The following is a 457,378-nucleotide window of genomic DNA, read 5'->3' on the forward strand; positions in this document are numbered from 1 at the left end:
GCCGTACTCGGCGTTGTCGCCGTCCCGGCTGTCGGAGCCCACCACCAGGATGTTCTTCGAACCGGGGCTGAGGTTGACCGGGCGGTCCCCACCGAGCTTGTTGTCGAGGTCGGCGGAGTTGATGTTGTCGTTGAGGTCGTTGAAGACCCACGCGCCGACCCCGGCGACACCGAGGACGAGCACGGAGCACACCCCGGCGACCCACAGCAGGATCCTGCCCCGCCTGGTCAGCCTGGGCGCCCTGTTCGACGGCACGCGCCGCCTGCCCCTGCCACTCACTGAGGATCGTTCCTCCGCTCGGCCGTGCCGCCCCGTTCCGTGTCCCCGGGGCATCCGACGTCTCTTCCGTCGAACGTGCGAACTCTACAGTCATGTAGAAGGTGGCGGGATGTCACTCCTCCCCATCTCCGCGGGGATGGGCCAGCAGCCCGCGCAGAAGCCGTTCGTCGGCCGGGCCGAGGGCGGTGAGGAAGCTGGTCAGCACGGCCTCCCGGTCGTTCTCGGCGTCCAGGACCTTGCGCATCTTCCGTGCCGCCAGGCCCGCCTGGTCCGCGACGGGCCGCCACACGAAGGAGCGGCCGGCCCGCTCGCGGGTGACCATGCCCTTGTCCAGCAGGCGGGTCAGGATCGTGATCACGGTCGTGTAGGCGAGGTCCTCGCCCAGGTGCTCCTGGACCCGCCCGGCCGTCGCCGGCCCGCCCGTCTCACGCAACGACCGCATCACCAGCGCCTCCAGCTCGCCCTGGCCCCGCCGCCGGGTGCGCCGGTCATCCGCCACGTCCTGTCTCCCTTCCGCGCAGCGCCCGTCTCCCGGGCGGACATCGTATAGACGCCCGGATCCGTCCACGGCCACGGCGAGCGCTCCCGGCCCGCACCACAACCTCTACACAACTGTAGAAGCTAAGCTGCGCGCAGAGACCGCCTCACGGGCAGAACAGTGGAAGGGAGCGCTGGGGAGATGGGTGTCGTCGCCTGGTTGGTTCTGGGACTACTCGCGGGAGCGATCGCCAAGTTGATCCTGCCCGGACGGGACCCCGGCGGTTGCGTGGGTACGACGGTGATCGGCATCGCCGGCGCCTTCCTGGGCGGCTGGCTGTCGGCACGGTTCCTCGACCGGCCGGTGCAGCGGGAGTTCTTCGACGCCGCGACCTGGGGGTCCGCCATCGTGGGCGCCCTCGTGCTGCTGATCGGCTACCGCCTGCTGTTCGGCAACTCCCGCGACTGACGCGCTCGGGACCGGTCCGCCCCGCCGGCGGCGGAGGGGTCACCTTCCGGTTTCCGGCCCGAAGGGCCCGGCGGGCACGGAGGGCTGGTCCGGCCAGGCGAACGCGTACCGGGGGTCGCCCCCGCGGCCGATCCGTACGAAGCGCAGGAGTTCGCGCACGATGCCCGCGTTGCCCATCGCCCAGCCGGTGCGCGGTTCGAGGTCGCCGGGAGTGGCCCGGTGCTCGAAGTTGGACCAGCGGACGCCGTCGCCGTCCCGGGTCGCGCGGGCGACGAGGTCCGCGACGAGGACGCGGGCGAAGTCGTCCGTGTCCCGCTGTTCGGCGATGCCGTCGCAGGCCAGGGCGAGAACGCCCGCGGTGCCGCAGCAGCGGCCGTTGTTGTCCCAGAAGCCGGGGCGCAGCCGCCTGGGCAGACCGGAGCGGGTGACCGTGTGCCGGCAGCGGTCGGCGAGGGCGGACCAGACGGGGTCGGCCGTGACATCCCGCAGCAGCCGGAAGACCTGGGCGTCACCGGCCGGCCCGTGACACCAGCCGTAGCTGACGGGCTCGATCACGTCGGGGCGGTACTGCGGGGTGGAGTGCGGTACCAGGAAGCCCTCCGGTCCCGCCTCGTCGCGCGCCACCACGTCCGCGGCGCCGGCCATCGCCGACTCGACCAGGTCGGCGCGACCGGTGGCCGCGCCGACCCAGGCGAGCGCCAGGACGATGCCGAGGGTGCCGTGCGAGATGTGGTGCAGACGGGCCTCGGTGCCCGGACGGTGGGCCCAGTGCACGCCCTTCGGTGTCCGCTCCGCCGTCCGCAGGTACGGCTCCAGGGCGAGGACGGCCAGTTCGGGGTCGCCGGCCACGAGCGCGCCGAGGCCGATCCCCGCGTTGCCGCCCATCAGCTCGAACAACTCGCCCCAGCGGGTTCCGTCGAAGCGTGAGCGCACCAGTTCCAGCGCGCGGTCGGCGGCGGCACCGGCCGCCGTGTCGCCGAGTTCGTCGTGAACGGCGCGCAGGACGAGCGCCACGCCGGTGCGGCCGAAGTAGAGGGAGTCGTCGCCGATGCCGTCGACGCCGTCCGCGAGGCCGCGGGCGGCGCGCAGGGCGGCGTCGGCGTAGGAGTCGTCGCCGAAGTGCCGCCAGGCCTCCAGGAGTACGGGGACGATCCCGGCCGTACCGCTGTACAGGGTCGGGTCGGTCTCGTCGTCCGAGGGCGGGGACGTCCACGAGAGGCCTCCCCCGGGGGTCTCGCGTGCCGCGCCGGTCAGCCAGCGCAGCCCGTCCACCGCAAGTTCCTCGACCTCGTCGACCGTCACGGTCATGGGTTCCGGTGCCGTCATCGGCACACTCTCGCATCCCCCTCGCGGATCGGCCCAGAGGTCGGTCGCCGCGGACGGCGGCAGGGCATGGCGGACCTGTCCCGGCACCCGCGCGCCGGGACAGGTCGCACGTCCCGGCGCAGACCCGCCATTTCGGATCTTCGGCGCGCCAGGCAAACTCTGCGTTGTAGTCCCGCTGACGAAGGATGGCTCACGCATGATCACGCTCACCAAGGAAGACGGCCCGGCGGACCTGGACGGAGTGACCCACCTGTCCATCGGCGTCTCCTGGGACCCCACCGCAGGCAGCGCCGGCGGCGTCCTGGGCAAGCTGCGCCGCAAGAGCGGCACCGACCTCGACCTGATCGCCGTCGCCCTCCAGGGCGGGGACCCGGTGCGCATCGCCGGCCTCGACTCGCTCGACCCCATGGGCAACGGCTCGCTGCTGCACAGCGGCGACAACCAGACCGGACACGGCGACGGGGACGACGAGACGGTGACCGTCGAGTTCGCCAGACTCCCGTCCGCGATCACGTCGATCGTGTTCGTCGCCGCCGCGTACAAGAAGGGCAGCTCCTTCCAGAAGGCCCGCAACATCAGCTTCAAGGTCTACGACGCGACCGGGGGCAGCACCCAGCAGGTCGCCGACATCTGGCCCAGCCTGCTCAGCCAGGACAACGGCTGCGCCGTGGCCAAGGCCGTGCGGGTGGGCGGTGTGTGGAAGCTGGAGGTGATCAACGAGACGGGCAAGATCAAGCAGGGCGACGAGCACGCCCTGATGCGCTTCGCCGTCAGCAAGTAGCCGGCGCCCGCCCCGGAGCGGATGCGGTCCCGGGGCCGACAGGCGTGGCGTGCGCCGGCCGGTCGCGGCGGGCTCGGCACCGCCGCCGGGAGCGGCCACCACATCCACGTCGACCGGGCCGCCCGAAGGGGCGGCTCACCCCTCAGCCGCTCAGGCCGAGTTCCCCCGCGCGCACCCCCGCCTGGAACCGCGACCCGGCGTCGAGGGCCCCGAGCAGTTCCGCGACGCGGCGCCGGTAGGTGCGCAGCGACATGCCCAGCTCGCGCGCGGCGGCCTCGTCGGTGGCGCCCGAGCCCAGTGCGCGCAGGACTCTCCGGCTTCCGGCGTCGAGGTGGGGCTGCTCGCCGCGGAGGAAGGACGCGGGGTCGGTGGCGGTCTCCCAGGCGGCCTCGAACAGCCCGTACACGCCGCCGACCAGGGTGGGCGCGTTGGTCACCGTGTACTCGCGTCCACCGGGCGAGTCCGCTCCGGCGATGATCGCCCAGTGGTGGTCGATGACGATCGTCTCGTGCGGGAGGGCGCCCGCGGCGATCCGTACCCGGGCACCGTGCCCGGCCAGTTCGCGCAGGTTCTCGCGCCCGGCCTCGTCGGACAGCGCGGCCGGGCTGAACAGTTTGCGGACCCGCTGCGCGCCGGTTGCCCGGACCCGGTCCCGGGCCACCCGCCGGGCGGCCGGGCGGGGCCAGGTGTTCCGGTCACGGGCGGCGCAGACGAACTCCTCGCGGACCGAGGAGAAGAGGTGCCCGGCGCGGGCCAGGAACTCCAGGTCTCCGTGGATCGTCACGGTCTCTGCCATGACATCCATTGTGCCGCGTGCCGCCGCGGTGGCCCCCGGCACTTCGGCGGCCGGTTGGCAGCAAGCTGCCAGGGGTTCGCGGCCCGCCGCCCGGCCGCGCAGGCTGGGGTCATGAGCAACGACTTCCGCCTCGGCGGCGACCTTCCGATCGGCAGGCTCGGCTTCGGAGCCATGCGCCTTGCCACCAACAGCTTCTTCGGCCCGGCCCGCGACCCGGAGGCCGGCCGCGCGGTGCTGCGCCGCGCCGTGGAACTCGGCGTCGACCACATCGACACCGCCGCCTTCTACACCAGCGGCGACGGCACCGTCCGCGCCAACGACCTCATCCGCGAGGCCCTGCACCCCTATCCGGCCGGTCTGGTCGTCGCGACCAAGGTCGGCCCCGTGCGCACCCCGGACGGCGGCGCGGAGGCGTCCACCGATCCGGCCGCGCTGCGGCCACTGGTCGAGGAGAACCTCGCCTCCCTCGGCGTCGACCGCCTCGACCTGGTCTATCTGCGCATCGGGGGCATGGGCGGCCCGCCGCACGGCGAGTCCGTCGGCGCCCGCTTCGAGGCGCTGGCCGCGATGCGCGAGGAGGGCCTGATCCGCCATCTGGGCCTCAGCCACGCCGGCGCCGGCCACCTCGCCGAGGCCCGTTCGATCGCGCCGGTCGCGGCCGTCCAGAACCAGTTCCACACCGGCCGGCGCGAAGACGCGGAGGTGCTGGCCGCGTGCGAGGAGGCCGGCCTCGCCTATGTGCCGTACTTCCCGCTGGGCGGCGGTATGAGCGACCTCAGCGAGGACCGTATCGCCAAGGTCGCGGACCGGCACGGGGCGACCGTCCCGCAGATCGCCCTGGCCTGGCTGCTCGCCACGTCCCCCGTCACCCTGGCCATCCCCGGCACCGGCTCGCTGCGCCATCTGGAGGAGAACACCGCCGCCGGATCGATCGTCCTGACCGAGGAGGACCTCGCCGACCTCGCCTGACCCGGAGGGCGGCGGACGTGTCCTTTGTCTCCCACCCGGGCCGCCGCGCCCCCGAGAGGGCGATATCTGCGGCGACGGCGGCAGAAATCAGTCGCCGTCCAGGGAATATTCCCCGGTGGGAGGGGTCGGAGCAAGATTATTGGAAGCACCTGGGCGATCACGGCGTGCTACTGTCGAGGGAAGTTGCAGTTGTGGTTGCCTGAAGGTTTTTTCCGACGGGGTGATCATCACGGCGACCGGAGTGCACACAGGGTGAACTCCGAGCACCGTACCGAAGGAGAAAATTATGGCTTCCGGCACCGTGAAGTGGTTCAACGCCGAAAAGGGCTTCGGCTTCATCGAGCAGGACGGCGGCGGCCCCGACGTCTTCGCCCACTACTCGAACATCAACGCCCAGGGCTTCCGTGAGCTGCTCGAGGGCCAGAAGGTGACGTTCGACATCGCCCAGGGCCAGAAGGGCCCGACGGCCGAGAACATCGTTCCCGCCTGACGCTCACGCGTACTTCGCAGCTGGGGCCCGCACCTTGGGGTGCGGGACCCAGCTCGCCGCGTTTCCGGGCGCACAGCGCCCTGCGGGGTTCCGGATTTCCCCCCGCGCATTCAGTTTTCCCGGCTTCGTCAATTCTCCCGGTCCACTCGGCGCACCGCGCCGGAACCGACCGGGGTCGGCTCGTTCTTGCGATTCCCTGCGCCGTTCTTCCGCTGCGGGTCTCCCTTGATACGTGCCGTATCAAGGAGGGTTCCCCATGAACCGCGTACGCACCAACGACCGTCGCCGCTCCGGCGGCGGCCCCCGCCGCTCCCAGACCACCGGCCGCCCGCAGTCGGCCGGCCGCTCCCAGACCTCCGGCCGCCGCCCGGCCGCCCCCCAGGGCGAGTTCGCGCTGCCGAAGACGGTCACCCCGGCGCTGCCCGCCGTCGAGTCGTTCGCCGAACTCGACATGCCGGCCCGGCTGCTGGCCGCGCTCGGCAACGAGGGCGTGACCGTGCCGTTCCCGATCCAGGCGGCGACCCTGCCGAACTCCCTGGCCGGCCGTGACGTACTCGGCCGCGGCCGCACCGGCTCGGGCAAGACGCTCGCCTTCGGCCTCGCCCTGCTGGCCCGTACGGCCGGGCAGCGCGCCGAGCCGCGACGCCCGCTCGCCCTGGTCCTCGTACCCACCCGCGAGCTGGCCCAGCAGGTCACCGACGCGCTCACCCCGTACGCCCGCTCCGTGGGCCTGCGGTCGGCCACCGTGGTCGGCGGCATGTCGATCGGCCGACAGGCCGGCGCGCTGCGCACCGGTGCCGAACTCGTCGTCGCCACGCCCGGACGGCTCAAGGACCTCATCGACCGGGGCGACTGCCACCTCGGCAACGTCGCCATCACCGTGCTCGACGAGGCCGACCAGATGACCGACATGGGCTTCATGCCGCAGGTCACCGCGCTGCTCGACCAGGTGCGTCCGGACGGGCAGCGGATGCTGTTCTCGGCCACCCTGGACCGCAACGTCGACCGGCTGGTCCGCCGCTACCTGACGGACCCGGTGGTCCACTCCGTCGACCCGTCGGCCGGCGCCGTCACCACGATGGAGCACCACGTGCTGCACGTGCTCGACACGGACAAGCACCGCACGACCACCGAGATCGCGGCCCGCGACGGCCGCGTGATCATGTTCCTGGACACCAAGCACGCCGTGGACCGGCTGGTGAAGCACCTGCTGAACAGCGGCGTCCGCGCCGCCGGGCTGCACGGCGGCAAGTCCCAGCCGCAGCGCACGCGGACCCTCGCCCAGTTCAAGGACGGGCATGTGACGGCGCTGGTGGCGACCAACGTCGCCGCCCGCGGCATCCACGTCGACAACCTCGACCTGGTCGTCAACGTGGACCCGCCCAGCGACCACAAGGACTACCTGCACCGGGGCGGCCGTACGGCCCGCGCCGGCGAGTCCGGCAGCGTCGTCACCCTGGTGACGCCGGGCCAGCGGCGCGACATGACCCGGCTGATGGCCTCGGCCGGTATCACCCCGCAGGTCACCCCGGTCCGCTCGGGCGAGGCGGAACTGTCCCGCATCACCGGTGCGCAGGCCCCCTCCGGCGTCCCCGTCGTCATCACCGCACCGGTCGTGGAGCGCCCGCGGCGCGCCTCGTCCGGCGGGGGTTCCTCGTCCCGCGGACGCCGGAGCCGCGGCTCGCAGGGGCGGGCCGGCCAGGGTGCCGCCGCCCAGGGCCGCACCGCACAGACCCGCACCGGCCAGGGTCGCGGCACCCAGGGCCGGCCCGCCGGAGAAGCCCCGCGCCGCAGGCCGCGCCGCCAGTCCGCCGGTGGCTCGGCGGCCTAGCCCCGCCAAGCCGGCGAACGGCCAACCCACCCGCCCCATCTCCCCCTTGTGGAGGCATCATGCGCTGTGTCATCGCCCGGTACCCGTTCGACCTCACCAAGGGCGGGGTGCTGGACTCGATGAAGGGCGTCACGCCCGAGCCCGTCACGGGTGAGTCGGTGACCATCGGCCGCCGCCGCTACCCCGTCAAGCAGGTGGGCGAGGTCGTCACCCGGCAGGACCGCCGCGACTTCTCCAGCGGCGAGGTGACCCGGGCCATGGCACGCCTCGGTTTCACCTGTCACCCCGACCCCGCGGCCGCGCCCGAGCCGGCGCCCGCCGCCACCCCCGTCGAGACCGCGTCCGCGCTGCTCGGCGGCACCACGGCCCAGAGCATGTGAGGAAGGGCGGGGACCACGGCGCACGCCGGGTCCCCGCCCTCTCCGCTCTCCCGCCCCGGTCAGGACAGTCCCGCCGCCCGGCCCTCTCCGTCCCAGCGGACCTCCAGCACGCGCTGGACGGCCTCCCGGTCGAGGGGGCCGAACACGTGCGGGAACAGGGTTCCCTCGGCGACCCCGGGCGGCGGAGCGGGCACGGCCGCCTCCCACGCGCACCTCGCGGTGAGCCGCTCCTCGTCGATGACCAGCGCCACCAGCGGCCGGGGCGCGGTGCGGCAGAACGCGTCGACGACGGCGAGCGTGGTCGCCTCGTCGGGCGAGCAGTGCACGAAGCCCTCCTCGGCGAGGGACGCGGGGGCGTACGGCCGGCCGGGGTCGGTGCTCCACTCGGCGAGCGGCACCACGTGATAGATCATCGTCCCGTTGTGGCAGCCACGCCGTCGTACTCCGTCGGCGTGGGCACCGCGCCGGGCGCGCTCGACGGCGCCTGGTCCGCGGTGGGCGCGGAACTCGGCCCCCTCGCCGGTGCGGAGGCGGTCGGCCTGGGCGGTTTCGTCGTCGGGCTGGGCGCCTGTGAGGGGTCGCCGCTCGGGGCCGGATCCGGTGTCGTCGCCGGTGTGGGGTCGGCGGGGGCCGGGGCCAGCGGAGCCGTCGGACGCGCGGGCGGCGCGGGAGCCGCCCAGTGCAGCGGCAGCGCGATCAGCGCCGCCGCCGCGGCCGTCGCGGCGGCGCCGGCCGCGGCACGCAGCAGACGCCGGCGGGACGCCGCCCGGCGGACCGCCTCGTAGCGGCCGGGGGGCGGGCCGAGGAAGTCGGTGCCCGGACGCAGTACGACCAGCAGCGGATCGTCGTCGTCCCGTTCGAACCCCGGCTCGTCCTCAAGGCGTGTGGTCAAGGCTTCTCCTCAGATGGACGCGGAGCAGTTCGCGGGCCGCGTGGAGGTCGGCCTTGACGGTTCCTTCCTTGCGCCCGGTCAGCACGGACACCTCCCGGATCGGCATGTCAGCGTAGTAGTGGAGAAGGATCGGCACGCGCAGTCGCTCCGGCAGGGACTGCACGAGCAGCCGCACCGAGGGGTCGGCCTGCTCGGGATGCGGGCGTACGGCGGCCTCGGCGGTGACCCGGCGCACCGCCCGGCGTTCGCGCTCCAGCTTGCGCCAGTGGTCCCGGACGAGGTTGGCGGCGGTGACGTAGAGGAAGCCCCGGGGCTCCTCCACGGACGTCCAGCGGGCCCAGAGCCGGGTGAAGGCCTCCGAGGCGATCTCGTGGGCGGTCTCGTCGTCGTCGACGAGCCGGCGGCACCAGCCGGCGAGGCGCGGATACAGGGCGGCGAACAGCTCGGACGCCGCCCTGTCACGGGACCGTTTCAACGCTCTCCATGGTCGTGGGGACATACGGCACGCACGGTCGGTCAGGAGGTCGCGGGACGCGTCGAGTCCAGCTCGGCGAAGACGATCACGTTGTCCCGGTACTCCTCGCCGACCCGCGGGCCGCCGCAGGTGATGAGCCGCAGCTCCGGACCGGCCACGTTCCCGTAGACGTTGTCCGTGGGGAAGTCGGCCTTCGCGACCGTCCGTACGGAGGTGACGGCGAACCCGGCCACGCTGCCGTTCGCCAGGCGCGCCTCGATCCGGTCGGCCCGGTGCAGCCGCGCGAGATGCCGGAAGACCCCGTCCCCGTGGCTGCCGACCGTGACATGGCCGAGGATCACCGACGGACCCACCTGGCCCGGGGCCGGCGAGTGCCGGTACCAGCCGGCCCGGTCGTCGTCCGTGACGGGCGGGACCTCCACCGTGCCGTCCGGGGCCAGCCCCAGCCGCATCACGGGGGTGTCGACCCCGATGGCCGGGATGCCGAGGGCGACCGGGACCGAACGCTCCAGCGGCCGCACCGGCTTCCCCGCGGCGTGCGAAGACGGTGCCGCCGAGCCTGCGGGGCGCGCGGGCGCGGCCTCGTCGTCCCCCGCTCCGCCGCAGCCGGCCAGCAGTGCGGCCAACGCGGCGACGGCGAGGGCGCGCCTGGAGAACGGACTCGTCATGCCCCGGTCGCCGACCGCCGGCGGCGTACGACGAAGAGGGCCGCGCCGCCCGCGAGGAGCACGGCACCGGCGCCCGCGCCGATGAGCCCCTCGTCGGTCCCGGAGGACTCGGGTGCGGCCACTCCGGTGTCGGGCGCGCCCTCGGGCACGGCGGAGACCTGACCGTCGGCCGGGGCCGGAGTCCGGCCGGCCGGGGCCGGAGTCTGGGACGGTTCCTCCGCCGGGGCCGGTTCGGCGGCGGGGGCCGAGGGCACGGCGCTCGGTCCGGTGGCGGGGGCCTGGGCGGTCGCGGGGGCGGAGGGGACCGGGGTGGGGTCGTCGGCGAACGCCGTCGCGGTGCCCGCCAGTACGGCGGTGCACGCCAGGGCCACGGCGCTGAGGATGGTTCGGCGCATCGGGTCGCTCTCTCTCGTCGGTCGACGCGTGTGTCGCGTGCGGTGGGGGATCGGACGGAGAGACGAGGCGGCGGCGGGGCGGGTTGTAAAGAGCGGGCAAAGTCAGGACGGGGCGGGCCGGGGGCGGGGCCTCGGAGCCTCGGGCACGGCGTCCGGGCACACGCATGAGGGCCCGCACCTCGCGGTGCGGGCCCTCATGCGTGGTTCGCGCGCGTTACGCGGGAACGATGTTCTCCGCCTGCGGGCCCTTCTGGCCCTGCGTGACGTCGAAGTTCACCCGCTGGCCTTCCTGGAGCTCGCGGAAGCCCTGGGTGGCGATGTTCGAGTAGTGGGCGAAGACGTTGGCGCCGCCGCCGTCCTGCGCGATGAAACCGAAGCCCTTTTCGGCGTTGAACCACTTCACGGTACCGGAAGCCATGTCTTTTACTCCTAGGCAGTGCTGGAGGCCCGCACTGTGCGGGCCTTCACATCGCTGCGATGATCACCTGCCCGGAAACCCGGTAACACAAATGGCAACCACAACTGCAACTGATGTCCAGCCTAGCACGAAATGAATCCGCGACACGGGAAAGGAATCGCCCGGAAAACACCGTGGATTTACCGCAGGATAGTTTTTCCGGCGTTCGGCGAATATCTGTTTCACCGAGGTCAGATTTTCACTCGCCGTGCCGCGCTCCGTTCACGCCGGTGGGCCGCGCGGTCTCGCCGCGCAGCGCCTCGTTCATGCGCAGCGCCGCCTCCAGGTCGTCCTCCAGGCGGACGATGCGGCAGGCGGCCTCGATGGGCGTTCCCTGGTCCACCAGCTCGCGGGCGCGGGCGGCGAGGCGCAACTGCTGGCGCGAGTAGCGGCGGTGTCCGCCTTCCGAACGCGTCGGTCTGATCAGCTCCGCCTCGCCGAGCGCACGGAGGAAACCGGGCGTGGCGCCGATCAGCTCGGCCGCCCTGCCCATCGTGTACGCCGGGTACTGGTCGTCGTCGAGCCGGTCGGCGGCCTGCGGCCGACCTTCGGCGTTCGGCCTGCTCTCCGGGGGCATGCATACCTTCCCGCGGACCGCCGGGGGACACGGCCCGCCGCGGGGAATCCGGTTCCCCCGCAACCCGAACTCTAGTCGCGCCCGTCGGATACCTGTCGCGGCGAACACATATCCGCGGGGTTCCGGTGGCCGTGCGGGGGCAGCCGTCGTGTGTCGGCGGTCCCGGTCGGGGCCGGGGTCCGGGACGATCTGACCACTGAAGCCTTGAAGGGGAGCGGTGACGTGGCGAACGGTGTGGTGCCCGGTACGGAGGGCGCGGGGTCGCGGTGGGCCGGAGAACGGGACTTCTGGCGGCGTGTCGCCGAGCAGCTGGGCACCGCCCTGGCCGTGATCGACACGACCGGCCGGATCGTCGCGGTGAACCGGGCCGCCGAGCGGCTGCTCGACCGCACGGCGGCGGCGATGCGCGGTGCGGACATGCACGACCTGCTCCACCGGACCGCGGACGGCGACAGGATCCCGCGGGACGGGTGTCCGCTGCTCCAGACGCTGGGCCGGGGGATCGCGGCGCGCGGCGACGGCGACTGCTATCTGCGGGGCGACGGCGGTCTGACCCCGGTGGCGTGGTCCTCCTCCCCGCTGGCGGACGACGGGGTCCCCCGGGGCGCCGCCGTGCTGTTCACCGACACCGTCGCGGGCCACGGGACCCGGCGGGAGCGGACCGCCTACACGAGCGCCCTGGAGAGCCTGAACGAGCGGCTGACGCTCGTCGCGGAGATCACGGACGTGCTGGGGCAGACCCTGGAGACCGACGAGGCGCTGGCCCGGCTCGGCCGTCTGCTGGTCCCCCGGCTGGCGGACTGGGCGGCGGTGGATCTCCTGGCCGGCCCCGGGCGGGTCAACCGGGTGGCGGTGACCGGACCCGCGGGCCGGGACCCGGTACGGGAGGGCTGGCGCGGCCCCCTGCCGACCAACGGGGACTCGGTGCTTTCGCCGCCCGCGCGGGTGCTGAGCGGGGGCGAGCCCGTGCTCCAGGGGCAGGAGGAGACGGTCGAGGCGCCCGACTCCTCGCTGGCCGCCGTGCACAACAGCTTTCTGCGGACCGTGGGCGCGACCTCCGCCCTCACGGTGCCGCTGGGCCCGCGACGGCAGGTCACCGGTGCCCTGACCCTGGTGCGCACCGACCCCGCGCATCCCTTCGACGCCAGGGACCTGGAGGTGGTGGGCAACGTCGGCCGCCGGGTCGGGCTGCTCATCGACAACGCCCGCCGGTTCGGCCGCCAGCGTGCCGTCGCCGAGGCCATGCAGCGCAACCTGCTCGCGCCGCTGCCCCAGCCGGGCAGCATGCGGCTGGCCGCCCGCTACCAGCCCGCCCCGGCCGGCTCGCAGGTCGGCGGTGACTGGTACGACGCCTTCGAGCTGAAGGACGGCGCGCTCGCGCTGGTCATCGGCGACGTGGTCGGCCACGACCTGACCGCCGCCGCGGGCATGGCCCAGCTGCACGGTGTCCTGCGCTCACTGGCCTGGGACCGCACGGAGCCGCCGGGCGCCGTCGTCGACCGGCTCGACGACGCCATGCCGGCCATCACGACCGTCTCGATGGCCACGCTCGTCCTCGCCAGGGTCGAGGGCCCGCCGACCGGCCCGTGGACCCTGCGCTGGACCAGCGCCGGACACCCGCCGCCGCTGCTGCTGACCGCGGACGGCGAGGCGCGGTACCTGGAGGAGGGGCAGGGCCTTCTGCTCGGCGCCCGCCTGGGTGCCGACGGCCACCGGCCGAACGCCACGGTGCCGTTGCCGCCGGGAGCCACGCTCCTGCTCTACACGGACGGCCTGGTCGAGGTCCCCGGCGGCGACCTGGACACCGGCCTCGGCCGCCTGCGCCGCAACGCCCTCGCGCTCACCCGCGAACCACTGGACACGCTCTGCGACGAGGTACTGACCCGGATGCCCCCGGGCAGCACCGACGACATCGCGCTGCTCGCGTTGCGGATGCCGGGGGGCGACGCGGGGTGAGAGGGGGGCGCGGACGGTGTACGCCGGGGGGGCTCGGGGGCCGTGACGCCGGGCCGGGGGACGCCGATGCGGTGCCACGCACGGAAAAAACCGGGGCGGGAACGCCGGTGCCAGGGGCTTCCGTGCGGCGTCGTTCAGGGGATGAGGGTGAGTACGGCGCAGGGGCCGAGCAGGGACGACTGGAGGGTGTCGCCCTCGGCGTAGTGCCAGCCCCAGGTGCGCAGGGCCTGGACGGTGGCGTCGTCGGACCGGTCGACCAGGGTGACGCCGAGGGTGGCGTCGCGCTCGGCGAGCAGGCGTTTCTGCAGGCGCCGGGCGAGGTTCCAGGCGCGGTCCCGGTGCTGTTTGCGCACATGGGCCGGGACGATGATCCCGGAGACCAGGAAGAGCCGTCCGGACGCGGCGACGGGCAGCACGCTCGCCGGCAGGTACGCCTCCAGCCCCCGCCCGCCCCGCGCGGCGCCGCCGGGTACGGGGTAGCCGTAGGCGCAGCCGGTCAGGGCGGTGCCCTCCGCTATCAGCAGCGAGAACCCGGGCCGCCGTACGTCGGCCGCCAGCGTCCGCAGGAAGGTCTCGCGGGCCACGTTCCACGCCCAGGGGCCGCCGCCGGAGGTCTGCGCGTACAGGTCGCCCAGGTCGGCGAACCGGTCCTCGATCTGGCGCCGGGTGAGCGGCCGGACGCGTTCTCCGGCCAGTGGGGAGGCGCCCCGCTCCGGACCCGGCGGTCCGGGCTGCCGCCTGTGACGTTCTGTGGTGGTGGGCCGCACCGGCACGTTCACGCTCATGAGGCGAGTCCTGCCCCGGGCTCGGGCGATGCGGGCCCGGTGTCGTCGATCGCCGGGAGCGGCACCGGTGTCGGGTGCCGGTGCACGGCGGGCTCCCGGTCCCTCCAAGGTACTCCGGCCCTCGAAGCGACCCCCTGCCTCCCGGACTCACCCCCTGCACGGAAGCTGCACCTCCAAGGTGGTCGGACCGCCCGGCGGGCTGGTCAGCCGGAGGGTGCCGTCGAGGGCGGCGACACGGCGGCGGATGCCGGTCAGGCCCGAACCGCCGGACTCGTCGGCGCCGCCCCGGCCGTCGTCCTCGATCACCAGGCGCAGCCGGCCCCCGCGGCCCCGTACGGTGACCGAGGCCCGCTCGGCGGCACTGTGCTTCGCGACGTTCGTCAACGCCTCGGCCACCACGAAGTACGCCGTCGCCTCGACCGATGCCGCACACCGCTCCGGCACGTCCGCCTCGATCCGGCACGGCACCCCGCAGTCCGCCGCCAGGCCCGACAGCGCCCCCGCGAGCCCGCGGTCGGCCAGCACCGGCGGCAGAATCCCCCGCGCCACCGAACGCAGCTCCGCCAGCGCCTGCTCCGCGGCCGACTGCGCCCGCTCCAGCAACTCGTCCGCGCCGACCGGATCACGCGCCGCCATCCGCCGGGCCGCGCCCAGCAGCACCGTCACCGACACCAGCCGGTTCTGCGCGCCGTCGTGCAACGACCGCTCGATGCGGCGCAGCTCGGTCGCGTGCGCGTCCAGCGCCGCCGCCCGCGTCGCGGTCAGCTCCGCCACCCGCAGCGACAGGTCCGTGTCCGGGCCCGCGGCCAGCCACCTGCGCGCCGCCGCGGCCTGGAGCCGCGCCATGCCCGGCCCCAGGCCCAGGACGATCGCGACCCAGCCCACGCCCAGCAGGGCCGCCGCGACCGCGTCCAGCCAGGTCCGCGCGGTGCCGATCCCCACGGACGTGGTCGTCAGCGCCTCGGGCCCGAGCCGCCACCACAGGGGGAAGGTGAGGTCCCGGACGGCGAAGAGCGGAAGCAGGAGACCGAGCAGGCCCAGCAGGAACCCCAGGGTCGCGTGCCGGAGCAGCCAGCGCAGCTCGCGCCGGGTGGCGGGGTCGGCGAGGGCGGGACGCAGCCGGGCGGGCGGCGGGTCCGGGGGGACGATCCCGACGCCCCGGTGGGAGAGGCGGTCGCGTTCCCGGCGGGCCAGGGCGTGCAGGAGCCGCAGCACGACGGGCGCGAGCAGGAGCCCCACGCCCACCGGCGCGGTCACCGCGGCCACGGCCAGCGGCACCAGCAGCAGCAGCGCCAGGACGGCCGTACCGAGCCCGCCGACGAGCTGCCCGGTCGCCGCGCCGGCCGCTCGCAGGGTCCGTACGGCGGTCTCCCGCACGGGCGTGCCCGGGGCCGTCATCGGCTGCCTCCCTCCGCGTCCACCGCCGCACTCCGGCGTGCCCGACCCTATGCCGCGGGCCGGTGCGGCGACGGGTGCGGAGCCGGAGAGTACAGCCTGCTGTACCCCGGACCGGGCGGCTGACGGGATCGGCCGCGGGGGTGCCGCTCCGTAGCGTCGTTGACGGCCCGAGAGCGCAGCCCACGGAGGACACCGCCATGACGCACCAGGACCCCTACCGCCTGACCACCACCCGGCTCCCCGCCCCCGGCGACGGCCCGGACACCGTCTCCCGCGGGGAGGTCGTCCGCACGCTGCTGTGGACCGTCGTCGTGATCAGCGCCGTCGCCAACATGGTCGCCTCCTACGCCGCCGCCGGCACCTGGACGCATCTGGCCTGCGGCGTGGTCACCCTGCTCGCCGCGACCGTCCTCCTCGTGCGCGGTCTGCGGGGCCGTCGATGAGCTGGACGAGCACCGCGGTCGCGGCGGCCACCGCCCGCAGGGCGCCCGCCATCGCGCTGGCCGGCGTCACCAGGACGTACCCGGGGAACGTGCGCGCCCTCGACGACGTGTCGCTCACCGTGGACAAGGGCACGTTCCTCGCCGTGATGGGGCCCTCGGGGTCGGGCAAGAGCACGCTGATGCACTGCGCGGCCGGTCTCGACTCCCCCACGTCGGGCAGTGTCCGCATCGACGGGCTGGAGATCTCCGGGCTGAACGAGACCCGCCGCACCGAACTGCGCCGCGAGCGCGTCGGGTTCGTGTTCCAGGCGTACAACCTGATCCCCTCGCTCAGCGTCGAGGACAACATCACGCTGCCGCTGCGCCTGGCCGGCCGGCGCCCGGACCGGGAGTGGCTGCGCACCCTGACCGAACGCGTCGGGCTGACCGACCGGCTTACGCACCGCCCGGCCGAACTGTCCGGCGGCCAGCAGCAGCGGGCGGCCGTCGTACGGGCGCTGGCGGCCGGGCCCGCCGTGGTGTTCGCCGACGAGCCGACCGGCGCGCTGGACCTGCGCAGCGCGCACCAGGTCCTGGACCTGTTGCGCGGGCTCGTCGACGACCTGGGCCAGACGGTGGTGATGGTCACCCACGACCCGGCCGCCGCGGCCCGCGCGCACCGGGTGCTGGTGATGGCCGACGGCCGGGTGGTCGAGACCCTCGACCGGCCCACCGCGCCGCGGCTCGCGGAGCGTCTCGTGGCGTTGGGGGAGCGGTAGAGCATGCTGCACCTCGCCCTGCGGATGGCCGCGCACCGGATCACCGCACTGCTCGCCGTGGCATGCGCGGTGCTGGGCGGCGCGGCGCTGATCACCACCACCGGCGTACTGGCCGAGTCCGGGCTGCGCTCCCGGTTGCCGCCCGGACGGCTCGGCGGCGCGGATGTCGTCGTCGCGGCCGACCAGGAGTTCCGCGCGCCCGCGGACCTGGCGATCGCGCTGCCCGAGCGCGCCGCGGTCCCGGGCGCGCTGGCCGACCGGCTGGCCGGCCTGCCCGGTGTCACCGGTGCGGTCGGGGACATCGGCTTCCCGGCCGCGCTGGTCGACGCGCGCGGACGGGTCCTACCGGCCGCCGAGGACCCGCGGACAGCTGGCCACGGCTGGTCCTCGGCAAAGCTGCTGGCGGATCCGCGCGTCGAGGGCCGGGCGCCCTCGGGCGGGGGCGAGGTCGCCGTGGCGGCGGCGGCTGGTGTCGGGGTGGGCGAGCGGGTCGAGGCCGTCGTGAACGGCCGCCCCGCCGCGTCCTACCGGGTCTCCGCGGTGGTCGACGCGCCGGGCGCGGGCCTCTACTTCGCCGACCGGACGGCGGCGGGACTGGCCGGGCGGGACGCCGGCGGGGACGGACCGCGGGCCGGGACCGTCGACCTGATCGGGCTGCGGGTGGCCGCCGGCGCCGAGGAGCGGGTCGCCGCGGCGGTCCGCGACCGGGTGGCGGGCACGGGACTGAAGGTCACCACCGGCGCGGACCGGGGCGGGGCCGTGGCACCCGGCGTGGGTTCGGCGCGCTCGCTGCTGGTCGTGCTCTCCGGTTCGCTCGCCGGGATCGTGCTGCTGATCACCGGGTTCGTCGTGGCCGGCGCGCTGGGCGTGACGATCGCCGGGCAGCGGCGCGACCTTGCGCTGATGCGGGCGGTCGGGGCGACCCCGAGGCAGATCCGCCGGCTGGCCGCCGCGCAGTCGACGGTCGTGGCGGCGGTGGCCCTGGTGCCGGGTGTCGCGGCCGGCTTCCTGCTGGCGGACCGGTTCCGCGGGGTGCTGGTGGAACACGGGGTGCTGCCGGACGAACTCCCCCTGACCTTCAGCCCGTTGCCCGCGCTCGCCACGCTGGTCCTGATGACGGGGGCCGTGCAGCTCGCGGCCCGCTGCGCGGCCTGGCGCACCTCCCGCGGGCCGGCCACCGAGGCGGTCGCCGAGTCGCGCGCCGAGCCGCGCAGGCCGTCGCGGGGGCGGACGGCCGCCGGTGCGCTGCTGATCCTCGGCGCGGGTGTGCTGTCGGCGGCGCCGCTGTTCTCCCGGACCGTCGTCGGGGCCTCGGTCACCTCCGTCGCGGGCATCGTCGCCGCGATCGGCCTGGCCATGGCGGGACCGGCGCTGGTGCGACGCGCGGGGGAGACGGCCGTACGGCGGCTGCGGCCCGGGGCCGCGGCGCCGACCTGGCTGGCGCTGGCCAACGTGCGCGCCCACGCGCTGCGTCTGTCGGGGGTGGTCGGCCCGCTGGCCATGGGGATCGTGTTCGTCCTGACGTACACGCTCACCCAGACCACGGTGCTCGCCGCCGCCTCGGACGACACCCGCGCCGGCACGCTCGCCCAGTACGAGGTGAGCGCGCCGGGTCTGGGCGGGCTGCCTACGGACATCCCGGCCGCCGTGCGGGACGTGCCCGGCGTGCGGGCGGCGGCGCCGGTGGGGACGACCACGGTGGTGTGGGAGTACGAGGAGTTCGGCGATCCCACGGCCGAGTCGGCGCCGGCGATGATCCTCGGCCCGGACGCCCGCGGCGTCGTCGACCTCGGGGTGACGGAGGGCGGCCTGGACCGGCTGACGGGTGCGACGGTCGCCGTCAGCGAGGAGGCCGCCCGCACCCGCGGGGCGGGGCTCGGGCAGCGGGTGCGGCTGGTGCTCGGCGACGGGGCGCGGGTGGCGGCCCGGGTCGTCGCCGTGTACGGCCGGGGGCTGGGCTTCGGTCCGGTCGTCCTCTCCCGCGAACTGGCCGCCGGACACACCACGACGGACCTCGACCAGAGCGTCCTGGTCCGCACCGACGGCACGGCCGGGGCCGGCCGGGGCCTCGCCGCGCTGGCCGCCGGCCGTGCGGGGCTGGCCCTGTCGGACACGTCCCCGGACGCCACCGGGAAGGACGCGCCGCCCGAGGTGTGGATCAACCTGGCGGTCGTCGTGGTCCTGCTCGGCCATCTGCTGCTGAGCATCGCCAACCGGCTGGTCGCCGCCACCGCCCAGCGCCGGGCCGAGATCGCCGCCCTGCGCCTGGTCGGTACGACGCCGCGGCAGATCCGCGCGATGATGCGCCGCGAGTCGGCCGTCGTCACCGCTGCGGCGCTGCTCTGCGGCCTCCTCCTGTCCGCGGTCCCCCTCGCCCTCCTCGCCCAGGGCTTCCTCGGCCGCCCCTGGCCTGCGGGCCCGGCCTGGCTGCTGCCCGCGGTGGTCGCCACGGTCGCCCTCACGTCCTTCCTCACCGTCGAACTCCCCACCCGCCACGCCCTGCGCACACCTCCGGCGGACGCGCTGCGGGAGGTGTGACGCGGGGAGAGCGGGTTTCCGGCGCGGCCCCGACGTGCCTCGCCCCGTCCGGAGTCAGGCCACCGGTGTCGGGCCCACCAGTTCCGTCAGGACGTCCTCCATGGTGACGAAGCCCAGGACCGTGCCCGTCTCGCCGGTGACCGCGGCGAGGTGGCTGTCCTCGGTGCGCAGGGCGGTGAGGGTGTCGTCGAGGGGGGTGTCGATGCGGACGCGGGTGACGCGGTGGAGGGCCGCGCGGGGGAAGGGGCGGTCGCGGTCGGTGAGGCCCAGTGTGTCCTTGATGTGCAGATAGCCGAGCACGGTGCCGCCGAGGCCGGTGACCGGGAAGCGGGAGTAGCCCGCCTCGGCGGCCAGGCGTTCCAGTTCGGCCGGGGTGACCGTGTGCGGGACCGTGCGCATCTTCGGGACCGGGACCAGGATCTCGCCGACCGGGCGGGTGCCCAGCTCCAGCGCGTCGCGCAGGCGCTCGCCGTCGGCCGGGGTGAGCAGTCCTGCCTCGCTGGCGTCGACGACCATGCGGGCCAGCTGGTCGTCGGTGAAGACGGCCCCGACCTCGTCCTTCGGCTCCACCCGCAACAGCTTGAGCAGGGCGTTGGCGAAGGCGTTGATGCCGAAGACGACCGGCTTCAGGGCGCGGGTCAGGGCGACCAGCGGCGGTCCGAGGAGCAGCGCGGTGGTCGCCGGGGCGGCCAGCGCGATGTTCTTCGGGATCATCTCGCCGATCAGCATGTGCAGATACGTGGCGAGGGTCAGGGCGATCGCGAAGGCGACCGGGTGGACCAGCGCGTGCGGCATGCGGACCGCCTCGAACACCGGCTCCATCAGATGCGCGATGGCCGGTTCCGCGACCGCGCCGAGCACCAGCGAGGAGACGGTGATGCCCAGCTGGGCCGTGGCCATCATCGCCGAGAGGTGCTCCAGGCCCCACAGGGTCATCCGGGCCCGTTTGTCGCCCGCCTTCGCACGCGGCTCGATCTGGCTGCGGCGTACGGAGATCAGGGCGAACTCGCCGCCCACGAAGAACGCGTTGGTCAGCAGCGTCAGGGCGCCGACGAGCAGCTGCACGGCGGTCACCGGGCCACCTCCGGCTCCCGGTCGGAGCGGCCGGCTCCGTCCGCGAGGCGCTGCGGCTCGGGTGCCGTGACACGCAGGCGGTCGGCCCGGTGGTGGTCGACGTCGAGCACGACGAGGCGCCAGCCGTCCAGGTCGATGACGTCGCCCTTGGCCGGGATCCGCGCGAGGTGGGTGGCGACCAGTCCGGCCAGGGTCTCGTACGGCCCGTCCGGCGCGGTCAGGCCGATGCGCTCCAGGTGGTCCGGGCGCAGCGAGCCGTCGGCCTCCCAGGCCGCGCGGCCGTCGGCACCGGCGGGGGCGGGCAGCAGGTCGGGCGTCTCGACCGGGTCGTGCTCGTCGCGGACCTCGCCGACGACCTCCTCCACGATGTCCTCGACGGTCGCCACGCCCGCCGTACCGCCGTACTCGTCGATGACGACGGCCATGGTGCGGGCCCGGCGCATGCGCTCCAGGAGGCGGTCGGCGGGCAGGCTGTCCGGCACCAGGAGCGGCGCGGTGGCCAGCTCGGTGACGGGGGTGGCCACCCGGCGCTCCGGCTCAAGGGCCAGTACGTCGCGGATGTGCACGGTGCCGACGACCTCGTCCAGGCTGTCCCGGTAGACCGGGAAGCGGGACAGGCCGGTGGCGTGCGAGAGGTTCGCGGCGTCGGCGGCGGTGGCGTGGGCCTCCAGGGCCTTGACGTCCACGCGCGGGGTCATGACGTTCTGCGCGGTCAGCTCGGTCAGGTGCAGGGTGCGGACGAACAGCTCGGCCGAGTCGGCCTCCAGCGCGCCCTCGGCGGCCGAGTGCCGGGCCAGGGCGACCAGTTCCTCGGGGCTGCGGGCGGACGCCAGCTCCTCGGCGGGTTCCAGGCCGAAGCGGCGCACGAAGCGGTTCGCCGTGCCGTTCAGATGCCGGATGAAGGGGCCGAACGCGCTGGTGAAGCCGCGCTGCGGGCCCGCGACCACCTTCGCGACGGCCAGCGGGCGGGAGATCGCCCAGTTCTTGGGGACCAGCTCGCCGACGACCATCAGGACGACGGTGGAGATCACCACGCCGAGCACGGTCGCCGCCGTGGAGGCGACACCGCCCAGGCCGGTCGCCGTCAGCGGGCCGCGCAGCAGCGCGGCGATCGACGGCTCGGCGAGCATGCCGATGACCAGCGAGGTCACGGTGATGCCGAGCTGGGCGCCGGAGAGCTGGAGGGTCAGGCCGCGCACGGCCCGCAGAGCGCCGTCGGCGCCGCGCTCGCCGGACTCGGCGGCACGCTCCAGGTCACCGCGCTCGACGGTGGTGAGGGAGAACTCGGCCGCGACGAAGAGCGCGCAGGCCAAGGTGAGAAGGAGGGCCAGCAGGAGCAGCAGGACCTCGGTCACCGTGCCACCCCGCTTCCCTCACGCACGTACAAGGGGACTGGCGGGCCGTCCGAGGCACGGCCGGTACTGGGAGGCTCCATTACGGAACGGGACTCCTTAACGGGGTCGATGGGGGCCGGTACCGACCGGCCGCCCGAGGCTTCCCTCATATGGTAAAGGACGAGCAAAGACAGGGAGAGTCCTGAGACTCTATGCTTCTACTCGCCCGTAGAGAACGGCCGGACGTTTCCGGTTGTTCCCGCCCGAACGTGAACGTGAAGGAGACAACGCCTCGATGGTGTTCAAGCGGCTGCTCGGTTCCCTCGGCGTGGGCGGGCCCACGGTGGACACGGTCCTGGACCCGGGCGCCGTCCGCCCGGGGGGCGTGCTGTCGGGCCAGGTCCGGCTGGCCGGCGGCACCGCCGACCACGACATCGAGCGCGTCGCACTGGAGCTGGTGGCCCGCGTCGAGACCGAGCACGCCGGGCACGGGGACGGCGAGGGCGTCGTCGCCTTCGACCGGCACACCGTCGGCGGGGCCTTCCGGCTGGCGGCGGGCGAGCGGCACAGCGTGCCCTTCACGGTGCCGCTGCCCTGGGAGACGCCGGCCACCGAGCTGTACGGGCAGCCGCTCGGCATCGTGCTCGGCGTGCGCACCGAGCTGGCCGTCGCCGGCGCCCGGGACAAGGGCGACCTGGACCCGCTGACCGTGGCGCCGCTGCCCGCCCAGGAGGCCGTTCTGGAGGCCCTCGGACAGCTCGGCTTCGGCTTCCGCTCGGCCGACCTGGAGTACGGCCGCATCGGCGGCACCGGGCAGCAGCTCCCCTTCTACCAGGAGATCGAGCTGGCCCCGCCCGCGCGCTACGCCCACCAGCTCAACGAGATCGAGCTGACCTTCCTGGCCGTGCCCGGCGCCCTCGAAGTGGTGCTGGAGGCGGACAAGCGCGGCGGCCCCTTCAGCGACGGGCACGACGCCCTCAGCCGCTTCACCGTCCCGCACGAGGCGGCGGCCGGGCCGCAGGACTGGAACGCCCTCGTCGACGGCTGGATCCAGGAGCTGGTCGAGCACCGGGCGTCGTACGGCTCCCACGCCGTGTACGGCCACGACTCCGGGTACGCCGCCGAGTCCGGGCACCAGTCGGGACCCGGCCTCGGCACCGCCGTGGCGGCGGGCGCGGCCGGCCTCGCGGTGGGGGTCGTCGGGGGGCTGGTGGCGGCCGAAGTCGTCGACGAGGTGGGGGACTTCTTCGAGGACGATGGCGAGGACGACGCCGAGGCCTGATAAATTTCTACAGGACTGTAGAAATCTAACGTTCCGACCCGTATGGAGTTTTTATGGCCCTGTGGGACCGTTTCAAGGAGTCCGCGTCGCAGATGCAGACGCAGCTCGTGGCGAAGAAGAACGACCTCAAGAGCGGTGCCTTCCGCGACGCGAGCATGGCGATGTGCGCCCTGGTCGCCGCCGCCGACGGCACCGTCGACCCCTCCGAGCGGCAGCGGGTCGCGCAGTTGATCGCGACCAACGAGGTGCTGCAGAACTTCCCCGCCGACGACCTGCGCCGGCGCTTCGAGGACTACCTCAACAAGCTCACCGCCGACTTCGCCTTCGGCAAGGTCAGCATCCTCCAGGAGATCGCCAAGGCGAAGAAGAAGCCCGCCGAGGCCCGTGCCGTGATCCAGATCGGCATCGTGATCGGCGGCGCCGACGGGGACTTCGACAAGGACGAGCGGGGCGTCGTCCGCGAGGCGTGCTTCGCCCTGGACCTGCCGCCGCACGAGTTCGACCTCTGACGCTCGCGGACTTTGCCGTAGATTCCGTGCGGGCCCGTGCCGCGGGCCCGCACCGCACATTCACCAGGGGAGCGCCGTGTTCGGACTGAGCGAACTCGCGATCATTCTCATCGTCGTCGTAGCCGTCCTCGCCGCCAAGAAGCTTCCCGAGCTGACCCGCTCGGCCGGCAGATCGGCCCGCATCCTCAAGTCCGAGGCCCGCGCGACCGAGGACCCCGAGCCCGAGGAGCGGAGGCCGGCCGGCGAGCCGCGCGTCATCAAGGGCGAGACCGTCAAGCGCGAGGACACCGGCACCGAGGGCACTTCGCAGATCTGAGGCAGACGCGCAAGCTCCGTCCCGGGCGTGCGGAGGTGGACGATTCTCACGGCTGGGAGAATCTGTTCCCCGCCACCCGTTCGTCTTCCGGCCACATTCCGCGGGGATGTCCCAATGCCGGCGCGCTCACCTCGTCCGGCCATTCGAGCTGACGCGCCGGGATGTCCAGATCGCGGGCCGGCCAGGCTCTCGTCAGGCGATTGTGCTCGTGCACCGCCTCCAGGCTGTCGACGCCGCAGACGGGTGGTCATGAGGTCGTTGCGCCGCGGTCGGCGGCCAGGGTGGGGAAGTGGCGGTGGAGCGTCGCGTTGCCGACCCCCGCGCCCGGCGGGCGATCACGTCCAGCGGCGCGCGGACGGTCGGCGCCTCGGAGCAGCACGTCGTTCCGTCGCCCGAGGCCGGTCGGCGGGAGCTGGTGCTGAGCGATCCGGTGGCGGGCGCGGACCAGGCGGTCGAGGACCCCCGGTGGATCTGCGTGGGCATCCGGCGCGGTGGTCCGGCGGTTCGCGGCAGCGTGGGAGCGGACGCCGCGGGTACTGGAGCACGTTCCGCCGAGTCCGCGCCGGCGCGTCAGCCGGCGTTGTCCCGCCAGCGTCCGCCGCTCGGCGCCGAGTCGAAACGGGTCGCCGCCGCGGCGTTGCCGCTGAAGTCGTTGCCGCACACCCGGCCGCCGGTCCAGGTGGCCTGCGGCGCGATCCACACGGCGTGGGTCTGGGTGCGCGGGTGCCCGTCGTCCCGGACCCGGTTGCCCTGCACATACGGGTGGGTCACCGCGGCGGCGGCGGTGAGGCCGGCGCGCGGGGCCGGGGGGTGGGGGAGGCGGTAGGCGGTGCCGGGCTGCGGGGTGCCGTCGGGCCAGGCCGTGTCGGCGCCGGGGCGCACCGGCGCGAGGGTGAGCACGGTGGCGCTGTTGTCGGCGACCACCGCGGTGGCCTCGGCGCCCGGGTCGCCGACCGTCAGGTGCTTGCCGCGGTGGCCGCCCGGCAGCCAGTCGGCGTGCTCGTCGGTCAGCGACAGCGGACCGCAGCGGACGCCCGTACCGCCCCCTTCCGCGCCCGGCGCGGCACGGCGGCCGTTGCCCCGGATCCGGTTGCCGACGATCGCGGGCTCGTGCAGCGGGGCGTCGACGCGGATGCCGTCCAGGGCGTTGCCGTACAGGTCGTTGCAGTCCAGGACGATGTCCGTGGCGGGCTCCTGGTCGCCGCCGGCCAGGTTGTGCTGCCAGTAGCCGTACCGGCCGTTGCCGCTGACGCGGTTGCCGCGGAAGGCGTACGGACCCGGGGTGTTGCCGAGCGCGATCCCGTCCCCCGCGTTGCCGTCGAGGACGCACCCGGTGACGATGCCGCCGCGCCCGCCGACGCTCGTGGTGCCCTGCGCCGACACGTCGAACCCGGCGACGTGGTTGCCGAGCATCGTGCAGCCGGTGACGAGCAGGCCGTCGGCGCCCCAGTCGGAGATGCCGTAGCGGTTGTCCTCGGTGTGGCAGGCGGTGACCCGGATGCCGCGCGGCGGGGCCCAGTGCTCCTGCTGGAGTTCGAAGAAGATGCCGTTGGTGCCGTTGCCGCGCGCGGTGCAGTCGGTCACCGCCAGCCGCTCGACCGGCCCCCATCCGCCGACCCCGATCCCGAGGCCCGCGCCGCCCATCTTCCGGCCGGGGTCCTGCCGTCCGCACCGCTCGGCGAGCACGCCCTCGACGACGGTGTCCTGGAGGAAGTCGCAGCCGAAGCCGGTGGCGGCGGTGTCGTGGATGTACAGGTCGCTGAAGCGCCCGCGCAGCACGTACTGCATGCCGAGCCCCTTGGCCAGCACGTCGTACGCCTCGGTCCGCACCTGGGAGCCGTCGATCTCGAAGTGCGCGAAGGTGATGTCGGCGATGTGGTGGTCCCGTCCGGCGCCGTGCTGGGCGGTGGTGAACCAGGCCAGCGGGACCGGCCGGGCGGGGGCGCCCGGGTTGGCGAGCGCGAAGCAGGTGGCGCCGCGTCCGGCGCCGATCAGCGAGACGCCGCTGCGCCAGAGCACGGGCCGGTCCCGGATCAGGTAACGCCCGGCGGGTACGCGCACGGTGCGCGGCCGGCCGTCCTCGGCGGTGGCGTCGCCCAGCGCGTCCACCAGCGCCTGCAACGCCGGTCCGTCGTCGGTGGTGCCGTCCCCGGCCAGGCCGTGTTCGCGGGCATCGGCCGTCAGCGGTGCGGTCATGGGGGCGCTCCTTCCGCCTGCGACGCGCGAGGGGCGGCGGGTCCGACGCCGGCACCGCCCTTGCTCGTACCGGCCGGGTACCAGCCCTGGGCGAGATCAGTCGGGCATATCGGGCGCTTTATCCCATTTGGGGGTACATAATGTGAACATGAGTACGGCATCGTATGAACTCCTGGCCGCGTCCCCCGGCGCCCTCGACGTGGTCGTGCCCTTCGTCCTCGGGCTGGTGATCGTCGGCGCGCTGATCTGGGCCGTGCGGATGGGCATGCGGGTCATGGACCGGGAGCCCAGGCGCCCCCGCGCCGACGAGCAGCCCCACCTCCCCGCCACCGGCGCCGTCCACGAGGAACGCGAGATGCGGGAACCCGACGAGATCCCGCTCAACACGGACGGCGCCCCCCGGCTCATGCCCTACGAGCTGCACCACTCTGGCAGCCGCCGCGGCGAGAACCAGAAACGCCGCCGCTGGCTCCCGGGATCGAGCGGAGCCTTCGGCAGCGGCGGCCCGGGACACGTCTGAGCCACGCCGCGGCCCTGCGGGCGGCCGTCTACAGGCTCAGCCACGCCGTCGTGTCCGGGCCGAGGCGGCCGTCGTTCAGTGGGGTGCTGGTCAGCAGGACCTCGCCGGGCGGCAGGTCGACCGTTGTGGTGGAGAGGTTGGTGACGCAGCGCCAGCCGGTCGGGCGGTCGAACCGCAGGACGCCGTCCGGGACATCGTCCGACCAGGTCAGCGACTCCCCGTCGAGCAGCTTGCGGCGCAGGCGCAGGGCCGTGCGGTACAGCTCAAGGGTCGAGCCCGCCACCCCGTCCTGCGCCTGGACGGCGTAGGACGCGAAGTCCGGCGGCTGCGGCAGCCACGCCGGGCCCGCGCCGAAGCCGTACGACGGTCCCTGCGTCGTCCACGGCAGCGGCACCCGGCATCCGTCGCGGCCCTTGCGGACGTGCCCGGTCTGCTCCCAGATCGGGTCCTGGAGGACCTCGGTGGGCAGGTCGGCCACCTCGGGCAGCCCCAGCTCCTCGCCCTGGTAGACGTAGGCCGAGCCGGGCAGCGCCAGCATCAGCAGCGTCGCCGCGCGGGCCCGGCGCAGACCGGCCGCCCTGTCGACCGCGGGCGCGTGGCCGCCGGACAGCAGCCAGGCGTCGGGGTCGGTGTCCGGCGGGAGGACCAGGCGGGAGGCGTGCCGGACCACGTCGTGGTTGGACAGCACCCAGGTCGCCGAGGCGCCGGCGGCACGGGCGTCGGCCAGCGAGCCGGTGATGATCTCGCGGAGCCGGGCCGCGTCCCAGCCGGCCTGGAGGTACTCGAAGTTGAAGGCCTGGCCCAGCTCGTCCGGGCGGGCGTACAGCGCGCGCCGGGCGCCGGGGACCCAGGCCTCGGCCACCGCCATGCGGGGCGGGGTGCAGGCGTCGAGGATCTTGCGCCAGTCGCGGTAGACCTCGTGGACCTCGTCCCGGTCGAAGAACGGGTGGGTGCCCGGCGCGAACCTCCCGAGCGCCGCCTCGCTGCTCAGTTCGGGGGAGCCGAGGTCGCGCAGCGGCTCGCTGAGGTCCTTGACCAGCGCGTGCGCCACGTCGACCCGGAAGCCGTCCACGCCCCGGCCGCACCAGAACCTCAGCGTGGTGCGGAAGTCGGCCCGGACCTGCTCGTTCTCCCAGTTCAGGTCGGGCTGCTGGGGCGCGAACAGATGGAGGTACCACTGGCCGTCGGGCACCCGCCGCCACGCGCTGCCGCCGAAGACGGACTGCCAGTCGGTGGGCGGGAGTTCGCCGTGCTCGCCGCGGCCGTCCCGGAAGACGTACCGGTCGCGGGCGGCCGAGCCGGGACCGGCCTCCAGGGCCTCCCGGAACCAGACGTGCCGGTGCGAGGTGTGGTTGGGGACCAGGTCCACGATCACCTTGAGGCCGAGCCGGTGGGCCTCGGCGGCCATGGCGTCGAAGTCGTCCAGGGTGCCGAGGCGCGGGTCGACATCGCGGTAGTCGTCCACGTCGTAGCCGCCGTCGGCGAGTTCGGAGGGATAGAACGGGCTGAGCCACAGGGCGTCGACGCCCAGGGCGGCCAGATGGGTCAGGCGGCGGGTGATGCCGCGCAGGTCGCCGAGCCCGTCGCCGTCGGCGTCGGCGAAGCTGCGGGGGTAGACCTGGTAGATGACGGCCTGCCGCCACCAGTTCGGGTCCTTGGACGACAGATCGGGCGTGCTGGTGACGGTGCGTACGGTCACGCGGGCTCCTTCGCGATGCGTGCGGGCGACACGAATGGATCCGTCGGGCTCTTCCGGGTGGTTCCGGTGGGCTCCGTTCCGTGGATCCGGTGGGCTCTGCCTCGTGGTTGTGGTGGGTCTGTCTCGTGGCTCCGGTGGCTCTGTCTCGTCGTTCCGGGGCCCCTCGGGCAAGTCCGGCAGGGGCTTTCAGGGCTGTCTGTCCAGATCGCCCGAGAAGCGAACCCGTGCGCCCGTGACGCGCCGGGGGCTATGCCCCAGTGCGCTCGACCGCCTCCAGGTAGAGCCCCGCGTACCGGTCCACGTCCACGTCCAACGCCACGTCCACCAGCGACTGTTCGCGCACGCCCTCGTGCAGCTCGGACTCGCCGGCGCGCGGGCGGCGGTCGACGAGGGTCTGGCCGCGGGCCGGGCCGGGGGCCAGGGAGACCTCGACCGGCAGCCGGCGCGTGGTCAGGCCCCCGGGGTCGATCACCGCGCAGACCGCGCCCGCGTCGCCGAGGCCGCCGCCGGGGTCCGACGCGTCGGTGGCCGGGCCGCGGTGGGCGAGCAGCTCGCCGGCGAGCCGGGTACCGGGCTCGGCGCTCGCCCGCAGCCGCCGTACGTCAGGACCGGGCACGATCACCCGCTCGAACACGTCCAGCCCGTACATCGTGATCGGCACCCCGGCCGTGAGCAGGATCGCGGCGGCCTCCGGGTCGTGCCACACGTTGAACTCGGCGACCGGCGTCGCGTTCCCGGTGGCCACCGCGCCGCCCATGAACACGATCCGCTCGATGTTGCCGGTGACCTCCGGATGGGTGCGCAGCAGCAGCGCGATGTTGGTCAGCGGGGCGGTGGGGATCAGGGTGACCGGGCGCGGGGCGGCGAGGATCTCCCGGCGCAGCAGGGTCACCGCGTCCACGTCGACGGGGGCCCGGGTGGGCGCGGGCAGGCCCAGGTCGCCCATGCCGTCGTGGCCGTGCACGTGCCGGGCGGTGCGCACGTCCTCGATCAGCGGGCGGCCGGCGCCCCGGGCGACGGGGAGGTCCGGGGCGCCGGCCCGTTCGAGCACGGTCAGGGTGTTGCGCACGACCCCCGCCACGTCGGTGTTGCCGGCCACGCAGGTGACGGCCCGCAGGTCGAGTCCCGGGTGGCGGACCGCCAGCAGCAGGGCCAGGGCGTCGTCGACGCCGGTGTCGCAGTCGATGATCACCGGGATGGGCGGCTGCCGGTCGGGTGCGGTCGTCACGGCGGGAGGGCTCCTCGGGCTCGGCGGGGCGCGGGTCGCCGCGACCCTACGCGGGCTCAGGCGGATTCCCACAGCTCCGGGCCGCGCGCCCGGACCCGGTCGGCGATCCGCCGCAGCAGCTCCGCGCCGGACACCTGCCCCGGCCGGCGGCCGTCCCGCAGCCGTACGTCGACCAGATCGCCGCCCCCGGCCTCGCGCGCGCCGATCACCGCCCGGTACGGCACCTTCCGCGCCGCCCCGACCCGGGCGCCGAGGCTCCCCCGCTCCGGGCCCGCGACCTCGGCGCGCAGCCCCCGGTCGGCGGCCTGCCGTACGAGGTCGTACGCGCGCTCCCGCTGCGCCTCGGCCACCGGCAGCACCACCAGCTGCACCGGGGCCAGCCAGGCCGGGAAGGCGCCGCCGTGCGCCTCGATCAGGTGGGCCACCGCGCGTTCCACGCTGCCGATGACGCTGCGGTGCACCATGGCCGGGCGGTGCCCGGCGCCGTCGGGGCCGATGTAGCGCAGGCCGAAGCGTTCCGGCTGGTGGAAGTCGATCTGGACGGTCGACAGGGTGGACTCGCGTCCGGCGGCGTCCGCGATCTGCACGTCGATCTTGGGGCCGTAGAAGGCGGCCTCGCCCTCCACCGCCTCGTACGGCAGTCCGTCCAGGGCCTCCTCCAGCAGCGCGGTGGCCCGCTGCCACAGCGCCGGGTCGGCGACGTACTTGCCGCCGGGACCCGGCAGGGACAGGCGGTACCGGGCGGCCCGGATGCCGAGGTCGGCGTGGGCGCGGCGGATGAGTCCGAGGGCGGCGCGGGCCTCGCCCGCGGCCTGGTCGGGGGTGCAGAAGATGTGGGCGTCGTTGAGGTGGATGGCGCGTACGCGGGTCAGGCCGCCGAGGACGCCGGAGGGCTCGGAGCGGTACATGGCGCCCAGCTCGGCGATGCGCAGGGGCAGTTCGCGGTAGCTGCGGGAGCGGGAACGGTAGACGAGGGCGTGGTGGGGGCACAGGCTCGGGCGGAGCACGACCTCCTCGGCGCCCAGCTTCATCGGCGGGAACATGTCGTCGCGGTAGTGCTCCCAGTGGCCCGAGATCTCGTACAGCTCGCGTTTGCCGAGGACGGGCGAGTACACGTGCCGGTAGCCGGCCCGGCGCTCCGCCTCGCGGACGTACTCCTCCAGGGTGTGCCGGACGATCGCGCCGTCGGGCAGCCAGTACGGCAGGCCCGCGCCGATCAGGGGGTCGGTGCCGAACAGACCGAGTTCGCGGCCGAGCCGCCGGTGGTCGTGGACGGGGTGCTGGTCCTGGTCGTGCACGGTGGGTGCGCTCCTCGGGTCGGAGGGCGAGCGCCACGCGAAGAAGCCCCGGGCGCTCGCCCCGGGGCTTCGGACTTCTGGTCAGCAGTCAGCGCGCCGGGACACTCTCCGGCGTCGTCGTGAGGCAGGGGCGGGCGCGCTTCATGGACGGGACGGTACCGGCGGGCGGGCGCCGCCGCGAGGCATTTGTTCACCGGCCCCTCGCCCGGACGGCCCCGCACGCTGGTGACCGGGCGGGAGCGGTGGTGCCGTGGAGGGTGTGACCGCGTGACCGCTCCTGGCACGGCGCCGGTCGCACCGGCCCTTCAGGAGGCACCGATGCAGCACGCCCCCGCCACCCGCCCCCTGCTCGCCGCCGCGCTGTCGGCGGCGCTGGCCCTGTCGGTGGCCGCCTGCTCGCCGGGCGGGCGCGAGACGGCCCGGCCGACCGGCACCGCGCGGTCCCCGGCCGAGCTTCCGTCACCCGCCGCACCGGCTCTCACCCACGGGCAGGCGCGGGCGGCCCTGATCACGCAGGACGACCTGGGGGCGGCGTGGGGGCCGACGCGGGGTGCCGCGACCTGGCGGGACGAGCTGCTCAAGGCCGGCGCCGAGCCACCGGACTGCGGCCGGCTCCTCGACGCCCTCTACACCGAGGACCTCGTCGGCGCCGCCCCGGCGCCCCGGGCCGCGGTCGCGCTGGACGACGCGGACGGCGGGGCCCAGCTGCACTACCGGGTCACCTCGTACCGCGCCGCCGACCTCGACCGGGCGCTGGCCTGGCTCGGCACGCTGCCGGACACGTGCGGGCGGTTCACGGCGCGGGCCGCCGGCGGCGCCACCCGGGACGTCCGGGTCGGCGGCATCCCGCTGCCCGCGCCGGGGGACGCCCGGCAGGGCCTGCGGGTGACGGTGAGCGGTGCGGCGGCGGGCGCCGGGGAGGCCGTCCTCACCCTGGACCTCGTCGTCGTACGCGTCGGCGACGACGCCATCAGCCTCACCTGCGGCAGCCTCGGCGAACCGGCCGACGACGCCACCCGGAGGGCCGTCGAGACGGGCACCCAACGCCTGACGGAGGCCCGGCGTCAGGGGCGGGCACAGGTCTAGGGGGGTGCGGGTGGGTGTCGGGGGTGTGCGGCCGGGGTGTGCGGCCAGGCGCATGCCCGGATGCGTGCAGGACGTGCACCTCGACAGGCGCCGGGACAGCAGGGGCCCGTGCGTGCCCGGACGCCTGCCCCGGTGCATGCCCGGAAGCGCGCCCCCGCGTGTGCCGGTGCGCGCCCGCGTGTACATCCACATACGCGTCCACTCGGTGTCCGGATGCGGCGCCCCGAAGCGTCGTTCGGCCGACCGGTCAGCCGGTCGGCGGCCCGGGTGCGAGGTCCCGGCCCGGCACCCGCGGGGGCGGGCCGGGACCTAACGGTCGCCGTCGAAGCGTCTGCGGTGGGTGATCACGTCGCGGGCCACGTCGTAGGCCGTGCGGCCGCGGACGAACGCGTCGGCGCGCAGGCGGGCCAGGGCCTCGTCGGCGCCGATGCCGAGCTGGGCCATGATCATGCCGACCGCCCGCTGGACCTCGTCGTGGTCACCGGCCACCTCGTCCAGCCAGGCGCCCTCCCCGCGCGGCATGGCCATCAGCGCCACCGTGATGGCACCGGCCACGAGCCGTGCCGTGCGCAGTTGCGGCCCGGTCAGCGCGCCGGGGGTGTCCCGGTAGAAGTCGAGGGTGCCCAGGCACACGGCGGCGCTGCCCAGCGGCAGCGCGTAGACCGCCCGGACGCCGACGGCCGTCGCCTGCTGGGCGAAGACGGGCCACCGGTCGGCGTCGGCGCCGGCCGTCAGATCGCAGGCGAGCACCGCGGCGCCCGACTCCGCGGCGCTCACACAGGGCCCGGCGCCGAGGGTGGCCTGGATCTCCGCCAGGTACGAGGCCCGCTCGCCGCTGGCGCACAGCCGTACCGGAACGCCCTCGATCCGCAGCGACGCGCTCGCGCCGGTCACCGGCAGCAGCCGCAGCGCCGTCTCGCACAGCCGCCCCGGCACCTCACCGGGCGGGGCGCCGCGCACCTGCCCGGCGATCACCTCGGCGGCGCGTGACCCGTCCGAGGACCGGGGTTCGTCGTGGGGCCGCACACGCACCGCCTCCTCACTCGCGCGGAGCGCAGGCTCGACTACCCCTGCCCGACCGGGGGAAACCCGGACGAGCCGCAGGCCGGGGCCCTACAGCGGCGGCTGCGCGGGCGCCGGGCCCAGGGTGGTCGTGCCGGGTGCCGTGCGGTGTCCGAGGCCGGTGCGGTACGCGTCGAGGGCCGCCTCCACCCGGCCGGTGCGGCGCAGCAGGTCGCCGAGGAGCCGGCACAGGTCGGCCAGGTCGCCGGCCGCGCCCGCGCGCTCCAGCAGGCTCATGGCGCGGACGTAGTGCTCCTCGGCGGTCTCGGTGTCCCGGGCGTCCTCGGCGATGATGCCGAGCAGCCGGTGCGCGCCCGCGGAGTGCACGGCGCCGCGTTCGGAGGAGAGGTCGTCCAGCACGCCGTGGAGCAGGGCCGCGGCCTCCTCGGACTTGCCGCGCCGGTGCAGTACGTCGGCCAGCTCGACGGCGACCTGGCTGCTGTAGAGGGCGGCGCGGGTCTCCGAGAGCATGCCGAGGGCCTCCCGCATCTCCTCCTCGGCGCGCGGGAGTTCGCCGTTCTGGGCGTAGACGTAGCCGCGCATCCAGTGGCAGTTGGCCAGCTCGGTACGGAGTTGCAGCGTGCGGTACAGCTCGGCGGCTCTGGCCAGCGAGGCGTCGGCCTCGGCGAGGCGCCCCTCGGCGAGCAGGGTGCGGGCGACCGAGCGGTGCATGCGGGCCACCAGGGCGGGGTCGCCGGCGCTGGGGGCGAGGGAGAGGGCGAGTTCGGCGGCCTGGGCGGCGCGCGCGTGGGCGCCCATGTCCATGTAGGGGCCGATGGCGCTGGCGTAGAGCAGCAGCAGCGCGTCGGGGTCGTGCAGGCCGCCGCGGTTCAGTTCGTCGAGCGTGGTCTCCAGGAGGTAGACGGCGTACCGGAGTTCGCCGGCGAGATAGTGGGCGAGGGCGCGCCCGCGCAGGGCCGGGACCCGGGCGGGCAACGGGGCGCCGGCCTCGGTGAGGCACTGCTCGGCCCGCTCGAAGTACCGGCGGCCGGTGACCAGTTCGCCGGTCTCCACGGCGCACTCCCCGAGTCCGAGCAGCGCGGCGGCCCGCTCCTCGGCCAGCTCGTACTCCTCGGCCTCGGCGAGCAGTTCGGCGTACTGCGCGGCCGCCGGTCCGGCGCCCTCGGTGGCGAGCGTGCGCTGTGCCCCGGTGAGCCTGAGCCGCAGGTCGGTGGCGAGCCGCGCCGGACGGCCGGTGGCCAACTCCTCGTAGCCGACGCCGAGTCGCTCGGCGAGGTGGCGCAGCGCGTCGTCGGAGGGGCGGACCCGGCCGGCCTCCAGGGTGGAGATGTACGCGGGTGTGTACGCGGGCTCCGCGAGCTGGCGCTGGGTCATCCCGCGCTCGGCCCGCAGTCGTTGCACCCGGCGCCCGATGGCCTCCTGGTCGTCACGGTCCCCCACTGCCAACTCCCCTTGGGCCTCTTGCCGTTCGAGTCCGACGGCTCTAGGTTAAACCGCGTATTAAGCGTGCTTAAGCGCTTGACACGATCCCCGGATCCCACAGAGGACGCCGTGCCCGAACGCAGCCGCACCGCCGAACGTTACGCCAGAGCCGTCGCCGCCGCGCTCGTCGCCGTGGCCTGTCTGCTGCTGGCCGCGAACACGGGACCGACCGGCACCGCACGCGCCCCGGTCCCGGCCCCCGTCCCGGCCGGGGACACCACCTCGGACATGGACTCCCTGGCCACCGTGAGCCGCTGAGGCGACCGCCGGGTACGAAGCGGCACAGGTGACGCGGACCGGGGCGCCCTCAGCCCTGGGTCTGCAAACGGTTCAGCTCCCGCCGCACATGGTCGAGCGCGCCCTCGCGCCGGCCCGGCACCCGGCCGCGCAGCGCGGCGAGCGCCGCGCCCAGTTCCCGGGCCCGGCCGGCGTCGCGGATCTGCCCCCACTGATGGTGGGCCCGGTCCACGGCCGCCTCCACGGCGGGCGCCTGCGGCGGCTGCCCGGCGCCCAGCCGGGCCTCGGCCACGGTCAGCCAGGCGCGGCAACTGCGCGCCGGGTCCCCCGCGAACATCGCCAGGTCGGCCCGCACCTCCGTCCAGTGCAGCGCCTCCTCGGAGGCGGGCCCGTGCGCGTGGGCGGCGGCCATCTCGTGCCGGGCGGCGAGCGCGTCGGCGTCCGCGTGCCGCCCGGTGCGTACGGCGTCGGCGATGACGGCGTGCGGGTCGCCCACCACCGGCCCGGGTGGCGTCAGCACCAGGTCGGCACCGGAGGGCGCGCCGCCGCCCGCGCCCTCGGCCGCGCCGCGGGCCAGCGCCTGCTGGTGCAGTTGGTCCAGCGGGGGCCGGTGCCCGCTGCGCAGGATGGTCGCGACGGTCCGCATGTACGACGGGACGGCCACCGTCCGCCGTGCGGGCGGCGGCGCGACGCGGCCGTAGACGGCGTTGTTGCGCCCGCAGTCCAGCGGGTTCGCCCGCAGCCAGTGCCAGGTCTCCTGGTCGGCGTGCAGGTCGAGCAGCAGCGTCGTGGCGCCGCTCGGCCGCAGCCGCAGTTCCTCGCGGACCCAGTGCCAGGGAAGTGCGGTGTAGCGGACGGTCGCCGGGGTGGTACGGGCCAGCGCCAGATGGGGCAGGCGCTGGCGCCGGTCCAGCTGGAGCTGCCCGGCGATGTAGACGGTCAGCGGTCCGGGTGCCGCCGCGGCGGCGCGCAGCCGGGTGAGGACGGCCTGCGGCTCCAGCGGGTCGGCGAGTTCGACGACGTTCGCCGTGTCGGTGCCGGACAGCACGGCGGGCGGCACGGCGGCGAGCACGGGGAGCACGGAGGCGGCGTCCACCAGGCACCCCCTGCCCACGGGCGACGCCGCGAGCAGCAGCACGGTTCCGGGCATGTCCCCTCCCCCTGTCGATCACGTACGGCAGAACGGTAACGGCTGCGGCTGCGAAGCGGGGCACTCAGCGGTCGGCGGACGGCTGCCGGCGCCGTACCGCGAAGACCGTGGTGTCGTCGGTGACGCGCCCCCGGCAGTGGCGCAGCGTGCCGTCCCGTACGAGGGCCACCAGCCTCCCGGGCGCGGCGTTCGGCGGGTCGGCGGCGACGGCGCGGGCGATGTCGTCGGCGGGCCGGTAGAAGACCCCGCCGGGGTCACGGGCCTCGGTCACCCCGTCGGTGACCAGCAGCAGCGTCTCGTCCGCGGCGAGGGCCAGCCGTTGCACCGGCGGTGGGGTGCCCGGCGCCGGGGCCAGTTCGGCCATGCCGAGCGGCAGTCCGCCCACGACCGGCAGGGCCCGTACGCCGCGGGGGCCGACGGCCAGCGGGGGTTCGTGGCCGAAGACGACGGCGTCCACGGCGTCGGGCAGGTCCGGGGAGAAGCCGATCAGCGCGGCGGTGGCGAAGCGGTCGCCGTCCGACCGGCCGAGGGCCGCGGTGTGCGCGCGGTGGCGGACCATGCGGGTCTCCAGGCGCTCGGCGACGGTGGCGAGGTCCGGTTCGTGGTAGGCGGCCTCGCGGAAGGTGCCGAGCAGCGCGGCGGCCGTGTCCACCGCGCCCAGCCCCTTGCCCTGCACGTCGCCGACGAGGACGCGGGTGCCGTGCGGGCCCGGCTGGATGTCGTAGAAGTCGCCGCCGACGCGGGCCTCGGTGTCCGCGGAGAGGTAGACGGCGGCGTGGTCGAGGCCGCCGAAGCCCACCGGGAGCGGGCGCAGCACGGTGCGGCGGGTGGTGTCGGCGATGTCCCGCATGTGCAGCATGCGCCGATCGCCGCCGACCCGGACCCCGGCGGCCAGCACGGCGATGGCCCCGCCGAGGGTGACGAGGACCAGGCCGGGCAGTCCGCTCTCGTCGCGGTGCTGCCGGACGGTGTCGGCGAGGAGGTACCCGCCGATCGCGAGCACGGCGAACACGGCGGTGCCCCGCACCCCGCAGATGGCGGCGGCGATCCCGGGTACGAGGACGGTCCAGGAGATGATCTCGAACGCGCCGGTGGTGATGTCGGCGGTGGCGATGCCGACGAGCAGGAGCATCGGGAACGCCCAGGCGACGCTGTGGCCGCGGATGCTGAGCAACTCGTGCCGGGACACGGCGTCGCCCTGGCCGGCGGCGTGGACGAGCCGGCCGAGCAGCCGCCACCGGCCGCGTACCGGCCTGCGGACGCGACCCCTCACGGGGCCAGCGAAGCACGCCCGCCCACGGCCCGCATCCCGACTTGCCTCCCGTCCCGCGCCGGTGTGCCCTGGTAGTCGGGGCGAGGCGAGAGGAGTGCTCTCATGGCTCACGCGGTACCGACACGCGGCACCTCCACCGGTACGGGAACGCGGACGCGCGGCCGTACGACGCCGCCCGACGTCTTCGGCGAACGGACCCACAGGACGGCGAAGTGGGCGGTGCCCGTCGCGCTCGGCCTGGTCGTCGGCTACTGGGCCGCGGCGGTCCGCCGCGACGGCGGCCCCATCACCGGCCGCAATCTGCTGTTCGGCTTCCTGACCGCGCTCGCGTTCGCCGTGCTCCACGTCGTGGTCCGGGAGGTGGCCCGGCGGCTGCCCCGGGAGGGGCACGCGGTGCTGTGGGGCGCGTTCGCGGGCAGCACGCTGGGGTTCATGTACGCCCAGAGCGGCGTGGCCATGTTCACCTGCGTCGTCGTGTCCCTGCTGGTCGCGGCGGCGGTGTCCACCGCGCTGTACTACCACTCCGGCACCCACGAGGACGCGACGGCCCCTCGCGTCACCTGACCCCCTGCGGCCCGTACGGCTCGCCGCAGGGGGCCGAATGCAGTCACGCCGGTCGCCGGGTGCGGGTGCGGGGGCTTGCCTGGGAGGGTGGTCCCACGTCTTCGCAGCGCCCTGTCGGCCGTCCTGATCGTCCTCGCCTGCCTGCTCGTGCCGTGCGGCACGCTGGCGGGCTGGGCGGCGTACGGACTGGCCGACACCGGACGGTACGTCGCGGCCATGGCACCGCTCGCCGGCGATCCCGACGTACGGGACGTGGTCGCCGACACGCTGGGCGCCGGGATCGTGGACGAGGTCGCGGCCGGCCCCGTGAACGGCACCGTGCGGCTCTTCGCCCAGGACGCGGCACGGTCGTTCACCCGGACCGACGCCTTCCGGGAGGGCTGGGACGCGGCCAACCGCACCGTCCACGACGCCGTACTGCGCTCCCTGCGGGACGAACGGGCCGGCGGACGCGCGGTCACCGTCGACCTGGCCCCCGTCACCGCGCGCGTACGAGAACGCCTCACCGAGGACAACGTGCCGTTCGCGCGGCGCATCCCGGTGCGGCACACCGCCGTCACCGTGCTCCCGGCCCACGAGGTGGACCGGCTCAGGAAGGGCTACCACGTGCTCAACGTCGCCGCCTTCTGGCTGCCGCTGGCGGCCGTCGTCTTCGCTCTCACCGGCATCGCCGTCGCGGCCTGCCGCCGCCGTGCCGTCACGGCCGCCGGGATCGGCACCGCCCTCGGCGGGGCCCTGCTCGCCCTCGCGGTCGTGGTCGGCCGCAGGCTCACCCTCACCCGGCTCCCCGGCGCGGTGGACGCACCGGCCGCGGGCGCCGTCTACGACGCCCTCACCGAGACCCTGCGCACGGCGTCCTGGCTGCTGGTCGGCCTCGGTCTGACGGTCGCCCTGGCCTCCTGGCTCACGGGCCGGTACGGATTCCTGCCGCGCCGGCGCCGGGTGTCCGGGCAGGTTCCGGCCGACCGGGCGGTGCCCCGGCCGACGTCCCGCGCCCGCCTCTGAGGGCCCGGCAGTTCCACGGGCGGGGCACGACCGCGCAACTTTCCGTCCACGGGGTCCGTCTTCAGGAAGGATTCGGGCAACGCGCGGACATGCGCCGCACCCGCGAAACGGAAGGCCGGGACTTGGACACCGACACGGCGAGCGACCAGTGGACCCACTCCCACGGGGAGCCGGCGGCCCGGCGCACCGGACGGCGCCTCACGGTCTGGTGCGTGGGGCTGCTGTTCACCGGCGTGAGCGTGGTCGTCGGCTGCCGGGTCGCCGACAGCGACGGCGTCACTCCTGTACCGCAGCTCCTCGCCTTCCTGCCCTGGCTGCTCGCGCCGGTCGGCGCCGGGCTGCTGCTCTGCCTGCTCGCCCGGTGGTGGACCGGCGCGGTGTGGGGGATCGCGCTGCTCGGGCTGCTGGCCTGGTTCATCGAGCCGTACGGCAAGACCGGCGACCCGATCGGACTGCCCGTCGCCGAGCTGCGGGTGATGACGTTGAACGTCGAGTTCGGACAGGGCACCGGCGAGCTGGTCGCCGCCGTACGGCGCGTACGGCCCGACCTCGTGTTCGTACAGGAGTGCGAATACACGTGCGAGGCGGCACTGCGGCGCGACCTCGCCGCCGACTATCCGCACCGGCGGGCCGTGTCGGGCGGCGGCTCCGAGGGCTCCGTCATCCTCAGCGCCTTCCCGCTCAAGGCCGCGCCCGGCGTCCCCGGCACCATGGGCATGCCCGGCGCGATCGCCGACGTGCGCGGCCACGCCGTACGGCTCCAGCTCGCCCACCCGATGCCGCCGCTGCCCGACCAGGTGGGCCTGTGGCGCAAGGAGCTGGGGGCGCTGCGCGACGCCGCAGCCGACGCCGAGGACAGCGGGACCCCCACCGTCCTCGCCGGCGACTTCAACGCCTCCCAGGACCACGCCGCCTTCCGCCGCATCCTCGACGCGGGGCTGCGCGACGCGGCCCGGCTGGCCGGGTCCGACCGTACGGTCACCTGGCCGGCCGGGACCGCCCCGGCGTTCGGCGTGCAGATCGACCACGTCCTTGTGTCGGAGGACTTCACCGCGCACCGCGCCCGGTTCCTGGACCTGGCCGACACCGACCACCGCGCGCTGGTCGTGGACCTCACCCTGCACGAGGCCGGCTGAGACCGGCCCCGGACGACGCGCCGCGGGCTCAGACGCCGATGCCGCCGCCGTCCGCGCGCCACACGGCGACGACCGCCGGGCGCACGATCCTGCCGGGCCCGTCGGGCCAGGTGCTGGCCGGCTTCTCCACGCAGGCGCCGTCGACCTCGCCCGGGTGCTGCACGGCGACCAGCACGCGCCGGTCCTGGACGAGCGGACCGCAGGTCTCCGCGCCGGTCGGCACGGTCAGGAACTGCTTCAGCTCCCCGCGCCTGTCCCCCTTCGTCGCCACCCCGAAGAGGCCGTCGTGGGTGCCGAGCGCGTTGCCGTCGGTGGAGATCCACAGATTGCCGTGGTCGTCGAAGGCGACGTTGTCGGGGCAGGAGATGGGGCTGACCCGGTCCTTGGGGAAGCCCGCGAAGTAGGTCGCCGGGTCCTCCGGGTCGCCGGCCACCAGGAACAGCGACCAGGCGAACGTCGTGCTCTCGGCCCGGTTGCCGCGCTCGGTCAGCTCCAGGATGTGGCCGTGCTTGTTGGCGTTGCGCGGGTTGGCCTCGTCCGCCCCGGCGTCCGAACCGACCCCGCGGCTGGTGTTGTTGGTGAGGGCGACATACACCTTGCCGGTCCGCGGGGACGGCTCGATGTCCTCGGGGCGGTCCATCTTCGTGGCGCCCGCCCGGTCGCCGGCGAGCCGGGTGAAGACGCAGACCTCCTCGGCTGTCATGCCCTCGATGTGCGAGACGGCGCCGTGCGCGGTGGCGGTGACCAGCGGGATCCAGCGTCCGCTGCCGTCGAACTCGCCGTCGCTCGGCAGCGTGCCCGAGCCGTCGATCTCGGTCGCCGGGGAGTCGCCGCTGAGTCCGGCGACGTAGAGGGTGCCCTCGTCGAGCAGCGACAGGTTGTGCTCGCGCACGCCCCGGCCGCTGCCGTGCCGCATCCGCTTGCTGCCGACGAACTTGTAGAAGTAGTCGAACCGCTCGTCGTCGCCGGTGTAGACGACCGGGCGTCCGTCGCGGGTCAGCCGCACGGTCGCGGCCTCGTGCTTGAAGCGGCCGAGCAGGGTGTGCTTGCGGGGCGTGGAGTCGGGGTCGTACGGGTCGAGTTCGACGACGTACCCGAAGCGGTGCACCTCGTTGGGCTCCCGGGCGGCGTCGAACCGCCTGTCGAACCGCTCCCACTTGCGCTCGCTGGCGCCGGCACCGATGCCGTAGCGCCGGTCCGTCTCCCGGGTGCCGCCTGCGAAGTACTGGTTGAAGTTCTCCTCGCCGTGCAGCGTCGTGCCCCACGGGGTGGTGCCGCCGGAGCAGTTGTTGAGGGTGCCGAGGACCTTGCGGCCGGTGCGGTCGGCGGAGGTCTTCACCAGGTCGGATCCGGCGGCGGGCCCGGTCAGCCGGAACTCGGTCGTCGCGGTGACGCGCCGGTTGAGGCGGTGCCGGGACACGGGCGTCAGCCGCCCGCCGCGGCGCTCCTCCTGGACGGCGACGACCGAGAGCCCGTGCGCGGCCCAGGCGATCTCGACCTGCTCGCGCGTGGGGTTCTCGGGGTCGTAGCCGCGGAACATGAGCACCTCGTCGGTGTACTCGTGGTTGGCGACGAGGAGCTGCCGGTCGCGCTCGCCGGGCACCGGCAGCAGCGCGAGGTAGTCGTTGTTGTACCCGAACTGTCCGGCCTGGGCCGCGGCCGTCTGGTGCTCCGCGTCGAAGGCGGGCGCACCGCGCAGCACGGGCTCGCCCCAGCGGATCACCACGTCCTGCCGGTATCCCGCCGGGACGGTGACGGTGTCGTCGGTGTTGGGCGCGACGGGCGTGAACCGCAGCCCGCGCGCGCCCCGGGGTTCGGGGTCCTTCCCGTGCCCCTTGCCGGTCGCCGGCGCGGCCTGCGCCGACGGCGCCCCCGCCACGACCGCGGTCCCGGCGCCCGCCGCGGCCACGGTGACGACGGCGGCGGCCCGCATCATGGAGCGGCGGCTGAGCGCACCGGCGATCACGTCGCCGGCGTACTCGTTGGAGCTGGTGTTGGGCGCCTGGTGGAAACAGGCGTCACCGCACCGGAAACGGCAGGTCATGGCGGATCGACCGCCGGAATGCGGACCGGAGGGCGTTGCGATCGACGGCAGCAGCTTGCGCACAGTGTTCTCCTCCGAGAAACCCTTGCGTGTCGTTGGTGTCAGCGCGACCGTAGGTGCACATCCGTGCCGGGGCCGGGCGCCGCGGTGAACGGCGGGTGAATCCGCGGCGGCCGGAGGGGAATCGGCAGGGCGTCTCGTTGTCCCCTTGACGCACCCGGGCTTTCATGGCAGACCCTGCACAAGATCACAAGCCGGGGCCGCTAACCTTACGTGTCCGTCCTGGCCAGGGATTCACGGGCACCAACTCACGCGAAGGGTTGCGCACATGGGCATTCTCACTCTCCTGCGGAACGCGTTCGGCCGGTCACGCAAAGAACAGGCCGCCCCGGCGGAGGGTGCGGCGCAGGAGACGGCACCGCCGGCCACCGCGCCGGAGCCGAAGCTCCCGTCCCAGCCCACCGCACCCCCGGAGCCCACCGAGGCCCCGGACCGGCCGGAGGCCACGGACCCCCAGGTCCCCGAGCCCCGCACCACCGACGAACACGACCTCGTCAAGGCCGCCTTCACCAACGTCACACCCCCCAAGCCCACCACGGAACCGGCCCCGAGTCCGGCAACGGACCCGGACCCGACCCCCGCGGCGGAGTCCGAGCCGACCCGGGAAGCGGACCCGACCCCCGCGACGGAGCCCGAGGCAGAGCCCCGGCCGACTCCCGAACCGGACTCGGCCCCGACCCCGACCCCCGAAGCGGACCCGGCCCCGACCCTCGAAGCGGCTCCGACCCCGGACCCCGACCCGACCCCCGAGGCGGAGCCGGACCCCACCCCGGAAGCGGAGCCCCAGCCGACCGCCGAAGCGGACCCGGCTCCGGACCCGGCCCCGACCCCCGAGGCGGAGCCCGAGCCGACCTCGGAACCGGAGCCGACCCCCGCCCCGGAGCCCCAGGCGGCAGCCGAACCCGCGGCCGCCGACGGCGAGGAAGCCCCACAGGGGCCACCCGCACCCGACAACGAATCCCGCACGGGTGGTGCGGGTGGGAACACACCCGCCGAAGGCGAAGCCGAGGCGTCCCCGCAACCGGCGACGGACCCGCACCCCGCCACCCCCGCCGCCCGCCTCCACTCCGACGCCCCCGGCCTCACCACCGCCTACAAGGCCGCCGCCACCGCCCTCAAGACCCACAACCTCACCGGCACCCGCGCCAAGGTCCACCTCGTCCTCGACCGCTCCGCCTCCATGCGCCCGTACTACAAGGACGGCTCCGCCCAGGCCCTCGCCGAGCAGACCCTCGCCCTCGCCGCCCACCTGGACCCCGAGGCCACGGTCCACGTCACGTTCTTCTCCACGGAAGTGGACGGCACCGGCGACCTCACCCTCACCCACCACGAGAACAAGATCGACGAGCTGCACGCAGCGCTCGGCCGCATGGGCCGCACCAGCTACCACGCCGCCGTGGAAGCGGTCCTCGCCCACCACGCGAAGGAAGCCCCCGGCACCCCCGCCCTGGTGATCTTCCAGACGGACGGCGCCCCCGACGCCAAGACCCCCGCCACCCAGTCCCTCACGGACGCGGCGGCGAACCACCCGAACGTCCACTTCTCCTTCGTCGCCTTCGGTGACCCGGAGAACAAGGCCTTCGACTACCTCCGCAAGCTCAAGACGGGCAACGCGTCCCACTTCCTGGCCGGCGAGACCCCCAAGGAGCTGACCGACACGGAGCTGTACGAGGGCGTACTCGCCTCCTGGCGGCCGTAGGCACCACCGCCGCCCGTCGGGGGGTGCGCCGGGGAACCACCCCCGGTCCACCCCCCGAAACGCGTGTGAGCCGACCTCCGCCGGACCAGTAGGATTTCGACCATGGCGGCCACTGGAACCGAGAAGCAGGGGGCGAAGGCGTACTACGTCTCGACCCCCATCTACTACGTCAACGACGCTCCTCACCTGGGCCACGCCTATACGACCGTCGCAGGCGACGTGCTCACCCGCTGGCACCGCCAGCGCGGCGAGAAGGTGTGGTACCTCACCGGCACGGACGAGCACGGTCAGAAGATCATGCGCACGGCCGAGGCCAACGGGGTCACCCCGCAGGCCTGGGCCGACAAGCTCGTCACCGAGGCCTGGAAGCCCCTGTGGGAGCACCTGGAGATCGCGAACGACGACTTCATCCGCACCACGCAGAAGCGGCACACCGACCGCGTCCAGGAGTTCGTGCAGGACCTGTACGACAAGGGCGAGATCTACAAGGGCGGCTACGAGGGCCCGTACTGCGTGGGCTGCGAGGAGTACAAGCTCCCCGGCGAGCTGCTCGACGGCGAGGGCGAGTACGCGGGCCAGAAGCTGTGCCCGATCCACAAGAAGCCGGTCGAGATCCTCAGCGAGGAGAACTACTTCTTCAAGCTGAGCGAGTACAGCGAGAAGCTGCTCGCCCACTACGAGGCCAACCCGGGCTTCATCCAGCCCGAGTCCGCGCGCAACGAGGTCGTGAACTTCGTCCGCCAGGGCCTCCAGGACCTCTCCATCTCCCGCTCGACCTTCGACTGGGGCGTGCCGGTCCCCTGGGACGACAAGCACGTCATCTACGTATGGGTCGACGCCCTGCTGAACTACGCCACGGCGGTCGGGTACAACGAGAACCCGGAGAAGTTCGAGTCGACGTTCCCCGCCGACGTGCACCTGGTCGGCAAGGACATCCTCCGCTTCCACGCGATCATCTGGCCGGCCATGCTGATGGCGCAGGGCCTCCCCCTGCCCGGGAAGATCGCCGCGAACGGCTGGCTGATGGTCGGCGGCGAGAAGATGAGCAAGTCCAACCTGACCGGCATCAAGCCGCAGGACCTGACCTCGCACTTCGGCGTGGACGCGTACCGCTGGTACTTCCTGCGCGCGATCGCGTTCGGCCAGGACGGCTCGTTCTCCTGGGAGGACTTCTCCGCCCGCTACACCAGCGAGCTGGCCAACGACTACGGCAACCTCGCCTCCCGCGTGGCCGCCATGGTCAACAAGTACTTCGGCGGCGAGCTGCCGGCCTCGACGGCCGACGGGGACGCGGAGAAGGCGATCCACGCCGGTCTGACCAGGGCCGTCACGGAGTCCGACCGCAAGATCGGTGAGGAGCTGGACTTCCAGGGCGGCATCCTCGCCGTCTTCGACTTCGTCAAGCAGGTCAACGGCTACATCACCGAGCAGGAACCCTGGAAGGTCGCCAAGGACGACTCCCCGGAGGGCAGGGCCCGCCTGGCGACGATCCTCTACACGGCCGCCGAGTCGCTCCGCGCCGTCGCGGTCCTGCTGAACCCGATCATGCCGGACACCTCCCAGAAGCTCTGGACCTCCCTCGGCGCCGAGACCTCCCTCGGCGCCCTCGCGGACCAGAGGATCCAGGACTCGGCCCACTGGGGCCGACTCCCGACCGGCTCGACGATCACCAAGGGCGCGGTCCTCTTCCCCCGTCTCGAAGAGAAGCCGACCGCGTAACACGCTCGCCACAGCACGGGGCCCGGGGAGGGCAGGCCTTCTCCCGGGCCCCCCGCTTTGCGAGGATCGGACCCGCAGCCAGCTCACGTGGGGGGATCTTCCATGGCACTGTTCGGCAACGCGCACAGCATCGACCCGGCCCAGGCCCAGCAGGAGTACGCGCGTCTGCTCGGCCACGGCGAGCAGGTGCACGCCGCGTATCTGCTGATCCGCGACACCATACTGTTCACCGACCGGCGGCTGATCCTGATCGACAAGCAGGGCATCACCGGCAAGAAGACGGAGTACCACTCCATCCCGTACCGGAGCATCACGCACTTCGCGGTCGAGACGGCCGGCCACTTCGATCTCGACGCGGAGCTGAAGATCTGGATCTCCGGCACCCCGACCCCGGTCGAGAAGACCTTCACCAAGGGCGTCGACATCTACGAGGTCCAGGCGATCCTGACCCAGTTCGTGGCGCGTTAGACCGCGCACACAGGGGCCCGGCACCGTGATCGGTGCCGGGCCCCTGTGCCGCGTCGGCTACTTCGGCTGCGGCTTGCGCACCGTCAGGTGCAGCTCCCTGAGCCGGGACTCGTCCAGCTCGGTCGGGGCGCCCATCATCAGGTCCTGGGCGTTGCCGTTGAGCGGGAAGGCGATGGTCTCGCGGATGTTGGGCTCGTCGGCCAGCAGCATGACGATGCGGTCGACGCCGGGGGCGATGCCGCCGTGCGGCGGGGCGCCGAAGCGGAAGGCGCGCAGCATACCGGCGAACTCGCGCTCGACGGTCTCCGCGTCGTAGCCCGCGATCTCGAAGGCCTTCAGCATGATGTCCGGCTCATGGTTCCGGATGGCGCCGGAGGACAGCTCGACGCCGTTGCAGACGATGTCGTACTGCCAGGCCAGGATGTCCAGCGGGTCCTGGTTCTCCAGGGCCTCCATGCCGCCCTGCGGCATCGAGAAGGGGTTGTGGGAGAAGTCGATCTTCCCCGTCTCCTCGTCCTTCTCGTACATCGGGAAGTCGACGATCCAGCAGAAGCGGAAGACGTTCTCCTCGAAGTGTCCGGCGCGCTGGGCGGCCTCGACCCGCACCGCGCCCATGATCTTCGAGACCTCGTCGAACTCGCCGGCGCCGAAGAACACGGCGTGGCCGGGGGCCAGGGCGAGGCGCTTGGTCAGCTCCGCGACGTTCTCCTCGGTGAGGAACTTCGCGATCGGGCCGGTCAGCGCCCCGTCCTCGCCGACGCGGACCCAGGCCAGGCCCTTGGCGCCCTGCGAGACGGCGTAGTCGCCAAGCTGGTCGAAGAACCTGCGGGGCTGGGAGGCGACGTCCGGCACGGGCAGCGCGCGCACGTGCTTGCCGGCGAAGGCCTTGAACGCCGAGCCCTCGAAGACATCGGTGATGTCGACAAGCTCCAGCTTGGCGCGCAGGTCCGGCTTGTCGGAGCCGTACTTCAGCATCGCCTCGCGGAACGGGATCCGCGGGAAGGGGGACGTGACCTCACGGCCGTTGCCGAACTCCGTGAACAGCTCCGTCATCAGCCGCTCGACCGGCTGGAAGACATCCTCCTGCTCGACGAAGCTCATCTCGACGTCGAGCTGGTAGAACTCGCCCGGCGAGCGGTCGGCGCGGGCGTCCTCGTCGCGGAAACAGGGCGCGATCTGGAAGTACCGGTCGAAGCCGGAGATCATCAGCAGTTGCTTGAACTGCTGCGGTGCCTGGGGGAGCGCGTAGAAGCGGCCCGCGTGCAGACGGGAGGGGACCACGAAGTCGCGGGCGCCCTCGGGGGAGGTGGCGGTGAGGATCGGCGTCGCCATCTCGTTGAAGCCGAGGGCCACCATCTTGCTGCGGATGGCGGAGATGACCGACGTACGCAGCATGATGTTGCGGTGCATGCGCTCGCGGCGCAGGTCCAGGAAGCGGTACTCCAGACGCCGCTCCTCGTTGACCCCGTCCTCGGTGTTGATGGTGAAGGGCAGCGGCTGGGCGGCGCCGAGCAGCTCGACCTCGCCCACCTCGACCTCGATCTCGCCGGTGGGCAGGTCGGGGTTGATGTTCTCGGCACCCCGGGAGACGACCTTGCCGTCGACACGAACGGTCGATTCCTTGGTCAGCTTGTCCAGGGCCTCGTACGCCTCGGTGCCGGGGCGGGCGACGAGCTGCGTGATGCCGTAGTGATCGCGCAGATCGATGAAGAGGATGCCGCCCAGGTCGCGCCGATTGTGCAGCCAGCCACTCAGTCGGACGTCGGTGCCAACGTCAGTCGAGCGTAGCTCGCCGCAGGTGTGGGACCTGTACCGATGCATCGTCGTTCATCCAGCCTTCGCGGATCGGGGGGTGTTTCACGTGAAACACCCCCAGCGTACCGGGCAGGCACCGCTGCCTTCGTCCCCATTGACCCGCCGCGGACGCGGCACGGACCCGCCGCAGACGTGCCGCAAACGTGCCGCGGACGTGCCGTCGCCGCCGGAGCGACCGGTGGCAGCCTGCGATCACCTCTTCTTACAGTGGGGCAATGCGCACTGGTGAGCCCCTTGGCGACGTGGGGGACGTCCTTGTCGCTCTCGCGACCGGCCTGTGGCACTGGGACACCGCCGCGGGAGAGGTCACCGTCGACGCGGAGGCCGCCCGTCTGCTGGGGCTGCCCGCGGAACGGGCTTGTCTCACCGAGTCGCAGGTGCGGGCCCGGCTGCACCCGGTGGACTGGAACGAGATCACCGGGGTGATCCAGCTCGCCGTCGCCGAGGGCACCCTCGCCGAGGTCCGGATCCGGATCATGGACGAGCGGGGCCACATCGTCCGCGTCGTGCGCAGCCGCTCCAAGCCGTCCTTCGACCCCGCGCGCAAGGCGTACGAGCTGACCGGCACCCTCCAGGAGGTCACCGAGCCGAGGCCCGGCACGCCCGCCGGGCGCAGCGCGGTCACCGGCGACTGGCGCCGCTCGCGGGAGGCCTTCCTGCTGGACGCGGGCCGGGCACTGGCCGAGGCGCGCTCCACCGAGGAGGTGCTGCGGGTCGCGGCGGGGCTGTCGATGCCGGGGTTCTCCCCGGACGGCCTCGCGGTGTTCGGGGTCTCGGGCGACCGGCTGACGGTCGTCGGCCACCACGGGCAGGAGGAGAGCGACGCCAACGCGTTCGTGGACATGCCCCTGGACACCGACTACCCGGCCGCCGAGGTGGTCCGCACCGGCCGCGCCGTCTACCTCTCCTCGCCCCGGCAGTACCGGTCCCGCTACCCCACCACCTGGCCGCTCGCCGAACGCTTCGGCCGCCGTTCCTGGGCCTATCTGCCGCTGACCGTGGCGGGCCGCACCATGGGCGCGTGGCTGGCCGCCTTCGCCTACCCGGTCGCCTTCACGCCGGACGAGCGGTCGGTGCTGACCACCGTGGCGCGGATGCTGGCGCAGGCCCTCTCCCGGGCGGGCGCCGCCGAGACCCAGCGGGAGCTGACCGACGGGCTGCAGCGCACCATGCTGCCCGTGCTCGGCCCGGAGATCCCCGGCATGGACATCGCCGCCCGCTATGTCCCCACCGGCGGCGGCCTCCAGGTCGGCGGCGACTGGTACGACATGATCCCGCTGCCCGGGGGACGCTTCGCCCTGGTCATCGGCGACGTACAGGGACACGACGTACGGGCGGCCGGACTGATGGGCCAACTGCGCATTGCCCTGCGCGCGTACGCCTCGGAGGGCCATCGCCCCGACGCGGTGCTCTCCCGTGCCTCCCACTTCTTCCACGGGCTGACCCAGTCCGAGGAGGATCCCGGGGACATGCGCTTCGCGACCTGCTACTACGCCGAGGTCGACCCCGCGACCGGCACCTTGGAGAGCGCCCGCGCCGGGCACCTGGACCCGGTCGTGCGCATGGCGGACGGGACGGCGCTGATCCTCGCCACGGTGGGCGGGCTGCCCCTCGGCATCGACCCGGACTCCGACTACCCGACGACACAGCTCGCCCTGGAACCCGGCGACACGCTGATGATGTGCACGGACGGCCTGGTCGAGACCGGCGGCCACGATCTGCAGACCGGCTGGCACCGCCTGCGCGTGGTCCTGGAGGAGCACGAAGGCGGCCTGGAGGAGCTGGCCGACGCCCTGGTCCAGGCCGTGCTCGGGCCCTCCTCGCACCACACCACCGGTCCACTGGCCGACCGGCGCGAGGACGACATCGCCCTGGTGCTGCTGCGCCGGCAGAGCGAGGAGTGCGACCAGGGCGACGGCACCGCGCCCCCGGTCCCGGTGCGCCGCACGATGCTGACGGTCGCCCAGGCCGAGCCCGCGCGGGTCGCCATCGCCCGGCAGCATCTGAGCGATCTGCTGCACGACTGGCCCAACGAGGAGCAGCGGGACGCGGCGGTGCTCCTGCTCTCCGAGATGCTGACGAACGTCCTGGTGCACACCGACGCCGAGGCCCTGCTGGTCGCCGAGATCGCCGGGGAGCCGGGCGAACGGCGGATCCGGGTGGAGGTCACCGACAACGGCGACGACCTGCCGCACAGGCGCCGCCCCGGCGAGATGGCGTCCTCCGGACGCGGCCTGATGCTGATCGGGCTGCTCGCGGACGCCTGGGGCGTCGCACCGCGCGGCAAGGGCAAGAGCATCTGGTACGAGGTCTACGAGTCCCCCCGCCCGGCGGACGACCCCCAGGACGACCCGCAGGACGACGCCTAGGAAGGCGGGGACGGCGGCGGCTCCGCGGACGCCCCCGAGCCCGCGTAACGCCCCTGGAGTTCGTGCACGACCCCGAACGCCGCGGCGGTCAGGGGAACGGCGAGGAGCATCCCCAGGATGCCCGCCACCGACGCCCCCGCGGTGAGCGCCAACAGCACGATGGCCGGGTGCATCTGCACGGTACGGCTCTGGATCACCGGCTGGAGCACATGTCCCTCCAGCACCTGCACGGCAAGGACCACGCCGAGGGCCCACAGCGCGATGACGAGCCCCCGGTCGGCCAGCGCGACCAGCACGGCGACGGTCCCGGAGATGAACGCGCCGAGATACGGGATGTAGGCGCCGACGAAGACCAGCGCGCCGAGCCCGACCGCGCCGGGGACGCACAGGACGAGCAGCCCGACGGTGATGCAGACGGCGTCGATGAGGGCGATGAGCGTGGTGCCCCGCATGAACCCCTCGACGGCCCCGAACGCCCGCCGGGCCACGGCCTCGACCACGTCGGCGCTCCGCTGCGGGACGAGCGCCCGCACCGTGTCGACGGCCCGGTCGGAATCGCGCAGGAAGAAGAAGACGAGCAGCAGGGCGAGCACGGCCATGGCCAGCATCTCGCCGACGACGCTGACCCCGGTGACCACCCCGGAGGCGGCCGTGCCGCCGAACTTGCCCAGCAGCCCGCGCGCGTCGGACGCCATGTCGTCCAGCGAGGTGCCGGCCGCCCCGAAGTGGTCGGCGACCCCCCTCGCCGCGCTCCGGACCGAGGCGATGATCTGGTCACCGGTCTCGACGAGCGCGGAGACGACGACGTACACGGCGCCGCCGACCACGGCCAGGACGGCGACGCACGTGAGCCCCGCGGCCAGCGACCGCTGCACATGGGCCTTCACCAGCCGCCCGTGCAGCGGCCTCAGCAGAGCGGTCCCGAGCAGCGCGAGCAGCGCCGGCGTCACCGCGGTGCGGAACTCGACACACAGCCGGATCGCGACGTAGCCGACACCGCTGGCAAGCAGGACGACGCCGCACCAGGCGGCAAACCGCCGGACCGCTCCGGGAAGCAACTCCACGACCCCAGCCGACCACACCCCGGACGAGCTGTCCTGCACGAACGGCCCGCCCGGGTGAGGCGGCTTCGGGAGGGCGCGCCGTCGGCCCGGCGCGGTATCAGCCCTGCGGACCCTTCGTGGTCATCCCGTGCACGGCGGGGACGGTGCCGAGCCGCCCCTTCTGGAAGTCCTCGAAGGCCTGCTGCAGTTGCTCGCGGGTGTTCATGACGAAGGGGCCGTAGTGGGCCATCGGCTCGCGGATGGGGCGGCCGCCGAGCAGGACGACCTCCAGGTCCGGGGTGTGCGCGTCCTGCTTGTCGTCCGCGCGGACGGTCAGCGAGCCGCCGGCGCCGAAGACGGCGGTCTGGCCCAGGTGGACCGGGCGGCGCTCGGCACCGACCGTGCCCCTGCCCGCGAGGACGTACGCCAGGCCGTTGAAGTCCTGCCGCCAGGGGAGGGTGACCTCGGCGCCCGGCGCGAGCGTCGCGTGGACCATCGTGATCGGCGTGTGCGTGATGCCGGGGCCCTCGTGGCCGTCCAGCTCACCGGCGATGACGCGCAGCAGCGCGCCGCCGTCGGGGGAGGTGAGAAGTTGCACGGAGCCGCTGCGGATGTCCTGGTAGCGCGGGGCCATCATCTTGTCCCTGGCCGGCAGGTTCACCCAGAGCTGGAGCCCGTGGAAGAGGCCGCCGGACATCACCAGCTGCTCCGGCGGCGCCTCGATGTGCAGCAGGCCCGAGCCGGCCGTCATCCACTGGGTGTCGCCGTTGGTGATGGTGCCGCCGCCACCGTTGGAGTCCTTGTGGTCGAAGATCCCGTCGATGATGTAGGTGACGGTCTCGAAGCCGCGGTGCGGGTGCCAGGGCGTGCCCTTCGGCTCCCCGGGCTGGTACTCCACCTCGCCCATCTGGTCCATCAGGATGAACGGGTCGAGATGGCGGTGGTTGATTCCCATGAACGCCCGGCGCACCGGGAACCCCTCGCCCTCGAAGCCGCTGGGCGCGGTCGTGACGGCGAGCACGGGGCGTGCGACGGCGTCGGCGGGTGCGGATACGCGGGGCAGCGTCAACGGGTTCTCGACGGTCACTGCGGGCATGTGGGTACCTCCTCGGGTACGCCCATTTTAGTTGAGCGTTGAACTTCTTACCATCCCAAACCGAGAAAGCCCGGAGGGCATTCCCTCCGGGCTCACGAAGCGGGGACCCCTAGCCATACATGCGGCGCATCGCGAAATCGACCATTTGTTCGACGGCCTTCGCGTCGAACACCATCCGATGCTCGCCCTCCATGTCCAGGACGAAGCCGTACCCGGTGGGCAGCAGGTCGATCACCTCCGCGCCGGTGATCACGAAGTACTTGGACTCCTTGCCCGCGTACCGGCGCAGCTCCTTGAGGCCCGTGAACATCGGGATCACCGGCTGCTGGGTGTTGTGCAGCGCGAGGAAGCCGGGGTTGTCGCCGCGCGGGCAGTACACCTTCGAGGTCGCGAAGACCTGCTGGAAGTCCTCGGCGGACATCTGCCCGGTGGTGAAGGCGCGCACCGCGTCCGCGAGCGAGGGCGGGGACGGCTCGGGGTACAGCGGCGGCTGCTGCCCGTATCCGCCGGACATCGGCTGCTGCGGCGGAGCGTACTGCTGCTGCTGAGGACCCGCGGTCTGGTCGTAGCCGTACATGCCGCACAGCGTAACGAGTAACGGGTCACAGATGTCCGGCTCGGGGTTGCCACTTATTACCGACGGGTAGCATCATCGGAGCTACTACCTGGTACGTGTAGTCGGTATGTGTACGGATGCGAGGAGTCAGTGCCTCGCCGATCTCTCAACGGAGCCATCGCCATGGGGCACTACAAGCCGAATCTCCGCGACATCGAGTTCAACCTCTTCGAGGTACTCGGCCGTGACAAGGTGTACGGCACGGGCCCGTTCGCGGAGATGGACACGGACACCGCCAGAAGCGTCCTGGAGGAGCTGACCCGCCTCTCGGAGAACGAGCTGGCCGAGTCCTTCGCCGACGCCGACCGCAACCCGCCGGTCTTCGACCCGCAGACCAGCACCGCGCCGGTCCCGGCATCCTTCAAGAAGAGCTACCAGGCCTTCATGGACTCCGAGTACTGGCGCCTCGGCCTGCCCGAGGAGATCGGCGGCACCACCTCGCCGCGCTCCCTGATCTGGGCCTACGCGGAGCTGATCCTCGGCGCCAACCCGGCCGTGTGGATGTACTCCTCCGGCCCCGCCTTCGCGGGCATCCTCTTCGAGGAGGGCAACGAGGTCCAGAAGCACATCGCCTCGGTCGCCGTCGAGAAACAGTGGGGCTCCACCATGGTGCTCACCGAGCCGGACGCCGGCTCGGACGTTGGCGCCGGCCGCACCAGGGCCGTCCGGCAGGAGGACGGCTCCTGGCACATCGAGGGCGTCAAGCGCTTCATCACGTCCGGCGAGCACGACATGTCGGAGAACATCCTCCACTACGTCCTCGCCCGCCCCGAGGGCGCGGGACCCGGCACCAAGGGCCTGTCCCTCTTCCTCGTCCCGAAGTACGAGTTCGACTTCGAGACCGGCGAGCTGGGCGAGCGCAACGGCGTCTACGCCACCAACGTCGAGCACAAGATGGGCCTGAAGGCCTCCAACACCTGCGAGATGACCTTCGGCGACCGCCACCCCGCCAAGGGCTGGCTGATCGGCGACAAGCACGACGGCATCCGCCAGATGTTCCGCATCATCGAGTTCGCCCGCATGATGGTCGGCACGAAGGCGATCTCCACCCTCTCCACGGGCTACCTCAACGCCCTGGAGTACGCCAAGGAGCGCGTCCAGGGCCCCGACCTGGCCAACTTCATGGACAAGGCCGCGCCCAAGGTCACCATCACCCACCACCCCGACGTGCGCCGCTCGCTGATGACGCAGAAGGCGTACGCCGAGGGCATGCGCGCGCTGGTGATGTACACCGCCTCCGTCCAGGACGAGATCCAGGTCAAGGAGGCGGGCGGCGAGGACGCGGCCACCGAGCACGCCCTCAACGACCTGCTCCTGCCGATCGTCAAGGGCTACGGCTCGGAGAAGGCCTACGAGCAGCTCGCCCAGTCGCTCCAGACCTTCGGCGGCTCCGGCTTCCTCCAGGAGTACCCGATCGAGCAGTACATCCGCGACGCCAAGATCGACACCCTGTACGAGGGCACCACGGCGATCCAGGGCCAGGACTACTTCTTCCGGAAGATCGTCCGCAATCAGGGCGCCGCGCTGAACTCGCTCGCCGAGGACATCAAGAAGTTCCTCGCCCTCGCCACCGGCGGCGAGGAGCTGTCCGGCGCCCGCGAGCACCTGGCCAAGGCCGCCGTCGAGCTGGAGGCCATCGTCGGCCTCATGCTCACCGACCTCGCCGCCACCGAGCAGGACGTCAAGAACATCTACAAGGTCGGGCTGAACACCACCCGCCTGCTGCTCGCCTCCGGTGACGTGATCGTCGGCTATCTGCTCCTCAAGGGCGCCGCCGTCGCCGCCGAGAAGCTGCCGACCGCCTCCGCCAAGGACAAGGCCTTCTACACCGGCAAGATCGCCGCGGCGAAGTTCTTCGCGGCCAACGTCCTGCCCGGCGTCACCCTGGCCCGCAAGGTCGCCCAGGGCGTCGAGCTGGACCTGATGGAGCTGGACGAGGCGGCCTTCTAGCCACCTCCCACGGCTCCCGGCGTCCCCTGCACGCCCGCGCGAGGGCCCGCTCCCGGCAGACGGGAGGCGGGCCCTCGTACGTCGTTAAGGTGAACACCATGAGCGCACCCTCCCGCCCGTCCACCGCCGCCGCCCCCGCACGGAGCGCTGCGCGCGCCCCCCTCACCTTCGACCGCGGCCACACCGACGACCTGATGTCCTTCCTGGCGGCGAGCCCGACGCCGTACCACGCGGTGGCGAGCGCCGCCGAGCGGCTGGAGAAGGCCGGCTTCCGCCGGGTCGCGGAGACGGACGCCTGGGAAGGGACGACCGGCGGCTCGTACGTGCTGCGCGGCGGCGCGATCGTGGCCTGGTACGTCCCCGAGGGCGCCGAGCCGCACACCCCCTTCCGGATCGTCGGCGCGCACACCGACTCCCCCAACCTGCGTGTGAAGCCGCGCCCCGACACCGGGGCCCACGGCTGGCGCCAGATCGCCGTGGAGATCTACGGCGGCCCGCTGCTGAACTCCTGGCTCGACCGCGACCTGGGCCTGGCCGGCCGGCTCTCGCTGCGCGACGGCTCCACCCGCCTGGTCAACGTCGACCGCCCGCTGCTGCGCGTGCCGCAACTCGCCATCCACATGGACCGCAATGTGTCCGCCGAGGGCCTCAAGCTCGACAAGCAGCGCCATCTCCAGCCCGTCTGGGGCCTGAGCGACACCGTGCGCGACGGCGACCTGATCGCCTTCATCGAGGAGGAGACGGGCCTGGCCCGCGGCGAGGTCACCGGCTGGGATCTGATGACCCACTCCGTGGAGCCACCGGCGTACCTGGGCCGCGACCAGGAACTCGTGGCCGGACCGCGCATGGACAACCTGCTGTCGGTGCACGCCGGGGTGGCCGCCCTGACCGCCGCCGCGGCCCCCGGCACGGACCTGACCCACATCCCCGTCCTCGCCGCCTTCGACCACGAGGAGACCGGCTCCCAGTCGGACACCGGCGCCGACGGCCCGCTCCTCGGCGGCGTGCTGGAGCGCTCGGTGTTCGCGCGCGGCGGCTCGTACGAGGACCGGGCCAGGGCCTTCGCCGGCACCGTGTGCCTGTCCTCCGACACGGGCCACGCCGTCCACCCCAACTACCCCGAGCGGCACGACCCGACGCACCAGCCGCGCGCCAACGGCGGCCCCATCCTCAAGGTCAACGTCAACAACCGCTACGCCACGGACGGTTCGGGGCGCGCGGTGTTCGCCGCCGCGTGCGAGAAGGCCGGCGTCCCCTTCCAGACCTTCGTCTCCAACAACTCCATGCCCTGCGGCACCACCATCGGCCCCATCACCGCGGCCCGGCACGGCATCAGCACCGTCGACATCGGCGCGGCCATCCTCTCCATGCACAGCGCCCGGGAGTTGTGCGGCGCCGACGACCCGTACCTGCTCGCGAACGCGCTGGTGGCGTTCCTCCAGGGCTGAGGTCCCGAGCGCGCTGCGGCCGGAACACCCCCGCACCGCATGGGTGTTCCGGCCGGGGGTACCCGAACGGAGCCGGATCGACCGGAGACCCGGAACCGACCGGATCTACAGGGAGGCAACACTCATGGGCCTCGGCGGGTGCATCATCCTGATCGCCGTGGGAGCCATCCTCACGTTCGCGACCGACTGGGACATGCAGGGCGTCAACCTCGATCTGGTCGGTGTCATCTTCATGATCGTCGGCCTGATCGGTGTCGCGACCTTCAGCAGCATCGCCCGGCGCCGGCGCGTCGTCATGCCGCCGACGACCCCGGTCGTCGAGGAACGGCCCCACCACCACACGCGGGACGGCTACCACGACGGCTACGGCGCCTGACGCCCGCGCGCGTCAGGCGTCGAGCCCGGCAAGGACGAGCGGCAGACGGTCCATGGCACCCTCGGCGAGACGAACCGGAACTCCCCAGTCCTGCTGGTGGACATGGCAGGCGGGATACTCGTTGGCGGGGTCGTCGTCGCACGAGGCGGCCATCGCGGAGACGTGCAGGACACCCTCCGGCACGGACGGGTCGAGTTCGAGGACGCGGGAGAGGTCGGTGCCCGCGCCCCCGCCGCCGGCCAGCAGTTCGGGCGGGGTGGCCGAGACCAGGAGCCGGGTCGAGGGGCCGTAGCGCGTGTCGAGCTTCTGACCGGCGGGCGCCCGGAAGACCACGTCAAGGCGCAGCGTGCCCGGCGCCACCTCCGTCGCCGCGCGCCGTGTGCGGTGGGCGACGGCTTCGACGCGTACGGCCTCCTCCGGGAGCCTGAGCCGGGTCAGCCGGTGCCGGGCCGACTCGACGACCACGATGTCGTCGCCTGCCAGTACCGCGTCGCTGGGCTCGCGCAGGTCCGTGGCCAGGGTGGTGACCTCGCCGGACGCCGGGTCGTAGCGGCGCAGGGCGTGGTTGTAGGTGTCGCTGACGGCGATCGAGCCGTCGGGCAGCGCGGTGACGCCCAGCGGGTGCTGGAGCAGCGCCTGGCCTGCGGCGCCGTCGCGGTGGCCGAAGTCGAACAGACCGGTGCCGACGGCCGTGTGGACGGTGCCGTCGAGGTCCACCCAGCGCAGCGCGGAGGTCTCGGCGTCGGCGACCCAGAGCCGCTCGCCGGCGGCCGCGAGCCCGGAGGGCTGGGCGAACCAGGCCTCACCGCCCGGCCCGTCGACGAGCCCCTCGTTGGTCGTCCCGGCGGTGACGGCGACGCCGCCGCCGTCCGGGTCGTACGCCCACAGCTGGTGGACGCCGGCCATGGCGATCCACACCCTGCCGTTCCACCACGCGACGTCCCAGGGTGAGGAGAGGCTGACGTCGCGGGCGGGCCCGGAGGTGGGTTCGCCCTGCATCCACTGGCGGCCGGTGCCGGCCAGGGTGGTGACCTCGCCGGTGGCGGGGTCGAGGCGGCGCAGGGCGTGGTTGACGGTGTCGGCGACGACCACCGAGCCGTCGTCCAGCAGGGCGAGCCCCTGCGGCTCGCTGAAGGAGGCGTCCTCGGCGGGACCGTCCGCGAACCCGCGCACCCCGCTCCCGACGCGGCGTACGACGCTCTCGCCGTCCGCCGCCAGCTCCACCAGCTGATGCCGGGTGGTGTCGCTGACCAGGAAGGTCCCGGAGGGCAGCGCGAGGGCCTTGCCGGGGAAGCGCAGGGTGGTCGGCTCCGGCTCCGGCGCCACGTACGGACCGTCGCCGCGGCGCAGGGTGCCCTTGGCCGCGTGCTCGGCCTCCAGCTCCGTCACCAGCCGCTCGATGGCGTGCGCGTGGCCCTCGCCGGCGTGCTGGGCGACGACGTACCCCTCGGGGTCGATCACGACGAGCGTCGGCCAGGCGCGTACCGCGTACTGCTTCCAGGTCGCCAGCTCCGGGTCGTCCAGGACCGGGTGCTCGACGCCGTACCGCTCGACGGCGTCCAGCACCGCCTGGTGCTCGGCCTCGTGCACGAACTTCGGCGAGTGCACACCGACGATGACGAGCGTGTCCCGGTGCTTCTCCTCCAGCTCGCGCAGTTCGTCGAGGACGTGGAGGCAGTTGATGCAGCAGAAGGTCCAGAAGTCCAGCACCAATGTGCGACCTCGGAAGTCCGCCAGGGACAAGTCTTTGCCGCCAGTGTTGATCCAGGACCGCCCTTGCAGCTCGGGGGCGCGGACGCGAGGTCGCTTGCTCATGCGTCCAAGGGTGCCACTACCGGTGCTCGCCCATCCCTCTCCCCGGCTGTCCGGCGCGGGTCACCCGCCCATGATCGGTCACCACACGTCGGCCCCTCAGCAGCCGTACAGAACGCTTCACAGGTGACTCCGCCTTCCGGGGCATGCCGGATCGTGTGGGACACGAACCGGTACACCGCTCGCGTACTCACTGATGTCCCTCCGGGTGGCGTCGCAGGTGGACGTTGCAGTCGGACACCGTGGTCATGTCCCCTCCGGCACGCGCACGGTCGCGCACGTTGGCCAACTCCGCGCAACCGGCGCATCCGCCCACGGGTGTCGGCTCCAAGGCCCGGGACCGCAGCGGTAGTTCAACCGGCGCACTGGGATACGTCCTGGGCTCGCTCATGAGGCGATCCTCCAGCCGTCGCCGGGACGGGGGAACCTCGTACGTTTCCCACTTCGGGACGTCCCGCAGCAGGTAGAACGTCCCTAGCAGCGTCCGCTGACAGGGGGAGACCGGCTATGCCCAACGAACGCCTACGGGCCGTCATGGCGTCCGGAGGATGGACGCACGGGAGCCTGGCCGAGTCGGTGGGAGTGGACCCCAAGTCCGTGGAACGGTGGGTCAACCTTGGCCGCACCCCACGGCGCGCGACAGCCCTGCGAGCCGCCGAGACGCTGGGGGGAAGACGTGCACGCGCTCTGGCCTGCGCTCAGGCAGGCACGCGCCGCACGGGCAGTCAGCCCGGAACTTGTGGCGCTGTACGGCCAGCGGGCGGACGTGCCCGTTTCCACGTACGTGGAGCTGTTCGCCCAAGCACGGGAGCACATTGACGTACTGGTCTACGCGGCGGTGTTCCTGCATGAGGCGTACCCACGCCTGAATGACCTTCTTCGGGAGCGGGCCGCCGAGGGATGCGTGATCCGGATCGCTCTCGGGGACGCGGACGCGGAGAACGTGCAACAGCGGGGCCGAGAAGAGAAGTTCGGTCACGGGATCGAGAGCCGGTGCCGACTGGCACTGATGCACTACCGGCCGCTCATCGGGGTACCGGGCATTGAACTGCGGATGCACGGAACGACGCTCTACAACAGCCTGTACCGCGCGGACGATCAGGTGCTGGTCAATGCCCACGTGTGGGGCGTGAACGCGTACGGTGCGCCCGTGTGGCGCCTGCGGCGCAGTGGCGACGGAGGCGTGTTCGACGCCTACGCGAACAGCTTCAACGCCGTGTGGGAGACAGCTCGGACCGTGGAAGGGTGAGCCGATGGCACGCACCGAGTATTACGACGATCCGAACGCCCCCCGGCCCAACAGCCTGGTCGTGGCGGCTTCCGCCGTCGTCACCGACGAGCGGGGCCGCATCCTGCTTCAACGGCGCCGGGACAACGATCTGTGGGCGCTGCCGGGCGGCGGCATGGACATGGACGACTCCCTGCCCGGTACGGCCGTCCGGGAGGTCAAGGAGGAGACGGGTCTCGACGTGGAGATCACGGGGCTTGTCGGCACGTACACGGACCCGCGCCACATCATCGCGTACACGGACGGCGAGGTGCGGCGGCAGTTCAACGTGTGCTTTCGCGGGCGCGTCATCGGCGGGGCGCTGACGATCTCGGACGAGAGCACAGAACTCCGATTCGTGGACCCGGGCGAGATGAGTGAACTGCCCATGCACCACACCCAGCGGCTACGCATCCAGCACTTCCTGGAGAACCGGCCGACGCCCTACCTCGGATAGCTACGCGTCGTCACTCAGCACCCTCCCTCAGCCTCTCGGCCTACCGGCCGCGTTCCCCGGGGCCTCGCGGGGAAGCCGTCAGGTATGAGATTCCTCGTGTACGACCGGCTCCTCGGTATCGGTGACGACTACTGGATCGAGGACGACAACGGCAACAAGGTGTTCCTCGTCGACGGCAAGGCCATGCGGCTGCGCGACACCTGGGAGTTGAAGGACACCCGGGGCCGCGTGCTCATCGACATCCGCCAGAAGATGTTCGCCCTGCGCGACACGATGGTGATCGAGCGGGACGGCGAGCCCCTGGCGCGGATCCGGCGCAAACGGCTGTCCCTGCTGCGCAACCACTACCGGGTCACCCTGGCCGACGGCACCGAGCTGGACATCAGCGGCAAGATCCTCGACCGGGAGTTCGCCGTCGAGTACGACGGTGAGCTGCTGGCCGTCATCTCCCGCCGGTGGCTGACCCTCCGGGACACCTACGGCGTCGACGTCGTACGGGACGACGCCGACCCGGCGCTGCTGATCGCGCTGACGGTGTGCGTGATCCATCTGGCGGAGAAGGAGCGGGAGGACGGCTGAGCCGCCTGGGAGGGCCGAGCGGCGCGGCCGTCAGCGCCGCGGCGCGGCCAGCCCCAGCACCCGGTCCTTCAGGGCCGGGAACTGCTCCCTGGTCCGCGCCACCTGCGCCGGGTCGAACTCCACCGTGAGGACCTCCTCGTCCGCGCCGGCCCGCGCCAGCACCTCGCCCCAGGGATCGACCACGATCGAGTGACCGGCCTGCGGAACTCCGGCGTGCGTCCCGGCCGTTCCACACGCGAGGACGAACGCCTGGTTCTCCACCGCCCGCGCCTGTGCCAGGAGCGTCCAGTGGGCCCTGCGGCGCTCCGGCCAGCCCGCCGGGACGACGAGCGTCTCGGCACCGGCGTCGACGAGGGCACGGAAGAGTTCGGGGAAGCGGAGGTCGTAACAGGTCGCCACACCGAGGGTCGTGTCCGGCAGAGGGACCGTCACCCACTCCCGCCCCGCGCCCATCAGCACGGCCTCGCCCTTGTCGAAGCCGAACCGGTGGATCTTGCGATAGGAGGCGGCCAGATCGCCGGCGGGGGAGAAGACGAGAGAGGTGTTGTAGAGCTGTCCGTCCGCGGCGCGCTCGGGGACCGACCCCGCGTGCAGCCACACGCCCGCGTCGCTCGCCGCCTTCGCCATCGTCTCGCAGGTCGGCCCCCGGAGCGGCTCGGCCTCCGGGGCGAACCTCTCGAAGGCGAAGGCGCCCGTGGTCCACAGCTCCGGCAGCACGACGAGATCGGCGCCCGCCTGGGCCCGTACCAGGGCCGCCGCCCGCAGGCGACGCGCTTCGACCGATTCGTCATCGTTCACGGCGATTTGGATCAAAGAGGCGTGCACACTACCACCGTCCTGGCATTCGAGCCGTCCACACGGGCCTACGATCGTCACACGAAAGCACTGCCGGGGTGCCGCACAGCAGCGTAACTTAGCGTCCCAAGACGCCCGCCGACCGCAACCGCCGCCCACTGGCACCGCCGCCAGAACCTGCCCGTGTACCGACCGCCGAGGGGTCCCGTTCCGTGAGTCTGCATCCCACCCTCCAGCCCTACGCCGACGCCTGGACTCACTCCATCGAGGCGATATCCGAGCTGGTCCAGCCGCTTGTGGAGGCAGAGTGGAACCGCCGCACGCCCTGCCCGGCCTGGTCGGTGCGCGACATCGTCTCGCACATTCTGGGCCTGGACTCCGAGATGCTCGGCGACCCGCGGCCCATCCACACGCTCCCGCGCGACCTCTTCCACGTCACCAACGACCACCAGCGCTACACGGAGATGCAGGTCGACGTCCGCCGCCACCACACGGCGCCGGAGATGACCTCCGAGCTGGAGTACATGATCATCCGGCGCAACCGCCAGCTGCGCAACGAGTCCCGGGACCCCGGCACGAAGGTGCGCGGCCCGCTCGGCACCGAGCTGACCCTGGAGGAGGCCATGCGCCGGCACGCCTTCGACGTATGGGCGCACGAGCAGGACCTGCGCACGGCCCTCGGCCGCCCCGGCGACCTCGACTCCCCCGGCGCGCTCGTCGCCCGTGACGTGCTGCTCGGCGAGCTGCCCGCCGTCGTCGCCGAGCGGGCGGACGCGCCGCGCAGTTCGGCCGTCGTCTTCGACGTGCACGGCCCGGTCGAGTTCCTGCGCACGATCCGCGTCGACATCCAGGGCCGCGGCACCCTGGAGACGGCGCCCGCCCTCGGCCCCGCCGCCACCCTCACCCTCGACTGGGAGACGTACTTCCGCCTGGCCTGCGGCCGGGTGACCCCGGAGGCGGCGGCGGACCGCATCAAGACGGAGGGCGACCAGGATCTGGCGGGCGCGATCCTGCGCAACTTCACGGTGACCCAGTGACCCCGGTGAGTGGATCCGGCCCGTCCCGCGTCTGAGGACGAGGCCGTCCGGATCGAAGCGGGGGCCGGGGGCGGCGGCCCCCGGTCGGTCCGCACCGCGCCGGGTGCCTAGACGGGCACGTGCACCGTCTCCACCCGGCTGGCCACCAGCCGCTCCCGCTCCCGTCGTACCGCCCGACTGCGCAGCCGGAGGATCTGCGTGACCCCGAGCGCCTGGAGCACGAACACCGACGAGAACGCGACGACGTAGTCGTCCCCGGTCGCGTCCAGCAGGAGCCCGATCGCGAACAGGGTGGTCATCGACGCCACGAAGCCCCCCATGTTCGTGATCCCGGACGCCGTGCCCTGCCGCTCCGGCGGATTCGCCGGGCGCGCGAAGTCGAAGCCGATCATCGACGCCGGCCCGCACGCGCCGAGCACCGTGCACAGCACGATCAGCAGCCACATCGGCGCGTGGTCGGCCGGATAGGCGAGCGTCGCCGCCCACAGGAGCGCCGTCGCGCCCACCGTGCCCAGCGCCAGCGGCAGCCGCGCCCCGTGCTGACGGGCGATGACCTGGCCGTAGACCAGGCCGACCGTCATGTTGGACAGCACGACCAGGGTGAGCAGTTCGCCGGCCGTGGCCCGCGACAGCCCCTGCGCCTCGACGAGGAAGGGCATCCCCCACAGCAGCAGGAACACCATCGCCGGGAACTGGGTGGTGAAGTGCACCCACAGCCCGAGCCGCGTGCCCGGCTCCCGCCAGGACATGGCGATCTGCCGCCGCACATACGCGGCCCCCTGGTGCGGCAGGGGTTCCGGCTCGTGTCCCTCGGGGTGGTCCTTCAGGAAGAGCAGCAGCAGGACGAGTACGACCACGCCGGCCAGCGCGCTGCCCGCGAACGCCGCCGTCCAGCCGATGCCGTGCAGCAGCCGGGCCAGGACGAGGGTGGAGACCAGGTTGCCCGCCATGCCGACCAGCCCGGCGAGCTGGGCGACCATCGGCCCGCGCCGGGCCGGGAACCAGCGGGTGCCCAGCCGCAGCACGCTGATGAACGTCATCGCGTCACCGCAGCCCAGCAGCGCACGCGAGGCGAGCGCCATGCCGTACGAGGGGGAGAAGGCGAAGCCGAGCTGCCCGGCCGTGAACAGCACCACGCCGATGCCCAGCACCTTCTTCGTGCCGAGCCGGTCGACCAGCAGGCCGACGGGTATCTGCATGCCGGCGTAGACCAGCAGTTGGAGGATGGAGAAGGTGGACAGGGCGGAGGCGTTGACGTGGAAGCGGTCGGCGGCGTCGAGGCCGGCCACGCCCAGCGAGGTGCGGAAGATGACGGCGACGAAGTAGACGGCGACGCCGATGCTCCAGACGGCGACCGCGCGCCGGCCGCCCGGCGGATCACCGGGCAGGGTGGTCCCCGCCCCCGAGGACGAACCCGCCGGACTCATCGGACCTCCCCGCGGGCCAGGTGCGAGAACCATCCCACGTGCCGGCCGACCACGCCGACGGCCGCGTCCGCGTCCCCGGAGCGCAGCGCGTCGAGAAGCTCCTCGTGCTCGGCCAGGGTCTTGGCGATCCGGTCGGGGTGGGAGTGCATGACGGCGACGCCCATGCGCAACTGGCGGTCGCGGAGCTGGTCGTAGAGGCGGGAGAGGATCTCGTTGCCGCCGCTGCGGACGATCTCGGCGTGGAAACAGCGGTCGGTGACGGAGGCGGCGGCGAAGTCGCCCGCGGCGGCCTGCTCCTTCTGCCGGGCGAGCAGTTCGGTCAGCCGCTCCACGAGCGCGGGCGGGGCGGGTACGGCCTTCCTGGCCGCGTGCTCCTCGACCAGCAGCCGGGTCTCCACCACGTCCGCGATCTCCTGCGCGGAGACGGGCAGGACCAGCGCGCCCTTCTTCGGGTAGAGCCGGATCAGGCCCTCGACCTCCAGCCGGAGCAATGCCTCGCGCACCGGTGTGCGGGAGACGCCCACGGCCTCGGCCAGCTCGCCCTCGGTGAGCAGGGTCCCACCCTCGTAATGGCGCTCCAGGACGCCCTTCTTGACGTGGGTGTAGACGCGGTCCGCCGCGGGGGGCTGCTTCACTGCCGTACTCATGCCGACAGGATAGATACAACAGGGACACAAGAAGGACCACGTCCACGATGCGGACGTGGGGCCACTTATCAGGATGACCCGGCCGACGGCGGTACAACCTTCCACGCCCTTCACGTGTCGGACAGGCGCGGCCCATGCTGTAGCCGGCCGCAACTCGGCCGGTTCTCAGGGGAATTCATTACAATCGGGGTATTTGTGTTGATAAACACCATTCAGGGCATCCGTCTCCGCGGTGCCGTCGCCGTCGCCCTGACCAGTGGCGCCGTACTCGCGACCGGAGTCCTCTCCGCCGCACCCGCGCAGGCCGCCGCACCCGGGCGAGCCGTCGCCGCTCCGGTGCAGGCCGTCGCCGTGCCCTCGATCGTCGCCAAGGGCGGCTTCGTGATGAACAACGCGAACGGCAAGTCGCTCTACGGCAAGGCCGCGGACACCAGGCGCTCCACCGGCTCCACCACCAAGGTCATGACGGCCAAGGTCGTGCTCGCGCAGCCCAAGCTGAACCTGGACACCAAGGTCACGATCCAGAAGGCGTACAGCGACTACATCGTGTCGAAGAACGCCTCCTCCGCCCGCCTGATCGTCGGCGACCAGGTGACGGTCCGGCAACTGCTGTACGGGCTGATGCTGCCCTCCGGCTGCGACGCGGCCTACGCGCTGGCCGACAAGTTCGGCGCCGGTACGACGCGGGCGGCCCGGGTGAAGTCGTTCATCGCCAAGATGAACTCCACCGCGAAGAGCCTCGGCATGACGAACACGCACTTCGACTCGTTCGACGGCATCGGCAACGGCAAGAACTACTCGACGCCGCGCGATCTGACGAAGCTGGCGAGCAGCACGATGAAGAACGCCACCTTCCGCACGGTCGTGAAGACCAAGAAGTACACGGCCAAGACGAGGACCAGGACCGGTGGCACCCGGACGATGGCGCCCTGGACCAACACCAACACGCTGCTCGGCAGTTACAGCGGCGCGATCGGTCTGAAGACCGGGTCGGGTCCGCAGGCCAAGTACTGCCTGGTCTTCGCCGCGACGCGGAAGGGGAAGACCGTCATCGGGACGGTGCTGGCCTCCTCGTCGTCGACGCAGCGCACCACGGACGCCACGAAGCTCATGAACTACGGCTTCGCCAAGCTGGGCTGACGCCCGGCCGCACACCGGCCGCACACCGGCCGCACCGAGAACGGGCCCGTCGCCGTCGCGACGGGCCCGTTCCTCTGTTCGGATGACATGAATGGTGCTATCTTCATTAGCACCATGCTGCTGAGTCTGGACAAGACCGACATCCGTCCCCTGCACGAACAGGTCGCCGGCGCCGTCCGGCGCGCCATCGCCGAGGGGGAGTGCGGCCCGGGAGACCGCCTGCCCTCGGCCCGCGATCTCTCCCAGGCCCTCAACGTCAATGTCAACACCGTGCTGCGCGCCCTGCGCGGCCTGCGGGACGAGGGCCTGCTCGAGTTCCGCCGGGGCCGGGGGGTGACCGTGGCCGAGGGCGCCCGACCGCACTCCGGGTTGCAGATCCGGGTACGGGAGCTGATCGCCGAGGCGGCTCGGCTGGGCTACAGCAGGACCGATCTCATCGAGATGATCAGGGGAATGCCGTGAAAGACACGACGGTGAAGGCGCGTACCACGGTGCTGGTCTGGACGGTCGGCGTCACGGCCGTACTCGTCGGGCTGCCGCTCGTGGCGCGAGAGCGACTGCCCGACCGGCTGGCGACCCACTGGGGCCTGGCGGGCTCGGCCCCCGACGGATCGATGCCCCTGTGGGCGGCGTCCGTCTTCCCTGCGCTGATCTGGCTGGTGACGGCGGTGGCGGTCACCGTCCCGCTGATGCGGGCCGGCCCGGCGTCGCGCACCTGGACCACCACGATGCTGCTCCCCGCGGGCATCGTCCTGACCGGCGCGCAGGCCTCGATCGTGCGGGCCAACCTGGACCGCGCGGACTGGCACGAGGCCCGGCAGCCGACGGTGTGGGTGGTGGCGATCATCGTACTGGCCGTGCTCACGGGAGTGGGCGCGTGGCTGCTCGGCACCCAGCGGCCGGCCGCCTCGGACGACGCCGACGCGACGCGCGGCGATGGTGCTCCCGCGCTGGACCTTCCCAAGGACCGGCGGCTGGCCTGGTTCTCCCGGACCACCAGTCCCTGGATGCAACTGCTGGCGGCCCTGACCGGCCTGGCCGCGGCGGCCACGCTCGTCGCCCTGGTCGGCCTGGCCGCGCCGGGCGGCCTGTGGGGGGTGTTCGCCGGCTGCGCCACCGTGTCCGTGGTCGCCGGCCTGTTCTCGTCGGTGCAGGCGCGCGTCTCGGAACGGGGCCTGGAGGTGTCCTTCGGCCCCCTCGGCTGGCCCGCGCGACGCTGGGGACCCGACGACATCGACTCCGCGCGCATGGAGGTACGCCGCCCCGCCCAGGTCGGCGGCTGGGGCTACCGCCTCAGCGGCCTCGGCACCACGGTGATGCTGCGCGCCGGAGAGTGCCTGGTCATACGACCCCACGGCCGGGGCGCCGACTTCGCGGTGAGCGTCGACGACGCGCAACGGGGCGCGGCCCTGCTCAACGCACTGACCGAGAACCGGTCTCACCGCTGAGCATCCGCGCGGGGGGAGCGCCACGGGGGCGGTGAAGCGGGCCATGGCCACGCTTCCCGCCCGGCGCCGAACGTCGTGCTTTCCCTCCGGCTCCCGTGCCCGGGGGGGGCGAGGAACAGCTCACGGCGGACCGACTCCGACACCGGGTGCCCGCCGTACTCTCCGTCCGGCACCGGCACCCCGGAGGAGGCGAGGAACAGCCGCGCGGACCGACCTCGACGCTGAGCACCCGCCGGGGGCGGTGGAGCGGGCAGACCACGACCGCACCTCCCCGCCCGCCGCCGACGCCCAGCAGGCGAGGAACAGCTCACGGCGGCCCGGTCCGGCGCCGAGTGCCCGCCGGACGCGCCGCGGAGCGGGAGTTGGCCGCCGCCGTGCTTCCCTCCGGCACCGGCACCCGGGGCGAAGAACGGCCGCGCGGACCGGTCCCGGCGCCGGGCGGCCGGCGGGGAGGGTCCCATCCGGCCGGGCCTCCCGTCCGGTGTCGGTGCCCGGGAAGCGGGGAACGGGTCGGGCCTGATGCCGCCGGGCCCTTCCGAGGTGTCACGGGGCTGGAGCCGGCCGACGCCGTGCTTTCCGTCCGGCCCCGGCGCCCCGCAGGGGAGGGCGCCGGAGCCGGGCGGCTTTGTTGCCTCTGGTCAGGTCCAGGTGAGCAGGCGCTTGGGCTGTTCCAGGATCGCCGCCACGTCGGCGAGGACCTTGGAGCCCAGCTCGCCGTCGACGAGGCGGTGGTCGAAGCTCAGTGCCAGGGTGGTCACCTGACGCGGCTTCACCTTGCCCTTGTGCACCCACGGCTGGAGCTTGATCGCACCGACCGCCAGGATCGCGGACTCGCCCGGGTTGAGGATCGGCGTACCGGTGTCGACGCCGAAGACGCCGACATTGGTGATGGTCACGGTGCCGCCCTGCATGGCGGCCGGGGAGGTCCTGCCCTCCCGGGCCGTCGACACCAGCTCGCCCAGGGACCCCGCCAGTTGCGGCAGCGTCTTGGCGTGGGCGTCCTTGATGTTGGGGACGATCAGGCCCCTCGGGGTCGCGGCGGCGATGCCCAGGTTGACGTAGTGCTTGACCACGATCTCCTGCGCCGCCTCGTCCCAGGACGCGTTGACGTCCGGATTGCGCCTGATGGCGACCAGCAGGGCCTTGGCGATCAGCAGGAGCGGGTTCACCCGCAGGCCCGTGAACTCCTTGTCCTGCTTCAGCTCCTCGACCAGCTTCATCGTGCGCGTCACGTCGACCGTCACGAACTCGGTGACATGCGGCGCGGTGAACGCCGAGCCGACCATCGCCGCCGCCGTCGCCCTGCGCACGCCCTTGACCGGAATCCGGGTCTCGCGCGCCGTGTCGTACGACACCGCAGGGGCGGGGGCCGCAGGGGCGACGGAGGGTGCCGGCTCCGGTGCCGCCTGCGCCGGGGCCGCCGCCGTGTGCACGTCCTCGCGCGTGACGATGCCGTCCGGGCCGGTCGGTGTCACCGTGGCCAGGTCGACGCCGAGGTCCTTGGCGAGCTTGCGCACCGGGGGCTTGGCCAGCGGACGCTCGCGGGTGACCGGGGCGGCAGGGCCACGGCCGTTCATCTCGGACTGGATCGCGGCCGAGGCATCCTGGACCGGCGCCTCCTGGACCGGGGTCTCCCCGGTCTTGCGCGGGCGGCGGCGGGTCGCCGAGGTGGACACCCCGTAGCCGACCAGGACGGGCTGGCGGCCCGAGCCCTCGGGCTTCTGCTCCGTCTGTGCCGTGCCCGCCGCGTCCGCCGCGTTTTCGACCCGCGCCGGTTCCGCCGGGGCGGCCCCGTCGCCGACGGCCACCGCGATGATCGACGTGCCCACGTCGACCGTGGTGCCCTCCGGGAAGCGCAGCTCGCGGACCACGCCGTCGTAGGGGATGGGCAGTTCGACGGCGGCCTTGGCCGTCTCGACCTCGCACACCACCTGGCCGTCGGTGACCGTGTCACCCGGCTGGACATACCACTTGAGGATCTCGGCCTCGGTGAGCCCCTCGCCCACGTCGGGCATCCTGAACTCGCGTACGGACCCTTCGGTCATCGTCGTCACGGCCCTCTCCTCAGTACGCCAGCGAGCGGTCGACGGCATCCAGCACCCGGTCCAGGTCGGGCAGATACTCCTCCTCGATCCGCGCCGGCGGGTACGGGGCGTGATAGCCGCCGACCCGGAGCACCGGGGCCTCCAGGTGGTAGAAGCAGCGCTCGGTGATCCTCGCCGCGATCTCCGCGCCCGAGCCCAGGAACACCGGCGCCTCGTGGACCACGACCAGGCGGCGGGTCTTCTCCACCGACGCCTGGACCGTGTCGAAGTCGAGGGGGGAGATGGACCGCAGGTCCACCACCTCCAGGGAGCGCCCCTCCTCGGCCGCCGCGTCGGCGACCTCCTGGCAGAGCTTCACCATCGGACCGTAGGCGACCAGCGTGAGGTCGGTGCCCTCCCGGACCACCCGGGCGCTGTGCAGCCGGCCCGGGATGGCCTCGGTGTCGACCTCGGCCTTGTCCCAGTACCGGCGCTTGGGCTCGAAGTAGATCACCGGGTCGTCGCTCTGGATGGCCTGCTGCATCATCCAGTAGGCGTCCGCCGCGTTCGAAGGGGAGACCACCTTCAGGCCCGCCACGTGCGCGAACAGGGCCTCGGGGGACTCGGAGTGGTGCTCGACCGCGCCGATTCCGCCGCCGTAGGGGATGCGGACGACGACCGGCATCTTGACCTTGCCGAGCGAGCGGGCGTGCATCTTGGCCAGCTGCGTGACGATCTGGTCGTAGGCCGGGAAGACGAAGCCGTCGAACTGGATCTCCACCACCGGGCGGTAGCCCCGCAGGGCCAGGCCGATGGCGGTGCCGACGATGCCGGACTCGGCCAGCGGGGTGTCGATGACCCGCTCCTCGCCGAAGTCCTTCTGCAGACCGTCGGTGACCCGGAAGACGCCGCCGAGCTTGCCCACGTCCTCGCCCATGATCAGGACCTTGGGGTCGGACTCCAGCGCGCGGCGCAGCGACTCGTTGATCGCCTTGGCCAGCGCCAACTTCTCCGTTGCCATCTCAGACCCCCTCGCCCGTGGCGAAGCCGTTGTCGGACTCGGTCGCGAACGACGCCTGGTAGGCGGCGAACTGGGCCCGCTCCTCGTCGACGAGCGCGTGCCCGTCCGCGTACACGTTCTCGAAGATGGCGAACCGGTCCGGGTCGGGCATGGCACGGACCACTTCGCGCACTCGTTTGCCCAACGCCTCGCTCTCCGACTCCAGTTCCCCGAAGAATCCCTCGTCCGCGTGGTTTGAGGACTCCAGGAAGCGGCGAAGGCGCAGGATCGGGTCCTTCGCCTCCCAGGCGGCCCGCTCGTCGTCGTGCCGGTAGCGGGAGGGGTCGTCCGAGGTGGTGTGGGCCCCCATGCGGTACGTGTACGCCTCGACGAGCGCCGGGCCCTCACCGCGCCGCGCCCGCTCCAGGGCCCACCGGGTGACCGCGAGGCAGGCCAGCGCGTCGTTGCCGTCGACGCGGACGCCGGGGAAGCCGAAGCCCTGGGCGCGCTGGTAGAGCGGCACCCGGGTCTGCTTCTCGTTGGACTCGGAGATCGCCCACTGGTTGTTCTGGCAGAAGAAGACCACCGGGGCGTTGTAGACGGCGGCGAAGTTGAACGCCTCGCTGACATCGCCCTGGCTGGAGGCGCCGTCGCCGAAGTAGGCGATCACGGCGGAGTCCGCGCCGTCCTTGGCCACGCCCATCGCGTAGCCCGTGGCGTGCAGCGCCTGCGAGCCGATGACGATGGTGTACAGGTGGAAGTTGTTGCTGTTGGGGTCCCAGCCGCCGTGGTTCACGCCGCGGAACATGCCCAGGAGGTTGGTCGGGTCCACCCCGCGGCACCAGGCGACGCCGTGCTCACGGTAGGTCGGGAAGACGTAGTCGTCCTCGCGGGTGGCCCGGCCGGAGCCGATCTGGGCGGCCTCCTGGCCGAGGAGCGAGGCCCACAGGCCCAGCTCGCCCTGGCGCTGCAACGCGGTGGCCTCGGCGTCGAACCGCCGGGTGAGCACCATGTCGCGGTACAGGCCGCGCAGCTCTTCGGGGGTGATGTCGGCGACGTGTTCGGCGTACTCGGCGTAGGCCGGGTTCTCGACGCGTTCGCCCTCGGGTGTCAGCAGCTGCACCAGCTCCGTCTCGGAGCCCTTCCCGGCAGCCTTGCGGGTGGTGCTGGTGGTGCGCTTGGCGCCACCGGCGCCGGCCTTGGTGCCGGTGGTACCGGTCGCCTTGCTTCCGGCGCTGCGTCGCGGCTTGCGCGCGGCAGTGCTCTCGGTCACGTGTGCTCCTCCGTCGGTCCGGCCCCCGGGTTCGCCGGAAGCCAGTGCGGCTCACCTGCGGCCCGGCCGGTCGCACAGGGGTGGGTGCGGCCCGGTCGGGAACAGGCGTGACAGGTGCCCCGGCGAGCGCCCTGCGAACAGCACGTTACCCAGTGCTCCACATTTCTGTGAAACCCCTCCTGACCTGCGTTTTTACTCGGATTTCCAAGTAAATCGGCGAAGGCCGGAAGTTTTACTGGTCACAGCCTCGCAGGGGGCCGGAACAACGGCACGTTATCCCGGCCACCCCGGGCACGGGAAGGGTTGGTGTGTGACACTGAGCGCGTGCGCGAAGACGGAAAAATCCGGGTATTCCTCCTCGACGACCACGAGGTGGTCCGCCGGGGGGTGCACGATCTGCTCTCGGCCGAGCCGGACATCGTGGTGGTGGGCGAGGCCGGCACCGCGGCCGACGCGCAGGCCAGGGTCGCGGCCACCCGTCCGGAACGTCGCGGTGCTGGACGTCCGGCTGCCGGACGGCAGCGGCGTCGAGGTGTGCCGCGAGATCCGCTCCCGGGACGAGTCCGTCCAGTGCCTGATGCTGACCTCCTTCGCCGACGACGAGGCCCTGTTCGACGCGATCATGGCGGGTGCCGCGGGGTATGTCCTGAAGGACATCCGGGGCGCCGAGCTGCTGAGCGCCGTACGGGAGGTGGCGGACGGGAAGTCCCTGCTCGACCCGTCGGCCACCGCGCGGGTGCTGGCGCGGCTGCGCGACGGCGGCGTGAAGGCCGACGACCGGCTCGCCCGCCTCACCGAGCAGGAGCGCCGCATCCTGGACCTGATCGGCGAGGGGCTGACCAACCGCGCGATCGGCGAAAGGCTGCATCTCGCGGAGAAAACGATCAAGAATTACGTGTCGAGTCTGCTGGCGAAACTGGGAATGCAACGGCGTTCGCAGGCGGCCGCTTTCGTGGCCCGGCTAGAGGCCGAGAACCGCTGAGAACCGGAGAACGGGCCCGGAGGGCCGGGTTTATTCGGGACTTACGTCCCGCGCCGCACGGGGCGGGCGACTCTGTTCCGCTGCGCCCGCGCTCCCGCACAGTGAGTTCCATGCCCTCCGACGAACAGCTCGCGGTCGGCCTGCTCGGCCGTACCGACTACGGCCGGGCGGCCACCAGCATGCGTGCCCTGCCCTTCCTCGCCTTCGCACGGCACATCGTGGCCGACGGCCGGGTCCTGCTGCGCATGCCGAGGAGCTGGGGCTACCACCAGGTGTGCACGGGGAGCGTCGTGGCGTACGGCGCCGACAACCTGGGCTCGGCCCGGCCCGGTGAGAGCCTGTGGACCGTGCAGGTCGTGGGCCTGTGCGAGGCCCACGAACCGAGCGCGGCGGAGATCGAGCGGTTCGGTCCCATGCCGCACCGGGCGGGCGGTGTGCCGTTCGAGCCGGTGTATCTGCGCATCGAGCCGCGGTTCGGCACCGTGCACTTCACGGACGGTGCGGCCGGCCTCGTGTGAACGCGACGCGCGCGTGGAGCCCGTTTCCGGGTCGCACGCGCGCGTGAGGGCGGTTTCGGTCACTCGCCCGCCGGGTCACCACCGGTGTCGCCGCTGCCGCCCTCGGTGCCGCCCGTGGGATCGCCGGTCGGGTCGCCCGACGGCACCGTCGGGTCCGAGGGCGGGTCGTCCGTCGGCACCGTCGGGTCCCCCGTCGGGTCGCCCGTCGGGTCGCGGGTCGGCTCCGACGTCACGCTGTGCGTCGGCTCGTAGGAGGGCGTGTAGGGCGGCGTCCAGCCCCCGCCGCCCGTGCCCGCGCCGCCCGAGCCCTGCTCCGTGCCCGGGTCGGTGGTCTCCTCGGTGGCCTCGTCGCTGGGCGACTGGCTGGGCGACTTGTCGTCGGTGCTCGGCGAGGTGGTGGGCGACTGGGTGGTGCCGCTGCCGCCGCCCTTGCCCTCGCCGCTGTTGTTCACGGCCAGCGCGACGCCCGCGACGACGGCGACCACCGCGAGGACGGCCAGGATCCACAGCTTGCCGCGTCCGCCGCTCTTGCCGCCGCCGCCCTCGAAACCGCCGTCGTCGCTCCCGTAGCGGTTCGGCAGGATCGGCTGGGGGATCTGCTGGGTGCCGGACGCACCGTGGTCCGGGTTCGGCAGCACCGACGTGCCCGCGAGACCGGCCGCGGGCGCGTGCCGGCCGTCGTGCCCGGCGACCGGGCCGGTGTTCCAGGTGCCGGTGTGGCCGCCCTGCTCGTAGAGCATCTGCAGCCCGTACTGGACCAGGCCGCGCATCTCCTCGGCGGTCTGGAAACGGTCGTCGGGCTCCTTGGCCAGCGAGCGCATCACCAGCCCGTCCAGCTCCGGCGGGGTGGCGTCGGAGACCTCGGACGGCGGCGTCGGGATGTCCTGCACATGCTGGTAGACCACCGAGAGCGGGGTCTCGCCGGTGAACGGCGGGCGCAGCGCCAGGAGTTCGTAGAGCAGACAGCCCGTCGCATACAGGTCGGAGCGGTGGTCGACGGCCTTGCCGAGCGCCTGCTCCGGGGAGAGGTACTGCGGGGTGCCCATGACCATGCCGGTCTGCGTCATCGTCGTGGACGCGCCGTGCAGGGCGCGCGCGATGCCGAAGTCCATCACCTTCACCGCGCCGTTGTCCGTGATGATGACGTTGGCCGGCTTGATGTCGCGGTGCACGATGCCGTGCTGGTGGGAGTAGGCGAGCGCCTCCAGGACACCGGAGACGATGATCAACGCCTGCTCGGGTCCCGGCGCCTCCGCGGTGAGCAGGAGGTCGCGGATGGTGCGGCCCTCGACGATCTCCATCACGATGTACGGCACGGACTGGCCGCCGACGACATCCTCGCCGGAGTCGTACACGGCCACGATGGCATGGTGGTTGAGCCCCGCCACCGACTGTGCCTCGCGGGTGAACCGCGCCTTGGAGACCGGGTCCTCGGCGAGATCGGCGCGCAGCAGCTTGACCGCCACGGTCCGGCCCAGGCGGACGTCCTCGGCGGCGAACACCTCGGCCATGCCGCCCCGCCCGAGTCTGCGGGTCAGCCGGTACCGGCCGTCGCCGACCAAGCCGCCGTTGCCCCAGGTCTCCGGCGCGTCAGACATACCGCCGCCAGTCGCCTCGGGTTCGGACGGGCCCTGGGCGCGCTGCTGCTGTGCCATCAGTCCTCGCCGTCGTTTCTGCCCGCGGTGCGCGCGGTGTTGTCACGGTCTCCGTCGGCCACGCTACAGCCTTCGCGGGGGCCTCCGGTCCGGGATGGGAGCCGGGACCGGACATGAGACGGACCGGTCATGAAACCCTGGTTCCGTACCGTCGTGCAAATTCCGTGTACCGGCCGTACGCCGGCTGTAACGCTTCCGCGACGCTTCTTTCGCGTACGGTCACGGAACGGGCACCACGCTTGACGTGTCAGTGCCCTGGGGCAGACTTGGCCGGGAATAGCACTTTCGATCAATGAGCGCTCGCGCCCCGCCGCCGGCGCTATGGGGGACGCAGACACATGAGCCAGGACGCCGGACAGGGCCGGTACGCGGGACGCGCGCTCGCCGGCGGCCGCTACCAGCTGCGCGACTTGCTCGGCGAGGGCGGCATGGCCTCCGTGCACCTGGCGTACGACTCGGTGCTTGACCGGCAGGTCGCGATCAAGACACTCCACACCGAGCTGGGCCGGGAGCAGGCCTTCCGCGAGCGCTTCCGCCGCGAGGCCCAGGCCGTGGCCAAGCTCACCCACACCAACATCGTCTCGGTCTTCGACACGGGCGAGGACGATCTGGGCGGCCTGACGACGCCGTACATCGTCATGGAGTACGTCGAGGGCCGGCCGCTCGGCTCGGTGCTCGACGAGGATGTCCGCCGGCAGGGCGCGATGCCCGCCGACAAGGCGCTGAAGATCACCGCGGATGTGCTGGCGGCCCTGGAGATCAGCCACGAGATGGGCCTGGTCCACCGGGACATCAAGCCGGGCAACGTGATGATGACCAAGCGCGGCGTGGTCAAGGTGATGGACTTCGGCATCGCCCGCGCCATGCAGTCCGGCGTGACCTCGATGACGCAGACCGGCATGGTCGTCGGCACCCCGCAGTACCTCTCGCCGGAACAGGCGCTCGGCCGCGGTGTGGACGCCCGCTCCGACCTGTACTCGGTCGGCATCATGCTCTTCCAACTGGTCACCGGGCGCCTCCCGTTCGACGCGGACTCGCCGCTGGCCATCGCGTACGCGCATGTGCAGGAGGAGCCGGTCGCCCCGTCCTCGGTCAACCGCGCCCTGCCGCCCGCGGTGGACGCGCTGGTGGCCCGCGCGCTGAAGAAGAACCCCAACGAGCGCTTCCCCAGCGCCGAGGCCATGCGGGACGAGTGCCTGCGGGTGGCGGCCTCCTTCCAGCCGGCCCCGCCGAGCATCGTGCCCGGCACGAGCACGCCGAGCGGCGCAGGCGTCGGCTCCGCGGTGTTCCCGCCGGTCGACCAGGGCACCCCGGCGCCCACCGGCCCCGTCCAGACGCCGTACCAGCCGGCCCCGGGTCCCAACCCGTACGGCACCCCGGCCCCCGCCGCGCCCTCGTACGGCTATCCGCAGCAGGGCGGTTACCCGACGCCCGCCGCCTCGCCGTACCCGCCGCAGCACCAGGGGGCGTCCACGCCGCCGCCGTACAACCTGACGCCGTCCGCCCCCGCGGGCGGTTCGCCGGGCGGCGGCAGGAGCAACAAGCTGGTGGTCATCGGCTCGATCGTGGTCGCCGTCCTGGTCGTCGGCGGTCTGATCGGCGCGCTGACGATGAACAAGGACGGCGACGACGCCAAGGGCGGGGACAGCACGGCCAGCGCCTCGCCGTCGAAGGCGGCGGGCTATCGCGGGCCGGACAGGACGAAGACGATCGATCAGGACAAGTGCACGGAGCCCGATGAGTCGTACAACGACCCCGACAAGATCAAGGTCCCGGACTTCACCTTCCGGTACATCGGCTCGGTCAAGGAGTGCTTCAACGCCGCCGGCTGGCGGATGAAGGTCGTCGAGGTCGACGAGAACACCTATGGCGAGGGCTCGGTCAGGGACCAGTTCCCCACGGCCGGCACGGACGTCGACCCCGAGAACATGCCGGTGATCCAGCTCAAGGTCTCGACGGGCAACCCGCCCTCCGACTGATCGCGGGACCGGCGCGGACGTGCGACGAAGGGCCCGGCAGCCGTCGCTGCCGGGCCCTTCACGATGTCGGTGGATCGTCGCTGTGCCTGCGCGTCCCTACAGGTAGGGGCCGCCGGACCGGCCGCCGCCGGGGCCCGGGTGCGGCTCCTCGCCCTCCGGGACGGCGCCCGGCGGCAGGGCGCGGCGCATCTGCTCCAACTGGGCCCGCGCGGCCATCTGCTGGGCGAACAGCGTGGTCTGGATGCCGTGGAACAGGCCCTCCAGCCAGCCGACCAGTTGCGCCTGCGCGATCCGCAGTTCGGCGTCGGTCGGGGTGGCGTCGTCCGTGAAGGGCAGGGAGAGCCGCTCCAGCTCCTCGACCAGCTCCGGGGCCAGGCCGTCCTCCAGCTCCTTCACCGAGCTGGAGTGGATCGCCTTGAGCCGGACCCGGCTCGCCTCGTCCAGGGGCGCGACGCGCACCTCCTCCAACAGCTGCTTGATCATGCTGCCGATCCGCATGACCTTGGCAGGCTGCTCCACCTGCTCGGTCACCGGGATCTCGCGGGAGTCGTCGTCCCCGCCGCCGCCACTGAGCGCCATTCCGTCCTGGCCGACGACCAGGATCTGGGGGTTCTCCGGCGACCTGTCGTTCCTCGGCATCTCCATGCCGCCATTGTCTCGCACCCGTGTACCCGGGCCGGGTGGTGCCCCCGTGGAAACGTCGTCCACCGCGTTCGGGGGAGCCCGAAATGCCAGCATTGTCCGCTGATGTGAGGATTATACCGTTGATTTTCGCGACTGGACATCACCGGGAGGGGGTCACGGGTGTGACTCCATGGCTGCGCGCACTGAGGGCGACGGGGCTGGTGGGGGCGCTGGGGGTCGGCGCGCTGGTGTCGCCGTGCGGGGCGGAGGCGGCGCACGGCGCCGGGATCGCGGCGGTGTCCCCGTCCCCTTCGAGGCCGGGTCCCGCCCCGGCGGTGGAGGCCGCCGATCCGGACGGCACCGGCGGCACCGGCGGCTCCGGCGGCACCGACGAGCACGACCGGCCCGAGCGCCCCGACGATCACGATGGCCCGGGGCGCCCTGAACACCCGGAGCACCCGTCGCCGGAGCGCCCGGAGCGTCCCGGTGCCGGGCCCGCCTCCCCGTCCGCCGCGGAATCCGGCCCGGACGACCGGCCAACGTCCGCTCCTGCGGGCGGCGCGGGGCGCGGTTCCGCGACGCCCTCCCCTTCTTCCTCGCCCGAGCCCTCCCGGGCGGGGAGTCTGCCGGGCGAGGGACGGCCCCGGCCCGGCCGGACCGAGGAGCGGGCGCAGAACGGCACGGACAAGAACACCGCTCACCGGACGGAGGGCGACGCCCGCGCCGAAGCCCGCTCCACCGCGCCGCCCGACGAGGCCGCCCTGGTGCCGAAGCCCTCCCCGTCCCGGACCGAAACCCGGCCACAGGCACGGACCGAGCCCGTACTGCGAGTCCTCCCCCTGGGCACCGGCCTGGTCCTCATCGGCCTCGGCCTCGCCCTGGCCTTCGTGGGCCTACGCCTGCGCCGGGGCTGACCCGATCGACGGACCGGACGAAGCTCACGCCGTCCGGGTGGGGTGGCGCGAGGCTGGGTCCGCGGGCCGACCCGGCGGCGCGAGCCGGGCTGGGGCAAGCCCCGCCTTCACCTCGACGGGCCGTGGTGGCGCGAGCCGACGTAGGGCGAGCCGGAGTGGCGCGGGCCACGCGGGCCACGCGGGGCGGGCCGAGGTGGGGCGGGCCGGAGTGGGGCGGGCCGAGGTGGAGCGGGCCGAGGTGGAGCGGGCCGAGGTGGAGCGGGCCGAGGTGGAGCGGGCCCTGCCTCCGCGGGCCCGGGGTGGCGCGAGGCGGCGTGGCGCGGGCCCCCACCCCCGCGAGCCAGCGTCGGGCAGGTCCCGCCCCCGTGGGTCAGGCCGGCGTGGGGCGCCGTGCTACGACGTGAGCAGCAGGACCTTGCCGATGTGGCCGCTCTCCTCCACCACCCGATGTGCGGCGGCGGCCTCGCTCATCGGAAGTTCGCGGTCGACGACCGGGCGGACATGGCCCCCGGAGAACAGCGGCCAGACGTGCTCGCGCACGGCGGCCACGATGGCGGCCTTCTCCCCCAGCGGCCGGGCGCGCAGCGAGGTCGCGCTCACGGCAGCGCGCTTGGCGAGGAGCGCGCCGATGTTCAGCTCGCCCTTCACGCCGCCCTGGAGTCCGATGATCGCGAGCCGACCGTTCACGGCGAGGGACTGGACGTTGCGGTCAAGGTACTTCGCGCCCATGTTGTCGAGGATGACGTTGGCGCCCGCACCGCCCGTCGCCTCCTTCATCTCGGCGACGAAGTCCTGCTCCCGGTAGTTGATCAGGATGTCGGCGCCCAGCTCGGCGCAGCGCTCCAGCTTCTCCTTGGTGCCCGCCGTCACGGCGACCTTGGCGCCGACGGCCTTGGCGAGCTGGATCGCCATGGTGCCGACACCGCTGGAGCCGCCGTGCACGAGCAGCGTCTCACCGGGGCCGAGGTGGGCGACCATGAAGACGTTCGACCAGACGGTGCAGACCACCTCGGGCAGGGCCGCCGCCCGCCCGACGTCGATGCCCTCCGGAACCGGCAGCAGCTGACCGACCGGGACGGCGACCTTCTCGGCGTAGCCGCCACCGCTGAGCAGCGCGCACACCTCGTCCCCGACGGACCAGCCGGACACGCCCGCCCCGAGGGCCGCGACGCGCCCGGCGCACTCCAGGCCGGGGTAGGGGGAGGCGCCGGGCGGCGGATCGTAGAAGCCCTGGCGCTGCATGATGTCGGCGCGGTTGACGGCACTGGCCGCCACCTCGACCAGGACCTCGCCCTCGCCGGGTGCCGGATCGGGGACCTCGGCCCAGACCAGCGCCTCGGGGCCTCCGGGTTCGGAAATCGTGATCGCGTGCATGGGGGCGACGCTACTCCTCCGCCCCTGTTCGGGACCGTCCGCCGGGTATCCGTGTGCGCGACCGATGAGTTTGCGCGACGGTGAAGGTCTTCCCCTGCGTATCCCAAGGACGCGGAAGGACCACCAGCATGAGCACGGACACGTCCCCACTCGCGATCGAGACCGAGGGACTGGTGAAGACGTTCGGTGAGACCCGGGCCGTGGACGGGGTGGACCTCGCGGTGCCCGCCGGCACGGTCTACGGCGTCCTCGGCCCGAACGGCGCGGGCAAGACCACCACCGTGAGGATGCTCGCCACCCTCCTGCGGCCGGACGGCGGCCACGCCCGCGTCTTCGGACGCGATGTCGTGCGCGAGGCCGACGAGGTACGCGGCCGGGTGAGCCTCACCGGGCAGTACGCGTCCGTGGACGAGGACCTCACCGGCACCGAGAACCTGCTCCTGCTGGGCCGGCTCCTCGGACACGGCAAGACCGCCGCGCGCAAGCGCGGGGACCAGTTGCTGGCGGCCTTCGGGCTGGCGGACGCGGCGGCGAAGCAGGTCAAGCACTACTCCGGCGGCATGCGGCGGCGCATCGACATCGCCGCGTCCATCCTCAACACCCCCGACCTGCTCTTCCTCGACGAGCCGACCACCGGCCTCGACCCGCGCAGCCGCAACCAGGTGTGGGACATCGTGCGCGCGGTCGTGGCCCAGGGCACCACCGTGCTGCTGACCACGCAGTACCTGGACGAGGCCGACCAGCTGGCATCCCGGATCGCCGTCATCGACAGCGGCAGGGTGATCGCCGAGGGCACCAAGGGCGAGCTGAAGGCGTCCGTCGGCGCCGGCTCCGTCCATCTGCGGCTGCGGGACCCGCAGGAGCGGCCGGAGGCCGAGCGGGTACTGCGGAGCCTGCTGGCCGCCGAGGTGCAGAAGGAACCCGACCCGGTGGCCCTCACCGCGCGCCTGGGGGCGGCGGCGAGCGACACCGCCGCCGACCAGGCCGCCAAGGCGCTCGCCGAGCTGGCCCGAGCCGGCATCACCGTCGACAGCTTCTCCCTGGGACAGCCCAGCCTCGACGAGGTCTTCCTCGCCCTGACCGGACACGACACCGGCCGGAGCACCGGCACCACCCCCGGCACCACCCCCGGCACGGACACCGGCGAGAACACCGGCACCGGCACCGGCACGAAGGACGGAGCGGCGGCATGAGTACGGTCACGAGCACCGAGGGCAGGGAACTCACCCCGGTCGGCACCGAGTCGCTGGCCGCCCTGCTGGTCACCAAGGAGCGCCCGGCACGGCCCAGCGCCCTGTCCACGTCCCTGACGTTCGGCTGGCGCGCGATCCTCAAGATCAAGCATGTGCCGGAGCAGCTCTTCAACGTCACCGCCTTCCCGATCATGAACCTGTTGATGTTCACGTATCTCTTCGGCGGTGCGCTGGCGGGCTCGCCCGGTGACTACATCCAGTTCGTGCTGCCGGGCATCCTCGTGATGTCGGTCGTGATGATCACGATGTACACCGGGGTCTCGGTGAACGTCGACATCGAGAAGGGCGTCTTCGACCGCTTCCGCTCGCTGCCGATCTGGCGGCCCTCGGCGATGGTCGGCTATCTGCTCGGCGACGCGCTGCGCTACACCATCGCGTCCGTCGTCATGCTCACCGTCGGGCTGCTGCTCGGCTACCGGCCGGACGGCGGATTGGCCGGCGTGGTCGCCGGGATCGCGCTGCTGCTGCTGTTCTCGTTCGCCTTCTCGTGGATCTGGACGATGTTCGGGCTGATGCTGCGCACCGAGAAGTCGGTGATGAGCGTCAGCATGATGGTGATCTTCCCGCTCACCTTCCTGTCCAACGTCTTCGTCGACCCGAAGACCATGCCGGGCTGGCTTCAGGTCTTCGTCAACAACAGCCCGATCACACATCTGGCGTCCGCGGTGCGCGGGCTGATGGCGGGTGGCCGGCCCGGCGCCGAGATCGCCTGGACCCTGGGCTGGGCGGGCCTGTTCCTGCTGGTCTTCGGCCCGGTCACGATGCGGCTGTACAACCGCAAGTAGCCGGTGGCGGTACGCGGTCGGCGCCCCGTGCGGGAGAGGCGCGGGGCGCCGTGCGCGGTTCGGGGCCGTCAGTCGCGGGGCAGCGGGCGGGCGTCGGGTGCCACATGGGTGGCCGGTGTCGCCCGCACGATCGTGATCAGACGGTCCGTCAACTCCAGGGTGCCGACCGCCGGATCGTCGTATCCGAGCACCCGGTGCCCGCGCAGCACGCTGACCACCAGGTCGTCCAGCTCGCGCGGGTTCTTGCCCACCTCGGCCTTTATGGCCGGCCGTTCGACGAGATCGAGCCCGCTGCCCTGGCTGATGAGGTCCTCCATGACCATGCCGGCGGCGGGGCTGAGCACGGAGAGCCCGAGCAGCCGGCCCGCGGCACTGGCACTGGTGATCACGGCGTCGGCGCCGGACTGCTTCAGCAGCGGCGCGTTCTCCTCCTCGCGGACCGCCACCACGATCTTCGCGCCGCGGTTGAGCTGCCGGGCCGTCAGCGTCACCAGGACCGCCGTGTCGTCGCGCTGGGTGGCGATGATGATCTGCTTCGCCCGGAACGTCTCGGCACGGTTCAGCACGTCGCTGCGCGTCGCGTCACCCATCACGCCCGCGTAGCCGTGGGCCGTCGCGGCCTCGATGGCCTTCTCGCTGGGGTCGACCACGACGACCTGCTCCTTGCGCAGCCCGGTCGCGCAGACGGTCTGGATCGCCGACCGCCCCTTGGTACCGAAGCCGACGACAACGGTGTGATCGCGCAAGGCGGACCTCCAGCGGTTCAGGCGCCACTCCTCCCGAGTGCGCTCGGTGAGGGCTTCCAGCGTGGTGCCGACCAGGATGATCAGGAACAGCACGCGCAGGGGCGTGACGACCAGGATGTTGGTCAGCCGGGCGGCGTCACTGACGGGGGTGATGTCGCCGTATCCGGTGGTGGAGAGGGTGACGGTGGCGTAGTAGAAGGCGTCGAGGAGGTCGACGGAGCCGTCGGAGCTGTCCGTGTAGCCCTCGCGGTCGGCGTAGACGACGAACGCGGTCGCCACCAGCACCACCAGGGCCAGGGACAGCCGTTTGCCGACCTGGCGGATCGGGTGCTCCACCAGTGTCCTGGGGAGTTTCACCCGATGGGTCACGAGGTGCTCGTCCGCCTGGCGGGCGATCGTGTCCTGGCCCGGAAGTTTCACGTGAAACACACCCCGATCCCGGCGCTGGCCCAGGGCAGGTCGAGCAGCTCAGCCTCCTGGCCCGCTCGCGCACCGCCCAGGGGTACGACGGCCAGGGCGTCGGCCGCCGCGATGCCGCGCAGCATGGCGGGACCGTTGTAGTGGAGCGGCACGGCCGCGTCGCCGCGCAGTACGACGGGGACGAGCCGGGTGTCGTAGGGGTGCCCGTGCACCGCGTCCCGCAGCGGCAGCGTGTACGGCTCGGGCGCCGGGCGGGCGGCGAGGGTGCGCAGCAGCGGCTCGGCGAGGGTGAGCAGTCCGGAGACGGCGGCGAGGGGGTTGCCGGGCAGCCCGACGAGGTGCTGGTCGTCCTTGAGGCGGGCCAGCAGCATGGGGTGGCCGGGGCGTACCTTGACGCCGTCCACGAGGAGTTCGGCGCCGACCCGGCTCAGGATCGGGTGGACGTGGTCGACGGGTCCCGCGGCGGTGCCGCCGGTCGTGACGATCAGGTCGGCGTCGGAGGTCGTGACGGCGCGGTGCAGGACCCTGGCGTTGTCGCCGATCCGGCGGACCGCGCGGACCTCGGCGCCCAGGGCCCGCAGCCAGGGCGGCAGCATCGGGCCGAGCGCGTCCCGGATGAGGCCGTCGTGCGGGAGTCCCCCGGTGAGCAGTTCGTCGCCGAGGACGAGCACGTCGACGCGGGGGCGGGCGACCGCGGTGAGGGTGTCGTAACCGGCGGCCGCCGCGAGGCCCAGTACGGCCGGGGTCGCGAGGGTGCCGACGGGCAGCAACTGGTCGCCGCTGCGGCACTCCTGACCGCGCGGACGGATGTCCTGGCCGTGGACGACCGCGCGGGTGGGGTGCAGACGGCCCGAGTCGTCGGTGCGGCCGTGCTCGGTGCGCAGTACGGCGGTGGTGTCCGGGGGGATACGGGCGCCGGTGGCGATCCGGGCGGCCTCGCCGTCGCCGAGGGGGGCGGGCTCCGCGTGTCCGGCCAGGACGCCCTCGTCGCGCACGGCCCAGGGACCCGGACCGGCGACGGCCCAGCCGTCCATCGCGGAGGTGTCGAAGGAGGGCAGGTCGACCAGGGCGGTGAGGGGCGCGGCCAGGGTGCGGCCGAGGGCGGCGTCGAGGGGTACGGAGACCGGGGCGCGGCGGGCGGCGCGGACAGCGGCGCGGGCGGCCCGCTCGGCGGTCGCGCGTGCCTCGGACCAGGGGGTCGCGCGGTGGTGGGACCGCGCAGCGGCGTGCGGGGCGCCGTGGTGCCCGTGGTGCGCGGCTCGGGCGGCCGCGGTCGCGTGGCGGTCGCCCTCGGGAGGGCCGGGGATCTCCTTCACGAGGGCGAGTGCCTCCTCGACGCCGAGGTCTTCCGCTTCCTCGTCGGCGCGCGTACGGGGGGAGGTCATCACACGTCCGGGCGGGGGTCGGGGGCCGCGCCGGGACCGGCTTCGGCGGCCTCCTGTGCCCAGCGCTGGGCGAGGGCCGCGGCCTTGCGGGCGGCCTCGGCGACGGCCTCGGGGCCTCCGCCGGCCCGCCCGGCCGCGTAGCCGACGAGGAAGGTGGTCAGCGGGGCCGCGGGCCTCGCCACCCCGTGGGCGGCGTCACGCGCGAGGTCGAGCAGGACGCCGGTGTCGACGTCCAGGTCGAGGCCCAGCTCGTCCTTGGCTGCGGAAATCCATTCATCCAACACGTGACCATGCTCCCTGATGCGTGCCCTTGCGGTGGCGATGTCGTCCCAGGTGTCGCAGTCGAAGGAGGCGACGGCGCCGGGGACGCGGGTGAGACGGAGGGCGCCGGTCAGGCGGCGCAGCGGCAGCCCGGTGAGGTCCGCCCGGCCCGCCGGGTCCCGGGTGAGCGCGGCCAGTTCGCGGCGTACGGCGGGCGCGCGGTAGACGGCGACGAGGGGCTGGTCGCGGCCGTCGGCGTCGGTGAGCAGCGCGCCGTCGGCGTCGCTCGCGGCGAGGGCCGACAGCAGTCGTCCAAGGGCGGGTCCGGCGAGGAACGGCAGGTCGGCGGAGAGCACCACGACATGCTCCGCCGTGGTGTGCCGCAGTCCCGCGGCGAGGGCGGCGAGCGGTCCGCCGCCGGGCGGGTCCTCGCGCGCCCAGGTCACCGGGCGCGCGGTGGGCCGGGGGTCGGCGACGACGACGGTGGTGCGGGCTCCGGCGCAGGCGGCGAGCACCCGGTCCAGCAGCGCCCGCCCGCCCACGCGCAGGCCGGGCTTGTCCGCGCCGCCGAGCCGCCGGGCGGCCCCGCCGGCGAGTACGACGGCGTCGTACCCGGCGGGGTCGGGGCCCGGTGCGGATCCGGCGGTGGCGCCGGGGCTGCCTGGGGGCTCGTGGGCGGTCATCCCCCGAGTATGCGTCCCCGGGCGATCACAGGGAACGCGGGGAGGCCGCGCGGGCCGGGTGCGCGCGGACGCGCCGTCGTTCTGGGCGCGGCCGGTCCGTGCGCGCCGTCAGCGTGTCACAGGGTGCGCAGCAGCACCGCCGGCTGTTCCACGCAGTCCGCCACGTACCGCAGGAAACCGCCCGCCGTGCCGCCGTCGCACACCCGGTGGTCGAAGGTGAGCGACAGCTGCACCACCTGGCGGACCGCCAACTCGCCCTCGTGCACCCAGGGTTTGGGGGCGATGCGGCCGACGCCGAGCATGGCCGCCTCGGGGTGGTTGATGATCGGCGTGGAGCCGTCGACGCCGAATACGCCGTAGTTGTTCAACGTGAAGGTGCCGCCGGTCAGTTCACCGGGCGTCAGCCGGCCGGCGCGGGCCGCCCCGGTCAGCCGGGCGAACTCCGCGGTGAGCGCCTCGGCGTCGCGCGTGTGCGCGTCCCGGACCACCGGCACGACCAGGCCCCGGTCCGTCTGGGCGGCGAAGCCGAGGTGGACGTGGTCGAACCGCACGATCTCCCGGGCCTGCGTGTCGACGGTGGAGTTCAGCTCCGGGAAGCGGGCCAGCGCGGCGGTGCAGATCCGGGCCAGCAGGGCGACCAGGGAGACCTTCGGCCCGCCGGCTGCGTTCATGGCGGTGCGCGCCCGCGTCAGCCCGGTCGCGTCGGCGTCCACCCAGCAGGTCGCGTCCGGTATCTCGCGCCGGCTGCGGGAGAGCTTGTCGGCGACGGCGCCGCGGACGCCCTTGAGGGGGGTGCGGAGGCCGCCGGACCGCGCCGCGGAGGCCGCCGGAGCCTGCGCCGCCGCGCCGCCCGTGCCCGCCGGGTCCGGTTCGCTCTCCCGGACCGCCGTGCGCCCGCCCCGCGTGGCGGCGGCGCGCAGCGCGTACTCCACGTCCGCCCGCAGGATCAGCCCGTCCGGGCCGGAGCCGGTCAGCTCGCGCAGGTCCAGGTCGTTCTGCCGGGCCAGCCTGCGCACCAGGGGGGAGATGACGGGGACCGGGCCGTCCACCGGCTCCGCGGTACGGACCCGGCCGTTGACCCGCCCGGACACGGCGGACGCCTGCCGGTCCTGGCGTACCCGGCGGCGCCGCGCGGGCGCCTCGGAGGTGCCGTATCCGACCAGGACGTTGCCCGAGCCCTCGGCCTTCGCGCGCTCGGCCCGGGGGTCGGCGCCCTGCGGCTGTCCGGCCGCCGCGCCGTGCGGCTCCCGGGCCGCCTCGTCCGCGGTGCCCGGCTCCCGCGCCGGACCGTCGGCGGCTGCCTCGCCCACCGCCACCGTCAGCAGCGGCGCGCCGACGGGCAGCTCCGTGCCCTCCTCGCCGAAGCGCGCGGTGACCACGCCGCCGTAGGGGCAGGGCACCTCGACCATCGCCTTGGCCGTCTCGACCTCGACGACCGGCTGGTCGACGGCGACGACCTCGCCGACCTCGACCAGCCAGCGCACGATCTCCGCCTCGGTGAGCCCCTCACCGAGGTCGGGCAGCCTGAACTCCAGGCCGCGCCCATCAGAAGCGTGTGCCATCAGCTTTCGGCCTCCCACTGCAGGCGCCCCACGGCGTCCAGGATCCGGTCCACACCGGGCAGGTGGTGACGCTCCAGCATGGGCGGCGGATACGGGATGTCGAACCCTGCCACACGCAGCACCGGCGCTTCCAGATGGTGGAAGCAGCGCTCCGTGATCCGGGCCGCGATCTCCCCGCCCGGACCCCCGAAGGAGCCCGACTCGTGGACGACGACCGCCCGTCCCGTCCGCCGCACCGAGGCGCACACCGTCTCGTCGTCGAACGGCACCAGGGAGCGCAGATCGACGACTTCGAGGTCCCAGCCCTCGGCTCGGGCCGCCTCGGCCGCCTCCACGCAGACGGCCAGCGACGGCCCGTACGTGATGAGCGTGGCGCTCCGGCCGGAGCGCCGCACCACCGCGCGGCCCACCGGTTCAACGGCTGCCGGCTCCTCGGGGTTCCAGGTGTCCTTCGACCAGTACAGCCGCTTGGGTTCGAGGAAGACCACCGGGTCGTCGGAGGCGATGGAGGCGCGCAGCAGCCCGTAGGCGTCGGCGACGGTCGCGGGCGTGACGACATGGAGCCCCGGAGTCGCCATGTAGTACGCCTCGGACGAGTCGCTGTGGTGCTCGACGCCGCCGATGCCGCCGCCGTAGGGGACGCGGATGGTCAGCGGCAGGGGCATCCTGCCGCGGGTGCGGTTGCGCATCTTGGTGACATGGCTGACGACCTGCTCGAACGCCGGATAGGCGAAGGCGTCGAACTGCATCTCGACGACCGGGCGCAGCCCGTACATCGCCATGCCGACGGCCGTGCCGAGGATGCCGGCCTCGGCGAGCGGGGTGTCCGTGCAGCGGTCCTCGCCGAACTCGGCGGCGAGTCCGTCGGTGATCCGGAAGACGCCACCGAGGGTGCCCACGTCCTCTCCCAGGACGTGCACGCCCGGGTCGGCGGCCATGGCGTCGCGCAGCGCGCGCGTGAGGGCCTGCGCCATGGTGGCCGGCTTGACGGCGACGGTGGTCATCGGTGCGTTCCTTCCGGCCCGGCCCCGCCCTCGGCCTCCGCCTCCAGCTCCGCGCGCAGCAGGTCCCGCTGCTCGCGCAGCTGCGGCGTGGGCTCGGCGTAGACGTGGGCGAACAGGTCCATGGGGTCGAGTTCCGGGTCCTGGTTCATCCGGGCGCGCAGGTCGGCGGCCATGGTCTCGGCGTCCTCGCGGGCGGCCCGGACGCCGGCCTCGTCGAGCAGGCCGCGCCCGGTCAGCTCCCGCTCCAGCAGCTCGACCGGGTCGTGCCGGCGCCAGGTCTCCACCTCGGTGTCGACCCGGTAGCGCGTGGCGTCGTCGGCGTTGGTGTGCGCGTCGACGCGGTACGTCACCGCCTCCACCAGCGTGGGACCGCCGCCCGCGCGCGCGTGGCGTACGGCGTCGGACAGGACCTCGTGCACCGCCGCGGCGTCGTTGCCGTCGACCAGGCGGCCGGGCATCCCGTAGCCGACGGCCTTGTGGGCCAGCGACGGGGCGGCGGTCTGCTTGTCGAGCGGTACCGAGATCGCGAAGCCGTTGTTCTGCACGAGGAAGACGACCGGTGCCCGCCAGACGGCCGCGAAGTTCAGCGCCTCGTGGAAGTCGCCCTCGCTGGTGCCGCCGTCGCCCACCATGGCCAGCGCCACCACGTCGTCGCCCTTGAGGCGGGCGGCGTGCGCGAGGCCCACGGCGTGCGGGAGCTGGGTGGCGAGCGGCGTGGACAGCGGGGCGACCCGGTGCTCGTAGGGGTCGTAACCGGTGTGCCAGTCGCCGCGCAGCAGGGTGAGGGCCTCGACGGGGTCGACGCCGCGGGCGACGACGGCGAGCGTGTCCCGGTAGCTGGGGAAGAGCCAGTCCCGCTCCTCCAGGGCCAGCGCGGCGGCGATCTCGCACGCCTCCTGCCCGGTGCTCGATGGGTAGACGGCCAGCCGGCCCTGCTTGGTGAGCGCCGTGGCCTGCGCGTTGTAGCGCCGGCCGCGCACCAGGCGGGCGTAGAGCGTGCGCAGCAGTTCGGCGTCGGCGCGGTCCGCGGCCTTCGTGCCGAGGACGCGGTACGGCTCCGCGTCGGGCAGCAGCGGCGCGGGGTCGGTACGGGGCTGCCAGGCGGGCGGCGGTGTGGGCCGGTACGCGCCCCGCTGCTCCATGACCGTCATGACGGCACCTCCTCGTGGGAGCGGCTGTGGGCTCGCCACGGGTGTGACGGGCCTCACCTACCGATTGTTCGGTCGTCGGCACAATTTGGCTACACGCGACCCCAGGCTGTGGACAAACGGTTCTCCACAGCCTGAGATGGACGCAGTACGTCCATGGCGGGAAGGCGGGGGGACATGGCAGCTGAACAAATGGCCGAACACGCGGAGGAACCCGGTGCTCCGGACGAGGCCGTCCTCCCGCGCCCGCGCCCGCTGGACGCCATAGACCAGGACATCCTGCGCATGCTCCAGGCGGACGGCCGCGCCTCGATACGGTCGGTCGCCGAGCGGGTGCACGTCTCGCGCGCGAACGCCTACGCGCGCATCAACCGGCTCGTCGAGGACGGCGTCATCCGCGGTTTCGGCGCCCGTGTCGACCACGAACGCGCGGGGCACGGCACCTCGGCGTACATCACCCTGAACATCGTCCAGAACTCGTGGCGCACGGTCCGCGCGCAGCTCCGCCGGCTTCCGGGGGCCTCCCACATCGCCCTGGTGGGCGGCGACTTCGACGTGCTGCTCCTGGTGCACGCGCCCGACAACCGGGCCCTGCGCGAGCTGGTCCTCACCCGCCTCCAGGCCATCCCGGAGGTGCTCAGCACGCGGACCCTGCTGGTGTTCGAGACGGAGGACCTCGAACCGCAGAGCTGACCGCCCGCTCAGGAGGTCCCGCGCAGCCCTCCGAACACCAGCCGCACCACCGCGTCGGCCACCTCGCGCTCGGCCGCGCCGCCCCGGCCGTCCGGGCGGTACCACTCGACGATCGAGTTGATCATGCCGAAGACCAGGCGGGTCGCGAGCCGCACCGCCACGTCTCCGCGCACGTCCCCCTCGTCCGCGGCGTCCTTGAGCAGTCCGGCGACCCGGTGGTCGAACTCGCGCCGCCGCTCCAGCGCCCACCGCTCGGTGTCCGTGTTGCCGCGCACCCGCAGCAGCAGCGTCACGTACGGCAGTTCGGCCATGAGCACCTCGACCATGCGCCGCACGACGTACTCCAGGCGCTCGGCGGCGGATCCCGCGCGCGCGTGCTCCTCGTCGAGGATCGCGAAGAGTTCGTCCAGGGCCCGGCTCACGGCCCGGCGCAGGAGTTCCCCCTTGCCGGAGACATGGTGGTAGATCGACGACTTGGAGATGCCGGCCGCCCTGGAGAGGTGCTCCATGGAGGTGCCGTCGTAGCCGCGCTCGATGAAGACCTGGACGGCCACCGACAGCAGCGTCTCGGGCGTGTACGTGTCCCGCTTGGCGGTGCTCATGAGGTGCCCTCCCGGCCGTCGCAGGCGTAGGCGTGGCGCTGGAGCGCGAGGGACGGCACGCAGCGCCCCGACGGGTCCCACCGGTGCACGCCGGCCAGCAGGGAGCAGGCCCAGGCGTCCCCGAGCCGACGGCTCCATTCGAAGGGCCCGAGGGGGTAGTTCACACCCAGACGCATCGCCGTGTCAACGTCCTCCCGCGTGGCAGCGCCCCTGGCGACGGCGTCGAAGGCCAGATCGATGATCCGCGCGACGGTCCGGGCCACGATCATGCCGGGGACCGCGCCGATCACACTGACCTTCTTGCCGAGCGCCTGGAACAGGCCGGTGGCCTCGGCGAGGACCTGCGCGCAGACGCCCTCGCACGCGGACAGGGCGACCCGGGTGGCCGCGCGGTAGTCGAGGGCGAGATCGAAGTGGACAACGTCCCGGGACACGGGCAACCGCCCGTCGGTGAGGCGCAGCGTCCCGCCGCCGGGCAGGACGAGGCCCGCCTCGCCGCCGCCGTCCCCCGTACGGACCTCGACGCCCGCCTCGCGCATCAGCGGTATCAGTTCGGCGGCCGGGCCCAGGTCGCCCTCGACGAGGACGTGGGCGGGCCGGTCGGCCGCTCGCGCGGTGTGCGGCTCGGGACGCCCGGCGCCGTCGCGGTAGTCGTACCAGCCCCGCCCGCTCTTGCGGCCGAGCCGGCCGGACTCGACCAGGCGGCGCTGGGCCAGGGACGGTGTGAAGCGCGCGTCCTGGAAGAACGCCTGCCACACGGAGTGCGTGACGGACTCGTTGACGTCCTGCCCGATGAGGTCGGTCAGCTCGAACGCGCCCATTCTGAAGCCGCCCGACTCGCGCAGCACGGCGTCGACGGTGGCCGGGTCGGCGGCCCGCTCCTCGTACACCGCGAAGGCCTCGGCGTAGAAGGGCCGGGCGACGCGGTTGACGACGAAACCGGGGGTGTCGGCGCAGGCGACCGGGGTCTTGCCCCAGGCGCGGGCCGTCTCGTACGCGCGCGTGGCCGACGCGGCGTCGGTGGCGGACCCGGAGACCACCTCCACCAGCGGGAGCAGCGGCGCGGGGTTGAAGAAGTGCAGGCCGACGAAGCGGCCGGGGGCGCGGAGCGCGCCGCCGACGGCGGTGACGGACAGGGAGGAGGTGTTGGTGGCGAGCAGGCAGTCGTCGCCGACGATGTCCTCCAGGGCACGGAACAGCTCCTGTTTGACGTCCAGCCGCTCCAGGACCGCCTCGACGACCAGCGCGCAGTCAGCGAGTTCGGCGAGGGACCCGGCGGGCTCCAGCCGGGCGCGGGCCGCGTCCCGTCCGGCGCCGGTGAGCCGTTCCTTCTCGACGAGCCGGTCGAGCCGGGCGCCGATCGCGTCGGCCGCTTCCCGGGCCCGCCCGGGGGCGGCGTCGTACAGCCGGACGGTGTGGCCCGCGACCAGCGCCACCTGGGCGATGCCCTGGCCCATGGTGCCGGTGCCGACGACGGCCACGGGGCTGCTGAGGTCGAGTGCTGTCATGTGCGCGATCCTCCCGCACGGGGTTTTCCACAGATGCGGCGGACCCCCTTGTCCCGACCGATCGTTCGGTTACTCTAGCCGTGTCCGCCTGATTCTGCCCAGGTCACCCCAGGTCACGACTCGACGGAGAGTTCGTGAGACGAGGAGTTGGTCCCGCATGGCCGCCGAACTCACCGCACACCAGCTGATCGCCCAGCACCGGCCGACCCTGGACCTGGCGCTGGAAACGATCCGCACGCGCGCGTACTGGTCCCCCCACCCCGAGCACCCGAAGGCCTACGGGGACAACGGCAGCCTGGACATGGCGGCGGGCAAGGCCGCCTTCGACGCCCTGCTCGGCACCCGCCTGGACCTGGGCCAGCCCGGCACCGACGACTGGGTGGGCGGCGAGGTCTCCCCGTACGGCGTCGAGCTGGGCGTGACGTATCCGCACGCGGACCCGGACGTGCTGCTGCCCGCCATGAAGGCCGGACAGAAGGCGTGGCGGGACGCGGGCGCGGAGCTGCGCGCGATGGTCTGCCTGGAGATCCTCAAACGGATCGCCGACCGGACCATGGAGTTCGCGCAGGCGGTCATGCACACCTCCGGCCAGGCCTTCATGATGGCCTTCCAGGCGGGCGGCCCGCACGCGCAGGACCGCGGCATGGAGGCCGTGGCCTACGCCTACGTGGAGCAGGTCCGCACGCCCGACACGGCGGAGTGGACCAAGCCGCAGGGCAAGCGCGACCCGCTGGCGCTCACCAAGCAGTTCACGCCGGTCCCGAGGGGCATCGGCCTGGTCATCGGCTGCAACACCTTCCCGACCTGGAACGGCTATCCGGGCCTGTTCGCCTCCCTCGCCACCGGCAACGCGGTCCTGGTCAAGCCCCACCCGCGCGCGGTGCTGCCGCTCGCGCTCACCGTGCGGGTGGCCCGCGAGGTCCTCACCGAGGCCGGCTTCGACCCCAACCTGGCCGCGCTGGCCGCCGAGCGCCCCGGCGAGGGCATCGCCAAGACCCTGGCGACCCGCCCCGAGATCCGCATCGTCGACTACACCGGCTCCACCGCCTTCGGCGACTGGCTGGAGGCCAACGCCCGCCAGGCGCAGGTCTTCACGGAGAAGGCCGGCGTCAACACGGTGATCGTGGAGTCGACCGACGACTACCGGGGAATGCTCGCCAACCTGGCCTTCTCCCTGTCCCTCTACAGCGGCCAGATGTGCACCACCCCGCAGAACCTGCTGATCCCCCGCGACGGCATCCGCACCGACCAGGGCGACAAGTCCTACGACGAGGTGACCGCCGACCTGGCACGGGCCGTCGACGGACTCCTCGGCGACGACGCGCGCGCGAACTCCCTGCTCGGCGCGATCGTCAACCCGGACGTCAAGGCCCGCCTGGAGGCCGCCGCCGGTCTCGGCGAGGTCGCCCTCGCCTCCCGCGAGGTGACCAACCCGGACTTCCCCGACGCCGTCGTGCGCACACCCGTGATCGTCAAGCTGGACGCCGCCAAGCCCGACGACGCGGCCGTCTGCGCCGACGAGTGCTTCGGCCCCGTCTCCTTCGCCGTCGCCGTCGACTCCGCCGGCCACGCCGTGGAGCTGCTGCGCCGCGGCATCCGGGAGAAGGGCGCGATGACGGTCGGCGCGTACACGACGGACGAGGAGGTCGAGCGGGCCGTGCAGGAGGTCTGCCTGGAGGAGCCGGCCCAGCTCTCCCTCAACCTCACCGGCGGGGTGTACGTCAATCAGACGGCCGCCTTCTCCGACTTCCACGGCTCCGGCGGCAACCCCGCGGCCAACGCCGCCCTGTGCGACGGCGCGTTCGTGGCCAACCGCTTCCGCGTGGTGGAGGTGCGCCGCCAGGCCTAAGTCGCGCTCCAGTGGTACAGCGCCATGGCCACACTGGTCGCGAGGTTGTAGCTGGAGACCTGCGGGCGCATCGGCAGCGCCAGCAGGCGGTCGGCACGCGCGCGCAGTTCCCGCGACAGCCCGCTGCGCTCGGAGCCGAACGCGAGCAGCGCGTCGTCGGGCAGCTTCGTCCCGCGGATGTCCTCGCCCTCCGGGTCCAGCGCGAAGACCGGCCCCGGTGGCAGCTCCGGCACGTCCAGCCGCTCCACGGCGGTCGCGAAGTGCAGCCCCGCACCGCCGCGCACCACCGTGGGATGCCAGGGATCCAGCGGGCCCGTGGTGATCACTCCGGTGGCCCCGAAACCGGCGGCCAGCCGGATCACCGCGCCCGCGTTGCCGAGGTTGCGCGGCTGGTCGAGGACGACCACGGGGGCGGACCGGGGCAGGTGCGCCAGCGCCTCCAGCGCGGCCGCCCGGGAGGGCCGTACGGCCAGGGCGGCCACCGCGGTGGGGTGCGGCCGCGCGACGAGCGACGCGTACGCCTCGCGCGGCACCTCGGTCAGCAGTCCGTTCAGGGTGTCGCACAGGTCGGGCGCCAGTTCCCCGGCGAGGGCGAGGGCGCCCGCGCGGTCGCCGGTCACCGCCACCGGGACCTCGGCGCCGAAGCGCAGCGCGTGCTTGAGGGCGTGGAAGCCGTCGAGCAGCACACACCGCCCGGCGTGCCGGCGCCAGGCGGCCGGCGCGCCGAGGCCGTCGATGCCCTCGGGGGCGGGGTGGCTCATGCCGTGAAGCCTACGTGCGTGTGCTCGGGGCCCCGCTCGTCCCCCGCGTCCGCCGCCGCGTCCTTCTCGCCGGTACCGGCGGCAGGGGCGGCCCTGGGCCCGGGGAGCGCCACCGTACGGCCGTCCCGGCGCCGCAGCAGCCGGTCACGCGCGCGTGCCGCCCGGCCGCCCAGCCGGCGCAGGAACGAGGTCGGCAGGAAGACCGCGTCCGCGGCGATCATCGCCAGCGAGAAGAACGGCAGCCCGAGCGTCACGGCGATCACCGCGTGCTCGGTCATCATGACGGCCAGCAGCACGTTCTTGACCCGCCGGTTGAACAGCGTGAAGGGGAACGCGACCTGCACCACGACCGTGCCGTAGGTGATGAGCATGACCATCGTGCCGCTGGCCGCCAACGCGTCGGAGAGCGCGGGCCAGGGCGAGAAGTAGTCCAGGTGCAGCGGGTAGTAGACCGCCGTGCCGTCCTGCCAGCGCGAACCCTGGATCTTGTACCAGCCGGCCGTCGCGTAGATCAGACAGGCCTCGGCCATGATCACGGCCAGCGCGCCGTTGTGCACGATGTTGGCGACCACGTCGAGCAGGATCCGCGGCTCACCGCCCACCCAGCGCCCCACGGCCCACCACAGGCCCTGCGCGACCCACACCGCCCACAGCAGGACCGGAACGAACCAGTCGCCGTCCAGCCCGCCCGCCAGGGTCGCGGCGAGCAGCGTGAACCCGAACACGCACCACAGCACCGGCCCGGCCCGGTCCACGACACACTCCCCGCGCGCGCGTGCCTCCTCCGCGCGCCGCGCCCGGCGCGCGTCCAGCGACCACACCTGGCCGCAGCGGGTGAGGACGAGGTAGATGCTCATCAGGTGCAGGACGTTGTCGCCGCCGTCCCCCATGAAGACACTGCGGTTCTGCAGCGAGAGCACACCGACCATGAACAGCACGGACACGGTCCGGGTGCGCAGGCCCAGCAGGAGCAGCACGCTGCTCAGCACGGCCAGCGCGTAGCCGGCCTCGAACCAGACCCGCCCGTCCGACCACATCAGCACCGTGAAGGCGCCGTTGTCCGCGAGCAGTTGCTCGGCGAGGTCGTGGCTCCAGGGCCCGTCGGGACCGTACAGCTCGTGGCGGTGGGGCAGTTCGCGCAGCAGGAAGAGCAGCCAGGTGGCGCTGAAGCCGATCCGGATCACGGCCGTCTGGTACCGGCCGAGCGCGGCGCCGGTGACGCGGGCGATCCCGCGGGAGACCGATCGGGCGAGGCCGTTCACGCGGCGTCCCCCTCCTTCGCGCGGGCGGACACCGGCCACCAGGGCAGTTCGCGGTAGGTCGGCCGTCCGGAGACCTTCTCACCGCTCCACGGGGGCGGCTCCACGTTGGTGGTCCGGGAACGGTACTGGACGCGTTCGACGACCCCGCCCGCTCCCGCGGCCCCGTTGCGGTCCAGGCGCAGGGCCGCGATGCGGCGCAGATAGCTCTCGGACAGGGTGCCCCGCAGCCCCACCGGGCGGTTGTCGGAGTCGTGGGTGGAGACGAAGAAGTCCCAGGCCCGGCGCAGTTCGTTCTGCTGGGTGTGGCTCGGCAGCGGATTGCCGTCGATGCCCCGGCCGTCCTCGGCGGACAGGTCGTACCAGCCGGTCGTCCGTATCCCGCCGTCCGCCGTGCTCACCTCGGCACGGACCTGGACGGAGATGTTCTGCTGGAGCGGGTTGGGCGCGAAGAGCTTCCAGTTCTGTTCGAACTCCGGGAAGACCCACTCGTCCACCGCGGTGCCGTGCTGCTTGGTGAGGATGTTCGACGGCGCCACGTGCAGGAACACCAGGCCCATGTGGGCGCAGACGGCCACCGCGACGGCCGCGAGGGCGAGCACGGCACCGACCTGATAGCGCGGGGAGAGCGCGGCGAGGCCGCCACGGGGCTCGGCGGGCGTACGGGGCTCAGTGGCCGTACCGTCCGCCTCACCCGCCTCGTCCGCCTCGGCCGCCTCGGCCGCCTCGGACGAACCCGCGGCGCCGGCGGACCCGGCCGACCCACCGGTTTCCTCCGGACCACCGCTCGACCCGTCCCGCCCCTGCCGGGCGTTCGAGCCCGTGCCGTACGCGTCCATTCCGCCCCGATCCGTCGTTCCGCCGCCCCGCCCCGGGGAGCCCGCACGGCACGCGTGCGGGCGCTCGGCGACGTTCGAACGGGAACGGTACTCAGGACCGTCCGCCCGCACAGCCCCCGGCCGGCCCAGGGGGTGTCGTTTGGATCATGCCGCGGACGCGGGGCCCGGCGCCGGGAGAGCACCGCCGATTCTCCCGCGACCTGATCCGGACGACACCCCCTAGAGCACGTACCCCGGCTCGCCCTTGTCGTCCACCACGGGACGCCCGGCCGCGGCCCACTCCTGCATGCCGCCGTCGACGTTCACGGCGTCGACGCCCTGCTGGACCAGGTACATGGTGGCCTGGGCCGAGCGCCCGCCGACACGGCACAGCACATGGACCCGGCCGTCCTGCGGCGCCGCCTCGGCCAGCTCGCCGTACCGGGCCACGAACTCGCTGAGGGGAATGTGCAGCGCCCCGGCGGCATGGCCCGCCTGCCACTCGTCGTCCTCACGGAACATCCAGCAGGAAGTCGCCGTCCTTGAGGTCCGTGACCTCGACCGTGGGCACACCAGATCCGAAACTCATGCCCCCGACGCTACCCGACGCGGCAGGCCGGTCGGCCGGCTTCACGGTGCCGCCGCGGCTACTGCGCCAGCAGCCCCGCAAGCTCGGTCTCCCGCTCGCTCACCTGGGCCGTCAATTGCTCGGCGATCTCCTCGAGGAGGCGGTCGGGGTCGTCCGGGGCCAGCCGGAGCATCGCGCCGATCGCGCTCTCCTCCAGCTCCTTGGCGAGCAGCGTGAGCATCTCCTTGCGCCGGTCGAGCCATTCCAGCCGGACGTACAGCTCCTCACCTCGGCTCGGGCGCCGCTCCGGTGCCGGCCCGGCCGCCCACTCCTCGGCCAGCGTCCGCAGCTCCGCCTCGTCGCCGCGGGCGTAGGCGGCGTTGACGCGGGTGATGAACTCCTCGCGCCGGACCCGCTCGTCCTCCTCCTGCGCCAGGTCGGGGTGGGCCTTGCGGGCCAGCTCGCGATAGAGCCTGCGGGCCTCCTCGCCGGGCCGCACCCGCTGCGGAGGACGTACCGCCTGGTCCGTGAGCATCGCCGTGGCCTCCGGGAACAGCCCGTCCCCGTCCATCCAGCCGTTCAGCAGCTCCTCGACCCCGGGGATCGGCATCAGCCGGGCCCGCGCCTCGTCGGCCCGGCGCCGGTCGTCGGCGTCCCCGCTGCGGGCCGCCCTGGCGTCGAGGATCTGCGCCTCCAGCTCCTCCAGCCGCGCGTACACCGGACCGAGCCGCTGTTCGTGCAGCCGCGAGAAGTTCTCGACCTCCACCCGGAAGGTCTCCAACGCGATCTCGTACTCGATGAGTGCCTGCTCGGCGGCCCGTACGGCCTGTTCCAGCCGTTCCTCGGGGCGCGGCGCGGCGTCCTCGGGCGGCGCCGCCCGCTCCGCGCCTGCGCCGTCCTCACCCTGCTCAGCTTCCGGGGTCGTCACCCGACCAGCCTAGGCCACGAACCGCCCGGCCCCACCGCGATGGTCACACCCCCGGCTCGGCGGGGACCCGGCCCGCCCGCACGGCCGCGAGCAGCCCTGCGTGGTCCGCCTCCGTGCGGTCGGCGTAGGCCACGGCGAAGGCGGCCACCGCCTCGTCCAGTTCGGCGTTCTTGCCGCAGTAGCCGGCGATGACCCGCGGGTCGGCGCTGTGCGCGTGGGCGCGGGCCAGCAGGGCGCCGGTCATGCGGCCGTAGTCGTCCACCTGGTCGGCGGCCAGCGCGGCGGGGTCGACGCTGCCCTTGCGGTTGCGGAACTGCCGCACCTGGAAGGGCCGCCCGTCGACCGAGGTCCAGCCCAGCAGGATGTCGCTGACCACCTGCATCCGCTTCTGCCCCATGACCACCCGGCGTCCCTCGTGCGCGGCCTCGGGGGCGTCGAACCCGGCGGTCGCCAGATGCGGCAGCAGCGCGGAGGGCCTGGCCTCCTTGACCTGGAGCACGAGCGGTTCGCCCCGGTGGTCCAGGAGCAGCACGACGTACGAGCGCGTGCCCACGCTGCCGGTGCCCACGACCCGGAAGGCGACGTCGTGCACCGCGTACCGGGCCAGCAGCGGCAGCCGGTCCTCGGACAGGGTGGCCAGATACGGCCCGAGGGAGGCCGCGACCGCCGCCGCCTCGGCGTCCGTCACCCGGCGCAGCACCGGCGGGGCGTCCACGAAGCGCCGCCCGCCGTCCCCGGTGGACTCGGTCGACTTGGCGGCGAAGCGCCCGCTGGTGTTGGCCCGCGCCTTGCCGGCCACCCGCTCCAGCGTGCCCAGCAGGTCGTGGGCGTCGGTGTGGGAGACCAGCTCCTCGTCCGCGATGGCGTTCCAGGCGTCCAGCGCCGGGAGCCGGGCCAGCAGCCGCATCGTGCGCCGGTAGGCGCCCGCCGCGTCCCGGGCGGCCGCACGGCAGGTGTCCTCGTCGGCGCCGGCCTCCCGGCCCGCGAGCACGAGCGAGGTGGCGAGCCGCTTGAGGTCCCACTCCCAGGGGCCGTGGACCGTCTCGTCGAAGTCGTTCAGGTCGATGACCAGACCGCCGCGCGCGTCGCCGTAGAGACCGAAGTTGGCCGCGTGCGCGTCCCCGCAGATCTGGGCGCCGACCCCGGTCACCGGCGTGCGCGCCAGGTCGTACGCCATCAGGCCGGCCGAGCCGCGCAGGAAGGCGAACGGCGTGGCCGCCATCCGCCCGGCCCGGATCGGGGTGAGCCCGGGTATCCGGCCGCGGTTGGACTCCTCGACCGCGCTCACCGCGTCCGGCCGGGAGGCGTCCGGGTCGTCGAGCGCGGCGTGCGCGGACCGCGGAACGCGCGTACGCAGCGCCTTGCCCGCCGCCTTCGCCGAGCCGCCCACGGGATAGCGCGCGAACCCCGGCACGGCCGGCACCCGCGGGCCCCCGCCCGCACCCGCCCGCACGCCCGTCTCCACCACGGTCACCGCCCCCGCGGTCGTCCCCCGCGCGGTGGCCTCCGCCGTCGCCTCGGTCATCCCGGCCGCCCTCCCCGTACTCGTACGCACCTGTGCCGTGCCCCTGCCCCTGACCGCGCCGCGCCCGCCCGGCGGCGGCGGCGCGCCACGACCGTACCCCGGGCGAACCGCCGGTACACGGGCCGTGGTCCGGGCCCCGCGCGGCACCCGGGACCTGAGACCTTCCTCACAACGCACCGCGCCGCACACGGAGTTCCGCGCCCTCGTCAGGGCATGCGAAAGCCCCCCAGGTCCGAGACCTGGGGGGCTTTCGACTGGTGCGCGAGGGGGGAGTTGAACCCCCACGCCCTTTCGGGCACTGGAACCTGAATCCAGCGCGTCTGCCTATTCCGCCACCCGCGCATTGGGTGTGTCCTCGGGCTCCGTCCTGTATGGTCCGGCGCCCTCCGACACGAGAACATTAGCACGCTGGACGGGACGGATTCACATCCCTTCCGGGCCCGGGACCAGGGCGCCCAACCTCCTTCGGGCACTCGTCCCGGCCCGTGGCCGTTCACGTATCAACCTCGTACCGGTCCGGCCCGTCTCCCCAGGAGCCGGTAGGGGTCCGCGGTCAGGTGCGGGACACTGGTCGGCGGCCGCCTCTACGATCCTGGGCAGGAATACCCGCGGGAGCGCATCCCGAAGGACCCCGGGAGTTCGAAGGGGAGCTTCGGCGGGAACTCCGAGAGGCGTCGACACCCGTCGACGGGGCCGACAGGGGGAACCAGCCGATCGACCGGCGCGTGGATACGATCAGTAAGCAGTACCAGGTGGGCAGTGAACAGGACGACGGCGACGGAGGAGGTGCCCCATGGGAGTCCTGAAGAAGTTCGAGCAGCGTCTCGAAGGTCTGGTCAACGGCACCTTCGCGAAGGTGTTCAAGTCCGAGGTGCAGCCCGTGGAGATCGCGGGAGCGCTCCAGCGCGAATGCGACAACAACGCGACCATCTGGAACCGCGACCGCACCGTCGTGCCCAATGACTTCATCGTGGAGCTGAGCACGCCCGACTTCGAGCGGCTCAGCCCCTACTCGGGCCAGCTCGGCGACGAGCTGGCCGGCATGGTCCGCGACTACGCCAAGCAGCAGCGCTACACCTTCATGGGACCGATCAAGGTCCACCTGGAGAAGGCGGACGACCTCGACACCGGCCTGTACCGGGTGCGCAGCCGTACGCTCGCCTCCTCCAGCAGCCACCAGGGCGGCCCGGCCCCCGCGGGCCCCGCCGCTCCGGCCGCCCCCGCCGGGCGGCCCGGCGGCGCGGGCGGTGGCTACGGCTACCCGCCCGCCGCCCCGGCGGGCGCCCCGCCCATGCCGCCCGCGCCGCCGCCCGGCCGCCCCGGCGGCTACGGCTACCCGCAGCCCGCGGGCGCCCAGCAGCCCCCGGCCGCACCCGCGCCGGGCGGCCGCACCCGCCACTGGATCGAGATCAACGGCACCCGCCATCAGATCTCCCGCGCGACCCTCGTGCTCGGCCGCAGCACCGAGGCCGACGTGCGGATCGACGACCCCGGCGTCTCCCGCCGGCACTGTGAGATCCGGACCGGAACGCCCTCGACGATCCAGGATCTCGGGTCCACCAACGGCATCGTGGTGGACGGGCAGCACACAACCCGCGCTACGCTCCGCGACGGCTCACGGATCGTCGTGGGCAGCACCACCGTTATCTACAGGCAAGCCGAAGGGTGAACCGGGGGCAATGTCAGAGCTGACCCTCACGGTCATGCGGCTGGGTTTTCTCGCCGTACTGTGGCTGTTCGTGATCGTGGCCGTGCAGGTCATCCGCAGCGACCTGTTCGGTACGCGGGTCACCCAGCGCGGTGCGCGGCGCGACGCCGCACGACCGCAGCAGGCCGCCGCGCGCCAGGGCCAGGCGCCTCCACCGCAGCGCCAGCAGTCGAGCGGCGGCCGGGGCCGCCGCGGCGCTCCCACCAAACTGGTCGTCACGGAGGGCACGCTCACCGGCACCACCGTTGCCCTCCAGGGCCAGACCATCACGCTCGGCCGGGCACATGACTCGACGATCGTGCTGGACGACGACTACGCCTCCAGCCGTCATGCCAGGATCTACCCGGACCAGAACGGCCAGTGGATCGTCGAGGACCTGGGCTCCACCAACGGCACGTACCTGGACCGGTCCCGGCTGACGACCCCCACGCCGATCGGGCCGGGTTCGCCGATCCGCATCGGCAAGACCGTCATCGAGCTGCGGAAGTAGTGCTACACCAATGAAAGAGCGCGAGCGGAGCGAGCACGCAGCGGCGGCCGGCACCCCGGGCCCCGGCGCGCTCCCGACCGGAGGGTGGGCAGTGTGGCTCGACACGACCGGCTGTACCCGGAGCCGACGGGCGAGGTGCGCATGAGTCTGTCACTGCGCTTCGCCGCCGGATCGCACAAGGGCATGATCCGGGAGGGCAACGAGGACTCCGGTTACGCCGGTCCCCGCCTGCTCGCCATCGCCGACGGCATGGGCGGCCAGGCCGCCGGTGAGGTCGCCTCCTCCGAGGTGATCTCCACCATCGTCGCCCTCGACGACGACGTGCCCGGCTCCGACGTGCTCACCTCCCTCGGCGTCGCCGTGCGGCGCGCCAACGACCAACTGCGGCAGATGGTCGAGGAGGACCCCGCCCTGGAGGGCATGGGCACCACGCTGACCGCCCTGCTGTGGACCGGCCAGCGCCTCGGCATGGTCCACGTCGGCGACTCCCGGGCCTACCTCCTGCGCGACGGCGTCCTCACGCAGATCACCCAGGACCACACCTGGGTGCAGCGCCTCGTCGACGAGGGCCGCATCACCGAGGAGGAGGCGGGCACCCACCCGCAGCGCTCCCTGCTGATGCGCGCCCTCGGCAGCGGCGACCACGTCGAACCCGACCTGTCCATCCGCGAGGTGCGGGCCGGCGACCGCTACCTCATCTGCTCCGACGGACTCTCCGGCGTCGTCTCCCACCAGACGATGGAGGACACCCTCGCCAGCTACCAGGGCCCCCAGGAGACCGTCCAGGAACTGATCCAGCTCGCCCTGCGCGGCGGCGGCCCCGACAACATCACCGTCATCGTCGCCAACGTCCTCGACCTCGACACCGGCGACACCCTCGCCGGACAGCTCTCCGACACCCCCGTGGTCGTCGGCGCCGTCGCCGAGAACCAGGCCCAGATGGGCGACAACGGCATCATGCAGACCCCGGCCGGCCGCGCCGCCGGCCTCGGCCGCCAGGGCGGACCGCGCGGCGGGGGCGGCGAGTTCGGCCCGCCCGGCAGCGGCGACACCACCGGCTACGACCCGGCCGGCGGCTTCGACGACTACGGCCCCGACGACTTCGTCAAACCCCGCAAGAGCCGCAGGTGGCTCAAGAGATCCCTGTACACCGTGCTCGCCCTCGCCGTCATCGGCGGCGGCACGTACGGCGGCTGGCGCTGGACCCAGACCCAGTACTACGTCGGTACCAAGGACGACCACGTGGCGCTGTACCGGGGCATCAGCCAGGACCTCGCCTGGGTCTCCCTCTCGAAGGTCCAGAAGGACCACCCCGAGATCGAACTCAAGTACCTGCCGGACTACCAGCAGAAGCTGGTCAAGGACACCATCGCCGAGGGCGACCTGAACGACGCCCGCGCCAAGATCGAGGAACTGGCCGTGCAGGCCTCCGCCTGCAAGAAGCAGACCGAACGGCGCACCGCCGGCACCGAGAACAACGCGAAGACGGACAAGGGCGAGGCCGAAGGCGCCACGGGAACCAGCACCGCCTCCCTCACGTCCAAGGCCTCACCGAGCCCGAACCCGTCGGGAGCGCCCGAATCGTCCGAGTCACCGTCCACGACCGCACCCACTCCAGGCCCCGGCCCGACCCTCTCGGAGGAAGAGCAGAAGGTCGTCTCGCTGTGCGGTAAGCAGTAGGCAAGCCGTGAGAGGCCCTGTCACACGATGAGCAGTACTACCAACTCGCCGACGCACCACACGTCCACGATCGGCGCCATCGGCGCCCCGAGCCGGCGCAACACCGAGCTGGCTCTGCTCGTGTTCGCCGTCCTCATCCCGGTCTTCGCCTACGCCAACGTGGGGCTGGCCATCAATGAGGAAGTGCCCGCGGGCCTGCTGAGCTACGGTCTCGGCCTCGGCCTGCTGGCCGGCGTCGGCCATCTCGTCGTGCGCAAGTTCGCGCCGTACGCGGACCCGCTGCTGCTGCCGCTCGCCACCCTGCTCAACGGGCTCGGGCTCGTCGCGATCTGGCGCCTCGACCAGTCCGAACTGCTCCAGAGCATCGACCAGGCCGGTACCGCCGCGCCCCGCCAGCTGATCTACACCGCGATGGGCATCGCGCTGTTCGTCGCCGTGCTGGTCTTCCTCAAGGACCACCGCGTCCTGCAGCGCTACACCTACATCTCCATGGTCGGCGCCCTGTTCCTGCTGCTGCTCCCGCTGGTCCCGGGCCTCGGCAAGAACATCTACGGCGCCAAGATCTGGATCCAGGTCGGCTCCTTCTCCATCCAGCCAGGAGAGTTCGCCAAGATCGTCCTCGCGATCTTCTTCGCCGGCTACCTGATGGTGAAGCGCGACGCGCTCGCCCTCGCCAGCCGCCGCTTCATCGGCCTCTACCTGCCGCGCGGCCGCGACCTCGGCCCCATCCTGGTCGTCTGGATCGTCTCGATCCTCATCCTCGTCTTCGAGACCGACCTCGGCACCTCGCTGCTCTTCTTCGGCATGTTCGTGATCATGCTGTACGTCGCCACCGAGCGGACCAGCTGGATCGTCTTCGGTATGCTGATGTCCGCGGTCGGCGCCGTCGGCGTGGCCAGCTTCGAACCCCACATCCAGCAGCGGGTGGATGCCTGGCTCGACCCGATGAAGGAGTACACGCTCTCCCGCGCGGGCGTCAGCGGCCACTCCGAGCAGGCCATGCAGGCCCTGTGGGCCTTCGGCTCCGGCGGCACGCTGGGCACCGGCTGGGGCCAGGGCCACTCCGAGCTGATCCGCTTCGCCGCCAACTCCGACTTCATCCTCGCCACCTTCGGCGAGGAACTCGGCCTGGCCGGCCTCATGGCGCTGCTCCTGCTCTACGCGTTGATCGTCGAGCGCGGTGTCCGCACCGCCCTCGCCGCCCGCGACCCCTTCGGCAAGCTCCTCGCCATCGGCCTCTCCGGCGCCTTCGCGCTCCAGGTCTTCGTGGTCGCCGGCGGCGTCATGGGCCTCATCCCGCTCACCGGTATGACGATGCCCTTCCTGGCGTACGGCGGTTCCTCCGTCATCGCCAACTGGGCCCTGATCGGGATCCTGCTGCGCATCAGCGACACGGCGCGCAGACCCGCGCCCGCCGCACCCGCCAACCCCGACGCCGAGATGACCCAGGTGGTCCGACCGTGAACAAGCCACTGCGCCGAATCGCGATCTTCTGCGGCCTCCTCGTCCTCACCCTGCTCATCCGCGACAACTGGCTCCAGTACGTCCAGGCCGGCGAACTCAAGGACGACGAGCACAACCGCCGCGTCGCCATCGAGCGGTACGCCAGTCCCCGCGGCGACATCATCGTCGACGGCAAGGCCATCACCGGCCACGCCACCACCGAGGGCGACTTCAAGTACAAGCGCACCTACAAGGACGGCGCCATGTGGGCGCCCGTCACCGGCTACGTCTCGCAGGCCTACGGCGCCACGCAGATCGAGTCGATCGACGACGGCATCCTCAGCGGCAACGACGACCGGCTCTTCTTCCGCAACACCCTCGACATGATCACCGGCAAGAAGCGCGAGGGCGGCAATGTCGTCACCACCCTCAACAGCGCCGCCCAGAAGGCCGCCTACGACGGTCTGAAGAAGCAGGGCGCCAAGGGCGCCGTCGTCGCGCTCGAACCGTCCACCGGCAAGATCCTCTCGATGGCGTCCTACCCCTCGTACGACCCCACCGGCATCGCCGGGAGCGACGACGCGGCCGGCGAGGCCTGGAACAAGCTCCAGAAGAAGAACAACCCCGACGACCCGATGCTCAACCGCGCGCTGCGCGAGGTCTACCCGCCCGGCTCCACCTTCAAGGTGCTCACCGCGGCCGCCGCCCTGGAGCACGGCCTGTACCACTCGGCGGACGACAAGACCGACTCCCCGCTGCCGTGGACCATGCCGGGCACCACCACCGAACTGGCGAACGAGGGCGACCTGCCCTGCAAGGACGCCACCCTCCGCGAGGCGCTGCGCGTCTCCTGCAACACCGTCTTCGGCAAGGTCGGCGCCGACCTCGGCAACGAGAAGATGCTGGAGACGGCCAAGAAGTTCGGCTTCACCGAGGAGCAGTTCGTCCCGGTCCGCGCCAACGCCTCGGTCTTCTCCGACGACATGAACGACTCGCAGGTCGCGCTCTCCTCCATCGGCCAGTTCAACACCGCCGCCACCCCGCTGCAGATGGCCATGGTCACCTCGGCCATCGCCAACAACGGCACCCTGATGAAGCCGTACATGGTCGACGAACTCCAGGCCCCCAACCTCGACACCATCGAGAAGACGGACCCCGAGGAGATGAGCAAGCCGCTCTCCGCGGACAACGCCCAGATCCTCCAGTCGATGATGGAGACCGTGGTCAAGGACGGCACGGGAACCAACGCCCAGATCGGGGGCGTCACCGTAGGCGGCAAGACCGGTACCGCGCAGCACGGTGTCGACAACAGCGAGAACCCCTACGCCTGGTTCATCTCGTACGCCAAGGGCGACGACGGCAGCTCGCCGGTCGCCGTGGCCGTGGTGATCGAGGACGAGAACGCGGTCCGCGACGACATCTCCGGCGGCGGCCTCGCGGCACCGATCGCGAAGAACGTCATGGAGGCCGTCATCAACAGCAAGAAGTGATCACCCGATGAACGGGACGTGACTCCGGTCACGTCCCCCGCACATCGACGCACGTTGCGATACCGGTCCTGTATCGGCTGCCGGGCTTGGCCAAGGCACACAAAGCGAGCCGGGTACGGTAGGCCGGACGGCAGCCTCCGACCGTACAAGCATGCCGGTCGGGACCGACGGAGAGGGCTGGTAGGTAACCATGGAAGAGCCGCGTCGCCTCGGCGGCCGGTACGAGCTGGGCCCAGTGCTCGGCCGTGGTGGCATGGCGGAGGTTTACCACGCTCATGACACCCGGCTCGGACGCCAGGTGGCGGTGAAGACGCTCCGCGCGGACCTCGCGCGCGACCCGTCCTTCCAGGCCCGCTTCCGCCGGGAGGCCCAGTCGGCCGCCTCGCTCAACCACCCCGCGATCGTGGCGGTCTACGACACGGGCGAGGACTACATCGACGGGGTCTCCATCCCGTACATCGTCATGGAGTACGTCGACGGCTCCACGCTCCGTGAGCTGCTTCACTCCGGCCGCAAGCTGCTGCCGGAGCGGACCCTGGAGATGACCATCGGCATCCTCCAGGCCCTGGAGTACTCCCACCGGGCCGGCATCGTCCACCGCGACATCAAGCCGGCCAACGTCATGCTCACGCGCAACGGCCAGGTCAAGGTCATGGACTTCGGCATCGCCCGCGCCATGGGCGACTCCGGCATGACGATGACCCAGACCTCCGCCGTCATCGGCACCGCCCAGTACCTCTCCCCCGAGCAGGCCAAGGGCGAGCAGGTGGACGCCCGCTCCGACCTGTACTCCACCGGCTGCCTGCTCTACGAGCTGCTCACGGTCCGACCGCCCTTCGTCGGGGACTCCCCGGTCGCCGTCGCCTACCAGCACGTGCGCGAGGAACCGCAGGCGCCGAGCGTCTTCGACCCCGAGATCACGCCCGAGATGGACGCGATCGTGCTGAAGGCCCTGGTCAAGGACCCCGACTACCGCTACCAGTCGGCCGACGAGATGCGCGCCGACATCGAGGCCTGCCTCGACGGCCAGCCCGTCGCCGCCACCGCCGCGATGGGCGCCATGGCCGCCGGCGGCTACGGCGCCTACCCCGACGACCAGCCGACCACCGCCCTGCGCTCCGACGGCGGCGCGGGCGCCACGACGATGCTGCCGCCCATGAACCCGGACGACGGCGGCTACAACTACGACGACCGCCCCGACCGGCGCCGCCAGCAGCCGCGCAAGTCGAACACCTCCACGATCTTCCTGGTGCTGGCCGGCGTCCTCGTCCTGGTCGGCGCGATCCTGATCGGCAAGTACGCGTTCACCGGTGGAGGAGCGGGCGACGGCAAGGTCGCGGTGCCCGGCCTCATCGGTCTGAGCAAGAGCGACGCGCAGCAGCAGGCGGACAACGTCGACCTGAAACTGACCTTCAAAGAGCAGCCCTGCGAGGATCAGCCCAAGGGCAACATCTGCGAGCAGAGCCCCAAGCAGGGCACCGACGTCGACAAGCAGTCCACCGTGGACCTGGTGGTCTCGACGGGGGCGCCGAAGGTCGAGATCCCGGACGTTCGAGGGGCTCTCCTTCAGCGAGGCGGAAAAGGCCCTGCGGGACAAGGGCTTCGACGTCGAGAAGCAGAGCGAGGAGTCCACCGAGAGCCCGGACACCGTGCTCTCCCAGGACCCCAAGAGCGGTTCGTCGCAGGAGAAGGGCTCGACCGTCACCCTCACCGTCGCCAAGGAGACCTCCAAGGTGACCGTGCCCAGCCTGCTGGGCAAGTCCCCCGACGACGCGAAGAAGCTGCTGGACGAGAAGGGCCTCGTGCTCGGCAGCCAGTCGGAGGGGGAGTCCACCGACCAGGCCGAGGGCACGGTCTTCGAGCAGAGCTTCGCCCCGGGCACGGACGTCGACCGCGGCAGCACGGTCGACATCAAGATCGCCAAGGCGCCGGCGGAGGAGGAGAAGCTCGCGATGCCGAAGGTCACGCAGATGACCGTCGGCCAGGCCAAGGAGGTTCTCGGCCAGAACGGCCTGGAACTCGAGAAGGTCGAGGGCGGGGGCGACGACAACTCCGTGGTGTTCGCGAGCAACCCGCCCGAGGGCCAGGAGGTCAAGAAGGGCGACAAGGTCACCCTCTTCGCCGCCGGCCAGGGCGGCGGTGACAACAACGGCGGCGGCAACAACGGCGCCGGCTTCATCGGTGGCCTGCGCGGCGGCGGGTGACCCACCGCACGCTCATGACGGAGCCCCGGTCCCCGCGCGGGGACCGGGGCTCCGTCATGACGGGGGGATCAGCGCAGCTCCGCCGGCGGGGTCCGCTCGCCGTCCACCTTCTCCGTGCGGACCAGCTCGCCCCACACCACGTACCGGTACCGGCTCGTGTAGACCGGCGTGCAGGTCGTCAGCGTGATGTAGTGGCCCGCCTTCTTCTTGCCGGACTCCCCGGGAACCTTCTCGAGGACCTTGACGTTGAACTTCGAGGTCTCGGCGAGGACGGCGTAGGTCCGGTAGACGTACCACGTGTCCTTCGTCTCGAAGACGATCGGGTCGCCCTCGCGGATCTTGTCTATGTTGTGGAACTTCGCGCCGTGCCCGTCCCGGTGGGCCGCCAGCGAGAAGTTGCCCTTCTTGCCGGAGGTCGGCAGCGTCGCCTTGACCGGGTCGGTGTAGTAGCCGGCCACGCCGTCGTTGAGGATCTTCATCGACGTGCCCTTCTCCACCAGGATGTCGCCCCTGCCCATCGCCGGAACGTGCAGGAAGCCGATGCCCGCCTTGGTGTCCAGGGCCCCGGGGCCGTCCGGACCGACCCTGTCCTGCGCCCAGTTGTCACGGACCTTGCCGGCCTGCTTGTCCGCCGCGCGGTCGGCGACCACGTTCGTCCACCACAGCGAGTAGACGACGAACAGGCCCAGCACCAGGCCCGCGGTGATGAGGAGTTCGCCGAGGACACCGACGGCCTGTGCGACGACCCCCCTGGGACCGCGTCCGCGGCGGTGTGCCGCGGGTCCCGGCGCGCCGTCCTCGCCGGCGTGCTCCTCGTGCTCCGTGTCGGTGGTCGCTGCCACTGGTCATCCGCCCTTAACTGACGAGCGCATCCGGCTTGCCCTTGCTGCGCGGCCGTTCCTCGACCATCTTGCCCCAGACGATCATCCGGTACTTGCTCGTGAACTCCGGTGTGCAGGTGGTGAGCGTGATGTAGCGGCCGGGGCCCGTGAAACCCGACTGCTTCGGCACCGGTTCGAGCACGGTGACGTTGCTCGGCGACGTCACGGGCAGGATCGACGCCATCTTGTAGACGAAGTACTTGTCCTGCGTCTCCACCACGATCGGGTCGCCCGGCTCCAGCTTGTTGATGTACCGGAAGGGTTCGCCGTGCGTGTTGCGGTGACCGGCCAGCCCGAAGTTGCCCGTCTTCGCGTCCGGCATCGCCGTCTTCAGCGCGCCCTCCGCGTAGTGCCCGACCATGCCGCGGTCCAGCACCTTCTTGCTGCTGATGCCCTCCGCGATCGGCACCACGACGTCCAGCTTCGGAATGTGCAGCAGCGCGAAACCCTGCCCCGGCTCGAAGCTCCCCGGGCTGCGCCTGCCGTTCGCCCAGTCGTCCTGGAGGCTGCTCGCGGCCTGGTCGGCCTGCGCGTGCGCCCGTACGTTCGTCCACCACAGCTGGTACGTCACGAACAGCAGCATCAGCACACCGGTCGTGATGAACAGCTCACCGATCGCGCGGCTGGCGATCACCGCGGCACCCGGTTTGCGCGCACGGGCCCGGCGCCGGGCCTCCACGCGCGACAGGGGCGCCTTCGGCTCCTCGGCCGACTCGGCCACCGCAGAGGCCCCCCGGGAGGCCCCACGGCGCCCGTGACGCCGTTTCGCGGCCTTCCTGCGGGCCGCGCGGCCACCGTCCGCGGGGGCGTCCGCCGAGGAGGCGGTATCCGACTGCCGTGGCGGCGGGACCGGGATGCGCAGCGCCACCGTCTCGTCGTCCCCGAGCACACCGGAACCCCCGTACGGCTGCCCGTACGAGCCCCCCTGGTCACCGGCCGCGCCGGATTCGCGCTCGGGGCGCAGCGCGGTCACGCCGTGGCCCTGCCCACCACCGGGGCGAGCCCCGCCGACCTCGCCACCGCGTCCTGGTCGCCGCACTCCACCAGCCAGTTGGCCAGCATCCGGTGCCCGTGCTCGGTCAGCACCGACTCCGGATGGAACTGCACGCCCTCGACGGGAAGCGCGCGGTGGCGCAGCCCCATCACGATCCCGTCGCGCGTGCGGGCCGTCACCTCCAGCTCCGCGGGCACCGTGCCCGGCTCCGCGGCCAGCGAGTGGTACCGCGTCGCGGTGAACGGGGAGGGCAGGCCGGCGAAGACGCCTCTGCCCCCGTGCTCGACGGGCGAGGTCTTGCCGTGCAGCAGCTCGGGCGCCCGGTCCACCACACCGCCGTACGCCACCTGCATCGACTGCATTCCGAGGCAGACCCCGAAGACCGGCACCCCGGTCGCCGCGCAGTGCCGCACCATCTCGACGCACACGCCCGCCTGCTCCGGCGTCCCAGGGCCCGGGGACAGCAGCACGCCGTCGAAACCGTCCTGGGCGTGGGCCGGCGCCACCTCGTCGTTGCGCAGCACCTCGCACTCGGCGCCCAGTTGGTACAGGTACTGCACCAGGTTGAAGACGAAGCTGTCGTAGTTGTCCACGACGAGGATGCGCGCGCTCACTGGTTGTCCACCGTCACATCGTTGAAGGGAAGCAGCGGTTCGGCCCACGGGAAGACGTACTGGAAGAGGACGTAGACCACGGCCACGACCAGCACGAGGGAGAGCAGCGCCCTCACCCACGCGTTCCCCGGCAGATGCCGCCAGATCCAGCCGTACATGCCGTCCCTTCCGTCGCACCACGGCGCCAGACTCACGCCGTATTGCACCAGACTAACGGCGCCGGGCCCTGCGGAACGGCCTCAATCCACAGGCTGGGCGTAGTGCAGGTCCGCCGTGCCCGAGTAGCCGGGCAGCGTGGCCTTCCCGTCGTCCTCGACCTTCCAGCCGAGCCCGTAGACGTTGACGTACACCATGTAGTTCTGGATGGCCGGGGACGCCGCCAGCGTCTTCTTCAGCCGCGCCGGGTCCCCGACCGCCTGGATCCGGTACGGCGGCGAGTAGACGCGGCCCTGAAGGATCAGGGTGTTGCCCACGCAGCGCACCGCGCTGGTGGAGATCAGCCGCTGGTCCATGACCTTGATGCCCTCGGCGCCGCCCTGCCACAGCGCGTTCACCACGGCTTGCAGGTCCTGCTGGTGGATCACCAGGTAGTCGGGCTGCGGCTCGGGATAGCCGGGGAGCTTGGCGGTGGCGTCCGGCGGGGCGTCGTCGAGCGTGACCGAGATCGCCTCGCCCTTCAGCGGCTGCGTGCCCGCCTCGTGCTCCAGCTCCGCGAGCCTGTCGTCCTCCGACTTCGTACGTCCGTCGTCGCGCGCGGCGAGCGATTCGACGTGCTCGCGCAGGGTCGCGTTGGACTCCTCCAGCTCGCCGTTCTCCCGGCTGCGCTCATGGACGAGGTCGGACAGCTTGAGCAAGGAGGCGTCCGTGCGGATATTGGTGCCCTTCGCGGTGTTGAAGCTGGTGAAGAACAGGAGTCCCGCGAGAGCGAAGACCGCCGCCGTGAGCACCCGCACGGGCCGGAAACGGCGGCTGCGGGCGGGACTGGATCCCGTCCCGGGGGAGTCGGCAGAATTGCTCAACGTACCCTTATCTCCTTCGGCGCCACGGAAGGACTACGCTAACGGACGCCCGGGGGAGCGCTCGAAGTCCCCGTCGCCCCAGTACACCGCCCCCGAGACCGACCCCCCGTTCCCTGCGCGGCCACGCAGCGCATCGACAGGAGAGACCCTCGTGCCGAAGTCACGTATCCGCAAGAAGGCCGACTACACGCCGCCGCCCTCGAAGCAGGCGGCCAGTATCAAGCTGACCAACCGCAGCTGGGTCGCGCCCGTCATGCTGGCCCTGTTCGTCATCGGTCTCGCCTGGATCGTCGTCTTCTACGTCACCGACGGTTCACTGCCCATCGACGATCTGGGCAACTGGAACATCGTGGTGGGCTTCGGTTTCATCGCCGCCGGGTTCGGCGTCTCGACCCAGTGGAAGTAGCCCGGTGACGGCCCCGCGGTAGCTCTGCCCAGAGCTGTCCACCGAGTTATCCACAGCGGTTATCCACATGGGGAAAAGAAAGACGATCTGTGGATAACCCACGGGACATTGACGCCGGTGTGACGGAAGTACCGGCAACCGAAAACACGTTCACCCCCTGCCTGACCTGCGGAAACACAAGTCAGCGACAGGGGGCACACCTGTTCCCGCACGCTGTGCACAAGATCCGGCACCCGCTGTGGAAAACGGCTGCTCAGGTGAGCTGCGCGGTCCTCAACAGGGACAGGCCCACGACCACCACCAGGACCAGCGCGCAGGTGCCGTACTGCACGAGCGTCCGCCTCTCGCGCGGCGCGTGGAGCATGGCGTAGCCGATCGCGACGCCGGCGACGAGGCCGCCGATGTGCGCCTGCCAGGCGATGTTGGCCCAGGTGAAGGTGAAGACGAGGTTGATCACCAGCAGGATGACGATCGGCCGCATGTCGGCGTTGAGCCGGCGCACGAGCGCGGCCGTGGCGCCGAAGAGGCCGAAGATCGCGCCGGAGGCGCCGAGGGTGGCCGTGCTGGGCGAGGCCAGCAGATAGGTGAGGGCGCTGCCGGCCAGGCCGGAGACGAGGTAGAGCGCGAGGTAGCGGGCTCTGCCGAGGGCCGCTTCCAGCGGGCCGCCGAGGAACCACAGGCTCAGCATGTTGAAGCCGATGTGCCAGATTTCCTCATGGGTGAACATCGAGGTCACCAGGCGGTACCACTCGCCCTCCGCCACTCCCTCGGTCGGGACGAAGGGGGCGGGCGGCCAGCGCCCGATCAGCACCATGTCGCTCAGGAACGACGACGGCAACGCGTGGACGGCGATGAACACCGCCGCGTTGATCCCGATCAGGATCTTGGTGATGAGATGCGGGTCGGCGGCGACCGTCCCCCCGGCAAGGGTGCGGGGCCGGGACGCCGCGGGCGCGGGCCCGCCGCCGGTGCGGCCCCTCGCGCAGTCGGGGCAGTGGAACCCGACGGAGGCGTTGACCATGCAGTCCGGGCAGATGGGGCGTTCGCAGCGGGTGCAGCGGATGCCGGTCTCACGGTCGGGGTGGCGGTAGCAGCCGGGCAGGCTCTGAGCTTCCGGCGGGCCGGCTGCCGCGTGATCCATGACTTCCCCTCGATCGTCCTGTGGGCGGAGATACGCACATCACCGCCCCGCCCATCTTTACGGATGAGCGGGGCGATTGGTTCCTGCCCGGTGTGCGGAGGATCAGCCCTCGCGGGGCTCGACGGCGACCGACTCGATGACGACGTCGTCGAGGGGGCGGTCGGTGCGCGGGTTGGTGGGCGTGGCGGCGATGGTGTCGATCACCTTCTGGCTCGCCGCGTCCGTCACCTCGCCGAAGATCGTGTGCTTGCGGTTCAGCCACGTCGTCGGGGAGACGGTGAAGAAGAACTGCGAGCCGTTGGTGCCGGGGCCGGCGTTGGCCATCGCCAGCAGATAGGGCCTGTCGAAGGAGAGGTCCGGGTGGAACTCGTCCTCGAACTGATAACCCGGGCCGCCCGTGCCGTTGCCCAGCGGGTCGCCGCCCTGGATCATGAAGCCGCTGATCACCCGGTGGAAAACCGTGCCGTCGTAGAGCCGGTCCGTGGACTTGTCGCCGGTGGCGGGGTGGGTCCACTCCCGCTCGCCGCGGGCGAGTTCGACGAAGTTCCTGACCGTCTTGGGGGCGTGGTTCGGCAGCAGCCGGACCTCGATGTCGCCTTGGTTGGTCTTCAGGGTGGCGTAGAGCTGCTCGGCCACGTTGTGCCTTCCGTCGTCCTGTGGTGCGCACCGATCCTCGCACGGTCGAGGGCGCGTACCCGGTTCATACCCCGGGTCACGAGCGCTGGACGCCGATCCGTGGCATTGTCGACGGCAGGCTCCCGTTGCCCGGTATTCATCCGTTATTGAGGTTGATCGACTCTTGTTCGCGACTTCATCACCACTTGCCCCGGAGGGCTCGTAGGCAGCGTCCGTGACCCGGATGCCCGCCCTCACATGCCTGGGGGTGCGTCCGCAGGCATGATCCGTAAAAGGGTGGAAAGTCGAATTACCGTACGCCACCGAGGAGGAGGAACCCGTGACCCGCATCGACAGCGTGCGCGCCGCGACCGGTTCGGCGAAGGACAGCGTGCTGCACGCCGCGGAAGTGGTGGCGCCCTACGCCGACACGGCCAAGGACAGGGCCGCTCACTATGCACAGGAGGCGCGCGTACGGCTGGCGCCCAAGGTGTCTCAGGCCGCAGACCAGGCTCGTCTCCAGTACGGCGCGTATGTCGCGCCCAGGCTGGAACAGGCCCGTACGCATGTTCCGCCGAAGGTCGACGCGGCCGCTCAGGAGGCTGCCCACCGTACCCGGCTGGCCGCTCGGCAGGCGGCCGAATACTCACGTCCGAGGCTTGAGCAGGCGGCGGCCGCGGCCGGCCCCGTGCGGGACGAGGCCACCGCGCGGGGCGTCGCCGCGCTGGCCGCGCTTCGAGGTCAGGTCACCGCCAAGGAGATCCACAGGCTGACGCGCAAGCACCGGCGCCGGGCGAAGGCCGGGCGTATCGCCAAGGTCCTGGTGGTGGCGGGTGTCGTGGCCGGCGGCGCCTTCGCCGCCTGGAAGTGGTGGGACAAGCAGGCCAACCCGGACTGGCTGGTCGAGCCGCCGGAGGCGACGGAGGTCCCCGAGTCGGCGCGTCTGACCTCGGTGGACGGCACCGGCGAGGCGCTTCTCGACCCCGAGGTGGAGGCCAAGCAGGCGCAGGAGGCGGAGGACGAAGAGCCCCGCTGACCCTCACCGGACGGTTCTGCCGCCGCCCTCCCGCATCGCCGCGGGGCGGAAGACTTCCAGGTCTTCCGCCCCGCGGCGATGTTTCACGTGAAACATCGCTCAGCGGCCGTAGCGGCGCTCGCGCAGGGAGTAGGAGCGCAGGGCCCGCAGGAAGTCGATCTCGCGGAAGTCCGGCCAGTAGGTCTCACAGAAGTGGACCTCGGCGTAGGCGGACTGCCAGAGCAGGAATCCGGAGAGGCGCTGTTCACCGGAGGTGCGGATGATGAGATCGGACTCGGACCGCGTCTTGGAGTACAGGTGCTTGGAGATGTGCTCCATGGTGAAGGTCTCGATGAACTCGTCGATGTCCCCGCCCTGGGAACTGTGCTCGGTCAGGGCGGACCGTACGGCGTCGACGATCTCGCGCCTGCCGCCGTAGCCCACGGCGACATCGACCTTGGTACCGCCCTTGCGGTCCTGGGTGGCGGCGGTGGCGGTCTTGAGGCGGCTCGCGGACTCGGCGGGCAGCAGATCCAGGGCGCCGACCGCTTCCACGCGCCAGGGGTTGCCCGGTGCGGCGAGCTGCTCGACGACTTCGGCGATGATGTCGATGAGCGGGTTCAGCTGGTCTTCGGGCCGGTGGAGGTTGTCGTCGGAGAGCATGAACAGAGTGACGTGCTCGATCTGTGCGGAATCGCACCAGCGCAGGAAGTCCAGCACCTTCGCCCCGCCGGCCCGGTAGCCCTCGCGCGGGTCGTCGATGCCCGACATCTTGGCCCAGCGACGGTTGCCGTCGAGCATGATGCCGATGTGCTGGGGGCGCGGACGTTCCCTCCAACTCCCTGACCAGCCGCTTCATATAGAGCGCATCGAGAATGGCCCGTACCTTCGCCCGCATGGTCTACCCCTTCCACCTCGTCGGCAGCGACCGGACAACTCCGACGGCGATGAGCCCCGTGGCACCGCCCCGCAGGGGTGTGGCGCTGGTGCCCTGTGGGGTGACGATATCAAGAGCGGCCAGCGCCACTCCGGTGCCGAGGAGCCCTCGCCCGCAAGCCCGTTCCCGCTCTGACGCAGGGGCCGGTCGGCTGTTTGACATGGTCAACCGGCCCTTTCCGTCCGGGTATTGATGATCAGCCGGACACGGTCGGTGACGCCGTTGACGGGAAGAGCCCGTCCGATCTTGCGTTACCGCAGGTCGAACGGGCTCTCGACGGTGGAGCCTAGGGGAGTCGAACCCCTGACATCTGCCATGCAAAGACAGCGCTCTACCAACTGAGCTAAGGCCCCGGAGAAGGTGGCGTCCGGTCGGTACCGCGTACCGTCGGGCGCCCCGGACAAGAGTACCGGGTCACCGCCCGGATCTCACAAATGATTGGGGGTCCCGGGGAACAACCACGCTCCGTAAGATGCTCGGCGTGGTTCGCTTGAGCGAACTGCGGTTTTTGGGGAAGCGATGGGGAGACGCAATGGACGCCGCACAGCAGGAAGCCACCGCAAGAGCGCGGGAACTGCAGCGGAGCTGGTACGGAGAGCCGCTGGGGGCGCTCTTCCGTAGGCTTATCGACGATCTCGGTCTGAACCAGGCTCGTCTCGCGGGGGTGCTGGGGCTGTCCGCGCCGATGCTGTCGCAGCTGATGAGCGGCCAGCGGGCGAAGATCGGCAATCCCGCGGTGGTCCAGCGGGTGCAGCTGCTCCAGGACCTGGCGGGGCAGGTCGCGGACGGCAGCGTGAGCGCGGCCGAGGCGACGGAGCGCATGGACGAGATCAAGAAGTCGCAGGGGGGCTCGGTGCTCAGCAACACCGCCACGACGACGAGCAGTTCGGGAGCGCCCACGGTCAAGCGGGTGGTGCGCGAGATCCAGTCGCTGCTGCGCTCGGTGGCGGCCGCCGGGGACATCATCGACGCGGCGGACTCCCTGTCCTCCTCGCATCCGGAGCTGGCGGAGTTCCTGCGGGTGTACGGCGCGGGCCGTACTTCGGACGCGGTCGCGCACTACCAGTCCCACCAGAACTGATCCCGGGATCCGGTCGCCGGGAGGGGCCTGCGACCGGGTCCGGGAGTGGCGCGAGGGGAGGAGCGACACACAGCCATGGGTGAGGTCTTCGCCGGACGGTACGAGCTGGTCGACCCGATCGGCCGCGGTGGGGTCGGTGCCGTCTGGCGTGCCTGGGACCACCGCCGTCGACGGTATGTGGCCGCAAAGGTGCTTCAGCAGAGGGACGCGCACGCGCTGCTGCGGTTCGTCCGTGAGCAGGCGCTGCGGATCGATCATCCTCATGTGCTCGCGCCCGCCAGCTGGGCCGCCGACGACGACCAGGTCCTGTTCACCATGGACCTGGTCACGGGCGGTTCGCTCGTCCACCTGGTCGGGGACTACGGGCCTCTGCCGCCCGCCTTCGTGTGCACGCTGCTCGACCAGCTCCTGGCGGGACTGGCGGCGGTGCACGCGGAGGACGTGGTGCACCGTGACATCAAGCCCGCCAACCTGCTGCTGGAGGCGACCGGGACGGGACAGCCGCGGCTCAGGCTGTCCGACTTCGGCATCGCGATGCGGCTGGGGGAGCCCCGGCTGACGGAGACCAACCTCGTGGTGGGGACGCCGGGTTATCTCGCGCCCGAGCAGATGCTGGGCGCCGAGCCGGACTTTCCCGCGGATCTGTTCGCGGTGGGGCTCGTCGCCCTGTATCTGCTGGAGGGGGCCAAGCCGGACGCCAAGGCGCTGGTGCAGCACTTCGCCGAGCACGGTACGCCGCCCGCGCCGCAGGGGATTCCCGAACCGCTGTGGCAGGTCGTGGCGACACTGGTGCAGCCGGATCCGCCGGCGAGGTTCCGTACCGCCACGGGGGCGCGCAAGGCGCTGGCCGCGGCGGCGGAGCTGCTGCCGGAGCCCGGACCCGACGACGAGCTGATCGAGATCTTCGACCAGGTCGGCCCGCTGCCCCCGGGGTTCGGACCCGACGGTCCGCTCAAGCGGGCGTCGGGCGTGGACGACGTACCGACCGACCCGCGGCGCCCGTCCGACCCCGGCCGCCCCACGCCCTCCGCACCACCGGCACCGGGCCACACCCCGACTCCCCCGGCCGGCCCCCCACCCACACCGGCCGAAACACCGCAGCCCCTCGGCGGGCCCCCACCCAACGCCGCCTGGACGCCCTCCGCCTCCAACGGGACACCGTCCGACCCCGGTTGGACGCCTTCCGCCCCCAACGGGACACCGTCCGACGGCTGGACGCCCTCCGCCCCCAACGGCACCCCGGCCGGCCCCGGTTGGGCACCCTCCGTCCCGGTGGACACCCCGTCGTCGGTACCGCCCGGGGGTGTCCGGCCGACTGCCGTGTCGGAGCCGGGCGGTTTCCCACTACCGCCCCCGCAGGCTGCCGTCACCTCCCCGGCGGCGGCCGGTTCGCAGCCGCCCGCGCACACCCCCCACTCACCGGGCGGCCCCCGCCACCAGCCGCCGTACGCGCCACCGCGGCCCGCGCAGTCATCGGCGCCGTCCCCGCAGCAGCGCGCCAACGTCCCCACCGCCTCGTACACCACCCGGACCCCGCAGGCCGCACCCGCGCAGCACCGTGCGACACGGCGGCGCCGCCGTCCCGGGCCCCCGGCGAGGGTGACGGTCCCGCTCCTGCTCCTCGCGCTGGCCTGCTACGCCGTGGGTTTCTGGGCGCTGACCCGGATCTGATCCGGGCCCCGCACGGGCCGTCAGGACCTGCGCCGGACCACCGCTGTCCACACGGCCAGCCCCATGAGCAGCAGGCTGCCGGTGCCGATGCCGCCCACGGCGACCGCCTTCATGGCGAGGTTCCCGTCCGCGCCCCCGCCCTGCGGCCCGGCCGCCCGGTCCTGGGCCGAGGCCTCGAAGACGCCCTCCGGCCGGGGCTCCCCCGCGTAGTCGGGACCGGTCCGTGCCGCTCCGTCCAGCCGTACGCGCAGCGTCAGTGCGAAGGGGCCCGCGCCGAAGTCGCCGGTCACCTGCGCCGCGAGATGCACCACGACGTAGTAGTCGCCGGCGAACCGCAGCGCGCCGACCTGTCCGTCGGTGGCGTACCGGTTGGCGTACGCCACGGGCGGCAGGGGAGCGAGGGCGACGGTGGTCCGACGGCCGGTGTAACCCCTGGCGGCGTGGTCGACCTCGCCGCGCACGGGGTTGTGCAGGGCCAGGCGCAGGGCGCTGGTGGCGTAGCCGGACGCGCCGCCGGAGCCGGCGAGGTCGGCGGTGAGGTGGAGCCGGCGGCCCCAGTCGACCGGCACCTTGTAATAGAGGGTCTGCCCGGGGCGGACGTCATCGCGCCAGACCCCCTGTCCGAGAGGGGTGGCGTGGGAGAAGCCGCCGCCGCCGGACCGGCGTTCCGGCCGACCGGCGAGGGGTTCGGGTGAGGCGGAGTCCCAGGTCTCGGGTGCCGTGGTCGCGCCGGTCCGCTTCGGGGGCGGTTCGGTGGCGGCGGTCAGCTCAAGGCCCCAGGCTTCCCGCGGGGAGTCCTGGGGCCGGGTGCGCTCGACGGTCACGTAGTAGGTGCCGGCGTCCTGGCACCGGTTCTGGCGGGAGTCGATCTCGCGCCTGCCCCAGGCCGTGACCGGACGGGGGCTGTGCGCGGCGCCGAAGGTCGAGCTGTCGGAGGAGCACGATCCGCCGTCGGCGTCTTGCAGGGAGACCCGGATGCCGTCGACGGCGGTGACCTCGCCGTCGGACCCGGGCACGGCGGTGACGGAGACGTACGCGTTGGAGACGGCGTCCAGTTCGAGGCGGTAGTAGAGGGTGCCGTTCCTCGGCAGCGAGCCGCGGTACGCGGGGCCGGTCTCCAGCGGCGCGGCGTCCGCGGTGCCGCTCGCGCCCTCGATCGTCCGGGCGTCGTCGGCGAAGGCGTAACCGGCGGACGTACCGGCCGCGAGGGCCGCGCCGCCGGGCAGGGCGGCGGCCGTTGCCAGTACGGCGGTCACGACCGCCAGCCGCGCGGGCACCGCGCGTAAGGACGCGTACCGCGAGGTCCGCACGGGCGACCCCGACCCGGCCCGCTCCCAAGCCGTACACCACCGTCCCACGACCCGCCACCCCTCGCGCTCACCGGCACTTCCGCCGCCCGCCCCGGACGGACGTGCCCCATCCTGCCGCGCGCCCCCGTGCCCCCGCACGGGGATCCGGGCAACACAAAACCCCGACCGTTTGACGGCCGGGGTCTGCTCAGGACCGGATGTCGGTCGTACTCACGAACCCGTGGGCACGGAGTCAGTCGCCTCCGTCCACAGATCCTGCTCGGCGCGATCCGCCTGGATCTGGCGGTACACGAGGAGCCCGCCGATGGCGGCCAGTGCGACCAGGAGAAGCTTCTTCACCGCGCGACCTCGTCTTTCCTTGACGTAGGGGACCTCTGGCGCCCGACTATACACACCGGCCGATACCGATCGGTGACCTGCGTCGGCGGCCAACTGCCCGTCATCGAGGCCCCTTAGAAGCGGACGAGCCCGTTCCGATCGAAGGGTGATCACACCCTCACAGGCGGTGACTTTTGCCCGCCTCTCTCCCGCCTGCGCACCTTTTCAGATGCCTTGCACCCATCCGAGTGGTGTTCATCAGAACATCGACGCGCCACGGGCGTCGGTCCATCACTTCGCGAGCCACATACACATCATGAGGAAAGTACGCAAATCGCCCAACCCGAAAGTGAGGGGTCATGGCCCGGAACAAGGTCCTGACACTGTGGACCACCATCGTCACCGCCTTCCTCGCGCTGTGCACGGCGCTCGGACTCATCACCACGACCGCCTCCGCGGCCGTACCGCAGACCGGAACGCACAGCAACACCGAGAGCGCCTCCCCCGAGGCGGCCCCCGCGGCGGCGGCCCCCTGGTCCTGGTCACGCACCGGCTCCCTGCCCCCCACCATGAAGCAGCGCATCCGCGCCGAGGCACACGGCTCGGCACCCAGTTGCCGCCACCGCCCGCCCGCCGACGCAGCCTCGGCCACCGACCTGCTGTGCGACGACCCGGCCGAGTCACCGGCCCGGCACACCGCCACCCAGCACACCGCACCCCTCCAGCAGCACACCGCGCCCCTCCAGCGCTGAGCGAACCGGCGCGCGTACGGCCTTGCCGCGCCGCGCCCACCCCCCGGACCCGACGTCACGGCGATCTGCGTACAGCACCGCACGCGAGAAACGGCCCGGCCGCTCGACAGAGCAGCCGGGCCGCCGCCGCGCCCGGAAGGGAACCCCCGGCGCGCCCCCGAAGCTCAGTCCCCTCCCACGGTCCCCACGAGAGTGATCGCGGCAGCGGGACACCCCTCCACCGCCTCGCGCACCCGCGGCGCGTCGACGTCGTACTCCCGCCCGGGTATCACGGCCCCCAGCCCGCCCTCCTGGGTGAAGACGGACGGGGCCCGGTGAACGCAGTCTCCGGAGCCGTAGCACTGCTCGGGGTCGACGGAGATCCTCATACGCACTCCCGCGGCGGTCGGCATCGGAACCATCACGACCTGCCTGCCCGCGGATCGGAGCGCTGAACCCGCCCCACCCGCCCGCCTGTTCCCGGACGCCCGCACGGACGCGCGGCGACCTGATGTGGCACCGGTCCCTCCCCTCGTGGGGACCGGTACCAGACCACGCCGTCGGCGTACCGCACGCGGTGCCGGAACGGGTCGGGAAGGCTGGGCCGGCGAAGGCCGACCGATAACAGATGGCCTTGTGGGGTGGTTCTCCGAGGGCTGAGCCTCTGACCTGTACGGGTGCCGCACGGCCGACTCGCCACGGTGACGCGATCCTGCCATTCACGGCCCGCGCCGAGGAGGTTCCGGACCCACGGGCCCGATGTAGCCGCAGGTCAGGCATATAGAGTGAGTTTTCCGGTCCGGACGTCCAGGTGCGGGGGAAGTGAGGAGTGGAGACCTTGAGTTTCGACTCAGGGGCACGCACGGCCTTCGCGGAACGCCTCGCACTGCTGTACAAGGAGGCCGGCAACCCTCCCCTCAAGCGCGTGTCCGAGGCGGTCGTCCGCCTCCAGCGGGTGGACGAACGGGGGCGGCCGGTACGGGTCTCCGCCCAGCGGATCAGCGACTGGCGGCGGGCCAGGAACGTGCCCGCCCAGTTCCCCGCCCTCGCGGCGGTCCTGCACGTCCTCATCCCCCAGGCCCGCCGCGCGCGCCCCGTACCGGTCTCCGCCGGCCTGTACGACCTGGCCCAGTGGCAGCGCCTGTGGGAGCGGGCGCTGGCCGACCCGAGCGGTGACCGCCCCGCGCCGTCCGCCGCGGCCGAGGAGCACCCCGCGGCCGAGACCCCGGGCGGCGTCTGCCCCTACCGCGGGCTGGCCGCCTACCGCAGACAGGACGCCGACTGGTTCTTCGGGCGGGAGCGGAGCACGGACGCCCTCGTCGCCCAGCTCCGCGCGGCACAGGACACCGGCGGCCTGGTCATGCTCGTCGGCGCCTCGGGAGCGGGGAAGTCCTCGCTGCTGAACGCCGGTCTCGTGCCCGCCCTGCGCGACGGCGCGCTCGACGGCGGTTCCGGCCCGCCGAGGGAGGTGCTCCAGCTCGTACCGGGGGCCGATCCGCTCGGGGAACTGACCCGCCGGATTCCGAAGCTCGCGTCCGTCGTGAACACCGCGAAGGACGAGGCGGACGAGACAGGCATAAGCGGCGCGAAGGGCGCCCAAGAGGGGACGGAACCGGAGTCAGGTGCTCCGGTGGCCCAGGAGGCGGCCGAGGACGCCTTCGCGGCATGGGCGGCCCGCGAGGCCTCGCCGACCGGCCCTCCGGTGATCATCGTCGACCAGTTCGAGGAGGTCTTCACCCTCTGCGCCGACGAGTCGGACCGGCGCACGTTCATCCGGCTCCTCCAGGCCGCCTGCGCCCCCGGCCGCACCGGTGAGGCGGCACCCGCGCTCGTGGCGCTCGGCGTGCGCGCCGACTTCTACGAGCAGTGCCTGCGCCACCCCGAACTGGCCGACGCCCTCCAGCACCGGCACATGGTCCTCGGGCCGCTGACCACCGCGGAACTGCGCGAGGCGGTGACCGCCCCCGCCAAGGCCGTCGGCATGGAACTCGAACCGGGACTCGCCGAACTGATCATCCGCGAGGTGAGCACCGACAGCCCGCGCGGAGCGCACGACGCGGGCGTGCTCCCCCTTCTCTCGCACGCCCTGCTCGCCACCTGGCAGCGGCGCAAGGCGGGCCGGCTGACACTGGCCGGATACCGCGCCGCCGGCGGTATCCAGGGGGCGGTGGCCGCGACCGCCGAGCAGGCCTGGTCGGGCCTCGACCCGGCGGCACGCACGGCCGCGAGGCTGCTCCTGCTCAGGCTGGTCCGGCTCAGCGAGGACACCCAGGCCACCCGCCGACGCAGCACGCGGCGCCGGCTGGCGCAGGAGTCGGGGGACCCGGGCAAGACGGAGGAGTCCCTCGAAGCCCTGGTACGTGCCCGCCTGGTGACCCTCGACGCGGACACCGTGGAGATCACCCACGAGGCGCTGCTCCACGCCTGGCCCCGGCTGCGCGACTGGATCGACGAGGACCGGGCCGGCAACCTGCTGCGCCAGCGGCTGGAGGAGGACGGCCGGGCCTGGGAGGAGTCGGACCGCGACAGCTCGCTGCTCTACCGGGGCTCCCGGCTCGAACAGGCCCGCGGCTGGGCGAAATCGGCCGGCGGCACCGCCTTGACCACGAGCGCGGTGGACTTCCTGGCCGCCGCGGTCAGGCTGCGCAAACGCACCGTGCTGATCAGCCGTGCCGCGGTGTCGGCACTGGTCGTCCTGGCCCTGGTGGCGGTCGGCTCGGCGGTGATCGCCTGGCAGCAGCGCAACGACGCGGTGTTCGAGCAGGTGGTCGCCGAGGCGGACCGCGTCCAGGACACCGACCCCTCGATGTCCGCCCAGCTCGACCTGGCCGCGCACCGCCTGCGTCCCGGCGACGAGGACGTCAGGAACCGGCTGATCTCGATAGTGAACGCGCCCCTGGCCACACCGCTCCTCGGCCACACGGGCGCCGTCTACCTCACCTCCTTCAGCCCCGACGGCAAGATCCTGGCGACGGCCGGCTACGACCGGACCGTCCGGCTGTGGGACGTGTCGGACCCCGCCCGCCCCGAACCGCTGGGCAAGCCCCTCACCGGCCACACGAGCTGGGCGAGCGCAGCGGTGTTCAGCCCCGACGGCCGCACCCTCGCCAGCGCCTCGGACGACGGCACGATCCGGCTCTGGGACATCCGGGACCCCGGCCACCCGCGTCCGCTCGGCGCCCCCCTGGACGGTCACGGCGGCACCGTCTACCTGCTCGCCTTCAGCCCGGACGGACGCACCCTGGCCTCCGCCCACGACGACCACACGGCGCGCCTGTGGGACGTGGCCGACCCGGGCAGGCCGAAGGCGCTGGACACCCTGACGGGCGCGACCGCCGCGGTGCGCTCGGTGGCGTTCAGCCCCGACGGACGGACCCTGGCGGCCGGCGGCGACGACAGCACGGTCCGGCTCTGGGACGTGGCCGACCCGCGCCGCCCCGAGCCGGTGGGCACGCCGCTGACCGGTCATGGCGCGCTGGTGCACTCGGTGGCCTTCAGCCCCGACGGACACACGCTCGCCAGCGGCAGCGCGGACGACACCGTACGGCTGTGGAACGTGACCGACCCGCGCCGCGCGAGGCCCATCGGCGCACCGCTCACCGGGCACACCGGCCCCATTTGGTCCGTGGCCTTCAGCCCGGTCGGCGGCATGCTCGCCATGAGCAGCGCGGACAGCACCGCCAGCCTGTGGAACGTCAGCGACCCGGCCTTCCCGTCCCAGGTGGGCGTGCCCCTCGCCGGAGGCAGCGGGGAGATGTACGCCCTCGGCTTCAGCCCCGACGGCGACACCCTCGCCACCGGCAGCGGCGACAGCAAGGTCCGCCTGTGGTCGCTGCCGTCGTCGGACATGATCGGCCGCATCGGCGCCTTCCACCCGGACGGACACCTGCTGGCCACGGCGGCCCGTGACGGAAGGGTCCGGCTGTGGGACGTGTCGGACCCCGGCCGGCCCGTGCCCCTGAGCGCGCCCTTCAGACCGGGGGAGGGCGACATCCGGTCGCTGGTGTTCTCCCCGGACGGCAACACGCTCGCGGTACTCACCGGAAGCCGCGCCGTCCAGCTGTGGAACGTCACGGACCCGGCCCGGCCCACCGCGCACGCCCCGCCCGTGGCGCTACGCACCCGCTACGCGGGCCCCGACGCGCTGGCGTTCAGCCCCGACGGCCGCACACTGGCCACGGCGGCCCAGGACGACCGCACCGTCCAGCTGTGGAACGCCGCCGACCCGGCCCGCCTCCGCCCGCTGGGCGAGCCGCTCACCGGCCACAAGGGATACGTCAACACGCTCGCCTTCAGCCCGGACGGCCGCACCCTCGCCAGCGGCAGCGCGGACGACACCGTACGGCTCTGGAACGTCACCGACCCCCGGCACGCCACCCGGCTCGGCGCGCCCCTCACCGGGCACCTCGGGCCCGTCAACGTGCTCGCCTACGCCCCGGACGGCCACACGCTGGCCAGCGGCAGCGACGACGGCACGGTCCGCCTCTGGGACGTCACCGACCCGGGCCGCCCGGCCCGGGTGGAGTCCACGCTCGCCGGCCACACCGACTCGGTGGTGTCGCTGACCTTCGGCCGGGACGGCGACACCCTGGCCAGCGGGGCCAACGACAACACGGTCCGGCTCTGGGACGTCGCCGACCCCGCCGCGGCCGCCCCCATCGGCCGGTCGATGAGCCCCAACGCCAAGGCGGGGAACTTTCTGTCCTTCAATCCCGTCAGTCACCTGCTCGGGGTGTCCAGCGGCACGGACACCGTCCGGCTGTGGAGCCTGGACGTGGACGACGCCATCGACCGCATCTGCTCCACCACGCGGAACGTACTGACCGAGGACAGGTGGCACGAGTACCTGCCGCGCCTGGACTACGAGCCCACGTGCGACCGCTGAACGCCGCCCGCCTCCCCCGTCGCGAGTGATCCCGGGCACATACCCGGGCCCCGACCGACCAGTCGGCCCCCGCAACGCACCCGGCCTTGTTAGCCTTGGCCATAGCTCGACCGCTGGCGCATCCCCCGTCGCCAGCGGTCGGGCGTTTTTTCACCCACCGTCAGAAACAGCGCACACCAAAAACCCCCAGCCGAATCCGACTGGGGGTCTTGACACCGGTGGGGCTAACAGGATTTGAACCTGTGGCCTCATCCTTATCAGGGATGCGCTCTAACCAACTGAGCTATAGCCCCGCCGCGCTCTGCGGTGTATGTCCCGCGCGCTGACTCCTGAAGATTAGCGCACCAGGCGGGCAGTCCCAAAATCCGTTGTCGCGGGACCGGGGAGCGAGGATCACTCGTCCTCGGCGAGCGTCAGCTCCACCCCGCCGACGAAGCCGGCGGACAGGTTGTAGATGAAGGCGCCGAGCGTGGCGAGGGCCGTCGCGAGGACGACGTCGATGACCGCGATGACCGTCGCGAACAGCAGCACGTTGGGCAGCGACAGGAAGGCTTGCAGGTCGAAGCCGTTGGACTCGTTCGAACCGGTGGCCTCGGCGATCGTGCCGCCGACCGTCGAGAAGACCCCCATGGCGTCCATGACCATCCACAGCACGGCCGACGCGACGATGGTGCAGATGCCGAGCGCGATGGAGAGCAGGAAGCTGACCTTCATCACCGACCACGGGTCCGCCTTCGACACCCGCAGGCGCGCCTTGCGGACGCGGGGCGTGGTGCGTGCGCCGGTGCGCGGGCGGCGCACGGCACCGGACACGTTGCCGCCCTGCGTCGGGTAGGCCTGCGGCGGGTGGTACGGCCCGCCGGGCTGCTGGGGCTGCCGTTCTCCCGGCAGCGGCGAGGCCGCCTGCTGAGTCTGCTGGCCTCGGGTGTCCGTCACAGTTCCCCCCTGGGATCCATGAGTCTGGGGTTTGTGCGCGCCGGTCGTGCCGTCTTCGATCTTGCGCAGCTGAGTCGTGTGCGAATCCGCCGCACGCGCGGCGGAGCCACGGCCGCCGCCGCCCGTTTCCGTACCTGTGGAGGTACCGGCCGATCCGGCGCCCGTGGCTCCGCTCACGATGACTCTCTCCTCGTGTTACTCGGACGAGGGCGCCTCACCCTCGTCCGTGCCGGTGGTCGCGGCACCCTCGGCGGTCTCGTCGACGACCACATCGCCGTCGACCTCCTCCGCCTCGCGTCCCGCCTCGGCGTTGCGTGCGATGCCGACGACGGCATCGCGCTTGCCCAGATTGATCAGTTGGACGCCCATGGTGTCACGGCCCGTCTCCCTGACTCCGCTGACTCGCGTACGAATCACACCGCCCGAGAGGGTGATGGCGAGGATCTCGTCGTGCTCCTCGACCACCAGCGCGCCCACGAGCGTCCCGCGGTCCTCGACGATCTTGGCAGCCTTGATGCCGAGGCCACCGCGACCCTGGACGCGGTACTCGTCGACTGAGGTGCGCTTCGCGTACCCGCCGTCAGTGGCAGTGAACACGAACGTACCGGCTCGAACAACATTCATCGAGAGCAGCTGGTCCCCTTCGCGGAAACTCATGCCCTTGACACCGGAGGTGGCACGGCCCATGGGGCGCAGCGTCTCGTCCGAGGCGGTGAACCTGATCGACTGCGCCTTCTTGCTGATCAGCAGCAGATCGTCCTCGGCGGAGACCAGTTCGGCTCCGATCAGCTCGTCGTCGGAACCGTCCTCCTGCTCCCGCAGGTTGATGGCGATCACGCCTCCGGAGCGCGGCGAGTCGTAATCCTTCAGAACGTCTTCTTGACCAGACCCGCCTTGGTGGCCAGAACCAGGTAGGGCGCCGCCTCGTAGTCGCGGATGGCGAGGATCTCGGCGATGGACTCGTCCGGCTGGAAGGCCAGCAGGTTCGCCACGTGCTGGCCGCGCGCGTCCCGGCCGGCGTCGGGCAGCTCGTACGCCTTCGCCCGGTAGACGCGGCCCTTGTTGGTGAAGAACAGCAGCCAGTGGTGCGTGGTGGACACGAAGAAGTGGTTGACGATGTCGTCTTCCTTGAGCTTCGTGCCGCGTACGCCCTTGCCGCCGCGCTTCTGGGCCCGGTAGTCGTCGGTCTTGGTGCGCTTGATGTAGCCGCCCCGGGTGACCGTGACGACGATGTCCTCCTCGGCGATCAGGTCCTCGATGGACATGTCGCCCTCGTACGGGATCAGCTTGGTCTTGCGGTCGTCGCCGAACTTCTCGACGATCGCGGCCAGTTCCTCGCTGACGATCCCGCGCTGACGGACCGGGGAGGAGAGGATCGCGTTGTACTCGCGGATCTTCGCCTGGAGTTCGTCGTGCTCCTGGACGATCTTCTGACGCTCCAGGGCGGCCAGCCGACGCAGCTGCATCTCCAGGATCGCGTTGGCCTGGATCTCGTCGATCTCCAGAAGCCCCATCAGGCCGCCGCGCGCGATCTCGACGGTGTCGCTGCGCCGGATCAGCGCGATGACCTCGTCGATCGCGTCCAGGGCCTTGAGCAGGCCGCGCAGGATGTGCGCCCGCTCCTCGGCCTTGCGCAGACGGAACTTCGTCCGCCGGACGATGACCTCGATCTGGTGGTTCACCCAGTGGCGGATGAACGCGTCCAGCGAGAGGGTGCGCGGCACGCCGTCGACCAGCGCCAGCATGTTGGCGCCGAAGTTCGTCTGCAGGTCGGTGTGCTTGTACAGGTTGTTCAGGACGACCTTGGCGACCGCGTCCCGCTTGAGGACGATGACCAGGCGCTGCCCCGTGCGGGACGAGGTCTCGTCGCGCACGTCGGCGATGCCGCCGACCTTGCCGTCCTTCACCAGGTCGGCGATCTTCTGCGCGAGGTTGTCCGGGTTGACCTGGTACGGCAGCTCCGTGACCACCAGGCACTGGCGGTTCTGGATCTCCTCGACCTCGACCACCGCGCGCATGGTGATCGAGCCGCGGCCGGTGCGGTAGGCCTCCTCGATGCCCCTGCGGCCCACCACCAGGGCGCCGGTCGGGAAGTCGGGGCCCTTGATGCGCTCGATGAGCGCGTCGAGCAGCTCCTCGTTCGATGCCTCGTAGTTCTCCAGGTACCACTGGGCGCCGGCGGCGACCTCGCGCAGGTTGTGCGGCGGGATGTTGGTCGCCATGCCGACCGCGATCCCGGCCGAGCCGTTGATCAGCAGGTTCGGGAAGCGGGCGGGCAGGACGGTCGGCTCCTGGGAGCGCCCGTCGTAGTTGTCCGTGAAGTCGACGGTCTCCTCGTCGATGTCGCGGACCATCTCCATCGACAGCGGCGCCATCTTGCACTCGGTGTACCGCATGGCCGCCGCCGGGTCGTTGCCCGGCGAGCCGAAGTTGCCGTTGGAGTCGACCAGCGGCATCCGCATCGACCAGGACTGGGCGAGGCGCACCAGGGCGTCGTAGATGGAGCTGTCGCCGTGCGGGTGGTAATTGCCCATGACGTCGCCGACGACGCGGGCGCACTTGTAGAAGCCGCGCTCGGGGCGGTAGCCGCCGTCGTACATGGCGTACAGCACGCGGCGGTGCACGGGCTTGAGGCCGTCGCGGACATCGGGCAGCGCGCGCGAGACGATGACGGACATCGCGTAGTCGAGGTAGGAGCGCTGCATCTCCGTCTCGAGCCCGACGGGCTCGACACGCATGGCCGGGGCGTCACCCTCGGGCGTCGTCACAGGAGTGTTCTCGTCGGTCATTGCTGGTGAAGATCCTTCCTGATGCGGTCAGCTGAGACCGACTCAGATGTCGAGGAAGCGGACGTCCTTGGCGTTGCGCTGGATGAACGCGCGCCGGGCCTCGACGTCCTCGCCCATCAGCACCGAGAACAGGTCGTCGGCCTGCGCGGCGTCGTCGAGCGTGACCTGGCCCAGCACACGGTGCTCCTGGTCCATGGTCGTGATGCGCAGCTCCTCGGCGTTCATCTCGCCGAGACCCTTGAAGCGCTGCACGGAGTCCTCGCGGATGCGCTTGCCCGCGTTGCGCCCCATCTCGATCAGCGCGTCGCGCTCGCGGTCGGAGTACGCGTACTCGAAGTCGTCCCGGCCCCACTTGATCTTGTACAGCGGGGGGCGGGAGAGGTACACGTGCCCGGACTCGACCAGCGGCCGCATGAAACGGAACAGGAAGGTCAGCAGCAGGGTGTTGATGTGCTGGCCGTCGACGTCGGCGTCCGCCATCAGGATGATCTTGTGATAGCGGAGCTTCTCGATGTCGAAGTCCTCGTGCACACCAGTGCCGAACGCGGAGATCATCGCCTGGATCTCCTGGTTCTGCAGGATCCGGTCGATGCGCGCCTTCTCGACGTTGAGGATCTTGCCCCGGATCGGGAGGATCGCCTGGTACTGCGGGTTCCGGCCGGACTTGGCCGAGCCGCCGGCGGAGTCGCCCTCGACGATGAAGATCTCGCACTTGGTCGGGTCGTTCGACTGGCAGTCGGACAGCTTGCCCGGCAGCGACGCCGACTCCAGCAGGCCCTTGCGGCGCGTCAGGTCGCGGGCCTTGCGGGCCGCCACGCGCGCGTGGGCCGCCTGGATGGCCTTGCGGATGATGTCCGCCGCCTCGTTCGGATTGCGGTCCAGCCAGTCGGTCAGGTGCTCGTAGACGACCTTCTGGACGAAGGTCTTGACCTCGGTGTTGCCCAGCTTCGTCTTCGTCTGGCCCTCGAACTGGGGCTCGCTCAGCTTCACCGAGATGATCGCGGTCAGACCCTCGCGGATGTCGTCGCCCGTGAGGTTGTCGTCCTTCTCGCGCAGCAGCTTCTTGTCGCGCGCGTACTTGTTGATCAGCGAGGTGAGCGCCGCGCGGAAGCCCTCCTCATGCGTACCGCCCTCGTGCGTGTGGATGATGTTGGCGAACGAGTACACGCCCTCGGTGTAGCCGCCGTTCCACTGCATCGCGACCTCCAGGGACAGGCTCTTCTCCCTGTCCTCCGCCTCGAGGTCGATCACGGTGGGGTGCACCAGGTCTCCCTTGCGGGAGTTGAGGTACTTCACGAAGTCGACGATGCCGCCCTCGTAGTGGTACGAGACGCTCTTGACCTCGTGCTTCTCGTCCTCGCCCGCCTCGTCCGCGCCGGCGGTGGCCTTCGCCGAGTCGCGCTCGTCGGTGAGGTTGATCTTCAGGCCCTTGTTGAGGAAGGCCATCTCCTGGAAGCGCCGGGAGAGCGTCTCGAAGGAGTAGTCGGTGGTCTCGAAGATGTCGCCGTCGGCCCAGAAGGTGACCGACGTGCCGGTCTCCTCGGTGGCCTCGTGCCGCGCGAGCGGTGCCGTGGGGACACCCAGCTTGTAGTCCTGCGTCCAGCGGTAGCCGTCGGTCCTGACCTCCACGGCGACCTTCGTGGAGAGGGCGTTGACGACGGAGACACCCACGCCGTGCAGACCGCCGGAGACCGCGTAACCGCCGCCGCCGAACTTGCCGCCCGCGTGCAGCACGGTCAGCACGACCTCGACGGCGGGTTTGCCCTCGGAGGAGACGATGCCCACCGGGATGCCGCGGCCGTTGTCGACGACCCGGACACCGCCGTCGGCGAGGATGGTGACGTCGATCGTGTCCGCGTGGCCGGCCAGCGCCTCGTCGACGGAGTTGTCCACAACCTCCTGCACCAGGTGGTGCAGGCCCCGTTCACCGGTTGAGCCGATGTACATACCGGGTCGCTTGCGGACCGCGTCCAGACCCTCGAGGACGGTGATGGCACTGGCGTCGTACGAGGCGGAAGCCTCGACGTGCGAGGTGCTCACCGCGTCGTTCACGCCGGTGTCGGTGGACGGGTTGTTCTCGTTGGGGTTGCCGGAATCGGCCACGAAGCGCCCTTTCTGGCACAGCACGAGCCGGGCTCGTCGGCAGGTTGCCGGAGCGGCTGCGGCATGTTGCGTTGGTAAGCCTTGATCAGCGTTGCTCAGCTAGTCCCGGACGGTCCCCACGTTCGGGGCGGGATTGTCTTCCATTCTACCGGTAGCACTGACACTGATGGGGGTTTGCCGGTACCTGAGTCCGCATGTGCCGCCCTGAACCCGGCTCGTCCGACTCCCGATATGCGGAAGGGGGCCCCAGGAGGCTCACAACGGCACTCAGCGCTTCGAGGCGTCAACCCTTGGCTACTTGGGAGTCAGATCGTGACGCGCAGCCGCGTACGCTCGCGCGGCGAAGCGGGCGCCGACGGTTCGCACCGACCGCCGATGCCCAGTTTTGTGAGGTCCGTCACCCACCCCTGACGGGGCGCCGGATCACCCGTAGGTGTCGCCGGGACCCCGGCTTCCGGGGGCTCGCAGCGGCCCGTAGCCACGGCCGGGACCAGCGGGCCCGAGCACCTTGATCAACCGCACCGACCCGTGCCCCAGGTCCTCGTTGAGGCGGGCCACCAGCGTCGGGGCGAGCAGCCGCAGATTCGTCGCCCAGGCCGTCGAGTCGCAGCGCACGACCAGCACCCGCTCGTCCTCGTCGTACCGCTCGGGCACGCAGTGCTTCGCCACGTCCTCGCCGACGATCTGCGGCCAGCGGCCCATCACCCCGCCCACCGCGGCCGGCGTCTCCCAGCCCCGCTCGGTGATCAGCCGGTTGATCGCCGAACCCAGCGCCATGGGGTCGCGGCCGTCGGCACGCGCGCCGGAGCGCAGACCGCCGCGCCGCGCCTGCTTTTTCTGCTGCGCCGCGTCCCCACGCGCGCGTGCCGCCTCCCGGGCCGCCCTGAGCGCCACCCGCGCGAGATCGACACCCGAGGGCTCCGGGCTCACGGGGCTCGGGCCGCCGTCGCACGAAGGCTCCCCGGGGGCCCCGGGGGCCGGTCCGTCGGCGCTCATACGCGCTCCACCGAGCCCTCCGCCACCGTGAACCGCGCCCCCGCGAGCACGGGCGGTACGTCGTCGTCGACCGCGGCCGTCACCAGCACCTGCTCACCGGGCGCCACCAGCTCGGCCAGCCGCTCCCGGCGCCGCGCGTCCAGCTCGGCGAAGACGTCGTCGAGGACCAGCACCGGCTCGTTGCCCTCCGCCCGCAGCAGGTCGAACGACGCCAGCCGCAGTGCCAGCGCGTACGACCAGGACTCGCCGTGCGAGGCGTATCCCCTGGCCGGCAGTTGGCCGAGTTTGAGCAGCAGGTCGTCGCGGTGCGGGCCCACCAGGGTGACGCCCCGTTCGATCTCCTGCTTGCGGGCCTCGGCGAGCGCGGCCATCAGCTGCTCGAAGAGGTCCTCGCGCGTGTGCGCCTCACCGGGCGCCGACGGCTTGTACTCCAGGGCGACGGGCCCACCGCCCGGTGCCAGTTGCTCGTACGCCTTGTCGGCCAGCGGCTGCACGGCGGCGATCAGGTCGAGGCGCTGGGCGAGCAGTTCGGCGCCCGCGCGCGCGAGGTGCTGGTCCCAGACGTTGAGCGTGGACAGGTCCATCGTGCGCCCGCCGTGCCGGCGGGCGAGCGCGGCCGACTTCAGCAGGGTGTTGCGCTGCCGCAGCACCCGGTCGTAGTCGGAGCGCACCCCGGCCATCCGCGGCGACCGCGCGGTGATCAGCTCGTCCAGGAAGCGGCGTCGCTCACCCGGGTCGCCCTTGACCAGCGCCAGATCCTCGGGAGCGAACAGCACGGTGCGCACGATGCCCAGCACGTCACGTGGTTTGACCTGCGTGGATCTATTGATGCGGGCGCGGTTGGCCCGGCCCGGGTTCAGCTCCAGCTCGATCAGCTGCTGCCGCTCGCCCTGCCGGACCTGGGCGCGGATTACCGCCCGCTCGGCGCCCATGCGCACCAGGGGCGCGTCGGAGGAGACCCGGTGACTGCCGAGCGTGGCGAGATAGCCGACGGCCTCGACGAGGTTCGTCTTGCCCTGCCCGTTCGGACCGACGAAGGCGGTGACGCCCGGGTCCAGGGGCACCTCGACCCGGCTGTACGAACGGAAGTCGGCCAGCGACAGATGCGTGACGTGCATGGTCGTGCGCCGACCTCCCCCGCCTTCGGGTGTTGTTGCCTACTTCTTCTCGACCGAGTGCCCGCCGAACTGGTTGCGCAGCGCGGCGATCATCTTCATCTGCGGCGAGTCGTCCTGCCGGGACGCGAATCGCGCGAACAGCGACGCGGTGATCGCCGGCAGCGGCACCGCGTTGTCGATCGCGGCCTCGACGGTCCAGCGTCCCTCGCCGGAGTCCTGTGCGTAACCCCGCAGCCCGTTGAGGTGTTCGTCCTCGTCGAGCGCGTTGACGGCCAGGTCCAGCAGCCAGGAGCGGATCACCGTGCCCTCCTGCCAGGAGCGGAAGACCTCGCGGACGTTCTCCACGGAGTCGACCTTCTCCAGCAGCTCCCAGCCCTCGGCGTAGGCCTGCATCATCGCGTACTCGATGCCGTTGTGGACCATCTTCGCGAAGTGGCCCGCACCCACCTTTCCGGCGTGCACGGCACCGAGGTCGCCCTCCGGCCTGAGCGCGTCGAAGACCGGCCGCACCCGGGCGACGTGCTCGGCGTCGCCGCCGTACATCAGCGCGTAGCCGTTCTCCAGGCCCCAGACGCCGCCGGAGACGCCGCAGTCGACGAAGCCTATGCCCTTGGCGGCCAGCTCCTCGGCGTGCCTCTCGTCGTCGGTCCAGCGGGAGTTGCCGCCGTCCACGACGACGTTGCCGGGTTCGAGCAGCTCGCCGAGCCGGTCGACGGTGGCCTGGGTGGCCTCGCCGGCCGGGACCATGACCCAGACCACGCGCGGGGCGCTGAGCTTGCCCACAAGCTCTTCCAGGCTGTGGACGTCGGCGAGGTCCGCATTGCGGTCGTATCCGACGACGGTGTGGCCCGCGCGGCGGATTCGCTCGCGCATGTTGCCGCCCATCTTGCCGAGGCCGACGAGACCTAGCTCCATCAGTTGCGTTCCTTAAGGTGTGCGAGGTGGCGGGCGGCACGTCCTTGTCCGCCGGATGCGTGCCGCGGCACTTGCGTACCGGCGTCCGAGCCTAAACCCGGACGCCCGCGCACAGGTGTGGGCATACGCGCTCAGACGTACACCCTCACCTGCGGGTTCGTCCTCACCCTGTGGACAGCCACCGACGACGCAAGCGCTCAGCCGCTCAGCCGCACCGGCATGATCAGGTACTTGTAGGCCTCGTCCGCCTCGGCGTCCACCGCGGGCTTGCCGCTGAGCAGCGCCGGCTTCGTGGACGTCGTGAAGGACAGCTGGGCCACCGGTGAGTCGATGGCGCTGAGGCCGTCCAGCAGGAACGTCGGGTTGAAGGCGATCGAGATGTCGTCGCCCTCCAGCTGGGCGTCCACCCTTTCCACAGCCTGTGCGTCGTCGCTGGAGCCGGCCTCCAGGATGAGCACGCCCTGCTCGAAGCTGAGCCGCACCGGGGTGTTGCGCTCGGCGACCAGGGCCACGCGCTTGACGGCCTCCACGAAGGGGGCGGTCTCGATCACGGCGACGCTGTTGAACTCCGTCGGGAAGAGCGTCTTGTACTTCGGGAGGTCGCCCTCCAGCAGACGCGTCGTCGTACGCCGCCCGGCGCCCTCGAAGCCGATCAGGCCCTCGCCCGCACCCGAGCCGGACAGCGCGAGGATCACCTGGTCGCCGCTGGTCAGGGCCTTGGCGGTGTCCTGGAGCGTCTTGGCGGGCACCAGGGCGACCGCGGAGACCTCCGGATTCTCCGGCTTCCACAGGAACTCGCGGACCGCGAAGCGGTAGCGGTCGGTGGAGGCCAGCGTCACCGAGTCGCCCTCGATCTCGATGCGCACACCGGTGAGGACGGGCAGCGTGTCGTCACGGCCCGCGGCGATGGCGACCTGCTGCACGGCCGAGGCGAAGACCTCGCCGGGGACCGTGCCCGTCGCCTCCGGCATCTGCGGCAGCGCCGGATACTCCTCCACCGGCAGGGTGTGGAGGGTGAACCGCGAGGATCCGCAGACCACCGTCGCCCGTACACCGTCTGTGGAAATCTCCACCGGCCTGTTGGGGAGAGCACGGGAGATGTCGGCGAGCAGACGGCCGGAGACGAGGACCGCGCCCTCCTCCTCGACCTCCGCCTCCACCGACACCCGCGCGGAGACCTCGTAGTCGAAGCTGGACAGGCTCAGCTGCCCCTCCTCGGCCTTCAGCAGCAGGCCCGCGAGGACCGGCGCCGGCGGACGGGCCGGGAGGCTGCGCGCCGCCCAGGCCACTGCCTCCGCGAGTACGTCGCGTTCCACCCGGATCTTCACCGTAAGCCGCCTCCTGCTGTTGCCGGCGCTTCTCGCCCTGCTTCGCCTTCGTCGTCTGACCCGGTGTCATCCGCCGCCGTGAGGGGCAGGACACCGGGGACCAGTCTGACGCACCCCACTGACAGTAGGTGCCGTTCGGGGTCAAGTCGTACCGAGGGGCGGTCGGGCCCGAGAGGGCGAGTTGTGCACAGGACCCGCTTCGAAACGGATTCCGCTCTCTCTCTAGTCGGGAGTAGTAGTAGGGCCTGTGGATACGGTGGATAACCTCGTTTGCCCAGGTCAGACCGGAAATTTTATCCACCGGGCCTGTGGGCGGAGCCGGTGGACAACCGGGCGTATCTGTGGAGAACAGAAAGTTCTGCACACTCCGTGCACAGGCAGGGCCGACTTCTCCCCAGAGTCGTCCCCAGGTTTACCCACGTTTCCCACAGGCCAACCCGGCACCTTGATGTGACGCCTTTCACTCGACGCGGTGACGAGGCGCGTCATGTTGCCGAACAGTGGACAGGCATGTGGAGAAGCGGCCGATCCCTGGGGACAACCCGCTCCAGCCTGTGGGTTGCCCGTGGACAACTCGATGCACAGCCTGTGGACCGTTTCGGTGTCCACAGGCTGTGGATATCTTTTGTCCACGAATCCACAGGAGGTTGACCTGCCCTGATGATCCCTCAACACCCTGGCCTGTGGACAAGATCGGGACAACTTCCCGGTCCCCAAGGTGTGGACGGAAAAAAGTCGCCCAATCTGTGGACGACGGCCGTAACCCGGCTGGTAATCGAACACCGCGCGGGCGGGGCGGGACGGGCACGGAACCGGCGAGGACCGGCCCCCGGGACGCGCCGGGGCACGGAAAAGCGCCCCCAGGTCCTCTTGAGTTCTAGTGGTCGTTGCAACACCCCAGCTCAGGGGATGCAATGGACTTCGAGATCCGGGAGAACCGGAGGCCCGGAGGCGGGCGAAGGATGACCCGCGAGCGGGCCGCATACTTCCAGCTCATGGAGCAGGGGTACAGCACGCGGGAAGCCGCCCGGATAGTTGGTATCAACCTGCGCACCGGCAAGCGGTGGCGCAACGGCTGGCACTCACCGCCAGGCGGCCGGAAGGCAGTTCCTCCGATCTACCCGGTCCCGGGGCAGGTCCAGGCAGCGGGCTCGGAGGAACTGCCTCCCGCGCCGTCGCGGTATCTCCAGGAGCGCGACCGCATCCACATCGCCGACCGGCTGCGCGAGAAGGCGTCCGTCCGGCAGATCGCCGCCGAGCTGGGCCGCAGCCCCTCCACCATCAGCCGCGAGATACGCCGCAACCGGCGGCCCATGCCCAAGGGCGGCTTCACCTACCAGCCCTTCCACGCCCACCGCCGGGCCGAATGTCGCCGCCCCCGGCCCAAGGTGGGCAAGATCGGCCAGAACCCCGAACTGCGCGACTTCATCCAGGAACATCTGGCGATGCGCTGGAGCCCCGAGCAGATCTGCCACGCTCTGCGGGCACGCTTCCCCGACCGGCCGGAGACGCACGTGACCCACGAGACGATCTACCAGGCGCTCTACGTCCAAGGCCGCGGAGAGCTCCGCCGGGAACTGACCCGCTCGCTACGGACCGGCCGCGCCATGCGCCGCCCGCACCGCCACGCCTACAAGCGCCAGCCGGGCCCCATCAAGAACATGGTCATGATCAGCCAGCGGCCCGCCGAGGCGGCCGACCGAGCCGTCCCGGGCCACTGGGAGGGCGACCTGATCATCGGCAAGAACGGCAAGTCGGCGATCGGCACCCTGGTCGAACGCTCCACCCGCTACCTGATGCTCGTCCACCTGCCCACCGGTCACAGCTCCATGGCCACCCGCAACGCGCTCGCAGCGAGCATCGAGTCCCTCCCGCGCCACCTCTGGCGGTCCCTGACCTGGGATCAGGGCTCCGAGATGACCGCGCACCGGTCCTTCAGCGTCGCCACGGGCATCCCGGTCTTCTTCTGCGATCCGGCCAGTCCCTGGCAGCGCGGCTCCAACGAGAACACGAACGGGCTGCTGCGGCAGTACTTCCCCAAGGGCACCGATCTGGCCGCACACACCGCCCAGGACCTCGCGGCCGTCGCCGCCGAACTGAACAGCCGGCCACGCAAAACGCTCGGCTGGGAAACCCCAGCCGAGCGTCTCGCTAGGCTCCTGGCCACAGCCAGTTGATCACTGTGTTGCAACGACCCCTGGAATTCGCCCCTCCCGGGGGCGCCTCGTGCGACGGACGGCTGCGGCCGTCAGCCGTTCTTGATGCGGTTGGTCAGCTCCGTCACCTGGTTGTAGATGGAGCGCCGCTCGGCCATCAGATTGCGGATCTTGCGGTCCGCGTGCATCACCGTGGTGTGGTCCCGGCCGCCGAACAGCGCGCCGATCTTCGGCAGCGAGAGGTCCGTCAGCTCGCGGCACAGGTACATGGCGATCTGCCGCGCGGTCACCAGTGCCCGCCCCCGCGAGGTGCCGCACAGGTCCTCGACGGTGAGGCCGAAGTAGTCGGCGGTCGCGCCCATGATGGCCGCGGACGTGATCTCGGGGGCCGAGTCCTCGCCGCCGGGGATCAGGTCCTTGAGGACGATCTCCGTCAGGCCCAGGTCCACCGGCTGGCGGTTGAGCGAGGCGAAGGCCGTCACCCGGATCAGCGCGCCCTCCAGCTCGCGGATGTTGCGCGAGATGCGGGAGGCGATGAACTCCAGCACCTCCGGCGGGGCATTGAGCTGCTCCTGCACCGCCTTCTTGCGCAGGATCGCGATGCGCGTCTCCAACTCGGGCGGCTGGACGTCGGTGATGAGTCCCCACTCGAAGCGGTTGCGCAGCCGGTCCTCCAGTGTGACCAGTTGCTTGGGCGGCCGGTCGGAGGAGAGCACGATCTGCTTGTTGGCGTTGTGGAGCGTGTTGAAGGTGTGGAAGAACTCCTCCTGCGTCGACTCCTTGTCCGCGAGGAACTGGATGTCGTCGACGAGCAGGATGTCCATCTCCCGGTACCGCTTGCGGAAGCTGTCGCCCTTGCCGTCGCGGATCGAGTTGATGAACTCGTTGGTGAACTCCTCCGAGCTCACGTAGCGCACGCGCGTGCCGGGGTAGAGGCTGCGCGCGTAGTGCCCGATCGCGTGCAGGAGGTGGGTCTTGCCGAGCCCCGACTCCCCGTAGATGAAGAGGGGGTTGTAGGCCTTCGCGGGTGCCTCGGCGACGGCGACGGCCGCCGCGTGGGCGAAGCGGTTGGAGGCCCCGATGACGAAGGTGTCGAAGAGGTACTTCGGGTTCAGCCGCGCGGTCGGCTCGCCCGGTCCGGTGGCCGGCGCGGGCTGCGCGGCCAGCGGACCGGGAGCACCGGTGGCGGGGCCGGGGCCGACGGGGCCGCCGCGGTGGACGTGTCCGGAGCCGGGCCCCGGCTCCGGCAGGTCCCGGCGGGGGCCGCGCTGCTCGTAGTCGCCGCGGGACTGCTCGTAGTCCTTGCGCGCCTGGTCGTAGTCGCCGCGCTGGGAGTCGTACGACGGCCGCTCCGGAGACTGCGGACGGTAGTCCTGCTGGTACGGCTCGTGGGAGTACGGCGGCTCCTGGCCGTACGAGTCCTGCGACGGTGAAGCGTAGGGGTCCCGTTCCGGGAAGCCGAGGCGCTGCTGCTGCCAGCCGTAGTCGTCCTGCTGCGCGGCCGGGCGCGGCCAGGAGCCGGGCTCGGGGCGCTGGTACTCCTGCGGATAGGCGGGGCGGGCGGTGGGGATCTGGTCGGCGCGGTGGCGGCCGTACCCCTCGTATTCGTCGCGGCCCTGGCCGGGTGCGGGCAGTTCCGGTTCCTCGTAGCGGGGCTGGGGGCGGCCGGGCGGTGCCTGCGGGGCGGGCCCGGCGGGGTCGCCGGCGGTGTCGTCGACGGTGATCGCGATGCGGATCGGCCGGCCGCACTCGCGGCTCAGGGTCTCGCTGACGATCGGGGCGAGGCGGCCCTCCAGCACGCCCTTCGCGAATTCGTTCGGCACGGCGAGCAGGGCGGTGTCGGCGACCAGCGCCAGGGGCTGGCAGCGCCGGATCCAGTGCTCGTCCTTCGACTCGACACCCTGCCCGCGGCCCTCCCCGAGAAGTTGCTCCAGTACGCGTGGCCACACTGCGGCAAGATCGGCAGGTACGTCAGCCACAGGGCACGCTCTCTCACGGGTCCCTCGAAGGTGTGATTCGGGGACGGGTCGGGATGAAACTCGGGTGGGGCAGGGATAAGGGAACGAATCGGAGTTCAGTCAAGGTAGTCAGCGCGGCGGGTAGGGTTCAAGTTGTTGTCCCCAGCCTGTGGACAAGTGTCCTCCGGTCACCGTTGGTTTGACCGAATGGCGCAGTCGCACGTACCGTAACCAGGTCGAGTTGTCGATGGCTGCTGCCGCCTGCCTCCGATGGGCACAGGTCACGTCCAAGGTGATCGAAAAGCGGTGCACTCGGGCGTAACGCGAGCTACTCGTGGGCGCACGGTGACAGCCAGGACGGCACCCCGCCAACCCCGAATCTTTCTGGAGCCCCCGAGTGAGCAAGCGCACCTTCCAGCCGAACAACCGTCGCCGCGCGAAGACCCACGGTTTCCGGCTGCGTATGCGTACCCGTGCCGGCCGCGCGATTCTCGCGACCCGCCGTAGCAAGGGTCGCGCCCGTCTGTCCGCCTGATCCCGGTCAGGTCATGACATCGTGCTGCCCACCGAGAACCGGCTGAGGCGGCGCGAGGACTTCGCGACCGCGGTACGACGGGGTCGCCGGGCCGGCCGCCCGACCCTCGTCGTCCACCTTCGAAGCGGTGCCACGGACCCGCACGCGCCTGGGGAGAGCGCTCCCCGGACACGTGCGGGTTTCGTCGTGAGCAAGGCTGTGGGTGGCGCGGTGGTGCGCAACACGGTGAAGCGCAGGCTTCGCCATCTGATGCGCGACCGGATCGACCTGTTTCCCCCCGGTAGCCTGGTAGTCGTACGAGCGCTACCCGGTGCGGGTGACGCCGACCATGCACAGCTGGCCCGAGACCTGGACGCCGCCCTGGAGCGGCTACTGGGAGGGGGCGCGCGATGAAGTACCCGCTGCTGGCTCTGATCAAGCTCTATCAGTGGACGATCAGTCCGCTGCTGGGGCCGGTATGCAGGTACTACCCGTCGTGCTCCCACTACGGCTACACGGCCATCGACCGGCACGGAGCCATCAAGGGCACAGCGCTCACCGCCTGGCGCATCCTGCGGTGCAATCCGTGGTCGCCGGGCGGCGTGGACCATGTTCCGCCGCGCAAGCGCCCGCGGTGGCACGAAATGCTGCGTGGCGCCTGGCGTGCACGCAAGGGCGGGCCCTCCGCCGCCGAACCGGCCATCGAAGGACAGACTGCTCCCGCGAGTCCGTCCGGTCCTTCGAGCCCGGCCGCAGAGACCCAGTCCCATGCCCAAGGAGCATGATTAGTGGACACGATTGCCAGCCTCTTCAGCTTCATCACGACACCTGTCTCCTGGGTCATCGTCCAGTTCCACAGCGTGTACGGCGCCATTTTCGGCCCTGACACCGGATGGGCCTGGGGCCTGTCCATCGTGTCCCTGGTGATTCTCATCCGTATTTGCCTGATCCCGCTCTTCGTGAAGCAGATCAAGGCGACGCGCGGGATGCAGACGCTCCAGCCGGAGATGAAGAAGATCCAGGAGCGCTACAAGAACGACAAGCAGCGCCAGTCCGAAGAGATGATGAAGCTGTACAAGGAGACGGGCACCAACCCGCTCTCCTCGTGCCTTCCCATCCTGGCGCAGTCTCCGTTCTTCTTCGCCCTGTACCACGTGCTCAACGCCATCGCGTCGAACGACACCATCGGTGTGATCAACAAGAGCCTGCTGGAGAGCGCGCAGAAGGCTCACATCGTCGGCGCCCCGCTGGCCGCGAAGTTCACCGACGGCTCCTCGAAGGTGGAGGCCCTCGGGTCCTCGCTGACCAACGTCCGGGTCGTCACCGCGATCATGATCGTGATGATGTCGGCGTCGCAGTTCTTCACCCAGCGCCAGCTGATGACCAAGAACGTCGACACGACGGTGAAGACGCCGTTCATGCAGCAGCAGAAGATGCTGATGTACGTCTTCCCGGTCATGTTCGCCGTCTTCGGCATCAACTTCCCCGTCGGTGTCCTCGTCTACTGGCTGACCACGAACGTGTGGACCATGGGCCAGCAGATGTACGTCATCCGCAACAACCCGACGCCGGGTTCCAAGGCGCAGGCCGCCTACCTGGAGCGACTGCACAAGAGCGTCACCCAGCACGGCAAGACGCGCAGCCGCGGTGAGAGGGCCATCGTGAAGGCCATCGTCGCCAAGGGGCGAGACCGCAACGAGTTCGAGCGGAAGTTCATCAACGGTCTGAACAAGGCGGGCATGGCGGCCCAGACCGACGGCACCGTCGTGAAGAACGACGACGCCGTCGCCGCCCAGAGCGCGGACGGCGCCACGGCGGCAACCGCGGGCACGCCCAAGCGCCAGCAGCCCAAGCGGCAGAGCAAGTCCCAGCGCCAGGCCAGGCCGGCCGGCGAGCCCGAGCCGAAGACCTCGCTGACCAAGTCGGACGAGCCGGACGAGCCGGAGGACGGCAAGCAGAAGGAGACCAAGCCCGCCTCCGCTGCCAAGAAGCCGGCCCAGAAGTCCGGCGGTGGCCGCAGCAAGGCCCAGTCCGGACAGCGCAAGGGCCCGCAGCGGCCCAAGTCCCCGTCGAAGAAGTAAGAAGGAGTCCATCCCGTGACGGAAGGCACCACCTCCGCCGCTGCCGAGGGTGCAGACACCCTCACCCACCTCGAGCAGGAGGGGGAGATCGCCGCGGACTACCTGGAGGGTCTGCTCGACATCGCCGACCTCGACGGCGACATCGACATGGACGTCGAGGCCGACCGTGCCTCCGTCTCGATCATCAGCGACACCAAGAGCCGGGATCTGCAGAAGCTGGTCGGCCGGGACGGCGAGGTGCTGGAGGCTCTCCAGGAACTCACGCGCCTGGCCGTGCACCGGGAGACCGGCGACCGCAGCCGGCTGATGCTCGACATCGCGGAGTACCGGGCCACCAAGCGTGCCGAGCTGTCCGAGCTGGGCGCCAAGGCCGCGGCCGAGGTCAAGAGCAGCGGCGAGTCCCTGCGGCTGAAGCCGATGACGCCGTTCGAGCGCAAGGTCGTACACGACGCCGTCAAGGCAGCGGGACTGCGCAGCGAGTCCGAGGGCGAGGAGCCGGAGCGCTTCGTCGTCGTGCTTCCCGCCTGATCGGTTCTCCCTTCTCCGGCCCCGTCTGTTGCGCAGGCGGGGCCGAGTTTTTGTCAGCCTGATAGTTCTGGTGGTTATGGCACCGGCGACTGGTTGCCGGTGACGTACGGAAGGACGGTCCCCGTGTCGGAGGCAGCGGAGCTTCCCCCTGTACCCGAGCAGGCACGCGATGTGTTCGGCGAGCGCTACGCGGACGCTGTCCGCTACGCGGAACTGCTTGCCGAGGCGGGGGTGAAGCGCGGTCTGATCGGGCCGCGTGAGGTTCCCCGCCTGTGGGAGCGGCACCTGCTGAACTGCGCGGTGCTCTCGGAGGTCGTGCCCGAGGGGGTGACCGTGTGCGATGTCGGCTCGGGCGCCGGCCTGCCCGGGATCCCGCTGGCATTGGTACGGGAGGACTTGAAGATCACCCTTCTGGAACCGCTGCTGCGGCGCACGAACTTCCTTACGGAGGTCGTGGAGCTGCTGGGCCTGGACCATGTCACCGTCGTGCGTGGCCGGGCCGAAGAGGTCATGGGCAAGATGCCGCCGGTGCATGTGGTGACGGCTCGTGCCGTTGCCCCGCTGGATCGCCTGGCCGCCTGGGGGATTCCGCTGCTGCGCCCGTACGGCGAGATGCTCGCCCTCAAGGGCGACACGGCCGAGGAGGAGCTGAAGGCGGCGACCGCGGCGCTGAGCAAGCTGGGCGCGGAGGAGACGTCCATCCTGCATGTGGGTGAGGGCGTCGTGGATCCCCTGTCCACCGTGGTGCGGGTCGAGGTCGGGGAGAGCCCCGGCGGGGTGCGTTTTGCCGCCAAGCGAGCCAAGGCGGCTCGGACGGGGCGGACGCGTCGGCGTCGCGGATAGCCTCGCTACTGGTTGTGGCCGACGGGAGCGCGGCGGTGCCGGTTCGTTCCGGTGGCCGCCGTACTCCACACAAGCTGCCCTACCTGCGTATGCCGGAGTGTCGCGGCAGTTCGGCATCGGCGGCTGTGCATCGTGTTTCACGTGAAACGTCGCTCACTGCTGCACGGCATCATCAGTCGCGGCCGCGCCGCGGCCGATCCCCGCGATCGAAAGCCTCTCGGGTCGCTCGGAGAGGGTACGGAGTTGTCCACAGAGGTGGATTTCTCCACAGAACGCCGGGCCTCACTGGTTCATGACCCCGAAGGCATGGGAGGCTCTGTTCATAGCGAGCCTGAAGTCGAGGAGAGTGAATCCTTGCGGTCCGACGCCAATATCGCGGGACCGATGACCGATCCGGTCCCCGGTCCCCGTACCGAGTCGATGGGGGCGGATGTTTCACGTGAAACACCGCCTCCCATGGACGACACTCCGATCGGTCGTGCTGCCCAACTGGCGGTGGACGCAATGGGCCGCGCCGGCGAGGGGCTGCCGCGTCCCGAACAGACCCGGGTCATGGTGGTCGCCAACCAGAAGGGCGGTGTGGGCAAGACGACGACGACCGTCAACCTTGCCGCGTCACTCGCCCTGCACGGCGCCAGGGTCCTGGTCGTTGACCTCGACCCGCAGGGCAATGCCTCCACCGCGCTGGGTATCGACCATCACGCGGACGTCCCTTCCATCTACGACGTACTGGTCGAGAGCCGTCCGCTCTCGGAGGTGGTCCAGCCCGTCACCGATGTCGAGGGTCTGTTCTGTGCGCCCGCCACGATCGATCTCGCCGGTGCGGAGATCGAGCTGGTCTCTCTGGTCGCACGTGAGAGTCGGCTCCAGCGAGCGATCACGGCGTACGAGCAGCCGTTGGACTACATCCTCATCGACTGTCCGCCCTCTCTGGGGCTGCTGACGGTCAACGCGCTCGTCGCGGGCCAGGAGGTGCTGATCCCGATCCAGTGCGAGTACTACGCGCTGGAAGGGCTGGGGCAGCTGCTGCGCAACGTCGATCTGGTCCGGGGACATCTCAACCCCACGCTGCATGTGTCGACGATCCTGCTCACCATGTACGACGGCAGGACGCGGCTCGCGTCCCAGGTCGCGGACGAGGTGCGCAGTCACTTCGGCGATGAGGTGCTGCGGACCAGCATTCCCCGCTCGGTCCGCATCTCCGAGGCCCCGAGTTACGGGCAGACGGTTCTGACCTACGATCCAGGATCGAGCGGAGCCCTCTCCTATCTGGAGGCGGCACGTGAGATCGCGCTGAAGGGTGTGGGCGTCACCTACGAGGCGACGACGCACGCACAACTCGGCGCACAGAATGATCCGAACATGGTGGAGGGGATCCAGTGAGTGAGCGACGGAGGGGGTTGGGTCGTGGTCTGGGCGCACTGATCCCCAATGCTCCGACGGAGAAGTCGGTGGCTTCGGCGGCGCTGGGGAATGCGGCTCCCGCGTCCCCGAGGGCGATGCCCCTGCTGCCGAACGAGCGCGGGGTGGCCGCGGCGAAGGTGGCCACACTGCCTCCTGTTTCACGTGAAACAGAGGAGTCGGCGGCCCTCAGCGGCGTGGAGTCGCTCAGGGCACCCATCGGGGCGCACTTCGCCGAGGTGCCTCTCGACGCCATCACGCCGAACCCGAAGCAGCCACGCAAGGACTTCGACGACGACGCTCTGGCCGAGCTTGTCACGTCCATCCGCGAGGTCGGCCTTCTCCAGCCGGTCGTGGTCCGGCCGACAGGGCCGGGACGCTATGAACTCATCATGGGTGAGCGCCGGTTCCGGGCCTGCCGAGAGCTGGGACTGGACGCCATTCCGGCGATCGTGCGGGCGACCGAGGACGAGAAGCTCCTCCTGGACGCCCTGCTGGAGAACCTTCACCGCGCCCAGCTGAACCCGCTGGAGGAGGCCTTCGCCTACGACCAGTTGCTGAAGGACTTCAACTGCACGCACGACCAGTTGGCGGACCGCATCGGTCGCTCCCGCCCGCAGGTCTCCAACACGCTGCGTCTGCTGAAGCTCTCACCGAAGGTTCAGACCCGGGTGGCCGCAGGAGTCCTCTCCGCGGGGCACGCGCGAGCGCTGATCTCCGTGGAGGACCCGGAGGAGCAGGACCGGCTGGCCCATCGCATCGTGGCCGAAGGCCTCTCGGTGCGGTCGGTCGAGGAGATCGTGACCCTGATGGGTTCCCGGCCTCAGAAGCCGCAGCGAGCCAAGGGACCGCGGGCCGGCTCCCTGGTCTCCCCGGCGCTTTCGGATCTGGCAACGCGTCTCTCGGACCGCTTCGAGACACGGGTGAAGGTCGACCTGGGGCAGAAGAAGGGAAAGATCACCGTGGAGTTCGCCTCCATGGAGGACCTTGAGCGGATCCTTGGAAGCCTCGCTCCCGGCGAAGGACCCGTGCTACAGAAGGGCCTCCTGGACGAGGAGAGCGACGAGGGCGACGACCTCGACTCCTGAACCCCGGGGCAGGAGAAGCACTCGGCGGGGGCTTCCCTCGCCGACAGGGCGGGCGGTGTCCGGTGCATACCGGAACACGGTCCGCCCTTTGCTCTGCCTCGGTGTCGAGGTCATCGCATCGTGGATACGATGCGATCAGGATGGCTTTATCACCTGGCAGCACCTCTGAGAGGAAGGCAGGGGCCATGCGATTGATGAGCCGCATCGGACTGGTGAGCGCGGGCTTGGGGCTGGGCGCGGTCGGCGGATTCATCGGCAGCCTGCTCAGGGAACGGAGCGCTCTCACAGCGGCCCGCGACGCGGCGGGCGAAGGAAGCGAGGAACAGCCTTCATGGGGCGCCGGCTCGTACCGCTCACGCTGGACAACCTTCAGGACCTTCCCCAGCGCTGCCGTTCGTGCGTCTTCTGGGAACTGGATCCCGTCAGCGGCGAAGCCGCGGTAGAGGCGGGCACCGCGGCCCTGGAGAAGGAGTCCTGGATCTCCGCCGTCCTGCTGGACTGGGGATCCTGCGGCCGGGTGGTCTACGTCGACGAGGTGCCGGTGGGCTTCGTCCTCTACGCACCTCCCGCGTATGTACCGCGCTCGACGGCGTTCCCCACGAGTCCTCTCTCACCTGACGCGGTGCAACTGATGACCGCGTTTGTGATGCCGGGCTACCAGGGCCAAGGGCTGGGCCGGGTGATGGTCCAGACGGTCGCCAAGGATCTGCTGCGCCGGGGCTTCAAGGCGATCGAGGCGTTCGGAGACGCGCGCTGGAAGGAGCCCGCCTGCGTCCTGCCGGCGGATCATCTGCTGGCGGTGGGCTTCAAGACGGTCCGGCCGCACCCCCGCCATCCCCGGCTGCGACTGGATCTTCGGTCCACGCTGTCCTGGAAGGAAGACGTGGAGATGGCACTGGACCGTCTGCTCGGAGCGGTACAGAAGGAACCCGTGTTGCGGCCGCTGTAAGCACGGCTGCTGCGAACACGAATGGGCCGACCCGGACGGGTCGGCCCATTCGTGTTTCACGTGAAACGTCAGTCGGCGATGAAGTCCTCAAGGTCGCGAACGATCGCGGCCTTCGGCTTGGCGCCGACGATGGTCTTCGCGACCTCGCCGCCCTGGTAGACGTTCAGGGTCGGGATGGACATGACCCCGTACTTGGCGGCCGTACCCGGGTTCTCGTCGATGTTCAGCTTGACGATCTCGATCTTGTCGCCGTACTCGGCGGCGATCGCTTCGAGGGACGGCGCGATCTGGCGGCACGGTCCGCACCAGGCGGCCCAGAAGTCCACCAGCACGGGCTTGTCGCTCTTGAGCACGTCCTGCTCGAAGGAATCGTCGGTCACTTGCTTCAGGGTGCCGGCCACGGCGGGCTCCTTAACTGGTTGGTGCGTGGGGCGAATGGGGTCAGACGGTGGTCTTCTCGGGCTCGGCCTTGTCCTCGTCACTGAGCGCGGCGAGGAAACGCTCGGCGTCGAGAGCCGCGGAGCAGCCGGTGCCGGCGGCGGTGATCGCCTGGCGGTAGGTGTGGTCGACCACGTCACCGGCGCCGAAGACACCGGTCAGGTTGGTGTGGGTCGACGGGGCGTCGACCTTCAGGTAGCCCTCCGGGTCGAGGTCGAGCTGGCCCTTGAAGAGTTCGGTGCGCGGGTCGTGGCCGATCGCGATGAACAGGCCCGTCACCGCCAGATCCGAAAGCTCACCGGTCTTGATGTTGCGCAGCTTCAGACCCGACAGCTTCTGGTCGCCCTGGACCTCGGCGATCTCGCTGTCCCAGACGAACGAGATCTTGGGATCGGCGAAGGCGCGTTCCTGCATTGCCTTGGAGGCACGCAGGGTGTCGCGGCGGTGGACGATCGTCACGGACTTGGCGAAGCGGGAGAGGAACGTGGCCTCCTCCATCGCGGTGTCACCGCCACCGATGACTGCGATGTCCTGGTTCTTGAAGAAGAAGCCGTCACAGGTCGCGCACCAGGAGACGCCGCGGCCGGACAGGGCGTCCTCGTTCGGCAGGCCGAGCTTGCGGTGCTGGGAACCGGTGGTGACGATGACGGCCTTGGCCCGGTGGACCGTGCCCGCGGTGTCGGTGACCGTCTTGATCTCACCGGTCAGGTCGACGGCGACGACATCGTCCGGGATCAGCTCGGCACCGAAGCGCTCCGCCTGGGCCCGCATGTTGTCCATCAGCTCGGGGCCCATGATGCCGTCCTGGAAGCCCGGGAAGTTCTCCACCTCGGTGGTGTTCATCAGGGCGCCGCCCGCGGTGACGGCTCCCTCGAACACGAGTGGCTTCAGCGACGCGCGTGCGGTGTAGAGCGCCGCCGTGTAGCCGGCGGGCCCGGAGCCGATGATGATCACGTTTCGGAACGTCGCTCACGGGTTCATTCCTCGTCTCTGGACTGCAATCTTCAGGGCCGGGTGGAGCTGCACTCAGAACTCTCACCCCACCTAACGGATCCTACGGGGCGCGCATTCCCGCCGTGTCCGGGCGCACAGAGACTGGGACCGGGCGCAGGACGACAAGGAAGCCTGTCCCTTATGAACGCGCGTAGGAGTGTGTCAGAAGGATCTTGGCCTTGCTGACGGCCGGCTCGGTCACGCACGCCGACTCGACGATGTAGGCGGTGACCCGACTGTCGTTGGAGGCGTCGGGCAGCACCACGAGCAGTGCGTCCTTGCCCTTGTAGACGCCCTCCTCCGTGGCGATCGCCGGGTCGTCGCGGCCGATGCCCCTCTGAATGCACTCGGGGACCGTCGGCTGCGTGAAGACATGGTTCTCGGCACCGGTCTCGGTACCGTTCTCCGACTCCACGCCGAGGCTGCGCGGCGTACGCGAGCCGTTCTGCGTGCCCTCCTGGTCGGCGATGAGTCCGGAGACCTTGTCCTTGAGCTGTCCTTCGGAAAAGGTGTCCGTGAGGGCGGACTGCTGTCCGTGCGCGGTGTCGTCGGAGGGACTCCCCCCGCTCAGGGAGGACACGATGACGGAGCCGAGCCCGAGGGCGGCAGCGGCGGCCATGGCGCCGAGTACGGCGACCCTGCGCCGACCGCCTCGGCGGCGGTCCTTGCGGCCCGGACCGGTGGAGGAGGGGCGGGCGTGCCCCGTGGGCCGGTCCGCCGGGGGCGTTGTTTCACGTGAAACACGCGTGCCGTCGTCGCTGTCGGAGGTGTCGGACGCATCAGGTGCCCCCGCGTCGACCATGGTCTCCGAAGTCTCCGGGGCGGCGGCGCTCCGCAGTGCCTCGGCGGCCAGAGCGGCGTCGATCCGACCGGCCACGTCATCCGGTATCCGCGTCGGTGCCGGCAGGGTGCCGAGCAGTCCTTGGATCTCTGCCAGCGACGCGTGGACGTCGGAGCAGAGTGCGCAGACCTCCAGATGCCGTCGTACGTCGGTGGCCCGCGAGGCCGGGAGCAGGCCCTCGGTGAGGTCGGCGATCTCGGCGACGTCCGGGTGCCCGGTGATGTCTGTCGTCGACGACGTCACGCTCGTCCACCTCCGCCCTTCACTGCGGTTGAATCACTCGGCCCCGAGTCCGGCGCACCCGCACGATGCGGTCCCGCTGCGGGTGGGACGGATGTCCCCTGCGTCCGGTTCCGCTCCGCGCCGGGCTTCCTGTCCTCACCGCCGCCGTCCGGCCGCAGATGGGTGAGCAGGGGCAGGAGTCTGGCTCTGCCTCGGGCGCAGCGGCTCTTGATCGTGCCGGTCGGCACGTCGAGGATGCGGGCGGCCTCGGCGACGGGGTAGCCCTGCATGTCCACGAGCACCAGGGCCGCCCGCTGGTCGGCCGGCAGGGTGCCCAGGGCGTCCAGCAGTTGGCGGTGCAGGTCGTCGCGCTCGACGGGCGCCGAGGCCGACTCGTGCGGCTCCAGGAGCTGCTCCAGGCGCTCGGTGTCGTCGACGGGGGCGGTCTTCCTGGAGGCGGCCTTGCGGACACGGTCCAGGCAGGCGTTCACCGTGATGCGGTGCAGCCATGTCGTGACGGCCGCCTGACCGCGGAAGGTGTGGGCGGCCCGGTACGCGGAGACGAGGGCGTCCTGGACGGCGTCAGCGGCTTCCTCGCGGTCCCCCAGCGTCCGCAGGGCCACCGCCCAGAGCCGGTCGCGATGCCGGCGTACCAGCTCACCGAAGGCGTCGGGGTCGCCCTGGACGTGGCTGGACAAGAGGTCCTGATCGCTCATGTCGCCGAGTGAACGCACTTCTCGCACGACTCCCCTCCCTCCGCGGACGACTCGCGAACGGGTCAGCTGGTCACCTTGATGTCCACTACCCTCCCGCGGTAGGTGCCGTCGTCCGTCGACGGCAGCTTGGTCAGCCAGACCAGCAGGTATCGCGTCTTGAGGGGCTCTCCCGGCTTGAGTGTCACCGTGGTGCCGGAACCCTCCGCCGTCTTCGTGTAGCCGTCGAGGCTCTGCGGCTCCGTGTCCGTGTCCGCGCCGGCGCTGCGCAGTTCGACGGACGTGGTTCCCAGGAAGGACACGGTCACCTGCCCGACCTGCTGGATCTTGCCGAGGTCGAGGATGACGCCGAGGCCCGACTTCAGGCGGCCGAAGTCGGCGCTCTTGTAGTAGTCGGTCTGCCAGTAGGTTCCAGGAGCGTCGTCGAAGACCTTGTCTATGTCGGCCGGCTTCTCGGAGCCGTCTCCCAGGGGGTCGAAGTCGCGCGCGCCGCTGATGGCGACGGGCTTCCCGTCGGCCACCGGCTTCTTCGAGCCCTTGTCGTTGTCGTCCGTCGTCTGAGTCTGGTTCTGGTCGTCGGCCTTGCCGCCCTGCTCCATGAGGGCGTCGGCCAACTGCCAGCTGCCCAGCCCCAGCGCGGCGATCAGCAGGGCGGAGACGCCCCACTTCAGTGCCTTGCCGGTACGGCTCTGCAACGGGGGCGGCGGCGTCGGCACCGGCTGAGGGACACCGGGCCGCGGTGCGGGACGTCCGTAGGCGCCCTGCTGGTAGGCCGTGCGCTGGTACTCGGGCGGGGCGGTGTACGCCGGCTCCGGCGGGCGGATGCGGGGCATCTCGCCGATCGCCTTCACCAGTTCCTCCGGCGTGGTGCACGGGGACTCGTGGCGGGAGGCGGTGGCGCCGTCGTTGGCGAGCGCCCGCATGGCGAGTTCGGACAGGCCACGGTGGACGCCCGCGCGTACCTGGTCCGGCGGGATCAGCCCGATGTCCTTGGGCAGACCGGCCAGGCCGTGGGCGTCGCTCTCGTACGGCCAGCGCTGGGTGAGCATGGCGTACAGCAGGGCGCCGATGGCCTCGGTGTCGGTGCGCTGCGGAGTGTCGGAACTGATGCCGCGCAGGGCGGCGTTGACGGCGAGTCCGCGGATCCGCCACTGTCCCGTCGACGTACGCAGCACCGCGTTGGGGTTCAGGCGCAGATGGGAGAGGCCCTCACGGTGGGCCGCCGCCATGGCGGACGCGACCTGACTGACCATCTGGTACGCGTCGTACACGTCCAGTGGCCCGGAGGCGAGAAGCGCGGTCAGCTCGGTGGCGTCGGGGAGCCACTCGTGCACGACGTAGACGAGGTCGTTGTCCTCGACGGCGTCCAGCACCTGGACGAAGCGGGGGTCGCCCAGGAGGGCGGCGGAGCGTGCCGCGGCCAGCACGGAACGGGCGCGCGCGTGGTCCGCCGGAAGGAGGTGGACCCCGACGGCGCGGCGCAGCTTCTCGTCGACGGCCCGCCAACTGCTGAAGCCGTCCAGACGGGTGACGCACTCCTCGAGACGGTAGCGTCTGGCGAGCTTGTGCCCGCTGTGGAGTTCGGGAGGCGAGGCCTTGCCGGAGTCCTCGCTCGTGGGGTTCCCCTGTGCCTCGTCGCTGTCCGTGTCCCGCTCCCGGTTGTTGGCCACCCCGTCGGCCGTGGACTGGTCCGCCTGTGCGGTCAGCGGCTCATCGCCGCTGTTGTCTGCCACGTCGACGGCAGCTGTGCTCCGTTCCGCCACCGTCGTTCCTGCCTCCCCATTCGATGCGCGCCGGCCGACCCGTATGCGCGCGTCCGACGCCGAACCCAATTGTGCCCACAGTCCGCCGCTATGCACGACACACGGCGGCGGACGATGGTTGTGCGTCTACCCCCGGTCTCAGCGTCCCAGGCGCCCTCGCACCATGCCGACCAGTGAGTTGACCTCCTCGATGCGCATGCGCCGTGCCGCGACGAAGAAGACGACGAGCAGGAGCAGCCCGCCGGCCAGCAGCGCGGCGACCGATCCGGACACGCCCTGCCCGAGCGTACGGCTGATGGCGTAGCAGGCCGCACCGCTGAGCAGGGCGGCCGGGACGGAGGCGATGCACAGGCGCGCGTACGTGCGCAGCACCCGGGCCCCGTCCAGGTCCCCGCCGAGCCGCTTGCGCAGCCTGCGCCAGGCGATCCCGACGCCGATCACGTAGGCCACTCCGTAGGAGGCGGCCATGCCGATGACGGCCCAGCGGGCCGGCAGGAGCAGGTAACAGAGCCCCGAGGCCATGGCGTTGACCACGGCCACGATCACGGTGTTGTAGAAGGGCGTCCTGGTGTCCTCGTAGGCGTAGAACGCGCGCAGGACGACGTACTGGACGGAGTACGGGATGAGGCCGAGGCCGAAGGCCATCAGCATGTAGCCCATGTTGGTGGCCTCGCTGGTGCCCGAGGAGCCGAACATGAGGGTGCACATCGGAATGCCGAGCGCGACGAAACCGAAGGAGACCGGAACGATGGCGACGGCCGTGGTGCGCAGTCCCTGGGAGATGTCGTCCCGGACGGCTCCGCCGTCCTCCTCGGACGCCGAGCGGGAGATGCGGGGCAGCAGGGCCGCCATCAGGGAGACGGTGATGATGGCCTGGGGCAGGCCCCAGATGAGCTGCGCGTTGGCGTAGGCGGCGAAGCCGGTGCCGTCGACGGGCGAGGCCTTGCCCGCGGCGGTGGACAGCTGGATGACGATCATGGCGCCCGCCTGGTTGGCGAGGACGAACAGGACCGTCCACTTGGCGAGGGTGATGGCCTTGCCCAGGCCGTGGCCCCTCCAGTCGAAGCGGGGCCGGATCCGGAAGCCCGTCTCCCGCAGGTAAGGGATCATGGCCAGGGCCTGCACGATGAGACCCAGCAGCACCCCGACGCCGAGCAGCCGCTCGCCTTCCGGCGGGATGCTCGTGACCTTCATCCCGGAACTCTCGGCGGTGCCGTAGACCCAGATGAACATGCCCAGCGTCACGATGATGACGATGTTGTTCAGGACCGGGGTCCACATCATCGCGCCGAACCTGCCGCGTGCGTTGAGGATCTGCCCCATCACCACGTGGAGGCCCATGAAGAAGATCGAGGGCAGGAAGTAGCGGACGAAGGTGATGCCGACCTCGTTCGCGGCCGGATCGGTGGCTACCGGGTTGGACAGGAGCCGGATCAGGAGGGGGGCGCCGAGGACCGTGATCACGGTGAGCGCGCCGAGCGCCACCATGACGAGGGTCAGCAGGCGGTTGGCGAATGCTTCGCCACCGTCGTCGTCCTCCTTCATGGAGCGTACGAGCTGCGGTACGAAGACCGAGTTGAGGCCACCGCCGACGGTCAGGATGTAGATCATCGTCGGCAGCTGGTAGGCGACCTGGAAGGTGTCACCGAGCAGGCCGACGCCCAGCGCCGAGACGATCAGGGCCGAGCGGATGAACCCGGTGAGCCGGGAGACCATCGTGCCCGCCGCCATCACGGCGCTCGATTTCAGCAGGCCGCCCGCCCGCCCGCCCTTCTTGGCAGCGGCGGCCGGTGCGGGCTCCGGCTCCTGGAGGGAGGGCTCGGCCGCTTCCGGGGTGGGTGCCACCGCGTACTGACCGGGCGCCGGTGCCGCGGGCTGTGGGGGCGTCGGCGCGGGTCCGCCGTACGGGCCGGGTGCCGGAGCGTTTCCGTACGGGCCGGGTCCCTGCGGGCCGCCGTACTGGGCCGTACCCGGTGTCCCGCCGTACGGTCCCGGGGCCGGGGCGGGTACGGAGGTGTGGTCGTCGTACGAGGAGTGACCGCCGCCGTGCTGCTGGTCCCGGAACAGATGCGCGAAGGCGTCGGGCTCGGGGCGCCGGTCGCCGGCCTGGGTGACCAGGTCGTCCACACCGACGAACTGGGTGGTCCGAGGGTCGTCGCCGTACGGCAGGTGCTGGGTCGGTCCCTCCGGCTCGGGGGCCGGGGTCTGGGCCCAGACGCGCGGGTCGGGAGCGTAGGGCGACGGGGAGGGCCGGGAGTACAGCGGCTGCTGCGGCGCGTGCGTGCCCGGCGGTGGCGGAGGGTGCGCGGCGCGGTCGTAGAGCGCCTCGGAGACCGGGTCCTGGGCGGAGAGGTCCTGCGCCCGGTAGGGGTCCTGGTCGTAGGCGTCCTGGAGGTACGCGTCAGGGGGCTGCGGCGATGTCTCGCCGGGATCGGGCGGTGGCCCCTCGGAGCGACCCGGGCCGTCCACGGTCTGACCGCGGTCACCGTCGTACGGCGCGTTCATGGTTACCCCACCTCATCGTCCCGGGCCGACCGGCCACGACATCCTCAACGGTCCACTCTCTCACCCGTGCCGGACGGGTCGGCGCTTTCCGCTGCGGTGTCCGGTGTCGGGTCACTCGGCTGCTCCGGGTCGCCTGCCCGGGGGCCGGCGTCGGACTCCTGCGACGACTCCGACCCGTCGGACGTGCTCTTCTCCGCGTCACGGGCCGCGGCCCGCTTGCGCTGCGTGTACATCCGGAATCCGGCGAGGACGAGCAGCAGGACACCGCCGCCGATGACGAGCATCACCGTGGCCGTGATCTCGGTGACCTTCACGTCGAAGGTGACGGGCTCACCGTATTTCCGCCCGTCCGTCGTGTACAACTGGGCGATCACCGTCGCCCGGCCGTTGGCGTTGGCCGACGTGGTGAACTTCACCGACTGGCTGTGGCCGCCGGCGACCGAGATCGGCTGCTCTTCGTAGTCGGCGCCGCCGATCTCGAGGCGCGTCGGGTTGGTCGAGGTGAGCCGCAGAAGCAGCGGGCCGACATCCTGCACCAGGTTGTTCTGCACCGTCACCGGGATCGTGGCGCTGCGGCCGGAGAGCTTCGTCTCCGACTTGTCGATCAGTCTGACCCGGCCGGTCAGTCCGTCGAGATACGACTTAACGTCGGCCCTAAACGACGCGGCCTCGGCGGCCCGGCCTCGCCACGAGGCGGACATCTCCCGGTTCAGAGCGCGCCCGAAGGGGGTCACCACCCGGGCCGGGTCGGACAGCACGACCTTGAAGTTGTCGAGGGTGTCCTGCGTCCGCGCGATCTCCACGAACGCCGACCGCGGCAACTCCTTCCTGCGGAGCGCCGACGGGTACGACGAGGTCCCCGGCACCTTCGTGGTGGCGTCCGGGTCCGGTTTGGCGGCGGCGGTCGCCGACAGCTTCTGGGCCTCGGACCAGGTGCCGCCCTCCAGGGCCCGCAGGGCCTCGGCCATCGCGCGTGCCTGGCTTCCGGAGGGCGTGCGCTGCGGGGCGAAGACGACGCTGCGCTGCTTGTCGGTCTGCTCGCCCAGGGCCAGGCTCTGGGCGAGGAAGCGCTGCACCGCGAGCGTGGACGCGGAGGCCTTCGTCAGGTCGTCCTCGAACGCCGTGGACAGCCGGGCGTCCGCGACGACGGCCGTGGTGCCGCCGCCGATGGGGCGTGCCGCGGAGGGTGTGTACGGCAGATTGTTGGTCTCCTGGAGGCTGTCGCTGCGGGCGATCACCTTGTCGGCGCCTGCGGAGGTGGCGACCTTGACGATCGAGCGGTCGACGGCACCGTCCACGGGCCAGGCGAACTCCGTGCTCGGCTTCACGTGGAGGATCGGCTCGACCGTGTTGGCCACGACGTCCGTCGCCTCTTTGAGCTGGCTGAGCGAGCCGGTGACGTCCGTGCCGTTGTGGGCCAGGGAGGCGAGGTCCGGGTCGGCGAAGGGAAGCGCGACGACCTCCTTGTCGGCCACCGCGCCCTGCAGTTCGGCGAGCCACTGCTTGGCGGTCGCCTGGTGGGTGCCGGCGGTGGTCGAGTCCCCGTCCCTAACGCGGTAGCTGCCGGTCATCGCGTCGACGGAGGCCAGCAGGTCGGGGTCGACCACCCAGGTGACGTTGAGGTCCTTTCCCAGCGTGACCATCTGGTCCAGACGGCCTCCGGGGGAGATCTCCTTGGCCAGGTCGTCGTTGAGGAAGACAGGTGTCTGCTCCTCGTTCGGTCCCGTCTCGGCGGCCATGTGCGTGGTCGAGACAAGCGGCCACAGGGCCGTCGTCTTCGTCCTGGGTTCGGCCCCGCCCGGCTGCCAGGGCAGGAAGGTCCGCTGGATACCGAGGATCTGCTCCCACGGCTGCGCGGAGGTCTGTCCGGAGAGCGAGACGGCGAATTCGTAGACGCCGTTCTCCCCGAGGCCCAGGTCGTCGACCGGCACGGAGATGTTGAAGTGTTCGGCGACGCCGGGGGTGAGCTTGGAGAACTTCTCGGTGTACTTGTCGTCGATCTCCGGGGCGATGGATCCCTGGAGATCGTCGTCCTCCTTGACGATCGCGTCGACGGACGAGCGGGTGTCGACCTCGGGGCCCACGCGCAGGCCCACGTGGGCGTCGGTGACGGCCCGCTTGCCGTTGTTGGTCACGGTGCCCGACACGGTCACCGTGTCCCCGTCCGTGGGGGTGGAGGGGGTGAGGGAGTCGACGGCGACGGACACCGAGCCCGTGTCGGCGTCCGCGCCGGCCGCGTTCTGTCCCTGTGCGTGTGCCGGGCCGGTGGCGGGCAGCTGGGCCAGGCCGGCCAGCAGCGGCGCCCCGACGACCAGGGCCGTGGTGCGCCGGAGCCACCGGCGGGCAGGTGAGGGACTGGTCCCCTGGAAGTCTGCCGCCTCGGCCACGCGCTCGCCCGTCCCTTGTCGTCATCAGTGGTCGTCGGAATGTGCGTCCACGCATGGTAACGATGCGGGCTGAGGGGAAGTGCCGCGGAGTACACCACAAGATCCGCTGCCCGGCAGGGGCAGCCCTGGAATGTGCGTCTATAGAGGGAGTGATGTCCAAGTGGGGGATTCGGTGTGTGATCAATGGGGGCGCCTGTATCCGTCCGGGCCACGTACCCTGTTCTGTTGTGCCGAACGCCAACGAAGTCAGTCCCAGTGCCCTGAGTCGGGAACAGCACCGCGCGGTGAGTGAACCGCTGCGCGTCGCCCCGGTCGCCGAGGATCTCGCCCACCGATTCCAGGAGGCCGGGTTCTCTCTCGCCCTGGTCGGCGGCTCGGTCCGGGACGCGTTGCTGGGTCGGCTCGGCAACGATCTGGACTTCACGACCGATGCCCGCCCCCAGGACGTACTGAAGATCATGCGGCCCTGGGCGGACGCGGTCTGGGAGGTCGGGATCGCGTTCGGAACCGTCGGGGCGCACAAGAGCGCCCGCGTCGGAGACACCGACCGAAGCTGGCAGATCGAGGTGACGACCTATCGGTCGGAGGCGTACGACCGCGCCTCGCGCAAGCCCGAGGTGTCCTACGGCGACTCCATCGAGGAGGATCTCGTCCGGCGGGACTTCACCGTGAACGCCATGGCCCTCGCGCTTCCGGAGAAGACCTTCATCGATCCGCACGGCGGCCTCGACGATCTCGCGGCGCGGGTGCTGCGTACTCCGGGCACTCCGGAGGAGTCCTTCTCGGACGACCCGCTGCGCATGATGCGGGCCGCGCGCTTCGCCGCACAGCTCGATTTCGAGGTGGCTCCCGAGGTGGTGGCCGCCATGAAGGACATGGCCGAGCGTATCGACATCGTGTCGGCCGAGCGGATCCGGGACGAGCTGAACAAGCTCATCCTCTCCCCCCACCCGCGCAAGGGACTGACCCTGCTCGTGGACACCGGCCTCGCCGACCGGGTTCTGCCCGAACTGCCGGCGCTGCGACTGGAGCGGGACGAGCATCACCGGCACAAGGACGTCTACGACCACACGCTCATCGTCCTGGAGCAGGCGATGGCCCTGGAGAGCGAGGGGCCCGATCTGACCCTTCGGCTGGCTGCTCTGCTGCACGACATCGGCAAACCGCGCACACGCCGTTTCGAGAAGGACGGCCGGGTCTCGTTCCACCACCACGAAGTGGTCGGGGCCAAGATGACCAAGAAGCGCATGACGGCGCTCAAGTACTCGAACGACCTGGTGAGGGATGTCTCGCGCCTGGTCGAACTGCATCTGCGTTTCCACGGCTACGGCACGGGTGAGTGGACGGACTCCGCGGTCCGCCGCTATGTCAGGGACGCCGGGCCGCTGCTCGACCGACTCCACAAGCTGACCCGGTCGGACTGCACGACGCGCAACAAGCGCAAGGCGTTGGCCCTCTCGCGCGCGTACGACGGGTTGGAAGAGCGGATCGCGCAGCTTCAGGAGCAGGAGGAGCTGGACGCGATCCGTCCCGATCTGGACGGCAACCAGATCATGGAGATCCTCGACATCCGCCCGGGACCGGCAGTCGGCCAGGCCTACAAGCACCTGCTGGAACTCCGCCTGGAGAACGGGCCGATGGAGCACGACGAAGCGGTGGCGGCGGTCAGGGAGTGGTGGGCCGAGCAGAAAGCGTGACTCGTGGGCCGGGGTCATGTTTCACGTGAAACATGACCCCGGGTCGCATGCGGAGTGGGCGGTGTTTCACGTGAAACACCGCCCACTCCGCATGCGACCAGCAGGAGCTACTTCACTTCCTTGAGGCAGAGCACCACGTTGTGGTTGTTGCCCGTCTGGTAGTAAGCGATCGTCGCTTCATTGACGGCCTCGCACTTGCCGTCGTCGCTGGTGTTGTCGAACTTCTCGACGACCTTGTACTCCGCGTCACTTGAGGAGCAGTCGACCGACTTGAGGTCCGGGCTGCTCTGCGTGCCCTTGTTGTGCATGCAGCTTCCCACCGACGTGGTCTCGGCGTCCGAGCGCCCCCAGTACCACTTGCCCACGGCGATCAGGATGGCCACGAGGAGGAAGGCCCCGATGCGCAGCAGCTTCTTGCTGACGCGGTTGGGGCGGCGAGCCGGCGGCGGGAGCGGGGCGCCCGGCGGGGGGAACCCGGGCTGACCGGCCTGCTGGGGAAAGCCCGGCTGGCCCTGAGCGAAGGGGTTCTGCCCCTGCGGCTGTTGCGGAGCCTGCGGCTGGTCCTGCGCGAACGGATTGCCCTGGGGCGGCGGCTGACTGGTCACTGGGGGTCCCCCTGAAACATAGGTGCGTATCGCGGACATGGCGCGAATAAGACGCACGTAAGTTATCGGGTCCCACTGACATCTCCGTAGTCCGCTGCGGCTCTGTGGCACTGATGTGACACTTACTGGCTCCCAAACCTGGCTATTACCGCCGTAACCGCTCCGTACACCAGGGTGACTGTCACGACCAGCGGCACGGACCGGCCGTCCGGCGGCAGCATCAGCGCGGCCACCCCGGCGGCCCCGACGAAGGCGATGTTGAACAGCACGTCGTAGACGGAGAAGATCCGGCCACGGAAGCCGTCCTCCACCGAGAACTGCACGACCGTGTCGGTCGCGATCTTCGCCCCCTGCGTCGTCAGGCCCAGGAAGAACGCCGCGGCGAGCATCGGCGCCGTGGCGAACGGCAGACCGAGCGCCGGTACCAGCACCGTGGCCGCGCCCGCGCACACGGCCATCCAGCGGCCCGGTCCCAGCCGTCCGGCTGCCCAGGGGGTGACCACGGCCGCCATGAAGAAGCCCGCCCCGGAGACGCCCAGCGCAAGCCCCAGCAGGGCGAGCCCCTCGTCCGTGTCCTCGGTCAGGGCATACCGGCAGAGCATCAGCAGCATGACCAGCAGGGCGCCGTAGCAGAACCGCATCAGCGTCATGCCCGCGAGCGCCCAGGCCGCCTGCCGGCGTGCGGGTGCGGCGAGGTGACGCACCCCCGCCACCAGGTCGCGGGCGGTACCGGCGAGTGCCGAGGCCAGCCGTGGCGGCACGAGCGCCGGGTCGGGGCCCAGCAGTTCCACGGCGATGCGCAGCGACGCCAGCGCCCCGCACAGGTACAGGCCGGCCCCGAGCAGCACCACGGCGGCGTCGGAGTCCGCGACCACGAGGCGTACGACGAAGGCGAGGCCGCCGCCCGCCGTCGCGGCCAGGGTGCCGGCCGTCGGTGAGAGCGAGTTGGCCATCACCAGGCGCTCGGCGTCGACCACACGCGGCAGCGCGGCGGACAGTCCCGCGAGGACGAAACGGTTGACGGCGGTGACGCAGAGGGCCGAGACGTAGAAGAGCCAGTCCGGGACGGGGGCGAACATCAGCGCCGCCGTCAACGAGGCCAGCACGGCCCGCAGCAGGTTGCCGTACAGAAAGACCTGGCGGCGCCGCCAGCGGTCCAGCAGCACCCCGGCGAAGGGGCCCACCAGCGAGTACGGGAGCAGCAGGACCGCCATCGCGGCGGCGATCGCGCCGGGCGAGGTCTGCTTCTCCGGGGAGAAGACGACATAGGTGGCGAGCGCGACCTGGTAGACGCCGTCGGCGCCCTGGGACAGCAGCCGTACGGCGAGCAGGCGCCGAAACCCCTCCAGGCGCAACAGGATGCGCAGGTCACGGACGACGGCCATGGGGCACAGCCTCACATACGGGAAAGGTCCCCGGGTCACGCGACCCGGGGACCCTCGGCGGACCGGAGTCCGAGGTTCTCAGCGCTCGACCTCGCCGGCGATGAACTTCTCGACGTTGGCACGGGCCTCGTCGTCGAAGTACTGGACCGGCGGGGACTTCATGAAGTAGCTCGACGCCGACAGGATCGGGCCGCCGATGCCGCGGTCCTTGGCGATCTTCGCGGCGCGCAGGGCGTCGATGATGACACCGGCCGAGTTCGGGGAGTCCCAGACCTCGAGCTTGTACTCCAGGCTCAGCGGGACGTCACCGAACGCACGGCCCTCGAGCCGGACGTAGGCCCACTTGCGGTCGTCCAGCCACTGCACGTAGTCGGACGGGCCGATGTGGACGTTCTTCGCACCCAGGTCGCGGTCGGGGATCTGGGAGGTGACGGCCTGCGTCTTGGAGATCTTCTTGGACTCCAGGCGCTCGCGCTCGAGCATGTTCTTGAAGTCCATGTTGCCGCCGACGTTCAGCTGCATCGTGCGGTCCAGGACGACGCCCCGGTCCTCGAACAGCTTCGCCATGACGCGGTGTGTGATGGTGGCGCCGACCTGCGACTTGATGTCGTCGCCGACGATCGGCACGCCCGCCTCGGTGAACTTGTCCGCCCACTCCTTGGTACCGGCGATGAAGACCGGGAGCGCGTTGACGAAGGCGACCTTGGCGTCGATGGCGCACTGGGCGTAGTACTTCGCCGCGTTCTCGGAGCCGACGGGCAGGTAGCAGACGAGGACGTTGACCTGCTTGTCCTTGAGGACCTGGACGATGTCGGCCGGCTCCTCGGCGGACTCCTCGATGGTCTCGCGGTAGTACTTGCCGAGACCGTCGAGCGTGTGGCCGCGCTGGACCTGGACGCCGCTGTTCGGCACGTCGCAGATCTTGATGGTGTTGTTCTCGGAGGCGCCGATGGCGTCCGCGAGGTCCAGACCGACCTTCTTGGCGTCCACGTCGAAGGCGGCGACGAACTCGATGTCACGGACGTGGTAGTCGCCGAACTGGACGTGCATCAGGCCGGGCACCTTGGCCGCCGGGTCGGCGTCCTTGTAGTACTCGACGCCCTGCACCAGCGATGCGGCGCAGTTGCCCACACCGACGATGGCTACGCGAACCGAACCCATTCCGGTTGCTCCCTGTGTGTACGAGTGAGGCCCTGACTGGGCGCTCACGTGGTGGTGTCGCCGGGCGTATCCGGCCGGGGGTCGTCCCCGGACCGGGGCAGGCCGCCCGTCGCTCCAGATGTCCTGTCCTGTTGAGCGGTCCCCTCGGTGGCGGAACCCCGCAGGTCCCGTCCCGCCCGCTCACTCTCGATGAGCTCGTTCAGCCAGCGCACTTCGCGCTCCACGGACTCCATTCCGTGGCGCTGGAGCTCAAGCGTGTAGTCGTCGAGTCGCTCCCGGGTGCGGGCCAGGGAGGCGCGCATCTTCTCCAGGCGCTCTTCCAGCCGGCTGCGCCGGCCTTCGAGCACGCGCATGCGTACGTCACGCGACGTTTGCCCGAAGAACGCGAAGCGTGCGGCGAAGGTCTCGTCGTCGTACGCGTCCGGGCCCGTCTGTGAGAGGAGCTGCTCGAAGTGTTCCTTACCGTCTGCCGTCAGCCGGTAGACGATCTTGGCGCGGCGTCCCGTGAGCGAAGCGGCCGCCTCGTCGACGTTCCCCGGTTCCTCGATCAACCAGCCGTTGGCGACCAGCGTCTTGAGGCAGGGGTAGAGCGTTCCGTAGCTGAACGCCCGGAACACACCCAGCGAGGTGTTGAGCCGTTTGCGCAGCTCATAGCCGTGCATCGGGGACTCGCGGAGCAGGCCGAGTACGGCGAACTCGAGGATGCCGGAACGCCGGCTCATCGTCGTCTCCTCTCGCCCTTATGCCGCGCTGATGTATCGAGTCGATACATCAGCACGATAGAACGAGCTTCCTTCTGCGACAAGAGGGGGGCTGGTGAACGGGATCACATCAGGGTTTCAACGAGAGCAAGTTGCCTGATTTGAGGTGAACTTCGGAGCTCGGGGGTTTTGGCGGTGCGTAGTCTGTGCGCCATGCAGACCACCGGGAACCGAGTGACGCCTGGGGGCGTCCCTGTCCTCGGTGCAGTACGGGTGAATGCGGAAGGGGCCGCATCCGTACTTCGGGGGGACCGGAAATCAGCCGCCTTTACCAGGCGCGCAGGGGTGCGCCTGCCCGAGGAGTAGTCGTTCGATGAGCGAGCACCGTCGCAAACCGCCGCAGCCGCAGGGAGGCGGACGTGCCGCGGCCCGACGCGGCCAGTCCGGCTCGTCCTCCGGCCGCCGCGCGGCACCGCGAGGCGCCACAGGGTCTCCGTCCGGCTCGTACGGTCCGGAGGACGAGGAGCGTCAGTACGGGAGCCGTGCCGAAGCTCGGCGCGCAGCGCAGCGGAACGGAGGAGGCCGTCGCAGAGCGGCCGACCCGGGCCGCGGTCGGCGGGCTTCGGAAGGGCCCGGTCGGGGTCGCGCCGCCGTACCCGGCAGAAAGCGGATGATCGACTACCCGCGCCATGACAAGGACGGGTGGCACCGCTGGGTGCCCTCCTGGCGGCTCGTCTCCGGGCTGTGCATCGGGTTCTTCGGCTGTCTGGTGGCTGCCGCGGGCCTCGCCTACGCCATGGTGGACGTTCCCGTTCCCGACAAGACGGCCACGGCGCAGAACAACGTCTACTACTGGGCCGACGGCAGCCAGATGGTTGCCACCGGTGGTGAGCGCAACCGTCAGAACGTCAACCTCGCGCAGATTCCCAAGGACATGCGCAACGCCGTCATCTCCCAGGAGAACAAGACCTTCTACTCGGACAGCGGCATCGACCCCAAGGGCATCGCGCGCGCCGTGGTCAACATGGCCAAGGGCGGTGACACGCAGGGCGGCTCCACCATCACTCAGCAGTACGTGAAGAACGCGATGCTGAACGACCAGTCGCAGACGGTCTCCCGCAAGGCCAAGGAGATCTTCGTCTCGATCAAGGTGGGCGCCAACGAGCCGAAGGACAAGATCCTCGCGGGCTACCTGAACTCCGCGTACTACGGCCGCGGCGCCTACGGGATCCAGGCCGCCGCGCGGGCGTACTTCAATGTGGACGCCGTCGATCTCAACGCCGGCCAGTGCGCCTTCCTGTCGGCGATGCTCAAGGGCGCCACGTACTACGACCCGGCGGGTGCCACCTCGATCGACACGACGGCCACGCCGGAGGCCAACTCGAGGCGTGCCAAGAACCAGATGCAGGACACGCTCGACAAGATGGTGGAGTACGGGCATCTCGATCCGGAGGAGCGGGCCAAGTTCACCGATCTCCCCAAGTGGGAGAACCCGCGGTCGAACACCCAGCTGAGCGGCCAGATCGGTTACCTCGTCGACCTTGCCAAGGCCTCCGTGATCAAGACCGGCAAGGTCACGCAGAAGCAACTGGAGCAGGGCGGCTACTCGATCTTCACGACGTTCGACAAGAAGAAGGTCGACGAACTCGAAGCCGCGGTCACCAAGGTCTACAAGAAGAACATCAACGTCGAGGAGCGTCCCGAGACCGATACCCACGTCCAGTTCGGCGGGGCGTCCGTGGATCCCGATACGGGCGCCATCAAGGCCATATACGGCGGACAGGACGCCACCAAGCACTTCACCAACAACGCCGACGTGACCGGTGCCCAGGTCGGCTCGACGTTCAAGCCGTTCGTGCTCGCGGCGGCGATGAAGTGGGGCGTGCGCGATCCCAAGGGCGGTGCGGTCCAGCCGCAGGACGAACGCACCGTCGTCTCCCCGAAGAGCCTCTACAGCGGCCAGAACAACCTCAAGATCAAGGACTACGACGGGACGATCTGGGAGAACGAGAAGGGCGAGCAGTGGCGTCAGGAGAACGACGGCAAGGACTCGGTCGGCAATCCGCCGGACTACAAGATCGACCTTCGTGAGGCCATGCGGGAGTCGGTGAACTCCGCCTTCGTCCAGCTCGGCATGGACGTCGGCCTGGACCAGGTCAAGGAGGCCGCCGTCGATGCGGGGCTTCTGGAGGACAGCCTGGCGGGCTCCGGCTACCCGTCGTTCTCCATCGGCGTCTCGGATCCGAGCGCCATCCGCATGGCGGGCTCGTACGCCACGTTCGCGGACAGCGGCAAGCAGCGCACGCCGTTCTCCGTCACCAAGGTGACGAACAAGGACGGCACGGTCTACACGCACAAGGTGGAGACCGTGCAGGCGTTCACCGCGAAGGTCGCGGACAACGTCACGGACGTTCTGAAGACCGTCGTCGACGACGGAACGGGTTCCAACGCGCAGCTGCCGGGTCGTGAGGTGGCCGGTAAGACCGGTACCACGGACGGCAACAAGTCCGCCTGGTTCGTCGGCTACACCCCCCAGCTGTCGACCGCGATCAGCATGTTCCGCTACCCGGACGACGAATCCGTCAAGAACCGCACCTTCCTGGAGATGTACGGGACGGGCGGCGAGAAGAAGATCCACGGTGCCTCCTTCCCGTCCTTGATCTGGAAGGACTACATGGAACAGGCGCTGAAGGGCACGAAGCCGGTGAAGTTCCCGACCCCGGAGCCCATCGGCGAGGTCATCAACGACACCCCGTCGCCCAGCCCGTCTCCCTCTCCTTCCGAGACGGAGGAGGAAGAGACCTCGCCGTCGCCTTCGCCGACGCCCACGCGGAGCGAGCCCAGTCCCTCCGCTCCGGCTCCCACCGAAACCTGTGGCGTCTTCGAGTGGAACTGTGGCGACGGGGGCGACGGAGGCAACGACTCGGCCGGCAACGACTCCGGGGGCTCGGACAGCAGCCCGTCACCTTCGACCTCGCCCAGTGAGACCGGGGACGACGGCGACAGAGGAGGCCAGGATGGCGGCGGTGGCTTCTTCAGAGGTACGACCGGGTAGCCGCCGGAACGTCCGACATGGGTGTTTCACGTGAAACACCCGCAAGTTTCACGTGAAACAGGGGCCGCCGCATCCATGAGGGTGCGGCGGCCCCGCCGTATCCCCAGGCGCGTACGGCAGGATGTGCCTCATGCCCAGTGCTGAATCGACGCCAGCGAGCGTGCACGAGCCGGACCCGGCGCGACCGACCAGGGAGGACGCGGTCGCCGCGGCCGGCAGCGAGCTGATCGGCGGTCCCCTCGGCCGACGTGCCCTGCTCGGGACGTCCTGGTGGACTCCCGTGCGGGTGATCGCGCTCGTGGCCATCGGCATGTTCGCCCTCGGCCTGGTCCAGAAAGCACCCTGTTACAACGGCGCCTGGTTCTTCGGCGCCAGCTCCCAGTACACGCACGCGTGCTACTCGGACATCCCGCACCTCTACCAGGGACGCGGGTTCAGCGACGGGCTCGTGCCGTACTTCGACAGGCTCCCCGGCGACATGGAGTACCTCGAATACCCCGTGCTGACCGGTGTCTTCATGGAGGTCGCGGCCTGGCTTACCCCGGGCGGCGGCTCCATCCAGGACCAGGAGCAGTGGTACTGGATGGTCAACGCCGGGCTGCTCATGGTGTGCGCCGTCGTCATCGCCGTTTGCGTGACCCGGACGCACGCACGACGCCCCTGGGACGGTCTGCTGGTCGCCCTCGCACCCGCCTTCGTGCTGACCGCGACCGTCAACTGGGACCTGCTGGCGGTCGCCCTGACATCCGCCGCGATCCTGATGTGGTCACGGGGGCGCTCAGTGGCCTTCGGCATCCTGCTGGGGCTGGCCACGGCCGCCAAGCTCTACCCCTTCCTGCTCCTCGGCCCGCTGCTGGTCCTGTGCTGGCGGGCGGGCAAATGGCGGCAGTTCGGAGCGGCCCTGGCAGGCGCGGTCGTCGCCTGGCTCGTGGTGAACCTGCCGGTGATGCTCTTCGCCTTCGACGGCTGGTCGAAGTTCTACACGTTCAGCCAGGAACGGGGCGTGGACTTCGGGTCCTTCTGGCTGATCCTGGTCCAGAGTTCCAGCAATCCGCCCAGCACCGAGACCGTCAACACCCTTGCCACGCTTTTGATGCTGCTGTGCTGCGGAGCCGTCGCGGTCCTCGCCCTGACCGCCCCCCGGCGCCCGCGCTTCGCCCAGCTCGCCTTCCTGATCGTCGCCGCGTTCATCCTCACCAACAAGGTCTACTCACCGCAGTACGTGCTGTGGCTGGTACCGCTTGCCGTGCTGGCCCGCCCGAAGTGGCGGGACTTCCTGATCTGGCAGGTGTGCGAGGTGGCGTACTTCCTGGGCATCTGGATGTATCTCGCGTACACGACCAGCGGCGACGCCCACAAGGGCCTGCCGACGGACGGCTATCACTGGGCCATCGGCATGCATCTGCTGGGAACGCTGTTCCTGTGCGTCATGGTCGTGCGCGACATCCTGATGCCGGAACGGGACCCGGTCCGGCGGACGGGGGACGACGACCCCTCGGGCGGCGTGCTCGACGGCGCGGAGGACGTCTTCGTCCTGGGCCCCGCGGCGCACCCGCCGCGGCACGCGGAAAGTTCGCTCTGAGCGAACACATGAAGGGCCGTACACGACGACACCGTGTACGGCCTTCTCGCTAGCGGTCGAGGATGCGGTCGAACTGCGTGGTGGTGTGCCGCAGATGGGCCACCAGTTCGTCGCCCACCGAGGGCTCCGACGCCTCCGAGGGCACGAAGAGAATCGAGACCTGCATGTGCGGCGGCTCCGCGAACCAGCGCTGCTTGCCGTCCCAGACGAACGGGGAGAGATTCCGGTTGACCGTGGCGAGGCCGGCCCTGGCCACGCCCTTGGCGCGCGGCATGACGCCGTGCAGCGCCTTCGGGGCCTCCAGACCCACACCGTGCGACGTACCGCCCGCCACGACCACCAGGAAGCCGTCGGAGGCCGCCTTCTGCTGCCGGTAGCCGAAGCGCTCGCCCTTGGCGACGCGCGTGACGTCCAGGACCGCGCCCCGGTACTCGGTGGCGTCGTGGTCCCCCAGCCAGAGCCGGGTGCCGATCCGGGCGCGGAAGCGGGTCTGCGGGAACTGCTGCTGGAGCCGGGCCAGCTCATCGGCCTTGAGGTGGCTGACGAACATGGTGTGCAGCGGCAGCCGGGCCGCGCGCAGCCGGTCCATCCAGCCGATGACCTCCTCGACCGCGTCCGAGCCGTCGGTACGGTCCAGCGGCAGGTGGATGGCGAAGCCCTCCAGCCGGACGTTCTCTATGGCGGCGTGCAGCTGCGGAAGATCCTGCTCGCTGACGCCGTGCCGCTTCATCGAGGACATCACCTCGATGACCACGCGGGCGCCCACCAGGCCGTACACGCCGTCGATGGACGACACCGAGCGCACGACCCGGTCGGGCAGCGGCACGGGCTCCTCGCCACGCCGGTACGGCGTCAGGACCAGCAGGTCACCGCCGAAGAAGTCCTTGATCCGGGCGGCCTCGTACGTCGTGCCGACGGCGAGCACGTCCGAGCCCAGCCGCGTGGCCTCCTCCGCCAGCCGCTCGTGCCCGAAGCCGTAGCCGTTGCCCTTACAGACCGGGACCAGCCCGGGGAACTGCTCCTGGACGTGCTTGTGATGCGCCCGCCAGCGCGCGGTGTCGACGTAGAGCGTGAGCGCCATGGCCGGACCTGGAACCTTTCTCGTGGCTGTCAGAGGTGCGGATTCGGGGATGAGCGGTGGGTCAGCGGCGTGACATGTAGATGTCGAGGGCCTTGTGGAGCAGCTTGTTCAGCGGGAAGTCCCACTCGCCGAGGTACTCGGCCGCCTGGCCACCCGTACCGACCTTGAACTGGATCAGACCGAAGAGGTGGTCGGTCTCGTCCAGGGAGTCGGAGATGCCGCGCAGGTCGTAGACGGTGGCACCCAGGGCGTAGGCGTCGCGCAGCATGGCCCACTGCATGGCGTTCGAGGGCCGGACCTCGCGGCCGATGTTGTCGGAGGCACCGTAGGAGTACCAGACGTGCCCGCCGACCACCAGCATGGTCGCCGCGGAGAGGTTCACCCCGTTGTGCCGGGCGAAGTACAGCCGCATGCGGTTGGGGTCCTCGCTGTTGAGGGCCGTCCACATCCGCTGGAAGTACGACAGCGGGCGCGGCCGGAAGTGGTCGCGCACGGCCGTGATCTCGTACAGGCGCTGCCACTCCTCGAGGTCCTGGTAGCCGCCCTGGACGACCTCGACGCCGGCCTTCTCGGCCTTCTTGATGTTGCGGCGCCACAGCTGGTTGAAGTTCTTGTGGACCTCTTCCAGGGAGCGGTTGGCCAGCGGCACCTGGAAGACGTAGCGGGGCTGCACGTCACCGAACCCGGCGCCGCCGTCCTCGCCCTGCTGCCAGCCCATGCGGCGCAGCTTGTCGGCCACTTCGAAGGCGCGCGGCTCGATGTGGTCGGCCTCTATGTCACGCAGGCGCTTGACGTTGGGGTCCTGGATGCCCTTCTTGATGGACGTGGCGTCCCAGCGCCGGATGATCACCGGCGGGCCCATCTTCACGGAGAAGGCGCCCTGCTGCTTGAGGTGCGCGAGCATGGGCTCCAGCCACTCCTGGAGGTTCGGCGCGAACCAGTTGATGACCGGGCCCTCGGGGAGATAGGCGAGGTAGCGCTTGATCTTGGGCAGCTGCCGGTAGAGGACGAGGCCCGCGCCGACCAGCTCACCGGTCCGGCCGTCGAACCAGCCGAGGTTCTCCGAGCGCCATTCCGCCTTTACGTCCGCCCATGCCGGGACCTGCATGTGACTCGCCGCCGGCAGGCTCTGGATGTACGCCAGATGCTGCTCGCGACTGATGGTCCTCAGGGTCAGGCTCATTCGGGGCGCTCCTCGGGCTGGTGTGTCCCCATGGGTACAGGGGCTCCGGCTCTCGCGCGAAGCCTACTGCGCCCTGTGAGCGCCCCGTCCGGCGTACGGCGGGAAGGGGAGGGCCGACGGGCGGGCGGCGGCGGGGCTCAGCCGAAGAGCCCGCCGTGGTAGATGCCGAAGTACAGACCGAGTGCGGAGGCCCCGAGGCCCAGCACCAGGCCGAAGCGCTCGCGGGTCGTCTCGGAGACGTACTGGCCGTATCCGCCGGTCAGGACACCGAGCAGTCCGGCCCACGAGGTGAGGATGTGGAGCCCTCGAAAGCTCGCGGTGGCCAGGGCGAGCACTCCGAGCACCAGGGTCACCGCCAGCAGTGCGTCCTGGAGGGGGTGCGACCTGTTGTCGGTGGCCAGCAAGCCGGTCCGTGGTTTGGCGGGTCGCGTGATCTGTGCCATGGGGAACCTCCTGCCGAAGGCAGTGCGCATCCGCTGACTGTCGATTGCCCGCACAGCCGGATTTCAACCGCGGGCCGGTGGGCGGGTAGGCTGTCCCTTCTGCACTGGTGTCTACTTCCGGCCGCGACCGGGCGACCTCCTCGGAGGAGACTCCGATCGTCGGACCCGATTGTCAGTGGGTCCTGGTTTACTCGTTGATACCGGTGCCAACGCATCGCAACCCTCCTGCCACGGAACGACCGTGGCCGCTGAGTCCGAAGGAGGTGGGTTCCACATGCGTCACTACGAGGTGATGGTCATCCTCGACCCCGATCTCGAGGAGCGTTCTGTCTCCCCGCTGATCGAGAACTTCCTCTCTGTCGTCCGTGACGGCGGCGGAAAGGTCGAGAAGGTCGACACCTGGGGCCGTCGTCGTCTCTCGTACGAGATCAAGAAGAAGCCCGAGGGCATCTACTCGGTCATCGATCTGCAGGCCGAGCCTGCGATCGTCAAGGAGCTCGACCGCCAGATGAACCTGAACGAGTCGGTCCTCCGGACCAAGGTCCTCCGTCCCGAGAACCACTGAGCCCTCCCGCTCAGCCGATCCCGGGATTCGAGTAGCAGCACAAGCAGCCAGCAGCAAACCCGCCGAGAGGTTCCCCCATGGCAGGCGAGACCGTCATCACGGTCATCGGCAATCTTGTCGACGACCCCGAGCTGCGCTTCACCCCGTCCGGTGCGGCCGTCGCGAAGTTCCGCGTTGCGTCGACTCCCCGCACCTTCGACCGCCAGACGAATGAGTGGAAGGACGGCGAAAGCCTCTTCCTCACCTGCTCGGTCTGGCGTCAGGCGGCGGAGAACGTCGCCGAGTCGCTTCAGCGAGGCATGCGCGTCATCGTGCAGGGCCGGCTGAAGCAGCGGTCCTACGAGGACCGTGAGGGCGTCAAGCGCACGGTCTACGAGCTGGACGTCGACGAGGTCGGCGCCAGTCTTCGCAGCGCCACGGCCAAGGTCACCAAGACCTCGGGCCGCGGTGGCCAGGGTGGTTACGGCGGCGGTGGCGGCCAGGGTGGCGGCGGCTGGGGCGGCGGCCCCGGCGGTGGCCAGCAGGGCGGCGGCGCTCCGGCCGACGACCCCTGGGCGACCGGCGCTCCCGCCGGTGGCCAGCAGGGTGGCGGCGGCCAGGGTGGCGGCGGCTGGGGCGGTGGCTCCAGCGGCGGTGGCGGCGGTGGCGGCTACTCGGACGAGCCCCCCTTCTAGGGCGGGCTCTACCCACACTTCTTGATCACACAGGAGAAACATCATGGCTAAGCCGCCTGTGCGCAAGCCGAAGAAGAAGGTCTGCGCATTCTGCAAGGACAAGGTCACGTACGTGGACTACAAGGACACGAACATGCTGCGGAAGTTCATTTCCGACCGCGGCAAGATCCGTGCCCGCCGCGTGACCGGCAACTGCACCCAGCACCAGCGTGACGTCGCCACGGCCGTGAAGAACAGCCGTGAGATGGCGCTGCTGCCCTACACCTCCACCGCGCGATAAGGGAAGGGTGACCGACTCATGAAGATCATCCTCACCCACGAGGTCTCCGGCCTCGGTGCCGCGGGCGACGTCGTCGAACGTCAAGGACGGTTACGCTCGCAACTACCTGATCCCGCGGAAGTTCGCCATCCGCTGGACCAAGGGCGGCGAGAAGGATGTCGAGCAGATTCGTCGTGCTCGCAAGATCCACGAGATCCAGACCATCGAGCAGGCCAACCAGGTGAAGGCCCAGCTCGAGGGCGTGAAGGTCCGTCTGGCCGTTCGCTCCGGCGACGCCGGTCGTCTCTTCGGCTCCGTCACCCCGGCCGATGTCGCTTCGGCGATCAAGGCCGCCGGTGGCCCCGAGGTCGACAAGCGCCGCATCGAACTGGGCTCGCCGATCAAGACCCTGGGCGCTCACGAGAACGTTCCGTGCGTCTGCACCCCGAGGTTGACGCCAAGGTCAGCATCGAGGTCATCGCTGCCTGAGTCAGAGCCTTGCTCTCGCTCAAGCGATGAGAGGGGGCCGCATCTCCCGACTGGGAGATGCGGCCCCCTCTTCACGCGAAGCACGATGTTTCACGTGAAACGGTCAGCGTGTGGCACCCGTGACGACCCAACGACCCGACCGGGTACGCAGCCACAGCGTCACCAGGCGCATTGCCATCATCAGCGTCATCGCAGCCCACAGGGCGGTGAGCCCACCGCCGAGGGCCGGGACGAGAAGTGCCGCCGGAGTGAAGACCGCCAGAGTCACCAGCATCGCCCAGGCCAGGTATGGGCCGTCGCCCGCGCCCATGAGGACGCCGTCCAGCACGTAGACCACTCCGCAGATCGGCTGCGAGACGGCCACGATCACGAGGGCGGGCAACGCGGTGTCCTTGACCACGGAGTCGCCGGTGAACAGGGGCAGGAAGGCCGGGCGGGACAGCACCACGAGCAGGCCGAGTACGAACCCGACCGCGACACCCCACTCGACCATCCTGCGGCAGGCATCGCGGGCCCCCTGGCCGTCACCGGCTCCGAGATGGCGTCCGATGATGGCCTGACCTGCGATGGCGATGGCATCGAGTGCGAAGGCGAGCAGACTCCACAGGGACAGGATGATCTGATGGGCCGCGATGTCGGCGTCGCCGAGACGGGCCGCCACGGCAGTGGCGATCATGAGGATGGCCCGCAGCGACAGGGTGCGCACGAGCAGCGGCACCCCGGCCTGAGCGGAGGCCCTGATGCCGGCGATGTCCGGGAGCAGGGAGGCCCCGTGTCGTCGTGCCCCGCGGATCACCACCCACAGGTACACGGCGGCCATGCCGCACTGGGCGATGACGGTGCCCCAGGCGGAGCCCGCGATACCGAGCCCGGCGCCGTAGACGAGTACGACATTGAGGACGGCGTTGGCGATGAAGCCGGCGACGGCGACGTAGAGGGGGGTCCGGGTGTTCTGCAGTCCTCTCAGGACACCGGTCGAGGCCAGCACGACGAGCATCGCCGGGATGCCGAGGCTGGAGATCCGCAGATAGGTGATGGCATAGGGGGCCGCGGTGTCGGACGCGCCGAAGAGGCCGATGAGGGAGGGGGCCGTGGGCAGGACGACGGCGATCACGGCGGCGCCGAGCAGCAGTGCCAGCCAGATGCCGTCCATGCCCTGGCGTATCGCGGCTTGCAGGTCGCCCGCCCCGACACGTCGTGACACTGCCGCCGTGGTGGCGTAGGCGAGGAAGACGAAGACGCTGACGGCTGTGGTGAGCAGGGCCGAGGCGATGCCGAGTCCGGCGAGCTGTGCGGTGCCGAGATGGCCGACAATCGCGCTGTCGGCCATGACGAAGAGGGGCTCGGCGACGAGTGCGCCGAAGGCCGGGACGGCCAGCGCGATGATCTCTCGGTCGTGCCGACGCCGGACGGTCCGGGGGCGCTCGGGGGCCTGTGTCATGAGCACTAATCTAATCGTCCACAGGTAAGAGATGCAAAGCTTTTGCGACCCTTACCTACCGTCTCGCACCGTGTACTTCCGGGCACGGCTCGAAGCGATCTTGATCCGAGTGGGAAAGTTTTTCTTCTGCACAGGCCGTGGATGGCAAATGTGCAGTTCAGAGCGGTATCACTGATCGGCGCGGATGCTTGTTCACAGGGCTGTCCACCGGGTCGTGCACAGGTTTGGAGGAGTTCTCCACAGCATCTGGCCCGTCGTCCACATGACCTGTGGATAACCAGATTGGCTGACGGTGCCCACAGGCCTACGGTGGTCCGGCGCCCGCTCCGTCCGTCGGCCTGTGAACCGTCACAAAACCGACGCGCCAGAACCGGAGTTGGGCGTCTTATTTGTCAGTGCCGTGCCGTAGAAATGAGGGGCACGGCGAGGTCCGCTCGGCGGACGGGAGGAGGTGGCTCGGTGAGCATTTCCGAGCCCTTGGACGACCCGTGGGCCGACAGCGGTCCCAGTGATCGTCTACCTGCTTCCCGCCGCCGCGGTGACGGGGGCCGCGGCCGCGACGAGCAGCACGAGCGTGGCTCGGACGGCGCTGCGTGGGACGGCGGCGGCCCGTCGTTCGAGCGGGTGCCACCGCAGGACCTGGACGCCGAGCAGTCAGTCCTCGGCGGCATGCTCCTGTCCAAGGACGCCATCGCCAACGTCGTCGAGATTCTCAAGGGCCACGACTTCTACAAGCCGGCCCACGAGATGGTCTACCAGGCCATCCTCGACATCTATGCCAAGGGCGAGCCGGCCGACCCCATCACGATCGCCGCCGAACTCACCAAGCGCGGTGAGATCAACAAGGTCGGCGGGGCCTCCTATCTGCACACCCTCGTCCAGACCGTGCCGACGGCCGCGAACGCCGCGTATTACGCGGAGATCGTGCACGAGCGGGCGGTCCTGCGCCGCCTGGTGGAGGCCGGCACCCGGATCACCCAGATGGGGTACGCGGCCGACGACGACGTCGACGAGATCGTCAACCGCGCCCAGGCCGAGATCTACGCCGTCACCGAGCAGCGCACCAGCGAGGACTATCTGCCGCTCGGCGACATCATGGAGGGCGCCCTCGACGAGATCGAGGCGATCGGATCGCGCAGCGGCGAGATGACCGGTGTGCCGACGGGGTTCACGGACTTCGACTCGCTGACCAACGGTCTGCATCCCGGTCAGATGATCGTCATCGCCGCACGTCCCGCCATGGGCAAGTCGACGCTCGCACTGGACTTCGCGCGAGCAGCCTCGATCAAGAACAATCTGCCGAGCGTCATCTTCTCGCTGGAAATGGGGCGCAACGAGATCGCGATGCGCCTGCTGTCCGCCGAGGCCCGCGTGGCGCTGCACCACATGCGGTCGGGCACCATGACGGACGACGACTGGACCCGCCTGGCCCGCCGGATGCCCGACGTGTCGGCCGCCCCGCTCTACATCGACGACTCTCCGAACCTGTCGATGATGGAGATCCGCGCCAAGTGCCGTCGGCTCAAGCAGCGCAACGACCTCAAGCTGGTCGTCATCGACTACCTCCAGCTCATGCAGTCGGGCGGCTCCAAGCGCTCCGAGAGCCGTCAGCAGGAGGTCTCGGACATGTCCCGCAACCTCAAGCTCCTGGCCAAGGAGTTGGAGATTCCGGTCATCGCGCTCTCCCAGCTGAACCGTGGCCCCGAGCAGCGCACCGACAAGAAGCCGATGGTCTCCGACCTGCGTGAGTCGGGTTCGATCGAGCAGGATGCCGACATGGTCATCCTGCTGCACCGCGAGGACGCCTACGAGAAGGAGTCCCCGCGCGCGGGCGAGGCCGACCTCATCGTGGCCAAGCACCGCAACGGCCCAACCGCGACGATCACCGTTGCCTTCCAGGGCCACTACTCGCGTTTCGTGGACATGGCACAGACCTGATCGCCCGGTTCGGAACGCGCGGGTCTGGCCGAGTGTCCGACGTGGTGACAAGGCCCTGGTGGAGGACAGGGGGTGGCCGTCGGTTCCGAACCGGGAGGTTTTGGCTACGCGTTGTGCTCAGCGCATCAGAAGGGCAGGCCCCGCAGGTCCACGCTGATGGTTGGATGAGGCCGGCCGGCCAGGTCGTAGATCATGGTGTTCAGTGGCGAGGTCCGCGGGCCATCGGGCTGCTGGAAGGTGACGGGCAAGGAGAGTCGGCTCCATCCCAGCCCTGTGTAGAACGGGACCAGTTGCGGGCGGCACAGCAGGACCACTGCCTCGGCGCCGGCCGCTCTCGCGTGTTCTACCGCCACGCTGATGACCGTCCGGGCGATGCCCTGCCCTCGATGGGCGGGGTGCACCAGCACATCGCCCAGACCCGCGGCGCGGCGCGGCAGTCCGTCGAAGGCCATGTCCCGCAGCAGCCATCCCGCGGAAGCCACCGGTCGGCCTTCGGAGACAGCGGTGAGGGTGTGCTGCTTGTCGGCCCACACCAGACCGAGCCCGTTCACCCCGAAAGGGTCGGACAGACCATCGCGGACTGCGGGTTCCTCATCCGGATATCCGGGGCCCGGAGCATGGATCAACCGGAGGTTCACACGACCGTCGTCCACCACAGGCTCCGCAGCGACCGCGGACGTGGGGCCGAACCGGAAGCGCAGACAATGAAGGCCGCTGGACTGGACAGCTCCGTCCGCCTGGGCGCCCAGGCGGCGCAGTACCGCGATCGAAGCCGTATTGCCGGGCAGGACGAACGCGAAAACAGCGGGGAGCGAGAGGCGGCGAAACGCCAGGTCCAGGCAGGCACGGCCCGCCTCGCCGGCGATTCCACGGCCCTGGGCCCGTGGGTGCACGGCGAAACCGAGGTCAACTCCGTGCTGGGCCCGATTGCGCAGTCCCACCCGGCCGAGAAAGGCGTGCGTCGCGGCGTCCCTGACTGCGAAGTCGCCGTAGCCGTGTCTGGTCCAGTGGGCGACGTGGCCGTCGCACATGGCCTCGGCCGCGGATCGACTGTCCGCCCGGCCGGTCGCCAGCCACCGCATGACGCTGTCCTGACTGACCACGGCCTCGAAAAGATCACCGCTGTCCCCGCGGCGGATCGGCTCCATCACAAGCCTCTGGGTGCGCAGAACGGGTCCACCTGGCCGGGTCACCCAAGGAGCGTACCCGGCGATCTTTTGGTCCGGATGCGGAACGGATCCTCGGCCGGGCCCCGAGTGCCTTCACCGGGGGCGCGCCCGGGGCATCGCCGTTTTTCGCTGAGGTGTCATCGTCCGTCGGGCCGTGGCGTGGGGTAATCGGCTCGACGTGGGGTGGCGGGGCCGGTGGACTGGGGACATGACGACAACGCAGGAAGAGCTGCTTCCCACCACCCGCCGGGCGTTGCTGCACCGGATCGCCGTGGCTCAGGCCGAAGGGCGCACGCCGTCGCTCGTCGCGGCGGTCGTCCGGGGCGGGCGGACCGTGTGGCACGGGGCGCGCACCTCGGTCGACGGCCATGGCCCGGACGAGGACGTGCAGTACCGGATCGGTTCGATCACCAAGACCTTCACCGCCGTTCTTGTCCTGCGCCTGCGCGACGAGGGCGTGCTCGACCTCGGGGATCGTCTGGAGAAGCATCTGCCCGGCACCGGGGCCGGCGAGGCGACGATCGCGGAACTGCTGGCGCACTCGGGAGGACTGGCCGCCGAGTCGCCCGCGCCGTGGTGGGAGCGGACACCGGGCTCGCTGCGGCCCGAACTCGCCGATGTGCTGGGCGAGCAGCCGCTCGTGCACCCGGTGGGCCGTCGGCACCACTACTCCAACCCCGGCTACACCCTGCTCGGCGCGCTGGTCGAGAAGGTGCGCGGTGCTTCGTGGGAGGACGTTCTGCGGCGGGAGGTGCTGGAACCGCTCGGGCTGGAGCGTACGACCACCCGACCGAGGGCTCCTCATGCCGATGGCTGGGCGGTGCATCCGTGGGCCGACGTGATGCTGCCCGAGCCCACCGAAGACCTCGGGCTGATGGCCGCGGCCGGACAGCTCTGGTCCACCACCGGGGACCTGGCACGGTTCGCCGTCTTCCTGACGGAGGGCGACGACAAGGTGCTCGGCGCGGAGACCATGCGGGAGATGCGGGCACCCGCCGCGCCGGCCGAGGCCACGGATGTGGTGGACGGTGCGGCATACGGTCTGGGGCTGCAGATCCATTACCGGGACGGGAGGTTGCTCGTGGGGCACTCCGGCTCCCTGCCGGGCTTCCTCGCCAACCTCACCATCGGAGTGGAGGACGACGTGGCCGCGGTGGTGCTGACCAACTGCACCTCCGGTCCCTTGCTTGCCGGAGTCGGTGCCGACCTCGTGCGGATCGTCGCCGAGGCGGAGCCCCGTATCCCCGAGCCCTGGCGCCCTCTGCCGGAAGTCGACGCCTCCGTGCTGGAGTTGGCCGGGGAGTGGTACTGGGGGACGCATGCCTTTGCCCTGCGGTTGACGCCCGGTGGGGGAGTCTCGCTGGAGCCGCTGTCCGGCCACGGCCGCCGCTCGCGGTTCCGGGCGAACGGCGACGGCGGCTGGACGGGGCTGGAGGGCTACTACGCCGGTGAGCTGCTGCGAGCCGTGCGGCGACCGGACGGGACCGTGAGCCATCTGGATCTCGGGTCGTTCGTCTTCACCCGTCGGCCGTACGACGAGGGATCCGCCGTGCCGGGTGGAGTGGACCCGCAGGGGTGGCGAGGCATCGGCTAGCGGTCGTCCGGTGCCATGTAGTCCGTTTCACGTGAAACAGGCCATATGGCACCGGGGTGCTCACGACGGGTGCCTTCACTCAGAGCTGGAGCTTGAAGCCCGTGTGCGAGGCCGAGAAGCCGAGGCGCTCGTAGAAGCGGTGGGCGTCGGTGCGGGTGTTGTCGGAGGTGAGCTGCACGAGGTGGCACCCCTGCCGCCGGGACTCGTCGACCGCCCACTCGATGAGCTGTGTGCCCAGACCACCACCACGCTCGTCGGCGTGGATGCGTACCCCTTCGATGATCGACCGGATCGCCCCGCGCCGGGACAGGCCGGGGACGATCGTCAGCTGGAGCGTGCCGACGACACGGCCGTCGCGGACGGCGACGACCAGGTGCTGGTTCGGATCGGCGCTGAGCCGCTCGAACGCGGCCAGGTACGGGAGCAGGTCGTCCGGCGACTCGCGCTGAGCGCCCAAGGGGTCGTCGGCGAGCATCGCGACGACCGCCGGGATGTCCTCGGCCGCGGTGGGTCGTATCTCAAGATCTCCCATGACCGCACTCTAAGCAGAGGCGGTGGTCCCAGGCCATGCACGTCGATGCCGACCGGACTGACCGTCGCCAACGTCGTCGGCGTCCCGCTGGGGACGCTCGTCGGGCAGTCCGCCGGCCGGCGGGTCACCTTCGCCCTGGTCGCCGGGCTCGCCCTCTTCACGCTCGCCGCACACAACAAGATCGCGGCGGCCGTGACCATCTTCCTGATCGGCGCCCCGGGATTTGCCACCGTCCCGCCGCTCCAGAAGCGAGTCCTGGACCGCGCGCACGGCGCCCCGACACTGGCCTCGGCCGTGAACATCGGTGCCTTCAACCTCGGCAACGCGCTCTCCGCCCGGCTCGGTGGACTGGTCATCGCCGCGGGCTCCGTGCCCGCCGACCAGCGGGCCACCGTCCGCCACTGAACGGCCCCGGCCGTGGGGAGTCAGCCCGCCGCCACCGTCAGCGGTGCGAAACGCCGCTTCCAGTCCCCGGGCAGATCGGTGATCCCGTATGTCATGACCGCGTTGGGTGCGACGGCGGTGAGGCCGCGCTCCTTCACCCAGGCCAGCAGCTTCTCCGTGCCGTACGTCGATGTCCGTGCGCAGCGGACGGTCGGTGCGGGCGGCGAGGGAGCCGATCAGTGCCTTCGCCGTCTCGGTGTCCCGGGCGATCAGCGGGCCCACGACATGGGTGTCCATGTTCGGCCAGGCCGCGGCGTATCCGATGAGGCGGCCGCCCTCCTCGGCGACGCGCAACTGGTCGGCGAAGGCGGGCAGTCGCGTGATGATGTGGGTGCGGTCGGCGCCGAACACCTCCTCGTCGAACCGGAGGATCGTGGTGAGGTCCTCGGCCGTGGCCGCGCGGGTGACGGCCCTGGGCGCCTGCCCGCCCGGAGTGAAACGCCCCCGCACCATCTCCGCCCCGCCGGTGGTCTTGAAGCCGAGTTCCTCGTAGAGCGGTCGGCCGTACGAGGTCGCGTGCAGGGCCAGGGGCGTGGTGCCCACAGCCGTGACGACGTGCCGCATCAGCCGGCGTCCGAGGCCCTGGCGGGCATGCCGCTCGGCGACCAGGACCATGCCGACGGTGGCGAGGGACGGGTGTTCGGGCGGCCCGTACTCGGTGACGGTGCAGGCGCCGACGAGACCGCCGTCGGGGTCGTCGATGCCGTACCCCTTCCCGGCCGTGAGGAGGAAGCCCCACTTGTGCTCCTCGCGCGGCCACCCCCGGTCCTCGGAGAGGTCGGCGCAGGCGCTGAGGTCGCGGAGCGTCAGACGGCGGATCGGCAGAGAAGCGAGGGAAGGTGTCGACACGCAGGTCAGGCTGTCCGACGCCGGCCGTCCGCGTCCACCTCTTTGCCGCGGAACACGCGAGCTTTTGGCCATGTCGTGTCCGTGTCCACCGCGGCCGGGTGGCAGCCTGCCGCGACAGCGGTCGGCGGGGGGCCCGGTTACCCTCGGCGTCAGCCGAGGTCGGGGGCGTGCAGGGCACGCACGCCCTCGATGTTGCCGTCCAGATAGTGCCGCAGCGACAGCGGCACGAGGTGCACGGTGGCGATCCCGACCCGCGTGAAGGGCACCCGGACGATCTCGTACTCACCGGCGGGCTCGTCGACCTCGGGGCCGTGCCGCAGGGCCGGGTCCATGGATTCCAGGTGGCACACGAAGAAGTGCTGCACCTTCACGCCGGTCGCGCCGCCGTCCTCACCGATGTGCTCCACTGTGTCCACGAAGCAGGGGACCACGTCGGTGATCTTGGCGCCGAGTTCCTCGTACACCTCGCGGTGCAGGGCGTCCACGACGGTGGTGTCGTCCGGCTCGACCCCGCCTCCGGGAGTGACCCAGTAGGGATCGACGCCGGGCTTGGTGCGCTTGATCAGAATCAAGTGGCCGCCGTCCAGCAGGACGGCGCGTGCGGTGCGCTTGACCACGGGTCGGACGGTCATGGGAGGAATGTGGCCCGGCTGGTTCCACGTGAAACATCGCGCTGCGCCCCCTGCCCGTGGAGTCCGCCGGCTCAGTTCCAGCCGGCGGCCGCGCGCAGCAGCCAGTCGTGGGCGCGGGCGATGTGCGGCACAGCCAGGGTGCCGGTGCGCACCACCAGGAAATACGTCCGCAGCGGCGGCACCGCCGGGTCGTGCAGGGCGACGATGTCACCGCGCTCCAGCGCCTCCGCGCACAGATAGCGGGGCAGCACGGCGAGCCCGGCGCCCGCGACCGCGCAGGCGAGGACCGCGCGCAGATCGGGGGCGACGACCGTACCCGGGGCGGCCGGGCGGGCGTCGAAGACGGAGGCCCAGTAGCGGGCGACAAAGGGCAGCGACTCGTGCACCTCGACCACGGGGACGTGTTCCAGAGCGGGTGCGTCGGTGCCGCCCGGCCCTTCGGCACCGCTCTGGTCCGCCCAGCGCGGCGCGGCGACCAGGACGTGCTCCTCGTCGCAGAGCGCAGTCGCCGTGAGCAGCGCGCCACGGGGGCGGGCCGTCCCGATGGCCAGATCGTGATGCCCGGCCGCCAGCCCCTCCAAGGCCTCCTCGGCGTTCCCGAACGAGGCACGCAGGGCGAAGCCCTGCCCGTCCTCGCCGTTGAATTCCGTGAGTGCGGGCAGCGCCCTCTCGGCGGTGAACTCGGGCGGTCCGGCGAGATGCAGGGTGCGCAGGGAGGAGTCGTCCTCCAGACCGGTCTCCGTGATCTCCACCAGGGCGTCGAGATGAGGTGCGGCCTTGTGCGCGAGTTCGTCGCCGATGGTCGTCGGGGTCACACCGCGGGCCTGCCGCAGAAACAGCGGACGGCCGAGCTGGCGCTCCAGCGTACGGATCTGCGAGGTGACGGCGGGCTGTGAGAGGCCGAGCAGAGCTGCCGCGCGTGTGAAGGAACCGGCCCGGTGCACGGTCACGAAGGTGCGCAGCAGGGCCAGATCCACGGAAAACCACCTTCCCCCTGCTCAGCTCTCCTCCGGCCTTCGGCCGCGCCCAACTATAAATATGTCGATAGGTTGCTGTCGCTACTGTGATTGGACACTCACATTCAGTCAACTAGCCTTGTTCGCGCGGTTCTTCGCGCGCGGAACCGGAGGACGGTCCGAGCCACGAGGGGGGAGGCTCGGACCGTCCGTCTACCCGGTCGCAGGGTTGGACCGTGCGGCGTCGGTCAGTCGGCCGATTCCTCCAGAGCGCGCAGCAGGTCCGCCACCAGGTCCTCGGGATCCTCCGCGCCGACCGAGAGCCGGATGAAGCCCTCCGGCACCGCGTCCCCGCCCCAGCGACCGCGCCGCTCGGCCGTGGACCGCACACCGCCGAAGCTCGTCGCGTCGTCCACGAGCCGCAGTGCGTCGAGAAAACGATCGGCACGCGCGCGCGTGGACAGCGTGAAGGACACGACGCATCCGTAGCGCAGCATCTGCTGCGAGGCGATCTTGTGCGAGGGGTCACCGGGCAGCCCCGGATACCGCAGCCCGGTGACCTCGGGCCGGGCCCGGAGAGTCTCGGCGACCTTGAGCGCGGTGGCGTTCTGCCGGTCCACACGCAGCTGAAGGGTGGCGATCGAACGGTGCGCGAGCCAGGCCTCCATCGGGCCGGGGATCGCGCCGACGATCTTGCGCCAGCGTCGTACGGCGGCCATCGCCTCGGCCTCGCGGCCGGCCACATAGCCGAGGAGGAGGTCGCCGTGGCCGGTGAGCTGCTTGGTGCCGCTGGCCACCGAGAAGTCGGCGCCGAGCGCCAGCGGGCGCTGCCCGAGCGGCGTGGCGAGGGTGTTGTCGACGGCGACCAGGGCACCCCGCGCGTGTGCCGCCTCGACGAGCCGCCGTACGTCGCACACGTCGAGCCCGGGGTTCGACGGCGTCTCGATCCACAGCAGCTTCGCCCCGTCCAGGGCGTCGAGCTGGGCGTCCCCGCCGGTCGGCGCGGTGCGCACCTCGATGCCGTAGGCCTCCAGCTGGGCGCGGACCAGCGGCAACGCCTGGTAGCCGTCGTCGGGCAGGACGGCCGTGTCACCGGCCCGCAGCTGCGAGAAGAGCACCGAGGAGATTGCGGCCATGCCCGAGGCGAAGACGAGCGTCTCGACATCGTCGTGTCCGGGAGCCTCCAGCTCGCCGATGGCGCGCTCGAGGTGGGTCCAGGTCGGATTCTCGTCCCGGCCGTAGGTGTACGGGCCGGTCGGGTCGCCCGGCAGATGGAAGTGGGCGGCGAACACGGGTCCTGGCAGGGTCGGCTCGTGCTTGACCGGCTCGGGCAGTCCCGCCCGTACCGCGCGCGTGCCGTCACCGGCGCCGGGAGGGGCCGCCTCGCCCCGCGTACCGGTGCCGTCGTTCGTCAGGGGATCGCTCATGCGGCCCGTCCCTCCACTTGCTCGCGTACCGAGGAGAGCAGACCGGTGCTCGCCGCCTCCACCATCCCGAGGCATTCCTCGAAGCCGTCCACGCCCCCGTAGTAGGGGTCCGGCACGTCCAGGTCACCGCCGTCGGCGGCGGGGTCGTAGGACCGCAGCAGCCGCACCTTGGCCGCGTCCTGCTCCGTGGGCGCGAGACGCCGCAGGGCCCGCAGGTGCCCGGCGTCGAGGGCGACGACGAGGTCGAGGCGGGAGAACCAGGACTGCTGGAACCGGCGGGCCGTGTGGTCGAGGCCGTAGCCGTTCTCCGCCAGGACGGCCACCGTGCGCGGGTCGGCGCCCTCGCCCTCGTGCCAGCCGTCGGTGCCGGCGCTGTCGGCCTCGACCAGGCCGTCGAGCCCGGCGTCCGCCACGCGCGCGTGGAAGACGGCCTCGGCCATCGGGGAGCGGCAGATGTTTCCCGTGCACACGAAGCAGACGCGGTAGGTCATCGCTCTCAGTCCCCGTCGGGCAGGAACGCGTTGAGGGCCCAGGAGACGATCGAGACGATCAGTCCGCCCAGGACGGCGGTCCAGAAGCCTTCGACGTGGAAACTCAGGTCGAGCTTGTCGGCCAGCCACGAGGTGAGCAACAGCATGAGCGCGTTGACCACCAGGGTGAACAGGCCGAGGGTCAGGATGAACAGGGGGAAGGTCAGCACCTGCACGATCGGCTTCACCAGCATGTTGACCAGGCCGAACACCAGGGCGACCACGATCAGGGTGATGACCTTCTCACCGGTGCTGCCACCGCTCAGGGTGATCTTGTTGAGCAGCCAGACGGCTACTGCCAGGGCACCCGCGTTGGCGATCGTCTTGACTAGAAAATTCTTCATGTGTCTGATCGTGGCAGACGCGATCGGAAACGAACGGTGAGGTAGGGGCGGACGAGGCGATGAAGGCATTCCGGCTGGACGAACTGGAGGCGGAGCGCGCCGCCAACGACGGTGCCTATCTGCAGTTCCTGCGGGAGCGGAACATGTCGGTCGGTCTGTACGCCCTCGACGCGGGGACGGCCGACCCGCAGCAGCCGCACGCGCAGGACGAGGTGTACTTCGTGGTGAGCGGGCGGGCCGCGATCACCGTGGACATGGAGACCACCCAGGTCGCCCGTGGCAGCGTGGTGTACGTTCCGGCGGGGGTCGCCCACAAGTTCCACCACATCAGCGAGGATCTGCGGGTCCTGGTGGTGTTCTCTCCGCCCGAGAGCTGACCGCGGCCCCCCGGATTCCCTAGGGGACCGGTCAGGGGGAGACAAGGGATGCCAGGGCCCTGCCGGGGCTCTCGCGGCTCTAGCATCGAGTGCAGGACATCAGAGGATTCCCAGCGGGAGACCGGGCCGTCGAAGGTCCGGCACTCGAACGGGTGGAAAGGTAAGGACGAGGGCGATGCGAGAGATCTTCATGGGAATGCCGTGGTGGGTGAAGTGGATCGCGGTGCCGGTCATCGCCCTGGTCGTGTTCGGCGGGCTGATCGCAAGCGTGGTCGGATTCGTGGTCGGACTGCTGTTCAAGCTGCTGGTCTTCGTGGCGCTGGTCGGCGGACTGATCTACGTCGTACGCAAGTTCATGTCGAGTTCGTCGTCGCGCGGCGACTGGTGAGGGCCGTGGGGCGCCGGTGGCGGTAACAGGAATCGCCTGTTCCCTCGGGCGGGGGAAGTTTCCCGGACGGGGCGTCGGTGAGCGGTGACCGGCGGTTAGAGTCCGAAACTCCACGCGGGACCACCCCGCGGACGGCGTTTCCCCACCCGTGTTCCCCGCACGGGCTGCCTCCTCGTGTTCCGGAAGTGACCCTTGGCCACGGCTGACACCGCACTCGCACCGCTGCACTCCCTGCCCGTGCAGCCCTGCTCGACGCCTCGGACACCCCCCGTACGGCCCACCGCCGACCCGCCCGCAGCGACCCTGATCGGTTCCGTGCAGCGGGCGATGCGCCTCCTCGAGTGCGTCGCCGGGCACGAGTACGGAGCGCCCGCCAAGCAACTGGCCCGTGAGACACGCCTCGCCCTGCCCACCGCGTACCACCTGCTGCGCACTCTGGTGCACGAGGGCTATCTGCGCCGTGAGAAGGGGTTGTTCTTCCTCGGCGAGGCCGCCGAGCGGTTGAGCAGCAGCGGAGCCGAGCAGAAACGTCGCGGCACGGTGGTCGACGCGCTGGCACGCTGGCGGGACGCGATCGGCGCCCCGGTGTACTACGCCATGTACCGCGACGGCGAGATCGAGATCATGTGCATCTCCGACACCCCGGGCAATCCGGCGGTCGAGGAGTGGGCGGACTTTCGCGAGACCGGGCACGCGCACGCCGTCGGGCAGTGCCTGCTGTCCCAGCTGGACGAGGACGCCCGCCGCGACCATCTGGACCGCTATCCGGTCCAGCCCGTCACGCCGTACACGGTGCGTGACGGCCGCAGCATACTGAGACGACTTGAGTGCACGCGGCGGATGACGCCGGTGACCGAGCGCCAGGAGTACGCCCTGGGGGCGGTCTGCGCGGCGATCCCGATGACCGTCGGCACCACGGTCGCGACGATGGCCCTCTCCCTGCCTCTCCACCAGGCGGACCGGCTGCTGCCCGCGGCGCGGCAACTGCAGATCGAGGCGGGGCGGCTTCTGGGGTCACTCGCGATCTCTATCAGTATTTGAAAACTTACTCCTTGTGATCTGGTGTGTACGTTAAGCAAGATGCCACCAGTGTAAGAGGTTTGTTTCCCGGCCAGTCGACGGCGAATGACGGGGTAGGCGATGGGCGAGTCCGTACAGGCAGAGGTCATGATGAGCTTTCTCGTGTCCGAGGAGCTGTCTTTCCGAATTCCGGTGGAGCTGCGCTACGAGACCTGTGATCCTTACGCCGTGCGCCTGACCTTCCACCTGCCCGGTGACGCGCCGGTGACCTGGGCCTTCGGCCGGGAGCTGCTGGTCGACGGGGTGGGGCGGCCCTGCGGCGACGGCGATGTGCGCATCGCACCGGTCGATCCGGAGCCGCTCGCCGAGGTGCTGATCCGCCTTCAGGTCGGCTTCGACCAGGCGCTGTTCCGCTCCTCGGCGGCACCTCTTGTGGCGTTCCTCGACCGGACCGACAAGCTGGTGCCGCTGGGCCAGGAGGGCGCGCTCGCCGACTTCGACACCCACCTCGACGAGGCCCTGGACCGCATCCTGGCGGAGGAGCAGAGCGCGGGCTGAACCGTTACGGCAGGCCCGCGGCGCCGGTATGACGCTTCACCCGGCCCGTCAGCGCTTGCGACGGCGCCCCCGCCCGCGTACGGGCGCCGCACCCGATCCCGACGTCGCCTCGGCCTGTACCGCCGGCCGGTCGGCCGATACGACGAGGGAGGCCAGGGCCGTGGTGACCGGCACGGACGCCACCAGACCGATCGAGCCCACCAGCGTGCGCACGATCTCCTCGGCGACCAACTCGCTGTTGGCGACCGTCCCCACGCCGCTCTGCGCGATGGAGAACAGCAGCAGCAGGGGCAGCGCGGCGCCCGCGTAGGCGAGGACGAGCGTGTTGACGACCGAGGCGATGTGGTCGCGGCCGATGCGGATCCCGGCTCGGTACAGGCCCCGCCAGCCCATCGTCGGGTTGGCCTCGTGCAGCTCCCAGACCGCCGATGTCTGGGTGACCGTCACATCGTCGAGGACACCGAGCGAACCGATGATGACCCCGGCGAGCAGCAGACCGCTCATGTCGATCGACGGGTAGAGGCCGTGGATGAGGCCGGTGTTGTCGTCCGTGTTGCCGGTGAGCGCGGCCCAGCCGATGAACAGCGATCCGAGAACACCGATCAGCAGCAACGAGATCAGCGTGCCGAGCACCGCCACGGAGGTACGGGCCGACAGGCCGTGGCACAGATAGAGCGCGATCAGCATGATGGCGCTGGATCCGATCACCGCCACGAGCAGCGGGTTCGAGCCTTGCAGGATCGCGGGCAGGATGAAGAAGTTCAGCAGCAGGAAGCTGATGGCCAGTGAGACCAGGGCCATGACGCCCCGCAGCCGTCCGACGACCACGACGACCAGGGCGAAGATTCCGGCGAGCAGGGACAGCGGGAGTTTGCGGTTGATGTCGGTCACCGAGTACTGCAGGTCCCTCGGCGCGGAGGGTTCGTAGGCGACCACGACCTTCTGGCCCTCGTGCAGTTGCCGCGACTGGTCCGGCTGGACGATCTCGGTGAACGTCCGGCCCTTGTCATTGCCGGTGTCGACACGGATCGTCGCCCGCTTGCAGTCGCCGTTGGCCTGCTGCACCGCGGAGGAGCCCTCGGCGGTGGAGGTGTCGCCGGTCGGGGTGTCACCCGAGGCGTTGACGGACTGACAGCTCAGTTCGACCACCTTGGTGACGGTGGCCTGCTGCGTCTGCCGGTCGAAGCCGACCCCGGTCCGCTCGTGCGGCGGCGCACCGCCCGGCCACAGCACCGCGAGCCCGACCACCACCGCCGCGGCGAACGGGATCAGGACCGCGGCGATGACCTTGCGCAGATGCCGCGAGACGGGCGCCGCGGGACCGTGGCTGTGGGCGTGCGAGTGCCCGTGAGCGCCGACGGGGGCGTGGCCGGCGCCCTCTTCGGCGCCCGATCCTCGGCGGGGCTCGTGCGGCGGAAAGGAGGGATGCTGCGGTGTGGTCACCGACCGATCATCGCAAGAACGAGGAGGGCCCTCTGTTCACCGCGCCCGAACTGGCGCTAGCGTGGAGGCACCTTTAGTACACGCGGGAGCTCGGAGCACCGGGCTGAGAGGGCGCTGACCTCCGTCCCAGCGATGTTTCACGGGAAACATCACCGAAGTCGAGTGATGTATCCCACGAAGCGTCAGCAGACGGAAACTGCTGCGTCGACCGCCGAACCTGTTACCGGGTAATGCCGGCGTAGGGAGTAGGTCTCATGACCATCGAGGACGCACGCACGCCTGCCTCCGGGCGGAAATCCGCCCAGGCGGAGCCCGGGGAGCCCGCGGAGACCGGGAAGTCCATCGGCTGGCACAAGGCGTACGTCGAGGGCTCGCGCCCCGATCTGCGGGTGCCGGTCCGTCAGGTCCACCTCACCAACGGGCAGTCGGTCACGCTGTACGACACGTCGGGCGCGTACACCGACCCGCTCGTCGACACGGATGTCCGCAGGGGACTGTCACCACTGCGGGAGCACTGGATCGTCGCCCGCGGCGACACCGAGGAGTACGTGGGCCGTCCCGTCCGTCCCGAGGACGACGGAATCAAGCACACCTCGCCGCGCGGCGGCCTGCGCAACCTCGACGCCGTCTTCCCCGGACGACCGCGCCGGCCGCGCCGGAGCCGGGACGGCAACGCGGTGACGCAACTCGCCCACGCGCGCCGGGGCGAGGTCACACCGGAGATGGAGTACGTGGCCATCCGGGAGAACGTCTCGCCCGAAGTGGTCCGCGAGGAGATCGCGGCAGGCCGTGCCGTGCTGCCCGCCAACGTCAACCACCCCGAGACCGAGCCGATGATCATCGGCAAACGGTTCCTGGTGAAGGTCAACGCCAACATCGGCAACTCGGCGGTGACGTTCCTCCATCGAGGAGGAGGTCGAGAAGATGACCTGGGCCACCCGCTGGGGCGCCGACACGGTGATGGACCTGTCCACCGGCCGCAACATCCACACCACCCGCGAGTGGGTGCTGCGCAACTCCCCCGTCCCCATCGGAACCGTGCCGCTCTACCAGGCCCTGGAGAAGGTCGACGGCCGGGCCGAGGAGCTGACCTGGGAGGTCTACAAGGACACCGTCGTCGAGCAGGCCGAGCAGGGCGTGGACTACATGACGGTCCACGCCGGAGTGCGCCTCCCTCATGTCCCGCTCACCGCGAACCGCAAGACCGGCATCGTCTCGCGCGGCGGATCGATCATGGCGGCGTGGTGCCTGGCGCACCACAAGGAGTCGTTCCTGTACGAGAACTTCGAGGAACTCTGCGAGATCCTCGCCGCCTACAACGTCACGTACTCCCTCGGCGACGGCCTGCGGCCGGGCTCGATCGCGGACGCCAACGACGAGGCGCAGTTCGCCGAGTTGCGCACCCTCGGGGAACTCAACCGGGTCGCCAGGCGTTTGAACGTACAGACCATGATCGAGGGCCCGGGACATGTCCCGATGCACAAGATCAAGGACAACATCGACCTTCAGCAGGAGATCTGCGATGAAGCTCCGTTCTATACGCTCGGCCCGCTGACGACGGACGTCGCGCCGGCGTACGACCACATCACCTCCGGCATCGGTGCCGCGATGATCGCCTGGTGGGGCACGGCCATGCTCTGCTACGTCACGCCCAAGGAGCATCTGGGCCTGCCCAACCGTGACAACGTCAAGACCGGCGTCATCACCTACAAGATCGCCGCCCATGCCGCCGACCTCGCCAAGGGGCATCCAGGTGCGCAGGAGTGGGACGACGCCCTGTCCGACGCCCGTTTCGAGTTCCGGTGGGAGGACCAGTTCAATCTGGCCCTCGACCCGGACACGGCCCGGGAGTTCCACGACGAGACACTGCCGGCCGAACCCGCCAAGACGGCCCACTTCTGCTCCATGTGCGGGCCCAAATTCTGCTCGATGAAGATCTCACAGGACATTCGCCGTGAGCACGGAGGCGGCAGGGCCGAGATCGAGGAGGGCATGGTCCAGAAGTCGAGGGAGTTCGCGGAGGCGGGCAACCGGGTGTACCTGCCCGTCGCGGACTGAGCGGACTGCGGGAGGGAGGGTCGGGCCGCGTCCTGGCCTGCCCCTCCCCACCGGGGCTCCGTCTCGGCAGACTGGGCGCATGACAGCCACCTCACTGAGCAAGGGCGCCAACCTCGCCGTCGACTCCCCCGCGGTGCGTGTCGAACTCGTCCGGGCCGCCGGGCCGGGCGTACCCGAGGTCGACGCCTCCGCGCTGCTGCTCGCCTCGGACGGACGGGTGCGGGACGACGGCGACTTCGTCTTCTACAACCAGCCCCGCCACGCGTCCGGCGCGGTGGAGCACCTGGGCGGGCAGGCCGGTACCGGTGCGGCCGAGGGCGTCGCGACCGACGCCGTCGAGGTGGACCTGCGCTCGGTGGAACCGGCCGTCGACCGCATCGTCCTGTGCGCCTCGGCGGACGGCGGGACGTTCGGTCAGGTCCGGGGGCTGTCCCTGCGGTTGCTCGACGCCGGGACCGGAAGCGAGCTGGCCCGGTTCGACATGACGGCCGGCACGGAGACCGCGCTGGTCGGCGGCGAGCTGTACCGGCGTCAGGGCAAGTGGAAGTTCCGTGCGGTCGGCCAGGGGTACGCCTCCGGACTCGCGGGGCTGGCCACCGACTTCGGGATCACGGTGGACGAGGCTCCCCCGGCGACGGCCGCGACCCCGGCCGCCACGCCGACGGCCACGGCTCCCCTGCCCCCGACGCCACCGACCCCGCCCGTGCCGTCGCAGGCACCCGTACCACCCGTACCGGCCGCATCACCCGCATCACCCGCACCACCGTCGGCACCCCCGCCTCCCGTCCCCCCGGCGGCACCGGCGCCGCAGGCGTCCTCCGTGGGCCCCCGTCTCACCAAGGGGGAGGACCACCTCCCCGTGGACATGCGCAAGCGGCTGTCCCTGCGCAAGGAGCAGGTCGCGGTCAGCCTGAGCAAGCACGGGGCGAGCGGCGTGACCGCCCGCGTCGTGCTCGTCCTCGACGCCTCCGGCTCCATGACCTCCCTCTACACCAAGGGCGTGGTCGCGGATGTCGTGGAGCGGATGGCGGCCGTCGCCGCCCAGTTGGACGACGACGGCGAGATGCAGGCATGGGCCTTCGCCTCGAAACCGGCGCGCCTGCCCGACCTGCGCCTGGGCGAACTGCCCGAGTGGCTGCGGCTGCATGTGCGCGTGGGGGAGATCAGCCTGTTCCGACGGGGCAGGAAGAAGGGCCTGCACCCCGAGCAGGTGGACATGCGGGCGGTCGGCATCGGGAACGAGGAGCAGAAGGTGATCGCCGAGGTCCGCGCCTTCGTCCGGGACAATCCGGCACCGGTGCCGACGCTCGTGCTGTTCTTCTCCGACGGCGGTGTCTACCGCGACGCCGAGATCGAGCGAGAGCTGCGAAAGGCCGTGGAGGAACCCGTCTTCTGGCAGTTCGTGGGCCTCGGGCGGTCCAACTACGGGGTGCTGGAACGTTTTGACACCCTGCCGGGCCGCCGGGTCGACAACGTCGGCTTCTTCGCCGTGGACGACATCGGCACCGTCCCGGACCCGCAGCTGTACGACCGCCTGCTGTCCGAGTTCCCGTCCTGGATCACCGCCGCCGGCCGGGCGGGCATCCTCTGATCCGTTGCCCGCCCGGCCGGCCGGTGCCGCCTAGTCGGGCCGGTGTTCCGGGCCGCCGAAGTCCGGGCTGCTGTAGTCCGGGCTCGAGTAGCGCGGGCGCGGTCCCGCCGCCGGGCCGTCGCCGGGGCTGGTGAATCCCGGACGCTCGTAGCCGAGGCTCGGCATACGGTTCGTCGGGGCGGCCGGTCCCGTCGGGTGCAGTGCCGTCGTGCCCGGTTCGGCGAGCGCGTCCCGCAGAAAGGGCAGGATGCCGCGTTCGAGCAGGGCGTCGTGCCAGGCGTCCCTGGCCCGGACCACTTCCTCGTCGAGTTCCGCGTAGCGGCCGGACTCGGCGGAGGGGTGGTTGCGCAGCGCGGTGAGCAGCAGTCCCACCGCGGCGACGAGGATCGCCACCGCGGTCAGGGCGCCGAACACCCATCCCGTGGTGACCATGGTCCGCGCGAAGGGCTGCCCCGGATCGAGCACGTTCAGGATGTAGCCGACGAGAAGGAAGATCACCGCGGCGGTGCCGGCCAGCACGGGTGCCAGGACGGCGACGACGGCGACCGCACCCGCGCCGGTCGCCTCGGCCACCTCGCCCATGGTGGCGGCGAGTCCCATCGCGCCCGTGCCCTGCTCCTCGGAGCCGGATTCGCGTGCGGTGGACTCCGGGTCCGGGACGGACGGCGCCGGGTGGCGCAGTTCCTCGCGGACCTTCACGTAGTGCTGGTACTCGGCGGTGGCCGCCGCCGTGATGAGGGCGGTCGCGTTGAGCGCCATGGTGCGCAGTTGTTCGGAGTTGAGCCGCTGTCCCGCGGCGGCCAGCTCCGGGCGGTGTGGTGCGGAGCGCAGCGCCTCGTCGAGGACCCGCTCGTACTCCAGGCGGTCCTCGTTCGACAGGTGCTGCGGAACGCTGTTCATGTGCATCCCCCGATGCTCCGTAGGGCTTGGGGCTCGCATGCCAACGAGCCGTCGGGCAGAAACGGAGGGGAGCCTGCTACGGATAGACCGATGGTAGAGCGGTGACGGCGCGCGGTGACAGGGGGTTTCCGGAAATTGGGTGCCGGCCCGTGCGGACGCCGTCCCGGAAAAACCCGTCCGGTGAACCGTCAGGTGTCGAGCGGCAGTTGCTGGACCAGCAGTTTTCCGGCCATGGTCACACCACCGTCCATCGCGATGGCCAAACCGTCGGCGTAGACGTGGGGTCCCTCGACCGCGGTGCGGGTGTCGTCCTCGCTCTCCTCGGAGCCGACTTCGCCCAGAAGGTAGGGGATGGGGCTGTGGCCGTGAACGATCCGGGTGCCGCCGTACGTATCCAGCAGGGAGCGCACGGCGTCGGCGCCGCCCTCGTCGCGGAAGGAGAAGCGCTTGGTGAACTTGCGGAACAGGTCCCACACCTCCTCCGCGTCGTTGCGCGTGAGCGTCTCGTGGACGGTGTCGTTGACCTCCTCGATGGAGCGGCCGTAGTCGAGGTAGGTGGTGGCGTCCGAGTGGACCAGGAGGTGGTCGTCGACCTCTTCCATGGCGTCGAGGCGGGCCATCCACTGCAGGTGGTGGTCCTGGAGGCGGTCCATGTCGGTCTTCTGGCCGCCGTTCAGCAGCCAGGCCGCCTGGAAGGTGGCGGTTCCCGCACCGGAGTTGACGGGCGTGTCGCCGAACCGCTTGGCGCCCAGCAGCAGCAGCTCGTGGTTGCCCATCAGCGCCTTGCAGTAGCCGCCGGCCGCGGCGGCCTCGGCGGACAGCCGCATCACCAGGTCGATGACGCCGATGCCGTCCGGGCCGCGGTCGGTGAAGTCGCCGAGGAACCACAGGCGGGAGGTGCCCGCGCACCACTGGCCCGCGGCGTCCACGAGGCCCTTCTCCTCCAGGGCGGCCAGCAGCTCGTCGAGGTAGCCGTGCACGTCGCCGACGACGAACAGCGGCCCCTGGCCCGTGGTGGGCGACTGCGCCGAGACCTGCTCGGGGCCGACGGTCACCTGAACCGTGTCACCCCGACGGATGATGGGCAGATCCCGCTGAGTGGGTGTGTACCCCTCGGGAAAGGTCTCCTCGGAGGGCGGCTCGGTGTCCCCCGCTTGCGTGCCGGGGGTGGCGTACGGAGCGGTCTCGTGGACGTATGCGGGCACTCGGAAGTCGCGCACCGTCGCCGTGCGCTCCACCTCGGGTCCCTGACCGGCCCCCTGAGTCATCGACCCCTCCACCATCGCGCCGCATCTGCACCGCTTCGGACTGCCTGGTCGCAGCGGCCCGCGGTGTGTGGGCCCATCATAGGAATGCGGATCGCGCTGTGTGATGACCCAGGGGTGGTGAATCAGAACAGGACTCCGGTCCACCGTGGCATTCGCCCCGATTGGGCCGGTCTTCGCCCGTCCGTGACCGTGGTCCGGACGTGTTCCTGACGACTTCCGGACCCGCCGGGTGTCGTCGCGGCCCCCGTCCTTCCGGTCCTTTCCGGCCCGCGTGCCGACCCCGCCGGGTCCGTACACCGCCCCCGCCTCCGGGCCGCACACCGCTGCCCCGCCCCCCGGCCGCACACCGCTGCCGCCGCCCCCGAGGGCGCGGCGGCCGGGCTCGGTGTCCCGCGTGCCCAGGCGTCGCGTTCCGCGTTCCGCGCGCCCGGGGCGACCGCCTACGCGCCCTCGGGTGACCGCGGCGGACTGACCGTCGTACGGGGCGGGCGGCGCTGCGAGGACGTACGCACGATCAGCTCGGTCGGTATTACCTGCTCGACCGGCTGGTCCGGGGCGAGCCCCTCGATGGCGTCGATGAGTACCTGGATCACCGCTGTGCCGATGCGCCGGGGTTTCAGCGACAGGGTGGTGATGGGCGGCTCGGTGCTGGCGTACACGGTGGACTCGCTGCAGCAGACCAGCAGCAGGTCCTCGGGCACCCGCAGCCCGTAGCGCCGGGCGGCGGCGAGCAGGTCGGTGCCGTTCGGGTCGAACAGGCCGTAGACCGCGTCGGGCCGGTCGGGCCGCGCGAGCAGCCGGTCGGCGGCGACCGCGCCGGCGCACGGGTCGTGCGCCGGGTAGGCCTCGTAGACCGGGTCCTGGCCGACGCGCTCGCACCAGCGCAGGTAGGCGGTGGTCGACAGATGGGTGTACGTGTCCGTCGTGGTGCCGGTGAGCAGGCCGATCCTGCGGGCGCCGGCGTCCGCGAGGTGGTCGAGGATGCCGAGTACGGCGGCCTCGTGGTCGTTGTCGACCCAGGCGGTCACCGGGAGCGTGCCGGCCGGACGGCCGTCGGAGACGACCGGTAAACCCTGGCGGACCAGTTCGCTCACGACCGGATCGTGGTCCGAGGGGTCGATGACGACCGTGCCGTCGAGCGCGACGTTGGACCACACGTCGTGACGGGAGGTCGCCGGGAGGATGACTAGGGCGTAGCCGCGGGCGAGCGCGGCGGACGTGGCGGCGCGTGCCATCTCGGCGAAGTACGCGAACTCGGTGAAGGTGAAAGGTTCATCCCCGTACGTCGTCACGGTCAGGCCGATGAGTCCGGACTTGCCGGTGCGCAGCGTGCGAGCGGCGGCCGAGGGCCGGTAGCCCAGTCGGTCGGCGACCTCGCGCACATGGCGCCGGGTGGCGTCCGGGAGTCGGCCCTTGCCGTTGAGGGCGTCGGAGACGGTCGTGATGGACACTCCGGCGGCGGCGGCCACGTCCCTGATGCCCGCCCGGCCCGGCCGACTGCCTCGACGTGAGGTTTCCGCGCGGCTCACCTGGTGCTTCCCTGCTGCTGTCATGGCGAGCCGATAGTAGGGCTCATGGGGTGGGGTAGGGCGGCCGCATATGCATGCGTTGACAGTCACGTTTCTGCATGATCGTTAAGTGGTAACGGCCTAGGAAAGCAAGCCAGTTGGGTAGGTACACCCCGTTACCTGGCGCGCCGACCAGTGAGGGCCTGCCAAGTGGCGGATGTTGCGAAGAGGTCTCAACTCACCTGCACGAGGGATGCGCGCTACGGCGTGAGCCACCGGCGCGTAGATATATGTGCGGCGCGCCCCCCGAATCGTGCGCCTTCGTGCACTGATGCCCGTGATGCCAGTGTGACGGATGAGGCCTGGCCTCACCTATACGCAGCAGCCGCCAATCCTCATAGGGTGAGAAGTATTCGAAGCCGGTGGTGGTCCGGTGGTGGTCACGAGGAGGACTGCGGTGAGCGAGACGAGCCCCAAGCTGCGCGCGGAGCTGGAGGGGATTCCCACCTACCGGCCGGGCAAGCCCGCCGCGGCCGGCGGTCCGGTGGCCTACAAGCTGTCCTCCAACGAGAACCCCTATCCGCCCCTGCCGGGCGTGATGGAGACGGTGACGGCCGCCGTCGCCACCTTCAACCGGTACCCGGACATGGCCTGTACGTCCCTGATGAGCGAGCTGTCGGACCGCTTCGGTGTGCCCCTCTCCCACCTGGCCACCGGTACCGGATCGGTCGGCGTGGCCCAGCAGCTGATCCAGGCGACCTCGGGTCCGGGCGACGAGGTGATCTACGCCTGGCGCTCCTTCGAGGCGTACCCGATCATCACGCAGATCAGCGGCGCGACCTCCGTGAAGGTGCCGCTGACGCCGGGTGACGTGCACGACCTGGACGCGATGGCGGACGCGATCACCGAACGGACGCGGCTGATCTTCGTCTGCAACCCCAACAACCCGACCGGCACGGTGGTGCGGCGGGCCGAGCTGGAACGATTCCTCGACCGGGTGCCCGGCGACGTGCTGGTGGTCCTCGACGAGGCCTACCGCGAGTTCATCCGCGACCCCGAGGTGCCGGACGGTGTGGAGCTGTACCGCGAGCGGCCCAACGTCTGCGTCCTGCGCACCTTTTCCAAGGCCTACGGCCTCGCCGGCCTGCGGGTCGGGTTCGCGATCGCCCACGAGCCGGTGGCGGCGGCGCTGCGCAAGACGGCGGTGCCCTTCGGGGTCAGCCAGATCGCGCAGGAGGCGGCGATCGCCTCGCTGCGTGCCGAGGACGAGTTGATCGGCAGGGTCGGTTCGCTGGTGCAGGAGCGCACGCGCGTCGTCGAGGCGCTGCGCGCACAGGGCTGGACGGTGCCGGAGAGCCAGGCCAACTTCGTCTGGCTGCGGCTGGGGGAGCGCACGGTCGCCTTCGCGGGCGCCTGCGAGCAGGCCGGTGTGGTTGTCCGGCCCTTCGCGGGCGAGGGAGTGCGGGTGACGATCGGGGAGAACGAGGCGAACGACATCTTCCTGAAGGTGTCGGAGGAGTTCCGCAAGGAGCTGTAGGCCGCCGTCGCCGGACAGGTCCGGCGCACGACTCGCGGGGCGGCGCTCGCCGTCCCGCGAGATCGTCGGCCTCGTGTCAAAGGGGCTGACGTCACAGGGGACCCCCCTTCCGATGGCGAAAAGCAGTACGTCATAATTGCTTGTGAATGTGAACGCGTTCACAAGCATGTCCCGGTTGATCCCGTGATGGGCGTGACATACACGCTCAAACCGCCGCTGAACACGGCGATGTGGCGATGTAAGGAGAGTGACGAAGTGGACATGGCCCTGGCGCCGGAGACGCTGGCGCGATGGCAGTTCGGCATCACGACCGTCTACCACTTCCTGTTCGTCCCGCTGACGATCTCGCTTGCCGCCCTCACGGCCGGGCTGCAGACCGCCTGGGTTCGCACGGAGAAGGAGAAGTACCTCAGAGCGACCAAGTTCTGGGGGAAGCTCTTCCTGATCAATATCGCCATGGGTGTCGTCACCGGCATCGTGCAGGAGTTCCAGTTCGGTATGAACTGGTCCGACTACTCCCGCTTCGTCGGTGACATCTTCGGTGCCCCGCTCGCCTTCGAGGCGCTGCTCGCCTTCTTCTTCGAGTCCACCTTCATCGGCCTGTGGATCTTCGGCTGGGACAAGCTCCCCAAGAAGATCCACCTGGCCTGCATCTGGATGGTCTCGATCGGCACCCTGCTCTCGGCGTACTTCATCCTGGCGGCCAACTCCTGGATGCAGCACCCCGTCGGCTACCGGATCAACGGCGAGAAGGGCCGCGCCGAACTCACCGACTTCTGGCAGGTCCTCACCCAGAACACCACCCTCAACCAGGTCTTCCACAGCTTCTCGGCGGCCTTTCTCACGGGCGGCGCCTTCATGGTCGGCATCGCCGCGTTCCATCTGATGCGCAAGAAGCACATCCCGGTGATGCGGACCTCGCTCCGGCTCGGCCTGGTCACCCTGGCGGTCGGCGGCATCCTCACCGCGGTCAGCGGCGACACCCTCGGCAAGGTCATGTACGAGCAGCAGCCGATGAAGATGGCCGCCGCGGAGGCCCTGTGGGACGGCGAGGAGCCCGCGCCGTTCTCGGTCTTCGCCTACGGAGACGTTGACAAAGGGCACAACAAGGTCGCCCTGGAGATCCCCGGACTGCTGTCCTTCCTCGCGCACAGCGACTTCGAGTCCTATGTGCCGGGCATCAACGACACCAACCACGCCCTGCGGCAGGAGTTCGGCCCCGGCGACTACAAGCCCATCGTCCCCGTCGCCTACTGGAGCTTCCGCTGGATGATCGGTTTCGGCATGGCGTCCTTCTCCCTCGGGCTGCTGGGCCTGTGGCTGACCCGGAAGAGGTTCCTGCTGCCGGCCGCCCTGCGCACCGGCGAGGAAGAGGTGCCGCACCTGGTGCTGCTGAAGAAGCCGCTCGGGGCGAGGCTCTCCCGGATGTACTGGCTTCTGGCGGTGTGGACGCTGGCGTTCCCGCTGCTCGCCAACTCCTGGGGCTGGATCTTCACCGAGATGGGCCGGCAGCCCTGGGTCGTCTACGGGGTGATGCAGACCCGGAACGCGGTCTCCCCCGGTGTCTCCACGGCCGAGGTCGTCATCTCGATGTCCCTCTTCACCCTGCTCTACGCCGTCCTGGCCGTCATCGAGGTCAGGCTGCTCGCCAAGTACGTCAAGGCGGGCCCGCCCGAGCTGACCGAGGACGACCTCAATCCGCCCACGAAGATCGGCGGCGACCTCCGTGACGCCGACAAGCCGATGGCCTTCTCGTACTAGGCCGAGGGAGCTGCACAGTCATGGAACTGCACGACGTTTGGTTCGTTCTGATCGCCGTCCTGTGGATCGGCTACTTCTTCCTGGAGGGCTTCGACTTCGGGGTCGGTGTGCTCACCAAGCTGCTCGCCCGCGACCGGGCCGAGAAGCGGGTGCTGATCAACACCATCGGCCCCGTGTGGGACGGCAACGAGGTGTGGCTGCTCACGGCCGGCGGCGCGACCTTCGCGGCCTTTCCCGAGTGGTACGCCACGCTCTTCTCCGGGTTCTACCTTCCCTTGCTGGCCATCCTGCTCTGCCTGATCGTCCGGGGTGTCGCCTTCGAGTACCGGGCGAAGCGGCCCGAGGAGAAGTGGCAGCGCAACTGGGAGAACGCGATCTTCTGGACCTCGCTGATCCCGGCGTTTCTGTGGGGTGTGGCCTTCGGCAACATCGTCCACGGCGTCGCGATCGACCGGGACCTGGAGTACGTCGGCTCCGTCTGGGACCTGCTCAACCCGTACGCGCTCCTGGGCGGCCTGGTCACACTGACGCTGTTCACCTTCCACGGGACGGTGTTCACGGCGCTCAAGACCGTCGGTGAGATCCGCGAGCGGGCGCGGACCATGGCGCTGCGGGTCGGTCTTGTCACGGCAGTGCTGGCCCTGGTCTTTCTTGTCTGGACACAGGCCGACAGCGGGAACGGCAAGAGCCTGGTCGCCCTCGTGGTGGCCGTCGCCGCCCTGGTCGCCGCGCTGGTGGCGAACCAGGCCGGACACGAGGGGCGGTCGTTCGCCCTGTCCGGTGTCACGATCGTGGCCGCCGTGGCGATGCTCTTCCTGACGCTCTTTCCGAACGTCATGCCGTCCACGCTCAACGCGGACTGGAGCCTCACCGTCACCAACGCCTCGTCCAGCCCCTACACCCTGAAGATCATGACCTGGCTGGCAGTGATCGCCACACCGGTCGTCCTGCTCTACCAGGGCTGGACGTACTGGGTGTTCCGCAAGCGCATCGGCACCCAGCACCTCGCCGACGCCGCGCACTGAGTCCGGGGTGTGTTTCACGTGAAACACACCTCAAGGGGCAGGAAGGCCTGTTTCACGTGAAACCCATCGATCCCCGTCTTCTGCGGTACGCCCGCGCCACCCGGATCTTTCTGACGGCCGTCGTCGTCCTGGGCGCCCTGGGGGCCGGACTGCTCGTCGCGCAGGCGATGCTCATCGCCGAGGTGGTGGTGGGCGCCTTCCAGCACGGCATGACGGCCTCCGGACTCCGCACTCCCCTGCTGCTGTTGGTGGCCGTCGCCTGCGGTCGCGCGCTGGTGGGCTGGCTCACCGAGCTGGCCGCACACCGGGCGAGCGCCTCGGTGAAGTCGGAGCTGCGCAGCCGGCTGCTGGAGCGGGCCACCGCGCTCGGCCCCGGCTGGCTGGGCGGACAGCGCACCGGATCACTGGTCGCCCTGGCCACCAGGGGAGTCGACGCCCTCGACGACTACTTCTCGCGCTATCTGCCGCAGCTGGGTCTCGCGGTGGTCGTACCCGTGGCGGTGCTGGCCCGCATCGTCACCGAGGACTGGGTCTCGGCGGCCCTCATCGTCGCCACCCTGCCGCTCATCCCGGTCTTCATGATGCTGATCGGCTGGGCGACGCAGTCCCGGATGGACCGGCAGTGGCGGCTGCTGTCCCGGCTGTCCGGGCACTTCCTGGACGTGGTCGCGGGACTGCCGACGCTGAAGGTGTTCGGGCGGGCCAAGGCACAGGCCGAGTCGATCAAACGCATCACCGGCGAATACCGCCAGGCGACCATGCGGACTCTGCGGATCGCCTTCCTGTCGTCCTTCGCGCTGGAACTGCTCGCCACGCTCTCCGTCGCGCTCGTCGCCGTCACCATCGGCATGCGGCTCGTCCACGGCGAGATGGCCCTGTACGACGGACTCGTGGTGCTCGTACTCGCTCCCGAGGCCTATCTGCCACTGAGGCAGGTCGGGGCGCAGTACCACGCGGCGGCCGAGGGGCTCTCCGCCGCCGAGGAGATCTTCTCGGTGCTGGAGCGGCCGGTACCGGCCTCGGGGAGCGGCCCGGTCCCGGCGGACGGCACCCTGTCCTTCGAGGGCGTGACGGTCCGCTACCCCGGACGCGCCGCCGACGCCGTGACGGATGTGAGCTTCGCCGTCGCACCCGGGGAGACGGTCGCGCTCGTCGGCCCGAGCGGGGCGGGCAAGTCGACCTTCCTCAGCGCGCTCCTCGGCTTCGTGGCCCCGGCCGGAGGGCGGGTCCGGATCGGGGGAGCGGACCTCGCCTCCCTCGACCTGGCGCAGTGGCACGCACACGTCGCCTGGGTGCCGCAGCATCCGCATCTGTACGCCGGCACGATCGCGGAGAACGTACGGCTGGCCCGTCCCCGTGCCGACGACATCGCCGTACGGCGGGCACTGCGGGACGCGGGCGCGCTCGGATTCGTCGACGCGCTGCCCGAGGGCATGCAGACCGTGCTGGGGGAGGACGGCACCGGGCTGTCCGCCGGTCAGCGACAGCGGCTAGCGCTGGCCCGGGTCTTCCTCGCGGACCGGCCGGTGCTGCTGCTCGACGAGCCGACCGCGGCGCTGGACGCGGCCACCGAGGCCGAGGTGGTGGCCGCGGTGCGCAGACTGGCGAAGGGGCGCACGGTGCTGCTGGTCGTGCACCGTCCGGCGCTGCTGGAGGTGGCCGACCGGGTGGTGCGGCTGGAAGAGCCGGCCGGCGCCCCCACGTCCGACGCCACCCTCCGGGCATCGACTGCGCACGTCGTCGCGGAAAGCCCCGGAGCCCCTGTTCCGGCGCCCGACGACCGGCCGGGACCCGGGACGGAGGTCCGCGGCGGCGTCCTTTCCGGGATCCGCGCCATGTCCGCCGCCCGGCGCGGACGGCTCGGCCTCGCCCTGCTGCTCAGCAGCCTCGCGCTCGGCAGCGCCGTGGGCCTGATGGCCACCTCCGGGTATCTCATCTCCCGGGCCTCGCAGCAACCGCCGGTGCTGTACCTGATGGTGGCCGTGACGGCGACGCGCGCCTTCGGTATCGGACGGGCCGTGTTCCGCTACGCCGAGCGGCTCGTGTCGCACGACGCCGTGTTGCGGATGCTGGCCGACACCCGGGTCGCCGTGTACCGGCGGCTGGAGCGGCTGGCCCCCGCGGGACTGCGCCGCAGCCGCCGGGGCGACCTGCTGTCCCGCCTGGTCGCGGACGTCGACGCACTGCAGGACTACTGGCTGCGCTGGCTGCTGCCCGCCGGTGCCGCGGTGGTCGTCTCCGCCGCGGCCGTCGGATTCACGGCCTGGCTGCTGCCGGCGGCCGGTGCGGTGCTCGCGGCAGGTCTGCTGGCGGCCGGCGTCGGGGTTCCGCTCGTCACCGGTGCCGTGGCCCGGCGGTCCGAGCGCAGGCTCGCCCCCGCCCGGGGCGTGCTCGCCACCCGGGTGACCGACCTGCTCACCGGAACCGCCGAACTGACCGTCGCCGGTGCCCTGCCCGAGCGCGCCGCCGAGGCGAGGCGGGCCGACGGCGTGCTCACTCGGATCGCCTCGCGCGCCGCCACCGCCACCGCGCTGGGCGACGGGCTCACCGCCCTCGTCAGCGGCCTGACCGTCGCGGGCACCGCCCTCGTCGGAATCCGGGCGGTCGCCGACGGCCGGCTCGCCGGGGTGGCCATGGCCGTCGTCGTCCTCACCCCCCTGGCCGCCTTCGAGGCCGTACTCGGACTGCCGCTCGCCGTGCAGTACCGGCAGCGCGTGCGCAGGAGCGCGGAGCGTGTGTACGAGGTGCTCGACGCCCCCGAGCCGGTACGGGAGCCGGAAACGCCCCGGCAGGCGCCCGTGTCGCCCTTCCCGGTCGTCCTCGGTGGACTGACCGCACGCCATGCGGGGCAGGACCGGGACGCCCTGGCCGGGCTGGATCTGACGTTGGCCGAAGGGCGCCGGATCGCCGTGGTCGGCCCGTCCGGGTCCGGCAAGACGACGCTGGCCCAGGTGCTGCTGCGGTTCCTCGACGCGGACGCGGGCTCCTACACGCTGGCCGGTGTGGACGCCTACGCCCTGGCCGGCGACGACGTAAGGCGGCTCGTGGGACTGTGCGCCCAGGACGCGCACCTCTTCGACAGCTCGGTGCGCGAGAACCTGCTTCTGGCCAGGAAGAACGCCACCGAGGGCGAGCTGCGCGACGCGCTGGCGCGGGCCCGGCTGCTGGAGTGGGCCGACAGTCTGCCCGACGGCCTGGACACGCTGGTCGGTGAGCACGGGGCCCGGCTGTCCGGCGGGCAGCGCCAGCGGCTGGCCCTGGCCCGCGCGCTGCTCGCGGACTTCCCCGTCCTCGTGCTCGACGAGCCTGCCGAGCACCTCGATCTGCCGACCGCCGACGCGCTCACCGCCGATCTGCTGGCCGCCACCGAGGGCCGGACGACTTTGCTGATCACGCACCGGCTGGCCGGCCTCCGGGCCGTGGACGAGGTGATCGTGCTGGACAGGGGCCGGGTCGCGCAGCGCGGGACGTTCGCGGAGCTGGTGGCCGTGCCGGGGCCGCTGCGGGAGATGGCCGGGCGGGAGGCGGCGGCGGAACTGCTGGTGGGAGCGCGGTGACCGACCGGTCCGGACCATGGCTCCAGGAAATACCTGAGAAATCCGACTTTCCTGAACAATGAGGTCTTATTAGGCTCGGGTCATGCCCCCAGCACCGCCCCCCTGCCTCCCGCCGCCCCGCGAGGGAACCTCGGCCGAACTCCTGGCCCGGGTGCCGAAGCTGCTGGACGCGATGCGGTCCGTCGGCAGCGGACTGGAGCTGCACTCCACGCTGAGGCGGATCTGCCGGACGGCGGCCGACCTGGCGAACGCCCGGTACGCGGCCATCGGCGTCGTGGGCGAGGACGGTGACGACCTCGCCGACTTCGTCCACCACGGCGTCGACGAGTCGACCGCCCGACGCGTCGGCCATCTGCCCGACGGCCGCAAGGGCCTGCTCGGCGCCCTCATCCGCGGTCCGGAGCCGGTACGGCTCGCGGAGCTGTCCGAGGACCCGCGCTCGCACGGCTTCCCCGAGCACCACCCGCCGATGCGCAGCTTCCTCGGAGTCCCCATCCGTGTGCAGGGCGAGGTCTTCGGCAACCTCTACGTCTCCGACAAGCACACCGGCGAGCCGTTCAACGACTACGACCTCGCCATGGTCCGGGTCCTGGCCACGGAGGCCGGCATCGCGATCGGCAACGCCCGGTTGTACGAGGCCGCCCAGCAGCGGGAGCGCTGGATCGACGGGTCGGTCGCGGTCACCACCGCGCTGCTGTCCGGCGGCGACAGCGACGACGCCCTCCAGGTCGTCGCCGAGCAGGCCCGCCGGCTCTCGGGGGCGGCGGCCGGGATCGTGCTGCTGCCGGCCGACGGGGGCGGACTGGAGATCGTGGCCGTCGCCGCGCCCCACCGCACCAAGGCCCTCGGCCGGGTCATTCCCCCGGAGAACGGCATCGTCGCCGAACTCCTGGCCGGCCGGCCCGTGTTCGTGGACGACGCCGCCAGCGACCCGCGCCTGGACAGCCAACCGGTGCGCGACTACGGGCCGATCATGCTGCTCCCGCTGTGCAGGGACGGACGGGTCCTCGGGAGCCTCGCCATGCCCCGCTCCCGGGGCGGGCGTCCGTTCACGAGGACGGAGCGCGCGCTCGGCGACCGGTTCGCCTCGCAGGCCGCGCTGGCGCTGATGATGGCCGACGCCCAGCGCGACCGGGAGCGGCTCGCCGTGTACGAGGACCGGGACCGTATCGCCAGGGACCTGCACGACCTCGTCATCCAGCGGCTGTTCGCGACGGGGATGCTGCTGGAGAGCGCCCAGCGCAGGGCGGCCGTGCCCGAAGTACGCGACGGGGTCGGCGGCGCCGTCGAGGAACTCGACGTCACCATCCAGGAGATCCGGTCGGCCATCTTCGCGCTGCGGCAGCCCGCCGAGTCGCCCGCGGGACTGCGCACCCGGGTGCTGCGCGAGATCACCATGGCCGCCGTGCCGCTGGGTTTCACCCCCGCGCACCGGTTCGTCGGCCCGGTCGACACCGTCGTCGGCGACCTGACCGGCAAGAACCTCATCGCCACGCTGCGCGAGACCCTGTCCAATGCCTTCCGGCACGCCCACGCCACCCGGATCGAGGTGGTCGTGGACGCGTCGGCCACTTTGCCGGACGGCCGGCGAGGTGTGCGGCTGACCGTCGCGGACGACGGGGTCGGCATCCCCGAGGGCGGCCGTCGCAGCGGCCTGCACAACCTGGAGCGCCGTGCCGAGACCGTCGGCGGTGCCAGCCGGCTCGGACCGGGCATCGGGGCGGACGGCGCCGGCACGACGGTGCTGTGGGAGGCGCCGTACTGAACGCGGTCCCCGCCGTGTTGCCCCATGCGCAGCAGTCGCGTTGACCCATGTGCAGCAACGGGTCCCCCACTCGTACGACATGAACAGGGCCGCGCGCCCTCGGCAGGTCCACCATCGCTGACATGCGCTCACCTCGCCGACATCCGCTGCTCGTTCCGGTGTTGCTGTGCGCGCTCGCCGTGCTCGCCGCCCGGCCCGCCGACGGCGGGGACGGGGACGGCGGATCCGGTGCCGCCCCCGGCTCGCAGCTGGCGCGGCTGTACGAGGACGCGGCCAAGGCCACCCAGCAGTACGAGGACGGGCGGCGCGCGGCCGAGGCGCAACGGTCGAAGGCCCTGGAGTACGAGAAACAGCTCAAGCGGCAACGGAAGAAGATCGACGCCATGCACGAGGACCTGGGCCGGATCGCCCGCGCCCAGTACCGCGGCGGCGGCGGGCTTCCCCTCACCGCGCGGATGATCCTCGCCGACGACCCCGAGGAGCTGATGAGCGGTCAGCAAGCTGCCTCACGCGCGGATCTGGCCGTCGACAAGGCCATCGGCAGGAGCCGGCGGGCCGAGGCCCGGCTCGCCGCCGACGAGGCCAGGGCACGGGCGGCCTGGAAGGCGCTGGAGAAGCGCAACGCCGGCCTGGTGGAGCTGAGAAAGGGGATCGAGGACAAGCTGGAGGCGGCGCGTGCGCGGCTGGCCGGACAGGCGGACGCCTCCGTGGCCGCCGGCTCCTGTCCCGGCGCGGTCCGTCTCGACCAGCCGCACGCACGCGCCGGCCGGTCCTGGGTGGCACCGGTCGAGTCGTACGAGCTGTCGGCGTCCTTCGGCAGCGGCGGCGCCCGGTGGGCGAACCGGCACACCGGCCAGGACTTCGCGGTCCCGGTCGGGACACCGGTGCGGTCGGTCGGCGCGGGCCGGGTGGTGAAGGTCTCCTGCGGCGGCGCCTTCGGCATCCAGGTCGTGGTCCAGCACGCGGGCGGCTACTACACGCAGTACGCCCATCTCGCCGCCGTCTCCGTCGACCAGGGCGACCGGGTCGGTGCCGGGCAGTGGATCGCGCAGTCGGGCAGCACCGGCAACTCCACCGGCCCGCACCTGCACTTCGAGGTACGGGTCACACCGGAGACGGGCTCGGCGCTGAACCCGGTGCCGTGGCTGTCGCAGCGCGGGGTGCGGCTCTGAGCGGACCCGCTAGGGCAGGTCCGTCAGCATTCGCTCGATCACGACCGCCACTCCGTCGTCGTTGTTGGCGACGGTTTGCCCCGACGCGGCGGCGATCACGTCCGGGTGCGCGTTGCCCATCGCGTACGACCGTCCCGCCCAGGTGAGCATCTCGACGTCGTTGGGCATGTCACCGAAGGCGACGACCTCGTCGTGCGATATGCCGCGCTCGGCACAGCACAGGGCGAGCGTGCTGGCCTTGGAGACCTCCGGTCCGCTGATCTCCAGCAGGGCGCTGGGGCTGGACCGGGTGACGTTCGCGCGGTCGCCGATGGCGAGGCGGGCGAGCGTCAGGAAGCCGTCGGGGTCCAGCTCGGGGTGGAAGGCGAGGATCTTGAGCACCGGCTCGCCGGAGCCGCTGCCGTCCGGCGCCAGGATCTCCTCGGCGGGCGCGCGGTTGTCGGGGATCTCCATGTGGATGTTCGGGTACGCCGGCTCCTGGTGGAACCCGTACGTCTGCTCGATCGCGTACACCGTGCCGGGCGCCGCCTCGCGCAGCAGCCGCACGGCGTCCAGCGCGTTCTCCATGACCAGCTCCCGCACCTTCACGAACCGGTGTGCGCCGGGGCCGCCGTGCAGGTCGACCACGGCGGCGCCGTTGCCGCAGATGGCCAGGCCGTGACCGTGGACGTGGGCGCTGACGACGTCCATCCAGCGGGCGGGACGGCCGGTGACGAAGAAGACCTCGATGCCCGCCTTCTCCGCGGCGGCCAGCGCGGCGACCGTGCGCGGGGAGACCGACTGGTCGTCGCGCAGCAGTGTGCCGTCGAGGTCGGTGGCGATGAGGCGCGGCCGGGTGGCGGCGGCCGGGGGCTCGGGCTGTCGGGTCGCTGAGGTCACCCGGTCATTGTCACGCATATGCCCGCACGCCCGTGCGAGGGTCCGCACACATGTGAGCTACGGCTCTCATGCCTTCAGCTGTGCCGGTGCCTCCATGGCGATCCGTTCGAAGACCTTCTCGTCGGCCGTGAAGTCCGAGTCGGGGATCGGCCAGTGGACGACCAGCTCGGTGAAGCCCAGGTCCCGGTGCCGGCCGGCGAAGTCCACGAAGGCGTCCACGGACGCCAGCGGCCGGCTGCGGTCCGGCGTGAAGCCGGTGAGCAGGACCCGGTCCAGTTCGCTCACCTCGCGGCCGATCTCGGCGCAGGCGTCGGCCAGTCTGTCGCGCTGCTCGCGCAGTGCCCGGTCCGACTGCTCAAGGGTGCCGTTCTCGTACAGCCTCGGGTCGCCGGTGGTCACCCATGCCTGCCCGTGCCGCGCGGCGAGCCGCAGCCCGCGCGGACCGGTCGCGGCCACCGCGAACGGCAGCCGGGGCCGCTGCAGACAGCCCGGGATGTTGCGGGCCTCGTGTGCCGAGTAGAAGTCCCCCTCGTACGACACGGAGTCCTCGGTCAGCAGCCGGTCGAGCAGCGGCAGGAACTCGGCGAGCCGGTCGGCCCGCTCACGCGGCGTCCACGGCTCCTGGCCGAGCGCGGTGGCGTCGAAGCCGGTGCCGCCCGCTCCTATGCCGAGCGTGATCCGGCCGCCGGAGATGTCGTCGAGGGAGATCAGTTCCTTGGCGAGCGTCACCGGGTGCCGGAAGTTCGGCGAGGTCACCAGCGTGCCCAGGCGCAGCCGCTCGGTGACGACCGCGGCGGCGGTGAGGGTCGGTACGGCGCCGAACCAGGGACCGTCCCGGAAACTCCGCCAGGACAGATGGTCGTAGGTGTACGCGGCGTGGAAACCGAGCTGCTCGGCACGCGTCCAGGCCGAACGGCCGCCTTCGTTCCAGCGGCGGTACGGAAGGATCACGGTGCTCAGGCGCAGACTCATGGGTCCGAGCCTAAGCGGCCGACCCGGTTTCACGTGAAACATCCACGGGCGTCACCATGCGTCATCGCTCGGTCACGGGGTCATGTGGTCGGGTTCCTCGCGCGCGACGGAAGTCGTGCCGAGAGAGACGCACATCACGCGAGCGATTTCGGCGGCCAGGTTTGATCCACAGTCAAGTGCAGTTATCCACAGGGGTATTGGGGGATCCTGTGGAAACTACAGAGGTGGGTTCACGCGCGCGAGACGCCTCAGCGCCCGGGGGAAGAAGCGGGACATGAGGTGGGCGCCACGCGCTTCCGGAGTCACCGGGACCACCGCCCTGTTGTGCACGACCGCCTCCAGGACGGCGTCGGCCACCTTCTCCGGCGGGTAGTTGCGCATCCCGTACCACCGCGCGGCACGCTGCTGGCGGCGCCTCTCCTCGTCGGCGTCGACGCCCGCGAAGCGCGCCGTCGAGGTGATGTTGGTGTTGACGAGGCCGGGGCAGATCGCCGTGACCCCGATCCCCCGCTCGGCCAGCTCGGCGCGCAGGCACTCGCTCAGCATCAGCACGGCCGCCTTGGAGGTGGCGTAGGCGGGCAGCGCCCGCGAGGGCTGGAAGGCCGCCGCCGACGCGGTGTTGACGATGTGCCCGCCCTGCCCGCGCTCGGCCATCTGCCTGCCGAACAGCCGGCAGCCGTGGATCACACCCCACAGATTGACGTTGAGGACCTTCCTCCAGTCCTCCGGCGTGGTGTCGAGGAAGGAGCCCGACAGGCCGATCCCGGCGTTGTTCACGAGCACGTCCACCACGCCGTACTCGGCGGCGACCCTGGCAGCGAGCTTCTCCATGGCCTGTTCGTCGGAGACGTTGGCGGTCTCCGCCCAGGCCGCCGCCGCTCCGGTCAGCCGGGACAGCTCCGCGGTGCCGGCGGCCGCCTCGGCGTCCCGGTCGACGGCCACCACGCGCGCGCCGGCCTCGGCGAAGGCGAGCGCCGTCGCCCGCCCGATGCCGTTGCCCGCGCCGGTGACCAGCACCAGCTGTCCGCCGAAGCGGTCGGCGTGCTTCCCGTTCGCCGCGGTCGCGCTCCCGCCGCCGTCGACCGAGGAGACGAACTCCGTGATCCAGTCCGCCAGCCGGTCCGGCCTGGTGCGCGGCACCCAGTGCTTGGCCGGCAGTGTGCGGCGGGTCAGCCGCGGCGCCCACCGCTCGAGTCCGTCGTACAGCCGCTCGGACAGGAACGCGTCGTCCAGGGGCGTGACGAGCTGCACCGGCGCGTGTGCGTAGGCGTCGTCGCGCGGGCGGCGCAGACGGGGCCGGACGTTGTCCCGGTAGAGCCACGCCCCGTGTGCCGCGTCCCGCGGCAGGGACGGGGTCGGGTAACCGGCGCCGGGCACCTTCTCGACGCGCCGGAGGATGCCGGGCCAGCGCCTGCCGAGGGGGCCGCGCCAGGCCAGTTCGGGCAGGACGGGCGTGTGCAGCAGGTAGACGTACCAGGACTTGGCGCCCTGGCCGAGGAGCTGTCCGACCCGGCGCGGAGTGGGGCGCTTGAGGCGGCTGTTGATCCAGTGGCCGAGGTGGTCGAGGGACGGGCCGGACATCGAGGTGAACGACGCGATGCGGCCCTCGGTGCGGCTGACCGTGACGAACTCCCAGGACTGCACCGAGCCCCAGTCGTGGCCCACCAGGTGCACGGGCCGGCCGGGACTGACCGCGTCCGCCACGGCCAGGAAGTCGTCCGTCAGCTTCTCCAGCGTGAACCCGCCGCGCAGCGGGCTCGGCGCGGTGGACCGGCCGTGGCCCCGCACGTCGTAGAGGACCACATGGAAGCGGCCGGCGAGGCGGGCGGCGACCTCGGACCAGACCTCCTTGCTGTCCGGATAGCCGTGCACGAGGACGATCGTGGGATGCCGTGGGTCGCCCAGCTCGGCCACGCACAGCTCCACCCCGCCCGTGCGCACCCGGCGTTCCCGCGCACCGTCCAGCACCGTCATCTCTCCTCCGTCCAGCGCCGCTCTGCCCCACGCCCGGCGCGACGAGCACGGGGACGTGATGGGCGCCCGGTCCGTGCCTACCGTGCTACTCGCGCGTAACGTGGCGCCGCCGAATCTCCCAGTCGTTAGACCAGACGTCAATAGGGCGCTGCGCACGGCCTGAGAGACCCGTCCCGTGGCTCTCAGGTACGGCATCCCCTACGGGCCCGTACGACTGGAGGCTGACGCCAAGACGGCTCTCCGGGCTGACGACCGCGGTGACGGGCGTCACTACGGTCATGGATGTGACAGTGATCGCGACCGAAAGCCTGAGCAAGCGGTTCCCCCGGGTGACCGCGCTCGACCGGCTCTCCGTGGACGTCGGAACCGGTGTGACCGGACTCGTCGGAGCCAACGGGGCCGGCAAGTCCACTCTGATCAAGATCCTTCTGGGTCTGTCTCCCGCCACCGAGGGCCGTGCCGAAGTGCTCGGACTCGATGTGGCCACCAAGGGCGCCGACATCCGCGAGCGGGTCGGCTACATGCCGGAACACGACTGCCTGCCACCCAACGTCTCGGCCACCGAGTTCGTCGTCCACATGGCACGCATGTCCGGCCTGCCGCCCGCCGCCGCCCGCGAACGCACCGCCGACACCCTGCGCCACGTCGGCCTGTACGAGGAGCGCTACCGGCCCATCGGCGGCTACTCCACCGGCATGAAGCAGCGCGTCAAGCTCGCGCAGGCCCTCGTGCACGACCCCCGGCTGGTCTTCCTCGACGAGCCGACCAACGGCCTCGACCCGGTCGGCCGCGACGAGATGCTCGGCCTCATCCGCCGCATCCACACCGACTTCGGCATCTCTGTCCTGGTCACCTCGCACCTGCTGGGCGAGCTGGAACGCACCTGCGACCACGTCGTCGTCGTGGACGGCGGCAAGCTGCTGCGCTCCAGCTCCACCACGGACTTCACCCAGACCACGACGACCCTCGCGGTCGAGGTCACCGACACCGACGAGCACCCCGACGGCACCCGCGCGGTGCGCGAGGCGCTGGACGCGCGCGGCGTGACCGTCGAGGACGGCAGCGGCCTGCCCGGCGCCGGCCACGTCCTGCTGCTCACCGCGGCGGGCGAGGAGACCTACGACCTGGTCCGCGACGTCATCGCCGGCCTCGGTCTCGGCCTGGTGCGCATGGAACAGCGCAGGCACCACATCTCGGAGGTCTTCAAGGACAGCGGCGCAGAACGCAAGGAGGCGGTCGGCCATGGCAACTGAACAGCCCACAGCCACGGTCCCGGACGACCAGACCCGCATCCACAACATCGGCTATCGCAGCTACGACGGCCCCCGCCTCGGCCGCGCCTACGCCCGCCGCTCGCTGTACTCGCAGTCCCTGCGCGGCGCCTACGGCCTCGGCCGCTCGGCCAAGTCCAAGGTGCTGCCGATGCTGCTGTTCGTGGTGATGTGCCTGCCCGCGGCGATCATGGTCGCCGTCGCCGTCGCCACCAAGGTCGACGACCTGCCCTTGGAATACACCCGCTACGCGATCGTCATGCAGGCCGTCATCAGCCTCTACGTCGCCTCGCAGGCCCCCCAGGCCGTCTCGCGCGACCTGCGCTTCAAGACCGTGCCGCTGTACTTCTCACGGCCGATCGGGGCCGCCGACTACGTCCGCGCCAAGTACGCGTCGCTGGCCTCGGCCCTGTTCATCCTCACCGCCGTGCCTCTGCTGGTGCTCTATGTGGGCGCGCTGCTCGCCAAACTCGACTTCGCGGACCAGACCAAGGGGTTCGCACAGGGACTTGTCTCCGTGGCACTGCTCTCGCTGCTCTTCGCCGGCCTCGGCCTGGTCATCGCGTCGGTCACCCCGCGCCGCGGCTTCGGCATCGCGGCCGTCATCGCCGTACTGACCATCTCCTTCGGCGCGGTCTCCACGCTCCAGGCCATCGCGGACGTCCAGGGCAGCTCCGGAGCCGTCGCCTGGATCGGCCTGTTCTCGCCGATCACCCTCGTCGACGGCGTGCATTCCGCCTTCCTGGGCGCCACCTCGGCCTTCCCCGGCGGGGTCGGCCCGAGCAACGGCGAGGGCGCGGTCTACGTCCTCGTCATCCTGGGTCTGATCGCCGGCGCCTACGGCCTGCTGGTGCGCCGCTACAAGAAGGTGGGACTGTGACCACGCTGAACATCGACCACGTCTCCCGCTGGTTCGGCAACGTGGTCGCCGTCAACGACATCACCATGACGATCGGCCCCGGCGTCACCGGCCTCCTCGGCCCCAACGGCGCGGGAAAGTCCACCCTCATCAACATGATGGGCGGCTTCCTCGCCCCCTCCACCGGCAGCGTCACCCTCGACGGCCGGCCGGTCTGGCGCAACGAGGCCATCTACCGGCACATCGGCGTCGTCCCCGAGCGCGAGGCGATGTACGACTTCCTCACCGGCCGCGAGTTCGTCCTCGCCAACGCCGAACTGCACGGCCTGGGCGCCAGGGCGGCCCAGGAGGCGCTCGCCACCGTGCAGATGGAGTACGCGCAGGACCGGAAGATCGCCACGTACTCCAAGGGCATGCGGCAGCGCGTGAAGATGGCCTCCGCCCTCGTCCACCAGCCCTCCCTGCTCCTGCTCGACGAGCCGTTCAACGGCATGGACCCGCGCCAGCGGATGCAGCTGATGGACCTGCTGCGGCGCATGGGCGACGAGGGCCGCACCGTGCTGTTCTCCTCGCACATCCTCGAAGAGGTCGAACAGCTCGCCTGGCACATCGAGGTGATCGTCGCCGGACGCCACGCGGCCAGCGGCGACTTCCGCAAGATCCGCCGCCTGATGACCGACCGGCCGCACCGCTATCTGGTGCGTTCCAGTGACGACCGGGCCCTCGCGGCAGCGTTGATCGCCGACCCGTCGACGTCCGGCATCGAGGTCGACCTCGCCGAGGGCGCCCTGCGCATCCAGGCCGTCGACTTCGGCCGGTTCACGGCCCTGCTGCCGAGGGTCGCCCGCGACCACGGCATCCGGCTGCTCACGGTCTCGCCGTCCGACGAGTCCCTCGAGTCCGTCTTCTCGTATCTCGTCGCGGCGTAGGAGGCCGAACAATGTACGACCCCACAGTCGCCAGGCTCACCTACCGAGCCCTGCTCGGCCGCCGCCGGGCCCTCATCCTGGGCGCGCTGCCCCTGCTGCTGCTCGTCATCGCCTTGGCGGTGCGCTCCCTGGCCGGAGCCGACGACCAGACCGCGGCGGACGTGCTGGGCGGATTCGCCCTGGCCACCATGGTCCCCCTCATCGGCGTCGTCGCCGGCACCGGAGCCATCGGCCCCGAGATCGACGACGGCTCGGTGGTGTACCTGCTGTCCAAGCCGATCAAGCGGCCGACGATCATCTTCACCAAACTGATCGTCGCCATCGCCGTGACGATGGTCTTCTCCGCCGTGCCCACCCTGCTCGCCGGCCTGATCCTCAACGGAAACGGCCAGCAGGTCGCCGTCGCCTACACGATCGCCGCGCTGGTCGCCTCCATCGCCTACGCCGCCCTGTTCCTGCTGCTCGGCACGGTGTCCCGGCACGCGGTGGTCTTCGGACTCGTCTACGCCCTCGTCTGGGAGGCCCTGTTCGGCTCCCTGGTGCCGGGCGCCCGCACGCTGAGCGTCCAGCAGTGGTCGCTGGCCGTGGCCCACAAGGTCGCCGACGGGAACCTGGTGACCTCCGACGTCGGCCTGCCGACCGCGACGGTGCTGCTGGCCGGGGTCACCGTGCTCGCGACCTGGTACGCGGGCCAGAAGCTGCGCTCGCTGACGCTCGCCGGGGAGGAGTGAGGGGCCGGTCCTGACAGAGCCTTCACCCCGGTCCGGGCACACTGGGTCGAGGAAGGGCAGGGGAGACGGACATGCGCGGGACACGCGCGGACGCGAGGCCGGGAGGAACCGGAATGGCGGACGACACACCTCGGCGGTACGGCCACGGAGAGCCGGAGGACCGCACGGAGAACGGCGCCGCCGGCGACGGCGCCCGGGACGGCAGCGGTCACAGCACCGGTGACGACACCTGGGACGGCCTCGTCCTGGACGAGGAGTTCATACGCGGGGCCGGGACCTCCGAGCCGTCCGCCCGCGCCCGGATGCTCGCCGCCCGCTGGAGCCGTGAGAAGCCCGAGCCGCAGCCGTGGCGCTCCGACGAGCCGCCCGCCGGCTGGTTCTTCAGCAAGGGCCGGCGCCGCAGGTGGCGCCGGGGCTGACGCGCCGTACGTCCGCTTTTAATCGGTGGCGCCCGGCTTGCGGGCACGGCACTGTGGGGGGTGCACGAGGCCGGACGGCGTCGGCGGATCGATCGGCCGCTTCGAGCACGCGGGACGCCTCGCGTGGGCCGACCGACGGGGACGCCGACGCCGTCCGGACCGTGCCACCGACAGCGCCGGGTCACCGGCGGTACGCGAGCCCGGGGGCGGTCAGGCCGACAACCGCTCCAGCACCACCGCGATGCCGTCCTCGTCGTTCGAGGAGGTCACCTCGTCGGCCACGGCCTTCAACTCCGTGTGGGCGTTGGCCATCGCCACGCCGCGGGCGGCCCAGCCGAACATCGGGACATCGTTGGGCATGTCGCCGAACGCGATCGTGTCCGCGGCCTTCAGCCCGAGCCGGCGCGCCGCCAGCGACAGGCCGGTCGCCTTGGACAGGCCGAGGGGAAGCAGCTCGACGACGCCCGCGCCGGCCATGGTCACCGTGACGAAGCCGCCCGCGGTGCGCCGGGCCGCCTCGGCCAGCTCGTCGTCCGACAGGGTCGGATGCTGGATGTAGATCTTGTTCAGCGGGGCCGACCACAGGTCCGAGGCGTCGGTGAAGGGCACCGCGGGAAGGCCGCCCCCGACCTCGTACCCCGGGCCGACCAGCACGTCGCCGTCCAGACCGTCGCGGCTCGCCGCCAGGTACAGCGGCCCGGTCTCCGCCTCGATCTTCGCGAGCGCCACCCCGGCCAGCTGACGGTCCAGCGTGACCGAGGTCAGCAGCCGGTGCTCGCCCGCGTGGTAGACCTGCGCGCCCTGACCGCAGACGGCCAGCCCGTCGTACCCGAGGTCGTCCAGGATGTGCCGGGTCCACGGAACCGCGCGCCCGGTGACCACGATGTGGGCCGCGCCCGCCGCGGTGGCCGCGGCGAGCGCCGTACGGGTGCGCGGGGAGATCGAGTCGTCACTGCGCAGCAGCGTGCCGTCGAGGTCGGTCGCGACGAGCCGGTACGGGAAATTCCCGGTGGAGCCGGCGCCGGGCCCCGTGGCGGAACCGGAGTCACTCACTTGGTCACCGGTTCCAGGACCTCCCGGCCGCCCAGGTACGGGCGCAGCACCTCGGGCACGCGCACCGAACCGTCGGCCTGCTGATGGTTCTCCAGGATCGCCACGATCGTGCGCGGTACGGCGCACAGCGTGCCGTTGAGCGTGGCCAGCGGACGCACCTTCTTGTCCTCGCGGACCCGGATCGACAGCCGGCGGGACTGGAACTCGGTGCAGTCCGAGGTCGAGGTCAGCTCGCGGTACTTGCCCTGGGTCGGGATCCACGCCTCGCAGTCGTACTTGCGCGAGGCCGAGGCGCCCAGATCGGCCGAGGCGACGTCGATGACCCGGAACGGCAGCTCCAGCGACGTCAGCCACTGCTTCTCCCATTCGAGGAGGCGCTGGTGCTCGGCCTGCGAGTCCTCGGGCAGGACGTAGGAGAACATCTCGACCTTGTCGAACTGGTGCACGCGGAAGATGCCCCGGGTGTCCTTGCCGTGCGAGCCCGCCTCGCGGCGGAAGCAGGGCGAGAAGCCGGCGTAGCGCAGCGGCAGGCGGTCGGCGTCGAGGATCTCGTCCATGTGATAGGCCGCCAGCGGCACCTCGGACGTGCCGACCAGGTACAGGTCGTCGTTGTCGAGGTGGTAGACGTCCTGGGCGGCCTGGCCGAGGAAGCCGGTGCCGGCCATCGACTGCGGGCGTACCAGCGCCGGGGTCAGCATCGGGGTGAAGCCGGCCGCCGTGGCCTGCGCGATCGCCGCGTTGACCAGGGCGAGTTCCAGGAGGGCGCCGACGCCGGTCAGGAAGTAGAAGCGCGAGCCGGAGACCTTGGCGCCGCGCTCGACGTCGATGGCGCCGAGCAGCTGGCCCAGCTCCAGGTGGTCCCTGGGCTCGAAGCCCTCGGCCGCGAAGTCGCGGTGCGTGCCGTGCGTCTCCAGCGTGACGAAGTCCTCCTCGCCGCCGACGGGCACGTCGGGGTGGACGAGGTTGCCGAGCCGCTGGAGCAGCTCCTGGGTCTCGGCGTCGGCCGCGTCGCGCTCGGTGTCGGCGGCCTTGACCTCGGCGGCGAGCCCGCCCGCCCGCTTCAGCAGCTCGGCCTTCTCGTCTCCGGAGGCCTTGCCGATGAGCTTGCCGAGGCTCTTCTGCTCGGCGCGCAGCTCGTCGAAGCGGACGCCGGACGACCTGCGGCGCTCGTCGGCGGACAGGAGGGAGTCGACGAGCGCGACATCCTCTCCACGGGCGCGCTGCGACGCGCGCACACGGTCGGGGTCCTCACGGAGCAGGCGAAGGTCAATCACGTGGTCAAGGCTACCGGTGTGCGGTGACGGGTCTCGACCCACTATTGCCGATCACGGGGCCGGCGTTCCGTTATGCGTGAATTGCCCCTTGTGTTACGGGTGTTTCCGTCCGTCAAGGAAAGTGACCCGATCCCTGGAAGGAGGCAGTGCGGGGACGGTGGATTGACCGGATTTCCTTGTGGAGAGCGGGATTTGGGGGCGGGCTGTCCACAGGAATCCACAGTCCGGAAAAGTTATCCACAGGCTGTGCGAAAGTTCTGTGGACTCACGGAAGTGATCATTCCTAATTCCGGCAAGCAGGTCGGTCAAACCCTCCAGGGCCCCACTTTCGAGTGGAAACGGGGTGCTTCGCGTCACCTCGGGGGGTGGGGGAGGAAGGACAGGTGAACGAAGGGTGACCTGCTTCCCTGTGGACGAAGTGGGGGCCGTAGAGGGATTTGTCGACTGAATGGCCTTTCGTTGTCGACTTGTCCCCAGGTCGAGAAGCAGACCTGTGGATAACTTCTGTGGACAACGAAAATCAGCAGGTACGACTCATCGGGTCAGAACCGGCCGTCCTGGCAGCGCGCCACCCAGTCCGCCGCGGCCGTGAACGCCTCGTCCGAGGTGCCAGGCCGCAGCGTGTCCACGTCCGCCGGCCCGACCTCCGCCCGCGGGTACGAGCCGAGGTAGCGCACCTGGAGGCAGCTCCGCTTCAGACCCATCAGCGCGTCGGCCACCCGCCGGTCGGAGATGTGCCCCTCGGCGTCGACGCAGAAGCAGTAGTGGCCGATGCCGGCACCGGTGGGCCGGGACTGGAGCAGCATCAGGTTGATGCCCCGGGTGGCGAACTCGCCCAGCAGATCACGCAGGCCGCCGGGATGGTCGTCGCGCTGCCACAGCACGACGGAGGTCTTGTCCGCGCCGGTCGGTGCCGCGGGCCGGGCGGGACGCCCCACCAGCACGAAGCGCGTCTGGGCGTTCTCCGCGTCGTGGATTTCGGCCTCCAGGACCTCCAGGCCGTAGCGGGCCGCGGCGAACTCGCCGGCGAACGCCGCGTCGTACCGGCCCTCCTGGACCAGGCGGGCGCCGTCCGCGTTCGAGGCGGCCGACTCCCAGGCCGCGTCCGGGAGATGCGCCTTGAGCCAGTTGCGGACCTGGGGCTGGGCGGCCGGGTGGGCGGTGACCGTCTTGATGTCCGACAGCTTGGTGCCGGGGCGGACCATCAGCGCGAAGGTGATGGACAGCAGCACCTCGCGGTAGATCATCAGCGGCTGGCCGGCGACCAGCTCGTCGAGGGTGGTGGTGATGCCGCCCTCGACGGAGTTCTCGATCGGCACGAACGCGGCCTCGGTCTCGCCGGTGCGTACCGCGTCGAGCGCGGACTGGACGGACACGTACGGGACCAGCTCCCGGGTCGCCGTCTCCGGAAGTGTGCGCAGGGCGACTTCGGTGAAGGTGCCCTCGGGGCCGAGATACGCGTAACTGGCTGGCATGTCCTCACCCTAATGGGCCCGGCGAGAACCGGCCCAGGTGTCTCGCGCACGCCCCTCCACGGAGGGACGCCGGCCGGTTTCACCCCTCCAGCAGCCGCTGCCCCACGTACTCTCCCTCGGCGGCCCCGCCCGGCACCGCGAACAGACCGCTGGCCTCGTGCCGGATGAACGGGGACAGCGCGTCGCCCCGGTCCAGCTTGCGCTGCACGGGCACGAAGCCGCGCAGCGGATCGGCCTGCCAGCAGATGAAGAGCAGGCCGGCGTCCGGCACGCCGTCGGCGTCGAAGCCGTCGTGGTAAGAGAAGGGCCGGCGGACCATGGCCGCGCCGCCGTTCTGGTCGGGGCGGGTGATACGGGCGTGGGCGTTGATCGGCACGACGAGTTCGCCGGCCTTGTCCGTCTTCTCCAGGTCCATCTCGGTCGTCTCGGTCCCCCCGGACAGCGGCGCCCCGTCGGACTTGCGGCGGCCGATGACATCCTCCTGGGCCTTGACCGAGAGCTTCTCCCAGTCGTCGAGGAGCATGCGGATACGGCGTACGACGACGTAGGAGCCGCCCGCCATCCAGGCCTGCTCGCTCGCCCCGGGATTCCCGGGAACGAAGATCCGCTGGTCGAAGTCGGCCTCGGACGGCTTCGGATTGCGGGTGCCGTCGACCTGGCCCATGAGGTTGCGGGCCGTCATCGGGTGCGCGGTGGAGCCCGGCGAGCGGTTGAAGCCGTTCATCTGCCAGCGGACGCGGGCGGCCGATCCGGCGTCCTGCTGGATCGCGCGCAGGGCGTGGAAGGCCACCAGCGCGTCGTCGGCGCCGATCTGCACCCACAGGTCGCCGTGGCTGCGGCTCTTGTCGAGGTGGTCGGAGGAGAAGTCGGGCAGCGGGTCGAGGGCTGCCGGGCGCCGCTTGTCCAGTCCCGTCCGGCCGAAGAAGCTGTGCCCGAATCCAAAGGTGATCGTCAGAGAGGAGGGCCCTGAGTCCCGGGCCACGTCCGTGTCACCCGTGCCCGCCGGCTCGCCCGCCATCAGCCGCCGGGCGGTGTCCGACCAGCGGCGCAGCAGCGCGGTGGCCTCCTTGCGCCCGGCGCCCGCCGTGAGGTCGAAGGCGGCGAGATGTCCGCAGGCCTGCAAGGGGGTGGTGATGCCGGGCTGATGTTTCCCGTGAAACATCGCCTGCCCGCTGCCGAGCGAGCTGAGAGGGGTGGCCGCGGAGGAGGGCGCGGCGGCATAGCCCGCGGCGCCGCCCGCCGCGCCGAGCACGAGCCCGGTGGCACCGGCGGTGCCGAGCAGCCGCCGTCGTGAGATGCCCTCGCGGGCGGTGGTGTCCCCGGAGCCGAGCGGCTCGGGAGCACCGGGTGTCCCGCGGGTCGCCTCGGGGATCCGGGCCTCCGGGATGGACTGGTCAGCCATGGTGCGGTTCAGCCGATCTGCGCGTTCTTGGAGACGGTCACCTGGTCGATGCCGGAGGTCCGTACGGTCACGGCGACCTCCCAGTCACCGGCCACCGGGATCTGCACTCCGCTTGCCGACCAGTGTCCGGTGGCGATGCGGTCCGGGGCGACGGGCAGCGGCCCGATGTCCTTGGCCTCCTGGGTGAAGGCGACCTTCACCTCGGGCACGTCGAAGGCGGTTCCGTCCGGACGCTCGACATAGAGGTGCATGTCGTTGGCGCCGACCCGGGCGGGGTCCAGATCGACCCGTACGACGCCCTTTCCGTTCTGGCCGCCGGTGTCGAAGGACATGTCCAGGGTCACCGCGCCGCTGGAGGGCGCGGACGCGGAGTCGGCGGCCGGGGCGGCGGCCTTGGCCTCTTCGGTCGTCCGGCCCGGCTCGGTCTGGGTCAGGACGGTGGTGACGGCGAGCAGGACGACGGCGACGCCCGCCTCGGCGAGCACGGAGCGGCGCAGCCCGAAGCGGTGCGGATCGGCGTCCCGCTGCCGCTTCTGCCGGGCGGCGTCCACGGCCGCGCGCTGCCGGGCCAACTGGGCGGCACGCTGGGAGCCGCCGGAGGCCTTCTTCTTCGACCCCTTGGCGCTTCCGGAAGCCTTCTCGGAGCCGCTTCCGGAGGTCTTCGCCGCGGTCTTCGTCTTCCCGTTCCGGCGGCCGGCGGACGCGCCGACGCGCTCCTTGTCCCGCTGCCGGGCGACGGCGGGTCCCGCCTCCGCGAGCTGTGCGGTCCACCGTCGCGAGAAGTAGGCGAGGCCGACCAGCACCGCCACCAGCCCGATCTTGGCGAGGAGCAGCTGTCCGTACCGGGTGTCGGTGAAGGCCGACCAGGAGCCGAGCTGGCGCCAGGACTGGTAGACGCCGGTCACCACCAGCGCGACCACGCCGGCGAAGGCGACGCGCGAGAACCGGCGTACGGCGGAGGCGGGCACCGGCGTGTCCGCGGGAGCGCGGAACAGGGCGACGAGCAGGACGGTGAGCCCGCCGAGCCAGAGGGCGACGGCGAGCAGGTGGACAACGTCGACCGGCATGGCGAGGCCGGCCTGGAGGCCGACGGAGGCGTGCTCGGACATCGCCCAGGTCGCCGCGAGGCCCGCCGCCACGACGGACCCGCCGGTCGCGAGCCCGAAGGTGAGGTCCCGCTTCTCCTCGTCCTCCCGCTTGTCGTAGGCGCCGAAGAGCACGGCGATGAACAGCGCGGCGGCGGCGAGCAGCAGCAGCCGGGAGACCAGCGCGGCGCCGGTCTTGGTCTGGAGAACCTCGCCGAGGAGATTCAGGTCGAAGATGTCGCCGACCTTCCCGGAGCCCGTGTAGGAACCGCGCAGCAGGAGGAGCAGAAGGCTGGCGGCGGTCAGCGCGAGCCACCCGGAGACGACGACCCGCTGTACGACCCGTACCCCGGAGCCGCGCGGCCAGCAGGCGAGCACGAAGGCGGCGCCGCCCACCAGTACGGCGAACCCGGCGTACGACACGTACCGGCCGAAGCCGTACAGCCCTCCGACGATCCCGCCGCCCGCCCCCTGGCCGGAGACGGAGACCGAGGTCTCGGACGGGGCGCCGACGGAGAAGGTGTAGGCGCCGGCGACGGGGTGGCTGTCGGCGGACACGATCTGGTACGTCACCGTGTACGTACCGTCGGGCAGCCCGGCGTGCAGTTTCACGGAGTACGTCGTGCCGCCCGTGCCGGACGGTCTGCCGTCGTCGACGCGCTTGCCCTTGGGATCGAGGACGCGCAGCGAGTCGTCGCCCATGGAGACGGACTCGGAGAAGGTGAGCGACACCTGGGCCGGAGCCGTGTCGACCACCGCCCCCTGCTGGGGGTCGCTGCCGGTCAGCGCGGCATGCGCGGAGGCCGGTGCGGCGCCGGCGAGCAGTGCGCAGGCCGCGGCCAGGAGCAGCAGCACCAGGGTCCGGACGCGCGGGGCGATGGTCTGCGTCAAGGTGGTCCCTCCCTCAGTGTCCGGATTGCTGGGAATGTTCGTTGGTGGGCTGGTAGGTGGCCGCCTTCACGGGCAGCTCGACCGTGACGGGGTCGGAGTGGGCGAAGTGCAGCTCGACGGCGACCGACTGTCCCTGTTTCGGCTGTCGCCTCAGTTTCTCGAACATCAGATGGTTGCCGCCGCTCTTGAACACGAGTTGACCGTGCGCCGGGATCTCGAGGCGGTCGACCTCCTTCATCGTCCCGCCGACGGTCTCGTGCACGGTGACGTCACCGGCTTCGCTCGTGACGGAGGTCAGCTCGTCCCGCGCGTCGCCCTCGTTGGTGATGGTGAGGAACCCGGCCGCCATCGAGTCGGAGACCGGCTGCGGTATGTACCCGGCGTCCACCGAGAGTTCGGCACCGGAGGCCGGGGAGCCGGAGTCCGGGCCGCCGCAGCCCGCGAGGGCCAGGGCGCCGATCAGCGTCGCGGTGGCGAGGGCGGGGCGCCCTCTCACGGGTTCTGCCCCTTGATGAGCTTGGGGAGGTCCTTGGTGTAGTCGTCGACGGTGGCGTCCTCGCCGTAGAGGACGTAGCCCGCGTCGGACTTCGGGGAGAAGGCGATGACCTGGGTGCCGTGCGTCGAGACGATCTTGCCGTTCTTGTCCTTGGCCGGTGGGTCGATGGAGATGCCGAGGGTGCGGGCGCCGGCCTGGATGGTGTCGAAGTCGCCGGTCAGGCCCACGATCTGCGAGTCGATGCCCTTGAGCCACTTGCCGAGTGCGGCCGGGGTGTCGCGTTCCGGGTCGGTGCTGACGAACACGATCCGCAGCTTGTCCTGCTCGGCCCGGGAGAGCTGCTTCTTGGCCACGGCGAGGTTGTTCATCGTCAGCGGGCAGACGTTGGGGCAGTGGGTGTAGCCGAAGTAGATCAGGGTGGGCCTGCCGGCGGTCCGCTCCCGGAAGTCGTAGTCCTTGCCCCGGGTGTCGGTGAGGACCAGGTCGGGCTTCTCGAAGGGCTTGTCGAGGACTGTGGCGGCCTGCTGACCGGTGTCCTCGGAGACCACGGTGACGGGGCTGTCGCTGTCGGCGCCGCTGCCGCAGGCGGTAAGGGTCAGGGCGGCCGCGGCGAGCAGGGCGGCCGCGGCGAACGTCTTCTTGTGCATAGAGGAATGTCCCAGATGTGAGGTGCTCCGGTGCGCGCCGGGGTCCGTCGGACCGACGGAGGGTGTCCGGCGCGCACCGGACTGCGGGATGCGTCGGCGCTCTCGCGCCGACGCACCGGCGCGGGCGTGGTTACGCCGACGCACCGGTGTCGCGCCGGCGGCCCGCCAGCACGCCGTACGCGACGCCCGCCGCGCCGACGACGATGCCGACGATGCCGAGGACCCGTGCGGTGGTGTCGCTGCCGCCGGAGCCGGAGGAGGCGTTGGCGGCGGTGTTCTGCGCGGTCGCCTCGGTGTCGTCGGCCGCCTTGGAACCGGACGCGCCGTGGGAGTGGCCCTCGGCGGCGGACAGTTCGAGCACGGGCGCCGGCGTCTCGGGCTCGTCCTCGCCCTCCTGCGGCACCTCGATCCAGCGCACGACCTCCTTGTTGGAGTACGTCTGGATCGCCTTGAACACGAGCTGGTCGGTGTCCTCGGGCAGCGCGCCGACGGAGACCGGGAACTTCTGGAAGTAGCCGGGTTCGATGCCCTTGCCGTCGGCGGTCCAGGTCACCTTGGTCACGGCCTCGGTGAGCTGCTTGCCGTGCGCCTCCAGGGGCTTGTCCAGCTTGGACGTGGTGACCTCGGTCTTCCAGCCGGGCACCGGCTGCGGCATCACGGACGCCAGCGGGTGGTCGGTGGGGAAGCTGACCTCCAGCTTGGTGGTGGAGGCGTTGTCGCGCTCGTTGGGGACCTTGAAGTCGACGACCGCGTAGCCGCCCTTGGCGGCCGTGCCCTCCGGCTGCACGCTGACGTGCGCGAACGCGGGGGCGGACAGGGCGAGGACGGCGATGCCGGAGACGGCGCCGGCGGCGGCGATACGGGAAGCCTTCATGGACGGAGTACTCCGCTTCGAGTGGGCACCGGTGCTGAGCCGGTGACGAGTGACGGGAGGGATGCGCGCACGCGCGCGTGCCGCACGACGGCGGCCCCTCCGGACTCGGGCCGATGGGCGCGGGCGGAGTGGTGGTCGCGTCGTGTCAGGCGGCGAGGGCGAACGCGTCGCTCGGCGGGCCGCGCCTGACCACCGTGTGCTCAAGTGCGCCGGTACGGGGGTGCGGTGTGGCCGGCACAGCAGTGTGCGGCGGACGCGGGCCCGTTCCGGGGGCGCCGGCGAGACCGGCGTGCAGGGCGCGGACCAGCGAGAGCGCCGCGCGCAGGGCGCGGACGAACGCCGCCTCGGCCACCGAGTGGGCCGAGTGCGCCGACAGTTCGACGAGCCGGGCCAGGGCCAGGTCCCCGCGCCGCAGCAGCCAGCCGGCGGCCAGGGCCGCGAGGACATGGCCGAGCAGCATCGGCAGGGACGGCAGCAGCGAGGCCGGGGCACCGGCGGTGGACAGGGTCTCGGCCGGGTGGTGTGCCGCGCCGGTGTGCGCGTCCGGGGCGATCCGCGCGTCGGTGAGGATCCGCTGGGCCCGGGTCGGGCTGATCGCCGCCGCGGTGGTCCCGCAGACCAGCCGTGCGGCCTGCGCGACCAGGGAGGCGTCGGACAGCGGGCTGGTCCCGCCGGTGGACGCGGCGGCCGTACCGGACGCCGAGGCCGCGGTGGTGCCGTGCTGGCCCAGCCCGAACAGGGTGTGCAGCGCGGTCTGTCCGACGGCGAGCAGCACCACGATGCCCGGCAGCGAGCGCTCGCGCCCGGCGAGGGGCGCGGCGACCACGACCGCCCCGAGGAATCCCGCGCTCAGCGACCACAGCGGAACGGCGGTGCAGGAGGCGAGGGCGTGCCCCGCCGCGGCCAGCACGACGCAGACCGCGGCGAACACCGCGGCCCGCAGGACGCGGAGGTCGGTTCCGCAGCGCGCCGTGGGCGAGTGGGGGGCAGTCATGGCGGGCTCATCATCGCACTGGCGCCCCGCGCTCCGTACGGCAGGTCCACAAGATGCCGTACGACCGGAAGGATGCGGAAGATCACCTTCTGGTGTCGGCCGTCCCACATACACCGATCGGCGGCAGGGACGCGTCTGCCATATGGGCGGCGTCACGGGGTGACGGGGCTTACGCCCGTGTACGGGGGGCAATACGTAACGGTATGTCGAGCCGCGGCCGGGAGGCTGGAGCATGAGCATCTGGTGGTCACTCCATTTGCGGCGCGAGGCTGCGAGCGTGCCCCTGGCCCGCCGCCTGCTGATCGGCACCATGGAGACGGCGGGCGTCGACCCCGACATCTCCTTCGACCTCTCCGTCGCGCTGAGCGAGGCCTGTGCCAACGCCGTTGAGCACGGCGGGGACGAGGGATCCGGCGGGCCCTCGGAGGCGTACCGCGTCACGGCCTATCTCGACGGCGAACGGTGCCGCATCGAGGTGGCCGACACCGGCCCCGGCTTCCCCGTCGCCGCTCCCGGCCGGCCCGGGAGCGTGGCCCGGCCGGTGTCCACCGACTCCGAGAACGGCCGAGGCCTGTGTCTCATCCGGGAACTGGCCGACCATGTCCACATCGGCACCGCGCCGGGGCGGGCCGGCGCCGTGGTGAGCTTCGACAAGGTCCTCAAGTGGCGCGAGGACGCGCCACTGGTGGCGGTCTGACGGCACGTGACGGCCGGGGGAAGCCCCTCCCCGCAACGCCGCCCTGTGCATGCCGACGGCCGGGCACCCGTGCGGTACCCGGCCGTCGGACCGCGGGTCAGCTCTTCAGCGCGGCCATCCACTCCTCGACCTCGGCCGACCGGCGCGGCAGCCCGGCGGAGAGGTTCCGGTTGCCGTCCGCGGTGACGAGGATGTCGTCCTCGATGCGGACGCCGATGCCCCGGTACTCCTCGGGCACGGTCAGGTCGTCGGCCTGGAAGTACAGGCCCGGCTCGACGGTGAGCACCATGCCGGGCTCCAGCGTGCCGTCGACGTAGGACTCCACGCGCGCGGCGGCGCAGTCGTGGACGTCCATGCCGAGCATGTGGCCCGTGCCGTGCAGCGTCCAGCGGCGTTGCAGGCCCAGCTCCAGCACCCGCTCCACGGGGCCCTCGACCAGGCCCCACTCGACGAGCCGCGCGGCCAGCACGCGCTGCGCGGCATCGTGGAAGTCGCGGTACTTGGCACCCGGCTTCACCGCCGCGATGCCCGCCTCCTGGGCGTCGTAGACGGCGTCGTAGATCTTCTTCTGCAGCTCGCTGTAGCGGCCGTCGACCGGCAGCGTGCGCGTGACGTCCGCGGTGTAGTACGTGTGCGTCTCCACGCCCGCGTCGAGCAGCAGCAGGTCGCCGGAGCGGACCGGGCCGTCGTTGCGCACCCAGTGCAGAGTGCAGGCGTGGGCTCCCGCGGCGCAGATGGAGCCGTAGCCGACGTCGTTGCCCTCGACGCGCGCGCGGAGGAAGAAGGTGCCCTCGATGTAGCGCTCGCTGGTCGCCTCGGCCCTGTCGAGGACCTTCACCACGTCCTCGAAGCCGCGCACGGTGGAGTCGACGGCCTTCTGCAGCTCGCCGATCTCGAACTCGTCCTTGACCAGGCGGGCCTCGGACAGGAAGACGCGCAGTTCCTCGTCGCGCTCGGCGGTGACCTTGTCGGTCAGGGCCGCCTCCACGCCCGCGTCGTGGCCGCGCACGACGCGCACCGGGCCGGTGGCCTCGCGCAGGGCGCCGGTCAGCTCGCGGACATCGGCGGCGGGGATGCCGTACCGCTTCTCCGCCTCGGTGAGGGAGTGGCGGCGGCCGACCCACAGCTCGCCCTGGCCGTCGAGCCAGAACTCGCCGTTCTCGCGGTCGGACCGGGGCAGGAGGTAGATCGTCGCCCTGTGGCCGCGGCCCTCGGGCTCCAGGACCAGGACGCCGTCCTCGGTCTGGTTGCCGGTGAGGTAGGCGTACTCGACCGAGGCGCGGAAGGGGTAGTCCGTGTCGTTCGAGCGGGTCTTGAGGTTGCCCGCGGGGATCACCAGGCGCTCGCCGGGGAAGCGGGCGGACAGGGCGGCGCGCCGGGCGGCGGTCTCGGCGGTCTGGGCGATCGGCTCCAGGTCGTACAGCTCGGTGTCGGCCCAGCCGGACTTCATGTTTTCGGCCAGTTCGTCGGAGACACCCGGGTACAGGCCGTTCTTGCGCTGCTTGACCGGCTCCTCGTCCGCCGCGTCGGCGGCGTCATCGAGCACGGCTTCCGGAATCTCCGGGGTCTCCGGCTTCTCCGGTGTGAACTCCTCCGCCACGGTCATCCTCCTTGATACGGCACTGGACCACCCCCATCGTACGGTCGTACGGAAGGGGGCTCAGGGGCGAAGGGCCTGTTACACGGTGGCGCTACCGTCCGCTGTCCGGGGCATGCGAGGCGTCAGTGTCCGTTATTCGAACCGGACCGCCAGCAGTGCGACGTCCTCCTCGGAGTCCGCGCCGGCCTTCCCGTCCGGCAGCACGGTGCGCAGGACGTGCTCGGCCACGGCGTCCGGGTCGCGGCGCTCGGCCCGGGGTACGCCGGCCGCCGCGGCGTGCAGCCGGGCGAAGGCGCGGTCGACCGGGTCGCCGGTGCGGTGCAGCAGCCCGTCGGTGTACAGCAGAACCGTCTCTCCCGGCTCGGCCCGGACTTCCACGCTGGGCGCCTCCCAGCAGGCGAGCATGCCGAGCGGCGCGGAGACGGACGTTCTCGACGTACTCCGTGCGCCGCTCCCCGATCAGCAGCGGCGGGCTGTGCCCGGCGCCGGCCAGGGTGATCCGGCGCAGCGCGGGTTCGCAGTAGCCGAACAGGGCGGTGGCCGAGCGGGCCGGCTCGGTGAGCCGCAGCAGCAGCTCCAGGTCGGACAGGACCGCGACCGGATCCTCGCCCTCCATCACGGCGTACGCGCGCAGGGAGGCGCGCAGCCGGCCCATCGCGGCGACCGCGCTGGGCCCCGAGCCGGTGACCGACCCGACGGAGAGGCCGAGCGCGGCGTCCGGCAGCGGCAGCGCGTCGTACCAGTCGCCGCCGCCGCGCGGACCGGTGCGGTGCCGGGCGGCGAGCTGGACGCCGGGCACCCGGGGCAGGCGGGAGGGCAGCAGTTCCCCGGTCATCGTCGCCATGCACGCGCGCGTGCGCTCGACTTCCAGCAGGCGCGCCAGGTGCTCGGCGGCGTACCGGGCGTAAAGGCCGGCGAGATGCCTGCGGTGCGCGTCCGGTTCGGCGGGCTCGTCGTAGAGCCATACGGCGGCGCCGAGGCGCCCGGTGCCTTCGGCGGACAGCGGGAGCGCGTAGCTGGCGGCGTAGCCGAGGCGGGCGGCGACCTCGCGGTGGCGGGGGTCGAGACCCTGGTCGGCGAGCAGGTCGGACTCGGCGATCCCATCCCCGTCCACGGGCAGTCCGTCCAGAATCCGGCCGTGGGACAGGGCACTTCGGGGCACGGTCTCGAGGTGGCCGAGGTCGGCGCGGGTGAGCCCGAGGCCGACGGTGGTGTCCGGGCCCAGTCCGTCGGCCGGTTCCACGACGACGAGGCCGCGCGGGGCGCCCACCAGGGCGGCTCCGGCGCGCAGGAGTTCCTGGATGCCTTCGGAGAGGGTGTCCGTACGGACCAGACGCTCGGTCAGTTCGTGCAGGGTCGTGAGGTCCGAGACCCAGCCGGCGAGCCGGTCCTGGAGCAGGGTGCCGGGGGCGCAGGGCGTGCCCGGGGCGTCCGTGGTGTCCGCGGCGTTTGGCGGCGGCGCCGGGGAGGTACCCGGGGTGACGGACGGGACAGTTTGTGCGGGGGCCGGGACCGTTGAATCGATTCCGGCCACTTTCGCAGGGTGCGGGGCGTTCATGGCGTCCGGCCTTTCGACCGGCGCTTACTGCTCAAAAGCATCGCAAACCCCCATGTCATTCTGCGCCGCTAGCAGCGTCTCCACATGTACACGCACTCGTAAGGAGATGTCCAGCATTGTCCTGCCGGGATATCTGGTGTCCGTGGGGTGCGAGTGGTCCTTCCCCGACCCCTTGCGGAAAAGTGGAATTGGCTTGAAACTGCCCCAGAGGACGCCCTGTTGCGGTCGACTGGGGGTGCTTCACGGAGCGTCACAGCGGTCGTGATGGGTACGTACTCGGAGAAAGCCAGGGGTGGTTGGGGGTCACCCGGAACCTGGCGACGGACCCGGGCGTCCTATCCACCGACGACCGTGCCCCATCCTCCCGTGGCGGAGGCGGAGAGAAATACGCGGGACGGCAAAACGCCAGACTTCGCCACCCCCGCGCCACGTCCATGCTTTTGATAGACGCAGTGTGGACGGAACCGCCACGGACGCAGTCAGTGCTCGACCCACAGGGGTTCCCCTTGCCCTTGGCAGGGGTGTGATGCGCCACCAGCTACGCACAGCGAAGTGATCGACACATGGTGTGATGTGACCACGGTGTTGCCAGGCGTGCAACGGAAAGGAACGAGCGCTCATGCGCGAGATCCTCGGAAAGCGACGCAGGCTCCTGTCCCGGCACGACGACGGGCGGCCTGAGCTGATCGGCGCGGCCCTGACCTACGCGACGCAATGGCAGTGGCCCGTACTCCCGGGCGCGGCGCCGGATCCGCAGGCGCGGTCCCGCTGCGGCTGCCCCGACCCCGAGTGCACGGTGCCGGGCGCGCATCCCTTCGACCCCGGTCTCCTCGCGGCCACCACCGACGCCCGCATGATCCGCTGGTGGTGGACCAACCGGCCCACCGCGCCGATCGTCCTGGCCACCGGGGGCGGTGCCCCGTGTGCCGTCTCCCTGCCCGCCCTGCCGGCCGCCCACGCCCTGGCCGCGCTCGACCGCGCCGGCCTGCGGCTCGGCCCGGTCGTCGCCTCGCCCACCCGCTGGGCGCTGCTGGTCAGGCCGTACTCCATGGAGCAACTGGGCGAGCTGCTCTACGCCAAGGACTTCGTCCCCGGCTCCCTGCGTTTCCACGGCGAGGGCGGCTATCTCGCGCTGCCCCCGACCGAGACCGGCGAGGGCGCCGTCCGCTGGGAGCGGGCCCCGCTGCCCGGCTCCGCCTCGCCCTGGGTGCCCGACGTGGAGGCCGTGGTGGACGCGGTGGTCGACGCCCTCACTCGTACGGGTGTGAGCGCGCCCGAGTTGTAGGGGTGTCCGGCGCGCGCGTGGGCCGGCGCCCGCCCCGGTCGTTATCGTCCGCCCCATGCCGCTTCACGCGCGAGAGTTCCGCGCCGCCAGGTCGCACCGCGCAGGGCCGCGCCGAGCGGGGCCGCGCCGTGGCGGGCCGGACCGTCGGCGGGCCCGTCCGTACGGGCTCGCCGGGGTCGTGGTGGGGGCGGTCGTGCTGCCGTTCGCCGTGGCGTCCGCGGGGCCCTCGGGCGGCGTCGAGGACACTCCCGCGGCCGTCCGCGTCCTCGCGCGCGGCGACGACGACAAGGCACCCGGGGGAGCCGGCCGTGTCCCGGCCGAGGCCGCCGCGCCCACCCGCTCCCCGCTGCCCCTCGGCCAGGCCACGGCCGTGCGCTGCGGTCCCGAACTCACCTCGCCCGAGGGTGTCGAGGCGCAGACCTGTGTCCTGATCCGGGGCGCGGAGACCTGGGCGCGGACCTATTACCGCAACGCCACCGGCGATCCGCTCGAATCCGTGCTGAGCCTCATGGGCCCCGACGGGCGCAGTGTGCGGATGCGCTGCGCGGTGAGTGCCGAGGACGCGCCGGGCACCTGCGAGACGCCTCGGGAACGCGTCCGGGGCGAGCCGCTGGGGTACACCGCGGTCGCCGAGTTCGCGAGCCGGGCCGGGCACGGGCCGCTGCTGCTGCGAACCGGGAGCAGCAGAAACGACGGGAGCGACGGGGGCGACGAGAGCGACGGGGGCGACGGGGTCGACGGGCGCGCCGGGAGCGGTCAGGAGTAACAGGCGTAACAGGAGCAACGGGTCCGCCGGGGACAGTGCCGACGGCGGGGGCAACTCACCTGCTGAAACGGGGAGTTGACGGGCGGTCGCGGTGCGTGCGTGACCGGGCGCACGCAAAGACCCGGTTGCTGGCGACGGGGGATGCACCAGCAACCGGGCTATTGGAACGGTAACAAGAGATCGGCGGTTAGCAAATTCGATCTCCTGTTTTCCGGTCACCGACTGGCTTTTCTCCGCCAGGAGTTGTGAGCGGAGCCAACCGCCCCGGACCGCGGCTCCGCCAACCGGCCGACCGGTCCTCGCGGCGGTGCGTCAGCTGAGGGTGACCTGCCGGTTGGTCAGGCCGCCGCGTGCCCGGCGCTCGTCGTGCGTGAGCGGGACGTCCGTGGCCAGGGCCTCGGCGAGACGCTCGGCGAACTCGGCCGCGGGCTTCTCGATGTCCTGCGCGGAGATCTCGCCCGGCAGGTCCCACACCGGGACGGTGAGCCCGTGAGCGCGGAAGGAGCCGACGAGACGCGTGTCCTCGCCGAGGGACGACCGGCCCGCGGCGTGCAGCCGCGCGAGAGCGTCCAGAAGACGCTCCTCCTCGTGCGGCATGACCCAGCGCAGATGGTTCTTCTCCGGCGTCTCGCACCAGTACGCGGCGTCCACGCTCCGCAGCCGCACGGTCGGGATCGCCGCCGCGTTGGCCCGCTCCAGAGAGGCGGCCACCTCCGGCGTGGCGTTCTCCGGGTCCGGCACCCAGAACTCGAAGCCCTCGTGCACCACCGGTTCGAGGGCCTCCTCGGGAGCGAGCAGGTCCTGCAGTCGCGGACCGTCGGCCGGGGCGCGGCGGCCCTGCACCGGGGTGCCCGGCTCGGCGGTCAGCGCCCGCCGGAGGGTGTCGGCGAGGTCGCGGCTGATGTCGCCGGACGCCGTGTCGTTCTGCAGGCCGAGCAGGACCGAGCCGTCTTCGCGGCGCAGGGCGGGCCAGGCCATCGGCAGCACCGTGGCCAGCACGACCGAGGGGACGCCCTCGGGCAGGCCGTCCTTGAGGGTCAGCTCGGCCGTGGCCGCGGGCACCAGCTCGCGCAGCGCCACCCAGTCGCACTCGCCGGCCAGCCCCTCGAACGGGCGCTGCACCAGCGCGGTCGTGGCCTGTGCGGCGGCCCGGCCGTGGCAGGCCTTGTACCGGCGGCCGCTGCCGCACGGGCAGGGTTCGCGGGCCCCGACGACCGGGACCTCGGCATCGTCGAGCTGGGGCCGCTTGGCCTTCGTCTGGGGTCGCTTCTTGGCCATCGTGGGTGTCTCCCGGTTACGGCTCTACTCGTACGGCCGCGAGCCTAGCCGCTCCCGCCCCGGCCGACGGGACCCTGTGGACAACGGGCCGGCTGTGGACAACTCGCCCCGGCCGCCCCGGGCGAGGCGCCGCGTCGGCCCACGTCCCGGCCGCCCCGCGCGGGCCGCCGCGTCAGCCCACGTCGTCGAGGGCGTCCGCGAACTCCAGGCCGGGGATCTCCGAGACCGCCGGTGCCGCGATCCGGGTGGCGAAGTCGTCGCGCCGGTGCCCGGCGTCCGGGTCGTACACGTCGTCGTGGACGACGACCCAGACCGTGACCTCGCCGCGGACGTTGTCCCGTACGCCCCAGTCGTTGGCGAGCGCGGAGATGATGTTCAGCCCCCGGCCGCCGTGCGCGGTGACGGAGGGGGTCGCCGGTGCCGGGCGGGTCGGGCCGCCGCCGTCCGTGACCTCCACGACGAGCCGGCCGGCCGCGTCCACCCGCCACGCGGCGCGGACGGCACCGTCCCCGGCCAGGGCGTCGCCCAGGGGGCGGCCGTGCTTGCACGCGTTGCTCAAGAGTTCCGAAAGGACCAGTACAGCGTCGTCGACGACCGATTCCGCCACGCCGCCACTGCGCAACTGATCACGCATGCGGCGTCTTGCTTCCCCCACGCCCGCAGGGCCATGGGGCACGGCCATGCTCGACGACGTGGGCACCTCCTGTGCCACCACCAACGCCACCCCCGAGACCTCCTTCGCCCCACGCCACGGTGTGGATGCCCCATCGGCCTGAGCCGGAAACCGGCCCGCTCTCGCACGGTGACGCATTCGACACGGTCGAACACGCACCGAATGCGCCGGAGCACTCCCTGTAATCAGTGGCCGGATTTCGCCGGTGTGGCCGGGATCGGAGAATGCGGCAGCCGGGCCGCCGGGTCAAGGCTTCGGGACGAATCAGCGGCCCAGATGGTCCAGAACGGCCCGCGGACGGTTGGTGATGATGGCGTCGACGCCCAGGTCGGCGCAGAGATCCACGTCGGCGGCCTCGTTCACCGTCCATACGTGCACCTGGTGGCCGGCCTGCTTCAGGCGCTCGACGTAGCCGGGGTGATTGCGCACGATCCGGATCGAGGGGCCCGCGATCCGGACATCTCCCGGCAGTCTTCCGTCGCGCAGCCGGGGCGAGACGAACTGCATCAGATAGACCGTCGGCAGCGTCGGTGAGGCGGCGCGCACCCGGTGCAGCGAGCGGGCCGAGAAACTCATCACACGCACCGGGGACTCCGCGGCCGAGGCCGGGGCGTCGAGTCCGAACCGCTTCAGGAGCAGCAGCAGCCGCTCCTCCACCTGCCCCGCCCAGCGTGTGGGGTGCTTGGTCTCGATGGCCAGCTCCACCCGGCGCCCCGCGTCGGAGACGAGCTGGAGCAGCCGCTCCAGGGTCAGGACGGAGGTCTCCTCCCGGTCCTCGGGCCGGTGCTCCCAGTCGGGCTGTTCGTCGCGCGTGCGCCAGAACTCCCGGGTCCGGCGGGCGCCGAAGTCCAGGGCGGCCAGATCGGCGAGTTCCAGTGCCGAGACCGCGCCGCGGCCGTTCGACGTACGGTTGACGCGCCAGTCGTGCACACAGACGAGGTGGCCGTCGGCGGTCAGGCGCACATCGCACTCGAGGGCGTTCGCCCCGTCCTCGATCGCCTTGCGGTACGCGGCCAGCGTGTGCTCGGGGGCCTCCTCGGACGCTCCGCGGTGGGCGACGACCTGAATCCGGTGCTGTGGTGCGTGGGTCACCGCGTCATGGTGCCATCGTGGGTGGGTAGACGTACCACCGGCGGTATCGGTAAGGCGTCCCTTTAGTCTTTGATGTCCCATATAAAGGACGGTCGGAGACGCACAGCAACCGCTTATGGTGCTCTGACGGCCTGTGGGAAAAGCTGATGGCATACGAATACACCTGTACATCCGCATCGCGCCGGACCGTGGAGCAGCGCGTGAGCGCGGCTGAGCGCGATCAGGGTGACCGACAGTCAGCCGTGGAACGAGGAGAGAAGCTGTGAGCACCGAGAACGAGGGCACCGCGGTACCCCCGGCCCCGTCCGCACCTCCAGTACCGGTGGATGCTCCCGCAGTACCGGTGGACGCTCCCGCCGTCCCCGCCCCGCACCAGGGCGCTGTCCAGGACCCGACGGCGGGTCAGGACCCGGCCGCGGCCCAGGGACACCCGGCCCCCGACGCCTCCTGGCCCCCGCCCCCGCCGCCCGGCACTCCGTCGTACGGCACTCCGTCGTACGGCGGTCAGGGCGGCGGCCAGGGAGGCGGTGACGGCTCGGGCGGCGGCTGGGGGGCGTCGTACCAGCCGCCCGCGCCGAAGGCGGGCCGCGGGCGTGGCGGCCTGGTCGCCGGGGTGCTGATCGCCGCGCTGGTCGCGGGCGGTCTGGGCGGCGGCCTCGGCTACACCCTGGCCAAGAACAACGACGAGACCGGCTCCACCACGCTCTCCGCCTCGGACACCGGCGGCTCCGTCAAGCGCGACGCGGGCACGGTCGCCGGCGTGGCCGCCAGGGCGCTGCCCAGCACGGTCACCATCCAGGCCGAGGGAAGCAACGGCGAGGGCGGCACCGGCACCGGGTTCGTCTTCGACAAGCAGGGCCACATCGTCACCAACAACCACGTGGTGGCCGAGGCGGTCGACGGCGGCAAGCTCAGCGCGACCTTCCCCGACGGCAAGAAGTACGCCGCCCAAGTGGTCGGCCACGCCCAGGGCTACGACGTGGCGGTCATCAAGCTGGAGAACGCCCCGTCGGACCTCGACCCGCTGACCCTCGGCGACTCGGACAAGGTGGCCGTCGGCGACTCGACGATCGCCATCGGCGCCCCCTTCGGCCTGTCCAACACGGTGACCACGGGCATCATCAGCGCCAAGAACCGCCCCGTGGCCTCCAGTGACGGCAGCGCCGACAGCAAGGCGTCCTACATGAGCGCCCTGCAGACCGACGCGTCGATCAACCCGGGCAACTCCGGCGGCCCGCTGCTGGACGCGCAGGGCAACGTCATCGGAATCAACTCCGCGATCCAGTCCACGAGCAACGGCGGCTTCGGCACCGGCCAGTCCGGCTCCATCGGCCTGGGCTTCGCCATCCCCGTCAACCAGGCCAAGTTCGTCGCCCAGCAGCTGATCAAGAACGGCAAGCCGGTGTACGCGAAGATCGGCGCCTCCGTCTCCCTGGAGGAGACGACCAACGGCGCCAAGCTCACCGAGCAGGGCGTCGGCGGCTCCGACCCGGTCGAAAAGGGCGGCCCGGCCGCCGACGCGGGCCTCAAGCCCGGCGATGTCATCACCAAGCTCGACGACCGCGTGATCGACAGCGGCCCGACCCTGATCGGCGAGATCTGGACCCACAAGCCCGGCGACAAGGTCACGGTCACCTACGAACGCGGCGGCAAGCAGCACACGGCCGAACTGACCCTCGGCTCCAAGGTCGGCGACGACTGATCCGTCTCCACCTCACCACCGGGAGCCGACCCGGTGGTGAGGTGCGTTGTACGGGCGGAGTGCGGAGTGCCGGCGCGTCGTTGTCCCGGCTGAGGGTGGTCCGGTCCTGTGTGCTACTCCGTCGTGACTCCTCTGTGCTCGGTCCACGCCTGGCACGCGTCGACCATGGCTTTCAGCCAGTCCACGTCGGGCTTCCGGCCGACAGCGGCCCGGTACATCCGCAGGTTGGCGGCGGCGAAGGCATCGACCGCATGAGGGGCCGCCTCATGCCATGAGGGCAACCGCTCCGCCCACTTCTCGGCATTGCCCGGGGTGTGCTCGGCCGCAATGAGCTGGACGACCAGGAGGGCAGGGTCGATGAACCCCGCGCCTCGGGTCGGCCACGCCCAATCGACAGCCCACACGCGCCGCTTCTGCACAAGGAAGTTGCTCGGATTGATGTCCGTGTAGAGAAGCGAGTCGCCCCGGAACAGCTCGGCCTCCGAGCTGTCCGAAGTGAAACGGTCCCATCGCGTCTCGGCCCAGTCCTGGGCGATCTGCGGCAGGGACAGACGACCGATCTCGCCGATCGCGTCGACCACCAGGGCAAGGTCAGGCGAGTCCGGCGCGAAGTCGGCCGACCGGCCGTCGACCACATCGAAACCCAGGACCAACCAGTCTTCGGTCTCCACATCCCACAGCAGCGGCGGGGAGATGCGCCCGAGGTACCCGTTGATCAGCCTTTCCCTGATGAGGGACTCCCGTCGGCCGCCCGGCCGGTTGCGCATCGCCTTGACGAAGAACGGTCCTCTGGCGCAGTCGACCACGGCCGTCAGGTCCGAGCCGAAGCCGCGCTCGGTCCGGCGGATCGCGGCCACGGAGCCCGTGTGCTCCTGGATCAAGGGGAGGATCGCGGATTCGGGGAGATCGGTGTCCATGTTCCGTTCAGTTCCTCGGGGTGCACTCACTTCCGGGTGTCCCCGGAGAGCACTCGTCGTCGGTGTCGGGGGTACAGGATCGGGAGTCGTCGTTGTCCGGCCCGCAGGGGCTGTCCGGGCCGCAGCCGCGGGAGCCGTCGACGTTGCGCGCCGCTCGAATGGTCGCGTTGGCCTGGGCGATCTCGGGGCCGCCGAGAATAGCGCTCAGGGGCGAATCCTGGACGTTCCCGACGCTCAGCCACGTGGAGAATACGCACGGGGAGACCGAGCCGTTCGGGCCGATGGACGCGCGCCCGTCCCCGCATCGTCCGCAGAGTCCGTCCGTGCACGGCTCTTGCCCGTTCGCCCCGCGCCCGAAGGGCCGAACGTGATCGATGCGAACGTTTCGTACGCCCAGGGCCGCCAGCGCCTGTTTCGTCTCCTCTCCGGTGTCGGAGGGATCAGAGACGATCACAGACACCCGGATCGGGATGTTCCCCGTCACCGCCTTCACGATGTTCGCGCGGGTGCGGGCGTGGCTGTTCCGCCCGGTGACCGCGTTGTGCGCGTCCTCCGGGCCGTAGTACGACGTAGCCAGGCTGACGTTCTCCCGCCGGAGCAGGCTCCACCAGCTCTCGTCCAGGTGGACCATGTTGCTGTACACCTCGACCGCCAGGCCGAGCTTCAACGCGTACTCGATCAGGGCCGGCGCGTCGGGGTGCATGGTGACCTCGCCCCCAGTGAACTGCACCCGAGGGACGCCGGCCGCGACAGCTTCGTCGAGCACGCGCGTCCAATCCGCGGTGGTCATCGAACCGTGTGTTCCGTCCGGGCCGGACTCGTTGTAGCAGTGGCTACAGGCGAGCTGACACTTCCGGGTGAGGTCCAGCCACACCAGACCGAGCGCGCCGGCACACTTGGTGATCGGCGCCTCTCCAACGACAGTCATTCGCTTTCCTCTCGTTTCGGTATTCACGATTCGAGGTGCTGCGTAGTGCGTTCCACTTCAGACGGATCATGCTGGTTCGGTCCGCCAGGAGCGGAATTCAAAGGACGTTGCCGTCCCATAAGTTTTGGAAGATCTTCGAGAGGCCCAGCTCATTGGTGAGCTGATCGGCCTGTGCCTGCGCGGCCACCAATTCCGGATCGATGTACTCCCATTCGCACCGCCCGGGATGGTTCCTGAAGAGCGTGCATCCCGTGCTCAACTCGGTGCGGCGTTTCATGCAGCACTCAAGATCTGCCAGGGCCTGAGCTGGAGACTTGTCTGTCCAGCACAAGAAGACGTCCGAGTCCGGATCGATACGCGAGCCCGTACGGAGGAAGGCCGCGTGAAAGTCGTGAGGGACATCCTCAACCAGGCACTGAAGTTCGGTGTATGGCGTCCATTCGATGGAGGAGTGAGGCGAATGAATCAGTTCCGCTTTTGCTCGAACGGCATTGTCCAGTAGGACCCACGTCGTGCATCGGAAGGTCATCGCATGACCTTCGAGGGGACCTTGGGAAGCTTCCATGCACAGAGCACGGTCACCCGAAACCGGCCTTGAGCCCTCAGATCTTCAGTGAGGGTGGCCACCGGGTTGCTCAAAGGGGTCTTGGTCTGAGCCCGGTTCGACACCTTCAGCTCCTCTGGTGGAGTATGGATCTTGGGCTGGAAGAAAGATTTCGGGATTGCATTCTTCGCATCCACTGCATGACCCGCCTTGCGGTAATTGACAAGCCACTGGCGCTCTTTCATCGGTTGTCTCCCCTCACCAGGTCGGCTTCTCGGAAGCGGTTCCTGGTGAGGGGAGAGACTGGACCTCGTCCATCCGCCACGGGGGAACGACGGACGGACGAGGAGATCTTGGGGCGTTGACGAAGGCCGGCGGCCTTCCGGTGCAGACACTGAGCAGTTGTCCCGACCTCTGCGCCGGGAGACCACGAGCGCCGCGGGGGCGGGGGTCATTGAAGTACGCGCCACCTGTGGGGCCGCCTGTGCCGACCCGTTCTTGCCGAGCGGTGGGGCGGGCATCCGGAGGGGACGGAGGGAGGCGCGGGTGCCGCTCTGCGGGCAGGCAACGGATACACGCGCAGGCAATACCGGGCGTCGTAGTCCGTCACCGTGAACGTGACCGGCCGACCTGCGGCGAGGGCGCGTAACGCTTGCTCGTACGCTCGGTCACTGCTGGCCAGGGCACGCAACTTGACATCGGGTCGGGCTACTTCTGGCTCTGTCGGGACGAGTGGTGCGCTCTGGAAATACGTGGCTTCCGGGGCTGGGTCCAGCAGCGAGGCGAGACGGAGTGCGGATGCTCGCACCCAGCGGGCGGCCAGGCGCGGGGAGCGCCCGCGATAGGTGGCGAGCAAGATCTCACGGGAGCCGTCGAGGCCGTAGGCGGTCACCTCGCAGCGGAACGCGACGGGGGATCGCCGGAGAGCACGTGCGGAAGCCGGTGGGGCGATCATCAGCACGTCCACGCTCACTGCCTGCGTTCCTGCGCGGCTTGCCTCGCGCCCAGCAGCCGTTCGAACTGGATGTGATAGAGCTCGACCTGCGCGGGGGTGAGGATGAGCATTGCCTCGCAGGAGCCGCCGTCCTCGTAGTGGACAGTCACCGCGAGAGCGGCTTGCTGCGCTCGGTGGTCATACACGGCATCGCGCCGCATGGGCGTGACGTGCGTGGCCGGGACGGGTACCGACCGCAGGGTTGCTCCGTCGGATCTGGCACGCCAGTCCGCGCCCCCGCCGGGTGGGCGTAGCTGGTAGGACGCCGAGTCGTCGCCCGGCAAGGCGACTACGACTCCGATCTGTCCCCCCTTGGCGAGATCAAGGGCGAGGTCGCCAAGGCGGGGATGGAATAGGGTCCCCGCAACCAAATCCGTTCCCTGCACGGGGAGTTGCTTCGAGGTCTGTTCGGCCATGCCCCGAAGCTAGGCGGGTGCGCGGAGCCCAATATGAATCGCAGGAATACGACCCCTACCCGTCGAGGTGGAAGCGGTCCGACATGCGACGAAGCTTCTCACGAGTACTCGCCCGCTCGGCGTACACGATGCTGCGCAGGGTTGACCGGGCGATGGGATGGTTCCGGACGAGTTGGGGGGCGATGACCTCAGCTTTCTCCAGCTCCTTCAATGCCTTGTCGCGGTTCCCGTCCCACAGCCACGCACGTGCCAAATCCATGTGGTGGTGTCCCTGACGGGAGTTGGGAAGGGACTCGATCAGTTCCTTGCCCGTGCGCCGGTTTATCGACAGGGCTTCGCGCTGCTCATGCATCTCCAGGGCGACGCTGATCGCGTGGATCTGCACGTTGCCCGGCGAGAAAGTCAGGCTGTGTCGATCGTAAATCGGGGGGCCGGCGGTCTCCGTCATCCGCTTGGCCGCGTTCCGCGCGTGCTTGATCCGATCCTTGGCTTCGGCCTTACGACCGCCCCGTGCGGCCGAGACGGCTGCGCGCAGTTGCAGTGACCCCCACGCCCGAACAGCCAGCGGTTCACCCCGGTCGTAGTCCTGCTGCACGCTGCGGATCGCCTTGTCCGACAGGGCGATGGAGTCGTCCCAGTCTGCTGTGGCCCACATGTCCCAAACGCGCATCCAGTCAGCGACAGCCGGCATCACCGGGTCGCCCGAGAGCCGTGCGGACCACGCGGCCCGCTCGCAGGACATGGCGATCAGTTCCGGATGCCCGAGGGCGTGGGCGGCGGTGTGAGCGAACTTGCAGCACACCGCGTAGATCGCGAACGCCTCTTCCCGCTCGTGCCCCGTGGCGACTTCTGCCAGGGCACGCGCTTCACGGAACAGGTCGGGCAGCACCTGAATGATCGCCACGTTTGCGGCAGCGTCTCGGAGACGGTGTAGACGCGTGGTCTCCTGCCACAGTTGACCGGCCGGCCGGGGAGTCCCGTCGAAGACGGGAGCGAGGTCGTACCGGCGCAGCTCACGCATGATCGCTGCGGCTGAGACCTGCCACTGATTCTCGGCCGGAGAGCTGCTGTACGGCCGCCCGATCAGGTCGTTCGGGTGTACGTGCAGCTCCGAGGCGATCAGGTTGAGCAGGCCGACACGGTCCAGTTCGATGTGTCCGCGTTCCATCTTGGACACCCAGCCCTGTGTCTTGCCCAGGGCGGCGGCGAGGTCGGCCTGAGTCATGCCGAGGCGGAGCCGTGCGCGGCGTACGCGACGGCCGATCTCTTCGGCTTCTCCCAGCATCAGCGCGCCCCCCTAGGGGTAGGGCGCCGGCGGTCCAGCGGGCGGCGAGGCATCGTGCTCCATCCATCGGGGCTTTTACCCTTGACGGTACCTAGGCCGGGCACCGCGCGTGCAGTACTACTGGTCATGGAGTATCTGATCGTCCCGTGCTGCTCCGGCAAGCGGCATTCGAGCCTGCCCGTGCGTCATTCGTGCTGAATCAGGAATCTTTCGTAGGTGTCCATGATGAAATCTGAAGGATCTTCGCCGCGATCCTTCATATCCAACATCTCCATTAGATCGCGCTTTGTTACGAACAGAATCACCTTCTTGTCGTCGCTGTAGATTGAGTTTCTGCGTCTGTGTGCAGAAGCGTTCGGTTCAACATTGGTGCATAGGATGGCAAGCTGACCCCAATTGTGGCGGAGGTAGTTTGCTGTTTGATCCACTTCCTCCCTTCCGATTCCTGTCCTGCAATAGTTCTTGAACTCGACCGCGATCATTCGTGCCCCGAGGTCATGGCGCAAGATACCCCAATTGCTCGTCAAGTCAGGATATCGATTGGGGAAAACGGCGTCGCGGCGTTCGACTCCAGAATATGTGTGGGCCTGTGGTACTGGTGAAACCAGTGGTGGCACAAAAAGGTAAGCCAGAGTGTTGAGTGCGACTTGCTCGAATGTGCGCCAGCCGGAATCGCCGGCTGGACAAGCATCGAGCTGATTGCGTAGTTGGCCACTCCTTTGGGGGATGCTGCTAGCCACCAATGTCACTGGCCCTCGTCGGTATGCCGGCTGTACTTGAGTGCTAGCTTGGGATGTTTCAGCACCAGGTATTTGAGCTGAACTCCATCAATCACTTGCAACTCAGGGCCCCCAGGGCGAGCGGCTAGATCACGAAGGGTATCAGCGGCAATGGACGTGAGTTGCGCGTTTGTCACAATTATTGAACCGCGCTCGGTGTCTTGCTTCATGACTGCCGCGGCTATGCTATGCAAGCCTGCCACCGACACCCTTCTCCCATCTCGGTATGCTTTGACCTGGACTGCATACTCCTTTTGCGTCGCTGCATCGACTCCTGGCGATCTGGCGAGCAGGTCATATCCCGAATCGCTTGCGGAGGAGGCGTGAGTAACGTCGAACCCTTCACTGTTAAGAAGGTCTCCGACGAGTTTTTCGAAATCCAGGGCTGGCATGCTAATCAGGTTTAGGGAGTGTCCAACTTTGATCCTTCGATCCAGGTCATCGATCGTTACTCCTCTTCCAGTCATGTCGATCACTGGACGGCTTGCCAGCGGTTCAGGAATTGGTCCTGGTCTGAGGAGTACCGGGATAACATCGACCCCTCGTCGATCCAGCGCGTAGCTGACTTCTCGGTCTTGCCAGGCGGAGGGGGATGAGATCAGTACCACGACGGTGTCCGCTGTTTCGATGGAGTCGTTAAGTGTTGCCATCCACTCTGAGCCAGGAACAGTTTCTGCTGGTGTTCGGACTTTGAATCCTCGTTTGGTCAAGTCACTTGCAATTCGGCTGGCTTGATACGAGTCGTTGTGTGCGTAGCTGATGAAAACGGTGTGCGGTAGATCTGTCACCAGTCACCTCTAAATCTGAAGCTGACTCACACAGGCCACTGTAGAACGTCGAGCCATGTCTGGGACTGATCAACTACCACGTGCAAGCAGACTGGACGTGTAACGTGCTAGCGCGGAACCCGCGACCGGATACTGATTGCCGGCGGCGCCCGTGACGGCCGGAACGACGGCCAGTGGACCCCGTGTGGACCAGACTGCCCGCCTCGGCCTTGCGGCCGGTACGCTGTATCCGCTCCGCCCCAGGCGGGACGGGGCAGAGGTGGGTTGCCCGAGCGGCCTAAGGGAACGGTCTTGAAAACCGTCGTGGCGCGAGTCACCGTGGGTTCAAATCCCACACCCACCGCAGGCAGGTCAGCTTGAGTGCTGGTCAGAAGGGGTGTTCCGGTCAGCGGGGCACCCCTTCCGTGCGCATTCCGTCTGTGACCAGTGCGTATGGGGCATCCGTGGGTCAGGATCAGGCGCGGCTTCGCTCGTCGAGCGCGCGAGAAATCAGGTCGGTGGAGCCCTTCTCCCCCTTGGGGAACTTCGCGTAGAAGCGGTACAACACAGCGGTGCCATGGCCGACGCGAGCGGCGACCTCCGCCGGGTCTGCTCCTGACTTGATTCGGTAGGCGGGGCTCGTCGTCGCTGGTAGCCCGGAGCAGATGCACGAGGACGGGTGGGACAGGCCCCGGTCGCATCGCGTCGCGCTTTCGTCGCTGAGTCCGCGGATCTCGTACGACGTTCTGGACAGCCTCTCCGCCCGTACCGGCGTGGGCATCCGCCGCTGGGCGAAGCGGAACAAGGCCGAGGCGCGCTTCGGCCCCGTTGCGGCAGTTCCATCGTTCTCGCAGCTCAGTGCGGAGAACGAGCCCGCACTCGCAAACTGACACCGCCTGGCGGGCAGTGGCTCAGAAGTCTCGGAAGACGCCGTCGTCGTCGACGGCGGCGGCGAATTCCTCGAAGTCCATGTTCGCCTCGAAGAGGTTGTTCTCGATGCCCCACAGTTCGGCTGCCACAACGCGGACACACCGCCCACGCTCACTCCGCAAGTGCACTACGAGGAGCGGCAGTTCAGTCGAGGCGAGAGTCACGGAGTCCGCCAGGACAAGAAGTGGATGACGGTATTCCGCAGGGATCAGGTCCAGGGTCTGGTCGAGCGTCAAGCCCTCGTACCTTTGGTCGTCGACGAGTGCGACATTGGCCAGGAAGCCGTCCCTGCTGGGCGAGTACAGCGCCGCCCGCAGAGTCTCCCAGGCGCCGTCCGATGAGAAGTCGGTGCGCACAACGAGGGCTTCCAAAGCGCAGGGGAACTGGTTCATGCGCGGACGGTACCGGCAAGCCGGTGAACCAATCCGGCCACGGCATTGGGAAGGCGTGCCTGCGCGCGCCGAACACCTGGTCCGACGTTGATCCCCGGTGGCTACAGCTCGTAGTCGCGGGCCAGCGTCGGCCAGTCGAGGTTTTGCAGGGGCGAGTCCGTGGGGTGGGTGTCCGGTAGGCGGGGGGTGGGCTGGAACCAGAGGACGGTCAGGCCCGAGCGGTACGTGACCGGGTCGTTGGCCGGGTTCAGGGCCGTGGAGGAGAAACGGCCGACGCAGGCCACGCGGGGCAGGATCTCGACGGGGCCGTGGGCGCCCGCGTACTGGTCCGGGTACTCGCGGGGCGGCGGGAGCAGATGCACCGGTGTGCTGGGGAACATCCGCTCGGCGGTGCGCAGGAGTGCCTCGATGCGAAGGTCGTTGACGGGGCGGCACGGGTAGTCCGCCGGTATGCCGCCGTATGTCGAGGTGAGGCGCAGTTCGGCCAGGTCGACGCTGCGGCCGGAGGACAGGACGACCCGGGTCAGTGACATGGCCGGCACTTTGGGGGGCGGTTCGGGGCGGTCGTGCATCTGGGGCTTTCGGGGTCGTGCCGAGTGGGGCGGGGAGGGGAGGAGGAATTCAGCGTGTGGCGGTCAGGGGTGGTGGCCCGTCATGCGGGCCGCGGACGCGATCGTCGCCCTGGCCTCGCGTTCGGTCAGGCCCGTGTCCCGTGCCGCCTCCAGCAGGGGGCCCATGAGAGCCGGGCCGATGCCGTCCTCGTAGGCGCGGCAGGCCGCCCAGAACAGGCGGGTGTTGCGCTGGCCCTCGTGGGCGCCGAGGACGAACTGGACGAGTCCACGGCCGTGTCCGTCGGTCGTGGCGGGAGCGGGCCGGTGTGTGCGGGGCGGGGGGATCAGGAGCCGCAGGAGTGCGGGCGGGCAGGCCGCGGGCGCCAGACGGGACGTACCGGGGGCGGTGGTGTAGACGCCGTGGCGGGTGCGTGAGCCGGGGCCGACCAGGTAGCCGCCGGCGCCCCGGATGTCGATGCCGGGGGCCAGGCGGCCGGCCGAGTTGGGGACGACCGTGTCGGGCGGGCCGCTGAGCCAGAGGTGGCGGCCTCCGCTGGGGGTCAGGACGACGACCGTGGGCGGGATCGTGAACAGGTGGCGCAGGGCCAGTTCGCGCAGGGCGGTCGAGGAGTCCGGGTCCGAATTCGTGTCCAGGTCGACGCCGATGAGGTGGTGCGGCGGCAGACCGCAGGCGATGCCGTAGCCGGTGGACCAGGGCGCGGCGGCGAAGAGTTCGCGGATGCGGGTCGGGTCGGTGGAGGCGTCGTGGACACCGTGGCCCAAGCGGCCGCACTCGCCGTGGCAGGTGAACGGTTCCGGCTTCGGGTCGTCGTGGTGGGGCGAGCGCAGGGCCGGGAGCTTCGTCCGGGACAGCGGGATGACCGCCAGTCCGCGTTCCGCGGCTGACAGGGCGTGTGCGAGGGCCGGCGTCGTGGCCTGCCGATCGGTGGTGGCCATGACTCCATGTTCGTACGTACGTTCGAAAAAGGGAAGGGGTGACGCCTGCGACGCGCCGGAGGGGCGGGGCGGGCCGGAAGAAGTGCCGGAACGCTTCACCTCTTGTGGCGCTTGGGGTGGAGCTGTCCGTACTCGCTCCGAACTGAGGCAGAAGTGAAGCAAGGGGGTTTATCGACTTGTCCTCACGCTTGAGGGCGAATCAGGGCTTCCGGGGTGGTTCGCCGGGGTTCGGTGGGCAACTCTGATCACGCGACGTCGTGCACAGCGTCGAGGCGGTCGGCCAACCGCCTTGGCAAAAGCTCCATTTCGGACAGCTTCACGCAGATTCAGGCAGATTCAGGCAGCTTCACGTACTTCTCGCGTTGTCGGCTGGAAGCCGGTGCGCACTTGTTCTGGAGGAACAACATGGCAAGCATCCGTACCGCCCGCGTCGTCGCCGCCGTCGCCGCCCTTCCGCTCGCCGTCGCCCTCTTCGGCGGCACGGCGACGGCGGACAGCGGCGCCCTCGCGAACCGCGGATCGAACGCGACCGCGTCCGAGGCCTTCGCCGGCATCCTCGGCAGCGGCGTCGGCGGGAACAACCACGGCAACGCGGCGACCACGCAGCAGCAGGCGGTCGGCTCGGGGGCCTCGAACCAGAGCAACACCGCGCAGGTCGACGACTCCGCGTTCACGGCGATCAACCAGGGCAACGGCAATGTGGCCGTGAGCTTCTCCCCGCTGTGGTGGTGAGCTGAGAGGACGGCGCGGGCGCGCTCCCGCGCCGTCCTCCGTGGTCTCTTGTGCGGGTGTGCTTCTTGGGGTCGCAAGGCGTCCGGGCGGCGGTACTTCGGTATCGCCGCCCAGGCGTTTCCGCGCACGCCCGCGCCCGCGCCCTCACCCGTGCCCGCCCCCTCGCCCTCGCCGCCCACGCGAGGATTCCGCCGTGCCCCACGGCCCCGCCTCGCGAGGACCCCCAGGGGTCAACCCGCAGTACCTCTCCTCCCCTCGTCCACCTACAGGAGGTGGGGACAGCACCACCCCTACAACCTGAGGCGGACCCGGCTTCGGGACCTGCGGCCGATCCGCCGCACGTCGCCTCGCTCATAGCGTTGGGACATGACCACACCCGTCTGCACCAGCGCTTCGAACGCCGCCACAGCCACGGTCACCACCAGGGGCACAGCAAGGGCCGCAACAAGGGCCACGGCAAGGGCGCAGACCTTCCCGTACCCGTCGTTCTCGTCGTACGTGAAGGCCCGCCAGCCGGTGCTGCTGCGTACCGCCCGGTCGCTCACCGCGAATCCGATGGACGCGGAGGACCTGCTGCAGACCGCGCTGACCAAGACGTACGTGGCCTGGGAGCGCATCGAGGACCACCGCGCGCTCGACGGCTATGTGCGCCGAGCGCTGCTGAACACGCGGACGTCGCAGTGGCGCAAACGCAAGGTCGACGAGTTCGCCTGCGACGAGCTGCCCGAGCCGGAGCCCGCGTACGGCGGCGACGACCCGGCGGAGCGGCAGGCCCTGCGCGACGCGATGTGGCGGGCGATCATGAAGCTCCCCGCCCGGCAGCGGGCGATGGTCGTTCTCAGGTACTACGAGGACCTCAGCGAGGCCCGGACGGCCGAAGTGCTCGGCGTTTCCGTGGGCACGGTGAAGTCGGCGGTGTCCCGGGCGCTCGGCAAGCTCCGCGAAGACCCTGAGCTGGGGATTGTTCAGTAATGTCCGCCTATGGTCGGCCCTGGTGGGTGACCTTGTAGGGCATCGCGCACTGATCGATCACCCGGGACTAGTGACATACCGCGCGGTATGTGCGCAGAATCAGCGCACCCCTTACCGCCGCGTAGGCAATGTCGCCCCGGGAGGACACCGTGCTGAGCACGATGCAGGACGTACCGCTGCTGATTTCGAGGATCCTGACCCACGGGTCGACGATCCACGGCAGCTCGCAGGTGACCACCTGGACCGGTGAGGCCGAGCCGCACCGCCGTTCCTACGCCGAGATCGGCGCCCGCGCCGCCCAGCTGGCGCACGCCCTGCGCGAGGACCTCGCCGTCGCCGACGACGAACGCGTGGCGACCCTCATGTGGAACAACGCCGAGCACGTCGAGGCCTACTTCGCGATCCCCTCCATGGGCGCGGTCCTCCACACCCTCAATCTCCGCCTCCCGCCCGAGCAGCTGACCTGGATCGTGAACCACGCGGCCGACCGGGTCGTGATCGTCAACGGTTCGCTGATCCCCCTGCTCGCCCCGCTGCTGCCGCGCCTCAAGACGGTCGAGCACGTCGTCGTCACCGGCCCGGGTGACCGCTCCGCGCTGGCCGGGGCCGACGTCCAGGTGCACGAGTACGAGGACCTGATCGCCGGGAAGCCGACCGCGTACGACTGGCCCGAGCTGGACGAACGCGCCGCGGCCGCCATGTGCTACACCTCCGGCACCACCGGCGACCCCAAGGGCGTGGTCTACAGCCACCGCTCCATCTACCTGCACTCCATGCAGGTCAACATGGCCCAGTCGATGGGTCTGACCGACGAGGACACCTCACTGGTCGTGGTCCCGCAGTTCCACGTCAACGCCTGGGGCCTGCCGCACGCCACCTTCATGACCGGCGTGAACCTGCTGATGCCGGACCGCTTCCTCCAGCCGGCCCCGCTCGCCGAGATGATCGAGAGCGAGCGGCCCACGCACGCGGCCGCCGTGCCCACCATCTGGCAGGGGCTGCTCGCCGAGCTGACCGCCAGGCCCCGGGACGTTCTCGTTCCTCACTCAGGTCACCATCGGCGGCTCCGCCTGTCCCCCGTCGCTGATGGAGGCGTTCGACGCGCTCGGCATGCGGGTCTGCCACGCCTGGGGCATGACGGAGACGTCCCCGCTCGGCACGGTCGCCCGGCCGCCGGCCCACTCGGTCGGCACACCGGAGGAGTTCGCGTACCGCCTCACCCAGGGCCGTTTCCCGGCCGGGGTCGAGGCCCGCCTCACCGGTCCCGGCGGCGAGCGGCTCCCCTGGGACGGCGAGTCCGCCGGTGAGCTGGAGGTCCGCGGCAACTGGATCGCCGGCGCCTACTACAACGGACCCGCGGCCGAGCCGCTGCGGCCCGCCGACAAGTTCAGCGAGGACGGCTGGCTGAAGACGGGCGACGTCGGCACGATCTCGCCCGACGGCTTCCTCACCCTCACCGACCGTGCCAAGGACGTCATCAAGTCCGGCGGCGAGTGGATCTCCTCCGTCGAGCTGGAGAACGCGCTGATGTCCCATCCGGACGTCGCCGAGGCCGCCGTGGTCGCGGTGCCCGACGACAAGTGGGGCGAGCGTCCGCTGGCCACCGTCGTTCTCAGGGAGGGCGCCTCCACCGACTTCGCCGCCCTGCGCACCTTCCTCGCCGAGGACGGCAAGATCGCCAAGTGGCAGCTCCCGGAGCGCTGGACGGTCATCGAGACGGTGCCGAAGACGAGCGTCGGCAAGTTCGACAAGAAGGTGCTGCGCAGGCAGTACGCCGACGGCGGGCTGGACGTCACCCGGCTCTGACCGGCGTCTGACCGTCCGACCAACGTTCTGACCGGCGCGTTCGTGCCGGCCGTTGCCCGTCGACGGCCGGCACGGTGGCGCCCGTCGGTCAGTTGGTGCCGATCCGCGAGAGCAGCTCGACGATCCGGGTCTGCACCTCTTCGCTGGTCGAACGCTCCGCCAGGAAGAGCACGGTCTCGCCCGAGGCCAGCCGCGGCAGGTCGGCCTGGCCGACGGCGGCGGTGTAGACGACGAGCGGGGTGCGGTTGAGCTGACCGTTCGCGCGCAGCCAGTCGACGATCCCCGCGGACCCCTCCTGGCGCCGCTGCACCTGCATCAGGTCCATCACGACCAGGTTCGGCCGGAACTGCCCCGCCAGCGTCACCGCGTCGGCGTCGCTCGCCGCCCGCGCCACCTGCACCCCACGTCGCTCCAGCGTCGCGGTCAGCGCCAGCGCGATCTCCGCGTGCTCCTCGATCAGCAGGACGCGCGGCGGGTGCTGCTCGCTGTCCCGGGGCGCGAGCGCCTTCAGCAGTACGGCGGGATCGGCACCGTAGGCGGCATCCCGCGAGGCCTGTCCGAGGCCGGCCGTGACCAGCACCGGGACCTCGGCCGCCACGGCGGCCTGCCGCAGCGACTGGAGCGCCGTACGCGTGATCGGCCCGGTCAGCGGGTCCACGAACAGCGCGGCGGGGAACGCCGCGATCTGCGCGTCGACCTCCTCGCGCGAGTGCACGACCACCGGCCGGTAGCCGCGGTCACTGAGCGCCTGCTGGGTGGAGACGTTCGGCGCGGGCCACACCAGCAGCCGACGGGGGTTGTCCAGCGGCTCGGGCGGCAGTTCGTCGTCCATCGGCTGCTGGCGCGGCGGGTCCGCAACCTCCACGGCCCCGCCGGGCCCGTCCAGCGGCTCGGGCCCCTCGGCGGCGTTCTTGTCCGGCGCGCCTATGGCGTACGAGCGTCCGGCGCCCTCGGTGACCGGTGCGGGCCGCGGCTGAGTACCGGCCGGGGGCTGCTCCTGTCCCTGGGGCTGCGGCTGCTTCCTCGGCTGCCCGGCGGCGGGCGGCTGCTCGGTCGCCGGGTGCGGGCGGGCCGCCTGCTCCGGGCGCGTGGAGGCCGGGTCGGGCGGCGTACCCAGCTTGCGGCGCCGGCCGCCGCCGCCCGGCTGATGCGGGGCGGGGGTGGCCGACGGCTGCTGCACCTGGACCGCCTGCCGGTTGAACGGCACACCCTGGCCCAGCGTCCGCACGCTGATCGACCGGCCCTGGGTCGAGTTCGGGTCGGCGGGCGCGGACGCCTCGGCGGGCAGGGGCTGCGCCGCGCGCGGGGCGGGGGTGTTCTCGGGCGGCAGCGGGGTGCCCCGGCTCGGCGTGGTGACCGGAACGCCGGGCGAGGGCGTCGGGGCCGCGGGAGCGGGCGCCGGTACGGGGCCGGTGACGCCGTTGGGCGGTACGGGGGCGCCGGCTCCCTGGGCGTCCGCGGCCGCGGGCCACGGCTGGGGGGAGGGAGCGGGCTGGCCGGTGGCGACAGGGGGAGTGGCGGCGGCGGGCCGGGCCGCCTCGGCGGGTACGGCCTGAGCGGCGGCGTGCTGCGGGGGCAGGGGAGCCGCTGCCTGCATCGGCGGCGCCACCTGCCCGGGGCCGCCCTGCACCGGAACCGGGGCCGCCTCTTCGACCGCCCGGCCCGCCCCGGCCCGGCGGCGACGGCCCGTGGGCGCCTCGGTCGGGTGCGGCTGCGGCGGTGTGTGGTCGTTGGCCTGGTCGTGCGGTACGGCGTCGTGGCGGCCGTTGTCGAGCACGGCGTCACCGGGGACGGCCGGGCCGCCGGGCACCTGGACCTGCGGTTGCGCGGGCGCCTGTCCGGCGGGCGCTCCGGCCGCGGGGGTCCCGGGTACGGGCGCCTGCGCTGTCCCGGGCATGCGGGGAGCCTGCACCTGCGGCTGTCCCGGGACCTGTCCGGCGGGTGCCGTGCCGGGTGCCCCGGCCATGGGCGCTGCGGGTGCCTGCATCTGCGGTTGCACTGGGGCTTGCCCGGTGGGTGCTGCGGTGCCGGGCATGCCGGGTGCGTGTACCTGGGGTTGTCCCGGGACCTGTCCGGTGGGTGCCGTGCCGGGTGCCCCGGCCATGGGCGCTGCGGGTGCCTGCATCTGCGGTTGCACTGGGGCTTGCCCGGTGGGTGCTGCGGTGCCGGGCATGCCGGGAGCCTGCACCTGCGGCTGTCCCGGGACCTGTCCGGCGAGTGCCGCACCGGGTACCCCGGCCGCCGGCACGCCGGGTGCCGGCTGTACGGGGGCCTGCCCGGTGGGTGCGGTGCCGGGTCCCCCGACCTGCCCGACGGGTGCCGCACCGGGCACCCCGGCCCCCGGCGCACCGGCAACCTGTACCTGCGGGGCTCCGGGCGTACCGGGCGCCTGCGCCGTTCCGTCGGCCGGGCGGTCGGCCTCGGCTGGGGGCAGGGCGAAGACCTGACGCGGCGCCGCCTCCTGTGCGGCGGCACGCTCGTTCGCGGAGGCGAGGGCACGGCGACGGCGGCCGGTCGGCCGGGACGCGTCGGCCGGGTCCGCCTCACCGGCCTGCGCGGGCAGTGCCGGGGGCAGCGCGTGCTGCTCACCACCGTCGCGCCGGGCACGCCGGCCGGAGGGCGCGGGCACGCCCTGCGGCGGTACGGTCCCGCCCAGGCCGGTGTTGGAGGCCGCAGCCCCTCCGCCGTGTTCGCCCGCCTTGACGACGGCGCCCTCGGACACCCCGGCGAGCGCTCCCTGATCGGGCACCTCCGCGACGCCGGTGCCCACGGGCTCCGCCGGCCGCCCGCGCCGCCGCCCGGTGCCGCCGGAACCGGCCTCTTCGCCGGGCCCCGCCTGCGCGGGCACCGGAAGTGAGGCGGGCACCTGGGCGGCCTGTTCCTGCCCGGCCTGCTCCTGGGCCTGGGCCGCACGCCGCCTGCGCCGCCCGGTCGGCGCGGCACCCCCGACCTCGGGAGCGGCGGTACCCTCGCCCACCGCGCCCGTGACCTCGCTCTCCAGGAACGCGTCGACGGACGCCCGCCGAGCGCGCCGCCGCCCGCCGCCGGGAGCCTGCTCCCGGACGGCCACGGCGTTGTCCGCGCCCGCGCCACCCGCGGCGCCTTCGACCCGGGCGACCTCGGCGGCGTGACCGACCTGCCCCTGCCCCTGATCCTGGACCTGCGCCGGAACCTGGGCCTGGGCTGCCACGGCCCCCGCCCCACCCCCGATGGGCACCTCGAGCACGTACGCGCTGCCGCTCATACCCGGCACCTCGTGCGTCTGCAGCACGCCACCGTGCGCCCGCACGATCCCGCGCACGATCGGCTCGTGCACCGGGTCTCCCCCGGCGTACGGCCCGCGCACCTCGATGCGTACGACCTCGCCGCGCTGCGCCGCCGCGACCACGACGGTGTTGTCCAGGTACCCGCCGGCCGCCGAGACGGGCGAGTTGCCGGTGGCGTCGACGCCCGCGACATCCGCGACGAGATGGGCGAGCGCGGTGGCCAGCAGCCGGGGGTCGACCTCGGCCTCGATGGGCGGCGCGTGCACGGCGAACTGCACCCGGCCCGGCCCGATCAGCTCCACGGCCCCGTCGACCCCGGCGGCGACGACGGCGTCGAGCATCACCTTCGTACGGACCACGTTCTCGTTGCCGACATCGAGGCGCTGGAAGCCGAGGACGTTGTCGATGAGGGTGGTGATGCGCGAGTAACCGGCCGACAGATGGTGCAGCACCTGGTTGGCCTCGGGCCACAGCTGCCCGGCGTCGTCCGCGGCCAGCGCGGCGAGTTCCTGGCGCAGCTCCTCCAGGGGGCCGCGCAGGGAGTCGCCGAGGAGGGTGAGCAACTGCTCGTGCCGGCCGGCGATCGCGTCGTACCGGTCCTTCTCCCGCTCACCGAGCGCGGCGTAGCGGTCGGCGTCCGCGGCGATCTCCTCCGCGTGCTGCTCCCGCAGCTCCTCCAGCTCGCGCACGTGCTGCTGGCGCAGCGCGGTCAGCTCGGAGGCGTGCTCCTCGGCGAGCCGCTCCAGTTCCCCGGCGTGCCGCTGCTCCGCCTCCTCGTGCTCCTTGACGAGCGCGTCGTAGGGGCGCCGGTCGGTGAAGGTCATCACGGCGCCGACGAGTTGGTCGCCGTCGCGCACGGGCGCGGTCGTCAGGTCGACCGGCACCTGGTCGCCGCTCTTGGAGAACAGCACCTGCCCGCGTACCCGGTGCTTGCGTCCGGAGCGCAGGGTGTCGGCGAGCGGGGACTCGCCGTACGGGAAGGGCGAGCCGTCGGCGCGCGAGTGCAGGACGAGGGTGTGCAGCTCGCGGCCGCCGAGGTCGCTGGCCCGATAGCCCAGGATCTGGGCGGCGGCCGGGTTGACGAGGACGATCCGTCCGTCGGTGTCGGTGCCCACGACGCCCTCGGCCGCGGCCCGCAGGATCATCTCGGTCTGCCGCTGCGAGCGGGCCAGCTCGGCCTCGGTGTCGACGGTGCCGGAGAGGTCGCGGACGACGAGCATCAGCAGTTCGTCGCCGGTGTAGCCGTAGTTGTCGTAGGCCTGCTGGGCGTTCTCCAGATTGGCGCTGGTGACCTCGACGGGGAACTCGGTGCCGTCGGTGCGCCGGGCGGTCATCCGGGTCGGCTTGGTGTGCGCCCGCGGATCGACCTGGTCCGGCCGCCGCATGGAGCCGGGGATGAGCCGCGAGTCGAACTGCGGAAGCAGGTCCAGCAGTCCGCGCCCGACCAGCGCGGTGCCCGGCGTCTCGAACGCCTCCAGCGCGATGGTGTTCGCGTTGACCACGGTGCCGTTGGCGTTGACCAGGACCAACGCGTCGGGCAGCGCGTCCAGTATGGCTGCGAGGCGAGCAGCGCCTCGGGATGGCCTGCTGCTCACGAGACGCTTCCCTCCTGTTACCGCACTTGCCGACCGCCTGGGCCATCTTGCCAATCGGGCCCGCAGCGTGTCACGCGAGGGAGTCTAAGGGCAGGGGCCCGGCGGGCGGGGTGGGATGCGACGGAGGTCGCACGACGAAGTGACGTAGAACGTGTGACCGGTAACCGCCGGGAGGCCACCCCCGGCCGGGAGCACGCCCTCCCCACGCCCCTCACGACCGCGGCCCACGCCCCGCGGCGGCAGGCCCTACGACGGTCCCGGCGCCCCCACCTCGGGCAGCAGCGGCACCATGCGGTCCCAGCGGGAGATCTCGCAGCCGTCGCGGCGGTCGTACGTCACGTCGACGGGGCGGCCGGCCCAGGTGCCCGTGACGCGCGCGGTGGCCGGTCCGCCGTACTGCATGGTGCAGATACTGCCCTCCGGGACCGGCGCGAAGGTGTCCTGGCCCCACCGGGTGCCGCCGTCGACGACGGCACAGGCGCCGTCCGGGTCGGGATGGCTGCCGCCGCCGGGGTGGCAGCGCAGCTCGTAGGTCCCGTCCGCCTGCGCGCCGGCGTCCTGGACGGTGACCGTCAGGTGATCGCCTTCCGGGGTGGCGGCCGGGGTGGGGGTGCCGAACGGGAACCCGCTGTCGTCGTCGGCGGCGGCCGGGTGCGCGGCGGACAGGGTGGCGAGGGCGGCGACGGACAGGGCGGCGGCGCCGAGGAGTCGGGCGGCGGCGGTGACACGGGTGACCTGGAACATGCCCTGCCCAACGCGCGAGCCCGCCGGACGTTGCGCGGCCACGCCGTAATGCTTTGCCCTGCGGCCTGCCCGCCTAGTACCGTGGGCGCCGATTGGTGACAGCGCGCTCAACTGTGTCATCATCGGCACGCGCCACTCGCGCTCGCACGCGAGGGGTGATGTTGTCTGGAGGCGTCGCCTAGTCCGGTCTATGGCGCCGCACTGCTAATGCGGTTTGGGTCTTAAAGCCCATCGAGGGTTCAAATCCCTCCGCCTCCGCACCCACACCGAAGCCCCGGCCCACACAGCCGGGGCTTCGCTGCTGCCGGCACCTCTCGACAGGCGTTCGCGCAGCTCACAAGGGGTGCGGCCAACGGATTTCACATGGCGGCGGCAGTCATGTAATGTTCTTCCTGTCGCCCCGAGCGGCCTGAAAGGGCCAGGAACGGCAGAAAAACAGAAGAAGACAAGCACTCGTAGCTTAACGGATAGAGCATCTGACTACGGATCAGAAGGTTGCAGGTTCGAATCCTGCCGAGTGCACACAGAAATACCAGGTCAGGGCCCTGATTCTCCCAAGTGGAGGTCAGGGCCTTTGCGTTGGCGTCTCACAGAATCTCACACGTCACCGTCCGTGACTGGTTGATTACGGTTCAGCCGAGTAGTTCCATCAGCTTTTCCGAGCCCGCCTTCAGCGACTGCGGGTCCGGGTGGACGTACGTCCGCTTGGTGAAGGACAGGTCGCTGTGCCCGGCCCACGCCGAGACGACCGTGTCCGGCATGCCGTTGTTCGCCATCCACGACAGGCAGGCGTGGCGCGCGTCGTACAGCCGGGTCTGGCGGACCCCGGCGGAGGCCATCAGCTTGTACGCCTCGCGCCGCAGCTTGTCCGTCTTCCAGTCCTTGCCGAGATCGTCGACCACGACACGGCCGGATGCCTGATACCCGTCGCCCGCCTTGAGGCGCTCACGAAGCTGGCGGGTGTGGAAGGCCTTCAGCGCCTGCAGGACGACCAGGGGCAGCGGAAGCCAGCGGTCTCCTGCCACCGACTTGGTGTCCTTCTCGATGACTTTCTCGGCGACCAGGGTGCGGGTGATTTCCACGCGCACGGTGCCGTGCTCCAGGTCGACGTCCATCCAGCGCAGGCCCACCACCTCGGCAGGGCGCAGGTCGATCAGGGACATCAGCATCACCGCGTACAGGCGGGTTCCGGAGCAGGAGGAGAGGAAGGTCTTGACCTCGTCCTCGTCCCAGGGCTTCCTCTCCTTCTTCTTACGGCGGGCCTCCTTGCGGGCAGCGCGGGGGACCTTCACGTACTGGGCGACGTTGCGGGTGAGGACCTGGCGCCGGATGCCGAGCTCCAGCACGGCGCGCAGGCGGCCGAGGGTGAGGTCACAGGTACGGACGCTCAGGCCGGTGCCAGGCTTGCCCCCGATGCGCCGGGCCTCCGTGAGCATCCACGTGATCAGGTCGTCGACCTCGTCCTCGGTGAGTTCCTGGACGGGCTTCTTGCCCAGGCGGACGCGCACGTAGCGCATGGCGTCCTCGTACGGGCGTTTCGTGGCGGCCTCGACGTCCTTGGTCGCCTCCACCAGCCAGGCGTCAACGAGCTCCTCGACGGTCATCTTTGAGGGGGCGACATACGTTCCCTGGGAACGCTGGTGCTTGATGCGGGCGTGCTCGGCCTCGGCCTCTTTCCTAGTGTCCTTGGTGACGGTGAGCTGCTTGCGCTTGCCCGTCTGCGGGTCATTGCCGACGTTTATGACGAAGCGGTAGCGGACCGATCCATTGCCGAGCGTGATCTTCTTGATGGGATCTGCCATCAGTCTTCTTCCTGTTGTTCTCCGAACGGCGCCCAGGCTTGCCACCCTTGGGCTGCGCTGACGGCACCCACCAGCTCGCGGACGGCCTTCTCGTAGGCGTCCACGGCGTGTTGTGGCGCATCCAAGAGGGCACAGAGGTGGCCGAACTGGTTCACCGGGGGTAGCGCTTCCTCCAACACCTCCCGGCCGTGCTCACGGAGCCAGCCGATGGTGCGGAGCTTGACCTGCCCGGACGGAATCGGAGTCGTCGCGGTCGCTGGTTCGGGCTCTTGGGCACCGAGGTCGAGCCGGCTCGGCTCCTTGTCTGCGAGGACCGCCTCCATGCTGCCCACGCTCCACCCCAGAGCTTTTTCAATCTGTGTCAGGCTCTGCGGCCAGCGCAGGCCCTTGGGTACTCGGCCCGTCTCTGCGTTGCGCACGGTACCGACGGAGACTCCAGCCGTGTCCGCGAGTTCCTCCTGCAGCAGCCCTTGCCGCTCGCGTTCCGCACGGATCGCTGCTCCGAGGCGCACCCAGGCTTCAGGGTCCTTGGTCCAGGGCATGCGGTGGTCTCCCTTTGTCGGTGGCGTTGGTGATGTTGTTGGCACCTCCTTATCAAATCTCGCCGTGCACTCTGTGGCGGCCAGCAGTCGAGCGCTAATGTAGCACTAACCTGACACCAAAATCCGTCTCTTGATTTCTTTGCATTAGCGCCTGGTTGGTGATTTCGTTGATGGTGTGAAGACGAACGGACTTGCGATCCGCCGCAAGCGGATCGAGGACGGCATGACCCTGCGCGAGCTGTCCGCCAAGGTGGGCATGGGGATCGATGCCCTGAGCCTCATCGAGCGCGGCAAGCGCCAGCCCCGTCCCGCGACCCTCAAGCGGATAGCCAACGGCCTCGACGTTGCTGTCGGTGCGTTGTTGCTGGAGGCAGGCGAGTGACCGCCCAGCCGACGCTCGCCGAGGTCTGCTCCTGGCCCGCGACTGTCTCGGTGCAGCAGGCCGCCTGCGCACTCGGCTGCGGCAAGAGCAAGCTCTACGACCTCATCGCCCGAGGAGAGGCGCCCGTGCGGACGCTGTCCTTCGACAAGAGGGTGGTCGTCATCACCGCGTCGCTTGTGCAGATCCTCAGCGGCGACGTGGCTCCTACGTCCTCCGGCGAGCTGCTCAGCGCCTGACGCGTTCGCCGACTTCATGAAGGACGCCACGGCGCTGACTGACTATCAGGCCGTCGTCAGCAGGTCGGGCACGCCCCGTCTCGGCTGACGCGAGGAGAACAAGGGCGGCCACCACGCCCCGAAACGCGAAGAGCCGCCCGTTCGCCCCGGGCGGCTCTTCCAAGCAACAACCTCTGAGTGGGAGGTCGTCAACGTAATGACCGCTACGAGCATAGCGGAGTCGACCGTCTGCGACGTGAAGGCAGCGGCCACCAACTACGCCGACCAGTACGGATGGCGCGTCCTGCCCGTCCGTCAGAAGCAGCCGCTGCTGAGCCAGTGGCAGAACCGTGCCTCGGCCGACCTCACGACCATCCTGAGCTGGCCGCAGTGGGACCGGGCCGACGGGTTGGGCCTGGCCACGGGTTTCGACTCCGGGCTCATCGTCCTGGACGTGGATGGCGCCCGGGGCGAGGAGACCGTGGCGACCATGCACCGCAGGGGCCACGGCTTCCCTTCCACCTGGTCTCAAGTCACCGGCCGCGACGGTGGCGGGCGGCACCTATTCTTCCGGGCCGACCGACGCCTACGGTCGCGCTCCTTCAAGACCGAGGGGCTCGACATCCGTGCGGAGGGCGGGTACGTAGTCGCCGCTCCGTCAGCGCACCCCTCCGGTCGCCGGTACACGAGCGTCCCGGACGTGGTCGCCCCGGCCCCGGAATGGCTGCAGGAGATGGCCGGTGAGGCGCCGGAGAGCAACCCGTCGGACCTGTGCCTTCCGAAGCGGGTGCTGGCAGCGCTGAACGCCCCTCAAGGGCAGAGGAACGAGGCCCTGTTCCGGGTGTACCGGTGGGCCCTGTCGGTCGGCATGGTGGACATGGAGATCGCCAGGTTGGTCATGGCTCACCCGCTGGCCAGCAAGGTTCGGAGCAAGTCGGATCCGCTGGGGTGGCTGCTGGACGACATCCAGCGTTACCGGCTGCAGCACGTCGAGTCGCTCGGGTTCTCCCCGGTGGAGCACATCGAGGCGACCCAGGCGTACGTGGCCACCCTGCCCTCCTCTCCGAGGAAGGTCATCTCCTGCGTCCAGAACCTGGCCGTGGTCCGGAGGAACAAGCAGGTCACCGTCTCCCGTGGAGAGCCGGCCATCCTGGCCTCGGTGAGCAAAGGCACGATCACCAACTCCCTGACCAGGCTGATCGAGGGTAGGGGTCAAGAAGACTTCCGGCACCCTGGCCAACACCTACCTCCTGCGGATCCCCCCGCAGGTCATCAGGGGGTTGGACGGGGAGGTCATTGGTGGCCATTCGCTGACCGCCACCAGCCCCACAACAGACTCTGTGTTTGGTGGGGGTCAGAAGATGGCCGCCTTGACACCCGACCGGGTTGACCCCTCTCACGACGCCAGTCGGTCGATTGCGAGCCGGTGGTTGGCTGTGTCAGGACCCGGATTTGGTTGAGTTCGCCGAAGAGTTGCCAGAAGTAGGTCTCACGAAGTGAGCTGAGCGCATTCCTGGAACGTACATGCTGCTTCTCGGACGTGTCGGCCTCAGCGTGAGTTCAACGCCCGTCTCGCTGCATTGATGAGGTTCTGCGCGTCAACGCCGTACACGGCGGACTCCCGGAGCGTCTTCCATGTCCGCAGATAGGTGTCCACGCTGGCTTCGTCGTCGATCCACAACTCCGCGTGCCAGTTCTCGATGATCACTTGGCGGTCATCGTAGATCCAGAAGGCGGTGGCCGGGGGAATCTTGAGAGAGGCGGACATCGGGATGATCCCCAGCTCTACGGTGTCCAGGCCGACGGCTCCTGCGAGACGGTCGAGCTGAGCCGCAAGCACCGACGGCGGACAGATCAAGGAATGAAGGGCGGCCTCCCACAAGAGGAGGTGGAAACGCTTCGAGGAGTCGTACAGCGCTTCTTGCCGCTTCATGCGGGACCGGACTGCTTCCTCGGTGTCGCGCGGCGAGCGCTGTAGCTCTGCGTATCTCGTGAAGATCGACCGGGCGTAGTCCGGCGTCTGGAGAATACCGAAGATCATGGAGGATTCCCAGCCACGGAACACCGAGGCGTCGGCATGAGCGCTCAGGTGGGTGTCCTGGACCGCCTTGTGCCCCGAGGCCAGCTGCCGCCGCCATGACCGGATGTGCGACTCGAAGCCCCGGAGGCGCGCGAGCAGCTCGTCGTACGCCTCGGGCTGGCCGGTTGCCTCCGCCCACTTGCGCAGGTCATCGGGAGTAGGAGTCTGCCTGCCGTTCTCCAGCCTGCTGACCTTGGACTTGTTCCACCTGTACTGCTCGGCGAGCTCCGTACCGGTGAGCCGGCCCCCAGGGGCGGAGAGCCGGAGTTCGCGCAGCCGTACCCCGAGTGCTTCCCGTGCCTGTTGGTAGTCCGTGCTCACCGGTACGCACCTGCCTCAGTCCTCCTTCGCGGTCAACCGTGCCGCGAATTCTTCGTACGGGATGGCATGATGCAGCGCCGCGTCGCGCGCCATGGCGTACCGCAGTACTGCCGCAGGCTCCGTGATCAGTTCGACGTTGACCAGGTTGTCGGCGTCGTCGAAGTTGAGCAGAGCGACCAGCCGGGAGTCGAAGAGCCAGAAGTCTTCGGCGGGCAGGCCGAGCCCATCGGCGTTCGCTCGCCAGAGATTGAGGATCTTCTCGCCGACGGCGCTGTTGCGACGTGCGTTGTCGAGCAGATAGAGCTGGCCTGCGGTAGGCGGGTTGTCGACGATACGGACACGCTCGAACCGCTTGCCGAGCCCGGTCTGCTCTCGGCGCTCCGCACACCACTCGGCGTCGACGCCCTCCCAGTTGACGGGCTCACCACGGGTGAACTGCGCGTACGTGTCCGTCAACTCGTCGGACGCATACCGGCGGCGGGTCTCCAGGCGCCACGCCGTGTGTTCGAACTGCGTGAAGAGCCGGTCGAACTGATTCAGTCCGATGATGTCCGGCACGCGGGTCACCTCCTTGGGAGCGAAGTCGACGAGCAGTTCGCGTGGTACCACGATTGGCACCTCACCCTCGTTGAGGTGCCGGAGCTGGGCGAAGTCGTCAGGGTCGGTGAGGGCCGGGCCGTGCACGATGACCTCACCTGTGTCGAGGTCTTCGTGAATGGACGGGCACCCGTTGACTCCGCTGCCTGTGCCGTTGAAACGCAGCCGTCGGGCCATGATCACGTCCTTCCGATGGGGACTGATCTCCCAAGCTTCCCCGAGGTCAGCGTCACCTGTTGGGGGTTCCGTCGACCCGCGTAAGCAACCTTGCGCAACCACGCCAGGTAGTCAAGCAACTTCGCGCAACTTCCATGGCGGTCCTCAACTCTGCGTCCCTAGCGTCCTGTTCATGCCTACGACGGAACTGCGGGACGTCGACCCGCACGCGGCAGTGGAGTCTCTGAGGGCGGCGCTCACCGAGGTCGGGATCGTCTTCCCTTCCCTCGGCGTCGACTTCGCGAACCCCGACCTGAAACTCGTCGAGCTGGGGCGCGTCCGCGCCGACGTAGCCGAACGACTGGCAGCAACACTTCGGCGAGGGGGCCGTGAGTGATGGCAACGAGAGAAGACGACGGCACCTTGGTCGTCGACACGAAGACGGACAAGATCGGCTACGTGATGGGGCACGCTGGCCCCTACGTCCAGCTCCGGCCCCCCGGCGGCGGACGAGAGTGGGACGCGGACCCCGACGCCATCCGGCAGGCCACGGACACCGAAGCGCTGCGCGCCCGTGTGACCGAGATGAACCGGGCGGAGCGCCTCGGATGACCGTGCCCGCCACCGAGACCTTGCCTCTGTCGGCTGAGTGCGCGCTCGCCGCCCAGTCTGACTACACGGACCTTCATCGCGAGTGCCGCCAGACCGAGGACATCCCGCTGCCCCACGCCCACGGCATCTGGCTCGTCCGCCGCTGCGGCTGCCCCCACCACGCCTATAACCGCAAGCGGCCCGCGCCCGTCGGTACGACCGGGGCAGCTCATCCAGGTCCTCGCTGACAGGGCGCCTCGACATCAGCCCACCCCGATACCCGTTCCGTTGAAGGATCACAAACCTCCGGCGGGGTGGGTCTCCAGCCCCTGCCCCAGGTACCCCACCCTGCACAGGTTGCGCCTGGGACGGGTTACCAGCACGGCACGACACCTCCCAGAAAGGGAACGTCCATGACTGTCATGCTCGACAGCCCTTCCCACACCCGCGCCAGGGAACCGAAGGAGCTACTCAACGCCGTCCAGCCGCACATCAGGCACCTCACCGTCAACATCCTCGACAGCGGCATGAGTCTGTGGGACCGCGAGGTCGCCCTACTGCTGCGGGACCAAACGATGGTCCGCGACATGGCCGAACGCATCCTTGGCAACGCCGTCATGTACACCATCGGCTGCATGGAGCACCCCGAGGTCCACCTCGGGGTCGGCAAGCTCGTCGACATCGGTGTCCACCAGCTCATCCTCGACACGCCCGTGTGGTGGGCTCTGTGCGATGCGTACAACGAGGGCCGCTACAAGCACCACGCCCCGTTCATCGAGCGTCGCCGCGACGGGCTGTGCCTGCGCACGGCGGACTTCCTGAAGTCCATCGGCTTCGACATCGACGAGGAGCTGTGGGCCATCGACGGCACGGACTGCTCGCCGTGCGACAACAAGGTCCCCGACAGCCACTGAACGGCCCTACGCTGGCCCCTGTCCTCGGTCCCCCGGAGGACAGGGGCCAGCCCTTGCGAAGAGGAATCGCCTTGCCCGCACAACACGACATCGCCGCCGAGACTGAGCTGTGGGACACCTTCGCCGCTTCCGCCTTCAAGGAAGACGCGGAGCCGAGCTTCTGCTGGACCCAGTACGCCGGTCACGGACCTGGCCCAGAATCACTCGGCGATCCGCGCTCTGTACTGGAGATCGGCTGTGGCACCGGCCGCGCCCTCGCCTACCTTGCTCAGCGCGGCATCGCCGCTCGGGGGGTTGACCTGTCTCCCGTCATGGTCAAGAAGACCACCACGAAGTGGGCCAGCACCGGCGCGGAGTTCGTGTGCTCAGAGGCTCTGGAGTACCTGAGCGAGCACGAGGAGGTGTACGACGCCGTCTACTCGATCTTCGGAGCCGCCTGGTTCACCGACCCGGGCCGTCTCTTCCCGCTCGTCCGCCAGCGGCTCAAGCCCGGCGGCGTCTTTGTCTTCTCTCAGCCTCCAGCCATCCCCGGCGCGTACGGGCCGCAGGGCATGTACAAGGGAGGTTTCGCGGGCAAGGCGATGTTCACCTACCGCTACAGCTACCGCCCGGCCGTGTGGGAGCGCCTGCTCACCCGGGCCGGTTTCGCCACTGCCGACGCGCAGGTCCTCGACGCGCCTCACCCTGGGCACATCGGGACGCTTCTCGTCCGCGCGGTCGTTTAGTCATTCAGTGGTAGCGGAAACACCTCCCGGGCTGACCCTGAGAAGGAGCAGCAGGTCGAGCCCGAGGGAGGCTCCGGCCATCGCGTAGACCACCTTCCGAAGCGGGTTCCCGCCAATGAGAAGGCCCTCGATCGCCTCACCCGCCATGGCGATCGGGGGCTTTTTGTCGTCTCACGCGCGTCTCACACGGGTCTCACGGACGGGCGGAGAGAGGGCCGCCGGACGGTGACGCGCAGGGCTCCCATGGGCTCCACATGGATCACATGGAAGGCCGGGAAGCCCTTCATTGCACTACGGATCAGAAGGTTGCAGGTTCGAATCCTGCCGAGTGCACAGCGTGTCAGAGGCCCTGTGGATCACCTCACAGGGCCTCTGGCCTTTTCCTTGTCTATGCCGGCCGGCCGAACCCGCCGCAGGTCACCTTCGCCAGAACACGTGGTGCGTCACCCCGCTCGGGCTGGGGACGACGTCGAGGTGGAAACGGTCGAGCAGGTCGTCGGGGGAGTCCCAGAGCCGTACTCCCGACCCGTACTTCACCGGTGCGACGGCCACATGCAGGGTGTCGACGAGGTCGGCGTCGAGGAACTGCCGGACGGTGGAGACCCCGCCGCCGAGCCGGACGTCCTTGCCCTGCGCCGCCTCCCGTGCCTGCGCGAGGACGGTGGCCGGGTCGCCGTCGACGAAGTGGAACGTGGTGTCGGAGAGGGTGAACGAGGGGCGCTTGTGGTGGGTCAGGACGAACACCGGGGTGTGGAAGGGGGGTTCGTCGCCCCACCAGCCCTGCCACGTGTGGTCCTGCCAGGGGCCGCGCTGGGGCCCGAACTTGTTGCGGCCCATGATCTCGGCGCCGATGTTGCGGGCGTAGTCCCGCGTGAAGTAGTCGTCCAGGCCGCGGCTCCCCCCGGGTTCGGTGCGGTTGGGCCAGTGCGCCGTGGCGCCGGCCCAGGCGAACAGGCGCTCGGGCTCGACATGGCCGAACGGCCGCTCCAGGGTCTGCTCCTCGCCCGCACCGATCCCGTCACTCGATACGCCCAAGTTGTGCACTCTCAGTAGCTGAGTCATGTGTTCCATACCTTTCCTCCTGTGCTGGCGGCAATGGGTGATGAGACTCTCCGGGCCGGAAGAACTCATCGGTGCGCGCCCGGATCCGTCGCGGGACCGGCGCGGCTCCGGCGTTTCGGCGCCGAAGTGATCAGCGCTCCCAAGTGTGTCTAGGGTGTGCGCATGTTGCGAGGATCCGTCTTCATATCCCCCTGCACGCTCAACCGGTCGAGACTCGACGGAGGCCACCGGTGAACAAGCCGCTGAGGGCCGTGGCGATCTTCTGCGGCCTGCTGGTGCTCGGCCTGCTGATCCGTGCGAACTGGCTGCAGTACTTCCGGGCCACGGAGTTGGCCTCCGACACGAAGAACCGGCGGGTGCAGATCGAGCAGTTCGCCACTCCCCGCGGCGACATCGTCGTCGGCGGCCGGGCCGTGACCGGCTCCGCGGAGGTGGACGGCACCGACCTCAAGTACAGGCGCACCTACGCCGACGGGCCGATGTACGCGCCGGTGACGGGCTACGCGTCGCAGGCCCAGGGCATGACCCTGCTGGAGAAGACCTACGACTCCATCCTGACCGGCAAGGACGACCGGCTGGCCTTCCAGCGGTTCGCCGACATCGTCAGCGGTGAGGGCCGGCGCGCCGGGTCGGTGGTCACCACCATCGACCCGAAGGCGCAGCAGGCCGCCTGGAAGGGGCTGACCGACCTGAAGGGCGCCCGGGGCGCCGTGGTCGCGCTGGACCCGTCGACGGGGAAGGTGCTGGCCCTGGTCTCGGCGCCCTCCTACGACCCCTCGGAGTTCGCGGGCAGCACCTTCAAGGAGTCCGACCGGTTCGTGGCGCTCGACAAGCGCAAGAGCAAGCCGCTGGCCAACCGCGCGCTGCGGGAGACCTACCCGCCGGGCTCCACCTTCAAGATCCTCACCGCGGCCGCCGCCCTGGAGCACGGGGTCGTCACCGATGTCGACGCCGCCACGGACGCCGTCTCTCCGTACCCCCTGCCGCAGGCCTCCAACAGGATCGGCAGCGAGGCCGGTGACGCGGTCTGCGGGAAGGCCTCGATGAAGACCGCCATGCAGTACTCGTGCAACAACGTCTTCCTCGACGCCGCCTCCAGGGTGGGGCAGGACAAGATGCGTGAGACGGCCGAGAAGTTCGGTTTCAACGAGGACGTTTACTCCGATGACTTCGGCGACCTGCTCGCCACCAGGAGCCTCTACCCCGAGGACCTCGACGCACCGGGCACCGCGCTCACCGGCATGGGCCAGGGCAGCCTCACCAGTACGCCGATGCAGATGGCCATGGTCACCGCCGCGCTGGCCAACGACGGCAAGCTGATGCAGCCGTACGTCGTCGACGAGATCCGCGGCCCGGACCTCAGCACCCTGGAGAAGACCCAGCCCGCGGTGATGAGCGAGGCGGTCTCCGCCGAGACCGCGCAGAAGGTCCAGCAGATGATGGAGTTCACCGCCAAAGAGGGCAGCGCCCGCCGCGCCCAGATCGACGGCATCACGGTCGGCGGCAAGACCGGTACCGCGCAGCGCGGTGTCAACGTGGCCGACGAGGTGCCCTACGGCTGGTTCGTCTCCTACGGCAAGAAGCAGGACGGGGCGTCCGTCGCCGTGGCGGTGTTCATCGACCCGACCGACATGGACATCTCCCGCGAGGACATCTCCGGCGGCGGTCTCGGCGCGCCCATCGCCCGCAGTGTCATGAAGGCGGTCCTGGAGCAGTGACGCCCGCGCGCACAGAGCAGGAGCGGGTGGCGGTGTGTCAGGCCTTCGCGGCGTCGTACGTCTCGCGGGCCTTCTCGACCGCCGCCATCCGCCGCTCCGTCCACCGCGCGAGGGCCCGGACCTGTTCGGCGGCCTCCCGGCCGAGGTCCGTGAGGGAGTAGTCCACGCGGGGCGGGATCACCGGCTTGGCGTCCCGGTGGACCAGGCCGTCGCGCTCCAGCGTGCGCAGAGTCTGGGCCAGCATCTTCTCGCTCACCCCGCCGATCGCCCGGCGCAGTTCGCTGAAGCGGTAGGTGCGCTCCAGCAGGGCGATCAGCGCCAGGGTGCCCCAGCGGCTGGTGATGTGCTCCATGACCAGGCGCTCGGGACACAGCGGGTCACTTTCTTCCATGCCCATACGGTACGTCGGTGCCGGTACCGGCCGACGCCCGGAGTACGAGGGCGTTGTCAGTGGTGGGTTCTACTCTCGACGGTGATGGCACAGGCATGGAAGTGCTCGGGGCTGCGGTGGGCGGCGGACGGTCCCGGGCTGATGTGGGTCGGGGGGCGGCGCAGCGCGCTGGACCGGGGGAAGCGGGTGGCCTTCGGGGTCGTCGCGGGGGGTGTGCGCACGTGTGCGGGGGCGCGGGGGCACGCGTGCCCGGCGGGGGTGGCCGTGCCGGGGCGCAGTACGGGGGCGCGGTGCGAGGAGTGCGCGCGGCTGGACCGGGCGCACTCCGTGGCCGCCGACACGATCGCCGACGACCCCCGGCCGTACCGCGTGTACCTGGCGTGGTTCGGGCCGGGGCTCGTCAAGGTGGGGATCACCGCGTACGAACGCGGAGCCGCCCGGCTGCTGGAGCAGGGGGCCGTCTGTTTCAGCTGGCTGGGCAGCGGACCGCTGATGGCCGCCCGGCGGACCGAGGAGCTGCTGCGGGCCGCGCTGCGGGTGCCCGACCGGATCCCCTACGCCCACAAGCGCGCGGTGCGGGCCGCGCTGCCCGTCTCCCGGGCGGAGCGGCTGGCCGAGATCGCGGAGCTGCACGCGCGCGCGGCGGCGCTCGGCGGCCGGCCGGAGTCGCTGACGCCGGAGCCGTTCCGGGGCGTGGACCACGCGGGCGTCTTCGGGATCGCGGACGCGGACCGCGGCCGGGCCGCCGTGGGGGAGGTGACCGAGCTGGTGGCTGGCGGGGCGGTCGGCGGTGAGCTGGTGGCCGCCGCCGGGCCGGATCTGCACCTGGCGACGGAGCGCGGGGTCGTCGTCCTCGACACGCGGCTGATGACGGGGTGGGAGCTGGTGTCCGCCGAGGGGGAGCCGTGCACCGTCCCCGTGCGACCGCTCAAACGAGCGGCCGGAGTACAGGACGGCCTCTTCTGACCTCGTTTGTCACAACCTCCCCTCTCCCCCGTTCCCAGACCTCGCCCCCTTGTCCGCAGGCGTGCCGGACGCGATCGTGGCCCCATGAGCGATCACGAGGCCGGGCAGGTCCGCCGGTTCTGGGAAGGGCTCGGGCTGCCCGGACTGCTCGACGTGCACACGCACTTCATGCCCGAGCGGGTGCTGCGCAAGGTGTGGGGCTACTTCGACGCCCTCGGCCCGCTGACCGGCGGCGTCGAGTGGCCGATCACCTACCGGCGGGACGAGGAGGAACGCACGGCGCTGCTGCGGGAGTTCGGGGTGCGGGCCTTCACCGCCATGCTGTACCCGCACAAGGCGGGCATGGCCCAGTGGCTCAACGGCTGGGCGGCGGACTTCGCCCGGCGGACCCCCGACTGCCTGCACACCTCCACCTTCTTCCCGGAGCCGGGCGTCGAGACCTACGTCCGCCGCGCCGTCGAGGAGGGGGCGCGGGTCTTCAAGGCGCATGTCCAGGTGGGGGCGTACGACCCGGCCGACGAGCTGCTCGACCCGGTCTGGGGCGTCCTCGCGGAGGCGGGCGTCCCGGTCGTCGTGCACTGCGGGTCCGGGCCCGCGCCCGGCAAGCACACCGGGCCCGAGCCGATCGCGCGGGTCCTGGCCCGGCACCCCCGGCTGCGGCTGGTCGTCGCGCACCTCGGGATGCCCGAGTATGAGGACTTCCTCGACCTCGCCGAGCGGTACGACGAGGTGCGGCTGGACACGACCATGGCGTTCACCGACTTCGGCGAGCGCCTCGCCCCCTTCCCCGGGCGGGCGCTGCCCCGGCTGGCGGACCTCGGCGACCGGGTCCTGCTCGGATCGGACTTCCCCAACATCCCGTACCCCTACCTGCACCAGTTGCGCGCGCTGGAGCGGCTGGAGCTGGGGGACGCGTGGCTGCGGGGCGTGTGCCACGACAACGCGGCCCGGCTGTTCTTCGGGCCGTCGGAGCGCCGAGCGGGTTCCTGAGAGGCCCCTGTGGGTTTCTCAGAGAAATCACAGCTTGGGGAAAGGGTGTTCTCAGAGCCCCCCGACATCGTGGCCCCATGACCACGATCTCGCCCCAGGGGCGCACCGAACTGCTGAGGCCGGACGGGAGCCCGGTCCGGGTGCTCGTGGTGGACGACGAGCAGTCCATCACCGAGCTGCTGTCCATGGCCCTGCGCTACGAGGGCTGGCGGATCCGCAGCGCGGGTGACGGACACGGAGCCGTCCAGGCCGCGCGCGAGTTCCGGCCCGACGCCGTCGTACTGGACATGATGCTGCCCGACATGGACGGGCTGAGCGTGCTGGGGCGGCTGCGCCGCGACCTGCCGGACGTGCCGGTGCTGTTCCTGACCGCCAAGGACGCGGTCGAGGACCGTATCGCCGGGCTGACCGCCGGCGGGGACGACTACGTCACCAAGCCGTTCAGCCTGGAGGAGGTCGTCGCCCGGCTGCGCGGACTGATCCGGCGCTCGGGCGCCGCCGACCGGCGCTCGGAATCCGTGCTCGTCGTCGGCGACCTCACCCTGGACGAGGACAGCCACGAGGTCACCCGGGGCGGCGACGGCATCCACCTCACCGCCACCGAGTTCGAGCTGCTGCGGTTCCTGATGCGCAACCCGCGGCGCGTGCTGAGCAAGGCGCAGATCCTGGACCGCGTGTGGTCGTACGACTTCGGCGGACAGGCCAACGTCGTCGAGCTGTACATCTCGTATCTGCGCCGGAAGATCGACGCCGGTCGCGAGCCGATGATCCACACCCGGCGCGGCGCCGGCTACCTGATCAAGCCCGCGGTGTCATGAGCGGGCGGCGACGACCGAGGCCGCGGACCCTGCGGACACGGCTCGTTGTCGCGTCGGTCGCGCTGATCGCGGTGGTGTGCGCGGTGATCGGCACGGTGACGACGCTCGCGTTGCGCTCGCATCTTTACGACCAGTTGGACGGACAGCTGGGGGAGGTCGTGGCCCGCGCGGCCGGCTTCGGTCCGGCCGACGACCCCGCGGCGGGCGGGAACAAGGGCCCGCAGCGGATGGACCTCGACGAGTTCGTCACCCGCGGGCCGCAACCGCGCGGCACGATCGTCGCCGACGTGCGCGACGGGGTGGTCGTCGACGCCAAGTTCGGCGAGGACTCCGACGAGAGCACCGACCTCAGCGGCATGACGGCGGTCTCCCTCGACGAGGCGCAGCGCACCGCGCTGGCCGCCGCCCCGAAGGACGGCGGGGCGCACACCGTGGAGGTCGCCGACCTCGGCACCTACCGCGTGGAGTACCGCGCGGGTGCCGGCGGCAGCTACTACGTCGCCGTCCCGACCTCCGGTGTCGACGGCACCGTCAACACCCTGATCCTCGTGGAGGCCAGCGTCACCGTCGCCGGCCTCGTCGCCGCCTCCCTCGCCGGGACCGTCATCGTCGGCGTCGCCACCCGCCCCCTGCGCAGGGTCGCCGCCACCGCCACCCGGGTCTCCGAACTGCCCCTGCACTCGGGCGAGGTGAACCTCGACGAACGCGTCCCGGAGGCCGAGTGCGACCCGCACACCGAGGTCGGCCGGGTCGGGGCCGCGCTCAACCGGATGCTGGACCACGTGCACGGGGCGCTGCACGCACGCCAGGAGAGCGAGACCCGGGTACGGCAGTTCGTCGCGGACGCCAGCCACGAGCTGCGCACCCCGCTCGCCTCCATCCGCGGCTACGCCGAACTCACCCGCAGGGGAGGGGAACAGGTCGGACCCGACACCCGGCACGCGCTGGGCCGCATCGAGTCCGAGGCCGGCCGCATGAGCCTGCTGGTCGAGGATCTGCTGCTGCTCGCCCGCCTGGACGCCGGGCGGCCGTTGCGGTTCGAGCACACCGACCTCGTACCGCTCGTCGTGGACGGCGTCAGCGACGCCCGCGCGGCCGGACTCGGCCACAACTGGCGCCTCGACCTGCCCGACGAACCCGCACTGGTCTGCGCGGACGCCGCCCGGCTCCAGCAGGTGCTGGTCAACCTGCTCGGCAACGCCCGCAACCACACCCCGCCCGGTACGACCGTCACCGCGCGCGTGCGGTTCAACGGGCCCTGGCTGTGCGTGGACGTCGAGGACAACGGGCCGGGCATCCCGGCCGAGTTGCTGCCGCACGTCTTCGAACGGTTCGCGCGCGGCGACTCCGCGCGGTCCCGCGCGACCGGCTCGACGGGCCTCGGGCTCGCCATCGTGCAGGCCGTGGCGACCGCGCACGGCGGCGGCGTGACGGTCGACAGCGCGCCGGGGCGGACGGTCTTCACCGTGCATCTGCCCGCGCTCCGCGACCAGGGCATCGCGCGAACGCACTCACAGGCGCAGCACAGCCTCGCCACACGGGTGCGACAGGGGACGTGAGGAGAGTCGGTGCCATGCGAACCGACTCTTCTCCCGGCTCCCTGCCGGCGCGGGAGCACCTCCCGGCCGCGGACGCCGGTACGCCTGTCCTGGACGTAGTGATCCCCGTCTACAACGAGGAGAAGGACCTCGGGCCGTGCGTCCTGAGACTGCACGAGCACCTCACGCGGACGTTCCCGTACGCCTTCCGCATCACGGTCGCGGACAACGCCTCCACGGACGCCACCCCGCACGTCGCGGCGCGGCTGGCGGCGCGGCTCGCGCAGGTCAGGTCCGTCCGGCTGGAGCAGAAGGGGCGGGGCCGGGCCCTGCGGACCGTGTGGTCCGCCTCGGACGCCCCCGTCCTCGCCTACATGGACGTGGACCTGTCCACCGACCTGAACGCGCTGCTGCCGCTGGTGGCGCCGCTGATATCCGGTCACTCGGACCTCGCGATCGGCTCCCGGCTCACCCGCAGCTCGCGGGTCGTGCGGGGTGCCAAGCGGGAGTTCGTCTCCCGCACCTACAACCTCATCCTGCGCGGCTCCCTCCAGGCCCGCTTCTCCGACGCCCAGTGCGGCTTCAAGGCGATCCGCCGGGACGTGGCCCAGGTGCTGCTGCCGCTGGTGGAGGACACCGGCTGGTTCTTCGACACGGAGATGCTGGTGCTCGCCGAGCGTGCCGGGTGCCGGATCCACGAGGTGCCGGTCGACTGGGTCGACGACCCGGACTCCACGGTGCACATCGTGAAGACGGCGACCGACGACCTCAAGGGCGTGTGGCGGGTCGGCAGGGCCCTGGCCACCGGTTCGCTGCCGCTGGACCGGCTGGCCCGGCCGTTCGGCGACGACCCGCGCGACCGGGAGCTGACGGACGTACCGCAGGGGCTGGCCCGGCAGCTCGTCGGCTTCTGTGTCGTCGGCGCCCTGTCCACCCTCTGCTACCTGCTGCTCTACAGCGGCTTCCGGCTCTTCGCCGGCTCGCAGCTCGCCAACGCGCTCGCCCTGCTGGTCTCGGCGGTCGCCAACACCGCCGCCAACCGGCGGCTGACCTTCGGGGTGCGGGGCCGCGGCGGTGCCGTGCGGCATCAGGCGCAGGGGCTGGTCGTCTTCGGTATCGGTCTCGCCCTGACCAGCGGTTCGCTCGCGGCCCTGAGCGCGGCGAGCGCCGATCCGGACCACTCCACCGAGCTGGCGGTGCTGATCGCCGCCAACCTCGCGGCGACCGTGCTGCGCTTCCTGCTCTTCCGCGCCTGGGTGTTCCCGGACACGCCGGACACGCCGGACACGCCGGACACGCCGGGACCGGAGCCTCACCTCACGCAGCCGTACCGCGCCTGGAGCGAGACCACCGTGCCGCCGCGGCCGGCGCACTTCGACACCGACCCGAGGGACGCACGATGACGACGCACTACGACCCGACGGCCCACGCGGGGGACACGCGTCCCCCGGACGGCCCGGACGGGGGACCGCCGCCGGCGGCACCGCCCGCGCCCCGCCGGTCCCTGTCCCCCCTGTCCCCCCTGTCGCTGCCCCGCAGACTGTGGCGGGGACGCCCCGAGGACCCGCGCTGGGTGCGCCCGGCCTTCCTCGGCCTGCTCCTGGCCACCGCCCTGCTCTACCTCTACGGCCTGAGCGCCTCGGGCTACGCCAACTCCTTCTACTCGGCGGCGGTGCAGGCCGGCAGCCAGTCCTGGAAGGCGTTCTTCTTCGGCTCGCTCGACGCGGGCAACGCCATCACCGTCGACAAGCCCCCGGCCGCCCTGTGGCCGATGGCACTGGCGGTCCGGGTCTTCGGCCTCTCCTCCTGGTCGATCCTCGTCCCCGAGGTGCTGATGGGCGTCGCGACGGTCGCCGTCGTGTACGCGTCCGTGCGCCGCCGGTTCAGCCCCGCGGCCGGACTTATCGCGGGCGCCGTGCTGGCGCTCACGCCCGTCGCGGCGCTGATGTTCCGGTTCAACAACCCGGACGCGCTGCTGGCGCTGCTGATGTCCGTCACCTGCTACCTCGTCGTCCGCGCGCTGGAGGACGGGCGCACCAAGTGGCTGGTGTGGGCGGGCGTCGCGATCGGCTTCGCATTCCTGGCGAAGACCCTCCAGGCCTTCCTGATCCTGCCTCCGCTGGCCCTGGTCTACGGCGTCTGCGCCCCGGTCCGGCTGAAGCGGCGGCTGGGCCAGCTCGCGCTGGCGACCGCGGCGATCGTCGTCTCCGGCGGCTGGTGGGTCGCGATCGTGGAGCTGTGGCCGGCGTCGTCCCGCCCGTACATCGGCGGCTCGCAGAACAACAGCTTCCTGGAGCTGACCTTCGGCTACAACGGCCTCGGCCGGCTCAGCGGCGAGGAGACCGGCAGCGTCGGGGGCGGCGGCGGAATGGGCGGCGGCGGACAGTGGGGTGAGACCGGCTGGGACCGGATGTTCAACTCCGAGATCGGCGGCCAGATCTCCTGGCTGCTGCCGGCCGCCCTGATCCTGCTCGTCGCGGGGCTGGTCGCCACGCGCCGGGCCGGCCGTACCGACACCGCCCGCGGATCCCTCCTGGTCTGGGGCGGCTCGCTGCTGATGACCACGGCCGTCTTCAGCTACATGGCGGGCATCTTCCACCAGTACTACACGGTGGCCCTCGCGCCCTACCTGGCGGCGGTGGTCGGGATGGGAGCGGCGCTGCTGTGGGAGCGGCGCGAGCGGATCTGGGCGTCCCTGGCGCTGGCCGCCGCCGTCACGGCGACCGCGGCCTGGGGGTACGTCCTGCTCGACCGCACACCCGAGTACCTGCCCTGGCTGAGGTGGCTGGTCCTCGTCGGCGGCCTGGTCGCCGCGCTCGGGCTCGTCTTCGCCGGGCGGCTGGGGCGGCGGACCGTGCTCGCGGTGGCGGGCCTGGGCGTCGCGGCGTCGCTGGCCGCGCCCACCGCGTACACGCTGAGCACCGTGCGGGAGGGGCACAGCGGCTCCATCGTCACGGCCGGCCCGTCCGGCGCGAGCACGATGGGCGGCCCGGGTGGCGGAGGCGGCCGGGGCGGTGCTCCCCAGGGCGGCGGCTTCCCCGGCGGCGCGAACGGGCAGGGCCAGGGCCGGGGCGGTCCCGGCAACGGCGGCTTCCCCGGCGGCGGAACCGCTCCGGGCCAGAACGGACAGGGCAACGGCGCCCCCGGCACCGGCCAGGCCCCGAACGGCTCCACGGCCCCGAACGGGCAGACCGGCGAGGGCGGTCCGGCAGGCGGCGGTGCCGGCGGTGCGGGCGGCGCCATGGGCGGCCTGCTCAACGGCGCCCAGGTCGACTCCCAGGCCAAGAAGCTGCTGGAGACCGACGCCGACCAGTACACCTGGGCCGCGGCCGCGATCGGCTCCCAGAACGCCGCGAGCTACCAGCTCAGCACCGGCGACCCGGTGATGGCCATCGGCGGATTCAACGGAACGGACCCCTCACCGACCCTGGCCCAGTTCAAGAAGTACGTGGCGGACGGCCGCATCCACTACTTCATCGGCGGCTCGGGCACGGGCGGCGCCATGGGCGGCGACTCCGGCAGCTCGGCGCAGATCACCTCCTGGGTGCAGGCCAACTTCAAGGAGCTCACGGCCGGTTCGGCCACCTTCTACGACCTCACCCGGCCGACGGGCTGACCGGCGCCCGGCGCGGCGGGGGAGAATGCGGGCATGGTGAAGTCGGAGCGGCAGGGGCCGCGGGCGAGTGTCTGGCTGGCGGGCGAGGAACGCCGGGGCGGGCGGCGCGGCGGGCAGCCGTCCGGCCTCGACCGGGACAGGATCACCGAGGCCACGGTGCGGCTGCTGGACGCCGAGGGCCTGGCCGGGTTCTCCATGCGCCGGCTGGCCGCCGAGCTGAACGTCACGGCGATGTCCGTCTACTGGTACGTGGACACCAAGGACGACCTGCTCGAACTCGCCCTGGACGCCGTCTTCGGCGAACTGCGCCACCCCGGGCCGCAGGCGGACGAGGACTGGCGGGGACAACTGCGCGCGCTGGCCCGGGAGAACCGCACGCTGCTGGTGCGCCACCCCTGGCTGTCCCCGCTGCTCGGCACCTATCTCAACATCGGGCCCCACGCGCTGGCCTTCTCCCGGGCGGTGCGGGCCGCCATGCGCCGCAGCGGCCTGCCCGCGCACCGCGTGACCGGCGCCCTGTCCGCCGTCTTCCAGTTCGTCCACGGCTACGGCACCGTCGAGGGCCGCTTCCTGGCCCGCGCTGCGGACACCGGTCTGACGCCGGACGAGTACTTCCAGGACTCCTTGAGCGCGGTGTCCGGGTCGCCGGGCACCGCGGGCGTCGTCGCGGAGTCCCGGGACATCATGGCGGCCCGCGACGGCGACACCGTCGCGGATCTGCTGGACCGGGACTTCGAGTTCGCGCTCGACCTGCTCGTGGCGGGCATCGAGGCGATGGCCGAACGCGGCTGACCGGCCCGCGGCCTGCGCTCGGCCGCCGCCGCGCCCCCGGCGGTCAGCCGTCCGACGCCAACCGGGCCGGGAAGCCACCCGTCGCCACCGGCCCCCACTTCTGCGGGGTCACCCGGAGGATCGACTTGCCCTGCTCGACCATGGCCCGCCGGTACTCGTCCCAGTCGGGGTGCTCACCGGCGATGTTGCGGTAGTACTCCACGAGGGGTTCCACGGACTCGGGCGGGTCGACGACCTCCGCCGTGCCGTCGACCTGGACCCAGGGGCCGTTCCACTCGTCGCTGAGCACGATGAGGCTGACCCGCGGGTCACGCCGGGCGTTGCGGGTCTTGGCCCGCTCGGGGTACGTGGAGATCACGATCCGGCCGGAGTCGTCGACCCCGCAGGTCAGCGGCGACCCCTGCGGGCTGCCGTCGGCCCGCCGGGTCAGCAGGACCGCCCGGTGCCGGGGGCGTACGAAATCCAGCAACTCGTCCAGGGAGACTCGGGTGTTCGTCGCGATGTTCGGTGCCATGCCGCCAGCCTAGGCCGCGGCCCCGCCCTCCGGCCCGGTCCCCGATCCGCTCCAGGCCCCGTTCTCCGGCCGCAGGGCCTCGGCGAGGTTGTCGTACACCGGCACGTCCCGGCGCAGGCCGGACAGTTCGAGGACACGGCTCGGTACGCCCTTCGGGGCGGCCACCACCCGCAGCCGGGCGGGTGCGCGCAGCCGGCGGTGGACGGCGTCGAGGAGGCGCACGCCCTGGGAGTCCATGAAGCGGGTCTCGGTCAGGTCCAGGACGAGCAGGCGCAGTTCCTCGGACCGCCGGTCCACGGCGGCCGTGATCAGGGCGAGCAGCCCCGTGGCATTGCAGAAGTCGATCTCACTGGGCATGGCGAGCACGGCGCAGCCGGGCGGCTCGCACGGTTCGCGGCGCTGGGGAAGGAAGGTCACGGCACTCACCTGACAAACGTCCGTCGGGCTTTTGGCTGGGCCGCTTCCTGACCCGGTCCCATTCCAACACGCGAGGAGCCGGTACGGAAGGCGCCCGCCCCTCCTTCGGCCGGGCGTCACCGGCACGCAACCAAGCAGCTAAAGTGCTGTTCGTCCTGTGCTCGCAGTCGGGAATGTGCTGCGGAGCTCTCCTGCGCACGGCCGTTTGGCCGCGCATGCCGAAGAGGTTCGTGGTGGCTGCGTCCGAATTTACTGATTTGCCGCGTTTTCCGGTGGGCTTCGAGCTGGCCGAGGCCCTGACCGCGGCGGCTCGGCAACTGCATGGGCCGGGCACCCCGGACCGCACCCTGGACACGGCGGTCGGGCTGGCGGTGCGCCTCCTGCCCGGCGCGGAGCACGCGGGCATCTCGGAGATACAGCGCAGCGGCCGGCTCCGCACACTGGCCTGGACCGACGAGGCCGTACGGTTCGCCGCCGAGCCCCGGCACGGGGTCCGCGAGCCGCACCCGGACTGGGAACACCTGTGGACCACCCCCGTGGTGCGGACGGCCGACAGCGAGGCCGGCGGCGAGAACCTCCTTTCGGTCCTCGGCCTGCGCTCGGCGCTGTCGCTGCGGCTGCGCGCCGACCGGCGCCGCCTGACGGTGCTGACGGCCTACGCCCGCAAACCGCACGCCTTCGACGACGACGCCACCCGCATCGGCCGGCTGTTCACCGCGCACGTCTCCCTCGCTCTGGACTCGGCGACCGTGCGCGAGCAGCTCACCGAGGCGATGCGCACCCGGGACCTGATCGGCCAGGCCACCGGCATCCTCATGGAGCGCCTGGACATCGACGCGGCCGGCGCCTTCGACTCCCTGGTGAGGGCCTCCCAGCGGGAGAACGTGAAACTGCGCGACCTCGCCCGCCGCATCGTCGACGCGAACACCGGTGCGGGCGGACGAGGCGTCAACGAGCGGTGAGGGGATATCCGTACGGGCATGACCTCGGAGACACCCGACACCCTCGACCGGGCGATGGCACGCAGCCAGGGCCTCGACACCCTGCTGCGCGATCTGACCGACCGTGCGGTCGCGGCGGTGCCCGGCGCCGTGGCCTGCTCGGTCACGGTGAGCAGGGCCGACCGGCTGATGACCCTGGCGGGCAGCGCCGGCCTGCCCGGCGGCCTGGACCTGCGGCAGTACGAGAACGGCTCGGGCCCCTGCGTGGACGCCGCCGAGACGGAGAGCGCGCACTACGCCCCCGACCTGGCCACCGAGTCCCGCTGGCCCGCCTACACCCGGTACGCGCTCGCGGCCGGTGTGCGCTGCGTCCTGGCGCTGCCGCTGGCCGTCGAGGGCGAGACGGGCGCCGCGCTCAACCTCTACGGCCTCGAACCCGACGCGCTCGCGAGCGGGCGCGAGACGGCGGGCGTTTTCGCGGGGCGGGCCGCGGCCGCCGTGAACGAGGCCCTGCGCATCGAGCGGCAGCAGGCCTCGGCGGCCGACGTGCGCACCGCCCTGCTCTCCCGCAGCGTCATCGACCAGGCGGTCGGCATGCTGATGGCCCGCGAGCGGATCGACGCCCACCGTGCCCTGGAGCGGCTGCGCCGGGCCTCGCAGGACCGGAACGTCAAGCTCCGGGATCTGTGCGGAGAGTTGGTGGCTCGGGCGTCCGGCGGCGCCTCACGCGGCCGGCAGTGACTCCCCCTGGACCGCCTGGATGTCCAGCTCGATCCTGAGTGTCGTGCCGATGGCGGCGATGCCGGCCTGGACGACCTGGTTGTAGTTCATGGCGAAGTCCTCGCGGTACAGTTCGGTCGTCGCGCGGAACGCCGCCCGGGTGCCGCCCCACGGGTCGGCGCCGGTGCCGAGGTAGGCCAGGTCCAGGTCGACGGCGCGGACGACGCCGTGCAGGCCGAGTTCGCCGCGGACGGTCCAGCGGTCCGGCCCGGTCTCCGAGACCCCGGTGGAGCGGTAGGTGATCTCCGGGAACCGCTCGAACGTCCAGGAAGTCCGCGGAGCGCAGATGGGTGTCGCGCGTGCCGTTGCCGGTGTCGATGGTGGCCGCCCGGATCACCGCCTCCACCCGGGACTTGGTGACGTCGTCCGGCGCGATCTCCACCGTGCCGGCGAAGTCGGTGAACCGGCCGCGCACGCTGGAGATGCCGAGGTGCTGGGCGATGGCGGCCACGCTGGAGTGGGCCGGGTCGATGGTCCACGGGCCGGGCGGCGGCAGCTCGGTGCCGCCCTGGCGGGCCAGCGTCACGGTGCCGACCTCGGCCCGGCCGCTCGCGGTGACGATCGCGCTGGAGGCGGCGGGCGCGTAGCCGACGGCGGTGACGATGACGGTGTACGCACCGGGTGCCAGCGTGGTGGTGTCCCGGACCGCGCCCTCGGGGTCCGCCTCGGCGCGCAGCACCTGAGCGCCGGTCATGTCGGTCATCGTGACGACCGCGTGCGACACGGCCCATCCGTCCCGCGTGCGGATTCTCGCGGTCAGTCCCATCCCGTTTTCTCCCTGCGAAGGCTTGAAACTGGTCATGAAAGAAACCGGCCCGCGGCGGCGGACGCGTCTCCGCTCGGAGCGCGCACGCCGCCGCGGGCCGGGGCCCGGTCACTCGCCGGGGTGGGCGAGTTCGATGTCGTGGCCGTCGACACCCGGGCCGGCGACCGTCAGGGCCGTCGCCACCGGCGGGTAGCCGGTCGCGATGACGGTGTACTCACCGGCGTCCAGGTCGGTGAAGGCGTACGCCCCGTCCGCGCCGGTGGTGGCCGTGCCGACCACGTTGCCGGCCGCGTCGACCAGGGTGACGCGGGCGTCGGACAGCGGACCGTGCGGCGCCCGCACGACGCCCTCGACCTGTGCCCCGGCGTCGAGTTCGACCTCGACGTGGGTGACCCCGGTGCCGCCGACCTCGACGGGCAGGGCACGCGGCCGGTAGCCGGGGGCGTTGACCGCGACGGTCACCGTGCCCGGCACCAGTTCGGTGAAGGAGAACTCGCCCTGCTCACCGGTGGCGGCGGTGGCCAGCAGGTCCCCGCGCACATCGGTCACGATCACCATGGCGTCCTTGACCGGCAGCCCGCTCTCCAGGGCGCGGACCAGTCCGGTCAGCCCGCTGGTGCCGCTGAGCAGGATGTCGTAGGCGACCGGCTCGTCGTTCACGACGATCGTGGAGGCCTGCGGCTGGAAGCCGTCGGCGGAGGCGATCAGGACGTACGACCCCGCGCTCGGCGCGTCGAGGGTGTAGGAGCCGTCGGCCTGGGCGACCGAGCGGCCCAGTTGCCGGCCCGCCAGCGAGATCAGCGTGACCGCGGCCTGCGGGACCGGGGCGGACTCGGCGCCGCGGACGAAGCCGCGGACCGCGATGCCGCCGGAGACGGGTGCCTCCGGCTCACCGGAACCGGTCGCCGTGGCGACGGCGGCGAGCTGCTGCGTGGCCGCGGGCCGGGCACCGGCGTCGGCGACCGAGGCGACCGAGCCGTCCGGGGCGACCGGAGCATCCGCCGGCGCACCGGCCGGGACCGGCTCGTCGGCGACCCGGACCGCCTCGGCCGGGGCCGGGGCCCCGGGAGGTGCGGTCTCGGCGGCGGCCTCCGCCGCCTGGGCGAAGGCGCCCGTGGTGCGCAGCGGGACCTCCTTGATGAACAGCGTCACCAGGAAGGCGAGCAGGGCGATCGGCGCGACGTACAGGAAGATGTCGGCGATGCCGTGCCCGTAGGCGCTCGCCAGCCAGTCGCGGATGCCGGGGGGCAGCAGGTCCATGTCGGGCAGGGCGGTGCTCCCGGAGGCCTTGGCGGCCGCCGCCTGCTCCTGCGGGCTGAGCTGCCCGATGGTGTCCGCGGCGTGGTGGGCGATCCGGGTCGACATCACGGAGCCGAGCACCGAGACGCCCACCGCACCGCCGAGCGAGCGGAAGAAGGTGACCGTGGAGGACGCGGCGCCCAGGTCGCCCGGTGCCACCTGGTTCTGCGTGCAGAGCACCAGGTTCTGCATCATCATGCCGACGCCGAGACCCATCAGCGCCATGAAGATGCCGATGTGCCAGTACGGGGTGTCGTAGCGCATGGTGCTGAGCAGACCCAGGCCCGCGGTCAGCAGCACACCGCCGGCCAGCAGCCAGCGCTTCCACTTGCCGGTCTTGGTGATGACGATGCCGGAGACCGTGGACGAGAGGAACAGACCGCCGATCATCGGAATCGTCATGACGCCCGACATGGTCGGGGACTTGCCCCGGGCCAGTTGGAAGTACTGGCTGAAGTAGACGGTGCCCGCGAACATCGCGATACCGACGAACAGCGAGGCCAGCGAGGCCAGCGAGATGGTGCGGTTCCTGAACAGCCGCAGCGGGATGATCGGCTCGCTGGCCCTCGACTCCACGAAGAGGAAGATCAGCGACAGCGCGATCGCGCCGCCGACCATGGTTGCGGTCTGCCAGGACATCCAGGAGTACTTGTCGTCGGCGAAGGTGACCCAGACCAGCAGCAGGCAGACGGCCGCGGTGACGAAGAAGGCGCCGGCCCAGTCGACCTTGACCTTCCGCTTGAGCACGGGCAGGTGCAGCGTCTTCTGCAGCACGATCAGCGCGATGATCGCGAAGGGCACGCCGACGTAGAGGCACCAGCGCCAGCCGAGCCAGCTGGTGTCGGTGATGACGCCGCCGAGCAGCGGACCGCCGACGGTCGCGACGGCGAAGGTGGCGCCGAGGTAGCCGGAGTAGCGGCCGCGCTCACGCGGGGCGATCATCGCGGCCATGATGATCTGCGCCAGGGCGGACAGACCGCCGGCGCCCAGGCCCTGGATGCCTCGCGCGGTGATCAGCATGCCCGGGTTCTGCGACAGGCCGGCCACGACGGAGCCGATGACGAAGACGAGCAGGGCTATCTGGACCAGGGCCTTCTTGCTGAAGAGGTCCGCGAGCTTGCCCCACAGGGGAGTGGAGGCGGTCATCGTCAGCAGCGAGGCGGTGACGACCCAGGTGTAGGCGCTCTGGCCGCCGCCGAGGTCGCCGATGATCTCGGGCAGCGCGTTGGTGACGATGGTCGAGGACAGGATCGCGCAGAACATGCCGAGCAGCAGCCCGGACAAGGCCTCCATGATCTGCCGGTGCGTCATCGGAGCGTCTCCGGAGGAGCCTCCCCCGTGCTTGGCATGAGCCCGCACACCGGCTGGTGTGGTCGTTGCCATGGACTTCCTTTGCTTATGTGGTGATCGCGGGTGTACGGGGTGTACTGGGGGACTGTTCGTCCCCGGGCGGTGCGGGAGGCCGGGCCGCGGGGACCCGGCAGTCGTCGAAGCTGGCCCGGAGCCGCGCCATGAGCCGGGTGAGCTGGCCGACCTCCTCGTCGGACCAGTCGCTCAGCCGATGGGCGAGCATCTCGGTGGTCCGCTCGGCGATCTCGTCGAGCAGGCCCCGGCCCGCGGGCGTCAGGCGCAGAATGCGCGAACGCTTGTCGGCGGGGTCGGGGAAGCGTTCGATCCAGCCTCGTTCGGCGACGTGTGCGACGTGGCGGCTGGTGACCGACATGTCCACGGCGAGCAGCTCGGCGAGCTTGCTCATGCGCATGTCGCCATGGCGGTCGAGCAACGTCAGTACGGCGGCGGATCCGCCGGGGCAGTCGGCCGGCAGCAGTCGGCCCAGCTCCCGCTTCACCGCGCCGAAGGCGCTGAACTGGCGGATCAGCTCCTCGTACTGCGTCTCTCCGACCATGCGCACCTCCCCTATTTCGTTGCTTAGGGCAACCATAGAAGCAGTTAGTTGCTACGGGCAAATAAAGGCGGGCGTCGCGGAATAAAAAGTTGGCAAAGGCAAGTATTGCGAAAGTAAATGCGCAGGTGGTAACCGGTGGGCGGGGGCAAGGCGACTGGGGAGCCCCGCACTTGGGTCGCACCCGCGGATTCGCTAGTGTCTCGGCCCATGGCTAACAACCAGGGCCCCCAGGGCAATAACGACCCCGCAGGCAGCACCCAGATGTTCCGCGCGTTCGTCGACGACGCCCCCCAGGCCCGGCAGGCGGCCCCCGCCGCCTCCTCCGGGCCCCGCATCGGCCTGATCGTCGGCATCGTGGCCGCCGTGATCATCGTCGCGGCCGTGGCCTGGCTGGCGCTGAAGTAGGACCGGCACAGGCGCAGCACAGGCGCATACGACGACGACCGCCGCGGCACCCCCGAGGGGCCGCGGCGGTCGTCGGGCTGTCGTAGTCGGGCTGTCGTGGGCGTGGTCCGGATCAGTCGGAGATGAGGCCCTCGCGCAGTTGCGACAGGGTCCGCGTCAGCAGCCGGGAGACGTGCATCTGGGAGATGCCGACCTCCTCGCCGATCTGCGACTGGGTCATGTTGGCGAAGAAGCGCAGCATGATGATCCGGCGCTCCCGGGGCGGCAGCTTGGCGAGGAGTGGCTTGAGGGACTCGCGGTACTCCACGCCCTCCAGCGCCGTGTCCTCGTAGCCCAGGCGGTCCGCCAGCGAGCCCTCGCCGCCGTCGTCCTCCGGGGCCGGGGAGTCCAGCGAGGAGGCGGTGTAGGCGTTGCCCACCGCGAGGCCGTCGACGACGTCCTCCTCGGACACGCCCAGCACGGTGGCCAGTTCGCCCACCGTCGGCGAGCGGTCCAGCTTCTGGGACAGCTCGTCGCTGGCCTTCGTCAGGGCCAGCCGCAGCTCCTGGAGGCGGCGCGGGACGCGCACCGACCACGAGGTGTCGCGGAAGAACCGCTTGATCTCCCCGACCACCGTCGGCATCGCGAAGGTCGGGAACTCCACGCCCCGTTCGCAGTCGAAGCGGTCGATCGCCTTGATCAGGCCGATGGTGCCGACCTGGACGATGTCCTCCATCGGCTCGTTGCGGGAGCGGAAGCGGGCGGCGGCGTAGCGCACCAGCGGGAGGTTGAGTTCGATCAGGGTGTCCCGGACGTAGGCACGCTCGGGGCTGTCCTGGTCGAGGGCGGCGAGCCGCAGGAACAGGGAGCGGGACAGGGTGCGGGTGTCGATGGCCTCCGTGGCCGGAGGGGTCTGGGCCGGCACGGCGTCAAGGGTCGGTACGGTTTCGACGACCTGCACGTCGTCGACGGGACCGAGTGCCCCGAGCGTGTCGGGCGCGGTCTCGCTCTCCGCGAGCGCGAGCACCTTCGAGCTGCCCTGGTCTGCGGACATGCCACCCCCTTTGGGTCGCGGGACGGTCACGGCACACGCTCCCACGGCGGGAACGCAGCCTCCACCTGAATACCGGAGCCGAAGCTCCGGCAAACGCGTCTCCGGCAGAATGTCACATGTCGGCAACGCGCTGTAGTGACATGTCGACATCTGAGACGCGAATAGCCCCTGGAAAGAGGGGGTCTGACGGTCTTTCGGCCCCATTCCGCCCGCATTGGCCCCGGTGAGCGATTCGCTCGTCCCGGTGACCCCTCGCTCGGGCTTTCGACTGCCGCCCGAGTCCTTGTCGAGGTTACGCGTCGATCCGGTTCGCGGACCGCAACCGCTGGAAGCTACGCGCCAGCAGCCGCGAGACGTGCATCTGGGAGACGCCGAGTTCCGCGCTGATCTGCGACTGGGTCAGATTGCTGTAGTAGCGCAGCAGCAGGATGCGCTGCTCGCGTTCCGGGAGCTGGACGAGCAGATGCCGGACCAGGTCGCGGTGCTCGACCCCGTCGAGGGCGGGGTCCTCGTAACCGAGCCGGTCGAGCAGTCCGGGCAGCCCGTCGCCCTCCTGCGCGGCCTCCAGCGAGGTGGCGTGGTACGACCGTCCCGCCTCGATGCAGGACAGCACCTCCTCCTCGGTGATGCGCAGCCGCTCGGCGATCTCGGCGGTCGTCGGAGAGCGCCCGAAGGCGGTCGTCAGGTCCTCGGTCGCGCTGTTGACCTGCACCCACAGCTCGTGCAGCCGGCGCGGTACGTGCACCGTGCGGACGTTGTCGCGGAAGTACCGCTTGATCTCGCCGACCACGGTCGGCATCGCGAAGGTCGGGAACTGCACGCCGCGCTCCGGGTCGAAGCGGTCGATGGCGTTGATGAGCCCGATGGTGCCGACCTGGACAACGTCCTCCATCGGCTCGTTGCGGGAGCGGAAGCGGGCGGCGGCGTAGCGCACCAGCGGGAGGTTCGCCTCGATGAGCGCCGCCCGCACCCGGTCGTGCTCCGGTGTGCCCGGGGTGAGGCCCTTCAGCTCGCCGAAGAGCACCTGGGTCAGGGCCCGGGTGTCGGCGCCCCGGCTGCGCTGCGGCGCGGCCTCCCGCGCGGACGGCTCCTGGGCCTGGGCCTGGGCGGGCGGCGCGGGCTGTGCGGGCGGTGCTTGAGGCGCAGTACTGGCCGGCACGGTCAACTCCACCTCGTGATCCGTCAACTCTTCCGTCAACTCATCCGTCAAAAGCGGTCATAGCATCACAAGACATGTGCACTGTGTGCAAGCACCGTATAGCGCCGTGTTGAACGAGTGCCGAGGTGGCGGGCGGGGGCGAACGCGAAGCGGCCCCGCACCGGGAGGTGCGGGGCCGGGATGCCGCGGTCGTACTAGAACTCGTAGTCGGCGATCACCCAGGTGGCGAACTCCCGCCACAGTGCGACGCCCGCCTGGTGCGCCGGGTGGTCCACGTAGCGCGCGAGGGCGTCGGGGTCGTCCACGGCCGAGTTGATGGCGAAGTCGTAGGCGATGGGGCGGTCGCTGATGTTCCAGGCGCACTCCCAGAAGCGCAGCTCCTCGATGCGGTCGCCGAGTGCCCGGAACGCCTCGACGCCCCGCACGACGCGCGGGTCGTCGCGCTCCACGCCGTCGTTCAGCTTGAACAGCACCAGGTGGCGGATCATCAGTTTCCTCCGTTGGCGGCCCAGGTCATGAAGTCGCCGACGGCTCCCGCCGCGTCGGATATGCCCTGGAAGCCGATCTGGACGTAGTCGGCGGCCTTCGCCGGATCCGTGATGATCACATACAGCACGAAGACCACGAGCACGTAGACGGCGATCTTCTTCGAGTTCACCGCCACCGCGGCCTCCCCCTGGGACTGTCCCTCGGACTCCTGCGTTACCGGCGGTGAGTGTAACTGTCCGGCCCCATGGGTGATCAATGCCCGGCCGCCGTCGCCGATTCGCCCCACGCGTCTCCGACTTGGCGCAACGCGAAGGGCCCGGTCCGTCGGACCGGGCCCTTCTTCGGCGGTAGCGGAGGGATTTGAACCCTCGGTGACTTGCGCCACACTCGCTTTCGAGGCGAGCTCCTTCGGCCGCTCGGACACGCTACCGAGACAGACCTTACAGCACGGCGCGGCGTGGTTTGAAATCGGCAGAGGGTGGTCAGCGGTCGCGGAAGAAGTCGGTGAGCAGCCGGGCGCAGTCGGCCGCGAGGACGCCCTCGATCACCTCGGGACGGTGGTTGAGACGCCGGTCGCGGACCACGTCCCACAGGGAGCCGGCCGCGCCCGCCTTGTCGTCGCGGGCGCCGAAGACGACGCGTTCCACGCGGGACTGCACGAGCGCGCCCGCGCACATCGTGCACGGCTCCAGGGTGACGACGAGTGTGCAGCCGGCCAGCCGCCACTGGCCGAGTGCCGCGGCGGCCCGCCGGATCGCGAGGACCTCGGCGTGGGCCGTCGGGTCGCCGGTGGCCTCGCGTTCGTTGTGCCCGGCCGCCAGCACGGCATGGCCGTCGGGTGCCAGTACGACGGCCCCGACCGGGACGTCCCCGCCGAGCCCGGCCCGCCCGGCCTCGGCCAGGGCGAGCCGCATCGCGACCCGCCACCGGTCGCGCACCGGGTCGGGCGGTACACGGTGGTGGGCCACGTCGGCCACGGCTTCCTCTCGGGCCCGTTCGGGCGGCGCGGTCAGCGGACGGTCTCCAGGACCTCGGAGGCGCCCAGGGCCTCGGCGATCTCACCGACCGCGTCCCCGGACATCGAGCGCAGTTCCTTCTCGCTCACGCCGAGGTCGTCGAGGACCTCCGGGTCGCCGACCGGGCCGTGCGGCACGGAGGCGTCGCCGGTGCCGGCGGCCGCGTCGGCGCCGTCGTCGGAGTCCTCGGCGTCGTCGGACTCGCCGTCCTCCGTGCCGTCGAGGTCGAGGGCGTCGAGGACGTCCCCGTCGGCACCGGGTTCCCGGCCGAGCAGCTCGTCGGTGAGCAGGATCTCCCCGTAGCTGCTGCGGGCCGCCGCGGCGGCGTCCGAGACGTAGATGCGGGGGTCCTCCTCGCCGTCCACCCGGACGACTCCGAACCACGCGTCCTCCTGCTCGATCAGCACGAGCACCGTGTCCTCGTCGGGAGAGGCCTCCCGGGCGAGGTCGGCCAGATCCGACAGGGTCTCCACATCGTCGAGTTCCGTGTCGCTCGCTTCCCACCCGTCTTCGGTGCGCGCGAGCAGTGCGGCGAAGTACACCGTGACTCTCCCACTGGTCCTAGGCGTGCCGGTTGGGGGTCCCCCCGGCGGAGGTTACGGGCGGGGAAGCGGTGCTCCGAGCCCCACCCACTCGGAATCGTGGCAGAAACAAGGCACTCAGGGGACGTCTTCGGCGCCCTGTGTCCGGCAGTTTTGACCATGGTCCCGGGAGTACGCACCCGGTTAGCCCCCCATCAGCGCCTTCTTCGCCGCCACGTGCGGATCGTACGCGGCTGTCCGTGGCGGCCGCGTACGCCCGTCCCCACCAACGCCGGCGCGGCGCGCGATCTTCCCGGCCGGTTCGGGAAGCCGTCAGGACGGCCGCCGGTCGGGGAGCCGACCGGACAGCGACAGCAACAGCAATAGCAACAGCAACAGCGATAGCAACAGCAAAGCGGCAGCTACCAGCGGAAGGTGCGCATGCGCAGCGCGTGGCGCAGCCGGGCGGCCTTGGCGCGGCGCGGCTGGACGCGGTCCCGCAGCTCCCTGGCCTCCGCCAGGTCGCGCAGGAACTGGGCGCGGCGCCGGCGGCGCTCGGCCTCGCGGTCCGGCTCCGTACCCGGCTCCGTCCCGCCGTGCTCCGTCCCGCCGTGTTCTGTCCCGCCGCGCTCCGTCCCCGGCCTCGTGCCGGGCGGCGGAGTGGTCTGGAAGTCCCCGTCAGTCACAGTGTCACCACCCAGCGTCCCGTTCTTCCCACCTTCCCCCGGCCGGGGGATTTGACGCCCGCGAACGGGTGGAGCGGTGGTCCGGGGGCTTGCCCGCCGGGGGGACGACGGTCCCGCGGGGCCCGGTTACTGTGGTGGACATGCGTCTCCACGTCGTCGACCACCCTCTGGTCGCCCACAAGCTCACCACGCTGCGCGACCAGCGCACCGACTCCGCGACCTTCCGCCGTCTCGCCGACGAGCTGGTCACCCTGCTCGCCTACGAGGCCACGCGCGACGTGCGCACCGAACAGGTCGACATCCAGACCCCGGTCTCACCGACCACCGGCGTCAAGCTCTCCTACCCGCGTCCGCTGGTGGTGCCGATCCTGCGGGCCGGTCTCGGCATGCTGGACGGCATGGTCCGGCTGCTGCCGACCGCGGAGGTGGGCTTCCTCGGCATGATCCGCAACGAGGAGACGCTCCAGGCCTCCACGTACGCGACCCGCATGCCGGAGGACCTGTCCGGGCGTCAGGTGTACGTCCTCGACCCGATGCTGGCCACCGGCGGCACCCTGGTCGCGTCGATCCGGGAGCTGATCAAGCGCGGCGCCGACGACGTGACGGCCGTGGTGCTGCTGGCCGCGCCCGAGGGCGTCGAGCTGATGGAGCGTGAGCTGGCCGGCACCCCGGTGACGGTCGTGACGGCCTCGGTCGACGAGCGCCTCAACGAGCACGGCTACATCGTGCCGGGCCTCGGCGACGCGGGCGACCGCATGTACGGAGCGGCGGAGTAGGGCTCCGGCCGCGCAGGCCCCGAGGTCCTGGTACGGCTGCTCAGCAGCTCTTCTTCTCGGTGGTGGGCGTCGGCTGCGGCGCGGTCAGCTTGGCCAGTGCCGTGTCGGCGTCCGCCGGCTTCGCCAGTCCTTTGAAACCGGCGCCGATGATCAGGTCGACGGCGGCGCCCTTGCGGGCCGCGTCGGCGCGCTGCTCGGCGCCGGGGAGCTGGGTGCCGAGCAGGGGGAGCGAACTCTTCAGGGAGGCGGAGGGGCCGAGCAGGAGGCCCGTGCCGTCGACCTTTTTGTCGTACTCCGCGGGCGCGTTGCCCACGTCGCCGACGCGGAAGCCGCGCTTCTCGAGTTCGTCGGCGGTCTGCTGCGCGAGGCCGCCGCGGGTCGTGGCGTTGAGCACGTTGACGGTGACCTGGCCCGGCTTCGGCACGGCCACCGCGGCGGGCGAGGGGCTCGCCTTCACGGTGGTGGTGACGCAGCCGGCGGTACCGACCGCGGACGCCTTGTCGCCGCCGGTGAAGACGTCGATGAGCTGCAGTGTGCCCCAGCCGAGCACTCCGAGGACGGTGACGCAGGCGACCGCGACGAGCGCGAACCTGCCGCGTCGCCGGGCGGGGCGCATCCGCGGGTACCGGTCCCCCGTGATCTTGTACTGGCCACCCATGCCGGGAGGAGTCAGCATGCTCATGAGCGCAGCGTAGTGCGCCGGAGCGGGGATGCCTATTAGATGATCAGTCGACGTTCGGTGGTTCGGTGCAATGCAACCCGAAAGGGTCAACCCGGGGGCCGTCGAGGGTCGTCGGGAGCCGCCGCGGGGCCTCGGGCGGGGGCGGTCAGTCGAGTTCGAGGACCCGCGCGTGCAGCACCTGGCGCTGCTGGAGCGCCGCGCGCACCGCGCGGTGCAGGCCGTCCTCCAGGTACAGGTCGCCCTGCCACTTCACGACGTGCGCGAAGAGGTCGCCGTAGAAGGTGGAGTCCTCGGCGAGGAGGGTCTCCAGGTCGAGCTGGCCCTTGGTCGTCACGAGCTGATCGAGGCGGATCGGGCGCGGAGCGACGTCCGCCCACTGCCGGGTGCTCTCCCGGCCGTGGTCGGGGTACGGCCGGCCGTTTCCGATGCGCTTGAAGATCACACGGAAAGCCTACCGGCCAAGACGACACGGGCGCAGCCATGGCGCCGGAGTGCGGCATCGGAAATGACGTGGCAAACCACGTCAAAAGGTGAAGACTGCGTGCCTGCTCGACGGAACCGGACCCTGTTCACGGCGTGTGCGGGGCCCGGCCGGCGCGTCCGCGCAGGTTCACGGCCGTGATGACCTCGACGATGCCGACGGCGAGGAGCCACCAGCCGCCGACCAGCATGAGGACGGCCGCGGACTCGACCGGCGAGTCGATCAGGACGATGCCGGCGACGACGGTGACGACACCGAGGAAGACGTGCCAGCCGCGCGCGGGCATCGCCGGGTCGTGCACGGCGGCCATGATCTGGGTGATGCCGCGGAACAGCCAGCCGATGCCGATCCACAGCGCGAGCAGCAGCACCGACTGCAGCGGGCCCCGGAAGCAGAACAGGCCGAGCAGGATCGACACCGCGCCGCTGACGAAGGCGAGGACCCGCAACGAGGTCCTGCTGTGCGTGCCGAACGCGGCGGCGAGCTGGAGGATGCCGCTGACGATCAGGTAGAGGCCGAAGAGCACTCCTGCGGCGAGCAGGGAGGCGCCGGGCCAGAGCAGGACCAGCACGCCCAGGATCAGGGAGGCGACACCGGTGAGAAGCACGGTCTGCCACGCGGCACGGGACAGCAGGGACAACGGCCCCTCGAAGGCCGGCTCGGGCTCGCGCCGCGCCCCGTACCGGGCGTGCACCCCACGGTCGTCGTACGGCGGCCCTCCGGGGGCCCCACTCGGTGGCTCGGTCATACCCCATGCTGGCGACACCCACGGCTCCCCCGCCACCCGAAACCCCCCACCCGGCTGAGCCTTGGGCCCACCGGCCCGGGGCGCTCGGCGCTGCGTCGGCGGGTCCGAGGGCGGACCCGGGAGCCCGAGGGCGGACCCGGCGGGCTTGACGCCGTACACGGGCGCCGACTGCACCCGATGGGCTTGAGGCTCTGGGCGGGAAGGTGAGAGGGCGGGCCCGGGGACCCGAGGCCGTACTCGGCGGGCCTGGGGCTGGATCCCGCAGGCCAGCCGCCGCGCACGGCGTGCCCGACGCCGCCGCCGGGCGCCCGAGGCCGCACCCGGCAACCCGTGGGGGACCAGGAGGCCCGGACCTGGGCTCCGAGGGCGGACCCGGCGGACCCGACGCCGTGCTCGGTGGGCTGGGGCCGCGCTCGGGGCGGACCCGGGGGCCCTGGGCCGAGGCCGTACTCGGCAGGCTGGGGCTGGATCTGGCGGGCCCGGTTGCTCATGGCGCGCCTGACGCCGCACCTGGGCGGTCGGCGCCGTGCTCGGTGGGCTGGGGCCGCGCTCGGGGCGGACCCGGGGGCCCTGGGCCGACGCCGCGCTCGGCAGGCTGGGGCTGGATCTGGCGGGCCCGGTTGCTCATGGCGCGCCTGACGCCGCACCGGGCGGCCGACGCCGGTGCTCGGCCCCGGTCCGGTGCCCGGCACCCCGGCCCCGTGCCCGGCACCCGGCCCTGCGCTCGGCGCACCCCGTCCCGTGCCCGGCCCCGCCCCCGGCGTATCGGCCCTGCTACTTGCCGGAGGCGGTCCTTGCCGCTGCCTTCGCTTGTTGTTTGTGGGTGCGGACCTTGGTCAGGGACTCCGGGCCCGTGATGTCGGCGACGGAGCGGAAGGCGTCGGGTTCGCCGTAGGGGCCCGCGGCCTCGCGCCAGCCCTCGGGGTGGACGCCGAGCTGCTTGCCGAGCAGGGCGAGGAAGATCTGGGCCTTCTGCTTGCCGAAGCCCGGCAGGGCCTGGAGCCGCTTCAGCAGCTCCCCGCCGGTGTCGACGCCCCGCCAGACGGCCTCGGCGTCACCGTCGTAGGTCTCGACGAGGTACCGGCACAACTGCTGGATGCGGCCCGCCATCGAGCCGGGATAGCGGTGCACGGCCGGCTTGTCGGAGAGCAGGGCCGCGAACGCCTCGGGGTCCTGGGAGGCGATGTCGTGCGCGTCCAGGTCCTCCGCGCCCATGCGCCGGGCGATGGTCGACGGGCCCTTGAACGCCCACTCCATGGGCACTTGCTGGTCGAGCAGCATGCCGACCAGCGCGGCCAGCGGACTGCGGCCGAGGAGTTCGTCGGCCTCGGGGTCCTGGGCGAGATGAAGTGTGACGTCCATGCCCCCGATGATCGCGCCTGCGGGCTCAGGTCGCTCGCCAGTACCCCAGCGCGTTCACCCGCTGCTTGGGAACGCCCAGCTCCTTGCGGGCGTACGAGGACAGCGCCCGGGTCGTCGCCGTGTCGCAGGCGATCCAGACGTACGGCTCGGGCGTGGAGCGCACCAGTTCGGGCAGCGCCTCCTTCACCCGGGCGACCAGATGCGCGCCGGCGTCGCGGCGCGGCACGGCGCGGACCTCGTGGCGGTCGGGGTCGGTGCGGAAGGGGAGGCCGTCGCCGTCGCCCTCGAACCAGATCGTCGCGGGGACCTCCCCCATCGCGTCGAGGAGTGAGTTGAGGGCGGGCAGCGACGCCGGGTCCGCGACCGCGAAGAGGCGGGACGGGGCGGGCTCCGGGGCCTCGAAGCCGGTGCCCTGGACCGTCGCCTCGATGGTGTCGCCGGGCTTCGCCGCCCTGGCCCAGTCGCTCGCTCGGCCCTCGTGCAGGGCGAACTCCATGCTGAAGGTGCCGGCCACCGGATCCGGGTCGACCAGGGTGTAGCCCCGCTGGTGGGGTTTGCCGGCGTTGTCGAACCACAGCCGCACCCACATCGTGGGGTGGACGCCGGTCACGGCGAGCATGCCGCCGTCGCTCAGACGCAGCCGCCGAAAGCCCGGGGCCACGTCCTCGGTGTCCGTCACGGTGAACTCGAAGTCCTTCGCCCGCATCAGTCTGAGGACCGCGCCCTCCCAGCCCCGCCCCTGCGCCATCGTCGCCTCACCCTTCGCGTACTATTCGGCCACAACCTCAACTTAGGTAAGCCTAACCTAAAAGAAAGTGGGGGCACAGGGGTGAGTGCCGAGACCTTCCGCGACGCCTGGGGGATCCCGCACCTGCGCGCGGACAGCGCGGACGAACTCGCCCGCGCCCAGGGCCGGGTGACCGCCCGCGACCGCGCCTGGCAACTGGAGGTCGAACGGCACCGCGCCCAGGGCACCTCCGCGTCCTTCCTCGGACCCGAGGCCCTGTCCTGGGACCGCCTCGCCCGCCGCGCCCGCCTCGCGGACACCGCACGCCGCTGCTTCACCGCCCTGGAGGACAGGGACCCGCCGACGGCGGCCTGGGTACGGGCGTACGCCGACGGCGTGAACGAGGGGCTGGCCGCCTGCGAGGCGCCGGAGTTCGCCCGGGTGGACCTCGCCCCCGGCCGCTGGGAGCCCTGGACCCCGCTCGGCGTCTGGCTCGCCACGCACATCCTCTTCGCCGGCTTCCCCGCCAAGCTCTGGCGCGAGCACATCACCGCACACCTCGGCCCCGGCGCCGTCGCCCTCTTCGCCGACGGACCCGGCACCGCGGGCAGCAACGGCTGGCTGGTGAGCGGCGAGCGGACCGTGACCGGACACGCCGTCATCGCCGGAGACCCGCACCGCTGGATCGAGGACCCCGGCGTCTACCAGCAGATCCACCTGTCCTGCCCGGAGTTCGACGTCGTCGGCCTCGCCGTGCCCGGCGTCCCCGGCATTGCCCACTTCGGCCACACCGGCACGGTCGCCTGGGCCGTCACCAACGCCATGGCCGACTACCAGGACCTGTACCGCGAGCGACTGCGCCGCACCGGCGCCGGCGTCGAGGCGCTCGGCCCCGACGGCGCCTGGCACCGCGCCACCCGGCACACCGAGCTGATCCGGGTCGCGGGCGAGGCCACCGTCGAGGTCGAGGTCATCGAGACCGACCGCGGCCCGGTCGTCGCCGGCGGACCCGAGGGCCTCGACGACGGCACCCCGGCCGCCCTCAGCCTGCGCTACCCGCCCCGCGTCACCGCCGACCTCGGCTTCAGCGCCCTGCTGCCGCTGCTGCGGGCCCGCCGGGTCGCCGACGTGGACCGCGCCCTGGACGCGTGGGCCGAGCCGGTCAACGTCGTGCAGGCCGCCGACACCGAGGGCGGGCTGCTGCACCGGGTGGCGGGGCGCGTACCGGTGCGGCCGGCCGCCAACAGCCTGCGTCCGGTGCTCGCCTGGGAACCCGGCCACGAGTGGACCGGCTGGCACACCCCGCCCCGCGCCGGTCTCACCGACGGCGTCGCGGTGATGGCCAACCAGCGCGGCCCCGCCACCCCGCTCGGCGTCGAGTTCGCCCCGCCGCACCGCGCCGACCGCATCGCCGCCCTGCTCGCCGGGAAACAGTGCTGGTCGGCCGCCGACATGCCCGCCGTCCACACCGACACCCACCTCGGCTCGGCCGGCCCCCTCCTGGACCACCTGAAGGCCCTGGGCGACCTCACCCCCGAGGCCGGCGCCCTGCGCGACCGGCTGCTGGCCTGGGACCTGCGCATGGACGCCGACAGCACCGACGCGGCAGCGTACGCGGCCCTGCGCGCGGCGGTCGTACGCCGGCTGGCGGCGCACCCGGTCCTCGCCGCGGCGTCGGCCCCGCCCGCCTACCCCGAGGTGCTCCTGCCGTGGCTCGCGCTCGTGCCGCGCGTCGCCCACGCCCTCGAACACCTGCTGCGCGCCCGGGACCTGTACGGCATCGACCGCGCCGATGTCGTGCGCGCGGCCCTGGAGGAGGTGGCCGCGCGGCAGCCGGCGGGCGTCTGGGGCGACACGCACCGCCTCACCCCCCGGCGGGCGCTGCCGGAGGACAGCCACGGGACCCACACGGCGGAACCCGGTCTGTCCGGCGACCACGACTGCGTGCTGTGCACCTCCTCCGTGCCCGGCCTCACCGACCGCGCCGCGCGCGGGCCGGCCGCCCGGTACGTCTGGGATCTCGCCGACCGGCGGGACAGCCGCTGGGTGGTGCCGTTCGGCGCCTCCGGCGTGCCCGGCTCGCCCCACCACCGTGACCAGCAACCCCTGTGGCTCGGCGGGGAACTCGTCCCGGTGATCACCGACTTCGACCGGCTCACGAAGGAGACCGGGACCGGTGGCTGACCCGCACACGTCCCCGTACGCCTGCGCCCAGGAGCGGGAGGCGGACCCGCCCGGCGCCCGCCGCGGGAAGGCGCGACTCGCCTTCGCACGCCGGGAGGCGGCGTTCGCCGGGTGATGCCGCCGCCGACCGCGCCGGGGCTTCGGTGAGCGGGGCGGGGTCCGCGTCCGTACGTATGGCCGAGGCAGTGGGTCCGGACGACGGAGATGCGACGTGAGGTGTGGTGGCGGTGCGCGCGCTGGAGCCCGGGAGCGAGAGGGCCGACGAGGCCGAGAGGGCCGAGAGGGGCGAGAGGGCCGAGAAGGCGGGTGGCGGGTCGGGCGACGGGGATTCCGGGGGCTGGTGCTGCTGGGCACCTTGCTGGTCCTGCTCGCCCTCGGCGGCACCGGAACCGCGTCCGCGCACGCCGCCCTCCGCTCCAGCGACCCCGAGGACGGAACCGTCCTCCAGCACGCCCCCCGCCACATCACCCTGACCTTCGGCGAGTCCGTCGGCCTGCGCGACGACTCCTTCCGGATCCTCGACCCCGGCGGCCACCGGGTGCGCACCGGCGAGGCCGGGCACGCGGACGGCCGTTCCGACACGGCCCGGATCGCGCTGTCGGGCAAGCTGGGCGAGGGCACCTACACCGTGGCCTGGCGGGTGGTGTCGGCCGACAGCCACCCCGTCTCCGGCGCCTTCACCTTCTCCGTGGGCAAGCCCTCCGCGACCGCCGCGGCCGTGGACACCGGCCCCACGGAGAACCCGCTGACCGCCGCCCTCCACAAGATCGCCCGCTATCTCTCCTACCTCGCCGCCACCCTGCTCATCGGCGTGGCGGCCTTCGTCGCCCTGTGCCGCCCGCGTGACCCGGCCCCGCTGCGCCTGCCGCTGGTGGCGGGCTGGTGGACCCTGCTGGGGGCCACCGTCGCCCTGCTGGTGCTGCGTGCCCCGTACGAGGCGGGGACGGGGCCGTCCACCGCCCTCGACGCGGGAGCGCTCGGCGGCACCCTCACGACCCGTCCCGGTGTGCTGCTGCTGGTCAGGCTGGGGCTGCTGGTGCCGGTCGCGCTGTTCCTCGTCCGCATGGCCCGCGCCGACCGGCACCGGCGGCGCACGCCCCTCGCCGCCGCGGTGGGCGCCGTACTGGCCGTCGGCCTCGCCCTGACCTGGGCCGCCGCCGAACACGCCTCCGCCGGGATCCAGGTACCGGTGGCGATGACGTCGTACGTACTGCATCTGCTGGCCACCGCGGTCTGGCTCGGCGGCCTCGTCGCCCTGCTCGCCACCCTGCGCTCCGCCCCGGACGCCGCCACGGTCGCCCGCTTCTCCCGGATCGCCTTCGCCTGCGTGACGGTCCTGGTCGTCACCGGTGTCTACCAGTCCTGGCGCGGCCTCGGTTCCTGGCAGGCGCTCACCGGGACGACGTACGGCAGGCTGCTGCTCACCAAGGTGGCGCTGGTGGCCGTGCTGCTGGCCGTGGCCGCGGTGTCCCGGCGGTGGACGGCGGCGCTGGTGACGGGGGGCGCGGGGACGGGCGCCGTACAGGAGCGGGAGCACGAGCACGAGCACACGCGGTTGCGCGAGAGCGAGCGGGTGCCGGAACCGGTGGGCGGACCGCCGGCCGGGACCGCGGAGCCGCCCCGCACGCCGGGAGAGCCGGAACCCGCACCCGCACCCGCACCCGAACCCGCACCCGCACCCGCACCAGAGCCGGGATCGGAGCCGCCCGCCGGGGACGCACACCGGCGGGGGCTGCGCCGGTCCGTCCTGGTCGAGGCCGTCGTCGCGGCCGTCGTCCTGGCCGTGACGACCGTGCTCACCGGTACCCTGCCGGGCCGGGCGGCCGACGAGGCGGCACAGACCGCACCGGCGGGCGGGGTGCTGCCCGCGTCCGTCACCACGATCCCCTTCGAGATCGGGAACTCCGGCCGGGGCACGGTCCAGATCACCCTGGACCCCGGCCGCACCGGCGACAACGCGGTGCAGGCCGTGGTCTTCGGCCCCGACGGCAGCCTGGCCGCCGTACCCGAGCTGCGCCTCTCCTTCACCCTGCCCGACCGGGACATCGGCCCCCTGAACGCGGAACTCGTCGACCGGGGCGGCTACTGGAGCGCCAACTCCCTCACCCTCCCGTTCCCCGGCATCTGGACGATGCGGACGACGGTCCGGGTGTCGGACGTCGACCAGGTGAGCGAGACGAGGCGGATCCGGATCGCGCGGTAGGACGCGGTGGACGGGCGGGTACGAGGGCGGTACGAGGGCGGTATGTTCCGCGCGGGCCGGCTCCTTCCGTCGAACGGCGCACTCCGGCGTGCCGCGGGCCGGTGCCACGGCTAGAACCGAGCCATGAGCCAACCACCTGCGGTGCCGCCCGTCCTGATCGAGAACGTGCGGGTTTTCGACGGCGTGAGCGACCACCTCGGCGACCTGCGGTCGGTGTATCTCAGGGACGGCAGAATCGCCGGGGAGGCGGAGCGGCCCGACTCGGACGCGGTGGTCGTCGACGGCGGCGGCCGGGTGCTGATGCCGGGGCTCAGCGACGCGCACGTCCACCTGTTCGCGGCCGGTGCCACGATGCCGGAACTGCTGATGGCACCGACCGGGGTCCTCTACTACAAGGCCCTGGCGGAGGCGCGGCGGATGCTGATGCGCGGCTTCACCAGTGTGCGGGACATGGGCGGGGACACCGTCGCGCTGCGGCAGGTGATCGACGCCGGGCTGTTCCCCGGCCCGCGGATCTACCCGAGCCAGGCGGCGCTCTCCCAGACCAGCGGGCACGGCGACTTCTCCGACGTGCACCAGGCGGCGACGCTGTTCGGAGGGGCCCCGTCACGCGCCGAGACCTTGTCCTTCATGCGGGTCGTCGACGGGCGGGAGCGGGTGCTGACCGGGGTCCGCGAGCAGTTGAAGCGCGGCGCCAGCCAGATCAAGCTGATGGCCGGCGGCGGTGTCACCTCCTCCTACGACCCCCTGGACTCGGTCCAGTTCACCCTGGACGAGCTGCGGGCCGCCGTCCAGGCAGCGGCCGACTGGGGCACCTATGTGTCCGTGCACGTCTTCACCCCCGAAGGGATGCGCCGGGCGGTGGAGGCGGGCGTGCAGTCCATCGAGCACGGCCTCCTCACCGACGAGGAGACGATCGCCCTGCTCGCCGAGAAGGACGTGTGGCTCAGCACCCAGCCCCTGCTCGAAAGCGACCACACCTTCGCCTCGCGGGACTCGACCGAGAAGAACCGCCAGGTCTGCGACGGCGTGCGGCGCACCCTCAACTGGGCCCGCGCCCACGGCGTTAAGCTCGCCTTCGGCACGGACTTCCTGCTCGACCCCGCCGAGGCGCACAAGCAGGGCGAGATGCTCATCCGGCTGACCACGAGGTTCGGCTTCACCCCGGCCGAGACACTGAAGATCGCGACCTCGGGCAACGCCGAACTCTTCCGCCTCGCCGGCAAGCGCGACCCCTACCGCCAGGCACCCCTCGGAGTGATCCGCCCCGGCGCCTGGGCCGACATCCTGCTCGTCAACGGCGACCCCACACAGGACGTGAACCTCCTGGCCGACCCCGAGACCAACCTGGCGCTCATCGTCAAGGGCGGCAGAATCTACAAGAACCAGCTCGCCTGACCCGTGGCCCCGCCGTCCGCGGTTCCCGCACGCGCTGCCGGGGCTGCCCGGTCCGTGCTATTGAGCCGGGGAAATATCCACCCGCGAGGAAATTCAGTTCGAGTTTTGATCGATCATTTGGTCGAGTCCGGGGCCTCTGAGGTCTGACGTGCTGGCGGGTCTGGGAATGACAGAACTTCGGTCACTGCGGGTTATTGATCTGCTACCTTGGGTACGCACACGAGTCTGAGGAAACTTTTCGGGGGTGGTTGTCGTGCGTTGGGATAGTTTCGGGACTGGTGCACGCGCCGTTATGGATCCAACGGGAAAGGTCTTTCCGGCGCGGACGTTCGAACTCAGATCTTGAGGTGCGCTCATTCGATGACGGAGTGAGGGCCCTTATCTCTGCGCTGGACGCAGAGGAGGAGCAGCCCCCCGAGCCCGCCAGAGGGTCCCGGCGGCGCATGCGACGGCTGGGGACAGCCCTCTCCTTACCTCATTTGCGTCTTGTCGCCGTGACTGCGAGCTTCCTCTCGGCAGTCCTGACGTCGGCATTGGGGCTCATTTCCCTGGCAAGTGGGACCAATTGGCCCGTGGCCGTCATATCTGGGAGTTCGGTACTGGCCACGGTGGGTATCGGAGCCTTCTTTGTTGCCCTGCAGCACTCGCTCAAGCAACGGGAACGAGGCTTGCAGCACCGCGACAGCGAGGTGATGCGTCAAGCGGTCATGCAAATTGCCGAGAATCAGGTCGCTTCCCTTGAGACGCGAAGCCTGATTCGCCGCAGCAAGGCGAATCCGGAGCTGGCGAACGCGCTACTCATCGAGATCGTCTCGGAATACAACGAAGGTGGGCTCAAGAATCTTCCCCTCTCTGAGGCCCACTCTCCGAAGGTGAGCGTAGAGCAAGTCATGAGAACGGCGAGTGCCGATCACCCTGTGGTTCAAATGCTACGCCGGCTTGCATCAGATGTGCAGGGAGCACCGTAAGTATGTCCGAAGCGGGGGGAGAGGCTGGTTCGAAGGTAAATATCGACCAGCTCATCGAGCTGACCGGAAGACTGGGTAACGTAAAAAAGGACAGTCTCAAGCGGGCCCTCAAAGAAATCAACTACACGGCCCGCACAAAGCGGATCGACATGTATCTCGGGCATGCCACTACAGTGCTCGGAATCCTCATGGCCGGCGGGGTTGTTTGTGCCCTTATTTGGGTGGCGCACCGTATGGTTGAGGCGCATGAGGCAGGATATGGCGTCCTGCTCTGCGGCCTCCCGGCCTCTTCCATCGCGGCAATCTTCGTCATCAAGAAGCTTCCCGACTTCAAAGCACTTTCGTCAATGGCACGTCAGGTCCAGTCGGGGCAGCAGCAGGCGGACCAATTCCCCACATCCCGCACACCGATCGACGGCAATCCCAGCCCGGTTGACCAAACCGGCGGCGGCGCCTGACGGACGGCTGGAGCTGACCGATCCGGGCTTCGACTTCTCCGTGTTGAGCGAGTTCCGTGGTCGGCTCATCGCCGGTGGGGTCGAGGCCGGGGTGCTGGATGCGGTCCTGGAGAGTGTTTCGGCGGCCGGTCTGCTCAAGGCCGGCGGGCGTCAGCGCAGTGATGCCACGCATGTGCTGGCGGCAGTGCGGGAGGTGAACCGGCTGGAGTCCGTGGTGGAGGCGGTGCGGGCGGCACTGAACGCACTGGCGGTCGCGGCGCCGGGATGGCTGGCCGAGCGGACGCCGCCGGAATGGTTCGACCGGTACTCCGCCCGGCCGGAGGACACGAAGTTCCCCAGCCGCTGGGCTGCCCGGCCCAGTCATGCCGAGCAGGTCGGCCAGGACGGCATGACGCTCTTGCGGGCGTGTGGTCGGCCGAGGCGCCCCTGTGGCTGCGGGAGCTGCCGGCGGTGGAGTTCCTGCGGCAGATGTGGGTGCAGGAATACCAGGTCAGTGACGGTGAGGTGGGGTAGCGCAAGCCGAAGGACTGCCCGCCTGGGCGGTTACGCATCCGCTCGGTCTATGATCCGGACGCCCGCAACGGGGCCAAACGCGACCGGGCCTGGTGCGGCTACAAGGTTCATCTGACCGAGACCTGCGAACCCGATGCCCCGCACCTGATCACCGAGGTCATCACCACGACGGCGGCTGCTGCCAACGTCCACGTCACCGACCGGATCCACGACGGTCTTGCCCGGCGGGACCTGGTGCCGGACGTCCATCTATCCGACGCCGGTTACGTCGATGCCGCGCACCTGGTGTCCGCCCGCCGTGACCGCGGCATCGAACAGGTGGGACCGGTCGGCGCCAACACTGGCAGGCCGCCGCGAACAGCGGTTACGGCATCGACGACTTCGCCGTTGACTGGGACAACAAGCAGGTGATCTGCCCGAACGGCAGGACCAGCAGGCAGTGGCAGCCTGACGGGCGACGCTCGTCAGGCCCCGTGATCCGCGCCAGGTTCTCACCTGCGGACTGCTGTCCCTGCCCCTCACGCGACCAGTGCACCCGCGGCGTCACCTACATGGGACGCGAGATCACGCTGCGGCACCGCGACGAACACGAAGCGCTCCGCACAGCCCGGCGCGACCAGCAAACCGACCAGTGGCAGCAGCGCTACGGACACCGCGCCGGGATCGAGGGCACCATCTCCCAGGGCGTCCGCGCGTTCGGGCTGCGCAGGTCCCGCTACTGAGGCCATCCCAAAACCCACCTGCAACACCTGCTGACCCCAGCCGGAATGAACCTCGCACGCCTCGACGCCTGGCTCACAGGCACCCCACTCGCCCCGACACGCACCTCACACTTCGCAGCACTCCGCCTCACCGGATAAATCCGGTGAGGCGGAGTGAAGGGACATTCGCCAACAGTGTCCGGGAACGGTGGGGCCCCTCGACATCGTGCCCGGTGAGGCATTGGCGGAGGATACGAGATTCGCTCTGAACCAACGGTGAGGGAACGTGGCTACGCGTCCTGTCAGCCCGCGGCGGAGCCGAGATCGTGGTCGGTGATGCCGTGGCCGGGTCGAACTCGTACGGGCCGCACTGCCGGACAGCGGATGACGATCACGGGCCATGCGCAGCGCGGCGACGGCTCAGGCGCTGTACCTGCGCCGACGCGCCCTCCGTGCACACCCACCACACCGAATGCTTCTCGCACGCTCTTTCTGCGCGAATCCGATGCTAGTTCCCTGGCTGGGAAGGCACTCGGTTCCGACTGCGAGGTGGGGTATGGAACGTACGAATCACGGGACATCAATGGTCGGCAGGCACGACATCGGGGAGCGGTGCCCTGCCCACTTCCTCGGCAGCCTGTCGGGGCCGGTCCGGGAGCGACTGCTGAGCATCGGGTCCTCGCAGGAGTATCTGCCCGGGGAGAAGATCCTGGTGGAAGGGGCATCGGGCGATTACCTGGTGCTCTTGAGGAACGGCTGCGTGAAGGTCACCGGCAGGCTCGGCAACGGGCGCGAAGCCCTGATCGGCGTCCGGGTCGGCGGAGACGTGGTCGGAGAGATGGCCGTGATCGACAACGTCCCCAGGTCGGCCACGGTCACGGCGTGTGATGCTGTCGACGCCCACGTCGTCCAAGGCCGAGTGATGCGGAGCTTCCTCGACAAGTGCCCCGAGGTTGCCATTCAGATCGCGAGGCTCAGCAATCGCCGCCTGCGCACATCGAATTCCTGGCGTATCGCCTTCGGAGCGTTCTCCGTCAAAGTGCGGCTGGCCCGGGTGCTCGTCGAACTGGCCGAGAATCATGGCCGTCTCGTCCGCTCATGCACCGTCATCTGTATCAACCTCACCCACACCGAACTCGCTGGGCTCATCGGATCGACGGGGGAGTCGGTGCAGAAGGCTCTGGCGACTTTCCGCGCCGAAAGGATCGTCGAAACCGGGAGCCGTCGGATGGAGGTGATCAAGCTGGACCGCCTCCGCGAGATTGGACGCCTGCCGGCGACCGGCCGCTGACAGGACCGAGGAATCCGCACTATTACGGCCTGTGGGGGTTTTGGGGCCCACCGGCAGCACAGTTGGCGTCGACTCACTCAACGGCCCAAACCTATGAGTAGGTGATGGTTCACATGACATCGCACTCGACCGTCAGTCCCTGGGGCACGCCGCGACCGAACATCACCCGCCGCCTCTGCTTGGCGGCGGACATCGAGCAGTACAGCCGCTTCGACATCCCGGACCAGCAGGCCGCCCAGGCCCAACTCGCCCGGATGCTGCGGGCGGCAGCCGAACGCAGTGGGCTGGACCACGACAAGTGGTCCACCCAGCCGCAGGGCGACCTGGAGTTCGCTGTTCTCCCGTCAGGCACTCCCGAGCAACTGGTGTTGGGCGAGTACGTCACGCACTTGGCAGCCGAACTCGGCGGCCACAACGCCACCCGCCGGCCCGCCGAGCGGATGCGGCTTCGGCTGGCCATCGACACCGGTGTGGCCGCCACGGCCGCCCTGGGCTTTTCCGGCCCCGCTCCGATCGCGGTGGCGCGCTATCTGAACGCGCCCGAGGCGAAGCAGGCCCTGGCAGCCGCCGGGTCGGCGAGCCTGGTCGTGGTGGTCTCCGACCGGCTCTACCAGGACGTGGTGCGCTCGCGAGTCCACGGACTCGACCCGGACCAGTACCGCCGCATCCACGTGCGGCAGAAGGAGTTCGCCGGGTACGGCTGGGTCTGGTTGCCCGGTGTGGACCCGCGGGACACGCGGGAGCCCTCGCCGGGCGCGCCGGAGGACGGGCCGCAGCCTCCGGCGCGCCAGGTGGAACGGGAGCAGCCGAGCTTTGTGCAGCACGGCGTCCACGGCACCGCCATCCAGGGTGTGATCCACGGGTCCGTCATCCACGGTCCCGGGCCCGGCCGGGCAGGTCGATGAGCGACGACTCGCCCGTCGGAAGCTGCATCTCCTGCGGCAACGCGGCGGGCGGCAACCGCCAGCAGGGCACCCGGGGCCTCTCCGTCCAGGGCAGGACCGGCGACGTGCACTACTACGCCGCCTGCGACCACCACACCGCCGCGAGCGCGTTGCGCCGCACGGCCGGCTTCTCGCCGGCCCCCTACGAGACGTTGCGCCAGGAGCTGCACCGGATCATCCGGGCCTGCTCGCGCATCGTGGACGACCTGCGTGACGACACCGTCGACTCGGGAGGCTCACTTTGGGACTGATCCCCTACAACCGGGTGTTCGACGTTCTGGAGCACCGATTCCTGCCCGCCGACCTGCCCTTCCCGGTCACCACCGCCGACGGTCCGACACGGATCTCTGCCCTGACGGCCCGGCGGGCGTTGTACGGCAGGTCGGCTGACCCGCGGCTCCGTGAGGAGATCTGGCACGAGGCCGTCGACGCGGCGCGGTGCGACACCAGTGCGGCCGGGCATGGCCAACTGCTGGTGCTCTGGCTGGCCCTGCCCGTGATGCGACGTACCATCCACCGGATTGCGATCCGGTGGCCGATCGACCGGGCAGAGCTCGAATCCGAGGCACTGTTCGCCCTACTGGCAGTGCTCGCGGAGGTGGCACCGCATCCCCAGGAGACCGATCGCGCACTGTTGCGCCCCGCCGTCAACCGGGTCTGGGCGTTCGCCAAGGCCCGCCTGCGGGAGCGGCCGGTGGCGGATGTCGCGGCGTTGGCCGCCGCCCACCTCGCCGTCGAGGCGCCCGCGAAGTCGTCGGTCGGTGACTGGCAGGACGGCTGGGAACTGCGTGTGTCGCCGCCTGCCCGGCCGGACGGCCTGTCAGCGACAGTGCGGTTCAGCGTCACGCCAGAGCGTCTGGAGAGCTTTCGCCTGGGCGAGCTGGCAAGCCACTTGGGCCTCGGAGAGACCGTGCACCGGGCGCGACGCCCGAGCGAGGGCAGCCGGATCGGTACCCTGTCGCTGCGGCCGGTCGGAGAGCGGCGATGACCCCACGCTTCGGTACCTGGCTGTCGTTCGGCGAGGCATTCGACCTGCCGCTGGCCGTCGATCTGCGCACCGCCGCCCGCGCGCTCGGACTCTGCCCCGCCACCGCCTACAAGCTCATCCACCAAGGCGGCTTCCCCTGCCCGGTCCTGCGCCTCGGGCGGCAGTACCGGATCCCCACTGCCGACCTGCTTCGGGCGCTCGGGATCGAGGAACGCCCCGTCTATCCGGCTGACCTGCGAGCCGGTGTCGAGTTCGCGGAACAACGCGATCGCGCAATCGAGTTCGAAACGGAGGACTACGCATGAGCATCATGGCCGTCGCCGATCCGGAGCCCGAAGAGACACCGATGACGACCTGCTTCGTCATCGCGCCCATCGGCAACGAGCACGCTCCGGACGGGAGCCCGGAACTCCTGGCGTTCGAGGAGAACCTGGAGTTCTACGAGAAGGTGATCCTGCCCGCCTGCGCCAGGCACGGCATCGTCCCGGTCCGGGCGGACGGGATCGCCGAGTCGGGCGAGATCACCGAGCAGATCTGCCGCCATGTGTTGCAGGACGACATCGTGATCGCCGACCTCACCGGGGGCAATGCCAACGTCACTTATGAACTCGGGATCCGGCACCTGACCGGTAAGCCCATCATCCACATCGGCGAGCACGGGCAACTGCCGTTCGACCTCTCGCTGATCCGGACGATCATGTTCAAGCGCAGCCGGAGCGGGCTGGTCAAGGCACGGCGGGACCTGGAGACCGCGCTGGAGGGTGCCCTGCGCAACGAGTTCGAGCCGCTGACTCCGGCCCGCATTCTGTTCGGGCTGCCCGCGACGGCGCCACTGCCGGCTGTGGTCGAGGAGGAGCCCGACGACCCGGAGGCCCCCGGGCTGATCGACCAGTTCGCTCGGGTGGAGGAGCAGACGGAGGCGATGGGCGAGACCGCGGAGGCGATCGGCGGGTACATGGCGGTGATCGCCGAAGTCGCCCTGCAGATCGGTCCTGTGATGGAGCAGGCATCCCACCCCGGGGTGCCGATGAGCGCGTGGCTGCCGGCGATGACCGAGCTGGCGAAGTCGATGGCCGAGCCGGCCTCCGGTCTCCGGGAGACGTGCACCCGCTTCGCCGGGCAGATGGTCGAGATGGATGCGGCAGCGCAGACGGTGTTCGACGTCATCGAGGCGATGCCGCCAGAGCAGCGCGCCGGCTCGACGACCGGCTTCCTGGAGCAGATGATCAGCATCGCCGAGTCCACCCACGAGGTGATCGGCGTGCTCGGCGAGGTCGAGGTCGTCATGCGGTGGGTGGTGAAGATGAGCCGGGAGTTGAGGGCGCCCGTCCGGGACATCTCGGCAGCGGTGAAGCAGGTCAGCGGCGTGATGAACCGGATCGCGGACTGGGAACGCCGCGCCCGCGCGCTGATCTGATCGCGCCGCGCACCTGTCGACAGAGCGAGCCGAAGGGCCGACGGGCGTTGTTGCGGACGGGATGCCCGGGGGAGTGACGATCGTCTGCCGCCTCATTGCCGGTGGAGCCGGTGTCCGGGGTGCCGTCCGCACTCTGGGCTGCGAGCCTGAAGCAGCGGACCACAACCCAAACTGCAACCAGGCAACGATGTCGGCCCGGACAGCGATGCTGTCCGGGCCGACATCTGCCAGGTGGAGGGCGCGCCCGTCATGGCCTGCTGCGGGGCGTTCGGGGTGGCCATGTTAGGACGGGGCCGGACGAGGATGAATGAGACCAGAACTGAGACTCCCGGACCAGCGTCATCGGGCAACGCCCTACTCCCACCACACGAATCGCGAGTGCAGTGCCATCGGGTCGGAAAGAGGTTCCGCCCCAGTCGGCGACACTGTCCGGCTTGAGCCAGTCCCTGGTACTCCTTGAACTTGCCGACCACGAGAAGGTCGCGCAGATCGGTGGCCGTGCCGGAAAACGCTGCGACGCGAGTGCCGTTGATGCGGAAAACCTGGTCCGCTCCGACCGGCTCGAGAGGGCACGGTCGGGCGCCGGGAACGGCTCCACCCACATGTCAAGGAGCGGCCGGCCGCCCGGGAGGCCGGAGGCCTGGAGCATCCGGTCGGCCGCAGGCACCCTCCGGGGCGAGTCCGCGCAGCATGATGGTGAGGTAGCGGTGGGCCGCGGTGGAGCGGTCCTCGGTGTCCGTGGGCGGGTGGACGGTCGCCGCGTACACCACGCCGCACATCAGCGGCATCAGGTCGGTCTGTCTCACGTCCGCACCGGCTGAGGCCACCGCCTGCGCCTGCGCCCACAGCCGTCCGGCCAGTGCGGTGAGCCGCTGCTTCAGCTCGGTGGTCTCCGGCAGCGCGTCCTGGGACGCGGAGTACACCGCCGAGATCGATGCGTCGCTGGTCAGGACGTCGACGGTCGCGTGCAGAAAGTCGCTCAGCGCGGCCCAGGGGTCGCTGCCGGACAGCGCCCGCTCGGCATGGTCGGCCAGCGCTTCGAACCCCGGGGCGGCGACGGCCTCCAGCAGCGCCTCGGGGGTGGGGAAGTGCCGGTAGACGGTCGCCACCCCGACCGAGGCGGCCCGTGCCACGTCGTTGAGCTGGATCGGCGTTCCCTCGTCCACGAGCCGACGGCCCACGTCGACGATGCGCTGGCGGTTGCGGGCGGCGTCCTTGCGGAGCGAGGCGGCGGTCATGCCTCCCAGCTTAACCGGATGACTCATCCGTTTGTGTTGCGTTGAAACGGATGAGTCATCCGGTTACCTGCTCGGGGTGACTCCACCTGCCGACTTCCGGAGACCCTCATGCCCTTCACCGTGACCGGCGTCCCGCACCTGCCGGACGGCTTCACTGGCACTTCACCAGCCGCACCGTCGACGTGGACGGCCTCACCCTGCACGCCGTGACCGGAGGGGACGGACCGCCGCTGCTGTTGTTGCCCGCCTGGCCGCAGTTCTGGTACGGCCGGCGGCTGGTGATGCCCGCACTCGCCGAGCACTTCACGGTCGTGGCGGCCGACCTGCGCGGCGTCGGAGCCGGCGACAAGCCCGCCACCGGGTACGACCCGGAGACCCTCGCCGAGGACATGGCCTCCCTGATGACCGCCCTGGGCCACGAGCGGTTCGCCGTCGCCGGCCACGACCTCGGCATGATCGTCGGATACACGCTCGCCGCGCGTCACCGCGACCGGGTCACGCGCCTGGCTCTGGCGGAGGCGATCCTCCCGGGGCTCTCTCAGTCGCCGCCGCTCCTGATGGACGCCGCCCTCAACGAGTATCTGTGGCACTTCCCCTTCAACCGTCTCAAGGACATCAACGAGCGCGTGGTGGCCGGGCGCGAGGAGATCTACTTCGGTCACCAGTTCGCGTCGAAGGCCGCCGCCCCGGATGCGATTCCGCAGTACGCGGTGGATGTCTACGTCGACGCGCTGCGCGACCCCGCGGCCCTGCACGCCAGCTTCGAGTTCTACCGGGCGGAGGAAGGGGTCTCCCAGATCGCCGCCCTTGAGGCGGACGGTCCCCTGACCATCCCGGTGCCGGCCGTCGGCGGCGAACGCGGTTCGGGCGAGGCGGTCGAGCAGGTCGTACGGCAGGTCGCCGACGACGTGACCGGGGCAGTGGCGCCGGGCGCGGGGCACTTCCTGCCCGAGGAGGCGCCGGAGCGGACCGCCAAGACCCTCATCGGCTTCCTCGCCTGATGGCGCGCGCGGCGCGGAGGACGGCAGCGATGCGGCACGACAGCGTCGAAGCCGGCGGCAGGACGCGCACCTACACAGTGGTGGGCCCGGAGGAGGGGAAGCCCGGACGCGACCTGATCCTGCTCTTCCACGGATCGAAACAGACAGGGGAGGCGCACCGGAGGTTCACCGGAGCCGCCTATGACGCCGCGCTGGCGGACGACGGCACGGCGGTGGTCGTCTACCTCGACGGGTACAGGAAGAACTGGAACGACGCACGCCGGAACGTCTCCTTCCCGGCCCGCAAGGAAGCCATCGACGACATCGATTTCACCCGGGTGGTCATCGAGAAACTCACGACCACCCACCGAATCGACCCGCGCCGGGTCTTCGCGGTCGGCCACTCCAACGGCGGGCAGATGGCGATGCGCCTGGTGCACGAGACGCCGGGACTGATCGCCGGGGCCGCGGTGATCGCGGCGACACTGCCCACACCGGACAACTACCTGCCGGCGGAGACCCCGCCCGTGCCGTTGCCGGTGCTGATCGTCCACGGCACGAAAGACCCGATCGTTCCCTACGGGGGCGGCGAGATGAGCCGGTGGGCCAGGGCGCTGTTCAAGGTGGGCGGCGGAAGCCTCTCGGCACCGCAGACCGCGGCCTACTTCGCGGCGCGCAACGGCATCACCGACGAGCCCGTCAGCAGCCGCCTGCCGCAGCGGACAGGGCGGGCCTGCGGGACCTCGGCCGAGCGCACCGACTACCGCCAGGAGGGACGGCCACCGGTAACCCTGCTCACGGTGCACGGAGGCGGCCACACGATCCCCGGCCCGGCCAAGGCCCCAGCGGTACTCGGCCGAACCAACCAGGACGTGAACACAGCCGAACTGATCAGGGAGTTCTTCGGCCGGGCCGCTGCGAGCTGACGGGGTTGGCACGGAGAGGACCTGGAAGACGGAGTTGATCGCGACCAGGACGGCGGCGGCTTCGCGGTCGCCGCAGGTCGTTCCAGGCGATGACCATGGCGATGCGGCGGGCGAGCCCGACGATGATCAGGCCGGTGCGGTACGCGGGCGGGTCCGGCAGGAGGATCCAGGCGAGGGCGAACATCAGCCCCGGGCCGAGCGCCCAGTCAGCACCAGGGCCGGGATGAGCAGGCGGCGGTCGCGGGTGACGGTGTCGAGGCGGTCGTGGCGGACCTTGGCGGGCACCGGGACAGCCGCGCTGTTACCGGCGCGGGGCGCGGTGGTGCTGTCGGTGGTGCTGTCGCTCACGAGGAGGCCTCCGCGGCGGCGGGGTTTCCGGGGCGGGTGAGGAGGCCGGCGAGCTTGTCGGTCAACTCGGGCAGCGGCCAGTAGTAGACCCAGGTGCCGCGCCGCTCGCAGTCGATCAGGCCCGCCTGCCGCAGCAGCTTCAGGTGATGGGAGATCGTCGGCTGCGACAGATCGAACGCGGGGGTGAGATCGCAGACGCAGATCTCACCGCCCTCGCACGAGGCGATCATCGACAGCAGGCGGAGCCGGACGGGGTCGCCGAGTGCCTTGAAGACCTTGGCCAGCTCGACGGCCTGCTCCTCGTCGAGCGGTGCGGTCAGCAGGGTGGGGCAGCAGCCGCTCGCGTCCTGGCCGAGCACGATCAGCTCTTGTTTCGACATGCCTCTATGTTGACGAACCTCGATCCAGGGCGCAAGGTTGCATCGAGATTCTTCGAATCAGTACACCCGACGTCCATCCCTTCCAGGGGGTATGCCATGAGTGATCAGCCCACTGACCTGCGGGAAACCGTCCGCGAACGCTATGCGGCTGCCGCTGTCCAGGTCGCCGAAGGCGGCACCGCCTGTTGTGGCCCGCAGGCCATCGAGATCGACGACAACTTCGGCTCCACTCTGTATGCGGCCGACGAACGCGGCGCCCTGCCCGCCGAGGCGGTCGCCGCCTCCCTCGGCTGCGGCAACCCCACCTCCGCCGTCGACCTCCATGAGGGCGAGCGCGTCCTGGACCTCGGCTCGGGCGGAGGCATCGACGTACTTCTCTCCGCCCGCCGGGTCGGCCCGACCGGCAGGGCGTACGGCCTGGACATGACGGAAGAGATGCTCGCCCTCGCGCTGGCCAACCAGAAGAAGGCCGGCGCCACCAACGTCGAATTCCTCAAGGGCACCATCGAGGCCATCCCACTGCCCGCGAACGCCATCGACGTCGTCATCTCCAACTGCGTCGTCAACCTGTCCACCGACAAGCCCGCCGTCTTCGCCGAGATGTACCGCGTCCTGACCCAGGGTGGCCGCATCGGCATCTCCGACGTCGTGGCCGACGACACACTCACCCCCGGTCAGCGCGCCGAACGCGGCGACCACGTCGGTTGCATCGCCGGCGCCCTCTCCTTCGCCGAATACCGCGAGGGCCTCGCGGCGGCAGGCTTCACGGACATCGAACTCACCCCGACCCATGCCGTCGCCGACGGCATGCACTCCGCCGTCGTCCGCGCCACCAAGCCTGCCCAAGTGCTGAGTGCCGTCACCCAGAAGCCCTCCAGCGAGGGCAGGGCCGGCTCCTGCTGTGGTGGGAGCGGTTGCTGAATCGAGGACCGCGACGGCCGCGGTCCGCCGCAGGCGCTCTCGTTCGGCGGCGGGGCCTCCAGCAGACGTTGGGCCAGTCGGTCCGCGCCCGCGTGCGGGGTGGAAGGCCACAGCTGTCCCGCCATGAGCGCGGACACCGCCGACCGCCCGCACCCGCCCGGAGGGGCGAAGCGGGTACAACGACGAAGGGCCCCATCTTGCGGCGGGACCCGACGACATCGTGCCCGGTGAGGCACTGGCGGAGGATACGAGATTCGAACTCGTGAGGGGTTGCCCCCAACACGCTTTCCAACTGTGGTGGTGGCCTTGGGGGTCTCGGACGAGGCCGTTCACATGCGTTCATGGGAGGTCGACTGCTGGTTCCGCGGCGGCTCCGGGTCTCGCCTGAACGCTCGTGAACGGAGCTGAATGAGACGGAAAATGAGACGGCGGTGAAGCGTGTGGGCGGCCGATGGTAGCAGGCTCATGGCCTGGGGCACGCCGACTGCTGTGCTCTTCTGGGCACGACTGTCAGTGCCGTGCCTCAGACTCGTCTGGGAAGACAGGCTGCCGAAGGAGCCACAGTGGAGGTTTGGGTAACCGCTACGTTCGCGTTGATCGGCGTGATCACTGGCGCAATAGTCAGCCCATGGGCAGCGCGCCGGCAGGCGTGGGTCACGGCTCGGCGCGAGGCACTGGACCGCGCCATCGTGGCCACCAGGAAGGCGAACCTGCGGCGCAACTACCTGCGAGGCGTAGCCAAGGATTGGTTGCTGCCCGTGCAGGTGGGAACCTCACCAATCGAGCACTGGCCTGTGCTGACGGATGAGCACCTGGCGCTCGCTCACGCAGCACGTATACAGATGCCCCTTGACGGTTTCGCGGAGTTCAGGGCTGCCGTTGTAGAGATGCGCGATGCTCTTGCGGTCGTGGAGCCCTATGTTGTTCTTGAGTGGAATTGGGAGCAGGAGTGGCTTCCTCGCCCAGAAACGTTCTCTTCGTTGCTCAGGCAGTTGAAGCAGGCACGCGACCGTAGTGTCTGGTGGCGTCGACTGCGCCCCTGAGCCCGATCAATCTCCTTCATAGAATCGATACGAGGCACCCTTAGCTTGGGAAGCTCGGGTTGTCTAGGGGGAGTTGAGTGTCTGACCTGTGGGGAGTGGCCCAACGGTCTCTCGAGCAAGCTGAAACAATGGCACGTAATGGGGGCACTGAAGAGTATGTCCACCTCAATCGAATTACCCGAGGGATTTCCTCGACCTGCCGGAAATTCCGGAAGACTGCTCCTCCAGGCTTTATTCACGGCACACAAGAGAGACGGTCGCGGGTTAAGTCCAAAAAAGCTTAACCGGCTACTTCAGAAGTCCCGCACGTCTCTCGCTGAGGCTATCCTTGAATTACCTTCAGGACTCATAAGGGAAACCGCAGACGAAATCAACATCCGCAACTCGGTAGGTGAAGTTCATTTGACATTTGCGGGAGTTGCCAACTGTGCAGGAGCTGACGCGATCTTGCGGCTATTTTTCGAGATCCTCGCGGAGGCTGCAGAGAAGGAGCGGGAAGAAAGTCGATGGACCTTGGGGCGAGTGAGCATCACACCCAGTGAGGCTGAGCGAGTCAAGTCTGCGCTTGAGGGACTCACTTTCCGTAATCCGGTAGATTTCCTGATGGGGATCGTGGCGCACGAACCCTGGTGCGTCGGTGCTGCTCGGAGCGGCGGCTGGGAAGTGTACGTGCCTGCCGGGATGTCGGTGGACAGCAGGATTCGCTTCTTTGCGGGGACTCGAAGCATTGCCGATTATTGGCGTAAGCGAGGAGATTTCATCCTCAGGTCTGACACTCTACGTATGGGACGCACGCTCGACGGAATGCACCCGGAGGTGATTTCTGCGGCTGGCGAACTCTGGGCTGACGGGCACTTCACCCAGGCCGTCCTTGCGGTTTTTCGTCACATTGAGTTCCGAGTCCAAAAGGCAACAGGCGAGCTATCCGATTCGGGGCAATCGCTGATGGCTAAAGCGTTCTCGGATACGGGATTAGACGTGCGAAAAACCCATGGAATGTCGGGCCAGAGTGAGCAGGCGGGATTTAAGTTTCTATATATGGGGGCCATGGCTGGCCTGCGAAATCCTCGGGCTCATGGCAACCCACCCAAAGAAGAGGAAGCCGAAGCCTACGAAGCGGTTGCTTTTGGAAGCCTGCTGTTACGCCGCTTGGACATGGCTTCCCGGCGACTGAACACCCCGTGATCGATACGGGCTGAGTTTCGCAGCCATTCACCCCCACTCTCCCCGGCTCCCATCCCGTCCGCCGTCGACCCACACACCGTGGAGCGGGCGTGGTTCATGGCGTCCAGGTGGAGCGCCCCACTGGACGAACGACCTGGACGCCATGGGCCGCGTCTGCTCGGCTTTGCCTGGGTCGACGGTGGACGGGATGGGAGCCCACCACACTCGCCACGATGTGCCCGCGGCGGGGAACGGCGCCCCCTCCCACCCGGTGCCGGCCGATCCCCCGCCGGAGGCATGCCCTGACCGTGGGGCGCGGCCTCGGCGCTGTCCACACGTGGACGAGTGTTCAGCGGCAACTGATCACGGACGGTCGCGGCCTGCGGCCGCCTACTGGATCACCGCTCTGAACTGCGGCGCACCCATCGCCAGTTGTCAGTGCTGGTCGCCAACGAGCGCCCTTCCACGGCCCCAGGACAATCCGGGAGGGCGTTTCTCGTAGGCCGCGGCGCTGCTTTTCTCGTTGGACTGTCGACTAGCTGAGTACGCGCACGGTCGCTGAGGCTGCCAGCAGTATGAGACCGGCCAGAAGGAAGCGGATTGCAAGTCCGCCCCAGAAGTATTTTTTGTGGGCGACCTTTGAATTCGCCCAACCTTGAGCTGCGATCTCCTTTACGAGGTCCTCTGGATTCCCCGTAAGGATCAGGAGCGCGTCGATGTATGTGCTGTCGACGGCATGGGCTCGCGCGGTGTGACTGAAGTAGAGGTGGCTAATCGGCTCTTCCTTGGTGCGCAGTCTTGGCCATAGGACGAGCCCTGCGCAAACACCTGCGAACGTCAGAGAAAAACCGCATAGGAGCAACGCAATAACCAGGAGGACACTTGGTCTTTTCAGTTCCTTCGAGAGGTTGTATAGCATGACACCCGATGCTGCCGTGGCGGCAAGTGTGGCTCCAGCTTTCGCTTCTGCGTGTTTGATCCAGTCAACTACGAGCCCTAGGACCTTCCATGCCTGATCCGGGTTAGGGGTGGATTTTGGACTTGGCTCTTGTTGGAGTTGCTTGGGCCTTCTGAAGGGCAAGAAATTTCCTGGTGATTAGTGGTTTGCTGACGCTCATAAGGGTCAAAGTATCCGATGCGCAGCGTCGGGTCACCCGTTGATTCCCCTTCTGATCTGTCGTGCGTTAGCCTCGCGAAATTTCATAACCGCAAGGTATTGGTCCTGCATTCCTGTGTGTCGGAAGCTGTCAAGGTCGGGCCGCTTCCATGAGCCAGCGCAGACCTTCTCGCAGTATGAGTCTCCGCAGTTTTCGCACCAAGAGCTATTCAGGATCAGCCCCTGACTGTCGCTCCCTGAAACTTTGTCAACCTCGCGATCCTGCCACAGCTCGACTGGGGATGAGTCGCCGCACGCACATGAGTAGAAAAGATATTCATTCTTTCGCACCGCGTCAGCGATGGGCTTAGTGACGATCATCTCGTGCGCTTTTGCTTGCTGCGAGCACTTAGCGGCGTAGTTAACCGCCCTCCCCGCCCAGACGGGGGCATTGTGCGTAGTGCCCGAAATTCCGATCTTCTTCGCCAGGAGGTCGCTGATCGCGATTCCAACCTTAAAACCTGTCTGGGGTGGATCGTGCGGCCACTTCGATTCGAGCGCGGGTAGTAGAACATGTGCGCCAAAAGTCTTGATCGTAATTCCTGCGCAGATTGCCCGATTACGCGAGTAGTCGCCGACGAAAAGCCCGAAGGCTGCATCGCCCTGAACGTCGATGAAGGCTGCGCCAAAATCATCAAGGATTACGACAGCGGGTTTGATGGCTGACTCATAGATTGAAGCGGTCGAGGCTTCCCACTTCCCTCGACGTAGACTCGTTGATCCAGCAAGATCGGCAAATACGCAAGTAACCTTTGGGTATTTTCTCCACTTTGGAACATCGATGTAGAGGTCGGAGATGTCGATCTCGCCCTCTGTGTTGACGACTTCAGGTGTGGCCTTGAGCTGGTCGGCAACGTGCTGGTCGAATGTCTGCATCATTGCCGACACCGTGGGGCGAATACTCATGTTGCAACCCTCCTTGGAGGGTCAGTATGGCCATTTCAGCGAGTGCTTGTCCGGCTTTTGACGACTTGGGTGCTGGGCTCCTGCACCTCGCCCGCATGCACGCAACGCGCCGCCGGGCGCGGCCAGCCGGGGCGCAGACAGGAGGCAGGCCGCGCACGGCGGCGCGCGCCCGCGCCGTGCGCGGGCCTTGAACCAGTAGAGAAAGTTGTAACTCAGTCGGTCGGTTGGGGCGTGTGGGGCTTGAAGTCGTATGCACATGTGGGGAGTTCTGCGGCCTGACGGTGTGCCAGCGGCAGGAAGGTCACGGGGCTTACGGTCCAGGTGATGAGTGTTCGGGCATGGATGACGGACACCGTCCAGGGCACGCGGCGCAACAGGGCCCGTCGGGTGTTGATGCGGTGGTCGTAGAGCCGTTCCCATGCCTCCTGGGAGGCGTCGGAGTCGAGTTCCGGTGAGATGGTGCGCAGGATCTCGGAGACCCAGTTGTTCGCCTCGCTCTCTGTGCGCGCGTCGTAGGAGCCGAAGAGCCTTGGCGGCCGGCTGTCGTCCAAGTGCCGGGTCCAGCACTCGCACCAAAAGCCTGGGCCGATCGTCGTGCTCAGCACGGGTGCCCTCCTCGTCGTACGTCCGTGAAGAGTTCCGCGGTGACCGTGTGGCCGCCGTCGCTGTCGTGGACCACGACCCGGTGGGCGATGGCGCTGACCATGCCCAGCCCCCGGCCGTGCTCGGCCTCCTGGTCCTGGTGCTCGACCTTCGGAGCCGTCCCGGCGCCCCCGCCGTCCGTCACCGACAGGGCGACCACCTGCGAGGACACCGCGAGCGCCAGATGGAAGCTGCCGGCTTCTCGCCCGCTGGCCGTATGCAGGATCGCGTTCGCGCTCAGCTCGCTCACGATCAGTTCGGCGTCCTCGGCCAGGGGGGAACCGCGCAGGATGTCGCGGGTCCAGCGCCGCGCCCGGCTGACCTCTTCGGGGAAACCTGGGCAAGTGAGTCCCCAGACCCGCGCAGTGCTCGTATACTCGTGCATACAAGTTCCTTCGTGCTGGTAGGCCGCCATGTGCAGCGGGTTCGGGCTAGACGAGTTTCACGCCGTCGTGGGCGCGGATGGCCGGCGGAGACGCCGCGTCGAGTGCGTCCAGGACGCGGATCGCGTATGCCTCGTCGGCGAGTTCGGATACTTCGTCGCGGGTGGCCCAGCGCAGTGCGTAGGTCTCGTCCCCGGTGGTGGGTGCGCCGTCGGCGGCCTGGCAGCGGAAGACCAGGGAGACGATCAGCCCGGTCATGTTCTTGTAGACGCCGGTGAGGGTCGCAGGGAGTGCGATCTTGATGCCGGTCTCTTCAAGGACTTCGCGCTGAAGGGCCTCGGGGAGGGTTTCGTCTCGCTCGACGACGCCACCCGGAGGTTCCCACTTGCCGTTGTCCCGGCGCTTGATCAGGAGGGCGCGGCCGTGGTCGTCGACGATGACTCCGGCGACGCTCACGGAGTGCGGACGGTCAGTGCTCACGTTCCTCGGCCCTCCCGGCTGGCTAGGCTCTCCACCGTAGCAACAACACTCGCCCACTCGTCTAGATACCTAAAGGAGTACTCAACGTGAGCCCTCTCCGTTCCGGCCTGCTCGGCGATCTCGACCCCACGAGTGATCGTGCGGTCTTCCGGCAGATCGCCGACCAGCTACGCGAGGCGATCGACCGTGGGCGGTTCAAGGAGGGCGAAAAGCTGCCCTCCGAAGCTGACCTGGTCGAGCACTACGGGGTGTCCCGGATGACCGTCCGCAACTCCTTCTCCGTCCTCCAGGGCGAGGGCCTGGTGCACGCCGAGCACGGCAAGGGCGTCTTTGTCCGGCCCCGGCCGCCTGTTCGAACGTCTCGCCTCCGACCGCTTCGCCCGGCGGCATCGTGAGCAGGGGAAGTCCGCGTTCATCGTTGAGGCCGACGCGGCCGGCAGTCATCCCCAGGTCGACAGTCTGGAGGTGAAGGAGGAGAAGGCCAGCCAGGACATCTCCACTCGGCTCGGTTCCGTACGGCGTGTGCTCGCCCGCCGGCGCCGGTATCTGCTCGACGGGAAGCCGGTCGAGTTCGCCACCTCTTATCTCCCGCTCGACATCGCGCGCGGTACGCAGATCGCCGAGCCCAACCCGGGCCCCGGCGGCATCTACGCTCGACTCGAAGAACTCGGTCACCACCTCGACCACTTCGAGGAGGAGATCCGCGCCCGGATGCCCTCGCCCACCGAGGTCAAGACGCTCCGGCTGGCCTCCGGCGTGCCCGTGATCCACCTCGTCCGCACCGCGTACGACACGGAAGGGCGGGCCGTGGAGGTCTGCGACACCGTCATGGCGGCGGACGCGTACGTGCTGTCGTACCAGCTCCCGGCGACCTGATCGCGTGAGGGGCGGTGGTGCGCGGGGGACGCTTCCCGAACTCGTACACCCCAACGTGCATACTCGTATAGACGAGTGGGCAAGTTGTGTGGCAGGGTGGTCCGCACGAACCCGGAGATCGGGTTCGCGGATCGCTACATGTATAGACGAGTGGATAGGGAAACTTCCTTGCGTACCATCCGTGTTGAGACCGCCGCCGCGACGATCCTGCTGACCGAGGCCCCCGAGCCGAAGGTCCGCGACCGTCAGACCGGTGAGATCGCCAAGGACGCCGTCAGCGGCGAAGCGCTCATGACGCTCGGCGTCGTCTACATCGAGGAAGGCGAGTCCTCCCTCATCAAGGTCACCGTCCCGGAAGGCGGTGTCTCCGAGGGGCTCGCCCTCGGCGCCCCGGTCTCGCTGCCTGGGCTCGTCGCTCGCCCCTGGGAGAGCGTGTTCAACGGGCAGCAGCGCCACGGCATCGCCTTCCGTGCCGCCGCCGTCACTCCGGCCGCGTTCCCGGCCGTCGCCGAGGTCGCCGCCTGATGACCGACCTGACGACGCTCCTGGAGGTGGGTGGTCCCCTCGCCGCACTCGGCGGTGGGGCTGCCTACACCCGGGCCAAGCACCCGGCCGCGTACTGGTCCACGATCGGCCTGCCGATATCCACAACCCGCCTGCTCAGCTCGTACGGCTCGGTCATGGAGGCGTGCGGCCTGACCGTGGCTCCGTCCCGGCTGCGCGTCCTCGCCGTCAAAGCCACCACCCGCCGCGAAGTTCGCCCCGTACCGCCCCGCCGGGGCATCATCCGACCCACCACGACCGGACTGCGGATACGGCTGCGGCTCGCCCCGGGCCAGGAACCCGCCAACGTCGCCGCCTCCGCCGAACGGCTGCGCCACGCCTGGGGAGTTCACGCCGTCTACGTCAGCACCGTGAAGCCCGGAGTCGTCGAACTCCGCCTCGTCGGCTACGACGTACTGCGGCGGGTCCGCATGCCCCGCACCCGCAAGCTCCCGTCCGGCCTCCTCAGAGTGCCGGTCGCCCTGCGGGAGGACGCCACCCCGTTCATGGGTTGGGAGCCCGGGGGAGCGGCCCGGATGCGCGCTCGCTACATGCACGTGACGGGAACCATGCTCCGAAAGGTCGCCCAACAAGTCGGCGACGCCCTCTGGCAGTCACCCGGCACCGAAGAAAAAACCAACTGAGACGGAAACTGAGACGGACAACGACGAAGGGCCCCACCGCGAACGGCGGGACCCTTCGACATCGTGCCCGGTGAGGCACTGGCGGAGGATACGAGATTCGAACTCGTGAGGGGTTGCCCCCAACACGCTTTCCAAGCGTGCGCCCTAGGCCTCTAGGCGAATCCTCCGCGGAGAACATTACAGGACGCCGGGGAGTGCTTGCGAACTCGTTCTGAGGGGCTCACATCGGGTAACGTGTGGCCCAGCCCCTCACGCGGCGCTATCTGACTGAACTCCCCCAGGGCCGGAAGGCAGCAAGGGTAGGTCGGCTCTGGCGGGTGCGTGGGGGGCGTCTGCGTTCGGTGGGCGGTCCGGTTGTCGGTGGGCGCCTATAACCTCGTATGCGTGTCGTCTCTCGCGCTCTACCGCCGTTACCGCCCGGAGTCCTTCGCCGAGGTCATCGGGCAGGGGCATGTCACTGACCCGTTGCAGCAGGCGCTGCGGAACAACCGGGTCAATCACGCGTACCTGTTCAGCGGTCCGCGCGGGTGCGGCAAGACGACCAGCGCCCGCATCCTGGCGCGGTGTCTGAACTGCGAGCAGGGGCCCACGCCGACCCCGTGCGGCGAGTGCCAGTCATGCCGCGACCTCGCCAGGACCGGGCCGGGCTCCATCAACGTCATCGAGATCGACGCCGCCTCCCACGGTGGTGTGGACGACGCCCGCGACCTGCGGGAGAAGGCCTTCTTCGGGCCCGCCTCCAGCCGGTACAAGATCTACATCATCGACGAGGCCCACATGGTCTCCCCGCAGGGCTTCAACGCCCTGCTGAAGGTCGTCGAGGAGCCTCCGGAGCATCTGAAGTTCATCTTCGCGACCACCGAGCCCGAGAAGGTCATCGGCACCATCCGGTCGCGGACCCACCACTACCCCTTCCGGCTCGTGCCGCCCGGCACCCTGCGCGAATACCTCGCCGAGGTGTGCGGCAAGGAGGGGATCCCGGTCGAGGACGGCGTGCTGCCGCTGGTGGTGCGGGCCGGCGCGGGCTCCGTCCGTGACTCCATGTCCGTCATGGACCAACTGCTCGCGGGCGCCGGCGCCGAGGGCGTGACGTACGACATGACGACCGCCCTGCTCGGCTACACGGACGGCTCGCTGCTCGACTCCGTCGTCGAGTCGTTCGTCTCGGGGGACGGTTCGGCCGCCTTCGAGGTAGTGGACCGGGTCATCGAGGGCGGCAACGACCCGCGGCGCTTCGTCACCGACCTGCTGGAGCGCCTCCGGGACCTGGTGATCCTCGCCGCCGTGCCCGACGCCGCGGAGAAGGGGCTGATCGACGCCCCCGCCAACGTCGTCGAGCGGATGCAGGCCCAGGCGCGGTCCTTCGGTGCCGCCGAGCTGAGCCGTGCCGCCGACATCGTCAACGAGGGGCTCACCGAGATGCGCGGCGCCCACTCGCCGCGCCTCCAGCTGGAGCTGATCTGCGCGCGCGTGCTGCTGCCCGCCGCGTACGGCGACGAGCGTTCGGTGATGGCCCGCCTGGACCGGATCGAGCGCGGAGTGCAGTTCTCCGCGGGTGCGGGGGCGCCCGCCGTGGGATATGTGCCCGGACCCGAGGCGCATGGCGGGGCCGGGGGCGCCGTGCCCGCCGCCGCTCCGGTTCCGCCGGGCGGCGGGCCCGCCGCGGCACGGGCGGCGGTACGGACACCCGCGCCCGCACCCGGTGCCGCTGCCGGTGCCGAAGAAGGTGGCGGTCCTGCCCGGGGCGGGCAGCCCCAGGCCGCCTCCGCTCCTCCTGCCACCCCTGCCGCGCCACCCTCAGCCGTCCCCGCCACCCCTGCCACACCACCTCCCGCCGCGCCGTCTCCTTCGGCGCCCGCGCCCGGTGCCTGGCCGGCCGCGACTCCCGCCGGTGGCGGGCGCCGGCCCGGTGGATGGCCCACTCCGACGCCCACGGGCGGCGGACAGCCCCGTACGTCGGCCGCTTCCGGCCCCGACGCTCCGGCTGCGGCCCCGGCACCCACGCCGGCCGCCCCCGCGCCGCCCTCGCCCGCACCCGCCGCCGCGCCGCCCGGTTCCGGAGTCGACCCCCGCTCGCTCTGGCCCAACATCCTGGAGGCGGTCAAGAACCGCCGCCGGTTCACCTGGATCCTGCTCAGCCAGAACGCCCAGGTGACCGGCTTCGACGGCACCTCCCTCCAGATCGGCTTCGTCAACGCCGGTGCCCGCGACAACTTCGTGAGCAGCGGCAGCGAGGACGTGCTGCGACAGGCCCTGGCCGAGCAGTTCAACGTGCAGTGGAAGATCGAGGCCGTCGTCGACCCGTCCGGAGGCTCGGCCGGTTCGGTGCCTCCGCCCTCCGGCGGTCCCTCCGGTGGCCACGGCGGGCCCGGTGGCGGATTCGGCGGTGGCGGGCCCGGCGGTGGCGGTTTCGGTGGCGGCACCCCCGCACCCCGGCCGTCGACGCCCGCGCCCGCTGCCCCCTCTCCGGCTCCGGGGCCCTCCGCCCCGGCGCCCGCCGCCACCTCCACGCCCGCGCCCCGGCGCCCGGCGCCCGAGCCGCGTCCGGTCTCCCCCGAGGACGACATTCCGGAGGACGACGATCCGGATCTCGACGAGTCGGCCCTCTCCGGCAAGGAACTGCTGGTACGGGAGCTGGGAGCGACAGTCGTCGAGGAGATCGCCAACGAGTAACGAGTAACGAGTAACGGGTAGGGCGGGGTCCACCCCCGTGGCCCCGCCTCTCCCGACCCGCCTGGAGGAACCCACAAGCCCTGCACCCCGGCCCTTCGGAAGCCCGCACAAAGGGCCACCGCCCCTTCCCATTAGGCTGACCCCGTGAAGGTCCTTGTCATCGGCGGCGGTGCCCGCGAACACGCCCTGTGCCGTTCCCTGTCCCTCGACCCCAACGTCACCGCGCTGCACTGCGCACCCGGCAACGCCGGTATCGCCGAGGTCGCCGAACTGCACCGGGTCGACGCCCTCGACGGCGCGGCCGTCACCGCGCTGGCCACACGGCTCGGCGCCCATCTCGTCGTGGTCGGGCCGGAGGCGCCCCTCGTCGCCGGGGTCGCCGACGCCGTACGCGAGGCGGGCATCCCGGTCTTCGGCCCCTCCGGGCAGGCTGCGCGGCTGGAGGGCTCCAAGGCCTTCGCCAAGGACGTCATGGCCGCCGCCGGAGTCCCCACCGCCCGCTCGTACGTCTGTACGAATCCGGCCGAGGTCGACACGGCCCTCGACGCCTTCGGCGCCCCCTACGTCGTCAAGGACGACGGGCTGGCCGCCGGCAAGGGCGTCGTCGTCACCGACGACATCGAGGCGGCCCGCAGGCACGCGGCGGCCTGCGACCGCGTCGTCATCGAGGAGTATCTGGACGGCCCCGAGGTCTCCCTCTTCGCCGTCACCGACGGCGAGAACGTGCGCCCGCTCCAGCCCGCCCAGGACTTCAAGCGTGCGCTCGACGGGGACGAGGGCCCGAACACCGGCGGCATGGGCGCGTACTCGCCACTGCCCTGGGCCGACCCCAAGCTGGTCGACGAGGTCGTGCAGAGCGTGCTCCAGCCGACCGTCGACGAGATGCGCCGCCGCGGAACCCCGTTCTCCGGTCTCCTCTACGCCGGACTCGCGATCACCTCGCGCGGTGTCCGCGTGATCGAGTTCAACGCCCGTTTCGGCGACCCCGAGACCCAGGTCGTGCTCGCCCGTCTGAAGACCCCGCTCGCCGGACTGCTGAGGGCCGCCGCCACCGGCAACCTCGCCGACCTCGAACCCCTGCGCTGGAGCGAGGACGCGGCCGTCACCGTGGTCGTCGCCTCCCACAACTACCCCGGCACCCCGCGCACCGGCGACCCGATCACCGGCCTCGACGAGGTGGCCGCCGAGGACGCCCCGCACGCCTACGTCCTGCACGCCGGCACCCGCGGCGAGGGGGACACCGTCGTCAGCGCAGGCGGTCGCGTCCTGTCCGTCACGGCCACTGGCGCCGACCTCGCCGAGGCCCGCGACCGCGCCTACCGGGCCGTCGCCCGCATCGGCCTCGACGGCTCCCAGTACCGCACGGACATCGCGGCGAAGGCGGCGGGCGAGTAACCGGGCGAGTAACGGAGACGACCGTTCCGCACCGCACCGCGCACCTTCCGCACCGTGCCCCTTCCGCACCGCCCCGACAGGCCCCGGCTCCGCTCAGGAACCGGGGCCCGATCCTTGCTGTCCTTCCTCCACCTTTCCCCAAGGCCATTCCATCGGGTGACCGATGCGCCATACGGCTGACGGGCGCGAGGGCCCCAACTATGGTGCCGCGCAAGCGTTCCGGCACTTGGCCCACCGGCATTGCGATGTCAGTGGTGGGTGCCACAGTGGGGGAGTGAGCACGAGCAGGAGAGCAGCGGGAAGGCCCAGTGCGGCAAGGAGGGGGTGAGGTCAGAAAGTGACCGGTACCGGTGGTGTGGAGATGGGCGCGCGGGCCGCGCGTTCCCGGGCGCTGGCCGTGCTGCGCGTGCGTTCCCGGGCGCTGGCCGTCGCGCTGCTGCCCGCCGCCGTCGCCGTGATCCTTCTCGCGGGCGGCTCCACCGGGCATCTCACCGGGGGCGGCTGGGACGTAGCCCGCTGGACCGTGTCCGTCCTCGCGCTGGTCGTTCTGGTGGCCGCCGCCGCGGTCGCCCTGGTCGTGGCCCGCTCCCGGCCCGCGGTGACCCCCACGGTCACGATCGCGGAGGGGTCGGCGCCGGACCTCTACCGGATGGTGCGCGACCTGGCCGACCGGCTCGAACGTCCCCGCCCCCTCCGCGATAGCGCTCACACCGGACTGCGACAGCTGGCTGGAGGACCGCACCCATCCGTCCCACGGCCCGCCGCCGCCCGTGGAGCGGCACGACGACGTGGCGGGCGTCGACGGACCCGCCCCCCGCCGGAGCGCCACCGCGCCCGTCCTCGTCATCGGCTCACCCTTCCTGTGGTGGATGCGCGTGGGCGAGCTGCGCGCCGTCCTCGCTCCGGTCGTCGCCGGTACGGGGCCCTCGGCGCACCCCGACATAGCCGCGGCCCGGCGCTTCATACGGGGCCTGGACGCCGCGGTCGCGGTGGCCTCGGCGGACCGGCGCGACCCGTTGTCCCGGGCGGTGTACGCGGGGCTCGGCCGGGTGTCCCGGCTTCTGCTGCGCAGTTGCCGTGGCCATGCGGCCGAGATGGAGCGCGGGGTCGCGGCGGCCGCCGCCGAGCGTGCACAGGCTGTGGACTACGGGCTGCGGATCGTCGCGCAGGAGCAGGTCGGACTCGCCTACGCGGGCTGGGACCGGCTGCTGACCCGGGTGGCGCTGCCCGCCTGGCGGATGGGCCGCTGGCCCTCCCGGCTTGACGTGGGTGTCGTCGCCGCCCTGACGGAGCTGTCCCGCCGTGACCGCCTGGCCGAGGGCTTCGCCTCCCGGCTGAGTGAGCGTCCCGCCTGCGACCTGCTGGAGGAGCCCGGCGCGATGGACGAGGCGGTCTCCCTCCTCGCCGCGCGCCTCTTCCACGGGGGGCCCGCCGAGACCGGTCCCGACTGGTCTCCGGTGGGGTGGGACGAGTATCCCGAGGAGGTCGTCGACCGGACCTGGCGCACGGACGCGGCCCGCCTCCACCGGGTCCTGGACACCCTGGGCGTCCGCCGCGCCACCGAAGGCTCCGCCCAGGACACCGGCCCCACCCTGGCCCGGCTCCTGGACCACCTCACGACCGCACCGCCCTCGTCGGCCGCCGACCTTTCGTCCCGAAGGCGTACGTCGTCCACGACCGCCACCGAGCACGCCACCCAGGACGGCCGCGTCCGCCACCCCGGCGCCCAGGACCGCACGAGCCTGCCCGGCGAACCCCTCGGCGGCGAAGACCACCGCCCCGCCCACTCCATCGACGCCGATGCCTACGCCGATGTCGACGATGACGACCTCGCCGGTACCACGGACCGCGGTGCCGCCCTGGCCGCCGGGCTCAGTGCCCAGCTCGCCCGCGAGGAGGCGCGGGCGGAGCCGGTCGGTGTGCGGGCCGCTGCCACGGGGGCGGGCGCGACCGGTCCCGACGCCGCGCTCTGGGACGACCGTGCGCTCCCCCTCCTGCCCCTGCAACCCCCGCGCACCGGCCGCGAGATCCTCACCGCCCACATCACGGCGATGGTGTGCTGCGCGGCGATGGACACCGCCGGGGCGTCCCCGGGCCTCGACTGGCTCGACGGACCGTCTCTCCTGTTCGACGGCGCCCGCGCCGCCGACCTGGCCCCCAGCGTCCTCAGCCTCGTCGAGACCGGCGACCCGGGCCCCCTGCGCGACTGGATGGCCGAACTGGGGATACGCCCGGACAAGCCGGTGCGCCTGGTCTGACCCGGACCCGGCCTACCCGCCGCCCGCCCAATCCGGCCCCCGCCCCGAGCGCGACCCACTCGCCCCGCCGGTCGATCCGCGGGCCACCTGCCGGCCGACCCGCCGCCCCAACGGCCGCTGCCTGCCGGTCGGTCCGCCCGCCAACTTCCCGCTGCCTGCGCCGGTCGCCTGCTGCCCGCCTGTTGCCTGCTGGCTGCCCTGCCCGTCGACCCACCGCTGCCCACCGGCCAACCGCTCCCCGTCGCCCACCAGTCGACCGCCCACCAACCACCAGCCGCAGACCCGGCCTACCCGCCGCCCGGCCACGTCCCCCGTCCCCTGGCCCCGCCCCGAGCGCGACCACCCGCCCCCCGGTCGATCCGCGGGCCGCCTGCCGGTCGCCTCGCCGCCCCAACGGCCGCTGCCCGCCCGTCGATCCGCTCGCTGCCTGCTGGTCGCCCCGCCCGTCGACCTACCACCGCCCACCGGGCAACCGCCCTCCCCGCCGCCCACCAGTCGACCGCTCGCCAACCACCGGCCGCAGACCAGGACCACCCGGCCCTCGGCTCCTGGCCCCGCCCCGAGCGCGACCACCCGCCCCCCGGTCGATCCGCGGGCCGCCTGCCGGTCGCCTCGCCGCCCCAACGGCCGCTGTCTGCCGGTCGGTCCGCCCGCCAACCGCCTGCTGCTCGCGCCGGTCGCCTGCTGCCCGCTGACCGCCTGTTGCCCGTCGGCTGCCTCGCCCATCGACCCACCGTCGCCCACCAGCCACCGCCCACCAACCACCAGCCGACCGACAGTCACCCGTCACCCGACCTACCCACCACCCGACCACCCGCCACCAACCACCTCCCCTCACCAACCCCCCACCCCCACCCCCCACCCCCGAATCGGACCCCCAGATTCCACTTTCGGCCACTTCGCAACGAACAGTGACAGCGTGCGTGCGATATGTGATGTGCTGGGACCGATCGCGCACATGGAACGGCGTTCGTCGGGCGCACGACCACCGCACGACCACGGGGGGCACAAGGGAGGGGACTGTCCCATGGGGTCCGAGCAGATCCGCCGCTGGGAGTCGGGAGCACTCGCACACGCCGTGACGGACCCCTTCGGACAGGGCCCCGTCCCCTGGCTGCGCGGCGGCGAGACGTACTTCGGTGACACAGGGCAGGTCGTCGCCTGGTACGCGGACCAGGACGACGACCTGGAGCCGGACGGGAACCGCGACGGGAGGAACCGCGACCGGCGCCCCGCCGGAGGCGGCGGTCCCCGCGCCGCCGACGACGTGGGCCGCCAGATCAAGGGTTTCACCGCGACCGGCGCCGCCGCCCCCGGCGAGGCCATCGACTTCCACATCACCGTCGACCCGCCGCAGGAGTTCAGCGTCGACGTCTACCGGATCGGCCACTACGGCGGCGACGGCGCCACCAAGATCACCACCAGCCCCCGTCTGTCCGGCATGGTCCAGCCCCCGCCGCTCACCGCCGACCGCACGGTCTCCTGCCACCACTGGTGGCTGTCCTGGCGGCTCCAGATCCCGTCGTACTGGAACATCGGCGCGTACGTCGCCGTCCTCACCACCGCCGACGGCTACCGCTCCCACGTCCCCTTCACGGTCCGCGACAGCCACCCGGCCGACCTGCTCCTCCTGCTGCCGGACGTCACCTGGCAGGCGTACAACCTCTACCCGGAGGACGGCCACACCGGCGCCAGCCTCTACCACGCCTGGGACGAGGAGGGCAGGCTCCTCGGCGAGGCGGACGCCGCGACGACCGTCTCCTTCGACCGGCCGTACGCGGGCGCGGGGCTGCCGCTGCACGTCGGCCACGCCTACGACTTCATCCGCTTCGCCGAGCGCTACGGCTACGACCTCGCCTACGCCGACGCCCGCGACCTGCACTCCGGCCGCGTCGACCCGACCCGCTACCGGGGCCTCGTCTTCCCGGGCCACGACGAGTACTGGTCCCCCGCCATGCGCCGCACCACGGAACGCGCCCGGGAGCAGGGCACGTCCCTGGTCTTCCTCTCCGCCAACACCATGTACTGGCAGGTGGAGCTGGCCCCCTCTCCGTCCGGCGTCCCCGACCGCCTGCTGACCTGCCGCAAACGCCAGGGTCCCGGCCGGCCGGCGCTGTGGCGGGAGATCGACCGCGCCGAACAGCAGTTGCTGGGCATCCAGTACGCCGGCCGCGTCCCCGAACCGCACCCGATGATCGTCCGCAACGCCGGGCACTGGTTCTGGGAGGCCACCGGCGCCCACGAGGGCGACGGGATCGAGGACCTGGTGGCGGGCGAGGCCGACCGCTACTTCCCGCGCACCGCCCTGCCCGAGCACGACGAGCGGGTCCTGCTCGCCCACTCCCCGTACACCAACGTCGGCGGCGCCCGGCGCCATCAGGAGACCTCGCTGTACCGGGCCCCGTCCGGCGCCTGGGTCTTCGCGTCCGGCACCTTCGCCTGGTCCCCGGCCCTGGACCGTCCGGGCCATGTCGACCCGCGCGTCCAGCGGGCCACCGCCAACCTCCTGGACCGCATCTGCAAACGGGACTGACCACCGTCACCCTCCCCACCGCCCCGCCGTCCCGCCTCCCCGGGATGTACGGGACAATCGAGCCATTGGACAGAACCACGGGGAGGAACCGTGTCCGGATTCGTTGAAAAGCCCGAGCCGCTCCAGGTTCCGGGCCTGGTGCATCTGCACACCGGCAAGGTGCGCGATCTGTACCAGAACGAGGCGGGCGACCTCGTGATGGTCGCCAGCGACCGCATCTCCGCCTACGACTGGGTGCTGCCGACCGAGATCCCCGACAAGGGCCGGGTCCTCACCCAGCTCTCCCTGTGGTGGTTCGAGCAGCTCGTCGACCTGGTCCCGAACCACGTCCTGAGCACCGAACTGCCCGACGGAGCCCCCGCCGACTGGCAGGGCCGCGCCCTGGTCTGCAAGTCGCTGCGGATGGTCCCCGTGGAGTGCGTGGCCCGCGGCTACCTCACCGGCTCGGGCCTCGTCGAGTACGACCGGACCCGCACCGTCTGCGGTCTCGCCCTCCCCGAGGGCCTGGTCGACGGCTCGGAGCTGCCCGCTCCGATCTTCACCCCGGCCACCAAGGCCGAGGTCGGCGAGCACGACGAGAACGTCTCCTACGAGGAGGTCGCCCGCCAGGTCGGCGCGGACACCGCCGCCGCCCTGCGCCAGGCGACCCTCGCCGTCTACTCCCGCGCCCGGGACATCGCCCGCGACCGCGGCATCGTCCTCGCGGACACCAAGTTCGAGTTCGGCTTCGACGGGGACGGCCTGGTCCTCGCCGACGAGGTCCTCACCCCGGACTCCTCCCGCTTCTGGCCGGCCGACCAGTGGGAGCCGGGCCGCCCGCAGCCGTCGTACGACAAGCAGTTCGTGCGGGACTGGCTGACCTCGGCGGAGTCCGGCTGGGACCGAAAGAGCGAGCAGCCCCCGCCGGCGCTGCCCCAGCAGATCGTGGACGCCACCCGCGCCAAGTACGTGGAGGCCTACGAACGCCTGACGGGCCTGAGCTGGTCCTGACAGCCCCGGACACCAAGGACAGCGACCAAGGACAGCACAGGACAGCAGAAGGCCCCCGGTCGAAACCGGGGGCCTTCCCGCACGGAGCGAACGACGAGGTTCGAACTCGCGACCTCAACCTTGGCAAGGTTGCGCTCTACCAACTGAGCTACGTTCGCACTGCGCCGCGGCGCGAGAGCCACTATACCCAACCCCGCTCCCGGGCGAGCCGTACCGCCGCGTGCCGGTTCTCCGCCCCGAGCTTGCTCACGGCCGAGGACAGGTAGTTCCGCACCGTCCCCTCGGCGAGCGCGGCGCGCTCCGCGATCTCCGCGACGGGCGCCCCGTCGGCGGCGTGCTCAAGCACCTCGGTCTCGCGCGCGGTCAGCGGCGAGTCCCCGGCGGAGATCGCGTCGGCGGCCAACTCGGGGTCGACGTAACGGTTTCCGGCGTGCACCGTGCGGATCAGCTCGGCGAGTCGCTGGGCGCTGACCGTCTTGGGGACGAATCCGCGCACCCCGGCCGCAAGCGCCCGTTTCAGATGTCCGGGCCGCCCGTGACTGGTCACGATCAGCACCCGGCAGACGGGCAGTTCGGCCCGCAGCGCTGTGGCGACCTTCACACCGTCGGCGCCGGGCATCTGGAGATCCAGTACGGCGACATCGGGTCTGTGCGCCCGTGCCATCGCCAGCGCCTCCGGCCCGGTGGCGGCCTCGGCGATCACGACGAGGTCGTCCTCCAGGGACAGCAGGGCCGCCAGTGCCCCGCGGATGAGGTGCTCGTCGTCGGCGAGCAGCACGCGTACGGGGGTCGTCACGACGCGTCCTCCAGTACGGCCGCGGAAGCCGGCGGCAGCGGTACCTCGGCGGTCAGCCGGAACAGGCCCTCGCCCGCCGGCCCCGCCTCCAGGGTCCCGTCCACGGCCGACAGCCGTTCCCGCAGCCCGGCGAGGCCCGAGCCGCCCGAACCCGCGGCCGGGCCCTGCCCGGCCGGTTCCGCCACCCCGTCGTTCTCCACCGTCAGCACCGCATGCCCCTTCGAGATCCGCACCGTCACGGCGACCTTCTTCGCGTCCCCGTGCCGCAGCACGTTCGTGGTCGCCTCCCGTACCACCCAGCCGAGGGCCGACTGCACCTCGGCGGGCAGGGCGGCCGTCTCGCCCGTGACCTCCGAGACGATGCCGGCCGCCGACAGCACACCCCGGGCGCCGGCCAGTTCGACCTCCAGGGCGGCCTCCCGGTAGCCGCGTACGACATCCCGGACCTCCCGCTGCGACTCCTGCGCGATGCGCTGCACCTCGATCATCTGCTCCACCGCCTCGGGCCGCCCGCGCCGGGACAACTGGACGGCCAGTTCGCTCTTGAGCGCCATCACGGCCAGGTTCCGTCCCATCACGTCGTGCAGGTCCCGGCCGAACCGCAGCCGCTCCTCGGCGACCGCGAGCCGGACCCGGGTCTCCTTGGCCTCGTCGAGGGCGTAGACCGCGTCGAGGAGCCAGATGGAGAACACCGCGGTGAAGGCCATGAACGCCGCGACCGGCAGCAGGACGCACGCCGTGATCAGCGCGGCGAGCCACGGCAGTCCCGCCGCGAACGACACGGCTCCCCCGCCCGCCGCGAAACCGCCCACCAGGCCGGCCACGCGCCGCCGGTCGTGGTGCACCCCGAGCGCCATGACGCCGACGCCGAAGCCCAGCACCCCCACGAACACGCCGAGGGCCGCGGTGTCGGCCTTCTCGCCCGGGGGGCCGTGCTCCGCGAGGGCGACCGCGACGACCGCGACGACCGCGGTGAGGGTGCCGAACCCCCACAGCTCGCGCACCGGCCGCGCACGGCGTCCGCGGGTCCAGTCCAGCACTCGCGAGGCGGTCGCCATGCACGCCACGGCATGGACGAGGACCAGCAGCGACAGCACGGTCGCGAACCGCGGCCCCACCTGGCTGTAGGTGGTCAGCCCGACGCCGCCGATCTCGGTCAGCCCGAAGAAGTGGAACGACCACCGGGTGTACGTCTCCACCTTCTCCGGCGTGTTCTGCCGCCGCCACCAGCCGCCCGGCCTGCGCATCCGTCCGCCGCTCCCGCCCGCCCTGTACGTCCTGCCCGTCCCGTACGTCAGTGTCGTGGCTCCCAGCGGAACCACCGCCGTACAGCAAACACCGCGACCACGGTCCAGGCCAGCGCGGTCGCCACGGCGCCCAGCGTCTCGGCGCCCGACAGGCCGCCGGTCCAGCCGCCGCGCACCAGGGTGATGACGGGCGTCAGCGGCAGCAGTTCGCAGACGGAGGCGATCCGGTCGGGGAACAGCTCCAGCGGGACGAACATGCCGGAGCCGATCATCGAGACGAACATGAAGGGCAGCGGCGTGACCTGGGCGCTCTCGCCGGTCCTGGTGAAGCCCGCGGTGACCGCCGCGAGCGCGGCGCACATCACGAGCCCCAGCAGCAGGCCGAGGACGGCGAGCTGGGGTGCCGACGGCGCGGACAGGTCCAGCAGGACGGCACAGCCCACCGCGAGCAGCACGGACTGCACGAGTCCGCCGAGGAGGGCCGGCAGCGCGGATCCGCCAAGGATCTCGGCGTCCCGCAGTTCGCCGGTGCGCAGCCGCTTGAGGACGAGTTCCTCGCGCCGCACGACGAAGACGCCGACGAGCGCGGAGTAGACGGCGAACAGCAGGGAGAAGCCGATCGCGGCGGGCAGGACGAGCGTGCCGATGGTCAGCCCGGCCTCGGCGAGGTCCATCTCCTTGGCCGCCGACCGCACGCTGAACGGCAGCACCAGCGGCACGAACAGCGCGGCGAAGACGGTGCCCTTGTTCCGTCCGAGCAGGGTCATCTCGGCGCGGGCGAGCGCGCCCATGCGTCCCATCGGCGTGGTGACCGGGGCCTTCGTGCCGCGCTCCGCGGAGTCCTTCACGACGGTGGCGCTCATGCCGCGTACTCCTTGCTCGTGCCGGTCGTCGTGCCCTCGGCCGTGCCCCGGGCCGACCTGGCGGACGCCTCCTTGGCGATGCCCAGGAACGCCTCCTCCAGGGAGGCCGAGCGCACGTCGAGGCGGCTGAGTTCCACCCCGGTCTGCCCGGCCCACACCAGCAGTCCGGTGGCGGCGCGCTGGAGTTCGCGGGTGCGGAGCCTGACCATCCGGCCGTCGACCTCGTGGCCGCTCACGCCCAGTTCACCGAGCGGCGGCAGATCGCCCACGAAGTAGCCGGTGGGCAGTTCGAAGGAGATCCGGGACGGCTGGGCGGCGGTCACCTCGGCCGGGGTCCCGGTGGCGGCGATCCGGCCCTCGTGCATGATCGCGAGCCGGTCGGCGAGGTGCTCGGCCTCCTCCAGGTAGTGCGTCGTCAGCAGCACGGTCGTACCGCCCTCGCGCAGCCCGCTCACCAACTCCCAGGTGTCCCGGCGGCCTTCGGCGTCCAGTCCGGTGCTCGGCTCGTCGAGGAAGAGCACCTCGGGGTCGCCGAGCAGCGCGAGCGCCAGGTCCAGGCGGCGCCGCTGGCCCCCGGACAGCTGCTTGACGCGGGTGTCGGCCTTCGAGTCCAGCCCGACCCGTGCCAGTACCTCCGCCGGCGGGCGGGCCCCGCTCACGCATCCCGCCCACATCCGTGCCGTCTCCGCGACGGTCAGCTCGGAGGGGAAGCCGCCCTCCTGGAGCATGACCCCGGTGCGGTGGCGTACGGCGGACCGCTCCGTGTACGGGTCGTGCCCGAGGACGCGCACCCGCCCGGCGGCCGGTGCGGCGAGGCCCTCCAGCACCTCGACGGTCGATGTCTTGCCCGCGCCGTTGGTGCCGAGGAGCGCGAAGACCTCACCGCGGCGCACGGAGAAGTCGATCCCGCGCACCGCCTCGAACCCGCCCCCGTACACACGCCGCAGATCAGTGACCTCAATCACGTGTTCGTGTCCGTTTGATCGCATGCCTCAAGCGTTCCGGCACTCCGGGCCCGGGAACAGTGCGGCCCGTCATCACCCGGCATGACAAATGTCAGACGCCCGCGGCCGGGACCCGGCCGCGGGCGCACGAAAAGACCCCGGTCCGAGGAGGACCGGGGTCTGATTCCCGAGCGGACGACGAGGCTCGAACTCGCGACCTCAACCTTGGCAAGGTTGCGCTCTACCAACTGAGCTACGTCCGCATTGCCCCCGACCGGCCTTCACCGATCGGTGCGAGCACCAGCCTACCTGATCCACATCCACAGGAGTGACCCTGTGGACGGTCGGTGGGCGATGCAGAGCGGGTGACAGGAATTGCACACTGCGCCTTCCCCCTGGAAGGGGGATGTTCTACTACTGAACTACACCCGCGTGTTCCGTGAGCCGGGCCTTTCGGCCTCGCCCCTCGGCGTGCTCCAGACTTTAGCTGATCACCCGGGGTGCTGCGCAAGTCGGTTGGCGCGAGGGGCGGCTGAGCGGCCGTCGGGCGCGTGGCTCACTGCGCCGCGGCGAACGCCTCGTACACCTTCTTGGGGATACGGCCCCGCGCGGGCACGTCCATCCTGTTCGCCTGCGCCCAGGCCCGGACCGCCGCCGGGTCGGGGGCGACCTCCGTCTGCCGGTACGCCTTGCCGGACCGCGACCGCTTGCGGCCGGCCGACACGTACGGTTCGAGAGCCTTGCGCAGTTTCCGGGCATTGGCTTCGTTCAGATCGATCTCGTACGTCCGGCCGTCGACTCCGAAGGCGATCGTCTCCGCCGCTTCCGAGCCGTCGATGTCGTCAAAGAGAGTGACTACGACACGCTGCGCCACGAATATCGGTCCCTTCGTGCGGCATCTCCGCGATGACGTGCCGAGACGCCGCGATGATGCCGACTGTTCGCCTGTAATTGGGCAAAGTATCGGCTAATGACATTTCATTTGTACAGTGCCCGGCATTGCAATGGGAAGCTCGACTAAATCCTTCAGCGTGTCCGGCGCGCAATAGGAGTCGGTGCTCGATCCGGGATCTTTCCCGAAGTTTTTCGTGACCGTCTCCCGCCGATGCCGAATCGTGACAGGGGTCACGTACTTTCCTCCAAGGCTACGCGCGTAGAAATTTGGTACGGGTAGTCTGAAGGAACCTGCTCAGCACCACACACCGGGAGTGCCAGTGGCACGCGTCGTAGTCAACGTCATGCTCAAGCCGGAGATCCTCGACCCCCAGGGCCAGGCGGTGCAGCGCGCACTGCCGCGGCTGGGTTTCGAAGGGATCTCCGACGTTCCGCCAGGGAAAGCGATTCGAACTGGAAGTGGACGGGCCGGTCGACGAGGCCACCCTCGCCCGCATCCACGATCTTGCGGAATCCTTCCTCGCCAACACCGTCATCGAGGACTTCGTCGTCAAGGTCGAGTCCGGGGACGCGGTCGCGGAGGCGGTGAAGTGACCGCTCGTATTGGCGTCGTCACTTTCCCCGGCAGTCTCGACGACCGGGACACGCGGCGCGCGATCCGCGTCGCCGGTGCCGAACCGGTGGCCCTGTGGCACAAGGACAAGGACCTGAAGCAGGTCGACGCCGTGGTGCTGTGCGGCGGATTCTCGTACGGCGACTATCTGCGCGCCGGTGCCATCGCGCGCTTCTCGCCGGTGATGGACACCCTCATCGACCGGGCGCGGGCCGGCCTGCCGGTGCTGGGCATCTGCAACGGCTTCCAGATCCTCACCGAGGCCCACCTGCTGCCCGGCGGCATGCTCGGCAACGACCACCTGCACTTCATCTGCCGCGACCAGAAGCTCCGGGTGGAGAACGCGGACACCGCCTGGACCGGCGACTACACCGCCGGCCAGGAGATCCGCATCCCGCTGAAGAACATGGACGGCCGCTACGTCGCCGACCGGCGCACGCTGGACGAGCTGGAGGCCGAGGGCCGGGTCGCGTTCCGCTACGTCACGAGCGGCGACGCCGCCGACGGATGCGGAAACCCGAACGGCTCGCTCAACGACATCGCCGGCATCACCAACCCCGCCGGGAACGTGGTCGGCCTCATGCCGCACCCCGAGCACGCTGTCGAGCCGCTGATCGGTACGGGCCGTACCGACGGCCTGCCGTTCTTCACCTCGATCCTCAAGAAGCTGGTCAACGCATGAGCCGGACTCCTCTGGACACGGTCGAGCACGCGGCCGCGACCCCCGACGTCGAGCTGCCCTGGGCCGAGCTGGGCCTGAAGAAGGACGAGTACGAGCGGGTGGTGGAGATCCTCGGCCGCCGCCCGACCGGCGCCGAACTCGCCATGTACTCCGTCATGTGGTCCGAGCACTGCTCGTACAAGAGCAGCAAGGTCCACCTCCGCCAGTTCGGCGAGAAGGCCCCGCGGTCCGAGGCGATGCTCGTCGGCATCGGCGAGAACGCCGGTGTCGTCGACGTCGGCCAGGGCTACGCGGTCACCTTCAAGGTCGAGTCGCACAACCACCCCTCCTACGTCGAGCCCTACCAGGGCGCGGCCACGGGCGTCGGCGGCATCGTGCGCGACATCATCGCGATGGGCGCCCGCCCGGTCGCCGTCGTGGACCCCCTGCGCTTCGGCGCCGCGGACCACCCGGACACCCGGCGCGTCCTGCCCGGCGTCGTCGCCGGAATCGGCGGCTACGGCAACTGCCTGGGCCTGCCCAACATCGGCGGCGAGGTCGTCTTCGACGCCTGCTACCAGGGCAATCCGCTGGTCAACGCCGGTGCCATCGGCGTCATGCGGCACGAGGACATCCACCTCGCCAAGGCGTCGGGCGCGGGCAACAAGGTCATCCTGTACGGGGCACGCACCGGCGGCGACGGCATCGGCGGCGCGTCGATCCTGGCGAGCGAGACCTTTGACGACGCGAAGCCCTCCAAGCGCCCGGCCGTCCAGGTCGGCGACCCCTTCCAGGAGAAGCTCCTCATCGAGTGCACCCTGGAGGCCTTCGCCGAGAAGCTGGTCGTCGGCATCCAGGACCTCGGCGCGGCGGGCCTGTCCTGCGCGACGAGCGAGCTGGCGTCCAACGGCTCAGGCGGCATGCGCGTGACGCTGGACGACGTACCGCTGCGCGACTCGACGCTCTCCCCCGAGGAGATCCTCATGAGCGAGTCGCAGGAGCGCATGTGCGCGGTCGTGGAGCCGGAGAAGGCCGACCGCTTCCTGGAGATCTGCGACAAGTGGGACGTCATCGCGACCGTCATCGGTGAGGTCACCGACGGCGACCGGCTGGAGATCTTCTGGCACGGCGGCAAGATCGTCGACGTCGACCCGCGCACGGTCGCCCACGACGGCCCGGTCTACGAGCGCCCCTACGCCCGCCCCGAGTGGCAGGACGCCCTCCAGGCCGACGACGCGAACAAGCTGCCCAGGCCCGTGACCTCCGACGAGCTGAGGGACCAGGTCCTTCGGCTGGTCGGGTCCCCGAACCAGGCGTCCAAGCAGTGGATCACCCAGCAGTACGACCACTTCGTGCAGGGCAACACGGTCCTCGCCCAGCCCGAGGACTCGGGCATGATCCGCGTGGACGAGGAGTCCGGCCTCGGCGTCGCCATCGCCACCGACGGCAACGGCCGCTACGCCAAGCTCGACCCGTACACGGGCGCGCAGCTCGCCCTCGCGGAGGCCTACCGCAACGTGGCGACGACCGGCGCGAAGCCGCTCGCGGTCTCCGATTGCCTGAACTTCGGCTCGCCGGAGGACCCGGCGGTCATGTGGCAGTTCGCCGAGGCCGTGCGCGGTCTGGCCGACGGCTGCCTCCAGCTCGGCACCCCGGTCACGGGCGGCAACGTCTCGCTCTACAACCAGACCGGCGAGGCCGCCATCCACCCCACCCCGGTGGTCGCGGTCCTCGGCGTCATCGACGACGTGGCCCGCCGCACGCCGGTGGCCTTCCAGGAGGACGGCCAACTGCTGTACCTCCTCGGCGACACGCGTGAGGAGTTCGGCGGCTCGGCCTGGTCCCAGGTGATCCACGACCACCTCGGCGGCCTGCCCCCGAAGGTCGACCTGGAGCGCGAGCGCCTGCTCGGCGAGATCCTGATCTCCGCCTCCCGCGACGGCATGATCGACTCCGCGCACGACCTGTCCGACGGCGGTCTGGTCCAGGCGGTCGTCGAGTCGGCGCTGCTCGGCGGCAGGGGCGCGCGTCTGGTCGTCCCCGACGGGCTCGACGCCTTCACCTTCCTGTTCTCGGAGTCGGCGGGCCGCGCGCTCGTCGCCGTCCCGCGCTCGGAGGAGGTCCGCTTCAACGACATGTGCGGCGCCCGCGGCCTGCCCGCCACCCGCGTCGGCGTGGTGGACGGCGACGCGGTGGAGGTCCAGGGCGAGTTCACCCTCCCCCTGACCGAGCTGCGCGAGACCCACGACGGCACGATCCCGGGGCTGCTCGCGTAGCGGCGGGACGGATGCGGAAGGGTCGCCCGGAGGTTTCCGGGCGGCCCTTTTGCATGCCCGGCGGCGCACCGGCGCTCAAGGAGCGGCTCGCCGGGCCGGGGGCCGCGGACGGCGGGGCGCTGTTCGCGGGGTCGGCGCGGCTGCCGACGTGTTCGCCGCGCTCGGATATCCGGTGCGGCTGCGGCTGCTGCGCGAGATCCTCGGCGGCCGGCGCACCACCGCCGAGCCGGCCGAGCTGGACGGGGTGGGCGCGACCGGGCAGGTCTACCACCACCTGCGTCGGCTCACCGGCGCCGGCTGGCCGCACACCGCAGTCCGGGGCCGCCACGAGGTGCCGCCGGGGCGGGTCGTAACGCTGTTGGTGGCGCTGTCGACCGCCCCGGAACTGACCGGGGCCGCCGCGACCGCAAACTCGCCTTGATCACCTTCCGGCTCCTGCAACTGGCCTTTCTCCCCCTGGTCGCCGTGGCCGACCGCTGGGGCGGCGGCGCCTCCGGCAGGGTGCGTGAGCCTGTCGTGGTCGTCCTGCCCGTCGCCGGGTGCTGGTCCGCGCTGGACAGCCCGGCTGGCCGCACTCCGAGCCGCGGCGTTCACGCCTGCGGCCAGACCTTCGCCGTCGGCCTCGTCGTCGAACCGGAGCCCGGCGCCGGGCCCGGCTTCCGCGCCCTGTGGCCGCTCGTCCGGCGCGTACGCGACTTCCCGGCGTTCGGCGCCTCCGGCAGGGTGCGTGAGCCTGTCGTGGTCGTCCTGCCCGTCGCCGGGTGCTGGTCCGCGCTGGACAGCCCGGCTGGCCGCACTCCGAGCCGCGGCGTCCGCGCCTGCGGCCAGACCTTCGCCGTCGGCCTCGTCGTCGAACCGGAGCCCGGCGCCGGGCCCGGCTTCCGCGCCCTGTGGCCGCTCGTCCGGCGCGTACGCGACTTCCCGGCGTTCGGCGCCTCCGGCAGGGTGCGTGAGCCTGTCGTGGTCGTCCTGCCCGTCGCCGGGTGCTGGTCCGCGCTGGACAGCCCGGCTGGCCGCACTCCGAGCCGCGGTGTTCACGCCTGCGGCCAGACCTTCGCCGTCGGCCTCGTCGTCGAACCGGAGCCCGGCGCCGGGCCCGGCTTCCGCGCCCTGTGGCCGCTCTCCCGGCGTTCGGCGCCACGCTCCTCGCGGTGGCCGGCGGCACGGTCGTACGGGCCGACGACGGCCGGCGCGACCACCTGGCCGCGACTCGCCGCCCGCTCTGCTCCACCTGATGCTCGTCGAGGGCCCGGTCCGCGAGCCCACCGGGGCCCGCCGCATCGTCGGCAGCCATCCGGTGCTGGACCTCGGCGGCAGCACATACGCGATGTACTCCCACGTCCGGCGCGGTTCCTTCGCAGTCCGCGAGGGCGACCGGGCCAGGTCGCCGCCCGGCGCGGCATCGGCGTCCCCCCCCCCCCCCCCCCCCGCACCGGCGAGATCGTCGAGGCCCCTCGCCGGCCCCCGCGTCCGCATAGGCTCACCGCATGCCCCCGGCCAGAAAGCGCCTCCGCGCCTACGACCCCGCCCGCACCCGCGCCGCCGTGCTCGCCCAGTTCGGCAACGTACGGGCGGCGGTGCGCACCCTCACCCCCGAGCAGCTCGCCCTGCCCACCCGGGTCGGCGACTGGACGGTGCGGGAGCTGGTCGCGCACGTCGGGGCGGCACTGACCGCCGTGGACCGGCTGCTCGGCGAGCCCGAACCCGCGCGTCAGGACGGGCGCCTGGCGGACTGGCCCCTCGCGATCACCGCCGACGCCGACGCCGACGCCGGCACCGCCCGCCGGCTCGCCGCCGAGCACCCCGGCCCCGACGCCCACCTCGCCGAGGCCGAGCGGCGCTTCACCGAGTGCCTCGACACCCACCCGGGCGGCAGGCTGCTCCCCACCGGCGCGGGCGCCCTGCCGCTCGCCGACTACGTCGTCACCCGCACCGTCGAACTGGTCGTGCACACCGACGACCTCACCGCCGCCGTGCCCGGCCTCGACATCCCCTACGACCGGCAGGCCCTGGCCGCCGCCACCCGGCTGCTGGCCGACGCGCTCGCCGTGAAGGCGCCCGGCGGCTCGACGGAGGTGCGGATCCCGCCGTACGCCGTCGTGCAGTGCGTCGAGGGGCCCCGGCACACCCGCGGCACTCCGCCCAACGTCGTCGAGACCGATCCCCTGACCTGGGTCCGGCTGGCGACCGGACGGCTGGCCTGGAAGGACGCCGTGGCCGGGGCGCGGGTGAGCGCGAGCGGGGAGCGGGCCGATCTGGGGGAACTGCTGCCGCTGCCGAGCTGAGGGGAACCGGACCTTCCCCCTCTCCGTCGAATCGGCATGTACAGGCAGAAGCAGCAGCGCAGCATGACCATGACCGTGGCGGCCGTCGCCGCTCTCGTCCCGCTCGCGGCGGCCTGCGGCAGCGAGAAGGCCGACGACGGCAGCGCCTCCGTGGGCGCCGGGCAACGATCCATCACCGGCGTCCAGTGGAGCATCGACAGCGTCACCGTCGACGGCACCACCCACAAGGCGCCGGACGCGGCGAGGGTCTCGATCAGCGACAAGGGCGACGCGTCGGGCAGCACCGGGTGCAACACCTTCAGCGCCCGCGCCAACGTCGGCGACGGGAGCGTCCGGCTCAGCGACGCCACGTTCACCGAGAAGGCCTGCGACAAGACGCCGGTCGACTTCGAGAAGTCCCTCGGACAGACCCTCACCACCGGCTCGCTCACCACGAAGAACGAGGGCGAGCGGCTGACCCTGACCACCTCCGGGGGCGACACCGTCCGGCTGAGCAGGCAGCAGGACGCCCCCCTGGACGGAACGAAGTGGAGCGTCACCGTCCCGGCCCCCGAGGGCCGCGCCCACCTCACCTTCGACCGGGACGCGAAGACCGTCTCAGGCCGCCTGCCCTGCAACCGCGTCAACGCCGACGCCACCGTCAGCGACGGACGTATCACCCTCGGCGCCCCGTCCACCACCCGAATGATGTGCGAAGGCTCACTCATGGATGCCGAGAAGCGGATACTGCGCCTCTTCGGCGGTCCGGTCGACTACCGGATCGATCATGGAACCCTCACGCTGACCAGCGAAGACGGGACGACTGTCCGAGCCGTCGCCGAACAGTGATCCAATCGTGAGCCCATGTCCCCAATTCGGACCAGTGGTCGATCTCGCCTACACTCGGTGGCGTGCCACGTGGTGACGGTCGACTCAATCACGATCTGCTTCCCGGCGAGAAGGGCCCCCAGGACGCTTGCGGCGTCTTCGGTGTCTGGGCCCCGGGTGAAGAGGTCGCAAAGCTCACTTACTTCGGGCTGTACGCCCTCCAGCATCGGGGCCAGGAATCCGCGGGAATCGCGGTCAGCAACGGCTCCCAGATCCTCGTCTTCAAGGACATGGGCCTGGTGTCCCAGGTCTTCGACGAGACCTCGCTCGGTTCGCTCCAGGGTCACATCGCGGTCGGTCACGCCCGCTACTCGACCACCGGCGCCTCCGTGTGGGAGAACGCCCAGCCGACGTTCCGTGCCACCGCGCAGGGTTCCATCGCGCTCGGGCACAACGGCAACCTCGTCAACACCGCCCAACTCGCCGAGATGGTTGCCGACCTGCCCAAGCAGGACGGCCGCTCCACGCGGGTCGCGGCGACCAACGACACCGACCTCGTCACCGCCCTGCTCGCGGGCCAGGTGGACGACGACGGCAAGCCGCTGACCGTCGAGGAGGCGGCCGGCAAGGTGCTGCCACAGGTGCGCGGCGCCTTCAGCCTCGTCTTCATGGACGAGCACACCCTTTACGCCGCCCGTGACCCGCAGGGCATCCGCCCGCTGGTCCTCGGCCGGCTGGAGCGCGGCTGGGTGGTCGCCTCCGAGTCCGCCGCCCTCGACATCTGCGGCGCCTCCTACGTCCGCGAGATCGAGCCGGGCGAGTTCGTCGCCATCGACGAGAACGGCCTGCGTACTTCCCGATTCGCGGAAGCGAAGCCCAAGGGCTGTGTCTTCGAGTACGTGTATCTGGCCCGCCCGGACACCGACATCGCCGGCCGCAACGTCTACCTCTCGCGCGTCGAGATGGGCCGCAGGCTGGCCGCGGAGGCCCCCGCCGAGGCCGACCTGGTCATAGCGACTCCGGAGTCCGGCACCCCCGCCGCCATCGGGTACGCCGAGGCCTCCGGCATCCCCTTCGGCGCCGGGCTGGTGAAGAACGCCTATGTCGGGCGCACCTTCATCCAGCCCTCGCAGACCATCCGCCAGCTCGGCATCCGCCTCAAGCTGAACCCCTTGAAGGAAGTCATCAAGGGCAAGCGGCTGGTCGTCGTGGACGACTCCATCGTCCGCGGCAACACCCAGCGGGCCCTGGTCCGCATGCTCCGCGAGGCCGGCGCCGCCGAGGTCCACATCCGGATCTCGTCCCCGCCCGTGAAGTGGCCCTGCTTCTTCGGCATCGACTTCGCCACCCGCGCCGAGCTGATCGCCAACGGCATGAGTGTCGAGGAGATCGGCGTCTCGATGGGCGCCGACTCCCTGGCGTACATCTCCATCGACGGCATGATCGAGGCGACCACCATCGCCAAGCCGGACCTGTGCCGCGCCTGCTTCGACGGCGAGTACCCGATGGAGCTTCCCGACCCCGAGCTGCTCGGCAAGCAGCTCCTGGAGACCGAGCTGGCCGCCGGGCCCGCGGGAACGGCCGCCGCCGACGCCATCCGTCGCCCGTAGCCGTCCGTCCGCATCACCTGCCGTACGACACGAAGGTTCTCATCGCCATGCCTGACACAACCGGTGCCGGCCACGCCGCGGCCTCCTACAAGACAGCAGGTGTCGACATCGAGGCGGGCGACCGCGCCGTCGAACTGATGAAGGAGTGGGTCAGGAAGACCCGGCGCCCCGAGGTCCTCGGCGGCCTCGGCGGCTTCGCGGGCCTCTTCGACGCCTCCGCCCTCAAGCACTACGAGCGCCCCCTGCTCGCCTCCGCCACCGACGGCGTCGGCACCAAGGTCGACATCGCCCGGCAACTGGGCGTCTACGACACCATCGGCCACGACCTGGTCGCCATGGTCATGGACGACATCGTGGTGTGCGGCGCCGAGCCGCTCTTCATGACCGACTACATCTGTGTCGGCAAGGTCCATCCCGAACGTGTCGCCGCGATCGTCAAGGGCATCGCCGAGGGCTGTGTGCTGGCCGGCTGCGCTCTGGTGGGCGGTGAGACGGCCGAGCACCCGGGCCTGCTCGGCGCGGAGGACTTCGACGTCGCCGGCGCCGGTACGGGCGTCGTGGAGGCCGACCGGCTGCTCGGCCCCGATCGCATCCGTACGGGTGACGCGGTGATCGCCATGGCGTCCTCCGGGCTTCACTCGAACGGGTACTCGCTCGTCCGCCACGTCCTGCTGAACGAGGCCGGCCTGGCGCTCGACGCCCATCTGGACGGCCTCGGCCGCACCCTCGGCGAGGAGCTGCTTGAGCCCACGAAGATCTACTCCCTGGACTGCCTGGCCCTCGTCCGCACCACCGAGGTGCACGCCTTCAGCCACATCACCGGCGGCGGTCTCGCGGCCAACCTGGCCCGCGTGATCCCCGACGCGCTGCACGCCGTCGTCGACCGCTCCACCTGGACCCCGGGCGCGGTCTTCGACCTCGTCGGCCGGACCGGCCGGGTCGAGCGCCTGGAGCTGGAGAAGACCCTCAACATGGGCGTGGGCATGATCGCGATCGTGCCCGAGGAATCGGCGGACATCGCCCTGACGACCCTCGCCGACCGCGGCGTGGACGCCTGGGTGGCCGGTGAGATCACCGACCGCGGCGACCACGACACGGGCGCCGCCCTCATCGGTGACTACGCCGGCTGAAGCTCCGCGGGTAGCACAGAACCCGGTCGGTGACCTGAGTCACCGACCGGGCGGGTGTTCAGTGCGAGGTCAAGCGCCGCGACGTTGTTGCGGGGACTGGCCGTCCTCGCCCTCGTCATCGTCCTCGTACAGGTCGGCGTACCGTGCGTACACGTCGTCGTCCTGCTCATCGTCCTCGAACCGCTCGCCGCTAGGCGGTGGCGGACTCGACGTCGATGCGCCCAGCTCCTCGGCCAGGCGGGAGAGATCAGTCCCACCGCTGTTGTACTTCAGCTGGCGGGCGACCTTCGTCTGCTTGGCCTTGGCCCGGCCGCGCCCCATGGCTCGACCCCCTCAACGACGGGGCTCGACGGCCCCAGAGTCTTGACACGCGTTCATGGTCCGGAACGGGCTCTCCGTGGAGAGACCGGTCCGTAGGGCTTCCACGGTACCTGAGCCCACGCCCATACGGTACGTCGCCCGCAGGACGTGGCCGCGCCCAGAACCTTCGAGGCGCCCCGTCCTCGCTGGTCAACGCCGATTTTAACCACCTTTCGACGGTCGACCCGCCGGGATAAGTGAGAGTTCTCTCCAACTGCCCCCCGACGGGTACCGGTCAAACCCGCGAAGATCACCGCCCGGTACGTGCCTCGGCCATCCGCTGCTCGGCGATCCGGTCGGCCGCCGCGGCCGGCGGAATACCGTCTTCCTTCGCACGTGCGAATATGGCAAGGGTTGTGTCGTAGATCCGCGCGGCCTTCGCCCTGCACCGCTCGAAGTCGAAGCCGTGCAGCTCGTCGGCGACCTGGATGACCCCGCCGGCGTTCACCACGTAGTCCGGCGCGTAGAGGATCCCGCGGTCGGCGAGGTCCTTCTCCACACCCGGGTGGGCGAGCTGGTTGTTGGCCGCTCCGCAGACCACCCTGGCGGTCAGCGCCGGCACCGTGTCGTCGTTCAGCGCGCCGCCGAGCGCGCAGGGAGCGTAGATGTCCAGGTTGGCCACCCGGATCAGCGCGTCGGTGTCCGCGACGGCGACCACCGACGGGTGCCGCTGCGTGATCGCCCGCACGACGTCCTCGCGCACGTCGGTGACGACCACGTGCGCGCCCTCGGACAGCAGGTGCTCCACCAGGTGGCGGCCGACCTTGCCGACGCCCGCGATGCCGACGGTGCGCTCGCGCAGCGTCGGGTCGCCCCACTGGTGCTGGGCGGCGGCCCGCATGCCCTGGTAGACACCGAAGGCGGTGAGCACGGAGGAGTCGCCCGCGCCGCCGTTCTCGGGGGAGCGCCCGGTCGTCCAGCGGCACTCGCGCGCGACAACGTCCATGTCGGCGACATAGGTACCGACATCGCAGGCGGTGACGTACCGGCCGCCGAGCGAGGCGACGAACCGGCCGTAGGCGAGCAGCAGCTCCTCGCTCTTGATCTGCTCCGGGTCGCCGATGATCACGGCCTTGCCGCCGCCGTGGTCGAGACCGGCCATGGCGTTCTTGTACGACATCCCGCGCGCGAGGTTGAGTGCGTCGGTGACGGCCTCCGCCTCGCTCGCGTACGGGTAGAAACGGGTGCCGCCGAGCGCGGGGCCCAGGGCGGTGGAGTGGAGGGCGATGACGGCCTTGAGACCGCTGGCACGGTCCTGGCAGAGCACGACCTGCTCATGACCCCCCTGGTCCGAGTGGAACAGGGTGTGCAGTACATCAGCAGGTGCGCCGGTTACGTCGGTCACGGTGGTGACTCCTGTGCGAGTGCGGCGGGTGGTGGCAGCTCCCGTGCGGGTGGCGGGGACTGTGGCACGAGATTAGAGCCTGGTCGCGCCCGCTCGCCGCCCAGTGCTCAGGATCACCTCCGCACGGAGTACGGGCGTGCGACGATTTGCAGAGGTTCCCGCGCGTTTGTGATCCGTTGCCGCAGGTTTTCGCGGCGGTGCGCGGGGGAGGGAGCAGGCGTGCCCAAGGTGTCCCAGGTGATCATTCCCTACGCGGCTTACCTGCGCGTGTACGAGCCGCTGGCCGCCTTCCCGGAGGCGGAGCGCGGCCACTGGGCCCGCTATGCCCGCCGCCCGGACCTGCCCTCCTACCAGGACGAACTCCGCCGTTCCCTGGCCGATCTGCTGCCCATCCCGCCGGTGGCGGTGCCGGTGCACGAGAGTGCCGACGCCTTCGTGACCGAGGTCGACGGCGTGGTCTGCGTCTGCCCCTGGCGGACCCGGCTGCGCGGCTGGCAGGCCCTCGGGGAACTGTCCGAGGACTTCCCCGAGCCCGTCCTTGACGCCCTGATCCCGCCGGTGGTCCGCCGGCAGAGCGCGCAGGACTACGAACGCTGGCTGGAGCGCAACCCGGATGCCCGGCCGTGGATCCGCACGGCCACCTGGCAGGTGCCGATCAACTGGTTCGTGCTGGTCTCCGACGCCGAGCGGGAGTACGACCGCGGCGGCGGCAGCACCGGGGCGGCCGCGCCGGTGCTGCGCTACCGGACGCCGATGGTGCAGGCCCGCCGGCGGGTGGCGCGGGGGCTGCGGGCCCTGAAGGAGGCCGTGGACGAGGGGCCGCTGATCGACGGCCTGGTGGACGTGGGGCGCTGGCTGGAGGAGTTCCACCCCCGCTCACTGGTGGAGTTGGACTACGGCGGGCTGGTGCACGCCCTGCCGGCCGGGGAGTTGGAGGACGACCACTCGGCGGCGGATGTCGCCGAGGGCATCGAGGCGCTGCGCCACGGCGACGGGGCCACCGCGGGGGAGGCCTACGGGCGGCTCGTGGAGCGCTGGCGGGCGGTCCGGGACCGGCGGTCGGCGAACTGACGTTTGACGTACCGCCCGATGTGGGGTTTGGTCTTCCGATCCGACATGTGCCCGCTGTGGGCTGACGTTTTGCCGACAAGGGACGTAGGTCCCTATCCGGGCGTAAGTGTCAAGCGTGACGGACCGCACGTACATCACTCTTGCGCCCCTTCCCCCTCCTCATGCCAAAATAGGACAAGGAGTCCGGGGAGGGCTCCTTCCGTCCTGCTGTGATGCACTGCGGGCGGAATCTCAGGTTTGCACGCTTTGGGGGATCTGGTGGCTCCTGATCGTCCTGTGACTGATCGTCACAGGGGTGTGACTGTCCGCTATGGCATGGTCCATCGGCTTCCGTCGCTGATGAACACCTGGGAGGGCAATTCCATCGGTTTGGCCGACGCGGCTGGACAGATGGTGTAGTTGTAGTGCCGAGGACAAGCCGTTCGTCCTATAACCGACTCGACCCGCGTCCGCCATTTCGGGCAACGCGGGTCAAGGTGCAGAATTTAGAGGAATGAACCGAGAAGGTTCGGTTCTCCCGAGGAGGCCGCTCATGACCGCTCGCACCCCTGATGCCGAGCCGCTGCTGACCCCGGCTGAGGTCGCCACCATGTTCCGCGTCGACCCGAAGACGGTCACGCGCTGGGCGAAGGCCGGCAAGCTCACGTCGATCCGCACGCTCGGCGGGCATCGCCGTTATCGCGAAGCCGAGGTCCGCGCTCTGCTCGCGGGCATTCCGCAGCAGCGCAGCGAAGCCTGAACAACTGAATAACCGGGCAAAACGGCAGGTCCCCCAATCTGTCGAGGCGCTCGGAACCACAGCTCCAAGCGACGCCGTTCCTGCCCCAACAGGGGTGCGTCGTTGATCGCGCTGGACTCCGCCGGGTCCAGCGCGATCTTTTTGTGTCCGCTTCTGTGCCTGGTGGGTGGGCTGTCGACGGGTTCTGTGAGCGGCCTTGTCGGAGTCTGGGGAGGGGTGTCGGATCAGCTGTGCGGGGGCTGCGAAGGATGGTGCAATTGCACATATTAAATTGACTAGTTGTAGGGGAGCGGTAAGTGCCACGGTTTCGAAAACTCATGCTGTGACACCCGTCACATGGCGGGGTGCTTGTTGACCTCGGCATCCGTGCGCTAAAGGGAGCGTGACCGCCAGGAGGTCGGCGTGGCAAGGGTGTTGGGACCCGGCGGGGCTCACACGGTGGAGGCGCTCCCGTCCTCGACGCCCTCTTGACGACCCGTGGGGGGCTGTGGTCCCGGTGAGTCCAGCGCGAGCCGCAACAGCCGGTGGCAGATGGGGCAGTGGCGCGTCAGGTGACCGTAGGACGAGGCGGCCGACAGATGCGCGCGGAGCAGGGCCCGCGTCTCGTGCCTGACCGATGCCGCCATACGCCACCTCCAGGAGCCACACGGCGAACGTGCCCTGCCCTTTGGAGTACCGAGCGAACGCGACGCCGTCAAGGCCGCGAGAGAGCCGCTGAGAGCTTCTGGGGCCGGAGGATGAGCTGGTGACGGGGGAGCACAAAGAGGGGACCCGCACCGGTGGCCGCACAAAGAGGGGACCCGCACCGGCGGGCGCACAAAAGAAGAAGACCCGCACCAACAGGTGCGGGCCTCGTTGCGGTCCTGACGGGATTTGCTGTGTCCGATGGCGGCTTGCGCCGCGGGCGCGGCCTCCGCCTTGGCGAGGTGGCGGGGGTCTTGGGGTCGGGTGACGGGTGCGCCATGAAGAAGACCCGCACCAACAGGTGCGGGCCTCGTTGCGGTCCTGACGGGATTTGAACCCGCGGCCTCCACCTTGACAGGGTGGCGAGCACTCCAAACTGCTCCACAGGACCAGGTTTCGCGGCGCTTCTTCTGCGTTGCGCTGCGAGAAGAGACTGTACAGGAGGGTGAGCCCACGGTCGAACTCACCCTCTGTGCGGCCACCGTGACGGCAATCCGCTACGGCACGAGCGCGTCGATCGCCTTCACGATCCGCTTGTCGGAGACCGGGTACGCCGTGCCCAGCGCGTGCGCGAAGTAGCTGACCCGCAGCTCCTCGATCATCCAGCGCACGTCCAGGACCCGCTGCGGCACCGGCCGGCCGCGCGGCATCTGCTCCAGCAGCCACGCGTACTCGTCCCGCATCTCGTGGACCTTCTCCATGCGGGACGTGTCCCGCTGGACGCCGGTCGGCATCTGCTGGAGGCGCCGGTCCGCGGCGACCAGGTAGCGCATCAGGTCCGGCAGCCGCCCGACCCCCGCCTCGGTCACGAAGCCGGGCTTCACCAGGGCGTCCAGTTGCCCCCGCACGTCCTGGAGGTTCGCAAGGAGCGCGGCACTCCGTACGGCCTTCAGGCGGCGCTCGCAGGCCTGCCAGGCCGCCAGTACCTGCTGCACCTGGCCCACCGTGCGGACCGTCGTGTCCACGATCTCCGCGCGGACCTTGTCGTAGAGCTTGCGGTACGACTCCTCGTCCCACGCCGGTCCGCCGAAGTCGGCGATCAGCCGGTCCGCCGCAGCCGTCGCGCAGTCGTCGAACAGGGCCTGGATCGAACCGTGCGGATTCGCGGACAGACCGAGCTTCTGCTGGTTGGTGAGCTTTTCGGACGCGAACTTCGCCGGGTTGACGGGGATGTTGCGCAGGATCAGCCGGCGCGTGCCCTTCCACATCGCCTGCGCCTGCTCGGCCTCGGTGTCGAAGAGGCGTACGGAGACCGTGTTCGCCGCGGGTCCGTCGTCGACCAGCGCCGGATACGCCTTCACCGGCTGGCCGGCCCGGCGTGTCTCGAAGACCCGGGACAGCGTGCCGATCGTCCAGTCCGTCAGCCCGGTGCGCTCCAGGGACTCGCCGCCACTGCGCTCGGCGGTGGCCGCCGCGGCCTGCGAGAGGGCCTTGCGCGCCTTCGGCCGCAGCCGCAGCTTCAGCGCCTCAAGGTCCTTGTCCTCCGCCAGCTTGCGGCGCCGCTCGTCGACGATCCGGAAAGTGATCTTCAGATGGTCGGGGACCCGGGACCAGTCGAAGTCCTCGGCCTCGAACGGCACCCCCACCATCCGCTTCAGCTCCCGCGCCATGGTGACCGTCAGCGGCTCCTGGAGGGGCACGGCCCGCTCCAGGAACGCCTGCGCGTAGTTCGGCGCGGGCACGTAGTTGCGGCGGATCGGCTTGGGCAGGGAGCGGATCAGCTCCGTGACGACCTGCTCGCGAAGCCCCGGGATCTGCCAGTCGAAGCCCTCGTCGGTGACCTGGTTGAGGACGTGCAGCGGGATGTGGACGGTCACGCCGTCGGCGTCCGCGCCCGGCTCGAACTGGTAGGTGACGCGGAACTTCAGCGGCCCCTGGCGCCAGGAGTCCGGATAGTCGTCCTTGGTGACCGCCCCCGCCTTCTCGTTGATGAGCATCTCGCGCTCGAAGTCGAGGAAGTCGGGCTGCTCGTGCCGCTTGTGCTTCCACCACGAGTCGAAATGCGCCCCCGAGACCACGTGTTCGGGCACCCGCTGGTCGTAGAAGTCGAACAGCGTCTCGTCGTCGACGAGGATGTCCCGGCGCCGCGCCCGGTGCTCCAGCTCCTCGACCTCGGTCAGCAGCCGGCGGTTGTCCGCGAAGAACTTGTGATGCGTGCGCCAGTCGCCCTCGACCAGGGCGTTGCGGATGAACAGCTCGCGGCTGACCTCCGGGTCGATCCGCCCGTAGTTCACCTTGCGCTGGGCCACGATCGGCACGCCGTACAGCGTGACCTTCTCGTACGCCATCACGGCCGCCTGGTCCTTCTCCCAGTGCGGCTCGCTGTAGGTGCGCTTGAGGAGATGCCCGGCGAGCGGCTCCACCCACTCCGGCTCGATCTTCGCGTTGACCCGGGCCCACAGCCGGGAGGTCTCCACCAGCTCCGCCGACATCACGAAGCGCGGCGGCTTCTTGAACAGCGCCGAGCCGGGGAAGACCGCGAACTTGGCGCCGCGCGCGCCCAGATACTCGTTCTTCGCGCCGTCCTTCACGTCCTTCATGCCGACGTGGGAGAGAAGCCCGGCCAGCACCGAGACGTGCACGCGGTCGTCGGGGGCGGTGCTGTTCTCGTCGTTGAGGTCGTTGAGGTCGTTGAGACGGATGCCCATCTGCCTGGCGACCGTACGAAGCTGTGTGTAGATGTCCTGCCACTCGCGGATCCGCAGGAAGTTGAGGTACTCCTGCTTGCACATCCGGCGGAAGGACGACGAGCCGCGTTCGCTCTGCTGCTCGCGCAGGTACCGCCAGAGGTTGAGGAAGGCGAGGAAGTCGCTGCTCTCGTCCTTGAAACGGGCGTGCTGCTGGTCGGCCTGGGCCTGCTTGTCCGCCGGGCGTTCCCGGGGGTCCTGGATGGACAGCGCCGCCGCTATGACCATGACCTCGCGGACACAGCCGTTCTTGTCGGCCTCCAGCACCATCCGGGCCAGCCGCGGGTCGACCGGCAGCTGGGCCAGCTTGCGGCCGGTGTCCGTGAGGCGCTTGCGTACGTCCTTCTGCGCCGGGTCCAGCGCGCCCAACTCCTGGAGGAGCTGCACACCGTCCCGGATGTTGCGGTGGTCCGGCGGATCGATGAAGGGGAACTTCTCGATGTCGCCGAGGCCGGCCGCGGTCATCTGGAGGATGACGGAGGCGAGGTTCGTACGGAGGATCTCCGCGTCCGTGAACTCCGGCCGGGCGAGGAAGTCGTCCTCGCTGTAGAGCCGGATGCAGATGCCGTCGCTGGTCCGTCCGCAGCGGCCCTTGCGCTGGTTGGCGCTGGCCTGCGAGACGGGCTCGATCGGCAGCCGCTGCACCTTGGTGCGGTGGCTGTAGCGGGAGATCCGGGCGAAGCCGGGGTCGATGACGTACTTGATGCCCGGGACGGTGAGGGAGGTCTCGGCGACATTGGTGGCCAGAACGATCCTTCGCCCGGTGTGCTGCTGGAACACCCGGTGCTGCTCGGCGTGGGACAGCCGCGCGTACAGCGGCAGCACCTCGGTGAATCGGTACTTCTTCTTCTCCAGGGCGTCGGCCGTGTCCCGGATCTCCCGTTCGCCGGAGAGGAAGACGAGGATGTCGCCCTTCCCCTCGCCCATCAGCTCCTCGACGGCGTCGGTGATCGCGGTGATCTGGTCCCGGTCGGCGTCGTCGCCGTCCTCCTCCAGGAGGGGCCGGTACCGCACCTCCACCGGATAGGTCCGCCCGCTGACCTCCACGATCGGGGCGTCGCCGAAGTGCCGGGAGAAGCGCTCGGGGTCGATGGTCGCCGAGGTGATGACGACCTTCAGATCCGGCCGCCTGGGCAGCAACTGGGCCAGGTATCCCAGTAGGAAGTCGATGTTGAGGGACCGCTCGTGGGCCTCGTCGATGATGATCGTGTCGTAGGCGCGCAGCTCGCGGTCGGTCTGGATCTCGGCGAGCAGGATGCCGTCCGTCATCAGCTTGATGAAGGTGGCGTCCGGGTTCACCTGGTCGGTGAACCGCACCTTCCAGCCGACGGCCTCACCGAGCGGTGTGTCCAGCTCGTCCGCCACCCGCTCGGCGACGGTGCGCGCGGCGATCCGGCGGGGCTGTGTGTGCCCGATCATGCCGCGCACGCCACGGCCCAGCTCGACGCAGATCTTCGGGATCTGGGTGGTCTTGCCGGACCCGGTCTCACCGGCGACGATGACGACCTGGTGATCGCGGATGGCCTCCGCGATCACGTCCTTCTTCTGGCTGACGGGAAGCTGCTCGGGGTAGCTGACGGCGGGCACGCGGGCCCGGCGTTCACCGATGCGCTGCTCGGCCTTGGCCACCTCCGCCTCGATCTCGGCGAGGACGGCGGAGCGGGCCTCCGGTTTACGGATCTTCCGCGCACCCTCGAGCCTGCGGCCGAGCCGGTGCGTGTCGCGCAGTGACAGCTCGGTCAGGCGGGGGGCGAGGGCGCCGAGGGCGGGGGCGGGGTGCGTAGACATACGGAGTCCAGGATCTCATCCCCGGGAATTTCCTGGCGAACGATTTCCTCCCGGCCGCGGGGAATGCGGGGCCGGGGCCGGGGTCGGGGCCGAACCGGCGCGGCTGTCGTACTCCGTGCGGGCCCGGTCGATGAGCGCCAGGTGCTCGGCAGTCCACTCCAGGAGGGGCAGGGTGGCTGAGCAGAGCGTGCTGCCCATCGGGGTGAGCGCGTAGCTGACATGGGGCGGCATGACGTTGTGGATGGTGCGGGTCAGGATGCCGTCCCGTTCCAGATTGCGCAGAGTGACGGTGAGCATGCGCTGACTGATCCCGTCGACGGTGCGCTTGAGTTCGGAGAAGCGCAGCGGCCCTTCCTTGAGGTTGCACACGACCAGAAGCGACCACTTGTCCCCGACCATGCCGAGGACCGCGCGGAACCGACCCGCGTCCTGCCGTACCGGCTCCGGCTCGCTGTCCGTCGCGGTCATCGTTACCTCCAGGGAACCATGGCACCGAAATGTGCCTTATTGCCCGCGCCGTCTCGGGCGCACCAGGATGACGGTGGTTCCCGAAGGGAACCGAGATGCGAAGGGTAGCCGCGGCCTGTTCCACGCATCTCGACGCCTCGACACCCCGAGAAGAGACCGTTCCTGTCATGTCAATATTTCTGCTGGTCCACGGTGCTTGGCACAGTGGACGGGCCTGGGAGCGTGTGACCGCGCTGCTGGAGTCGGCCGGACACCGTGTGCTCGCCCCGTCGCTGACCGGCTACGGCGACAAGGCGCATCTGCTCAGCCCCGAAGTGGGGCTCGACACACACGTCGACGACATTGTCCGGCTGATCGACGAGGCGGACCTGACCGACGTGGTGCTCGTGGGACACAGCTACGCGGGGGCGGTCATCTCGTCCGCGGCCAACCAGGTGCCCGACCGGATCGCGCACCTGGTGTACGTCGACTCGATGGTCCCGAAGGACGGCGAGGCCCCCGTCGAGGCCCTGCCCGAACTCCAGGTCCTGATCGACCTGGCCGCGCGGTCCGCGAGCCCGTGGCTCATCGCGCCGCCCCCGGAACAGCCGCCTCCGGTCGGCCTGTTCGGAGTCACCGACCCGGCCGACATCGCGTGGCTGCGCACGGTGGTCTCGGACCACCCGGTGCGCTGCCTGCGGCAACCGGTCCGGCTGGACAACCCGGCCACGCACGCGATCCCGCGCACCCACATCCGCTGTGACGGCGCGAACGGGGAAGGCTTCACCCTGCCGCCCGTCCCCGCGGTGCAGCCCAACGGCTCTCCGGCGCGGGTGTGGCGACTGCCGACCGGCCACGACTGCATGATCACCATGCCCGGCCGGCTCACCGAGTTGCTCCTGGAAGCCGCCGCAGGTCCCTGACGCTCGCGGACGGCTTCCCGCGCGACACGGCGGGAGCGAAGCCGCCCTGCGGCACACACGGCATACAGAAAGGCCCCGATCCGGGGATCGGGGCCTTGGCTGTGGCTGGGGCCGGGATCGAACCGGCGACCTATCGCTTTTCAGGCGATCGCTCGTACCAACTGAGCTACCCAGCCACGCAGCCTCGCGGCTGCAGCGGTCCTGACGGGATTTGAACCCGCGGCCTCCACCTTGACAGGGTGGCGAGCACTCCAAACTGCTCCACAGGACCATGAGCATCGCGTGCCCGGATGAGGGGCTGCGACCCTGGCGTTGAATTCGGGCGCTGGCGCCTGAACGCACGCATGACTATACCCGACGGTGAGCAAGGGTCCGAACCGGTTGTTGACCCGCCACCCGCCCTCGGCGCGGCCGGGCGCGAAGGCGTACCTCATGCGTGCGCCGGGGAATCCCTCCGCCGTGGAGTCACCGCCTCACCGCACGGGAAACGTCACCCCGGTGAGTTCCTCGGAGACGGTCCACAGGCGCTGCTGGGTGGCCCGGTCGTGGGAGTCGCGGCTGGAGGTGACCGGTTTCGGGTAGCCGCGGATTTCCCCCAGCCCGTCGGGGCCGTAGTACTGCCCGCCGGTGACGGCCGGGTCGGTGGCGGCACGCAGCGTGGGCAGGGCGCCCATCTCGGCCTTCTGGGTGAGCAGCGGCGCGATCCAGGTGATGGGCACGCGGAGTGCGGCGGGTGTGTTGCGGATGAGTTCGGTGTTGGACGCGCCGGGGTGCGCGGCCACCGCGACCGTGGTGCCGAGCGGCGCGAGCCGGCGCTGCAGCTCGTACGTGAACATCAGGTTGGCGAGTTTGGCCTGGCCGTAGGCGGCGATCCGGCTGTACGAGCGCTCCCATTGCAGGTCGTCGAAGTGGATGGCGGCCCGGATGCGGTGACCGGTGCTGCTGACCGTCACGACGCGGGAGCCGGGGACGGGCAGGAGCCGGTCGAGGAGCAGGCCGGTGAGGGCGAAGTGGCCGAGGTGGTTGGTGCCGAACTGCAGCTCGAAGCCGTCGGCGGTGGTCTGCCGCGGGGTGTACATCACGCCCGCGTTGTTGATCAGAAGGTCGATGCGCGGGTGGGCCGCCCGCAGGTCGGCCGCCGCTGACCGGATCGAGTCCAGGGAGGCCAGGTCGAGGGCCTGGACGGTGGCGTCGCCGGAGATGCGGGCGGCCGCCCGCTCGCCCTTCTCGGCGTCGCGGATCGCCAGGACCACCGTCGCCCCGCTCGCCGCGAGCATCCGGGCGGTCTCGAAGCCCAGTCCGGTGTTGGCGCCGGTCACGATCGCCACCCGGCCGTGCTGATCGGGGATGTGCTGCTCGGTCCACTTGCCGCCCATGACGCACTCCTAAGAAACCGCCGGTCTGTTATGTGGACCACCGTAAGGGACCGCCGGTCTTTTAACAAGGGACCGGTGGTCTTCAAGCTAGGCTGAAGGTGTGACATTTCAGCGGGCGCGAAGCGAGGAGCAGCGGGAGATACGCCGGCGGGCGATCCTGGACACGGCGGCGGCGATGCTCGACGAGATGCCGGTGGCCGACCTGAGCCTCAATGAACTCAGCCGGCGGGTGGGCCTGGCCAAGTCGAACGTCCTGCGGTACTTCGAGTCACGCGAGGCGGTACTGCTCGAACTGCTGGACGACTTCCTGGGGAGCTGGCTCGCCGAGCTGGAGGACGAGCTGGCCGCGGGCATCGAGGCGCACGCGGCACCGGAGGCGCGGGCGGGCCGGCTGGCCGAGATCCTCAGCCGGTCACTGGCGGGCCGGGTGGTGCTGTGCGACCTCCTCGGCGCGCAGGGCGGCGTCCTTGAGCACAATGTCTCGGTCGAGGCGGTCAAGCGGCACAAGCGGTCCTCCCACAAGAGGATCGCGGACATGTCCGAGCTGATGCGGCGCCATGTGCCCGAACTCGGCGAAGACGCGCAGTTGTTCTGCCTGATGGGCCTGGTCTCGGCGGGCGCTCTGGCGGCGTACGTCCCGCCACCGCCCAGCGTCCTCGCCGCCTACACGGAGGAACCCGCCCTCGGCATGCTCCACATGGAGCTGCGCGAAGCACTGCGGCTCTCCTTCACCTCGACACTCCTGGGCGTGCTGCCGCGCGGCTGAGCCTGCCCGGGGCCCCGTCCAGGTGTACTGCGCGATGCCGTCGACTGCCTGACCGGCGGAATCCGTTCGTCATCGGTCAGTCACGACCGCTGAACGCCAGCCGGATCCCCAGGCCGATCATCACGATGCCCGACCCCCCGCCGATCCATGACAGCCGACGAGGAGATCGGGCAAGCCATTTGCGGGCGGTGCCGGCGAGGATGCCCCAGGTGGCGTCGGAAATCAGCGCGATCAGCACGCAGATCAGCCCCAGCAACAACAACTGCAAGTGAGCGCTTCCCCCGGAGGTGTCGACGAACTGCGGCAGCACCGCACCGAAGATCAGCAGCCCCTTGGGGTTGCTCACCCCGACGACGAAACCCTCCCGGAACACCCGCCCCGGCCGCCCCACGTCCGCCCCGCCCTGCTTCTCCGCCACGATCAACAGCTTGCGGTGCCGCCATGCCTGGACACCGAGATAGACGAGATAAAGAGCACCGGCGAACTTGAGAATCGAGAACACCAGATAGGAGCGGGCAAGCACCTCACCCAACCCGAACGCGACCAGCACCACCTGGACAAGCAGCCCCGCCTCGTTCCCCACCGCCGTCGACACGGCGGCCCGCCGCCCCAGAGATACCCCTCGGCTCACGACGAAAAGAACACTCGGCCCCGGCACGGCGATCAGCACGGTCACCATGGTCAGGAAGACGGCCAGACGCTCGAATCCAATCACCGCAGCAGAGTACCCGTCGCAACTCCACCCCCCGGCGTTTCGCCGAACTCGGCAAAACGGGGCTTGGCTTGTTTCCATTTCTTCCGGCTTCTTTGCGGCGCCAGAAGATCGTGGTCGCGGAGCGTCGCGGACTCAGGTCCGGCGGAGCTGGACACCGCAGTTCTTTGCCTGCGGCGCGGAGCGTCGGGAAGGCTGGTCCCGCCGGGTGGTGCTCACACCGGCCGGTTCTGCTGTTCGATGTACTGCCTGACGACGGAGAGGGGGGCGCCGCCGACGGTTCCGGCGAAGTAGGACCCGGACCAGAGCTTGTTGGCCCGCCAGTAGTGGCGCACCAGGTCGGGGAACTCCTGGCGCAGGCGGCGGGAGGAGACACCCTTGAGGGAGTTGACCAGCTTGGTCACGGCGACCTTGGGCGGGAAGTTCACCAGCAGGTGGACGTGGTTGTCCTCACCGTTGAACTCCACCAGGTCGCACTCGAAGTCTGTACACACCGACTGCATGATCTCCTCCATCCGCCTCAAGTGGGCATCGGTGAACACCTTGTGCCGGAACTTGGTCACGAAGACCAAGTGCACATGCATCACGAAGGCACAGTGACGCCCAGTTCTGATCTCCTGCATCTCACCCATAACCCAAGTAGGTAGGGTGACGGTCGTGCAGCTCCGGTACAGCTTCCGCATGTACCCGGACACCGGCCAGCAGACCGCGTTGGCGAAGGCGTTCGGGTGCGCCCGTGTCGTGTTCAACGACGTGGTCCGCGCCCGTGAAGACGCCCGTAAGGCCGAGCAGTCGTTCCCGAAGGCCGGGGAGCTGTCCACGCGCCTGATCACCGAGGCCAAGCGGACAGCACAACGGTCCTGGCTGGGTGAGGTCTCCGTGGTGGTGCTCCAGCAGTCCCTGCGGGACGCCGAGAGGGCGTACCGCAACTTCTTCGCCTCCCTCAAGGGCACCCGCAAGGGCCCCAGGATTGGCCCTCCCCGGCTCAAGTCCCGCAAGGACGCCCGGCAGTCGGTCCGGTTCACCGCCAACGCCCGCTGGAACATCACCGGCAGCGGCCGCCTGAACCTGCCGAAGATCGGCGCGGTGAAGGTGAAGTGGTCCCGCACGCTGCCCACTACCCCCGCCTCCGTCACCGTCATCAAGGACGCGGCCGGCAGGTACTTCGCTTCCTTCGTCATCGACACCGACCCCGCCGCCGACGCGACACGGATGCCCGAAACCGACCGCACCATCGGCATCGATCTCGGCCTTGCCCACTTCGCCGTCCTCTCCGACGGCACGAAGATCGGCTCCCCGCGCTTCCTGCGCCGCGCGGAGAAGAAGCTGAAGAAGGCCCAGCAGGAGCTGTCCCGCAAGCAGAAGGGAAGCAAGAACCGCGCCAAGGCCCGCCTCAAGGTCGCCCGCGCCCACGCCAAGGTCACCGACGCACGCCACGAGTTCCACCACCAGCTCTCCACGAAGCTGATCTCCGAGAACCAAGGGATCGCCGTGGAGGACCTGTCGGTGGCGGGACTGGCCCGCACAAAGCTGGCCAAGTCCGTGCACGACGCCGGATGGTCATCGTTCATCAGCATGCTCGAGTACAAGGCGGCGAGATACGGCCGCGCCCTGGTAAAGATCGGCCGGTTCGAGCCGACCTCCCAGACCTGCTCCACCTGCGGCGTCAAGGACGGCCCCAAACCCCTGAGCGTCCGGGAGTGGACCTGTGCCGCCTGCGGCACCGTCCACGACCGGGACACCAACGCCGCGATCAACGTGAAGACGGCCGCCGGACTGGCGGTATCGGCCTGCGGAGCGCCGGTAAGACCAGGAGCAATCCCGGCACAGCGCGAAGAAACAGGAAGCCACGGATTCCCGACCGAACCCCGTGCCGCGTAGCGGCACAGCAACGATCGAGAAGGCCAGAATCCTCGGGCTTCAGCCCGAGGAGCAAGTCAAGGACAGCGATATGGCCGCACTCCGGCCCCGGACCCCGAGCGTGTGGTCATCCGGATCTCGGTTGACCGTCGGACCCAATGGCGAGGCCGGGGCCAGGACGCTCTGTGTCTTCGGCCCCGGCCTCGCGGGGGCCGGCTACTGGTCGAGGTCGGACATGTCCAGCACGAACCGGTAGTGGACGTCTCCGTCGGCGAGGCGGTCCAGTGCGGTTTCGATCTTGCTGGAGGGAAGGGTCTCAACGTCGGCCGTGATGCCGTGCGCAGCGCAGAATTCGAGCACTTCCGCGGTTTGCCGCAGTCCTCCCGTGCCGGAGGAGGTGAGCTTCTTGCGGCCGGCTCCCAGTTCCCAGAGCTTTGGCCCGGCCAGCATGGGGTTTCCGAGCACGCACAGGGTCCCGTCGAGGTCCAGCATGCCGATGAGCGGCGTGAGGTCGTGATCGGCCGAGATGGTGTCGAGGATGAAGTCGAAGCTGCCTCGCGCGGCGGCGACTTGAGCCTCGTCGGTCGTCACGAGCAGTCCGGCCGCCCCAAGGGCCCGCGCATCCCGCGTTTTGGCCGTGCTGCGGCTGAGGACGGTGACCTCGGCTCCGAGCGCAGCGGCGAGTTTGACGGCGAGGTGGCCGAGCCCGCCGAGGCCGGCGACGGCCACCCGGCTGCCGGGGCCGACGCCGGCGGCCCGCAGAGGCTCCCAGACGCTGACACCGGCGCACATGAGCGGTGCTGCGGCGGCCGCGTCGAGTCCGTCGGGCAGGTGGAACGCGAACTTCTCGCGTAGGACGTACTCGCGGCTGTAGGCGCCCTTGGTCTGGGTGCCGTCTATCCGGTCAGTACCGCCATAGGTGGTGGTCGGGCGGTTGTAGCAGTAGTTCTCCTGCCCCGCCAGGCACATGGCGCACTCGCCGCACGAGTCGATGATCGTGCCGATGGCGACGCGCTCACCCACGGCGAAGCCGGTGACCTCCTGGCCGGTGGCGACGACGACGCCGGTCGCCTCGTGACCGGGGACGAGGTCCCTCTCGCCGAGCATTCCGTGGATGCGGTGCAGGTCGCTGTGGCAGACACCGCAGTAGTCGATCCGCACGGCGATGTCATCGGGACGCAGCTCACGCCGCTCGATGGTGACGCGCGTCAGTGCGTTGCTGCTGGGGTCAAGGCTCTGCCAGCCGGTCGTGGTCCTCATGGGCAGGTCCTCCTCATCAAAGCGGAATCTATATTCACTTTAACACGTTGCGGAATGTGGGTTCCGCTTTGAGTACACTGGCGCTGATGAGCCCACGAACCAGCCCTTCCGCATCCCGTCGTGCCCCGCGCCGCGACGCACTGCGCAACGACGCGATCGTCATCAGCGCCGCACGCGCGGTCTTCGCCGAGCAAGGACCGCAGGCCAGCATGGAAGCCGTTGCCTCCCGTGCCGGCCTCGGTGTCGGAACGATCTACCGGCGGTTCGCCGGCAAGGACGCCCTCCTCGACGCCATCGCCCAGCTCTTCGTCGAGGAGCTGGACCAAGCCGCCGCAGCCGCTCTCACAAATCCCGACCCCGCCGCCGGGCTTGAGGGATTTCTCGATTTCGTGGGGGTCTTCAACGCGGAGAAGCGCCGGTACGCCGCCGCCTTGACCGACCGGATCTCCAGCGACGACAGCGTGAGCGCGCAAACCGCGGACCGAGTCCGCCGGCTCACACAGAAGGCGGTCGACTCGGGGTACCTCGCGCAGGATGTGACAGCAGGCGACATCAAGGCGCTCATCGTCGCGATGCGAGAAGTGGCCGCCGCCTCACCCGAAGGCGACGACGCACCGTGGCGCCGCTTCCTCCGCATCCATCTCACCGGGCTTCGCGCCGCTTGATGGTGCCGCCGGGCCTTGAGGAAACCGGACCTCGATCAGCAAGAGCCCGGCCGGCGCCTGAGCCGGAGGGTGACTGTGCCCGACGGAGAGCGACGGGCTGAAATGAGTATTCCGGCCGCCTCGATGGTGTCGCACCGCTCGCCGTACGCGGGTAGCGGTGCGTTCGGGTTCATGGCCCGGTCGACCGAGGCAACGACTTCGTCGTCCAGGGCGTCGGGCAGGTGGCCATATCGGTCGACGGTCGCAGTGACGGACTCGTGTCCGGGGCGGCCCTGAACGGCTGGGAGCGGATCCCCTTGGCTCGCCCACGGAGCATCTGGTCCAGGTTGCTGGTGATCACGAGCGTCCGGCGGGCCTTCTTGGTCTTGGGGGCGCCGAGATGGCCCGCGCAAGGATTCTTTGCCCGCGGGGGTGGGTTCCGCTCCACCGCACTCCGGCAGATGCGGCGCCGGCCGCCCCGCCTCCAAGTCGTTGACCCAGGCGCGTATGAGGTCTGGGACGTTATGGACACAAAGAATCCCCCCGACCGGCGTTTCCGCTGGTCAGGGGGACTGTAAGCACTGTGCCCCCAACGGGATTCGAACCCGTGCTACCGCCTTGAAAGGGCGGCGTCCTAGGCCGCTAGACGATGAGGGCTATCGGCCCGCCTGGGCGCTTCTCAGCGCGTCGGGGACGTGAGAAGCATATGGGATGGCGGGAGGTAACGCCAAAACGGTTTACGGAGCGCTGGGCGACGGACCGGTCGGGGTGGGTGTGGAGCCCGACGGGGAGGGGCCCGTGCCGCCGGCGGACGGGGTGGGCTCCTCCCCGGAGGGGGATCCACCGGTCGGGGACGGGGTCGCGCCCGGCTGGTTCTCCTTGGGCAGGTGGCGGCTGACCTCGGCCGTCGTCAGGCCCAGGCCGCCCAGCTTGATCTGGTCCCAGGCCTGGAGGTGCCGGGTGTCCCGGTCGAAGTAGAGGATGGACGCCTGGATGGGGTCGGGGTACTTGCCCTCGACCGCGCGCAGGCCGCTGCCGCCGGTGGAGCCCTCGATGCGCAGCCGGGTGCCGTACTTCATGACCTCCATGCCCTCGTGGTGGAGGTGACCGGCGAGCACGAGCGGCACGTCGCCGTCGACCTCGCGGGCGGCCGACGGCTCGTGGGCGATGGCGACGTCCACGGGGGTGCCGGCCGCGCGCTGGTCGCGCAGGGCGGAGGCGAGGCGGGCGCCCGCCAGTTCCTGGGAGGCCTCGGCGCCGTCCTCCTTGGAGCGGTCGGGGGTGTACTGCGGGTCGCCGATGCCGGCGAAGCGCAGGCCCGCGACGGTCCGGGCCCGGCCGTCGTCCAGGACGTGCACGTTCTTCAGGCCCTTCAGATACTCCTGGGTGACGAGCGAGTCGTGGTTGCCGCGGACCCAGACGTAGGGGGCGCCGAGGTTCTCGATGGGGTCCAGGAAGCCGTTCTCCGCGGCCGTGCCGTGGTCCATCGTGTCGCCGGAGTCGACGATCACGTTCACCTTGTACTGCCGCACCAGCGAGGCGATGATCTTCCAGCTCGCCGGGTTCAGATGGATGTCCGACACGTGCAGGACGCGGATCGTGGACGGGTCCGGCTGGTAGGCGGGGAGCGTGGAGGTGACGTCGTAGAGCTTGGTCACGTTCGTCACCAGGAGGGCCAGCTCCTTCTGGTAAACGTCGAACTCGGTCACGATGCTGCGCGCGTTGCCGACGAGGGAGGGCGCCGAGGAGAGCAGACCGGAGAACTTCGGTTCCAGGACGGAGTCGGGGTTCCAGGTCGCGTAGGCGGTGCCGCCGGAGGCGACCAGGAGGGTGAGGGCCAGGCCGCCGGCGGCGAGGGCGCGCCGGGGACGGCGGTAGACGACGAGGCCGAGAGCGGTGGCGCCGGTGACGACGGCGACGCAGGAGCGGACCGCGAGGTCGAGGGTGCCGTGTCCCACATCCTGGGCGACCTCGTCCTGAAGGCCGGAGAGGCGCTCGGGGTGGTCGACGAGGGCCTGGGCGCGGTCGGGGTCGAGCTGGTCGACGTTGACGTCGAGGCGGACCGGGGCGACATGGCTGTCGAGCTGGAGGGCGCCCAGCGGCGAGACGTTGATCTTCGTGCCGCCGGTGAGGGACGGGCGCAGGGTCATGGTGGTGTTCATGGGCCCGACCGGGACGCGTACGTTGCCCACGACCAGCAGCCCGAGCCAGGCCCCGAGCAGCACGACGGCGACGAGGCCGACGGCGCGGGTCCAGGGGCGCGACCGGCCGGCGAGTTCGGGCGTCGGGGACGGTCGGCGGGCGCGGAGCCGGCGGATGAGGGTGCGGGGCGCGTTGCGGATGGGGTTCATCACCTCGGGCAGGACGTGCGGGGCTGCGGCGGGGACGCGGGCCCTTGATCCCGTATGCCCAGGGCCCGGGGCGGATATGCGGGTCGTACTCCACGGTCGTACCCGACAATGGTCCTGTGCTGGAGATGACGCGCGAGGAGTTCGAGGAACTGGTCGCCGAGGCCCTGGACCGGATCCCGCCGGAGCTGACGCGGCTGATGGACAATGTCGCGGTGTTCGTCGAGGACGAACCGCCGGCGGAGGATCCCGAGCTGCTCGGGTTGTACGAGGGTACGCCCCTGACCGAACGGGGGGAGTGGTACGCGGGGGTGCTGCCGGACCGGATCACCATCTACCGGGGGCCGACGCTGCGGTTCTGCGCGACGCGTGAGGATGTCGTCGCGGAGACCGAGGTGACGGTGGTGCACGAGATCGCGCACCACTTCGGGATCGACGACGCGCGGTTGCACGCCCTCGGGTACGGCTGAGGCGCTCGGGTCAAGGTCGGGCCGCGGGACGCGTGTCCTCTTGTGGGTGACGGGAGTTGGGCACGTCGACTCCTTGAACCCCGGAGGTGGCCGCCCGTGCGCCCCTTGTACCTGCCCGTCCGTCTGGCCGCCGCGGCCGTGGCCGTCGCCGCTGCCGCCGGCTGCATGAGCGTCGGCGACGACGAGTCCGGAGGAGACGCCGAGCCGTCGCACTCCGCCGGGGAGCGGGGCGGTGAGGCGTCCGTCGGCGGCCCCGCGGTCTCGGGCGGCAACACCGGGTACGGCGCGGCGGCGGCCGACGAGGGGCGCGGCGAGGGGAAGAAGGGCGAGGGGGACGGCAAGGGCAAGGGCGAGGACGGGAAGCGCAAGGGCGCGTCCCGCTCGGCCTCGCCGTCCGCGCGCGGGACGGACGCCCCGCCGGCGAAGGGCGGGGACGCCGGTCCCGAGCCCACCCGGACGCAGCCGGCGCAGCCCACGCGTACGGCCGAACCGGAGCCGACGCCGACCGAGGAGCCGCCGGACTCCCCGGCGCCGGAGCCGACGGTGGCGGAGCCCTCCTCGTCGGCGCACGAGCCGCCGGGGACGCAGTTGGCGCAGCGGGAGCCGGCACCGGCGGCCGGGGCGCCGGCGTAGGGCGGGGAGGGCTGTGGGGGCCGGGCGGCGGGCCGCTGAGCTGGGCAGGTGTCCTCGGTTTGCCATCGGGGGTGGGGGGTGCGTATGGTGGTAGATCGTTTGATCCCATTTGCCCGGCGCCACCGCAGAGCGCGCCGTGTGGCGCGTACTCTCCTTTGCTGCCGTGGTTGACCGCATTGAGGCGGTCGTATTGCGAATCGCGATTCACGGAGTTGACGGGCGCGTGCCGACGAGAGACTCCGGAAGGTTTCGCATTCGCATGTCCATCATCAGTACTGATCACGTCGTCGTGCCCGAGAGCGCCGAGGGCGTGTCCGAGGCCCCCGAGGCCCCCGAGACATTGGAGGCCCCGGCGGCCCCCGAGGCCACCTTCGCCGACCTCGGGCTGCCCGAGGGCATCGTGCGCAAGCTCGCGCAGAACGGCGTGACCACCCCCTTCCCCATCCAGGCCGCGACCATTCCGGACGCGCTTGAGGGCAAGGACATCCTCGGCCGGGGCCGCACCGGCTCCGGCAAGACCCTCTCCTTCGGTCTGCCGGCCCTGGCCACGCTGGCCGGCGGGCGCACCGAGAAGCACAAGCCGCGCGCCGTCATCCTCACCCCGACCCGCGAGCTGGCCATGCAGGTGGCCGACGCGCTCCAGCCCTACGGCGACGTGGTCGGGCTGCGGATGAAGGTCGTCTGCGGCGGTACCTCCATGGGCAACCAGATCTACGCCCTGGAGAGGGGCGTCGACATCCTGGTCGCCACCCCGGGCCGGCTGCGCGACATCATCAACCGCGGCGCCTGCTCCCTGGAGAACGTGGAGATCGCGGTCCTCGACGAGGCCGACCAGATGTCCGACCTGGGCTTCCTGCCCGAGGTCACCGAACTGCTCGACCAGGTGCCGGCGGGCGGTCAGCGGATGCTGTTCTCCGCCACCATGGAGAACGAGATCAAGACCCTCGTCGACCGGTACCTGAAGGACCCGGCCCTCCACGAGGTCGACGCCGCCCAGGGCGCCGTGACGACCATGTCGCACCACATCCTGGTCGTGAAGCCCAAGGACAAGGCGCCGGTCACCGCGGCGATCGCGTCCCGCAAGGGCCGCACCATCATCTTCGTCCGCACCCAGCTGGGCGCCGACCGCGTCGCCGACCAGCTGCGCGAGTCCGGCGTGAAGTCGGACGCGCTGCACGGCGGCATGACCCAGGGCGCGCGCACGCGCACGCTGGCCGACTTCAAGGACGGGTACGTCAACGTCCTGGTCGCCACCAACGTCGCCGCCCGCGGTATCCACGTCGACGGCATCGACCTGGTCCTGAACGTGGACCCGGCCGGTGACCACAAGGACTACCTGCACCGCGCGGGCCGCACCGCCCGTGCCGGCCGCACCGGCACCGTCGTCTCCCTGTCGCTGCCGCACCAGCGCCGCCAGATCTTCCGGCTGATGGAGGACGCGGGCGTCGACGCCACGCGCCACATCATCCAGGGCGGCGCGGCCTTCGAGCCGGAGGTCGCCGAGATCACCGGCGCCCGGTCGATGACCGAGGTGCAGGCCGAGTCCGCGGGCAACGCGGCGCAGCAGGCCGAGCGCGAGGTCGCCCAGCTCACCAAGGAGCTGGAGCGGGCCCAGCGGCGTGCGACCGAGCTGCGCGAGGAGGCGGACCGCCTGGTCGCCAGGGCCGCGCGGGAGCGGGGCGAGGACCCGGAGACGGCGCTGGCCGAGGTGGCCGCGGCGGTGTCCGAGCCCGAGGTCTCGCTGCCCGAGCAGCCGGGCGCGCGGGACGCGGAGAAGACGGAGCGCGGCGGCGGCCGGGACCGGTACGCCGACCGGGACCGTGGTGGGCGTTCGTTCGAGCGCCGCGACGACCGCCGTGACGACCGTGGTGGTGACCGTGGTGGTTTCCGTCGGGACGACCGTGGTGACCGTGGTGGCCGTTCGTTCGACCGTCGCGATGACCGTGGTGGTGAGCGGGGTGGGCGTTCGTTCGAGCGTCGTGACGACCGTGGTGGTGACCGTGGTGGTTTCCGTCGGGACGACCGTGGTGACCGTGGTGGCCGTTCGTTCGACCGTCGCGATGACCGTGGTGGTGAGCGGGGTGGGCGTTCGTTCGAGCGTCGTGACGACCGTGGTGGTGACCGTGGTGGTTTCCGTCGGGACGACCGTGGTGACCGTGGTGGCCGTTCGTACGAGCGCCGTGACGACCGTGGTGGTGAGCGGGGTGGGCGTTCCTTCGAGCGCCGCGACGACCGCGGCGGACACCGGGGCAGCGACCGTCCGTTCAACCGCGACCGCCAGGCCGACCGGCCCGGCAGCGACCGTCCGTTCAACCGCGACCGCCAGGCCGACCGGCCCGGCAGCGACCGTCCGTTCAACCGCGACCGTCAGGCCGACCGGCCCGGCTTCCGCGCCGGCGGCCACGACCGCCCGTACGGCCGCCGTGACGACCACCGAGGTTCCTCCTCCTTCGGCCGCCGTGACGACAAGCCGCGCTGGAAGCGCAACAGCTGACCTCTGAAGGTCCGAACGCGCCGTGGCCTCCGCCCTCTTCGGGCGGAGGCCACGGCGTTTTGCTGCCGGATTTCCGGACGGTTACCGGCCAGGGAGTGACGCATGTCACGCCCGCCCCATGGGAATTGCTGGGGTCATGACAGATGACGCCAAGGTGAGCGGTCCCTCGGACGAGGAACGGCTGGCCCAGCTCGGCTACACCCAGGTTCTGGCCCGCCGCATGTCGGCGTTCTCCAACTACGCGGTCTCCTTCACCATCATCTCGGTCCTCTCCGGCTGCCTGACCCTCTATCTGTTCGGCATGAACACGGGCGGCCCCGCCGTGATCACGTGGGGCTGGGTCGGCGTCGGCCTCATGACCCTCTTCGTCGGCCTGGCGATGGCCGAGATCTGCTCGGCGTACCCAACGTCGGCCGGCCTCTACTTCTGGGCGCACCGCCTCGCACCCCCGCGCACGGCGGCGGCCTGGGCCTGGTTCACGGGCTGGTTCAACGTGCTGGGCCAGGTCGCGGTCACCGCCGGCATCGACTTCGGCGCGGCGTCCTTCCTGGGCGCCTACCTGAACCTCCAGTTCGACTTCGGGGTCACACCGGGCCGCACGATGCTGCTCTTCGCCGCGATCCTGGTCCTGCACGGCCTGCTGAACACCTTCGGCGTCCGCATCGTCGGCCTGCTGAACAGTGTCAGCGTCTGGTGGCACGTCCTCGGCGTGGCGGTCATCGTCGGCGCGCTGACCTTCGCGCCCGACCACCACCAGTCGGCGTCCTTCGTGTTCGGGGAGTTCGTCAACAACACCGGCTGGGGCAGCGGCGTCTACGTCGTCCTGATCGGCCTGCTGATGGCCCAGTACACCTTCACCGGCTACGACGCCTCCGCCCACATGACCGAGGAGACGCACGACGCGTCCACGGCCGGCCCGAAGGGCATAGTCCGCTCCATCTGGACCTCGTGGATAGCCGGCTTCGTACTCCTCCTCGGCTTCACCTTCGCCATCCAGTCCTACGAGGGCGCCCTGACGTCCCCGACCGGCGCACCGCCCGCCCAGATCCTCCTCGACGCCCTCGGCGCGACCGCGGGCAAGCTCCTGCTCCTCGTCGTCATCGGAGCGCAGTTGTTCTGCGGGATGGCGTCGGTGACGGCCAACAGCCGCATGATCTACGCCTTCTCCCGGGACGGCGCGCTGCCCTTCTCCCACGTCTGGCACTCCGTGAACCCGCACACCCGCACGCCGGTCGCGGCGGTCTGGCTGGCGGCACTGGGCGCGCTGCTCCTGGGCCTGCCCTACCTCATCAACGACACGGCGTACGCGGCGGTGACGTCCATCGCGGTCATCGGCCTCTACATCGCGTACGTCATCCCGACCCTGCTGCGCGTGCGCAAGGGCGCCGCCTTCGACCGGGGGCCGTGGCACCTGGGCCGCTGGTCGCAGCCGGTGGGCGTGGTGGCGGTGGCGTGGGTCGGCGTCATCACGGTCCTGTTCATGCTGCCCCAGGTCTCCCCGGTCACCTGGGAGACCTTCAACTACGCGCCGGTCGCCGTGCTGGTCGTCCTGGGCTTCGCCGCGACCTGGTGGCTGGCCTCGGCCCGGCACTGGTTCCTCAACCCCGACCACGAACGCACCCGCGCCCGCGCGGCGGCCCGCGCGAACACCCCCGAGCCGGTGGACCCGTAACCCTCACCGCCCATCCGCCCTCCCGGCGCGGCCGTGTCCCGATACCCGATCGGAGTTGCGGCCACGTCGGGCTATGCTCGGTATGGCAACATCACGCACCACCGTGCGACACAACGCCTGGGCCCTTAGCTCAATTGGCAGAGCAGTGGACTTTTAATCCATTGGTTGTGGGTTCGAGTCCCACAGGGCCTACCGATCCGCCCCCAGCTCAGAGGCAGTTCGAGCTGGGGGCGCGTCCGTTTGGCCGTCCCTCGTGTTCGCGTCCGCTCCTGGGGTGCCCTCCCGGGCAGCCGCAACACCGTCGGCAGGCTCTTGCCGAGTGCCCGCTCGGTGATCACCGGCTCATGTTTTGTCCGCGATCCGCATCGGGCGAGGTGACGGGCGGGCGGCCTTCGGTGTCGGCGTCGTCGATCGGGGTCCACTCGTGCTCCAGGATCGAGTACGTGATCGAGTCCCGCCACGCTCCGCGGACGAAGACGTGGTCGTGGATCCTGCCGTCCTCGGTCATGCCCGCCCGCAGCAGAGTCCGCGCGGACGCCTCGTTGAGCGGTGAGCGGGCCGCCCAGAGGCGGTGGAGGCCGAGCGTCTGGAAGCCGAGTGCGCACAGCAGGTGGACGGTCTCCGTGCCCAGGCCCTTGCCCCACACGGCCGGGTGCAGGGCGAAGCCGATGGTGGCCGTCCGCTGAGGCTCAGTCGCCAGACGCGCGTAGCCGATCAGCCGGTGCTCGCCGCGCCGGGTGATGGCGAGGCAGTACTCGGTCCTCGGGGTGGCCGTGGCGGAGGCGATGGACCGGTCGACGATCGCCTGGACCTGCTCGGGAGTGCGGGGTTCGAAGCTGAGGTGCCGGGTCGCCTCGGGGTCGCCGTAGATGGCCAGGAGCGCGTCCGTGTCCTCGGGTTCGACTTCGCGCAGGGCCAGGCGGGGGCCGGCCGGGTGGACTGGGGTCATGGGCGCGGAGCCTCCCTGCGGGTTCATCGGACGAGGACGGAGGTCGGGGTGGCGGTGAAGGCCTCGATCTCCTCACGGAGACCGGCCGCCGCGCCGCCGCTGCGGTGCCCGTCGGCGTGCAGGGCGGCGTGGACGCGCTGGGCGCTGCTGGTGATGCCGAAGTTCCGCTGCTCGACGGGGAGATCGAGCACGGGCCGTACGGCCTCGACGGCACCCTCGATCTCGCCCCGGGCGATGCGTGCGAGCGCCAGGTCGGTCTGCGCGCCGGCCTCGTCGCCGAAGGCCCACTCGTCCTCGGAGGCGCTCCGGTAGGCGGTGACGGCGGCCTCGGAACGGCTCTCGCCGAGCACGGGGTCCTCGCCGAGGTGCACGGTGGCCTCGGCGAGGTAGTAGAGCTGCCGGGGCTCCGGGAAGGTCATGATGCCGCCGAAGGCGTCGAGGTCGTCAGGCTCGACGGCCGCGCGGGCGTCCTCGGCCTGCTGGATGGCGGTACGAGTGGCATCGGCGTCGCCGGTCAGCGCGTGGGCGCGGGCGGAGAGACAGGCCAGCCAGACGCTGGTCGTGCCGCGTACGTCTCTGACGGCGTTCTGGCCGAGGACGGCGTAGTCGGCCGCCTCGGCGGGGCGTCCGGCCCAGTAGGAGATGAGCGACTGCAGGGAACGGACCCAGGCGCGCATGGCGTGGTGGTCGGCGTTGTCGGCGCACACGTAAGCGGTACGGGCCTGCATCATCGCGGCGCTCGGGTTGCCCAGGTCGTGACTGGCCTTGGCGAGCATGCCAGAGGTGATGCCGGCGAGCAGGTACAGCTCGCGGGCTTGCAGGGGCTTGACCCGGCCTTTTTCCAGGATCCGGAAGGTGAGGTCCTGCACCTCGACCAGGTCGCCGAGCAGCGTCGGCAGCGCCAGCCTCGGGTACGCGGCGGTGAGGCGCCGCACTTCGTCATGGATCTGGCCGAGGGTCTCCGGGCCGATGCCGCTGCCTTCTGCCACAGCGGTGAACCGAAGCGCACGACGAGCCGCCATCGCGACCTGCCTTTCCCATTCCGTGGTGCCCGCGTAGGGAGGGGGCTCGCTGTTGAAAGGGCCGTCGGCAGGCAGTGCCGCTGCCTGCTCGGTGGAGAGGAGGACGGGGGCTGGCCCTGGTGGCGGGGCGACGAGCGGGGGGTCGGCCGCGGGCACGGTCCGTGCGGCGGCCGGCGCGGGAGCGAGGAGGAGATCGACCGCTACGCCGAACATGGCCTCCAGCACCCGGCACTGGTCGGGGTAGGGGCGGGTCTTCACCGCGCCGCCGTACCAGCGTTCGAACTGCCGCTTCGAAACCGACAGGCCCCGGAGCCGCGCATCGTTCTCGTCGTCGGCGATCGTTCTCGCCGTCGCTTCGAACCGGAGGCGGAAGGTCTCGTAGACCTGCCAGTGCCGCCGGAGCGTCAAGACCCGTAAGAGCGTGGGAGTTTCAGCCACGGCGGATCCTCTCCGTACCCGTTCGTCTGCAACCGACGATAGCCCCGGCCGATCGGCAGCGGACCTGTTCGGACGGCTTCGGGGCCGAGATGACGGCGGCCATGACGGTGGTACTGACGCACGATGACGCGAGCCGGCCGCCGCACGGGCGCGGGCCCGACGCACGTCGGCGGCGAGGACGGTCCCATGGCGGCGGTGACGTTGTATCCATGTCGCACCGCCCTCCCCCATGCTGAACGCCACTTCGCCGTGTGTGCATCTCCGGTGGCGAAGCGTGAGATCGGCAGCCGCGGCGCGGCCCGATCACCCCATCCAGCACCGCGTACCCACTGGCCCCGCTCTCGTCGGGCCGGTGACGGGAGGGAACCGATGGACACCCTGACCGCCCTTGCCGGGCAGATCGTCCAGCTCGACGCCGTCGACCCCGCTCAGCTGGAGCGGATGCGCCACGAGGCCCTGACGGCCCGCGCCCCATGGAGGGAGGAGTACAGCGCCTACCAGTCCGGGGGCTGGTGGACCACCTCGCTGATGAACGCCTCCGGCGATGCCGCCGACGTGACGATCGGCGACTGCGCCGCCCGGCCGACCGACCTGCTGTCGCAGATGCCGGCCACGGCCGCCCTCCTGGCCGAACTGGGACTGAACCACATGTGGGTACGGCTCGCCCGGCTGGAGCCCAACGCCTTCCTGTGGGAGCACCGCGGCTACGACGAGCTCGACCAGGTCGAGCGGCACCGGCTGCACATCCCCCTGCAGACCAACACGTCAGCGTTCCTCGTCACCGGCGGCACGAAGGTCCACATGACCGGCGGGCGGATCTGGCGGCTGACACCGACGTACGCCCACGGGGTGTGCAACCTGCTCGGACCGGACCGGATCCACCTGATCGCCGACGTGTACGCCGACGACGCCTATCAGCGCCTGGCCCGGCGTCCCTCGCTCGCCCCGGTCGGCGCGGAGGCGCTGCCCACCGCCGACCCGTCGGTGCTCGCCGAGCGGCTCCAGGCCGCCCGCGGCATGGCCGGCCTCGGCTACCCCGACGCGGCCGAGCGGATGTTGTTGCGCCTCTTCTACAAGTACGCGCTGCCCGAGGGCACGGTCTACGACCTGATCGCCGAACTCCACACCTTCCTCGGCGACGAGGCGGCCGTCACGCGCTGGACGACTGCCAAGCGCCGCCTCCTCGCCCTCACGGCCTGACCTCCTGGCCCCCGCAAGCCGAATCCGAACGAAGGACTCCTATGCCAACCCTGCAACTGGCCGCACTCACGTACGCCAACCGCCTGACTCAGCTCCCGCTGCTTTCCCGGCTCGCCGAGATCCTGTCCGCTTCCCCGGCCGTCACGCATCTGATGGTGCGTGGATCGCTGGCCCACGGCACCGCCGACCGTCTCTCGGACGTTCGACTTCGTGGTCGGCGTCCGGGACGCCGACCTGCCCTCGTTCGTCGAGGCCCTGGACGACCTGATGTCCATCGAGGCCGGCGCCCTGCTGCCCGGCTGGCGCGACACGATCGTCCCTGACCTCGGCGGAATGGGCATGGTCTTCCTCGTACCAGACGACGGGCGCCTGCACCAGATCGACATGTACCTCGTGCCCGCATCGCGCGTCCCGGGACTGCGGTCGGCGGTGTCCACGGCCTTACTCCTCGACCGTGAGCCGCCACCTGCCACTCCCACCGAGAGGACGGTGGCAGCGCGCTTCGCGGCCGAGTTCCTCGCCCGGCCCCGTACCTGCACCGAGCTGCTCATCGAGCACTTGGTCCTGGCAGTCCTGCTGCACAAGCGCCTCATGCGCGGCCAGCGGTTCGTCGCGTACTCCGAGTGGCACCGCCTCCACACCGCGACGAAGGACCTGGTCAAGGCCGCTTTGGCCCCCACCTCGCGGTTCTGGGGCTGGTACCAGTTGCGCGAGGAGATCGCCGTCACCCCGATCGGCCGGGCCTGCCTCGGCGACCTGGATGCGGCGATCGGCGCACCGGCCGTCCCCCTCGCCGCCGATGTCGACGCGGCCGTCGAGCGGACGCTCGCCCTCGTCGAGCGGGCCTGCCCCGAAGCCCTGCGCGGCCTGGAGAACGCCATCGCCGCGTACCGCACCTACCTGGAGCTGATGTGAACGCGCTCCACTTCGCGGGCCCGACCGCCGTCTTCTTCGGCGGGGTCCGCCCCGCCTCCGACGAGGAGGAGAGGCTGGCCGAGGAGATCGGTCGGACTCTGGCGAAAGCGGGCTACCAGCTCCTGCACGGCGGCTACAACGGCCTGATGGAAGCCGCTGCGCGCGGCGCCTCGTCCCAAGGCGCCCTGATCACCGCGGTGACCCTGATCGGCAAGCACGACGAATGGGGCGCGTTCAACCCACATGTCTCCACGGCCGTGCACCTGCCCGACCTCGGGGCCCGGCTCAACCACTACCTGGACCACGCCGACCTCGTCGTCGCCATGGGCGGAGGCGTCGGCACCCTCCACGAGCTGGCCGCCGCCGTGTACTACGCGACCACCGTCCGGCCCGTACCGATCTTCCTCGCCGGGGCCTGCGCACGGCGACTGCTCGCCTTCCTGCGTGCAGAGAAGTGGTTGTACGAGACCCCGGGGCGGCCCTTCGGCTTCCTCGGCACCGCCGAGTCCGGAGACGCCTTCCGCGTCCGCCTCGCCGCTCTCGACATGCTCGACACGTCCGAGACGGCACCGATCGGAGAAGCATGACCACCAGCACGCGCCTGCCCGACCTCACCGTCCGGCTCGCTGAGACCGCCCTCGTCACCGCCCCCTTCCTCCTCGCCGACGGCACGAGGCTTGATCGCTACTTCGACGAGTACCGTTTGGCCGCCTACCCCGAGCTGCTGCGCGACATCGCCGCCGCCATGACCGCCCTCGTCCCCGAAGACGCGCAGCTCCTCGCCGGCGTCGAACTCGGCGGCGTCCCCCTCGTCGTCGCCCTGTCCGCCGCCACCGGCCTGCCCGCCGTCTTCCTGCGCCGCCGTCCGAAGGGGTACGGCTCCCGCCGACAGATCGAGGGCGCCGCCTTCACCGGCCGTCGAACCGTCCTCGTCGACGACGTGGTGCGCTCCGGCGGACAACTGCTCGCCATGGCCCGCGTCCTGCGGATCGCGGGTGCCCCGGTCAGCGGCGCGCTGTGTGTCATCGAGCGCCCGCTCGGCGGGCGAACGCTGCTGGCCGGACACAACGTCGCCCTCCACGCCCTGCTCGCCGAGGCCGACCTGCCAGAAGCGTCCCCAAAGGGTGGTTTCACGTGAAACGGGCCGTGCTGTTCGACCTTGACGGCGTCCTCGTCGACAGCCGCCACGCCCAACTCGCCGCCCTGGCAGGCTTCGCGACCTCCGCCCTCGGCCGACGCGTCACCGTCGCCGACCTGCCGACCCGGGCCGCGACCAGGCCACGCGAACACGTACTCGCCGAACTCGGACACACCGGAGTGATCAGTCAGGACGGCTGGGACACGCCGGCGGCCACCGCCACCCTCGCCGCCGAGGTGTTCCCGTTCGTCGCCGACACGCTCTGCGTGCTCCGCGCCGCCGGCGTCGCCACCGGCATCGTGACCCTGCGAAGCCGTCAGCGGGTCCACCGGCTCCTGCCGCCCGCCGTCCTCGGCCTGATCGACGTCGTCGTCTGCTACGAGGACACGGCGCCGAAGCCCGCGCCGGACGGCCTCCTGCTCGCCCTCGACAAGCCCGATGTGTCGCCCGGCGCCGCCGTGTTCGTCGGTGACATGGAGTCCGACATGCACGCGGCCCGAGCGGCGGGCGTGGCACCGATCGGCTCTGGCTGGGGGTTCTCCACCCCCTCCACGCTCACCCGGGCCGGAGCCGTCGTCGTGCTCCCCGACGCCGAAGACCTCGCCGGGACGCTCCTCTCCCTGACGCGCACGGGGCGACGGGGCACATAAAGCCAAGCGACCTCGACTCCAGGACCGCTACGGTAGGTGGCGCAGTCGCGGCGGAACCTTGCGTCCGGTGTCGGCTGCGCCACCTCAAGCGACGGCTCTGGAGTCATGGTCTACACCGCGGGGGCGCGAGCTATCTGCGTCGAGCTGGAGAACTGAGAACCCCTCAGTCCCTGTTCTCGGCCCGGCTCGGCGTGTGATCGACCCCCATCTCTCCACGACTCTTCCGTGAGGGCCACACCACCATGCGCTCGACGCAGATCCGTTCCACCTTCCTGGACTTCTTCACCTCGCGCGGCCACCGCCAGGTCCCGTCCAGCCCGCTCGTCCCCTCCGATCCGACCCTGCTGCTCACCAACGCCGGCATGAACCAGTTCAAGCCGTACTTCCTGGGCGAGGCCGCTCCGCAGTTCCCGCGCGCCACCACCATCCAGAAGTGCGCCCGCACCTCCGACATCGACAACGTCGGCCGTACGAACCGGCACGCCACGTTCTTCGAGATGATGGGCAACTTCTCCTTCGGCGACTACTTCAAGGCCGACGCCATCGCCTACGCCTGGGAACTCCTCACCAAGGGCTACAACCTGGAGAAGGACCGCCTCTGGATCACCGTCTACCAGGACGACGACGAGGCCGAGCAACTCTGGCGCAAGATCGGCGTACCCGCCGACCGCATCCAGCGCCTGGGCATGGAGGACAACTTCTGGTCCATGGGCGTCCCCGGACCCTGCGGTCCCTGCTCGGAGGTCAACTACGACCGGGGGCCCGCCTTCGGGCGCGAGGGCGGACCGGCCGTCGACGGCGAACGGTACGTGGAGATCTGGAACCTCGTCTTCATGCAGTACCAGCGCGGCGACGGCGACAAGAAGGGCGGCTTCCCGATCCTCGGGGACCTCGCCCAGCAGAGCATCGACACCGGCCTCGGCCTCGACCGCCTCGCCGCGATCCTCCAGGACGTTCGAGAACGTCTGCGGCACCGACCTTCTCCGACCCACCCTCATGACCGTCCAGGAACGCGCCGGCCGCGACTACCCCGGCAGCGGCGAGGAGAAGGTCTCCTTCCAGGTGGTCGCCGAGCACGCCCGCTCGATCGCCTACCTGATCGCCGACGGAGTCCTGCCGGCCAAGGACGGGCGCGGCTACGTCCTGCGCCGCCTGATGCGCCGCGCGATCCGCCACGCCCGCCTCCTCGGCATCGACCAAGCCGTCCTCGCCCCGACGACCGCCAGCGTCATCGCCAACCTGGGAGGCGTGTGGCCCGAGCTGACCGCCCAGGCGGCCCTCGTCGAGCAGGTCGTCACCGCCGAAGAGGAGTCCTTCACCCGCACCCTCGCCCAGGGCACCCGGCTGCTGACCGCCGCCATCACCCGCAGCCGCGAGAGCCGGTCCACGTTCCTGGCCGGTGAGACCGCCTTCGAGCTGCACGACACCTTCGGCTTCCCCGTGGAGCTGACCGTCGAAGCCGCCCGCGACGCCGGCCTGACCGTCGACGAGGACCGCTTCGCCGACCTGTTCGCCGAACAGCGGAGGCGTGCCAAGGCGGGCGGCAAGGCCAAGACCGCCGAGACGCTCCGCCGTCAGGACGCCTACCGCGAACTGGCCGCCCGCCACGGCCGTACCGACTTCGTCGGCCACGACCGCCTCGACATCGAGGCCACCGTCCTCGGTCTCTTCTCCGACGGCACCGCCGTGCCCGGCGCCAACCAGGGCAGCACCCTCGAACTGGTCCTGGACCGCAGCCCGTTCTACGCCGAGTCCGGCGGCCAGGTCGGCGACACCGGCACCATCCGGACCGCCGACGGCACCCTCCTTGAGGTCCTGGACACCAAGCCCGGCCTGGAGGGCTTCCACGTCCACACCGTCCGCGTCGCCGAAGGCGAGATCAGGGCTGGTGATCAGGCCGAAGCCCTTGTGGACGGCACCCGTCGGGAAGCGGTCGCCCGCTCCCACTCCGCCACCCACGTCCTGCACGCCATGCTCCGCCGCACGCTCGGCGACCACGCCCGCCAGCACGGTTCCCTCGTCGACGCCGGCCGCCTCCGCTTCGACTTCGCCCACTTCTCCGCCGTCGACCGCACCCGGCTCGCCGCCATCGAGACCCTCGTCAACGACAGTCTCCTCGCCGACCCCGAGGTACGCGTCTGGCATGCCTCGCGCGCCGAGGCCGAGGCTGCCGGCGCGACCGCCCTGTTCGGCGAGAAGTACGGCGACCACGTGCGCGTTGTCGACATCGGCGACTTCTCCCGCGAACTGTGCGGCGGCACCCACATCGGCCACGGCTCCAACGCCGGCCCCGTCCGCATCGTCGGCGAAGCCTCCATCGGCTCCAACCTCCGCCGCATCGAAGCCCTCACCGGCCGTGACGCCCTGAACTACTACGACACCGAGCGCCGCCTCCTCGACGAACTCTCCACCCTCCTCGGCACCCGCCCCCAGGACGCCCCCGACGCCCTCCGCAAGCGCCTCGACTCCCTCGCCTGCGCCGAGCGGGAACTCGGCCGCCTCCGCGAGGCCGAGCTGCGGGACCGCGCCCAGCAGTTCGCCGACTCGGCCCGCGCTGTTGCCGGCGGCCGGATCGTCACCGGGAAGGTGACCGGCATCGGCCCGGACGAACTCCGCACGCTGGCCCGCCGCACCGCCGATCTCCTGGACGCCGGCCACGCTGTCGTCGTCCTCGGCACCGAACACCAGGGCAAGGCCCTCCTGGCCGCCGCGGTCACCGGCAGCCTGCACGACACCGGTGTCGACGCCGGCCGCATCCTCATCCCGGCCGCCCGCGCCGTCGGCGGCGGAGCCGGCGGCAAGGGCCCCGTCGCCAGCGCCGGCGGACGCCGCACCGGGGCCCTCGACGAGGCCCTCACGATCGCCGCCCAGGATGCCGCCCGCGCCCTCGGCCGGTAGCAGCCCGCCGGGTTGCCGGTGCCACGGTGAGTGGCACCGGCAGTCCGTGTCACAGATCTGGTCCGCGTGGTGCCAGTTCTTTCAGGAGAACCACGCTCTCGTAGTTCGTCACGTCCCACCGCCAGGACCCGACCGGCACGTAACCGCGCCTGCGGTACCAGCCGACCAGGTCGACCGCCTCGGTCGACGTGTCGATCACTACCCGCGAGGGTCCGAGCGCGGCGACACGCTCCTCCGCCAAGGTCAGCAGCCGCCGGCCGAGGCCCGTTCCTCGGGCCGAAGGATCCACAGCCAACTGCCAGAACGACCCGGACTCCGCCGGAGCCGGATACCCCTCCGGAACCTCATGCGGAGCCGCCACCGTCACGGTGCCCACCAGCTCACCCGCCCCCAGAGCCAGCCAGCACTCGCCCCCGCCCAACCTGTAGGCGGTGTCCTCCACGGACTGATACGAGGCGAAGAAGGTTCGGCCTTCGGCAGCGTGACCGGAATAGGCCCGGTGAAGCAGACGCGTCAGCCGTGCGACCGAGTCACCCTCGGCGAACGGCCGAACCTCGACCGGTTCGCCGGTGCCAAGCCGCACGGTCCTGACCACTGGTGATCCATCCACCCGATCAAGTATCGGCCGGAGAAGGACATGCCGCCTGCCGGACCGCCGGCACAACGACAGAGCGCGCGGCGGCGCTTGCCATGGTTCCACTCGGTCTGCCCTGTCTCGCCGATCTCCGCGCTGCCACCCGAGCGGACTCCGGACTGGTGCGGTGGTCGGCGGACATGACAGAGCGAGGCTTCAAGAAGTTGGCCCGCCTGGAACTCATCGAGGTCAAGGAACCTGTCCCAACGGAACCTGCAAGGCGAGTCAGCGCCAAGCCGCCGGTATGGATTGGTTCGTCGATCCCTCTGACAGAGTGCGGCCTCGTCCATAGGCTTGACGCGTCCGAGGTGACTGGAGTATCTCGGCCATTCATGAGAGATCAAGCAGAGGGCCACCAACTACAGCTCTAGGCTGAGGTGTTACCTGCAAGGTCCGAGCCCGACACGGCTTGGGAACGCTTTGTCCGGTCGTGCCTGCGGGCGACCGGTGCCATGACGTGAAGGGCTGGGACGCGCCGTGAGAGTGCAGCTTCCTCCTGAGCCGGCGTGCTTCGTCGACCGCGAGGAACAACGAGAGCATGTGCTGCGTGCGCGAAGAGAGTGGACGGAGCGGTCGCGGCCGATGCTCGTGACGCTCAGCGGACCGCGAGGCATCGGCAAGACCGAACTGGCCCGGCTGCTCGCCCGCGTCCTGCGGGACGAGTACGGCTACCCCGACGGGATCCTGTCCGTGGATCTGGACGATTTCCGGCTGGGCAGCGGGGCGGACCCCGGGAACGTGCTGACGGAACTCCTCGTGTCGCTCACGGGTGAGCCGGGCTTCGTCTCGCAGGACCTTGAGGCCAGATGCAAGCAGTACTGGAGCAGGACGAACAACGCGCGGCTGATCCTCATCGTGGACAACGCGCGGTACGCCTCGGAGATCGTCCCGCTGCTGCCGGCGTCCGGTGACAGCGTCGTGATCGTCACCAGTCACACACCGCTGCGCGACCTGGAGGACGGAGCCGCGCTGGGGCTCGCCCTGCCACCGCTGAAGGAGTGGGCAGCCACCGAACTGCTGGAACTGGTCGTCCGCGATCCGCGACTGACAGCCGACCCCGAGTCCGTCAGGGCACTGGTCCGCCTGTGCGAAGGACACCCGGCGGCGCTTCACGTCGCCGCCGGGTGGGTGCGCGAACATCGCTTGCGCCCCCTGTCCCGCCTGGTGTCGCGGCTGAGGGACGACTGGGCGGAGAACGGAGTGCCCGGCGTGGACCAGTTCTTGGACACCATGTACGAAGGCCTGTCCCCCACCGCCGCCCTGGCCTACCGGTTGCTGCCGCACCACCCCTCCACCACGTTCACGTTGGACTCCGCCACCGCGTTGCTCGGACTGGGACCGGAGGCGTGCGAAGCGGCACTTGAGGAGCTGGACCGGGTCGGACTGCTGGACCTGAGCGAAGTGCTGACCTCGGCGAACGGCCGGATGCGGCTGCCCGGCCCGCTGCGGGCGCACGCGTTGCGCCGGTCGCGTCAGGACGCCCGGCCGCAGGAGGCACAAGAGGGCCTTGTGCGGCTGCTCCGGTGGCTGGTCAGGCAGTTCCAGCGTGCCGACCGGTTTGCCGCCGGTCCCCGCCTCGTCGTCGGTGACGCATTTCCCGCGGTGGACAGTGCGCCGGACGCTCTCCTGGAGGACCCGCAAGAGGCGTCGAACGACACGGAGAAGACGGAGCGCACCGACCGCGCCTCCGCCTGGCTGTACGACGAGCGCCACGTGCTGTTCGCCTCGCTGAGGCTGGCCCACGAGCGGGAGATGGACGCCGAGGTGGTGGCGCTCTCCGAGCCGGTGTGGACGTACGCGCTGGACCACCCGCACCAGGCCAACGTCATCGGGGCCCTGCGGCTCGCCGTCGACTCCGCGGTCCGTGACGGTGCCCGCGCCGCCTGGCTGGTGCGTACGCGCTGCCAACTCGCCCGGCATCTGTGGGAAGCCGGCCTGCTGGACGAGGCGGGGACTCAACTCGACGACGCGGGAGCAGTGCTTGGGCTGCTGGCGGACGACGAACGCGACCGCAAGGTCGCCGCCTCACTTGTGGAGTTCCGCGGCATGCTTGCCGGAGCCCGGGACGAATGGGGCACCGCGGCCGCCGAGTTCGCCAGGTCCCTGCACATGCACGTCGAGATCCCCAACCCCTACGGCATCATGCTCCTGACCTACCGGCTGGGACAGGCACGGTCGAAGCGGGGTGAGCTGGAAGCGGCCCGCGAACTGCTCGCCGAGGCACACGACATGGCCGTGGCACAGGAGCGCGAGAGGATGGGCCGCCGCACCGGCTTCGCGCTCGCCGGCGTACTGTGCCGCCTGGGCCGGCCGGCGGAGGCCCGCCCGTTGTACGAGGAGTCCCTGCGCGCCGCGCGTCGCCGCCGCTCCGGGTTCGACGAGGCCCGGATCCATGACGCGCTGGCCGAGCTGTGCCAGATCGAGGGACGGACCGCCGAGTCGGCGGAGCACCGTATGGCGGCCGCTGACATCAGGCGTCTCAGCGGCTTGGACGCCTAGCGTCTGCCACGGTGTGTCTGGAGTCAGAAGACTTCCGCCGCCTCGTCGGCGGTGGCGTGGCGCATCACGAGGGCGTAGGCGCGGTCGCCGATGAGGCAGCTCAGCTCGCTCGGTGCGGCGGTGGCGGCCGGGGACCGGTGCAGCAGCCAGGCATGCACCGCCGACGCTGCCGCGGCCGGGTCGATGCGCGTCACCTGGCCGCCTTCGTCTCGGGACCGGACCTTGACGGCGTACGCGTCGGGGTGGCCACGCGTTCTGAACAGCAACAGGCCCGAGGTCAGGACGGCAGCGGCCGAGCGGCAGCCCGGGTACGCGGACAGCGCGTGGCGCATCCAGCCGTCCGACGTCCAGGAGAGGCCGGACTGGCCTGCCGGGACGGCGAGCGGACGCCGGTACAGCAGTCCCGCGGAGTGGATGAACGCCTGGCCCGCGGCCCCGTGCTCCGCAGCGAGGTGGTGGCCGGGTGGGCCGATCCCCACTGGACGCCGAACGACGCGGATGCCCTGGCCGCTCGTGTCGGCGTCCACGTCGAAAGCCGTCGGCACCCGTTGGGCGGCGTGCGGCTGGGGGAGGAGGCGGGGCGGACGGTCAGGGGCGGGAGGCTCCATGCCGAGCAGGTCGTACAGCTCGGCGCGTAGCAGGTTGAGTGCCCTGCCACGGTGGGCGAACGCGGCCTGGGCAACCTCCTCGGCCGTTCCCGGCCGGTAGCCGAGAAGGGCCTGTTCCAGAGAGTCGGCGGAAGCCAACCGCGGAACACGCTCCAGGAGCCGGTCCATGGGAGTGCCCGGGATCAGTTCGGCTCCGCCCTCATAGGCATTCACGACGGGCCGGTCCTGCGCGGCGCAGTAGTACAGAGCCGTGGAACCGTGGTCGGTGACCAGCGCGTCGCCGGCGATCAGGACGGATGCCCACTCCTCGTGCGGTCGTACCAGGACCATGCCGGCGTCGAGGGCCGGGGCGAGCCGCTCGGCCAGCTCGTAGGTGCCCAGCCGACTGTGCTCGTTGGGGTGTACCACCAACGCCAGTTGGTGCGTGTCGTACGAGAGCCGGGCGGCCAATTCCGCGGGAAGGTCGGGCCGACGTGCGAGCAGCGACTCCGGGCCCCAGGTCGAGGCCAGCACCAGGAGTCTGCGCGATCCCGTTCCCAGGGCGGCACGGTAGCGCTCACGCAGCGGACGCGAGGCGAGAATGCGTTCCAGCGTCGGGTCTCCGACGACCTTGGCCCGCTCGGCGGCCCGGGGGGCGACGGCGGCTATTCGCGCCACCTGGTCGGGGTGGGCAACCGCATGGAGCGTGACGGCTGAGCTGCCTTCGCCCTCGCCGCGCAGGAGTACCGGGGCGAGCCCGGATGCAGAATCCGAGTACTCCCCGGGAATCGACTTGTTGTACCCGGCGCCGTGCGGCAGCAACACGTGCCGGCCACGGAGCAGGCGCAGGTCACCCTTCGGGCTGGCCGAGAGGACCAGGTCGTACGAACGGCTGCACGCCTCGTCCCAGGGCACCAGCGTCCCACCGACACCCTCGATGGCGGAGAACACGTCGACGCCGAAGTCGGAGCCGGGTACGAGGGTGAAGAACCGAGTGATCCGGTCGTCACCGGAGAGGGCGGGGAGCGCGTCCAGCAGGCGGTACAGAGCCACTGTCGAACGGGCGGCAAGCAGCACTGTCGCCTGTCGCCTGTCACCCGTCGCCTCCAGCCGAGACTGCGCGCCCACACGTGCGGACTGCGCAAGTTGGAATGCCTTCTCGGCGTCCTCGTGAGGCATGTTCTGATCGTACTGGCCAGGGTGTTGCTGGTGTTGTCCACGGGTGACGCGTACGTGGCCGGAACAGTGCGCGGTGCGGCTCGATGGCCCGAGGATGGGCGCATGGGTGAATGGGGTATCGCGCTGTTGGCCGCGGGCGCGGCGATCGTGGGCAGTGTTGTCACGGGCTGGTACAGCAGGGGCGCTGGCCAACGCCAGGCCCAGGCTGCCCGTGACGCGGCCGACCGGCAGGCGGAAGCGCTGCTGGAGTCCGTCCGGATGACACTCCAGGGCGCCGACGGCCAACGTGCGCTCGTGCTCCGGCGTCAGGTCTACGGCGAGTTCCTCTGCGCCGTGGAAACGAGGATCCTCGCCGAGCGGAGCGGCCGGGGCAACGGCGACGAAGAACTGGTTCTGCAGCGTGCCTACGCCGGTGTCGTCCTTGAAGGGCCGGATGAAGTGGTGGCCGCCGCACGTGGGTTCATGGACAGCCTGGTGCGCCACAAGGCGCTGGATCAGTTGCAGGAGGCGAGGACGGCCTTCGTCGCAGCGGCACAGCGGGCAGTGGCTGATCGACCTCCTTCGTGAAGCGCGGCCCATCTGCGCCTTCCGGACGCCGAAGTGGCGTCCGGAACCATCCGGCAGGGCTTAGGTCAGGTGTGTCAGGCGGTCGGCGGGGTGTCGCTCCAGGCGGTCACGGTGAGCGTGCTGTTGTCGACCCGCTTCGCGAAGGGCACCGTGCTGTGGGAGTTGCTGCCGGTGGGCGAGATCTGGAGGTAGTGCGCGTCGGCGCTGTCCGCGCCGGTGTGGGTCCGCTGGAGATCGGCGTACGCCGAGTCGCCGGCCTCCAGGGTGACCGGGCGCACGCCGGGGTCCTGGGCGAAGTAGGTGTCGCCGTGGTCGGCGTCGGTCGCCGGCGCCGTGTGCCCGGCGCCTTCCAGCGCGAGACCCGCGTAGCCGGACAACACGCAGGTGGTGTCACCGGAGTTGGTCACCTTGAGGTAGGTGCCCTCGTGGTTCATCTCCTCCTGGCTGTCACCGATGTCGACCGTGGTCGCCTTCAGGGTGCCGGGCCGGCACTCCTGGGTCGCCTGCCGGGCGTCGGCCGCGACGGCGGCCGTGGTGCCCAGCCCGGCGAGCGAGAGGGCCGCGGTGACGGCGATGGCGGTACGCGAGACGGTCATATCTCCTCCTCTCTTGTGCTCCTTGTGCTCCTTGTGCTCCTTGTGCCGCGAGCAGCGATCGGTCGCTGCTACGAGAGTTCGGCCAACCGGCCGACGCGACGCCAATGTCACCGGCTCGTCACAGACGCGGAGAGCGCCGTACGCGGTGCGCGGAGCCGGCCTGGCAGGATGGCCGGCGTGCCGACGAGGGCGGTTCCGTGTCGGCCACCGCGAGCCGGTCACGGGCCCGTGGCGCCTCGTCCCGCCCCGGTCAGCCCGTCCCACGCCCCACCGGAGTGCCGCCCATGCCCCTGCCCCACGTCCTCCTCTCCGCCGCCGTCTCCCTCGACGGCTACCTGGACGACACCGGTCCCGACCGGCTGCTGCTGTCCGGTCCCGCCGACTTCGAGCGGGTCGACGAGGTGCGGGCGTCCGTCGACGCGATCCTGGTCGGCGCCGGCACGATCCGGGCCGACAATCCGCGGCTGCTGGTGAACTCCGCCGAGCGGCGGGCCGCGCGGGTGGCGGCGGGCAAGGCGGCGTACCCGGTCAAGGTCACCGTCAGCGGCAGCGGTGAGCTGGACCCGGCGGCGCGGTTCTGGCACACGGGCGGTGAGAAGGTGCTGCTGACCGCGGACGACGGCGCCCGGCGGGCCCGCGCGCTGGGGATCGCCGCCGACATCGTGCCGCTCGGCGCCGCGTTCGACTGGCGCGCGGCGCTGGAGTACCTGCACGACCGGCGGGGCGTACGGCGGCTCATGGTCGAGGGCGGCGGGACCGTCCACACCCAGCTGTTGCAGCGGGAACTCGCCGACGAACTCCAGCTCGTCGTCGCCCCGCTGTTCGTGGGGGACCCGCACGCGCCCCGGCTGTTCGGACCCGGCGCCTACCAGCGCGGGCGGCTGCGGCTGGTGGAGTCGCGGCGCATCGAGGACGTGGTGCTGACCCGGTACCTGCCCACCGCCCCCGGCACCGGTGGCCGGGTGACCGCGGCCGACCGGCACTGGCTGGCGCTCGCCTGCGAGCTGGCCGAGCTGTGCCCGCCCTCGCGGACGGCGTTCAGCGTGGGGGCGGTCGTGGTCGCCGCCGACGGGAGCGAGCTGGCGCGGGGGCACTCGCGGGAGGGCGGTGATCCGGTCGTGCACGCCGAGGAGGCCGCGCTCGCGAAGACCGATCCCCGCGACGCCCGGCTCGCGGACGCCACCGTGTACAGCAGCCTGGAGCCCTGCGCCCGCCGCGCCTCCCGGCCCGCCCCCTGCGCCCGGCTGATCCTCGACGCCGGGGTGCGCCGCGTGGTCACCGCCTGGCGGGAGCCGGACACCTTCGTGCCGGGGGCCGACGGCGGCGGGGTGCTCTCCGCCGGGGGCGCCGCCGTCGTCGTACTGCCGGAGTTCGAGGAGCGGGCGAAGGCGCCGAACCGCCATCTGGGGGGGCGGGGAGATACGGATGTGCATTCCACCCCGGGGATGACGTAGAATGGAGACACAACGGCGCGGGGTGGAGCAGCTCGGTAGCTCGCTGGGCTCATAACCCAGAGGTCGCAGGTTCAAATCCTGTCCCCGCTACTGAAGGCCGAGGGCCGGAATCCTTGAGGATTCCGGCCCTCGGTGCGTTCCCGGCCCTTTCGCCCGTGGAGTCGGCGTCATCCGATCGGCACACGCGGCTCGCCCCCCGGCCCCGCTGCGGCAAACCTGGAGTACGGGACGGCAGGCGAGCGGCGTGGACGTGCGCGGTGGCGGGAGACGAGTGGTGCGGCCAGGTGACGTGGACGACGAGGGACCGTACGCCGGGTCCGGCGGCGGACTCCCCGGCGATCCCGTGCCCGCCCCGGGCCCCGGCGACGAGGTGCGGCTCCGCCCGCCCGGCCGGCCACCGTGGTCGTGGCGGTCCACGTACGGGCGGGCCCTGGCCCGCGCGCTCCCCGTGGTGCTGGTCGTCGTCGCCATCGTGTACGACCTGTTCACCCCGAGATACATCACCGCGGGCCCCTTCTACACCGCCGCACCCCTGGTCGCCGCCCCCGTCTACTCGCGCCGCGGTACGGCGATCACCGGTGCCACGGTGGTCGTCGCGGTCATCGCCCTGCAGCTCGGCAAGGGCGTCTTCCACTACGTCGACTCCCTCACCCAGGTGATCACCATCGCGACCGTCGCCGTCCTCGCCGTCCTGGTGAACGGCCTGGTCCGCCGCACCGACGAACGCCTCGTCTCGGTCCGTGAGATCGCCGAGGCCGCCCAGCACGCCGTGCTGCCCGAGCCCGCCGAGCGGATCGCCGGTCTCGAGATCGCCGCCCGCTACGAGGCCGCGCAGGCCGACGCCTTCATCGGCGGCGACCTGTACGCGGTGCAGGACAGCGCGCGCGGCGTCCGGCTCATCGTCGGGGACGTGCGGGGCAAGGGCATGGGTGCGGTCGCCGCCGTCGCCGTCGTGATCGGCGCCTTCCGGGAGGCCGCCGAGCAGGAGGCGACGCTGGAGGCGGTGGCACAGCGCCTGGAGCGGGCGCTGGCACGTGAGGACACCCGGCGCGACGAACTGGACGCCGCCGAGGGGTTCATCACCGCCGTCCTCGTCGAACTCCCGCACGGCGAGGGGATCGTCCGCGTCGTCAACCGCGGCCACCCGCCGCCCCTGCTGCTGTACGCCGACGGCACCCTGGGCCCGCTGCCGGTCCGGGAGTCGGCGCTGCCGCTGGGCATGGGCGACCTGGGCGTGTGGCCCGACCGGGCCGAGGAGGCCGCCTTCCCCGCCGGGGCCACGCTGCTGCTGTACACCGACGGGCTGTCGGAAGCCCGCAACGCCCGGGGGGAGTTCTACGATCCGCAGACGCGGCTGGCGGGCCGCGTCTTCCGTCATCCGATGACGCTGCTCGACACCCTCGCCGAGGATGTCCGCCTGCATTCCGGGGGCGGCATGACGGACGACATGGCGCTGCTCGCCGTACGCCGCCCCGGGAGCGACGATCCCGATCATCGTCACGAGCCGTCACGGAGTGAACTCCCTCCGCATAACAACTGACGTACCGTCAGAAGAAAACGGCGTGACGGGGAATACTCACGCCGGGCCAACTCGCCCGGTTTTCACCGGTCATGGGGGGTACGTGTGGCACGTTTCTGTTAATGATCAAGAGGAACGGCTGGAATCCGAGCCCCGCGTCTATTAACGTTCGATAACGCAGCGCGGTCGTCCCAGCCGTCACAGAAGGCGGCTCCGTGCGCACACGCCGAATCCCGCAAGGGAACCGGGGAACCACCACATTGGGGTGAATCGGGCGTATGGCGCCGTGGAGACACGGTCGGCACACGCGCGTAGGAGACCTTCCTGCTCCGAACCCGTCAGCTAACCCGGTAGGCGGAAGGAAGGAAAGGAGTGCGCCCACGTGGCGTCCAACAGGCCTGCCCCAGAGGCCCCGTTCGTGCCCGGAGGGCACGACACCGACACCTTCGGCCATGACGGACACCGCACCGAAGAGGGCCCCTGGGAAGAGTGGAATCCCACCGCGGAGTCCATCCGTCCGGTGCGCGGCCGGCACCGCGTCGCCAAGCAGCGCGGCGGGCTCGCGCGCAGCTCCACCGTTCTCGGTGTCGGTGTCATAGCCGCTGTCGGAGCGGGCGGCATGGCCAGCGCGCAGACCGGCAAGCCGCCGGTGTCGATCTCCATCCCCGACCTGCCGAACGTCGGCTCGCTCATCTCCGACGACGATCCGGAGCCGGAGGGCTCGGCCACCCCGCTCAGCAGCATCGGCGTGACCGCCACCGACACCGCGGACGGCACCGACGCCACCGACGCCGGTGAGACGCTGCGGGCCCGGATCATGGCGCAGGCCGAGCAGCAGCAGGCCCAGGTCGAGACCAAGGCCGCCGCCCAGGCCGTCGCCGTCGCCGAGAAGACGGCCACGGAGGCCGCCGCCAAGGCGGAGAAGGAGGCCGAGGCCAAGGCCGCCGCCGCCAAGAAGAAGGCGGAGGAGGAGGCCGCGAAGAAGGCCGAGGCCGAGCGGCTCGCGCAGCTGGCCAAGGAGTACACGCTGCCGACCTCCGCGTACACGATCTCCTCCACCTTCGGCCAGGCCGGCGCCTACTGGTCCTCCGGCTACCACACCGGCCTCGACTTCGCCGCCCCCACGGGCACCCTGCTCAAGGCGGTGCACAGCGGCACGATCACGTCGGCCGGCTGGGACGGGTCGTACGGCTACAAGACCGTGCTCACCCTCGACGACGGCACCGAACTCTGGTACGCCCACCAGTCCTCCATCAACGTCAGCGTCGGCCAGCAGGTCACCACCGGTGATGTCATCGGCCGCGTCGGCGCCACCGGCAATGTCACGGGTGCCCACCTCCACCTGGAGGTCCACCCGGACGGCGGCTCCGGCATCGACCCGATGGCATGGCTGCAGAGCAAGGGCCTCGCTCCCTGAGCCGCGGCGTTCCGCGCTCCCGCTGATCCCCGGCGGTCCTGACGGCAACCCCCCGAACGTCAGGGCTGCCGGTTCACGGTTCACGGTTCGCGGAATTTTCGCGTGTCCCCGGAATGATCGGATCCGGGGCGGTTGTTGACGCGTTACATGACTTCTCTGCGCAAGCTAGGCTCCTCCGACCTGGAGATCTTCCCCCTCGCCCTCGGCGGCAACGTCTTCGGCTGGACCGCCGACCGGGACCAGTCCTTCGCCGTCCTGGACGCCTACACGGCGGCCGGCGGCAACTTCGTCGACAGCGCCGACCTCTACTCCGCCTGGGTCGACGGCAACAGCGGCGGCGAGTCCGAGACCGTCATCGGCGAGTGGCTCGCCTCCCGCGGCAACCGCGGCGATGTCGTCGTCGCCACCAAGGTCGGCCTGCACCCCGACTACCAGGGCCTGTCCGCCGCGAACATCAAGGCGGCGGCCGACGCCTCGCTGCGCCGCCTGGGCACCGACCACATCGACCTCTACTACACCCACGCCGACAGGCCCGAGGTACCGGTGGAGGAGATCATCGGCGCGCTCGACGAGCTGGTGAAGGCGGGCAAGGTACGGCACATCGCCGCCTCCAACATCTCCGCCGAACGGCTCGCACAGTCCCTGGAGTTCTCCGAGCGCGAGGGCCTCGCCCGGTACGTCGCCCTCCAGCCCGAGTACAACCTGGTCTCACGCGACACGTACGAGGGCGAGCTGCGCGACCTCGCCGAGCGGGCGGGACTGGCCGCCGTGCCGTACTACTCCCTCGCGTCCGGCTTCCTCACCGGCAAGTACCGCTCCGGCGCGGCCGTCGACAGCCCGCGGGCGGGCGGTGCCGCGAAGCACCTGGAGACCGAGCGCGGCCGGCGCGTGCTCGCCGCCCTGGACGAGGTCGCCGAGGCCCACGACGCCCCCGTCGCCACGGTCGCCCTGGCCTGGCTGGCCGCGCAGCCGACGGTGGTCGCGCCGATCGCGTCCGCGCGCACGGTGGAGCAGCTGCCTGCGCTGCTCGGCGTGGCGGAGCTGCGTCTCACGGACGACGAGGTCGCGAAGCTGACGGAGGCCTCGGCCTGAGCCACCGCCGCGCCCGCCCGCGCCGGGGCGGGCGCTACGGCCGGTCGGGCGGGAAGTACGGGGCGTACGGCGCCGGGCGGGTGCTCCCGTACGGCGCGTACGACCACTGCGGCGGCGCGTACGACGGGTACGGCCCGTGCGGGTGGGCCGCCTGTGGTGCGGCCGTCTGCGGCAGGGGCGGTGCCGTCGCTCGGGCCGCGTAGTCCAGGGCCGGGCGCGCCACGTCCCGCCGCCGCCACAGGGCGTCCAGCAGTTCCCCCTCCCGTACGGCGTAGTCGGCGCCCGCCCCGCCCCGGTGCCCGCGCCGCCGCAGGAAGGCCAGCGAGGTGGCGCACGCCTCGTACCGCGCCACCTCCCGTGCCGCCTTCTTCCCGGCGTGCCGGCGGGCGTGCTGCCGGGCGATGCGGCGGGCCCGCATCGAGCCGAGCGCGTACGGCTCCGCCGGCGTCAGCCAACCGGCCAGGACGTAGACGGGCAGCTCGGCCCGCACGGTGCGCAGCTCGCGCTGCCGGGTCCAGATCACCAGCCAGGTCAGCAGGCCGAAGGACGGCACCATGAACGCCGCGTAGACGGCGAAGAAGCCGTACTCGCCGAATGCCGCCGAGCCGTTCCACAGGGCGTGCATGCCCATCGCGAGCAGCAGGCCGGACAGCGGGAGCAGGGCGCGGCGCAGCCGGTGGCGGCCGGCCGAGAGCGCGGCGACGCCGAAGCCGATGCCGGTGAGCACCGTGAAGAGCGGATGCGCGAACGGGGACATCACGATGCGGACGAAGAAGGTCGCCGCGGTGACGGAGGTGATGCCGCTGTCGCCGGTGAGCTGGTCGGTGCCGAAGGCGGTGCCCAGGTAGAGGATGTTCTCGGTGAAGGCGAAGCCGGTGGCGGTGACCCCGGCGACGACCACGCCGTCGACGACGCCGGTGAAGTCCCGTCTGCGGAAGAGGAAGACCAGGAGGACGGCGGCGGCCTTGGCGGACTCCTCGACGACCGGGGCGATGACCGTGGCCCCCAGGGTGTCCGCGCCGGCCGGATCGGCGGTGGCGGTCGCTATCCACCGGGTCGCGAAGCTGTTGGCGACGATCGCTATCAGCGCCGCAGCGCAGGCGCCCCAGGCGAAGCAGAACAGCAGGTTCCGCCAGGGCCCCGGGTCCACCCGCTCCAGCCAGCGGAACGCGGCCATGAGCAGCGGTACGGGCAGCACCGCGAGGCCGAGTCCGACCAGGAACCCCCGGGTGCCGGTCTGTTCGCGGACCAGGGCGAGGATCACCAGGCCGGAGAGCGCGAGCAGGGCGATCAGCGCGCCGTGACGCACCCAGGCACGCTGCCACCAGTGCTGATGTGGCGGATACGTCGGACACGGGGGACAGGTGGCCACGGCATGGACCCTAACCGGTGGGAGGCTGCTCCTTGTGCTGGTCGTACCGGTGCGGTACGGGGTGCTGTACGCGGCGGAAGAGCAAGTCGTTCACCACATGTCCCTTCTCCAGTCCCTGGCCCTCGAAACGGGTCAGCGGCCGGTGGGCGGGACGCGGCGCGAAACCGCCGTCGGGCACGGTGTTCTCGAAGCCGGGGTGTGCGGTGAGCACGTCGAGCATCCGCTCGGCGTACGGCTCCCAGTCGGTGGCGCAGTGCAGGACGGCCCCCGGGGCCAGCCGGGTCGCGGCCAGGGTGAGGAACTCCGGCTGGATCAGGCGGCGCTTGTGGTGGCGCTTCTTGGGCCAGGGGTCGGGGAAGTAGACGCGCAGTCCGGCCAGGGAGCCGGGGACGAGCATCTCGCGCAGGAGGATGATCGCGTCGCCGTTGCCCACCCGGATGTTGGACAGGCCCTTCCGGTCCGCGAGAGCGAGCAGGTTGCCCTGGCCGGGGGTGTGGACGTCCACGGCGAGGATGTTGGTGTCCGGGTCGGCGGCGGCCATCCGGGCGGTGGCCTCGCCCATGCCGAAGCCGATCTCCAGGACGACGGGGCGGTCGTCGCCGAACAGCTCGCCGAGGTCGATGACCCGCTGCCCGTCGATGTCCAGCCCCCACGTGGGCCACAGCCGCTGCAACGCGTCCGCCTGCCCGGCGGTCACCCGGCTGCGGCGGGGCTGGAAACTGCGGATCCGCCGCTCGAAGTGCGACCCGGCGGGATCCGCCTTCGGCCCGTCGGGGAACCGGGGCTCGCCCTTGGCACGGCTGTGCCGCACGGAGGTGCCGGCCGGCGGCCGGGGGGCTTCGGGGGTGTGGTGGGAGTCAGACACAATGACTCGATTTTACGGGTGGTGGCCGTCCTTCGACGCCGCCGTGAGACAGCGCGGGAGCATGGCGACCCGTTCGTTCTCGAACCGGGGACGTCGACGGGGTCGGGCTCGGCGATCAGCTGGTGGACGACGAGGTCGACCGGTTCCCGTTGCTGCCGGGAGATCTTCTCGATGAGTTCGGGAGAGCGGGGCGCCTGCTCGAACATGACGCGCAGCAGATGCGGGTCGTCGCGGTGGCTGTCGGCGGTGGTTGTCGATCGCGGTCCGCACCTGCGCCCGGAGGACGCCTTCGACCGAGCCGGGCAGGCCCGCGGCCCGGCGACGGCGGACGGCGGCGATCCTGGCGTCGAGGTGCCGGGTCGGCAGCCCGACGAGAATCGCATCTTTGTTCGGATAGCGGACCGGTGCCGATGCTCGACGCGGTGCGGGACGCCTTTCCCGCGGCACGGCTGCGCGCGGAGCGGTTCCGCCCCGCGCGGTCAGGTCCTTCGCCCCCGACACGCCGTTCGAGGCGGGGTGTGCCCGTTCGGGGCGGACGGTCCCGGTGCCGTCCGGGGCGTCGCCGCTGGACGCGCCGGCGGACCGGGCGCGTCAGGTCTTCGCCAGCATGGCCAGTGCTCTACGGCCCACCTCCCGGCCGATCGGGAGGGCGGCCGTCGCCGCGGGCGAGGGGGCGTTCAGGACGTGTACGGCGTGGGCGCCCTCGCGGATCAGGAAGTCGTCCACCAGCGTCCCGTCCGGCAGCACCGCCTGCGCCCGCACCCCGGCCGGCGACGCCACCAGGTCCCCCTCCGCCACGGCGGGCAGCAGCCTGCGCACGGCCGCGGTGAACGCCCCCTTGGACAGCGACCGCCGCAGCTCGCCCGCCCCGTACCTCCAGTGCCGCCGGGCCGTCCGCCACGAGCCCGGCCAGGTGAGCGTCGCGCCCAGCTCGCGGGGGCGCACCACACCCCGGCCGTACCCCTCGCGGGCCAGCGCCGGCACCGCGTTCGGACCGAGGTGCACGCTTCCGTCGATACCGCGGGTCAGATGCACCCCGAGGAACGGGAACGCCGGATCCGGCACCGGATACACCAGGCCCCGCACCAGCTCGGGACGCGCCAGCTCGTAGTACTCACCCCGGAAGGGCACGACCCGCATGCCGGGGTCGTCCCCGGTCATCCGGGCGATCGTGTCGCAGTACAGCCCCGCGCAGTTGACCAGGACCCGGGCGCGCAGCACGTCCCCCGAGCGGGTGCGGACGGCGACCCCGAGGCCCGGACGCCGGTCGATGTGCCCGGCCCGCGCGCCGTAGCGGATCTCCGCGCCGGACGCCGCGCCCAGTTGCCTGGCCACGGCGACGTAGTCGCAGACGCCGGTCGTGCCGACGTGTATGGCGGCGAGGCCGCGCACCTCCGGCTCGTACTCCGGGATCTGCGCGGCGCCCAGCTCCCGCACCGGAATGCCGTTCTCCCGGCCGCGCTGCACGAGCGCGTGCAGCCGGGGCAGCTCGGCGCGGTCGGTGGCGACGATCAGCTTGCCGGTGACGGCGTGGGCGATGCCGTACTCCGCGCAGAACTTGACCATCTCGGCCGCGCCCCGCACCGCGTGGCGCGCCTTGAGCGAACCGGGGCGGTAGTAGACCCCGCTGTGGACGACGCCGCTGTTGCGGCCGGTCTGGTGCCGGGCCGGGCCCGGTTCCTTCTCCAGGACCGTGACCCGGGTGCCCGGTGCGGCGCGGGTGATCGCATACGCCGTCGACAGGCCGACGATTCCGCCGCCGATCACCAGCACGTCGCAGTCGTACGCGACGCGGTGCGCGGTGCCGTGCGCGCTCGCGGTCCGCACTCGTTCCATCTCCGGTCCACCTCCCGGCTTCGATAGTGCACTGCGCCACTGACAATGCCTTCAAACCCGGGAGGGGCGGTGGATCAGGCCGGAGTCACCAGGAGCGGACGGGCGCGCTCGCGCAGCTCCACCACGCGCGGCTCGTCGCCGTACGGCTCCAGGCGGTGGAGGAGGTCCTTGACGTACTCGGTGGTGCGGGCCGAGGAGATGCGGCCGGCCACCTCGACCGCCCGCACACCCTGCTCGCAGGCCGCGTCCAGGTTGCCCGACTCCAGTTCGGCCACCGCCGACACGACGAGTCTGAGGCCGTGCGAGCGTACGAACTCCTCCGTCGGTTTCGACAGGGCCTGCTCGGTGAAGCGGCGGACCTGGCGTGGTGCCTTCAGGTCGCGGTAGCACTCGGCCGCGTCGGCGGCGAACCGGTCGTAGGAGTAGAAACCCAGCCAGATCGGGTCGCTGTCGCCCGGCCGGGCCCGCTCCAGCCAGCTCTCGGCGGCCTTCAGGGCCGCGCCGGCCGCCACCGCGTCGCCCGCGCGCGCGTGTGCACGGGCCTCGACCAGGCGGAAGAAGCTCATGGTGCGGGCCGTGGCCAGCCCCCGGTTGCGTTCCAGCGCGGCCTGGGCGAGGTCGACGCCCTCGTCGCCGAAACCGCGGTAGGTGGCCTGCAAGGACATCGAGGCGAGGACGTAGCCGCCCAGCGGGACGTCGGCCGCCGCGCGGGCCAGGCGCAGGGCCTGGATGTAGTACCGCTGGGCCGCCTCCTGCTGGCCGGTGTCGAAGGCCATCCAGCCGGCCAAACGGGTCAGTTCGGCCGAGGCGCCGAACAGGGCGCGGCCGACCTCGTCGGAGTAGGAGCCGAGGAGCAGCGGGGCCGCCTCGACCCGCAGGCACTCGGGGACCATCGACGAACGCCAGTCGCCGCCCCCGTACTTGGAGTCCCAGCGCCGGGCGTCCCCTGCGGCCTCCCGCAGCTTCTGCACATCACTGTGGCCGACTTTGAGCGGTGCGCCGGAGCCCTCGGCCGGGCTCACGTCACGCGCCACCGAACTGTCGGCCGGGGTTATCAGCCATCGGGAGGCGGGCGTCGCGTACGCGCTGACCGCGAACGACCCGGCGAGCGACTGCCAGATGCCGCCGGTGCCGGCCCGGCGTCCGGCGAGGTCGAGGCGGTACAGCTCGGTGGCGGACCTGACCGCCTGGCCGACGTCGCGGGGGAAGGCGAGGCCCACTTCGGGGGCGGGATCCGCGTCCGCCAGGCCGATCTCGTGGAGCGGCACCGGGCGGCCGAGCTTCTGGCCGATGGCGGCGGCGATGAGATGCGGGGCCGCACCCTGCGGCACCATTCCCTTCGACACCCAGCGCGCCACCGACGTCTTGTCGTAGCGAAGCGTCAACCCGCGTTGGGCGCCGAGGTCGTTGACCCGCCGGGCGAGTCCTGCGTTGCTGATTCCCGCGAGGGCGAGAACGGCGCCGAGTTTTTCGTTCGGCCCGCGTTGCTCCCTGGACATGCGCCACCCCTCGACACAGACGGCTGCCGCGCTGGCATAACCACGCGGCATTCGTAAACCCAGCGTAGTTCGCCGCATCCCAGGCGTTAAGAGGCATTGTTCCGGATGGCGGGATTGTGGTCCGTACTGAAGTGCGGCGCCTGCACGGTCCGTTGCCGCGTGCTCCCGTTGTGTGGCCGTGCGCCCGTCCGTGCGCTCTTCTCCGGCCACGGGGGGAGCGGTTCCATGGTCGGTGCGTGGGTCGGCCCGCTGTACTGGATCCAGCGGGCTGGGGGACACCGCCGCCTACATCCCCGCGGGCGGCGGACCGGTCCGGGGGGCGAGTCCCGCCTCCCGGACTGCGCGCCGTCAGGCGGTGCGCAGAGCCTGTACGGAGCGTATTCGAACGTGTCTGCGTGACGCCGAATTGGCTGAAAATAGACCCCCGTATTTCCGGGGTACAACCGCCCTCACCACGGGAGTTGAGGGCGCGCTGGGTAGCCAAACGGCGCGTTGCGGGGGCGCATTCGCGTCGTCTTCGCGCCCTCCGAGTGGGCGCGGAGAGGGAGTTGACGTCCGCGTGCGAGTTCCGCGCGGGCGCATTCATGGGAGCACTTGCGGCTCCGCCGACGCTCTGCGGCGCGCCCTTCATGGCAGCATGGGGAACCAGTTCGTACGGTGCACTGGTTGTCCCCAGCCTGTGGAGGCGTCGATGCGGTGGTTGGTGGGGTGGAGCAGCGCCGCCGTGGGAGCAGCCGGCACGGGCGCGGCGGGTGGCTCCGCCGGGGCCACCGGCTACGACGGCGAGACCGTGCAGCCCGTGGGCTCCCAGCCGTTGTGGGGCGACCCCGATCCGCTGTGGGCGGTCGGCGACTGGCGCCCCGACGAGGTGCGCGTCGTCACGGCCGACCCGCAGACCCGGGTCGCAGTCCTCGGCATCTGCGGCGCGACCGACGAGCAGCTGCGCGTCGGGCTGTTCGCCGCGCGCGGCGGGGCACTTCGGCATCTGACCGCGTGGCCGGGCAGCTACACGGCCGTCGTCCAGGTCGGGCGGCGGATCACCGTCTGCGGCGATCTCGCGGGCGCGCGCCCGGTGTTCCACACCCCCTGGGCGGGCGGCACGGCCTACGCGACCGCCGCGCTGCCCCTGGCCGACCTCGTCGAGGCCAACCTCGACTTCGGCCATCTCGCCGCGCTGCTCGCCGCGCCCGACGTGCCGGCCGCGCTGGACGACTCCACCCCGTACGACGGCGTGAAGCGCGTTCCGCCGGGGCATGCGCTGATCCTGCGCGCCGGGGCCCGCGAGATCGCCGGGTACGAGCCGGTGGCCTCGCTCGCGGTCGCGGCGCCCACCGCCGATCCCGAGCGGGCGGTGGACGGGGTGCGGGACGCCCTGGTGGAGGCCGTGCGCACCCGGCTCGCCGCGCCGCGGCACGTCCCCGGGGACGGCATCGACCCCGGCCCGGTCCCCGGCATGGGGCCCGCGGAACGGCGCGCGGCGCGCGGCATGCCGGTGCCGGGCATCGGGGCCGACCTGTCCGGCGGACCCGCCTCGGGCACGCTGGCGCTGCTGGCCGCCGGGCTGCCCGGGATGCCGGGGACCGTGCTCGGGCACGGCACCGGGGCCGGGGAGCGGCTCCTTGCGGTCACCTTCAACGACCTCGCCGTCGGCGGGCAGGAGGCCGAGCTGGAGCGGGCGGGCGCGCTGGCGGCCAACCCGCGGCTGCACCACGTGGTGGTCACCGGCGGCGAGGAGGTGCTGCCGTACGCCGAGCTGGACGGGCCGCTGACGGACGAACCCGGCTCGTCCCTGGTCGCCGCCGCGCGGCACCGGGCGCGGCTGGCCGCGGGCAGCGCGGACCACTTCACCGGGTACGGGGCGCGGCAGGTGCTGGACGCCCATCCGGCGCGGCTGGCCGACCTGCTGATGGACCGCAAGCGGCGCCATCTCGTGCGGCCGGTCGCCGCGATGGCCAAGGCAGACGGGTCCGTGCTGGTCCCCGGGCGCGTGTACGCCGCGGCCCGGCGGCTGGCGCGTACGCCGTACCGCACCGGGCTCGAAGTGCTCGCCGAACGGCTGATGAGCCGGCGGTTCGACGCGCCGGGCGACGGGGCGATGGAGGCGTCGCTGGCCGTGCTGACCTGGGCCGGGGCGGGGCCGGCCGCGCGGTGGCTGACCGGAGAGGCGCTGGCTGAAGTATCGGTTCGCCTGCAAACGTCCTCCCAGCGGTCCGGGGTGGTGGGGCCGGGGCAGCGGCCCGGTGACTTCCGGGCGCGTGCGGCGCTGGCGCGGCATGCGGCGGACGTGCGGGTACTGGAGCAGGCGGCCGAGATCCGCTTCCAGCGGCTGCACACGCCGTTCCTCGACAACCAGGTCGTCCGCGCCTGCCGTGCGCTGCCGGAGGCGCTGCGGGTGCGGCCGGGGGCGCGGGGGGCGATCCTGCGGACGGTGCTGGAGGGCGCGGGGGTCAGCGAGCTGCCGAGCGGCTGGGGAGCGCCCACGCAGACGGTGGCGGCCTCCGCCGCGCGGACGGGGCTGCGGGTCGCCGCGGACTCGCTGCTGGGGCTGTTCGACACGCCGCTGCTCGCGGAGGCGGGGATCGTGGAGGCGCGGGTCGTGCGCAAGGCGGTGCGTGCGGCGGCGGCAGGTGAGCCGCTGCCGCTGGACGGGCTGGCCGACATCGTCTCCCTCGAACTGTGGCTCCGGCGCCTCCTCGCACGCCGCGGCACCTGCTGGACGGGCACTCCGGCCCGACAGCGCGCGGTACCTGCGGGGATCGCGCCGCAGCGGGGGGCGCTGGGTGGGGCGGGGGAGGTTGTGCGGCGGGTTTGAGCGGGTGCCTCCGGCGGTTTCGCGGGAATGCCTGCGGCGGCCTGTGCGGGTTCGGTGGGGGTGCGGGTAGCGCGTTCGGTTGTGTGGGGGGTCGGGGGCGTGCCGGGGGGTGTCCGTCCTCGGAACGGCGCGAAATCGGTTACTTGTACGAGTGCGGGGTGTTGACGTGCCAACCGCTGCGGGCGGACCCCCCGTCCCGCCCCCTCCTCGCCGTACGCGGCTTTCCGTCCGCTCCACGTGGTTCCCCGCTCCCGCCGTGCGCGGCTGTCCCTCCCAGCTGCGGGCAGCCGTGTCCCGCCGTACGCGGCTGCGGGCCCTCGCTCCGCCTCCTAGCTGTGGCAGCCGCCACGCCGCCCCAGCCGCGGTCCGTCGCCACGCCGGCCACTGCGGGCAGTCGTGCCTCCCCCAGTGCCTGAACGGCCTGGGAGGTACCCCCGGGCGGCACGGGTGGGCGCAGCCCGGCACCCCGGGGCGCCGGGCTGCGCAACGCCCCCCGGCCCGCACCCACGCCGGGTGCCTCCACGGAGCCGGGGCAGGGGACCCACCCCCGGTTCACCACCGACGCCATGTGCCCCGCAGGGGTGGGGCGGGGACAATGACCCGGTGCGGTACAGAATCCTGGGCGTCACCCAGACGGAGGACCACGGCACCGTCGGCACCCCCGGCGGGCCCCGCCTGCGTGCGCTGCTCGCCGCTCTCGCCCTGCGTCCGGGACATGTCGTCACCCCCGCCACCCTGATCGACGAGGTGTGGGCGGACCAGCCGCCCGAGGACGCCCCCGGGGCCCTCCAGGCGCTGGTCGGCCGCCTGCGCCGTACCGTCGGCAAGGACGCCGTCGTCTCCGCCCCCGGCGGCTACCGGCTCACGGCGACCGACGACGACGTGGACCTCTTCGTCTTCGAGCGCCTCGTCCGGCAGGGCACCGCCGCCCTCGACCGCGGCGACGCCGCCAGTGCCGCCCGGCACCTGGACGAGGCCCTCGGCCTGTGGCGGGGACCCGCACTCGCCGACCTGCCCGACCGTGCCGCCGCCGCCCGCCCCGAGGCCCTGCACCTGGAGGCGACCCGCACCCGCATTGAGGCCGGCCTGCTCCTCGGCGACGCCCACGACGCCGTACCGCGGCTGCGCGAACTGACCGCGGCGCACCCGTACGACGAACCGCTGCACGCCCTCCTCATCCGCGCCCTGCGCGCCACCGGCCGCGACGCCGACGCCCTGGCCGCCTACGAGAGCACCCGCCGCGCCCTCGCCGAAGGCCTCGGCACCGAACCGGGCCCCCGGCTGCGCGCCCTGCACGCCGAACTGCTCGGCGCGCGGAGCACGGGCGCCCGAGCCACGGGACGGCCCGCGCCGGCCCCCGAGCGCAGGGGCAACCTCCGTCCCCGGCTCACCTCCTTCGTGGGACGGGAACCCGAACTCGACGCCATCCGTCGCGAACTGCGCACGGCACGACTGGTCACCCTCACCGGACCGGGCGGTTCCGGAAAGACCCGCCTCGCCGAGGAGGCCGCCGCCGCGATCGAGCAGGCGTGGCTCGTCGAGCTGGCCCCGGTCGACCGGCCGGAGGCCGTGCCCGGCGCGGTCGTCAACGCGCTCGGACTGCGCGAGACCGTGCTGGTGACCGGCGACCGGCCGGCCGTGCAGGGCGACCCGGTCGCCCTCCTCGCCGAGTACTGCGCCTCGCGCGGCCTGCTCCTGGTCCTCGACAACTGCGAACATCTCATCGGCGCGGCGGCCCGGCTCACCGAGACCCTGCTGACCCGTTGCCCGGGTCTCACCGTCCTCGCCACCAGCCGTGAACCCCTGGGCGTCCCCGGCGAGTCGGTGCGCCCGGTCGAGCCGCTCACCCCCGACCAGGCACACCGCCTGTTCGCCGCCCGCGCCACCGCCGTACGCCCCGACGCGGACGCCGTACTGGAGGACGGTGAGGCGGTCGCCGAGATCTGCCGGCGGCTGGACGGGCTGCCGCTCGCCATCGAGCTGGCGGCGGCGCGACTGCGGCTGCTCACCCCGCGCGACATCGCCGACCGGCTCGACGACCGCTTCCGCCTGCTCACCTCCGGCAGCCGCACCGTCCTGCCCCGCCAGCAGACGCTGCGCGCGGTCGTCGACTGGTCCTGGGACCTCCTCGACCAGGAGGAACGCACCATGCTGTGCGAACTGTCCGTCTTCGCGGGCGGCTGGGACCTCGAAGCCGCGGAGGCGGTGGGCACCGGCCCCGCCGCGGAACTCGTCGGGGCCCTCGTCGACAAGTCCCTGGTCGTCGCCGACCCCGGCCCGCACGGCACCGGCATGCGCTACCGCATGCTGGAGACCATCCACGAGTACGCCGCCGAACGCGCCGCCGAGATCCCCGGGCTGCGCGCCACCGCCGAACGGGCCCATCGCGCGTGGGTGCGCGCCCTGGCCGAGGAGGCCGACCCCCAGCTGCGGTCGGCCGGGCAACTGCCGTGGATCTCCCGCCTGGAGACCGAGCACGACAACATCCGCGCGGCGCTCCACCGCTCCCTCACCGCGGGCGACGAGCGGGAGGCGATCGCCATCGGCCTCGGCATGGGCTGGTTCTGGTGGCTGCGCAACTACCGCCACGAAGGCGTCAAATGGCTCGACCGGGTGCTGCGGCTGGGGGTCGCCCTGGACGCCGGCGGTGCCCGGGTGCCGCCGGCGGACATCCTCGCCCGCCGGATCGACGGCGCCGACCCCGTCGACGCCCTCCTCGCCACCCGGGAGGGCGACTGCCCGCATCCGCTGCACTCGCCGCGCATGCGGGTGCGGATGATGCACATCCTCTTCACCTTCGAGACCGGGCCGAGGGAGGGGGAGGACCTGCTGGACGAGCGCATGGGGCGGTACGTGCGGCGGGTGCGGGACCACTTCGCGGCGGGCGGACCGGAGGCGGCCCGGGTACCCGGCCTCATCTGGCCGCTGACCGAGTTCTTCGTCAGCGACCCGGACGACGTCCGGCCCGCCATGGACGCCTCCGTCGCCAACTGCCGTGTGTACGGGGGCGAGTGGGAGATCGCCGCCAGCCTCATGTTCCGTGCCCACACGATGGTCGACACCTCGGGCACCCTCACCGGCGTCGACGACGACCTGGCGGAACTGCGACTGCTCAGCCGCCGCGTCGGCGACCGCCTGGTGTCCGCCCAGGTGTGCAGTGCCTTCGGCGAGGCCGCCATGGCGCGCGGTCGCTACCAGGACGCTCGGGCGGAGTACGAGGAGGCGCTGCGGCTCGCCGACGAGGTGGGCGCGTTCGCGGAGTCGCCGTTCCTCGTCGCCCGGCTCGCCGAGGTCGCCTACCGCGAAGGGGAGCGCGGCACGGCACTCGCCCTGCTCGACGAGGCCGGCGCCGCCGCCGACCGGTACGCCGTGGCGGACTCCAAGGCCCTCGTCCTGATGCTGCGGGCCGGGCTCGCGGTGGAGGACAAGGAGTTCACGCCGGCGCGCGCCCTGTGGGAGGCGGCCCGCGAGCAGTGCGCGCGCGGCACGCCCCCGCCCCAGTTCCTGGCGATGCTGGGGCTGGTGGACGCGCTCGTGACGGCGGCGGAGTCGGGCCCGCGGGCGGCTCTGCCGCTGCTGGCCGACGCCGTCCGCACGGCCGTCGCGGAGCGGTGCTCCGACCTGGTCGCGGCGACCCTGGTGGACAGCGCGGCGCGCCTGCTGTGCGACCTCGGCGACCACGCCCGCGCGGTGCGGCTGTTCGGCGCGGCCGGCCAATGGCGCGGCGACTGCCCCCGCCCCATGCCCGACCGTGTGCACACCGAGCGGGCCGACGCCGCCGCCCATGCCGCCCTCGGCGCTGAGCGGTACGCCCTCGAACTGGCCGGGGGCGCCGTCCTCACACCGCGGGACGCCCTGGACGAGCTGGACGAGGCGGTGCGGCACGGCCGGCCGGTCCCGCGGGCCGCTACCCGCAGGTGAACCGCGACTGCGCCCAGTCCGCGAGCGTCACCGAGTCGAACGGCCGGTGCGGCTCGACCACCAGCTGCACGGTCTCGCGTCCCGAGATGTCCACATGGACCGGCACCGCCGGGTCCCCGCCCCTGATCACGCCGGAGTTCCACAGCGGGACGCCGTCGGCGCGGACCGAGAAGCGGACCTTGCCGAGCTTCAGCGTCAGGTCGTCCACACCGACCAGCGCGTCGTAGGACGAGCAGGAGCGGTTGAGGTCGATGGTGACGGAGGAGCGTCCGTGCACGGTGACGCCGTGCGCGTACTTCTCGTCGTTGACCGACAGGGCGGAGCGCTGCCACACCCAGCTGCTCCCGGCCAGCCGCATCTCGGGCCCGGTGCCGTCACCGCTCACGTCGTACGCCAGCTCGTTCCACTGGTAGACGGTCGGGGCGGGCGGCGGGGGCGGGGGCTGAGTGGGTGCCGGAGTCGGAGTCGGAGTCGGTGTCGGGGTGGGAGTGGGAGTGGGGGTCGGTGTCGGCTTCGGCGTCGGTTTCGGGGCGGGCGCCGCGGGGGGAGGCGGCGTCGGCGTGGGAGTCGGACGGGGGGTGGGGGACGCGGACGGCACCGGCTCGGGTGCGGCCGCGGGCGGGCGGGGAGCGGGCGCCTGCTTCGGGGGCGTGGGGGTGTCCGGGGCCGGCTGCGCCGCCGGTGCGGAGACGGGCGGGGCCGCCTGCGGCGGGGGCTCGTCCGGGGCGTCCTTGCCGGCCAGCGCGAAGACCAGCGCCGCCGCGGCGGCCACCGCCACCACACCGGCCGCGATACCTGCCTTCACCGGCGCGCCCAGCCCCTCGGAGACCGCCGCACCGCCACCGGCGCCCGCCCCGCCGGACGAACCGCCACTGGCCGCGGCCGCCGCGCCCGCCGCACCGGCGCCCGCGCCCCCGGCGAGGAGCCCCGCGGCCTTTGCGTACCCGGCGGCGCCGAACCAGCCGATGACCGCGACCGGCACCACGGCGGGGATGCCGCTCGCGACCTCCTCGATCTGAGTGGCGGCCAGCCGGCACCTGGCGCACTCGGCCAGGTGCTTGCGCAGCCCGCGCTCGGCCCGGATGCGGAGCCTGCCGCGCGCGTAGGTGCCGAGCTGGTCGGCGTAGCGGGCGCAGTCCTCGTCGGTGGCGAGGGTCTCGCTGACGTGGGCCTGGAGATAGGCCTGCTTGAGGCCCTCGCGGGCACGGCTGGCGAGCACCCGGGTGCCGTTGGCGTCCAGCCCGAAGAGCATGGCCACCTCGCTCGGCGACTCGTCCTCGACCTCGGTGTGCCAGAGCACGGCCTGCCACCGCTCCGGCAGCGACCGGAAGGCCCGCATGGCCATCGACTGCTCGGCCTCGTGCATGGCCCGCACATCGGCACCCAGCTCCAGGGTGTCGCCGTCCGCCGCCTTGGGGGCGTGCGCGGCCTGCGCGGCGAACACCGCGAAGTCGTCGACCAACTGCTCCCGCCCGGCCGACCGCGTCCAGCCGGCGGCGACACGCCGGACCGCGGTGAGCAGATAGGCGCGCACCGCGTACTCCGGCCCGGAGCCGCCGCGCACCGCCTGGAGCATGCGGGCGAAGACCTCGGCGGTGAGGTCGTCTGCGGTGTGGGCGTCGCGGCAGCAGGTGCGCGCGTACCGGCGCACCGCGTCCGCGTGGCGCCGGTACAGCTCCTCGTAGGCGCTGTCGTCGCCCGAGCGCATCCGCCCGATCAGCTCCGCGTCGGACGACGGAAGCTCACGCGGCGGCGGCAGGACGCCGTCGTCGTACAGCTCACGCGGCGGCGGCAGGACGCCGTCGTCGTACAGCTCACGCGGCGGCGGCAGGACGCCGTCCTGGTGCCGCTCGCGCTGCGCCGGTACGCCGCCTTCCGGCGGCCCGCCACGCTCCGTCGGCCCGCCGCCCTCCGGGGCACCGCCCCGCGGGGCCCGGCCCGGCCGTCCCTGGCCCGGCACCTGCGGCGAGCCCTCGGGCTCGGCGCCACCGGGCCCGAGGCCGCCGTCACCGACCGACCCGTCCCGCCCGTCAACGCTCATCGCGGAAAGCCCCCGCCACCTGCCAGTCCGAACACCGGGTCAGCGTGCCATATTGGCTTTTGTTCAGGACACCCCAGGGGTGACCATCACTCGTCCGTGGGGACTTGCCGTGACGCGGCGGCAACGCTCAGCCGTTCGGCGAAGGAGACCGCGTCGCCCCTTGACGGCACGGCCGTCTCACACGGGACGCGACCGCAACCCCTCCAGCAGGATGTCCAACAGCCGGGAGGAAGCCGCCGCCTGCTGCGCCGCGTCCGGCAGCGAGGGCGCCGCCGTGGCTATCACCAGCAGTACGTCCGACACCGACACGTCCGGCCGCAGCTCACCCGCCGCCCGCGCCCGCTCCACGAGCCGGCCCACGACATCCAGCAGCTCCGCCGCCCCGTCGTCGTCCTCCACGGAAACCGGCGCCCCGCCCGGCGCCCCGCCCGCTTCGCCCGCCGAAGCGGCACCGTCGGACACCAGCCGCAGCTCACCGGAGCCCGGCTGTATCCGCTGCTGCGGCACCCGTGGCTCACCGGCCGCGGCATGGCCGTCACCCTCGTCCGGCACCCCGACCCGCAGCACCTGCGGCGGCAGCAGTCGGCCGGCGCCCGAGGCCACGGATGTCCGCAGGAAGCGGGACAGCGCCGACCACGGCTCGTCCTCCTGCCCGAGCGCCGCCCGAGCCTGGTCGGTCAGCCGGGCCGTCTCCTCCTCGGCGATCCGGCGCACCAGGACGTCCTTGCTCGGAAAGCGCCGGTACACCGTGCCGACACCGACCCGCGCGCGCCGCGCCACGTCCTCCATCGGCGCGCCGTACCCCAGCTCGCCGAAGACCTCGCGCGCCGCGCGCAGCACGTGCTCCAGATTGCGCTGGGCGTCCACCCGCAGGGGCGCGGTCCGCGCCGCCTCCGCGCGTGCGCCGCCCGCCGCCGTGCTGACCGCGCCGGGCGCGACAGCCGAAGCGGACGGCCAATGAGAGCCCTGAACATGCATAGACAATCCCCCGGTAATGACGTCTCCCCCCGGAGACTCTCCCCGCCATCGAAAGCCGGAGCGCGCGGAACGGGCCCGGTCCTCGGGTCCGCCCGTCGCGGACCCGGTGAGCACATCCCCCTGCACCCCGTCGGAAAGAACATAGTTGAGCGGGGGTCAATTCAGAAGGGGCATGTTCCGCACCGAGCGTCCCGCGATCGGACCACGGATCGCATACGCCCCGAATGCACCCCCTTCCACCCCCGCGTCCACCCCCGCTGACCTGCGCGACCGCATCCCGCCACGGAGGCCCCGCCGCCCCGGCGCCTTGGCGATCTCCGGTCACACAAATCGACGAGCCTGTGGACAAACGCAGGCGCCGGGTGCGTCATGGGACGGTGAAGGAACGTGCGCGCATTCTCGTTGTCGGCGGTGGCTACGTCGGGATGTACACGGCCCTGCGTCTGCAGCGGAACCTCAAGGGCGAACTCCGGCGGGGCGAGGCCGAGATCACGGTCGTCACCCCCGACCCCTACATGACGTACCAACCGTTCCTCCCCGAGGCGGCGGCCGGCTCCATCTCCCCACGTCACGTCGTCGTGCCGCTGCGCCGCGTCCTCGGCCGGTGCGATGTCGTCATCGGCGAGGCCCGGTCCATCGACCACACGAAGCGCATCGCCACCGTCACCACCCTCGCCACCGACGAGGAGGGCACGGGCGCCCGCCGGCTGGCGTACGACGAACTCGTGCTCGCGCCCGGCTCGGTCTCGCGCACCCTGCCCGTCCCCGGCCTCGCCGACCACGGCGTCGGCTTCAAGACCGTCGAGGAGGCCATCGGCCTGCGCAACCACGTCCTCGAACAACTGGACATCGCCTCCTCCACCCGCGACCCGGCCGTGCGCGACGCCGCCCTCACCTTCGTCTTCGTCGGCGGCGGCTACGCGGGCGTGGAGGCCCTCGGCGAACTGGAGGACATGGCCCGCTACGCCGCGCGGTACTACCACAACGTCGCACCCGAGGACATGAAGTGGATCCTCGTCGAGGCCTCCGACCGCGTCCTGCCCGAGGTCGGCGAGGAACTGGGCCGCTACACCGTCACCGAACTGCGCCGCCGCAACATCGACGTACGCCTGGACACCCGCCTGGAGTCCTGCGCCGACCGCGTCGCCGTCCTCAGCGACGGATCCCGCTTCCCCACCCGTACGGTCGTCTGGACGGCCGGCGTCAAACCCCACCCGATCCTCGCCGCCACCGACCTGCCCCTCGACGACCGCGGCCGGCTGCAATGCACCGCCCACCTGTCCGTGGACGGCGCCACGCACGCGTGGGCCGCGGGGGACGCCGCCGCCGTCCCCGACCTCACCGCCGAATCCGGCCGGGAATGCGCCCCCAACGCCCAGCACGCCGTCCGCCAGGCCGCGGTCCTCGCCGACAACGTCACGCACGCCTTGCGCGCAGAGCCCCTCGACACGTACGCGTACAAGCACGCGGGGTCCGTCGCCTCCCTCGGCTTCCACAAAGGCGTCGCGCATGTCTACGGCCGCAAGCTGAAGGGCCGGCCGGCCTGGTTCATGCACCGCGCCTACCACCTCAGCCGGATCCCCACCGTCAACCGCAAGGCGCGCGTACTCGCCGAATGGGCCCTCGCCGGACTCTTCAAACGGGAGATCGTCTCCCTGGGCTCACTCGAACATCCACGAGCGGAGTTCGAACTCGCGGCCGGTGGAAAGCCTTCTCAGGACCCTCCGGACTACCCGAAGGGGTCGTCCTGACCGGACTTCGGAACTCCCCCGGCCCGTCCGGCGTCTGACGGATGTCGGCCCGGTCGGCACCCTGCCAGACTGGTCCACCACCGCGGGCGCGCCACCGCTCGCCCCAGCGCGGCCCCCGGGGCCCCGGCCGGCCCCGGCCCGCCCCGGTCTCCGGCCGCCGACAACGACACGAGGCAAGGATTCGTGAACTTCACGCGCTGGAGCGCCCGACTCCCCGGAACACAGCGCCGCGCAGCCGCGCGGACCGAGACGGTCTCCCCGGACCGTCGGGGAGAGGGCTCCGTACCCGCAGCCCGCGCCGAACAACTGACCGACGAGGCCCCGCCCGTACCCGCCGTCGACGAGCTGCCCGTGCGCGACGTCCTCGACCGCGTACCGGCCCTCGTCGCCCTCGTGCACGGCCCCGACCACCGCCTCGCCTACGTCAACGACGCCTACGTCGCCGCCTTCGGCACGCGCGACCTGGGCGAACGAGCCCGCGAGGCCCTCCCCGAACTCGACGAACCGGGCCTCTTCCCGCTGCTGGACCAGGTCCAGCGCAGCGGCAGACCACGCACCCTCAAGTCCCGCAAGGCCCCCGACGGCCGCTCCTACACCTTCACCTGCACCCCGGTCACCGAGGCCGACGGCGAGGGCCGCGGCGTCCTCGTCTTCGCGACCGACGTCACCGACCACGCGGAGGCCGCGGGCCGCCTGCGCGCGAGCGAACGCCGCCAGCGCGAGACCGCCGTCACCCTCCAGCGCTCCCTGCTCCCACAGGAACTGGAAGAACCCGACGACCTGCGCGTCGCCGCCACCTACCACCCCGGCGGCACCGAGGCCGCGGTGGGCGGCGACTGGTACGACGTGATCACCCTGGGCGGCGGCCGCACCGCCCTGGTCATCGGCGACGTCATGGGCCGAGGCGTCCGCGCGGCGGCCGTCATGGGCCAGCTCCGTACGGCGGTCAGGGCCTACGCCCGTCTCGACCTGCCCCCGCACGAGGTGCTCCAGCTCCTGGACGGCCTCGCCGCCGAGATCGACGCCAACCAGATCGCCACCTGCGTCTACGCCATCCACGACCCGAACGAGGGCCGGCTGGTCTATGCGTCCGCCGGGCACCTGCCCATCCTGGTCCGCGACGAGCACGGCACCGTCCAGCGCGCCGACGAACCCACCGGGCCCCCGCTCGGCACCGGCGGCTGGATCCACACGTCCGGCTCGATCACCCTGGCCCCCGGCTCGACGGCCGTCCTCTACACCGACGGCCTGGTGGAACGCCGCAACGAGGACCTCGACGACGGCATCGCCGCCCTGGAGCGCGCCCTGTCCGGCGCGACCGGCAGCCCCCAGGTGATCTGCGACCGCCTGGTCCGCTCGGCCGGCGTCACCCCGGACCACGACGACGACGTCGCCGTCCTGGTCCTCCGGCATCCGGCCCGCACCGGCGCCGAGGCCGAGCTGTTCCGCAACGCCGCCCTGGAACTGCTCGGCGGTGTCGAAGCGGCCCCACGCGCGCGTGCCTTCGCCTCCGGCGTCCTGACCAGCTGGCGCTTCCCCGTCGACCTGCACGACCTCGGCGTCCTGGCCGCCAGCGAGCTGGTCGCCAACTCCCTCCAGCACGGCACGCCCCCCATGCGGCTGCGGCTGCGCCGTACCGACCGCCGCCTGATCGTCGAGGTCACCGACGGGGACGACCATCTGCCCAGGCGCCGCCGCGCCGAACCGGGGGACGAGTCCGGCCGGGGCATCGCCATCGTCGCGACGATCGCCTCCAACTGGGGGTCCCGGCGCACACCCGGGGGCGGCAAGGCGGTCTGGTGCGAGTTCCTCCTGCCCAAGCCGTGAGCCGTGCCGGGCCAGGGCCCGGCACGGCACCGCTCACGCCTCGGCGACGGCCACCGCGTCGGCCGGCGGCCCGCCCTGCGTGACCACCCGGCTCCCGGCCGACGACGGCTGGTTCTGCACGTCCGTCAACTGCCGTTCCAGCCGCACCGCCAGCACCGTGATCCCCAGCGAGAACAACAGGAACACCACGATGTACGGCGCGTGCAGCGAGGCCCCGAGCGGACCGCCCACCGCCGGTCCGATCGCCAGCGCCAGTTGCTTCACCAGGGCGAAGGCCGAGTTGTACTGCCCGGCCAGCCCGCTCGGCGCCAGATCCGCCACCAGCGGCGCCAGCGTCGGCGAGAGCATCGCCTCGCCCAGCCCGAACAGCGCGTACGTCGAAATGAACGCGGCCGTCGCCATCGTCCGGCTGCCGTGCCCGAGCCCGGCGTACCCGGCCACGGCCCACGCCACGGCCCAGATCAGCCCGACGGCCCCGATCACCCGCGACCGCTTCCGCCGCTCCACGAACTTCAGCACCGCGAACTGCGCGACCACGATCACCAGCGTGTTCGCCGCCAGCGCCGTACCCAGCGCGGATGTCGAGATCCCGGCCGCCTCGACGCCGTACGCGGTCAGCCCCGACTCGAACTGCCCGTAGCAGGCGAAGAACAGCACGAAGCCCAGCACGCACAGCTGCACCATGGCCCGGTTGCCGAGCAGTTGCCTCCAGCCGCTCCCCGGGGAACGGCCCGGAGCCACCTCGATGCGCGGCGCCCGCGGCACTCGCACCGTCGCCATCACCGCGACCAGCAGCAGGAACATCGCCGCCTCGATCGCGAACAGCAGGGTGAACGACGAGGCGCTCGTGGTGTCGACCAGATGACCACCGATGAGCCCGCCGACGCCGAGCCCCAGGTTCTGCAGGAAGAACTGCATGGCGAAGGCACGCGACCGGGTCTCCGTCGTGGAGCAGTCCACGATCATCGTCGCGAGCGCCGGCTGCATCACGGCCTGCCCGGCACCCAGCGCGGCGGCCGACAGCAGCACGGTGGCCGCCGACGCCGACAGCCCGAGGCTCAGCGCCCCGAGCACGGCGGTGACCAAGGCGCCGAGCAGTACCGGCAGCGGGCCCCGCCGGACGATGGCGCGCCCGGCGAACGGCAGCACGATCAGCGCGGCCACGGCGAAGACGGCGAGCACGAGGCCCGCCGTGACAGAACCCAGTCCCCGTACCTGCGCCACATAGACGTACAGGTAGGGGAAGGTGAAGCCGAGGCCGAACGCGCTGAGCGCGTTGCCCACGTGGATCCGGCGCATCGCCGCGCCCATTGCCCTGGTCACGTTCACCCTCTCGTGAAGTCGGTCACTCAGCCGTTAGAGCTGAAGACTTAGAAGCTAAAGTTCGATATTAAAGAGTACACAGTGAAGGACTTCGAGGCAATGTGGCCGCATGCCATACTGCGGCCATGGGCGACATCCCCGGCGCCGGTGAGCCGGCACTCGAAGAACAGATCGCCGCCTACCAGCGCGAGTTCCAGGACCTCGACCCACAGGTCGAGAAGATCGTTTCGGCGCTCTCCCGCCTCAACCGCCGTATGAACGTCGCGTACGGCCGGCAGACCGCGGAACTCGGCATCAGCACCACCGACTGGGAGGTACTCAAGGCGCTGGTCCTCTCCGGCGCCCCCTACCAGCTCGGGCCCGGCGACCTCGCCAAGCGCCTCGGCCTGACGCCCGCCGCCATGACCCACCGCATCGACCGGATGGTGACGGAGGGACTGGTCACCCGGGAGCGCGACGAGTCCAACCGGGTCCGCGTCATCGTCGAGCTGACGGCGGAGGGACGCGAGAAGTGGCTGGAGGCCATGCGCCTCGCCACGGTGTTCGAGGAAGACCTGCTCCAGGACCTCTCCCCGGACGACCGCACCGCGCTCGGCGAGGTCCTCACCCGGCTGCTGCGCAGGGTGGAGCACGCCCAGCCCGACGCCGGCGGTCGGCTCAGCGACCTCGATTAAAGATCTTGACAGAGATTCTTGACAGCCCTCTGCGGGATCCGTAGAGTTCTTCGGGTTGCCACGGGACCGTAACGGTTCTGCGGTGGCACCTCCCGCCGCGGTAGCGGCAACCAAACCATCAGCGCGATCTCCCAGTGGGAATGTTTTCGGCATGTCCGAATTCCATTTCGATGGGAACTCGACGGCCCGGACGACCCCGATTGGGAATCGTCCAGCGGGTCCGCTAAGGTTTGAGACGCCGCAACGGCCCAACGGCCGGGACGGCACCCCCCTCTGACGGGAAATCAGAGTCCGAAAGGATCTGATAGAGTCGGAGCCGCCGGAAAGGGAAACGCGAAAGCGGGAACCTGGAAAGCACCGAGGAAATCGGGTCGGAAAGATCTGATAGAGTCGGAAACGCAAGACCGAAGGGAAGCGCCCGGAGGAAAGCCTGAGAGAGTTTCTCGGGTGAGTACAAAGGAAGCGTCCGTTCCTTGAGAACTCAACAGCGTGCCAAAAGTCAACGCCAGATATGTTGATACCCCGACCTGATTGGTTGATCCGATCGGGTTGAGGTTCCTTTGAAATACAACAGCGAGGACGCTGTGAACGGTCGGATTATTCCTCCGACGGTTCCGCTCCCGTGATGTTGGAAAGCATTCACGGAGAGTTTGATCCTGGCTCAGGACGAACGCTGGCGGCGTGCTTAACACATGCAAGTCGAACGATGAACCACTTCGGTGGGGATTAGTGGCGAACGGGTGAGTAACACGTGGGCAATCTGCCCTGCACTCTGGGACAAGCCCTGGAAACGGGGTCTAATACCGGATACTGACCTCCACGGGCATCTGTGGGGGTCGAAAGCTCCGGCGGTGCAGGATGAGCCCGCGGCCTATCAGCTTGTTGGTGAGGTAATGGCTCACCAAGGCGACGACGGGTAGCCGGCCTGAGAGGGCGACCGGCCACACTGGGACTGAGACACGGCCCAGACTCCTACGGGAGGCAGCAGTGGGGAATATTGCACAATGGGCGGAAGCCTGATGCAGCGACGCCGCGTGAGGGATGACGGCCTTCGGGTTGTAAACCTCTTTCAGCAGGGAAGAAGCGAAAGTGACGGTACCTGCAGAAGAAGCGCCGGCTAACTACGTGCCAGCAGCCGCGGTAATACGTAGGGCGCAAGCGTTGTCCGGAATTATTGGGCGTAAAGAGCTCGTAGGCGGCTTGTCGCGTCGGTTGTGAAAGCCCGGGGCTTAACCCCGGGTCTGCAGTCGATACGGGCAGGCTAGAGTTCGGTAGGGGAGATCGGAATTCCTGGTGTAGCGGTGAAATGCGCAGATATCAGGAGGAACACCGGTGGCGAAGGCGGATCTCTGGGCCGATACTGACGCTGAGGAGCGAAAGCGTGGGGAGCGAACAGGATTAGATACCCTGGTAGTCCACGCCGTAAACGGTGGGCACTAGGTGTGGGCAACATTCCACGTTGTCCGTGCCGCAGCTAACGCATTAAGTGCCCCGCCTGGGGAGTACGGCCGCAAGGCTAAAACTCAAAGGAATTGACGGGGGCCCGCACAAGCGGCGGAGCATGTGGCTTAATTCGACGCAACGCGAAGAACCTTACCAAGGCTTGACATACACCGGAAACGGCCAGAGATGGTCGCCCCCTTGTGGTCGGTGTACAGGTGGTGCATGGCTGTCGTCAGCTCGTGTCGTGAGATGTTGGGTTAAGTCCCGCAACGAGCGCAACCCTTGTCCCGTGTTGCCAGCAAGCCCTTCGGGGTGTTGGGGACTCACGGGAGACCGCCGGGGTCAACTCGGAGGAAGGTGGGGACGACGTCAAGTCATCATGCCCCTTATGTCTTGGGCTGCACACGTGCTACAATGGCTGGTACAATGAGCTGCGATACCGTGAGGTGGAGCGAATCTCAAAAAGCCGGTCTCAGTTCGGATTGGGGTCTGCAACTCGACCCCATGAAGTCGGAGTCGCTAGTAATCGCAGATCAGCATTGCTGCGGTGAATACGTTCCCGGGCCTTGTACACACCGCCCGTCACGTCACGAAAGTCGGTAACACCCGAAGCCGGTGGCCCAACCCCTTGTGGGAGGGAGCTGTCGAAGGTGGGACTGGCGATTGGGACGAAGTCGTAACAAGGTAGCCGTACCGGAAGGTGCGGCTGGATCACCTCCTTTCTAAGGAGCACATGGCCGACTGCAAGCGTATGTCTTGCACGGTTGCTCATGGGTGGAACGTTGACTATTCGGTCCGGACTCGGGCCGGTGGCTGTCAGTACTGCTCTTCGGAGTGTGGAAGGCATGATCATCGGACGGGTTTGGGCCGGGCACGCTGTTGGGTGCCTGAGGGTATGGCCGTGAGGCTGCCTCAGTTGCCGGCCCCAGTGAACTTGCCGTGAGTGGCAGGGTGATGGGTGGTTGGTCGTTGTTTGAGAACTGCACAGTGGACGCGAGCATCTGTGGCCAAGTTTTTAAGGGCGCACGGTGGATGCCTTGGCACCAGGAACCGATGAAGGACGTGGGAGGCCACGATAGGCCCCGGGGAGTCGTCAACCAGGCTTTGATCCGGGGGTGTCCGAATGGGGAAACCCGGCAGTCGTCATGGGCTGTCACCCGCTGCTGAACACATAGGCAGTGTGGAGGGAACGCGGGGAAGTGAAACATCTCAGTACCCGCAGGAAGAGAAAACAACCGTGATTCCGGGAGTAGTGGCGAGCGAAACCGGATGAGGCCAAACCGTATGCGTGTGAGACCCGGCAGGGGTTGCGTGTGCGGGGTTGTGGGATCTCTCTTTTACGGTCTGCCGGCCGTGAGACGAGTCAGAAACCGTTGATGTAGGCGAAGGACATGCGAAAGGTCCGGCGTAGAGGGTAAGACCCCCGTAGTCGAAACATGAGCGGCTCGTTTGAGAGACACCCAAGTAGCACGGGGCCCGAGAAATCCCGTGTGAATCTGGCGGGACCACCCGTTAAGCCTAAATATTCCCTGGTGACCGATAGCGGATAGTACCGTGAGGGAATGGTGAAAAGTACCGCGGGAGCGGAGTGAAATAGTACCTGAAACCGTGTGCCTACAAGCCGTGGGAGCGTCGGGCATCAAGCTTGCTTGGTGTCTCGTGACTGCGTGCCTTTTGAAGAATGAGCCTGCGAGTTTGCGGTGTGTTGCGAGGTTAACCCGGGTGGGGTAGCCGTAGCGAAAGCGAGTCCTAAGAGGGCGTTTGAGTAGCACGCTCAAGACCCGAAGCGGAGTGATCTAGCCATGGGCAGGTTGAAGCGGCTGTAAGAGGTCGTGGAGGACCGAACCCACCAGGGTTGAAAACCTGGGGGATGACCTGTGGTTAGGGGTGAAAGGCCAATCAAACTCCGTGATAGCTGGTTCTCCCCGAAATGCATTTAGGTGCAGCGTCGTGTGTTTCTTGCCGGAGGTAGAGCACTGGATAGGCGATGGGCCCTACCGGGTTACTGACCTTAGCCAAACTCCGAATGCCGGTAAGTGAGAGCGCGGCAGTGAGACTGTGGGGGATAAGCTCCATGGTCGAGAGGGAAACAGCCCAGAGCATCGACTAAGGCCCCTAAGCGTACGCTAAGTGGGAAAGGATGTGGAGTCGCACAGACAACCAGGAGGTTGGCTTAGAAGCAGCCATCCTTGAAAGAGTGCGTAATAGCTCACTGGTCTAGTGATTCCGCGCCGACAATGTAGCGGGGCTCAAGCGTACCGCCGAAGTCGTGTCATTGCAGCGTGTAGCCCCAACGGGTGCTGTGATGGGTAGGGGAGCGTCGTGTGCCGGGTGAAGCAGCCGTGGAAGCGAGTTGTGGACGGTTCACGAGTGAGAATGCAGGCATGAGTAGCGATACAAACGTGAGAAACGTTTGCGCCGATTGACTAAGGGTTCCTGGGTCAAGCTGATCTGCCCAGGGTAAGTCGGGACCTAAGGCGAGGCCGACAGGCGTAGTCGATGGATAACCGGTTGATATTCCGGTACCCGCTGTAAAGCGTCAAACACTGAATATCGTGATGCTAAGGCCGTGAAGCCGCCCTGGAGCCTTCGGGTGAAGGGGAGTGGTGGAGCCGCTGAACCGAGCGGTTAGTAGGTGAGTGATGGGGTGACGCAGGAAGGTAGTCCATCCCGGGCGGTGGTTGTCCCGGGGTAAGGGTGTAGCCCGTCATCCAGGTAAATCCGGGTGGCATGTGGGTGAGACCTGATGCCGAGCCGATTGTGGTGAAGTGGATGATCCTATGCTGTCGAGAAAAGCCTCTAGCGAGTTTTATGGCGGCCCGTACCCTAAACCGACTCAGGTGGTCAGGTAGAGAATACCGAGGCGTTCGGGTGAACTATGGTTAAGGAACTCGGCAAAATGCCCCCGTAACTTCGGGAGAAGGGGGGCCACACCTGGTGATGATCTTTACGGTCTGAGCTGGGGGTGGCCGCAGAGACCAGCGAGAAGCGACTGTTTACTAAAAACACAGGTCCGTGCGAAGCCGTAAGGCGATGTATACGGACTGACGCCTGCCCGGTGCTGGAACGTTAAGGGGACCGGTTAGTCATATTTCGGTGTGGCGAAGCTGAGAACTTAAGCGCCAGTAAACGGCGGTGGTAACTATAACCATCCTAAGGTAGCGAAATTCCTTGTCGGGTAAGTTCCGACCTGCACGAATGGCGTAACGACTTCTCGACTGTCTCAACCATAGGCCCGGTGAAATTGCACTACGAGTAAAGATGCTCGTTTCGCGCAGCAGGACGGAAAGACCCCGGGACCTTTACTACAGTTTGATATTGGTGTTCGGTTCGGCTTGTGTAGGATAGCTGGGAGACTGTGAACTTTGGACGCCAGTTCAGGGGGAGTCGTCGTTGAAATACCAGTCTGGTCGTGCTGGATGTCTAACCTGGGTCCGTGATCCGGATCAGGGACAGTGTCTGATGGGTAGTTTAACTGGGGCGGTTGCCTCCTAAAGAGTAACGGAGGCGCCCAAAGGTTCCCTCAGCCTGGTTGGTAATCAGGTGTTGAGTGTAAGTGCACAAGGGAGCTTGACTGTGAGACCGACGGGTCGAGCAGGGACGAAAGTCGGGACTAGTGATCCGGCGGTGGCTTGTGGAAGCGCCGTCGCTCAACGGATAAAAGGTACCCCGGGGATAACAGGCTGATCTTCCCCAAGAGTCCATATCGACGGGATGGTTTGGCACCTCGATGTCGGCTCGTCGCATCCTGGGGCTGGAGTCGGTCCCAAGGGTTGGGCTGTTCGCCCATTAAAGCGGTACGCGAGCTGGGTTTAGAACGTCGTGAGACAGTTCGGTCCCTATCCGCTGTGCGCGTAGGAGTCTTGAGAAGGGCTGTCCCTAGTACGAGAGGACCGGGACGGACGAACCTCTGGTGTGCCAGTTGTCCTGCCAAGGGCATGGCTGGTTGGCTACGTTCGGGAGGGATAACCGCTGAAAGCATCTAAGCGGGAAGCCTGCTTCGAGATGAGGGCTCCCACCCACTTGATGGGGTAAGGCTCCCAGTAGACGACTGGGTTGATAGGCCGGATCTGGAAGCACCGTGAGGTGTGGAGGTGACCGGTACTAATAGGCCGAGGGCTTGTCCTCAGTTGCTCGCGTCCACTGTGTTGGTTCTGAAACCACGAACAATCTGACTGTGTTGGTCACCGGTTGGTTGTCTGTTTCATAGTGTTTCGGTGGTCATGGCGTAGGGGAAACGCCCGGTTACATTTCGAACCCGGAAGCTAAGCCTTACAGCGCCGATGGTACTGCAGGGGGGACCCTGTGGGAGAGTAGGACGCCGCCGAACAATTATTGCGAGGAAACCCCGCACCGGAAACGGTGCGGGGTTTTCTGCGTTCAGCAGGAAATACCCGGTATTACAGTGGTCGGCATGAGTGCCTCCGTACCCGGTGACTACACGGTCCGTTCCATACGCGCCGACGAGTGGCGTGCCGTCAAGGAGCTGCGGCTGCGCGCGCTGCGTGACCCGGTCGCGCATCTCGCCTACCTGGAGACGTACGAGAAGGCCGCGGCGCGGCCGGACTCCTTCTGGCAGGAGCGGGCGGCCGGTGGATGCAAGGGCGCGTCCGGGGCGCAGGCGATCATTGCCGAGGGGCCCGACGGTGTGTGGCTCGGCACGCTGACCGTGCTGATGGAGGAGCCCGGGACGACGGACTGGGCGGGGTTTTCCGTGGATCGGCGGCAGGGGCATGTGGCCGGTGTGTTCGTACGGCCCGAGTGGCGGGGGAGCGGGCTGACGAAGGCGCTGTTCGACGCCGGGCTGGAGTGGGCCTGGGCGCACAGGGCTGAGCGGATACGGCTCTTCGTCCATCCCGACAACGAGCGGGCGCAGGGCGCCTATCGGAAGGTGGGGTTCACGCCGAGCGGGCGTAGGGTGCCGCTGGCGGACGGGCCCGGCGACTTCGAGCTGGAATTCGTGCTCGGGCGCTGACGCGTTTGCGCGGGTGCCGCTACACCGGCAGTTCGTCGTGGGGCCAGCGGGCCCTGCCCTGTTCGCGGGACCGGAGCAGGACCAGGGTCGGCATGCCCCGGTCGGTCCAGGTGGCCAGCAGTTCCGGGAGCTGGGGAAGCGGGGCCACGGCCGCCACGTCGTCCAGGACGAGCGTCAGTGGTGGGTCGAGGCGGCCGGAGGATGACCGTTCGGCCATGCGCCGGCCGCACTCGACCACGTGGGAGACGAGCGCCGTCAGCAGCGGCATCGCGCCGGGGCTCGTACGAGGGTCCTCGATGGATTCACCCACCACGTAAAGGGTTCCCTGTTCATGGACGAAGGAATCCAAGGCGATGGCATCAGTTCGGTTGGGAGTGCAGGCCTCGCGGATATTGACCGTGGACAGGGCGGCGAGTGCCCTGGTGGTGAGCTGCTGGGCCATGTCCCGGCGTTCGGGGTGAGCGGTGAGGGAGCCTTCGAGTTCACCCGCGGAGCCGGGGGCGGCTTTGGGGTGGGTACGGAGGATGCGTACGGCGTCCTGGATCTGTAGGCCTTGTGCCCAGCGGTGGACGTGGCGGACGGTGCGGCCGTCGATGGCGGCGGCGTGGAGGTAGCTGCGCAGGAGCAACTCGGCGGTGTCGCCGACCGCTTGGTCGAGCCGGGCGGTGGGGCGGACCGGGGTGAGGAGGGCGGCGGCCCTGCTCGTGGCCGTCTGTCTGTCCTCGCAGCCCGCGGTGGGCGACCAGTGGAAGCGGGCCGGGGTGTCGCAGAGGTGGTTCGGGTCGTAGAGGTGGACGGGGCCGAGTTTCGCGCGGGCGTCCTTGGTGTCCGACCAGAGGGCGGGGTTCGAGGTGACGACGAGGGCGGCGCCTTCTGCGTCCCGCAGGGCCTGGGCGGCTGTCGAGTGGCGGTGGTCCGGGGGGCCGTAGCGCACCGCGCCTTCGGTGCGGGGTGTCTCCCACCCGCTCAGGTGTTTGCCGTTGGCGATGAGGGCGGGGGGCTCGGGCCGGTCCGCCGGGTCCTGCCGCGGCGCCCTCGGGGTCGGCACCTCGTGGGCCGGAGTCTCGTGCACGAGCGTCTGCGGCACCGGCGTCTCGTGCACCGCGGTCTCGGGTACGGCCGCGGGTGCCTCCCGCGGGGTCGCCTCGGGCGCCGAGCGCCGGCGTTGTCGTACCGCCCTCCAGCGGGCCAGTGTCCCCATCACGAACACGGTCAGGACGACCAGCACCATCAGCTGGCCGATGAACAGCCCCCAGAACAGCCCGTACCCGGAGAGGGCCGCCTCCGGGGCGTTCGGCCAGGCGCCGGCGATGTCGTGGGGCTCGGCGATCAGGTGGCGCATGGCCGGCGGGGTGCCGGTGAAGGCGACGCCGGAGGGCCAGGAGCCGTGGGCGAACAGGGCGGACAGGCCGGTCGCCGTCCACACCAGCAGGGTCATCCCGAGCAGGAAGGCGAGGGTGCCGACCAGCAGGCCGTCGGGGATGCCGCCCTGGGCCGGCCGCTGGTCGTGCCGGTCGTCCGGACTCATGCGTCGGATCCTCCCCGTCTCCCTACGCCACCGTCGATTCGGACGAGTCGCCGATGTGCTGTTCCACGAAGGCCGCCGCCCGTTCCTCCGCCTCCAGTTCGGCGGCGCGCAGGGCGTCGTCGTTGAGGTCGGCGGAGGACTCGGTCATCGCGCGGTCGGTGAAGACCAGCGGGCGCTCGGTCTCGGTGATCAGGTGTTTGACCACCTGCACATTGCCGTTGACGTCCCACACCGCGATGCCGGGGGTGAGCGAGGGGATGATCTCCACCGCCCAGCGTGGCAGGCCGAGTACGCGCCCCGTGGCCCGTGCCTCGTCGGCCTTCTGGGCGTAGACGGTCCGGGTGGAGGCCATTTTCAGGATGGCCGCGGCCTCTCTGGCCGCCGCCCCGTCGACGACGTTCCGAGAGATGGTGCACCACCGCCACGAACGACAGACCCAGCCGGCGGCCGAACTTCAGCAGCCGCTGGAACAACTGCGCCACGAAGGGGCTGTTGATGATGTGCCAGGCCTCCTCGACCAGGAAGATGCGCTTCTTCCGGTCGGGGCGGATCCAGGTGTGCTCCAGCCACACTCCGACGATGGCCATCAGGATCGGCATGGCGATGGAATTGCGGTCGATGTGGGAGAGGTCGAAGACGATGAGGGGGGCGTCGAGGTCGATGCCGACCGTCGTCGGGCCGTCGAACATGCCGCGCAGGTCGCCGTCGACGAGGCGGTCGAGGACCAGTGCCACGTCCAGGCCCCATGCCCGTACGTCGTCTATGGCGACGTTCATCGCCTCGGCCGACTCCGGCTCGGGGTGGCGGAGCTGCTCGACGATGTCGGTGAGGACCGGCTGGCGCTGGACGATGGTCTCGTTGACGTAGGCGTGCGCGACCTTGAGCGCGAAGCCGGAGCGTTCGTCCAGGCCGTGCCCCATCGCGACCTCGATGATCGTGCGGAGCAGGGCCAGTTGCCCGGTCGTGGTGATCGCCGGGTCCAGCGGGTTGAGCCGGATGCCGTGGTCCAGGGCGGCCCTCGGGTCCAGCCGGATGGGCGTTATGCCCAGCTCGTCGGCGATGAGGTTCCACTCGCCGACGCCGTCCTCGCCCTGGGCGTCCAGGACGACGACCTGGCGGTCGCGGAAACGGAGCTGGCGCAGGACGTACGTCTTCTCCAGCGCCGACTTGCCGTTGCCGGACTCGCCGAGCACCAGCCAGTGCGGGGCCGGGAGCTGCTGGCCGTAGAGCTGGAAGGGGTCGTAGATGTAGCCCTTGCCCGAGTACACCTCGCGGCCGATGATCACGCCGGAGTCGCCGAGGCCGGGCGCGGCCGTCGGCAGGTAGACCGCCTGGGCCTGGCCCGTGGACGTGCGGACCGGGAGGCGGGTCGTCTCGACCTTCCCGAAGAGGAAGGACGTGAAGGCGTCGGTGAGGACGGACAGCGGGTCCCGCATCAGGCTCAGCCCCTACCTTCGGATGCCGGTGGCGAACGGAAGTGTGTTCACGAAGGCGCGATGGTGCTCACGGTCGCACCACTCCAGTTTCAGGTACGACTTTCCCGCCGAGGCCCTGATCGTCCGCTTGTCGCGGGCGAGTGCCTCGGGAGAGCGGGAGGAGACGGTGATGTAGCCGACCAGGTTGACGCCGGCCGCGCCGCTGGCGAGGTCCTCGCCGCGCTGGTCGAGGCGGCCGTGGGCGGCGATGTCGCGGGGGTCCACGGTCCGGTTCATCTTGGCGGCGCGGGAGGCCTCGGCGTCGTCGTTGGTCTTCTCGGTCAGCATGCGCTCGATGGCGACCTCGGTGGGTTCGAGGTCCATCGTGACGGCGACGGTGCGGATGACGTCCGGGGTGTGGACGAGGAGCGGCGCGAGGAAGTTCACGCCGACCGGGGTCATCGGCCACTCCTTGACCCAGGCGGTGGCGTGGCACCAGGGGGCGCGGGTGGAGGACTCGCGGGTCTTGGCCTGGAGGTAGGTGGGCTCCATGGCGTCCAGCTCGGCCGGCCAGGCGTTGCGCTTGGTCATCGCCTGGATGTGGTCGATCGGGTGGTCCGGGTCGTACATGGCGTGGATCAGCGAGGCGAGCCGGCCCTGGCCCAGCGGCTGGCGTACCCGGATGTCGGCCTCCTGGAGGCGCGAGCAGATGTCGGTCAGCTCGCGTGCCATCACGATCGCGAGCCCGGCGTCGCGGTCGAGCTTGCGCCCGTTGTGCGGCCGGGCGGCGCGGGCCATGGTGTTCGCCTCGGCGGCCAGTTCACGGTTGTAGTGCATGCAGGCGATGAGATAGGCACGGTGCTGCTCGCTGCTGGTGGACACCATCGACTGGAGCTGGTCGTACGACTGCTGGAGCCACGGCAGTGCCTTGTCGTCGCCGCGTTGGGCGACGTCCTTGGCGTGTGCGTCGGGGTCGGCCGGGAGGGTGCGGGCGAGCATCTGGATGCGGGTGACGAAGCCGTCGCCGTTGGCCACGTGCTTGAGCAGGGTGCCGAAGCGGTCGACGAGGGCCTCCTGGTCCTCGGAGTCGCGCAGGCCGACGCCGGGGCCCTCGATCTCGATCGCGGCCGTCACCGTCTTGCGGTCGGCGTGCAGCAGTACGGCGATCTCGTCCGGCCCGAAGGGGGCCGCGAGCCAGTTGATGCGGCCGATGCCGGGCGGCGGGCCGACCTCGATCTCGCGGCCGTCGATCCGGGTGCCGGCCTCGATGACGCCGGAGCGGTAGGTCGTGCCGTTGCGCAGGGTCCGCTTGTAGCTGCGGTTGATCTCGAACCACTTGTAGAACGTGCGGTGCCGGTACGGCACGTAGACGGCCGCCAGCGCGAGCATCGGGAAGCCGCAGAGCAGCACGATACGCAGGGTCAGGAAGGGGACGAGGAGCCCGCTCATCATGCCGAGGAACGCGCCCACGACGATCAGCGCGATCTCACCGGTCTCGCGGTTGCGGCCGACGATCGCGTTCGGCCGGGCGCGGCCGATCAGATACGTACGGCGGGGCGTGACCGGATGGGACAGATGGGACTCGGTCGTCAACGCCCTTCACCTCCCGTGCTTTTGTTGCCGCTGTTGCGGGTGTTGCTGGCGTGTGGCGTGTTCACCGGGCTGCCGGAGCGCGGTGCGGGCGCGGCGGAGGGGACGCTTCCGCCGCCGTTCGAGGGGCGCGAGCTGTGTGCCGCGACTCCGCCGGAGGCGGGGTTGGCGGGGCGGGGCGCGGAGGACGAGGACTGGCCGCCTCCGCCGTCGCCGTTGTGGCGGGTGCTGTGGGTTCTGATGCCCTGGGCGACGAGGTTGGCCGGGGAGCTGATCACGGCGGCGGCCTTGCTCTCGGCGCCCTGCATGATGCGGTTGTTGCGGCCGTTGGCGATCTCGTCGCCGAAGCCGGGGACGAAGCGGTAGATCATCGCCGAGGCGAAGATCGCGAGCAGGATGATGGCGAGGCCGGAGACGACGGCCGAGAAGGCGTTGGGGCCGTCGTCGGTGGACAGGGCGCCGGCGAGGCCGAGGACGATGACGATGACCGGTTTGACCAGTATCACGGCGATCATGATTCCGGCCCAGCGGCGGACGTGGCCCCAGAGGTTCTTGTCGACCAGGCCGGCGTAGACGACGGTGCCGAGCAGGGCGCCGACGTAGAGCAGGGCGGCGCGGATGACCAGTTCCAGCCACAGGACGCCGGCGGCGAGGATCGACACCAGGGAGACGACGATCAGCATGATCGGTCCGCCGCCGATGTTCTCGCCCTTTGCCAGGGCGCCGGAGAATGTGCCGAAGAACGTGTCCGTCTGGTCGCCGGTGGCCTTGGCGAGGACGTCGGTGACGCCGTCGGTGGCGGAGACGACGGTGTAGAGGATCAGCGGGGTGAAGGCCGACGCCAGGACGGTGAGCCAGAGGAACCCGATCGCCTCGGACAGCGCGGTGGTGAGGGGGACGCCGCGCACGGCGCGCTTGGCGACCGCCAGTAGCCACAGAACGAGTGTGAGGATCGTCGACGCCGCGAAGACGACGGCGTACTGCTGGAGGAACTTCGAGTTCGTGAAGTCGACGTTGGCGGTGTCCCGTACGGCGGCGCTGAGCTTGTCGACGGTCCAGGAGGCGGCGTCGGCACAGCCCTTGGCGAGGGAGGAGAGGGGGTCGAGGGTGGAGGTGAGATTGGCGTCACTGCCACCACCACCGGAGCCGCTTTCACCGCGTTCGCAGTACTTCTTGGCCGGGCCCGCGATGAGCGAGCACGGGTCGTCCTCCGTCGGCGCCGGCGTCGGAGTGGGCTCGGCGAAGGCGCGCGTGGAGAGCAGTACAACGGTTGCCTGCGCGGCAGCCACCAAGCCGGTGAGCTTCAGCGCGCGGTGCTGGTTACCGGGCATATGTGAAGCCTCCGAACTCCTGGACAGCCTTGCTCATCTCATCGGCCCCAGAAACAGGGTTGTCCCCCGGGACAGGGGTTGGGCCGGTCTTCTGGCTGGTTTCCAGAACCTTCCAGTCGCTCCCGCTCCAGTTCAGTTTCATGACCACGGTGAACCAGCTGTTCGTCACCGGATTGGTCGTCTTCTCGCCAGTGAGCCCGAAGAGCCCGTTGCACCACACTTCGACCGTGGCGGCACTGTCGCTGAAGGAGGTCGCCCTGGTGCCTACCGGCAGGGTTCGGCTGACGAAGGTGACCCCCGAAGGCGCTTTGCCGTCCTTGTCGAGACCGATCTTCTTCAGGAAGTCCGCCGAGTAGTCGGCGTTGAAACCTGACTGGAGGCGGTCGATCGAACCGGGGTCGGCGATGGCCCGCACGATCTCTTGGCGCCGCGTCGGGTCGAACATGCCGTCAGAGCCCAGGGCCACCGCATAGTTGGCCGCTGCGCTCTGGGCGCCCTGGTTGTTGTGGGCGAAGGCGGACTGTACCGGGGGGACGCCGGTGGGGGCCGTGGGGGAGGTTCTTGGTTTGTCGGCGGTGTCGTCCGAGGGTGCGGAATCGTCTCCTCCACGGTTCGCGAAGGCGATCGCGGCGATGAGTACGACGACGACGCCGACCACGGTGACCAGGCTTCTGGACGACGAGCGGCCGCCGCGCCGGGGCCCGCCGTGGCCGTCGCCGTCCCGGTCGGGCAGCCGGGTCCGGGTCTGCCCGGTGCCGCCGTAACCGCTGGAGGACTGCTGGTCGTCTCCGAGACTCATGCCGCGTACGCCCCCTCAACGTCGTACCTGCCGTAGTAGTACGACGGTAGCCGTGCTGGTTCCCGCGCGGGCGCGGTGTGGTGACTCGACATCAGGGAAACGCAACCTCAGCCGGTTGGCACGACGGGCGGGTGGGATGGGAGGGGAGGGACGGACGCGCGCCGGGCTACACGGCCATCCCGTACACGATGGTGAAGAGCGTGCCGAGCGAGCCGATGATGAACACGCCCGTCAGCCCCGCGATGATGAGGCCCTTGCCCTGTTCCGCGCTGAAGGTGTCCCGGAGCGCGGTGGCGCCGATGCGCTGCTTGGCGGCGCCCCAGATGGCGATGCCGAGGCAGAGCAGGATGGCGACGGCCATCACCACCTCGATCATCACTTTCGCCTCGTTGCCCAGGCTGCCGAAGGGTCCCCAGTCCGGGGCGATCCCCCCGATGATGGTGTTGATGTCTCCCTCGTCGGCCGCAAAGAGCATGTAAGTCACCGCCCCTGTTGGGTAGTTCCGCACCCTCTGCGGACGTGCAGAGGTCAGGCCTCATTGTCGCCGACAATGGCACCGTCGTATGTCGACTTGGCGTCATTGATTGGCGGGTTTCGTACGAATAGCTTGCCACCGCCTCGCGCAGGATGCTCGTGCGGGCGCGGAACGGTTGGGTGAAGTGACGTATCGTCACTCTGTGTATCACGGCAGGTCACGCCGGGCAACGAGGCCTGGGCGAAACCTGTCGTGCGGCTGGGTCGTTAGGCCTCTTTCGCGTCCTGGCGAAAGGTTCTGACGGTCGGTCGGGTGATCAGGCGTGATGGTGTTCGTCCGGTGATGTCCGTCACCGGCCGGCCGCCTCTACACTGACGGCGGCGACGACTCCTGGACGGCGAGGGGCGGTTGACGGTGCGTAAGGCGTGGATCGCGGGGACGGTGGTTCTCGGTTCGGGCCTCTCCTTCATGATGCTGCTCGTCGTGGGGGTCTACCTCGTCGCCGGGACCCCGGCGGGCGGCGCCGGCGGCGGGTCGAAGAACCTCGCCGAGGGGTCGGTGCCCGCGGCGTACCAGACGCTCGTGCAGAAGTGGGGCAATCTCTGCCCGGCCCTCAACCCCGCGCTGCTCGCCGCCCAGCTCTACCAGGAGAGCGGCTTCGATCCGAAGGCGCAGAGTCCGGCGGCGGCGCAGGGGATAGCGCAGTTCATCCCCGGGACATGGGCCGTCCACGGGATCGACGGGGACGGCGACGGCAACCGGGACGTGTGGGACCCCAACGACGCGATTCCGTCGGCGGCTTCGTACGACTGCTCCCTCGCCTCCTATGTCAAGGACGTGCCCGGGGATGTGACGGAGAACATGCTGGCCTCCTACAACGCCGGGCCCTACTCGGTGATCAAGTACCAGGGTGTGCCGCCGTACGAGGAGACGCGGAACTACGTCAAGACGATCACCACCCTGGAGAAGAGCTTCGCCGCGCCCACCACCCGGGTCGATCCCTCCGAGCAGGCCGCCGCGGCCATCGCGTACGCGCAGCAGAAGCTCGACACGCCCTATCTGTGGGGCGGGAACGGGACGGCCGACCAGGGTGGGCGGTTCGACTGTTCGGGGCTGACCAAGGCGGCCTACGAGAGTGTGGGGATCGAGCTGCCCCGGGTGGCGAACGACCAGTACAACGCGGGGGCGCATCCAGGCCGGGACGAACTGCTCCCCGGTGACCTGGTGTTCTTCTCGGACGATCTCACCGACTCCCGGGCCATCCGGCACGTGGGGATGTATGTCGGTGGCGGGTACATGATCGACGCGCCGCGGCCGGGTGCCGTGATCCGGTTCGACCCGATCGACACCCCCGACTACTTCGGCGCGACCCGGGTGACCGAGGATGGCGCGAAAGCGCTGCCCACCACGGTGTGAATGCCATGGTTTGAACCCAGCGTGAACCCATGCCCTGAGCTGCGCAGACGTGTCTCTCTTCGATAACGTCTGCGTGATCTTTCAGTGGAGTGTGGAACGTATCAACGGGGGCCGTGCGTTCCTGTTGGCGTGTAGGTGTGCGGGACAACAGGAACCGGCGGATCTACGACCACGGGGGTGGCGGAAGAGGCGCGCGTTCGGCGCGCCGGAGGACATGACGAAGGGGCCGCAGCACCATGGCTGGACTCGCCGAATCCGGGTCGAACCCCGACGTCGAGCTGCTCTACGACATCAACGGCCTGGCCAAGGACGCGCCGCACTGGTTCGACCGGGTCATGGAGTTCGTCGGTGAGTACGGACTGCTGTTCGCGATCGTGCTGCTGGTGCTGTGGTGCTGGTGGTCCGTACGGCGGCGGGGCGGTGAGGACGCGGCCTCGAACGTGGCGGCACTGGTGTGGGCGCCGCTCGCGGCCGGTGTCGCGGTGCTGATCAACGTGCCGATACGGGGTTTCGTCGAGCGGCCCCGGCCCTTCAAGACCCATGACGGTCTCGAGGTGCTCATCGACGGGAAGGACGACTTCTCCTTCGTGAGCGATCACGCGACGCTCGTCATGGCCCTGGCCGTCGCGTTGTTCGTCGCCAACCGGAAGTTCGGGCTCGTGGCGATCGTGCTGGCGGTGTTCGGCGGTTTCGCCCGGGTCTACATGGGCGTGCACTATCCGACGGACGTCGTGGGCGGCTTCGCCCTCGGTACGGCGGTCGCGCTGCTGCTGTCGCCGGTCGCCATGGCCCTGTTGACGCCGCTGACCCGGGCCGTCGAGCGGTCGCCGCGGGTGGGGTGGCTGGTCGCCGCGCGGGCCGGAGAGGGCGCCGCCGGGCGGAACGCGGTGGTCTCGGGCGCAGGCAAGGAGAGTGCGGAGGCGGGCGAGCGGGATCTCGCCGCCTGACGCGAGGAGCGGCGCCTACAGCGCCTGTGGGTGAGTGAAGACGCGGTCCGGGTCGTACTGGCGCTTGAGTTGCGCCAGTCGCGGGGCCGCGTCTCCGTAGTAGGCCTTCCGCCAGTCCGTCAGATCCGGGTCGGTGTAGTTCTGGTAGGCGGCGCCGGACGCGTACGGGCGCATCGCCCCGTGCGCGGACGCCAGCCAGGAGCGGGCCGGCCCGCCGCTCGTGCCCGCCTGCCAGGAGACGAGGTACTGGGCCAGCGTCCGGGAGCGGCGGTGCACGAACGCGGTGGCCGTCGGGGAGACGCGGTTCACCGCTCCGCCGAGCGCCGTGAACGCGATGCTGCCGGCGCCGCCGCGGACCGAGGTGAGCTGGGACAGCAGGGCGCGGATGCCGGCGGCCGGGATCGAGCGGTCGAAGAAGTCCGAGCGGGCGGCGTACGTCTCGCGGCCGAGGGCGCCCTCGGGCGAGCGGCCGGGGTCCGTGCCGGGGAGGTGGCAGCGGGCGTCGGCGGAGAAGGACGAGCAGCCGGCGTACATCTCCATCGACTCCTCGTACGTACGGCGCTTGAGGGAGACGTTGCCCGCGGGGGAGCCGACGCGGTCGGCGAGGCGGTCGAGGGCGTTCTGCAACTCGCCGTGGGTGCCAAGGGAGAAGGCGGAGACCGAGACGGTGGGGGTGCGGCCGGGGGAGGCCTCCAGGTGGAGGGAGGACCAGATCTCGTCGGGCTGGTCCGGACCCCACTCCTGCCAGGCGCGGACGACGGCGGCGGCCTTGGGCCAGGGCCAGGTCAGGTACGCCGATACGGCCTGGGGCGCGGGGTGGGTGCGGAAGCGGAACTCCGTGACGATGCCGAAGGTGGCGTTGCCCGCGCCGCGCAGGGCCCAGAACAGGTCCTTGTGGTCGGTGGCGTCGGCGGTGAGCTGCTTGCCGTCCGCCGTGATCAGGGTGGCCCGGGTGAGGCTGTCGCAGGTCAGGCCGTAGGCGCGGGAGACGACGCCGTGGCCGCCGCCGAGGGTGAGGCCGGAGACGCCGACGGTGGGGCAGGAGCCGGCCGGGATGGTCGCGCCCTTCGCGGCGAGGGCGCGGTAGACGTCGATCAGCTTGGCGCCGGCGCCGACGACCGCCTCGCCGGCGGAGGCTCGGACGCGGTTGAGTTTCGATACGTCGATGATCAGGCGGCCGTTGCCGGAGGACCAGCCGGCGTAGGAGTGGCCGCCGTTGCGGATCGCCACGGGGATGTGGTGGGCGCGGGCGTAGGAGAGGGCGGTGCGGATGTCGTCGGGGTGGGCGGGATAGGTGACGGCGGTGGGTTCGAGGGTGTCGAAGCGGGTGTTGTAGAGCTGGTGGGCCGTCTGCCAGGCGTGGTCGCCGGGGCGGACGAGGGGGCCGTCGAGGGACTTGGCCAGGGCGGTCCAGGTGGCGGGGGGCTGGGGGGTGGCCGGCGCGGTGGGGGTGAGGCGGGGGGTGCCTTCCGGGTTCTTTCCCGGTGCCGGGTCCGCCGGATCCGCCGGGTCTGGGGAGGGGTTGCCTGTGCAGGCGGCTGTCGCTGCCGCGAGGGTGGCGGCCGTGCCGCCCAGGAATGTGCGCCGGTGCATGGTGCCTCCGCGTCCCGTGGGGGTTCGTGGGTGGAGACGGGGCGTTGGGGGGTGCGGGTTCCACCGGCGGGGCGCCCGGCGAGGCACGACTTGCCCGCAGCTGGGGCGCGTGGGCCGTAGTCGGCGCTGCGGGTCAGGTGGCGACGTGGGTGTTTGCGTCTGTGCGGGCCTGGCTTCTGGCTCTTCGGGCCGGGCCTCGCCAGCCGCAGGTGCAGCGGGCGAGGCAGAAGGGGCCCTGTTCGACCGTCGTCGTCAGGTGCTCGGGTGCGTCCTGGGGAGCTTCGAGACCGTCCTGGTGCGCCACGCCCACAACGTTACCGGGGTCACCTGCCCCTCGTTAACGGGGACGGCAGGAGGGTCCGGAAGTGGTGTGACGCTTGGAGTAGGTGGCGATGGTCGGGCGGCAGAGGGAGCGGCGGGGCAGGAGGACGGGCGGCGGTCTCGGTGTCGTGGGCGGCGTGGTGTGCGTGTGTCTGACCGGCGGGGCGTGTTCCGGGCAGGGGACCGCCGTGCAGGAGTCGGGTCCGGACACCGGTGATCCGGTCGCCGTGCTGCACCGGGCCGCCGACCGGCTGGTGGCCGCCGGGAGCGCCAGGACGCGCACCGCGATGGAGATGGCCAGCGGCGGGACCCGGGTGACCATCCGGGGCGAGGGTGTGTACGACTTCGAGGGGCGGCTCGGGCGGCTGAAGGTGCGGCTGCCGCAGGACCCGGCGGGATCGAGCGAGCACCGGCCGATCACCGAACTGCTCGCACCCGGGGCCCTGTTCATGAAGAACCGGGGCGCCGGTGTGCCCGACGACAAGTGGGTGCGGGTGGAGACCGCCTCGCTGTCCGACGGGAATCTGGTGACCGGCGGGGCGACCGACCCCTTTGCCGCGGCCGAGGTGCTGCGCGGGACGCGGACCGCGACGTACGTGGGGCGGACCGAGGTCGCGGGCACCGGGGTGCGGCACTACCGGGGGACCGCCGATCTCGCGCGGGCCGCCCGGAACGCCACGTCCGACAACAGGGCGTCCCTGGCCGCGGCGGCCGAGGGGTTCGCCACCGCCGAGGTGCCGTTCGACGCCTACCTCGACGACGAGGGCCGTATCCGCAAGGTCCGGCACCGCTTCAGCTTCTCCAACGGGCGGGACCCGGGCACCGTGGACGTTCCTCGACGACCCTGCTGTACGACTTCGGCGCCGCCGCCGGTGTACGGCTGCCCGAGGAGCGGGACATCTACGCCGGCCGGATCGCCGCGGAGCCGGAAGCGGAGCCGGAAGCGGCACCGGGCGGCGCGGGGGCGGGCGGCAAGGACTAGCCCTTACGTGCCATGCGCGGTCTGTAGCCGCTCCCTACTCTAGGAAGTCGGTGACGGCAGAGACGAGGTGACGTGCGTGGCTCCGGTCGGCGGTACGACGGTTCAGGACCACGTGGCCCTCGCCGAGATCGAGCTGTGCGGCGAGCTGATCATCGCGGCGTCGGCCGCCCGGGAGCGGCTCAGCCTGGAGAGCATCGACGAGGTGCTGCGCGTGGCCGAGGAGCGCTCATGTGCGCAGTAGGCGGGCGATGGCCTTCGTGGCCTCCTCCACCTTCGCGTCGATCTCGGCGCCGCCCTTGACCGCCGCGTCGGCGACGCAGTGGCGCAGGTGCTCCTCCAGGAGTTGCAGGGCGAAGGACTGCAGGGCCTTCGTGGAGGCGGAGACCTGGGTGAGTATGTCGATGCAGTAGACGTCCTCGTCGACCATCCGCTGGAGGCCGCGGATCTGGCCCTCGATGCGGCGCAGGCGTTTGAGGTGCTCGTCCTTCTGCTCGTGGTACCCGTGCACCCCGCGGTCGTGGTCGGTCACGGCGTCCGTCCCGTCCGACTCCACGGCGGGGGAGGGCGCACCTGCCGCGCCGGCCTCGGTGGTCGTCATCGCGTCCTCCTGGTTGTTGGCGGATCGGGCGGATCAGGGGGGATCGGGGGATCCACGGACATATACCCCTGGCGGGTATATCGTAACGAACTTTGCTGGGTAGGTGGACCTCGGCGGAGCACCCGGCACCGCCCCCCTGCTCATCACTTTGCACGATGGGCGACACTGGGAGACGGCCCGTTAGCCGTGGCCGGATGATGCGCCTAGCATCAGCCTGACCGAAACCGATGCATCCCGAGGACCCCACGTGCGCTTTCGTCTGACCCCCAGGGAGACGAGCTTCTACGACATGTTCGCCGCCTCCGCGGACAACATCGTCACGGGCTCCAAGCTCCTGATGGAACTGCTCGGGGCGGACGCATCCGCCCGAGTCGAGATCGCAGAGCGTATGCGGGCCGCCGAACACGCGGGCGACGATGCCACGCACGCGATCTTCCACCAGCTGAACTCCTCGTTCATCACGCCCTTCGACCGCGAGGACATCTACAACCTCGCCTCGTCCCTCGACGACATCATGGACTTCATGGAGGAGGCCGTCGACCTGGTCGTCCTCTACAACGTCGAGGAACTCCCCAAGGGCGTCGAGCAGCAGATCGAGGTGCTGGCACGGGCCGCCGAGCTGACCGCCGAGGCCATGCCGAGCCTGCGCACCATGGACAACCTCACCGAGTACTGGATCGAGGTCAACCGGCTGGAGAACCAGGCCGACCAGATCCACCGCAAGCTGCTCGCGCACCTCTTCAACGGCAAGTACGAGGCCATCGAGGTGCTGAAGCTGAAGCAGATCGTGGACGTACTGGAAGAGGCGGCCGACGCCTTCGAGCACGTGGCGAACACGGTGGAGACCATCGCGGTCAAGGAGTCCTGACCCCTTCATGGACACCTTCGCTCTGATCGTGACCATCGGGGTCGCGCTCTTCTTCACGTACACCAACGGCTTCCACGACTCGGCGAACGCGATCGCGACATCGGTGTCGACGCGTGCGCTGACGCCTCGGGCGGCGCTCGCGATGGCGGCCGTGATGAACCTCGCGGGCGCGTTCCTCGGGTCCGGGGTCGCCAAGACCGTCAGCGAGGGGCTGATCGAGACCCCCGAGGGCTCGAAGGGGATGGGGATCCTCTTCGCGGCGCTCGTGGGCGCCATCGTCTGGAACCTCATCACCTGGTACTTCGGTCTGCCCTCGTCCTCCTCGCACGCGCTGTTCGGCGGCATGGTCGGGGCGGCGCTGGCCGGGAGTACGACCGTGTACTGGCACGGGGTCGTCGACAAGGTCGTCATCCCCATGTTCGTCTCGCCGGTGATCGGTCTGATCGGCGGTTATCTCGTCATGACGGCGATCATGTGGATCTTCCGGCGGTCCAACCCGCACAAGGCGAAGCGCGGCTTCCGTATCGCCCAGACGGTGTCGGCGGCGGGCATGGCGCTGGGGCACGGTCTGCAGGACGCGCAGAAGACGATGGGCATCGTGGTGATGGCGCTGGTCATCGCCGATGTCGAGGACTACGGCGACCCCATTCCGGTGTGGGTGAAGATCGCCTGTGCGCTGATGCTGTCGCTGGGCACGTACGCGGGTGGCTGGCGCATCATGCGGACGCTGGGGCGGAAGATCATCGAGCTGGATCCGCCGCAGGGTTTCGCCGCCGAGACGACGGGCGCGTCGATCATGTTCGGGTCGGCGTTCCTGTTCCACGCGCCGATCTCCACGACGCATGTGATCACCTCGGCGATCATGGGTGTGGGGGCGACGAAGCGGGTGAACGCCGTGCGGTGGGGCGTCGCCAAGAACATCATCATGGGGTGGTTCATCACGATGCCGGCGGCCGCGGTGGTGGCGGCGGTGTCCTACTGGGTCGTGGATCTGCTGTTCCTGTAGCGGTGCCCGGCGTCCGGGAGAGTGGGCCCGCCCCCGGAGTCCGGGGGCGGGCCCTTGTGCTCCTCGCGGTGGCACCGCCATGCAGCACCGCGAGGGGACCGGGGGAACGGTCTAGCCGAAGCGGCCGGAGATGTAGTCCTCCGTGGCCTGGACCGACGGGTTGGAGAAGATGCGCTCCGTCTCGTCGATCTCGATCAGCTTGCCGGGCTGGCCCACCGCGGCCAGGTTGAAGAACGCCGTGCGGTCGGAGACGCGCGCCGCCTGCTGCATGTTGTGCGTCACGATGACGATCGTGAAGCGCTCCTTCAGCTCGCCGATCAGGTCCTCGATCGCGAGGGTGGAGATCGGGTCGAGTGCGGAGCAGGGCTCGTCCATGAGCAGGACGTTCGGCTCGACCGCGATCGCGCGGGCGATGCACAGGCGCTGCTGCTGGCCGCCGGAGAGGCCGGAGCCCGGCCTGTTCAGGCGGTCCTTGACCTCGTTCCAGAGGTTGGCGCCCTTCAGGGACTTCTCGACGACATCGTCCAGCTGGGACTTCTTGTACTTGCCGTTCAGGCGCAGGCCCGCGGCCACGTTGTCGTAGACCGACATCGTGGGGAACGGGTTCGGACGCTGGAAGACCATGCCGACCTCGCGCCGCACGGCCACCGGGTCGACGCCCGCGCCGTACAGGTTCTCGTCGTCGAGCATGACCTTGCCGTCGACCCGGCCGCCCGGCGTGACCTCGTGCATGCGGTTGAGCGTGCGCAGGAAGGTGGACTTGCCGCAGCCGGAGGGGCCGATGAAGGCGGTCACGGAGCGGGGTTCGACGGTCATCGAGATGTCCTCGATGGCCAGGAAGGAGCCGTAGTAGGCGTTGAGGCCGCTGACATCTATGCGCTTGGCCATGGGAATCACTGCTTCTTTCGGGTCCGGTCGCGGACTGTGGTGTGCCGGCCGCGTCGGTGACCTGCCGCGCGGCGAAGCCGCACGTCGTTAGCGCGGCGCCTTCCAGCGGGCGATGCCGCGGGCCACGAGGTTGAGGATCATGATGAAGGCGATGAGTGTCAGGGCCGCCGCCCAGGCACGGTCGTAGGCCGCGCCGGCGCCGCCGCTGTTGGCGTACTGCAGGTAGATGTACATCGGCAGTGACGCCTGCGGTTCGGAGAACGGGTTCGCGTTGATGAAGTTCGTGCCCCAGACCAGCAGCAGGACGGGGGCGGTCTCCCCCGTGATGCGGGCGACGGCGAGCATGACGCCCGTCGTGATGCCGCCGATCGACGTCGGCAGGACCACCCTGAGAATCGTGCGCCACTTCGGCACGCCCAGTGCGAGGGAGGCCTCGCGCAGCTCGTTGGGGACGAGCTTGAGCATCTCCTCGGTGGAGCGGACGACGACGGGGATCATCAGGATGCACAGGGCGAACGAGCCGGCGACGCCGGAAGGCCCCATGTCCAGGATCAGGACCCACAGGCTGAGGATGAACAGACCGGCGACGATCGACGGGATGCCCGTCATCACGTCGACGAAGAAGGTGACGGCCTTGGCGAGCCTGCCGCGCCCGTACTCGACGAGGTAGATCGCGGTGAGCACACCGATCGGCACGGAGAACAGGGTGGCGAGGCCGACCTGCTCCAGGGTGCCGATGATGGCGTGGTAGATGCCGCCGCCCACCTCGTCGTCGGCGACCACGCCCATCGAGTGGGTGAGGAAGAAGCCGTCGAGGACCTTCACGCCCCGCTTGGCGGTCTCCCAGATCAGGGAGAGCAGCGGGATCAGGGCCACGAGGAAGGCGACCCACACCATGCTGGTGGCCACCCGGTCCTTGGCCTGTCGGGTGCCCTCGACGCGGGCCGAGATGCCGTAGGTGCCGAGGACGAAGAGGACCGCCGCCATCAGCGCCCACTGGATGCTGCTGTGCAGTCCGGCCGCCGTGCTGATGGCGAGGCCGACGACGACCGAGCCGGCCACGACCGCCCAGGGGAACCACTTGGGCAGCGTGGTGCCGCGCAGCGAGCCGCGGTTCTTGGGGGTAAGGGTTGCGTGGCTCATGCGTTGGCCCCCGAGTACTCCTTGCGACGGGCGATGATCATGCGCGCCGCGCCGTTGACCAGCAGCGTGATGACGAAGAGCACCAGGCCGGAGGCGATGAGCGCGTCCTGGCCCATCACGGTCGCCTCGTTGAACTTGCTGGCGATGTTCTGGGCGAAGGTGCCGCCGCCCGGGTCGAGCAGGCTGGCGCTGATGTCGAAGGTCGGGGAGAGCACCATGGCCACGGCCATCGTCTCGCCGAGCGCGCGGCCGAGGCCGAGCATCGAGGCGGAGATCACGCCGGAGCGGCCGAAGGGGATCACCGACATCCGGATGACCTCCCAGCGCGTGGCGCCGAGGGCCAGGGCGGCCTCCTCGTGCATGCGCGGGACCTGCCGGAAGACCTCACGGCTGACGTTGGTGATGATGGGCAGGATCATGATCGCGAGCAGGATGCCGACGGTGAACAGCGAGCGGGCCGGGCCGCCGTCCCAGGCGAAGATCCCGGTCCAGCCGAGGTACTCGTCCATCCACCCGTAGAGCCCGTCCAGGTGCGGCACGAGGACGAGCGCGCCCCACAGGCCGTAGACGATCGAGGGCACGGCGGCGAGCAGGTCGATCACGAAACCGATGGTGCCGCCCAGCTTGCGGGGCGCGTAGTGCGTGATGAACAGGGCGATGCCGACCGAGATCGGGACCGCGATGGCCATGGCGATGATCGACGACACGATGGTGCCGAAGGCCAGGACCGCGATGCCGAACTGCACCGGGCTGCCGCTGGGGTTCCACTCGAAGCTGGTGAAGAAGTTGGCCTCGTCCTTGCTGATCGCGAGCGAGGCGCGGTAGGTGAGGAAGGCCGCGATGGCGGCCATGATGACCAGCACGAGGATGCCGGATCCGCGGGAGAGCCCGAGGAAGATCCGGTCGCCGGGACGGGTGGCGCCGCGGGCGGCGCGCTTGTCCGCCGGGGTGGGCGGCTGGGGCGGGGGGGAGGTTGGTGTCTGGGTGTCCGTAGTCATGTCCATCGGTTCTCCGGTCTGCGGAGCCGCCGTGGTCGGCGGCTCGGGCGGAGCCGTCCTGCGGCGGGGGCTCCTGGCGGCGGTGCACCGGACGGTGCGGCCCGGCCCCGGTGAGGGGGCCGGACCGCACTCGGGGTCAGCTCAGGCCCGAGATGGTCTCGCGGACCTTGGTGATGATCTCGGTGGGCATCGGGGCGTAGCCGGCGTCGGCCAGCAGGCCCTGGCCGTCCTCCGAGGCCACGTAGTTCAGGAAGGACTTGGTGGCGGGCAGGGACTCAGCCTTGTTGCCCTTGTCGCAGACGATCTCGTACGTCACGAGGACGATCGGGTAGGCGCCGTCGGCGCTCGGGGTGTAGTCCAGCTCAAGCGCGAGGTCCTGGCCGGTGCCGACGACCTTGGCCGCGCCGATGGCGGCGGTGGCGTTCTCGACGGTGGCCTTGACCGGCTCGGCGGCCTCGGTCTTGACGTCGACGGTCTTCACGCCGTCCTTGGCGTACGACAGCTCGAAGTACGAGATGGCGCCCGAGGTCTGCTTCACCTGCTGGGCGAGGCCCGAGGAGCCCTGCGCGGACTGGCCGCCCTTGGCCTCCCAGGACTTGCCGCCCTCGTAGGTCCAGTCCTTGGGCGCGGCGGCCTTCAGGTACTTGGTGAAGTTGTCGGTCGTGCCGGACTCGTCCGAGCGGTGGAAGGGCTGGATCTTCAGGTTGGGCAGCTTGGCGTCGGGGTTGAGCTTGGTGATCGCCGCGTCGTTCCAGTTGGTGATCTTGCTGTCGAAGATCTTGGCGAGTGTCGGGGCGTCCAGGACGAGGGCGTCGACGCCGGGGACGTTGAAGCCGACGGCGATCGGGCCGCCGACCATCGGCAGGTCGATGGCCTGGCCGTCGGTGCAGACCTTCTTCGACGCCTCGATCTCCTCGGGCTTCAGCGCGGAGTCCGAACCGGCGAACGCGGTCTGGCCCTGCGTGAACGCGGTGATGCCCGCGCCCGAGCCGGTCGGGTTGTAGTTGATCTGCACGCCCTTGCAGGCCGTGACGTACTGCTTGACCCAGGCGTCGATCGCGTTCTTCTGGGCGGAGGAGCCGGAGGCCTGGAGCTGGCCCTTGGCGTCGTCGCACGTGATGTCGCTCTTGGCGGCGGCGCCCGCGGTGCTGGAGTCGCCGCCGCTGCCGCCGCTGGTGTCGTCGGAGCCGCACGCCGTGAGGGCCAGGGCGCCGGAGACGGCGAGAGCACCGAGAGCGAGGGCCCGCCGGTTCATGCGCTGAAGCTTCACTTGAGGGAGTTCCTTCCAGGAGCCGCCGTCCTGAATCGGCGGCGTGCGAGGAGTGGCGTTGAAGCCGATGAGGATGTCGAAGACCGGGTGATACGGCCGCGTTTTCGAAAAGCGCGCCCGTATCGGGTAATGCCGAAATTAGGCAGATCAGGTGAAGGCGCCGATGGGCGTGAATGAACGGCGGGTGAACCCCTGTGGTCGGTGCGGTGAGGTCACGGAACGCTTACGTCAAGGACACGGAGAGGTTCCGAGGGGGTGCGTGGCGAGCAGCGCGTCGACCAGGGAGCGGTCCCGGGGCTCGGTGAGCCGGGCGCGGGCGGCCTCCGGGGGCAGCCACAGGATGCGGTCGACCTCGTCGGACGGGGCGAAGGCGCCGGTGGTGGCCGCCGCCGCCCAGTACCGGACCTCCTTGGGGCGCCCGCCCGCGAAATAGCGCACGGTGGGCAGCTCGGCGGCCGGCGCGGCGGCGTACCCCGTCTCCTCCGCGACCTCGCGCAGGGCGCCCGCCAGGGGGTCCTCGCCGGGCTCCAGCTTGCCCTTGGGATGCGACCAGTCGTCGTACTTCGGGCGGTGGACGAGGCAGAGTTCCAGGCCGGGGCCGGCGGGCCGCGGGGCCGGGCGCCACAGGACGCAGCCCGCCGCGTGGACGGTGGTGGGGTCGTCGGCCGGGCTCACGGTGGCTTCACGTCTCCTGTCCTGGGCCGCCCCTACGGCAGTCCGAGGGGCTCCTTGCGCCAGTTGTGCTGGAACGCGTACCTCGCCGCCTCCACCTCATGCCGCTGGTCGGCGTGGAGCACGCCGAGCGCGTACGCCGTCGCCGGGGCGATGCGCGGTGTGCGGGCGGCCTGCGCCGCGGCCGCGGCCGCCTCCGCGGCGTCGCGGTGGCGGTCCAGGGCCTCTCCGGCGGCCAGGAGGCGTACGTCGGCGCGGCCGTCGGTGTGCTCGCCCGCCAGCACCTCGAGCGCGTACCGGTGCAGGCGCAGCAGCAGGCGCACCTGGTGCCACGGGGCGTCCTGGGGGTGCGGCGCCGGGTCCGGGGCGAGTCCGTGGACCAGCGCCTCCGCGTTGTACGGGCTGCCCGCGGTGACCAGGGGGAGCGCGGCCACGGCGTCGGTGAGGCGCTCTCGCGCGGCCTGGGCGAGCGGGCGCAGGTCGGTGGGGGAGCCGGGGCCGGCGGGGCGCAGGGGGACCTCGCTGGCCAGGAGCGCGACCTTGTCGGCGACCGCGTGGAAGCGGCTGCTGCCCAGGGCCTGGAGGGCGGTGGAGTGCGCCCGGGTGCGGGCCAGGGTGAGCTGGCGGTCGAGCAGTGCGCCCGCCTTGGCCGCGCCCACGGTCGGATTGCCGCGGTCCTGGGGCGCGGGGCGGGCGTCGGCGGGCGCGGCGGGCGGCACGGTCGCGGCGGCCCGGTCCGCCGGGCGCGGTGCCGGGAACGCCGACGAGCCGGAGAGCCGGTGCAGGGCGTGGAGCAGGCGGTCCAGGCGGGAGGCGTAGGCGTGCTCCAGTGCCAGCGTGCCGGACAGCCAGGCCAGCTCGGGGCGCATGCCCTCCGCCCAGTCGGCGTCCAGCAGGGGCTGGAAGGTGTGCAGGGTGGCGCTGAGGCGGCGGGCCGCGCGGCGCAGGGCGCGGGCCGCGTCCACCTGTCCCGCGGCGGGCGGGGCCGCCTTGTTCGGGCCGTTCGCGCCGTTCGCGCCCGCCCCCGACTCGCGGTGTTGGCGCAGGGCGCGCAGGAACTCAGTGGCCTGGGCGCGCAGATAGCCCGCGAGGGTGCCCGCGTCCGCGGGGACCGGTGGCCCGGCGGTGGCCGTGGGGTCCGTCGGGTCAAGGTGTCGCTGTGCCACGCCGGCGCCTCCGGGCGTCTATGAGCATCTCCTGGATGTTGCGCAGGGGCTGACCGTCGGCGTCGGTCGCGTGCCGGGTCCACTCGCCGTCCGGGCCGAGGTGCCAGGAGGCGGTGCCGTCGGACATGCCGTTCTCCAGCAGCCGGTTGAGGGCCGCCCGGTGGGCCGGGTCGGTGACCCGCACCAGGGCCTCTATCCGGCGGTCGAGATTGCGGTGCATCATGTCGGCGCTGCCGAACCAGACCTCCGGCTCGCCGCCGTTGCCGAAGGCGAAGACGCGCGAGTGCTCAAGGAAGCGGCCGAGGACGGAACGGACCCGGATGTTCTCCGACAGGCCCGGCACCCCCGGGCGCAGCGCGCAGATGCCGCGCACCCACACGTCGACCGGGACGCCGGCCTGGGAGGCGCGGTAGCACGCGTCGATCACGGCCTCGTCGACCATCGAGTTGACCTTGATGCGGATGTAGGCGGGGCGGCCGGCGCGGTGGTGCTGGATCTCCTTGTGGATCCGGGACACCAGGCCGTCGCGCAGCGACTTCGGGGCGACCAGGAGCCGGCGGTAGGTCTCGCGCCGGGAGTAGCCGGAGAGGCGGTTGAACAGGTCGGAGAGGTCGGCGCCGACCTGCGGGTCCGCGGTGAGCAGGCCGAGGTCCTCGTAGAGGCGGGCCGTCTTCGGGTGGTAGTTGCCGGTGCCGACGTGGCTGTAGCGGCGCAGCGTCTCGCCCTCCTGGCGGACGACCAGGGAGAGCTTGCAGTGGGTCTTCAGGCCGACCAGCCCGTACACGACGTGGCAGCCGGCCTCCTCCAGCTTGCGGGCCCACTTGATGTTGGCGTGCTCGTCGAAGCGGGCCTTGATCTCGACCAGCACGAGGACCTGCTTGCCGGACTCGGCCGCGTCGATGAGCGCGTCGACTATGGGGGAGTCGCCCGAGGTCCGGTACAGCGTCTGCTTGATCGCGAGGACGTCCGGGTCGGCGGCGGCCTGCTCAAGGAAGGCCTGCACGGAGGTGGAGAAGGAGTCGTACGGGTGGTGCAGCAGCACGTCGCGGCTGCGCAGGGCGGCGAAGATGTCCGGCGCCGACGCCGACTCGACCTCGGCGAGATCGCGGTGGGTGCCGGCCACGAACTTCGGGTACTTCAGCTCCGGGCGGTCGATGCCCGCGATGCGGAAGAGCCCGGTGAGGTCGAGGGGGCCGGGGAGCGGGTAGACCTCCGCCTCGCCGATCTTCAGCTCGCGCACCAGCAGGTCGAGGACCTCGCGGTCGACCGACTCCTCCACCTCCAGGCGCACCGGCGGCCCGAAGCGGCGCCGCATCAGCTCCTTCTCCAGGGCCTGGAGCAGGTTCTCGGCGTCGTCCTCCTCGACCTCCAGGTCCTCGTTGCGGGTGAGGCGGAAGGCGTGGTGCTCCAGGACCTCCATGCCCGGGAACAGCTCCTCCAGATGGGCGGCGATCACGTCCTCGATGGGGACGTACCGGCCGGGCGCGGCCTCCAGGAAGCGGGAGAGCAGCGGGGGGACCTTGACGCGGGCGAAGTGGCGGTTGCCCGTGACGGGGTTGCGCACGACGACCGCGAGGTTGAGGGAGAGCCCCGAGATGTACGGGAAGGGGTGGGCCGGGTCGACCGCGAGGGGGGTCAGGACCGGGAAGATCTGGTGCCTGAAGAGGGTGAACAGGCGGGCCTGCTCCTTCTCCGCCAGTTCGCTCCAGCGCACCAGGTGGATGCCCTCGTCGGCGAGCGCCGGGGCCACGTCCTCGTGGAAGCAGGCGGCGTGCCGGGCCATGAGTTCGCGCGAGCGGGCCCAGATCATGTCCAGCACCTCGCGGGGCTGGAGGCCGGAGGCGGAGCGGGTGGCGACACCGGTCGCGATACGCCGCTTGAGGCCGGCGACGCGGACCATGAAGAACTCGTCCAGGTTGCTGGCGAAGATCGCGAGGAAGTTGGCCCGTTCGAGGAGCGGGGTGTCCGGGTCCTCGGCGAGTTCGAGAACGCGTTCGTTGAACGCCAGCCAGCTGCGCTCGCGGTCCAGGAAGCGCCCCTGCGGAAGCCGGGCGCCGCCGGCCTGGGACTCCTCCGACTCCTCGTACGCGTCGAGGTCTGCGTCGATGTCGGGCTCCAGGTCGGAGACGGTGGCGGCCACGGTGTGCGAACGGTGCGCGGCGATGGAGCCTACGGAGGGCTGCGTGTGCTGGACGTTTGCCTGGGTGTTCGGCTGCCTCATGAACCCATTCTTCCGCGCCACGCGCGGGACAGGCGCGTCGGAGGGCGCGGAAGGTTCCGGCTCGGTCGGCTTCATTCGGTGAGCGTCGCAAGACTGTCTGAACCAATGGTTACGGGGACATGGCGTGCGGGCTATCGGCGGGCTGCCTCCGGTGGTCGCCCCCCCGCCCGGAGAATCCCTGCGCGAAATTCCTCTGCGCTCGTGTGAACCGGTCGGCCGGGTTCGCGCGATGAGGAGACGTGAGCGAAACGAGAAGCGACGGGGAGCTGCTGCGGGCCGTCGCCGCCGACGCCGACCGGCGGGCCTTCGAGGAGCTGTACCGCCGGTACGCGCCCTGGCTGACCGCCCGTATGCGCGGTCGCTGCGCGGATACCGCCGTCGTCGACGACGTCGTGCAGGAGACCTTCCTCGCGGTGTGGCGCGGCAGCGCGCGCTACCGGCGGGAGGGGGACGTGGCCGGCTGGCTGTGGCGGATCGGATCGCGGCGGCTCGTGGACGCACTGCGCGGCGACGGGGCGCGGGGCCGGCTGCGGCAGGCGCTGGCGCGGCTGCGGCACCGGGACGAGGTCTCGGCCGAGGAGCGGGTGCTTGCCGGGGTGGAGCACGGCGACCTGGCCGGCGCGCTGGTGCGGCTCTCCCCGGAGCTTCGCGCGGTGCTCCAGGCCACCGTCGTCGACGGGCTGACCACCCGCGAGGCGGCCGTCCTGCTCGGCATTCCGCCGGGCACGGTCAAGACGCGGGCGATGCGCGCCCGCCGGCAGCTGCGGGAGGCGCTGGCATGAGTACCGAGGACAGCCGTCGCCGGGGCACCTGGCATGTGGACGAGGACGATCTGCGGGCCTACGCCCGGGGCGGTCTCGCGGTGCCCGCGCTGTGGTCCGCCGACGCCCATCTGGCCGCCTGCGCGCGCTGCCGGGGCGTGCTCGCCCAAGTGGGTGACATCGCCGCACTGGACGCGGGGTGGGAGCGGCTCGACGCCGAGCTGGACGCGCCCCGGCCGGGCCGGTTCGAGGGGCTGCTGGTGCGGTGCGGCGTCGGAGACGGCACCGCGCGGCTGCTCGCGGCCACCCCCGTACTGCGCGGCTCCTGGCTGGGCGCGGTCGTCACGGTGCTGCTGCTGGCCTTCGCCGCCGCCTTCGCGGCCGGAGCCGTCGGCGCGCCCACCGTGTTCCTCGCCTTCGCCCCGCTCCTGCCGCTGGCCGGGGTGGCGCTCGCCTACGGGCCCGCGCTGGATCCGACGTACGAGATGGCGGTCGTCTCGCCGACGCACGGGTTCCGGCTGCTGATGATCCGTACGGTCGCCGTGCTGGTCGTGGCGCTGGGGGTCGGCGGTGTGGCGACCCTCGCCCTGCCGCAGTACGGGCCGGGCGCGCTGGCCTGGCTGCTGCCCGGCCTCGCGCTCACCGCGACCGGGCTCGCGCTGGCCCCCCGGCTGGGTCCGGTGGCCGCGCCGTCCGTGGTCGCGGGGGTCTGGGTGGCCGTGCTGCTGGCCGCGGACTCGGCGCGCGGCGCGGAGGGCGACCCGCTGGCGCCGTTCACCGCGGCCGGACAGGGCGTCTCGGGGCTGGTCGCCGTGCTGGCCGGCGGGCTGCTGTTCCTGTTGCGCGACCGGTTCAACGTCTTCGCGCGCGGTGCCGCGTGAGCCCCTCCTTCTTCTTGATCCTCCCTTCTTGATCCCCTTTTGATCTCTTTCCTGTACGGGAGTTCCCTATGACCCCCACCGTTTCCGCGGCCGGACTGTGTCTGAGCTACGGCCGCACCCGCGCCCTCGACGACGTGTCGCTGCGGCTGACCCCCGGCGTCACCGGGCTGCTCGGCCCCAACGGGGCCGGCAAGACCACGCTGCTGCGCGTGCTGGCCACCGCCGTGCCCGCCGACCGGGGCGCCGTCACCGTGCTCGGGCACGACCCCGGGACCTCGCGCGGCCGGCAGGAGGTGCGGCGGCGGCTGGGGTATCTGCCGCAGACCCCCGGCTTCCACCCGGACTTCACGGCCTTCGAGTTCGTCGACTACGTGGCCGTCCTGAAGGAGATGACCGGCCGCCAGGACCGGCACCGCGAGGTGCGGCGGGTGCTGGAGGAGGTCGACCTCGGGGAGGTGCGCGGCCGGAAGATCAAGAAGCTGTCCGGGGGCATGCGCCAGCGGGTCGCCCTCGCGGCGGCGCTGGTCGGGGAGCCCGGATTCCTGGTGCTCGACGAGCCCACCGTCGGGCTGGACCCGCGGCAGCGGATGCGGTTTCGGGAACTGATCGCCGGGGCCGGGGAGGGGCGGACCGTCCTGCTGTCCACCCACCAGACCGAGGACGTGGCGATGCTCTGCCACCGGGTCGTCGTCATGGCCGCGGGGTCGGTGCGGTTCGAGGGAACCCCGGCCGAGCTGACCGCGCGGGCCACCGGATGCGTGTGGAGCAGCGCGGAGCGTGACCCGGGCGCCAAGGCCGGGTGGCGGACCGGGGCCGGCTCCTTCCGGAACGTGGGCAGCCCGCCCGACGGCGCCGAGCTGCTCGAACCCACCCTGGAGGACGGCTACCTCCTCGCCCTCGACGGCACCGACGCGGAGGTGGCCGCGTGAGCGCCGTACTGACCCCCGCCCCGCCCGCGGTCCGGGCCGCCGCGCCCGGTGGGGTGCGGGCCGTGTTCGCCCTGGCCCTGTTCGAGGCGCGCAGGCTGCTCACGAGGGTTCCCGTGGTCGTCGCCTACGTGGCGCACGCCGCGTGGATCGTCTGGCACACGCGGGACTCCTGGGACGGGTACCCGGCGCTCCAGGACGTCGACCGGTCCACCCAGAGCGTGCCGATGCTGGTCGGCTTCGCCGTCCTGCTGTCCGCCGACTTCGCCGCCCTGCGCTCCGTGCGGTACGGCACCGGGCACCAGCTCGGTGTGCTGGCGATGCCGCCCTGGCGCCGGACGGCCGCCCACGCGCTGTCCGTCGTACCGGCCGCCCTGCTCACCGCGGTGCTGGTGGCCGGGCAGTTCGCCTGGGAGGCGTTCAAGCCGGGTGCGGTCGGACACGGTTCGCCGGCCGAGCTGGCCGTCGGGCCGCTGACGGTGCTGCTGTTCGGGATGCTCGGGGTGCTGCTGGGCCGGGTGGTGCGGGTGACGCTCGCCGGGCCGCTGCTCGTGGCCCTGCTGCTGTTCACCGTCGTCCTGGGCGCGCCCACCGGCGGCGCGAAGGGGCTGACGTGGCTGGCGCCGGTCGTCTTCGAGCAGGGTTCCCACGCCCTGCCCTCCGACCTGCTGGGACGGCCCGCCGCCTGGCACGCCCTGTATCTGGTCGGCGCCGTCCTGTGCGTGGCCTTCCTCGCGGTGCTCGCCTCCGGCGGGCGGAAACCGGCCGTCGGCGCGGGCGTCGCCGCCGGCCTGGCGCTGGCCGTGACGGGCGGGGTCCTCCAGGCCGGCGGCGTGGCGCCGTCGCCTGCGCTGACCGCGGCCCGCGAGCGCGCCTCGGTCCGTCCCGACCAGACCTGCGTCGAGCGCGGCGGCTCGACGTACTGCGCCTTTCCCGAGTGGGAGCCCCGCGTCGGCACCTGGGCCGGGGTCGTGGACCGGGTCCAGGCCCTCGCCGGCGGCTCCGCGCACGACCGGCGGCTCGTCGTACGGCAGCGGATCGACGCCCGGCACGGACTCGGGGCCGACACCGCGCTCGCCCCGCCGGCCGGGCCGGGCCGGGTGACCGTGGGCACCGCCTGGGGCGGCAACCGGGTCCCCGAGTTCTCCACCGCCGTCGCCGCCGTCCTGGTCACGGGCGACGAGAGGACCGCGAGCGAGCTGTGCGACGGGCGGACGGTCACCCTCATGTGGCTCGCGGTGAGCTGGCAGGACGACCCGGTGAACACCCTGCGCCGGGTCCGTCTCGACGACAGTGTGAAGGGGCCCGCGCTCGTCCTGTCGCCCACCGAGCCGCTGTCCATGACGGCGGGTCAGACCGATGTCGTACGCCGTCTGCTGGAGAAGCCGCGGTCCGGGGTGGGCGACCGGGTCAAGGCGCACTGGGCCGAGCTGACCGAGCCGGGCGTCACGACCGACCGGGCCGCGGAACTGCTGGGCGTGGCCGGACCGGGGCGGGTGGACTCGTGCGCGTAGTGGCACGGGCCCTGATCGGCCCGGTGTGGCGCACGCTGCCGTGGCGGGCCATGGCCGCGGCCGGCGCCCTCGGGCTGCTGCTCGCCGGTGCGCCGGCCGCCACCGGCGTGGAACCGACGCCCTGGCAGGCCCTCCTGCTGCTGCGGTTCGTCGCCCTGACCGGCGCGCTCGGGCTGGCCTTCCTGCTGGACGACCCCGCCCGGCACCTCACCGCTCCGGTACCGGCCGGGCGGCCCCTGCGGCAGGCGCTGCGGGCGGCCCTGGTCGCACCGCTCGCCGCCCTGTGGTGGACGGCCGCGCTGCTGCTCGTCCCCCCGGCGTCCCGGCCCCCGGCCGGTGGCGTCACGCTGGAGGCGGCGGCGGTGTGCGGCCTGGCGCTCGCCGGTGCCGCGGCGGTGGTACGGCTGACGGACGAGACGCGTCCGGGTCCCGCCGTCGCCCCGGCCCTGCTCCTGACGGCCGTCCTCGCGCCCCCGCTCACGCCGGAGGGCTGGGCGCTGTTCGTACCGCCCGGCGACCCGCGGTGGGCGGCGGCGCACGACCGGTGGGCGGTGCTGCCGGCGGTGGCGGCCGGGGTGTGGGCACTGTGCGGGCCGGAGCCGCTGGGAGGCGGGGCACGCGGAACACGGGCACGCGCGGCGGGCGGACCGGCGTGAGGCCGGGCGAGGCCCTGACCCCCGTGGGGTGGTGAGGGGCGCTCAGGTCTCCGTGCGGTACATCAGGTCCGTCTCGTGGGTGGTGAAACCGAGGCGTTCGTAGACGGCCACCGCGGCCTTGTTGTCGGCGTCGACGTACAGCATCGCGGTGGGCAGGCCCTGTTCCGCCAGGTGCCGCAGGCCGATGGTGGTCAGCGCCTTGCCCAGGCCGCCGCCCTGCGCGTCGGGGCGGATGCCGAGGACGTACACCTCGCCGAGCCGCTCCTCGGCGTGCACCTTCGTCCAGTGGAAGCCGATCAGCTCGCCGTCCCGCTCGGCCAGGAAGAACCCCGCCGGGTCGAACCACGCCTCGGACTCGCGGTCGTCGAGGTCCCGCTGGGTCAGGGAGCCCTGCTCGGGGTGGTGGGCGAAGGCGGCGGCGTTCACCGCGAGCCAGGCCGCGTCGTCCCGGCCGGGCACGAAGGCGCGCACGCTCACGCCCTTGGGCAGGCGCGGGTCCGGCAGGACCAGGTCGGCCAACGGGCGCCGCATTTGGCGGAGTTCGCGGAAGAGGCGCAGACCGAGCGCCTGCGCGAGATGCCGGGCGGCGGGGTGGCCGCCGTGTGCCCACACCCGCAGCCGCCTGCCGGACGCGGCGAGCAGCGCGGTGCCGAGGGCGCGCCCGTGCCCGTGCCCCCGGTGCGCGGGGTGGACGACCAGTTCGGCGGCCGGCGGCTCCACCGGGTCGGTGTCCTCCAGCTGGGCGTAGCCCACGAGTTCGCCGCCGTCCACGGTGAGCAGCAGGTGCGCCACGCCCTCCCGTGCGCCGCCGCGCAGTTGCAGCCGCCCCTGTTCGGACACGGCGTGCTGCCCGTCCTCGCGGGCGGCCTCGGCGAGCAGGGCGAGTACGGCGCCGGTCTGCTCCGGGGTGAGTTCGGCGAGGGTCTCGATCGAGCGGGGGCGGCCGGGCCGCGCGGTGTCGTCGCTGCTGGTCATGCGTACGAGGGTAAGGGGCGGATCCGGGAAAGCGGGGCGGTCGGAGCGAAGGGAAGGGGGCGGACGGGCGGAAGGGTAAACCCAGATGTAACCCGGAACCCCCTGTCGCGCTACGCGCGTTGACCATAGGCTGCTGCGCCGACGAGCCGTCTCCTCAGCGGCTCGCGCCACGCACACCCACAGGGGGGCGCATGCCAGCCACAGCACCGACGCACCGAACGCGCCGCAGACGCCGTACGAACCGTCTCCTCGCCGTCGCCGCCACCGTCGTCACCGCCGGGGCGCTCGCCGCCGCGGCGCTGCCGGCGTCCGCGAGCGCGGGCGGGAGCCAGCGGGGCGGCGGCCACGGCAAGGGGCACCACACGCCGAGCCGCTACCAGGACGTCCAGCTCCTCTCCTTCAACGACCTGCACGGCAATCTGGAGCCCCCGGCCGGTTCCTCGGGCCAGGTCACCGAGGTCCACCCGGACGGCACGACGGAGACGGTCGACGCGGGCGGCGTGGAGTACCTGGCCACGCATCTGCGCCAGGCCCGCAAGGGCAACCCGTACTCCGTCACCGCGGCCGGCGGCGACATGGTCGGCGCGTCCCCGCTGCTGTCCGGTCTCTTCCACGACGAGCCGACCATCGAGGCGCTGAACAAGCTCGACCTGGACGTGACGACCGTCGGCAACCACGAGTTCGACGAGGGCGCGAGGGAACTGGCGCGCCTGCAGAACGGCGGCTGCCACCCCACCGAGGGCTGCTACACGGACAAGCGGTTCAAGGGCGCCGACTTCCCGTACCTGGCGGCCAACGTCCTGGACGAGAAGACGAAGAAGCCCATCCTGAAGCCGTACTGGGTGTGGAAGCACAAGGACGTCAAGGTCGGTTTCATCGGCGTGACCCTCAAGGGCACCCCGGGCATCGTCTCGGCGGAGGGCGTCAAGGGCCTGACGTTCAAGGACGAGGTCGAGACGGTCAACAAGTACGCCGCGGAACTCCAGCGCCAGGGCGTGAAGTCGATCGTGGCCCTCATCCACGAGGGCGGCTTCCCGGCCTCGGCCTCCTACAACTACGACTGCGACTCCCCGGGCGCAGGCGACGGCGTCTCCGGACCGATCGTCGACATCGCGAGGAACATCTCGCCGCAGGTCGACGCGCTGGTCACGGGCCACACCCACAACGCGTACGTCTGCACCATCCCCGACCCCTCGGGCAAGCCCCGCATGGTCACCTCGGCCGCCTCCTTCGGCCGCCTGTACACGGACACGACGCTGACCTACGACCGCCGCACGGGTGACATCGCCCGTACGTCGGTGAAGTCGGCGAACCACGTGGTGACCCGGGACGTGCCGAAGGCGCCGGACATGACCCGCCTGATCAGCGACTGGAACACGCTGGCCGCCCCGATCGGCAACCGCCCCATCGGCTACATCTCCGGCGACATCTCCCGCGACGGCACGGAGTCCCCGCTGGGCGACCTGATCGCCGACGCGCAGCTCGCCCACGGCAGGGCGCAGGACCCGGAGACCGACCTGGCCCTGATGAACCCGGGCGGCATCCGCGCGCCCCTCACCTACGCGTCCACGGGCGACGAGGGCGACGGTGTGGTGACCTACGCCGAGGGCTTCACGGTCCAGCCCTTCGCCAACACGGTGAACCTCCAGGACTACACGGGCGCCCAGTTGGTCCAGGTCCTCAAGGAGCAGGTCGGCGGCGTGAACGAGGCGGCTCCGAAGATCCTCCAGGTGTCGTCCGGCCTGACCTACACCCTGGACCTGACGAAGACGGGCGAGGACCGGGTGGTCGCGGACTCCATCCGCCTCGACGGCGAGCCCATCGACCCGGCGGCCACCTACCGCGTCGCGTCGAACAGCTTCCTCGCGGACGGCGGCGACGGCTTCACGACGCTGGGCGAGGGCACGAACGAACTCGTCGGCGCGGACGACCTGACGGCGCTCGCGGACTATCTGGCGGCCAACTCCTCGGCGGCCGACCCGATCGCCCCGCCGGCGGCCGACCGGATCACGGTCGTGCGGTAGCCGGTAGCCGGTAGCCGGTTTCCGTGAGTCCCCGTGAGCCCCGCGAGTCCCCGGGAGTTCACGACCACTGACCCCCGTCGGCCGGGTTCACCTCCGGCGGGGGCACCGGCGCCCCCGGCAGCCGTACGGTCGCCACCGTCCCGTCGCCCTCGCCCTCGCCGTCCCCGGCCGCCGGGGTCAGTGTCACCTCGCCGCCCGCCTGCTGGACCGTGCGCGCCACGATCGACAGGCCCAGGCCCGAGCCGGGCAGCGCGCGGGCCGACGGAGAGCGCCAGAACCGGTCGAAGACGTGGGGGAGTTCGTCGGCGGGGATGCCGGGCCCGTGGTCGCGGACGGTGAGGACACCGTCGGCCAGCCGCACCTCGATGCTGCCGGACGCGGGGCTGAACTTCACCGCGTTGTCCAGGATGTTGACGACCGCGCGTTCCAGGGCGGCCGGCTCCGCCCGGACGTACCAGGGCCGTACGTCCGCCGTGATCGTCAGCTCCGGGCCGCGCAGGCGGGCCCGCCGCAGGGCCGACTCGACGACATCGTGCCAGGCCAGGATGCGGGTGCGGCCCTCGTGCTGGCCGGTGTCGGGGCGGGACAGCTCCTGGAGGTCGCCGATCAGCGCGGCCAGCTCGGTCATCTGCGCCTTCACCGAGGCGAGCAGCGCCTTGCGGTCCGCCTCCGGGATCGGGCGGCCGGTCTCCTCGCTGCGGGTGAGCAGTTCGATGTTCGTGCGCAGGGAGGTGAGCGGCGTGCGCAGCTCGTGGCCCGCGTCGGCGATGAGCTGCTGCTGGAGGTCGCGCGAGCTGGCCAGGGACGAGGTCATGCTGTTGAAGGAGCGGGAGAGGCGGGCGATCTCGTCCTCGCTGTCGTCCTCGACCGGGATGCGGACGGTGAGATCCTCGGTGCGGGCCACGTGCTCCACGGCCCGGGTCAGTTCGTCCACGGGGCGCAGACCGGTCCGGGCCACCCACAGGCCGGCGGCACCCGCCCCGACCACTCCCGCGCCCGCGACGAAGACGAGCACCAGCGCGAGATTGCTCAGCGAGCTGTTGACCTCGCTCAGCGGACGGGCGGCGCTGACGGCGACGCCCGACAGATCCGGCACGGCGTAGGTGAAGACGCGGTACTGGGTGCCGTCGGAGCCGGTGGCGTCGTGCAGCGCGTCGGAGGACGCGCCCTCGGCCACGGCGTGGTCGGCGTCGGTGAGCGGAACCTCCTCCGTGCCGATGATGAGACAGCTGCCGCCCTGCCGGTCCACGAGCTGAACGGACGAGCCGAAGGGGTTCTGCTCGTGTGCCACGGGGTCGTGGGCGCACAGGCCGGTGCGCAGATTGACGTACTGGCTGACCTGCTGCTTGTCCATGCGGTTCGCCTTCAGCGCCTCGTCCAGCGAACTCACCAGCACGCTCTTCACCACGAACCAGCACGCCACCGCCGCCGCCGCGACCGCGAACGCCACCGCCGCCGCGACCAGCAGCGACAGCCGCGCCCGGATGGGCAGCGTACGGAGCCGGCGGACGAGCCTCCTCACTCCGCGCCGCCCTGCCGCAGGACGTAGCCGACACCGCGGACGGTGTGCACGAGGCGCGGTTCGCCGCCCGCCTCGGTCTTGCGGCGCAGATACATGACGTACACGTCGAGGGAGTTGGACGACGGCTCGAAGTCGAAGCCCCAGACCGCCTTGAGGATCTGCTCCCGGGTGAGCACCTGGCGCGGGTGCGCCATGAACATCTCCAGGAGGGTGAACTCCGTACGGGTCAGCTCCACCGGCCGTCCGCCCCGCCTGACCTCCCGGGTCGCCAGGTCCATGGTCAGGTCGGCGAAGGCCAGGGTGTCGTCGTCCGCCGTGCCGGCGGAGACCGACGCCGCGTAGGAGCTGCGGCGCAGCAGCGCGCGGATACGGGCGAACAGCTCGTCCAGTTCGAAGGGCTTGACCAGGTAGTCGTCGGCGCCGGCGTCCAGGCCGGTGACCCGGTCGCCGACGGTGTCGCGGGCCGTGAGCATGAGGATCGGGGTCAGGTCGCCCGCGCCGCGGATCCGGCGGGCGGCGGTCAGGCCGTCCATGCGGGGCATCTGGATGTCGAGGACGACCAGGTCGGGCCGGTAGGCCGCCGCCTTCTCCAGGGCATCGGCGCCGTCGACGGCCACCTCGGTGTCGTACCCCTCGAAGGCGAGGCTGCGCTGGAGGGCTTCGCGGACCGCCGGCTCGTCGTCGACGATCAGGATGCGCTGGGTGTCACGGTCGCCTTCTGCGGGGCTCATGGGCTCGGGTTCCTCGGGTGCGGTGGGGTACGGGGCCGACAACGTCTTCAGCGTCGCACGTTCTCGTGCCCGCTCAGCTGTCGGCGCCCGCCCGCAGCGCGGACAGGTCGGCCTTGACCGTGTTGATGGGGATCGCGAAGCCGAGGCCGACGCTGCCCGAGGAGGCGGACGAGTCGGTCGCCGAGTACATCGCGGAGTTGATGCCGATGATGTTGCCGTTCATGTCGATCAGCGCGCCGCCGGAGTTGCCCGGGTTGAGGGAGGCGTCGGTCTGGATGGCCTTGTACGTCGTCGTGGACGAGCCGGTGTCGCCGTTGAACTGCTGGCCACCGAACTCGAACGGCCAGCCGCCGCCCTGCTGCTGCTCCTGCTGCTGCTGGCTCTCGTCCGTCGAGACGGTCACGTCACGGTTGAGGGCCGAGACGATGCCGCTGGTCACGGTGCCGGTCAGGCCCTCGGGGGAGCCGATGGCGACGACCTGGTCGCCGACCCCGAGGCCGTCCGAGTCGCCTAGGGTCGCGGTCTTGAGGCCGGAGGCGTTCTCCAGCTTGATCAGCGCGAGGTCCTTGCCGCTGTCGGTGCCCACGACCTGGGCGGTGTACTGCTTGCCGTCGCTGGTGGTCACCTTGACGGACGAGGCGCCGGACACCACGTGGTTGTTGGTGATGATCTCGCCGTCGCTGGTGATGATCACGCCGGAGCCGGTGGAGGAACCGGCGTTCGAGGTGGCGCTGATCTCGACGATGCTCGGGCTGACCGCCGCGGCGACCCCGGAGACGGTGCCCTTCTGGCTGGAGGGCACCACGCTGGTGCTGGTGGCGCTGGAGGCGACGGTGTCGCTGCCGGTCAGCTCCTGGATGCCGTAGGCGGTGCCGCCGCCGACGGCCGCCGCGACGATGGCCACGGCCGCGAGCAGGGCGACGGGTCCGCGCCGGGCGCCGCGCTTCCTGTGCGGCTGCTCGGGCTGCCCGTGGTGCACGGTCGGCGGCTCGGGCGGCTGGGCCGGCGGGGGCGGCCACTCGGGGCTGACGGGAGAAGAGGCGTGCTGGTGGGTTCCCAGGTACGGGTTCGCGTGCTCGTACTCGCCGTTGCGGCGGAGGCTCTCGGTCATGTCCATGAGCTTCCCGCCCCCGGATGAGAGCACCCTGAGTGCCGCCTGAGAAGCCCGGCAGAAGCTCGTATGCCCGATGTAAGGACGCCCGCCGGGGAGCTACGCGCAGCCGCAGGACTGCCGTACCACCAGTTGCGAGGGGAACACCTTCAGCCGCTCGCGCCGGGAGCCCACCACCCGCAGTCCGTCGTCCAGGACCAGGTCCACGGCGGAGCGCGCCATCGCCGACCGGTCCGAGGCGACCGTCGTCAGCGGCGGGTCGGCCAGCGCGGCTTCCTTGATGTCGTCGAAGCCGGCGACCGCAAGCTCTCCGGGGACGTCGATGCGCAGCTCGCGCGCCGCGCGCAGCAGGCCGATCGCCTGGTCGTCGGTGGAGCAGAAGATCGCGGGCGGGCGCTGCGGGCCGGCCAGCAGCTCCAGGCCCACGCGGTAGGCGTCGTAGCGGTTGTACGGCGCCTCGAAGAGCCGGCCCTCGGTCGGCAGCCCGGCCTCCTGCATCGCGCGCTTCCAGCCCTCCACGTGGTCGGAGACCGGGTCGCCGACGGCCGGGGTCTCGGCGGTACCGCCCATGCAGGCCACGTACGCGTACCCGTGCTCCAGCAGGTGGCGCACGGCGAGCTGGGCGCCGCCCAGGTCGTCGGTGACGACGGCCACGTCGTCGATGGCCTCGGGGCGCTCGTGCAGCAGGACGACGCGGGCGTCCCAGGCGTCGATCTCGGCGGCGGCGTTGTCGTTCAGCGCGTGGCTGACCAGGATGAGCCCGGAGACGCGCATGCCGAGGAAGGCGCGCAGATAGTGGACCTCGCGCTCGCCGACGTAGTCCGAATTGCCGACCAGCACCATTTTTCCGCGCTCGGAGGCGGCCCACTCGACCGCGTGCGCCATCTCCGCGAAGAACGGCTGGCGCGCGTCCGGCACGATCAGGCCTATGAGGTCCGTGCGCCGCGAGGCCATGGCCTGGGCGACCCGGTCCGGCCGGTACCCCAGTTCCTTGATCGCGGCGAGGACACGCTCGCGCGTGGCCGGGGCGACCGGCCGGGGTCCGTTGTTGATGACATAGCTGACGACGGCGGTCGAAGTCCCCGCCAGCCGCGCCACGTCATCCCGAGTCACCTTGGCCACGCGCGGAGTCTACGCGGATGGACCCGCTCCGGGCAGGGAGTATCACACCTTGGATGGCCTGGCCTCCGCGGCGTCCGCCGCGGGTGCCGCCGCCGGTGCCCCGGTCTGCTCCTGCTCGGGCGTCTGCGCCTGGGAGGACCTGGCCTTGCCGTCCTCCGCGGAGCGCTCCGTCTTCTCGGGCTTCTCCGGCGTGACGAAGCGGTAGCCGACGTTGCGGACGGTGCCGATCAGCGACTCGTGCTCGGGGCCGAGCTTGGCGCGCAGCCGCCGTACGTGCACGTCGACCGTGCGGGTGCCGCCGAAGTAGTCGTAGCCCCACACCTCCTGGAGGAGCTGGGCGCGGGTGAAGACCCGGCCGGGGTGCTGGGCGAGGTACTTCAGCAGCTCGAACTCCTTGAAGGTCAGGTCGAGGACCCGGCCCTTGAGCTTGGCGGAGTAGGTCGCCTCGTCCACCGAGAGGTCGCCGTTGCGGATCTCCATGGGGGAGTCGTCGCCGACGATCTGCTGCCGGCCCATGGCCAGCCGCAGCCGGGCCTCGACCTCCGCGGGTCCGGCGGTGTCGAGGAGCACGTCGTCGATGCCCCAGTCGGCGGTGACGGCGGCGAGGCCGCCCTCGGTGACGACGAGGATCAGCGGACAGCCGAGCCCGGTCGAGCGCAGCAGCTGGCACAGGCTGCGGACCTGGGGAAGGTCACGGCGCCCGTCGACGAGTATGACGTCGGCGCCGGGGGTGTCGACGAGTGCGGGGCCCTCCGCGGGGGCGACCCGGACGTTGTGCAGCAGCAGGCCGAGGGCGGGAAGCACCTCCGTCGACGGCTGAAGGGCGTTGGTCAGGAGCAGGAGAGAACTCATCGCGCTCCACCTGCCTGGGTTGTCCTGCGGTCGTGCACGGTTCGCTCGCCCATAACGTCTGGTTCCTCCCGGTCCCTGCGAGGACGTTTACGGCACTGCTTCGTACGGGTGCGGATCCCGTGACCTTGGGGCCCGCCGTGCGTCCGGGAGGTGAACGCCGCTCGACGCTCCCGAAAGCACGAAAGGACCCGGGGGCTACGTTGCCCGAGTCCTCTGCCCAGCAGAATAGCCGACATGAGCAAGCGACCGGCAGGTCATGTGGCGCGTTCCACCATTCGTCCGGATCCCGAGACGCCTGGAGAGGCGCCGCGCCGCACGCCCTCACGCACTTTCCTCCGCACCGCCGACGGGGTCCGGATCGACGCTGTATACGAACCGGGCGCGGGCGACCGCGCCGCCTCTGATCTGGTGTTCGTCGTCGCGCACGGCTTCACCGGGGACGCGGACCGGCCGCACGTGAGGCGGATCGCGGCGGCCCTCGCGCGGCACGGGGCGGTGGTCACCTTCTCCTTCCGGGGGCACGGCGCCTCCGGGGGGCGCTCCACCGTCGGCGACCGCGAGGTGCTCGACCTGGCGGCGGCGGTCGCCTGGGCGCGGGGCTTCGGGCACGCGCGCCTGGTGACCGTCGGCTTCTCCATGGGCGGCTCGGTGGTACTGCGGCACGCCGCCCTGTACGGCGACGCCCGCCCGGACGCCGTCGTGTCGGTGAGCGCCCCCGCCCGCTGGTACTACCGGGGTACGGCCCCCATGCGCCGGCTGCACTGGCTGGTGATGCGGCCCGCCGGGCGCCTGGTGGGCCGCTACGGGCTCCGTACCCGCATCCACCACCGCCAGTGGGACCCGGTGCCGCTGTCGCCGGTGGAGGCGGTGCCCGGGATCGCACCGACGCCCCTTCTGGTCGTGCACGGCGACCGGGACGGCTACTTTCCCGTCGACCACCCCCGGATGCTGGCCGAGGCGGCGGGTGACCACGGCGAACTCTGGCTGGAGCCCGGCATGGGCCACGCCGAGCACGCCTCGGACGAGGCCCTGCTGCACCGGATCGGCGACTGGGCCGCCTCCCGGGCGGGCTAGCCTGATGACGTGTTCACCGCCGATCGGCACGGACGCCGATCGGCACCGGCGACGAAGGAAGCAGATGGCAAAGGTCACGGTGCGCTACTGGGCCGCCGCGAAGGCCGCGGCGGGGGTGGCCGACGAGCCGTACGAGGCGGCCACGCTCGCCGACGCGCTCGGCGCGGTGCGCGAGCGGCACCCCGGCGAACTCACCCGTGTGCTGCCGCGCTGCTCGTTCCTCGTCGACGGGGATCCCGTGGGCACCCGCGGGCATGAGACGGTACGGCTGGCCGACGGCGGCACGGTCGAGGTGCTCCCGCCGTTCGCAGGAGGGTGAGATGACCAACCAGCCGCATCAGCCGCATCAGCCGCATCAGCCGCATCAGGGCTACGAGGGCTACGAGGGCTACGAGGGCTACGACGCCCAGGCGTGGCACGGGCAGCGGGCGTACCAGGGCCATGAGGACCCGGACGCCGCCCAGTACACGCAGCAGTGGCAGGGGCAGACCTGGGAGACGCAGGTGCAGCCGCCGGTCCCCGCGCAGGAGACGGCGTATCCGCCGCAGCAGCAGCCGTACTACCAGTCACCGCCGCAGACGTACGCCCCCCAGGCCCCCCAGCCCCAGCCCCACCCCCAGCCGTACGCGTTCCCCGCGCCCCCGGCCGCCCCGGAGGGCCCCGGGTACGGTCCCGCGACCGTCGTCGGGAACGCCCGGGTCACGGACGCGCAGCGGGCCCGAGCCGAGGGGCGTTCGCCGATCATCGACCCCGGGATGCAGCCCGCCCTGCTGACCGCGCTGCTCGGGCTGCTGCTGGCCGGCGCTGCGGCGCTCGGCACCTACGCCCTCCTCGTCCCGCTCGTCGCCCTCCAGGCGGTGACCGCGGCCGGCTGGTTCCGGCTGAACGGCATGTGGCCCGCCCGGCAGGGCATCGCGCTGGGCTTCGCCGCCGCGCTCGCCGCCGACGCGGCGATGCTGGTGTCGGACCGCTCCCCGGCGGCGCTCCTCGGCACGCTCGGGGTGTGGGTGCTGCTCTCCCTCGTGCTGCAACTGCGCTCGCACGCCGACCCCGACGAGCGGATCCACGGCCTGATGGCGACCGTCGCCGCGGCGGCCCTCGCCGTCCTCGCCGGCGGGTACCTGGCCGCCGCCGCGGACGCGGTGACGGTCGGCGCGATCGCGGTGGCCGTGGCCGCCGTGGTGCGCGCCCTGCCGCTGCCGACGCCGGTCTCCGTGGCCGTCGCGCTGCTCGCGGCGGCCGGGGCGGGCGCCGCGGCCGGTTCGGTGACGGACCTCGGGGCGCCGGGCGCGCTGCTCGGCGCGGGCGCGGCGGTCTGCGCGCTGATCGGCCTGCGGGTGGCGGCCTACGACTACCCCTCCCGGTTCGTCCACTTCACGGCGGGCGTGGCCCTGCCCCTCGCGGCCGCGGCACCGGCGGTGTACGTCCTGGGGCGGGCGCTCGGCTGAGCCGGGGCGCGCCCTGTCACAGGTGGTCGACAAAACCCCGGTGATCGTTGCCGGTCGGGTTAGTCTCGCGCGGGGCGGCCGCCGGTCGTCGGGCACCGCCGTTCGTCGACCGTCCAAGGTGGGGGAAAACACCACATGCGTGCATTGCGAATACTGTTGATCGTCGTCGTGATCCTGGGCGGCCTCTTCGTGATCGCCGACCGGGTCGCGGTCAACTTCGCCGAGGGCAAGGTGGCCGACAAGCTGCGGAGCAGCGAGAACCTGTCCTCGACGCCGGACGTGTCCATCAACGGTTTCCCCTTCCTCACCCAGGTAGCCCGCGGCGAGCTGGACGACGTGGAGGTCGGCATCGACGGCTACGAGGCATCCACGGGCGACGGCGGCGAGAAGATCCGCATCGACGACCTGCGGGCGCACATGAAGGGCGTCGAGTTCTCCGGCGACTTCGGCTCCGCCACCGCGTCCACCGCCACCGGCACCGCGACCGTCGGCTACGACGAGCTGATGAAGGCCGCCAAGTCCGAGCCCACGGACATCGCGCCCGGCGTCAGCGCCAAGGTCGTCGGCCTCTCCGACGGCGGCAACGGCAAGATCAAGGTGTCGCTGCGGGCCACGGTCCTCGGCGTCGAGGTGCCCGAGCCGGTCGACGTGCTCAGCTCGGTCACGGTCAAGGACAACAACGTCGAGGTCGTCGCCGACGGCCTGCCGAAGATCGGCGGCAAGCAGCTCGCCGAGTCCCGGATCCGGGCCATCACCGACTTTCAGCAGACCATCGACGAACTGCCCGGCGGCATAGAGCTGGACAAGGTCGAGGCGGCCAAGGGCGGCGTCGAGATCACGGTGAAGGGTTCGAACGTCAGGCTGGCCGGGTAGGACGACGGGCGGCGCGCCGAGCGGCGTCCGACAGGCGAGACGGCGCCGTCCGTACCGTAGATGCGACGGCGCGCGTCCCGGCCGGCCGACGCCCGGCGGTCTTCCGGAAGGGGTACCGATCCCGCATCCCGGACGATCGTGTCTCAGAATGCGACACATCGGTGACATGGCACGCTTTCCCTCCCTACGATCGGCATCATGAAGCGACAGGCGGATCTCACGAAGCGGCGGGCAGTGGACCTGTGCCGCGTTGCCGCCATGCTCTGTCGCGCCTTCTGAGCGGACGGCCCCGCCGCCGTCCGTTTTCCGCTCGCCCGCCCTGACCAGGGCGCCCGCGCGCCGCCACCGGCCTGAGCGCGCACTCCCTCGCACCGCACGCCCCCCCCCCGCCAACTGCCCCGGAGGAGAAATCATGAGCCGCAGTGACGTCCTGGTCGACGCCGACTGGCTGCAGGACCACCTGGACGACCCGGACATCGCGATCGTCGAGGTGGACGAGGACACGTCCGCCTACGAGAAGAACCACATCAGGAACGCGATCCGGATCGACTGGACCCAGGATCTCCAGGACCCGGTCCGCCGTGACTTCATCGACCAGGAGGGCTTCGAGAAGCTGCTCTCCGCGAAGGGCATCGCCAACGACACGCTGGTGATCCTCTACGGCGGCAACAACAACTGGTTCGCGTCCTACGCCTACTGGTACTTCAAGCTGTACGGCCACGAGAACGTCAAGCTTCTCGACGGCGGCCGCAAGAAGTGGGAGCTGGACGCCCGCGAGCTGGTTCCCGGCGACGAGGTGCCCCAGCGCCCGGCCACCGACTACAAGGCCAAGCCGCAGAACACCGCGATCCGCGCCTTCCGGGACGATGTCGTCGCCGCCATCGGCGCGCAGAACCTGGTCAACGTCCGCTCGCCCGACGAGTTCTCCGGCAAGCTGCTCGCCCCGGCCCACCTCCCGCAGGAGCAGTCGCAGCGTCCGGGCCACGTCCCGTCCGCCCGCAACATCCCGTGGTCGAAGAACGCCAACGACGACGGCACCTTCAAGTCGGACGACGAGCTGAAGCAGCTCTACACCGACGAGCAGGTCGACCTGGCGAAGGACACCATTGCCTACTGCCGCATCGGTGAGCGCTCGGCCCTGACCTGGTTCGTCCTGCACGAGCTGCTGGGCGTGGAGAACGTCAAGAACTACGACGGCTCCTGGACCGAGTACGGCTCCCTCGTCGGCGTGCCGATCGAGCTGGGCGCCGCGAAGTAAGCCACCCGACCGACCTTTCCCAACCCTTCAGGAGTACGACATGTGCGGAGCGAAGGCCGGCGGCCCCGACGCCTCGACGATCAAGCCCGGTGAGACCACGATCCAGGGTCACGTGACCCGCGACGGCGAGCCGGTGACGGGCTACGTCCGTCTGCTGGACGCCACCGGCGAGTTCACGGCGGAGGTCCCGACCTCCGCGACGGGCCAGTTCCGCTTCTACGCGGCCGAGGGCACCTGGACCGTCCGAGCGCTCGTCCCCGGCGGCACCGCCGACCGCACGGTCATCGCCCGGCAGGGCGGCCTGGCGGAGGTCGCGATCGCCGTCTGACGACGGCACGAAGGGGCCGCACCCCCGGGTTTCCACCCGGGATGCGGCCCCTTCGCCGTGTCCGCGCCCCGGATCTACGCTGGACGTATGTACGCACGGCGGCGGCACGTCTACTTCGCCATGATGGGGATCTGCATCGCGCTCTTCGTCCTGGCCTGGGGGGTCGTACGCCTGTGGTCCGTCCCGGCGGCCGTGGGCATGTGCGTGGTGGCCATGGTCATCCCGCCGGTGGCCGCGGTGGTCGCCAACCGCCGCGGCCCGGAGGACCGCTGGTGGGACGACCCCCGGACGACGCGGACTCCGACGACGCCGGCCGCCGTCGTGACGGACGGCGGCCCCCTCAGTAGACGAGGGCCTGGGTGTCCTCGGCGAGTGCCTCCTGTACGAAGACCTGCGCGCCCGCGATGCGTACGCCCTCGATGACGTCCTTCTCCGTGAGGTCGCGGCGGGCCGCGCACTGCGTGCACAGGGTCACCCGGCCGCCCGCCAGGAGCGAGTCCAGCAGGTCGGGCAGCGGCGCGGCGTGCGGCAGCTCGAACTCGGCCGCCCGGCCCGGCACCGCGAACCACGCGGACTCACCGGTCAGCCACAGCGACACGTCGACCCCACTGGCCACGGCCACCGCCGCCACCGTGAACGCCTGAGAGCACCGCTCGGGCGCGTCCGCCCCCGCCGTCACCTTGATCACGAGCTTCTTCGCCATGCCGGAAGCGTAGCCCTCGCGGGCGGCGTCAGACCGAGAAGGTGATCGTCACCAGCAGCGTCGCCACGCACAGGACGGTGAGCAGGCCGCTGACGGTGGCGCCGTCCAGCCGCACCCGGCGCCTGGCCCGGTGTCTCGGCGGGTGCGCCGGGTGGAACGGGGGGATGCCGAAGCCGGGGGAGAGGGGAGCCTTGTCCCGCCGGGGCGCGAGCCGCTGCGCCCGCCGGCACTCCTCGTACGGCAGTCCGTCGTCGCGCGTCATCCCGCGTGCTCCTTGCGCCGGTGCTGGCGCAGCAGGACGTTCGCGTCCGTCACCGCGCTGTGGTCGAACTCCGCCCGCGCGGCCTCCCGCCGGTCCGCCAGCCAGGCGCAGGCGTCGCAGCCGGGGACGGGCACGGGCGGCCGGTCCGGGTCGCCCGGGGCCGGCGGCCGGGCCGACGTGCGCTCGTTCGCGGCGCGCAGCCCCGCCCTGATGCGCTCCCGGTCGGTGGCCCTGCGCAGCCCGGCCGGTTCCGCCTCCCACTCCCGGCCGCCGCCGAGCGGGCGGAGCATCGCGTGGGGCCCGGTCAGGCCCCGGTACTCACCGACCTTCTCGGTGACGGGGTCGTACAGCACGGTGCCGGGCTCGAAGGTGGCCGGTTCCACACCCACGGGTCGCTCCTTACGTCAACATCTATACGGAATGCGATAGTTGCCCTACTCTGCGTAGCGGTGGGCAGTAAGAGCATGACCCAGACCGGGGGTCGCCAAGCTCGAAACAGCCGCTAGTGCCACAACGGGCGCTCCACATTCCACAAATTCCACAGCCGGGAGGGGTGCCGGTGCCGCAGCGGAGGGCGATCACGGGTCGCAGTCAGGAACCGAGGGCACGGTTCGCGGAGGAGCTGAGGTTGCTCCGGCGCACGCGGGGCGTGTCCCTGCGGGTCGTGGCGGAGGCGGTGGGATGGGACGCGTCCCAGTTCGGAAAGATGGAGAACGGCCATACGCTGGGCGGCCCGGAGATCGTGGAGGCGCTGGACCAGTACTACGGCACGACCGGGATGCTGCTCACACTGTGGGAGCTGGCGGTGGCCGATCCGACGCAGTTCAAGGAGCGATATCGGCGGTACATGATCCTTGAGGCCGAGGCGGTGAGTATGTGGCACTACGCCGCCTCGAACCTGCCTGGGGTGCTTCAAACAGCCGAGTACGCGGCCGAGTTGCTCAAACAGGGCGGACTCGATGGCGGGGAGCTGGACGCCCAGGTAGCGGCCCGCCTGGGACGGCGCGAGCTACTGCTGGCGCCCGACGGCCCGCAGTTCCGCACCATCCTCTCCGAGGCGGTGCTGCGCAGTCCGCTACGTGACCAGGGCGAATGGCGGGCGCAGCTCGGCCATCTCGCCGCGATGACTGAGCGCGCCAATGTCATCATCCAGGTGCTGCCCTGGAGTGAGGGGCTGCACGGGCTGACAAACACCGACGCCATGTTCCTGCGGGGGCCAGACGGCCGGACCGTAGCCTGGGTCGAGACGGGCTACTCGGGCGAACTGGTACAGGAGACAACGGCAGTCGACCAGCTTCAGCTCCGATACGATCGGGTGCGCGATACGGCCCTGTCCCCGGGCGAGTCGCGGGAGTTCATTGAGCGGATGCCGGAGGAAGCGCCATGCGAGCCATCGACCTGAATACGATCACCTGGCGCAAGAGCAGCTACAGCAATCAGGACGGCGGTCAGTGCGTTGAGGTCTCTGACGATCTCCTTCGCGCCGCCGACTGGCATCGGAGCAGTTACAGCAATACGAGCGGCGGTGAGTGCGTCGAGGTCGCTCACAATCTTCCCTCCCTTGTGCCTGTGCGGGACAGTAAGGATCCCGCGCGCGGTGCGCTGGTGTTTGCCGCGCCCGTGTGGGCTGCCTTTGTGGACGGAGTGCGGCGGGAGGGGTCGGGAGGGGCTGCGTAGGTTTATCGAGCGGATGCTGGAGGAAGCACGATGCGGGCTATCGACCTGAGCACGATCACCTGGCACCGGAGCAGTTACAGCAATACGAGCGGTGGTGACTGCGTCGAGGTCTCCCACGATCTCCTTAGCGCTGTCGGCTGGCGCAAGAGCAGCTACAGCAACTCCGATGGCGGTCAGTGTGTCGAGGTCTCCGACGACCTCCTTCGCGCCGCCGACTGGCATCGGAGCAGCTACAGCAACGCGAGCGGCGGTGACTGCGTCGAGGTCGCCCACAATCTTCCCTCCCTTGTGCCTGTGCGGGACAGTAAGGATCCCGCTCGCGGTGCGCTCGTGTTCGCCGCGCCCGTGTGGGCCGCCTTCGTGGACGGAGTCCGGCGAGAAGAGCCGAGGTGGGCCGCGTAAGCTGGGGGCGGCCCTGTCGTATGCCCCCGGTCAAGGAGCACCCCGTGGAGATCTTCTTCGAAACCCTGCTGGTCCTGGTCTGCGTCGGCGTCCTCGCCTTCGCCGGTCTGACCGTGAAGAAGCTGTACCAGGGCCAGCGCTGATCACCGACGCCAGGAAGTACCGCTCATGATCGAGATCCCGTCCGACCTCCACAAGGACCTCGTCCCGCTCGTCTTCCTGCTCGGCGACTGGGCCGGTGCGGGCGTGCACGACTTCCCCGGCGACGAGAAGTGCAACTTCGGACAGGAGGTCTCCTTCACCCACGACGGCCGGGACTTCCTGGAGTACCAGTCGCACACCTGGGTGCTGGACCAGGACGGCAACAAGGTCCGCCCGCTGGAGTCCGAGCACGGCTTCTGGCGCATCGACCCGAACCGCAGGGTGGAGGTCACGATGACCCGCGACGACGGCGTCATCGAGATCTGGTACGGCGAGCTGGCCGACCAGAAGCCCCAGATCGACCTGGTGACCGACGCGGTGGCACGCACGGCCGCCTCCCGGCCGTACACCGGCGGCAAGCGGCTGTACGGCTATGTGAAGAGCGACCTGATGTGGGTCGGCGAGAAGCAGACCCCCGAGGTCGAGCTGCGCCCGTACATGTCGGCGCACCTGAAGAGGGTCGTCACCCCGGAGGATGTCGAGCGCTGGGCCAAGGCCCTGCCCGACGACATGCCCGACGACGGCATCGCCTTCTTCAAGTAGTCCTAGACTCAGGGGTGTGGTGAGCACCGACTGGAAAAGCGACCTCAGACAGCGCGGCTACCGGCTGACCCCGCAGCGGCAGCTG

392 protein-coding genes, 17 tRNA genes, 3 rRNA genes, 1 other RNA gene, 23 pseudogenes and 1 riboswitch (2 of these 437 cut by a window edge) are annotated in these 457,378 nt (G+C 71.1%); of the genes and pseudogenes, 213 read left to right on the forward strand and 223 right to left on the reverse strand.

Annotated elements, in window-relative coordinates:
- Both AC4IHM_RS15900 and AC4IHM_RS15905 read right to left on the reverse strand, forming a co-directional pair.
- Nucleotides 1–279, reverse strand: partial view of an LCP family protein gene (locus AC4IHM_RS15900; RefSeq protein ID WP_490867690.1) — the beginning only. Its footprint begins 1,098 nt before the window's first position; the window shows 279 of its 1,377 coding nt (coding positions 1–279); it begins with the start codon at nt 277–279; the stop codon falls past the left edge of the window.
- A gap of 112 nt (nt 280–391) precedes the next feature.
- On the reverse strand, nt 392–778 hold the full coding sequence (locus AC4IHM_RS15905) for a BlaI/MecI/CopY family transcriptional regulator (protein WP_490867691.1): 387 nt from the start codon (nt 776–778) through the stop codon (nt 392–394).
- Between the two features lie 180 nt (nt 779–958).
- On the opposite strand from AC4IHM_RS15905, the gene AC4IHM_RS15910 reads away from it, so the two are divergent.
- Nucleotides 959–1,225: a GlsB/YeaQ/YmgE family stress response membrane protein gene (locus AC4IHM_RS15910; RefSeq protein ID WP_490867692.1), complete on the forward strand. Its 267-nt coding sequence runs from the start codon at nt 959–961 to the stop codon at nt 1,223–1,225.
- A 39-nt stretch (nt 1,226–1,264) separates the two neighbouring features.
- Here the strand turns inward: AC4IHM_RS15910 and AC4IHM_RS15915 are convergent, their stop codons facing one another.
- A complete protein-coding gene (locus tag AC4IHM_RS15915) occupies nt 1,265–2,551 on the reverse strand; it encodes a lanthionine synthetase LanC family protein (protein ID WP_490867693.1) in 1,287 nt (428 codons plus the stop codon).
- A gap of 196 nt (nt 2,552–2,747) precedes the next feature.
- Here AC4IHM_RS15915 and AC4IHM_RS15920 point away from each other — a divergent pair, with 196 nt between their 5' ends.
- Complete coding sequence (locus tag AC4IHM_RS15920) at nt 2,748–3,332, forward strand: TerD family protein (RefSeq protein ID WP_490867694.1); 585 nt, start codon at nt 2,748–2,750, stop codon at nt 3,330–3,332.
- Nucleotides 3,333–3,474: 142 nt separating this feature from the next.
- Here AC4IHM_RS15920 and AC4IHM_RS15925 read toward each other — a convergent pair whose 3' ends face one another.
- Nucleotides 3,475–4,128, reverse strand: a complete 654-nt coding sequence (locus AC4IHM_RS15925; RefSeq protein ID WP_490867695.1) for a helix-turn-helix domain-containing protein — start codon at nt 4,126–4,128, stop codon at nt 3,475–3,477.
- A gap of 111 nt (nt 4,129–4,239) precedes the next feature.
- Here AC4IHM_RS15925 and AC4IHM_RS15930 point away from each other — a divergent pair, with 111 nt between their 5' ends.
- From AC4IHM_RS15930 to AC4IHM_RS15945, 4 genes are all read left to right on the forward strand, one after another.
- Nucleotides 4,240–5,097, forward strand: a complete 858-nt coding sequence (locus tag AC4IHM_RS15930; protein WP_490867696.1) for an oxidoreductase — start codon at nt 4,240–4,242, stop codon at nt 5,095–5,097.
- A 286-nt stretch (nt 5,098–5,383) separates the two neighbouring features.
- Nucleotides 5,384–5,587: a cold-shock protein gene (locus AC4IHM_RS15935; protein WP_055418803.1), complete on the forward strand. Its 204-nt coding sequence runs from the start codon at nt 5,384–5,386 to the stop codon at nt 5,585–5,587.
- A gap of 256 nt (nt 5,588–5,843) precedes the next feature.
- A complete protein-coding gene (locus tag AC4IHM_RS15940) occupies nt 5,844–7,418 on the forward strand; it encodes a DEAD/DEAH box helicase (RefSeq protein ID WP_490867697.1) in 1,575 nt (524 codons plus the stop codon).
- A gap of 59 nt (nt 7,419–7,477) precedes the next feature.
- On the forward strand, nt 7,478–7,798 hold the full coding sequence (locus AC4IHM_RS15945; RefSeq protein WP_490867698.1) for an SCO5918 family protein: 321 nt from the start codon (nt 7,478–7,480) through the stop codon (nt 7,796–7,798).
- A gap of 59 nt (nt 7,799–7,857) precedes the next feature.
- On the opposite strand, the gene AC4IHM_RS15950 is transcribed toward AC4IHM_RS15945, so the two are convergent.
- The 7 genes from AC4IHM_RS15950 to AC4IHM_RS15980 all read right to left on the reverse strand — a co-directional run bounded on the left by AC4IHM_RS15950 (nt 7,858) and on the right by AC4IHM_RS15980 (nt 11,262).
- Entirely contained in the window at nt 7,858–8,211 is a 354-nt protein-coding gene (locus tag AC4IHM_RS15950) for a DUF952 domain-containing protein (protein ID WP_490867699.1), read from the reverse strand.
- Entirely contained in the window at nt 8,208–8,690 is a 483-nt protein-coding gene (locus AC4IHM_RS15955) for a hypothetical protein (protein ID WP_490867700.1), read from the reverse strand. The genes AC4IHM_RS15950 and AC4IHM_RS15955 overlap by 4 nt, the downstream gene beginning before the upstream one ends.
- The gene (locus AC4IHM_RS15960) at nt 8,674–9,165 is read right to left on the reverse strand and encodes an RNA polymerase sigma factor (RefSeq protein ID WP_123625381.1); all 492 of its coding nucleotides are present in this window, start codon (nt 9,163–9,165) and stop codon (nt 8,674–8,676) included. The genes AC4IHM_RS15955 and AC4IHM_RS15960 overlap by 17 nt, the downstream gene beginning before the upstream one ends.
- Before the next feature lie 41 nt (nt 9,166–9,206).
- The gene (locus AC4IHM_RS15965) at nt 9,207–9,833 is read right to left on the reverse strand and encodes a class F sortase (RefSeq protein ID WP_490867701.1); all 627 of its coding nucleotides are present in this window, start codon (nt 9,831–9,833) and stop codon (nt 9,207–9,209) included.
- A complete protein-coding gene (locus tag AC4IHM_RS15970; RefSeq protein WP_490867702.1) occupies nt 9,830–10,228 on the reverse strand; it encodes an LPXTG cell wall anchor domain-containing protein in 399 nt (132 codons plus the stop codon). The genes AC4IHM_RS15965 and AC4IHM_RS15970 overlap by 4 nt, the downstream gene beginning before the upstream one ends.
- Nucleotides 10,229–10,442: 214 nt before the next feature.
- On the reverse strand, nt 10,443–10,646 hold the full coding sequence (locus AC4IHM_RS15975; RefSeq protein WP_490867703.1) for a cold-shock protein: 204 nt from the start codon (nt 10,644–10,646) through the stop codon (nt 10,443–10,445).
- 238 nt (nt 10,647–10,884) lie between these two features.
- A complete protein-coding gene (locus AC4IHM_RS15980; protein WP_490867704.1) occupies nt 10,885–11,262 on the reverse strand; it encodes a MerR family transcriptional regulator in 378 nt (125 codons plus the stop codon).
- Between the two features lie 222 nt (nt 11,263–11,484).
- Here AC4IHM_RS15980 and AC4IHM_RS15985 point away from each other — a divergent pair, with 222 nt between their 5' ends.
- Nucleotides 11,485–13,218 (forward strand): SpoIIE family protein phosphatase, encoded by a 1,734-nt coding sequence (locus AC4IHM_RS15985; RefSeq protein ID WP_490867705.1) that lies wholly within the window; start codon nt 11,485–11,487, stop codon nt 13,216–13,218.
- A 134-nt stretch (nt 13,219–13,352) separates the two neighbouring features.
- Here the strand turns inward: AC4IHM_RS15985 and AC4IHM_RS15990 are convergent, their stop codons facing one another.
- Both AC4IHM_RS15990 and AC4IHM_RS15995 read right to left on the reverse strand, forming a co-directional pair.
- Complete coding sequence (locus tag AC4IHM_RS15990) at nt 13,353–14,003, reverse strand: acylphosphatase (RefSeq protein WP_490867706.1); 651 nt, start codon at nt 14,001–14,003, stop codon at nt 13,353–13,355.
- Between the two features lie 147 nt (nt 14,004–14,150).
- On the reverse strand, nt 14,151–15,401 hold the full coding sequence (locus tag AC4IHM_RS15995; protein ID WP_490867707.1) for a sensor histidine kinase: 1,251 nt from the start codon (nt 15,399–15,401) through the stop codon (nt 14,151–14,153).
- Nucleotides 15,402–15,598: 197 nt separating this feature from the next.
- Here AC4IHM_RS15995 and AC4IHM_RS16000 point away from each other — a divergent pair, with 197 nt between their 5' ends.
- The 3 genes from AC4IHM_RS16000 to AC4IHM_RS16010 are packed head-to-tail and all read left to right on the forward strand — an operon-like array spanning nt 15,599 to nt 19,140.
- Nucleotides 15,599–15,844: a TMEM199/VMA12 family protein gene (locus AC4IHM_RS16000; protein ID WP_490867708.1), complete on the forward strand. Its 246-nt coding sequence runs from the start codon at nt 15,599–15,601 to the stop codon at nt 15,842–15,844.
- A complete protein-coding gene (locus AC4IHM_RS16005; protein ID WP_490867709.1) occupies nt 15,841–16,602 on the forward strand; it encodes an ABC transporter ATP-binding protein in 762 nt (253 codons plus the stop codon). Before AC4IHM_RS16000 ends, AC4IHM_RS16005 begins: the two co-directional genes overlap by 4 nt.
- Before the next feature lie 3 nt (nt 16,603–16,605).
- Entirely contained in the window at nt 16,606–19,140 is a 2,535-nt protein-coding gene (locus AC4IHM_RS16010) for an FtsX-like permease family protein (protein ID WP_490867710.1), read from the forward strand.
- 54 nt (nt 19,141–19,194) lie between these two features.
- On the opposite strand, the gene AC4IHM_RS16015 is transcribed toward AC4IHM_RS16010, so the two are convergent.
- Both AC4IHM_RS16015 and AC4IHM_RS16020 read right to left on the reverse strand, forming a co-directional pair.
- Entirely contained in the window at nt 19,195–20,214 is a 1,020-nt protein-coding gene (locus tag AC4IHM_RS16015) for a hemolysin family protein (RefSeq protein WP_490867711.1), read from the reverse strand.
- Complete coding sequence (locus AC4IHM_RS16020) at nt 20,211–21,569, reverse strand: hemolysin family protein (RefSeq protein ID WP_490867712.1); 1,359 nt, start codon at nt 21,567–21,569, stop codon at nt 20,211–20,213. Before AC4IHM_RS16020 ends, AC4IHM_RS16015 begins: the two co-directional genes overlap by 4 nt.
- Before the next feature lie 274 nt (nt 21,570–21,843).
- Here AC4IHM_RS16020 and AC4IHM_RS16025 point away from each other — a divergent pair, with 274 nt between their 5' ends.
- From AC4IHM_RS16025 to AC4IHM_RS16035, 3 genes are all read left to right on the forward strand, one after another.
- Entirely contained in the window at nt 21,844–22,830 is a 987-nt protein-coding gene (locus AC4IHM_RS16025; protein WP_490867713.1) for a sporulation protein, read from the forward strand.
- Nucleotides 22,831–22,883: 53 nt separating this feature from the next.
- Nucleotides 22,884–23,339, forward strand: coding sequence for a tellurite resistance TerB family protein (locus AC4IHM_RS16030; protein ID WP_490867714.1), 456 nt, complete (start codon nt 22,884–22,886; stop codon nt 23,337–23,339).
- Between the two features lie 76 nt (nt 23,340–23,415).
- Nucleotides 23,416–23,655 carry a twin-arginine translocase TatA/TatE family subunit gene (locus tag AC4IHM_RS16035; RefSeq protein ID WP_490867715.1) on the forward strand — a complete coding sequence of 80 codons (240 nt, stop codon included), beginning with the start codon at nt 23,416–23,418 and terminating at the stop codon, nt 23,653–23,655.
- 570 nt (nt 23,656–24,225) lie between these two features.
- Here AC4IHM_RS16035 and AC4IHM_RS16040 read toward each other — a convergent pair.
- Nucleotides 24,226–25,851, reverse strand: coding sequence for a right-handed parallel beta-helix repeat-containing protein (locus tag AC4IHM_RS16040; protein WP_490867716.1), 1,626 nt, complete (start codon nt 25,849–25,851; stop codon nt 24,226–24,228).
- Nucleotides 25,852–25,999: 148 nt separating this feature from the next.
- Here AC4IHM_RS16040 and AC4IHM_RS16045 point away from each other — a divergent pair, with 148 nt between their 5' ends.
- Nucleotides 26,000–26,371 (forward strand): DUF6479 family protein, encoded by a 372-nt coding sequence (locus AC4IHM_RS16045; protein ID WP_490867717.1) that lies wholly within the window; start codon nt 26,000–26,002, stop codon nt 26,369–26,371.
- A 28-nt stretch (nt 26,372–26,399) separates the two neighbouring features.
- Here the strand turns inward: AC4IHM_RS16045 and AC4IHM_RS16050 are convergent, their stop codons facing one another.
- The 3 genes from AC4IHM_RS16050 to thrS all read right to left on the reverse strand — a co-directional run bounded on the left by AC4IHM_RS16050 (nt 26,400) and on the right by thrS (nt 30,596).
- Nucleotides 26,400–28,070, reverse strand: a complete 1,671-nt coding sequence (locus AC4IHM_RS16050) for a glycoside hydrolase family 13 protein (protein WP_490867718.1) — start codon at nt 28,068–28,070, stop codon at nt 26,400–26,402.
- A gap of 247 nt (nt 28,071–28,317) precedes the next feature.
- Nucleotides 28,318–29,298, reverse strand: a complete 981-nt coding sequence (locus AC4IHM_RS16055; protein WP_490867719.1) for a nucleoside hydrolase — start codon at nt 29,296–29,298, stop codon at nt 28,318–28,320.
- Between the two features lie 56 nt (nt 29,299–29,354).
- Nucleotides 29,355–30,596, reverse strand: a complete 1,242-nt coding sequence (gene thrS, locus AC4IHM_RS16060) for a threonine--tRNA ligase (RefSeq protein ID WP_490867720.1) — start codon at nt 30,594–30,596, stop codon at nt 29,355–29,357.
- A gap of 318 nt (nt 30,597–30,914) precedes the next feature.
- Between thrS and AC4IHM_RS16065 the strand changes: the two genes are divergently transcribed.
- Nucleotides 30,915–31,682 (forward strand): hypothetical protein, encoded by a 768-nt coding sequence (locus AC4IHM_RS16065; RefSeq protein ID WP_490867721.1) that lies wholly within the window; start codon nt 30,915–30,917, stop codon nt 31,680–31,682.
- A gap of 309 nt (nt 31,683–31,991) precedes the next feature.
- Here the strand turns inward: AC4IHM_RS16065 and AC4IHM_RS16070 are convergent, their stop codons facing one another.
- Together AC4IHM_RS16070 and AC4IHM_RS16075 are read right to left on the reverse strand one after the other, a co-directional pair.
- Complete coding sequence (locus tag AC4IHM_RS16070) at nt 31,992–32,708, reverse strand: GAF and ANTAR domain-containing protein (protein WP_490867722.1); 717 nt, start codon at nt 32,706–32,708, stop codon at nt 31,992–31,994.
- 87 nt (nt 32,709–32,795) lie between these two features.
- Nucleotides 32,796–34,145, reverse strand: coding sequence for a helix-turn-helix domain-containing protein (locus AC4IHM_RS16075; RefSeq protein ID WP_490867723.1), 1,350 nt, complete (start codon nt 34,143–34,145; stop codon nt 32,796–32,798).
- A gap of 111 nt (nt 34,146–34,256) precedes the next feature.
- Between AC4IHM_RS16075 and AC4IHM_RS16080 the strand changes: the two genes are divergently transcribed.
- Nucleotides 34,257–34,445, forward strand: a complete 189-nt coding sequence (locus tag AC4IHM_RS16080; RefSeq protein WP_490867724.1) for a hypothetical protein — start codon at nt 34,257–34,259, stop codon at nt 34,443–34,445.
- A gap of 49 nt (nt 34,446–34,494) precedes the next feature.
- Here the strand turns inward: AC4IHM_RS16080 and AC4IHM_RS16085 are convergent, their stop codons facing one another.
- Entirely contained in the window at nt 34,495–35,574 is a 1,080-nt protein-coding gene (locus tag AC4IHM_RS16085; RefSeq protein WP_490867725.1) for a hypothetical protein, read from the reverse strand.
- A 64-nt stretch (nt 35,575–35,638) separates the two neighbouring features.
- Nucleotides 35,639–36,847 (reverse strand): PP2C family protein-serine/threonine phosphatase, encoded by a 1,209-nt coding sequence (locus AC4IHM_RS16090; protein WP_490867726.1) that lies wholly within the window; start codon nt 36,845–36,847, stop codon nt 35,639–35,641.
- Between the two features lie 102 nt (nt 36,848–36,949).
- Between AC4IHM_RS16090 and AC4IHM_RS16095 the strand changes: the two genes are divergently transcribed.
- The 3 genes from AC4IHM_RS16095 to AC4IHM_RS16105 all read left to right on the forward strand — a co-directional run bounded on the left by AC4IHM_RS16095 (nt 36,950) and on the right by AC4IHM_RS16105 (nt 39,552).
- Nucleotides 36,950–37,411, forward strand: coding sequence for a hypothetical protein (locus AC4IHM_RS16095; protein ID WP_490867727.1), 462 nt, complete (start codon nt 36,950–36,952; stop codon nt 37,409–37,411).
- Nucleotides 37,412–37,498: 87 nt separating this feature from the next.
- Nucleotides 37,499–38,416 (forward strand): hypothetical protein, encoded by a 918-nt coding sequence (locus AC4IHM_RS16100; protein WP_490867728.1) that lies wholly within the window; start codon nt 37,499–37,501, stop codon nt 38,414–38,416.
- Between the two features lie 89 nt (nt 38,417–38,505).
- Complete coding sequence (locus tag AC4IHM_RS16105; protein ID WP_490867729.1) at nt 38,506–39,552, forward strand: endonuclease/exonuclease/phosphatase family protein; 1,047 nt, start codon at nt 38,506–38,508, stop codon at nt 39,550–39,552.
- Nucleotides 39,553–39,580: 28 nt separating this feature from the next.
- On the opposite strand, the gene AC4IHM_RS16110 is transcribed toward AC4IHM_RS16105, so the two are convergent.
- The gene (locus AC4IHM_RS16110; protein ID WP_490867730.1) at nt 39,581–41,659 is read right to left on the reverse strand and encodes a PhoX family protein; all 2,079 of its coding nucleotides are present in this window, start codon (nt 41,657–41,659) and stop codon (nt 39,581–39,583) included.
- Nucleotides 41,660–41,924: 265 nt separating this feature from the next.
- On the opposite strand from AC4IHM_RS16110, the gene AC4IHM_RS16115 reads away from it, so the two are divergent.
- From AC4IHM_RS16115 to AC4IHM_RS16125, 3 genes are all read left to right on the forward strand, one after another.
- Nucleotides 41,925–43,355, forward strand: a complete 1,431-nt coding sequence (locus tag AC4IHM_RS16115) for a VWA domain-containing protein (RefSeq protein WP_490867731.1) — start codon at nt 41,925–41,927, stop codon at nt 43,353–43,355.
- 102 nt (nt 43,356–43,457) lie between these two features.
- Entirely contained in the window at nt 43,458–45,074 is a 1,617-nt protein-coding gene (metG, locus tag AC4IHM_RS16120) for a methionine--tRNA ligase (protein WP_490867732.1), read from the forward strand.
- Nucleotides 45,075–45,176: 102 nt separating this feature from the next.
- Nucleotides 45,177–45,542, forward strand: coding sequence for a PH domain-containing protein (locus AC4IHM_RS16125; RefSeq protein WP_490867733.1), 366 nt, complete (start codon nt 45,177–45,179; stop codon nt 45,540–45,542).
- A 57-nt stretch (nt 45,543–45,599) separates the two neighbouring features.
- On the opposite strand, the gene aspS is transcribed toward AC4IHM_RS16125, so the two are convergent.
- The gene (aspS, locus tag AC4IHM_RS16130; protein ID WP_490867734.1) at nt 45,600–47,363 is read right to left on the reverse strand and encodes an aspartate--tRNA ligase; all 1,764 of its coding nucleotides are present in this window, start codon (nt 47,361–47,363) and stop codon (nt 45,600–45,602) included.
- A 209-nt stretch (nt 47,364–47,572) separates the two neighbouring features.
- On the opposite strand from aspS, the gene AC4IHM_RS16135 reads away from it, so the two are divergent.
- Complete coding sequence (locus tag AC4IHM_RS16135; protein WP_490867735.1) at nt 47,573–49,726, forward strand: SpoIIE family protein phosphatase; 2,154 nt, start codon at nt 47,573–47,575, stop codon at nt 49,724–49,726.
- Here the strand turns inward: AC4IHM_RS16135 and AC4IHM_RS16140 are convergent.
- The 3 genes from AC4IHM_RS16140 to AC4IHM_RS16150 all read right to left on the reverse strand — a co-directional run bounded on the left by AC4IHM_RS16140 (nt 49,723) and on the right by AC4IHM_RS16150 (nt 52,442).
- A complete protein-coding gene (locus AC4IHM_RS16140; RefSeq protein ID WP_490867736.1) occupies nt 49,723–50,790 on the reverse strand; it encodes an AI-2E family transporter in 1,068 nt (355 codons plus the stop codon). The two genes, AC4IHM_RS16135 and AC4IHM_RS16140, sit on opposite strands and share 4 nt — an antisense overlap.
- 97 nt (nt 50,791–50,887) lie before the next feature.
- Nucleotides 50,888–51,865 carry a pirin family protein gene (locus AC4IHM_RS16145; RefSeq protein ID WP_490867737.1) on the reverse strand — a complete coding sequence of 326 codons (978 nt, stop codon included), beginning with the start codon at nt 51,863–51,865 and terminating at the stop codon, nt 50,888–50,890.
- Nucleotides 51,866–51,974: 109 nt separating this feature from the next.
- Nucleotides 51,975–52,442: an SseB family protein gene (locus tag AC4IHM_RS16150; protein ID WP_490867738.1), complete on the reverse strand. Its 468-nt coding sequence runs from the start codon at nt 52,440–52,442 to the stop codon at nt 51,975–51,977.
- 162 nt (nt 52,443–52,604) lie between these two features.
- On the opposite strand from AC4IHM_RS16150, the gene AC4IHM_RS16155 reads away from it, so the two are divergent.
- The 3 genes from AC4IHM_RS16155 (at nt 52,605) to AC4IHM_RS16165 (ending at nt 56,255) form a co-directional block, all read left to right on the forward strand.
- Nucleotides 52,605–54,431, forward strand: a complete 1,827-nt coding sequence (locus tag AC4IHM_RS16155) for an acyl-CoA dehydrogenase (protein WP_490867739.1) — start codon at nt 52,605–52,607, stop codon at nt 54,429–54,431.
- A 98-nt stretch (nt 54,432–54,529) separates the two neighbouring features.
- On the forward strand, nt 54,530–55,879 hold the full coding sequence (locus AC4IHM_RS16160) for a M18 family aminopeptidase (RefSeq protein ID WP_490867740.1): 1,350 nt from the start codon (nt 54,530–54,532) through the stop codon (nt 55,877–55,879).
- Between the two features lie 124 nt (nt 55,880–56,003).
- Nucleotides 56,004–56,255 (forward strand): DUF6458 family protein, encoded by a 252-nt coding sequence (locus AC4IHM_RS16165; RefSeq protein WP_490867741.1) that lies wholly within the window; start codon nt 56,004–56,006, stop codon nt 56,253–56,255.
- A gap of 12 nt (nt 56,256–56,267) precedes the next feature.
- Here AC4IHM_RS16165 and AC4IHM_RS16170 read toward each other — a convergent pair whose 3' ends face one another.
- Together AC4IHM_RS16170 and AC4IHM_RS16175 are read right to left on the reverse strand one after the other, a co-directional pair.
- Nucleotides 56,268–58,070, reverse strand: a complete 1,803-nt coding sequence (locus AC4IHM_RS16170) for an NHL domain-containing thioredoxin family protein (protein WP_490867742.1) — start codon at nt 58,068–58,070, stop codon at nt 56,268–56,270.
- Between the two features lie 187 nt (nt 58,071–58,257).
- Nucleotides 58,258–58,458, reverse strand: coding sequence for a hypothetical protein (locus tag AC4IHM_RS16175; protein ID WP_490867743.1), 201 nt, complete (start codon nt 58,456–58,458; stop codon nt 58,258–58,260).
- 116 nt (nt 58,459–58,574) lie between these two features.
- Between AC4IHM_RS16175 and AC4IHM_RS16180 the strand changes: the two are divergent.
- The 3 genes and pseudogenes from AC4IHM_RS16180 to AC4IHM_RS16190 all read left to right on the forward strand — a co-directional run bounded on the left by AC4IHM_RS16180 (nt 58,575) and on the right by AC4IHM_RS16190 (nt 60,370).
- A pseudogene (locus tag AC4IHM_RS16180) lies at nt 58,575–59,316 on the forward strand (helix-turn-helix domain-containing protein).
- A gap of 4 nt (nt 59,317–59,320) precedes the next feature.
- Nucleotides 59,321–59,791, forward strand: a complete 471-nt coding sequence (locus AC4IHM_RS16185; protein WP_490867744.1) for an NUDIX hydrolase — start codon at nt 59,321–59,323, stop codon at nt 59,789–59,791.
- Between the two features lie 84 nt (nt 59,792–59,875).
- Nucleotides 59,876–60,370, forward strand: coding sequence for an LURP-one-related/scramblase family protein (locus tag AC4IHM_RS16190; RefSeq protein ID WP_490867745.1), 495 nt, complete (start codon nt 59,876–59,878; stop codon nt 60,368–60,370).
- Between the two features lie 30 nt (nt 60,371–60,400).
- On the opposite strand, the gene AC4IHM_RS16195 is transcribed toward AC4IHM_RS16190, so the two are convergent.
- On the reverse strand, nt 60,401–61,195 hold the full coding sequence (locus AC4IHM_RS16195) for a carbon-nitrogen family hydrolase (RefSeq protein WP_490867746.1): 795 nt from the start codon (nt 61,193–61,195) through the stop codon (nt 60,401–60,403).
- A 182-nt stretch (nt 61,196–61,377) separates the two neighbouring features.
- On the opposite strand from AC4IHM_RS16195, the gene AC4IHM_RS16200 reads away from it, so the two are divergent.
- A complete protein-coding gene (locus AC4IHM_RS16200; protein ID WP_490867747.1) occupies nt 61,378–62,202 on the forward strand; it encodes a maleylpyruvate isomerase family mycothiol-dependent enzyme in 825 nt (274 codons plus the stop codon).
- Nucleotides 62,203–62,309: 107 nt separating this feature from the next.
- On the opposite strand, the gene AC4IHM_RS16205 is transcribed toward AC4IHM_RS16200, so the two are convergent.
- Complete coding sequence (locus AC4IHM_RS16205) at nt 62,310–63,629, reverse strand: MFS transporter (RefSeq protein ID WP_490867748.1); 1,320 nt, start codon at nt 63,627–63,629, stop codon at nt 62,310–62,312.
- Complete coding sequence (locus AC4IHM_RS16210; RefSeq protein WP_490867749.1) at nt 63,626–64,276, reverse strand: GntR family transcriptional regulator; 651 nt, start codon at nt 64,274–64,276, stop codon at nt 63,626–63,628. The genes AC4IHM_RS16205 and AC4IHM_RS16210 overlap by 4 nt, the downstream gene beginning before the upstream one ends.
- A 198-nt stretch (nt 64,277–64,474) precedes the next feature.
- Between AC4IHM_RS16210 and AC4IHM_RS16215 the strand changes: the two genes are divergently transcribed.
- The 3 genes from AC4IHM_RS16215 to AC4IHM_RS16225 all read left to right on the forward strand — a co-directional run bounded on the left by AC4IHM_RS16215 (nt 64,475) and on the right by AC4IHM_RS16225 (nt 66,864).
- Entirely contained in the window at nt 64,475–65,416 is a 942-nt protein-coding gene (locus tag AC4IHM_RS16215; RefSeq protein WP_490867750.1) for a D-alanyl-D-alanine carboxypeptidase family protein, read from the forward strand.
- A gap of 114 nt (nt 65,417–65,530) precedes the next feature.
- On the forward strand, nt 65,531–65,878 hold the full coding sequence (locus AC4IHM_RS16220; RefSeq protein WP_490867751.1) for a GntR family transcriptional regulator: 348 nt from the start codon (nt 65,531–65,533) through the stop codon (nt 65,876–65,878).
- On the forward strand, nt 65,875–66,864 hold the full coding sequence (locus tag AC4IHM_RS16225; protein ID WP_490867752.1) for a DUF1648 domain-containing protein: 990 nt from the start codon (nt 65,875–65,877) through the stop codon (nt 66,862–66,864). The genes AC4IHM_RS16220 and AC4IHM_RS16225 overlap by 4 nt, the downstream gene beginning before the upstream one ends.
- A gap of 638 nt (nt 66,865–67,502) precedes the next feature.
- On the opposite strand, the gene AC4IHM_RS16230 is transcribed toward AC4IHM_RS16225, so the two are convergent.
- Genes AC4IHM_RS16230 through pdhA (AC4IHM_RS16240) form a run of 3 tightly spaced genes read right to left on the reverse strand, consistent with a single transcriptional unit; the run spans nt 67,503 to nt 71,161 of the window.
- Nucleotides 67,503–68,909 carry a dihydrolipoamide acetyltransferase family protein gene (locus tag AC4IHM_RS16230; RefSeq protein ID WP_490870844.1) on the reverse strand — a complete coding sequence of 469 codons (1,407 nt, stop codon included), beginning with the start codon at nt 68,907–68,909 and terminating at the stop codon, nt 67,503–67,505.
- 19 nt (nt 68,910–68,928) lie between these two features.
- Nucleotides 68,929–69,909 carry an alpha-ketoacid dehydrogenase subunit beta gene (locus tag AC4IHM_RS16235; protein WP_490867753.1) on the reverse strand — a complete coding sequence of 327 codons (981 nt, stop codon included), beginning with the start codon at nt 69,907–69,909 and terminating at the stop codon, nt 68,929–68,931.
- Nucleotide 69,910: 1 nt separating this feature from the next.
- The gene (pdhA, locus tag AC4IHM_RS16240; RefSeq protein WP_490867754.1) at nt 69,911–71,161 is read right to left on the reverse strand and encodes a pyruvate dehydrogenase (acetyl-transferring) E1 component subunit alpha; all 1,251 of its coding nucleotides are present in this window, start codon (nt 71,159–71,161) and stop codon (nt 69,911–69,913) included.
- Between the two features lie 324 nt (nt 71,162–71,485).
- Between pdhA (AC4IHM_RS16240) and AC4IHM_RS16245 the strand changes: the two are divergent.
- Nucleotides 71,486–72,143: pseudogene (locus AC4IHM_RS16245) on the forward strand (response regulator).
- A 110-nt stretch (nt 72,144–72,253) separates the two neighbouring features.
- Complete coding sequence (locus AC4IHM_RS16250) at nt 72,254–72,661, forward strand: pyridoxamine 5'-phosphate oxidase family protein (RefSeq protein ID WP_490867755.1); 408 nt, start codon at nt 72,254–72,256, stop codon at nt 72,659–72,661.
- Between the two features lie 59 nt (nt 72,662–72,720).
- On the opposite strand, the gene AC4IHM_RS16255 is transcribed toward AC4IHM_RS16250, so the two are convergent.
- A complete protein-coding gene (locus tag AC4IHM_RS16255; RefSeq protein ID WP_490867756.1) occupies nt 72,721–74,316 on the reverse strand; it encodes a protein kinase domain-containing protein in 1,596 nt (531 codons plus the stop codon).
- Nucleotides 74,317–74,654: 338 nt separating this feature from the next.
- Between AC4IHM_RS16255 and AC4IHM_RS16260 the strand changes: the two genes are divergently transcribed.
- Nucleotides 74,655–76,295 carry a protein kinase domain-containing protein gene (locus AC4IHM_RS16260; RefSeq protein WP_490867757.1) on the forward strand — a complete coding sequence of 547 codons (1,641 nt, stop codon included), beginning with the start codon at nt 74,655–74,657 and terminating at the stop codon, nt 76,293–76,295.
- 96 nt (nt 76,296–76,391) lie between these two features.
- On the opposite strand, the gene AC4IHM_RS16265 is transcribed toward AC4IHM_RS16260, so the two are convergent.
- On the reverse strand, nt 76,392–76,940 hold the full coding sequence (locus AC4IHM_RS16265) for a bacterial proteasome activator family protein (protein ID WP_490867758.1): 549 nt from the start codon (nt 76,938–76,940) through the stop codon (nt 76,392–76,394).
- 161 nt (nt 76,941–77,101) lie between these two features.
- Here AC4IHM_RS16265 and AC4IHM_RS16270 point away from each other — a divergent pair, with 161 nt between their 5' ends.
- Nucleotides 77,102–77,833, forward strand: coding sequence for a hypothetical protein (locus tag AC4IHM_RS16270; RefSeq protein WP_490867759.1), 732 nt, complete (start codon nt 77,102–77,104; stop codon nt 77,831–77,833).
- A gap of 393 nt (nt 77,834–78,226) precedes the next feature.
- On the opposite strand, the gene AC4IHM_RS16275 is transcribed toward AC4IHM_RS16270, so the two are convergent.
- On the reverse strand, nt 78,227–79,207 hold the full coding sequence (locus AC4IHM_RS16275; protein ID WP_490867760.1) for an NAD(P)H-quinone oxidoreductase: 981 nt from the start codon (nt 79,205–79,207) through the stop codon (nt 78,227–78,229).
- Nucleotides 79,208–79,335: 128 nt separating this feature from the next.
- Between AC4IHM_RS16275 and AC4IHM_RS16280 the strand changes: the two genes are divergently transcribed.
- Nucleotides 79,336–80,400, forward strand: coding sequence for an ATP-binding cassette domain-containing protein (locus AC4IHM_RS16280; protein WP_490867761.1), 1,065 nt, complete (start codon nt 79,336–79,338; stop codon nt 80,398–80,400).
- Nucleotides 80,397–81,245 (forward strand): ABC transporter permease, encoded by an 849-nt coding sequence (locus AC4IHM_RS16285; RefSeq protein WP_490867762.1) that lies wholly within the window; start codon nt 80,397–80,399, stop codon nt 81,243–81,245. Before AC4IHM_RS16280 ends, AC4IHM_RS16285 begins: the two co-directional genes overlap by 4 nt.
- Nucleotides 81,246–81,313: 68 nt before the next feature.
- On the opposite strand, the gene AC4IHM_RS16290 is transcribed toward AC4IHM_RS16285, so the two are convergent.
- The 6 genes from AC4IHM_RS16290 to pdhA (AC4IHM_RS16315) form a co-directional block, all read right to left on the reverse strand.
- A complete protein-coding gene (locus AC4IHM_RS16290) occupies nt 81,314–82,411 on the reverse strand; it encodes a potassium channel family protein (protein ID WP_490867763.1) in 1,098 nt (365 codons plus the stop codon).
- Nucleotides 82,408–83,796 (reverse strand): molybdopterin molybdotransferase MoeA, encoded by a 1,389-nt coding sequence (locus AC4IHM_RS16295; protein WP_490867764.1) that lies wholly within the window; start codon nt 83,794–83,796, stop codon nt 82,408–82,410. Before AC4IHM_RS16295 ends, AC4IHM_RS16290 begins: the two co-directional genes overlap by 4 nt.
- Nucleotides 83,796–84,740 (reverse strand): NTP transferase domain-containing protein, encoded by a 945-nt coding sequence (locus AC4IHM_RS16300; protein ID WP_490867765.1) that lies wholly within the window; start codon nt 84,738–84,740, stop codon nt 83,796–83,798. Before AC4IHM_RS16300 ends, AC4IHM_RS16295 begins: the two co-directional genes overlap by 1 nt.
- Before the next feature lie 116 nt (nt 84,741–84,856).
- A complete protein-coding gene (locus AC4IHM_RS16305; protein ID WP_490867766.1) occupies nt 84,857–86,302 on the reverse strand; it encodes a dihydrolipoamide acetyltransferase family protein in 1,446 nt (481 codons plus the stop codon).
- Complete coding sequence (locus AC4IHM_RS16310) at nt 86,302–87,306, reverse strand: alpha-ketoacid dehydrogenase subunit beta (RefSeq protein WP_490867767.1); 1,005 nt, start codon at nt 87,304–87,306, stop codon at nt 86,302–86,304. The genes AC4IHM_RS16305 and AC4IHM_RS16310 overlap by 1 nt, the downstream gene beginning before the upstream one ends.
- Nucleotides 87,303–88,457 carry a pyruvate dehydrogenase (acetyl-transferring) E1 component subunit alpha gene (gene pdhA / locus AC4IHM_RS16315; protein ID WP_490867768.1) on the reverse strand — a complete coding sequence of 385 codons (1,155 nt, stop codon included), beginning with the start codon at nt 88,455–88,457 and terminating at the stop codon, nt 87,303–87,305. Before pdhA (AC4IHM_RS16315) ends, AC4IHM_RS16310 begins: the two co-directional genes overlap by 4 nt.
- A 174-nt stretch (nt 88,458–88,631) precedes the next feature.
- On the opposite strand from pdhA (AC4IHM_RS16315), the gene AC4IHM_RS16320 reads away from it, so the two are divergent.
- Nucleotides 88,632–89,147 (forward strand): Lrp/AsnC family transcriptional regulator, encoded by a 516-nt coding sequence (locus AC4IHM_RS16320; protein ID WP_490867769.1) that lies wholly within the window; start codon nt 88,632–88,634, stop codon nt 89,145–89,147.
- A gap of 8 nt (nt 89,148–89,155) precedes the next feature.
- On the opposite strand, the gene AC4IHM_RS16325 is transcribed toward AC4IHM_RS16320, so the two are convergent.
- Together AC4IHM_RS16325 and AC4IHM_RS16330 are read right to left on the reverse strand one after the other, a co-directional pair.
- Nucleotides 89,156–89,749, reverse strand: a complete 594-nt coding sequence (locus tag AC4IHM_RS16325; RefSeq protein ID WP_490867770.1) for a TetR/AcrR family transcriptional regulator — start codon at nt 89,747–89,749, stop codon at nt 89,156–89,158.
- Nucleotides 89,746–91,257, reverse strand: coding sequence for a 3-hydroxyacyl-CoA dehydrogenase (locus AC4IHM_RS16330; RefSeq protein ID WP_490867771.1), 1,512 nt, complete (start codon nt 91,255–91,257; stop codon nt 89,746–89,748). The genes AC4IHM_RS16325 and AC4IHM_RS16330 overlap by 4 nt, the downstream gene beginning before the upstream one ends.
- A gap of 157 nt (nt 91,258–91,414) precedes the next feature.
- Here AC4IHM_RS16330 and paaN point away from each other — a divergent pair, with 157 nt between their 5' ends.
- A complete protein-coding gene (gene paaN, locus AC4IHM_RS16335; protein ID WP_490867772.1) occupies nt 91,415–93,106 on the forward strand; it encodes a phenylacetic acid degradation protein PaaN in 1,692 nt (563 codons plus the stop codon).
- Here paaN and AC4IHM_RS16340 read toward each other — a convergent pair.
- The 7 genes and pseudogenes from AC4IHM_RS16340 to AC4IHM_RS16370 form a co-directional block, all read right to left on the reverse strand.
- Nucleotides 93,103–93,867 carry a TrmH family RNA methyltransferase gene (locus AC4IHM_RS16340; protein ID WP_490867773.1) on the reverse strand — a complete coding sequence of 255 codons (765 nt, stop codon included), beginning with the start codon at nt 93,865–93,867 and terminating at the stop codon, nt 93,103–93,105. The genes paaN and AC4IHM_RS16340 overlap by 4 nt on opposite strands.
- The gene (locus tag AC4IHM_RS16345; RefSeq protein ID WP_490867774.1) at nt 93,864–95,129 is read right to left on the reverse strand and encodes an HTTM domain-containing protein; all 1,266 of its coding nucleotides are present in this window, start codon (nt 95,127–95,129) and stop codon (nt 93,864–93,866) included. The genes AC4IHM_RS16340 and AC4IHM_RS16345 overlap by 4 nt, the downstream gene beginning before the upstream one ends.
- Entirely contained in the window at nt 95,126–95,965 is an 840-nt protein-coding gene (locus AC4IHM_RS16350; RefSeq protein WP_490867775.1) for a DUF5819 family protein, read from the reverse strand. Before AC4IHM_RS16350 ends, AC4IHM_RS16345 begins: the two co-directional genes overlap by 4 nt.
- Before the next feature lie 219 nt (nt 95,966–96,184).
- Nucleotides 96,185–96,515, reverse strand: a pseudogene (locus tag AC4IHM_RS16355) (rhodanese-like domain-containing protein).
- A 76-nt stretch (nt 96,516–96,591) separates the two neighbouring features.
- Entirely contained in the window at nt 96,592–97,440 is an 849-nt protein-coding gene (locus AC4IHM_RS16360) for a hypothetical protein (RefSeq protein ID WP_490867776.1), read from the reverse strand.
- A gap of 43 nt (nt 97,441–97,483) precedes the next feature.
- Nucleotides 97,484–98,965, reverse strand: a complete 1,482-nt coding sequence (locus tag AC4IHM_RS16365) for a DUF2252 domain-containing protein (RefSeq protein ID WP_490867777.1) — start codon at nt 98,963–98,965, stop codon at nt 97,484–97,486.
- 255 nt (nt 98,966–99,220) lie between these two features.
- Nucleotides 99,221–99,307 (reverse strand) — tRNA-Leu (locus tag AC4IHM_RS16370).
- A gap of 451 nt (nt 99,308–99,758) precedes the next feature.
- On the opposite strand from AC4IHM_RS16370, the gene fhaA reads away from it, so the two are divergent.
- From fhaA to pknB, 6 genes and pseudogenes are all read left to right on the forward strand, one after another.
- A complete protein-coding gene (gene fhaA / locus AC4IHM_RS16375) occupies nt 99,759–100,634 on the forward strand; it encodes an antibiotic biosynthesis regulator FhaA (RefSeq protein WP_490867778.1) in 876 nt (291 codons plus the stop codon).
- Nucleotides 100,635–100,644: 10 nt separating this feature from the next.
- A complete protein-coding gene (fhaB, locus tag AC4IHM_RS16380) occupies nt 100,645–101,163 on the forward strand; it encodes an antibiotic biosynthesis regulator FhaB (RefSeq protein ID WP_490867779.1) in 519 nt (172 codons plus the stop codon).
- A gap of 141 nt (nt 101,164–101,304) precedes the next feature.
- Nucleotides 101,305–102,843: a Stp1/IreP family PP2C-type Ser/Thr phosphatase gene (locus tag AC4IHM_RS16385; RefSeq protein WP_490870845.1), complete on the forward strand. Its 1,539-nt coding sequence runs from the start codon at nt 101,305–101,307 to the stop codon at nt 102,841–102,843.
- 27 nt (nt 102,844–102,870) lie between these two features.
- Nucleotides 102,871–104,307, forward strand: a complete 1,437-nt coding sequence (locus AC4IHM_RS16390) for an FtsW/RodA/SpoVE family cell cycle protein (protein ID WP_490867780.1) — start codon at nt 102,871–102,873, stop codon at nt 104,305–104,307.
- On the forward strand, nt 104,304–105,776 hold the full coding sequence (locus AC4IHM_RS16395; RefSeq protein ID WP_490867781.1) for a penicillin-binding transpeptidase domain-containing protein: 1,473 nt from the start codon (nt 104,304–104,306) through the stop codon (nt 105,774–105,776). The genes AC4IHM_RS16390 and AC4IHM_RS16395 overlap by 4 nt, the downstream gene beginning before the upstream one ends.
- 190 nt (nt 105,777–105,966) lie before the next feature.
- A pseudogene (pknB, locus tag AC4IHM_RS16400) lies at nt 105,967–107,980 on the forward strand (Stk1 family PASTA domain-containing Ser/Thr kinase).
- 68 nt (nt 107,981–108,048) lie between these two features.
- Here pknB and AC4IHM_RS16405 read toward each other — a convergent pair.
- From AC4IHM_RS16405 to AC4IHM_RS16425, 5 genes are all read right to left on the reverse strand, one after another.
- Nucleotides 108,049–108,822 carry a class E sortase gene (locus tag AC4IHM_RS16405; protein WP_490867782.1) on the reverse strand — a complete coding sequence of 258 codons (774 nt, stop codon included), beginning with the start codon at nt 108,820–108,822 and terminating at the stop codon, nt 108,049–108,051.
- A 13-nt stretch (nt 108,823–108,835) separates the two neighbouring features.
- Nucleotides 108,836–109,834: a class E sortase gene (locus AC4IHM_RS16410; RefSeq protein WP_490867783.1), complete on the reverse strand. Its 999-nt coding sequence runs from the start codon at nt 109,832–109,834 to the stop codon at nt 108,836–108,838.
- Nucleotides 109,831–110,469, reverse strand: a complete 639-nt coding sequence (locus AC4IHM_RS16415) for an aminodeoxychorismate/anthranilate synthase component II (RefSeq protein ID WP_490867784.1) — start codon at nt 110,467–110,469, stop codon at nt 109,831–109,833. Before AC4IHM_RS16415 ends, AC4IHM_RS16410 begins: the two co-directional genes overlap by 4 nt.
- Nucleotides 110,466–110,627, reverse strand: a complete 162-nt coding sequence (locus AC4IHM_RS16420) for a hypothetical protein (RefSeq protein WP_163015848.1) — start codon at nt 110,625–110,627, stop codon at nt 110,466–110,468. The genes AC4IHM_RS16415 and AC4IHM_RS16420 overlap by 4 nt, the downstream gene beginning before the upstream one ends.
- A gap of 81 nt (nt 110,628–110,708) precedes the next feature.
- The gene (locus tag AC4IHM_RS16425) at nt 110,709–111,488 is read right to left on the reverse strand and encodes a DUF881 domain-containing protein (protein WP_490867785.1); all 780 of its coding nucleotides are present in this window, start codon (nt 111,486–111,488) and stop codon (nt 110,709–110,711) included.
- A 151-nt stretch (nt 111,489–111,639) separates the two neighbouring features.
- On the opposite strand from AC4IHM_RS16425, the gene crgA reads away from it, so the two are divergent.
- The gene (gene crgA, locus AC4IHM_RS16430) at nt 111,640–111,894 is read left to right on the forward strand and encodes a cell division protein CrgA (protein WP_490867786.1); all 255 of its coding nucleotides are present in this window, start codon (nt 111,640–111,642) and stop codon (nt 111,892–111,894) included.
- A gap of 253 nt (nt 111,895–112,147) precedes the next feature.
- Here crgA and AC4IHM_RS16435 read toward each other — a convergent pair whose 3' ends face one another.
- Both AC4IHM_RS16435 and AC4IHM_RS16440 read right to left on the reverse strand, forming a co-directional pair.
- Nucleotides 112,148–113,035: a rhomboid family intramembrane serine protease gene (locus AC4IHM_RS16435; protein ID WP_490867787.1), complete on the reverse strand. Its 888-nt coding sequence runs from the start codon at nt 113,033–113,035 to the stop codon at nt 112,148–112,150.
- A 102-nt stretch (nt 113,036–113,137) separates the two neighbouring features.
- Nucleotides 113,138–113,671, reverse strand: coding sequence for a peptidylprolyl isomerase (locus tag AC4IHM_RS16440; protein ID WP_490867788.1), 534 nt, complete (start codon nt 113,669–113,671; stop codon nt 113,138–113,140).
- Between the two features lie 319 nt (nt 113,672–113,990).
- On the opposite strand from AC4IHM_RS16440, the gene AC4IHM_RS16445 reads away from it, so the two are divergent.
- Complete coding sequence (locus AC4IHM_RS16445) at nt 113,991–114,686, forward strand: DUF5324 family protein (protein ID WP_490867789.1); 696 nt, start codon at nt 113,991–113,993, stop codon at nt 114,684–114,686.
- 99 nt (nt 114,687–114,785) lie between these two features.
- Here the strand turns inward: AC4IHM_RS16445 and AC4IHM_RS16450 are convergent.
- Nucleotides 114,786–115,563: pseudogene (locus AC4IHM_RS16450) on the reverse strand (isoprenyl transferase).
- 319 nt (nt 115,564–115,882) lie between these two features.
- Nucleotides 115,883–115,955 (reverse strand) — tRNA-Ala (locus tag AC4IHM_RS16455).
- 179 nt (nt 115,956–116,134) lie between these two features.
- On the opposite strand from AC4IHM_RS16455, the gene AC4IHM_RS16460 reads away from it, so the two are divergent.
- Nucleotides 116,135–116,683 carry a helix-turn-helix domain-containing protein gene (locus AC4IHM_RS16460; RefSeq protein WP_490867790.1) on the forward strand — a complete coding sequence of 183 codons (549 nt, stop codon included), beginning with the start codon at nt 116,135–116,137 and terminating at the stop codon, nt 116,681–116,683.
- A 75-nt stretch (nt 116,684–116,758) separates the two neighbouring features.
- Nucleotides 116,759–118,354, forward strand: a complete 1,596-nt coding sequence (locus AC4IHM_RS16465; protein ID WP_490867791.1) for a serine/threonine-protein kinase — start codon at nt 116,759–116,761, stop codon at nt 118,352–118,354.
- 20 nt (nt 118,355–118,374) lie between these two features.
- On the opposite strand, the gene AC4IHM_RS16470 is transcribed toward AC4IHM_RS16465, so the two are convergent.
- On the reverse strand, nt 118,375–119,712 hold the full coding sequence (locus AC4IHM_RS16470) for a hypothetical protein (RefSeq protein WP_490867792.1): 1,338 nt from the start codon (nt 119,710–119,712) through the stop codon (nt 118,375–118,377).
- 162 nt (nt 119,713–119,874) lie between these two features.
- Nucleotides 119,875–120,003: a DLW-39 family protein gene (locus AC4IHM_RS16475; protein ID WP_003999697.1), complete on the reverse strand. Its 129-nt coding sequence runs from the start codon at nt 120,001–120,003 to the stop codon at nt 119,875–119,877.
- Between the two features lie 338 nt (nt 120,004–120,341).
- Here AC4IHM_RS16475 and AC4IHM_RS16480 point away from each other — a divergent pair, with 338 nt between their 5' ends.
- Nucleotides 120,342–120,734 (forward strand): DUF6344 domain-containing protein, encoded by a 393-nt coding sequence (locus AC4IHM_RS16480; RefSeq protein WP_490867793.1) that lies wholly within the window; start codon nt 120,342–120,344, stop codon nt 120,732–120,734.
- A 164-nt stretch (nt 120,735–120,898) separates the two neighbouring features.
- On the opposite strand, the gene AC4IHM_RS16485 is transcribed toward AC4IHM_RS16480, so the two are convergent.
- Nucleotides 120,899–121,102, reverse strand: coding sequence for a ferredoxin (locus tag AC4IHM_RS16485; RefSeq protein ID WP_490867794.1), 204 nt, complete (start codon nt 121,100–121,102; stop codon nt 120,899–120,901).
- 440 nt (nt 121,103–121,542) lie between these two features.
- On the opposite strand from AC4IHM_RS16485, the gene AC4IHM_RS16490 reads away from it, so the two are divergent.
- Nucleotides 121,543–125,598 (forward strand): NACHT and WD repeat domain-containing protein, encoded by a 4,056-nt coding sequence (locus tag AC4IHM_RS16490; protein ID WP_490867795.1) that lies wholly within the window; start codon nt 121,543–121,545, stop codon nt 125,596–125,598.
- Nucleotides 125,599–125,817: 219 nt separating this feature from the next.
- On the opposite strand, the gene AC4IHM_RS16495 is transcribed toward AC4IHM_RS16490, so the two are convergent.
- From AC4IHM_RS16495 to dnaN, 8 genes and pseudogenes are all read right to left on the reverse strand, one after another.
- A tRNA-Ile gene (locus AC4IHM_RS16495) sits at nt 125,818–125,891 on the reverse strand.
- A 100-nt stretch (nt 125,892–125,991) separates the two neighbouring features.
- Nucleotides 125,992–126,711 (reverse strand): DUF3566 domain-containing protein, encoded by a 720-nt coding sequence (locus AC4IHM_RS16500; RefSeq protein ID WP_490867796.1) that lies wholly within the window; start codon nt 126,709–126,711, stop codon nt 125,992–125,994.
- Between the two features lie 18 nt (nt 126,712–126,729).
- A pseudogene (gyrA, locus tag AC4IHM_RS16505) lies at nt 126,730–129,323 on the reverse strand (DNA gyrase subunit A).
- A 42-nt stretch (nt 129,324–129,365) separates the two neighbouring features.
- Nucleotides 129,366–131,426: a DNA topoisomerase (ATP-hydrolyzing) subunit B gene (gyrB, locus tag AC4IHM_RS16510; RefSeq protein WP_490867797.1), complete on the reverse strand. Its 2,061-nt coding sequence runs from the start codon at nt 131,424–131,426 to the stop codon at nt 129,366–129,368.
- 423 nt (nt 131,427–131,849) lie between these two features.
- A complete protein-coding gene (locus AC4IHM_RS16515; RefSeq protein WP_490867798.1) occupies nt 131,850–132,422 on the reverse strand; it encodes a DciA family protein in 573 nt (190 codons plus the stop codon).
- Nucleotides 132,419–133,540: a DNA replication/repair protein RecF gene (gene recF, locus AC4IHM_RS16520; RefSeq protein ID WP_490867799.1), complete on the reverse strand. Its 1,122-nt coding sequence runs from the start codon at nt 133,538–133,540 to the stop codon at nt 132,419–132,421. Before recF ends, AC4IHM_RS16515 begins: the two co-directional genes overlap by 4 nt.
- A 39-nt stretch (nt 133,541–133,579) precedes the next feature.
- Entirely contained in the window at nt 133,580–134,455 is an 876-nt protein-coding gene (gene gnd / locus AC4IHM_RS16525; RefSeq protein ID WP_490867800.1) for a phosphogluconate dehydrogenase (NAD(+)-dependent, decarboxylating), read from the reverse strand.
- A 197-nt stretch (nt 134,456–134,652) separates the two neighbouring features.
- Nucleotides 134,653–135,783, reverse strand: coding sequence for a DNA polymerase III subunit beta (dnaN, locus tag AC4IHM_RS16530; RefSeq protein WP_490867801.1), 1,131 nt, complete (start codon nt 135,781–135,783; stop codon nt 134,653–134,655).
- Nucleotides 135,784–136,745: 962 nt separating this feature from the next.
- Here dnaN and AC4IHM_RS16535 point away from each other — a divergent pair.
- Nucleotides 136,746–137,960 carry an IS30 family transposase gene (locus AC4IHM_RS16535; RefSeq protein ID WP_490865804.1) on the forward strand — a complete coding sequence of 405 codons (1,215 nt, stop codon included), beginning with the start codon at nt 136,746–136,748 and terminating at the stop codon, nt 137,958–137,960.
- A 71-nt stretch (nt 137,961–138,031) separates the two neighbouring features.
- On the opposite strand, the gene dnaA is transcribed toward AC4IHM_RS16535, so the two are convergent.
- A complete protein-coding gene (gene dnaA / locus AC4IHM_RS16540; RefSeq protein WP_490867802.1) occupies nt 138,032–139,918 on the reverse strand; it encodes a chromosomal replication initiator protein DnaA in 1,887 nt (628 codons plus the stop codon).
- Nucleotides 139,919–140,294: 376 nt separating this feature from the next.
- On the opposite strand from dnaA, the gene rpmH reads away from it, so the two are divergent.
- The 9 genes from rpmH (at nt 140,295) to AC4IHM_RS16585 (ending at nt 147,301) form a co-directional block, all read left to right on the forward strand.
- Nucleotides 140,295–140,432 (forward strand): 50S ribosomal protein L34, encoded by a 138-nt coding sequence (gene rpmH, locus AC4IHM_RS16545; protein WP_003975051.1) that lies wholly within the window; start codon nt 140,295–140,297, stop codon nt 140,430–140,432.
- 21 nt (nt 140,433–140,453) lie between these two features.
- Nucleotides 140,454–140,825 (forward strand): ribonuclease P protein component, encoded by a 372-nt coding sequence (gene rnpA, locus AC4IHM_RS16550; protein ID WP_490867803.1) that lies wholly within the window; start codon nt 140,454–140,456, stop codon nt 140,823–140,825.
- The gene (gene yidD / locus AC4IHM_RS16555; protein ID WP_490867804.1) at nt 140,822–141,196 is read left to right on the forward strand and encodes a membrane protein insertion efficiency factor YidD; all 375 of its coding nucleotides are present in this window, start codon (nt 140,822–140,824) and stop codon (nt 141,194–141,196) included. The genes rnpA and yidD overlap by 4 nt, the downstream gene beginning before the upstream one ends.
- 3 nt (nt 141,197–141,199) lie before the next feature.
- Complete coding sequence (gene yidC / locus AC4IHM_RS16560; RefSeq protein ID WP_490867805.1) at nt 141,200–142,492, forward strand: membrane protein insertase YidC; 1,293 nt, start codon at nt 141,200–141,202, stop codon at nt 142,490–142,492.
- A gap of 15 nt (nt 142,493–142,507) precedes the next feature.
- Complete coding sequence (locus AC4IHM_RS16565) at nt 142,508–143,020, forward strand: Jag family protein (RefSeq protein WP_490867806.1); 513 nt, start codon at nt 142,508–142,510, stop codon at nt 143,018–143,020.
- A 123-nt stretch (nt 143,021–143,143) separates the two neighbouring features.
- A complete protein-coding gene (rsmG, locus tag AC4IHM_RS16570; protein ID WP_490867807.1) occupies nt 143,144–143,863 on the forward strand; it encodes a 16S rRNA (guanine(527)-N(7))-methyltransferase RsmG in 720 nt (239 codons plus the stop codon).
- A 306-nt stretch (nt 143,864–144,169) separates the two neighbouring features.
- The gene (locus AC4IHM_RS16575; protein WP_490870846.1) at nt 144,170–145,246 is read left to right on the forward strand and encodes a ParA family protein; all 1,077 of its coding nucleotides are present in this window, start codon (nt 144,170–144,172) and stop codon (nt 145,244–145,246) included.
- Nucleotides 145,243–146,352 carry a ParB/RepB/Spo0J family partition protein gene (locus AC4IHM_RS16580; protein WP_490867808.1) on the forward strand — a complete coding sequence of 370 codons (1,110 nt, stop codon included), beginning with the start codon at nt 145,243–145,245 and terminating at the stop codon, nt 146,350–146,352. Before AC4IHM_RS16575 ends, AC4IHM_RS16580 begins: the two co-directional genes overlap by 4 nt.
- Nucleotides 146,353–146,683: 331 nt before the next feature.
- Entirely contained in the window at nt 146,684–147,301 is a 618-nt protein-coding gene (locus AC4IHM_RS16585) for a GNAT family N-acetyltransferase (RefSeq protein WP_490867809.1), read from the forward strand.
- 68 nt (nt 147,302–147,369) lie between these two features.
- Here AC4IHM_RS16585 and trxA read toward each other — a convergent pair whose 3' ends face one another.
- The 7 genes from trxA to AC4IHM_RS16620 all read right to left on the reverse strand — a co-directional run bounded on the left by trxA (nt 147,370) and on the right by AC4IHM_RS16620 (nt 157,163).
- Nucleotides 147,370–147,702 carry a thioredoxin gene (gene trxA / locus AC4IHM_RS16590; RefSeq protein ID WP_063482508.1) on the reverse strand — a complete coding sequence of 111 codons (333 nt, stop codon included), beginning with the start codon at nt 147,700–147,702 and terminating at the stop codon, nt 147,370–147,372.
- Between the two features lie 40 nt (nt 147,703–147,742).
- Nucleotides 147,743–148,693, reverse strand: coding sequence for a thioredoxin-disulfide reductase (gene trxB, locus AC4IHM_RS16595; protein WP_490867810.1), 951 nt, complete (start codon nt 148,691–148,693; stop codon nt 147,743–147,745).
- A 178-nt stretch (nt 148,694–148,871) separates the two neighbouring features.
- Nucleotides 148,872–149,816 (reverse strand): RsmA family anti-sigma factor, encoded by a 945-nt coding sequence (locus AC4IHM_RS16600; protein ID WP_490867811.1) that lies wholly within the window; start codon nt 149,814–149,816, stop codon nt 148,872–148,874.
- Nucleotides 149,813–150,538, reverse strand: a complete 726-nt coding sequence (gene sigM, locus AC4IHM_RS16605) for an RNA polymerase sigma factor SigM (RefSeq protein ID WP_490867812.1) — start codon at nt 150,536–150,538, stop codon at nt 149,813–149,815. The genes AC4IHM_RS16600 and sigM overlap by 4 nt, the downstream gene beginning before the upstream one ends.
- A 35-nt stretch (nt 150,539–150,573) precedes the next feature.
- Nucleotides 150,574–152,271 carry a protein kinase family protein gene (locus AC4IHM_RS16610; protein ID WP_490867813.1) on the reverse strand — a complete coding sequence of 566 codons (1,698 nt, stop codon included), beginning with the start codon at nt 152,269–152,271 and terminating at the stop codon, nt 150,574–150,576.
- Between the two features lie 138 nt (nt 152,272–152,409).
- Nucleotides 152,410–154,776: a murein biosynthesis integral membrane protein MurJ gene (gene murJ / locus AC4IHM_RS16615; RefSeq protein ID WP_490867814.1), complete on the reverse strand. Its 2,367-nt coding sequence runs from the start codon at nt 154,774–154,776 to the stop codon at nt 152,410–152,412.
- 44 nt (nt 154,777–154,820) lie between these two features.
- Nucleotides 154,821–157,163 (reverse strand): DUF6049 family protein, encoded by a 2,343-nt coding sequence (locus AC4IHM_RS16620; protein ID WP_490867815.1) that lies wholly within the window; start codon nt 157,161–157,163, stop codon nt 154,821–154,823.
- 227 nt (nt 157,164–157,390) lie between these two features.
- On the opposite strand from AC4IHM_RS16620, the gene AC4IHM_RS16625 reads away from it, so the two are divergent.
- Complete coding sequence (locus AC4IHM_RS16625; RefSeq protein ID WP_490867816.1) at nt 157,391–158,860, forward strand: CCA tRNA nucleotidyltransferase; 1,470 nt, start codon at nt 157,391–157,393, stop codon at nt 158,858–158,860.
- Between the two features lie 107 nt (nt 158,861–158,967).
- Here the strand turns inward: AC4IHM_RS16625 and AC4IHM_RS16630 are convergent, their stop codons facing one another.
- The 4 genes from AC4IHM_RS16630 to AC4IHM_RS16645 all read right to left on the reverse strand — a co-directional run bounded on the left by AC4IHM_RS16630 (nt 158,968) and on the right by AC4IHM_RS16645 (nt 162,733).
- Entirely contained in the window at nt 158,968–159,465 is a 498-nt protein-coding gene (locus AC4IHM_RS16630) for an LppU/SCO3897 family protein (protein WP_490867817.1), read from the reverse strand.
- Nucleotides 159,466–159,587: 122 nt separating this feature from the next.
- Nucleotides 159,588–160,850: an MFS transporter gene (locus tag AC4IHM_RS16635; protein WP_490867818.1), complete on the reverse strand. Its 1,263-nt coding sequence runs from the start codon at nt 160,848–160,850 to the stop codon at nt 159,588–159,590.
- Nucleotides 160,851–160,928: 78 nt separating this feature from the next.
- Nucleotides 160,929–162,011, reverse strand: a complete 1,083-nt coding sequence (locus AC4IHM_RS16640) for an inositol-3-phosphate synthase (protein ID WP_490867819.1) — start codon at nt 162,009–162,011, stop codon at nt 160,929–160,931.
- Nucleotides 162,012–162,055: 44 nt separating this feature from the next.
- Nucleotides 162,056–162,733: a PadR family transcriptional regulator gene (locus tag AC4IHM_RS16645; protein WP_490867820.1), complete on the reverse strand. Its 678-nt coding sequence runs from the start codon at nt 162,731–162,733 to the stop codon at nt 162,056–162,058.
- Nucleotides 162,734–163,382: 649 nt separating this feature from the next.
- Between AC4IHM_RS16645 and AC4IHM_RS16650 the strand changes: the two genes are divergently transcribed.
- Both AC4IHM_RS16650 and AC4IHM_RS16655 read left to right on the forward strand, forming a co-directional pair.
- Complete coding sequence (locus AC4IHM_RS16650; protein WP_490867821.1) at nt 163,383–165,767, forward strand: transglycosylase domain-containing protein; 2,385 nt, start codon at nt 163,383–163,385, stop codon at nt 165,765–165,767.
- Between the two features lie 130 nt (nt 165,768–165,897).
- Nucleotides 165,898–167,349 carry a glycosyltransferase family 87 protein gene (locus AC4IHM_RS16655; protein WP_490867822.1) on the forward strand — a complete coding sequence of 484 codons (1,452 nt, stop codon included), beginning with the start codon at nt 165,898–165,900 and terminating at the stop codon, nt 167,347–167,349.
- Between the two features lie 49 nt (nt 167,350–167,398).
- Here AC4IHM_RS16655 and AC4IHM_RS16660 read toward each other — a convergent pair whose 3' ends face one another.
- The 3 genes from AC4IHM_RS16660 to AC4IHM_RS16670 all read right to left on the reverse strand — a co-directional run bounded on the left by AC4IHM_RS16660 (nt 167,399) and on the right by AC4IHM_RS16670 (nt 170,056).
- Nucleotides 167,399–168,430 (reverse strand): alanine racemase, encoded by a 1,032-nt coding sequence (locus AC4IHM_RS16660; protein ID WP_490867823.1) that lies wholly within the window; start codon nt 168,428–168,430, stop codon nt 167,399–167,401.
- Nucleotides 168,431–168,491: 61 nt separating this feature from the next.
- The gene (gene femX / locus AC4IHM_RS16665; protein ID WP_490867824.1) at nt 168,492–169,613 is read right to left on the reverse strand and encodes a peptidoglycan bridge formation glycyltransferase FemX; all 1,122 of its coding nucleotides are present in this window, start codon (nt 169,611–169,613) and stop codon (nt 168,492–168,494) included.
- A 137-nt stretch (nt 169,614–169,750) separates the two neighbouring features.
- Nucleotides 169,751–170,056 (reverse strand): hypothetical protein, encoded by a 306-nt coding sequence (locus AC4IHM_RS16670; RefSeq protein WP_490867825.1) that lies wholly within the window; start codon nt 170,054–170,056, stop codon nt 169,751–169,753.
- A 274-nt stretch (nt 170,057–170,330) separates the two neighbouring features.
- On the opposite strand from AC4IHM_RS16670, the gene rpsF reads away from it, so the two are divergent.
- The 4 genes and pseudogenes from rpsF (at nt 170,331) to rplI (ending at nt 172,043) form a co-directional block, all read left to right on the forward strand.
- Nucleotides 170,331–170,621, forward strand: a complete 291-nt coding sequence (rpsF, locus tag AC4IHM_RS16675) for a 30S ribosomal protein S6 (RefSeq protein ID WP_490867826.1) — start codon at nt 170,331–170,333, stop codon at nt 170,619–170,621.
- A 77-nt stretch (nt 170,622–170,698) separates the two neighbouring features.
- Nucleotides 170,699–171,295, forward strand: coding sequence for a single-stranded DNA-binding protein (locus AC4IHM_RS16680; protein ID WP_490867827.1), 597 nt, complete (start codon nt 170,699–170,701; stop codon nt 171,293–171,295).
- A gap of 43 nt (nt 171,296–171,338) precedes the next feature.
- Complete coding sequence (gene rpsR, locus AC4IHM_RS16685; RefSeq protein WP_003949403.1) at nt 171,339–171,575, forward strand: 30S ribosomal protein S18; 237 nt, start codon at nt 171,339–171,341, stop codon at nt 171,573–171,575.
- Between the two features lie 18 nt (nt 171,576–171,593).
- Nucleotides 171,594–172,043: pseudogene (gene rplI / locus AC4IHM_RS16690) on the forward strand (50S ribosomal protein L9).
- A gap of 103 nt (nt 172,044–172,146) precedes the next feature.
- On the opposite strand, the gene AC4IHM_RS16695 reads toward rplI, so the two are convergent.
- Complete coding sequence (locus AC4IHM_RS16695) at nt 172,147–173,484, reverse strand: MATE family efflux transporter (RefSeq protein ID WP_490867828.1); 1,338 nt, start codon at nt 173,482–173,484, stop codon at nt 172,147–172,149.
- Nucleotides 173,485–173,943: 459 nt separating this feature from the next.
- Here AC4IHM_RS16695 and dnaB point away from each other — a divergent pair, with 459 nt between their 5' ends.
- A complete protein-coding gene (dnaB, locus tag AC4IHM_RS16700; RefSeq protein ID WP_490867829.1) occupies nt 173,944–175,422 on the forward strand; it encodes a replicative DNA helicase in 1,479 nt (492 codons plus the stop codon).
- Nucleotides 175,423–175,547: 125 nt separating this feature from the next.
- Here dnaB and AC4IHM_RS16705 read toward each other — a convergent pair whose 3' ends face one another.
- Nucleotides 175,548–176,615, reverse strand: a complete 1,068-nt coding sequence (locus AC4IHM_RS16705) for a GNAT family N-acetyltransferase (protein WP_490867830.1) — start codon at nt 176,613–176,615, stop codon at nt 175,548–175,550.
- Between the two features lie 184 nt (nt 176,616–176,799).
- Here AC4IHM_RS16705 and AC4IHM_RS16710 point away from each other — a divergent pair, with 184 nt between their 5' ends.
- Nucleotides 176,800–178,185: a serine hydrolase domain-containing protein gene (locus tag AC4IHM_RS16710; RefSeq protein WP_490867831.1), complete on the forward strand. Its 1,386-nt coding sequence runs from the start codon at nt 176,800–176,802 to the stop codon at nt 178,183–178,185.
- A 79-nt stretch (nt 178,186–178,264) separates the two neighbouring features.
- Here the strand turns inward: AC4IHM_RS16710 and AC4IHM_RS16715 are convergent, their stop codons facing one another.
- Entirely contained in the window at nt 178,265–178,717 is a 453-nt protein-coding gene (locus tag AC4IHM_RS16715) for a GNAT family N-acetyltransferase (RefSeq protein ID WP_490867832.1), read from the reverse strand.
- Nucleotides 178,718–178,762: 45 nt separating this feature from the next.
- Here AC4IHM_RS16715 and AC4IHM_RS16720 point away from each other — a divergent pair.
- A pseudogene (locus AC4IHM_RS16720) lies at nt 178,763–179,083 on the forward strand (MFS transporter); the annotation flags it as partial.
- A 59-nt stretch (nt 179,084–179,142) separates the two neighbouring features.
- On the opposite strand, the pseudogene AC4IHM_RS16725 reads toward AC4IHM_RS16720, so the two are convergent.
- The 6 genes and pseudogenes from AC4IHM_RS16725 to AC4IHM_RS16750 all read right to left on the reverse strand — a co-directional run bounded on the left by AC4IHM_RS16725 (nt 179,143) and on the right by AC4IHM_RS16750 (nt 183,899).
- Nucleotides 179,143–180,010: pseudogene (locus AC4IHM_RS16725) on the reverse strand (GNAT family N-acetyltransferase).
- 149 nt (nt 180,011–180,159) lie between these two features.
- Nucleotides 180,160–180,642 carry an NUDIX domain-containing protein gene (locus tag AC4IHM_RS16730; protein ID WP_490867833.1) on the reverse strand — a complete coding sequence of 161 codons (483 nt, stop codon included), beginning with the start codon at nt 180,640–180,642 and terminating at the stop codon, nt 180,160–180,162.
- Between the two features lie 71 nt (nt 180,643–180,713).
- Nucleotides 180,714–181,619, reverse strand: a complete 906-nt coding sequence (locus AC4IHM_RS16735) for a LysR family transcriptional regulator (RefSeq protein WP_490867834.1) — start codon at nt 181,617–181,619, stop codon at nt 180,714–180,716.
- Between the two features lie 227 nt (nt 181,620–181,846).
- A complete protein-coding gene (locus tag AC4IHM_RS16740; RefSeq protein WP_490867835.1) occupies nt 181,847–183,025 on the reverse strand; it encodes a cystathionine gamma-lyase in 1,179 nt (392 codons plus the stop codon).
- Complete coding sequence (locus AC4IHM_RS16745; RefSeq protein WP_490867836.1) at nt 183,022–183,516, reverse strand: low molecular weight protein-tyrosine-phosphatase; 495 nt, start codon at nt 183,514–183,516, stop codon at nt 183,022–183,024. Before AC4IHM_RS16745 ends, AC4IHM_RS16740 begins: the two co-directional genes overlap by 4 nt.
- Before the next feature lie 5 nt (nt 183,517–183,521).
- Nucleotides 183,522–183,899: a phage holin family protein gene (locus AC4IHM_RS16750; protein WP_490867837.1), complete on the reverse strand. Its 378-nt coding sequence runs from the start codon at nt 183,897–183,899 to the stop codon at nt 183,522–183,524.
- Between the two features lie 59 nt (nt 183,900–183,958).
- Here AC4IHM_RS16750 and AC4IHM_RS16755 point away from each other — a divergent pair, with 59 nt between their 5' ends.
- The 4 genes from AC4IHM_RS16755 to AC4IHM_RS16770 all read left to right on the forward strand — a co-directional run bounded on the left by AC4IHM_RS16755 (nt 183,959) and on the right by AC4IHM_RS16770 (nt 186,242).
- On the forward strand, nt 183,959–184,276 hold the full coding sequence (locus AC4IHM_RS16755) for a cupin domain-containing protein (RefSeq protein ID WP_490867838.1): 318 nt from the start codon (nt 183,959–183,961) through the stop codon (nt 184,274–184,276).
- Nucleotides 184,277–184,451: 175 nt separating this feature from the next.
- Complete coding sequence (locus tag AC4IHM_RS16760) at nt 184,452–184,664, forward strand: DUF5326 family protein (RefSeq protein WP_490867839.1); 213 nt, start codon at nt 184,452–184,454, stop codon at nt 184,662–184,664.
- Between the two features lie 303 nt (nt 184,665–184,967).
- On the forward strand, nt 184,968–185,705 hold the full coding sequence (locus AC4IHM_RS16765) for an IclR family transcriptional regulator (RefSeq protein ID WP_490870847.1): 738 nt from the start codon (nt 184,968–184,970) through the stop codon (nt 185,703–185,705).
- A gap of 99 nt (nt 185,706–185,804) precedes the next feature.
- Complete coding sequence (locus AC4IHM_RS16770) at nt 185,805–186,242, forward strand: SsgA family sporulation/cell division regulator (protein ID WP_490867840.1); 438 nt, start codon at nt 185,805–185,807, stop codon at nt 186,240–186,242.
- A 48-nt stretch (nt 186,243–186,290) separates the two neighbouring features.
- On the opposite strand, the gene AC4IHM_RS16775 is transcribed toward AC4IHM_RS16770, so the two are convergent.
- The gene (locus AC4IHM_RS16775; RefSeq protein ID WP_490867841.1) at nt 186,291–187,685 is read right to left on the reverse strand and encodes a YibE/F family protein; all 1,395 of its coding nucleotides are present in this window, start codon (nt 187,683–187,685) and stop codon (nt 186,291–186,293) included.
- Between the two features lie 254 nt (nt 187,686–187,939).
- On the opposite strand from AC4IHM_RS16775, the pseudogene thiC reads away from it, so the two are divergent.
- Both thiC and AC4IHM_RS16785 read left to right on the forward strand, forming a co-directional pair.
- Nucleotides 187,940–189,743, forward strand: a pseudogene (thiC, locus tag AC4IHM_RS16780) (phosphomethylpyrimidine synthase ThiC).
- A 79-nt stretch (nt 189,744–189,822) separates the two neighbouring features.
- Nucleotides 189,823–191,334, forward strand: a complete 1,512-nt coding sequence (locus AC4IHM_RS16785; RefSeq protein ID WP_490867842.1) for a VWA domain-containing protein — start codon at nt 189,823–189,825, stop codon at nt 191,332–191,334.
- A gap of 30 nt (nt 191,335–191,364) precedes the next feature.
- Here AC4IHM_RS16785 and AC4IHM_RS16790 read toward each other — a convergent pair whose 3' ends face one another.
- The 3 genes from AC4IHM_RS16790 to AC4IHM_RS16800 all read right to left on the reverse strand — a co-directional run bounded on the left by AC4IHM_RS16790 (nt 191,365) and on the right by AC4IHM_RS16800 (nt 195,055).
- Complete coding sequence (locus tag AC4IHM_RS16790; protein WP_490867843.1) at nt 191,365–192,240, reverse strand: hypothetical protein; 876 nt, start codon at nt 192,238–192,240, stop codon at nt 191,365–191,367.
- A gap of 182 nt (nt 192,241–192,422) precedes the next feature.
- A complete protein-coding gene (locus AC4IHM_RS16795; RefSeq protein WP_490867844.1) occupies nt 192,423–193,517 on the reverse strand; it encodes a metallophosphoesterase family protein in 1,095 nt (364 codons plus the stop codon).
- Between the two features lie 425 nt (nt 193,518–193,942).
- Nucleotides 193,943–195,055, reverse strand: coding sequence for a LacI family DNA-binding transcriptional regulator (locus AC4IHM_RS16800; protein WP_490867845.1), 1,113 nt, complete (start codon nt 195,053–195,055; stop codon nt 193,943–193,945).
- Between the two features lie 412 nt (nt 195,056–195,467).
- Here AC4IHM_RS16800 and hisC point away from each other — a divergent pair, with 412 nt between their 5' ends.
- The 6 genes from hisC (at nt 195,468) to AC4IHM_RS16830 (ending at nt 205,827) form a co-directional block, all read left to right on the forward strand.
- The gene (hisC, locus tag AC4IHM_RS16805) at nt 195,468–196,547 is read left to right on the forward strand and encodes a histidinol-phosphate transaminase (protein ID WP_490867846.1); all 1,080 of its coding nucleotides are present in this window, start codon (nt 195,468–195,470) and stop codon (nt 196,545–196,547) included.
- A 255-nt stretch (nt 196,548–196,802) separates the two neighbouring features.
- Nucleotides 196,803–198,308: a cytochrome ubiquinol oxidase subunit I gene (locus AC4IHM_RS16810; protein WP_490870848.1), complete on the forward strand. Its 1,506-nt coding sequence runs from the start codon at nt 196,803–196,805 to the stop codon at nt 198,306–198,308.
- 20 nt (nt 198,309–198,328) lie between these two features.
- Nucleotides 198,329–199,333, forward strand: a complete 1,005-nt coding sequence (gene cydB / locus AC4IHM_RS16815) for a cytochrome d ubiquinol oxidase subunit II (RefSeq protein ID WP_490867847.1) — start codon at nt 198,329–198,331, stop codon at nt 199,331–199,333.
- A 56-nt stretch (nt 199,334–199,389) separates the two neighbouring features.
- Entirely contained in the window at nt 199,390–202,890 is a 3,501-nt protein-coding gene (gene cydD / locus AC4IHM_RS16820; RefSeq protein WP_490867848.1) for a thiol reductant ABC exporter subunit CydD, read from the forward strand.
- A gap of 82 nt (nt 202,891–202,972) precedes the next feature.
- Nucleotides 202,973–204,655 (forward strand): sensor histidine kinase, encoded by a 1,683-nt coding sequence (locus AC4IHM_RS16825; RefSeq protein WP_490867849.1) that lies wholly within the window; start codon nt 202,973–202,975, stop codon nt 204,653–204,655.
- 122 nt (nt 204,656–204,777) lie between these two features.
- Nucleotides 204,778–205,827: a M23 family metallopeptidase gene (locus AC4IHM_RS16830; protein ID WP_490867850.1), complete on the forward strand. Its 1,050-nt coding sequence runs from the start codon at nt 204,778–204,780 to the stop codon at nt 205,825–205,827.
- A 9-nt stretch (nt 205,828–205,836) separates the two neighbouring features.
- Here AC4IHM_RS16830 and AC4IHM_RS16835 read toward each other — a convergent pair whose 3' ends face one another.
- From AC4IHM_RS16835 to AC4IHM_RS16845, 3 genes are all read right to left on the reverse strand, one after another.
- Entirely contained in the window at nt 205,837–206,724 is an 888-nt protein-coding gene (locus AC4IHM_RS16835; protein ID WP_490867851.1) for an HAD-IIB family hydrolase, read from the reverse strand.
- A 48-nt stretch (nt 206,725–206,772) separates the two neighbouring features.
- On the reverse strand, nt 206,773–207,678 hold the full coding sequence (locus AC4IHM_RS16840) for an LLM class flavin-dependent oxidoreductase (protein WP_490867852.1): 906 nt from the start codon (nt 207,676–207,678) through the stop codon (nt 206,773–206,775).
- Between the two features lie 216 nt (nt 207,679–207,894).
- Nucleotides 207,895–209,652, reverse strand: coding sequence for an SDR family oxidoreductase (locus AC4IHM_RS16845; protein ID WP_490867853.1), 1,758 nt, complete (start codon nt 209,650–209,652; stop codon nt 207,895–207,897).
- A 290-nt stretch (nt 209,653–209,942) separates the two neighbouring features.
- Here AC4IHM_RS16845 and AC4IHM_RS16850 point away from each other — a divergent pair, with 290 nt between their 5' ends.
- The 5 genes from AC4IHM_RS16850 (at nt 209,943) to AC4IHM_RS16870 (ending at nt 213,861) form a co-directional block, all read left to right on the forward strand.
- Entirely contained in the window at nt 209,943–210,905 is a 963-nt protein-coding gene (locus AC4IHM_RS16850; protein ID WP_490867854.1) for an ABC transporter ATP-binding protein, read from the forward strand.
- Nucleotides 210,895–211,803, forward strand: a complete 909-nt coding sequence (locus AC4IHM_RS16855) for an ABC transporter permease (protein ID WP_490867855.1) — start codon at nt 210,895–210,897, stop codon at nt 211,801–211,803. The genes AC4IHM_RS16850 and AC4IHM_RS16855 overlap by 11 nt, the downstream gene beginning before the upstream one ends.
- A complete protein-coding gene (locus AC4IHM_RS16860) occupies nt 211,800–212,711 on the forward strand; it encodes an ABC transporter ATP-binding protein (protein WP_490867856.1) in 912 nt (303 codons plus the stop codon). Before AC4IHM_RS16855 ends, AC4IHM_RS16860 begins: the two co-directional genes overlap by 4 nt.
- An 11-nt stretch (nt 212,712–212,722) precedes the next feature.
- A complete protein-coding gene (locus AC4IHM_RS16865; RefSeq protein ID WP_490867857.1) occupies nt 212,723–213,442 on the forward strand; it encodes an ABC transporter permease subunit in 720 nt (239 codons plus the stop codon).
- A gap of 245 nt (nt 213,443–213,687) precedes the next feature.
- Nucleotides 213,688–213,861 (forward strand): SGM_3592 family protein, encoded by a 174-nt coding sequence (locus AC4IHM_RS16870; protein WP_490870849.1) that lies wholly within the window; start codon nt 213,688–213,690, stop codon nt 213,859–213,861.
- Between the two features lie 210 nt (nt 213,862–214,071).
- On the opposite strand, the gene AC4IHM_RS16875 is transcribed toward AC4IHM_RS16870, so the two are convergent.
- The 9 genes from AC4IHM_RS16875 to AC4IHM_RS16915 all read right to left on the reverse strand — a co-directional run bounded on the left by AC4IHM_RS16875 (nt 214,072) and on the right by AC4IHM_RS16915 (nt 224,052).
- Nucleotides 214,072–214,914, reverse strand: a complete 843-nt coding sequence (locus AC4IHM_RS16875; RefSeq protein ID WP_490867858.1) for an HAD family hydrolase — start codon at nt 214,912–214,914, stop codon at nt 214,072–214,074.
- Nucleotides 214,911–216,188 (reverse strand): serine--tRNA ligase, encoded by a 1,278-nt coding sequence (gene serS / locus AC4IHM_RS16880; protein WP_490867859.1) that lies wholly within the window; start codon nt 216,186–216,188, stop codon nt 214,911–214,913. Before serS ends, AC4IHM_RS16875 begins: the two co-directional genes overlap by 4 nt.
- Nucleotides 216,189–216,730: 542 nt before the next feature.
- On the reverse strand, nt 216,731–217,663 hold the full coding sequence (gene pheA, locus AC4IHM_RS16885; protein ID WP_490867860.1) for a prephenate dehydratase: 933 nt from the start codon (nt 217,661–217,663) through the stop codon (nt 216,731–216,733).
- A 79-nt stretch (nt 217,664–217,742) separates the two neighbouring features.
- On the reverse strand, nt 217,743–219,065 hold the full coding sequence (gene efeB, locus AC4IHM_RS16890) for an iron uptake transporter deferrochelatase/peroxidase subunit (protein WP_490867861.1): 1,323 nt from the start codon (nt 219,063–219,065) through the stop codon (nt 217,743–217,745).
- 8 nt (nt 219,066–219,073) lie between these two features.
- The gene (locus AC4IHM_RS16895; RefSeq protein WP_490867862.1) at nt 219,074–221,041 is read right to left on the reverse strand and encodes a copper resistance CopC/CopD family protein; all 1,968 of its coding nucleotides are present in this window, start codon (nt 221,039–221,041) and stop codon (nt 219,074–219,076) included.
- A gap of 13 nt (nt 221,042–221,054) precedes the next feature.
- Nucleotides 221,055–221,537 carry a copper chaperone PCu(A)C gene (locus tag AC4IHM_RS16900; RefSeq protein WP_490867863.1) on the reverse strand — a complete coding sequence of 161 codons (483 nt, stop codon included), beginning with the start codon at nt 221,535–221,537 and terminating at the stop codon, nt 221,055–221,057.
- Entirely contained in the window at nt 221,534–222,184 is a 651-nt protein-coding gene (locus AC4IHM_RS16905) for an SCO family protein (RefSeq protein WP_490867864.1), read from the reverse strand. The genes AC4IHM_RS16900 and AC4IHM_RS16905 overlap by 4 nt, the downstream gene beginning before the upstream one ends.
- A 130-nt stretch (nt 222,185–222,314) precedes the next feature.
- The gene (locus AC4IHM_RS16910) at nt 222,315–223,058 is read right to left on the reverse strand and encodes a YcnI family copper-binding membrane protein (RefSeq protein WP_490867865.1); all 744 of its coding nucleotides are present in this window, start codon (nt 223,056–223,058) and stop codon (nt 222,315–222,317) included.
- A 145-nt stretch (nt 223,059–223,203) separates the two neighbouring features.
- Nucleotides 223,204–224,052, reverse strand: a complete 849-nt coding sequence (locus tag AC4IHM_RS16915; RefSeq protein WP_490867866.1) for a hypothetical protein — start codon at nt 224,050–224,052, stop codon at nt 223,204–223,206.
- Between the two features lie 232 nt (nt 224,053–224,284).
- On the opposite strand from AC4IHM_RS16915, the gene AC4IHM_RS16920 reads away from it, so the two are divergent.
- Nucleotides 224,285–224,749, forward strand: a complete 465-nt coding sequence (locus AC4IHM_RS16920) for an ATP-binding protein (RefSeq protein ID WP_490867867.1) — start codon at nt 224,285–224,287, stop codon at nt 224,747–224,749.
- Between the two features lie 97 nt (nt 224,750–224,846).
- On the opposite strand, the gene AC4IHM_RS16925 is transcribed toward AC4IHM_RS16920, so the two are convergent.
- Both AC4IHM_RS16925 and AC4IHM_RS16930 read right to left on the reverse strand, forming a co-directional pair.
- Entirely contained in the window at nt 224,847–226,349 is a 1,503-nt protein-coding gene (locus AC4IHM_RS16925; protein WP_490867868.1) for an aminopeptidase P family protein, read from the reverse strand.
- A 132-nt stretch (nt 226,350–226,481) separates the two neighbouring features.
- Nucleotides 226,482–227,907 (reverse strand): annotated as a pseudogene (locus AC4IHM_RS16930) (PP2C family protein-serine/threonine phosphatase).
- Nucleotides 227,908–228,526: 619 nt separating this feature from the next.
- Between AC4IHM_RS16930 and AC4IHM_RS16935 the strand changes: the two are divergent.
- Both AC4IHM_RS16935 and AC4IHM_RS16940 read left to right on the forward strand, forming a co-directional pair.
- Nucleotides 228,527–229,192, forward strand: a complete 666-nt coding sequence (locus AC4IHM_RS16935; RefSeq protein WP_490867869.1) for a bifunctional DNA primase/polymerase — start codon at nt 228,527–228,529, stop codon at nt 229,190–229,192.
- Between the two features lie 55 nt (nt 229,193–229,247).
- On the forward strand, nt 229,248–229,958 hold the full coding sequence (locus AC4IHM_RS16940) for a hypothetical protein (protein ID WP_490867870.1): 711 nt from the start codon (nt 229,248–229,250) through the stop codon (nt 229,956–229,958).
- Nucleotides 229,959–230,270: 312 nt separating this feature from the next.
- Here the strand turns inward: AC4IHM_RS16940 and AC4IHM_RS16945 are convergent, their stop codons facing one another.
- From AC4IHM_RS16945 to AC4IHM_RS16955, 3 genes are all read right to left on the reverse strand, one after another.
- Nucleotides 230,271–231,236, reverse strand: a complete 966-nt coding sequence (locus AC4IHM_RS16945) for a DUF5926 family protein (protein ID WP_490867871.1) — start codon at nt 231,234–231,236, stop codon at nt 230,271–230,273.
- Between the two features lie 172 nt (nt 231,237–231,408).
- Entirely contained in the window at nt 231,409–232,047 is a 639-nt protein-coding gene (locus tag AC4IHM_RS16950) for an ATP-binding protein (RefSeq protein WP_490867872.1), read from the reverse strand.
- 126 nt (nt 232,048–232,173) lie between these two features.
- Nucleotides 232,174–233,001, reverse strand: a complete 828-nt coding sequence (locus AC4IHM_RS16955) for a glycerophosphodiester phosphodiesterase (RefSeq protein ID WP_490867873.1) — start codon at nt 232,999–233,001, stop codon at nt 232,174–232,176.
- A gap of 262 nt (nt 233,002–233,263) precedes the next feature.
- Here AC4IHM_RS16955 and AC4IHM_RS16960 point away from each other — a divergent pair, with 262 nt between their 5' ends.
- Entirely contained in the window at nt 233,264–234,703 is a 1,440-nt protein-coding gene (locus AC4IHM_RS16960) for a S1C family serine protease (protein ID WP_490867874.1), read from the forward strand.
- A gap of 113 nt (nt 234,704–234,816) precedes the next feature.
- Here the strand turns inward: AC4IHM_RS16960 and AC4IHM_RS16965 are convergent, their stop codons facing one another.
- The 8 genes from AC4IHM_RS16965 to AC4IHM_RS17000 all read right to left on the reverse strand — a co-directional run bounded on the left by AC4IHM_RS16965 (nt 234,817) and on the right by AC4IHM_RS17000 (nt 241,354).
- The gene (locus AC4IHM_RS16965; RefSeq protein WP_490867875.1) at nt 234,817–235,620 is read right to left on the reverse strand and encodes a protein kinase family protein; all 804 of its coding nucleotides are present in this window, start codon (nt 235,618–235,620) and stop codon (nt 234,817–234,819) included.
- A gap of 7 nt (nt 235,621–235,627) precedes the next feature.
- Nucleotides 235,628–236,575 (reverse strand): radical SAM/SPASM domain-containing protein, encoded by a 948-nt coding sequence (locus AC4IHM_RS16970; protein ID WP_490867876.1) that lies wholly within the window; start codon nt 236,573–236,575, stop codon nt 235,628–235,630.
- Nucleotides 236,576–236,645: 70 nt separating this feature from the next.
- Complete coding sequence (locus tag AC4IHM_RS16975; RefSeq protein WP_490867877.1) at nt 236,646–237,113, reverse strand: hypothetical protein; 468 nt, start codon at nt 237,111–237,113, stop codon at nt 236,646–236,648.
- Nucleotides 237,074–237,337: a hypothetical protein gene (locus tag AC4IHM_RS16980; RefSeq protein ID WP_490867878.1), complete on the reverse strand. Its 264-nt coding sequence runs from the start codon at nt 237,335–237,337 to the stop codon at nt 237,074–237,076. The genes AC4IHM_RS16975 and AC4IHM_RS16980 overlap by 40 nt, the downstream gene beginning before the upstream one ends.
- A 724-nt stretch (nt 237,338–238,061) precedes the next feature.
- Complete coding sequence (locus AC4IHM_RS16985; RefSeq protein ID WP_490867879.1) at nt 238,062–238,502, reverse strand: hypothetical protein; 441 nt, start codon at nt 238,500–238,502, stop codon at nt 238,062–238,064.
- A gap of 55 nt (nt 238,503–238,557) precedes the next feature.
- Nucleotides 238,558–239,787, reverse strand: coding sequence for a helix-turn-helix domain-containing protein (locus AC4IHM_RS16990; protein ID WP_490867880.1), 1,230 nt, complete (start codon nt 239,785–239,787; stop codon nt 238,558–238,560).
- A 185-nt stretch (nt 239,788–239,972) separates the two neighbouring features.
- A complete protein-coding gene (locus AC4IHM_RS16995) occupies nt 239,973–240,527 on the reverse strand; it encodes a hypothetical protein (RefSeq protein WP_490867881.1) in 555 nt (184 codons plus the stop codon).
- 5 nt (nt 240,528–240,532) lie between these two features.
- On the reverse strand, nt 240,533–241,354 hold the full coding sequence (locus AC4IHM_RS17000; RefSeq protein WP_490867882.1) for a TIR domain-containing protein: 822 nt from the start codon (nt 241,352–241,354) through the stop codon (nt 240,533–240,535).
- Between the two features lie 258 nt (nt 241,355–241,612).
- Here AC4IHM_RS17000 and AC4IHM_RS17005 point away from each other — a divergent pair.
- A tRNA-Ser gene (locus AC4IHM_RS17005) sits at nt 241,613–241,697 on the forward strand.
- A 547-nt stretch (nt 241,698–242,244) separates the two neighbouring features.
- Here AC4IHM_RS17005 and AC4IHM_RS17010 read toward each other — a convergent pair.
- The 3 genes from AC4IHM_RS17010 to AC4IHM_RS17020 all read right to left on the reverse strand — a co-directional run bounded on the left by AC4IHM_RS17010 (nt 242,245) and on the right by AC4IHM_RS17020 (nt 244,163).
- Complete coding sequence (locus AC4IHM_RS17010) at nt 242,245–242,655, reverse strand: DUF6924 domain-containing protein (protein WP_490867883.1); 411 nt, start codon at nt 242,653–242,655, stop codon at nt 242,245–242,247.
- 101 nt (nt 242,656–242,756) lie between these two features.
- Nucleotides 242,757–243,227, reverse strand: a complete 471-nt coding sequence (locus tag AC4IHM_RS17015) for a hypothetical protein (RefSeq protein WP_490867884.1) — start codon at nt 243,225–243,227, stop codon at nt 242,757–242,759.
- Nucleotides 243,228–243,290: 63 nt separating this feature from the next.
- Entirely contained in the window at nt 243,291–244,163 is an 873-nt protein-coding gene (locus AC4IHM_RS17020) for a bifunctional DNA primase/polymerase (RefSeq protein ID WP_490867885.1), read from the reverse strand.
- 405 nt (nt 244,164–244,568) lie between these two features.
- Here AC4IHM_RS17020 and AC4IHM_RS17025 point away from each other — a divergent pair, with 405 nt between their 5' ends.
- From AC4IHM_RS17025 to AC4IHM_RS17035, 3 genes and pseudogenes are all read left to right on the forward strand, one after another.
- A complete protein-coding gene (locus AC4IHM_RS17025; protein WP_490867886.1) occupies nt 244,569–244,895 on the forward strand; it encodes a hypothetical protein in 327 nt (108 codons plus the stop codon).
- A 366-nt stretch (nt 244,896–245,261) separates the two neighbouring features.
- On the forward strand, nt 245,262–245,867 hold the full coding sequence (locus AC4IHM_RS17030) for a SigE family RNA polymerase sigma factor (RefSeq protein ID WP_490867887.1): 606 nt from the start codon (nt 245,262–245,264) through the stop codon (nt 245,865–245,867).
- Nucleotides 245,868–245,995: 128 nt separating this feature from the next.
- A pseudogene (locus AC4IHM_RS17035) lies at nt 245,996–247,673 on the forward strand (long-chain fatty acid--CoA ligase).
- An 88-nt stretch (nt 247,674–247,761) separates the two neighbouring features.
- Here the strand turns inward: AC4IHM_RS17035 and AC4IHM_RS17040 are convergent.
- Both AC4IHM_RS17040 and AC4IHM_RS17045 read right to left on the reverse strand, forming a co-directional pair.
- Nucleotides 247,762–252,534 (reverse strand): hybrid sensor histidine kinase/response regulator, encoded by a 4,773-nt coding sequence (locus tag AC4IHM_RS17040; protein WP_490867888.1) that lies wholly within the window; start codon nt 252,532–252,534, stop codon nt 247,762–247,764.
- 246 nt (nt 252,535–252,780) lie between these two features.
- Nucleotides 252,781–253,278: an SSI family serine proteinase inhibitor gene (locus tag AC4IHM_RS17045; protein ID WP_490870850.1), complete on the reverse strand. Its 498-nt coding sequence runs from the start codon at nt 253,276–253,278 to the stop codon at nt 252,781–252,783.
- Nucleotides 253,279–253,445: 167 nt separating this feature from the next.
- Between AC4IHM_RS17045 and AC4IHM_RS17050 the strand changes: the two genes are divergently transcribed.
- A tRNA-Ser gene (locus AC4IHM_RS17050) sits at nt 253,446–253,536 on the forward strand.
- Nucleotides 253,537–253,727: 191 nt separating this feature from the next.
- Nucleotides 253,728–253,800: transfer RNA gene (locus AC4IHM_RS17055), tRNA-Arg, on the forward strand.
- Between the two features lie 110 nt (nt 253,801–253,910).
- Here the strand turns inward: AC4IHM_RS17055 and AC4IHM_RS17060 are convergent.
- Both AC4IHM_RS17060 and AC4IHM_RS17065 read right to left on the reverse strand, forming a co-directional pair.
- Complete coding sequence (locus AC4IHM_RS17060; RefSeq protein WP_490867889.1) at nt 253,911–255,080, reverse strand: site-specific integrase; 1,170 nt, start codon at nt 255,078–255,080, stop codon at nt 253,911–253,913.
- Nucleotides 255,080–255,622, reverse strand: coding sequence for a helix-turn-helix domain-containing protein (locus tag AC4IHM_RS17065; RefSeq protein ID WP_490867890.1), 543 nt, complete (start codon nt 255,620–255,622; stop codon nt 255,080–255,082). The genes AC4IHM_RS17060 and AC4IHM_RS17065 overlap by 1 nt, the downstream gene beginning before the upstream one ends.
- A gap of 175 nt (nt 255,623–255,797) precedes the next feature.
- Between AC4IHM_RS17065 and AC4IHM_RS17070 the strand changes: the two genes are divergently transcribed.
- The 3 genes from AC4IHM_RS17070 (at nt 255,798) to AC4IHM_RS17080 (ending at nt 257,609) form a co-directional block, all read left to right on the forward strand.
- A complete protein-coding gene (locus tag AC4IHM_RS17070; RefSeq protein ID WP_490867891.1) occupies nt 255,798–256,004 on the forward strand; it encodes a helix-turn-helix domain-containing protein in 207 nt (68 codons plus the stop codon).
- Nucleotides 256,001–256,240: a MerR family transcriptional regulator gene (locus AC4IHM_RS17075; RefSeq protein ID WP_490867892.1), complete on the forward strand. Its 240-nt coding sequence runs from the start codon at nt 256,001–256,003 to the stop codon at nt 256,238–256,240. The genes AC4IHM_RS17070 and AC4IHM_RS17075 overlap by 4 nt, the downstream gene beginning before the upstream one ends.
- A 196-nt stretch (nt 256,241–256,436) precedes the next feature.
- On the forward strand, nt 256,437–257,609 hold the full coding sequence (locus AC4IHM_RS17080) for a bifunctional DNA primase/polymerase (protein ID WP_490867893.1): 1,173 nt from the start codon (nt 256,437–256,439) through the stop codon (nt 257,607–257,609).
- Nucleotides 257,610–257,768: 159 nt separating this feature from the next.
- Here AC4IHM_RS17080 and AC4IHM_RS17085 read toward each other — a convergent pair whose 3' ends face one another.
- Together AC4IHM_RS17085 and AC4IHM_RS17090 are read right to left on the reverse strand one after the other, a co-directional pair.
- Nucleotides 257,769–258,620 (reverse strand): helix-turn-helix domain-containing protein, encoded by an 852-nt coding sequence (locus AC4IHM_RS17085; protein ID WP_490867894.1) that lies wholly within the window; start codon nt 258,618–258,620, stop codon nt 257,769–257,771.
- A gap of 15 nt (nt 258,621–258,635) precedes the next feature.
- Entirely contained in the window at nt 258,636–259,394 is a 759-nt protein-coding gene (locus AC4IHM_RS17090) for a DUF6879 family protein (RefSeq protein ID WP_490867895.1), read from the reverse strand.
- Between the two features lie 172 nt (nt 259,395–259,566).
- Here AC4IHM_RS17090 and AC4IHM_RS17095 point away from each other — a divergent pair, with 172 nt between their 5' ends.
- From AC4IHM_RS17095 to AC4IHM_RS17110, 4 genes are all read left to right on the forward strand, one after another.
- Entirely contained in the window at nt 259,567–259,770 is a 204-nt protein-coding gene (locus AC4IHM_RS17095) for a hypothetical protein (RefSeq protein ID WP_490867896.1), read from the forward strand.
- Entirely contained in the window at nt 259,770–259,985 is a 216-nt protein-coding gene (locus tag AC4IHM_RS17100; RefSeq protein WP_490867897.1) for a hypothetical protein, read from the forward strand. The genes AC4IHM_RS17095 and AC4IHM_RS17100 overlap by 1 nt, the downstream gene beginning before the upstream one ends.
- A 392-nt stretch (nt 259,986–260,377) precedes the next feature.
- Entirely contained in the window at nt 260,378–260,878 is a 501-nt protein-coding gene (locus tag AC4IHM_RS17105; RefSeq protein WP_490867898.1) for a hypothetical protein, read from the forward strand.
- Nucleotides 260,879–260,949: 71 nt separating this feature from the next.
- Nucleotides 260,950–261,603 (forward strand): class I SAM-dependent methyltransferase, encoded by a 654-nt coding sequence (locus AC4IHM_RS17110; RefSeq protein ID WP_490867899.1) that lies wholly within the window; start codon nt 260,950–260,952, stop codon nt 261,601–261,603.
- Nucleotides 261,604–262,020: 417 nt separating this feature from the next.
- On the opposite strand, the gene AC4IHM_RS17115 is transcribed toward AC4IHM_RS17110, so the two are convergent.
- A complete protein-coding gene (locus AC4IHM_RS17115) occupies nt 262,021–262,665 on the reverse strand; it encodes a dihydrofolate reductase family protein (protein ID WP_490867900.1) in 645 nt (214 codons plus the stop codon).
- A 230-nt stretch (nt 262,666–262,895) separates the two neighbouring features.
- Here AC4IHM_RS17115 and AC4IHM_RS17120 point away from each other — a divergent pair, with 230 nt between their 5' ends.
- Nucleotides 262,896–264,383 carry a peptidoglycan D,D-transpeptidase FtsI family protein gene (locus AC4IHM_RS17120; RefSeq protein WP_490867901.1) on the forward strand — a complete coding sequence of 496 codons (1,488 nt, stop codon included), beginning with the start codon at nt 262,896–262,898 and terminating at the stop codon, nt 264,381–264,383.
- 37 nt (nt 264,384–264,420) lie between these two features.
- Here AC4IHM_RS17120 and AC4IHM_RS17125 read toward each other — a convergent pair whose 3' ends face one another.
- Nucleotides 264,421–264,780, reverse strand: coding sequence for a winged helix-turn-helix transcriptional regulator (locus AC4IHM_RS17125; protein ID WP_490867902.1), 360 nt, complete (start codon nt 264,778–264,780; stop codon nt 264,421–264,423).
- A 78-nt stretch (nt 264,781–264,858) separates the two neighbouring features.
- Between AC4IHM_RS17125 and AC4IHM_RS17130 the strand changes: the two genes are divergently transcribed.
- The 7 genes from AC4IHM_RS17130 to AC4IHM_RS17160 all read left to right on the forward strand — a co-directional run bounded on the left by AC4IHM_RS17130 (nt 264,859) and on the right by AC4IHM_RS17160 (nt 273,494).
- A complete protein-coding gene (locus AC4IHM_RS17130) occupies nt 264,859–265,740 on the forward strand; it encodes a DUF2797 domain-containing protein (RefSeq protein ID WP_490867903.1) in 882 nt (293 codons plus the stop codon).
- A gap of 84 nt (nt 265,741–265,824) precedes the next feature.
- Nucleotides 265,825–266,730: an amidohydrolase family protein gene (locus tag AC4IHM_RS17135; protein WP_490867904.1), complete on the forward strand. Its 906-nt coding sequence runs from the start codon at nt 265,825–265,827 to the stop codon at nt 266,728–266,730.
- Nucleotides 266,731–266,807: 77 nt separating this feature from the next.
- Nucleotides 266,808–267,548 (forward strand): response regulator transcription factor, encoded by a 741-nt coding sequence (locus AC4IHM_RS17140; protein WP_490867905.1) that lies wholly within the window; start codon nt 266,808–266,810, stop codon nt 267,546–267,548.
- The gene (locus AC4IHM_RS17145) at nt 267,545–269,107 is read left to right on the forward strand and encodes an ATP-binding protein (protein WP_490867906.1); all 1,563 of its coding nucleotides are present in this window, start codon (nt 267,545–267,547) and stop codon (nt 269,105–269,107) included. The genes AC4IHM_RS17140 and AC4IHM_RS17145 overlap by 4 nt, the downstream gene beginning before the upstream one ends.
- Nucleotides 269,108–269,121: 14 nt before the next feature.
- Nucleotides 269,122–270,489: a bifunctional glycosyltransferase family 2/GtrA family protein gene (locus AC4IHM_RS17150; RefSeq protein WP_490867907.1), complete on the forward strand. Its 1,368-nt coding sequence runs from the start codon at nt 269,122–269,124 to the stop codon at nt 270,487–270,489.
- On the forward strand, nt 270,486–272,702 hold the full coding sequence (locus AC4IHM_RS17155) for a glycosyltransferase family 39 protein (protein ID WP_490867908.1): 2,217 nt from the start codon (nt 270,486–270,488) through the stop codon (nt 272,700–272,702). Before AC4IHM_RS17150 ends, AC4IHM_RS17155 begins: the two co-directional genes overlap by 4 nt.
- Nucleotides 272,703–272,735: 33 nt before the next feature.
- Nucleotides 272,736–273,494: a TetR/AcrR family transcriptional regulator gene (locus AC4IHM_RS17160; protein WP_490867909.1), complete on the forward strand. Its 759-nt coding sequence runs from the start codon at nt 272,736–272,738 to the stop codon at nt 273,492–273,494.
- A 43-nt stretch (nt 273,495–273,537) separates the two neighbouring features.
- Here the strand turns inward: AC4IHM_RS17160 and AC4IHM_RS17165 are convergent, their stop codons facing one another.
- Together AC4IHM_RS17165 and AC4IHM_RS17170 are read right to left on the reverse strand one after the other, a co-directional pair.
- Nucleotides 273,538–274,008, reverse strand: coding sequence for a PPOX class F420-dependent oxidoreductase (locus tag AC4IHM_RS17165; RefSeq protein WP_490867910.1), 471 nt, complete (start codon nt 274,006–274,008; stop codon nt 273,538–273,540).
- 9 nt (nt 274,009–274,017) lie between these two features.
- A complete protein-coding gene (locus AC4IHM_RS17170; RefSeq protein ID WP_490867911.1) occupies nt 274,018–274,425 on the reverse strand; it encodes an STAS domain-containing protein in 408 nt (135 codons plus the stop codon).
- A 215-nt stretch (nt 274,426–274,640) separates the two neighbouring features.
- Between AC4IHM_RS17170 and AC4IHM_RS17175 the strand changes: the two genes are divergently transcribed.
- Nucleotides 274,641–275,387, forward strand: a complete 747-nt coding sequence (locus tag AC4IHM_RS17175) for an ANTAR domain-containing protein (RefSeq protein WP_490867912.1) — start codon at nt 274,641–274,643, stop codon at nt 275,385–275,387.
- Between the two features lie 18 nt (nt 275,388–275,405).
- Nucleotides 275,406–276,107: an ANTAR domain-containing protein gene (locus tag AC4IHM_RS17180; RefSeq protein WP_490867913.1), complete on the forward strand. Its 702-nt coding sequence runs from the start codon at nt 275,406–275,408 to the stop codon at nt 276,105–276,107.
- Here the strand turns inward: AC4IHM_RS17180 and AC4IHM_RS17185 are convergent.
- From AC4IHM_RS17185 to AC4IHM_RS17195, 3 genes and pseudogenes are all read right to left on the reverse strand, one after another.
- Nucleotides 276,090–276,912 (reverse strand): annotated as a pseudogene (locus AC4IHM_RS17185) (YceI family protein). The gene AC4IHM_RS17180 and the pseudogene AC4IHM_RS17185 overlap by 18 nt on opposite strands.
- Before the next feature lie 108 nt (nt 276,913–277,020).
- On the reverse strand, nt 277,021–279,522 hold the full coding sequence (locus tag AC4IHM_RS17190) for an MFS transporter (protein WP_490867914.1): 2,502 nt from the start codon (nt 279,520–279,522) through the stop codon (nt 277,021–277,023).
- A gap of 85 nt (nt 279,523–279,607) precedes the next feature.
- A complete protein-coding gene (locus tag AC4IHM_RS17195) occupies nt 279,608–280,117 on the reverse strand; it encodes a MarR family winged helix-turn-helix transcriptional regulator (RefSeq protein ID WP_490867915.1) in 510 nt (169 codons plus the stop codon).
- Between the two features lie 207 nt (nt 280,118–280,324).
- On the opposite strand from AC4IHM_RS17195, the gene AC4IHM_RS17200 reads away from it, so the two are divergent.
- Nucleotides 280,325–280,522: a hypothetical protein gene (locus AC4IHM_RS17200; RefSeq protein WP_490867916.1), complete on the forward strand. Its 198-nt coding sequence runs from the start codon at nt 280,325–280,327 to the stop codon at nt 280,520–280,522.
- 112 nt (nt 280,523–280,634) lie between these two features.
- Here AC4IHM_RS17200 and AC4IHM_RS17205 read toward each other — a convergent pair whose 3' ends face one another.
- The 8 genes from AC4IHM_RS17205 to AC4IHM_RS17240 all read right to left on the reverse strand — a co-directional run bounded on the left by AC4IHM_RS17205 (nt 280,635) and on the right by AC4IHM_RS17240 (nt 285,426).
- Nucleotides 280,635–281,555, reverse strand: coding sequence for an RNA polymerase sigma factor SigF (locus tag AC4IHM_RS17205; RefSeq protein ID WP_490867917.1), 921 nt, complete (start codon nt 281,553–281,555; stop codon nt 280,635–280,637).
- A 292-nt stretch (nt 281,556–281,847) separates the two neighbouring features.
- Nucleotides 281,848–282,714, reverse strand: coding sequence for an RNA polymerase sigma factor SigF (locus AC4IHM_RS17210; RefSeq protein ID WP_490867918.1), 867 nt, complete (start codon nt 282,712–282,714; stop codon nt 281,848–281,850).
- A 194-nt stretch (nt 282,715–282,908) separates the two neighbouring features.
- Complete coding sequence (locus tag AC4IHM_RS17215) at nt 282,909–283,202, reverse strand: Dabb family protein (RefSeq protein ID WP_490867919.1); 294 nt, start codon at nt 283,200–283,202, stop codon at nt 282,909–282,911.
- Nucleotides 283,202–283,378, reverse strand: coding sequence for a hypothetical protein (locus AC4IHM_RS17220; protein ID WP_490867920.1), 177 nt, complete (start codon nt 283,376–283,378; stop codon nt 283,202–283,204). The genes AC4IHM_RS17215 and AC4IHM_RS17220 overlap by 1 nt, the downstream gene beginning before the upstream one ends.
- Before the next feature lie 170 nt (nt 283,379–283,548).
- A tRNA-Ser gene (locus AC4IHM_RS17225) sits at nt 283,549–283,633 on the reverse strand.
- 52 nt (nt 283,634–283,685) lie between these two features.
- Nucleotides 283,686–284,117 (reverse strand): tRNA adenosine(34) deaminase TadA, encoded by a 432-nt coding sequence (gene tadA / locus AC4IHM_RS17230; RefSeq protein ID WP_490870851.1) that lies wholly within the window; start codon nt 284,115–284,117, stop codon nt 283,686–283,688.
- Between the two features lie 95 nt (nt 284,118–284,212).
- Nucleotides 284,213–284,761 (reverse strand): tRNA adenosine deaminase-associated protein, encoded by a 549-nt coding sequence (locus AC4IHM_RS17235; protein WP_490867921.1) that lies wholly within the window; start codon nt 284,759–284,761, stop codon nt 284,213–284,215.
- A 401-nt stretch (nt 284,762–285,162) separates the two neighbouring features.
- Nucleotides 285,163–285,426 carry a hypothetical protein gene (locus tag AC4IHM_RS17240; protein WP_490867922.1) on the reverse strand — a complete coding sequence of 88 codons (264 nt, stop codon included), beginning with the start codon at nt 285,424–285,426 and terminating at the stop codon, nt 285,163–285,165.
- 140 nt (nt 285,427–285,566) lie between these two features.
- Between AC4IHM_RS17240 and upp the strand changes: the two genes are divergently transcribed.
- Nucleotides 285,567–286,202, forward strand: a complete 636-nt coding sequence (gene upp, locus AC4IHM_RS17245; RefSeq protein WP_490867923.1) for a uracil phosphoribosyltransferase — start codon at nt 285,567–285,569, stop codon at nt 286,200–286,202.
- Nucleotides 286,203–286,242: 40 nt separating this feature from the next.
- On the opposite strand, the gene AC4IHM_RS17250 is transcribed toward upp, so the two are convergent.
- The 5 genes from AC4IHM_RS17250 to AC4IHM_RS17270 form a co-directional block, all read right to left on the reverse strand.
- The gene (locus tag AC4IHM_RS17250; RefSeq protein WP_490870852.1) at nt 286,243–286,860 is read right to left on the reverse strand and encodes a LytR C-terminal domain-containing protein; all 618 of its coding nucleotides are present in this window, start codon (nt 286,858–286,860) and stop codon (nt 286,243–286,245) included.
- A gap of 169 nt (nt 286,861–287,029) precedes the next feature.
- Nucleotides 287,030–287,326, reverse strand: coding sequence for a type II toxin-antitoxin system VapB family antitoxin (locus AC4IHM_RS17255; RefSeq protein ID WP_030420160.1), 297 nt, complete (start codon nt 287,324–287,326; stop codon nt 287,030–287,032).
- Nucleotides 287,327–287,453: 127 nt separating this feature from the next.
- Nucleotides 287,454–288,113, reverse strand: coding sequence for an HdeD family acid-resistance protein (locus tag AC4IHM_RS17260; protein ID WP_490867924.1), 660 nt, complete (start codon nt 288,111–288,113; stop codon nt 287,454–287,456).
- A gap of 774 nt (nt 288,114–288,887) precedes the next feature.
- Nucleotides 288,888–289,475 (reverse strand): HhH-GPD-type base excision DNA repair protein, encoded by a 588-nt coding sequence (locus tag AC4IHM_RS17265; RefSeq protein ID WP_490867925.1) that lies wholly within the window; start codon nt 289,473–289,475, stop codon nt 288,888–288,890.
- A 25-nt stretch (nt 289,476–289,500) separates the two neighbouring features.
- Entirely contained in the window at nt 289,501–290,223 is a 723-nt protein-coding gene (locus AC4IHM_RS17270) for a siderophore-interacting protein (RefSeq protein WP_490867926.1), read from the reverse strand.
- An 81-nt stretch (nt 290,224–290,304) separates the two neighbouring features.
- Between AC4IHM_RS17270 and AC4IHM_RS17275 the strand changes: the two genes are divergently transcribed.
- From AC4IHM_RS17275 to AC4IHM_RS17335, 13 genes are all read left to right on the forward strand, one after another.
- A complete protein-coding gene (locus tag AC4IHM_RS17275) occupies nt 290,305–292,386 on the forward strand; it encodes a penicillin acylase family protein (protein ID WP_490867927.1) in 2,082 nt (693 codons plus the stop codon).
- On the forward strand, nt 292,379–292,501 hold the full coding sequence (locus AC4IHM_RS17280; protein WP_490867928.1) for a hypothetical protein: 123 nt from the start codon (nt 292,379–292,381) through the stop codon (nt 292,499–292,501). Before AC4IHM_RS17275 ends, AC4IHM_RS17280 begins: the two co-directional genes overlap by 8 nt.
- A 225-nt stretch (nt 292,502–292,726) precedes the next feature.
- A complete protein-coding gene (locus AC4IHM_RS17285; protein WP_490867929.1) occupies nt 292,727–294,589 on the forward strand; it encodes a copper resistance CopC/CopD family protein in 1,863 nt (620 codons plus the stop codon).
- Nucleotides 294,590–294,712: 123 nt separating this feature from the next.
- Entirely contained in the window at nt 294,713–295,987 is a 1,275-nt protein-coding gene (locus tag AC4IHM_RS17290) for a metal-dependent hydrolase family protein (RefSeq protein WP_490867930.1), read from the forward strand.
- 572 nt (nt 295,988–296,559) lie between these two features.
- A complete protein-coding gene (locus AC4IHM_RS17295) occupies nt 296,560–296,955 on the forward strand; it encodes a hypothetical protein (protein ID WP_490867931.1) in 396 nt (131 codons plus the stop codon).
- A 2-nt stretch (nt 296,956–296,957) separates the two neighbouring features.
- Nucleotides 296,958–297,413, forward strand: coding sequence for a hypothetical protein (locus AC4IHM_RS17300; RefSeq protein WP_490867932.1), 456 nt, complete (start codon nt 296,958–296,960; stop codon nt 297,411–297,413).
- A gap of 920 nt (nt 297,414–298,333) precedes the next feature.
- Entirely contained in the window at nt 298,334–298,648 is a 315-nt protein-coding gene (locus AC4IHM_RS17305; protein ID WP_490867933.1) for a transposase, read from the forward strand.
- A gap of 535 nt (nt 298,649–299,183) precedes the next feature.
- Complete coding sequence (locus AC4IHM_RS17310) at nt 299,184–299,918, forward strand: Crp/Fnr family transcriptional regulator (RefSeq protein WP_490867934.1); 735 nt, start codon at nt 299,184–299,186, stop codon at nt 299,916–299,918.
- A gap of 113 nt (nt 299,919–300,031) precedes the next feature.
- Nucleotides 300,032–300,823 carry a hypothetical protein gene (locus tag AC4IHM_RS17315; protein WP_490867935.1) on the forward strand — a complete coding sequence of 264 codons (792 nt, stop codon included), beginning with the start codon at nt 300,032–300,034 and terminating at the stop codon, nt 300,821–300,823.
- Nucleotides 300,820–301,113, forward strand: coding sequence for a hypothetical protein (locus tag AC4IHM_RS17320; RefSeq protein ID WP_490867936.1), 294 nt, complete (start codon nt 300,820–300,822; stop codon nt 301,111–301,113). Before AC4IHM_RS17315 ends, AC4IHM_RS17320 begins: the two co-directional genes overlap by 4 nt.
- Nucleotides 301,104–301,850, forward strand: coding sequence for a hypothetical protein (locus AC4IHM_RS17325; RefSeq protein ID WP_490867937.1), 747 nt, complete (start codon nt 301,104–301,106; stop codon nt 301,848–301,850). The genes AC4IHM_RS17320 and AC4IHM_RS17325 overlap by 10 nt, the downstream gene beginning before the upstream one ends.
- The gene (locus tag AC4IHM_RS17330) at nt 301,847–302,155 is read left to right on the forward strand and encodes a helix-turn-helix domain-containing protein (protein WP_490867938.1); all 309 of its coding nucleotides are present in this window, start codon (nt 301,847–301,849) and stop codon (nt 302,153–302,155) included. Before AC4IHM_RS17325 ends, AC4IHM_RS17330 begins: the two co-directional genes overlap by 4 nt.
- Nucleotides 302,152–303,267 (forward strand): hypothetical protein, encoded by a 1,116-nt coding sequence (locus AC4IHM_RS17335; RefSeq protein ID WP_490867939.1) that lies wholly within the window; start codon nt 302,152–302,154, stop codon nt 303,265–303,267. Before AC4IHM_RS17330 ends, AC4IHM_RS17335 begins: the two co-directional genes overlap by 4 nt.
- A gap of 605 nt (nt 303,268–303,872) precedes the next feature.
- On the opposite strand, the gene AC4IHM_RS17340 is transcribed toward AC4IHM_RS17335, so the two are convergent.
- On the reverse strand, nt 303,873–304,505 hold the full coding sequence (locus AC4IHM_RS17340) for a TetR/AcrR family transcriptional regulator (protein ID WP_490867940.1): 633 nt from the start codon (nt 304,503–304,505) through the stop codon (nt 303,873–303,875).
- A gap of 182 nt (nt 304,506–304,687) precedes the next feature.
- On the opposite strand from AC4IHM_RS17340, the gene AC4IHM_RS17345 reads away from it, so the two are divergent.
- Nucleotides 304,688–305,506, forward strand: coding sequence for an alpha/beta fold hydrolase (locus AC4IHM_RS17345; protein ID WP_490867941.1), 819 nt, complete (start codon nt 304,688–304,690; stop codon nt 305,504–305,506).
- A 29-nt stretch (nt 305,507–305,535) separates the two neighbouring features.
- The gene (locus tag AC4IHM_RS17350) at nt 305,536–306,411 is read left to right on the forward strand and encodes a CE1 family esterase (protein WP_490867942.1); all 876 of its coding nucleotides are present in this window, start codon (nt 305,536–305,538) and stop codon (nt 306,409–306,411) included.
- A 12-nt stretch (nt 306,412–306,423) separates the two neighbouring features.
- Here the strand turns inward: AC4IHM_RS17350 and AC4IHM_RS17355 are convergent.
- Nucleotides 306,424–306,699: pseudogene (locus AC4IHM_RS17355) on the reverse strand (arsenic resistance protein); the annotation flags it as partial.
- Nucleotides 306,700–306,755: 56 nt separating this feature from the next.
- Entirely contained in the window at nt 306,756–307,139 is a 384-nt protein-coding gene (locus tag AC4IHM_RS17360; RefSeq protein ID WP_490867943.1) for an ArsR/SmtB family transcription factor, read from the reverse strand.
- Nucleotides 307,140–307,235: 96 nt separating this feature from the next.
- On the opposite strand from AC4IHM_RS17360, the gene arsM reads away from it, so the two are divergent.
- The 3 genes from arsM (at nt 307,236) to AC4IHM_RS17375 (ending at nt 310,288) form a co-directional block, all read left to right on the forward strand.
- Complete coding sequence (gene arsM, locus AC4IHM_RS17365) at nt 307,236–308,060, forward strand: arsenite methyltransferase (protein ID WP_490867944.1); 825 nt, start codon at nt 307,236–307,238, stop codon at nt 308,058–308,060.
- 563 nt (nt 308,061–308,623) lie between these two features.
- Nucleotides 308,624–309,103 carry a hypothetical protein gene (locus AC4IHM_RS17370; RefSeq protein WP_490867945.1) on the forward strand — a complete coding sequence of 160 codons (480 nt, stop codon included), beginning with the start codon at nt 308,624–308,626 and terminating at the stop codon, nt 309,101–309,103.
- Nucleotides 309,104–309,259: 156 nt separating this feature from the next.
- Nucleotides 309,260–310,288 carry a TIGR02391 family protein gene (locus AC4IHM_RS17375; RefSeq protein WP_490867946.1) on the forward strand — a complete coding sequence of 343 codons (1,029 nt, stop codon included), beginning with the start codon at nt 309,260–309,262 and terminating at the stop codon, nt 310,286–310,288.
- Between the two features lie 514 nt (nt 310,289–310,802).
- Here AC4IHM_RS17375 and AC4IHM_RS17380 read toward each other — a convergent pair.
- The 5 genes from AC4IHM_RS17380 to AC4IHM_RS17400 form a co-directional block, all read right to left on the reverse strand.
- The gene (locus tag AC4IHM_RS17380) at nt 310,803–311,348 is read right to left on the reverse strand and encodes a Pycsar system effector family protein (RefSeq protein WP_490867947.1); all 546 of its coding nucleotides are present in this window, start codon (nt 311,346–311,348) and stop codon (nt 310,803–310,805) included.
- Between the two features lie 69 nt (nt 311,349–311,417).
- Nucleotides 311,418–312,329 (reverse strand): hypothetical protein, encoded by a 912-nt coding sequence (locus AC4IHM_RS17385; RefSeq protein WP_490867948.1) that lies wholly within the window; start codon nt 312,327–312,329, stop codon nt 311,418–311,420.
- Between the two features lie 212 nt (nt 312,330–312,541).
- Nucleotides 312,542–312,934, reverse strand: coding sequence for a hypothetical protein (locus tag AC4IHM_RS17390; protein WP_490867949.1), 393 nt, complete (start codon nt 312,932–312,934; stop codon nt 312,542–312,544).
- Nucleotides 312,928–313,356 carry an ATP-binding protein gene (locus tag AC4IHM_RS17395; protein ID WP_365987222.1) on the reverse strand — a complete coding sequence of 143 codons (429 nt, stop codon included), beginning with the start codon at nt 313,354–313,356 and terminating at the stop codon, nt 312,928–312,930. The genes AC4IHM_RS17390 and AC4IHM_RS17395 overlap by 7 nt, the downstream gene beginning before the upstream one ends.
- A 46-nt stretch (nt 313,357–313,402) precedes the next feature.
- Nucleotides 313,403–313,810 carry an NUDIX hydrolase gene (locus tag AC4IHM_RS17400; RefSeq protein ID WP_490870853.1) on the reverse strand — a complete coding sequence of 136 codons (408 nt, stop codon included), beginning with the start codon at nt 313,808–313,810 and terminating at the stop codon, nt 313,403–313,405.
- A gap of 110 nt (nt 313,811–313,920) precedes the next feature.
- Between AC4IHM_RS17400 and AC4IHM_RS17405 the strand changes: the two are divergent.
- The 3 genes and pseudogenes from AC4IHM_RS17405 to AC4IHM_RS17415 form a co-directional block, all read left to right on the forward strand.
- A pseudogene (locus tag AC4IHM_RS17405) lies at nt 313,921–314,710 on the forward strand (GntR family transcriptional regulator).
- 168 nt (nt 314,711–314,878) lie between these two features.
- Nucleotides 314,879–315,235 carry an SCO3933 family regulatory protein gene (locus AC4IHM_RS17410; RefSeq protein ID WP_366494779.1) on the forward strand — a complete coding sequence of 119 codons (357 nt, stop codon included), beginning with the start codon at nt 314,879–314,881 and terminating at the stop codon, nt 315,233–315,235.
- Nucleotides 315,235–315,762, forward strand: a pseudogene (locus tag AC4IHM_RS17415) (FtsK/SpoIIIE domain-containing protein); the annotation flags it as partial. The gene AC4IHM_RS17410 and the pseudogene AC4IHM_RS17415, both read left to right, overlap by 1 nt.
- 214 nt (nt 315,763–315,976) lie before the next feature.
- On the opposite strand, the gene AC4IHM_RS17420 reads toward AC4IHM_RS17415, so the two are convergent.
- Nucleotides 315,977–316,064: transfer RNA gene (locus AC4IHM_RS17420), tRNA-Ser, on the reverse strand.
- Between the two features lie 74 nt (nt 316,065–316,138).
- Here AC4IHM_RS17420 and ffs point away from each other — a divergent pair.
- From ffs to AC4IHM_RS17450, 6 genes are all read left to right on the forward strand, one after another.
- Nucleotides 316,139–316,233, forward strand: an RNA gene (gene ffs / locus AC4IHM_RS17425) — signal recognition particle sRNA small type.
- Between the two features lie 48 nt (nt 316,234–316,281).
- Complete coding sequence (locus tag AC4IHM_RS17430) at nt 316,282–318,570, forward strand: DNA polymerase III subunit gamma and tau (protein WP_490867950.1); 2,289 nt, start codon at nt 316,282–316,284, stop codon at nt 318,568–318,570.
- 144 nt (nt 318,571–318,714) lie between these two features.
- Nucleotides 318,715–319,965 carry a phosphoribosylamine--glycine ligase gene (purD, locus tag AC4IHM_RS17435; RefSeq protein WP_490867951.1) on the forward strand — a complete coding sequence of 417 codons (1,251 nt, stop codon included), beginning with the start codon at nt 318,715–318,717 and terminating at the stop codon, nt 319,963–319,965.
- 770 nt (nt 319,966–320,735) lie between these two features.
- Nucleotides 320,736–322,223, forward strand: coding sequence for a hypothetical protein (locus tag AC4IHM_RS17440; protein WP_490867952.1), 1,488 nt, complete (start codon nt 320,736–320,738; stop codon nt 322,221–322,223).
- Between the two features lie 1,027 nt (nt 322,224–323,250).
- Nucleotides 323,251–324,756 (forward strand): N,N-dimethylformamidase beta subunit family domain-containing protein, encoded by a 1,506-nt coding sequence (locus AC4IHM_RS17445; protein ID WP_490867953.1) that lies wholly within the window; start codon nt 323,251–323,253, stop codon nt 324,754–324,756.
- Nucleotides 324,757–324,846: 90 nt separating this feature from the next.
- Nucleotides 324,847–325,746: a phosphoribosylaminoimidazolesuccinocarboxamide synthase gene (locus AC4IHM_RS17450; protein WP_490867954.1), complete on the forward strand. Its 900-nt coding sequence runs from the start codon at nt 324,847–324,849 to the stop codon at nt 325,744–325,746.
- Between the two features lie 85 nt (nt 325,747–325,831).
- Here the strand turns inward: AC4IHM_RS17450 and AC4IHM_RS17455 are convergent.
- The 8 genes from AC4IHM_RS17455 to AC4IHM_RS17490 form a co-directional block, all read right to left on the reverse strand.
- Nucleotides 325,832–325,904, reverse strand: a tRNA-Gly gene (locus AC4IHM_RS17455).
- A 23-nt stretch (nt 325,905–325,927) separates the two neighbouring features.
- Nucleotides 325,928–326,542, reverse strand: coding sequence for a response regulator (locus tag AC4IHM_RS17460; protein WP_490867955.1), 615 nt, complete (start codon nt 326,540–326,542; stop codon nt 325,928–325,930).
- Nucleotides 326,539–327,789, reverse strand: a complete 1,251-nt coding sequence (locus AC4IHM_RS17465) for a sensor histidine kinase (protein ID WP_490867956.1) — start codon at nt 327,787–327,789, stop codon at nt 326,539–326,541. The genes AC4IHM_RS17460 and AC4IHM_RS17465 overlap by 4 nt, the downstream gene beginning before the upstream one ends.
- A gap of 47 nt (nt 327,790–327,836) precedes the next feature.
- Nucleotides 327,837–328,652, reverse strand: coding sequence for an ABC transporter permease (locus AC4IHM_RS17470; protein WP_490867957.1), 816 nt, complete (start codon nt 328,650–328,652; stop codon nt 327,837–327,839).
- Entirely contained in the window at nt 328,649–329,641 is a 993-nt protein-coding gene (locus AC4IHM_RS17475; protein WP_490867958.1) for an ABC transporter ATP-binding protein, read from the reverse strand. Before AC4IHM_RS17475 ends, AC4IHM_RS17470 begins: the two co-directional genes overlap by 4 nt.
- 145 nt (nt 329,642–329,786) lie before the next feature.
- A tRNA-Gly gene (locus AC4IHM_RS17480) sits at nt 329,787–329,859 on the reverse strand.
- A 97-nt stretch (nt 329,860–329,956) separates the two neighbouring features.
- Nucleotides 329,957–330,028: transfer RNA gene (locus tag AC4IHM_RS17485), tRNA-Gly, on the reverse strand.
- Nucleotides 330,029–330,152: 124 nt separating this feature from the next.
- Nucleotides 330,153–330,470 carry a histone-like nucleoid-structuring protein Lsr2 gene (locus tag AC4IHM_RS17490; protein ID WP_490867959.1) on the reverse strand — a complete coding sequence of 106 codons (318 nt, stop codon included), beginning with the start codon at nt 330,468–330,470 and terminating at the stop codon, nt 330,153–330,155.
- Between the two features lie 340 nt (nt 330,471–330,810).
- On the opposite strand from AC4IHM_RS17490, the pseudogene purS reads away from it, so the two are divergent.
- The 9 genes and pseudogenes from purS (at nt 330,811) to purM (ending at nt 339,872) form a co-directional block, all read left to right on the forward strand.
- Nucleotides 330,811–331,084: pseudogene (purS, locus tag AC4IHM_RS17495) on the forward strand (phosphoribosylformylglycinamidine synthase subunit PurS).
- Nucleotides 331,081–331,785: a phosphoribosylformylglycinamidine synthase subunit PurQ gene (purQ, locus tag AC4IHM_RS17500; RefSeq protein ID WP_490867960.1), complete on the forward strand. Its 705-nt coding sequence runs from the start codon at nt 331,081–331,083 to the stop codon at nt 331,783–331,785. Before purS ends, purQ begins: the two are co-directional and overlap by 4 nt.
- A complete protein-coding gene (gene purL / locus AC4IHM_RS17505) occupies nt 331,782–334,040 on the forward strand; it encodes a phosphoribosylformylglycinamidine synthase subunit PurL (RefSeq protein WP_490867961.1) in 2,259 nt (752 codons plus the stop codon). The genes purQ and purL overlap by 4 nt, the downstream gene beginning before the upstream one ends.
- An 11-nt stretch (nt 334,041–334,051) precedes the next feature.
- A pseudogene (locus AC4IHM_RS17510) lies at nt 334,052–334,461 on the forward strand (hypothetical protein).
- A gap of 521 nt (nt 334,462–334,982) precedes the next feature.
- Nucleotides 334,983–335,427, forward strand: a pseudogene (locus AC4IHM_RS17515) (M23 family peptidase); the annotation flags it as partial.
- A gap of 100 nt (nt 335,428–335,527) precedes the next feature.
- A complete protein-coding gene (locus AC4IHM_RS17520; RefSeq protein WP_490867962.1) occupies nt 335,528–336,325 on the forward strand; it encodes a maleylpyruvate isomerase family mycothiol-dependent enzyme in 798 nt (265 codons plus the stop codon).
- 36 nt (nt 336,326–336,361) lie between these two features.
- A complete protein-coding gene (locus AC4IHM_RS17525) occupies nt 336,362–337,153 on the forward strand; it encodes an META domain-containing protein (protein WP_490867963.1) in 792 nt (263 codons plus the stop codon).
- 62 nt (nt 337,154–337,215) lie between these two features.
- Complete coding sequence (purF, locus tag AC4IHM_RS17530; RefSeq protein WP_490867964.1) at nt 337,216–338,742, forward strand: amidophosphoribosyltransferase; 1,527 nt, start codon at nt 337,216–337,218, stop codon at nt 338,740–338,742.
- A gap of 47 nt (nt 338,743–338,789) precedes the next feature.
- Nucleotides 338,790–339,872 carry a phosphoribosylformylglycinamidine cyclo-ligase gene (gene purM / locus AC4IHM_RS17535; RefSeq protein ID WP_490867965.1) on the forward strand — a complete coding sequence of 361 codons (1,083 nt, stop codon included), beginning with the start codon at nt 338,790–338,792 and terminating at the stop codon, nt 339,870–339,872.
- A 69-nt stretch (nt 339,873–339,941) separates the two neighbouring features.
- On the opposite strand, the gene AC4IHM_RS17540 is transcribed toward purM, so the two are convergent.
- Together AC4IHM_RS17540 and AC4IHM_RS17545 are read right to left on the reverse strand one after the other, a co-directional pair.
- Nucleotides 339,942–340,193: a DUF3073 domain-containing protein gene (locus tag AC4IHM_RS17540; protein WP_490867966.1), complete on the reverse strand. Its 252-nt coding sequence runs from the start codon at nt 340,191–340,193 to the stop codon at nt 339,942–339,944.
- A gap of 289 nt (nt 340,194–340,482) precedes the next feature.
- Nucleotides 340,483–341,577: a Leu/Phe/Val dehydrogenase gene (locus tag AC4IHM_RS17545; protein WP_490867967.1), complete on the reverse strand. Its 1,095-nt coding sequence runs from the start codon at nt 341,575–341,577 to the stop codon at nt 340,483–340,485.
- A gap of 219 nt (nt 341,578–341,796) precedes the next feature.
- Here AC4IHM_RS17545 and AC4IHM_RS17550 point away from each other — a divergent pair, with 219 nt between their 5' ends.
- Both AC4IHM_RS17550 and bldC read left to right on the forward strand, forming a co-directional pair.
- Nucleotides 341,797–342,648, forward strand: coding sequence for a DUF8083 family protein (locus AC4IHM_RS17550; protein ID WP_490867968.1), 852 nt, complete (start codon nt 341,797–341,799; stop codon nt 342,646–342,648).
- A gap of 532 nt (nt 342,649–343,180) precedes the next feature.
- Nucleotides 343,181–343,387 carry a developmental transcriptional regulator BldC gene (bldC, locus tag AC4IHM_RS17555; RefSeq protein ID WP_003949541.1) on the forward strand — a complete coding sequence of 69 codons (207 nt, stop codon included), beginning with the start codon at nt 343,181–343,183 and terminating at the stop codon, nt 343,385–343,387.
- Nucleotides 343,388–343,818: 431 nt separating this feature from the next.
- On the opposite strand, the gene AC4IHM_RS17560 is transcribed toward bldC, so the two are convergent.
- From AC4IHM_RS17560 to AC4IHM_RS17575, 4 genes are all read right to left on the reverse strand, one after another.
- A complete protein-coding gene (locus tag AC4IHM_RS17560) occupies nt 343,819–344,013 on the reverse strand; it encodes a DUF6274 family protein (protein ID WP_490867969.1) in 195 nt (64 codons plus the stop codon).
- Between the two features lie 374 nt (nt 344,014–344,387).
- Nucleotides 344,388–344,462 (reverse strand) — tRNA-Asp (locus AC4IHM_RS17565).
- A gap of 106 nt (nt 344,463–344,568) precedes the next feature.
- Nucleotides 344,569–348,546, reverse strand: coding sequence for an ATP-dependent RNA helicase HrpA (gene hrpA / locus AC4IHM_RS17570; protein WP_490867970.1), 3,978 nt, complete (start codon nt 348,544–348,546; stop codon nt 344,569–344,571).
- A 15-nt stretch (nt 348,547–348,561) separates the two neighbouring features.
- Entirely contained in the window at nt 348,562–349,014 is a 453-nt protein-coding gene (locus AC4IHM_RS17575; RefSeq protein WP_490867971.1) for a winged helix-turn-helix transcriptional regulator, read from the reverse strand.
- A gap of 167 nt (nt 349,015–349,181) precedes the next feature.
- Here AC4IHM_RS17575 and AC4IHM_RS17580 point away from each other — a divergent pair, with 167 nt between their 5' ends.
- Nucleotides 349,182–349,916 (forward strand): alpha/beta fold hydrolase, encoded by a 735-nt coding sequence (locus AC4IHM_RS17580; protein ID WP_490867972.1) that lies wholly within the window; start codon nt 349,182–349,184, stop codon nt 349,914–349,916.
- Between the two features lie 102 nt (nt 349,917–350,018).
- Here the strand turns inward: AC4IHM_RS17580 and AC4IHM_RS17585 are convergent.
- The 3 genes from AC4IHM_RS17585 to AC4IHM_RS17595 all read right to left on the reverse strand — a co-directional run bounded on the left by AC4IHM_RS17585 (nt 350,019) and on the right by AC4IHM_RS17595 (nt 351,292).
- Nucleotides 350,019–350,092 (reverse strand) — tRNA-Phe (locus AC4IHM_RS17585).
- A gap of 20 nt (nt 350,093–350,112) precedes the next feature.
- Nucleotides 350,113–350,187, reverse strand: a tRNA-Asp gene (locus AC4IHM_RS17590).
- Nucleotides 350,188–350,389: 202 nt separating this feature from the next.
- Entirely contained in the window at nt 350,390–351,292 is a 903-nt protein-coding gene (locus AC4IHM_RS17595; protein WP_490867973.1) for an SDR family NAD(P)-dependent oxidoreductase, read from the reverse strand.
- A 100-nt stretch (nt 351,293–351,392) separates the two neighbouring features.
- On the opposite strand from AC4IHM_RS17595, the gene AC4IHM_RS17600 reads away from it, so the two are divergent.
- Nucleotides 351,393–352,058, forward strand: coding sequence for a TetR/AcrR family transcriptional regulator (locus AC4IHM_RS17600; RefSeq protein WP_490867974.1), 666 nt, complete (start codon nt 351,393–351,395; stop codon nt 352,056–352,058).
- Nucleotides 352,059–352,134: 76 nt separating this feature from the next.
- Here the strand turns inward: AC4IHM_RS17600 and AC4IHM_RS17605 are convergent, their stop codons facing one another.
- On the reverse strand, nt 352,135–352,737 hold the full coding sequence (locus AC4IHM_RS17605) for a LysE family translocator (protein ID WP_490870854.1): 603 nt from the start codon (nt 352,735–352,737) through the stop codon (nt 352,135–352,137).
- Between the two features lie 248 nt (nt 352,738–352,985).
- Nucleotides 352,986–353,402: an IS200/IS605 family transposase gene (gene tnpA / locus AC4IHM_RS17610; RefSeq protein ID WP_490867975.1), complete on the reverse strand. Its 417-nt coding sequence runs from the start codon at nt 353,400–353,402 to the stop codon at nt 352,986–352,988.
- A gap of 25 nt (nt 353,403–353,427) precedes the next feature.
- Between tnpA and AC4IHM_RS17615 the strand changes: the two genes are divergently transcribed.
- Nucleotides 353,428–354,651 carry an RNA-guided endonuclease InsQ/TnpB family protein gene (locus tag AC4IHM_RS17615; RefSeq protein ID WP_490867976.1) on the forward strand — a complete coding sequence of 408 codons (1,224 nt, stop codon included), beginning with the start codon at nt 353,428–353,430 and terminating at the stop codon, nt 354,649–354,651.
- Nucleotides 354,652–354,846: 195 nt separating this feature from the next.
- Here the strand turns inward: AC4IHM_RS17615 and AC4IHM_RS17620 are convergent, their stop codons facing one another.
- Entirely contained in the window at nt 354,847–355,890 is a 1,044-nt protein-coding gene (locus AC4IHM_RS17620) for an NAD(P)-dependent alcohol dehydrogenase (protein ID WP_490867977.1), read from the reverse strand.
- An 86-nt stretch (nt 355,891–355,976) separates the two neighbouring features.
- Between AC4IHM_RS17620 and AC4IHM_RS17625 the strand changes: the two genes are divergently transcribed.
- Nucleotides 355,977–356,555, forward strand: a complete 579-nt coding sequence (locus AC4IHM_RS17625) for a TetR/AcrR family transcriptional regulator (RefSeq protein WP_490867978.1) — start codon at nt 355,977–355,979, stop codon at nt 356,553–356,555.
- Between the two features lie 563 nt (nt 356,556–357,118).
- Here AC4IHM_RS17625 and AC4IHM_RS17630 read toward each other — a convergent pair.
- Nucleotides 357,119–357,191 (reverse strand) — tRNA-Glu (locus AC4IHM_RS17630).
- 80 nt (nt 357,192–357,271) lie between these two features.
- The gene (locus tag AC4IHM_RS17635) at nt 357,272–358,885 is read right to left on the reverse strand and encodes a metallophosphoesterase family protein (RefSeq protein ID WP_490867979.1); all 1,614 of its coding nucleotides are present in this window, start codon (nt 358,883–358,885) and stop codon (nt 357,272–357,274) included.
- A 116-nt stretch (nt 358,886–359,001) separates the two neighbouring features.
- Here AC4IHM_RS17635 and AC4IHM_RS17640 point away from each other — a divergent pair, with 116 nt between their 5' ends.
- The 5 genes from AC4IHM_RS17640 (at nt 359,002) to AC4IHM_RS17660 (ending at nt 364,343) form a co-directional block, all read left to right on the forward strand.
- Entirely contained in the window at nt 359,002–359,352 is a 351-nt protein-coding gene (locus AC4IHM_RS17640) for a metallopeptidase family protein (RefSeq protein ID WP_490867980.1), read from the forward strand.
- Nucleotides 359,353–359,448: 96 nt separating this feature from the next.
- Nucleotides 359,449–359,985, forward strand: a complete 537-nt coding sequence (locus tag AC4IHM_RS17645) for a hypothetical protein (RefSeq protein ID WP_490867981.1) — start codon at nt 359,449–359,451, stop codon at nt 359,983–359,985.
- 259 nt (nt 359,986–360,244) lie between these two features.
- Nucleotides 360,245–362,479, forward strand: a complete 2,235-nt coding sequence (locus AC4IHM_RS17650; protein ID WP_490867982.1) for a DEAD/DEAH box helicase — start codon at nt 360,245–360,247, stop codon at nt 362,477–362,479.
- Nucleotides 362,480–362,615: 136 nt separating this feature from the next.
- Nucleotides 362,616–364,151, forward strand: coding sequence for an amino acid permease (locus AC4IHM_RS17655; RefSeq protein WP_490867983.1), 1,536 nt, complete (start codon nt 362,616–362,618; stop codon nt 364,149–364,151).
- A gap of 119 nt (nt 364,152–364,270) precedes the next feature.
- Nucleotides 364,271–364,343: transfer RNA gene (locus AC4IHM_RS17660), tRNA-Lys, on the forward strand.
- A 142-nt stretch (nt 364,344–364,485) separates the two neighbouring features.
- Here the strand turns inward: AC4IHM_RS17660 and AC4IHM_RS17665 are convergent.
- Nucleotides 364,486–365,100, reverse strand: a complete 615-nt coding sequence (locus AC4IHM_RS17665; protein WP_490867984.1) for a GNAT family N-acetyltransferase — start codon at nt 365,098–365,100, stop codon at nt 364,486–364,488.
- Nucleotides 365,101–365,123: 23 nt separating this feature from the next.
- A complete protein-coding gene (locus AC4IHM_RS17670; protein WP_490867985.1) occupies nt 365,124–366,560 on the reverse strand; it encodes an NsdA family TPR-like regulatory protein in 1,437 nt (478 codons plus the stop codon).
- A gap of 369 nt (nt 366,561–366,929) precedes the next feature.
- Here AC4IHM_RS17670 and AC4IHM_RS17675 point away from each other — a divergent pair, with 369 nt between their 5' ends.
- From AC4IHM_RS17675 to alaS, 6 genes and pseudogenes are all read left to right on the forward strand, one after another.
- Nucleotides 366,930–367,760 carry an aspartyl/asparaginyl beta-hydroxylase domain-containing protein gene (locus AC4IHM_RS17675; protein WP_490867986.1) on the forward strand — a complete coding sequence of 277 codons (831 nt, stop codon included), beginning with the start codon at nt 366,930–366,932 and terminating at the stop codon, nt 367,758–367,760.
- A gap of 159 nt (nt 367,761–367,919) precedes the next feature.
- Entirely contained in the window at nt 367,920–368,675 is a 756-nt protein-coding gene (locus AC4IHM_RS17680) for a nucleotidyltransferase domain-containing protein (RefSeq protein ID WP_490867987.1), read from the forward strand.
- Complete coding sequence (locus AC4IHM_RS17685) at nt 368,672–369,262, forward strand: SLOG cluster 4 domain-containing protein (protein WP_490867988.1); 591 nt, start codon at nt 368,672–368,674, stop codon at nt 369,260–369,262. Before AC4IHM_RS17680 ends, AC4IHM_RS17685 begins: the two co-directional genes overlap by 4 nt.
- Nucleotides 369,259–369,813 (forward strand): orotate phosphoribosyltransferase, encoded by a 555-nt coding sequence (locus AC4IHM_RS17690; RefSeq protein WP_490867989.1) that lies wholly within the window; start codon nt 369,259–369,261, stop codon nt 369,811–369,813. Before AC4IHM_RS17685 ends, AC4IHM_RS17690 begins: the two co-directional genes overlap by 4 nt.
- Nucleotides 369,810–370,463 (forward strand): HAD family hydrolase, encoded by a 654-nt coding sequence (locus tag AC4IHM_RS17695; RefSeq protein WP_490867990.1) that lies wholly within the window; start codon nt 369,810–369,812, stop codon nt 370,461–370,463. The genes AC4IHM_RS17690 and AC4IHM_RS17695 overlap by 4 nt, the downstream gene beginning before the upstream one ends.
- Before the next feature lie 242 nt (nt 370,464–370,705).
- Nucleotides 370,706–373,361: pseudogene (alaS, locus tag AC4IHM_RS17700) on the forward strand (alanine--tRNA ligase).
- A 49-nt stretch (nt 373,362–373,410) separates the two neighbouring features.
- On the opposite strand, the gene AC4IHM_RS17705 reads toward alaS, so the two are convergent.
- On the reverse strand, nt 373,411–373,956 hold the full coding sequence (locus AC4IHM_RS17705) for a GNAT family N-acetyltransferase (RefSeq protein ID WP_490867991.1): 546 nt from the start codon (nt 373,954–373,956) through the stop codon (nt 373,411–373,413).
- A gap of 621 nt (nt 373,957–374,577) precedes the next feature.
- Here AC4IHM_RS17705 and AC4IHM_RS17710 point away from each other — a divergent pair.
- Entirely contained in the window at nt 374,578–376,494 is a 1,917-nt protein-coding gene (locus AC4IHM_RS17710) for a tetratricopeptide repeat protein (RefSeq protein ID WP_490867992.1), read from the forward strand.
- 23 nt (nt 376,495–376,517) lie between these two features.
- Here AC4IHM_RS17710 and AC4IHM_RS17715 read toward each other — a convergent pair whose 3' ends face one another.
- The gene (locus AC4IHM_RS17715; protein WP_490867993.1) at nt 376,518–378,134 is read right to left on the reverse strand and encodes a translation initiation factor 2; all 1,617 of its coding nucleotides are present in this window, start codon (nt 378,132–378,134) and stop codon (nt 376,518–376,520) included.
- A gap of 228 nt (nt 378,135–378,362) precedes the next feature.
- Between AC4IHM_RS17715 and AC4IHM_RS17720 the strand changes: the two genes are divergently transcribed.
- Entirely contained in the window at nt 378,363–378,827 is a 465-nt protein-coding gene (locus AC4IHM_RS17720) for a hypothetical protein (protein WP_490867994.1), read from the forward strand.
- Between the two features lie 74 nt (nt 378,828–378,901).
- Here AC4IHM_RS17720 and AC4IHM_RS17725 read toward each other — a convergent pair whose 3' ends face one another.
- Entirely contained in the window at nt 378,902–379,423 is a 522-nt protein-coding gene (locus AC4IHM_RS17725) for a DUF4232 domain-containing protein (protein WP_490867995.1), read from the reverse strand.
- 284 nt (nt 379,424–379,707) lie between these two features.
- Here AC4IHM_RS17725 and AC4IHM_RS17730 point away from each other — a divergent pair, with 284 nt between their 5' ends.
- The 5 genes from AC4IHM_RS17730 to AC4IHM_RS17750 all read left to right on the forward strand — a co-directional run bounded on the left by AC4IHM_RS17730 (nt 379,708) and on the right by AC4IHM_RS17750 (nt 384,905).
- Complete coding sequence (locus tag AC4IHM_RS17730) at nt 379,708–380,877, forward strand: dihydrofolate reductase family protein (protein ID WP_490867996.1); 1,170 nt, start codon at nt 379,708–379,710, stop codon at nt 380,875–380,877.
- Between the two features lie 16 nt (nt 380,878–380,893).
- A tRNA-Met gene (locus AC4IHM_RS17735) sits at nt 380,894–380,967 on the forward strand.
- 199 nt (nt 380,968–381,166) lie between these two features.
- Nucleotides 381,167–382,417, forward strand: coding sequence for a PP2C family protein-serine/threonine phosphatase (locus AC4IHM_RS17740; RefSeq protein ID WP_490867997.1), 1,251 nt, complete (start codon nt 381,167–381,169; stop codon nt 382,415–382,417).
- A 193-nt stretch (nt 382,418–382,610) separates the two neighbouring features.
- A riboswitch (cyclic di-AMP (ydaO/yuaA leader) is annotated at nt 382,611–382,768 on the forward strand.
- 10 nt (nt 382,769–382,778) lie between these two features.
- On the forward strand, nt 382,779–383,813 hold the full coding sequence (locus AC4IHM_RS17745; RefSeq protein WP_490867998.1) for a M23 family metallopeptidase: 1,035 nt from the start codon (nt 382,779–382,781) through the stop codon (nt 383,811–383,813).
- A gap of 147 nt (nt 383,814–383,960) precedes the next feature.
- On the forward strand, nt 383,961–384,905 hold the full coding sequence (locus tag AC4IHM_RS17750) for an aldo/keto reductase (RefSeq protein WP_490867999.1): 945 nt from the start codon (nt 383,961–383,963) through the stop codon (nt 384,903–384,905).
- A 34-nt stretch (nt 384,906–384,939) separates the two neighbouring features.
- Here the strand turns inward: AC4IHM_RS17750 and AC4IHM_RS17755 are convergent, their stop codons facing one another.
- The 4 genes from AC4IHM_RS17755 to AC4IHM_RS17770 form a co-directional block, all read right to left on the reverse strand.
- Complete coding sequence (locus AC4IHM_RS17755; protein ID WP_490868000.1) at nt 384,940–386,277, reverse strand: PrsW family intramembrane metalloprotease; 1,338 nt, start codon at nt 386,275–386,277, stop codon at nt 384,940–384,942.
- A 10-nt stretch (nt 386,278–386,287) separates the two neighbouring features.
- Entirely contained in the window at nt 386,288–387,142 is an 855-nt protein-coding gene (gene trmB / locus AC4IHM_RS17760) for a tRNA (guanosine(46)-N7)-methyltransferase TrmB (RefSeq protein WP_490868001.1), read from the reverse strand.
- A gap of 591 nt (nt 387,143–387,733) precedes the next feature.
- Complete coding sequence (gene lhgO, locus AC4IHM_RS17765) at nt 387,734–388,978, reverse strand: L-2-hydroxyglutarate oxidase (RefSeq protein ID WP_490868002.1); 1,245 nt, start codon at nt 388,976–388,978, stop codon at nt 387,734–387,736.
- Between the two features lie 74 nt (nt 388,979–389,052).
- Nucleotides 389,053–390,477 carry an NsdA family TPR-like regulatory protein gene (locus AC4IHM_RS17770; RefSeq protein ID WP_490868003.1) on the reverse strand — a complete coding sequence of 475 codons (1,425 nt, stop codon included), beginning with the start codon at nt 390,475–390,477 and terminating at the stop codon, nt 389,053–389,055.
- 691 nt (nt 390,478–391,168) lie between these two features.
- Here AC4IHM_RS17770 and AC4IHM_RS17775 point away from each other — a divergent pair.
- Nucleotides 391,169–393,289: an asparagine synthase-related protein gene (locus AC4IHM_RS17775; protein ID WP_490868004.1), complete on the forward strand. Its 2,121-nt coding sequence runs from the start codon at nt 391,169–391,171 to the stop codon at nt 393,287–393,289.
- A gap of 603 nt (nt 393,290–393,892) precedes the next feature.
- A complete protein-coding gene (locus AC4IHM_RS17780) occupies nt 393,893–397,210 on the forward strand; it encodes an ATP-binding protein (RefSeq protein WP_490868005.1) in 3,318 nt (1,105 codons plus the stop codon).
- On the opposite strand, the gene AC4IHM_RS17785 is transcribed toward AC4IHM_RS17780, so the two are convergent.
- The gene (locus AC4IHM_RS17785) at nt 397,197–399,251 is read right to left on the reverse strand and encodes a sigma-70 family RNA polymerase sigma factor (RefSeq protein WP_490868006.1); all 2,055 of its coding nucleotides are present in this window, start codon (nt 399,249–399,251) and stop codon (nt 397,197–397,199) included. The genes AC4IHM_RS17780 and AC4IHM_RS17785 overlap by 14 nt on opposite strands.
- A gap of 177 nt (nt 399,252–399,428) precedes the next feature.
- Nucleotides 399,429–400,229, reverse strand: a complete 801-nt coding sequence (locus tag AC4IHM_RS17790) for a TetR/AcrR family transcriptional regulator (protein WP_490868007.1) — start codon at nt 400,227–400,229, stop codon at nt 399,429–399,431.
- A 377-nt stretch (nt 400,230–400,606) separates the two neighbouring features.
- On the opposite strand from AC4IHM_RS17790, the gene AC4IHM_RS17795 reads away from it, so the two are divergent.
- Together AC4IHM_RS17795 and AC4IHM_RS17800 are read left to right on the forward strand one after the other, a co-directional pair.
- Nucleotides 400,607–401,980, forward strand: coding sequence for an NAD(P)/FAD-dependent oxidoreductase (locus AC4IHM_RS17795; RefSeq protein WP_490868008.1), 1,374 nt, complete (start codon nt 400,607–400,609; stop codon nt 401,978–401,980).
- Between the two features lie 183 nt (nt 401,981–402,163).
- Nucleotides 402,164–403,807, forward strand: coding sequence for an ATP-binding SpoIIE family protein phosphatase (locus AC4IHM_RS17800; RefSeq protein WP_490868009.1), 1,644 nt, complete (start codon nt 402,164–402,166; stop codon nt 403,805–403,807).
- Nucleotides 403,808–403,840: 33 nt separating this feature from the next.
- Here the strand turns inward: AC4IHM_RS17800 and AC4IHM_RS17805 are convergent, their stop codons facing one another.
- Entirely contained in the window at nt 403,841–405,118 is a 1,278-nt protein-coding gene (locus AC4IHM_RS17805; RefSeq protein WP_490870855.1) for an MFS transporter, read from the reverse strand.
- Nucleotides 405,119–405,255: 137 nt separating this feature from the next.
- On the opposite strand from AC4IHM_RS17805, the gene AC4IHM_RS17810 reads away from it, so the two are divergent.
- The 5 genes from AC4IHM_RS17810 (at nt 405,256) to AC4IHM_RS17830 (ending at nt 412,222) form a co-directional block, all read left to right on the forward strand.
- The gene (locus AC4IHM_RS17810; protein WP_490868010.1) at nt 405,256–405,804 is read left to right on the forward strand and encodes a MarR family winged helix-turn-helix transcriptional regulator; all 549 of its coding nucleotides are present in this window, start codon (nt 405,256–405,258) and stop codon (nt 405,802–405,804) included.
- A gap of 638 nt (nt 405,805–406,442) precedes the next feature.
- A 16S ribosomal RNA gene (locus AC4IHM_RS17815) occupies nt 406,443–407,969 on the forward strand.
- A gap of 283 nt (nt 407,970–408,252) precedes the next feature.
- Nucleotides 408,253–411,375, forward strand: a 23S ribosomal RNA gene (locus AC4IHM_RS17820).
- Between the two features lie 85 nt (nt 411,376–411,460).
- Nucleotides 411,461–411,577, forward strand: a 5S ribosomal RNA gene (gene rrf / locus AC4IHM_RS17825).
- The 16S, 23S and 5S rRNA genes sit together here, the layout of an rRNA operon.
- Before the next feature lie 84 nt (nt 411,578–411,661).
- On the forward strand, nt 411,662–412,222 hold the full coding sequence (locus AC4IHM_RS17830; RefSeq protein WP_490868011.1) for a GNAT family N-acetyltransferase: 561 nt from the start codon (nt 411,662–411,664) through the stop codon (nt 412,220–412,222).
- A 19-nt stretch (nt 412,223–412,241) separates the two neighbouring features.
- Here AC4IHM_RS17830 and AC4IHM_RS17835 read toward each other — a convergent pair whose 3' ends face one another.
- From AC4IHM_RS17835 to AC4IHM_RS17860, 6 genes and pseudogenes are all read right to left on the reverse strand, one after another.
- Nucleotides 412,242–413,750 carry a type IV secretory system conjugative DNA transfer family protein gene (locus AC4IHM_RS17835; RefSeq protein WP_490868012.1) on the reverse strand — a complete coding sequence of 503 codons (1,509 nt, stop codon included), beginning with the start codon at nt 413,748–413,750 and terminating at the stop codon, nt 412,242–412,244.
- Nucleotides 413,751–413,772: 22 nt separating this feature from the next.
- A pseudogene (locus AC4IHM_RS17840) lies at nt 413,773–415,186 on the reverse strand (ATP-binding protein).
- 12 nt (nt 415,187–415,198) lie between these two features.
- Nucleotides 415,199–416,758, reverse strand: coding sequence for an SCO6880 family protein (locus AC4IHM_RS17845; RefSeq protein ID WP_490868013.1), 1,560 nt, complete (start codon nt 416,756–416,758; stop codon nt 415,199–415,201).
- A complete protein-coding gene (locus tag AC4IHM_RS17850; protein ID WP_490868014.1) occupies nt 416,755–418,086 on the reverse strand; it encodes a hypothetical protein in 1,332 nt (443 codons plus the stop codon). Before AC4IHM_RS17850 ends, AC4IHM_RS17845 begins: the two co-directional genes overlap by 4 nt.
- Nucleotides 418,076–418,885, reverse strand: a complete 810-nt coding sequence (locus AC4IHM_RS17855; RefSeq protein WP_490868015.1) for a hypothetical protein — start codon at nt 418,883–418,885, stop codon at nt 418,076–418,078. The genes AC4IHM_RS17850 and AC4IHM_RS17855 overlap by 11 nt, the downstream gene beginning before the upstream one ends.
- Before the next feature lie 166 nt (nt 418,886–419,051).
- Nucleotides 419,052–419,360: a DUF8827 family protein gene (locus tag AC4IHM_RS17860; protein WP_019526682.1), complete on the reverse strand. Its 309-nt coding sequence runs from the start codon at nt 419,358–419,360 to the stop codon at nt 419,052–419,054.
- 408 nt (nt 419,361–419,768) lie between these two features.
- On the opposite strand from AC4IHM_RS17860, the gene AC4IHM_RS17865 reads away from it, so the two are divergent.
- Nucleotides 419,769–420,776, forward strand: coding sequence for a C40 family peptidase (locus AC4IHM_RS17865; RefSeq protein WP_490868016.1), 1,008 nt, complete (start codon nt 419,769–419,771; stop codon nt 420,774–420,776).
- Between the two features lie 236 nt (nt 420,777–421,012).
- Entirely contained in the window at nt 421,013–421,723 is a 711-nt protein-coding gene (locus tag AC4IHM_RS17870) for a phosphatase PAP2 family protein (protein ID WP_490868017.1), read from the forward strand.
- A gap of 15 nt (nt 421,724–421,738) precedes the next feature.
- On the opposite strand, the gene AC4IHM_RS17875 is transcribed toward AC4IHM_RS17870, so the two are convergent.
- Nucleotides 421,739–423,316 carry an FAD-binding oxidoreductase gene (locus AC4IHM_RS17875; protein WP_490868018.1) on the reverse strand — a complete coding sequence of 526 codons (1,578 nt, stop codon included), beginning with the start codon at nt 423,314–423,316 and terminating at the stop codon, nt 421,739–421,741.
- A 392-nt stretch (nt 423,317–423,708) separates the two neighbouring features.
- Between AC4IHM_RS17875 and AC4IHM_RS17880 the strand changes: the two are divergent.
- Both AC4IHM_RS17880 and AC4IHM_RS17885 read left to right on the forward strand, forming a co-directional pair.
- A pseudogene (locus tag AC4IHM_RS17880) lies at nt 423,709–424,619 on the forward strand (SCO4651 family lipoprotein).
- A gap of 76 nt (nt 424,620–424,695) precedes the next feature.
- On the forward strand, nt 424,696–424,860 hold the full coding sequence (locus AC4IHM_RS17885; RefSeq protein WP_490871019.1) for a hypothetical protein: 165 nt from the start codon (nt 424,696–424,698) through the stop codon (nt 424,858–424,860).
- Here AC4IHM_RS17885 and AC4IHM_RS17890 read toward each other — a convergent pair.
- Nucleotides 424,846–425,217, reverse strand: coding sequence for a metal-sensitive transcriptional regulator (locus AC4IHM_RS17890; RefSeq protein ID WP_490868019.1), 372 nt, complete (start codon nt 425,215–425,217; stop codon nt 424,846–424,848). The genes AC4IHM_RS17885 and AC4IHM_RS17890 overlap by 15 nt on opposite strands.
- A gap of 247 nt (nt 425,218–425,464) precedes the next feature.
- Between AC4IHM_RS17890 and AC4IHM_RS17895 the strand changes: the two genes are divergently transcribed.
- Nucleotides 425,465–426,085 carry a DUF47 domain-containing protein gene (locus AC4IHM_RS17895; protein WP_490868020.1) on the forward strand — a complete coding sequence of 207 codons (621 nt, stop codon included), beginning with the start codon at nt 425,465–425,467 and terminating at the stop codon, nt 426,083–426,085.
- A gap of 7 nt (nt 426,086–426,092) precedes the next feature.
- Nucleotides 426,093–427,091, forward strand: a complete 999-nt coding sequence (pitH, locus tag AC4IHM_RS17900) for a low-affinity phosphate transporter PitH (protein WP_490868021.1) — start codon at nt 426,093–426,095, stop codon at nt 427,089–427,091.
- Between the two features lie 111 nt (nt 427,092–427,202).
- Here pitH and pstB read toward each other — a convergent pair whose 3' ends face one another.
- The 7 genes from pstB to AC4IHM_RS17935 form a co-directional block, all read right to left on the reverse strand.
- Nucleotides 427,203–427,979 (reverse strand): phosphate ABC transporter ATP-binding protein PstB, encoded by a 777-nt coding sequence (pstB, locus tag AC4IHM_RS17905; RefSeq protein WP_490868022.1) that lies wholly within the window; start codon nt 427,977–427,979, stop codon nt 427,203–427,205.
- Nucleotides 427,980–428,066: 87 nt separating this feature from the next.
- Complete coding sequence (pstA, locus tag AC4IHM_RS17910; RefSeq protein WP_490868023.1) at nt 428,067–429,122, reverse strand: phosphate ABC transporter permease PstA; 1,056 nt, start codon at nt 429,120–429,122, stop codon at nt 428,067–428,069.
- Nucleotides 429,119–430,126 (reverse strand): phosphate ABC transporter permease subunit PstC, encoded by a 1,008-nt coding sequence (pstC, locus tag AC4IHM_RS17915; RefSeq protein WP_490868024.1) that lies wholly within the window; start codon nt 430,124–430,126, stop codon nt 429,119–429,121. The genes pstA and pstC overlap by 4 nt, the downstream gene beginning before the upstream one ends.
- 130 nt (nt 430,127–430,256) lie before the next feature.
- On the reverse strand, nt 430,257–431,390 hold the full coding sequence (pstS, locus tag AC4IHM_RS17920; RefSeq protein WP_490868025.1) for a phosphate ABC transporter substrate-binding protein PstS: 1,134 nt from the start codon (nt 431,388–431,390) through the stop codon (nt 430,257–430,259).
- A 228-nt stretch (nt 431,391–431,618) separates the two neighbouring features.
- Nucleotides 431,619–432,065, reverse strand: coding sequence for an NUDIX hydrolase (locus AC4IHM_RS17925; RefSeq protein ID WP_490868026.1), 447 nt, complete (start codon nt 432,063–432,065; stop codon nt 431,619–431,621).
- Nucleotides 432,066–432,097: 32 nt separating this feature from the next.
- Nucleotides 432,098–433,228 (reverse strand): CHAD domain-containing protein, encoded by a 1,131-nt coding sequence (locus tag AC4IHM_RS17930; protein ID WP_490868027.1) that lies wholly within the window; start codon nt 433,226–433,228, stop codon nt 432,098–432,100.
- Entirely contained in the window at nt 433,209–435,449 is a 2,241-nt protein-coding gene (locus AC4IHM_RS17935) for an RNA degradosome polyphosphate kinase (RefSeq protein ID WP_490868028.1), read from the reverse strand. Before AC4IHM_RS17935 ends, AC4IHM_RS17930 begins: the two co-directional genes overlap by 20 nt.
- Nucleotides 435,450–435,688: 239 nt before the next feature.
- Between AC4IHM_RS17935 and AC4IHM_RS17940 the strand changes: the two genes are divergently transcribed.
- The 5 genes from AC4IHM_RS17940 (at nt 435,689) to AC4IHM_RS17960 (ending at nt 440,187) form a co-directional block, all read left to right on the forward strand.
- Nucleotides 435,689–436,231 (forward strand): RNA polymerase sigma factor, encoded by a 543-nt coding sequence (locus AC4IHM_RS17940; RefSeq protein ID WP_490868029.1) that lies wholly within the window; start codon nt 435,689–435,691, stop codon nt 436,229–436,231.
- Nucleotides 436,228–437,091: a zf-HC2 domain-containing protein gene (locus AC4IHM_RS17945; RefSeq protein ID WP_490868030.1), complete on the forward strand. Its 864-nt coding sequence runs from the start codon at nt 436,228–436,230 to the stop codon at nt 437,089–437,091. Before AC4IHM_RS17940 ends, AC4IHM_RS17945 begins: the two co-directional genes overlap by 4 nt.
- A 68-nt stretch (nt 437,092–437,159) precedes the next feature.
- Entirely contained in the window at nt 437,160–438,020 is an 861-nt protein-coding gene (locus AC4IHM_RS17950) for an ABC transporter ATP-binding protein (protein WP_490868031.1), read from the forward strand.
- Nucleotides 438,017–439,531: an ABC transporter permease gene (locus AC4IHM_RS17955; protein ID WP_490868032.1), complete on the forward strand. Its 1,515-nt coding sequence runs from the start codon at nt 438,017–438,019 to the stop codon at nt 439,529–439,531. Before AC4IHM_RS17950 ends, AC4IHM_RS17955 begins: the two co-directional genes overlap by 4 nt.
- 50 nt (nt 439,532–439,581) lie before the next feature.
- Nucleotides 439,582–440,187 (forward strand): ABC transporter, encoded by a 606-nt coding sequence (locus AC4IHM_RS17960; RefSeq protein WP_490870856.1) that lies wholly within the window; start codon nt 439,582–439,584, stop codon nt 440,185–440,187.
- 42 nt (nt 440,188–440,229) lie between these two features.
- Here AC4IHM_RS17960 and mshD read toward each other — a convergent pair whose 3' ends face one another.
- Nucleotides 440,230–441,162, reverse strand: a complete 933-nt coding sequence (mshD, locus tag AC4IHM_RS17965) for a mycothiol synthase (RefSeq protein WP_490868033.1) — start codon at nt 441,160–441,162, stop codon at nt 440,230–440,232.
- Nucleotides 441,163–441,353: 191 nt separating this feature from the next.
- Here mshD and AC4IHM_RS17970 point away from each other — a divergent pair, with 191 nt between their 5' ends.
- A complete protein-coding gene (locus tag AC4IHM_RS17970; protein WP_490868034.1) occupies nt 441,354–443,186 on the forward strand; it encodes a bifunctional metallophosphatase/5'-nucleotidase in 1,833 nt (610 codons plus the stop codon).
- 58 nt (nt 443,187–443,244) lie between these two features.
- Here the strand turns inward: AC4IHM_RS17970 and AC4IHM_RS17975 are convergent, their stop codons facing one another.
- The 5 genes from AC4IHM_RS17975 to AC4IHM_RS17995 all read right to left on the reverse strand — a co-directional run bounded on the left by AC4IHM_RS17975 (nt 443,245) and on the right by AC4IHM_RS17995 (nt 448,524).
- Nucleotides 443,245–444,708 carry a sensor histidine kinase gene (locus AC4IHM_RS17975; RefSeq protein ID WP_490868035.1) on the reverse strand — a complete coding sequence of 488 codons (1,464 nt, stop codon included), beginning with the start codon at nt 444,706–444,708 and terminating at the stop codon, nt 443,245–443,247.
- Entirely contained in the window at nt 444,705–445,439 is a 735-nt protein-coding gene (locus AC4IHM_RS17980) for a response regulator transcription factor (RefSeq protein WP_490868036.1), read from the reverse strand. Before AC4IHM_RS17980 ends, AC4IHM_RS17975 begins: the two co-directional genes overlap by 4 nt.
- Nucleotides 445,440–445,512: 73 nt before the next feature.
- Nucleotides 445,513–446,550, reverse strand: coding sequence for a S1C family serine protease (locus AC4IHM_RS17985; RefSeq protein WP_490868037.1), 1,038 nt, complete (start codon nt 446,548–446,550; stop codon nt 445,513–445,515).
- Between the two features lie 99 nt (nt 446,551–446,649).
- Nucleotides 446,650–447,672: a LacI family DNA-binding transcriptional regulator gene (locus tag AC4IHM_RS17990; protein ID WP_490868038.1), complete on the reverse strand. Its 1,023-nt coding sequence runs from the start codon at nt 447,670–447,672 to the stop codon at nt 446,650–446,652.
- A 42-nt stretch (nt 447,673–447,714) separates the two neighbouring features.
- A complete protein-coding gene (locus tag AC4IHM_RS17995; protein ID WP_490868039.1) occupies nt 447,715–448,524 on the reverse strand; it encodes a response regulator transcription factor in 810 nt (269 codons plus the stop codon).
- 234 nt (nt 448,525–448,758) lie between these two features.
- On the opposite strand from AC4IHM_RS17995, the gene AC4IHM_RS18000 reads away from it, so the two are divergent.
- The 8 genes and pseudogenes from AC4IHM_RS18000 (at nt 448,759) to AC4IHM_RS18035 (ending at nt 453,852) form a co-directional block, all read left to right on the forward strand.
- Nucleotides 448,759–449,598 (forward strand): alpha/beta hydrolase, encoded by an 840-nt coding sequence (locus tag AC4IHM_RS18000; RefSeq protein ID WP_490868040.1) that lies wholly within the window; start codon nt 448,759–448,761, stop codon nt 449,596–449,598.
- 64 nt (nt 449,599–449,662) lie between these two features.
- Nucleotides 449,663–449,917 (forward strand): MoaD/ThiS family protein, encoded by a 255-nt coding sequence (locus tag AC4IHM_RS18005; protein WP_490868041.1) that lies wholly within the window; start codon nt 449,663–449,665, stop codon nt 449,915–449,917.
- A gap of 1 nt (nt 449,918) precedes the next feature.
- The gene (locus AC4IHM_RS18010; RefSeq protein ID WP_490868042.1) at nt 449,919–451,046 is read left to right on the forward strand and encodes a hypothetical protein; all 1,128 of its coding nucleotides are present in this window, start codon (nt 449,919–449,921) and stop codon (nt 451,044–451,046) included.
- Nucleotides 451,047–451,181: 135 nt separating this feature from the next.
- Nucleotides 451,182–451,919, forward strand: coding sequence for an LmeA family phospholipid-binding protein (locus AC4IHM_RS18015; protein ID WP_490868043.1), 738 nt, complete (start codon nt 451,182–451,184; stop codon nt 451,917–451,919).
- A 198-nt stretch (nt 451,920–452,117) separates the two neighbouring features.
- Nucleotides 452,118–452,198 (forward strand): putative leader peptide, encoded by an 81-nt coding sequence (locus AC4IHM_RS18020; protein WP_355172694.1) that lies wholly within the window; start codon nt 452,118–452,120, stop codon nt 452,196–452,198.
- Nucleotides 452,199–452,331: 133 nt separating this feature from the next.
- Nucleotides 452,332–453,177, forward strand: a complete 846-nt coding sequence (locus AC4IHM_RS18025; protein WP_490868044.1) for a sulfurtransferase — start codon at nt 452,332–452,334, stop codon at nt 453,175–453,177.
- A gap of 40 nt (nt 453,178–453,217) precedes the next feature.
- Nucleotides 453,218–453,505 carry a DUF1416 domain-containing protein gene (locus AC4IHM_RS18030; RefSeq protein ID WP_490868045.1) on the forward strand — a complete coding sequence of 96 codons (288 nt, stop codon included), beginning with the start codon at nt 453,218–453,220 and terminating at the stop codon, nt 453,503–453,505.
- A gap of 87 nt (nt 453,506–453,592) precedes the next feature.
- Nucleotides 453,593–453,852: pseudogene (locus AC4IHM_RS18035) on the forward strand (DUF3099 domain-containing protein).
- On the opposite strand, the gene AC4IHM_RS18040 reads toward AC4IHM_RS18035, so the two are convergent.
- The 3 genes from AC4IHM_RS18040 to AC4IHM_RS18050 are packed head-to-tail and all read right to left on the reverse strand — an operon-like array spanning nt 453,846 to nt 454,859.
- Nucleotides 453,846–454,208, reverse strand: coding sequence for a DsrE family protein (locus AC4IHM_RS18040; RefSeq protein ID WP_358746547.1), 363 nt, complete (start codon nt 454,206–454,208; stop codon nt 453,846–453,848). The pseudogene AC4IHM_RS18035 and the gene AC4IHM_RS18040 overlap by 7 nt on opposite strands.
- Nucleotides 454,209–454,236: 28 nt before the next feature.
- On the reverse strand, nt 454,237–454,470 hold the full coding sequence (locus AC4IHM_RS18045) for a hypothetical protein (RefSeq protein WP_490868046.1): 234 nt from the start codon (nt 454,468–454,470) through the stop codon (nt 454,237–454,239).
- Complete coding sequence (locus AC4IHM_RS18050) at nt 454,467–454,859, reverse strand: hypothetical protein (protein ID WP_490868047.1); 393 nt, start codon at nt 454,857–454,859, stop codon at nt 454,467–454,469. The genes AC4IHM_RS18045 and AC4IHM_RS18050 overlap by 4 nt, the downstream gene beginning before the upstream one ends.
- A 170-nt stretch (nt 454,860–455,029) precedes the next feature.
- Between AC4IHM_RS18050 and AC4IHM_RS18055 the strand changes: the two genes are divergently transcribed.
- The 5 genes from AC4IHM_RS18055 to AC4IHM_RS18075 all read left to right on the forward strand — a co-directional run.
- Nucleotides 455,030–455,872: a helix-turn-helix domain-containing protein gene (locus tag AC4IHM_RS18055; RefSeq protein ID WP_490870857.1), complete on the forward strand. Its 843-nt coding sequence runs from the start codon at nt 455,030–455,032 to the stop codon at nt 455,870–455,872.
- Nucleotides 455,854–456,147 carry a DUF397 domain-containing protein gene (locus AC4IHM_RS18060; protein ID WP_490868048.1) on the forward strand — a complete coding sequence of 98 codons (294 nt, stop codon included), beginning with the start codon at nt 455,854–455,856 and terminating at the stop codon, nt 456,145–456,147. Before AC4IHM_RS18055 ends, AC4IHM_RS18060 begins: the two co-directional genes overlap by 19 nt.
- 30 nt (nt 456,148–456,177) lie before the next feature.
- Entirely contained in the window at nt 456,178–456,549 is a 372-nt protein-coding gene (locus tag AC4IHM_RS18065; RefSeq protein ID WP_490868049.1) for a DUF397 domain-containing protein, read from the forward strand.
- Between the two features lie 168 nt (nt 456,550–456,717).
- Nucleotides 456,718–457,293: a nitrobindin family protein gene (locus tag AC4IHM_RS18070; RefSeq protein WP_490868050.1), complete on the forward strand. Its 576-nt coding sequence runs from the start codon at nt 456,718–456,720 to the stop codon at nt 457,291–457,293.
- A 16-nt stretch (nt 457,294–457,309) separates the two neighbouring features.
- Nucleotides 457,310–457,378: the start of a Fur family transcriptional regulator gene (locus AC4IHM_RS18075; protein ID WP_490868051.1), read on the forward strand. The gene runs 369 nt beyond the window's last position; the window shows 69 of its 438 coding nt (coding positions 1–69); it begins with the start codon at nt 457,310–457,312; its stop codon lies beyond the right edge, outside the window.

This window comes from Streptomyces sp. SL06 (assembly GCF_058244745.1).

Bases quoted from the DNA above. Each gene is read 5' to 3' on its own strand.
- AC4IHM_RS15910 (WP_490867692.1), top strand. From the start codon at position 959: ATGGGTGTCGTCGCCTGGTTGGTTCTGGGACTACTCGCGGGAGCGATC.
- AC4IHM_RS15915 (WP_490867693.1), bottom strand. From the start codon at position 2,551: ATGACGGCACCGGAACCCATGACCGTGACGGTCGACGAGGTCGAGGAA.
- AC4IHM_RS15920 (WP_490867694.1), top strand. From the start codon at position 2,748: ATGATCACGCTCACCAAGGAAGACGGCCCGGCGGACCTGGACGGAGTG.
- AC4IHM_RS15925 (WP_490867695.1), bottom strand. From the start codon at position 4,128: ATGGCAGAGACCGTGACGATCCACGGAGACCTGGAGTTCCTGGCCCGC.
- AC4IHM_RS15930 (WP_490867696.1), top strand. From the start codon at position 4,240: ATGAGCAACGACTTCCGCCTCGGCGGCGACCTTCCGATCGGCAGGCTC.
- AC4IHM_RS15935 (WP_055418803.1), top strand. From the start codon at position 5,384: ATGGCTTCCGGCACCGTGAAGTGGTTCAACGCCGAAAAGGGCTTCGGC.
- AC4IHM_RS15940 (WP_490867697.1), top strand. From the start codon at position 5,844: ATGAACCGCGTACGCACCAACGACCGTCGCCGCTCCGGCGGCGGCCCC.
- AC4IHM_RS15945 (WP_490867698.1), top strand. From the start codon at position 7,478: ATGCGCTGTGTCATCGCCCGGTACCCGTTCGACCTCACCAAGGGCGGG.
- AC4IHM_RS15950 (WP_490867699.1), bottom strand. From the start codon at position 8,211: ATGATCTATCACGTGGTGCCGCTCGCCGAGTGGAGCACCGACCCCGGC.
- AC4IHM_RS15965 (WP_490867701.1), bottom strand. From the start codon at position 9,833: ATGACGAGTCCGTTCTCCAGGCGCGCCCTCGCCGTCGCCGCGTTGGCC.
- AC4IHM_RS15970 (WP_490867702.1), bottom strand. From the start codon at position 10,228: ATGCGCCGAACCATCCTCAGCGCCGTGGCCCTGGCGTGCACCGCCGTA.
- AC4IHM_RS15975 (WP_490867703.1), bottom strand. From the start codon at position 10,646: ATGGCTTCCGGTACCGTGAAGTGGTTCAACGCCGAAAAGGGCTTCGGT.
- AC4IHM_RS15980 (WP_490867704.1), bottom strand. From the start codon at position 11,262: ATGCCCCCGGAGAGCAGGCCGAACGCCGAAGGTCGGCCGCAGGCCGCC.
- AC4IHM_RS15990 (WP_490867706.1), bottom strand. From the start codon at position 14,003: ATGAGCGTGAACGTGCCGGTGCGGCCCACCACCACAGAACGTCACAGG.
- AC4IHM_RS15995 (WP_490867707.1), bottom strand. From the start codon at position 15,401: ATGACGGCCCCGGGCACGCCCGTGCGGGAGACCGCCGTACGGACCCTG.
- AC4IHM_RS16000 (WP_490867708.1), top strand. From the start codon at position 15,599: ATGACGCACCAGGACCCCTACCGCCTGACCACCACCCGGCTCCCCGCC.
- AC4IHM_RS16005 (WP_490867709.1), top strand. From the start codon at position 15,841: ATGAGCTGGACGAGCACCGCGGTCGCGGCGGCCACCGCCCGCAGGGCG.
- AC4IHM_RS16010 (WP_490867710.1), top strand. From the start codon at position 16,606: ATGCTGCACCTCGCCCTGCGGATGGCCGCGCACCGGATCACCGCACTG.
- AC4IHM_RS16025 (WP_490867713.1), top strand. From the start codon at position 21,844: ATGGTGTTCAAGCGGCTGCTCGGTTCCCTCGGCGTGGGCGGGCCCACG.
- AC4IHM_RS16030 (WP_490867714.1), top strand. From the start codon at position 22,884: ATGGCCCTGTGGGACCGTTTCAAGGAGTCCGCGTCGCAGATGCAGACG.
- AC4IHM_RS16040 (WP_490867716.1), bottom strand. From the start codon at position 25,851: ATGACCGCACCGCTGACGGCCGATGCCCGCGAACACGGCCTGGCCGGG.
- AC4IHM_RS16045 (WP_490867717.1), top strand. From the start codon at position 26,000: ATGAGTACGGCATCGTATGAACTCCTGGCCGCGTCCCCCGGCGCCCTC.
- AC4IHM_RS16065 (WP_490867721.1), top strand. From the start codon at position 30,915: ATGCAGCACGCCCCCGCCACCCGCCCCCTGCTCGCCGCCGCGCTGTCG.
- AC4IHM_RS16085 (WP_490867725.1), bottom strand. From the start codon at position 35,574: ATGCCCGGAACCGTGCTGCTGCTCGCGGCGTCGCCCGTGGGCAGGGGG.
- AC4IHM_RS16095 (WP_490867727.1), top strand. From the start codon at position 36,950: ATGGCTCACGCGGTACCGACACGCGGCACCTCCACCGGTACGGGAACG.
- AC4IHM_RS16105 (WP_490867729.1), top strand. From the start codon at position 38,506: ATGCGCCGCACCCGCGAAACGGAAGGCCGGGACTTGGACACCGACACG.
- AC4IHM_RS16115 (WP_490867731.1), top strand. From the start codon at position 41,925: ATGGGCATTCTCACTCTCCTGCGGAACGCGTTCGGCCGGTCACGCAAA.
- metG (WP_490867732.1), top strand. From the start codon at position 43,458: ATGGCGGCCACTGGAACCGAGAAGCAGGGGGCGAAGGCGTACTACGTC.
- AC4IHM_RS16125 (WP_490867733.1), top strand. From the start codon at position 45,177: ATGGCACTGTTCGGCAACGCGCACAGCATCGACCCGGCCCAGGCCCAG.
- aspS (WP_490867734.1), bottom strand. From the start codon at position 47,363: ATGCATCGGTACAGGTCCCACACCTGCGGCGAGCTACGCTCGACTGAC.
- AC4IHM_RS16135 (WP_490867735.1), top strand. From the start codon at position 47,573: ATGCGCACTGGTGAGCCCCTTGGCGACGTGGGGGACGTCCTTGTCGCT.
- AC4IHM_RS16145 (WP_490867737.1), bottom strand. From the start codon at position 51,865: ATGCCCGCAGTGACCGTCGAGAACCCGTTGACGCTGCCCCGCGTATCC.
- AC4IHM_RS16150 (WP_490867738.1), bottom strand. From the start codon at position 52,442: ATGTACGGCTACGACCAGACCGCGGGTCCTCAGCAGCAGCAGTACGCT.
- AC4IHM_RS16155 (WP_490867739.1), top strand. From the start codon at position 52,605: ATGGGGCACTACAAGCCGAATCTCCGCGACATCGAGTTCAACCTCTTC.
- AC4IHM_RS16160 (WP_490867740.1), top strand. From the start codon at position 54,530: ATGAGCGCACCCTCCCGCCCGTCCACCGCCGCCGCCCCCGCACGGAGC.
- AC4IHM_RS16165 (WP_490867741.1), top strand. From the start codon at position 56,004: ATGGGCCTCGGCGGGTGCATCATCCTGATCGCCGTGGGAGCCATCCTC.
- AC4IHM_RS16170 (WP_490867742.1), bottom strand. From the start codon at position 58,070: ATGAGCAAGCGACCTCGCGTCCGCGCCCCCGAGCTGCAAGGGCGGTCC.
- AC4IHM_RS16175 (WP_490867743.1), bottom strand. From the start codon at position 58,458: ATGAGCGAGCCCAGGACGTATCCCAGTGCGCCGGTTGAACTACCGCTG.
- AC4IHM_RS16185 (WP_490867744.1), top strand. From the start codon at position 59,321: ATGGCACGCACCGAGTATTACGACGATCCGAACGCCCCCCGGCCCAAC.
- AC4IHM_RS16190 (WP_490867745.1), top strand. From the start codon at position 59,876: ATGAGATTCCTCGTGTACGACCGGCTCCTCGGTATCGGTGACGACTAC.
- AC4IHM_RS16205 (WP_490867748.1), bottom strand. From the start codon at position 63,629: ATGAGTCCGGCGGGTTCGTCCTCGGGGGCGGGGACCACCCTGCCCGGT.
- AC4IHM_RS16210 (WP_490867749.1), bottom strand. From the start codon at position 64,276: ATGAGTACGGCAGTGAAGCAGCCCCCCGCGGCGGACCGCGTCTACACC.
- AC4IHM_RS16220 (WP_490867751.1), top strand. From the start codon at position 65,531: ATGCTGCTGAGTCTGGACAAGACCGACATCCGTCCCCTGCACGAACAG.
- AC4IHM_RS16230 (WP_490870844.1), bottom strand. From the start codon at position 68,909: ATGACCGAAGGGTCCGTACGCGAGTTCAGGATGCCCGACGTGGGCGAG.
- AC4IHM_RS16235 (WP_490867753.1), bottom strand. From the start codon at position 69,909: ATGGCAACGGAGAAGTTGGCGCTGGCCAAGGCGATCAACGAGTCGCTG.
- AC4IHM_RS16250 (WP_490867755.1), top strand. From the start codon at position 72,254: ATGCCCTCCGACGAACAGCTCGCGGTCGGCCTGCTCGGCCGTACCGAC.
- AC4IHM_RS16255 (WP_490867756.1), bottom strand. From the start codon at position 74,316: ATGGCACAGCAGCAGCGCGCCCAGGGCCCGTCCGAACCCGAGGCGACT.
- AC4IHM_RS16260 (WP_490867757.1), top strand. From the start codon at position 74,655: ATGAGCCAGGACGCCGGACAGGGCCGGTACGCGGGACGCGCGCTCGCC.
- AC4IHM_RS16265 (WP_490867758.1), bottom strand. From the start codon at position 76,940: ATGGAGATGCCGAGGAACGACAGGTCGCCGGAGAACCCCCAGATCCTG.
- AC4IHM_RS16275 (WP_490867760.1), bottom strand. From the start codon at position 79,207: ATGCACGCGATCACGATTTCCGAACCCGGAGGCCCCGAGGCGCTGGTC.
- AC4IHM_RS16280 (WP_490867761.1), top strand. From the start codon at position 79,336: ATGAGCACGGACACGTCCCCACTCGCGATCGAGACCGAGGGACTGGTG.
- AC4IHM_RS16285 (WP_490867762.1), top strand. From the start codon at position 80,397: ATGAGTACGGTCACGAGCACCGAGGGCAGGGAACTCACCCCGGTCGGC.
- AC4IHM_RS16295 (WP_490867764.1), bottom strand. From the start codon at position 83,796: ATGACCTCCCCCCGTACGCGCGCCGACGAGGAAGCGGAAGACCTCGGC.
- AC4IHM_RS16300 (WP_490867765.1), bottom strand. From the start codon at position 84,740: ATGACCGCCCACGAGCCCCCAGGCAGCCCCGGCGCCACCGCCGGATCC.
- AC4IHM_RS16305 (WP_490867766.1), bottom strand. From the start codon at position 86,302: ATGGCACACGCTTCTGATGGGCGCGGCCTGGAGTTCAGGCTGCCCGAC.
- AC4IHM_RS16310 (WP_490867767.1), bottom strand. From the start codon at position 87,306: ATGACCACCGTCGCCGTCAAGCCGGCCACCATGGCGCAGGCCCTCACG.
- pdhA (WP_490867768.1), bottom strand. From the start codon at position 88,457: ATGACGGTCATGGAGCAGCGGGGCGCGTACCGGCCCACACCGCCGCCC.
- AC4IHM_RS16320 (WP_490867769.1), top strand. From the start codon at position 88,632: ATGGCAGCTGAACAAATGGCCGAACACGCGGAGGAACCCGGTGCTCCG.
- AC4IHM_RS16325 (WP_490867770.1), bottom strand. From the start codon at position 89,749: ATGAGCACCGCCAAGCGGGACACGTACACGCCCGAGACGCTGCTGTCG.
- AC4IHM_RS16330 (WP_490867771.1), bottom strand. From the start codon at position 91,257: ATGACAGCACTCGACCTCAGCAGCCCCGTGGCCGTCGTCGGCACCGGC.
- paaN (WP_490867772.1), top strand. From the start codon at position 91,415: ATGGCCGCCGAACTCACCGCACACCAGCTGATCGCCCAGCACCGGCCG.
- AC4IHM_RS16340 (WP_490867773.1), bottom strand. From the start codon at position 93,867: ATGAGCCACCCCGCCCCCGAGGGCATCGACGGCCTCGGCGCGCCGGCC.
- AC4IHM_RS16350 (WP_490867775.1), bottom strand. From the start codon at position 95,965: ATGGACGCGTACGGCACGGGCTCGAACGCCCGGCAGGGGCGGGACGGG.
- AC4IHM_RS16365 (WP_490867777.1), bottom strand. From the start codon at position 98,965: ATGACCGAGGCGACGGCGGAGGCCACCGCGCGGGGGACGACCGCGGGG.
- fhaA (WP_490867778.1), top strand. From the start codon at position 99,759: ATGGGAGTCCTGAAGAAGTTCGAGCAGCGTCTCGAAGGTCTGGTCAAC.
- fhaB (WP_490867779.1), top strand. From the start codon at position 100,645: ATGTCAGAGCTGACCCTCACGGTCATGCGGCTGGGTTTTCTCGCCGTA.
- AC4IHM_RS16385 (WP_490870845.1), top strand. From the start codon at position 101,305: ATGAGTCTGTCACTGCGCTTCGCCGCCGGATCGCACAAGGGCATGATC.
- AC4IHM_RS16390 (WP_490867780.1), top strand. From the start codon at position 102,871: ATGAGCAGTACTACCAACTCGCCGACGCACCACACGTCCACGATCGGC.
- AC4IHM_RS16420 (WP_163015848.1), bottom strand. From the start codon at position 110,627: ATGTACGGCTGGATCTGGCGGCATCTGCCGGGGAACGCGTGGGTGAGG.
- AC4IHM_RS16435 (WP_490867787.1), bottom strand. From the start codon at position 113,035: ATGGATCACGCGGCAGCCGGCCCGCCGGAAGCTCAGAGCCTGCCCGGC.
- AC4IHM_RS16460 (WP_490867790.1), top strand. From the start codon at position 116,135: ATGGACGCCGCACAGCAGGAAGCCACCGCAAGAGCGCGGGAACTGCAG.
- AC4IHM_RS16465 (WP_490867791.1), top strand. From the start codon at position 116,759: ATGGGTGAGGTCTTCGCCGGACGGTACGAGCTGGTCGACCCGATCGGC.
- AC4IHM_RS16480 (WP_490867793.1), top strand. From the start codon at position 120,342: ATGGCCCGGAACAAGGTCCTGACACTGTGGACCACCATCGTCACCGCC.
- AC4IHM_RS16485 (WP_490867794.1), bottom strand. From the start codon at position 121,102: ATGAGGATCTCCGTCGACCCCGAGCAGTGCTACGGCTCCGGAGACTGC.
- AC4IHM_RS16515 (WP_490867798.1), bottom strand. From the start codon at position 132,422: ATGAGCGCCGACGGACCGGCCCCCGGGGCCCCCGGGGAGCCTTCGTGC.
- recF (WP_490867799.1), bottom strand. From the start codon at position 133,540: ATGCACGTCACGCATCTGTCGCTGGCCGACTTCCGTTCGTACAGCCGG.
- gnd (WP_490867800.1), bottom strand. From the start codon at position 134,455: ATGGAGCTAGGTCTCGTCGGCCTCGGCAAGATGGGCGGCAACATGCGC.
- AC4IHM_RS16535 (WP_490865804.1), top strand. From the start codon at position 136,746: ATGACCCGCGAGCGGGCCGCATACTTCCAGCTCATGGAGCAGGGGTAC.
- yidD (WP_490867804.1), top strand. From the start codon at position 140,822: ATGAAGTACCCGCTGCTGGCTCTGATCAAGCTCTATCAGTGGACGATC.
- AC4IHM_RS16575 (WP_490870846.1), top strand. From the start codon at position 144,170: ATGGGAGGCTCTGTTCATAGCGAGCCTGAAGTCGAGGAGAGTGAATCC.
- AC4IHM_RS16585 (WP_490867809.1), top strand. From the start codon at position 146,684: ATGGGGCGCCGGCTCGTACCGCTCACGCTGGACAACCTTCAGGACCTT.
- murJ (WP_490867814.1), bottom strand. From the start codon at position 154,776: ATGAACGCGCCGTACGACGGTGACCGCGGTCAGACCGTGGACGGCCCG.
- AC4IHM_RS16635 (WP_490867818.1), bottom strand. From the start codon at position 160,850: ATGGCCGTCGTCCGTGACCTGCGCATCCTGTTGCGCCTGGAGGGGTTT.
- AC4IHM_RS16640 (WP_490867819.1), bottom strand. From the start codon at position 162,011: ATGGGTTCGGTTCGCGTAGCCATCGTCGGTGTGGGCAACTGCGCCGCA.
- AC4IHM_RS16645 (WP_490867820.1), bottom strand. From the start codon at position 162,733: ATGAGCCGGCGTTCCGGCATCCTCGAGTTCGCCGTACTCGGCCTGCTC.
- AC4IHM_RS16650 (WP_490867821.1), top strand. From the start codon at position 163,383: ATGATCGACTACCCGCGCCATGACAAGGACGGGTGGCACCGCTGGGTG.
- AC4IHM_RS16655 (WP_490867822.1), top strand. From the start codon at position 165,898: ATGCCCAGTGCTGAATCGACGCCAGCGAGCGTGCACGAGCCGGACCCG.
- AC4IHM_RS16660 (WP_490867823.1), bottom strand. From the start codon at position 168,430: ATGGCGCTCACGCTCTACGTCGACACCGCGCGCTGGCGGGCGCATCAC.
- femX (WP_490867824.1), bottom strand. From the start codon at position 169,613: ATGAGCCTGACCCTGAGGACCATCAGTCGCGAGCAGCATCTGGCGTAC.
- AC4IHM_RS16670 (WP_490867825.1), bottom strand. From the start codon at position 170,056: ATGGCACAGATCACGCGACCCGCCAAACCACGGACCGGCTTGCTGGCC.
- rpsF (WP_490867826.1), top strand. From the start codon at position 170,331: ATGCGTCACTACGAGGTGATGGTCATCCTCGACCCCGATCTCGAGGAG.
- AC4IHM_RS16680 (WP_490867827.1), top strand. From the start codon at position 170,699: ATGGCAGGCGAGACCGTCATCACGGTCATCGGCAATCTTGTCGACGAC.
- rpsR (WP_003949403.1), top strand. From the start codon at position 171,339: ATGGCTAAGCCGCCTGTGCGCAAGCCGAAGAAGAAGGTCTGCGCATTC.
- AC4IHM_RS16695 (WP_490867828.1), bottom strand. From the start codon at position 173,484: ATGACACAGGCCCCCGAGCGCCCCCGGACCGTCCGGCGTCGGCACGAC.
- AC4IHM_RS16710 (WP_490867831.1), top strand. From the start codon at position 176,800: ATGACGACAACGCAGGAAGAGCTGCTTCCCACCACCCGCCGGGCGTTG.
- AC4IHM_RS16715 (WP_490867832.1), bottom strand. From the start codon at position 178,717: ATGGGAGATCTTGAGATACGACCCACCGCGGCCGAGGACATCCCGGCG.
- AC4IHM_RS16730 (WP_490867833.1), bottom strand. From the start codon at position 180,642: ATGACCGTCCGACCCGTGGTCAAGCGCACCGCACGCGCCGTCCTGCTG.
- AC4IHM_RS16740 (WP_490867835.1), bottom strand. From the start codon at position 183,025: ATGAGCGATCCCCTGACGAACGACGGCACCGGTACGCGGGGCGAGGCG.
- AC4IHM_RS16745 (WP_490867836.1), bottom strand. From the start codon at position 183,516: ATGACCTACCGCGTCTGCTTCGTGTGCACGGGAAACATCTGCCGCTCC.
- AC4IHM_RS16750 (WP_490867837.1), bottom strand. From the start codon at position 183,899: ATGAAGAATTTTCTAGTCAAGACGATCGCCAACGCGGGTGCCCTGGCA.
- AC4IHM_RS16755 (WP_490867838.1), top strand. From the start codon at position 183,959: ATGAAGGCATTCCGGCTGGACGAACTGGAGGCGGAGCGCGCCGCCAAC.
- AC4IHM_RS16760 (WP_490867839.1), top strand. From the start codon at position 184,452: ATGCGAGAGATCTTCATGGGAATGCCGTGGTGGGTGAAGTGGATCGCG.
- AC4IHM_RS16770 (WP_490867840.1), top strand. From the start codon at position 185,805: ATGGGCGAGTCCGTACAGGCAGAGGTCATGATGAGCTTTCTCGTGTCC.
- AC4IHM_RS16785 (WP_490867842.1), top strand. From the start codon at position 189,823: ATGACAGCCACCTCACTGAGCAAGGGCGCCAACCTCGCCGTCGACTCC.
- AC4IHM_RS16790 (WP_490867843.1), bottom strand. From the start codon at position 192,240: ATGCACATGAACAGCGTTCCGCAGCACCTGTCGAACGAGGACCGCCTG.
- AC4IHM_RS16795 (WP_490867844.1), bottom strand. From the start codon at position 193,517: ATGGTGGAGGGGTCGATGACTCAGGGGGCCGGTCAGGGACCCGAGGTG.
- AC4IHM_RS16800 (WP_490867845.1), bottom strand. From the start codon at position 195,055: ATGACAGCAGCAGGGAAGCACCAGGTGAGCCGCGCGGAAACCTCACGT.
- cydB (WP_490867847.1), top strand. From the start codon at position 198,329: ATGGAACTGCACGACGTTTGGTTCGTTCTGATCGCCGTCCTGTGGATC.
- AC4IHM_RS16825 (WP_490867849.1), top strand. From the start codon at position 202,973: ATGCCCCCAGCACCGCCCCCCTGCCTCCCGCCGCCCCGCGAGGGAACC.
- AC4IHM_RS16830 (WP_490867850.1), top strand. From the start codon at position 204,778: ATGCGCTCACCTCGCCGACATCCGCTGCTCGTTCCGGTGTTGCTGTGC.
- AC4IHM_RS16835 (WP_490867851.1), bottom strand. From the start codon at position 206,724: ATGCGTGACAATGACCGGGTGACCTCAGCGACCCGACAGCCCGAGCCC.
- AC4IHM_RS16840 (WP_490867852.1), bottom strand. From the start codon at position 207,678: ATGAGTCTGCGCCTGAGCACCGTGATCCTTCCGTACCGCCGCTGGAAC.
- AC4IHM_RS16845 (WP_490867853.1), bottom strand. From the start codon at position 209,652: ATGACGGTGCTGGACGGTGCGCGGGAACGCCGGGTGCGCACGGGCGGG.
- AC4IHM_RS16855 (WP_490867855.1), top strand. From the start codon at position 210,895: ATGGCAACTGAACAGCCCACAGCCACGGTCCCGGACGACCAGACCCGC.
- AC4IHM_RS16865 (WP_490867857.1), top strand. From the start codon at position 212,723: ATGTACGACCCCACAGTCGCCAGGCTCACCTACCGAGCCCTGCTCGGC.
- pheA (WP_490867860.1), bottom strand. From the start codon at position 217,663: ATGCCAGCCAGTTACGCGTATCTCGGCCCCGAGGGCACCTTCACCGAA.
- efeB (WP_490867861.1), bottom strand. From the start codon at position 219,065: ATGGCTGACCAGTCCATCCCGGAGGCCCGGATCCCCGAGGCGACCCGC.
- AC4IHM_RS16905 (WP_490867864.1), bottom strand. From the start codon at position 222,184: ATGCACAAGAAGACGTTCGCCGCGGCCGCCCTGCTCGCCGCGGCCGCC.
- AC4IHM_RS16910 (WP_490867865.1), bottom strand. From the start codon at position 223,058: ATGAAGGCTTCCCGTATCGCCGCCGCCGGCGCCGTCTCCGGCATCGCC.
- AC4IHM_RS16915 (WP_490867866.1), bottom strand. From the start codon at position 224,052: ATGACTGCCCCCCACTCGCCCACGGCGCGCTGCGGAACCGACCTCCGC.
- AC4IHM_RS16920 (WP_490867867.1), top strand. From the start codon at position 224,285: ATGAGCATCTGGTGGTCACTCCATTTGCGGCGCGAGGCTGCGAGCGTG.
- AC4IHM_RS16935 (WP_490867869.1), top strand. From the start codon at position 228,527: ATGCGCGAGATCCTCGGAAAGCGACGCAGGCTCCTGTCCCGGCACGAC.
- AC4IHM_RS16940 (WP_490867870.1), top strand. From the start codon at position 229,248: ATGCCGCTTCACGCGCGAGAGTTCCGCGCCGCCAGGTCGCACCGCGCA.
- AC4IHM_RS16945 (WP_490867871.1), bottom strand. From the start codon at position 231,236: ATGGCCAAGAAGCGACCCCAGACGAAGGCCAAGCGGCCCCAGCTCGAC.
- AC4IHM_RS16950 (WP_490867872.1), bottom strand. From the start codon at position 232,047: ATGCGTCACCGTGCGAGAGCGGGCCGGTTTCCGGCTCAGGCCGATGGG.
- AC4IHM_RS16965 (WP_490867875.1), bottom strand. From the start codon at position 235,620: ATGGACACCGATCTCCCCGAATCCGCGATCCTCCCCTTGATCCAGGAG.
- AC4IHM_RS16975 (WP_490867877.1), bottom strand. From the start codon at position 237,113: ATGGAAGCTTCCCAAGGTCCCCTCGAAGGTCATGCGATGACCTTCCGA.
- AC4IHM_RS16980 (WP_490867878.1), bottom strand. From the start codon at position 237,337: ATGAAAGAGCGCCAGTGGCTTGTCAATTACCGCAAGGCGGGTCATGCA.
- AC4IHM_RS16985 (WP_490867879.1), bottom strand. From the start codon at position 238,502: ATGGCCGAACAGACCTCGAAGCAACTCCCCGTGCAGGGAACGGATTTG.
- AC4IHM_RS16990 (WP_490867880.1), bottom strand. From the start codon at position 239,787: ATGCTGGGAGAAGCCGAAGAGATCGGCCGTCGCGTACGCCGCGCACGG.
- AC4IHM_RS17010 (WP_490867883.1), bottom strand. From the start codon at position 242,655: ATGAACCAGTTCCCCTGCGCTTTGGAAGCCCTCGTTGTGCGCACCGAC.
- AC4IHM_RS17015 (WP_490867884.1), bottom strand. From the start codon at position 243,227: ATGCACGACCGCCCCGAACCGCCCCCCAAAGTGCCGGCCATGTCACTG.
- AC4IHM_RS17020 (WP_490867885.1), bottom strand. From the start codon at position 244,163: ATGGCCACCACCGATCGGCAGGCCACGACGCCGGCCCTCGCACACGCC.
- AC4IHM_RS17025 (WP_490867886.1), top strand. From the start codon at position 244,569: ATGGCAAGCATCCGTACCGCCCGCGTCGTCGCCGCCGTCGCCGCCCTT.
- AC4IHM_RS17030 (WP_490867887.1), top strand. From the start codon at position 245,262: ATGACCACACCCGTCTGCACCAGCGCTTCGAACGCCGCCACAGCCACG.
- AC4IHM_RS17045 (WP_490870850.1), bottom strand. From the start codon at position 253,278: ATGTTCCAGGTCACCCGTGTCACCGCCGCCGCCCGACTCCTCGGCGCC.
- AC4IHM_RS17060 (WP_490867889.1), bottom strand. From the start codon at position 255,080: ATGGCAGATCCCATCAAGAAGATCACGCTCGGCAATGGATCGGTCCGC.
- AC4IHM_RS17065 (WP_490867890.1), bottom strand. From the start codon at position 255,622: ATGCCCTGGACCAAGGACCCTGAAGCCTGGGTGCGCCTCGGAGCAGCG.
- AC4IHM_RS17080 (WP_490867893.1), top strand. From the start codon at position 256,437: ATGACCGCTACGAGCATAGCGGAGTCGACCGTCTGCGACGTGAAGGCA.
- AC4IHM_RS17090 (WP_490867895.1), bottom strand. From the start codon at position 259,394: ATGGCCCGACGGCTGCGTTTCAACGGCACAGGCAGCGGAGTCAACGGG.
- AC4IHM_RS17095 (WP_490867896.1), top strand. From the start codon at position 259,567: ATGCCTACGACGGAACTGCGGGACGTCGACCCGCACGCGGCAGTGGAG.
- AC4IHM_RS17100 (WP_490867897.1), top strand. From the start codon at position 259,770: ATGGCAACGAGAGAAGACGACGGCACCTTGGTCGTCGACACGAAGACG.
- AC4IHM_RS17105 (WP_490867898.1), top strand. From the start codon at position 260,378: ATGACTGTCATGCTCGACAGCCCTTCCCACACCCGCGCCAGGGAACCG.
- AC4IHM_RS17115 (WP_490867900.1), bottom strand. From the start codon at position 262,665: ATGACTCAGCTACTGAGAGTGCACAACTTGGGCGTATCGAGTGACGGG.
- AC4IHM_RS17125 (WP_490867902.1), bottom strand. From the start codon at position 264,780: ATGGGCATGGAAGAAAGTGACCCGCTGTGTCCCGAGCGCCTGGTCATG.
- AC4IHM_RS17130 (WP_490867903.1), top strand. From the start codon at position 264,859: ATGGCACAGGCATGGAAGTGCTCGGGGCTGCGGTGGGCGGCGGACGGT.
- AC4IHM_RS17135 (WP_490867904.1), top strand. From the start codon at position 265,825: ATGAGCGATCACGAGGCCGGGCAGGTCCGCCGGTTCTGGGAAGGGCTC.
- AC4IHM_RS17140 (WP_490867905.1), top strand. From the start codon at position 266,808: ATGACCACGATCTCGCCCCAGGGGCGCACCGAACTGCTGAGGCCGGAC.
- AC4IHM_RS17145 (WP_490867906.1), top strand. From the start codon at position 267,545: ATGAGCGGGCGGCGACGACCGAGGCCGCGGACCCTGCGGACACGGCTC.
- AC4IHM_RS17150 (WP_490867907.1), top strand. From the start codon at position 269,122: ATGCGAACCGACTCTTCTCCCGGCTCCCTGCCGGCGCGGGAGCACCTC.
- AC4IHM_RS17155 (WP_490867908.1), top strand. From the start codon at position 270,486: ATGACGACGCACTACGACCCGACGGCCCACGCGGGGGACACGCGTCCC.
- AC4IHM_RS17160 (WP_490867909.1), top strand. From the start codon at position 272,736: ATGGTGAAGTCGGAGCGGCAGGGGCCGCGGGCGAGTGTCTGGCTGGCG.
- AC4IHM_RS17165 (WP_490867910.1), bottom strand. From the start codon at position 274,008: ATGGCACCGAACATCGCGACGAACACCCGAGTCTCCCTGGACGAGTTG.
- AC4IHM_RS17175 (WP_490867912.1), top strand. From the start codon at position 274,641: ATGCCGAAGAGGTTCGTGGTGGCTGCGTCCGAATTTACTGATTTGCCG.
- AC4IHM_RS17180 (WP_490867913.1), top strand. From the start codon at position 275,406: ATGACCTCGGAGACACCCGACACCCTCGACCGGGCGATGGCACGCAGC.
- AC4IHM_RS17190 (WP_490867914.1), bottom strand. From the start codon at position 279,522: ATGACGCACCGGCAGATCATGGAGGCCTTGTCCGGGCTGCTGCTCGGC.
- AC4IHM_RS17195 (WP_490867915.1), bottom strand. From the start codon at position 280,117: ATGGTCGGAGAGACGCAGTACGAGGAGCTGATCCGCCAGTTCAGCGCC.
- AC4IHM_RS17200 (WP_490867916.1), top strand. From the start codon at position 280,325: ATGGCTAACAACCAGGGCCCCCAGGGCAATAACGACCCCGCAGGCAGC.
- AC4IHM_RS17205 (WP_490867917.1), bottom strand. From the start codon at position 281,555: ATGTCCGCAGACCAGGGCAGCTCGAAGGTGCTCGCGCTCGCGGAGAGC.
- AC4IHM_RS17215 (WP_490867919.1), bottom strand. From the start codon at position 283,202: ATGATCCGCCACCTGGTGCTGTTCAAGCTGAACGACGGCGTGGAGCGC.
- tadA (WP_490870851.1), bottom strand. From the start codon at position 284,117: ATGCGGCTCGCCCTGGCCGAGGCCGGGCGGGCCGGGCTCGGCGGGGAC.
- upp (WP_490867923.1), top strand. From the start codon at position 285,567: ATGCGTCTCCACGTCGTCGACCACCCTCTGGTCGCCCACAAGCTCACC.
- AC4IHM_RS17250 (WP_490870852.1), bottom strand. From the start codon at position 286,860: ATGGGTGGCCAGTACAAGATCACGGGGGACCGGTACCCGCGGATGCGC.
- AC4IHM_RS17260 (WP_490867924.1), bottom strand. From the start codon at position 288,113: ATGACCGAGCCACCGAGTGGGGCCCCCGGAGGGCCGCCGTACGACGAC.
- AC4IHM_RS17265 (WP_490867925.1), bottom strand. From the start codon at position 289,475: ATGGACGTCACACTTCATCTCGCCCAGGACCCCGAGGCCGACGAACTC.
- AC4IHM_RS17270 (WP_490867926.1), bottom strand. From the start codon at position 290,223: ATGGCGCAGGGGCGGGGCTGGGAGGGCGCGGTCCTCAGACTGATGCGG.
- AC4IHM_RS17290 (WP_490867930.1), top strand. From the start codon at position 294,713: ATGAGCCAACCACCTGCGGTGCCGCCCGTCCTGATCGAGAACGTGCGG.
- AC4IHM_RS17300 (WP_490867932.1), top strand. From the start codon at position 296,958: ATGTCCGAAGCGGGGGGAGAGGCTGGTTCGAAGGTAAATATCGACCAG.
- AC4IHM_RS17310 (WP_490867934.1), top strand. From the start codon at position 299,184: ATGGAACGTACGAATCACGGGACATCAATGGTCGGCAGGCACGACATC.
- AC4IHM_RS17315 (WP_490867935.1), top strand. From the start codon at position 300,032: ATGACATCGCACTCGACCGTCAGTCCCTGGGGCACGCCGCGACCGAAC.
- AC4IHM_RS17320 (WP_490867936.1), top strand. From the start codon at position 300,820: ATGAGCGACGACTCGCCCGTCGGAAGCTGCATCTCCTGCGGCAACGCG.
- AC4IHM_RS17330 (WP_490867938.1), top strand. From the start codon at position 301,847: ATGACCCCACGCTTCGGTACCTGGCTGTCGTTCGGCGAGGCATTCGAC.
- AC4IHM_RS17335 (WP_490867939.1), top strand. From the start codon at position 302,152: ATGAGCATCATGGCCGTCGCCGATCCGGAGCCCGAAGAGACACCGATG.
- AC4IHM_RS17340 (WP_490867940.1), bottom strand. From the start codon at position 304,505: ATGACCGCCGCCTCGCTCCGCAAGGACGCCGCCCGCAACCGCCAGCGC.
- AC4IHM_RS17350 (WP_490867942.1), top strand. From the start codon at position 305,536: ATGCGGCACGACAGCGTCGAAGCCGGCGGCAGGACGCGCACCTACACA.
- AC4IHM_RS17360 (WP_490867943.1), bottom strand. From the start codon at position 307,139: ATGTCGAAACAAGAGCTGATCGTGCTCGGCCAGGACGCGAGCGGCTGC.
- arsM (WP_490867944.1), top strand. From the start codon at position 307,236: ATGAGTGATCAGCCCACTGACCTGCGGGAAACCGTCCGCGAACGCTAT.
- AC4IHM_RS17375 (WP_490867946.1), top strand. From the start codon at position 309,260: ATGTCCACCTCAATCGAATTACCCGAGGGATTTCCTCGACCTGCCGGA.
- AC4IHM_RS17385 (WP_490867948.1), bottom strand. From the start codon at position 312,329: ATGAGTATTCGCCCCACGGTGTCGGCAATGATGCAGACATTCGACCAG.
- AC4IHM_RS17395 (WP_365987222.1), bottom strand. From the start codon at position 313,356: ATGCACGAGTATACGAGCACTGCGCGGGTCTGGGGACTCACTTGCCCA.
- AC4IHM_RS17445 (WP_490867953.1), top strand. From the start codon at position 323,251: ATGGGGTCCGAGCAGATCCGCCGCTGGGAGTCGGGAGCACTCGCACAC.
- AC4IHM_RS17465 (WP_490867956.1), bottom strand. From the start codon at position 327,789: ATGCGCAGGCCGGGCGGCTGGTGGCGGCGGCAGAACACGCCGGAGAAG.
- AC4IHM_RS17470 (WP_490867957.1), bottom strand. From the start codon at position 328,652: ATGAGCGCCACCGTCGTGAAGGACTCCGCGGAGCGCGGCACGAAGGCC.
- AC4IHM_RS17475 (WP_490867958.1), bottom strand. From the start codon at position 329,641: ATGCGATCAAACGGACACGAACACGTGATTGAGGTCACTGATCTGCGG.
- purL (WP_490867961.1), top strand. From the start codon at position 331,782: ATGAGCCGGACTCCTCTGGACACGGTCGAGCACGCGGCCGCGACCCCC.
- AC4IHM_RS17520 (WP_490867962.1), top strand. From the start codon at position 335,528: ATGCCCCCGGCCAGAAAGCGCCTCCGCGCCTACGACCCCGCCCGCACC.
- AC4IHM_RS17525 (WP_490867963.1), top strand. From the start codon at position 336,362: ATGTACAGGCAGAAGCAGCAGCGCAGCATGACCATGACCGTGGCGGCC.
- purM (WP_490867965.1), top strand. From the start codon at position 338,790: ATGCCTGACACAACCGGTGCCGGCCACGCCGCGGCCTCCTACAAGACA.
- AC4IHM_RS17540 (WP_490867966.1), bottom strand. From the start codon at position 340,193: ATGGGGCGCGGCCGGGCCAAGGCCAAGCAGACGAAGGTCGCCCGCCAG.
- bldC (WP_003949541.1), top strand. From the start codon at position 343,181: ATGACCGCTCGCACCCCTGATGCCGAGCCGCTGCTGACCCCGGCTGAG.
- AC4IHM_RS17560 (WP_490867969.1), bottom strand. From the start codon at position 344,013: ATGGCGGCATCGGTCAGGCACGAGACGCGGGCCCTGCTCCGCGCGCAT.
- hrpA (WP_490867970.1), bottom strand. From the start codon at position 348,546: ATGTCTACGCACCCCGCCCCCGCCCTCGGCGCCCTCGCCCCCCGCCTG.
- AC4IHM_RS17575 (WP_490867971.1), bottom strand. From the start codon at position 349,014: ATGACCGCGACGGACAGCGAGCCGGAGCCGGTACGGCAGGACGCGGGT.
- AC4IHM_RS17580 (WP_490867972.1), top strand. From the start codon at position 349,182: ATGTCAATATTTCTGCTGGTCCACGGTGCTTGGCACAGTGGACGGGCC.
- AC4IHM_RS17595 (WP_490867973.1), bottom strand. From the start codon at position 351,292: ATGGGCGGCAAGTGGACCGAGCAGCACATCCCCGATCAGCACGGCCGG.
- AC4IHM_RS17605 (WP_490870854.1), bottom strand. From the start codon at position 352,737: ATGGTGACCGTGCTGATCGCCGTGCCGGGGCCGAGTGTTCTTTTCGTC.
- tnpA (WP_490867975.1), bottom strand. From the start codon at position 353,402: ATGGGTGAGATGCAGGAGATCAGAACTGGGCGTCACTGTGCCTTCGTG.
- AC4IHM_RS17620 (WP_490867977.1), bottom strand. From the start codon at position 355,890: ATGAGGACCACGACCGGCTGGCAGAGCCTTGACCCCAGCAGCAACGCA.
- AC4IHM_RS17625 (WP_490867978.1), top strand. From the start codon at position 355,977: ATGAGCCCACGAACCAGCCCTTCCGCATCCCGTCGTGCCCCGCGCCGC.
- AC4IHM_RS17635 (WP_490867979.1), bottom strand. From the start codon at position 358,885: ATGAACCCCATCCGCAACGCGCCCCGCACCCTCATCCGCCGGCTCCGC.
- AC4IHM_RS17650 (WP_490867982.1), top strand. From the start codon at position 360,245: ATGTCCATCATCAGTACTGATCACGTCGTCGTGCCCGAGAGCGCCGAG.
- AC4IHM_RS17655 (WP_490867983.1), top strand. From the start codon at position 362,616: ATGACAGATGACGCCAAGGTGAGCGGTCCCTCGGACGAGGAACGGCTG.
- AC4IHM_RS17665 (WP_490867984.1), bottom strand. From the start codon at position 365,100: ATGACCCCAGTCCACCCGGCCGGCCCCCGCCTGGCCCTGCGCGAAGTC.
- AC4IHM_RS17675 (WP_490867986.1), top strand. From the start codon at position 366,930: ATGGACACCCTGACCGCCCTTGCCGGGCAGATCGTCCAGCTCGACGCC.
- AC4IHM_RS17690 (WP_490867989.1), top strand. From the start codon at position 369,259: ATGACCACCAGCACGCGCCTGCCCGACCTCACCGTCCGGCTCGCTGAG.
- AC4IHM_RS17710 (WP_490867992.1), top strand. From the start codon at position 374,578: ATGCTCGTGACGCTCAGCGGACCGCGAGGCATCGGCAAGACCGAACTG.
- AC4IHM_RS17720 (WP_490867994.1), top strand. From the start codon at position 378,363: ATGGGTGAATGGGGTATCGCGCTGTTGGCCGCGGGCGCGGCGATCGTG.
- AC4IHM_RS17725 (WP_490867995.1), bottom strand. From the start codon at position 379,423: ATGACCGTCTCGCGTACCGCCATCGCCGTCACCGCGGCCCTCTCGCTC.
- AC4IHM_RS17730 (WP_490867996.1), top strand. From the start codon at position 379,708: ATGCCCCTGCCCCACGTCCTCCTCTCCGCCGCCGTCTCCCTCGACGGC.
- AC4IHM_RS17750 (WP_490867999.1), top strand. From the start codon at position 383,961: ATGACTTCTCTGCGCAAGCTAGGCTCCTCCGACCTGGAGATCTTCCCC.
- lhgO (WP_490868002.1), bottom strand. From the start codon at position 388,978: ATGGAACGAGTGCGGACCGCGAGCGCGCACGGCACCGCGCACCGCGTC.
- AC4IHM_RS17770 (WP_490868003.1), bottom strand. From the start codon at position 390,477: ATGTCCAGGGAGCAACGCGGGCCGAACGAAAAACTCGGCGCCGTTCTC.
- AC4IHM_RS17775 (WP_490868004.1), top strand. From the start codon at position 391,169: ATGCGGTGGTTGGTGGGGTGGAGCAGCGCCGCCGTGGGAGCAGCCGGC.
- AC4IHM_RS17785 (WP_490868006.1), bottom strand. From the start codon at position 399,251: ATGAGCGTTGACGGGCGGGACGGGTCGGTCGGTGACGGCGGCCTCGGG.
- AC4IHM_RS17790 (WP_490868007.1), bottom strand. From the start codon at position 400,229: ATGCATGTTCAGGGCTCTCATTGGCCGTCCGCTTCGGCTGTCGCGCCC.
- AC4IHM_RS17805 (WP_490870855.1), bottom strand. From the start codon at position 405,118: ATGGGCGCGGCGATGCGCCGGATCCACGTGGGCAACGCGCTCAGCGCG.
- AC4IHM_RS17810 (WP_490868010.1), top strand. From the start codon at position 405,256: ATGGGCGACATCCCCGGCGCCGGTGAGCCGGCACTCGAAGAACAGATC.
- AC4IHM_RS17830 (WP_490868011.1), top strand. From the start codon at position 411,662: ATGAGTGCCTCCGTACCCGGTGACTACACGGTCCGTTCCATACGCGCC.
- AC4IHM_RS17835 (WP_490868012.1), bottom strand. From the start codon at position 413,750: ATGAGTCCGGACGACCGGCACGACCAGCGGCCGGCCCAGGGCGGCATC.
- AC4IHM_RS17850 (WP_490868014.1), bottom strand. From the start codon at position 418,086: ATGCCCGGTAACCAGCACCGCGCGCTGAAGCTCACCGGCTTGGTGGCT.
- AC4IHM_RS17855 (WP_490868015.1), bottom strand. From the start codon at position 418,885: ATGAGTCTCGGAGACGACCAGCAGTCCTCCAGCGGTTACGGCGGCACC.
- AC4IHM_RS17860 (WP_019526682.1), bottom strand. From the start codon at position 419,360: ATGCTCTTTGCGGCCGACGAGGGAGACATCAACACCATCATCGGGGGG.
- AC4IHM_RS17870 (WP_490868017.1), top strand. From the start codon at position 421,013: ATGGCTGGACTCGCCGAATCCGGGTCGAACCCCGACGTCGAGCTGCTC.
- AC4IHM_RS17875 (WP_490868018.1), bottom strand. From the start codon at position 423,316: ATGCACCGGCGCACATTCCTGGGCGGCACGGCCGCCACCCTCGCGGCA.
- AC4IHM_RS17890 (WP_490868019.1), bottom strand. From the start codon at position 425,217: ATGACGACCACCGAGGCCGGCGCGGCAGGTGCGCCCTCCCCCGCCGTG.
- pitH (WP_490868021.1), top strand. From the start codon at position 426,093: ATGGACACCTTCGCTCTGATCGTGACCATCGGGGTCGCGCTCTTCTTC.
- pstB (WP_490868022.1), bottom strand. From the start codon at position 427,979: ATGGCCAAGCGCATAGATGTCAGCGGCCTCAACGCCTACTACGGCTCC.
- pstA (WP_490868023.1), bottom strand. From the start codon at position 429,122: ATGAGCCACGCAACCCTTACCCCCAAGAACCGCGGCTCGCTGCGCGGC.
- pstC (WP_490868024.1), bottom strand. From the start codon at position 430,126: ATGGACATGACTACGGACACCCAGACACCAACCTCCCCCCCGCCCCAG.
- AC4IHM_RS17935 (WP_490868028.1), bottom strand. From the start codon at position 435,449: ATGAGGCAGCCGAACACCCAGGCAAACGTCCAGCACACGCAGCCCTCC.
- AC4IHM_RS17945 (WP_490868030.1), top strand. From the start codon at position 436,228: ATGAGTACCGAGGACAGCCGTCGCCGGGGCACCTGGCATGTGGACGAG.
- AC4IHM_RS17950 (WP_490868031.1), top strand. From the start codon at position 437,160: ATGACCCCCACCGTTTCCGCGGCCGGACTGTGTCTGAGCTACGGCCGC.
- AC4IHM_RS17960 (WP_490870856.1), top strand. From the start codon at position 439,582: ATGGCCGCGGCCGGCGCCCTCGGGCTGCTGCTCGCCGGTGCGCCGGCC.
- mshD (WP_490868033.1), bottom strand. From the start codon at position 441,162: ATGACCAGCAGCGACGACACCGCGCGGCCCGGCCGCCCCCGCTCGATC.
- AC4IHM_RS17970 (WP_490868034.1), top strand. From the start codon at position 441,354: ATGCCAGCCACAGCACCGACGCACCGAACGCGCCGCAGACGCCGTACG.
- AC4IHM_RS17980 (WP_490868036.1), bottom strand. From the start codon at position 445,439: ATGAGCCCCGCAGAAGGCGACCGTGACACCCAGCGCATCCTGATCGTC.
- AC4IHM_RS17985 (WP_490868037.1), bottom strand. From the start codon at position 446,550: ATGACCGAGAGCCTCCGCCGCAACGGCGAGTACGAGCACGCGAACCCG.
- AC4IHM_RS17995 (WP_490868039.1), bottom strand. From the start codon at position 448,524: ATGAGTTCTCTCCTGCTCCTGACCAACGCCCTTCAGCCGTCGACGGAG.
- AC4IHM_RS18000 (WP_490868040.1), top strand. From the start codon at position 448,759: ATGAGCAAGCGACCGGCAGGTCATGTGGCGCGTTCCACCATTCGTCCG.
- AC4IHM_RS18005 (WP_490868041.1), top strand. From the start codon at position 449,663: ATGGCAAAGGTCACGGTGCGCTACTGGGCCGCCGCGAAGGCCGCGGCG.
- AC4IHM_RS18010 (WP_490868042.1), top strand. From the start codon at position 449,919: ATGACCAACCAGCCGCATCAGCCGCATCAGCCGCATCAGCCGCATCAG.
- AC4IHM_RS18015 (WP_490868043.1), top strand. From the start codon at position 451,182: ATGCGTGCATTGCGAATACTGTTGATCGTCGTCGTGATCCTGGGCGGC.
- AC4IHM_RS18020 (WP_355172694.1), top strand. From the start codon at position 452,118: ATGAAGCGACAGGCGGATCTCACGAAGCGGCGGGCAGTGGACCTGTGC.
- AC4IHM_RS18025 (WP_490868044.1), top strand. From the start codon at position 452,332: ATGAGCCGCAGTGACGTCCTGGTCGACGCCGACTGGCTGCAGGACCAC.
- AC4IHM_RS18030 (WP_490868045.1), top strand. From the start codon at position 453,218: ATGTGCGGAGCGAAGGCCGGCGGCCCCGACGCCTCGACGATCAAGCCC.
- AC4IHM_RS18040 (WP_358746547.1), bottom strand. From the start codon at position 454,208: ATGGCGAAGAAGCTCGTGATCAAGGTGACGGCGGGGGCGGACGCGCCC.
- AC4IHM_RS18045 (WP_490868046.1), bottom strand. From the start codon at position 454,470: ATGACGCGCGACGACGGACTGCCGTACGAGGAGTGCCGGCGGGCGCAG.
- AC4IHM_RS18060 (WP_490868048.1), top strand. From the start codon at position 455,854: ATGCGAGCCATCGACCTGAATACGATCACCTGGCGCAAGAGCAGCTAC.
- AC4IHM_RS18065 (WP_490868049.1), top strand. From the start codon at position 456,178: ATGCGGGCTATCGACCTGAGCACGATCACCTGGCACCGGAGCAGTTAC.
- AC4IHM_RS18070 (WP_490868050.1), top strand. From the start codon at position 456,718: ATGATCGAGATCCCGTCCGACCTCCACAAGGACCTCGTCCCGCTCGTC.